This is a genomic window from Brevundimonas fluminis, from assembly GCF_003934285.1.
Taxonomy (GTDB): Bacteria; Pseudomonadota; Alphaproteobacteria; order Caulobacterales; family Caulobacteraceae; genus Brevundimonas; species Brevundimonas fluminis.
Genome location: NZ_RQWJ01000002.1, coordinates 1 through 435,995 on the forward strand (window position 1 = coordinate 1; position 435,995 = coordinate 435,995).

Genomic DNA, 435,995 nt, shown 5'->3' on the forward strand with positions numbered 1-435,995 from the left:
CCTGGGGCTCAGAAGTTGATGTCGATGGTGGCGCGGCGGTTCAGCGGCTCGCGGACGCCGTCGGCGGTCGGACGGGCCAGCTCGCGCTCGCCGCGGCCGTCGACGCGCAGGACGCCGGAGTTGACGCCGCGGGCGACCAGGGCGTCGGCCACGGTGCGCGAGCGGCGCATGGCGAGGCCTTCGTTGTACTGGGCCGAGCCCGAGGTGTCGGCGTGACCGACGACCAGGATCGAGGTCGGACGACCCGAGGCGGCGTACTGGGCGGCCTGGGCGATCACGTTGTTGGCGTCGGCCGACAGGGCGGTCGAATCCCACTCGAAGTAGACCACGAACTGGCGGGGGGCCGGACGCGGCGGCTGCGGCGGGGTCGGCGGCACCGGGGCCGGCGGACGCACGACCGGCGGCGGCGGAACGACCGGCGGCAGCGGCGGCGGCACGACGACCGGCTCGGCGCCGAAGGCCCAGCGCAGGCCCAGGGTCAGCGAGTGGTCCTCATACGGGCCCTCGAAGTTGCCGAAGTTCACCGGACCCGAGGCGATCGAGTCGAACTCGAAGTCGGTCATCAGGTAGCGGTAGGTCAGGTCCAGGTCGAGACGCTCGCCCAGAGCCATCGACACGCCGGCCAGGGCCTGCGCCGCCAGCTTGGCGGAGGAGTCGTCGGCCGCGATGGTGAAGCCGCGCTGGCCTTCCTGGGTGCCGATGAAGTCCGTGTTGATCCGCGCCACGCCGGCGCCCAGACCCACGAACGGACGGATGCCCCAGCTGTCGTCGCCGAAGTCGTAGATCACGTTGACCATCAGCGTGGCCGCGTCGATCGTGCCGTCCGGGCCCTCGCAGGCGCCGGCCGGGCTCGGCTGGCAGATGCCGGTCGGCAGACCGCCGCCCAGCTTGTCGACCGTCTCGATGTCGGCGCCGCGATAGCCGCCTTCCAGCTCCACGCGCCAGTTCTGGTCGAAGCGGTAGCCCAGACGGCCGAACGCCGCCCAGTCCTCGGCCAGCTCGAACTCATATTCCGAGCCCGTGCCGTCGAAGTCCCACGCCGACGCGTCGGCCTTGTGCCAGCCCGCGTCGATCGCGCCGTACCAGCCCAGCGGATCCGCCGAAGCCGCGCCGGCGGCGAGCAGACCAGCCGCCGCGACGGTGGTGAAGAGTTTCAGTTTCATACGGTCCTCACAGTCCATGATGCCAATGGCCATCCGTGTCCCCCGTGAGGGGCCACTACGGCGCGTTCAACGGCGGGGACCGTACACGGTTCCCCATTTCGACCACACCGGCGCCGACTGTGGCGCCCTTTCAACACAATTGGGAGGAGCGGAGGGCGTCGGGGCGGCTTGCGCCCGTGGGCGTGGGCGGATCAATGTGGCCGGTCACTCCCCGACAGGATCCCTCCCATGCGCGAAGCCGTCATCGTCTCCACCGCCCGTACGCCGATCGGCCGCGCCTACCGCGGCGCCTTCAACGACGTCCAGGCACAGCAGTTGGGCGCCCATGCCGTGCGGCACGCCGTGAGGCGCGCCGGGATCGATCCGGCCGAGGTCGAGGACGTCGTCATGGGCGCGGCCCTGCAGCAGGGCTCGACCGCCACCAACGTGGCGCGCCAGATCGCGCTGGCGGCCGGCCTGCCGGCCACGACGGCGGGCATGACGCTGGACCGACAGTGCGCCTCCGGCCTGATGGCCATCGCCACGGCGGCGAAGCAGGTGACGCACGACGGCCAGGTCGTGGCCGTCGGCGGGGGCCTGGAGTCCATCTCGCTGGTTCAGAACCAGCACATGAACGTCTTCCGCATGAAGGACGAGGCGCTGCTCAAGCTGTCGCCCCACATCTACATGTCCATGCTCGAGACGGCCGAGGTGGTGGCCGACCGTTACGGGATCTCGCGCGAGGCCCAGGACGAATACGCCCTGCAGTCCCAGCAGCGGACCGCGCAGGCCCAGGCCGAAGGCCGGCTGGACGCCGAGATCGTGCCCATGACGGCCACGATGCAGGTCGTCGACAAGGCCACCGGTCAGGCTTCGGCGAAGGAGGTGACCCTGTCGAAGGACGAGGGCAACCGGCCCGACACGACTCTGGAGGGTCTGCAGTCTCTGAAACCCGTCTTCGGCGGCGGCGAGAAGATCCAGCAGGGCCGGTTCATCACGGCCGGCAACGCCTCCCAGCTGTCCGACGGCGCCTCGGCCAGCGTCATCATGGAGGCCAGGGAGGCGGAGCGGCGCGGCCTGGCGCCGCTGGGCCGCTACGTCGGGATGGCGGTGGCCGGGTGCGAGCCCGACGAAATGGGCATCGGCCCGGTCTTCGCCGTGCCGCGCCTGCTGGAGCGCCACGGTCTGAAGGTGGACGACGTCGGCATCTGGGAGCTGAACGAGGCCTTCGCCGTGCAGGTGCTGTACTGCCGTGACCGGCTGGGGATTCCCAACGACCGGCTGAACGTCTCGGGCGGCGCCATCTCCATCGGCCATCCCTACGGCATGTCCGGCGCCCGGATGACCGGCCATGTGCTGATCGAGGGCAAGCGGCGCGGCGCCAAATGGGGCGTCGTCACCATGTGCGTCGGCGGGGGCATGGGCGCGGCCGGGCTGTTCGAGATCTACTGAGCCCCGCCCGCGGCCTGCGCCTTCTCCCATTCGCAGCGCTCGGCCTCCATCTTCGCGTACCAGCGCCCGCGCAGCACGGCCGGGCGATGCGGATAGCGGTCGTCCAGAAAGTCGGCCTCGACGACCCGGTCCGTCCGGAAGGTCCGGAAATCGTCGCGGGTCTCGCACCAGCCGACGAGCAGCCGCGTCGTCTCGCGATAGCCGACCAGACAGGGCCAGATGACGCGAACGGTCTCCCGGCCCTGCTCGTCGGCGTACTGCAGGCGCAGCTTGCGCCCGGCGTGGATCCAGGCGCGCACCTTGCCCATGTCCAGCGTCTCGACCTCCCGTCTCCACGCCGGCGGCGAGGCGACCGCCGGCTCCAGCAGCACGGGCCGCAGCTTCTCGGGCACGGTGGCCGCGATCTTGGCGATCAGGTCACGCGCGGCCCGGGCCAGCGCCGGGTCGCCGCGACCCGCCACCCATTGCGCCCCGAGAACGGCCGCCTCGACCTCGTCCGACGTCAGCATCAGGGGCGGCATGTCGAAGCCGCCGTCCAGGACGTAGCCGATCCCCGCCTCGCCGCGGATCGGCACCCGCTGGGCCATCAGGGTGGCGACGTCGCGGTAGATGGATCGTTTCGACGTCTCCAGTTCGACCGCGAGGGCGTCGGCGGTGACCGGCTTCGACGCGCGCCGCAGCACCTGGATGATCTGGAACAGCCTGTCCGCGCGTCTCATTTCGTCGGCCCTATCGCTCGGCCCGCGGAGCCTCGCTGCTTGAGGGCCAAGGAGGCCCGAACGCTCGCGCCGCGCGCGCTTGCTGCTTGACGGCAGGATGCGCGGAGGCTGCTGACAGCATGCTGGCAGCAGGGTGGCAGTAGATCAATCCCACCGACGGCGAGGGGCCGTCTTTCGAGGAGGACCGATCATGCTCACCCTGTTCCACGCCACCCAATCGCGTTCGGGCCGCATCGTCTGGCTGCTGGAGGAACTGCGCGCGCCCTGTGCGATCGAGCACGTCGACATCTACCGCTCCCTGACGGGCACGGGCCGCTCCGACCCCGCCAACCTTCACCCGGACGGCAAGGTGCCGACCCTGATGCACGACGGGGCCCTGATCACGGAATCGGCGGCGATCGCCCTGTATCTGACGGACCTCTTCCCCGAGGCCGATCTGGGCGCCCCCGTCGGCTCGCCGGAGCGCGGGGCCTATCTGACCTGGCTGGCGTGGACCGCCGGCGAGATGGAGCCGGCCTACTGGTCGAAGATCGAGGGCCGGACCGAAACCGACGCGGCGGCACGCAAGCGCTACGATCAGGTCAACGCCCGCATCCTGACCGCGCTCAGGCACGGGCCCTTCCTCATGGGGCATCGGTTCACGGCGGTGGACGTGATGGTGGGCGGGGCGCTGGCCTGGGGCCTGGAGCATGCGCCAAGGGACGACCTGCTGGACGCCTACGTGGCCCGCGTCGCGGCGAGACCCGCCAACGCCCGGGCAATGGCGAAGGACGCGCCGGAGGCCTCCGTGGCGGCCTAGGCCGCCGCGCGCGCGGCGCCGTCGTCGTCGGACGGCCGCGCCACCGACCTGAGCGTGGCGACGAAGTCGTCGCGCCAGACGGACACGTCGGTGTCGCGCACCACCTGCATCAGCGACTCCCATTTCCGGCGGCGCTCGGCCAGCGGCAGGGTCAGGGCCCGCTGGATGGCGTCGGACAGTTCCTCGCGGCTGAAGGGGTTGACCAGCAGGGCCTCGCCCATCTGCTCGGCCGCCCCGGCGAAGCGGGAGAGAATCAGCACCCCGGGATCCTCGGGGTTCTGCGCCGCCACGAATTCCTTGGCGACCAGGTTCATGCCGTCGCGCAGCGGCGTCACCAGCCCGACCCGGGCCGCCCGGTAGATGCCGGCCAGCTGGTCGCGGCGATAGGTGCGGTTCAGATAGCGGATCGGCTGCCAGTCCATCTCGGCGTATTCGCCGTTGATCCGCCCGGCCAGGGCGTCCAGCCGGCCGCGGATGTCCTGATAGGCGTCGACCTCGTCCCGGCTGATCGGCGTGACCTGCAGAAGCAGCACCTGGGAGCGCAGATCCGGGTGCGACTCCAGGAACTGCTCATAGCCCAGCAGCCTCTGCTCCAGACCCTTGGAGTAGTCGAGGCGGTCGACCCCGACGATCAGCTTGCGGAAGGCGGTCGACGCCATCATCCGGTCGTAGGTCCGCGCGCCGAGGGGCGAGTTCCGCGCCTGCTCGAAACCCGCCACGTCGATGCCGATGGGGAAGACGCCGGCCTGCACCGTCTTGCCGAAGGCCTCCAGTCCGTCGTTGGGCAGCAATCGGCCGTCGACGCCCGGCTCGGACGCCACGTAGTCGCGGAACAGATCCAGCCATTCCCGCGTGTGGAAGCCCAACAGGTCATAGTCGAACATCGATTCGACCAGGCGCCGATGGTACGGCAGGGTCACCAGCAGCTGCCGCGCGGGCCACGGCGTGTGCAGGAAGAAGCCGATCCGGTTCCTCACCCCCAGCCGCCGGAGATCCCGGGCCAGCGGGATCATGTGATAGTCGTGGATCCACACGACGTCGTCCGGCCGGATGAGGGGGGCCAGGACCTCCGCAAACCTGGCGTTGGTCCGTTCGTAGCCCTCGCCGAAACTGCGCTCATAGGCGGTCAGATCCACCCGATGATGGAACAGCGGCCACAGCGTCTTGTTGGCGTAGCCGTTGTAGTATTCGTCGACGTCCTGGGCTTCGAGATCGACCAGCGCGACGGTCACGCCGCCCCGGTCCTCGATCTTGGCCTCGGGCGTCCAGTGCTCCGTGGTCTCTCCGGACCAGCCGAACCAGAGGCCCTCGTACTTCCTCAGCGCCGCCGACAGCGCCATGGCCAGCCCGCCCGCCGAGCCGGCGGCCGGGTCCTTCGGCGCCGAAACGCGGTTGGAGACGACGATCAGCCGGCCGGTCATCGCACGTCCGTCCACGACCGGCTGAGCAGGATGGCGCAGTTGATGATGCCGACCAGCGAATAGGTCTGCGGGTAGTTGCCCCACAGTTCGTGGTCGTTCAGCGAGATGTCCTCGCTGAGCAGGCCCGCATGGGTCCGCCGGCTGAGCATCTGCTCGAAGATCTCGCGCGCCTCCGCGTCCCGGCCGTTGAGATGCAGGGCCTCGATGAACCAGAAGGTGCAGAAGTTGAACGCCGTCTCCGGCTCGCCGAAGTCGTCAGGCTCGACGTATCGGAACAGGTAGGGCCCCTTCTTCAGATCCCGTTCGATGGCGTCGAAGGTGGCGACCTGACGCGGATCCATCGGATCGAGGAACCCCAGATCGGTCATCTGCAGAAGGCTGGCGTCCAGCTCGCGGTTGCCGAAGCTGGCCGCGAACCGGCCTTCGTCCTCCAGGAACGCCTCCTTCTCGATGCGCTCCCGGATCGTCGCGGCACGGGCGCGCCAGTGCCCGGCCCGGTCCGCGAGGCCCAGATGCTCCGCCGCCTTCGCCAGGCGGTCGCACGCGGCCCAGCACATGACCGAGGAATAGGTGTGCACCCGGGCGATGGTGCGGAACTCCCACAGGCCGGCGTCGACCTGGTCGTGCATCTCGTAGGCCCGGTCGCCGACCTTCTCCAGCGCGCGGAAGTCGTCGATCGTGCCGGGGCGCAGGAGACGCTGGTCATAGAAGCTCTGCACCAGCGGCAGGACGATCTGGCCATAGACGTCGTGCTGGAGGTGCTCCCGGGCCTGATTGCCGACCCGCACCGGCCTCATGCCGCGATAGCCCTCGACGCTCTCGACGATCCGCTCGTCGATCTCGGCCTCCAGCCCGACGCCGTAGACCGGCTGCACGTGACCGCCCGCCGAGGCGTCGACCAGGTTTCTCAGATAGCCGAGGTAGTTCTCCAGAATGTCGACCGCGCCGAGCCGGTTCAGCGCCCGCACGACGTAGTAGGCGTCGCGGATCCAGCAGTAGCGATAGTCCCAGTTGCGTCCGCTCTCCGGGAATTCCGGCACAGAGGTGGTCAGGGCCGCGACGATGGCCCCCGTCTCCTCGTAGGCGCACAGCTTCAGCGTGATGGCGGCGCGGATCACCGCCTCCTGCCAGTCCAGCGGCAGGTACAGCTTGCGCACCCACTCGCGCCAGTAGCCGATCGTGCGGTCCAGCGCGGCCTGAACGCCCGGACCGACGTCCTGGTCGTAGCCCTCGTCCGGCCCGAAGAAGAAGGCCAGCGGCTTCTCCAGACGGAAAGTCCGCTCATTCAGCACGTGCGAGACGGGACAGTCGGTCGTCAGGCGGAAGGTGACGTCGGTGCACAGATAGCGGACGTGGTTCGACCCGCTGGTCGTCTCCGCCCGACGCGCGCCCCAGTCGGCCGAGGGGCGCAGCCGCACGGTAACCCGCGGCGCGCCGGACAGGGGCCGCAGCACACGTCCGAACGCCAGGGGCCGATAGGTCCGGCTGTGCTTGGGATGCCGGGGGGCGAAGTCCAGCAGCTCCAGCGAGGCGCCGTCCGCCGCGGTCATCACCGTGCGCAGGACCGGCGTGTTGCGGACATAGGCCTGCTGGACGTCGACGCAGCCCTCCAGGTCCACGTCCCAGAACCCGTGATCCGGATCGTTTCCGTCCATCAGGGCGGAGAAGACCGGGTCGCCGTCGACGCGCGGGGCGCAGGCCCAGACGAACCGGCCGCGGCGGTCCACCAGCGCCGAAACGGCGCAGTTGCCGATGGGGGCGAGGTCCAGGTTCGGGGTCATTCGGCGCGTACCTTCTCCAGCCAGTCCAGCACCCGTCCGACGTCCTCCAGCCCATGCAGCGCCGTCGTCCGGCGCGGCGGTCCCACCAGCACGCCGAAGCCGCCCAGCGCCTTCGCCGCCTCGAACCCGTGCTCGTCGGTCAGGTCGTCGCCGACCATGACCGGAACGCTCCCCCGGAAGGGCGGTTCGGCCATGAAGGCCGTCAGCGCCGTGCCCTTGTCGGCGCCCGGGGTCTTCAGCTCCAGCACCAGCTTGCCCGGCTGCAGCTTCAGGCCGGTTCGCTCGGCCAGATCCTGGGCGAGGGCCTCGGCCGCCTCGGCGTGGCTGGGGTCTCCGCGATAGTGCAGGCCGGCGGCCACGGCCTTGTCCTCCACGATCAGCCCGGGCCGCTCGCGGGCGAAGGCCTGAAAGGCCGCCACCGCCTCGCGCACCCCCTCATGCGGTTCGGTCTCTATCAGCACGCCCCCGGCCGTCCGCCGCTCCAGCCCGTGCACGCCGGAAGCCGGGAGCACGGCGCGCTCGGCGATCCGGTCGATCTCCTCCAGCGGTCGCCCGCTTACGATGGCGACGCGTCCCTCCAGTCGATCGGCGAGGGCGCGGAGAACCGAACTGCGGCGCGGGTCCGGCCCCACGGCGTCGGGCGTCGGGGCCAGCGGGGCCAGGACGCCGTCGAGGTCGAGGAACAGGGAAAGGCGGGGCAGGACTTCGGGCGGCGGCGGCAGGCGCGCGGCGGACCCTTCGGCGACCGGCGCGCCGGCGTCGAGCGTTTCTTGCGATATCCCCATGACCGTCGGCGAACGCCTCCCTACGGCCAAGGTTCCGAAAAAGTCCCGGTCGCCGAGCGGCCGGGCGAGTTGTGCGCGGGCGCGCGATGGGCGAAACCGGCGGCATGAACGACGCCGCCATGATCGACCGCGCCCGCGAGGTGGTCCGACTGAACGTCTCGGCCCTGCAGGCTCTCGAAGCCTCCGTCGGCGACGCCCTCGCCCGGGCCGTCGAGATCGTGCTGTCGCGCCCCGGCTATCTGATCGTCACCGGCATGGGTAAATCGGGCCACATCGGGGGCAAGATCGCGGCCACCCTCGCCTCGACCGGCACCGCCAGCTTCTTCGTCCATCCCGCCGAAATGAGCCACGGCGACCTGGGCATGCTGCGCGACGACGTCACGCTTCTGGCGCTGTCGAACTCGGGGGAGAGCCGCGAGCTGCGCGATCCGCTGATCTTCTGCCGCCGCAAGGGCATCCCGGTCATCGGCATGACCCAGCGCCCCGACAGCTTCCTGGGCCGCAACTCGACCGTCTGCCTGACCCTGCCGCAGGTGGCCGAAGCCTGCCCCAACGGGCTGGCGCCGACGACGTCCACCCTCATGAGCCTCGCTCTGGGCGACGCCCTGGCCATGGTGCTGATGGACCGGCGCGGATTCACCGCACAGGATTTCGGCCTGCATCATCCTGGCGGCAAGCTGGGGATGAGCCTTCAAAGCGTGCGCGACTGGATGGGCGACCGGCCGCCGCAGCCCGCGACCGTCGCCGCCGACGCGGGATTCGTGCAGGTGATCTCGGCCATCACCGAGGGGCGCAAGGGCGCCGTCGCCGTGCTGAACGCCGACGGCACCCTGGGCGGGATCGTCACCGACGGCGACGTGCGCCGCGCCTTCGGTCGCGAGGGCGACGTCAAGGCCCTGACCGCGGCCGAGCTGATGAGCCCCCGGCCCAAGACGGTCCACCCCGACGCCCGCATGAGCGACGCCCTGGATCTGATGACCCAGAACCGCATCGCCACCCTGCTGGTGGTCGAGGACGCCCGGCCGGTGGCGATCATGCACGTCGCGGAACTGATGCAGGCGGGCTACGTCAGCTGATGGCCCGCATCTGCGTCGACGGCTTCAACATCGGCCTGAAGAAGACGACCGGCATCGGCGCCTATGGCCGCAACCTGCTGACGGCGCTGGACGACATGGGCCACGAGACCCACGTCCTGTACGGACCGCAGGCCAGGCCGTCGAAGCGCGCCCTGTTCAACGAGATCGGCCTCGTCGACGCGCGCGAGACGAAGGAGAGCCCGCTGGACCGGCTGATCGGCCTGGCCTCGCTCCATCTGGGCCGGACGGCTCATGCCGTGGAGCCGTCGGACGACGTGATCTGGCCCGCGCGGGGCGGCGGCCGGCCCCGGGCGCGGGCGTACTGGACCGCCTCGCGCCTGTTCACCACGGCCCAGCGCAACTTCGCCGGCCGGCGTCTGATCACGCCCCTGCGCTTCGCCGACCATCCCGTCGTCGGGCGCCCGGACGTGGTGCACTGGACCACGCCCCTGCCGCTGCAGGCGACCGGGCGGACCAACGTGCTGACCATCCACGACCTGATCCCCCTGCGCCTTCCGCATGCGACGCTGGACAACAAGCGCGCCTTCTTCCGCCTGTGCCGCGAGGCGGCCCGGCGGGCCGACGCGATCGCCGTGGTCTCCGACGCGACGCGGCGTGACGTGGTTCGCCTGCTGGGCGTCCCCGAGGAGAAGCTGGTCACCACCTGGCAATCCGTGGAGGTGCCCGGGCGCCTGCGCGACCGGCCGGCCGAAGACGTCGCCGCCGACCTGCTGTCGGCCTTCGACCTGGGCTGGAAGGACTACTGGCTGCACTGGGGCGCGATCGAACCCAAGAAGAACCTCGCCCGCGTGGTCGAGGCCTATCTGACGTCCGGCTCCACCCGTCCGCTGATCGTGGTCGGCGGCAAGGGCTGGCTTGACGAGGACGAGACGGCGCTGATGCACGCCCACCGCGCCCGGGGAAAGGCGCAGCGCAAGCGCATCCGCACCTTCGACCATCTGCCCTTCTCGCTGCTGGTCTCCCTGATCCGCGGCGCGCGCGGGACGATCTTCCCGTCCCTCCACGAGGGCTTCGGCCTGCCGGTTCTGGAATCCATGCTTCTGGACACGCCGGTGATCACCTCAAACGTGGCGTCCCTGCCGGAGGTGGCGGGCGACGCGGCGCTGACGGTCGACCCCTACGATCCCGCCGCAGTCTCCCGCGCCATACGGGCGCTGGACGCCGACGACGCCCTGGCCGCCGACCTCGTCGCGCGCGGTCGGATCCAGGCGGCGAAATTCAGTCCCGAGGCCCATCGCGCGCGCCTTCAGGACCTCTACGCCAAAGTCCTGTGAGCGGCCGCACCGCGATCCGCGTCCTGTTCGAGGTGGGTCGGCTGATCGGCCGGCGCGACCGCGCCGCGCCGACGGGCGTCGACCGCGTCTGTCTCGCCTATGACCGCTGGCTGCGGGATCTGAAGGGTGTGACCCTGGTGCCCGTTCACACCACCCTCCGCCGGATGACGGCGCTGGACCCGCGCTGGGTGGCGGAGAGGATCGCCGGGCTGGCCGACCGCTGGGCCGGCGACGCCTCGGCCGCGGTGACGCCGGCGGAGGCGCGTCTGGTGCGCGCCCTGTCCGGTCCCCGACCTTCCCGCTCCCTGATGGACGCCCCCGTCGAGGTCGAGGAGGGCCGCCGCCGGCGCACGGTGGAGCGGCTGCTGCGCACCCGCCCCTTTCCCGAACCGCGGCGGGGCGACCTCTACGTGGACGTCGGTCACGCGCCGCTGGACGGACCCTATGGCCTCGCGCGGCTGAAGGCGCTGGGCGTCCGCCCGATGGTCATGATTCACGACCTGATCCCCGTTTCCCATCCCGAGTTCTGCCGCCCCGGAGAAGGCCCGCGGCACCGCAGCCGGGTTCGCGCCGCCCTGACGCACGCCGCGGGCGTCGTCGCCAACTCGGCGACGACGGCGTTCGAACTGGCGGCCTTCGCGGAGCGCGAGGGCCTGACCCCGCCCCCGGTGGTGGCGGCGCCGCTGGGGCTGGAGCCCCTGTTCGCCGCGCCGCGCTGGTCCCCGGCGGCGCAGCCCTATTTCGTCTGCGTCGGCACTCTGGAGGCCCGCAAGAACCTCGCCTTCCTGCTGACCGTCTGGCGCCGGCTGGGCGAGACCATGGGCGCCGCGGCGCCCCGACTCGCCCTGATCGGCCGGCACGGCTGGGAGAACGAGGCGGTGCTGGACCATCTCGAGCGCTCGCCCCCGCTGCAGGGCCTCGTGCACCACGCCGCCGACCTCTCCGACGCGGCGCTGGCCCGCCTGATGATCGGCGCGCGCGCCGTTCTGGCGCCTTCGGCGATAGAGGGCTTCGACCTGCCGGCGCTGGAGGCCCTGTCGCTGGGCGTGCCCGTGATCGCCTCCGACATCGCGGTTCACCGCGAGCTGGCCAGCGGCGCCCGGCTGATCGATCCTCTGGACGGGCCCGGATGGGCCGCGGCGATCGAGGCGGCCTGCAAGCCCCCCTCTGCCGGCCCCGCGTTCGTCGCCCCCACCTGGGCCGAACACTTCGCGGCTGTCGCCCCGCTGGCGGGCCTGCCGGAAGGCCGATAGGGTCGTCGGATGAAGCGCCGCCTGCTCGCCCTCTGCGCCGCCCTGTGCACCTCGGGGGCGCTCTCCGCCTGCGCCGTCCTGCCGGCCGACGGACCTTCCTCGCGCGCGCTGGACACCGCCGCGCCGACCTATGCGATCGTCGAGCTCGACTATGCCGTCTCGCAGGCCCTTCGCCTCTCCGAGGCTCCGGCGGAGGCCGGCCTGGCGGGCGCCGACTTCGCCGGACCGCTGGACCTGATCGGCGTCGACGACGTGCTCAGCGTCTCCATCTACGAGCCGTCCGGCGCCCTGTTCGGGGCACGGGGGGCCGACGGCCGCGTGTCGGGCGGCGCCGAGACCCTGTCCGCCGTCGTGGACCGCGAGGGCCGCATCGGCGTGCCCTTCGGCGGCCGCGTCGCCGTCGCAGGGCTGACCTCGTCCCAGGCCGCGGAGGCCGTGCGCCGCGCCCTGCAGGGCCGGGTCGGCTCGCCGCAGGTGACGGTCTCGGTCGCCGAGCGCCCGTCCAACGGCGTCACGGTGTTGGGCGAGGTGCGCACGCCCGGCCGCGCCGTCCTGCGCACCGGCGCAAGCCGCGTGCTGGACGTCGTCGCCGCCGCCGGAGGCGCCTCGCGCCCGATCGAGGAGGTCGAGGTCCGCCTCCGCCGCGACGGACGCGAATGGTCCGCGCCCCTGACCGCGGTGATGTCTCAGTTCGACGCCAACGTGCGGCTGGCGCCCGGCGACCAACTGGCTTTGATTCATCGGCCGCGGCGCTTCTCCGCCTTCGGGGCGCTCGGTCAGGTGACGCAGCAGGACCTGGGCCCCGGCGAGCTGACCCTGGCCGCCGCGCTGGCCCGCACCGGCGGCCTGGCGCCGGACCGCGCCGACGCGCGTCAGGTTCTGGTCTTCCGTTTCGAACGGCCCGAGATCGCGCGCGCCCTGAACCTGTCCCAGCCGGTTTCCCCACGGGGCGTGCCGGTGATCTACCGGCTGGATCTGTCGCGGCCCGACGGCCTGTTCGTGGCCCAGGACTTCGTGGTCCGCCCCGACGACCTGATCTACGTCCCGCGCTCCGGCTCGTCCGAGTTGCGCGGCTTCTTCGAACTGGTGCAGAGCGTGACGCGCGTCGTCTACGACGTTTCGGTCACGAGCGCCCTGAACCTGGACTGAGATGAGCCTTCCGGCAGTGCTGGACCGGCTGGCCGCGATCGAGGCGGGCGCGCTGGCCGTCTATGCGCGGCACGGCCTGCCGACCCGGCCCGGACACTATCGCAAGGGCCCGCGCGCCAAGTCGTGGACGTGGCTGGCGGCCGACCTGTCGCCCGGAGACCGCTGGGCGGAGGTGCTGGCCCGTCCGCCGGAGAGGGGCTGGCGTCACGCCGCCCTGGCGGACCTCGGCGCCCTCGAGGGCCGGCCCGGGCCGCGCCGGGCCTCGGAGCAGCTGAAGGCCGTCGCGCGCCTGCGCGATCGCTTGACGGCGGGCGAGCCGCTGACGCCCGGCGACCTGCTGGACGCCCTGGAGCTGGTCAGGGCGCCGTCCCGGTCGCGCGCATGATCGCCGCGCGCAGTTCGGAAATGCCCGTCCCCTTCTCCGACGAGGTCAACAGGACCTCGGGATAGGCGGCGGGCCTCTTCGACACGGCCTTCAGCGTCGCCTCGGCGACCTTCTGGCCCTCGTGAGGCTTGATCTTGTCGGCCTTGGTCAGGACGATCTGATAGCTGACCGCCGACAGGTCCAGCGCGTCCAGCGCCTCGTCGTCGACCTTCTTGAGGCCATGGCGCGCGTCGATCAGCAGATAGACCCGCTTCAGCGTCACCCGGCCGCGCAGATAGTCGCGGCCCAGGTTCTGGAACCGCTTCACCTCGCCTTTCGACGCCTTGGCCCAGCCGTAGCCCGGCAGGTCGACCAGCCGCATCTTGCCGTCCAGGTCGAAGAAGTTGACCTCGCGCGTCCGGCCCGGTTCGGTCGAGGCGCGCGCCAGCTTGTGCATGCCGACCAGGGCGTTGATCAGGCTGGACTTGCCGACGTTCGACCGGCCGGCGAAGGCGATCTCCGGCAGGTCCGGCTCGGGCAGCTGCTCGATCTTGGCGCAGCCCAGCACGAAGGTGGCCGGGCGGGCGAACAGGACGCGCGCGGCCTCGATCTCGGCCTCGCGCTCGGCCTGCTCCTCGGGCGTCACGTCGCCTTCTTCCGGATGTGCTTGTCGATGAAACCGTCGATCGGGTTCGGGGCCTTGAAGCGGTGCATGATCACGTACTGCTGCAGGATCGACAGGACGTTGTTCCAGATCCAGTAGACCAGCAGGCCCGCGGCGAACGGCGCCATGATGAAGGTGAAGACGAACGGCAGAAAGGCGAAGATCTGCTTCTGCACCGGGTCCGGCGGCGGCGGGTTCATGGCCTGCTGCAGCCACATGGTGAAGCCGTAGACGATGGCCAGCACGCCCAGGCCCAGCGCGCCCACCAGCAGACCGCCGATCACCGGCGCGCTCGCCGGATCCCAGGGGATCAGGCCGAAAAGATTCCAGATGTTCGACGGGTCGCGCGCCGACAGGTCCCGGATCCAGCCGAAGAAGGGCGCGTGGCGGACCTCGATGGTGACGAACAGCACCTTGTACAGGGCGTAGAAGACCGGAATCTGGATCAGGATCGGGACGCATCCGGCCAGCGGATTGATCTTCTCACGCTGGTACAGGGCCATCAGCTCCTGCTGCTGCTTCTGCGCGTCGCCCCCGTGCTTCTTCTTGATCTCCTCCATCTTGGGCTGGAGGTTCCGCATCTTCGACAGGCTCTCGTAGGCCTTGTTGGCCAGCGGGAAGAGCAGGATCTTGATGCAGACCGTCAGCGCCAGGATGGCCAGGCCGACGTTGCCTAGGATGCCGTAGAAGAAGTCCAGCACGATCAGGATCGGCCGGGTCAGGAAGAACAGGAAGCCCCAGTCGATGGCGTAGACGAAGCGGGGCAGGCCCAGCTCCTTCTCATAGGCCGTCAGGACGTCGTTGACCTTGGCCCCGGCGAACAGGCGCTGCTCGTGGGTGATCTGCATGCCCGGCGACACGGTGCGCTCGGCGCCCTGCATGGTCGCGGAATAGGTGTCGTAGGTCGCGCCGTCGCGGATTCGGAAACCGGCGTCGATCCGTTCGTCCTGACCGGGGATCAGGGCCGCCAGCCAGTATTTGTCGGTGATGCCCAGCCAGCCGCCGACCGATTCCGTCTCCTCGATCGGCTTCTTGACCCAGGCGCCGTACTTCAGCTGCGTGGTCGTGTAGCCGCTGCCGTCGTCGCTGAAGGTGCCGATGGCGCCCTCATGCAGGATCTGCTGCTTGCCCAGATCGGCCGGCACGCCCAGTCGCTCGACGCGTCCCCACGGGCGCAGGGTGATCGGCGCCGCGCCGAAGTTGGCGACGGTGTCGCGGACGGTGAAGACGTAGCGGTCGTCGACCGAGATGCGGCGCGTGAAGCGCAGGCCCGCGCCGTTGTCCCAGGTCAGGGTCACCGGCGTCGTCGGCGTCAGGGTCGAGCCTTCCGTCAGGCGCCACGGCGTCGTCGGCCCCGGCACTCCGCCGGCCACGTTGGCGCCGGTCCAGCCGAACAGGGCCTGATAGGCGTGGTTCATGCCCTGGGGGCGGAACAGTTCGACGGGCTGGGAATCCGCCGCGATCGTCTCGCGATAGCGCGTCAGGTACAGGTCGTCGACGCGCGCGCCGATCAGCGACAGCGAGCCGCTCAGCGTCGGCGTGCGGATGATCACGCGCTCGGAGCCCCGGCCGGTCAGGGCGTCGGTGGCCAGGGCCTGGCGCCGGTCGACGACCACGGGGCGCGGCGCGGTCGTGGAGGCGGCGCCCGGCTCGCCGGTCGCCGACGGCGCGCCGTCCGGCGTCACCGCGGCGGCGGCCGAGGCCTCGCGCTGGGCCTGCTGCGCGGCCTTCCGCCGCTCCGCCTGCGGTCCCAGCACCAGCATCTGGTAACCGATCAGGAAGATCGCCGTGACGACCACGAAGATGATCGTGTTGCGGCCGTTGTCGTCTCTCATGAGGTCAGGCGTCCTGCTCGGGCGATGAGGGCGGCGCGGCGGGCGCGCGGTCCGGGGCCGGGGTCGGCCGCGGGGTCGCCAGCCTTGTAAGGGCGGAACTCACGTCGTCAAGCAAACGGGTCCAGTCCCTGTCGGCCGTGCCCATGCGGGCCACCAGCACATAGTCGCTGCCGGGGCTCGCCAACAGGGGCAGCAGGGCGCGCGCCGCCTCCCGCAATCGCCGCTTGGCGCGGTTTCGCACCACGGCGCCGCCGATCTTGCGCGTGGCGGTGAAGCCGACGCCGACGGCCGGGTCGCCGTCCTCCCGGTCCAGCCGCTGCACCACCACGGCGCCGCGGGCCTCGGAACGACCCTTTGCGGCCGCCAGGAACTGGGGCCGCCGGGTCAAGCGTCGGATTTTCAGAGGCTCGTCCATCGGTCCTCCCCCGACGGGAGAGGGTTCAGGCCGCTCAGGCCGTCAGGCGCTTGCGGCCCTTGGCGCGACGGCGCGCGACGATCTTCTGGCCGTTCTTCGTGGCCATGCGCGCGCGGAAGCCGTGACGGCGCTTGCGCACGAGTCGGGACGGCTGATAGGTCCGCTTCACGGTCGGCTCCAGAAACAAGTGGGCGGGCGGAACATTCGGATGAACGTCCCGCCGCGGGAGGCGGGCGTATAGGGCCATCGGGGCGCGCCTGTCAACGCCGCGGACCCGATCGGTTCCAGGAGATCGCACGAGGGAATGGCCAGGCTTCGTCGGTTTCTCCCCCTTCTGATCGTGCTGGCGGCCCTGGCGCTGGTCTTCGCCATGGGGTGGAACCGGTATCTGTCGCTAGACACCGTGCGCGATCACGGAGCCTTCCTGCGCGCCTATGTGTCCGAAAACTACCTGCTGGCCCTCGGGCTCCTGATCCTGATCTTCGCCGCCCTGACGGCCAGCGTGGTGCCCGGCGTGGTCTTCGTCACGGTGACGGCCGGCTATCTGTTCGGGCCATGGGTCGGAGGGGTCGCCACCGCCTTCGCCGCCACCCTGGGCGCCCTTGGCGTCTATGCGGTCGGCCGCACGGCCTGGGGCGAGGGATTCCGTCAGCGCGCCCGATCCGCCGATTCCGGCCTGATGAAGAATATCTGCGAGGGCATCGACCGCGACGCCTTCTGGTACGTGCTGGTCGCCCGCCTGGTGGTCAGCGTGCCCTTTCACCTCATCAACGTCGCCGCCGGCCTGGTGGCCGCGCCCATCCGGCCCTACGCCCTGGCCACCTTCATCGGCCTGCTGCCGGCCCACGTCATCTATTGCTGGATCGGCTCGGGCCTGAACGAGGTCCTGGCGGACGACCCGAACCCCGACGTGACCGCCCTGTTCGCGGAGTTCATGTGGCCGCTGCTGGGAGTCGCCTTCCTGTCGATCCTGCTGCCGCTGATCCTGAAGCTGGTCCAGCGCGGGCGCGGGACGAAGGAGGCGGCATGACGGCGGGCGGCTTCCTCGACCGGTTGAAGGCGCGCTGGCCCGTCCGTCGCGCGGGCCGGCGCGGGCTTGCGTGGCGCCTGCTGCTGCTGACCGCCGCCTTCACCCTCGGCGTCGAAATCCTGATCGTCGCCCCGGGGGCCGCCAACTTCCACGAGCGCTGGCTTCTGGACAGGCTCCAGGCCGCCGAGCTGGCCTCGGTGGGGGTAGAGGCCCTGCCCTATTCCATGGTCGAGGACGAGACGGCCGAGGAGCTTTTGCGCATCGGCGGCGTCCAGGCCGTGGTGGTCGGCGAGCAGGGCGTGCGCCGCCTCCTGCTCCAGGCCCCCAACCTGCCGCGCGCGCCCGAGCTGATCGACCTGCGCCGACGGGGGACCGTCGCCCGCCTGAGCGACCCGTGGCGCACGCTGTTCGGCCACCCGGACCGGTCGCTGCGGGTTCAGGCTCGGCCGCGCTACCGCTCCGGCGACTATGTCGAGATCCTCGCCCCCGCGGAGCCGCTGAAGCGCGAACTGGCGGCCTATCTGGCCAACAGCCTGCTGCTCTCCCTGCTGCTGTCCGTCCTCGCGGGGGGAATGCTGTATCTCGGCCTCGCCTTTCTGGTTCTGCGCCCCCTGCAGCGCGTGACCCAGGCCATCGAGGCCTTCGCCGACGACCCCGAGCGCCGCGCCGCGCCGCCGTCCGACCGCGACGACGAGATCGGTCAGGTCGAGCGCGAACTGGCCCGCATGCAGGAAGAGGTGCGTCAATCGTTGCGCAGCCGCGCCCGACTCGCGGCGCTGGGCGAGGCCGTGGCCAAGATCAATCATGACCTGCGCAACATGCTGACCTCGGCCCAGATCGCCTCGGAACGCCTGTCCGCCTCGTCCGACCCGCAGGTGGCCAAGGCCGTGCCGCGGCTGGAGCGGGCACTGGGCCGCGCCGCCGCCCTGACCCGCAACGTGCTCGACTACGGCAAGTCCGAGGAGCCCGCCGCCCAGCCCCATCGGATGGCGCTGGCGCCGGCGGTCTCGGTCGCGGCCGAGGACGCCGGCCTCGGCGAAGGGGTCAAGCTGACCCGGTCCATCCCGGCCCGCTTCACCGTCAACGCCGACCCGGACCAGCTGAACCGCATCCTCGTCAACCTGTTCCGCAACGCCCGGCAGGCGATCGAGGGCGACGCGGCGCGCAAGGCCTCCGGCCGCGGACCGGGCCGCGTCCGGGTCTCGGCCGAGGCCCGCGACGGCCTGGCCCTGATCCGCATCGCCGACGACGGCCCCGGCATCCCCGAGCGGGTCCGGGCGCGGCTGTTCCAGCCGTTCGTCTCCGGCGCCGGACCCGAGGGCACGGGGCTGGGCCTGTCGATCGCGCGCGAGCTGGCGGTCGGCCACGGCGGGGATCTGCGGCTGGTCGAGACCGGGCCCAACGGCACCGTATTTGAACTGGCTTTGCCGTCGTGAGTTTCCGCTCCATCGGCCGGCACGTCCGCCGGCGCACAGATGGAGGATGTTCCATGCGTTTCGTGATCGTCGCCGCGGCCCTCGCCGCCTTCGCCGCTCCGGCCCTGGCCCAGGATCCGACCGACCCCAACGGCGACCGCCGCACCCATGAGCTGAACGCCGAGGTGGCCGCCCGTCTGAAGGCCCAGGACGAGGCCGAGGCCCGCGCCCGTGCCGACTATCAGGCCGCCCAGGCCAGGTATGAGGCCGACATGGCCGCCCACCGCGCCGCCATGGCCCGCTACGAAGCCTGCGTCGGCGGCGACCAGGCGGCCTGCGACGCGCTTTAAGCCGTTGCTCCGGAGACCTGACGGGTCCTAAGAGGCCCGTCATGTCCTCCCTCGATCTTCCCGATCAGCCCTCCGGCCCGCCCGTCGGCCGGGTCATCGCCATGCCGGCCGACACCAACCCCGAAGGCGACATCTTCGGCGGCTGGCTGCTGGCGCACATGGACCTCGCCGGCGCGACCCCGGCCTTCGAACGGGCGCAGGGCCGCTGCGTCACGGTCGCCGTCGACGCCATGGTCTTTCACCAGCCCGTGGCCGTCGGCGACGAGGTGTCGATCCACGCCCGCGTCGTCTCCACCGGCCGGACCTCCATCCGCGTCCACGTCGAGGCGTGGAAGCGCTCGCGCAACCAGGCCCACGCCCAGTCCATGCGGGTGACCGAGGGCGTCTTCACCTACGTCGCCATCGACGACCAGCGCCGCCCGCGCGTCCTGCCGGAGATCGCCGCGTGAGCGTGGTGATCCTGACGCCAGATCCGGGCGACCCCTCCTACGCCGGCCAGTGGCCCGACGTGCTGGCCCGCCATCAGGCCGCGCTGGCGAAGGAAGGCGTCGCGTCGCGTTCCGAGGCGTGGACCGACCACGTCGAAAGCGGCGCCCGGCTGGCCGCCGCCCCGCTGGTCCTGCCTCTCGTCGCCTGGGGCTACCACCGCGACCACCCCCGCTGGACCGCCGCCTGCGCCGCCTGGGCCCGCGACGGCGTGCGCATGGTGAATCCGCCGGGGGTGCTGAGCTGGAACTCCGACAAGTCCTACCTCGACCGGCTCGCCGGGCGCGGCGTGCCGATCCCGCCGACCATTTGGGCCGACGCCCCGACCCAGGCCGACGTCGGCGCGGCCTTCGACCGCTTCGGCACGGATGAGCTGGTGGTGAAGCCCCGCGTTTCGGGCGGGGCGTGGAAGACCCTGCGCCTGTCGCGCGGCCAGACCCTGACCGGCGCCCCCGAAGGCCCCGCGCTGATCCAGCCCTATCTTCCGTCCATCGAAACCGAGGGCGAGACCAGCCTGCTGTTCTTCGACCGCCGCTTCAGCCACGCCGTGCGCAAGACCCCCGTGCCCGGCGAGTTCCGCATCCAGGTCCAGTTCGGCGGCCGCTACGAGAGCGTCACGCCTGCGCCGGAAGCCCTCGCCCTTGCCGAAACCGTGCTGCGGAACATCGACGAGGATCTCCTCTACGCCCGCATCGACATGACCCGCGACGCCGACGGCGGCTGGCTCTTGATGGAGGCCGAACTGATCGAGCCGGACCTCTATCTCGCCCAGGCCCCCGACGCCGGCGCGGCGTTCGCGCGGGCGATCAAGGGGCGTCTGGACTGACGGCGGCTAGACTGACGGCTGCCCCGAGTCCAAAGTTCCAACATGGTGCGCACAGCCTTGCTAGGTGCTTTGTTGATTGGGGCTACACCCGCTGCTGCGCAGACGGTTAACTCGCACTGCGTTGCACTGGACGCGCTGGCGCGAGATGTCGCGACAAGCGCCAAGCCTCGTACGATCCGGCTGTTTAAACTGGAGCCGATGGAGTTCGCTTGCGCCTGGAACGAGGCCGATCCGATCACTCGCGACTATTGCGGGGCAGCGCTCGAAAACATGGGCATCGAGTTCCACCACAGGTATCCATGGACGGTGCATGACTGTCTCGCCGAGCGGGGCATAGCGACGCAGCTGGTCCGTACGGACGCCTATACCGGCCTGCGGGGTCGGAATCGCATTCATCGACTATCTGCAGTCTATTCCGACTTGGCGACGATCGAGATCACGTTCGTCCCTGAGGATGACGGAAGCGGCGGCACCTTTGCTGACTACTACGGCCGCTTCATCCTCAAAGTCCTTCCCTTGGAGACGGGCGGCGACTGATTGCCGTCGCTAGGCCGGCAGCTCGACGAAATCCCCCCGGCTCGGACACAGGTCCGAGATCAGGCACTCGCCGCACCTCGGCCGCCGCGCCAGACAGGTGTAGCGGCCGTGCAGGATCAGCCAGTGGTGCGCCTTGGGCAGCCACGCCTCCGGCACCACCTCGTGCAATTGCGCCTCGACCTTGTCCGGCGTGGCGGCGTTGGCCAGCCCCAGCCGGTGCGAGACGCGGAACACGTGGGTGTCCACCGCGATGGCTGGTTCGATCCCCAGTTCGTTCAGCACCACGCTTGCGGTCTTGCGACCCACGCCGGGCAAAGCCTGCAATCCCTCGCGCGTCAGCGGCACCTGCCCGCCGTGCTTCTCCAGCACGATCCGGCTGAGCGCGATGACGTTCTTCGCCTTGTTCCGGTACAGGCCGATGGAGGCGATGAAGGGGATCAGCCCCGCCTCTCCCAGCGCCAGCATCTTTTCCGGGGTGTCGGCGACGGCGAACAGCTTCGCGGTGGCCTTGTTGACGCTGACGTCGGTCGCCTGGGCCGACAGGGCGACGGCCACGGTCAGGGTGTAGGGGTCGGCGAAGTCCAGCTCGGTCTTCGGCTCGGGCATCACGGCCGACAGCCGCTCGAAGATCGCCTCGACCCGATCCTCGTCCGGCGGCCAGCCCAGCCGGCGCGGCGCCGACTTCGGCGTCTTCGCGGCGCGCTTCGGCGGGGGCCTGGTGGCGGGCGGGCTCATGACCCCTCGTCGCCGCGCCGGCGCATCCGGTCAAGCCGGCGGTTGGAACCCGCGCCTCAGAGGTCTAGGAACCCCCCGCAGTAACTCCGGAGTCCCCATGCTGATTCACTTCTCCTCCTGGCCCGAGATCGACGCGCGGCTGAAGGCCACGAAGACCGTCGTCGTGCCGATCGGTTCCAACGAGCAGCACGGGCCCACCGGCCTGCTGGGCACCGACTGGATGTGCCCGGAGATCATCGCCCATGCGGCGGAGAAGCAGGACGAGAGCCTGATCGTCGCCCCCACCTTCAACATCGGCATGGCCCAGCATCATCTGGCCTTCGCCGGCACCATCACCCTGCGCCCCTCGACCTTCATGGCGGCGATCACCGACTGGGTGCACTCGCTGAACCGGCACGGCTTCGAGCGGATCTATTTCCTGAACGGCCACGGCGGCAACGTGTCCACCATCGAGGCGACCTTCGCCGAGATCTACGCCGAATGGTCCTTCGCCGCCGAACGGACCGACTTCGCGCTGAAGCTGCGCAACTGGTGGGATCTGCCGGGCGTCACGCCTCTCTGCAACCGTCTGTTCCCGACCGGACACGGCATGCACGCCACGCCGTCCGAGATCGCCGTGACGCAGGCGGCGTACCCCGACCGGATCAAGACCGCGCCGGAGATGACGCCCCGCATCGCCCCCGTCGGCCCGATCCGCGACGCGCTGGACTACCGCGCCCGCTTCCCCGACGGCCGCATCGGCTCCGACCCGACCCTGGCGTCGCCCGAACTGGGCCGGACCATCATCGACGCCGCCGTGCCTGCCCTGCTGAAGGACGTCGAGGACTTCTCCGCCGAGGTCTTGCCCGGCGCCTGAAACGGGCGCACTCCAAAGGCATGAGCCCTTCCCGCCGCGTCGAACGCTCCGGCCTCCGCCTCATCCACGGGGCGCAGGAAACCATGCAGGCGGCGCACGAGGTCGTGTCCGCCCGCCTCGCGCTCGCGCGCTCGGGGCGTCTGAAGCCGGAAGAGGCGGCTCTGATGGGCATGGAGAAGCTGCAGGCCATGGGTCAGGGCGCCGCCGACGCCGGCCGCATCCTGTCCGCCGCCGGCGACCGCGTCGCCCGGGACGCGACGCAGGAGGCGAAGCTGGCCGTCGACGCCTTCAGCCGCGCCTCGGCCGACCCGGCAGGCGCCATGGCCGTCCAGACGGCCTGGCTGATGGGCGGCTGGATGCGCGCGGCCGACGCCGCGACGGCCTGGAGCGCCGCCCTGCTGGAGGCCCAGGCCGCCGCGCTGGAACCCGTCCGCCGCGCCGCCGTGGCCAATGCGAAGCGGCTGAAGCGCTAGGCCGTCCGCACGATCCCGCCGACCACCCGAACCGGCCACGGAGTCAGCCGTCCGCCCGCGCACGGGCCGCCGACGCACAGCCCCGTCAGCGGCTCGAACACCGCGCCGTGCCAGCCGCACAGGATCAGCTCGCCGTCCGGCGTCAGATAGCGGTCCAGCTCCAGCGCCAGCATGTGCCCGGCGTGCGGACAGCGGTCGACGTACCCGGCGACCTGTCCGTCCTTCCGGACCACGAAGCCGTGGAAGAAGGCCTCGCCGATCTGCAGCACCAGCCCGCGCGCGCCGGGATCCGGCAGGTCCGCCTCGGCGCACAGCGGCACGTTCGGCGGCGTCTCCCACACGCGCGGCCGGGCCGTCGCCTCGGGCGTCTCGTCGCTCACGCGTTCTCGGCTTTCAGCGGCCGCGACAGCAGCTGGTCGATGGCCTGCAGCGCCGTGATCTCGGCCCTCAGCAGCCGGTCCACCGCGCAGCAGATCGGCATGTCCACGCCCAGGGCGTCGGCCAGGGCCCGCACCGCCGGCGCGCTCTCCATGCCCTCGGCCACGCTGCGTTTGCCCGCCAGCGCCTGCTGCAGGGTCTGGCCTTCGCCCAACGCCAGCCCCAGGCTCATGTTGCGCGACTGCGGGCTGGAGCAGGTCAGCACCAGATCGCCCAGCCCGCACAGGCCGGCCACCGTCTCCGCCTGCCCGCCCAGCGCCACGCCCAGCCGCGTCATCTCCACGAAGCCCCGCGTGATCAGGGCCGCGTGGGCGCTGCGGCCCAGCTTCATGCCCTCGGACACGCCGCAGGCGATGGCCAGCACGTTCTTCACCGCCCCGCCGACCTCGGCCCCGATCAGGTCGTCGGCCAGATAGGGCCGGAAGTGCGGCGCGCTGAGCGCCTGCATCAGATCCTCGCCCAGCGCCGTGTCGGCGCAGGCCAGCGTCACCGCCGTCGGCAGGCCGCGCGCCACCTCGGCGGCGAAACTGGGCCCCGACAGCACCGCGATCGGCGCTGCGGGCAGCACCTGCTGCGCCACGTCGGTCATCAGCGCCAGAGAGCCTCGCTCGACGCCCTTGGAACACAGGACCACGGGCACGCCGGACCGCCAGTGCGGCCGGAACGCCTCGAGCGTCGCCCGCATGTGCTGGGCCGGCGGCACCGCCAGGATCAGCTCGCAGCCGGCCAGATCGGCCAGGTCGCCCGTCGCGCTCACGCCGGGCTCCAGCCTGACGCCCGGCAGGAAGGCTTCGTTCTCGCGCCGCGCGGCGATGCTTTCGACCACTTCCGGCTCGCGCGCCTGCAGGATCGTCCGCAGACCCGCCCGCGCGCACACCTGCGCCAGGGCCGTGCCCCACGCCCCCGCGCCGATCACGCCCGCCGTCTGGAACTTCATGCCTTGGCGCCCTTTCGTCCCGCGACGTGCATCGGATCGGCCAGGGCCGCCGCCTCGTCCAGCGGCCAGCGCGGCCGCGCCGGCGCATCCAGGCCGGAAGTCAGTCCGAGCGCCAGTCGTTCCGCCCCGGCCAAGGCGATCATCGCCGCATTGTCGGTGCAATAGGCCAGCGGCGGGGCAAGGAAGCGGAAACCGCGCTTCGCCGCCGCCTGTTCCAGGCCCGCGCGCACGGCCCTGTTCGCCGCCACGCCGCCCGCCACCACGAACACCCGTTCGGCCTCGCCCGCCTGCGCGGCCCAGCCGTCCATGGCCCGGCCCGAGCGCTCGACCAGCTGGCGCACGATCGCCGCCTGAACCGCCGCGGCCAGGTCGGCGCGCTCCTGATCCGTCGTCAGCGTCTGCGCGATCCGCGCCGCCGCCGTCTTCAGCCCCGAGAAGGAAAAGTCGCAGTCCTTCCGCCCCAGCAGGGCACGCGGCAACTCGTACCGGCCCGCGTCGCCCGCCGCCGCCGCGCGCTCCAGCGCCGGCCCGCCGGGGTAGCCCAGCCCCATGGACTTGGCGATCTTGTCGAAGGCCTCGCCCGCCGCGTCGTCGATGGTCGCGCCGATCCGCCGCACCTCGCCCACGCCACGCACGTCCAGCAGCTGGCAATGCCCGCCGGACACCAGCAGCAGCAGGAAGGGATAGGCGATCGGCTCGGTCAGCCGCGCCGAGACGGCGTGGCCCTCCAGATGGTTCACCGCCACCAGCGGCAGGTTCCGCGCCAGCGCGGCGCCCTTCGCCCAGCTCAGCCCCACCATCACCCCGCCGATCAGCCCGGGCCCCGCCGTCGCCGCGACGCCGTCGATCGCGGTCCAGTCGACCGCCGCTTCCGCCAGCGCCCGCCGCGCCACGCCGTCGATGGCCTCGACATGGCTGCGGGCCGCGATCTCGGGCACCACGCCGCCATAGGCCGCGTGGTCGTCGATCTGGCTGTGCACCACGCTGGACAGGACCTCGGCCCGGCCGTCCGGCGACAGCCGCACCACGGCCGCGGCGGTCTCGTCGCAGCTCGTCTCCAGCCCCAGCACGGTCAGCGCCTCGGTTGCCGGGTCCGAACCCCTGCTGTAGGGCGGGCGTCCACTCATGGGTCCGAGGTAAAGGGACCGAAGCACAGGCGCAACGGCGATGGACCGCCCGATCCGCATCGGCACCCGAAAGAGTCGGCTGGCGCTGGCCCAGTCCGGCATGGTCCGCGACGCCATCGCCCGCACCCTGGGCGCCGCGCCGGGCGAGGAGGAGCGCTTCGCCGTGCTCGTCCCCATCGTCACCGAGGGCGACCGCATCCAGGACCGCCGCCTGATGGAGATCGGCGGCAAGGCCCTCTTCACCCGCGAGCTGGAGGAGTGCCTTCAGGACGGCCGTCTGGATCTCGCCGTCCACTCCATGAAGGACGTGCCGGCCGACATGCCGGGCGGGCTGGCCATCGTGGCCATGCCGGAACGCGAAGACCCCCGCGACGCCTTTCTCGGACGCGCCGCCCGCCGCCTGACCGACCTGCCGCAGGGCGCCCGTCTGGGCACCGCCTCGCTGCGGCGTCAGGCCCAGGCGCTGGCGCTGCGCCCCGACCTGGCCATCGAGATGCTGCGCGGCAACGTCGACACGCGCCTGCGCCGCCTCGCCGAGGGCGAGTTCGACGCCATCCTTCTGGCCACGGCCGGTTTGTCGCGGCTCGGTCTGTCCGAGGCCATCCACGAGCGGCTTTCTCTGGACGACTTTCCGCCCGCGCCGGGTCAGGGCGCGCTGGCGCTGCAGGCCCGGCTGGACCTCGCCGACGCCGACTGGCTGGTGGCCCAGGACCACGCCCCGACCCGCCTCGCCGTCGAGGCCGAACGCGGCGCCATGGCGGTGCTGGAGGGCTCCTGCCGCACCGCCGTCGCGGCCTTCGGCGTCATGAGCGGGGACGACCTGACCCTGACGGTCGAGTGGCTGTCGCCCGACGGCCGCCGCCGCGTCCGCCGCGTCGGCACGACCGCGGTCGCCGACGGCGAGCAGGCCCGCGCCTTCGGCCTCGATCTCGGCGCCCGGGTCCGGGCCGAGGTCGGCGCCGACCTGGTCCCCTGAGTCCGTTGCGCGTCTGGATCACCCGCACCGAGCCCGGCGCGACCCGCACCGCCCGCGCCGTCGCCGCGCTGGGCCATGAGCCGGTCGTCGCCCCGGTTCTGGAAAGCCGCGATCTGCCCGCGACCCTGCCCCCCCACACGGCCGTCGCCTTCACCAGCGCCGCCGCCGTCGAGGTTTACGCCCGCCTGACGCCCGACCGATCCGCCGCGGTCTTCGCCGTCGGCGACGCCACGGCCCGGGCCGCCTCGGACGTCGGTTTCGCCGACGTCCGTTCCGCCGCCGGCGACGGACGGGGGCTCGCGCGGCTGATCATGGCGGACCCCCCGCCCGGGATGCTGTGGCCCCGCGCCGCCGCGCCCGCCTTCGACCTCGCCGCCGCCCTGGCCGGCGCCGTTCCGGTCGACCCGGTCGCCGTCTACGAGACCCGGCCGGTCGAACCCGCGCCCGCGCCGGCCTTCGACGCGGTTCTGATCCACTCGCCGCGGGCCGCCCGTCGTCTGGCCGATACCCTGCCGCCCGCCGCGGCCGGGGGCCGGCTTGCCCTGGCGATCTCGGAAGCCGCCGCCGGGCCGCTCCGGCGCCTCCCGTGGCGCGAAATCCACGTCGCGGCCCACCCCGACGAGGCCTCGCTCCTGGCCCCGCTTGGCAAGGCGCCGCCCGCCGTGTAAAGCGCCGCCTCCGGGCCGCTTTAGCTCAGCCGGTAGAGCACCTCATTCGTAATGAGGGGGTCGCGTGTTCGAGTCACGCAAGCGGCACCACTCCCCCTGGCCCGCCGTTCCTCACGTGGGCGATAATCTTTTTGCAGTGCGGGGCGTTTCATGCTGCCCTGCCGCATCGGGCGGGGGCCGCATCAGGACCAGCATGCTGTATACGTTTCACGAGCTCGCCTATTACGGGGCGACGCCGTTTCGTCTGGGGGCCCAGGCCGCCCGCACCTTCTGGACCCACCCCTTCAACCCCGCCGCCGACACGCTGATGGCGCGCTCCGCCGCGGCCGCCGCCGAGGTGTTCGAGGGTCTGACGCGTCGCTACGGCAAGCCGGCCTGGGGGCTGGACGTGGTGTCGGTGAACGGCGTCGACGTGCGGGTGACCGAGGAGACGGTCTGGTCCTCGCCGTGGTGCCGCCTGATCCGCTTCGCCCGCGACCCCCGCGATCTCAAGAGGGCGGGCAAGCCGGTCGACGCGCCGCGCGTGCTGATCGTGGCTCCGCTGTCCGGCCACTACGCCACCCTGCTGCGCGGCACGGTCGAGGCCTTCATCCAGGACCACGACGTCCACGTGACCGACTGGGTCAACGCCCGACAGGTGCCGATGCTGGAAGGGCGTTTCGACTTCTTCGACTACATCGACCACGTGCGGACCATGCTGGGCCAGGTCGGTCCGGGCGCCCACGTCGTCGGCGTCTGCCAGCCCGGGCCGCCGGTGCTGGCGGCGGTGGCCGTCATGGCCATGGACGACGACCCGAACCGTCCGGCCTCGATGACCTTCATGGGCTCGCCGATCGACGCGCGCCTGTCGCCCACGGTGACCAACCAGCTGGCCGAGCAGAAGCCCTTCACCTGGTTCCGCTCCAACATGATCCACACCGTGCCCCTGCCCTATCCGGGCGCGGGGCGGCGGGTCTATCCGGGCTTCGTCCAGCTCTACAGCTTCATGTCGATGAACGAGGACCGGCACCGCGACGCCCATCAGGACTATTTCGCCAACCTGGTCCGGGGCGACGGCGACGCGGCCGAGAAGCATGCCGAGTTCTACGACGAGTACCTCTCCGTGCTGGACCTGACCGAGGAGTTCTATCTCCAGACCATCGACATCGTCTTCCAGCAGCATCTGCTGGCGCGCGGCCTGCTGGAGCACCGCGGGCGGCGCGTCGATCTGACGGCCATCGCCGACGTCGGCCTGATGACGGTCGAGGGCGAGAAGGACGACATCTCCGGCGTCGGCCAGACCCAGGCCGCCCACGGCCTCTGCGCGTCCATCCCCGACGACCGGCGCGAGCTCTACGTGAACCCCGACGTCGGCCACTACGGCGTCTTCAACGGCCGCCGCTTCCGCGACGACATCTATCCCCGCGTGCGCGACTTCATCGCCCGCAATCAGGCGATCCATGACGCAGTTCCACAACGGCGCGCGGCTGCGGCTTGAGCGGCCGGGCGGCGGCGAGCCACTGACCCTCCGTCTGTCCGTCAACGCCCGGGCCCGCCGGTTGTCGGTGCGCATCGACGCCCGCGCCGGAGAGGCCGTCGTCGTCGCCCCCAGCCCGCGGACCCTGCCCCAGGCCGTCGACTTCGCCCGCACCCGCGCCCTGTGGATCGCGGAACGGCTGTCCGCCCGCCCGAAGACGACGCCGCTGGCGCCGGGTCAGGAGATCCTGCTGGCCGGTCGGTCCGTGCGGCTGGAGGCGACCGGCACGGCGGCCGCGGCCCGTCTGGTCCAGTCGGAGGCGGGACCCGTCATCCGGGCGGGCGGAGAGGGCGAGGCCTTCTCCCGCCGAGTGCTGAACTTCCTCAAGGCCGAGGCGCGCCGCCGCCTGACCGACCGCACCGAGTTTCATCGCGCCGCCTTGGGTCAGGCCCCGGTCCGGCTGTCGATCACCGATTCACGCACCCGCTGGGGCTCGTGCAGCCCGCATGCCCGCACCATCCGCTACAGCTGGCGCGTCGTCATGGCTCCGGAGGCCGTGCTGGACTATCTGGCCGCCCACGAGGTCGCGCATCTGGTCCACGCCGACCACAGCCCGGCCTACTGGTCCGTCGTCGAACGCCTGATCGGCGACCACCGTCCGCACCGACGCTGGCTGAAGACCCACGGCGCGGCGCTGCACGCGGTGGGTTGAGCGTCAGAAGAACAACGGCTCCGACTTCCTCTCCGGCGCGGGCGTCGTTTCCGGCCGGCGCGGCTCGGTCGGCTGCGGCACGGTGGGGCGGACCACGGGGCGGTCGACGGGCGGGTCGTTCGGTTCGGGCGCCTCGCGCTCGACCTCGCCGCCCGTGACCAGCTCCTCGCCCTCGGCATAGGGGTCCTCGATCGATCCCATCAGCTCGCTCATGGGATCCGGCGGGATCCAGCCCTCGGGCATGGGTGGGCCGTCGGGGATGCGGGGCGCGTTCAGACGCGGCAGGGCCGCCTCCATGAAGCCCTTCCAGATCGCCGCCGGAGCCGCGCCGCCGGTGACGCCGCGCATGGCCGTGTTGTCGTCCTTGCCGACCCAGACGGCGGTGACGAAGCCGCCGGTGTAGCCGACGAACCAGGCGTCCTTGTAGTCCGAGGTGGTGCCCGTCTTGCCGGCCAGATCGCGCCCGCCGATTCCGACCGACCGCGCCGTGCCGCCCGAGACCACGCCGCGCAGCATCTGGTTCATGTAGTACAGGGGCGGGTTGGCGATGGCCTGAACCGACCGGACGTCCCGGGCGCCGCGCTGATAGATCACGCGGCCCTTCGGCGTGCGGATGCGGCTGATGCCATAGGCCTCGACGCGCTTGCCGCCGTTGGCGAAGGGGGCATACGCCTGGGCCATCTCCAGGGGGCTGACCTCGACGGCGCCCAGGGCCATGGCCGGCTCCAGCCCGATCCGGCTCTCGATGCCCAGACGCCGCGCCGTGCGGGCCACCTGGTCGCGGCCGAGCGTGTCGGCCAGCCGCACCGCGACCGTGTTGGTCGACTGCGCCACGGCGCTGGCCAGCGTCATGCGCCCGGCATAGCCGCCGGAATAGTTGCGCGGCGACCAGCTGCCGATGCGGATCGGCTCGTCCACCACCGGCGTCTCGGGCGTGTAGCCGGCCTCCACCGCCGTCAGATAGACGAAGGGCTTGAAGGCCGAGCCGGCCTGACGCCGGGCGTCGACGGCCCGGTTGAACTGGCTGTCGGCATAGCTGGCGCCGCCGATCATGGCCCGCACCCGCCCGTCGCCGTCCACCGCGACCAGCGCGGCCTGCTGCACGCCCTTGGACCTGTCGCGGTCGAGGATGCGCCGCACGGCCCGCTCGGCGGAGGTCTGCAGCGTCAGGTCCAGCGTCGTCTCCACGATCAGGTCCTCGCCCGGATCGTCGCCGACCAGGCCGCGCACCTCGGCGTCCAGCCAGTCGATGAAATACTGGGCGTGCTGGGTCGCCAGCGTCCGCGACACGCGCACGGGCTCCAGCACCGCGGCGGCCCGCTGGTCGGCGGAGATGACGCCGCTCTCCTCCATCTCGTCCAGCACCACGGTGGCGCGCGTCGCCGCCCGCTCGCTCTCGGACACCGGCGAATAGCGCGAGGGCGCCTTCAGCAGACCCGCCAGCAGGGCGGCCTCGCCGACCGTCAGATCCTTGGCCGACTTGTCGAAATAGCGCTGGGACGCCGCCTCGATGCCGTAGGCGCCGGCGCCGAAGTAGACTCGGTTCAGATACAGGGCGAGGATTTCGTCCTTGGAGAATTTCATCTCCAGCCACACCGCCAGCATCAGCTCCTGCACCTTGCGGCGCAACGTCTGGTCCGGGGTCAGAAACAGATTCTTCGCCAGTTGCTGGGTGATGGTCGAGCCGCCCTGCACCACCCGTCCGGCGCGCATGTTGGCGACCATGGCCCGCACCATGCCGATGGGGTCGAAGCCGGGATGCCAGCGGAAGCGCTGGTCCTCGATGGCGATGAAGGCCGCCGGCACGTAGTCCGGGAGGGCGGCCAGATCGGCCGGCGGCGCCTGCTGGGTGCCGCGCACCGCGATCAGGGCGCCGTTGCGGTCCAGGTAGGTGATCGAGGGCTGGCGGTCGACTTCATACAGGGTCGAGGTGTCCGGCAGGCCGCGCGCGAACACGGCGAAGAAGGCGACCAGGAAGATCACGCCCCAGACGGCCAGGACCCCGCCCCAGTACAGCGCCTTCTGCATCGGAGTGCGCGCCGCGCCCGCCCCGTCGCCCCGTCCACCCGGAATTCCGAACCGCGCCATCGCCGCCCTCTGAAGTGCCCGGACGACAGCTTAGCCGTCCGGCGCGACGGCGAACACCGCCGCTCGCCTGAAGAGTGAACGCACCAATCCGTCCAAACGATGACGGAAACGTGAGCGGTCGTTCATCCCCCCGCGCGACGGCGGGCCGCGACCACCGCCCGGTCCAGCGCCTGCAGGAAGCTCGACCGGTCCTTCGGCCCGAACGGCGGCGGACCGCTGGTGGCCACGCCCATCGACCGCAGATGCTCGCCCACCATCCGCCCGGCCAGCGCCGAGCCGATGGAGTTCTCGGTGAACGCCTCGCCGTTGGGCCGGATCGCCTGCGCCCCGGCCGCCAGGCACCGCTCGGCCAGCGGGATGTCGGAGGTCACCACCACGTCGGCGGGCCCGACCCGCTCGGCGATCCAGTCGTCCGCCACGTCCGGCCCGGCGTCCACCACCACCTGCTCGATGAAGGACGCCCGCGGCAGCTGGATCCAGCCGTTGGACACCACGAAGACGCGCAGGCCGCACCGCTCCGCCACACGAAAGGCCTCCGCCTTCACCGGACAGGCGTCGGCGTCGATGAAAAGGCGAGGGGCGATCATGAGGCGCTCTCTAGCCTCCGTCGCCCGATCCGCCAAAGCGTTGCCATAACCGCGTTCCGGGCGCAGTCTGGCTCGAGGTCAACCTGGGGAGGGAAGAATGACCGACATGACCGTCAAGACGCCGTGGCACCTGTGGGCCGTCGGCGTGATCAGCCTGCTGTGGAACGGCTACGGCGGCTACGACTTCATCATGACCACCACGCAGGGCGAGACCTACATGCGCGCTGCGGGCATGACGCAGCCCATGATCGACTATTTCAACGCCATGCCGACCTGGATGTACGTGCCGTGGACGCTGGGCGTCTGGGGCGCGGTTCTGGGTTCGATCCTGCTGCTGCTGCGCAACCGGCTGGCCGTCTGGGCCTTCCTCGCCTCTCTGGTCGGGGCGGTCGGCAACCTGATCTATGGCCTGATGCATCCGATGCCGAACCTGCCCGAGGCCATGGCCATGATGAAATGGATGCCGTGGGCCATCGTCCTGATCGCCGCCTTCCTGGCCTGGTACGCCTGGTCGATGTCGAAGAAGGGCGTCCTGCGATGAGCGACGCCGGCGACAAGCGCCCCTGGCACCTGTGGGCCGTCGGCCTGCTGGCCATTCCGTGGAACGGGTTCGGCTGCTTCGACTATCTCATGACCCAGACGAACCGCGACCAGTGGTTCGCCCAGATGGGCATGACCGAGGCCCAGCTGACCTATTTCAACGCCATGCCGGCGTGGACGCACGGGGCGTGGGCCCTCGGCGTCTGGGGCGGCCTGCTGGGCGCGATCCTGCTCCTGTTGCGCTCCAGATGGGCCCTGCACGTCTTCGCCCTGTCCTTCCTCGGCTGGCTGGCGGGGGCGGTCTACGCCTTCGGCATGTCGGACGGGATCGCGGCCATGGGGCCGATGTGGCCGATGCAGTTCCTGATCGGCGGCGTCGCGGCCTTCTTCGTCTGGTACGCTTGGACCATGGGCAAGCGCGGCGTGCTGCGCTAACCGCGGGGGGTGAAAGCCCCCCGCCCGCCCGTGTCGCTCACGCCTGACGAGATCGCCGCCGTCCGCTCGTGGGTGATCCATGAGGACGCCCACGTCCTCGTCCTGAACAAGCCCGCCGGCCTGTCCAGTCAGGGCGGCCGCGTGCGGGCGCACACGCTCGACGACCTGCTGTGGGCCTTCGCCCGGTCGAACGGCAAACGGCCCGAGCTCGTGCACCGGCTGGACCGCGACACGTCCGGCGTCATTCTGGCGGCCAGGACGAAGCCGGCGGCGGGCTTCCTCGGCAAGGCCATCCAGTCGCGCAAGCTGAAGAAGACCTACCTCGCCCTCCTCGCCGCCGCGCCCGAGCCGCGCTCCGGCCGTATAGAGACGCCCCTGCTGCGCAGGGAGATCGGCCGCGAGAGCCACATGCGCGTCGCCGCGCCCGACGAGGCCGGCGCCCAGGCCTCGACCAGCCTCTACCGCACCCTGTCGGCGACGGAGGAGGCGGCGCTGGTCGAACTCAGCCCCCTGACCGGCCGCATGCATCAGCTGCGCGTCCACATGGCCTCGATCGGCCGCGCCCTGGTCGGCGACGCCCGCTACGGCGGCGCCCTGACGCTGGCGGGCGCCCCCGCCCCGCGTCTGATGCTGCACGCCTCGAAGCTGACCTTTCCCCATCCCGAAGGCGGCGAGCGCACCGTGGCCGCCCCGCCGCCCGCCGACTTCCTCGCACTGGCCCGGTCTGCGGGATTGGGAACGCAGGGCCTCGCCTGAGCGCTGTTCACCCGAGGAGACCCGCCATGTTCCGCATCCTGACCGTGTCCGCCGCCGCGCTCGCCCTGACGGCTTGCGCCTCGCTCGCCCCCTACGGCCCCCAGACCGGCTCAGGCGGTCAGGGTTATGCCGAGCAAAGGATCGAATCGAACCGCTGGCGGGTGACCTATTCCGGCGTCGGCGCACCCGCCCCGGTGGCGGAGCTGGCCCTGCGCCGCGCCGCCGAACTGACGGTGGCCAACGGCGACGACTGGTTCGAGGTGGTCCAGCGCTACACCGACGGCCGGCCCGATTCCGCCGGCGGCATCCGTCCCTCCCTGTCCGTCGGAGCGGGATCCGGTCGCTATTCGGGGCGCTACGGCAGCTATTCCACGTCCGGCGTCGGCGTCGGCGTCGGCCTGAACTTCAGCGGCCCGTCGCCCACGACCACGACACTGGAGATCGTCACCGGCGACGGCCCGCCCCCGGACCGCACCGCCGTCTACGACGCCCGCGGCGTGCTGGAGACGATCGGCCGCTACTAGCGCCCGCGCGTCAGCGCCCGGTATTCGACCAGCCGCTCCTTGTCGCGGCGAACCTGGTCGGCCACGGCGTTGTCGACGTCCAGCGAGGCGTAACGCACCCAGCCGTCGACCCCCAGCTTGTCCTGGACCGCCGCCACCGGCGTGCGCCAGCGGAAGTAGGACAGCCAGCTCACCGCCACGCCCAGCACGGCGGCGAGGATCTGCAGGCCGCGGAAGCCCGCCTCACCCGTGGCCGGCGGCTGCTCGAGCGCCAGAACGGCAAGCCCTGCGATCAGCACCAGCGGCGTCATGATCCGCTGCGCCCAGCGCATCCAGTAGCGCTCGCGACGCACCCTCCACAGCTCCATCTGGACGTGCTTCTCGAGGTACTCCATGCGCGCCCCGATCCACATGGTCAGGCGCGTCAGATACATGGCGCGCCGACCCCAGCCCTTGCCGTCCATCTGGAACTGGGTCTCGGCCTGGTCGGCCATGGCGCGGGCCGAGGTGAAGAGGTTCTGCAGTTCTCGCGTGCGCTGCACCACCTCGCGAGACAGCTCGTAGGAATCGTTCTCCAGCTGGAACCGGTACTGGATGAACAGAATGGCCTGCAGGGCCCAGAACACGCCGAAGGTGGCCAGCATGGCCCCCGCGGCCAGCATCAGCCCCATCTGCTCCGTCCCCGCCCACTGCGCGAACCAGCCGGGCCCAAGGATCGCCAGCGCCGCGAAGGCGGCCAGCGCGCCCGCCTGCGTCAGACGCTTGACCGAGACGTGCACGACCAAGGCCCGGAAAACGCGCCGGCCATAAGCATGGATGCGGCTGCGGATGTCCTGATCGACGGGAAAACGCTCCTCGATCTGGCGGCCGAAGAGGACGTGAAAGCGGTCCGGCTTCGACTCCGTCTCCCAGAACGGAAAGATGTCCAGCGGCTGGTTGAAGTACTCGTCGATGTGCGACGAGACGATGGCCTCGGCTTCCGGCGTCTGGGCGAAATACTCGCTCTCCGAGATCGGCCGCAGGATGCCGTCGCCGCCCCTCAGGGCCTCGGGCCGCGGGCGACCGTGGTTCGGCGTCGGCGGCGGCACGGCGCGGTCGGCGTGATCCGCCGCGCCCGGCGGCGGCGGATTGGCCGGCTCCAGCCGCCGGTCGTGGCCCTGTCCGCCGTGGCCCTCGTCGAAGCCGTGCGGCGGCGCGTGGTTGTGATCGTCGTGCGACATGGCGATCGCGGAATCCCCGAACTTGATCGGTCAGTATGGCGAAGTTCGCCGTCCACCGGACGACGTTCTCCCGTCACGGGAAGCCTTCGCCGTTAACCCCGTCCCCGGCAAGTGAAGTTTCGGTCAGTCCCTGCCCTTAGCTTCGGGAGCCGGACGGTGTATGCGGCGCGCATGACCCGTCTTCTTCTCGTCGCGGCCGGAGGGGCGCTGGGCGCCTCGGCCCGCTGGGGCGCCGGCGTCCTGGCGCAGCGGCTGGCGCCCGGCGCGGCCTGGCCGTGGGCCACCTTCGGCGTCAACGTGCTGGGCGGCCTGCTCATGGGCCTGCTCGTCGGATGGCTGGCCGCGCGATCGACCGGCGGGGACGCCGTGCGCCTGTTCGCCGCCGTCGGCGTGCTGGGCGGCTTCACCACCTTCTCGGCCTTCTCGATGGAGACGGCGCTGATGATCGAACGGAAGCATCTGGGCCTTGCCGCCGGCTACGTCGCCGCCTCGGTCGTCTTCTCGGTCGCGTCGCTGTTCCTGGGCCTCATGATCGCGCGCAGGGCCTTCGCATGACGCGCGAGGTCAAGATCCTCTACGTCGCCGAGGCGGAGGACGGCATCCGTCTGGACCGCTGGTTCAGGCGCCGCTGGCCGCACCTGTCCCACATCCAGATCGAGAAGCTGGCCCGCAGCGGCCAGATCCGCGTCGACGGCGGCCGCATCAAGCCGCAGGACCGGCTCACCGCCGGCGCCGCCGTGCGTGTGCCGCCCATTCCGGACCCTGTCGAGAGGACGCCGGGCGACCGGCCGAAACTGACGGACCGCGACGCGGCCTACGCCCGCTCGCTGGTGCTGTACGAGGACGAGCTGGTCATCGCCCTGAACAAGCCCCACGGGCTCGCGGTGCAGGGCGGCACCAAGACCACGAAACACGTCGACCGCCTGCTCTCGGCCTGGGGCGAGGGGCTTGAGCGGCCGCGGCTGGTCCACCGCCTCGACCGCGACACCTCCGGCGTGCTGCTGCTGGGCAAGGGCCCGGAGGCGGCCAAACGGCTGGCGGGCGCGTTCGCGCGCCGGCAGGCGAAGAAGACCTATTGGGCGATCGTGATCGGCAATCCCAAGCCGACCGCCGGCCAGATCGACATGGCGCTGAAGAAGTCGGGCATCAACGACTTCGAGATGATGCGCCCCGCCGACCCCAGGGAGCACGGCGCCGAACCCGCGGAAACCGCCTACGCCACGGTCAGCCGCGCCGCGCACCGGGCCGCCTGGATGGCCCTGCGCCCCTTCACGGGCCGCACCCACCAGCTGCGCGCCCACATGAGCGCGATCGGCCATCCCATCCTGGGCGACCCCAAGTACGGCACCCCGGAATCGACCGAACTCTCCGGCCCGCTGAAGCTGCAGTTGCACGCCCGCCGCATCGAGCTGGACCACCCGGGCGGCGGCAAGCTGATCGTCGAGGCGCCGCTGAGCCCCGAGATGAAGGCCGGATTCGACCGGTTCGGCTTCTCCGAGGACGAGGCGGGCGAGGATCCCTTCCACGGCGTGAAGAGGATGCGGTGACGCGTCCGCTGGCCGTGTTCGACGTCGACGGCACCCTCGTCGACAGCCGCGCCTCGATCCACGCCGCCTGCGGCGCCGCCGCGCGGCGGCTGGGCCTGCCCGAGCCGTCCTACGACCGCGTCCGGCAGATCGTCGGGCTGGAGCTGACGAAGGCTCTGCACGTGCTCGAGCCGCAGCTGACGCAGGCCGAACTGGCGGACTACGTCGCCGGCTTCCGCCAGTGGTTCCTGGACCAGTACGAGGCGGGTCATGAGGAGCCCCTGTTCGACGGCGCCGTCGATCATCTGCGCCGGCTCAAGCGGGACGGTTGGCGGCTCGCCATCGCCACGGGCCAGAACCGGCGCGGCGTCGCCCGCAATCTGGCGCGCGACGGCTGGGCCGACCTGTTCCTGTCGTCGCACTGCGCCGAGGATGGGCCCGGCAAGCCTGATCCCGCCATGCTCATCGCCGCCATGCGCGCCTGCGACGCCTGCCCGGCCACCACCGTCATGATCGGCGACACGGCGCACGACCATGCGATGGCCGCGAACGCCGGCGTGCCCGCCTATGGCGTCGGCTGGGGCTTCCACACGGCGGAGGAGCAGCTGGCCGCCGGCGCCCGGCTCGTGGCCACGACCTTCTCCGATCTCGACGCCGCGCTGGACGCCTTCGCCTCAGGCGCCGCAGGTCCAGCTCGCGTCGAATCGCTCGCGGCGTCCGCCTGAGGTCGCCTCCACGCGCACCGGTCGGGTGAACGTCTCGTCCAACGCCTCGCCTTCGCCCCGTTCCGGATCCGGCGTCAGAACGACGACGGCGCCTCCGCCGGAATAGCGGCCCGGCCGGGTCATGGCGTCGAAGTCGGTCGGCACGCCCGTCAGGTCGACGACCGCGCCGTCGATCCTGGCGACCCCGTCTCCGAGGACGATCACCACCAGATTCTGGCCGTCTCTCGACAGATTGCATCCGGCGCCCGGCTCCAGACGGTCCTCCCAGTCGGCCCTGAACAGCGGCTGCAAGATGGGCGACGCGGGCGCGGGCGGCGAAGGAGCGTCCGGTCCGTCGTGCGCGCGGGGCGCCGTGGCCGGCATGGCCCCCGCGGCGTCGGGCGGCGAAGAAGGAGGCTCTCCGCAGCCGAAGATGGCCAGGGCGGCGAGGCAGATCGGAACGTAAGGGCGCATGGATCACCTCCACGACAGCCAACGCTCGCCCGCCGCCTCCGCTCCGCCTATATCGCCGACATGCACATCCCGCCGCTCGATCCCAACGTCGCCGCCCGAAAGGGATTCCGCGAGTCGGAGGAGCGGCTGAAGCGGTTCTGGAAAGCCGTCGACGTCGCAGCGGTCGAGGGCGGCTGGGCCGTGCGACTCGACGGCCGCACGCCCAGGACGCCGGCCCACGCCCCCATGGTGCTGCCGAGCCAGGCCGCCGCCCGCCTCGTCTCCGACGAATGGGCCGCGCAGGGCGAGTTCCTGGATCCCGCCACCATGCCCGCCACCCGTCTCGCCTCCACGGCGATCGACCGGGTGTCGCAGGCGCGCGAGGCGGTGGCGGACGAGGTCGCCGCCTTCGCCGGCTCGGACCTGCTCTGCTATCCGGCCGAAGCTCCGTCGTCGCTGGTCGAGCGTCAGGCCCGGGAATGGTCGCCCTGGCGAGCGTGGGCGGCGACTGAGCTTGCAGTCCATCTGGAGCCGGCCGAGGGCATGTTGCACCGCCCCCAGGACCCGGCGGCCGTCGCCCGTGTGCGCGACCTCGCCCTGCGGCTGGACGATTTCGCCCTGACCGGACTGGCCATGGCGACCCCGCTGCTGGGCAGCGCCGTGCTCGCCTTCGCCCTGCAGCGCGCCGCGGGCAGGGCCGACGCCCTGTTCGACGTCTCCCGCCTCGACGAGGCCTTTCAGGAAGAGCGCTGGGGCATCGACGCCGAGAACGCCGCCCGCACCGCCGCGCGCCGCGAGGAGGCCCGGCTCCTGGAACGCTGGTTCGCCGCGCTCGCCTAGTCGATGAAGGCGTTGACCTCGGCGGCGAAGACGTCGGGCTGATCCAGCATGATGAAGTGGGCCGCCTCGTCGATCCGCCGGAACGTGGCCCCTTCCAGCCCCGCATAGGCGCCGCGATAGATCTGGTCGGTCAGTTCCGGCGTCATCCCGGGCCAGGCGAAGGCCACGTAGACCACCTCGACCGGGGCCGTGATGTTCTTCAGCTCGGGCCGCAGGTCGGTGACGATCAGCTCGTGCATGGCGTTGCCGGCGACGGCCTGGTCGGACGTCGCGCCGTGACGGATCGGCCCCTCGCGCAGCGATTCCGTGCGGATCATCTGGGTGATGCTGGCCGCCGACTGCTCGCGCCAGGCCTCGGGCGTGGACGAGATCATGCCGTCGCGGATCATGTCGGCCATGGGCATGAGGGTCTCGGGCGTCGCGTTCGGATTGCCGAAGGCCTGACCCATGAAGGGGATCTGGTCGACCACCATCAGCTTGCCGACCAGATCGGGATGCCGCGCCGCCAGCATCAGGGCGACGGTGCCGCCCATGGAGTGGCCGATCACCACAGGATTCTCGATGCCCTGTTCGCGGATGTAGCGGGCCAGCTCCTCCGCCACCGGCGCGGAGACCAGCCCGGCGGCGTTGTCCATCGGCGCGGCGCCCGCGAAGCCCTGCACGTGAACCAGATGCAGACGGTGCGGCCCCTCCAGCCGGTCGACGAGGGGCTGCCAGACGTCGGGGTGCGAGGTCAGGCCCGGGATCAGGATGACGTGCGGCCCCTCCGCGCCCTCCACGCGCACATGGAAGCGGCCGGACGCGAAGCCGGCGTGGCGGTGGCCCTCGTGGGCGCCGTGTTCCGCGCCGACGGGGTGATGGCCCTGCTCCTGAGCGAGCGCCGCGGGGGCGCTCAGGGACAGGGCGGCTACGGCGGACAGGATCAGGGCGCGCATGGGGATCTCCGGAAATGCAGGCTGTCCATACGACGTATGCTTTGTGTTGTAAAGTTCTTTTCTCAATCCGCTGGCGAGGCGCCGTGCGGGGGCGCTAGAACCGGCGCATGACCGCCGCCATCCAGACCGAGACGACGAAATTCGGCAAGGGCTTCCTGCGCGACGCCTGGTACTTCGTCGACCTGTCCCGGGAGATCCGCCCGGGCGCGCAGGCGCGGCGGACGATCCTGGGCGAGCCGGTGCTGGTCGGACGCACGCGCGCGGGCCAGGTCTTCGCCATGCGCGACGTCTGCCCCCACCGCGCCGCGCCGCTGTCGGCGGGCCGCGTCGTGGATCGCGCCGAGGACGGCGGCGAGACGATCGAGTGCCCCTATCACGGGTGGCGCTTCCGCCCCGACGGCGTCTGCGCGGCCATCCCGTCTCTGGTCGAGGGCGACGCGACCGACCCGGCGCGCATCCGCGTGCGGTCCTATCCGGTGCGCGAGAGCCAGGGGATCGTCTTCGTCTGGATGTCGTCCGATCCCCGCGGCGGCGGCGAGCCCGACCATGAGCCGCCCGTCTTTCCCGGCGCGGACGGCGAGGCGAAGCTGGTCGAGGCCATGACCTTCGACAGCCACGTCGACCACGCCGTCGTCGGCCTGATGGACCCGGCCCATGGCCCGTACGTGCATCAGCAGTGGTGGTGGCGGTCCGAGCATTCGATGCACGAGAAGCAGAAGGCCTTCGCCCCCGTCGAGCACGGCTGGGCCATGGTCCGTCACGCGCCGTCGTCGAACAGCCGGGCGTACAAGATTCTGGGCGGGGCTCCAGCGACGGAGATCACCTTCCGCCTGCCCGGCTATCGCTGGGAGCACATCCAGGTCGGCGAGAAGCAGGTGCTGGCGCTGACCTGCCTGACTCCTCTGGACGACGACCACACCCGCATCACCCAGATCTTCTGGTCCGACCATTGGGTGTTCGCGCTCGCCAGGCCGTTCCTGCGGATGGGCGTGCGCGCCTTCCTGAAGCAGGACGGCGGCATGGTGAACCTGCAGAACATGGGGCTGGCCTTCGACCCGACCCTGATCTGGATCGACGACGCCGACCGTCAGGCCAAGTGGTACCAGCAGCTGAAGCGCGAATGGCAGAGAAGCCGCGCCGAGGGGCGCGGCTTCTCCAATCCGATCGAACCGACGACGCTGCGCTGGCGCAGCTGACCGGCGTCAGGCGGCGCTGAGCTGGGCCTGCTGCTGGCGGGCGCCGGCGAAGATCAGGTCGATCTGGCGTTCCAGCGTCGACGTCAACGCCTTGAGGTCCTGGCCGTCATAGGCGGCGCGGCGGAAGCCCGAGACGAAGGCGGTCCAGATCATGCCGCCGATCAGGTCGAGGTCGGCGTCCCGCGCGATCTCGCCGCGCGCGGCCGCGCCGGACAGGATGTCGCCCATCAGCGCCGTCAGCGGCTTGACCGCCTCACGCGCCCGGCGCTCGGCGTCGGCCGGGTGGAACCAGCCGCGCGACACGACCGCCTGCACCAGCGGCAGATGGTCCAGCGTGGCGCGGTAGCCGGCGGCCAGGGCCGCGCTCAGACGCTTGCGTGCCGGCCCGTCGGTCTGGGCCGCGGCCTTCATCTCGCCGGCCACGCGGTGCAGGTCCTCGGCGAGAACGGCCTCGAACAGCTCGGCCTTGTCCTGGAAGTTGGCGAACACGGCGCCGGTCGACATCCCCGCGCCCTTGGCGATGTCGCGGATGGTGGCGGGATCGTAGCCCCGCTCGGCGAACAGCTCGCGGGCGGAAGCGAGGACCTTGCCGCGGGTGCGGACCTTGGCGGCCTGACGACGGTTCATGACGGCGCCGGACTCGGCGGAGGGGGTGACTTCGCGCATGGAGGGGAGGGCTACTCGGAACTGGATGAAGCGAAACCTGACGAACGTGGTTTCCGCCTGGAAATAAACCGGGACGGTCTGGGACCGCCGGCAGTTGCGAAGCTCGGTCTGACCACGGAACGATGACCAAAATGCGCCCGTCGCGCGACTCCGCTGTAATGTTGTTACAGGAGTTGAATCGCCCGCCCCGCAAGGAAAACCGGGGGCTGAAAGGCTCAGCTTGCGGGCCGGACCCGCGTTCTCAGCGCGCGCGCCGGCCGGGCCCGCCCGGCCTCCGGCCGCGCCTCCTGGAACGCCCGACGGAAGACGTCGCGCCGCTCGTGGATCGAGGCCAGCACCAGGCCCATCGGCACGCCGACGTCCACGAGCGTGTTCTCCGCCAGCTGCAGGCTGGCCTCGGTCGTCTCGGGCACGGCGTCGGTCGCGCCCAATTCGTACAGGCGCACGGCGTGCTTCTCGTCGCGGGCGCGGGCGATCAGGCACAGGTCCGGATGAGCCGCGCGGACGCTCCGCACCACCTCGTCGACCTTCCCCGGCGCGTCCATGGTGACCACCACCGCCCGGGCGTGGTCGAGGTCGCACTTCTGGAGGAACTCGACGCGCGACGCATCGCCCCAACTGACGTCCGCACCCTCCGAGCGCGCCTTCGAAACCACTGACGGATCGCTGTCGACCGCCAGAAACCCCTGACCGTGCTCATTCAGCAGGTCGCCGACCAGCCGTCCGACCCGGCCATAGCCGACGATCAGCACCTTGCCCTCGGCGGGCCCCGGCGTGATCGCCTCCGGCGTCAGTTCCGGCGCGTCCCTGACCGCCTTCTCCATCAGCCGGTCGGCCAGCATGGCCATGAGCGGGATGGTGAAGATGCTGATCGTCGCCGCCAGCATGACCGTGCCTGTGAAGGCGGGCGAGGCGATGCCCTCCACCATGCCGGCGCCCAGGATGACGAAGGCGAACTCCCCCGCAGGTCCGAGCACCAGGGCGGTTTCCAGCGCCGTCCTGTTGCGCACCTTCCAAGCGCGCGCCGAGAGGTAGATCAGGCCGGCCTTCAGGACCGTGATGCCCAGCGCCAGACCCAGCACCAAGCCGGGGTTCGCCGCCACGGCGTCCAGATCCAGTCCGATCCCCACGCCCACGAAGAAGACGCCCAGCAGCAGGCCCTTGAACGGCTCGATCGACACCTCGACCTCGCGCCTGAACTCCGTCTCCGCCAGCAGCAAACCGGCGACCAGGGCCCCGAGGCTCATCGACACACCCGCCGCCTGCGCCGCCACGCCGGAGGCGACCACGACCAGCAGGCTGGCGGCCACGAACATCTCCTGCCCCTGTCCCCGCGCGCGCGCCCTGGCCACCGACCGGAACATCGGACGCAGCACCAGCCGGCCGACGACCACGATCAGCGCCAGACCGACCGCGGCCGGGATCAGGGTCAGCAGGGCCGGTCGCAGCACCGAGGGATCGAACTCGCCCGCCGGGGTCGCTCCCGCGAGCGCCGTCGCCGCCAGGACCGTGACGGTGATCAGGATCGGCGCCACCGCCAGGTCCTGCGCCAACAGGACCGCGAAGGTCGTGCGCCCGGCCGGCCCCGTCAGTCGGCCCCGCTCGGCCATCACCGGCATGACCACCGCGGTCGACGACAGCGCCAGACCCATCCCCAGAACCGCGGCCGAGACCAGGGGTTGGCCCATCGCCATGAACAGGACCATCAGGCCCGCGGTGCAGACCGCCATCTGCGTCATGCCCAGGCCGAACACCAGGCGTCGCATGGCGCGCAGCCGCTCCCACGACAGCTCCAGCCCGATCATGAACAGCAGGAAGGCCACGCCCAGTTCGGACAGGGCCCGGATCTGGGCGGCGTCGTCGATGGTCAGCCAGGCCAGCCACGGCGCGGTCGACGCCAGCCGCGCCAGGCCGTCGGGACCCAGCAGCACCCCGGCGGCCAGGAACCCGAGGATCGGGCTGATCTTCAGTCGGTTGAAGAGGGGCACGACCACGCCGGCCGCGGCCAGGAAGACCACCAGGTCCTTGTACTCGCCGCCGCCGTGCCCCGCCGCCATCGCCCCTCCCGTTCGTCCGCGACATCATGACCGGAGCCGCTCCGCTTGGACAGGCGTGCTCACGGCTTCATGACAATAATTTAAGGTGGCGGGCGGCGCGTCGGGCGTAGGGTCCGCGCCGAACCGTCCCCCAGCGACGGAACGGAGAGAGATGCCCCATGCGTAAGTCCCTGCTTCTGACGGTCGCGGCCTCGGCCGCCCTGCTGGCCGCCGCGCCGGCGATGGCCCAGCAGCGCCACACCCTCGACGACGGCCACGGCCACCAATGCGTCGACGAGGCCTGCACCATCTTCACCCTGTTCGATCCGGCCCTGTTCGAGGGCGGTTCGTGGGAGGGCATCGAGGCGCCCAAGTACGGAACCTGGGGCTTCGCCGTCGACGGGCGCGACATGTCCGTCGCCCCCGGCGAGAACTTCTTCCTGCACGCCAACGGCACGGCGCTGAAGTCGCTGGAAATCCCGTCGGACCGCACCTCCTACGGCTCGTTCGCCCTCTTGCGCGAACTGTCGGACAACCGCCTGCGCTTCCTGCTGGACGAGCTGCTCGCCAATCCGAACCTTGCCGCCGGCTCCGACGAGCGGAAGATGACCGACCTGTATCGCTCGTACATGGACGTCGAGCGCATCGAGGCGTTGGACGCCCAGCCGCTGCAGCCCTACCTGACCGCCATCCGCGCCGCCGACGATCACGGCAAGATGTCCGCGTACATGGGCACGCTCCAGGGCCGCTTCGGTTCGGGCTTCTTCGGCGTCGGCATCGGCGACGACCAGAAGGACCCCAGCCGCTACACGACCTACGTCAGCCAGTCGGGCATCGGCCTGCCCAGCCGCGACTACTATCTGGACGAGGCGCGCTTCGGCGAGAAGAAGCGCCTGTATGAAGCCTACGTGGCCGACATGCTGGGCATGATCGGGTGGGAGAACCCGGTCGAGACCGCCGCCGCCATCGTCGCGCTGGAGACCCGCATCGCCGAGGCGCACTGGACGGTCGAAGAGAACCGCAACCGCGACAGGACCTACAATCCGTTCACGGTGGCGGAACTGGCCGCGCAGGCGCCCGGCTTCGATTGGGCCGCCTGGATGGAGCAGGCCGATCTGGGGGGGGTGACCAACGTCGTGGTCCGCCAGAACACGGCGCTGCCGAAGATCGCCGCCATCTACGCCGACACCCCGATCGAGTTGATCCAGGCGTGGCAGGCGTTCCACACCGTCGACGACATGGCGCCCTTCCTGTCGGCCCGCTTCTCGGATCGTCAGTGGCAGTTCCGTTCGCGCGACCTGGCCGGCCAGCCGGAGCAGCGCGCCCGCGACAAGCGCGCGGTCAGCTTCGCCGAGGGCACGATGGGCGAGGCCTTCGGCCGTCTGTACGTAGAGCGCTGGTTCCCGGCCCAGTCCAAGGCGATGATGGAAGAACTGGTCGCCAACCTGCGCGTGGCGCTGGCCGACCGCATCCGTCAGCTGGACTGGATGGGCGACGCCACCAAGGAGCAGGCGCTCTACAAGCTCGACAACTTCACGGTGAAGGTCGGCTATCCGACCAGGTGGCGCGACTATTCCTCGCTCGAGGTGCGGGCCGAAGATCTGGTCGGCAACGCCGAGCGGGCCGGCGAATTCCGCTGGGACTACCAGGTCGGCCGCATGAACGGCCCGGTCGATCGCGACGAGTGGGGCATGACGCCCCAGACGGTGAACGCCTACTACAACTCGACCAAGAACGAGATCGTCTTCCCGGCCGGCATCCTTCAGCCCCCCTTCTTCGATCCGACGGCCGACCCGGCCGTCAACTACGGCGGCATCGGCGGCGTGATCGGCCACGAGATCGGGCACGGGTTCGACGACCAGGGCCGCAAGTCCGACGGCGACGGCGTGCTGCGCGACTGGTGGACGGCGGAGGACGCGGCCAACTTCACCGCCCGCGCCGATCGCCTGGGGGCCCAGTACGCCACCTACGCGCCGCTGCCGGGTCACAACCTCAAGCCCAACCTGACGATGGGCGAAAACATCGGCGACCTCGCCGGCGTGACTCTGGGGATCGAGGGCTACCGCCGCTCTCTGGGGGGTCAGCCGTCTCCGGTCCTGGACGGCGTGACCGGCGATCAGCGCGTGTTCTACGGCTGGGCCCAGGTGTGGCAGTCGAAGTATCGCGACGACGCCATCATCAACCAGGTGGCCACCGGTCCGCACTCGCTGCCGGAGTTCCGGGTCATCGGGCCGCTGCGCAACCTCGACGCCTGGTATGAGGCCTTCGGCGTCAAGGAAGGCGACCGCTACTACGTCGCCCCGGAAGACCGCGTCCGCCTCTGGTAGGACCGGATCCAGAAGACCGGATCAGGGCCGCCTTTCGGGGCGGCCCTTGTTCGTTGCGGCCGGCGAAACCGGGCTCCGGGCACGAAAAAGCCCGCTGCGGGGGATACACGCAGCGGGCCTTCTCGCTCTTGAGAGCGGACGTTTCCTCCCCGAAACGCCTCCGATGGCTGCAGGTCGCCCCGCGCCGTCGAGGAGTTCATGAAACCGCCACGATCCGGGCAAGTCAATCAATCGACGGGGGAAATCGGGCGTTTCCCTGACTGATCGTCGATAAGTCAGCCGCCCGGGGCGCCATTTCTCGAAACTTCTTCGATAATCTGCCGCAGGGTCGGAACGAGATCGGCGCGCGGCACGGTGACCTGTCCCGGCCGCTCCGCCTTCCACGCCGCATTGTCGGCCAGCCCCGCCGCGGCCGCGCGGCCCGCGTCCAGATCCTTCACCGTGGCCATCCCTTGGGCGATCTCGTCGCCGCCGAGGATGACCGCGGCGGGCGAGGCCCGGCGGTCGGCATATTTCATCTGCGTCTTCATTCCGGCGCGGCCCAGATAGACCTCGGCGGCGATGCCGGCGCGCCGGATCTCCGCGGCGCAGCCCAGCCCATGCGTCATGCCGTCGTCGTCGAACACGATCACCACCACCGGCCCGCGCGGCTCGGCCGGGGCGCGCCCGGCCGCCCGCAGCGCCGCCGCCAGCCGCGAGACGCCGAAGGAGAAGCCCGTCGCCGGCACCCGCTCACCGGTGAACCGCGCCACCAGATCGTCATAGCGCCCACCCCCGCCGATGGAGCCGAACCGCACCGGCCGCCCCTTCTCGTCGGTCGTCTCCAGCAGCAGCTCGGCCTCGAACACGGCCGCGGTGTAGTATTCCAGCCCGCGCACCACGGCGGGATCGAAAGCCACGGCCCCCTCCGGCGCGCCCAGCGCCCTCACCGCCGCCCCGATCCGCTCCAGCGACTCCAGCGCCGCCGCCCCCGCCGCGCCCAGACCTCCGGCGTCGGCCAGCCGGTCGATGCGGTCGGTCCAGCCCCCGGCCTGCTCGGCCTTCAGGAAGCCCTCGATCCGGCAGATCAGCGTGGCGTCCAGCCCCGCGCCCCGGGTGTAGTCGCCTGACTCGTCGAGGCGTCCGGCGCCCAGGAGGTCGCGCACCCCCTCCCATCCCAGCCGGTCGTACTTGTCGACGGCGCGCAGCGCCGTCAGTCGCTGGCCCGCGTCGGTCACCCCGCCCTCGTCGAACAGTCCGTCGAACAGGCGGCGGTCAGCGACGCGCAGCACCGCCTGCCCTTCGCCCAGCCCGGCGGCCGTCAGTCCCTCGCAGGCCATGGCCACGATCTCGGCGTCGCTTTCGGGCCGGTCGGATCCGACCGTGTCGGCGTCGCACTGCATGAACTCCCGGAAGCGGCCCGGTCCCGGCTTCTCGTTGCGCCACACCGGCCCGAAGGCGTAGCGGCGGAAGGGCTTGGGCAAGTTCTGCCAATTCTCGGCCGCGAACCGCGCCAGCGGCGCGGTGTGGTCGTAGCGCAGGGCCATCCATTGATCGTCGTCGTCCTGAAGGGCGAACACGCCCGCGTTCGGACGGTCCGCGTCGGGCAGGAACTTGCCCAAGGCGTCGGCGTATTCGAACGCCGGCGTCTCCAGCGGCTCGAAGCCCCAGCGCTCATAGACCTCCGACACCCGCGCGATCAGCGTGCGCTCGGCGCTCAGGTCGCGGGCGCGGCGGTCGGCGAAGCCGCGCGGCGCGCGCGCTTCGGGGCGGGAGGAGGCGTCGGTCATGCGCGGCGCTTAAACCGGGCGCCGCCCAAGAGCAATCAGCCGGCGCGCCGGATCGGCAGCATGCGGCCATAGGTCAGGCACCGCCACAGCCACTCCAGCGGCCCCATGGAGAAGACCTTCAGCCACAGCGGCGACCAGATGATCTGGGCCGCCCAGATCGCGCCGACGACGATCCACATCTGGCTGGTCGAATGCTCGCCGAACCACTGCGGCCCCCACGGCGCGTAGTAGAGGCTCATCATGATCAGCGTCTGCGACAGGTAGTTGGTGAAGGCCATGCGGCCGACCGGCACGAAGACGGCCGTCACCGCCCTCAGCGCCGACTTCGCCAGCAGGATCAGCAGCGAGGCGTAGAACAGGGTGATCAGGGGCGCCGCGCCGCGCGCCGCGTCGGCCAGGCCGCCGGTCGGATCGACGTCTCCGCCCGCCGTCGCCTTCTGCCACCCCAGCGCCGCGAGCACGGCCAGATTGGCGCCGCCCAGAAGGACGAAGGTCAGATAGGCGCCCATGGGCGCGCGCCCGCTGAGGAAGCCGGACTTGAACAGACCCAGACCCACCATCATCAACGGCACGGTCACAGGGATCATGAAGGGGATGAAGAAGGGCGCCATGCCCACCCAGGTCATGGCGTTCTGAACGAAGGACGCCGCGCCGCCCGCCAGCCAGGCGTCGACGACGGCCTGAACCGCCTCGGGCGAGGCGTCGGGCATGCCCTGAGCCATCTTGGCCGCGAACTCGGGCGGGAGGTTCGCCATGCCCCAGTAGCCCAGCGTCGCCACCACGGCCCACAGCACGGTGATCGCGCCGCCGACCCACAGCAGGCGCCGCGCGCTCCACGACCGGAACATCAGGAAGACGAAGCCGCTGATCGCGTAGAGCAGCAGGATGTCGCCGTACCAGAGGGCCGCGCCGTGGATCAGGCCGATCAGCGCCAGCCAGCCGAGACGCCGGCGCAGCAGGGAGCCGCGGTCCAGATCGCTGCGCTCGCCCCCGACCAGGAAGATCGAGACGCCGAACAGCATCGTGAACAGGGTGCGCATCTTGTCGGCGAAGAAGGTGGTGATCACCCAATGGCCGATGGTGTCGGCCTGACCGGCGTCCGCCAACGGCGGCTGCTGCGCCATCAGCAGGATCGACGGCCAGGCGAAGGCCGCGGCGTTGACCGCCAGAATGCCCAGCACGGCCCAGCCGCGCAGCATGTCCAGGTTGCGGATGCGGTCCTTTTCGGAGATCGGCGCGAGGCGCGCGGGCTCCAGCGTGGAATCGGTCATCAGGGCCCCCCAAGGCGTGTTGACAAGGATGCTTTACACCATGCGCGGGCCGGCCCCGCATGAAATTCCCGTAACCCTCAGACCTCCGGCGGCAGGACCCCGCGCAGCGACAGACTGCCGCTGCCGAAATCCAGCACCACGGTGCGGAACCGCTGCAGCAGGTCGGCGCCGATCAGCAGGGCGGGCCCGTCCGTCAGCCCCAGGGCGGCGAAGGCGTGAAGGTCGGCGAACAGCAGCGGCGTCTCGCCCAGATCGCGCCCTCCCAGTTCCAGCCTGCGCACCCGCCCGGCCGCGGCCAGCCGGCTCTGGCCCGTCACGCCGTGCACCCGGACGGGCGGCAGAACGGCGGGATCGCCGCCCGTCGCGCGCAGCAGGGCCAGGTTGCCGATCGAGTACTGGGCTCCGGTGTCGACGAAGGCGCGCACGCCGCCGACGCCGTCGGCGCGCACGGCGGTGCTGATCAACTGCCCGAACGGCCCCAGCCGCGCCCGCGGCGGACGCAAGCGCGTCGGCGTCGTGAAGGCCGGCCCGCTGGGCGCGACGTCCGAGCCTGACGCCCTCAGGCTGACCCGGCGGCTGCGCACCTGCAGCGTCAGGCGAAAACCCGACAGCACGTCCAGCCCCAGAAGGCCCTCGGTCGCCAGCGCCTCGCGCGGGAACACCGGACAGACCAGATCGCGGAACCGTCGCCCCCCGAACGCCAGGCGCGACAGCCGCACGGTGGGCGTCATCTCGGCCGAGGTGATGCCGTGCACGAGAACCGGCGGCCCCTGGGGCAGCCCCAGGTCGCGCGCCAGCTCCTCGGCCAAGGCGGTCCGGCCCGCCCCGGTGTCGAGCACGAAGGCGTGCCCGCGCCGCCCGTTCAGCGCGACGGCCGCCGACATGCGCGTCAGGAGATTGGTCAGCAGCCGCGCCTCGACGGGATCCTGCGCCCACGCCGGGCCGGCCGCGAACGCCGCCGCGCCGGCCAGCAAAGCCCGTCGATCCCACTGATCCGCCACCGACGCCCTCCCCCGACGCCTCCGACGGAGAAGACTAGGCCCGCGGATGGGCCGCCGCATAGACCTCAAGCAGCCGCGCGGCGTCGACGGCGGTGTACTTCTGCGTCGTCGACAGGCCCGCGTGGCCCAGCAGCGTCTGGATCGACCGCAGGTCCGCCCCCGCGCCGAGCAGATGGGTCGCGAAGCTGTGCCGCAGCGCATGCGGCGTGGTCGAGGCCGGCAGGCCCAGCCGCCCGCGCAGCCGCTGCACCGTGGCCTGCACGTGCCGCGGCGTCAGCGGCCCGCCCCGCTTCGCCCGGAACAACGGTTGATCCGCCGTCGCCGGGAAGGGGTTCAGCGCCCGCCAGTCCTCGACCGCCTGACGCACCGCCGGCAGCACCGGCACCAGCCGCGTCTTGCCGCCCTTGCCCGTGACCCGCAGCGACTCCGCCAACGGCGCGTCCGCCCCCGTCAACGCCAGCGCCTCCGAGATCCGCAACCCGCAGCCGTAGAGCAGCGTCAGCACGGCCCGGTCCCGCGCCGCCTCCCAGCGCTCCAGGTCGACGTCCGCCCCGGGCTCGTCCAGCAAGGCCATCGCCTGTCCCTCCGCAACCGGCCGCGGCAGGGTCGGCTTCGGTCGCGGCCCGCGCACCAGCGTCAACTGTGGACTCGCCACGTCGTGACGCCGCTCAAGAAACCGGTGAAAGCCCCGGATCGCCGCCAGCGCCTGGGCCAGACTGCGCGCCGACAACGGCCGCTCCCCGCCGCGCCGCTCCGCCAGGTGCGCCCTCAACTCGGCCGCCCCGACCCCGCCCAGATCGTTCAGCCTCTGCGGACCGCCGCGATGCCCCTCGAGAAACCCGATCCAGTTCCTCCCGGCGTGGCCATAGGCCTCCAGCGTGCGCGGCGAAGCCCGGCGCTCATGGGCCAGCCAGTCCAGCCAGGCCCTGAGCGCGTCGTCCGCCGTCATGATCTCAGTCCAGCGCCGGCCAGCGTTCGGCCATGCGCTCGACCACCCGCGCCACGAAGGCCGCCAGTTCGCAGCCCATGGCGGGGTGAAACCCCTCGGGATCCGGCGAGCCGAAGGCCACCACGCCGGCGCGCGGCGCCCGTCCCGGAGTGATCGCCGGCGCCATGCGGATCAGCGCGACCGACGCCGTCGCCTCCTCCGTCGTTCCGAACAGGTTCAATCCGTCGAAGTTCGGTCCCAGCCAGTGCAGCCCGTCCTCGCCGACGAGGGCGTCGACCCGCCCCGGCTCCAGCGCCTTCCAGCCGAACGGCACGGCGCCGGGCTTCTCCAGCCCCACCGTCGCGCCCGCCAGACCGAACCGAGCCTTCGCCGTCGCGTCCAGCCTTCTGGCGAGGTCCGAGTTCGAGCGCGCCTCCATCAGGTCCAGCGCCGCCACGTGCGTCTGGGTCTGCGCGGCGAAGTTCGCCCGCGCCACCGTCTCGATGCGCTTGCGGGCGTCCGTCTCGCGCTCGACCTCGGCCTCCAGCCGCGTCAGCGCCGCCGGCGTGAAGTCCACCACGTTCGGCCCGTGAGGCCGCAGACCCAGCTCCTCCAGCAGCGCCCGGTCGCCGCTCAGCAGGTCGCCGTGCCCCTGCAGCCAGCCGCGAACCTGCGGCCAGTGCAGGCCGGGCTCGTCGGCGAAGATGTCCAGGGTTTCAGCCGTCACGCGCCGCGCTCCCGCCGGAAGCGCCGGCGTCGAAATCAGAGGATGGACTGACCGGTCTTGCCCCAGTCCGCCAGGAAGGCATCCAACCCCTTGTCGGTTAACGGGTGTTTGACCAGGGCCTTGAACGTCTCCGGCGGCAGGGTCGCGGCGTCCGCGCCGGCCAGCGCCGCCGCCGACACGTGGCCCGCGTTCCGCAGGCTCGCCGCCAGGATCTCCGTCTCGAAGCCGTGGATGTCGTACAGCGTGCGGATCTCCTCCAGCAGGCCGATCCCGTCCGCGCCGTGATCCTCCAGCCGTCCCACGAAGGGTGAGACGAAGGTCGCGCCGGCCTTGGCCGCGAGCAGGGCCTGCGCCGCCGAGAAGCACAGCGTCACGTTGGTGCGGATCCCCTTGTCGGCGAAGGCGCGGGCGGCGCGCAGGCCGTCGGTCGTCAGCGGCAGCTTCACCACCACGTTCGGGGCGATGGCCGCCAGCTTGTCGCCCTCGCGCACCATGGTCTCGAAATCGGTCGCCACGGCCTCGGCCGAGATCGGCCCCTCGACCAGGGCGCAGATTTCGGCGATGACCTCGGCGATGTTCCGACCGGACTTGGCGATCAGCGACGGATTGGTGGTCACGCCGTCCACCATGCCGGTGGGGACCATGTCCTTGATGACGGCGACGTCGGCGGTGTCGAGGAAGAGTTTCATGGGCGGCTCCATAGCCGACCGGCCCCGCCCATGAAAGTCGCCTCCGTCCTCGTGCCCCTGCCGGTGCCCGAAGCCTTCGACTACGCCGTGCCCGATGATCTGGAGCTGGCGCGCGGCGATCAGGTGGCCGTCCCGCTGGGTCCGCGCCTGCTTCGCGGGCTGATTTCGGAGACGCGCGAAACCACCGGCTCGAACCGGAGGCTGAAGGCGGTCGAGGCGAAGCTGGACGACCCGGCCCTGCCCCCCGGCGCCATGGACTTCGTCGAATGGGCCGCGCGCTGGACCCTGTCGCCGCCGGGCGAGATGGCGGCCATGGCGCTGAAGGGCCTGCGCGCGCCGGAGCCGAAACCGACGGTGAAGCTGGTGCGGGACCCGGCCGTCGAGCCGGCCCGCGCGACGGCGGCCCGCACGGCCGTTCTGGAAGCGGCGACCCGGCCTCTCACCGCCGCCGACCTGGCGCGCGCCGCCGGGGTGTCCGGCGGCGTGATCAAGGGCCTCGTCGACGAGGGCGTCCTGACCCGGGTGGAGGTGTCCGCCGCGACCGACTTCCCCTCGCCCGATCCCGCCCATGCCCCGTCCGACCTGAACGCGGACCAGGCCGCCGCCGCCCAGGCCCTGGGCGCCGCGGTCGCGGCGGGCGGCTTCCAACCCTTCCTGCTCGACGGCGTCACAGGCTCGGGCAAGACCGAGGCCTATCTGGAAGCCGCGGCCCGGGCCCTGTCCCACGATCCGGCGGCCCAGGTGCTGATCCTCCTGCCCGAGATCGCGCTGACCCAGGCGTTGATCCAGCGGGTCGCCGCCCGTTTCGGCGCCGCCCCGGCCGAGTGGCACTCCGGCGTCTCCGGTCCGCGTCGGCGGCAGGTGTGGCAGGGCGTCGTCTCCGGCCGCGTCCGCATCGTGGTCGGCGCGCGTTCGGCCCTGTTCCTGCCGTTCCCGAACCTGCGCCTGATCGTCGTCGACGAGGAGCACGACGGCAGCTTCAAGCAGGAGGACGGCCTCGTCTACCACGGCCGCGACCTGGCCGTGGCGCGGGGCATGATCGAGGGCGCGACCGTCGTCCTGGCCTCGGCCACCCCGTCGCTCGAGACGCTGGCGAACGCCCGGGCCGGCCGCTACGGCTGGCTGCGGCTCAAGGCGCGGCACGGCGCGGCGGTGCTGCCCACGCTGGAGTTGCTCGACCTGCGCGCCGCCCCCCCGGAGCGCGACCGCTGGCTCTCGCCGCGTCTCGTGGCCGAGATGGCCGAGACCTGGGCGCGCGGCGAGCAGACCCTGCTGTTCCTCAACCGGCGCGGCTACGCCCCCGTCGTCCTGTGTCGGGCCTGCGGTCACCGCCTGACCGCGCCCGACACCGACAGCTGGCTGGTCGAGCACCGCTACACCGGCCGACTGGTCTGCCACCTGACGGGCTTCTCCATGCCGAAGCCCGCGCGCTGTCCGGAGTGCGGCGCGGCCGACAGCCTGACCCCCGTCGGCCCGGGGGTGGAAAGGGTCGAGGAGGAGGTGCGGTCCCTCTTTCCCGACGCGCGAACCGCCGTGTTCAGCTCGGACACCGTGCCCGACGCCGCGTCGGCGCGCGCCCTGATCGAGCGGATGCGCGACGGAGAGATCGACGTGCTCGTGGCCACCCAGGCCGCGGCCAAGGGCCACAACTTCCCCCGCCTGACGCTGGTCGGCGTGGTCGACGCCGACCTGGGCCTGCGCGGCGGCGATCTGCGCGCGGCCGAGCGCACCTTCCAGCTGTTGATGCAGGCGACCGGCCGCGCCGGCCGCGCCGACAGGCCCGGCCGCGCCCTGCTGCAGACCTGGACTCCCGAGCATCCGGTGCTGCAGACCCTCGCCGCCGGCGACCGCGACGCCTTCGTCGACGCTGAACTGGTCGAGCGCGAGGCCGCCGGCCTGCCCCCCTACGGACGCCTCGCCGCCCTGATCCTGTCGGGCGAGAAGGCCGACGCCGTGGACAGGGCCGCGGGTCTTCTGGCCGGGTCGATCCCCAACGCCGAACGGCTGGAGGTCTACGGCCCCGCCGACGCCCCCCTGGCGCTCGTCCGCGGCCGCCGCCGCAAGCGCCTGCTGGTCCGCGCCGACCGCGACGTCGATCTGCAGGGCTTCCTGCGCGCCTGGCTGGCGCGGGTGAAACTGCCTTCCAGCGTCCGCCTGACGGTCGACGTGGACCCGTACAGCTTCCTGTAGCGGCCCCGCCCCATTCCCGCCCTTGCATCGGGGCGCCGTCGGCTCTTTAAGCGCGGCCACGCCTCCCCGCGCTCGACCAAGGATCCGTCCATGACCGCCAAGACCGCCCCGAAGAAAGTGGTTCTCGCCTATTCCGGCGGGCTGGACACCTCGATCATCCTGAAATGGCTGCAGACCGAATACGGCGCCGAGGTCGTGACCTTCACCGCCGATCTCGGCCAGGGCGAGGAACTGGGACCGGCGCGCGAAAAGGCGCTGAAGCTGGGCATCAAGGCCGAGAACATCTTCATCGACGACCTGCGCGAGGAGTTCGTGCGGGACTTCGTCTTCCCCATGTTCCGCGCCAATGCGGTCTACGAGGGTCAGTATCTGCTGGGCACCTCCATCGCCCGGCCGCTGATTTCCAAACGCCAGATCGAGATCGCCCGCATGGTCGGCGCCGACGCCGTCTGTCACGGCGCCACTGGCAAGGGCAACGACCAGGTCCGCTTCGAGCTGGGCTACTATGCGCTGGAGCCGGACATCCGGGTGATCGCGCCGTGGCGCGAGTGGGAGTTCAAGTCGCGCGAGGCCCTGCTGGACTTCGCCGAGAAGCACCAGATACCCATCGCCAAGGACAAGCGGGGCGAGGCGCCGTTCAGCGTCGACGCCAACCTTCTGCACTCCTCGTCCGAGGGGAAGGTGCTCGAGGACCCGGCCGTCGAGGCGCCGGAATTCGTGCACCAGCGCACGATCAGCCCGGAAGACGCGCCGGATCGGGCCACCGTCATCACGATCGGCTTCGACAAGGGCGACGCGGTCTCGATCGACGGCGAGGCCATGTCGCCGGCGACCCTGCTGACGGCCCTGAACCAGTACGGCCACGACAACGGGATCGGTCGCCTCGACCTCGTCGAGAACCGCTTCGTCGGCATGAAGTCGCGTGGCGTCTACGAGACGCCGGGCGGCACGATCCTGCTGGCGGCCCACCGGGGCATCGAGTCGATCACGCTCGACCGCGGCGCCATGCACCTGAAGGACGAGCTGGCCGTCAAATACGCCCACCTGGTCTACAACGGCTTCTGGTTCTCGCCCGAGCGCGAGATGCTGCAGGCCGCGATCGACCATTCGCAGGCCAGGGTGAACGGCACGGTCCGGGTCAAGCTCTACAAGGGCAACGTCACCGTGATCGGCCGCGAGAGCAAGGACAGCCTCTACGACCAGGACCTCGTCACCTTCGAGGAAGGCGTGCAGGCCTACGACCACCACGACGCCGAGGGCTTCATCAAGCTGAACGCGCTGCGTTTGCGCGTACTGGGCAAGCGCGAGCGGCGCTGAATTCTGACGCCGCCGTAACTTCCTGTCCGCGATTTCACTTGAGGCGGGGCCAGGTCGGGCGCATCCCTTGCGTCATCGCACCCTCCCCCTTTTGAGAGATTTCGCCGTGACCAGGAAGTTCGCCCTCGCCGCCGCCGTCGCCACCGGCCTGACCCTGGGCGTCGCCCTCCCCGCCGCGGCGGCTCCGACCGTGGTCGCCGTGGCGCAGGACCCGATCACCGAGGCCGACGTCGAGGCGAAGGCCGCCGAGTTCGAAGTGGTCATCGAAGCCCTCGCCGCCGAGGCCGAGGGCATCCGCGCCGACGCCTCGCTGTCGGACGAACAGAAGAACGCTCGCATCGACGCCGCCATCGCCGCGAAGCAGCCCGAGATCGACGCCTTCCTCGCCTATCTGGAAGCCTTCATCCGTCAGGAAGCCGGTTCTGAAGGCATGGACGCCGCCCAGACCGACATGGTCGTGGACATGATCCGCAGCCAATTCGCCCAGCTGCCGGCCGCCCTCAAGTCCGGAGAATTCTCCGGCATGGGCGGCTGAATCCACCCCCTCTCAGGAGCCTGACGCCATGATCCGCGCCCTGTCCCTCGCCGCCGCCCTGGCGATCCTGCCGCTCTCGGCTGCCTCGGCCCAGACCGCCCCCGCCGATCCGGAAGCCGCCATCGAAGCGGCCGCCGAGGTCTTCGAGGCCCGCATGGAGGAGTTCGGCGAGCGCGCCGAGCTGATCGCCGAGGACGAAAGCCTGACGGAAGAGCAGCGCGAGACCCGCATCGCCGCGCTCTGGGCCGAATACCAGCCGCACGTCGACGTCTTCACCGGCGTGGTGTCGGAGAACGCCGGCCTGATCGCCGAACAGGCCTTGGCCGAGATCGACGTCGACGCGCTGGTGGCCGAGGCGCTGGCGGGCGTGGACGTCGACGCCCTCGTCGAGGACGCCCTGTCGAACATCGACTTCGACGTCATGGCCATGGCCGGCGGCTTCGCCTCCAACGGCGCCTGGGCGTCGAACGACCCCGAGCACATGGCCACCTACGGCCTGATGGCCGACTATGCGATGAACCAGGTCGACGACGTCGAGGTCGACCTGTCCGATCTCGAGACCGATCTGGCCGAGTCGGCGCAGGACGACGCCGACTGATCCGCTTGCGCCGGTCGGGCCGTCGTGCTCGACCGGCGCAATGGCCTCTCCCCACGTCCTGATCGTCGGCGCCGGCCCGGCGGGCCTGTTCGCCGCCGAGCGAATCGCCGCCGCCGGCGTCAGGGTCACCGTGGCGGAGCGCATGCCCTCGCCGGCCCGCAAATTCCTGATGGCCGGCCGCGGCGGTCTGAACCTGACCCACTCCGAGCCCCTCGACGCGTTCCGCTCCCGCTACGCCGAGGCGGGACCCCGCGTCTCGGCCTGGCTCGACCGCCTCTCCCCCGCGGACCTGACCGCCTGGGCCGAAGACCTGGACCAGCCCACCTTCACCGGCTCGAGCGGCCGCGTCTTCCCCCGCGCCATGAAGGCCTCGCCGCTCCTGCGCGCCTGGCTGGCCCGGCTGGCAGGTCTCGGCGTGTCGCTCGACACGCGGTGGACATGGACCGGCTGGTCCGACGGCGCCGCGACCTTCGACACGCCCGACGGCCCGAGGCGCGTCGTGGCCGACGCGACCGTGCTGGCCATGGGCGGCGCCTCCTGGCCGCGCCTTGGTTCCGACGGCGGCTGGCGCGGCCCGCTCGAGGGCAAGGGCGCCGAGGTCGCCCCCTTCCGTCCCGCCAACGCCGGGGTGACCGTGGCCTGGTCGCCCGTCTTCGCCGGCCGCTTCGCCGGCCAGCCGCTCAAGAACGTGACCCTGACGCACGGCGACCGCAGCGTGCGCGGCGAGGCCATGATCGCCGGCTACGGCCTCGAGGGCGGCGCGGTCTATGCCCTGTCCGCCGACCTGCGCCGCGCGCTGGATCGCGACGGCACGACCACCCTGACCGTCGACCTGCGGCCCGACCTGTCGGTCGAGGCGCTGGCCGCCCGGCTCGGGCGAGGGCGCGGCAAGGACAGCCTGTCGAACTGGCTGCGCAAGGCCGCCGGTCTGTCGCCCGTCGGCGTCGGTCTGCTGCGCGAGATTCCCGGCGAGGTTCCGACCGGCGCCGACAAGCTGGCGCGCCGCATCAAGGCCGTGCGCCTGACCCTGACGGGCGTGCAGGGGCTGGAGCGCGCCATCTCCTCGGCCGGGGGCGTGCGGCTGGATCAGGTCGACGAGCGGCTGATGCTCAAGGCCCTGCCCGGCGTCTTCGTCGCCGGCGAGATGCTGGACTGGGAAGCGCCGACCGGCGGCTATCTGCTCCAGGCCTGCTTCGCCTCCGGCGCCGTCGCGGCCGACGGGGTTCTGGCGTGGCTGTCACGTGATAGAGGGGCGGCATGATCGAGATCCACGGAACCTGTCCCGATCGCCTCGGCGCCGTGAAGGACGCCTTCGCCGCCAATTTCACCGGGGCCCCGGAAGGGCTGAACGAACTGGCCGCCCGCTTCAGCGTCTGCCGTGAGGGCGAGATCGTCGTCGACCTGTGGGCCGGTTGGGCCGATGCGGCGAAGACCTCACCCTTCACCGACCGGACCCTCGCGCCGGTCTTCTCGACCGGCAAGGCGGTGATGGCGACCCTGATCGCGACCTGCGTGGAGCGGGGTCTGCTCGACTACGACCGGCCTGTGGCGACCTACTGGCCGGAGTTCGGACAGGCGGGCAAGCAGGACGTCACCGTCGCCCAGCTGATGAGCCATCAGTCCGGACTGCCGGGCTTCGACGAACCGGTCGATCCCGCCATCTGGTTCGACCGGCAGGCGGTGCTCGACCGGCTCTGCGCCCAGGCGCCGATGTGGCCGCCCGGCACGGCCAGCGGCTACCACCCCATCACCATCGGCTATCTGGCGGGCGAGCTGTTCCGGCGCGTCGACGGGCGGACCATGGGCACGGCCCTGAGGCAGGACTTTCCCGGTCTGGACCTGTGGATCGGCCTGCCGGAGTCCGAGCACGGCCGGGTGGCGCAGATGCGCAAGCCCGCGTCGGCCCCGGATCTGGGCCCCGTCGACGCGGTCAGGCGGGCCGCCTTTCTGGACAAGGGGTCTGCTCCCGGCGGACGCGGCTCGGCGGAGTGGCGCATGGCGGAGATCCCCTCCGCCAATCTGCACGCCCGCGCGGACGACCTCGCCCGTTTCGCGGGCCTGGTCGCGACCGGCGGACTCGACGGCGCGACGCGGCTGTCGTCTGCGACGCTCGACGCGCTGCATGCGGTGCGGATTTCCGGACCCGACCGCGTCCTGCCGTTCACTCTGGCGTGGGCCGCAGGTCTCATGAAGAACGGCGAGCTCGGCATCTTCGGTCCCCGCGCCGAGGTTCTGGGTCATTGCGGCTGGGGCGGCAGCTGCGTCTTCGCCGACCCGACGATCGGCCTCTCAGGCGCCTACGTCATGACGCGGCAGTCGCCGCATCTGATCGGAGACCCCCGCGCGGTACGTCTGATCGAGGCGCTCTACGCCGCGCTTTAGCTCCTGGCGGGGTCTTCGGCCGGGTCGTCGGTCAGACCCGGCTCCGGGGCGACGGCCGCCTCCGGCGCCTCACCCCGCTTCCGGGTCAGCGCCCCGACCGCGAAGACGACCGCTCCGGCCCAGATGAAGCCGAAGCTGACCAGTCGCAGGGCGCCCAGCGGCTCGCCCTGAAGGGCGCCGATGACGAAGACGATCGACGGCGCCAGAAACTGCAGGAACCCCATGCTGGAATAGGGCATGCGCCGCGCGGCCCAGGCGAACAGGGCCATGGGGATGACCGTCGCCGGGCCGGCGGCCAGCAGCCACAGCGTCGCCGGGGCGCTCTCGCCGAAATGGCCTGCGCCCCGCGCCGTCAGCCAGAGCACCCACGCCAGACCCGGCAAGGCCAGGATCAGGCATTCGACGAACAGGCCGGGCCCGGCGTCGACGCTGATCTTCTTGCGGATGATGCCGTAGGCGCAGAACGAGAAGCCCAGCAGGAGCGACACCCAGGGCAGGTGGCCGAGCGCCGCCGCCTGCAGCGCCACGCCGACCGCCGCGAGACCGATGGCGACCAGCCCCGTCCGGCTCAGACGCTCGCGGAACAGCCAAGCCCCCGCCGCCATGTTGAGCAGGGGGTTGAGATAGTAGCCCAGGCTGGCGTCCAGCGTCCGGCCGCCGTTCACCGCCATGACGTAGGTGGTCCAGTTGACGGCGATCAGCAGGGTCGAAACCCCCAGCCAGGCCAGCGTGCGCCGGTTCGTCAGAGCCGCGACGACCTGATCCCACTGACGCAGTGCGGCGACCAGCGCCGCCGCCAGCAACAGCGACCACACCATGCGGTGGGCCATGATTTCCCAGGCGTCGGCGCCGATCGCGCCCATGGACTGGAACACCAGCGGGATGAAGCCCCAGATGGCGTAGCAGCCGATCCCCGCGATCAGGGCGAGGCGGGCCTCGGACGGGCGGGTCACCTCAGACCGTGATCGAGCGATAGCCGCTCTTCGGCGTGATGACGCCCTGCTCGTCCAGCAGCTGGGCGATCTGCACGGCGTTCAGCGCCGCGCCCTTGCGCAGGTTGTCCGACACGACCCAAAGCTGCAGGCCGTGCTTGACCGAGTGGTCCTTGCGGATGCGGCTGACGTAGACGGCGAACTCGCCCGCGGCGTCCACCGGAGTTACGAAGCCGTCGGCCTCCTGCTTGTCCACCACAAGCACGCCCGGCGCGTCGCGCAGCAGGGCTCGGGCCTCGTCGGGCTCGATCGGACGGTCGAACTCCAGCGTCACGGCTTCGGAGTGGCCGACGAACACCGGCACCCGCACGCAGGTGACGGTCAGACGGATCGACGGGTCCATGATCTTGTGGACCTCGTTCCACATCTTGGCTTCTTCGTCGGTGTAGCCGTCGTCGCGGAACGACCCGATCATGGGCAGGACGTTGAAGGCGATCTGCTTGGCGAAGACCTTGGGGGTGGCGTCGCCCAGGCCGTAGATCGCCTTGGTCTGGTTCCAGAGCTCGTCCATGCCCTCCTTCCCGGCGCCGGACACCGACTGGTAGGTCGACACCACCGCGCGGGTGATCTTCGCCGCGTCGTGCAGGGGCTTCAGCGCCACCACCAGCTGGGCGGTCGAGCAGTTGGGGTTGGCGACGATGTTCTTGGTCCTGGCCAGCCTCGCCGCGTCGGGATTCACCTCCGGCACGATCAGCGGCACGTCGGGATCGGCGCGGAAGGCCGACGAGTTGTCGATGACGATCGGGCCCATCTTGCCGATCTTCTCCGACCAGGCGCGCGACACGTCGCCGCCCGCGCTCATCAGCACCAGATCGACCGTGGAGAAGTCGAACTGCTCGATGTCCTCGCACTTGACGGTACGGTCCCCGAAGGCGACCTCGACGCCCTTGGACTTGCGCGACGCCACGGCATGCAGCTCGGCCACCGGGAAGTTCAGCTCCTCCAGGATGGTCAGCATCTCGCGGCCCACGGCCCCGGTGGCGCCCACGACGGCGACGGAATAACCCATGGCTTTTACCTTTGGCCCTGCCGCTCGCGCCGCGGGCGCTCGCCGCTTGAGGGCGGAACGATGAGGAGGAAGGCCGGAGCCCGTGGCAGGGCAGATAGTCCTTCGTGCGGGGGAAGCAATCGCTTTTCCTGATCCGCCCGCGCCGCTAAGCCCGAGTTCATGGGTTCACGCATTCGCGCCGCTTATGAGAAACGCCTGAAGGAGGGCCGGCTGACGCCCGACCCGGGGCAGGCGGCGGCCATCGACGCCCTGTCCCGGCTGGAGCGGGATCTGAAGCGCCGCGGCCTGTTCGGCGGCCGACCCCAGGTGCGCGGCGTCTATCTGCACGGTCCGCCGGGGCGCGGGAAGTCCATGCTGATGGACCTGTTCCACGCCTGCGCGCCGACGCCGAAGCTGCGTCGCCATTTCCACGTCTTCATGGCCGAGGTGCACGGCCTGATCCGGGAATGGCGCGAGGGCGACCGACCGGCGCGCCAGGCCCGCTTCGGTCAGTGGAAGGGCGACGACCCCCTGGTCCCGATCGCCGGGCTGATCTCCCGCCGGGCCCGCCTGTTGTGCTTCGACGAGCTGGAGGTCAACGACATCGCGGACGCCCTGATCCTGGGCCGGCTGTTCCAGGCCCTGTTCGACCGGGGCACGGTCCTGGCGGTGACGTCCAACCGGTCGCCGGAGCGGCTGTACCTGAACGGCATCAACCGCGAACTCTTCCTGCCCTTCGTCGACCTGATCCGCGCGGGATGCGAGACGGTGACGGTTTCCGGGGGTCGGGACTGGCGCGTCGACCGGCTGGCGCGCTCGCGGACCTGGTTCCTCCAGGACCAGCGGGCCGAGTTCGAGGCGCTGTGGGCGGAGCTGAAGGGCGAGGCCGAGGAGGCGCCGACCAGCCTGACCGTCCTGGGCCGCGAAGTGCGGATCGACCGCACCGTCGGGGGGGTGGCGCGCGCCGGGTTCGAGGCCCTGTGCGGCAGCGCGCTGGGGCCGCAGGACTGGCTGGCGCTGGCGGGCCGGTTCCACACCCTGTTCCTCGAGGACGTCCCGGTCCTGGACGAGGGGCGCCACATGCACGCCCGCCGTCTGGTGACCCTCGTCGACGCCCTCTACGAGGCCGGCGCCCGGCTGGTGGTGCTGGCCCATGCGCCGCCCGAGGCGCTCTATGTCCGGGGCACGGGGGCGTTCGAGTTCGAACGCACCGTCTCGCGCCTCAACGAAATGACCGCCCCGGCCTGGCTTTCCAGAACCCCGGCGGCGCGTCAGGATGACGATCCCGTTTACGGAGTTCCCGCATGATCCGCCCGCTTCTGCTCGCCGCCTCGGCCGCCCTGGCCCTCGGCCTCGCCGCTCCGGACGCCGCCCGCGCCCAGGACGCCGCGAACGCCACGCCCGCCTTCGTCGGCCTGACGCCGGAATCGGTGCGCGACTGGCTGGTTGCTGCCGGCGCCCAGGCCGGCGAGGTGACGCGGCAGGACGGCGACGTCTTCTTCCGCGTCGACGACGGCGGTCTGGTCTGGTTCATCTTCTTCTACGGCTGCGAGGCGGACGGCCGATGCGGCGACCTGCAATTCAACACCGTCTTCGACGGCGCGGGCGTGTCGGGCGACGTGATCAACGCATGGAACCGGGAGCAGCGCTGGCTCAAGGCCTTCACCACCGAGGCCAATGGCCAGCCCCTGATCTTCGTCCAGTTCGACGTCCTGTTCGTCAGCGGCCAGAGCGTGGATCAGCTGGCCGACGCCGCCGTCATCTGGCTGGAAGGCGTCGACCGCTTCGCCGGCCACCTGCGGGCGTCCGCGCCGCCGGCAGCCTCGGCTCCTGCAGACTGACCGCCCTCTTGCGTTCCTGATTTGTTCGTGTCTTCGTGGAGGGACGGAGGGAAGCGACATGATCGGCTATGTGACGCTGGGCACCAACGACCTGGAGCGGGGCGCGCGGTTCTACGACGCCCTGGCGAATGAGCTGGGCACGGGGCGGATGATGGAATGGCCGGGCGCGATCGCCTGGGGCACGCCGGGCGGGTCGCCGGGCATCGGCCTGACGAAGCCGTTCGACGGAAACGCCGCCAGCGTGGGCAACGGCGTCATGGTGGCGCTGGAGGCGAAGGACCGGGATCAGGTGCGTCGCCTGCACGCGATCGCGCTGGAGAACGGCGGAATCTGCGAGGGCCCGCCCGGGCCGCGGGGAGAGGGCTTCTACGCCGCCTATTTCCGGGACCCCGACGGCAACAAGCTGAACGCCTTCCTGATGGAGGGTGGGGCGACGGCGTGACGGTTTACCCGTGCGGGCGCACCGGGCACTGTGCGCGTCCCGACTCGCTGGGGGACGGCATTTGAGAATTCTCTTTGTTTTGGCCGTGACGGCCGCGTCGGTCTGCGGTCCGGTCGCCATGGCGCAGACGCCCCCGGCCACGGTCGGGCAGCAGTACGTGCCCGCCCCCTGGTGGATGCGGGATCCGGTGATCGCCTCGATGGGCCATGTCCGGGCGGAGGTTCCGGCCAACAGGGCGACCTTCTCCGCCACCTTCCAGACGATCGAGCGGACCGCTCCGGAAGCGTCCGCGCGCGCCGCCGAGCAGGTGAGCGCGATCAGCCGGTCGCTCGCCGCCTACGGTCCCGACGTGGTGCGGGTCGAGACGACGCTGACCACCCGGCCGCTCTACGAACAGTATCGCGACGGCGACGGCGTTCTTCAGGACAACGTTCGCGCCGATCGGGTGCAGCGCTATCAGGTCGAGGCGGTCATCTCCGTCACGGTGCGGGACGTCTCGGTCCTGGAACGAGTCTACGGCGCCGTCGTGGCCGCGCGGCCGACGTCCATCGGCCGCGTCGCCTTCCGGCTGGAGCCGGACAACGAAACCACCGCCTGGCTGGCCGATCAGGCGGTCGGCGACGCGGCCCGGCGCGCCGACCGGGCCGCCACGTCCGCCGGCGCCCGCCGCGGGAGCGTTCGCGTCATCGACCCTTCGGGCCGGACCTGCCAGACGGACGTCCTCGCCGGGTGGCCGTCCTACGGCTCGGGCGCGCCGGCCCCGACCACGGTCGAGGTGACCGGCAGCCGGGTCAGGCGCGACCCCGCCGGCGCGCCCACGCCTCTGATCGAGGTCCAGCGCGAGGAACTCCTCGACGCAGGCTCGGGAACGGTCGTCGACTACCTTGCGACGGTTCCGGCGATGTCGAACAGTCTGGTCCCCGAAGACTCCACCTCCCTGACCCTCCAGCCGCCGATGCAGTGGCTGTCGGCGCAGGCCTGCGTGGTCTATGCGCTCGACTGACGGCCCGTCCGAATTCATGCCCGATCCAGCCTTCCTCGCCGGCTCGACGGCCGCCGCCGACTGGCCGCTGTGCCACGTGCGGCTGCAGCTGGACGGGCGCTTCCCCTGGCTGATCCTGATCCCGCGGCGGGCCGGACTGGTGGAGCTGGAGGACCTGTCGGCGATCGAGCGGACCATGCTGGCCGAGGAGACGGTGCGCGCCGGCCGGATCGTGCGGGCGATGGGCGCCGACCGGGGCCTGCCGGTGGAGAAGCTGAACGTCGCGGCGCTGGGCAATGTGACGCGCCAGCTGCATCAGCACGTCGTCGGCCGGCGCGGCGACGACGGCTTGTGGCCGGATCCGGTCTGGGGCCGGGGCACGGCGGCCCCCCTTGATCCGGGCGCGAGAGATCGCGCGCTGGAGATCGTCCGCGCCGGCTAGCGGACCATGCGCACGGGACGACGGCGGGCGTCCGGACCGACGAGGACGCCCTGCCACCCTTCCCCCGCCGGGCTGAGGCTCAGCGCGCCGCCGCCGTGCAGGATCAGGTCCACCAGCCGGGGAGACCGCTGCCCGGAGACGGCGACGCCCCGATCGGAGCCGCGCGCGTCGCGCCACGCCCCTTCGACCGCCAGCCCGGGTCCGGGATCGTCGAGCACGAGGCGCAGCAGAGGCCGGCCGTCCGCGTCGATCACCGACCAGCGACCGTCCAGCGGGCCGGCCAGGGCGTCCATGCTGAGCTCGGCGCCCGCCACCCCCTGGGCATAGCCCGCCTCGGCCGCGGTCGGCTCCGCCTCGTACTCGCCGGCGTAGGCGTCGACCGGCACGGCCCCGGCGATCGGCGCGCGGAAGGGGCGGGCGGCGGCGTCGCCCTCCGGCGTCTCCCGACCGAAGTCCGAGGGCGGCTCGAACGGCCGCACCGGCGGCGGGGAATAGAGTCGCTCCGCGGGCACGGCCGGGACGGGGTCGCTCGCGGGCGCCCCGGGCGGGTCCTGGGCGGCGAGGCCAAGCGACAGACACAGAACGGCGGACGCGACGTCGATCATGGCCTCAACCTGACGTGCGCCGCGCCGGGGCGGCAAGGCCTCACGCGCATCGCGCGCATTCTTGCCGCAGCGCAGCAGGCTTCGTTGACGCCCGCCGCGCGCATGACCTAAAGCCAAGTCCGCCCCGGCGTGGAATCGCCCACGCTACATGAGAATTGTTCGCATGTCGAAGCCCCATCCGGACGGCGCGGCGGCGGAGGACCAGACGGGTCGCTTCGTCACCCAGCCGAACGGCCGCCCCCGCCCCCTGTCGCCACACATGCAGATCTGGCGCTGGCACGTGACCATGGCCGCCTCGATCCTGTTCCGGGTCACCATCGGCGCCGCCAGCGTGGGCGCGGTCCTGGTCACCGCCTGGCTGGGCGCCGTCGCCTTCGGCCCCGGGGCCCATGCCGCCGTCACCGGGTTCATGGGCTCGCCGCCGGGGCTGCTGATCGGCTTCGGCCTGACCGTCGTGCTGTTTTCCTTCTTCCTGAACGGCGCGCGCCACACGATCAACGACACCGGCAACGGACTGACGCCGAAGACCTCGAACCTGCTGTCGTGGATCTCGGTCATCGGCCCCGTCGTCCTCGCCGCCGGCTTCTGGGCCGCGTTGATGGGAGCCCCGGCATGAGCGCGCATCGGTACCGCGAGGGCGTGAAGGTGTCGGAGCGCCACGGCGCGGTCGAATGGCTGACCGAGCGGGCGGCGCTCGTGGCCCTGCTGCCGCTCAGCCTGTGGGTGGCGTCCAGCGCCTTCACCCTGGCGGGCGCGGACCACGCGGCGGTGATGGGGTGGTTCGCCCGCCCCCTGAACACCGGGCTGTCGGTGGCCACGATCATGATCCTCAGCGTCTACGCCGGCCTGGCGTGGAAGGTGATCATCGAGGACTACATCCACCGCCCGTCCAGCAAGACCTTCCTGATGGCGCTGTCGAACCTGACCTTTCTGCTCCTGACCGCGACCGCCGTCTTCTTCATCGTGCGCCTGCACGTGGGGTCCGCCCCGCTGCCGGCCGGCTTCGGGATCTGACCGCCGATGGCGTCTTATGAGTTCGTCGATCACGCCTACGACGTCGTGGTGGTGGGGGCCGGCGGCTCCGGCCTGCGCGCGGCGCTGGGCGCGGCCCAGCAGGGGCTGAAGGTCGCCTGCGTCACCAAGGTCTTCCCGACCCGTTCGCACACCGTCGCGGCCCAGGGCGGCATCTCCGCCAGCCTGGGCAACATGGGCGAGGATTCCTGGCAGTGGCACATGTACGACACCGTCAAGGGGTCGGACTGGCTGGGCGACCAGGACGCCATCGAATACCTGGTCCGCGAGGCGCCGAAGGCGGTCTACGAGCTTGAGCACTGGGGCGTGCCCTTCTCGCGCACCGAGGAAGGCAAGATCTACCAGCGCGCCTTCGGCGGCATGACCCGCAACTTCGGCGAGGGCCCGGTCCAGCGCACCTGCGCGGCGGCGGACCGCACCGGCCACGCCATGCTGCACACCCTGTACGGCCAGTCGGTGCGTCGGGAAGTCGAATTCTTCATCGAGTATTTCGCGCTCGACCTGATCATGCAGGACGGCGCCTGCACCGGCGTGACGGCGTGGAAGCTGGACGACGGCACCCTTCACCGGTTCCGCGCCAAGCTGGTGATCCTGGCCACCGGCGGCTACGGCCGCGCCTATTTCAGCGCCACCTCGGCCCACACCTGCACCGGCGACGGCAACGCCATGGTCCTGCGCGCCGGCCTGCCGTGCCAGGACATGGAGTTCGTCCAGTTCCACCCGACCGGCATCTACGGGGCCGGCTGCCTGATCACCGAGGGCGCGCGGGGCGAGGGCGGTTACCTGACCAACTCCGAGGGCGAGCGGTTCATGGAACGCTATGCCCCCTCGGCCAAGGATCTGGCGTCGCGGGACGTGGTCTCGCGCTCCATGACCATCGAGATCCGCGAGGGTCGCGGCGTGGGTCCGAACAAGGACCACATCTTCCTCCACCTCGATCACCTCGACCCGAAGATCCTGCACGAGCGCCTGCCGGGCATCTCCGAAAGCGCCAAGATCTTCGCCGGCGTCGACGTGACGAAGCAGCCGATCCCGGTGCTGCCGACGGTCCACTACAACATGGGCGGCATCCCCACGAACTATCACGGCGAGGTGCTGACCAAGCGCGACGGGAACCCCGACGCCGTGGTGCCCGGCCTGATGGCCGTGGGCGAGGCGGCCTGCGTGAGCGTGCACGGCGCCAATCGTCTGGGCTCCAATTCCCTGATCGATCTGGTCGTCTTCGGCCGCGCGGCGGGCCTGCGCGCCGGACAGATCGTCGACAAGGCCTCGGCCGTGCCGGACGCCCCGGCGTCGGCGACCGACGGCCACCTGGCGCGCTTCGACCGCTTCCGCCACGCGTCGGGCTCGACCCCGACCGCCGAGCTGCGCATCCAGATGCAGCGCGCCATGCAATCCGACGCCGCGGTGTTCCGCACCGGCAGGACGCTGCAGGAGGGCGTGGACAAGCTGCGCGCCATCGACGCGGCGGGCGACACGATCCGGACCACCGACCGCGGCATGATCTGGAACACGGATCTGGTTGAGACGCTGGAGTACGACAACCTGATCGCCCAGGCGCTCGTGACCATCGAAGGCGCCCTGAACCGCGAAGAGAGCCGCGGCGCCCACGCGCGGGAGGACTTCCCCGAGCGCGACGACGAGAACTGGATGAAGCACACCCTGGCGTGGAAGCGTCCGGGCGAGGGCGTCGTCCTCGATGACCGCCCGGTGCACGCCTACACCATGACCGACGAAATCGAATACATCGCCCCCAAGGCGCGGGTTTACTGATGGTCCAGCTCACCCTTCCCAAGGGCTCGAAGCCCACGACCGGCAAGGTCCACAAGGCCCCCGCCGGCGCCCAGAACGTCAAGACCTACAAGGTCTATCGGTACGATCCCGAGGTCGACGCCGATCCGCGGTGGGACGTCTATGAAGTCTCGGCCGACGACCACGGGCCGATGCTGCTGGATGCCCTGATCCACATCAAGAACACCATCGATCCGACCCTGTCGTTCCGGCGCTCGTGCCGCGAGGGCATCTGCGGCTCGTGTTCGATGACCATAGACGGGCGCAACGCCCTGGCCTGCACCAAGGGCTGGGACGAATGCACGTCCTCGACCATCTCGGTCGCGCCCCTGCCCCACCAGCCGGTGGTGAAGGATCTCGTGACGGACCTCTCGCTGTTCTACGCGCAGTACGACTCGATCCAGCCCTATCTGCAGTCGGACGAGCCGGACCCGGAGAAGGAGCGGCTGCAGTCCCCCGAGGACCGCGCCAAACTGGACGGTCTGTACGAGTGCATCCTGTGTGCCTGCTGCTCGACCAGTTGCCCCAGCTACTGGTGGAACCAGACCGACTATCTGGGCCCGGCGGCCCTGCTGCAGGCCTATCGCTGGATCGCCGACAGCCGCGACGACGCCACCGACAAGCGCCTCGACGACCTCGAGGACCCGTTCAAGCTCTATCGTTGCCACACCATCATGAACTGCGCCCAGGTGTGCCCGAAAGGTCTGAACCCGGCCAAGGCCATCGCCGAGACCAAGAAGCTGATGGTCTCTCCGTCGCGCAAGAAGACGAAGGCTCCCGCCTGATGTCCGCCCTGTCGCTGCTTGAGGGCTGACGTGGCCAAGATCACCTATGTCGAGCACGACGGCCGCGAGCACGTGGTCGAGGTCAAGAACGGCCTCTCCGTCATGGAGGGCGCGATCCGCAACAACGTGCCCGGGATCGACGCCGACTGCGGCGGCGCCTGCGCCTGCGCCACGTGCCACGTCTACGTCGACGAAGCGTTCCAGGACGTCACGGGTCGGCAGAGCCCGATGGAAGAGTCGATGCTGGACTTCGCCGACAACGTGCAGCCCAACAGCCGCCTGTCGTGCCAGATCCGCGTCTCTGACGATCTGGACGGGTTGATCGTGCGCCTGCCGGAAAGCCAGCACTGAGCGCGAACCCCGACATGGTCGCCCTCGTCGGGCGGCTGATCGCGGCCGGGCCGTCCGACCGGCCGCCGCGGATCGCGATCGTGGGGGCGCAGGGCTCGGGCAAGACCACGCTGGCGCGCGCCGCCGCGGCCCGGTTCGGAGCGGCGCAGATCTCGATCGACGACGTCTATCTGACGCGGGGAGAGCGCGAGGCCATGGCCCGCGACGTCCATCCCCTCTTCGTCACCCGCGGCCCGCCGGGAACCCACGATCTGGCCATGCTGTCGGATCTGATGGACCGCCTGTCGACGGCCGGGCCGGACGACAGGACGCCCCTGCCCGACTTCGACAAGCGCGGCGACGACCGCGTCCCGCCGGGCCGCTGGCGGGCCTTCGCCGGCCGGCCGTCGGCCATTCTGATCGACGCCTGGTGTCTGGGCGCCCTTCCCGAAGACGAGGCCGCCCTGAGATCGCCGATCAACGCGCTGGAGAGGGACCTGGACGCGGACGGCCGCTGGCGGCGCGCGATCGACGGCTTCGTCGGGGGCGCCTATGCCGACTTCGCGTGCGGTCTGGACGCGGTGCTCTTCCTGAGGGCGCCCGCATTCGAGGTGGTGCACGACTGGCGCTGCCAGCAGGAGGCGGACCTGTTGGGCGTGGCGGCCGCCGACCTGCCGAAGGACGAGCGCGCCCGGCTGGCCGGCTTCATCCAGTATTTCGAGCGCCTGACCCGGCGCATGCTGGCCGGCGGAGTGCGGGCCGACGTGACGGTTTCACTGGATCGAAACCGCGTCCCGGGACCTATTGCGGCATGAGCGCAGACCGCCGCCTCGAAGTCCGCCTGCCCGCCGACGGCCGCGGCCTGCTGGTCGGACCGGGCGTGGAACAGGCTTGCAGACTGGTCGATCAGTCGCCGTCGGGGCTCCGCGTGCGGCTGGACCGGTCGGCGGCCCTGCCCCGCGAGGTCATGGTCGTTGATGTGCCCGGAGGCGTGGCCACCCCGGTGACCGTGGTCTGGCAGAAGGGTCAGGAGGCGGGGCTGAAGCGGTCCGGCGACGGCGCCACCCTGCGCGGGCTGGTGCCCGGACGACTCGTCGCCGTGCGCGACGCCTGGCGGCGCGCCGGGGGACGTTAGGCCGCCTTCTTCCTCGTGGCCGCCTTCTTCGCGGCGGTCTTTCCGGCCGAGGCCTTCTTCGTCGAGGTCCTGGACGAGGCCCGGCCGCCCGAGGCCGATCCCTTCAGGCTCGCCCGCAACGCCGCCATCAGATCGACGACGTTGGTGTCCTCGGGCTCCGGCGCCTCGACCAGCTTCCTGCCGCCCTTCTGCTTGGACCTGATCAGCGCCTTCAACGCCTCGTCGTAGCGGTCGACGAACTTCGAGGGATCGAAGTCGCCCTCCTTCTGGCCGATTATCTTCTCGGCGATGGCGACCATGTCCGCGTCCGCCTCGACCGAGGGGATGTCGTCGAAGAAGTCGCCTGCGTCGCGCACCTCGTCGTGCGGGCGCAGCGACCAGGCCACCAGCCCCTTGTCCCGCACCTCCAGCGCGATCTGCCGCTCGCGGTTCCGCAGCACCAGGCAGCCGATGGCGATCTTGTCGGCCTCGCGCATCGCCTCGCGGATGACGGCGAAGGCCTCGGCTCCCGGCCCCTTGTCCGGCACCACGTAGAAGGGACTGTCCCAGTACAGTCGGTCGATCTCGTCGGCGTCGACGAAGCGATCGATGGAGATGGTCCGGGTCGACTCCAGCTTCACCTTCTCGAAGTCGGCGTCGTCCATCAGGACGTATTCGTCCTTGGACACTTCATAGCCTTTCACCAGGTCGGACCGCTCCACCGGCCCGGCGTCCGGATCGGTCGGCACCATGCGGATGCGGTTGTTCGTCTCGGGATTGATCAGGTGGAAGCTGACCCGTTCGGACGAACTGGTGGCGGTGTAGAGGGCGACCGGACAGGTCACCAGCGACAGCTTCAGATGGCCCTGCCAGGTGGGACGCGCGGCCATGGGACGACTCCTCGAACGTGACGACGCGAGTCAACGCGGGCGGGCGAGGATTCGTTCGCGGGCGCCGGATTGACGACGGGCGCGGAGCGCGCCATCGGGCGGACCATGGACCTGCCCGTCGATCCTCACCGCTATGCGGCCTTCCTGGCGGTCATGGCGGTGATGGCGGTGACGCCGGGGCCGGCCAACCTGTTCTCGGTCGCCAACGGCATGGCGCGCGGCAAGGCGGCCGTCCTGCCGGGCGTGGTCGGGATGAGCGGGGCGACCCTGGTGTGGTTCGGGGCCGCGGCGCTGGGGCTGGGGGCGCTCGTCACGGCGTTTCCGCAGGTCTTCCGGCTCGTCGCCTGGGCGGGCGCCCTGTACGTGGCCTGGCTGGGGGTGAAGTCGCTTCGGTCGGCCCTGAGGGCGGGTGCGGACCGACGGCCCGTCGCTCCGCCGCGGCTCGGCCGCGACCCGTTCACGGACGGCTTTCTGGTGCAGATCGCCAATCCCAAGGCGGTGCTGTTCTTCACCGCCGTGCTGCCGCCCTTCATGGACGCCGACCGCCCGGCGGCGCCGCAGCTGGCCCTGTTCGCCGTCGCCACGATCGGCATGGATTTCATCACCATGAGCGCCTACGGCCTGGGTGGAGCGACGCTGGCCGGGGCCATGACCCGCCCTGCGGTGCGGCGCGGTTTCGATCTTCTGATCGGTGTGCTCCTCTTGACCGCGGCCGTTCTGATCGGCCTGCGCTGAGCGCCCGGAACCCCGCCGTTCAGCGTTCGTTCAGCTTGGTTGGAGGCCAATTGCGGAAGATGGAGAACCCCATGAAACTCAAAGCAAAATCTGTCCGCATGGCGACATTGGCCGGCGCCGCGGCGCTGGCCCTTTCGGCCTGCGCCACCGCGACCGCCTACGGCCCGGCGGATCCGGACGGCCGTTACGGCTATTCCGAGAGCCGGTTGGAGGCCGACCGCTATCGGGTCACCTTCTCGGGCAACTCGGTCACCTCGCGCGAGCAGGTGGAGATGTCGCTGCTCCTGCGCGCCGCCGAACTGACGGTTCAGAGCGGTTATGACTGGTTCTCGACCGTGGAGCGCGCCACCGATCGCGACACGCGGTTCTACACCACCCGCGATCCGTTCTACTACGACCGCTACGGCCCGTACTGGACGCCCTACTGGCGCTTCCGCAGCCGCGGCTACTGGAGCCCGTTCGCGCATCGCTGGGGTCCGGACTACGACGTCCGCCAGATCGACCGGTATGAGGCCTCCGCGGAGATCGTCATGGGCCGGGGGCCCAAGCCGGCCGGCGACCCCAACGCCTTCGACGCGCGCGACGTCATCGACAACATCGGGCCGCGCGTCCGGATGTGACCCCGGAAAGCCCCGGCCTCGGCCGGGGCTTTCCGTCGTACCGCCTCAGCCGATGCGCGGCGCGCGCAGTCGGCGCTTGTTGGTGTGCGTCTCCGGCGCGGCGCCCAGATCCTCGGGCATCTCGCCCTTGAAGTAGAAGCGCTGCCACGCCTCCTTGGCCGCGGCCGGATCGCCGCCGGCGAGGCGCCGGTTGAAGTCGGTGCGCTGGCGGTTCCAGGCCTCGAACTGGCCCTGCATCACCGGATTGCTCTCCAGCGCCCGCACCACCGGATCGACCTGCTCCATCTTGCGGTGCTCGATCAGGGTGATGAAGCAGAAAGGCTCGCCCCGCTCGAAGCGGATCCGTCCCGGCCTCGTGAAAAGCCAGTTCATGGTGAAGGGGAAGGGCAGCCAGTCGGTTTCGATCAGACCCGTCAGGGACTGGATGCCGTCCTTGATGTGGTTCGGCGCGCCCATGGCCAGCATGCCCCAGCCCGGCGGGGTCCGGAACAGGTACTGGGGGTGCATGGTCAGCACACCCTGGGTGAAGTGGGAGGTGACGAAATGCTCAAGCTCCGGCGTCGGCCGGTCGCCGGTGATCTTGATGTCCTCCTGGCGCGGCCCCCCGTTCCACTCGGCGGTGAAGCCGTAGGGGCACAGGATCTCCCACCCCGTGGTGTTGGCCATGTTCAGCGGCAGGCAACGATAGGGATGGCGCGAGGTGAAGGCGTCCATCCAGGCGCGCGGCTGACGCCCCGGCACCATGTCCGGCGGGCGGGCGGTCATGGGGAAGCATTCAAGTTCCAAGGCGCGGCTCCGATGGGCTACTGACGCGGACGGGACACTCCTAACCGCCCCCGCCCGCCCGCGCCAAGAGCCTGATGACGCCACTCTACGACCGAGACCGCCTGCTGCACTGGATGACGGCCGAAGGCCTCTCCCCGCTCACCCATGACCACGCGCCGGTCTTCCGCGTCGAGGAAGGGCTGGAGCTCAAGGCCGCCCTGCCCGGCGCCCACACCAAGAACCTGTTTCTGAAGGACAAGAAGGGCGCCTTCTGGCTCGTCTCGGCGCGACAGGACACATCGGTGGACCTGAAGCGTCTGCCGCGCGCGATCGGCGCCGACCGACTGTCCTTCGGCCGGGAGGAGTTGCTTTGGGACCTGATGGGCGTGCGGCCGGGCTCGGTCACGGCGCTGGCGTTGATCAACGACCCGGGCCGGCGCGTGACCTTCGTGCTGGACCGCGCCCTGTGGCAGGCGGGCACGGTCAATTTTCATCCCCTCACCAACGCCGCGACGACGGCCCTGGGGCAGGCCGACTTCCGCCGGTTCCTGAGGCTTCTCGGCCGCGACCCCCTGGTCGTCGACTTCGCCGACGAGGAAGCGGGTCCCACCCTTTGCCAAACCTCGCCGGAATGACCATCTGCGGAGCCGACCGGCCGTCCCGGAGTTAGAGAGACCGATGACCCTCACCGACGCTTCCCCTCCCGAAGACCTGATCAAGGACGGCACCGACGCCGGCTTCATGGCCGACGTGGTCGAGGCCTCGAAGAGCCAGCCGGTCATCGTCGACTTCTGGGCCACGTGGTGCGGCCCGTGCCGGCAGCTGACCCCGTCGCTGGAGAAGGCCGTCCGCGCGGCGAAGGGCGCGGTGAAGCTGGTCAAGATCGACGTCGACAAGAACCCGGCCTACGCGGGCCAGCTTCGGGTGCAGTCGATACCCACCGTCTACGCCTTCAAGGACGGCAAGCCGATCGACGGGTTCCAGGGGGCGGTCCCCGAGAGCCAGATCAAGGCCTTCATCGAGCGTCTGACCGGCGACGGCGCGGTGTCCGACGTGGAGAACCTGCTGGCTCTGGGCAATGAATCGCTCGGCCTCGAGGACATCGGCGGCGCCGCCCAGGCCTTCGCCGAGGTGCTGTCGATCGACCCGGGCAACGTGAAAGCGGTCGCCGGCATGGCTCGCGTCTATCTGGCCACCGGCGACCATGAGCAGGCGATCCAGACCATCGCCATGGCGCCGAAGGACTCCACCGATCCCGACGTCCAGAGCGTGCGCGCCCAGCTGGCCCTCGGATCGGCTCCGGCGCGGGACGACGGGGCGACCGCCGGGCTCCGCGACAGGGTGGCCGCCAATCCCACCGACTGGCAGGCCCGGCACGACCTGGCCCAGGCGCTGGCCGCACAGGGCGACTTCGCGGGCGCCGTCGACGAACTGCTGGAAATCGTCCGCGCCGACCGCGAATGGAACGATCAGGCCGCGCGCAAGACCCTGCTGACGGTGTTCGAGGCGGCCGGAGCCGGCTCCGACGTGGCCCGCGACGGACGACGGCGCCTGTCGTCGATCCTGTTCGCCTGAGACGGGGACCCGGCGCGTGGCCCAGGGATACGTGAAGGCCGCCGACCTGCCTCAGGTCATTCCGGTCTTCCCGCTGGCCGGGGCCATCCTGCTGCCGCGCGGTCAGCTGCCGCTGAACATCTTCGAGCCGCGCTATCTGAACATGATCGACGACGCCATGGGCGCCGACCGCCTGATCGGCATGGTCCAGCCTTCGGGCGGCGCGCCCAGTCTTCCCGCCCTGTCGCCGGTGGGTTGCGTCGGCCGCATAACGAGCTTCGCCGAAACGTCGGACGGCCGCTACCTGATCACCCTGACCGGCGTCAGTCGCTGGCGGCTGACCAGCGAACTCCCGGTTCAGACGCCCTACCGGCAGATCCGCGCCGACTTCACGCCCTACGAGGCCGACCTGACGCCGGACGACGGAGCGGAGGACGTGGACGACCGCGCCGCCCTGCTGGACTCCCTCCACCGCTGGCTGGAGCGGCGCGGCATGGACGTGGACTGGGACGCCGCGCGCGACGCCCCGGCGGAGGCCCTGGTCAACAGCCTGGCAATGGCCCTGCCCTTCGAGGTCGCGGAGAAGCAGGCCCTGCTGGAGGCGCGGACCGTGGCCGACCGGTTGACGGCGCTGACCGCGATCCTCAGCATCGACGCCGCCGACCCCGACGACGACGCCCAGACCACGAGACAGTAGACAGCCAGCCATGAGCGACGCCTTCGTCACCCCGCCTTCCGTCGACCCGCGCTTGCTGGAGGTGCTGGTCTGCCCCGTCACGCGCGGGAGGCTGACCTATGATCGCGAGGCGCAGGAGCTGATCTCGGCCGGGGCGAAGAAGGCCTATCCCATCCGCGACGGCGTGCCGATCCTGCTGCCGGAGGAGGCGCGGGATCTGACGGACTAGCGCGCCGGAGCCGGGCTCAGGCGACCAGCCGTTCGCCGCGCATCAGCTTCGGCAGGTCGCCGGTCGCGCCGCCGGCCTCATGCATGAAGGCGCGGCGCAGGGGGGCGATGCGATTGACCGCCGCCATGCCGAGATCCCTCGCCAGACGGACCGGCGGCAGGTCGTTCGAGAACAGGCGCACGAAGCCGTCGAACCCCGCGGCCAGCACGGCGACGTCGAACCGGCGCCAACGGGCGTAGCGCTCCAGCACCAGCTCCGAGCCGAAGTCCTCGCCCACCGACACGGCCTCGGCCAGCACCTCGGCCAACACGGCGGCGCCGCGCAATCCCATGTTGAAGCCCTGGCCCGCCACCGGGTGCACGGCGTGGGCCGCGTCGCCGATCAGGGCGACCCGGGGGGCGCACAGCCGCTCGGCCAGTTCCATCGACAGCGGATAGACGAAACGCGGTCCCTCGACCGTCGCCCGGCCCAGGAAGGGCCCGAAGCGGCGCATCAGGTGGGCGTGGAAGGCGTCGTCCGAAGCGGCCTTCAGCGCCTCGGCCCGCCGTGTGGTCTCGGTCCAGACCAGACTGGCGCGGCGGTCGGTCAGGGGCAGGATGGCGAAGGGCCCCGCCGGCAGGAAATGCTCGTGCGCCAAATTGCCGTGGTCGCGCTCCATCCTGACCGTGGCCACCACCCCGGACTGACCGTATTTCCAGCCCAGAACGTCGATCCCGGCCGCCTGCCGCACCGGCGACCCGCGTCCCTCCGCGCCGACGACCAGCGTGGCGGACAGGCTCCGGCCGTCCGCCAGCCGGACCTCGGCCGATCCCGGCCCGACCGCCACGTCCTGCACCGCGGCCGGCGCGAGGATCGACGCTCCGCTCCGGCCCAGCGCGCCGACGAGGGCGGAGCGAATCCAGCGGTTCTCGACCATGTAGCCCAGCGGCTCGCCGCCTGTGCGGTCGGCTATCTCTTCCGCCTCGAACCTAAGGAAGGCCGACGACGCCGGCCGCGACGCCGCCCCGGGGCGGCGGCCGTCGGTCACCAGGATGCGGTCCATGCGGCAGGCGCGGGGCCGCAGCTCCTCACCCAGTCCCAGCGCCTCCAGCATGCGGAAGCTGGAGAAGGACAGGGCGGTCGCCCGGCCGTCGAAGGTCGGCGCGGCCTGGGCGCTCAGGGGCGCGGCGTCGACCACCGCGACTTCCAGCCCCGCCTGCACCGCCGCGAGGGCGAAGGCCGCCCCGGCCATGCCTCCGCCGGAGACGACGACGTCGAACCTGTCCCGATCGCTCATGCCCCGCTTGTCGCGCGGCGGCCGGGCCGCGTCCACAGCCGAATGGTCGCGGTAAACAGCCCCTTAACCCTGCGCGGGCGAGGGTGGGGCCCAACGCCCCTGCCCCGGAGGATCGCCGCCCCATGTCCGCCGCCCACGCCGTCGGTCAGCAAGTCTGGATCGGGGCCCGCATCCTGTGGCGGGCGCCGGCGGCCGTGCGGTTCCGGGGCGTGCTGCAGGCCCTTCTGGCCGGCCTGCTGGTGTTTGCCCTGGTGTCGTGGAACCGGGACGATCCGAGCCTGAACGTAGCCAGCCGGGGCGAGCCGACCAACTGGCTGGGCGCCCAGGGGGCCCTGTTCGCCGATCTGTTCATGCAGTCACTGGGACTGGCCGCCCACGCCGCGGCCCTGCTGCTGATCGCCTTCGGCCTGGCGACGGCGCTGGGCGACGCCGTGCGTCAGCGACTGCGGCCGACGCCTTTGAACGCCGTGCTGGCCCTGACCGGCGTGCTTCTGCTGGCCGCCGCCATGTCGGCCCCCGCCGCGCCGAAGGCCTGGCCGCTGGCGACCGGTCTGGGCGGGCTCTGGGGCGACGCCGTCGTCGGCCTGCTTGCGGGCGGGCTGAAGGCGCTTGGCGTGCCGGGGGCGCGCGCGATCATGGGCGTGCTGTGCTTCGGCGGCGCCCTGCTGGCGCTGGGCCGGGCGCTGGGCCTGAAGACGACGGACCTTCGGGACGCCATCGACTGGGCCGCCGGGCGTCGACGGCCCGCGCCGCCGCCACTTCCCGTCCGCCAACCGCGTCCGCGGCCCCGCCCGGAGCCCGAGGTGGCCCAGCGCTTGCCCGACGCCGAGGGGAATGAGGCGTCCCCGCCGTGGGACGAGCCCGCGCCCCGCGCGCCCGAGCCTGCTCTCGTGTCGGAACCCCGCGTCGCGGCGCCGAAGGCCGCGAAGACGTCGAAGCGCCTCGACGACGATCAGGGCAGCTTCGACTTCGTGCGGCCGGAAGGGGCGTTCGACCTGCCCCCGCTGGGCATGCTGGCAAAGCCGGCCAAACGCGCCGCCGCCGTCGACGAGGAGGCGCTGAAGCAGAACGCCCGCATGCTGGAGGAGGTGCTGGCCGAATTCGGGGTCAAGGGCGTGATCGACCAGATCCGCCCCGGCCCGGTGGTCACCCTGTATGAACTGGCCCCTGCGCCGGGCGTCAAGCACGGTCGGGTAGTGGCCCTGTCGGACGACATCGCCCGCAGCATGTCGGCCCGCGCCTGCCGCATCTCGGTGGTCCAGGGCCGCAACGCCATCGGCATCGAGCTGCCCAACGCGCGGCGCGAGACGGTCTATCTGCGGGACCTGCTGGCCTCGACGGAGTTCGACAAGCCGTCGCACCTGCTGCCGCTGGCGCTGGGCGAGACCATCGGCGGAGAGCCGTACGTCGCCGATCTGGCGCGGATGCCGCACCTGCTGATCGCGGGCACCACCGGCTCGGGCAAGTCGGTCGGGGTCAACGCCATGATCCTGTCGATTCTGTACAGGCATTCGCCCGCCGACTGCCGCTTCATCATGATCGACCCGAAGATGCTGGAGTTGTCCGTCTACGACGGCATCCCGCACCTGCTGGCCCCCGTCGTCACCGATCCGAAGAAGGCCGTCGTCGCCCTGAAGTGGACGGTGCGCGAGATGGAGGACCGTTATCGCCGCATGTCCAGACTGGGGGTGCGCAACGTCGCCAGCTACAACGAGCGCGCCCGCGCGGCGCAGGCGTCCGGCGAGCATTTCGAGCGGACGGTCCAGACCGGCTTCGACGACCAGGGCCGCCCGGTCTACGAGAGCGAGAAGATCCGGCCCGAGCCCATGCCCTATCTGGTCGTGGTCATGGACGAGATGGCCGACCTGATGCTGGTCGCCGGCAAGGACGTGGAGGGCGCGGTCCAGCGTCTGGCCCAGATGGCGCGCGCCGCCGGCATCCATCTGATCATGGCCACCCAGCGCCCGTCAGTGGACGTCATCACCGGCACCATCAAGGCCAACTTCCCGACGCGGATCAGCTTCCAGGTCACGTCGAAGATCGACAGCCGCACCATCCTGGGCGAGCAGGGCGGCGAGCAGCTGCTGGGCCAGGGCGACATGCTCTACATGGCCGGCGGCGGCCGCATCACCCGCCTGCACGGGCCGTTCGTCACCGATCAGGAGGTCGAGGCCGTCTGCAAGCATCTGCGCGCCCAGGCCGAGCCGGAGTACCTCGACCTGGTCACCGACGATCCGGACGGCGACGGCGACGACGACGGTCCGTATGGCGGAGGCGCGGGCGGGAATTCCTCATCCGGCGACGACCTCTACGATCAGGCCGTGGCCGTGGTCACGCGCGACCGCAAGGTTTCGACCAGCTACGTCCAGCGGCGTCTGCAGATCGGCTACAACCGTGCGGCCACCCTGATCGAGCGCATGGAGCAGGAAGGCGTCATCACCCCGGCCAATCATGCCGGCAAGCGCGAGGTTCTGGCGGGGCCGCCGCCGGTGATGTGAACCGCCCTCCGGCTTCGGCGTTCCTGAACGACCCTTCATCCCGCCGCCGGAATATGGTCAGGCTGGCGCCCTCCCCGCGCCAAGGCCGGGCGGCATGAAGACCGAACTCACAATCCCATAAGGGAGAAGACCATGACCGTTTCCCGTCGCGCCTTCGCGCTCGGAACCCTCGCGGCGCTCGCCGCCGCCCCCGCGTGGGCGCAGGCCGGCCTGTCGGCCGCCGACCGCGAGGCGCTGGGCCGGGCCCAGACCTATCTGCGCGGGCTGACGTCGGCGCAGGGCGCCTTCACCGAGACGGGGGCCGGCGGCCAGCGCCGCACCGGTCGCTTCTGGCTGCAGCGTCCGGGCAAGATGCGGTTCGAGTACAGCAATCCGCAGGGCCTGCTGGTCGTGTCGGACGGCTCCAACGTCATGCGCTACGACCCGCGCCTGAACACCTTCCAGCAGGTGCCCTTGGGCCAGACCCCGCTGTCGACCTTCCTGTCGCGCAACGTCAGCTTCGACCAGGGCGTGCGCGTCGACGACGTCACGATCCGCCCGTCGGGCGCCTTCGCCGTGACCGTCCGGGACGCGCGGCGTCCGAACGAGGGCTACGCCATCCTGGCCTTCGCCGGCTCGCCGATGCGGCTGCAGGAATGGACGGTGGTCGACGCCCAGGGCACGCGGACGCGCACCCAGCTGACCAGCCTGTCGCCCGCCTCGGGCCTGTCGGCCAGCCTGTTCCAGCTGCGCGACCCGACCCGCCGCCCGGGCCGCCGCTGATTCGCCCGCGGGGCGAAGCGTGGCCATGTGGCCACGCAGGCTGCGATCCGGATTTCGGCTTGACGTTTTTCCTCGCCTGTGGCACTCAGGCAACAGGGCTCCGGCCCGCTTGACCTCCGTGGAACATCCCCCTCCCGGCGGCGAAGAGAGACGAACTGAGACGCGCCCGGCCGGTCCTCTGGCCGGGCGTTTCTTTGGGTCCGGACTCCCGCTCACGGCGCGGTCGTTCGCTGCCTGAGGGCGGGTCGCGCCCCGGCTTTCGGCCTGCTAGGTCCCGGTCATGCTTCGCGTCGTCACCTGGAACATCAACTCAGTCCGCCTGCGCATCGACCAGGTCGCCCGCTTCGTCGCCGAGGCCCGGCCCGACGTGCTGATGCTGCAGGAGATCAAGTGCACGGAGGACCAGTTTCCCCGCGCCGCCTTCGACGAGATGGGTCTGCCGTACCTGCGGCTGGCGGGCCAGAAGGGCTGGCACGGCGTGGCGATCGCCAGCCGCCTGCCGATCGAGGACGCGCCCCGCATCGAGGCCTGCCGCGAGGGTCATGGCCGCTGCGTCGCCGGGCGGATCGCCGGGGTCGAGTTCCAGAATTTCTACATCCCGGCCGGCGGTGACGTGGCCGACCGGGCGTTGAACCCCAAGTTCGACCACAAGCTGGACTTCTACGAGCGGCTGACGGCCGACGTGGCGCGGCGCGACCGCCAGGCGCCGCTGGTCATGGCCGGCGACTTCAACATCGCGCCCGGCGAGAACGACGTCTGGAACCACAGATACATGTCCAGGATCGTCAGCCACACGCCGGTCGAGGTCGAGACCCTGCGCCGGCTGCAGGACGCCGGCGGCTTCGCCGACGTGGTCCGCGACCAGACGCCCGAGCCGACCAGGCTGGCCAGCTGGTGGAGCTATCGCGCCGTCGATTTCCGCAAGACCGCCCGCGGCCTGCGGCTGGACCACGTCTGGACCAGCCCCGGCCTGACGCCGGCCGTCGTGCCGGGCTCGGCCGTGATCCACGAACCCGTCCGCGCGTGGGACCGACCCAGCGACCACGCCCCCGTCGCGGTCGATCTCGACGTCTAGAACGGGAAGAAGGTCGGGATGGCGATCATGGCCGCCGCCCAGGTGATGAGGTTCAACGGCAGGCCCACCCGCACGAAGTCCATGTAGCTGTAGCCGCCCATCTGGAAGACCAGCACATTGGTCTGATAGCCGAACGGCGTGGCGAAGGCCGCCGACGCCGCCATCATCACGCAGACGAGGAACGGCCGGGGGTCGACGCCGAGGCTTTCCGCCAGAGCCACGGCGACGGGCGTGATGAGAACCGCCACCGTGGCGTTGGACAGCAGTTCGGTGGCGAACAGGGTCACGCCATAGAGCACGATCAGCGCCCCCAGCGGCCCCAGCGGCCGGATCACGTCGATCAGCGCCTCGGCGCCGGCCTGGGCGAGGCCGGTCACTTCGATGGCGATGCCGATCACCACCATGCCGGCGATGAGCAGCAGAATCTCGGGCCGCAGACCGGCATAGGCCTCTTCCGCCGTCAGCACGCGCAACAGGATCAGGGCGACGGCGCCGGCGAAGGCCGCGGCCGCGATGGGGATCAGCCCCAGCCCCGCCGCAGCCACCACGGTCACGAACACGGCCGCCGCGATCAGGGCCCGCTTCAGGTCGAACGGCCGGTCGGCGGCCTCGAACAGGCCGACGTCGCCCAGATGGGCGTCGCCTGAACCGTCGCGGTTCGTGCGCGCCTCGCCGAGAAAGGGCAGGCCGAAGGGCAGCCGCAGGCGGCGCTTGCGCTGCCGTTCCGCCTCGGCTTCGCGTTCGGCCTCCTCCAGCGCGGCCAGATAGGCGGCCTCCCGCTCGTCCGCCCCGACGGTCGCGCCTAGCTGGCGGGCGCCGACCACGTACAGCCAGACCGCGCCGGTCAGGGCGATCGCCAGTCCCACGGGCGTGATCTCGAACAGGGTGAAGACGGGCTGACCCGCGTTCCTCGCCATGTCGTTGACCAGCAGGTTGGTCGAGGTGCCGATCAGGGTCAGCAGGCCGCCCAGGACCGAGATGTGGCTCAGCGGCATGAGGAAGCGCTTGGGAGACAGCTTCAACGACTTCGCCACGTCGCGCACCACCGGCGCGGCCAGCACCACCACCGGCGTGTTGTTCAGGAATCCGCCCAGCGAGCCGCACATGCCCAGCACCGCCCAGAGGCCCGCCGCGCCGAACCGCTTCGCCAGTTTCGTCGCCTGCCGGATCATCAGGCCCAGAAGGCCGGACAGCTCGATGGCGTAGGCGATGACGAACAGCCCGGCCAGGGCGATGATCGCCGGGCTGGCGAAGGCCGACTGGACCTCCGTGGGACGGACCACGCCCAGCATGAGCAGGACCGCCGCTCCGGTCAGGGCCACCACGTCGGCGCGCAGACGGCCGTGGATCAGAACGCCGACGACGGCGAGCAGCACCAGAAGGGCCGTGATCTGGTCGAAACTCATGCCCCCTCCAGACTCCGACGCGCCGGGCGCGTCAACCCGCCTGAACGGCCAAGGTCGCCATCACAGCGCGCGGCTGCTAGGCTTCGTTGCATGGCTGACGTGAAGTTGAAGTCGCTGATTTCCCTGGTGCTTGCGAGCGCCGTTGCCGGCTTTGTTGCGGGGTGTGGAGACCGCGAGGCCGTCGACGCCGTGCCCGCGCGGCCGCCCGAAACCGAAAACGCGACGGTCCCGTCGCCCGCCCTGCCGCTGACCCGCGCGGACTTCATCGCCGGGGCCGCGGCCGCCGCCGGCGCCTATGCCGTGGGCACGACGCCCGGCGAGGGCGACCCCTTGGTCGGCCGCAGTTTCTCGGTCAGCCTGCCGTTCGGCTGCGGCGGGCCGAAGGCCGCAGGCGGCTCGGCTCTGGACGGTCTGGCCCAAGCGACCTGGCAGGACGCCGACAGACAGGCGATCGTGCTCGCGCTGTCGCCCGCCGACTGGACGGAGTCCGCCCTGATCACCGGCTCGGGCGCGAAGTGGGAGTCCGTCGAGGGTCACTGGATCGACCGCGCCTGGCTGCTGGAGGATCGCTGCCCCACCGTGCGCTCCGACCCACTGCAGATCGGGGCCGCCTTCGCCGAGGCGCCGAGCGTCGGTCTGGCCGGCGTGCACGAGGCCGGAGCCTCACGCCTGAATCGCCGGGACGGGCGGGCCTACCGCCACGTCCTTCGGGGCCCGGACGGCGCCGCCCCGGCCGTGCCGCCCGCCGGCTGGCGCGTCCGGATCGAGGGTCGCATCGTCAGTTTCCCCGACGGCCGCGCCTTCCGGTGCCGCGCGCCCGGCCCGGACGCCCGGCCGACCTGCGTGGCCGCCACGGCGATCGACCGCGTCGCCTTCGAGACCGCCGACGGCGTCGTGCTCAGTCAGTGGCGGCCGGGGTGACCGGCTAGGGCTGCAGCCTGTAGCCGCCCTGATCGGTGACCAGCAGCCGCGCCTGCCCCGGCTCCGGCTCGATCTTCTGGCGCAGGCGATAGATGTGCGTCTCCAGCGTGTGGGTGGTCACGCCGGCGTTGTAGCCCCAGACCTCCGTCAGCAGTTCCTCGCGCGACACGGCCTTGGCGCCGGCGCGGTAGAGGTACTTGAGGATGTTGGTCTCCTTCTCGGTCAGGCGGACCTTCTTGCCCTTGTCGCCCATCAGAACCTTGGAGGCGGGGCGAAAGTCGTACGGGCCGATTCGGAACACCGCGTCCTCGGACTGTTCGTGGCTTCGCAGATGGGCGCGGATCCGGGCCAGCAGGACGGCGAAGCGAAAGGGCTTGGTGATGTAGTCGTTGGCCCCGGCGTCGAGGCCGAGGATGGTGTCCGAGTCCGAGGTCTGGCCGGTCAGCATGATGATCGGCGTCGACACCCCGTCCTTGCGCAGCAGGCGACAGGCTTCGCGGCCGTCCATGTCGGGCAGGTCGACGTCCAGCAGGATCAAGTCCGCGCGGGACTCCCGGCCCAGCCTGACCCCCTCGCCCGCCGTCGTGGCCTGAAGAGGGGCGAACTCCTCGTGCAGGGCCAGCTGCTCGGCCAGCGCCTCCCGCAGGTCGTCGTCGTCGTCGATGATCAGGATCGTCTTGGGGCTGGGCATGAACTCAGAATGGCGACGCTGTGCGGGAACGCCAACCCCGAACGCCCGAAAACCGGATCGGCTTCACCGTCCGGGCGCCGGACGGGGGCCGAACAGGGCCGATCCCAGCCGCACGTGGGTGGCGCCGAGCCGGATCGCCGCCTCGAAGTCCTCGCTCATTCCCATCGACAGGACCGACAGGCCGTTGCGCGCGGCGATCCCCGCCAGCAGGGCGAAGTGGGGCTCCGGCGCCTGGTCGGCCGGCGGAATGCACATCAACCCCTCGACCGGCAGGTCCGCCGCCAGGGCCCGGGCGATGAGGCCGTCCGCCTGATCCGGCGCCACACCCGCCTTCTGAGGTTCCTCGCCGGTGTTGACCTGGACCAGCAGGCGCGGCGAGCGCCCGCGCTTCTGCGCCTCGGACGCGAGCGCGGTCAGCAGACCGTCGCGGTCCAGGGTCTCGATCACGTCGAACAGCTCGCAGGCGGCCGCGGCCTTGTTGGACTGCAGAGGACCGATCAGGCGCAGCTCGCGCGGCCGGGGGTGCTCCGCCCAGCGCGCCCCGGCCTCCTGCACCCGATTTTCGCCGAAGACGTCGGCGCCCGCCGCGATGGCGGCCGCCACGGCTTCATGCGGCTGGGTCTTGGTCACCGCCGTCATCGTCACCGAACCGGCGGGGCGGCCCGACGCCGCTTCGGCGGTCGCGATGCGGGCGCGCGCCCCCGCAAGGCGGGCGGCGATGGACGGCGGCGGCGGGATCGGCGAAGAGGCGGCCATGGACGGACGGGTTCCCCCTGACGAACTCTGGCGGGTCGCGCTGGACCTAAACCGCGCGGCGGCGGCGGTCGACCCCCGCGTCGCGCGTCTGCCGCCGCTGATCTTCATGACCGATCCGACCCGCACGCCGCAGCCGTGGCGAACGGCCGCGCGTCTCCCGCCCGGGGCGGCGGTGATCCACCGCGGTTTCAGGCGCGCCGAAGCGGCGGACGAGGCGGCACGGCTGCGGGACGTGACCCGGGTCGCGGGCGTACGGCTCCTGATCGCGGAGGACGCGGACCTGGCCGCCTCGGTCGGCGCCGACGGCCTGCATCTGCCGGAACGGGTTCTTGGTCGGGCCGCGGTCGTGCGCGGGACGCGCCCGGACTGGCTGCTGACCGGAGCCCTTCATGCTCCCGAGCGGTCCGCCCCCTGCGCGCTGGACGCCGTCCTGATCTCGCCCGTCTTTCCGCACGGCGGACCCTCGCCGGACCGCCCGCCCCTCGGGCTCGGAGGACTGACGGCCATGCTCGCCGCCGCGGGGGCGCCCGCCTACGCGCTTGGAGGGATCGACGCGACGACCGCCCGCCTGCTGCGGGGGTCGGGCGCGTGCGGGATCGCGGCCGTGGGCGCGGTGACGGCCGCCTTGGGGCGTTAGAAGCGGAAGGTCGATTCCAGCCGGACGCGCGGGGCGACGTCTCGGCTGTTCTGGACCGGTCGACCGGGATTCTCCGGCCCTTCGACCAGACCCGCCGAGGCGCCGACCCGGAGGCGCGGGTTGACGCTGTAATAGGCGCCCGCGCCGACGTCCCCCACGCGGGCCGGGTCGCTCAGCGAGGGATCCAGAGAAAAGTCGACGCTCCAGCGGCCCGAACGGTCCAGCCGCAGGGCGCGGCGCGAAGGGGCCAGTTCGGCGGCGCGCGACGCCTCCCCGGCCGAAACCACCGGACGCCGGGCCGTCTGGGCCTCGGCGGCGCCGGCCAGGGCGACGAGCACGAGGGCGCCCAGGGCCGCCGCGGCGGCCCCTCGTCCCTGCATCGGTCGCGTCTGCGCGGTCATGTGCGGCGTCTGTTCCATAGCCCGGTCGTCGATCTAGGCGCCGGGGCCGCCTCCGGTCAATCGAACGGCGACGGCGGGCGGTCGTTCCCTTCCCGCTTGTGTCGCCCGCGTCACGCGAAGACTGCCGCCGCGCGTCGCCCGCCACGCGAACGGCGCCGTTGCGACGCGAGTTCGCCGTTCCGCCGCGCCTTCGCCTTGTCATCGCCCCTTTTCGCCGTGCTATAGAGCCCGACCGAGCCGGATTTGCCCGCGCATCGGCGGCTTGCGCGCCCCGCGCGGCGACGTCTGACGGAGTGTCTACATGCTGTTTGTTCGCGGCGCCGCGACCATCCTGATCGCCTCCACCCTGGCGCTGGGCGCCTGCTCGACGGACCGTCCCTTCGGCCCGACCGTGGGCGACGTCTTCGGCGGCGGGCCCACGACGCGCGCGGCGGCCGAAAGCGCGCAACTGGGCATCGGCGTCAACGCCTACCTGTGGCGCGCGACCCTGGACACGCTCAGCTTCATGCCGCTGACCAGCGCCGACCCGTGGGGCGGCGTGATCAATTACGACTGGTATTCGGACCCGCGCACGCCGAACGAGCGCTTCAAGGCGACGGTGTTCATCCTCGACACCCGCCTGCGCGCCGACGCGCTGAACGTGTCGCTGACCAAGCAGGTGCAGGACGCCTCGGGCCAGTGGGTCGCCGCCGCGGTCGATCCCCAGACCGAGACCGACCTGGAAAACGCCATCCTGACCAAGGCGCGTCAGTTCAACCTGGCCGACGCCCGCTGATTTCCGCGCGCCCGGCTTGACGGGCGTCCAGCCCTCCCCGACTGATCCCGGGCCCGCCGGCCGAGCCTGACGGGCCCCCTGCCCCCAGGAACCGCCTCCCCGTGGCCCGTTACGATCCCAAGACCGCCGAACCCCGCCAGCAGGCGCGATGGGCCGCCGCTGGCGCCTTCCGGGCGCCCGAGACGTCGACCGGCCGGCCGAAATACTATGTGCTGGAGATGTTCCCCTACCCATCCGGGAACATCCACATGGGCCACGCCCGCAACTACGTCATGGGCGACGTGGTGGCGCGGCTGAAGCGCGCGCAGGGGTTCGACGTCCTGCATCCCATGGGCTGGGACGCCTTCGGCATGCCGGCCGAGAACGCGGCCATGGAACGCGGAGTCCATCCCGGCGACTGGACCCGGTCCAACATCGCCGCCATGCGCGAGCAGCTGAAGCTGCTCGGCCTGTCGCTGGACTGGTCGCGCGAGTTCGCCACCTGCGAGCCCGAGTACTACGGCAAGCAGCAGGCCTGGTTTCTGGAGCTGTTCCGCCGCGGCCTGGTCTACCGCCGCGAAGGCACCGTCAACTGGGACCCGGTCGACGCGACGGTGCTGGCCAATGAGCAGGTCATCGACGGGCGCGGCTGGCGTTCGGGGGCGGTGGTCGAGAAGCGCAAGCTGAACCAGTGGTTCCTGCGCATCACCGACTATGCCGACGACCTGATCGAGGGGCTGAAGGAGCTGGAAGGCCGCTGGCCCGACAAGGTCCGGCTGATGCAGGAGAACTGGATCGGCCGGTCGAAGGGCCTTGAGATGATCTGGCGCTTCGCCGGTCAGCCGCCGGAAGGCTTCGAGGACGGGATCACCGTCTACACCACGCGGCCAGACACCCTGTTCGGGGCCGGCTTCCTCGGCCTGGCCCCCGACCACCCGATCTCCCAACGGCTGGCCGCGGAGAATCCCGAGGTCGCCGCCTTCGTCGCCGAGTGCCGCAAGGGCGGCGCTTCGACCGCCGACATCGAACAGGCCGAGAAGATCGGCCGGGACACGGGCCTGAGGGTCCTCCACCCCTTCGACGGGCGGGAAATCCCGGTCTGGATCGCCAACTTCATCCTGTCGGACTACGGCACCGGCGCCGTCTTCGGCTGTCCGGCGCACGACCAGCGCGACCTGGACTTCGCCCGCAAGTACGGGCTGCCCGTGATCCCGGTGGTGCGCCCCGACGGGGCCGGTGACGACTTCTCGATCGGCGACGAGGCCTACGTGGGCCCCGGCCGTCTGTTCCACTCGGACTTCCTGAACGGCATGGAGGTCGAGGCGGCCAAGGCCGCGGCCATCGCCCGCATCGAAGCCATGGGCCAGGGCGCCGGCGCGACCGTGTATCGTCTCCGGGACTGGGGCGTCAGCCGGCAGCGCTATTGGGGCTGCCCCATTCCGGTGATCCACTGCGACGCGTGCGGCGTCCTGCCGGTGCCGGGGGACCAGCTGCCGGTGGTCCTGCCCGAGGACGTGACCTTCGACGTGCCCGGCAATCCCCTGGACCGCCATCCGACCTGGAAGCACGTCGCCTGTCCCGACTGCGGCGGCGCCGCGACCCGGGAGACGGAAACGCTCGACACCTTCGTGGACTCCAGCTGGTATTTCGCCCGCTTCGCCGATCCGAACGCGGCGGAGCCCATCAATGCCGCCGCAGCGAACCGCTGGCTGCCGGTCGACCAATACATCGGCGGCGTCGAACATGCCGTGCTGCACCTGCTCTATGCGCGCTTCATCAGCCGCGCCCTTTCCGACGCCGGACTGATGAGCGTGAAGGAGCCGTTCGCCGGCCTGTTCACCCAGGGCATGGTCGTGCACGAGACCTACCGCACCGCCGACGGCCAATGGGTGGAACCCGCGGACGTCGACCTGACCACCGAGGCCGGAAAGCGGTCTGCGCGGCGCCTGTCCACCGGCGAGGCCCTGGCCATCGGCGACGTCGAGAAGATGTCGAAGTCGAAGAAGAACGTGGTGGCCCCGCAGGAGATCGTCGACCTGCACGGCGTCGACGCCGGGCGCCTGTTCGTCCTGTCCGACAGCCCGCCGGAGCGCGACGTCCAATGGACCACCGGCGGCGTCGAGGGCGCGAGCCGCTTCGTTCAGCGGGTCTGGGCCGAGTTCGACCGCGAGATCGGTCCGGGCGCGCCTGACGCCGACGTCGCCCTGCGTCGCGAGACGCACAAGACCATCAAGGCGGTCACCGAAGGCGTGGAACAATTCCGTTTCAATTCGGCGATCGCGAAACTGTACGGCTTCCTCGGGGCGCTCAGGGCCCATGAGTCCGCGGGCGGCGAGGCCCGGCGCGAGGCCCTGTCGGCCTTCGCCCGCCTGATCTCCCCCTTCGTGCCCCATCTGGCCGAGGAGTGCTGGACGCGGCTGGGCGAAGACGGGATGATCCTCGACGCGTCGTGGCCGGCCTTCGACCCGGCGCTGGCGGCCGACGATGAAGTGACCCTGCCGATCCAGGTCAACGGCAAGCGTCGCGGCGAGATCCGCGTCGCCCGAGGACTGGAACCGGCCGAAGTCGAGGCGATCGTGCTGGCCGATTCCGAAGTGCTGGCGCGGCTGGAGGGGCAGACGGTGAGGAAGGTGGTCGTGGTCAAGGACCGCATCGTCAACCTGGTGGTGGCGTGATCCGCCGCCCTGCCCTGATCGCGGCGGCGGCGCTGGGCCTGTCCGCCTGCGGCTTCACGCCCCTGTACGGCGAGGGCGCGGGCATGGCGCTCTCGCGCGTCGCCGTGTCGACGCCGGACGATCGCTTCGGCTATCGCCTTCGTGAGGCGCTGGAAGACGCTTTCGGGGCCGATCTGGGGGCCACGCCGGCCTGGCGCCTGGAGACGGCCGTCGAACAGGACCGCCGCCCGGTCGGCCGCCGGATCGACGACACCGCCGCCCGCTATGAGCTGACCGTCCGCATGGCCTGGGTGCTGACGCCCACGGCCGGGGGCCGGCCGGTGACGGGCCTCGAAACGGCCGTCGTCACCTACGCGTCCGCCGACCAGCCCGTGGCGGCCATCGCCGCCCAGGAAGACGCGGAGGTCCGTGCCGCCGCCGAACTGGCGCGGGAAGTCCGTCTGGACGTGCTGGCCGCGATCGCGGGGCGTTGATCCCGTGATCCTGAGCAAGCGCCCCGAGGTCGAGCGCTTTCTGAAATCTCCTGACCCTGCCGTCCGGGCCGTCGTCATCCATGGCCGCGACCGCTCCGGCGTGGCCGAGCGGTCCGAGACCCTTTGCCGGATGGTCACCCCGGACCTGAACGACCCCTTCAACGTCAGCCTGCTGGCGGACGCAGACGTCGACGCGGGAGACGGGCGTCTGGAGGACGCGCTCGCCGCCATGTCCCTGATGGGCGGCCGCCGGCTGGTCCGCGTGCGTCTTTCGGCCGAGAAGGCGGCGACCGACAAGGCCTTGGCCGCGGCCCTGAAGGTCCATGCGGAGGGCGGCTTCAATCCTGACGCCCTGCTGGTCGTGGAGGCGGGGGCCCTGGGCCGCGATTCCGCCCTGCGCAAGGCGGCCGAGGCCAGCCCGAACGCCGTCGGAATCGCCTGTTACGAGGACGAAGTCGGCGACGTGGCCCGCATGACGCGGGAGGCGCTGGCCGCCGACAAGGTCGGTCTGACCGGAGACGCGCTGGATCGCTTCGTGGCCCGCCTGCCGCGCGAACGCGGCCTTATGCGGCAGGAGATCGAGAGACTGGCCCTGTTCATCGGCCCCGGCAGCGGGCGGACGATCGACGTGGCCGAACTCGAACAGCATCTCGGGGTCGAGCCGGACGCCAGCCTTCAGGACGCTGCCCAGCAGGCCTTCGGCGGAAAGGCCGCGCCGGCTCAATCCGGCCTGCGCCGCGCCTTTCTGGAGGGCGAGGGCGCCGTCGCCGCCCTGCGCGCGATCGGCCGGCAGCTGCAGGTCCTGATCCGGGTGCAGACCCTGGTCGGCGCGGGGGCCGGGGCCAAGGAGGCGACGAAGGCGGCCGGCGTCTTCTGGAAGCAGGAGGCCGAGGCGCTGCGGCAGGTGAAGTCGTGGACCCCCGAGGCCCTGGACGCCGTCATGGACTCCCTGAACGCCGCCGAACTGGCCTGCCGCTCCACCGGCTCCCCCGACCAGCTGATCGCCGAGCGTCTGGTGCTGGAGATCTCGGCCCGGGCCCGCAGACTGGGGCTCTAGCCCCGCTTGGACGCCCGCCGGAACGCGGGCTTGTTCAGCGCCGCGTTCTGGCGCTCCACCACCTTCTCCGCGTGCTGGCCGGGCTTGAAGCCGCCGGACTTCGGCGCCAGGGCGCCCGCGCGCTTGGCGGCGAGGGCCCTCTTCATGGCCTCGGTGGTCGGATTGCCCGGTTCGTCGGTCATGGCCTCAGTCTGACGCATTCCGCCGCGCCGTCCAGACCCGTGCGCCCTCGTCGTGCAGGTGGAGCACCTTTTCCTCGATCCCGACGAAGCCCGCCTGCGCCAGTCCTTCGCGGTACTCCGCCGGATCCAGGCTGGCGTGATGCAGCGGCCGGCCCATCCACTCGCCCATGGCGACGCCGCGCCTCGGGCCGCCGACGAACATCAGGATTCCGTCCGGCCTCACGTGGCGGGCATAGACCCCGGCCATGGCCTCCTGGGCGTCAGCCGTCAGATGGAAGCTGGACCACCAGGCCAACACGCCGTCGAAGCGGCGCCCCAGATCGAGGCCGCGCATGTCGGCGGCGATCCAGTCGTGCTCCGGAAAGGCCGCGCGGCATCGGTCGATCAAGGCAGGCGAGACGTCGACGCCGGTCAGGCGGAAGCCGCGTGCGATCAGGGTGGCGGCGATGGGCCGTCCTGAGCCGCAGCCGAGGTCCAGCACCGCGCCGCCTGCGGGCAGCGCCGCCATGAAACGATTCAGATGGACGGCTTCGTCGGGTCGCAGCGTCACGCCGCGCGCTGCGGCCCATGCGTCGGCATGGCGGGAATAGAGCTCGCCGATCTCCGCCGCGGCCGCGTCGTCGCTCAGGCCTTCATCAGGCGTCGGCACAGGTCGTCCAGCTGGTCGAGGCTGCGCCACTGCAGGGTCAGCTCCCCCTTCTCTCCCGGCCCGGCGGACAGGCGCACCTTCAGGCCCAGGGCGTCGGCCAGATCCTGCTCGAGCGCCGCGATGTCGGGGTCGGCGTCGGCGCCGGCCGGCGTGACGCGGGATTTCGGGGGCGTCGGCCGCTCCCCTTCCGTCGCCCGACGCGCCAGCGCCTCGGTCTGGCGGACGTTCAGCCCGTCCATATAGGCGCGGTCGGCCAGGGCGCCGGGATCCGGCGTGTTGATCAGGGCCCGGGCGTGCCCGGCGGAGAGCTTGCCCTCCCGGACGTAGGTCAAGACCCTTTCCGGCAACTGCAGAAGGCGCAGGGTGTTGGCCACGTGGCTGCGGCTCTTGCCGACGACCCCGGCCACGGCGTCCTGCGTCCGGCCGAAGCGGTCCATGAGGACGCGATAGGCCTCCGCCTCCTCAAGCGGGTTGAGGTCGGCGCGCTGGACGTTCTCGATGATGGCGACTTCCAGCACCGCCACGTCGTCCAGAACGCGCTCGACGATCGGCACCTCCGTCAGTCGCGCCTGCTGCGCGGCGCGCCAGCGGCGCTCGCCGGCGACGATCTGCCATGCCCCCGGCTCGTCGGGGTGGGGCCGCACGAGGATGGGCTGCAGCACGCCGCGATCGCGGATGGAGCCCGCCAGCTCGTCCAGATCCTCCTTGGCGAAGATTTTTCGCGGCTGATCCGGATTGGGCTTCAGCGCCTCGATCGGCACGCTGCGCACGCCGGCCGGAACCGGTCCCCCGTCGACCGGCGCGCTCTCGACCACCTGTTCGCCCAGCAGGGCCGACAGGCCCCGCCCCAGGCCGCGCTGACGTTCGCTCATCATCCCCTCCAACTCCTCAGGCCGCCTGCAGCCGGACGCGCTCGCGCGCCACCACTTCCCGCGCCAATCTCAGGTAGGCCTGACTGCCCGCGCATTTCAGGTCGTAGATCAGCGCCGGCTTGCCGAAGGACGGCGCTTCCGAAACGCGGACGTTTCTAGGTATGACGGAGTCATACACCTTGTCGCCGAAATGCGCGCGGACGTCGGCTTCGACCTGTCCCGAAAGGGCGTTGCGGCGATCGTACATGGTGAGCACGAGGCCCTGGATCTCGAGCTTCGGGTTCAGGCTCTGCCTCACCATGTCCACCGTTTTCATCAGCTGGGTGAGGCCTTCGAGGGCGAAGAACTCGCACTGAAGCGGAACCAGAACGGCGTCGGCGGCCGCCATGGCGTTGAGCGTGAGCAGGTTCAGCGACGGGGGGCAGTCGATCAGGACGTAGTCGAAAGGGGCCCCCTGCCCCGCCGCCTGCGCCGCGAGCGCGTCGCGCAGACGGTACGATCGGCGGTCGGCCTGGCTCAGTTCGATCTCCACGCCCGACATGTCGGCGTCGGCCGGAATGATGTGCAGACCGGGAACGGCCGTCGGCACCGCCGCGTCGTCCACCGGGCGGCCGTCCACGATGACGTCGTAGATGGTCACACGGCGTGTTTCACGTGGAACGCCGAGCCCCGTCGAGGCATTGCCCTGCGGATCCATGTCGACGATCAGCACGCGCTGGCCAATGGCGGCCAGGGCGGTGCCGAGGTTGATCGCGGTGGTGGTCTTGCCGACTCCGCCCTTCTGGTTCGACACGGCGAGGACGCGGCTATTGGCGGACACGGCGAAGACTCCGGACGGACACCACGCGTCCCCGCGCGTCGCTGCGCGACGGGAACAACTGGCTTTCGAAATGCCAGACCTTGCGGGCCTCCGCCACCTCGGCCTCGGCCTTCTCCCCCTTGAGATAGAGGCCCGCCGCGCCCTTCTGGTGATAAGCCTGTGCATAGCCGAGCAACTTCGTCAGCGGGGCGACCGCGCGCGCCGTGACGACGTCGACCCTGGCGGCATGCTGCTCCGCGCGGCCCCAGACCACGGTCGCCGGCAAATCGAGGGCGTCGACGACCGACTGGAGGAAGCGGCAGCGCTTCTGCAGGCTGTCGATCAGATGCACATGCCCGCCGCGCGGCTTCATGAAGACCGCGAGCACGACGCCGGGCAGGCCCGCGCCGGCGCCCAGATCGGCCCAGGTCCGGGCGTCCGGGACGTGCGGGATCAGTTGGGCCGAATCCAGCGCGTGGCGGTTCCAGAAATCGGCCAAGGTGTCCGGCCCGACGAGGTTCATCACCGCGTTGCTCTCGATCAGCATGCGGCGATACGCGTCGAGGTCGGCGACCACCGCGTCGGTCGCGTCCGTCGCGGATTGGAAACCGGCGGCGTCGAGGGTCACGCCGCGACGCGCCGGACGTGGGCCAGCAGCGCCGTCAGGGCTCCGGGCGTCATCCCTTCGATGCGGCCGGCCTGACCCAGACTGAGCGGTCGGACGCGCTCCAGCTTCTCGCGCACCTCGTTCGACAGACCGCCGACCGCGGCGTAGTCCAGGTCGACCGGCAGACGCAGGTCCTCATCCCGCTTCAGCGCCGCCGCGTCCGCGGCCTGTCGGTCCAGATAGCCGGCATAGGCGGCGTCGACCTCGACCTGCTCGCGCACCTCCGCCGACCAGTCGGCGATCTGCGGCAGGACGGAACGGAACTGATCCAGCGTCACGCCGGGGTGGCCCAGAAGGTCCCGGATCGAGCGGCGGCGACCGTCGGCGTTCACGACCACGCCGAGCTCCGAGGCCTGCCTGGGCGTGAAGGACGTCTCTCGCGCCGCCGCCAGAGCCGACAGGACCTGCGAACGCTTGTCGGCGAAACGCCGGCGGCGGTCGGCGCCGACGATCCCTGCCGCCTCGGCCACAGGCGTCAAGCGTTGATCGGCATTGTCGCTGCGCAGGTTCAGCCGCCATTCGGCCCGGCTGGTGAACATGCGGTAGGGCTCGGTCACGCCCCGGGTGACGAGGTCGTCGATCATGACGCCGACGTAGCCCTGGTCGCGGCCGACGACGACCGCGTCCTGCCCGCCCGCCTTGCGCGCCGCGTTGAGCCCGGCCATCAACCCTTGGGCGCCCGCCTCCTCGTAACCGGTCGTTCCGTTGATCTGGCCGGCGAGGAACAGGCCGGGGCGCGCCTTGACCTCCAGCCCGGGCGTCAGCTCGCGCGGATCCACGTAGTCGTATTCGATGGCGTAACCGAAGCGGAACACCTTTACGGCCTCCAGCCCGGGAATGGTGCGCAGGAACGCCGTCTGGGTGGCGTCGGACACGGAGGTGGATATGCCGTTCGGATAGACGGTCGGATCGTCCAGACCCTCGGGCTCGAGAAAAATCTGGTGGGAGGTCTTGTCGGCGAAGCGGACGACCTTGTCCTCGATCGAGGGACAGTAGCGGGGGCCCCGTCCCGACAGGCGCCCGCCATAGACGGCGCTTTCGCCGAGGTTCTCGGCGATGATCCGGTGCGTCTCTTCCGTCGTCGCCGTGATGCCGCAGGCGATCTGCGGCACGGCGATGCGATCGGTCAGGAAGCTGAAAGGCACGGGCTCGTCGTCGGCCGCCTGCATCTCAAGCCGGTCCCAGGCGATGGTCCGGCCGTCGAGCCGCGCGGGCGTGCCGGTCTTCAGCCGCCCCAGAGCCAGTCCGGCGGCGCGAAGGTCGGCGGCCAGGCCGATCGACGGCGCTTCGCCGTGGCGGCCGGCCGGGATGCGGGCGTCGCCCTTGTGAATCACGCCGTTCAGGAAGGTGCCCGTCGTCAACACGACGGCGCCGGCGGCGATCTCCTCGCCGGCGCCGGTCACGACGCCGACGACGCGGGCGCCGGCCAGCATTAGCCGCTCGGCGGCGCCCGCCAGACGCGTGAGGTTCGGCGTGGCCGCCAGTTCGGCCTGCATGGCCTCGCGGTACAGGCGCCGGTCGATCTGGCTGCGCGGGCCCCGCACCGCCGCCCCCTTGGAGCGGTTCAGCATGCGGAACTGGATGCCCGACAGGTCGGCCATGCGGCCCATCAGGCCGTCCATGGCGTCGATCTCGCGCACCAGGTGGCCCTTGCCCAGGCCGCCGATCGCGGGGTTGCAGCTCATCTCGCCGATCGTCTCCAGCTTCTGCGTCAACAGAAGCGTCCGGGCGCCCGCGCGCGCGGAGGCCGCCGCGGCCTCGCAGCCGGCGTGGCCGCCGCCGATGACGATGACGTCGAAGCTGGTCATGGGACGCGGGACATAGTCGAAACCGCCGCGAAATTCCACCCGGCGCGGCGTTTCACGTGAAACGTCACTTGCCGATGCAGAAGCTGGCGAAGACCTCGCCCAGGACGTCCTCGACGCCGATCTCCCCCGTCACCTGGGACAGGGCGGTGGCGGCCCGTCGCAGGTCGTCGCCGGCCATCTCCGGCGCGAGACGGAGCGCCCGCCGCCCGTCCTGCACGGCCGCCAGGGCCTCGCCCAGCCGCCGGCGGTGGCGGGAGCGGGTCACAGCCGGAAAGTCGGCGCCGGTCAGGTCGCGACGGAGCCGATCCGCGAGGGCCGCGTGCACGGAGTCGAGTCCCAGACCCGTCGCCGTCGACACGGACAAACCCGCGCCGTCCGGCGGCGCCAGATCCGCCTTGGTCCAGATCACCAGATCGTCGTCCTGGACGAAGGCCGCAGCGGCCCCTTCGGGATCGCCGGGCGCCCGTACCCACAGGCGCAGATCCGCGCCCGCGGCGCGGGCCCGCGCGCGGCGCACCCCCTCCGCCTCGACCGGGTCGTCGGACTCCCGCAGCCCGGCCGTGTCCGAAAGCGTCACGGCGTATCCTTCGATCACCAGTTGGGCGTCCAGCACGTCCCGCGTCGTGCCGGGGATGGGGGTGACGATGGCCGCCTCGCGGGCGACGAGGGCGTTGAACAGCGAGCTCTTCCCGGCGTTCGTCTCGCCGATCAGGACGACGCGATACCCCTCGCGCACCCGCTCTCCCCGATCCGCATCCGACAGGGCACGGCGCAGGTCGTCCGCGAGGCGATCCAGAATCGGCCCGGCCGTCCGGGCCAGGTTCTCCGGGATCTCCTCGTCGGGAAAGTCGATTTCGGCCTCGACCAGGGCCAGCGCCCGCAGCAGGTCGGCCCGGAACCCCGAGTAGACCGCGCTCAGGGCGCCGTCGAGCTGGCCCAGCGCCTGCTTCGCCTGTGCCGCGCTCTCCGCGTCGATGAGGTCGGCGACGGCCTCGGCCTGTGCCAGGTCCATTCTGCCGTTCTCGAACGCCCGGCGCGTGAACTCGCCCGGTTCGGCGGGGCGAAGTCCGAGATCGGACAGGGCCGACAGAACCCCTTCCACGACGGCCCGACCGCCATGGAGATGGAGCTCGGCCACGTCCTCGCCCGTGTACGAGGCCGGGGCCGGAAACCACAGGACGAGGGCCTGATCCAGACGGGCCTCGCCATGGCGAAGGGTCCTCAGGGTCGCCAGACGGGGCCGGGGCGAAGACCCCACGAGCGCCGTCAGGGCCGCCTTCGTCTTCGGCCCGCTGATCCGGACGACGGCGATCGCACCCCGTCCGGCCGGCGTCGCCAGGGCAAAGACGGTGTCGGCCACCTCAGCCCTTCGTGGCCGCTTCCATCAGACGGCGGAACTGATCCTGAGCCTGAAGGCCGAAGCTGGTCCAGGTCTTCATCAGTTCGTCCGGCTGCATGGCGGCGACGTTGGCCTGCATGCGCGACTGCATCTCGGCGATCATGGCCTCGTTAAGAGGCGTGACGTCCGGGAGACCCAGGAAGGCGCGCGCCTCGGCCGGAGTGCAGTCGATCTCGACGTTGACCTTCATGCGGCCGTCCCCTGTTTCACGTGAAACGCCTTGGGCGCGTCAGGTGTTCATAGACTGGAAGAAGTCCGCGTTGTTCTTCGACTGGCGCAGCTTGTCGAGCAGGAATTCGATCGCGTCCTGCGGACCCATCGGGTTCAGAATGCGGCGAAGGACATAGGTTTTGGCCAGCTGGTCCTTCGGGGTGATCAGGTCTTCCTTGCGGGTGCCCGACTTCAGAACGTCGATGGCCGGGAAGATCCGCTTGTCGGCGACCTTGCGGTCCAGCACGATCTCGGAGTTGCCGGTGCCCTTGAACTCTTCGAAGATCACCTCGTCCATCCGGCTTCCGGTGTCGATCAACGCCGTGGCGATGATGGTCAGCGAACCGCCCTGTTCGATGTTGCGGGCGGCGCCGAAGAACCGCTTGGGCCTCTGCAGGGCGTTGGCGTCGACGCCGCCGGTCAGCACCTTCCCGGAGGACGGCACGGTGGCGTTGTAGGCGCGGCCCAGACGGGTGATGGAGTCCAGCAGGATCACCACGTCCTTCTTGTGCTCGACCAGGCGCTTGGCCTTTTCGATCACCATCTCGGCCACCGCGACGTGGCGGGTGGCCGGCTCGTCGAAGGTCGAGGCCACGACCTCGCCCTTCACCGTGCGCTGCATGTCGGTGACTTCCTCAGGGCGTTCGTCGATCAGCAGGACGATCAGGAAGACCTCGGGGTGATTGGCCTCGATCGACTTGGCGACGTTCTGCAGCATGACCGTCTTGCCGACGCGCGGCGGGGCCACGATCAGGCAGCGCTGGCCCTTGCCGAGCGGGGCGACGATGTCGACGACGCGACCCGTGCGGTCCTTCAGGGTCGGATCCTGGATTTCCATGTGCAGCCGCTCTTCGGGATAGAGCGGCGTCAGGTTGTCGAACAGGACCTTGGTCTTGACCAGTTCGGGGTCTTCCAGGTTGATCGTGTCGCACTTCAGCAGGGCGAAGTAGCGCTCTCCCTCGCGCGGGCCGCGCACGGCGCCGTGGACGGTGTCGCCCGAGCGCAGGCCGAAGCGGCGGATCTGGGACGGCGAGACGTAGATGTCGTCAGGGCCCGGCAGATAGTTGGCGTCGGGGCTGCGCAGGAAACCGAAGCCGTCCGGCAGGATCTCGAGGACGCCGTCGGCGATGATCTCGACCTCCTCCTCGGCCAAGGCCTTAAGGATGGCGAACAGCAGGTCCTGCTTGCGCAGGTTTGAGGCGTTCTCGATTTCCAGCCCTTCGGCGAACGCCACCAGATCGGCCGGCGTCTTCTCGTTGAGCTCGGCAAGGGTGATGCGGCCGTTGGGCACGATCGGCTCGCCGTCGTCCTCGTCCTCCTCGTCGGCCTCCTGATCGACCATCGGCAGATCGGCGGCGGAGACTTCGTCGCCCCGGACGGCGTCCAGGGTTTCGGCTTCGGGAGCGGTCGGATCGGTGTCGCGGACGTCGGTCATGGGTCTTCTTCAGGCAGACGCGGTCAAGCGCTCGCTAGGGCGAGGCTCGAAGTCGCGGGAATGTCCGGCCTCACGGCCGCAGGAGGGACGATGGACTCCGCCTCTCTCGAAGGAAGCGGCATCGTCGGAAGGAGAGGGACCGTCCGGCCGGGCCAGGATCGGTTCGCCGCCAGCGAAACCACGCCGCCGCCGTCAGGTCAACCGAAAGTCCATTCCGTGGTCACCGAGAGCACCATGACGACCGCGATCACGAAGGGGATCTCGTTGGTCATGCGCCAGAAGCGGCCGGACCTCCTCGACGTCCCGGCATGGATGCGCTTTCGTTCGCCGGCAAGAAAGCCGTGCCACGCGCTGAGGGCGATCACGCCGGCCAGCTTGGCCAGCATCCACGGCTGCACCAGGAACTCCCAGCCGCGCGTCGTGCCGTCGATCCAGATCAGCCAGCCCCCGAAGATCCACGCCGCCGTCATGGCCGGATTGACGATGATCTTCAGCAACCGGGTCTGCCACGTGCGGAGCAGGTCCCGCATCCCGGACCTCAGAGGTTCCGGCTTCTCGGCCTGTTCGGCGTCGTAGGCGTAGAGCCGCGGCAGGAACAGCATCCCCGCCATCCACGCGATGACCGCAAGAATGTGCAGGCCCCGCGCAAGGTCGTAGGTCGTCATGCCGCACGCCTTTCCGTCTGACACGGACACGCCTTCCAGTCTTTGCGGCAACCGGGCCCGTGGGGCGCCGTCCCCTCGCGTCCGAGGGCCTCCGTCACCGCGGCGGCCAGTGCGCCGATGAAATCGGGCGCGACGCCCGCCGCCGGCGCGCGCAGATAGGGCGCCACGCCCAGGCCGTGGGCCAGCTCGGCGTACTCGACGTCCAGCTCCACGAGGGTTTCTATGTGTTCGGACACGAAGGCGACCGGCGTCAGCAGCACCCCCACCCCATCCGCCGCGGCCTTCCCGATCGCCTCCGGCGTGGACGGACCCAGCCATTTCAAAGGACCCACCCGGCTCTGGTAACAGACGTCCCAGCGGTCGCCTCGCGGGCCGAGGTCGAGCCGGGCGGCCAACGCCGCGCAGGTGGACTCGACCTGCTCCTGGTAGGGGTCGCCCTTGCCCGAGACCAGCTTCTCCGGGATGCCGTGGGCCGACATCAGGACCCGCACGGCCGCGTCTCCCGCTTCCGCGAGCCTGGCCGAAATCGCGCGCGCCTGCGCCTCGATCCAGCCGTCGGCGACGGGCCAGCAGCAGACCGTGCGCGACCTCCCCGGTCCCCGATAGGTCTCGCGCCACAGCTTGAGCGACGACTCCGTCGTCGTGGTCGAAAACTGGGGATACAGCGGCAGCAGAACGATCTCGTCCGGCGCGAAGGCCGCCACCTCCGCCGCGACCTGCTCCGTGAGCGGGCGCCAGTAGCGCATGCAGACGAAGGCGTGGATCTCCTCACCGGGGAGCTCCGCACGCAGCCGGGCCTCCAGCGCGGTGGCCTGGGCCCGGGTGCCGGGCAGCAGCGGCGAGCCGCCGCCCATCAGGGCATAGTTGGCCTGGGCGCTGTTTTCCCGCCGGGAGGAGATCAGGCGGGCCAGAGGCGTGCGCACGAATCCGGGCAGACCGATGATGGCAGGATCATTGAACAGATTGAAAAGAAAAGGCTTCACGTCGGCGGGGCCGTCCGGCCCCCCGAGGTTGAACAGGACGACGGCGATCCGCCGTCCGGCCCCTTCCGTCCGTCCGCTCATTGCGCTCCAAGTCTCCGCAGCACCTGCTCGACGTGCGCGATCGGCACGTCCGGCAGGATGCCGTGGCCGAGGTTGAAGATCCACGGACCCCGTCCCCAGGCTTCGGTCAACTGGTCGACCCTGCGGTCCAGCGCCGCGCCCCCCGCTCTCAGCAGCAGCGGGTCCAGCGCGCCCTGGATCGGCTTGATCGCCTGCACCCGTCGGCCGACCTCAAGCGGACAGGCGGTGTCCAGCGCCACGGCCTGAACGTCGCAGGCGCTCGCATAGCGCTCGGCCAGCGCCGCCGAGCCGCGGGGGAAGCCGATCAAGGGGAGGGTCACGCCCAGTTCGCGGACCCGGGCGACCAGTTTCTGGTGCGGGCGCAGGACCAGCCGCTCGAACAGGTCGTCCGGCAGGCCCTCGGCCCAGCTTTCGAAGATCTTCAACACCTGGGCGCCGGATTCGGCCTGCATCTTGAGATAGTGCGCCGTCGCCTCGACGAGGACGTCCAGAACCCCGTCGACGAGCTCCGGCTGCTCATAGGCCCAGGTCCGCGCCTGCGCCCGCTCGCCCTTGCCGATGGTGCGGGCCTCGCCGTCCAGCATGTAGGTCGCCACTGTCCACGGCGCGCCGGCGAAGCCGATCAGGGCGCGCTCCGGCTCCAGCTCCCTGCGGACGATGGTCAGCGTCTCGCCGACCTGCGACAAGGCGCGGCCCGCGTCGGCGGTCAGGGCGCGCATGGCCTCGACGGGCGGCAGGGCGCCGAGACGCGGCCCCTCCCCCGCCTCGAACCACACGTCCTGTCCAAGAGCCCGGGGGATCAGCAGGATGTCTGCGAAGACGATGGCGGCGTCGAAGCCGAACCGCCGCATGGGCTGCAACGTCGCTTCCGCGGCCTTCTCCGGATCAAGGCAGAACTCGATGAAGCCCGGCGTCGTCGCGCGCAGAGCCCGGTACTCGGGCAGATAACGCCCGGCCTGGCGCATGAACCACACGGGCGGGCGGTCCGGGGTTTCTCCGGCCAGAACGCGCAGAAGGCGGGGGGTCGTCATGCGACGGACTTACGGGCTGACGCGTCTGCGCTCAAGCCGACCTCTTTCCTTCCCAACCCTTCCCTTGAATCGAAAGAAGGGAAGTAGGGAGTTGGAGGCGGGAAGGCGGGGATGAAGAGGCGGTCCATGGCCGCCGTCCCCGGGTTCTCCACGGAGAGCGCGCCGGCTCCGTGGGCTGGGGATGAACCGGGGCGCCGTCGGCCGTCGAGGGTTAATGAAGCCTTAACGTCGCCGCGCGGCGGGGCGTCGGGCGTGCCGCGCGCCTGTGGGCGATTGACCCCTCGTTGGAGGTTTCCCCAGGCAGGCGAACCTGCGGCGGTCCCCCGTGGACAATTCGCGGTCAGGCGCGCCGATCGTCCCCGGTCATCCCCGCTCGCCCCCCGCCGGGCGCTCGGCTATAGGATTCCTTGACCGAAACCCCGCGGACGGCGCCCCGATTGCCCCAGGATTTCTCCCCAGGATTCCCTCGAACCTTCCCCGGAGGAGCGAAGCGGTGACGCCGGCCCGTCCGGGCCGGCTGGCCACCTACTTCCACGTCCACCTGGTCTCGGATTCCACCGGGGAGACGCTGAACGCCATGGCCAAGGCCGTGACGGCCCGATTCGACGGCATCATTCCGATCGAGCACATCTATGCCCTCGTCCGGTCCTCGAAGCAGATGGACCGGGTGCTGGAGGAGGTCGCGGCGGCGCCCGGCGTGGTCCTGCACACCCTGGTCGACGCCGAGCTCAGGTCCCAGCTGGAGCAGGGGTGCCGCCGGCTGGACATGCCTCAGATCGCCGCGCTGGATCCCCTGGTGGGCGCCCTTTCGCGCTATCTGGGCGCGGCCCTGTCGACGCGCGTCGGCGCGCAGCACGCGCTGGACCATGAATATTTCAACCGCATTTCGGCGCTCGACTTCGCCATGGCCCACGACGACGGCCAAGGCACCACCGAGCAGCTGGAACAGGCCGACGTGGTGCTGACCGGCGTCAGCCGGACGTCAAAGACCCCGACCTGCATCTATCTGGCCCACCGGGGCATCCGCGCCGCCAACGTGCCGCTGGTGCCGGGCCAGGAGAACGGCGAGCGCCTGACCACGCTGAAGCGTCCGCTCGTGGTGGGCCTGACCGTCTCGCCCGACCGGCTGGTGCAGATCCGGCGCAACCGTCTGGAGGGCCTGAACGCCGACCGGGCCTCGTCCTACGTCGACCACGACGCCGTCCGGGAGGAGACCGTGAAGGCCCGGCGCGCCTTCGAACGGCGCGGCTGGCCCGTCATCGACGTGACGCGGCGATCGGTGGAGGAGACGGCGGCGGCGGTGGTCAATCTGCTGCAGGAACGCCGGGCGCGCGGCGAGGCGCCCCGATGATCGTTCTCGCTTCCGCCAGCGCGACGCGACGACGCATCCTCGAGGACGCCGGCGTGGACTTCGAGATCGACCCGGCCGACGTCGACGAGACGGCGTACAAGACCCCTGAGGCCCGGCGCGATCCGGCCGCGCTTGGCGTGACCCTGGCGCAAGCCAAGGCGCTGGACGTGTCCCGGCGGCGTCCGGAGGACTGGGTGATCGGTTCGGACCAGATCCTGGCTTTCGACGGCGGCCTCGTCTCCAAGGCGCGGTCCATGGAAGAGGCGCGGGGCAGGCTGGAGGCCATGCGCGGGCGGGAGCACGTGCTTTGGTCCGCGGTCGCCCTCGCCCGTGCCGGTCGGATCGTCTGGTCGGACCGTGAGCCGGCCACGATGACGATGCGGCACTTCTCGGACGCCTTCCTCGACGCCTATCTGGCCGCCGAGGGCGAGGGTCTGCTCGCCTCGGTCGGCTGCTACCGGATCGAGGGACGCGGCGCCCAGCTGTTCGCACGGGTCGAGGGCGCCCAGGCGACGATCATGGGCATGCCCCTTTGGCCGCTGCTGGAAGCCCTGCGGACGAACGGGGCGCTGCCGTCATGATGCTCGGCGGAGTCGTCGGTTGGCCGATCGGCCATTCGCTCAGCCCCCTGATCCACGGGTCCTGGCTGTCGGCTGCGGGCATCAAGGGCGTCTACCAAGCCTTGCCGGCGATGGACGAACCGGCCTTCGACGCCCTGATCGCACGCGGCAAGGCGGGGATGTTCCGGGGACTGAACGTCACCGCGCCGTGGAAAATGAGGGCGTTGCGGGCCGCCGGGGCGGGGGCCTCGGACATTGCCCGGCGGGCCGGGTCGGCGAACCTCCTGACCTTCCAGGACGGACAGGTCCACGCCGACTCCACCGATGGAGAGGGCCTTCTGGCCGCCCTTGGGGAGCAGGCGCCTGGCCTGAAGCTGGCGGGAGCTCCGGTGAGCGTGCTGGGCGCGGGCGGCGCGGCGCGGGCCGCGGTCGTCGCCCTTCAGGGGGCCGGGGCCCAGGTGGGCGTGGTGAACAGATCCGCCGAGCGCGCGGCCCAGCTGGTCGCAGCGATGGGCGTGACTCATCAGACGACGGAGCAGCTGCGTCTGGCCGACCTGGTGGTCAGCGCCCTGCCGGTCGATCCGGGACTGGACGTGTCGATCCTGAAGCCCGGCGCCGTGGTCATGGACATGGGCTATCGTCCCCTTCACACGCCGCTGCTGGCCGCGGCGAGGGACCGCGGCCTGACGATCGTCGACGGCCTGGCCATGCTGATCGGGCAGGCGAAACCGTCCTTCGAGGCGATCTACGGCGTTCCGCCGCCGGCCGTCGACGTGCGCGCCCTCTGCCTGAGGGCGCTGGGCGTCGCCACATGATCGTGCTCGGCCTGACCGGATCGATCGGCATGGGGAAGTCGACGACCACGCGACTGTTCGCCGGGGAAGGCGCGGTGACCTGGAACGCCGACGAGGCCGTCCACGCCCTCTATGCCCGCGGCGGCGCGGCGGTGGGGCCGGTCGGCGAGGCCTTTCCCGGCGTGGTGGTGGACGGGGCGGTCGACCGCGACCGGCTGGCCGGAGCCCTGGGCGACGACCCCGACGCCTTCCGCAGGCTGGAGACGATCGTCCATCCGCTGGTGGCGCAGGGTCGTCTGGCGGAGCTGGAGGCGGCGCGTGACCGGGGCGAGACGCTGGCGGTGCTCGACATCCCCCTGCTGTTCGAGACCGGCGGCGACCGCGCCGTCGACGCCGTGGTGGTGGTCACGGCCCCGCCGGAGGTTCAGGCCGAACGGGTGCTGTCCCGCCCCGGCATGACGCGCGAGCGCCTCGACGCCATCCTGTCACGACAGACGCCGGACGCGGAGAAGCGGGCCCGGGCTGACTTCGTCGTCGACACCTCACGTGGGATCGACGCCGCGCGCGCGCAGGTCCGGGAGATCGTGGGGACGGTTCTTGATCCGGCGTGGACGCCGCGGCGGGCCGGCCTTCCTTCGGACTCCGAACCGGGTCAGTAAGAGGCATGGCCCGCGAGATCGTTCTCGACACCGAAACCACCGGCTTCGATCCGAAGACCGGCGACCGCCTGATCGAGATCGGCTGCATAGAGATCGAGGATCTGCTGCCGACCGGGAGGACCTTCCACCGCTACGTCAATCCGGAGCGGCTGATCCCCGCGGGCGCGATCGCCGTGCACGGCATCACCGACGACAAGGTGAGGGACGCCCCGAAGTTCCGGGAGATCATGGCGGACTTCCTGGAGTTCGTCGGCGACGCCCCGATCATCGCCCACAACGCCAATTTCGACCGCGCCTTCGTGGAGTGGGAATGCACGAACTGCGGCGGGGAGATCATCCCTGCGGAGCGCTGGATCGACACGCTGCAGCTGGCCCAGCAACGGTTTCCGGGCATGCCCAACTCGCTGGACGCCCTCTGCCGGCGCTTCAGGATCTCGTTGACCGAGCGGACGCTTCACGGCGCCCTGATCGACGCGCGCTTGCTGGCCGAGGTCTATCTGGAACTCAAGGGCGGCAAGGCGCGGAAGCTGGACCTGTCCATGGCCGCCGCGGTGACCGCGACCGCCGAGGTCGGCGGCGCGACGCACGGCGCGCGGCCGCGCCCTCTGGCTCCGCGCCTGAGCGGGCTCCAGGTCGCCGCCCACCGGCTCTTTCTCGAGACCGAGATCAAATCCACGACCCTGTGGGACGCGGTCACGGGCGCGGAAGAGCGCGCGGCCTGATCCGGCGGCGAGACGGCGCGCGAGCGAAAGGGCTGAAGAAGGTCAGGCCTGCGCCGCCGTGCGCTCCATCTCGGCGCGGCGCTGCATGTAGATGGCGGCGAAGTCGATCGGCTCCAGCAGGAACGGCGGCGTCAGGCCGCCGTCCGAGGTGGACTTGGCGATGATTTCGCGCGCGAACGGGAACAGATAGCGCGGGCATTCGATCAGCAGCATGGGCTCGATGTCCTGCTCGGCCACGCCCATCAGCTGGAACAGGCCGCCGTAGACCAGTTCGACCGCGAAGATCGGGCCGGAGTCGACCGACGCCTTGACCGACAGCTTCAGGTCCACCTCGAACAGGCCGTCCTTGCGGCCGACGGCGTTCATCTCGACGCCCATGTCGATCGCCGGCTTGCCTTCCGCGCGCAGGCTTTCCGGCGCCTTGGGATTCTCGAACGACAGGTCGCGCACGTATTGCGCCAGAATGCGGAAGCCCGGCGCGGCCGGCTGGCCCTGGGTCGGTTGCTCGCCGTTGGTCGGGGTCGAGGGCGTGGCGTCGGTCATGGGTCGCGGGCATCCGGAATGTGGCGGCGGCGTGGCGGCCGCCGGAAGGCGCGGCGACTATCATGCGCGGCGTCCGGTCGCAACGCCGTCGGGCGGGCCGGCGTGGGTGTGCCGCTTGCCCCACCCCATATGACCGCCTAATCCTGCCCCCTCCCCCGCCTTCAGGGATGCCCCGTGCCCGTCCAGTTCCAGATCGTGCTCTTCGCGGTGATCGCCGCCTTCGTCCTGTTCCAGCTCTATAACGTGCTCGGAAAGAAGGTGGGCCGTCAGCCCGAGGACGACGTGCGGGCCCAGCCCGTGCCCGCGTCCCCGGCCGCCGGCGCCCCGCCGCAGGCCCCGCCGGTCGACAGCCACACGCTCGCGGCCATCCAGGGCCTGAAGGCCCGCGATCCGGGTTTCGATCCGCACCGTTTCCTAGAGGGCGCCCGCACCGCCCACGACACCATCGTCCAGGCCTATGCCACGGGCGACCGCGAGGCGCTGAGGCCCCTGCTGGCACCGGCCGTCATGGCTTCGTTCGAAGAGGGAATGAAGGCGCGCGAAGCCCGCGGCGAGACCGACAGGGTCGAGTTCGTGCATCCGCCGCGCGCCGATCTTGAGCTGGCCACGGTCGACGGCGATCGGGCGGTGGCCCGGGTTCGCTTCCTGGCCGAGCTGCGCTCGATCTCCGCCGGCGAGGGTCGCGAGGACCGCATCGAGGAGCGCCGCACCGCCGAGATCTGGACCTTCCAGCGTCCGCTGGGCGCCAACGACCCCAACTGGGTTCTGGCCCGGGTGGAGCCCGCCACGGCGTGATCCGCCGGCTCCTTCCGCTGCTGGGCCTGCTCGCCGCCGCGTGCGCCACGGCCCCGCCCGCCCCGTCACCGCCGCCGGTCGAGCGACCCGTTCCGCTCCCGCCGACGGGCCCGGCGGTCGAACCCGGTCCGGCGTCGCGACCCCTGCCGGCCGGGTCCGTGCCCCTGTCGGTCCTGCCCGGCTGGGCGCGCGAGGATCACGCCGCGGCTCTGCAGGCCTACGGCGCCGGATGCCGGCCAGCCGCCGATCCGATGTGCGAGAGCGCCCGTGCCGCCGCCGCGCAGAACCCCTCGCGTGAACGGGCCAGGGACTGGTTCGAAGCCAACTTCGCCGCCGTCGAGGCGCGCACGCCGGACGGATCGCCGGGCCGCCTCACCTCCTATTTCGCGCCGGAGTATCCGGCCCGCCGTTTCCCGGACGCCGAGTTCTCGGCCCCCGTCCTGCCGCCTCCGCCCGGCTGGCGTCGCGGCGACGTCGGCCCGACGCGGGCCGAGATCGAGGCCCTGCCGGCGCCGCATGCGCTCGCCTTCATGCGCGCCGAGGACCTGTTCTTCATGCAGATCCAGGGCTCCGGCTACCTGACGTTCGAGGACGGGACGCGCGCCCGCGCCGCCTATGCCGCAGATAACGGGCAGCGCTTCGTCGGCATCGCGACGCCCATGGCCGAGCGCGGCCTCTTGCCCCGCGACGGCACGTCGGGCGAGGCGATCCGCGGCTGGCTGGCGGCCAACCGGGGCGACCGGGCGGCCGAGGTCATGGCCCTGAACCCCCGCTACATCTTCTTCCGCATGGACCCGGACGACGGCGGCCACCCGGCAGGGGCCGCCGGCGTGCCCCTGACCGCGCGGCGCTCGATCGCCGTGGACCCCGCCTACTGGACCTACGGCACGCCGGTGTGGATCGAGGCCGACGCCGGCAATCTGGTCGGCGCCCGCTCCGGCTATTCCGGCCTGGTCATGGCGCTGGACACCGGCTCGGCCATCCGCGGCCCGGTACGCGCCGACTTCTACATGGGCCGCGGCGACGCGGCGGGGGACGAGGCCGGGACGGTGCGGCATCCGCTCAGGATGTGGCGGGTCGTTCCTCGTCCCTGACCTTGGGCACGAACAGCGGCGCCGCAAGCAGCCCGAGCAGGAAGCCGCCGAGATGGGCTTCCCACGCCAGTCCGCCCGCGCCGCCCTGCGACCGCGCGAGCGCAAACAACAGACCGAAAAGCACCCCGTTTGAAATCGTGAAGTCACGCAGGCCGAGAAGGACCTCGCGTGACGCCAATGGCCTGAGACGCCGACTCTCAAGATCGGACCGGACGAGCAGACCCCAAAGGCCGCAGATCGCGCCGGAAGCTCCGACCATCGGCAGGCCGTCGTCGGCGTGGATCGCCAGATACGCCGCAGCGGCGGCCGCAGCAGAAGCGACCAACAACGCGACGTACCGCAACCAGCCCGCGGACCTGCGACCGAGCATCATTCGGACCGGCAGCGACATGGACAGCAGCGCCCCACAGTTCATCCAGAGGTGCCAGTGACCAGCATGGGTCGCCGGGTGAGTCAGAAGAACCCACCATCTGCCGTTCGACAGCGCCTCTCGCGACACGCCCAGCGCCGCAGGGCCGCCGATGAACCATTCCCCGACGTACGCGGCCACCAATGCTGCGGCCGTCAGAAGGCCGGGCAGCCCCCCTGCCCGGACGTCTTCGGCCAGAAGAGCACGCCAGCTCAACGGACCTAGTCGGCCGCTTGCGGCACGCTGGAGCGTGGTCGGCCGGCCGGCGTGATGACTCACCGCCGCTTCAGCCCACCCAGCACGCCCCGCAACAGTTCCCGCGTGATCGTGCTGCCCGCCGTGCGCAGCACGGACTTCGTAAGCGCCTCCACCGGGGTCTGACGGTTCGATCGGCGGGCGGGCGCGCGAGCCCGTTCGGCCTCGCGGTCCAGTCGGGCCTGTTCCTTCTCGCGGGCGGCGGCGGCCTTCTCGGCTTCCTTCGCGGCGGCCGCGTCGGCCCTGGCGCGGGCCTCGGCCAGTTTGGCGTCGGCGGCGGCCTGGTCGGCTTCGCCACGGCGGGCGGCCAGGACTTCCTCGGCGGACTCGCGGTCGACCGGGGTGTCGTACAGCCCGCGCACGGGGCTCGAGGCCATGATCCGGGCACGCTCAGCGTCCGTCGCCGGGCCCAGGCGACTGTCCGGCGGGCGGATCTTCGTGCGGCCGACGACGCGCGGCGCGCCCTTCTCGTCCAGCGTCGAGACCAGCGCCTCGCCGACGCCCAGACCCTGGATCGCCTCGGCGGTGTCGAAGGCGGGGTTGGGGCGGAAGCTCTGCGAGGCGGCCTTCAACCCCTTCTGCTCCGACGGGGTGTAGGCCCTCAGCGCGTGCTGGATGCGGTTGCCCAGCTGGGCGAGCACGCTGTCGGGGATGTCGGCCGGGTTCTGGGTGACGAAGTAGACCCCGACCCCCTTGGACCGGATCAGCCGCACCACCTGCTCGACCTTCTCGCGCAGGGCGGCGGGCGCGTCGGTGAACAGCAGGTGCGCCTCGTCGAAGAAGAAGACGAGACGCGGCCTGTCCGGATCGCCCACCTCCGGCAGCTGTTCGAACAGCTCGGACAACAGCCACAGCAGGAAGGCGGCGTAGAGACGCGGCGAGTTCATCAGCCGCGTCGCGTCCAGCACGTTGACCTGGCCCCGCCCGTCCAGAGACGTCCTCAGCATGTCCTCCAGCCGCAGGGCCGGCTCGCCGAAGAAGGCGGCCCCGCCCTGCTGCTCCAGCTGCAGGATCGACCGCTGGATGGCGGCGATTGAGGTCGGCGCCACGTTGCCGACCTCCCGCCCGATCCGCCCGGCGTTCTCGCCGACGTGGGCCAGCAGGGCGCGCAGGTCGTCGAGGTCGAGCAGCAGCAGACCCTCCTTGTCGGCGACGTGGAAGACCACCGACAGCACGCCCTCCTGCACCTCGTTCAGGTTCAGCATGCGCGCCAGCAGCAGCGGGCCGATCTCCGAGATCGTCGTGCGGATCGGGTGGCCCTTCTGCCCGTACAGGTCCCAGAACACCGTGGGCGCCGCCCTCGGCGTCAAGGTCAGACCCATCTCCTGCGCCCGGGCAAGCAGCTTGTCGTTGGGGCTGCCCGGCATGCAGATGCCCGACAGGTCGCCCTTCACGTCGGCGCAGAAGACGGGCACCCCGGCGTCGGAGAACCCTTGCGCCATGATCTGGAGGGTCACGGTCTTGCCGGTGCCCGTCGCGCCCGCCACCACCCCGTGCCGGTTGGCCCGGTTCAGCAGCAGCGTCTCGGGCCGGTCGGACTGGCCCAGGAACAGGGCGGGGGCTTCGGTCATGCGGCGTCCTTTCAGGAACCGCGACGGTTCCGCGGCGCTCATGCTTCACCGGGGCGGACCGGGGATCAAGGCCCGTTGACGCCGCCCCGCCGGACCTTGACCATATGCCGATGAAACCGCCCACCGTGATCCCCGCCTCGGCCGTGTCGAGAAACGCCCTTGTGGTGATCGCCGCCGTGGCCGGGTGCTGGGCGGTCTATTGGCTTCGGGACATCCTGACGCCGCTGGCCATGGCCATCTTCCTGCTGATCATGATCGGCGGGATGCAGCGCTGGCTGGAACGGCACGCGCGCCTGTCGCCCCGCTGGGCGGGCGCGGCGGCGCTGATCCTCGTGATCCTCGGCTTCTTCGCCTCCATCGCCATCATTCTGGACGGGGCGCTGGGCTTTTTCGGCGAGGCCTCCGGCGTGTCCCAAAGGATCGGGCCGCGGCTGGACCAGATCCTGACCGACGCCTACGCCCTCGTCGGACAGACCGAACCGCCGACGGTGACGGAGCTGCTGTCGCAGCTGGACCTGCGCGCATGGATCGGTCAGGCGGCCATGCAGGTTCAGAACGTCCTGACCGGCTCGGTCTTCGTCCTGATCTACCTCGCCTTCCTGCTGGCGTCGCAGTGGGGGTTCCGGCGGAAGCTGGTCGGCATGTTCCCCGAACGGAAGGCGCGCACCGAGGCGATGGAGGTGTTCGAGCGCGTCCGCGGCGGCGTCGAGGGCTATCTGTGGGTCCAGACCGTGACGGGCCTGATGATCTGCGCGGCCGCCTGGATCCTGATGCGGGCGGTGGGGCTTCAGAATTCCGAGTTCTGGACCTTCGTCATCTTCGTGGTGGGCTTCATTCCGGTGCTGGGCGGCGCCATCGCCGGCCTCGCTCCGCCCCTGTTCGCCCTGGTGCAGTTCGAGAGCTACTGGCCCGCCATGATCCTGCTGATCGGGCTGCAGACCATCCTCTTCATCTCCGGCAACATGATCCAGCCGCGCATGCAGGGCGACAACCAGAACATCGACCCGGTGGTGGTGCTTCTGTCGCTGGCCTTCTGGGGCAAGATCTGGGGCGTGGTCGGCATGTTCCTGTCCACGCCTCTGGCGGTCATGGCCATGGCCATCCTGGCCGAGTTCCGGGGCAGCCGCTGGATGGCCATCCTGCTGTCAGGGGACGGCGAGCCCTATGCCGACGAGGCGCCGCCGGCCCGCGACGACTCGCCGCGCCCGCGTCGGGGAGCGAAGGGCGCCGGCGGGGCTTGAACCGGGGCGGTCGCTTCCCACATCCGCATCATCGCCGCGGTTCCCTCCCCTCCACCCGCGGCGCATACAAGGCCGGCGCCTCCCTCCCCCCTCCCGGCGCCGTCCCGGCAAAGGCCGTCGAAGTTCGCTTCGGCGGCCTTTCGCATGACGGTCCCCGATCACCCTTGTGGCGATTTGGTCACACGGCCGCGCCGTGTGCGGCAGACCGGCGATCGCCCCGGAACGGCCACGGTGATGGCCACGTTGAGGCGCCGTGGGAGGGCTCCACACCATGAGGCGCGACCCTTCGTGCCGGACTCTCAGAGGATTTCATGAAGATCAAACATGCCGCCGCCGCCCTGGCCCTGATGGCCGCCGCCGGCGCCACCCCGGCCCTGGCCCAGTCCGCTCCCGACTGGAGCGGCTTCTACGTCGGCGTTCACGGCGGGTTCCTGGACAGCCACGAGGACAAGAACGAGACGCTGGTCTTCGACCGCGACTTCGACGGCGCCTTCGACGACACCGTGGTCCTGAGCGGCTCGGGCGCCGACGCCTTCAGCCCGGGTTTCTGCGCGGGCCAGTCTTCGAACACCACGCCGGCCGGCGTTTGCGACCGTGACGGTTCCGGCGTCGCCGGCGGCGCCCGTGTCGGTTACGACATGCAGTTCGGCAACTGGGTCGTCGGCGCGGTGGCCGAGATCCAGGGAGTCGACGCCGAGGATTCGGTGACCGGCTTCAGCACCACCCCGGCCCGCTACTCGTTCACCCGGAACCTGGAGCACACCGCCGGCCTGCGCCTGCGCGCCGGCTACGCCATGGGTCCGGCGCTGTTCTACGGCACCGGCGGCGTCGCTTACGGCAAGATCGAGAACAAGTTCATGACCTCGAACGGCGCCAACAGCTTCACCGTCCGGACCGACGAAGACGACGCCGACGGCTTCCAGTACGGCGGCGGCGTGGAGTGGCGTCTGGCCCCGAACCTGACGCTGGTCGGCGAGTACCTGTACACCGACCTCGAGGCCGGCGACTACGTCGTGCGCGCCGGACCGGGCACCGCCCCGGCGACCAACCCGTTCATTCTGCCCCCGAACACGGCCGGCACGGACATTTCGCGGTCGAACCCGGACTTCAAGACCCACGAGTTCCGTCTGGGCATGAACGTCCGCTTCTGATTCACGACCGAACGCGGAAGGGCGCCGGATCCGGGAAACCGGGTCCGGCGTCTTCTTTTTGCGCCCGGCCTTCCCCTTTCCCGACGCCCGCTCTAACCATCGGCCAAAGAGCGGTCGGGAGGACCGCGTCCGACAAGAGAGCCCCCATGGCCGCCCAAGCCGAAGCCGCCCCGACGTCCGCCGAACGGATGGAGGCGCTGGCGCGGGACTTTGCGCGCGCGGGGGGCGGCGCGGTCGGCGCGCTGGAGCGGGAGTTCCTCTCCCAGGCCCTGGAAGACTGGTCGGCCGACGAGACGCCGGAGATCGGTCTGGCGGACCTCGGCGCGGTTCTTGCCGGCGTCTGGACCGCGACCGCCGTGCGGAAGTCCGGAGAGCCGCCGCGGGTCGCGATAGGGCCCCTGGCCGGGGCTGACGGCCGGGCGACGGGCTTCGACCTGATCCACATCGTTCAGGACGACGGACCTTTCCTCGTCGACAGCATCATGGGCGAACTGGCCGACGCCGGGGTGTCCGTCCGGGCGATGTTCCATCCGGTGACCGCCACCGCGCGTGACGCGCGCGGCGCCCGGATCGGAGCGACGACGCGCGAGTCGGTGGTGGTGGTGGTGGTGGATCCGCTGCCGCAGGAGCGTCGCGACGCGCTGAAGGCGGGCCTGATCGCCACGCTCGAGGACGTGGGCGCCGCCGTGGGCGACCACGCCGCCATGAACGCCGCCATGTCGGGGGCGATCGACCACCTGCGCACCGGCCCCAAGGGCGTGGATCCCTCCCTGGTGGCGGAATCGATCGCCTTCCTCGAGTGGCTGAACGCCGACCACTTCGTCTTCCTCGGCGCCCGCGACTACGACTATCCGCGCGACGAGACGGGCGCCTACCAGGCCGAGGCGCCGCTCTCCCAGGCGCGCGAGGGTCTGGGGGTCCTGCGCGACCCCGAGCGCACCGTCCTGCGCCGTACGAACGAGCCCGCCGTCCTGACCGGCGCGATGAAGCGCCAGATCGACCTGTCGGACCCCGTCACGGTGGCCAAGGCCAACGCCCGGTCGCGGGTGCACCGCCGGGCGTACATGGACTACGTCGGCGTGAAGCGGTTCGGTCCGGACGGCCGGCCCTCGGGCGAGACCCGGTTCGTCGGCCTGTTCACGGCCGAGGCCTACGACCGGCAAACCTCGGAGGTGCCGTTGATCCGGCGCAAGGTCGCCAACGCCCTGACCCGGGCGGCCAAGGCCGAGGGCAGCCACAGCCACAAGCGCCTGAAGAACATCCTGGAAACCTATCCCCGGGACGAGCTGTTCCAGATCCGCGAGGACGAGCTGCTCGACATCGCCCTGGGCATCCTCCACCTGCAGGACCGGCCGCGCATCCGCAGCTTCACGCGCAAGGATCCGTTCGACCGGTTCGTCTCGGTGCTGGTCTTCATCCCCCGCGACCGTTTCCACGCCTCGGTGCGCGAGCGCATAGGCCGCATCCTGGCCGAGGCCTGGGGCGGACGCCTGTCGGCCTGGTACCCGGAACTGTCGGACAACCCGCTGGTCCGCATCCACTACATCATCGGCGTGACGCCCGGCGCGCACGCCAGCCCGGACATGGCCGAGCTCGAGCATCGGATCGCCGAAGCCGGCCGCGGCTGGAAGGATCGCTTCGAGGGAGCCCTGCGCGCAGCGGCGGTCGACGACGTCGGCGTGGGCCCGCTCAGCGAGCGGTGGGCCGAGGCCTTCGGCGCCGGCTATCGGGACCGCTACGACGCCGCCGAGGCGGTGCGCGACCTGCAGGCCTTCGACCGCCTGAACGACGACGGCGCCGTGGGCCGGGGAGAGCCGGTCGGCGTCCGCGCCTTCCGCAACCCCGGCGACACCCCGCTGCAGTTCCGGTTCAAGCTGTACCGGCGGGGCGGGGCCGTGCCCCTGTCCGACATCCTGCCGATCCTCGCGGACATGGGGTTGAAGACGCTGGAGGAATGGGGGCACGCGGTGAAGCCGCTGGGCGAGGAGCCGGTTCACGTTCACGAGTTCCTGCTGGAGGATCCGCGCGGAGAGTCGCTGACCTTCGACGCCGTCGCCGGACCCTTCGAAGCGGCGGTGCAGGCCGTTTGGAGCGGTCTGACCGAGAGCGACGGCTTCAATCGTCTGGTGCTGGAACTGGGCGTCGGCTGGCGTGAGGCGGCGCTCATCCGCGTCCTGGCGCGCTATCGTCAGCAGAGCGGTCTCGATCCCAGCCAGGCGGTGCAGGAGGAAGCGCTCGTCCTCTATCCCGAGGCGGCGAGGACGCTGCTCGAACTGTTCGCGGCCAAGTTCGACCCGACACGCGGTGAAGTGGCCGCTCGCGAGGCCGAGGTCGGTCGCCTGAACGACCGGACGTCGGCGCTCCTGCAGGGCGTGAAGAGCCTGGATCACGACCGCGCCCTGCGCCGCATGGCCGCCCTGATCGGCGCTATCAAGCGGACGAACTTCTTCCAGAGCGCCGCCGACGGCGGGCCGAAGCCGCACATCTCGATCAAGGTGGCCTCGCGCGAGCTCGACGACCTGCCTCTGCCCAAGCCCTATCGCGAGATCTTCGTCTGGGCCCCGCACGTCGAGGGCGTGCACCTGCGCTTCGGCCCGGTGGCCCGCGGCGGCCTGCGCTGGTCGGACCGGCGCGACGACTTCCGCACCGAGGTTCTGGGGCTGGTGAAGGCGCAGCAGGTCAAGAACGCGGTGATCGTGCCCGTGGGATCCAAGGGCGGCTTCTACCCCAAGAACCTGACGGCCATGGTCCGCGCCGGCGCCGACCGCGACGCCCAGCAGGCCGAGGCCATCCGCGCCTACAAGACCTTCCTGTCCGGATTGCTGGACGTGACCGACAACATCGCCGCCGACGGCGCGGTGGTGCGTCCCGCGCAGGTGGTGGCCTGGGAAGACGACGACCCCTATCTGGTCGTCGCCGCCGACAAGGGCACGGCCACCTTCTCCGACATCGCCAACGGCGTCTCGGCCCAGTACGGCTTCTGGTTGGGCGACGCCTTCGCGTCGGGCGGCTCGGTCGGCTACGACCACAAGGCCATGGGCATCACCGCCCGCGGCGCCTGGGAGGCGGTCAAGCGCCACTTCCGCGAGATGGGCAAGGACATCCAGACCGAGCCCTTCACCGCGGTGGGCGTCGGCGACATGTCCGGCGACGTCTTCGGCAACGGCATGCTGCTGTCGAAGGCGACGAAGCTGGTCGCCGCCTTCGATCACCGGGACGTCTTCCTCGATCCGGATCCCGATCCGGCGACGTCCTGGGCCGAACGCGACCGGCTGTTCCAGTTGCCGCGCTCCTCCTGGCAGGACTACGACCGCTCGAAGATCTCGAAGGGCGGCGGCGTCTTCTCGCGCGGCGACAAGTCGATTCCGTTGTCGCCCGAGGTCCGCGCCCTGCTGGGGGTCGAGGACGAGGCGCTGGACCCCCCGTCTCTGATGAAGGCCATCCTGAAGGCGCCGGTCGAGCTGCTCTACCTGGGCGGCATCGGCACCTATGTGAAGGCGCCTCACGAAACCGACGCCCAGGCCGGCGACAAGGCCAACGACGCCCTGCGCATCGACGGGAACGACCTGCGGGTGAAGGTGGTGGGAGAGGGCGCCAACCTGGGCCTCACCCAGGCGGGCCGCATCCACTTCGCCCTGTCGGGACGCGGCGCGGGCGGCGGGCGGATCAACACCGACGCGATCGACAACTCGGCCGGCGTGGACACTTCGGACCACGAGGTGAACATCAAGATTCTGACGGGGTCGGCGATCATGTCCGGCGCGCTCAGGCCCGAGGACCGGGACGCCCTTCTCGCCTCGATGACCGAAGAGGTCGGGCTGAAGGTGCTTCGGCACAACTACGATCAGACGCTGGCCCTCACCCTGCAGCAGGCCGAGGGGGCCGACGCCCTGGATTCTCAGCAAGGCTTCATGCAGGCGCTGGTCGCCAAGGGGCGGCTCGATCGCCGCGTCGAGGGCCTTCCCGACGACCTGAAGCTGGCCGAGATGAAGGCCACCGGATCGGCTCTGACCCGGCCCGAACTGGCGGTGCTGACCGCCTATTCCAAGATCGAGCTGTTCGACGAGATCGTCGCGTCGGCGGCGCCGGACGACCCCTTCTTCCACGCCACGCTGGTGAACTATTTCCCGGCGGCCCTGCATGGCTTCGAGACGGAGATGCGCGGCCACCGCCTGCGACGCGAGATCGTTTCGACGGTGCTGGCCAACGACATCGTCAACGCCTGCGGCGCCACCTTCCCGCTGCGCCTGCGCCAGAGCGCCGAAACCGGCGCGGGGCCCATGGTCCTGGCATTCGCCGCGGCGCGCCGCATCTTCCGCCTCGACGAGGCATGGGACGCGGTCTCGGCCCTGGACCTGAAGATCCCCGCCGACGCCCAGACGGCGCTGTACCGAGAGATCGCCCTGGTCATGCGCCGCCAGACCTTCTGGCTGACGCGTCGCGCGGCGCGCGCAGGCAGCACCGTGCAGGGGCTGATCGACGCCTATCAGCCCGTCGCGGACGCCCTGAGGCCACACGGCGGCGAAGTGCTGTCGCGCTTCGAGCAGGCGCGGCTGCAGGCCCGCATCGACGCCTTCCGCGCCGTGGGCGCGCCGGACGGTCTGGCGCGGTCCGTCGCCCTGCTGCGCCCGACCGTCGCCACCGCGGACATCGGCGACCTGGCCGGGGAGGCCGGATGGGACGCGCCGTCGATGGCGCGGCTGTATCACCAGGTCGGCGCCGCCTTCGACTTCGATCGGCTGCGCGCCGCCGCGGGGGGGGTGCCCTCGCACGACCGCTTCGACCGCATGGCGGTGCGCCGCCTGATTCAGGAGCTCAAGGCCGAGCAGCTGGACCTTACGCGCGCCGTGGCCCGCTCGTGCGACGCCTCGTGCGGCAAGGACGAGTCGACGGCGGAGCAGGCCGTCGACGCCTGGATCGGGCCGCGTCTCTCGATCGTCGAGGGCGTTCGCGCCTCGGTCGACGAGATCGAGGCCTCGGGCGCCGGCTGGACCTTCGCCAAGCTGACCATCGCCAACGCCACCATCCGGGAGATCGCCGCAACCGCGCGGTGACGCCGACAGGGGAGGGGCCGATGCCGCGCAAATTTCTGGTCGTCGCCGACGAGAGCCCGGAGTTCGACGCCGCCCTGCGCTATGCCGCGCGCCGGGCACGGTCGACGGGCGGACGCGTGGCCCTGCTGCGCGTCGTTCCGCGCGGTTCCGACGCCCACTGGGCCGGCGTGCGCGACGAGATCCAGCGTGAGTTGCGCGAGGAGGCCGAGCGGCTCTTGAACCGGCTCGGGCAGGAGGCGCAGGAGCGGTCGGGCGCCGCCCCCCAGTTCCTGATCGAGGAAGGCGAACCGGTCGAGGCCATCCGCCGCGCCGTCGAGCAGGACCCGGAGATCAAGATCCTCGTCCTCGCCGCGGCCACCGGCGGGAGGGGCCCCGGTCCTCTGGTCACGGCCGCCATCCGGGGCTTCGGCGGACGCAAGCTGCCCGTGACGATCGTGCCGGGCGAGCTCAGCGACAAGGACGTCGAGGACCTGGCCTGACGCCGGCCCTGAGGCTCGCGTCGCCGGGGCCCGCTGATTGACGGCGGGGTTGAACGCGCGGCCGTCCGGGCGCATCTGCGGGCCATGTTCATCCAGACCGAGCCCACCCCCAATCCCGACGCCCTGAAATTCCTGCCCGGCCGCGTCGTGGCGGAGGGAGCGGGCATGGCGTTCGACGACGCCGCCTCGGCGGCGGCCTCGCCTCTGGCGCACGCCCTGTTCGGCCTGCACGGCGTCGCGGGCGTCTTCTTCGGCCCGGACCACGTCGCCGTCACCCGGTCGCCCTCCGGTCCCGACTGGACCCAGCTCAAGCCGCACGTGCTGACCACCATCATGGATCACTTCATGTCGGGCGCGCCGCTGCTGCGAGAGGGCGCGACGGGCGCGGACCACGCCAGTTCGGACGCCGACGACGAGATCGTCGCCGAAATCAAGGCTCTGCTCGATTCCCGGGTGCGCCCCGCGGTCGCCCAGGACGGGGGCGACATCCTGTTCGAGGCGTTCGATGCGGAGACCGGCGTGCTCACCCTGCGCATGCGCGGCGCCTGCGCCGGCTGCCCCTCGTCGACGGCGACGCTGAAGGCCGGGGTCGAGCAGATGATGCGCCACTACGTGCCGGAGGTGACGGCCGTCGAGGCCGCCGCCTGACGGATTGAAACGCTTCCGTCGCGCGGCGACGCGCGGCATGATGCGGGCATGGGCGGATTCCGCGGCGACGAACGGGCGACGGAGGAGGCGCGGCGGCTGGGCGAAGCTCTCGCGCGCCTGCGCCGGGAGGCCGGCCTGAACCAGGCCGAGGCGGGCGCCCGCGCCGGCATGACCGGGCAGGGCTGGGGTCTTTACGAATCGGGCAAGCGGCCCGGCCTTTTCCGGCCGGACGTCCAGCGCCGCCTGACGCTGGCGCTCGGCTCGGATCCGGAAGGTCTGGCTCGCGCCACCGCGGGGAACGAGCCGCGGCCCCGGCCGGCGGCGTCGGGCGTCGAGAGCGCCGGACGCGGCTTTCGTCCGGAAGCCCGGGGGCCTGCGGCCCCGCACCTCTCCCAGGTCGTCCTGACCGACGACTGCCTCGACCCGTGGGCCGGGGCCGGCACCGTGATCGACTATGATCCCGACCGGTTTCCCCGGCGCGGCCAGGGATGCGTGGTCGAGACCGCCGACGGCGGGACGTCGGTGTGGATCTTCGACGGCGCGGACGCGGAAAGACTGCACCTGCGCGGCGGAAGCGGGGGGCTGACCGACGCGGTCAGGCTGGACCGGAAGACGGTCAGCCGCGTCTGCGCGGTCGTGGCCCGGCGCGACGGATGAAACTCTTTCGTTGCAATCTTCGCGTGTCTGTGAAACGTCTTCGTCTCAATCCTGACGATGGAGCGGCTCATGGGCGCGCGCGACAGCACGGAGATCGACCGCGCCCTGGGGGGGCGACTGGCGGCGCGACGGGCCGCCCTGGGCATGACCCGTCTGCAGGTCGCCGCGGCGGCGGGCGTCAGCGTCCAGCAGCTGGCCAAGTACGAGGCCGGCGCGAACCGCATACCGGCCTCGCGGCTGGTGCTGCTGGCCGAGGCGCTGGGCCTGCCGGTCGGCGCGCTTCTGCCGTCGCGCGAGTCGGCGTCGGCGGCCGAACGCGACGGGGCGCTGTTCGACCGTCTGGTCGCGCGCATCCCCGACCCGGCCGTGAGAACCGCGCTGATCGGTCTGGCGGCCTCGTTGGCGGAGTGACCTCGGCGGGATGCTACCGATGAGGCTGCTGGTCATCGACACGGCGCTGGGTCTGTGCACGGCCGCGGCGTCCGACGGCGGCCGCATCGTGGCCCGGTCCGAACCGATGGCGCGCGGACATCAGGAAGCGCTGGCGCCCCTGGCCCGGGCCGTCATGGCCGAGGCGGGGCTCGCGTTCGGGGACCTGGACGGGATCGGGGTCACCGTGGGGCCGGGATCCTTCACGGGCCTGCGCGTCGGCCTGGCCTTCGCCCAGGGACTGGGCGCGGCGGTGGACCGGCCGGTGGTCGGCCTGTCGACGCTGGACGCGCTCGCCGCCTCGGCGGAGTCCGACGACGGCCCGGTCGCCGCGATCGTCGACGCGCGACGGGGCCAGGTCTATGCGCGGCTGTTCGCAAGCGACGGTTCCCCCCTGGACGCGGCCGAGGCCACGCCCCTGACGGCGCTCGGGGGCCGGCTGGACCAAGCGGGGGCAGCGGGTCGGCTGGTCGGGACCGGCGCGCGCCTCGCGGCCGAGGCGGCCCCCCTCTGGACAGCCCTCGATCTTGCCGGGCCGACGCCGCGGGCGCTGATCCGCCTGACCGAACGCGCCCTGTCGCGCGGCGAGTTCGGCGCGCCCAGGCCCCAGTACCTCCGTGCGCCGGACGCGACCCCGCCCACGCGCCTGCCGGGCCAACCGCGCCCGGTCCGCCGATGACCCCCGACGCCGCTCGTCTGGCGGAAATCCACGCGGCCGCGTTCGACGTGGCGTGGGACGCCGAGGCGTTGCGATCCCTGATCGATCGGCCCGGCGCCCTGCTGGAGGCGGAGGCGGAGGGCTTCGTCCTCATGCAGATCGCCGGCGACGAGGCCGAGGTGATCACGCTCGCGGTCCGCCCGTCGGCGCGTCGTCGCGGCCACGCGCGAGGTCTCATGGCCCGCGCCTCGGCGCGCGCCGCCGGAGAGGGCGCGACGCGACTGTTCCTCGAGGTGGCGGAGGACAACGTGGCCGCCCGCGCGCTCTACGCCGATCTCGGCTTCACGGAGGCCGGGCGTCGGCCGCGCTACTATGCCCGACCGGACGGCTCCCGGGCGGACGCCCTGCTACTGGCTCTCAACTTGACTGGAGCGCTTCCCTAGGAGGCGGGGCGCCCCTATTCTCGCCGGTCATGGACCGGATCGAGAAACTCTGCGCCGAGCGCGGCATGCGCATGACCGAGCAGCGGCGCGTCATCGCGCGCGTGCTGTCCAGCGCCGAGGACCATCCGGACGTCGAGGAGCTTTACCGCCGCGCCTCGGCCATCGACCCGCACATCTCGATCGCCACCGTCTATCGCACCGTGCGCCTGTTCGAGGAGGCCGGCGTGGTCGAGAAGCACGACTTCGGCGACGGCCGCAGCCGCTATGAAGAGGCCGGCGACGACCATCACGATCACCTGATCGACACGCGGACCGGCGAGGTCATCGAATTCTTCGACGCCGAGATCGAGCGGCTGAAGACCGAGATCGCCAAGCGGCTGGGCTTCGAGCTGGTCGGCCACAAACTGGAACTGTACGGGAAGGCCATCCCGGGCGCCTCGCCCGAGGACCGCGAAGGTCTGGTCTACAAGCGCCACGCCGCGAGGGTCGATCCCGGATCGGTCGACGCCTGACCGCGCCTTGCCGTCGCCCGGTTGGACGACCATAAGCCCAGCATGACCGAGACCCTCGCCCCGCCCCCGGTCGAGCCGGCGCCCAGGCGCCTGTTCATCAAGACCTATGGCTGCCAGATGAACGTCTATGACTCCGAGCGCATGGCCGACGTCCTGCGCCCGCTCGGCTATGCGCCGACCGAGACGGTGGAGGACGCCGACTTCGTCATCCTGAACACCTGCCACATCCGCGAAAAGGCGGCGGAGAAGGTCTACTCCGAACTCGGCAAACTTCGGATTCTGAAGGAGGAGAAGGCCGGCGCCATGACGATCGCCGTGGCCGGATGCGTCGCCCAGGCCGAGGGCGAGGAGATCATGAAGCGCCAGCCGGCGGTCGATCTGGTGGTCGGGCCGCAGGCCTATCACCAATTGCCGGAATTGCTCACCCGCACGGCGCGGGCACGAGGCGAGCGGATCGGCGCCGACTTCGCCCCCGACGACAAGTTCGACGCCCTGCCGCAAGCGCGCGGCGTGCAGGGGGTGACGGCCTTCCTGACGGTGCAGGAGGGCTGCGACAAATTCTGCACCTTCTGCGTGGTGCCTTACACGCGGGGGGCCGAGTGGTCGCGGCCGGTCGCGGCGGTGGTGGCCGAAGCGCGGGAGCTGGCCGCGCGCGGCGTGCGGGAAGTCACCCTGCTGGGCCAGAACGTCAACGCCTATGACGGCGCGGGCGCGGACGGCTCGCCGTCCAGCCTCGCGCGGCTGGCGTTCGAGCTGGCGGAAATCCCTGGGCTGGACCGCATCCGCTACACCACCAGCCATCCGAACGACTTCAGCGACGATCTGATCGCCGCGCATCGCGACCTGCCGCAGCTGATGCCTTATCTGCACCTGCCGGTTCAGTCGGGATCGGACCGCATCCTGCGCCTCATGAACCGCAAGCACGGGCGCCAGAAGTACTTCGACCTGATCGACCGCATCCGCGAGGCGCGGCCGGACCTGGCGCTGTCGGGCGACTTCATCGTCGGTTTCCCCGGCGAGACCGACCGGGACTTCGAGGACACGATGGATCTGGTCCGGCGCGTCGGTTACGCGAGCGCCTTCTCCTTCATGTATTCGCCGCGCCCCGGCACTCCGGCGGCGACCATGGCGGCCCAGGTGTCCGACGACGTCTCGCGCGCGCGGCTTCATGCGCTGCAGGCCCTGCTGACCGGACAGCAGGTCGCGTTCAACGCCGCGCAGGCGGGCAGGACGCTCCCCGTCCTGTTCGAACGGAAGGGGCGGCATGGCCGCCAGGCGATCGGCCGCTCGCCGTATCTTCAGTCGGTGCACGTCGAGAACGCCGCCCATCTCATCGGCCAGGTCGTCCCCGTGCGCATCCTCCGGGGCCAGCAGAACAGCCTGACCGGCGAACTGATCGCGGAAGGCCACGTTTCGTCGCCCGGGGCCGCGCGGGCCCGACCGACGGGAGACGCGTGACCTTGGCCAGAGACACCGAATTCCTGGCGCTGGGCGACGACGCCCTGCGCGCCGTGGTGGGGCCGGGGAGCCGGCACCTGGCGCTGATCGAAACCGCCTTCAAGGTGTTGATCGAGGCTCCGGGCGGCGGCGTGACCGTGAACGGGAGCCCGCGCGACCGGGCGCAGGCGAAGCGGGTCGTCAGGACCCTGGCCGAGCGCGCAGAGACGGGCGCCGAGATCACGGAGGCCGACGTGCGCACCGCCCTCGGCGCCGCCGTCGCGGCTCCGCGCCCGGACGGCGGGCGCAAGGCGGACAAGGCCGTGGCGGCGGCGGTCGCCCTGCCGGTCGGCCGGCGCGGCGCCATCGCGCCCAAGACGGCCGCCCAAGCCGAGTACATGTCGATGCTGGGCCGTTGCGAAGTCACCTTCGGCGTCGGGCCGGCGGGCACCGGCAAGACCTTTCTCGCCGCCGCCTATGGCGCGTCGCTGTTGCGGCGCGGCGAGGTCGACCGGCTCGTCGTCACGCGACCGGCGGTCGAAGCGGGCGAAAAGCTGGGCTTCCTGCCCGGCGACCTGAACGAGAAGGTCGATCCCTATCTCGCCCCGATCTGGGAGGCGCTGAACGACATCCTGGGCGCCGACGACGTCCGCCGTCGCCGCGACAAGGGCGAGATCGAGGCCGCGCCCATCGCCTTCATGCGCGGCCGGACGCTGAGCCACGCCTTCGTCATCGCCGACGAGGCGCAGAACCTCACCCGCCTGCAGATGAAGATGGTGCTGACCCGTCTGGGCGAGGGCGCGAGGATGGTCGTCACCGGCGACCCCAGCCAGATCGACCTGGTCAACACGCGGGATTCCGGTCTGGCCCACGCCCTGCGCATCCTCGAAGGCGTCGAGGGCATCGGCGTCCAGCGCTTCCTGGCGCAGGACGTGGTGCGCCATGCCATGGTCGAGCGCATCGTGCGCGCCTACGACGCCGACGCGGCGCGGGGCCGCGGAGAGGACGCCCAGTGAGCCTCCATGCGATCGACGTCGAGATCGAGGCGGGGAACTGGAGCGAGATCGCCGACGTCGAGGCGGTGGTGACGCGAGCGGCGGTCGCGGCGCTGGGAGACGCCGGGGGCGCGGTCACGATCCTGCTGACCGACGACGCGGCGCAGGGGGAGCTCAACGCCCGCTTCCGCGGTCGTGACCGCGCGACCAACGTGCTCAGCTTTCCCGCCCCGGAGAGCGCCCGGCCGCATCTGGGCGACGTGTCGCTGGCGTGGGAGACCTGCCGGGCCGAAGCCGAGGCGCAGGGGAAGGCAGCCGCCGACCACCTGAGCCATCTGGTCGTCCACGCCCTGCTGCACCTTCTCGGGCGAGACCACGTCGACGACGCCGAGGCCGAGGCCATGGAGGCGGAAGAGCGCACGATCCTTGCAGGGCTCGGGATTCCGGACCCCTATCGTGCCGAGGCGAACCAGACGTGACCGAACCCGAAGCCCGGACGGCCTCGCGCCGAACCCGCTCCCCTGCAGGGACGTGGGGCTGGGCCGTGCGCGTCGTGCTGGCGCTTCTGGCCGGCGCCGCCGCCGCCTTCGCGCATCCGCCGTTCGGCGTCCTGCCCGGGCTTCTGGGTTATCCCCTTCTGCTGATCCTGGCCGAACGGTCGCGGACCGTGCGCGGGGGGTTCTGGATGGGGTGGCTGGCGGGTTTCGCCTATTTCGCCGTGGGCTGCTGGTGGGTGGCCGAGGCCTTTCTGGTCAATCCGGCCCAGGCCTGGATGGCGCCCTTCGCCGCCAGTCTGCTGCCGGCCGGGCTGGGCCTGTTCTGGGGCGGGGCGACGGCCCTGCATCGCCGGTTCGGCGCGGGGGGCGTGCGCGGCGTCCTGTCCTTCGCCGCCTTCTTCTGCGCCATGGAGTGGCTGCGCGGCCACGTGCTGACGGGCTTCCCCTGGAACCCGGCCGGGGCGACGTGGGAGGCGGGGTCGGCCCCGTCCCAGTTCGCCGCCGTGGTCGGCGTCTACGGACTGGGCCTTGTGACGGTGCTGGCGGTCTGCGCCTTCGCACCCCTTCTGGGACCGGGGCCGCGGAAGCTCCGCGTCGGAGCCGCGGTCGCGGGCTTCGCGACGCTGGCGGCGCTGTTCGTCGGCGGGGCGATCCGGTTGACCGGCGCCGAGGTCCGGGCTTCGGGAACCATCGTCCGGGTCGTTCAGGCCGACGTGGATCAGGAGTCGAAGTGGTCGCCGGAGGCCTATCGCGACATCGTCCAGCGCTACGTCGCCCTGACGTCGCGGCCGGGCGCGCGTCTGCCTGACGTGGTCGTGTGGCCCGAGGGCGCGCTGCCCAACATCGCCAACGCGGTGTTCGCCCCGGGGGCGTGGGAGGCGCAGGCCATCGCCCAGTCGCTCCAGCCGGGCCAGACGCTGCTGGCCGGCCTCAGCCGCGGCGAGCCGGATCCGTCGTCGTCCAGGGGCGGGCGATACTTCAACAGCCTGATGGCCCTGAAGCGCCTGCCGGGCGATCAGGGCATGCGGATCGAGGACGTCTACGACAAGCACCGTCTGGTGCCGTTCGGCGAGTTCCTGCCCGCAGGCGCCCTGATGAGCCGGCTGGGGGTGCGCAGCCTGGTGCACGTGCCTGCGGACTTCAGTCATGGCCCGCGGCCGCGGACGCTGGAGCTGGAGGGCCTTCCGAACGTCCAGCCGTTGATCTGTTACGAGAGCCTGTTCCCGGGCTTCGTCGGTCGCCGGAGCGGCGCGGCGTGGATCGCCAACGTCTCCAACGACGCCTGGTTCGGCCGAACGTCCGGACCGCTCCAGCACCTGAACCTGGCGTCCTACCGCGCCATCGAGACCGGCCTTCCGGTCGTGCGCGCCACGCCCACCGGCACGTCGGCCGTCATCGACCCCTGGGGCCGCGTGGTCGGCGACAAGCGGCTGGACCCCGGCGAGAGCGGCGTCATCGACGCGGCCCTGCCGCAGGCTCTGACCGCGACGCCCTATGCCCGGGTGGGCGACCTGCCCTGGCTGGCGGGAATTCTCGCCGCCCTCCTGATGGGCCTTCGGCCCCGCCGCCCGGCCGTCGCCGCCTCCTGAATCTCAACGTCGGCCAGCGTACAGAACGGCCATTTTTCTCCGTGACAGGGGCTGTCGAGGGGCGCATTCAACTTTGAACCGCAACTCAGCGGTGGAGGCCGTCATGGCGCGAGGCAAATCCGTGGAAGACGGTCCCCATCCAGTGGACCGGCACGTCGGGCGCAGGGTGTGCGAGAAACGCATCGCCCTGGGCTATAACCAGAGCGACCTCGGTCGCGCGGTGGGCGTGACCTTCCAGCAGATCCAGAAGTACGAGAAGGGCGCGAACCGCATCTCCGCGTCGAAGCTGTTCGAGATCGCGCGCTTCTTCCATACCGACATCGGTTACTTCTTCCAGGGCTTTCAGGGCGCCGGTCAGTCCGGCGTGGCGGAAGAGGGGGCCGGGTTCGACCACGACTTCCCCGCCACCCGTCAGTCCGTCGAGATCGCCCGTCTGGTCCCCCAGCTTCCGCCGCAGAAGCAGAAGCTGGCCCTGGACCTGATCCGCGCCCTCCACGCCGCGAAGGACGACTGACGCCCGTCAGTCCGCCCGGCGACGCCCGAACGTCGGCGCGGCGGTCTTCTGCTCCGCCCAGTAGGCGGCGCCCTCGCGCGGCTTGAACATGGTGCGCGCCGACCCGTTGCGGTCGACCACGGCGAAGGTGTTGGTCGAGGCCTGATATAGAAGAACGTCGCCGTTCGGCCGCTCGGCCCGCTCCACGTCCGCGGGCGGATTGCGTGTGAAAGCCGTCACCTTGGCGAGATAGTCTTCGGCCGACGTCGCCCCGAAGTCGGCGCCGTTGCGCTCGTAGAGGCGCTGAATCTTGGCGTCGACCGTCTCGCGCCGGTTGGCGGTGATCGGCGCGACCTCGACCTTGGCCACCGTCTCGGCCGACGCCGTTTCGCCGGTCGCCCCCGTCTGGGCCACGCCCGACGCGTCCGCGGCGCGATCGCGCGTTTCGACCGCCGAAGCTCCATCGTCGCAGGCCGAAAGCGCCAGAGCGGCGCAGGCCGTCAAAAGAAGTCCCCTCATCCAACCCTCCGTTGAAATACCCGCGTTCGGACTCGTGACACAGGATTCATGTTCTTGCAATGTTCCATTTCGCCGGGCCGTCCGGACCGCTATCTAGGGCCATGACCTCCGCCTCCGCCCGGCCCCGTCGCGTGCTGTTGATCGTCGGCGGCGGCATCGCCGCCTACAAGTCGCTGGAACTGGTTCGGCTGTTCTCCAGATCCGGCGTCGAGACGCAGGCGATCCTGACGAAGGCGGGCGAAGAGTTCGTCACCCCGCTTTCGCTGGCGGCCCTTACGGGGCGGCCGGTGCGCCAGTCGCTGTTCAGCCCCGATGACGAGACGGCCATGGGCCACATCGAGCTGTCGCGCTGGGCCGATCTGGTGGTCGTGGCGCCCGCGACGGCCGGGCTGATCGCCAAGGCGGCGAACGGGCTGGCGGACGACCTGGCCTCGACCACGCTGATGGCGACCGACAAGCGGGTGCTGATGGCTCCGGCCATGAACGTGCGCATGTGGACGCACCCGGCCGTGCAGGCGAACGTCGCGCGGCTGAAGGACTTCGAAGGTCTGCACGGGGTCGTCTTCGTGGGCCCCGACGAGGGCGAGATGGCCTGCGGCGAGTTCGGGCCCGGTCGAATGGCCGAACCGCCGTCGATTCTGGAGGCGGCTCTGGCCCTGCTCGACGGTCCCGACGGCCGTCCCCTGTCCGGCCGCCGCGCCGTGGTCACGGCGGGGCCCACGTTCGAGCCGATCGACCCCGTCCGCGGCCTGACCAACCGGTCCAGCGGCAAGCAGGGCTATGCGGTGGCGCGGGCGCTGTCCGACCTCGGCGCCGAGGTGACCCTGGTGTCCGGCCCGGTCGCCCTGGAGGCCCCGGCGGGGGTCAGACGGGTGTGGGTCGAGACGGCCGAGCAGATGCGCGCGGCCGTCGCCGCCGCGCTTCCGGCGGACGTTGCGGTCATGTCCGCCGCCGTGGCCGACTGGCGGGTGGACGGCGTCGCCACCGGCAAGATCAAGAAAGCGCCGGGCGGCGCGCCCAAGCTCAGTCTGATCGAAAATCCGGACATCCTCGCGGAGACGTCGCGCAACGGACCTCGACGGCCGAAGCTCGTGGTCGGCTTCGCGGCGGAGACCGGCGACCTGATCGCCCTGGCGAAGGCCAAGCTGTCGCGAAAGGGCTGCGACTGGATCGTCGCCAACGACGTTTCGGCCGACGTCTTCGGGGCCGAGGCCAACGCCGTCACCCTGATCCGGGCGGACGGCTCGATGGAGGCGCTGGACCGCCGCTCCAAGGCCGAGATCGCCCGGGCGCTGGCCGCCCGCATCGCCGAACACTTCACGGAGTCCGAATGACGACCCTGCGCGTCCGCCGCCTGCCGCATGGCGAAGGCCTGGCCCCGCCCGCCTACGAGACCGCCCTGTCCGCCGGCATGGACCTGAGGGCGGCGGTGCCCGCCGACGCCCCCGTGACCCTGGCCCCCGGCGATCGCGCCCTGATCCCGACGGGTCTGCAGATCGCGCTCGAACCGGGATATGAGGCCCAGGTCAGGCCCCGCTCCGGACTGGCGCTGAAACACGGGATCACCTGCCTGAACAGCCCGGGCACGATCGACGCCGACTATCGCGGCGAGGTCGGGGTGATCCTGATCAATCACGGCCGCGAGCCCTTCGTGATCGCGCGGGGCGAACGCATCGCCCAGATGGTGGTGGCCGCCTTCGTTCAGGCGGCGCCCGTCGAGGTGGACGTTCTGGACGAGACCGCGCGCGGCGCGGGCGGCTTCGGCTCCACCGGCCGCTGAACCTTCTTTGGGCGACCCGCGTTAACCCAACCGGCGGCCAAGCTTGGCCGGACGGAACGGAGACATGGACATGGAGTCCCTGATCGACGCGATCGGCGGTTTTCTGGTGGGCCTGTGGGCCCTGGCCCAGTCGGGCTTCGACGGCGTGAACCAGGTGGTCGGGCTGATCATCGCGCTGGTGGCGGCCCTGATGATGCCGGCCTGGCGCGCGCTTTGGGCCACGGCGGCGGGCGCCACGGTGGTTCATCTGATCGTGCAGGTCATGCGGCCCGTGATGGACGGCGGGGCCTTCTCCCTCCCGCCGGTCATGACCCTGTCGTTCTGGATGACGGCGCTGGCCCTGTTCCTGGGCTTCTCGGTGGTGATCGCCGTCTTCTTCCTGATCAAGAGCCTGATCCCCGGACTCGGCCCGAAGCGCGCCCACGCGCACTGAGGCCGTTCCCCGACCGTCGCGGGCTGGCGCGGGCAGGCGCCGGCCTGCTAAACCGCGCGCGTCAGTTTCTTGAGGAAATGCCTGCCCATGCGCGACATCACGCACTTCATCGACGGCGCCGCCTTCACGGGGGCCTCGGGCCGCTTCGGCGACGTGATGAACCCCAACACCGGCGAGGTCCAGGCCCGCGTCCAGCTGGCCACCGCTTCGGAGGTCGATCGCGCCGTGCAGGCCGCGCAGAACGCCTTCGAGGGCTGGTCCTCGACCAATCCCCAGCGCCGCGCCCGCGTGCTCTTCGAGTTCAAGCGACTGGTCGAGGCGAACATGAACGAGCTGGCCGAGCTGCTGAGTTCGGAGCACGGAAAGGTCATCGCGGACTCGAAGGGCGACATCCAGCGTGGGCTGGAGGTCATAGAGTTCGCCTGCGGCATCCCTCACGCCCTGAAAGGCGAATACACCTGGGGCGCGGGGCCCGGCATCGACGTCTATTCGATGCGTCAGCCGCTGGGCGTGGTCGCGGGGATCACCCCGTTCAACTTCCCGGCCATGATCCCGATGTGGATGTTCGGCGTGGCCGTCGCGGTGGGCAACACCTTCGTGCTGAAGCCGTCGGAGCGCGATCCGTCCGTGCCGGAGCGTCTGGCCGAGCTGATGATGGAGGCGGGCGCCCCCGCGGGCGTGCTGAACGTGATCCACGGCGACAAGGCGGCGGTCGACGGCATCCTGACCCACCCGCTGGTGCACGCCGTCAGCTTCGTCGGCTCGTCCGACATCGCCCACTACGTCTACCAGACCGGGGCGGCCAACCATAAGCGCGTCCAGGCCATGGGCGGCGCCAAGAACCACGGCGTCGTCCTGCCCGACGCCGACATGGACCAGGTGGTCAAGGACCTGGCCGGCGCGGCGTTCGGGTCCGCCGGAGAGCGCTGCATGGCCCTGCCGGTCGTGGTGCCCGTGGGTCAGAAGACCGCCGACGAGCTGCGCGAACGCATGATCGCCGAGATGCGCACGCTGAAGGTCGGCGTCTCGACCGACGCTGACGCCCACTACGGCCCCGTCGTCACCGCCCAGCACCGCGAGCGCGTGGCCGGCTGGATCGAGAAGGGCGTCCAGGAAGGCGCCGAGCTGGTCGTCGACGGCCGCGACTTCGCCCTGCAGGGGCACGAGAAGGGCTATTTCATCGGCCCGTCGCTGTTCGACCGCGTGACGCCGGACATGGAAAGCTACAGGGAAGAGATCTTCGGCCCCGTGCTGCAGATCGTCCGCGCCGACAGCTTCGAGGAGGCGCTGAGCCTGCCGTCGAAGCACCAGTACGGCAACGGCGTCGCCATCTTCACCCAGAACGGCCGCGCGGCGCGCGACTTCGCCGCCCGCGTCAACGTGGGGATGGTCGGCATCAACGTGCCCATCCCGGTGCCCGTCGCCTATCACACCTTCGGCGGCTGGAAGCGCTCGGCTTTCGGCGACATCAACCAGCACGGCATGGAGGGCGTCCGCTTCTGGACCAAGACCAAGACGGTCACCGCCCGCTGGCCCGACAGCGAGCTGGAACACGCCGACAGCGCCTTCGTCATCCCGACGATGCGCTGAGGCGGGCCTCGGAAGCGGCGCGGGCGGCGTGTCCTCCGCGTCATGTTTCCGATCGGCGTTCGATGGTAAGCGTCGCTTTCGACTGAAACGGACCCGGGCCCTCGCATGCGTCGCTTCTTCGTCTGGTCGGCCCTCGCGGCCCTCGTCGGCCTGCTGATCGCGGGCGGCGGCTACTGGGCCTACTGGCAGTTCCACGCCCGGTTCCAGCCTGTGACGATCACGCGGCACCAGGGGGCCATCCAGACCCTGCTGGACGGCTCGGGCTGGGTCTCCGGCGGCGGCGGAGGCCAGCAACTGTGGATCGTGGGCTATCGCGACAGCGCCGCCATGCAGCGCTACGAGCGGGAGGAGGGGCCGAAGCTGCGCGCCGCGGGCGTGGAGGTCCGCGTCGTGGTCTTCGCGCGTCCGGATCGTGAAGGGCTGGAGCAGTCGACGGCGGCCGAGCGGTCCACCGTGGCCGAGCTTTGGCTGACCCGGGACTGGTCCCTGTACCAACGCTGGACGGCCACGCCGACGGCGTCGTGGACGGCGGCCGGTCTGCCGCAGGCGGACGGCAATCTGGCCCGCATGGCGGTGGTCGAGGCGGGGCGCAGTTTCTCGGGCGATCTTTCGGACCTGCTGTCCGCGTCGGGCCTGCAGACCCGCTGGCCGCTGGTGATCTGGCGCGACCGGGACGGCTTCCTGAAGGCCTGCGCCTGCACCGATACGCGCTCCTGGGCCTTCATCCGTGACGATCTCGGCGCGCCGGACCGGGTGGACCCCGACGCCCCGCCCGGGCCGGGCCTGCCGCCCGCTCCGGTCGACGGCGTCCCGCCGGGCGGTCAGGGCCAGCCTTTGCCCTATCCGACCCTGCCCACGATCCCGCCCGCCGACGCCCCGACCTCTCAGCCGGGCGCCACGCCAGCGCCCTCGGGTCAGACCCCCGCGACACGTCCGGCGCCCGCAGCGCCGCCTCAGCCGCGCAAGGCGCCGGCGCCGACGAAGCAGGAAGACACCACCTTCTATTGAGGCGTCACAGGGCCGCGCAGGCGGCGATCAGGCGGTCGAGGTCGGCCTCGTCCTGATACAGGCCGAAGCCGAAGCGGATGACGTCGTCGCGCACGTCGGTGACCACGCCGCGGGCCAGCAGGGCGTCGGACCAGGCCCTGGCCCTGGGATGGCGCAGGGCCAGGAAGCGGGCGCGGGCAGGTTCGTCGGGCATGACCGGATTCAGGATTTCCGCCTCGCCCGGAAGCCCGGCGCGACCTTCGACGACCGCCCCCTGGAAGCGCCCGGCCAGCGCGGTCGCGTGCCCGGAGATGGCGGCGGTGGTGAGTCCCTCGGCGTCCAGCATGCGGCGCGCGGCGTTGAAGCGGTAAAGGGCCGAGACGTCGAAGGTGGCGCCCCAGAAGCGGCCGCCGTCGGTGCGATAGCCGACGCCGCCCGGCGGCCCCGCCAGGTCGCCGAACTCGGCGAACCAGCCGGTGGCGACGGGTCGGGGACAGAAGCCGTCGGGCGCATGCAGGAAACAGGCCCCCTCGCCCGACATGGCGTATTTGTAGGCCCCCGCCGTATAGAAGATCCGGTCCGCGATCTTCGACAGGTCGGTCGGGCGCGCCATGAAGCCGTGGTAGCCGTCGATCAGGACCCACGGCCCTTCGGGCCGGGCCAGGGCCGCCAGATCTCCGAGGGCCTCGAAGGCCTGCCCGGTGCGGAAGAAGACGTGGCTCACCACGATCCAGTCGTGACCGCCGGCGCGCGCGGCCCTCAGGAACCGTTCGGAGAACGTCGCGAACGGCTGCAGGGGGACCCGTTCGACCACCGCCTGTCCCGCCTCCTCCCAGCGCTGCGCCTGCCGCCGGAAGGAGTGGAACTCGCCGTCGGTGGACAGGATGCGGACGGGCGTCCTCTCGAAACCGGAGAAGATCCGCAGCAGGAAGTCGTGGGTGTTGGACGAAAAGGTGATCGTGGTCGGGTCGGGCAGGCCCAGCTCCCCCGCCACATGACCCTGAGCCTCGGGGATCACCGCGCCGAAGACGTGGTCCCACTTGCGGTCGGCGTGCCGCGCCGCGTCATCCCACGCCCGCACCTGCCCCTCGAACCCGGCGTCGGGCCAGAGGTGGTGGCTGTGCGCCGCGAAGTGCAGCCGGCCCGGCGCGGCGGACAGGGAGCGGGAGAACAGGTCCTTGCGGCTCATGTCCTGACTTTCCAGCCCGGCCTGCACACTGTCCATGGTTTCCGGGCCGGATTGTCCAAGGAAGTGCAGTCCGTCCGACGTCAGACCAGCGCGCCGTGGCAGTGCTTGAACTTGCGGCCGGATCCGCACGGGCAGTCGGCGTTGCGGCCGGTGCGCTCCCACCCGGGCGGGAGGGCTTCGACGGGCAGACGGGCCCGGTCGTCTCCCTGCAGCGCCCCTTCGGGCAGCTGGGCGGCGGGATTGGCCATCTCGTTCTCGCCGGTCTCCGGGTTCAGGTGAATCTCCTGGAACTCGGGCATCTCCATCTGCGGGGGCGGCTGGAAGCGGAACTCGACGGTCATCAGCCAGCGCGTCACGTTGTGGCGCAGCTGGGTCAGCAGACCCTCGAACAGGTTGAAGGCCTCGGTCTTGTACTCGTTCAGCGGATCGCGCTGGCCGTAGCCGCGCAGGCCGATGACGCCGCGAAGGTGGTCGAGGTGGACCAGATGCTCGCGCCACTGCAGATCGATCATCTGCATCAGGAACTGCTTCTCCAGCCCGCGCATGCGCTCGGGCGTGACCGCCTGCTCGCGCTCGGCGGCGCGGGCGTCGGCGGCCTGGACCAGCCGCTCCTCGATCTCCTCGTTGGACACGCCTTCCTCGGCGGCCCAGTCGTGAAGCGGCAGGTCGAGGCCCAGCGTCGACTGGACCTTCTCCTTCAGCCCGTCGATGTCCCACTGCTCGGCATAGGCCTTGGGCGGCATGTGCTGTTCGACCAGATCGGCGATGACGTCGTGCCGGAACTCGGTCACCAGTTCGGAGTGATCCTCGGCGTCGAGGAACTCCTGCCGCTGCTCGAACACCGCCTTGCGCTGGTCGTTCACGACGTCGTCGTACTTCAGCAGGTTCTTGCGGATGTCGTAGTTGCGCTGCTCGACGCGCTTCTGCGAGGTCTCGACCGCCTTGTTCAGCATCGAGTGGCTGATGGCCTCGCCCTCTGCGACGCCGAAGGTCTTCATGATGGCGTCCAGCCGTTCGCCGGCGAAGATGCGCATCAGGTCGTCTTCGGTGGACAGGAAGAATTTGGACGTCCCCGGGTCGCCCTGACGGCCGGTGCGGCCGCGCAGCTGGTTGTCGATGCGGCGGCTCTCATGACGCTCGGTGCCGAGCACGAACAGGCCGCCGGCGGCCAGAGCCCGCTCCTTCTGCACCGCGATCTCGGCCTTGATCTCCAGTTCCCGCGCGGCCTCGCTCTCCGGCGTGACCTCGACGCCCAGATTGCGCTGGTCCTGGCGCCAGCGCTGCATGCGCATTTCCAGGTTGCCGCCCAGCTGGATGTCGGTGCCGCGGCCGGCCATGTTGGTGGCGATGGTCACCGCGCCCGGCAGACCGGCGTCGGCGACGATGTAGGCTTCCTGCTCGTGCTGGCGCGCGTTCAGCACGTTGTGGGGAATGCCCCTGCCCTTGCGCACCTCGACGTCGAAGTCCTCGTCCTTCAGCGCCTGGTAGGCCTTGCGGGCCGCCGCGCGCTTCTTGGGATCGTCGGAGCGGACGTCGATCTCCAGCTGACGATGCTTCTCCTTCAGCGTCTTCAGCTCGACGGCGTATTCATAGGTCTGCAGAAGTTCCGACAGGCTCTCGGACTTCTCGATCGAGACGGTGCCGACCAGCACGGGCTGGCCGCGCACGAAGCACTCGGCGATCTGTTTGGCGATGGCCTGGTTCTTCTCGCGGGCCGAGCGATAGACCTCGTCATCGTGGTCGATCCGCTTGATCGGCCGGTGGGTCGGGACCTCAAGCACGTCCATCTTGTAGATGTCGAGGAATTCCTGCGCCTCGGTCGCGGCCGTGCCGGTCATGCCCGAAAGCTTTGAATACAGACGGAAATAGTTCTGGATCGTGACCGAGGCCAAGGTCTGGTTCTCAGGCTGGATCTTGACGCCTTCCTTGGCCTCGATGGCCTGGTGCAGGCCTTCCGACAGGCGCCGGCCCACCATCATGCGACCGGTGAACTCGTCGATCAGCATGATCTCGCCGGAGCGGATGATGTAATCCTTGTCGCGCTGGTACAGGGTGTTGGCGCGCAGGGCCTGGTTGATGTGGTGAACCAGGGTGATGTTGGCGGCGTCGTAAAGCCCGGTGGTGTCGGGCGCGAACAGGCCGCGCTCCTCCATGATCTGCTCGATCTTCTCCGAGCCTTCCTCGGTCAGCAGCGACTGGCGCTGTTTCTCGTCGAGGTCGAAGGTCGTCGTGTCCTTGATCAGATCCTTGATGATGGCGTCGACCGTCACATACAGGTCCGACCGGTCCTCGGTCGGGCCCGAGATGATCAGGGGCGTGCGCGCCTCGTCGATCAGGATGGAGTCGACCTCGTCCACGATGGCGAAGTTGTGCCCGCGCTGGACCATCTCGCGCCGGTCGTAGACCAGGTTGTCGCGCAGGTAGTCGAAGCCGAACTCGTTGTTGGTGCCGTAGGTGATGTCCGCGGCGTAGGCGGCCTGGCGCTGGCCCTGCGACAGGCCGTTGACGATGACGCCCACTTCCATGCCCAGGAACCGGTAGACGCGGCCCATCCATTCGGCGTCGCGGCGGGCCAGGTAGTCGTTGACGGTGATGACGTGGACGCCCTTGCCCTCGAGCGCGTTCAGGTACACCGGCGCGACGGCGACCAGGGTCTTGCCCTCGCCGGTCCGCATCTCGGCGATGCCGCCCTCGTGCAGGATCATGCCGCCGGTCAGCTGCACGTCGTACTGGCGCTGGCCCAGAACCCGCTTGGACGCCTCGCGGACCACGGCGAAGGCCTCGTTCAGCAGGGATTCCAGCTTTTCGCCCTTGGCCAGACGATCCCGGAAGACGTCCGTCATCATCCGCAGTTCGTCGTCGGAAACCTTGGCGAACTTCTCTTCGAGCGCGTTGATGCGGGTCACCTGACCCATGAACTCGCGGACCCTGCGGTCGTTGGAGCTGCCGAACAGTTTCTTGGCGAAGCCGAGCATGTGGGATCCGGTATGCGGTCGAGCGGGCGAAGGCTCTGGGACGGGGCTCTCTGGCCTGATGGCGGGCCCCGGTCGGGGCGGTCGCGCCGGTCTCGGGTCCTTCGGCGTCGCGCGACCCGGACCCGGCTGAAACAGCGGCGCGGCGAGGGCGCGCGGACCGTCGAAAATCCCTCGACTTGAACGCAGGCGGGACTTAAGCACCGGCCTTGACCCTGTCAACGCGAGGGGCTTTTGCCGCGGCCCGGAAAACCCCGTCGCGGCGGCCCTTCCGCCCGGAGCCGAGCCGCCCATGCCACAGCGCCCGACCTCCCTTCCCGCGCTTCTGGCGGCCTTCGCCCTGCTGACCCTCGCCGCATGCGGCGGCGGCGGCGGAAACGACCGCCCGCCGGAGCCGGGCGACCGCGCGGTGGCCCGCGTCGCCGGCGAGACCATCTGGGCCTCCGACGTGAAGCGCGAGGCCGTGGCCCAGGGCCTGATCGGCGAGGGCGAGCCGCTGGACGTCACTTCCGGCCTGTTCCGTCGGGTGCTGGACGAGGTCATCGACCAGAAGCTTCTGGCCCGTGAGGCCGAGCGCCGGGGCCTGGACAACAGTCCGTCGGTCCAGCGTCGCCTGGCCACGACGCGCGACCGCATTCTCGGCGACGTGCTGGTCGAGACGGTGGTGAACGGCACCATCACCGACCAGGCGGTGCAGACCCTGTACGACGAGCAGCTGCGGCTGGCCCGCACGTCGGAGGAGGTCCGCGTGCGTCAGATCGTGTCGCGCACCCAGGCCGAAGCCGCGCAGGTCGTCGGCATCCTGTCCGCGGGCGCGGCCTTCGAGGCGGTGGCGGCGGAGCGCTCGATCGACGAGGCGACGCGCTATTCGGGCGGCGATCTGGGCTATTCGACGCTCGACGTCATGCCCAAGGCCTATGCCGACGCCCTGCGCGACCGGCCGGCGGGCTCGACCATCGGCCCCTTCCAGGTCGAGGGCGGCTGGGCCGTGGTGCGCATCGAGGATCGCCGCCGCGAGACGCCGCCGACGCTGGAGCAGGCCCGGCCGCAGATCGTCCGCTACCTGACCTACGAGGGAGTGCGTCGCCTGCTCGAGGATCTTCGGGGCCGCGCCGACGTCGAGGTTCTTCTGGGGTCGTCGACCGAAGGGGGCGGCCAGGAGCCGGCCTCGGCGCCGCGCACGGCCACGCCCGCCCCGACGCCGCCGCCCGCCTCCGCGCCGACGTCGGGCCAGACGCCGGCCGCCACCGCCGCCCCGAAGGCCCGGCCTTGAACGGGTCCGGAGGGGGCCGCTCCACCGGCCGCAAGATCGAGCAGGCCATCGGCAAGGCCCTGGATCCGCTGGCTTCGGCGCTGAAGCCGAAGAGCGGAGGGACGCCAACCGCGGCGCCGGGCAAGCCGGGGCTGCAAGTCTCGCCGCTGGCCGTGCCGTTCCCGAAGATCGGTCCCGTCGGCGGCGTCCAGATCGCCACCGCCCGCGCGGGCTTCTACAAGCACGAGCGCGACGACCTGACCGTGTTCCGCTTCGCCCGCGGCACCACCTGCGCCGGGGTGTTCACGCGCCACAAGATCGGCTCGGCGCCGGTCGACTGGTGCAGGCGACACCTGGAAGCCGCAGACGGCGGCTCCGACGTTCGGGCGCTGGTGATCAACGCCGGGTGCGCCAACGCCTTCACCGGCAAGGCCGGGGCCGACGCGGCGCGGCGCACCGCCTCGGAAGTCGCCAAACGCTTCGGTTGCCGCCAGCGCGACGTGATGCTGGCCTCGACGGGCGTGATCGGCGTGGTGCTGGACGACCGCAAGATCGCCGCCCGCCTGCCGGACGTCGAGGCCGCCCTGGACGCCGACGTGCCCGCCGGCGAGCAGTGGGCCCGCGCCGGGCTAGGCATCATGACCACCGACACCTTCCCCAAGGGATCCTACGCCGAGGCGCGCATAGACGGGGTCAAGGTGCGCATCGCCGGGGTCGCCAAGGGTTCGGGCATGATCGCGCCCGACATGGCGACCATGCTGGCCTTCATCGTGACCGACGCCGCCATCGCTCCGCCGGTGCTGAAGGCGCTGCTGGGTCTGCACGTGCGGACCACGTTCAATTCCGTCACCGTCGACGGCGACACCTCGACCAACGACACCTGCCTGCTGTTCGCCACCGGCGCCTCGGGCGCGGCGCGCATCGGCCGCGTGGGCGACCGCCGGTTGAAGGAATTCTCGGCCGCGCTGGACAAGGTCATGCTGGACCTCGCGCACCAGCTGGTGCGCGACGGCGAGGGGGCGACCAAGTTCGTGCGCGTGACGGTCGAGGGCGCGGCGAGCCCCGCCAGCGCCCGCAAACTCGCCAAGTCGATCGCCGACAGCCCGCTGGTGAAGACGGCGCTGGCCGGAGAGGACGCCAACTGGGGCCGCGTGGTCATGGCCGTGGGCAAGACCGACGAACCGGTCTCGAAGGAGCGTCTGGCGATCCGCTTCGGCCCCCACGTGGCGGCGGTCGAGGGCGCGCCGTCGCCGACCTACGACGAGGCGAAGATGAGCGCCTACATGAAGCGGGCCGAGATCGACGTCACCGTCGACGTCGGCATGGGCCGGGCCTCCGCCACCGTCTGGACCTGCGACCTGACCAAGCGCTACGTCGAGATCAACGGCGACTATCGCTCGTGAGTCCGCCGACCGTCCTCGTCGTCGCCGTGGCCCTGATCGACGCGGACGGGCGGGTGCTCATCGCGCAGCGGCCAGAGGGCAAGCAGATGGCCGGCCTGTGGGAGTTTCCGGGCGGCAAGGTGGACCCGGGCGAGCGGCCCGAGGCGGCCCTGATCCGCGAGCTGAAGGAGGAGCTGGGCATCGACGTGACCGAGGCCTGTCTGGCCCCGTTCGTGTTCGCCAGCCACCCTTACGAAAGCTTTCACCTGTTGATGCCACTGTATCTGTGCCGACGCTGGTCGGGCACGGTGACGGCGCACGAACATGCGGCGTTGAAATGGGTCAGGCCGAGCGCTCTGGCCGACTGGCCGATGCCCCCCGCCGACGCGCCCCTGGTCGCCTGGCTGCGCGACCTCCTCTAGCCTTCGAAGGGAGGCGTGATGCGACTGCTGCGCCGTCTCCTGAAGGACCGCTCCGGGGCGACGTCCCTGGAATACGGGCTGATCATCTCCCTGATGTTCCTCGTGATCCTGACGGCGCTGGTCGCCTTCGGCGACACCTCGACGGGCATCTTCAACGGGGCGATGAACGCCCTCCGCAGCGCCATGGGCGGCGGCTGATCTAGTCGCCCTTGTGCTCCACCACGCCCAGGGCGTCGGCAAGCCGGACCTTGGCAGAGCCGCGGGGCAGGGGCTTCTGCTGGCCCTCGTGGGGGGCCCAGCCGGACAGGAAGACGATCTCGAACGTGGCCGGCAGTCTGCCGTCGGCGCCGGCGAACCGTTGGGCGTAGGTTTCGGCGGCCCGCATCAGCACGTCGCGCCGCAGGGGGCGGAGGGGACCGGCAGGCACGGCCGTCTCGCCCATCGCGCGCAGATCGCTCATCAGCGCGACCGGGTCGTCATAGCGCACCGTCACCCTGTCCACGTCGCACACGGGCAGGGCGAGGCCGGCCCGCTGCAGCAGGGCGGCTCCGTCGAATCCGTCGGCGAACGGCGAGACTCGCGCCGACGCCCCGCCGGTGATCTCGAGCTCGGCCGCCGTCAACGCCTGGCGCAGCTCGGTCAGCGTCGCCCCGCCGAACATGGCCGCCAGGAACAGGCCGTCAGGCTTCAGCGCCCGCCGCGCCTGCGTCATCAGTCCCGGCAGGTCCTCGACCCAGTGCAGACCGAGGACGGAGACGATCAGGTCGACGGAGGCGGGGGCCAGATCCAGATCCTCCGGCCCCATGGGGGGAGGGACGACGATGGGGACGCCGATCCGCTCCGCCGCGTCGGACGCGGCGAGGGCCCCGGCGAAGGCGGCCGGGTGGGGCGACAGGTCGACGACGGCCGGAAAGTCGCGCAAGATCGCTTCCAGGCTTTCGACCAGTCCCAGCGCGGCGCGGCGATGCAGGAAGTCGGCCCCGGCGAACAGGGGCCGGCTCCGCTCAAGACGGGCGGCGCGTCGGGCGGGGTCGAACAGGCGGGGAGGGGTCATTGTCGTCACAGGATGGGGCCTGGACCCGCGCCTGGGAAGCCGCCCGACCCCGTCTGGCCCACTTCTGTCGCGGCCTCGCCGACCTGGTCCTGCCGCCCCTCGCGCACGATGCGGCGGAGGCCATGGGGGCGGCGGGCCTGACGGCCGGGGCGTTCAGCCGCGTGACCTTTCTGGAAGACCCGGTCTGCGACGGCTGCGGCGCGGCGTTCGAACATGACGGCGGAGCCTTCGCCGAGGTGCGGTGTGCGGCCTGCGTGGCCAAACCCCATGCCTTCGCGCGCGCCCGCGCCGCCTGCGTCTACGACGACGCCTCGCGAATGATGATCCTGCGGCTGAAGCACGGCGATCAGCAGCAGTTCGCGCCCCTGTTCGCGCGTTGGCTCGAGCGGGCCGCCGCGCCCCTGCTGACCGACTGCGACGCGGTCGCGCCCGTGCCGCTCCACCGGCTGCGTCTCCTGTCCCGGCGCTTCAACCAGGCGGCGGAGATCGCCCGCCCCCTCGCGAAGGCGGCCAACCGCCAGTTCCTGCCCGACGCAGTGATCCGGACGGTCCGCACCGCCAGTCAGGGCGGCAAGTCCGCGCGCGGGCGGCGGCTGAACGTCAAGTCGGCCTTCACCGTGACGCCGGCCGGAGCGCGGGCGGTGCACGGCCGCCGCGTCTTGCTGGTCGACGACGTGCTGACCACCGGCGCCACGGCCGAGGCCTGCGCCGGGGTCCTGCTGAACGCCGGCGCGCGCGCCGTCGACCTGGCGGTCGTGGCCCGGGTGCGCGCGGCGCGCACCTTGCCTACATGACCCCCGTCGCGTCCCCGTGCGTTGAAGCGGGACGGGAAAAGGAGATCCGAATGGCCGACGTCGTCATCTACACCAAACCGGGTTGCCCCTACTGCTCGATGGCCGAGGCCCTGCTGGCGCGGAAGGGGGTCGATTACACCGAGATCGTCGCCTCGAACGACCCGAAGAAGAAGCAGGAGATGATCCAGCGCTCGAACGGGCGGATGACCTTCCCCCAGATCTTCATCAACGACCGGCACGTCGGCGGGTCGGACGACCTGCATGCGCTGGACCGCAAGGGCGAACTGGACGCGCTGCTGGCCGCATGAGCGAAACCCTGCGCGTCGCTCTGGTGCAGACCACGACCCCGGCCGATCCGGCCGAGGGGCTGGCCCACGTCGCGCCGCTGATCCGCCGCGCGGTCCAGGGCGGGGCGCGGCTGGTCCTGACGCCCGAGGGGACCAATCTTCTGGTGCAGGACCGGGATCGGCGCGAGGCCCTGCTGGCCGACGAGGGCGACGACGGGGCGGTGGCGGGGCTGAAGGCCCTCGCGGCGGAGCTTGGCGTCTGGCTGCTGATCGGCTCGGCGATCGTGAAATCCGGCCGGGCCGACGACGCCCGCGCGGCCAACCGCTCCCTGCTGATCGACGACCGGGGCGAAACCGTCGCCCGCTACGACAAGCTGCACGTCTACGACGTCGACCTGCCGACCGGCGAGCGCTGGCGCGAAAGCGCCGCGGTGCGGCCCGGCGAACGGGCGGTGGTGGCCCCGACCCCTTGGGGCGGACTTGGCCTGACCGTCTGTTATGACGTGCGGTTTCCGCACCTGTTCCGGACGCTCGCCCGCGCCGGCGCCGACATGATCGCCGTGCCCGCGGCCTTCACCGTGCCGACGGGCGAGGCGCATTGGGAGACCCTGCTGCGCGCCCGCGCCATCGAGACGGGCTGCTTCATTCTCGCCCCCGCGCAGGGCGGGAGCCACGCCGACGGGCGCCGGACCTGGGGCCGGTCGACCGTGGTCGGGCCGTGGGGCGAGGTGATCGGAAGGCTGGACCACGACCGGCCGGACGTGCTTTTCGCCGATCTGGACCTGTCCGCCGTCGGCCGCGCGCGACGGGCCGTTCCACAACTGACCCACGATCGCGACTTCGCCCCGCCCGAGCCCCGCGTCTGAGATGATTCGCTACGCCCTGAACTGCGACGATGGCCATGAGTTCGAGGCCTGGTTCGGCTCGTCGTCCGAATGGGACGACCAGTCGGCCCGCGGTCTGGTCGAATGCCCCTTCTGCGCCTCGACGCGCGTCTCGAAACAGATCATGGCCCCCGCGGTCGCGGGCACGAAGAAGTCCGCAGCGCCCGACCCGACGGCCCTGCGAACCATGATGATGCAGGCCGCCCGCGAGGTGCGCAGCCACGTGGAGGCCAATTTCGACTACGTCGGCGACGCCTTCGCGCGGGAAGCCCGCGACATCCACGAGGGACGGTCAGAGAAACGCGAGATCTACGGCGAGGCCACCCCCGCCGAGGTCAGGAAGCTGAAGGACGACGGCGTCCCGGTGGCGCCCCTGCCGCCTGATCCGGCCAAGGCCCACTGAATTGGAGGCGGAGGAGCGCTATCGGGAGTTCGATCCGCCCGAGGCCCTTCGCCCCTGGGTGCGGACGATCTGGACCTATGCCGCGCCCGATCCCAGCCCAACGATCCAGCGCATCGCGCCCGACGGCTGTCCCGAGCTGATTCTCGACCTCGGTTCTCCCTACGCGGAGCAGGGCGACGACGGCGCCTTCCGGCTGCAACCCCCGGCCATCTTCGCCGGCCAGATGACCCGGCCCTTGGCCATGCGTCCTGCCGGTCCGATCGAACTGTGCGCGGTCCGCTTCCACCCCGACGGCGCGCGGGACTGGCTGGGCGCGCCGCTGGCGCTGGCGACCGACCGGCGGCTGGACATGGTCGAAAGGCTGACGGGCCTGTCTCTGCCGGAGGGCGACCCCGGGACGCAGGCGCGGATGATGGGCGACTGGCTGGACGCGGAGCGTGGACGCCACGGCGGCTGGACGCTGGATGCCGCGGTTCGGGCCGAAGTGACGCGACTGGAATCCGGGGAGGAGAGCGAACCGCGCGACGCCGCCGCCCGGCGCGCCCTTCAGCGGCGATTTCTCGACCGGGTGGGAGTCTCTCCCCGCCTGCTGCGCTCCATCTTTCGCTTCCGGCGCGTGTTCGATCACGCGCGGCGCCCGGACGCGGCAGTGGACTGGCTGGAGGCGGGATTGCGGGCGGGCTATTTCGACCAGCCGCACATGGCGCGCGATTTTCGCCGGTTTCTGGGGTGCACGGCCAAGGTCTGGGCGCGGGAGCAGGTGGAACTGGCCCGGGCCATCGCGTCGCAATCCTACAAGACCGGTCTCGGGTCAGTGACCTAAAGGTCAAGCCTCAACCGAGGGGTCCGATCATGCTCACAGCCGTCGTCTTCGCCGCCGCCGTGGCCGCCGCGCCCGATCCCGATCTGTCGTGGATCTCGGGATACTGGCTCGACTGTTCCGACGGACGCGAGGTTTCCGAAACCTGGAGCGACCCGCGCGGCGGACTGATGGTCGGTCATGCGGTGACCCTGGGCGGGAATGGCCGCGTCTCGTTCGAGATGGCCCGGATCGGGCCGACGGCCCAGGGCTTCGCCTACGTCGCCCAGCCCGGCGGAGGCGCGCCGACGGCCTTCACGCTTTCCGAAAGCGGCCCGGCGCGGGCGGTGTTCGTCAACGCGGAGAACGATTTCCCGACGCGGATCATCTACGCGAGGGACCGCGACGTCCTGACCGCCCGCATCGAGGGCACGATCGACGGTCAGCCGCGATCGATGGACTGGACGTTCAGGGCCGCGCCGCTGAACGCCCGCTGCCCGTCCTAGTCGTTCGTGCGGGTCCAGCCCTTCTCGGACATGCACTGGATGAAGGCGGTGGTGCCTTCGCGGTCGCCGGCGCGCTCGCGGCACTGGTCGCGGGCCGAGTCGAAGGGCTGGGCGCCCTGTCCGGTCCAGGCGTAGTCGCCGCCGTCGCCGGCGTCGATCACGGTGACGCAGGCGCTGGTCGCGAGGGCCGCGGCGGCGAGAGCGAGGACGGTCAGTTTCTTGTGCACGGGAAGGCTCCGTTCGGGGAAAAGAGATGGGCCTCCCTCCCACGGCGCCGCTTCGAAATCCCGTTACAAGCCCGCAAGCTAGGTGAAATCGGCGTAATCAGCCGCGTGTGCCGACCATGAAGAAGTTCACGCCGGCGTCGGCGCTCTGATCCCAGCGGTCGTTCAGCGGGTCATAGGCGACGCCGAAGGGTCCCGACACGGTCAGCCCCGTGCCCTCCAGCATGGCGGCGACCTCCTCAGGCCTCGGGAACTGGCGCCAGTCGTGGGTGCCGGCGGGCACCCAGCGAAGCACGTACTCCGCCATCACCTTGCCCAGTGCGAGCGACTTCAGCGTCCGGTTCAGGGTGGCGACGACCAGCAGCCCGCCTGGGGCGACCATGGAGGCGCAGGTCTTCAGGAAGGCGTCCGGGTCGACCACGTGCTCGACGATCTCGAGCGCCAGCACCACGTCGAAGGTCCGGCCCTCGGCCGCGACCTGCTCGGCCGTGGCGGCGCGATAGGCGATGTTCAACCCCATCTGTTCGGCGTGCGCGCGGGCGGTGCCGACGTTCTCGGTGGAGGCGTCGACGCCGGTGACCGCGAACCCCAGCCGCCGCATCGGTTCGGCGATCAGGCCGCCGCCGCAGCCGACGTCGATCAGGCTCAGGCCCTCGAACGCGCCCCGCCCGCGGCGGTCGAACCGCGCCTCGAACCGGTCGCGCAGGAAGGCGAGGCGGGCCGGGTTGAAGCGGTGCAGCGGGGCGAACGGCCCCTTCGGATCCCACCACTCCGCCGCCTGGGCCGAGAAGCGCGCCACGTCGGCGGGGTCGATCGACGGCCCCTCCGCCGCCGATGCGGCTTCGGTTTGGGGATTGCGCGCCCCGGACCCATCGCTAGAACCGACCATGACCGGAGGCATGGACCGCCGGCCCCTTTCCCGCAAGCCGGAGCCCCCCGTTTCACGATGACGCGCCTGGTGATGAAGTTCGGCGGCACGTCGATGGGCGACCTGGAACGCATCAGGCGCGCCGCCCGCATCGTCGCCGCCGAGGTGGCGCAGGGAAACAAGGTGGCCGTGGTGGTCTCGGCCATGGCGGGCAAGACCAATGAACTGGTGGCGTGGACCGACGGCGCGGGGCGGCCCGCGCAGGGCATCGAACCTTCCGACGACGAGTACGACGTGGTCGTCGCGTCCGGCGAGCAGGTGACCAGCGGCCTGCTGGCCCTGACCCTGCGCAACATGGGCGTGAACGCGCGCAGCTGGATGGGCTGGCAGATTCCCATCCTGACCGACGACGCCCACGGTCGGGCGCGCATCGAGGACGTGCCGGGCGAGGTGCTGGGCAGGGCGCTGGACGGCGGCGAGGTGGCTGTGGTGCCGGGCTTCCAGGGCGTGACGCGGGACGGGCGGATCACCACGCTGGGCCGCGGCGGATCCGACACATCGGCGGTGGCGGTGGCGGCGGCGCTGGAGTGCCCGTGCGACATCTACACCGACGTGGACGGCGTCTACACGACGGACCCCCGCATCGAGAGCCGCGCGCGGCGCATCGAGAAGATTTCCTATGAGGAGATGCTGGAAATGGCGTCGCTGGGCGCCAAGGTCCTGCAGACCCGCTCGGTCGAGCTGGCCATGGCGAAGCGCGTGCCCGTGCGCGTCCTTTCCAGCTTCATCGAACCCGACGAAACCGGCCGCCTGCCCGACAAGGGCGGCACCCTGATCTGCGACGAGGAGGAGATCGTGGAGAAACGCATCGTGTCCGGCGTGACGATGAGCCGGGATGAGGCCCGCATCACCCTGCTCGGCCTCAACGACCGCACGGAGACCCCCGCGGAGGTCTTCACCCTCCTGGCCGAGGCCGGGGTGAACGTGGACATGATCGTCCAGAGCCAGTCGCGCACCGAAGGGGCGGTCAACCTGACCTTCACCACGGGGCGCCGCGACGCCCCGCGCGCCGCCGAGCTGATGCGACAGGCCCAGGACGCCCTTGGCTTCTCCGACATCCGCGTCGACGAGGACGTGGCGAAGGTGTCGGTGGTCGGCGTCGGCATGCGCAGTCATGCGGGCGTGGCCCAGACCATGTTCCGGGCCCTGGCCGACAAGGGCATCAAGTTCCAGGCGATCTCGACCTCCGAAATCAAGATCAGCGTCCTGATCGACGCCGCCTACGCCGAACTGGCCGTCAGGGCCCTGCATTCGGCCTACGGGCTGGAGGCGGTATAGACGTCAACGGCGCCCGCACGGGGGCGCGAACCGGAGCGGTCATGCCGACAGGACCGGCCATGACGACGAGGGGGCCGCGAAACCTCCTGCGTCAAATCCGCGAGGCCATGGCCGGCGCGGCCCCGGCCCAGGAGCGGCTGGACGGCGTCGTGCGCATCATCGCCCGGTCGATGGTCGCCGAGGTGTGCTCGATCTACCTGCGCCGCGCGTCGGGCGAGCTGGAGCTGTTCGCCACCGAGGGCCTGAACCGCGAGGCGGTCCACAACACGCGCCTGCGGCCGGGCGAGGGTCTGGTCGGCGAGGTGGCGCGGCTGGCCCAGCCGATCAGCCTGTCGGACGCGCCGACCCACCCCAGCTTTTCCTACCGGCCGGAGACGGGCGAGGATCCGTATCACGCCTTCCTCGGCGCGCCGCTGCTGCGCGGCGGCCGCGCCATCGGCGTTCTGGTCGTCCAGAACCGCGCAGAGCGCCGCTATGACGAGGACGAGGTCGAGGACATCCAGACCATCGCCATGGTGCTGGCCGAGACCGTCGCCTCGGGCGAATTGCTGGCCCAGGAGGAGCTGCGCGACATCGAGGTGGCGCCGCACCGGCCGGAGCGGATCAAGGGCCAGAAGTTCGGCGACGGTCTGGCCTTCGGGCACGTCGTTCTGCACGAGGCGCCCCTGCCGCCCGAACGGCTGCTGGCCGAGAACCAGCAGGTCGAGGAAATCCGGCTCCGCGAGGCGCTCAACCGTCTGAAGTCCGACGTCGATCACATGCTGGAAGGCGGTCTGGGCAACCTTGCCGGGCCCTCGTTCGAGGTTCTCGAGACCTATCGCATGTTCGCCGACGACCGGGGCTGGAACCGGTCTCTGGAGGAGGCGGTGCGCAACGGCCTGACCGCCGAGGCGGCGGTGGACCGGGTGCGTAACGAGCACCGCGCCCGCTTCGCCCAGGCGCGCGATCCCTACATCAAGGAGCGGCTGCACGACTTCGAGGATCTCGCGAACCGGCTGCTGCGGATTCTGGCCGGCGACAAGCCCGGCGAGCGCGATCTGCCGGACGACGCCATTCTGGTGGCCCGCAATCTGGGGCCCGCGGATCTGCTTGAGTATCCGAGGCACAAGCTGAAGGGTCTGCTGCTGGAGGAGGGGTCGGCCGCCAGCCACGCCGCCATCGTCGCGCGTGCCCTCCAGATCCCGTGCGTCGGCCGTCTGCAAGGCCTGCGCGACCGGCTGTCGGAGGGCGACCTCGTCATCGCAGACGGCGAGACCGGCGAGGCGCACCTGCGGCCCCGTCCCGACATGCTGCAGGCGGTGCGCTCGCGCATGGAGGTCCGCGACCAGCGGCGCGCGGAGTTCATTCGCCTGCGCGACGTTCCGGCGGTGACGCTGGACGGCACGCGGGTGACGTTGCTGACCAATGCGGGCCTGGCCGTCGATCTTGAGAATCTGAACGAGACGGGCGCCGAAGGCATCGGCCTGTTCCGCACGGAGTTCCAGTTCATGGTGTCGGACGAACTGCCCCGTCTGGACGTGCAGACGGCGCTGTACCGGCTGGTCCTGGACGCCGCGGGCGATCGGCCGGTGACCTTCCGGACGCTGGACGTCGGCGGCGACAAGGTGCTGCCGTACCTCGACCAGGGCGAGCGCGAGGAGAACCCGGCCCTGGGTCGCCGCGCCATCCGCCTGGGACTCGACCGGCCGGCGTTGCTGCGCATGCAGCTTCGGGCCTTGCTCGCCGCGGGCTCAGGGCGCGAGCTGCGGGTCATGTTCCCCATGATCGCGACGGTCGACGAATTCCGCGCGGCCCGCGAGATGGTGGACGAGGAATGCGCCTGGGCGCGGCGGCGCGGGCGGACGCTTCCGGCGGTGCTGCGCGTCGGGGCGATGGTCGAATGCCCCTCGCTGCTGTGGCACCTCGACGCCCTGCTGCCGCTGACCGACTTCATCTCGGTCGGGACCAACGACTTGCTGCAGTACATGTTCGCCGCCGACCGGACGAACCCGATGGTTTCGGACCGTTACGATCCCCTGTCGCCCCCCGCGCTGCGGGCCCTGGCCGAGATCCAGCGGAAGTGCGTCGACACCGGCACGCCCGTGTCCGTGTGCGGTGAACTGGCCGGGCGGCCTCTGGAGGCCTTCGCCCTGCTGACGCTGGGCTTCCACCGTCTGTCCGCGCCGGCCGGCGGCGTCGGCCCGGTCAAGCGGATGGTGCTGTCCGCCGACCTGACGGCCGCGCGGCGGGCCATGCCGGGCCTGCTCGGCTCTTCCGCCGGTTCCGTCCGTAACGAGATCGAATCCCTGGCCCGGAAATTGAACGTCGCCCTCTGAATCGTCCCGGCACGGGACGGCACGACGTCGTTAACGAAGTCGTTGAACGGGCGGGCTTCATGGGTTATCCACAGGACGAGACGGGCGCCGGTCGTGGGGGACGCGATTTCCGTCATGGTTACCTTGTATTCGGCGACCCGTGTGTGCGTGACGCCTCGGCCGGACCGGTCGGGGCGAGTGTGGGGTCGGGCGTAATGGCGCTGGATACGGGGAACGTCCCCGACGAGTTCAGGGCGCATCCGGATTGGAAGGACCCCGTGCCTCCGATCACCGAGGCGCCGACTCTGGGCGCCGGTCTGCGCGCCGCCCGACTGGCCTCAGGCCGGTCGATGGCCGAACTTTCCACCGCCACTCGGGTGCACGTCCGCTATCTGACGGCGCTGGAGGAGAACGACTGGTCGGTCCTGCCGACCCGGGTCTTCGCCATCGGCTACGTGCGCGCCTACGCCCACGCCCTGGGCCTGGACGAGCAGCTTGCGGTGGAAAGATTCAAGCGCGACGTGCCGGACGGCTCCGTGCCGCTGCAGCCGCCGGTCGGGGTCGCCTTCGAGGAGGTGCGTCGCCATTCCCCGCGGGTCATCGCCGCCGTGGCGGTCGTCGTGGTGGCGGTGCTGGGCTGGAACGTCTTCCAGCGCCTGAACCTGCTGGACGCGCCGTCGCGGTCCGACCTGGTCGCCGTGCCGGAGACCTGGAGTCTGGGCGGCGTGCTGGGGCAGGACAATCCCGCCACGCTGGAGGCCCCGCGTCCCGCGCCGGCGGAGCAGACCGTCCCGGTTCTCTACGTCACGCCGGGTCTGGAAGAGCAGTTGACGGGCGCCGCCCCGGTCGAGGGGGCCCCCGAGGCGTCGACCGGCCCCGTGGCCCGCGCCTTCAACCCGCGCGGCGCCGTGCATGGCGCGGCCGCCGGATCGTCGGACGTCATCATCCAGGCGCGCCGCCCGGCCTACGTCGTCGTGCGCATGCCCGACCAGCGCGTCCTGTTCGCACGCCAGATGGCCGCGGGAGAGGCATGGCGCGCGCCTCGCGGCGTCACGGCCGTGATCGACGTGGCCGACCCGGCCGCCTTCGACGTCTACATGTTCGGCGAGCATGCCGGGACCCTGCCGACCGCCCAGACCCAGGTCGGGACGCTGAACGGGCAGGCCCAGGCCAGGGCCCGTCAGACCGCCGCCGCCGCGGAAGCCGCCGCCCGGGACCGCGCCGCGCGCGAGGCCGCCGCCGCGCCGCCGTCGGCGACCGCTCCGGCCCCGACCACGACCGCCGCGCGTCCGGCCGCCCCCGCCGCAGAAGGGCCGGGCGTCGCCTACGACTCCCTGACGCGCTGATCCGCGCCTCGCGGACATGGTTTTGACGAGGCGTTGCGCCTATCTTCGCCGTCCATGACCGCCGACCACACGCACGTCCGCCCCTGGCGCCACATCGAGCGCCGCAAGAGCCGCCAGATCCGCGTCGGCGACGTTCTCGTGGGCGGCGACACGCCGATCACCGTCCAGTCGATGACCAACACGCCGACGTCCGACGCGAGGGCGACGATCGACCAGATCCGCAAGCTGGAGGAGGCCGGCGCCGACATCGTGCGCGTCTCCTGCCCGGACGTGGAGTCCACCGTCGCCTTCAGGACCATCGCCCGAGAAGCGCGCGTCCCGCTCGTGGCCGACATCCACTTCCACTACAGGCGCGGCATCGAGGCGGCCCAGGCGGGCGCGGCCTGCCTGCGCATCAATCCGGGCAACATCGGCAGTCCGGACCGGGTGCGCGAGGTCGTCCAGGCGGCCAAGGACCACGGCTGCTCCATGCGCATCGGCGTCAACGCCGGCAGCCTGGAAAAGGAACTTCTGGAGAAGTACGGCGAGCCCTGTCCCGAGGCGATGGTCGAAAGCGCGCTGAACCATGCGCGCATCCTGCAGGACCACGACTTTCACGAGTTCAAGATCTCGGTGAAGGCGTCCGACCCCTTCCTGACGGTGGCCGCCTATCATCAGCTGGCCGAGGCCATCGACTGTCCGCTGCACGTCGGCGTCACCGAGGCGGGGCCGCTGCGCACCGGGACGATCAAGTCCTCGATCGCCATGGGCAATCTGCTGTGGGCCGGAATCGGCGACACCATACGCGTGTCGCTGGCCGCCGATCCGGTCGAGGAGATCAAGGTCGGCTTCGACATCCTGAAGTCGCTGGGCCTGCGCCATCGCGGCGTGAACATCATCGCCTGCCCCAGCTGCGCGCGGCAGGGCTTCGACGTCATCAGGACGGTCGGCATCCTGGAGGAGCGGCTCGCCCACGTGACCACGCCCATGTCTCTGTCGATCATCGGGTGCGTCGTGAATGGCCCCGGTGAGGCCCTGTACACCGACGTCGGCTTCACCGGCGGTGGCGCGGGCTCGGGCATGATGTACCTGAACGGCGCGATCGCCCGAAAGCTGGCCAATGCCGACATGGTCGAGGAGATCGTCGACATGGTCGAGCGCAAGGCCGCCGAACTGGAAGCCGCCCGCGCGGCGGAGAAGGTCGCCGCCGAATGACGCCCCGCCTTCACGTCACCGTCCCCTCGCCCTATGCCCGCAAGTGCCGGATCGTGGCGCGGGAGAAGGGGCTGGCGGTCGAGGAGATCGCGGTCGATCCCTATGCCTCCGATCCGCGCCTGGTCGCGGCCAATCCGATCGTGCAGGTGCCGGCGCTGGAGACCGACGACGGCGTCCTGACCGACAGCCCGGTGATCTGCGAATGGCTGGACGTCACGGGCGCCGGCCCTCGCCTGCTGCCCCCCGACGGCCCGGAGCGGTGGCGGATAAAGCGGCTTGAGACCCTGGCCGCCTCGGGCCTCGAGATGGGCGTGAAGCGGGTGCTGGAGCTGCGCCGGCCGGAGCACGAGCGGTCCGCCTCGTGGATCGCGCGCTGGACCGATAATCTGAATCGCGTGCTGGACCGGCTGGAGGCCGATCCGGGGATCGCGCCGGGCCTGCCGCTGGACATGGGACGGATCACGGCGGGCGTGCTGGTCACCTGGGTCGGCTTCCGCCACCCGGACCTCGACTGGGCCGACGGCCGGCCGAGGCTGGTCGCGCTGCAGACCGAACTGGAGCCGCGTCCCAGCTTCGCGCAGACGCGGCCCGACGCCGCCTAGGCGACGACGCCCGCCACCTGCAGGCCCTGAAAGATCGACAGGCAGATCAGCAGGCCGCCGACCGCATAGCTCAGCGCCCGCTGCGGCACCCGCTTGACGATGTGCCCGGCGAAGGGCGCCGCGATCAGGCCGCCGACCACCAGTCCGCCCACCGCCGCAGCATGATCGTGCAGCGCGCCGACGTCGCTCCAGCGACCGGTCAGAAGGGCCCATACGAAGGTCGCCGAGATGGTGCAGGTCACGAGGAACTCCGCCGAGTTGACCGTGCCGATGACCCGCCGCGCCTCAGCCCCGGCGCCCATCAGGGTCGACGACACCGTCGGACCCCAGCCCCCGCCTCCGATCGCGTCGAACAGGCCCCCGACCAGACCCAGCGGCGCGGTGATCCACGCCGGCCGCATGCGCCGCGTCTCGCGCCCCTTGCGGGTCCGCCACAGAATCCAGGCGCCGATGACGGCGAGGTAGGCGATGATGAACGGCTTCACCGCGTCGCCGTCGATGCCGGTCAGAACATAGGCCCCCAGCGCCCCGCCGATCATGCCGGCGGCCGCCAACGGCACGAACACGCGCCAGTCTACGTTGCGGTGCGCGACATGGCTGCCGGCCGAGGCCGCCGTGGTGAACACCTCGGCGCCGTGCACGCTGGCGCTGGCGGTCGCGGGCGGCACGCCGAAGGCAAGCAGCACCGAGGTCGAGATCACGCCGTAGGCCATGCCCAGGGCGCCGTCGACGGCCTGCGCCAGCAGGCCGACCAGGAGAAACAGCAGGAAGGTGTCCATTCAGCCCCCGGAACGCCTCTTCAGCCGGTCAACGGCCAAGGTGGCGCTTCGGGTTCCGGTCCGCAGCCCCACTGACGCGAACGTGACCGCATGGACGCCCGCCCGCGCGTCCGCTATCGCTCCGGCCCGATTTCCGCAAAGGACGCCGCCGCTTGCGCCTGCCCCAGGCCCGTCTCGATCAGGTGCTGGACCGTTTCCACGAGGTGGAGGCGCGCATGGGCGCGGCCGCCGACGGGGCCGAGATCGTGCGCCTGTCGAAGGAGCACGCCGAGTTGAAGCCGGTGGCCGACGCGGTCCAGGGCCTGGCCCGCGCCCGGGCCGAGATGGCCGATCTGGAGGCCATGCAGGCCGATCCCGAGATGGCCGAGATGGCGGCCGAGGAATTGGAACGCCTGAAGGTGCGTCTGCCCGACCTCGAGCGTGAGGTCGCCCTGCTTCTGGCCCCGCGCGACGCGGACGAAAACGCCTCGGCCGTGCTGGAGGTCCGCGCCGGCACCGGCGGCGACGAGGCGGCGCTGTTCGCCGGCGACCTGTTCCGCATGTACTCCCGCTACGCCCAGGCGCGGGGTTGGAGGGTGGAGATCGACTGCGTCTCCGAAGGCGAGGTCGGCGGCTACAAGGAGATCGTCGCCACCGTCACCGGGGACGGCGTGTTCGGCCGGCTGAAGTTCGAAAGCGGGGTGCATCGCGTGCAACGCGTGCCGGCGACCGAAGCCGGCGGGCGCATCCACACCTCGGCCGCCACCGTCGCCGTCCTGCCGGAGGTCGAGGACGTCGAGATCGAGATCCGCGATCAGGACCTGCGCATCGACACCTATCGCAGCTCCGGAGCGGGCGGGCAGCACGTGAACAAGACGGATTCCGCCGTGCGCATCACCCACCTGCCGACCGGGATCGTTGTGACGTCCTCGGAGAAGTCGCAGCACGTGAACCGCGACAAGGCGATGAAGAACCTGCGCGTGCGCCTGTACGACATGCAGCGGCAGTCCAAGGACGCGGCCCGGTCGGACGCGCGCAGGTCGCAGGTCGGCTCCGGCGACCGGTCCGAGCGCGTCCGCACCTACAACTTCCCGCAGGGCCGCGTGACGGACCACCGGATCGGCCTGACCCTGCACAGCCTGCCGCAGATCCTCGAGGGCGACCTCGATCCGATGCTGGACGCCCTGATCGCCGAGGATCAGGCTGCGCGCCTGGCCGATCTGGAGGCGGAGTTCGCCTAGGCGGCCGCGGACTGTCGGCGCAGCGCCGCGCCCGCATTGATCGCCATGACGGCGGCCGGGATGGTGAGCATGGCCCCCACGAGGAACGGCCAGTCGTGGCCGAGGCCGGAGAACAGGGCCCCCGCCACGATCGGACCGATGATCCGCGCGATCGAACCCGCCGCCATGTTCAGCCCCAGCATGGCGCCCTGCCGGTCGGGCGCGGTCGAGCGGCTGATGACGGCCGAGATGTTGGGCATGGCCAGCGACATCCCGCAGGCTCCGATGACCATGCAGAGGGGAACGATCCATCCCTGCACCACCGGCAGGACGAAGAGGCCGAGATCGATCCTGAGCGAAGGAAACCACGCAGGCGGGGCGATCACCTGAAGGATCAGCGAAATGCCGAACATCAGCATGCCCGCGGCCAGCACCCGCGTCTCGCCGAAGCGGCGTGCCAGCCGGCCGGTGAAGATGCCCTGGTTGAGGGCCGAGACGATCCCCACCACCATGAAGCTGAGGCCCACCTCGCGCGCGCCCCAGGCGTAGCGGTCCTCGGCCCAGATGCCGAAGACGCTCTCCATCGCCGAAAAGCCGGCCATGTAGATCAGGGTCACGGTCAGAACGCGGGAGATCACCGGATTGTCGCGCGCGTCGCGCAGCCCCGACAGGAAGGCCGGGCGCGGCGCGGCGGGATCGACCTTCGCGCGGCTTTCCTTCAGGAACAGCACCACGCCGACCGCCGCCAGCGCCGCCATGCCCGAGGCCACGAAGATCGGCAGCTGGAATCCGACGTGACCCAGCTGCGGCTGGGTCAGGACGCCGCCGAGGCCCGGCCCCACGATGAAGCCCATGCCGAAGGCCGCGCCGATCAGGCCCATGCGGCCGGCCCGCTGCGCCGGCGGCGTCACGTCGGCGACGTATCCCTGCACCGTCGAGATGTTGCCGGCCCCGAAGCCCGTGAACAGGCGGATGAAGACGGCGATCCAGATGTTCGGCGCGAAGGCCAGCGCCAGATAGCCCACGGCGTTGGCGATCAGGGTGATCAGCAGAACCGGCTTGCGCCCGATCCGGTCCGAAAGCCGGCCCCAGAAGGGCTCGGCGAAGAACTGGCCCAGCGAATAGGCCGAGAACATCAGGGTGATCTGCCACGCCGACGCGTCCAGGCTGCGCGCGAAGAAGGGCAGCAGCGGCACGACCAGGCCGAAACCGACCAGATTGATGAAGACGGTGGCGAACAGCACGGCCAGAGCCGGGGTCTTCACTGGAGGCGACGGCGCGTCGGCGGTGATCATCCGGCAACGCTTAGAGAAAGCGACGGCGGCGTCTAGCGTCTTCCGATCCGCCGCTTCAGCAACCGGTCCGACAGGGCTTCGGCGTGCTTCAGGGTGAAGGCCAGGGCGGCGGGGTTGCCGCGTCGAGGTCCGATCGTGTCCGCCACCACCGCACCTCGATCGCCGATGGCCCGGGCCGGGCCGGTGGTCGTGTCCACGGCGGTCTGGTGTTCGATCTCGGCGTTCAGTTCGGCCCCCATCAGGATGATCTGCACCGTCAGCCAGGTCCACAGCAGGAAACCCATCATCGCCGCCAGCGGGCCGTAGGAGGCGGTGCGCACGAAGTTGGTCAGGAACCAGCTGAAGCCGAACGACAGGACGAGGCTGAGCAGGGCGGCGGCGATCGCGCCGGGCGTCAGCCACCGCCAGCGGGCCCGGGCCCGGCACGGTCCCATGCGATAGATCAGGGTCAGGACGCCGACGTAGACGGCCAGCAGGAGCGGCCACCGCAGGGGCGCCAGGTGGGCCCATTCGTCGAGCAGTTCCAGCGGTCCCAGAACCACCGGCGTGGCCACGACGAGAGCTGCGGAGAGCAGAACCGCGGCCAGTCCGACGACGGTGAAGGCCATGCATTGCAGGTTGTACCTGACGATGTTGCGCTTCTCGACCTCGTGATACGCCACGTTCAGACCGTAGAAGAGCACCTTGACCGCCCCGTTCGCGGTCCACAGCGACAGGGCCAGGGTCCAGACCAGGGTGAAGGTCAGCTGCGTGTTCGAATTGGCGGCCAGCCTGTCCATCTCGCCGGACAGGAACTCCGCCACTCCAGGCGGGAGCACGGAATAGAGATAGTAGAGGCGTGAGGCGGCGTCGGCGGGATCGGCGAACAGGCCGTAGATCGTGACGATCACGGCCAGCGTCGGAAACAGCGACAGCATGACGAAGAAGGTCACGCCGCCGGCCACGAAGCCCACGCGGTCGCCGAAGTAGGACGCGCCCCAGCGCCAGAAGATGTCGGTCCACCCCTTGCGCGGGATGCGCTCCGGCCGGTCCGCCAGGCGACCCCGGCCGGGCTCCCTGTCCTCGAAATCCTGCGGTTGCGGCGGGCCCAGCTCCGGCGGATCGGGTCGGAAGACCCGCAGGTCCATGCCGAACTTGTGGCCCCGCGTGTAGAGCAGATGGGCCGCCCCCGCGCCGGCGGCGAGGCCGCCGAAGGCGGCCCCGAGCCACAAAAGCGGCGAGGCGCGACGGGATTTGGGTCGTTTCGACGGGCGTGGGCCGGACATGAAGACGCCAACGGTGAAGCTGGCGACCCCGTTCCTTCACTTTTCTTGCGCGGGCGGAGCGCCTATCTCGGCGCCCATGTCCGAAGCGCCCACACTGCTGACCGCCTGGAAGTCCGCCCAGGCCCGCCTGAAGGAGGGCCGGATCGACAGCCCCTCGATCGACGCCCGCCTGTTGCTCGAAGCGGCGACCGGCGCCACGCGCACCGACATCCTCACCGACCCCTATCGAGCCGTGACGGCCGAACAGCTCTCGACCCTCGACGGCTTCGTCGACCGGCGGCTGCGGCGCGAGCCGACCTCCCGCATCCTCGGCCGCAAGGGGTTCTGGAAGATCCTGCTGAACGTCACCCCCGACGTGCTCAGCCCGCGTCCGGACACCGAGGCCCTTCTCGACGTCGTCCTGCCGGCCTTCCCGGAGGGCAAGGCGTTTCGGATGATCGATCTGGGCACGGGCTCCGGCGCCATCCTGCTGGCCGTGCTGGCCGAGCGCCCGGCCGCGACCGGACTGGGCACCGACGTGTCGGCCGAGGCGCTGGCCGTGGCGCGGGAAAACGCGGCCAACCTCGGGCTGGAGGGCCGCGCCGCCTTCCTGCGCACCGACTGGACCGCCGGTCTGGACGACGCCTCGTTCGATCTCGTGGTGTCCAACCCGCCCTACATCGCCTCGGCCGAGATCGAGACGCTGGATCCCGAGGTCCGAGACCACGACCCGCGTCTGGCCCTCGACGGCGGCGAGGACGGGCTGGACGCCTATCGCGTTCTGGCTCCGGAAATCCGGCGGGTGTTGAAGCCGGGCGGCGTCTTCGCAGTCGAGATCGGCTGGACCCAGGGCGAGGCGGTCAAGGCCCTGTTCGAGGCGGCCGGCTTCGAGGACGTGAAGATCACCCTCGATCTGGCGAACCGCGCGCGGGTGGTGACCAACGGCCCGGACCCGCGTGCGGCGCCCGTCAGTCTCTAGAACGGTCCCCCTTCCCAAGCGGGGCCCGGCGCGCTAAGTCTGCCCCGTCTCCCACCCAATCGCACCTTCCCGGGCCGGTTCGCCCGGCGACGCGCGAGCGGTCGAAGCGCCGATGCGCCGGGGCGACGCGCCTTTTTCCGCAACATCGACGACGGGTTCCGCCCGAAGCGAACGGAAAGACCACCCGGCGACCGGACGAGCCCAGGGCTCGCGGCGCCCCCAGGACGGTAAGCCTGCATGAGAGATTTCAAGGGCATGAAGCGTCAGCGCGGACGCAACCGCAAGGCCGGCGGCGGCGGCGGCGCGAACAGCGCCAACCCGAACCGCTCGTGGGATTCGCAGGGCCCTGAGAACATCAAGGTCCGCGGCAACGCCCAGACGGTCTATGAGCGCTACATGCAGCTGGCGCGCGACGCCTCGTCGGCCGGCGACCGGGTTCTGGCTGAGAACTATCTGCAGCACGCCGAGCACTATTTCCGCGTCCTTCGGGCGCTTCAGCCCCAGCGTCCGGCCAGCGAGATCGCCCAGCGCGAGATGGCGGGTCAGGGTTTCGACATCGACTTCGAGGACGAATCCGGCGCTCAGGCGGCCGCTTTCCTCGCCGCCCAGCAGGCCGCCGACCGCGCGGCCGAAGAGGAGCGCCGTCGCGAGCAGCAGCGCAGCGAGCAGCGGCAGGACCGCGACCGTCCCGAGCGTCAGGATCGCGAGCGTCAGGATCGCGGCGAGCGCGACGGCGAGGACGGCGAGGCCCGGGCCGAGGGCGAGGGCGGCGGTCGCCGCGAAACCCGCCGGGAACGCTGGGAGCGCCGCCAGCAGGAGCGCCAGCGCCGTTTCGCCGAGGAACGCGGAGAGTCCGTCGCCGCCGAGGCTCCGTCGGACGCGGGCGAAGACCGTCCCACCGAGCCGGCCCCGGTCGCCGGGACCGTGCCCGACGACGAGGCGGAGACGGGAGCCCTGCCCGGCTTTCTGACGCGCCGCACCCCGTCCCGGGCGGCCGTCGAGACGGCGTCCGGGTCCGACGAGGTCGCCGCCCAGGCTCCGGCCCCGAAGAAGCGCGCCCCGCGCCGCAAGGCCGAAGTCGCCTCCGACCAGTAGTCGAACCGCCGTCAGGCTGCGGCGTTCGACCCTTGACGGGGCCGGGCGCACGCTTTCTCGTCGCATCGTCGTCGAGGAGTTTCCGCATGCGCGTCGCCGTCCCCCTTCTGTGCCTGGCCCTGCTGACCTCGGCTTGCGCGTCGGCCGGCGGGACGGCCGGTCCGGGCACGCCGCCCCCGCCCCCGCCCCCGCCGGGAAGCGGCGGCGTCCTTACCGACTGGCGCGGACCGATCACGGCGGGCGACCGCGACCGTCTGAACCGGCTGGACCGGGCCTGGTCGCAGGCCCTGACCGAGGCGCGCCGCGACGAGGGTTCGGGCGACCTGGCCTCGGTCGGAAACCTGATCGATCCCGACGCGGCTCGACCGGGCGCCGAGCCGCCCGTGGGCGACTATCGCTGCCGCACGATCAAGCTGGGCAATCAGGGCGGTCGCGGAGGCCTGGGCTACGTGGTCTACGGCTGGTTCGATTGCCGGATCGAGCGGACGGCGAACGGCCTGCGCTTCTCCAAGCTGACGGGATCCCAGCGCCAGACGGGCCTCCTGTTCCCGGAGTCCGCCGAGCGGATGATCTTCCTCGGCGGCCTGGCTCTGAGCACCGAACCGAACGCCAGCTCCTACGGGCAAAATCCGGAGCGCGACATCGTCGGGGTCTGGGAACGGTTCGCGGACCGCCGCTGGCGGCTGGTGATGCCCTATCCGGTCTATGAATCGACGCTGGACCTGCTGGAGGTCGTCCCGCGCTGAGTTGACTTCCTTCGCCCCGGCTGATCGCCTTGCGGTTCGCAGCCACGGAGGATGAGATGCGCGGAATCGGGTCGATGCTGGTGCTGGCCGGGCTGGCGCTGGCGGTGGTCGTCGGCGTCCTGCTGGGCCTGCCGACCTATAACGTCTACCGCAAGCAGATGGCCGGCAAGGCGGCCTATGAGCAGGCGGTGCAGGACCGTCGCATCCGCGTGCTGGAGGCGCAGGCGGCGCTGGATTCGGCGCGGCTGACGGCGCAGGCGGAAGTCGAGCGGGCGCGCGGAACGAACGAGGCGAACCGCATCATGGCCCAGAGCCTGGGCGGGCCGGAGAACTATCTCCGCTGGGCCTACATCGACATGCTGAGGGAGACGGCGGACCAGCAGGACCGCCAGATCATCTACATCCCCACCGAGGCGGGCATGCCGATCCTCGAGGCGGGCCAGCGAGGGTCGCGACCCGCGACCGGCGGGAATTGATCCGCGCCGGCCGCCGGGCCGGACCAATCAATAGCGGTAGTGGTCCGGCTTGAAGGGGCCTTCGGCCGGGACCGAGATGTAGTCGGCCTGTTCCTTCGTCAGCTTCGTCAGCTTCGCGCCCAGCTTCTCGAGGTGGAGCATGGCCACCTTCTCGTCGAGGTGCTTGGGCAGGACATACACCTGGTTCCGATACTTCGACTTGTTGGTCCACAGCTCGATCTGGGCCAGCGTCTGGTTGGTGAAGGACGCCGACATGACGAAGGACGGGTGGCCCGTGGCGTTGCCCAGATTCACCAGACGGCCTTGGGAGAGCAGGATGATCTTGTTGCCGCCCGGGAACTCGATGTGGTCGACCTGGGGCTTGATCTCATCCCACTTGAAGTTGCGCAGCCCCGCGACCTGGATCTCGGAGTCGAAGTGGCCGATGTTGCAGACGATCGCGTTGTTCTTCATCCGCCGCATGTGATCGACGGTGATGACGTCCTTGTTGCCCGTGGCGGTGACGAAGATGTCGGCCTTGTCCGCCACGTCGTCCAGCGTCTGGACGTCATAGCCTTCCATCGCGGCCTGCAGGGCGCAGATGGGATCGATCTCGGTGACGATCACGCGGGCGCCGCCCTGACGCAGCGAGGCGGCCGAGCCCTTGCCCACGTCGCCGTAGCCGCAGACCACCGCGACCTTGCCCGACAGCATGACGTCGGTGCCGCGACGGATGGCGTCGACCAGGCTCTCGCGGCAGCCGTACAGGTTGTCGAACTTGGACTTGGTGACGCTGTCGTTGACGTTGATCGCGGGGAAGGGCAGCTCGCCGCGCTCGGCCATCTGGTACAGGCGGTGCACGCCCGTGGTCGTCTCTTCCGACACGCCGCCGATGGCGTCGCGGATGGCTGAATAGAAGCCGGGCTTTTCGGCCAGGTAGCGCTTCATGACCTTGTAGAGGGCCTCTTCCTCTTCATTGGTCGGACTGTTCAGGACCGACGGGTCCTTTTCGGCCTTGGGGCCCAGAACGCACAGCAGGGTCGCGTCGCCGCCGTCGTCCAGGATCAGGTTCGGATAGCCGCCGTCGGCCCATTCGAAGATCTTGTGGGCGTACTCCCAGTACTCCTCCAGCGTCTCGCCCTTGGTCGCGAAGACCGGCGTGCCGTTCGCGGCGATGGCGGCGGCGGCGTGGTCCTGGGTCGAGAAGATGTTGCACGACGCCCAGCGAACCTCGGCGCCCAGCGCTTCCAGGGTCTGGATCAGCACGGCGGTCTGGATGGTCATGTGCAGGCTGCCGGCGATGCGGGCGCCCTTCAGCGGCTGGGCCGCGCCGTACTCCGCGCGCAGCGCCATCAGGCCCGGCATCTCGGTCTCGGCGATGGCGATCTCCTTGTTGCCGTAGGGGGCCAGGGAGATGTCGCGGACGATGTAGTCGGTCATGGCTCTGCTTTCGCGAGGAGTGAGGTCGCGCGCCTATAGCCGCTCCCCGCCCTCGCGGCAACATCGCATAAGGATATCCTTATATGATGCACTCGCCGTCGCCCTCCCGTCGTGCCATCGTCCAAAACGGGGAGGAACGGACATGATCGCAGCAGACCGTCGGGGCGTCCTCGCGGGGCTGATCGGCATAGCCGCGACGGGGCCAGCCGTCGCGCAGGACGGCACGGATCGCGTGGGACGTTCCACCGTGCCGGTCAGGCTCGACGGTCGCGATCTGATGTTCGCGCTCGACACCGCGGCGACGGCGTCGGTCGTGGCGTCGGATCTCGTCGGCCAGCTCGGGCTGACGCCGGCCGGACGCACCATCATGCACACCGTCGTCGGGGCGGAACCCGTCGAGCTGGTGAGGGCGCCGTCCCTCGTGAGCGGCGCCCTGAGCCGTGAGGGCGTTCGGCTGGCGGTCGGCGCGCGCAGCGGGCTCATCGGACTGGACGGGCTGCTGGGCCTGGATCTTCTGGCCGGACAGAGAGTCGACCTGAGACTGCGCGGTCGGCGGGGCACGTCCATCGGCCGGCCCCGGATGGACGACGACACCTTCCTGCAAGCCGAGAGGCCGCGCGTCACCTTCACCCCGCCGCCAGCTCCGCCCGGCGCTCCGGCGAGAGGCCTGATCACCCTCGACATGATGGTCCGCGGGCGGCGGGCGAAAGGCGTCGTCGACACCGGCGCGGCGGTCAGTCTGATCAACCCGGCGCTCGCCGAGGCGGCGCAGGCGCGGCCGTTGACCCTCGTCGACGCCTCCGCCGGACGCAGGGTGCAGTCGCCGACGGGCGCGTCGGCGGCCGCACAGCCGATGTCGGTCAACTCGGTCCGCATGGGCGGCATGGTCATGGATCGCCTCGGCGTGCTGATGGGCGACTTCCACATCTTCCGTCACCTGGGCCTGGCCGAGGAGCCGGCCATGCTGATCGGCGTCGACGTCCTGGGGGTGTTCGGCCGCGTCATCATCGACCTCGACCGGGGCGAGCTCATCCTCGAGATCTGACGGCTTAACCCGACGTCAAGCGGGGTCGTGCAGTCTGGGCCGATGGACAGACGCGCTCTTCTGGGACTCCCGCGTGACCTAGCCGGCGGCCGGGGAGGCGGCGGCCCGGCCACCTACGTCCGACTGTCGACCGTCACGGCCAACGCCCGGCGCGCGGGCGGAGGCAGCGGCGTCATGACGGTGGAGACCGGCGTCGACGTGCCCGACGCGGCCCTTCGCACACGAGCGACGCAGTCGGCTCCACGCCTGCGCGCCGCCTACAATGGCGTGGTGCAGAGGGCGGCTTCGGCCCTGTTGCCCGGCGCCCCGCCCGACGTGGACCGGCTGGCGCGGGAACTCCAGTCCGAGACCGACCGCATTCTCGGCCGCGCCGGCGCCCGCGTGCTGCTTGGAACGGTGATGATCGTCTGACGGCCCTCAGTCCCGCGTCGGATCGGGCCGCGAGACGTCGCCATAAGTCAGGGCGACGAAGACGTCTTCGAGGTCCGGATCCTCGGTCGAGACGTCCTGGATGGTCACCCCCGCGGCACGTACGGCCGCCAGCACCCTTTCCACCGAGCCCTGGCCCTTGCGATAGGTGACGGCGAAGGCGCCGCCCGGCCGCGGCGCGACTTCGAACCCGTCCAGCGCCGGCGTCGCCGCCAGCTCGCCCTCGGGCACGACCACCACGTTGCGGGTGTCGAGCCGGCGGAGCAGCACAGGAGTCGGTTCGCAAGCCACGACCTCGCCCCGATTGACGATGGCGATGGTGTCGCAGAGTTCCTGCGCCTCTTCCAGATAGTGGGTGGTCAGGATGACGGTGACGCCCGCGGCGTTCAGTTCGCGCACATAGGCCCACAGCTGACGCCGCAGCTCGACGTCCACGCCGGCGGTCGGCTCGTCCAGGATCAGGATCGGCGGGTTGTGCACGAGCGCCTTGGCCACCATCAGCCGACGCTTCATGCCGCCCGACAGGGCCCGCACATAGGCCCCGGCTTTGTCCGCCAGGCCCAGAGCCGCCAGCAGCTCGTCCGAGCGCCTCCGGCTCGCCGGCACGCCGTAGAAGCCGGCCTGAACCTCGAGCGCCTCGCGCGGGGTGAAGAAGACGTCCGCCGAAATTTCCTGCGGCACCACGCCCAGAGCCGCGCGGACGCCGCGGGGATCCCGATCCAGGTCGCGGCCCCAGACGACGACCTCGCCGCCCGACTTGTTCACCACGCCCGCGAGAATGTTGATCAGCGTAGATTTGCCGGCGCCGTTGGGTCCCAGCAGGCCGAACATCGAGCCGCGCCGAATGGTCAGGTCGACGCCCTTCAAGGCCTCCTTGGGCGGCGACGACTTCGAACCGGCGTAGGTCTTGGTCAGGCCGCGGATGCGGACGGCGTCGGCGGGAAGGGCGGAAGGATCGGACATGGGAGCCTTGGGCTGCCGCCGGGCCGTTTGACGCCGCGCGGGGGGCCGCATAGGTATGCCGCCGACCCCGTCCCGCCAAGTCGTGAGCCCCGAATGACCGCGCGCGTGCCCGCCATCGTCTCGCCGGAGGCCCTGCCCCCGCCGGAACAGTTCGCCGTCACCGGCCACCGCGTCGCCTGTGACGGCGGCGGCGGCGCCCTGGGGCATCCGCTGGTCTGGCTGGAACTGGGCGAAAAACCCTTCGTTGACTGCGGCTACTGCGACCGGCGCTTCGTGCGTCAGCAGGGCAAGAAGGCGCCCAGGGGCCTGAAGGCCAACTATGAAGACCCGTCGCCCCGTCACGCCGGCGACCATTGAGTCACACGAATTGACCGGGGATTCGCCCCGGGCGGGCTAGAAGGCCCGGGCCTCCCCTCCCCGGAAGAGCTCATGCGCTATCTGCACACCATGGTCCGCGTGAAGGACCTCGACGCCGCCCTGCGCTTCTGGTGCGACCTGCTGGGCCTGCAGGAAGTCCGGCGCATGGAAAACGAGGCGGGGCGTTACACCCTCGTCTTTCTCGCCGCGCCGAAGGACCTCGACCGCTCCGCCGCGGAGCGTTCGCCGGAATTGGAACTGACGTACAACTGGGACTCCGAGGACTACACGGGCGGCCGCAACTTCGGCCATCTGGCCTACCGGGTGGACGACATCTACGCGGCCTGCCGGCGCCTCTTGGCCGGGGGCGTGACGATCAACCGCCCACCGCGCGACGGCCACATGGCCTTCGTCCGGTCTCCCGACGGGATCTCGATCGAGCTGCTTCAGGAAGGCGAGCGTCTGCCGCCCGAAGAGCCTTGGTCGTCCATGCCGAACGTGGGGTCGTGGTGAGGCGCGCCCTCGCCCTTGCCCTGCCGCTGCTGCTGACGGCCTGCGCCTCCACCAGCGAGACCTATCCGGGTCGCACGGCGACCGAACAGTTGCTGGTCGCGCGCGCCGCCGACGACGCTGTGGACGGCCTGACCTTGCCGGTGCCCAAGGCCTCGCGGGTCTTCGTGGACGACAGCTACTTCCGGGCCGAGAACGCTCCGTATGCCGTCAGCGCCATCCGCGAGTCCCTGTCGAAGGGGGGCCACGCCCTCGCCCGGACGCGGGAAGAGGCGGACGTCATCTTCGAGATTCGCGCAGGGGCCCTGTCGCTTGAGCAGATGCGGCGGGTGTTCGGCGTGCCGGAGATGCGCATCCCGATCAACGACAGCTTCAACGTGGTTTCGCTGCCGGAACTGTCAGTGTACAGCCGCCGCGACCGGGTCGGCGTGGCCGAGTTTTCGGGATTTCTCTACGACGCCAAGACCGGCGCCCCTCTCGGCGTGATCGATCCGATGACGGGCCAGTTTCGGATCCGGAGCCACAAGCTGTTCATGATCTTCTCGTGGGGCCAGCAGCGCCTGGACCCGGGCGAGCGCGACCCGGGCGACAGCTGGCGCGAGTTCTGACCGGCAAGTTGTCCGGAGGCGGCTGACGCGGCGGCGCGCCCCGCCTATGTTCCGCCCATGACCGACGCCGCCCCCGAGATCGACCGCCCCCTGACCCAGGACGGCCCCGCGCTGCGGCTGTGGATGATCGACGCCTCGGCCTACATCTTCCGCGCCTACCACGCCCTGCCGCCGCTGACGCGCAAGTCCGATGGACTGCCTGTGGGGGCCGTCCAGGGCTATTCGAACATGCTGTGGAAGCTGTTGCGGGACATGAAGGGGGAGGACGGGCCGACGCATCTGGTGGCGATCTTCGATCATTCGGAGAAGACGTTCCGGAACGAGATGTACGATCAGTACAAGGCGAACCGGAGCGCGCCGCCCGAGGATCTGGTGCCGCAGTTTCCGCTGGTGCGCAGGGCGACGGCGGCGTTCGGGGTGCACTGCGTGGAGCTGCCGGGCTACGAGGCCGACGACCTGATCGCCACCTATGCCTGCAAGGCGCGCGACAGGGGCGGCGAGGCCGTCATCGTCAGCTCCGACAAGGACCTGATGCAGCTGATCGGGCCGCAGGTCGTCATGTGGGATCCGATGAAGGACCGCCGCCTGGCCGAAGACGCGGTGATGGAGAAGTTCGGCGTCACGCCGGACAAGATGATCGACCTGCAGGCCCTGATCGGGGACAGCGTCGACAACGTGCCGGGCGCGCCGGGCATCGGTCCGAAAACGGCGGCCCAGCTGCTGGACGAGTATGGCGACCTGGACACGCTGCTGGACCGGGCCGGCGAGATCAAACAGCCCAAGCGGCGCGAGACGCTGATCACCTTCAGGGACCAGATCCTGCTCAGCCGCGAGCTGGTCAAGTTGACCTGCGACGCGCCTGCGCCGGAGCCGATCGAGGAATTCGCCGTGCGCGATCCGGACCCGGAGGTGCTGGGGGCATTCCTGGACGAGATGGAATTCCGCTCCCTGCGCGCCCGCGTCGGCGACGGCAAGGCCCCGGTCAAGGACGGCTCGGCCTTCGCCGCCCGGCCCAAACCCCTGACCGCCCCGGTCGCCAGCCCGCGCTTCGCCCCCGTCGACGCCGCGCCCGTCGCCGCGCAACCGTTCGACCACGACGCCTATCGCTGCATCCAGACGCTGGAAGACCTCGACGCGGTCATCTCGCGGGCACAAGAGGCTGGAATCGTTGGGTTTGACTGCGAGACCGACGCCCTGTCGGCGACGCATGCGGGGCTGTGCGGGGTGTCGCTGGCGATCGGGCCGAACGACGCCTGCTACATCCCCCTGACGCACGAGCATCCGCCGGCGGAGGGCGCGGGCGGGCTGGATTTCGGGGGCGAGGCGGACGCCCGGGAGCCCCTGTCCCAGCTGGACAAGCCCACCGTGCTGGCCCGGCTGAAGGTCCTGCTGGAGGACCCCGGCGTGCTGAAGGTGGTGCAGAACGGCAAGTACGACCTGGCCGTCATGGCCCGCCGCGGCATCCGCGTGGCGCCGATCGACGACACCATGCTGATCTCCTACGTGCTGGACGGCGGCAAGCACCCGCACGGCATGGACGATCTGGCGCGCCGCTGGCTGGGCCACGACCCCATCCCGTTCAAACAGGTGGCGGGCACGGGCAAGTCCCAGAAATCGTTCAGACACGTCGAGCTGAAGCCGGCCACCTGCTACGCGGCCGAGGACGCCGACGTCACCCTGCGCCTGTGGCGCATCCTCAAGCCCCGTCTGGCCGACGAGGGTCTGGTCACCGTCTATGAGACGCTGGAGCGCGGCATGCCCGCGGTGCTGGCCGACATGGAGCGGGCGGGCGTCCGCGTCGATCCCGCGCGGCTGAAGCGGCTGTCTTCCGAATTCGGAATGAAGATGGCCGAGCTGGAGCAGCAGGCCCACACCCTGGCCGGCCGCCCCTTCAACGTCGGCAGCCCGCGCCAGATCGGCGACATCCTGTTCGGCGAGCTGGACCTGCCCGGCGGCAAGAAGACCGCCAGCGGCCAGTGGGAGACGGGCGCCGCCACCCTGGAATCCCTGGCCGAGACCCACGAACTGCCGCGCGTGCTGCTGGACTGGCGCCAGCTGTCCAAGCTGAAGGGCACCTACACCGACGCCCTGATCGAGGCCGCAGACCCCGAAACCGACCGCGTCCACACCAGCTATCAGCTGGCCGCCGCCTCGACCGGGCGTCTGGCCTCCAGCGACCCCAACCTGCAGAACATCCCCATCCGCACCGAGACGGGCCGCCAGATCCGCAAGGCCTTCATCGCCGCGCCCGGCCACGTTCTGATCAGCGCCGACTATTCCCAGATCGAGCTGCGCCTGCTGGCCCACATCGGCGACATTCCGGAGCTGAAGCGCGCCTTCGCCGCCGGCATCGACATCCACACCGCCACGGCGTCGGAGATGTTCGGCGTGCCGGTGGACCAGATGGATCCGGAGACGCGCCGCCGCGCCAAGGCGATCAATTTCGGCATCGTCTACGGCATCTCGGCCTTCGGCCTGGCCGCCCAGCTGGGCATCGACCAGGGCGAGGCCGGGGCCTACATCAAGACCTATTTCGAGCGCTTCCCCGGCATCCGCGCCTACATGGACGCGACCCGGGCCGAGGTGCGCGCCGCCGGCCACGTCTCGACCGTGTTCGGCCGCCGCATCCACATCCCCGCCATCCAGTCCAAATCGGCCGCCGAGCGCCAGTTCGGCGAGCGCGCCGCCATCAACGCCCCCATCCAGGGCGCCGCCGCCGACATCATCCGCCGCGCCATGATCCGCATGCCCGCCGCCCTGGCCGAAGCGGGCCTGAGCACCCGCATGCTGCTGCAGGTCCACGACGAACTGGTGTTCGAGGCCCCGGAGGCCGAGGCCGAGCGGGCCATTCCGGTGATCAAGCGGGTCATGGAACGCGCGGCCGAGCCGGCCGTGGCGCTAAGCGTGCCGCTGGTGGTGGAGGCGCGGGCGGCGGGGAACTGGGACGAGGCGCATTGATCGCGCCGTTGGCGCGCTAAAGCTTCAGGGGTGCTACTGCTCTTCCACCTGCTCCTGTCTAGCTCGATACAAGGCACGCGCACCGGGAGCGTCATGTCTTCGAGGGCGACATAGGAGCTTCATACTGCAACGGTCGCCTCGAAGAGACACGGTTGGGCCAGCGATCGTTTGATCGCATGGACGTTTTGACATGGGCAGAAACAAGAAACGCCAGATCGATCCTACTGAGCAGCTTGGCGTGAAGGCGCTCGAGTTCGCGCTGACGCGATTTGGATGGGTCGCGCGAGCTCAGTATGTGGGCGATTTCGGAGTCGATGTTCATGCCGAAACCGCACGTGCCGATGGAACGGCGAGCGGTCGTCTCATCGCCATCCAAGTAAAGTCGGGATCATCCTACTTCGCAAAGGGCAATGCGGCCGAACTTCACTTCTATGCCAACGCGGATCATCATTCCTACTGGGAGGGTCACTCCCTTCCCACGTTGATCGTCTTCTACAACCCTGACACCGAGCAGATGCTTTGGCAGTGGACGTCAGAAGCCAAACGCAAGGACAAGACGTGGCGGATTACGGTCCCTAGAACGCAAGAGTTCAACGAGTCCGTCAAAGCCACACTGGCGAAGGTTGCCGACGAAGGGAAGCGGCTCACTGCAGAGGAGGCCTCGAAGCTAGAGTCCAAACTCTCTGCCGAAGTTAAATCTGCCGCTTCGGTTAAGGCCCCTCAATCCGACGGTGTTGCCTACTCGGCCGCCGGTACCGACATCCGGCCACTCCTCGCCGCCGATGTAGGCCAAGGATTATCGCAAGAATCGCTCGCCCAGATCGCCAAGCTCCTAGACGACAAGCTCAAGCCCTTACAGCCCACCGGCGTGGAAGCATCAGCCGGCTCCTCCAGCGACCCGCGCCGGGCGGTGGAGAGCGAAGCGTTGCATGCCCAGATCGACCAACTTCGGGACATCAAGAACGAAGGCGACCCCGCCATCGCGCATCGGAAACTTGAAGCGCTTCTCCCCAAGATCGATCAGGCGGCGACGCCATTCGCCTACTTCCGTGTAGTCACAACCTTGGCGGCCTGCTCCCTAGATCTCGGCCGCAGCGACGAGGCCAAGGCCGGGTTCGAGGAAGCCTACCGACTGCAGCCTGACGATGTCCTTGCGGTTACAAACCTAGCGCTGGTGCGGCTACTCGAAGGCGAGCACCAGGAGGCGTTCGATCTTGCAACTGCCGCGATCAAGAAAGGGGGCTATCCGACCCATACCCTTACAATCCTGATCGGCGCGTCCGCCCGACTGAACCCCGATGTGACGCCGGAAGAGCTTGTTCCGGAACGCGACTTGGGAACAGCGGCGGCCGACTTTTCGATTGCCGAGTTCTATCGTGTCACGAACAATCGGATCTGGATTGACAAGGCCATCGAGGGGGCCACCAGTCATCCCGACGATACCTCATTCCGCAGACTGCATGCGCATGCCGTTCTAGAGGCTGCTACGACAGACAAGCAGTTCGTCCAAGGTGGGCAATCTCGTGTGAGCGTCGCCGATGTGGCGAAGGTCGCCGAGACGTTGCGGAGGGATGTCGAAGCAAAGCTGGCCGGGGGGCTTGCGGACAAGGAAGACTTAGCTAACGAGGCCGCTAACGTGGCCATCGCTTACCGGGTGATTGGGGACTTCCGACCGGCCATTGCGCTGCTTGAGAACGTCTTGGCCTACACGGGGCACCAACCCAACGTGATCCGCTTGCTTGGTCTTCTTCAAGGCCTTGCGGATGATGAGCCTGCCGCCATCAAGACCTTGGCTGCGATACCGGAAGACGGTGAAGCGCAATTACTGCGGGCAGAAATGGTGGGCCGGGATGATCCGGCGGCGGCCCTCGATCAAGTCAGGTGCCTTCCCGAGAGCATCATCCCAAGTCATCACAGGACCACTCGTTGGTTAGTGGCAGCGAACCTAGCTCTGGCGGCTCGGGATGAAGTCGCCCTCAACGAAGCGCTCGAACATATTCGTGCCGATGCCGAAGTGGCGCCCTATGCCGATGTCCTAGACGCCCGGCGTCAATCGAATGCCGGAGTGCCCGCAGACGAGATCGCGCGAAAGTTGAGTGACGTCGCCGACAAGCTTACGCCCGACACGCCATTCGCGGTTCGCATCTCGATAGCAAAAGCACTCCAGAGCTACGATGCTGACCTAAAGGCGTCTCGCGTCCTAGACGGCACCGTTGAACTCGGACGAGACACGGAAGCGACCCGACTTTACCTTGAGGTCCTTACGGCGGGCGGCCGAGACAAGGACTTCCTGAGTGCTGTAGAACAAGTGCCAAATGAGATGCTGGACGACGCACAAGTGGTCTGGCTCCGCGCTGTACATGCGTTCAATCGCGGAGATCTGAATGCGGCAGAAAAATTTGCCCGGCAGCTGAGGGCGCTCCACCCTAATGATCTCCGGTCGCTTATGCTGCTGCTCGAGACGCTCGTTCGTCGTCGTCGCGATCCGGCGATCAAGGAAATCCTCAACAGCCGCGTCGAGGATTCTGCCGTTGGTACGTTGAAAGACCGCATCCGACTTGGGCGACTTCTCGTCGGATTTGGATTCGTTGAACGCGGCCAAGCCTTCCTCTATCGGCTGCTGCTGGAGCACCGAGATGATCCCACTCTGTGGGTCAATTTCGGTGCCGCCGTTCTGAATGCGGGCCGGAAGCGCGATCAGCACTTAGACGTGACCAAGGTTGGCGATGATGTCTTTGTCAGGCTTGAGCTCGGCGGCGGCGGAAAAATCGAGTTTGTCGTTGAACCGGATTCATCGTTGCGGCGGCTGGACGCAGACGCCCGGGAGCCGACACACCCTGATGTTCTCGCGGTCGTTGGCCTATCGACGGGCGCGGCCTTCACGCTTCCAGACGGCAGAGCCGGCACCGTAGGCGACCTGCGGCATAAGTTCGTTGCCCGCATGCAGGCTGTTCTTCAGGAATTCGAACAGCGCTTTCCTGCGGCGGATGGATTTCGGAGCTTCAAGATCGATCTGGAAGCCGAGGGCGGCCTGGACGCGATCAAGTCACTGGTCAAAGACCGGGCAGACTTTGTCGACGACCAAGCTAACGCGTACGAAGCTGGGGCACTGCCGCTTGCGGTCTTCGCGCACAATATCGGCGTTACGTCGATCGACGCTGCGATGGGGCTCGCCTCAACCGGGCGCAAGTTCCACGTGGCTTTTGGAAACGAGCAAGAGAGGGCCACAACGACCAGCGCTCTCCAAGCAAATGCGCTGCGCGGCATCGTCGTGGACGCACAGACTTTTTCGACAATCTGGGATCTTGGCGTCGCAGATCTTCTAGAGGCGCTGCTTGGGAAGTTCCACTACTCGGCGAACACGCTTTATGAACTTCAGCGAAGGTTGGAGCAGTTTGGCGAGCCTGATGACCACGACACGCGGGACTCGATTTCCTACCGGGAGGGAAGGCTGGCGCTCCAAAGCGTCCCGGCATCAACAGTCCATGAAGCGGCAAGGAATCTACAGAACGCGATCGCTTGGCTAGATTCTAACGGTGTCCTCGCGCCTGCGATGATTCCCAGCGAGCTCCCTGACGACACGCGCGAACTCTACCTCCAAATGCCGGCACCACTTCTTGATGAGATATTCATTGCCAAGGACCGTGACCTGCTTCTCCTAGTGGACGACCTCCGTCTTCGGCATTGGGCCAAGGGATTCGGCGTCGAGCGTTCCTCGTGGCTTCAGTGGGCCCTTGCCTACGCGGTCGATGAGGGGCTCGCGGCGATGCGGGCTTATGCCGATTGGAACGCCAAGCTTCTGGAGGCCGGTCAGTTCTACATCGGGCTCGCACCTGTCGTCTTTTTCGCTGCGATTGAGAGAGATGTTGAATCCGGCACACGGAAACCCGGACCAACGTTTGACGCGCTGGCAACATCTCTTGGCGGAAGACACGCCGACATGGATTCCCACATTAGGGTCGCGGCCCAGATCATTCATGGACTTTGGACGAGACGGGGTCTGCAGCCACTTCGCGAGCCCGCGACTGGCATCATCCTCACGGCCCTGTTGGCGGAGCGCCACACCGATTATCGCGTGATTTTGGGCCTGCTCGTGCGCGTCTTTCGAAGGCTGCCGCTGGTCAAAGAGTACATTGCCGGATGGACTCGGGGGCACTTTCTCGAAGCTTGGTAAGGGCCAAGGCAGCATCGCTGGTGGCCCCCCCAATACGCCAGCCAAAATATTCTTTCACACCCCCTGACTCCTGCTGCCGTGGGGGTTTGCGGGGCGCGGGGGGCGATTTTCCGACGTCAGTCCCGGACCGTCCTATGCAGGGGGCATGGGGACGCACTTCAACTGCAGGCTGGATGACGGGACGTGGCGGGCGCTGTTCGGGCGCTGGCACGCGGGGGAGGACGCGCGGGCGCTGAGGCGGGAGGCGGGGGTGTCGGCGGACACCTGGTCGGCCAACGCCAGGCGGCTGGGGATGCGGCTGCGCGACCTGCCGCCCGATCATCCGCGCCGGCGGGCGCCGCCGCACGCCGCGCGGGCCGACGACTGGAAACATCCGCGCAGCCGGCTGACCGAGGGGGAGTGGCGGGCGCTGTTCGTGCTGAGGGCGCAGGGGGTTCCGGATGTGGCGCTGTGCGCGCGGTACGGGGTCGCGCCGTCGACGATCTGCTCCCAGGCCAAGGTGCGGGGGCTGAAGCGGCCGCGCGGGCTGGCGGGGACGGGGCGGACTGCGGCCGCGGTCGACCCCTCCACCGCTTCGCGGTCCCCCTCCCCATCGCGTGGCGATGGGGAGGAGACGGGCACACCCTTGGCCGGGGTGGAGATCGTGATGGGGGATCCGGCGCGGACCCTGGCCTCGTTCGACGGGGCGATCGCGGAGGCGGGGCGGCGGGCGGACTTCGCGCGCGTGACGGAGGCCTGCCGGGCCAAGCTGTCGGTGAAGCGGGCGCTTTTTGGGGAGGGGGCGAGGGGGATGGAGGATGGGGCGCCGGGGCCCTCCCACCCGGTCTCGGCTTCGCCTCGACCACCCTCCCCTGTCGGGGAGGGAGAGGCCGTGGCGCCGCTGGTGCTGCGGGCGGCGCAGCGGGCGCCGGAGGGGGACTGGTCGACCTGGCTGTTTCTGGGCGGGCGCGGGGCGGGGAAGACCCTGGCGGGGGCCAGCTGGCTGGCCGACCGGGCCGAGGCCCTGGGGGCCGGCGGGCGGCTGGCTCTGGTGGGGCCGACGCTGCACGACGTGCGCGAGGTGATGGTGGAGGGGCCGTCGGGCGTGCTGGGCCTGCCGCGCTGGGATGAGGCGCGGTTCGCGGGGCGGCGGCCGGTCTATGAGGCCGGGCGGCGGCGGCTGGTGTTTCCCAACGGGGCGGTGGCGCAGGCGTTCTCGGCCGAGGATCCCGACAGTCTGAGGGGGCCGCAGTTCGCCGCGGCCTGGGCCGACGAGTTCTGCGCCTGGCGCGAGGGGGAGGCGACCCTGGCCCTGTTGCGGATGGGGCTGAGGCTGGCGGGCGGGGCGGGGGAGGCGCCGCGCCTGTGCGTGACCACCACGCCGCGGCCGACGGCGGCGCTGAGGCGGCTGAGGGCCGAGCCGGGGCTGGTGCAGACCCATGCGGCGACGCACGACAACGCGGAGCATCTCGCGCCGGGCTTCGTCGCCGGGCTGGAGCGGCTGTACGGCGGCACGCGGCGCGCGGCGCAGGAGATCGAGGGCCGGGTGGTGGAGGCCGAGGGCGGGCTGTTCACGGCCGGGATGATGATGGAGGCGCGGAAGAGGGCGGAGGAGGTGGAGGGCGCCCCCGGGCGGGTGGTCATTGGAGTCGATCCGACGGCGACGGCGGGGGGCGACGCCTGCGGCATCGTGGTGGTGGGGCGCGTGGGCGAGGCGGCCGTGGTGCTGGCCGACCGCACCGTGGCGGGGGTCAGTCCGCGGCGCTGGGCCCGGCGGGTGGCGGCGGCGGCGGAGGAGTTCGGGGCCGTGCGCGTGGTGGCCGAGGTCAACCAGGGCGGCGACATGGTGCGCGCCGTGCTGCGCGCCTCGGGCTGCGCCGTGCCGGTGCGCGAGGTGCGGGCCACGCGCGGCAAGCGGCTGAGGGCCGAGCCGGTGGCGGCCCTGTACGAGCAGGGGCGGGTGGCGCACGCCGCCGGGCTGGGGCCGCTGGAGGAGGAGCTGATGGCGCTGGGGCAGGAGGGGGCGGGCAGTCTGGACCGCGCCGACGCCCTGGTCTGGGCCGTGACCGACCTGCTGATCGACGGGGCGCGCGGGGCGGGGCGGCCGGGGGTGCGGGCGCTCGACCTGGGCGTGCGGCCCGGCTGGGGGCTCGCGGGGCGGGGCGCGGGCTGGTAGGGGCCGGGGATGGCAGGCAGCGAGCTGGACGTCCTGATCGTCGGCGCCGGGGCGGCGGGGATGATGTGCGCGGTCGAGGCCGGGCGCCGGGGCCGCGCCGTGCGCGTGATCGACCATGCCCGCGCGCCGGGCGAGAAGATCCGCATCTCGGGCGGGGGCCGGTGCAACTTCACCAATCTGGAGGGCGACCGGGTCGAGCGGTATCTGGGGCGGAACCCGCGCTTCGCCACCTCGGCGCTGAAGCGGTTCGGGCCGCGCGACTTCATCACCCGCGTCGACCGGGCGGGGATCGCCTGGCACGAGAAGACCCTGGGCCAGCTGTTCTGCGACGACTCGGCGAAGCGGATCGTCCGCATGCTGACGGACGACATGGCCGAGGCGGGGGCGCGGCTCTCCCTCGGGGTCTCGGTCGAGCGGCTGGAGCGGGTCGGGGACCGGTTCGAGGCGGCGCTGTCGGACGGGACCACGGCGCGGGCCGCCTCGCTGGTGCTGGCCACCGGGGGCAAGTCGATCCCGAAGATGGGGGCCACGGGCTGGGCCTGGGACATGGCGCGGCGCTTCGGCCTGACGGTGACGGAGACGCGGCCGGCGCTGGTCCCCCTGACCTTCGACCCGGACTGGCTGGCGCGCTGGGCCCCGCTGAGCGGCCTGTCGGTCGACGCGGTGGTCGAGGGCGGCGGCGCGCGCTTCCGCGAGGGGCTGCTGTTCACCCACCGCGGGCTGAGCGGGCCGTCGATCCTGCAGATCAGCTCCTACTGGCGCGAGGGGGAGGCGATCACGCTGAGCCTCGCCCCGGACCGGGACGTGGGCGCCGAGATCCGGGCGGCCAAGGTCGGGAACGGAAAGCAGATGCTGCACACGGCGCTGGGCCAGATCGTGCCGCGCCGCCTGGCCGAGGCGGTGGCGGCGCACGAGGGGCTGGGCGGCAAGCTGGCGGAGATCGGGGACAGGAGGCTGGCCGCGCTTGACGCCGCGATCAACGGCTGGCGCGTGAAGCCGACGGGCTCGGAGGGATACCGCACCGCCGAGGTGACGCTGGGCGGGGTGGCGACGGACCAGCTGGACCAGCAGACGATGATGGCGAAGTCCGTGCCCGGACTGTTCGTGATCGGCGAGGCGGTCGATGTGACGGGCTGGCTGGGCGGCTACAATTTCCAGTGGGCGTGGTCGTCGGGCTGGGCCGCCGGGCAGGTGTGCTGATCCGTCGCCTTGACCCGGCGTCAGGACGCCCCAGATTGGTCAAGCGGGACGGGCCCCTCTGGCGCGTCCGGGCCGGTTCCCCTCCACCGGCGCCGGGCGCGTGATGTCGGACCGCTTCGGACGCCCCGGCGTTCGTCCGGCCCCAACCGCGGCGCCGGGCGTCCGAGCCCCCCCTTCCTGTCTCCGGAGCCCGAATGCCCCTTCTGATGTGCCCCAACGACGACGCCCCCATGCAGACCGTGGAGCGGTCGGGCGTGCAGTTCGACATGTGCCCCAAATGCCGGGGCGTCTGGCTGGACCGCGGCGAGCTGGAAAACCTCATGCAGGCCGCCGTCGACGACGCGCCCCGCGCCGCCGCGCCGCAGCCGGCGGCCGCCCCGCCGCCCCGGCAGGCCCCGCCGCCGCAGCCCCAGCACTGGGGCCATGGCGAGCGCGGCGAGTACGGGGAGCGCGGGGAGTACGGCGAACGGGGCGAATACGGCCACGGTTACCGCAAGAAGCGGCCGTCGATCTTCGACATCTTCGACTGAGGTCGTCCGTCAGGCGGCCAGGCCCGCCTGACGCATCAGCGCCTTGATGGGGGCGACCTCGTCGGGCGCGGCCCCCAGGGCGCCCCGCACCTCGGGCGCGCGCAGCATCTTCAGGACCTCGGCCCTGGCCCGGTCGGCGCAGGGGCCCGCCGGTCCGGTCTCGCCCGCCGCCAGTTTCAGCAGCACGCGCAGGCGGGCGGGGACCGGCGCGGACGAGCGGACCAGCTGGGCGACGATCCGGGCCTCGGCCTCCACCGTGCCGCCCACCGCGCCGATGGCGGTCAGGATGGCCTCCTCGTCGCCGGCGGACAGGGCGCAGGCGCGGACGGATTTCTGCAGGGCGGCCAGGGCGGCGAGCGCGTGCGAATGGCCGTCCGCGTGCCGTCGCATCTCGCTTTCGAATCTGAGGGAGCCGACGCAGGCGGACAGCCACCGCGCCGCCGACCGCTTGTTGGCCGTGCCGGTGACGTTCTCGCACAGCCGCGTCAGCTGTTCGGCCTCGCACAGGACGGTGTCGCAGTCCTTGACGTAGGCGGCGACGAAGTCCGCCGTCACCAGGCTCTTCGAGCGCTCGGTGAAGGCGTTCTGGATCTCGTCCAGCGTCAGCAGTCGTCCGGCGGTGGCGGTCAGCGTCAGCGCCAGCCCGCGGAGGATGTCGATCTCGCCCGCCGCGTCGCGGGGCCGCAGGCGCCGGGGGCTCATCAACTCGCGCAGGACCATCCGCGCCAGGGCGGCGCTCAGCAGGGGGAACTCACCCGCCTGCAGCCGGGCGCCGAGGCGGGCGGCCGGACCGTCGACGGTGGGGATCAGCAGATCCAGGCGCGGGTCCTGGGAGATCAGGGCGTCGATCTCGCGCGGGGCCACCATGCGCACCACGGCCGCCAGACTGGCCCCCTGATCCAGCGACGGTCCCAGCACCTCGGCCAGTCCGGTGCGCGAGGACAACAGTTCGCACAGAATCTGTTCGATCACGACCATGACCAGAGCCCGGGGCGGGCCCTCCATCGGCGCCGCGTCGGCGAGGGTCATCAGGCCGTCCAGCCGCGCCCGCGCGCCCTTCAGATCCTTGAGGGCCCCCGAGACGACCCCGCCCATGATGAAGGCGCGATCGGACGTGCCGGCCAGCCGATGGGCCAGGTCGGCGAGGCTGCGGTCCTCCAGTCCGGGAAACAGCTTGCGTCGTCCCGCCGAGACGAGACGCTCGATCACCTGATCCGCCAGCTTCTGATAGTGACGCATCAGCTCGTGGACGGGCTGGCCCACCGCCTGGCTTTCGGGCACCGCCACCTTCTGCACCGCGTGCTGAAGCTCCACGCCGGCCGCTTCCAGACGTTCGGCCAGATCCGGGCGATGCAGCAGCTCGAAGGCGGTGACGCCCTGACGCTGAAGCCAGTCCTCCAGAACCCGGCCCACGAGTTCGCGCGCCTGCGGCGAGTACAGGTCCTGCGGCCCGCCGCAGCGCGGCCCGGCCTCGTCCTCGGGCACCACGCGCTTGCGCACCACCTCCGGCGCGCCCCGGTTCAGCACCGTCAGGCTGGTGAATTCCAGGGTTTCGGGGTCCAGCGTCTCCTTGGTGACCCGGACGGCGGCCGCGCGGTCGTCGCGCAGCAGGTCCTCGGCCGTCTCCAGGGCGACCTTCCGGTCCTCCGTGGCCATCAGCAGGCTCCACGGCGCCGGCGCCGTCTTGCGGATGAAGACCTCGTAGTGGACGGCCCCGGACATGAACGCTCTTCCTACTGAGCGACCGATTCTACCGCCCCGGCCTTAAGGCGGGGTTTCGATCCGCCCGGGCCGCGCCTACCTTCCGCCTTGCTCTCGCCGCGGAGGGACAGAACGGTTACGCTTCCCGCGCGTTGACACGCCACGGAGGGGGCGAGAGGCCCCAAGGAGACGGACTTGGCCAACATCACCCTGGTGGACGACGACGAGAACATCGTGGCTTCGGTGTCGCTGGCGCTGGAAAGCCACGGCCACAAGGTGACCGCGTATCACGACGGCGCCACGGGTCTGGAGGCGCTGGAGGCCAGCCCGCCGGATCTGGCCATCCTCGACGTGAAGATGCCCCGCATGGACGGGATGGAGGTGCTGCGCCGGCTGCGCCAGACCTCGACCCTGCCGGTCATCATCCTGACGTCGAAGGACGAGGAGATCGACGAGATCCTGGGCTTCAACCTGGGCGCCGACGACTACATCCACAAGCCGTTCAGCCAGCGGCTGCTGATCGAGCGGGTCAAGGCCCTGCTGCGGCGCACCGGCGCGGAGGGCGCAGAGCCCGAAGGCGCCGGCGACTCCGCCTCGCGCGCCATCAAGCGCGGCAAGCTGACCATGGACCCGGCCCGGCACGAAAGCACCTGGGACGGCAAGGCGGTGAAGCTGACCGTGACGGAGTTCCTGCTGCTGCAGGCCCTCGCCCAGCGCCCCGGCTTCGTGAAGAGCCGCGACAATCTGATGGACGCCGCCTACGACGACCAGGTCTACGTCGACGACCGCACGATCGACAGCCACGTCAAGCGCATGCGCAAGAAGTTCCGGATGGTCGACCCGGAGTTCGACGCCATCGAGACCCTGTATGGCGTCGGTTATCGATACCGCGAGAGCTGATCGTCAGGAGACGGACGAGGGTCTGAGGCCGAAGCTGCGGCTGGTCGGCTCGCGGCTCGGCGCCCTGATCCTGATCCTCAACCTGCTGAGCCTGCTGATCCTGTTCGGCGGGGCGCTGGCGCTGAACGAATGGCGGCGCGGCCTGGTGGAGGCCCGGCAGGAATCCCTGCTGTCCCAGGCCGAGCTTCTGGCCAATGTGCTGGGCGAGCTGGAGATCACCCGAGGCGAGCCCCGACCGGTGCTGGACGAGCTGGAGGTGCCGAAGTGGCTTCGCGACACCTTCATTCCCGCCGGCCAGAGGGCCAGCGTTCACAACGCCGACGGCCTGTTCGTGGCCGACAGCTTCCAGGTGTCGGACCAGATCCCGGGCCGGCCCCTGCCGCCCGTGGGCTCGCGCGAGATGGAGCGGATGGAGGCCGCGGCGACCTCGGAGGAGGATCCGCAGGTCCAGCGGGCCCGCGCCGCGCTGGCCGCCGAGGTCGAGGCCGCCCTGCGCGGAGAGCCGCAGATGGGACTGCGCCGCTCCGAAACCGGCGACCGCGTGGTCTCGGTCTCGGTGCCGATCCGCCACGTGCGGCAGGTTCTGGGCGTCCTGACGCTGGAGGCGGCGGACGTGGACGCCATCCTGGCCGCCCAGCGCGCGGCCCTGATGCCCTTCGCCCTCGTCGCGCTGGCGGTGTCGCTGCTGTCCTCCCTGCTGCTGCACATCTTCGTGGTGCGGCCGATCATGCGGCTGTCGGCGGCGGCGGATCAGGTGCGGATGCAGCGCGCGCGGGCCATCTCCTTCCCCGACCTGGAGGGGCGTCGCGACGAGATCGGCGACCTGGCCCGGTCGCTGGAGACCATGACGACCACGCTGTCGGAGCGGATGGACGCCATCGAACGCTTCGCCGCCGACGTGTCGCACGAGATCAAGAACCCGCTGACGTCGATCCGATCGGCGCTGGAGACGCTGGAACTGGTCAAGACCGCCGAACAACGCGAGCGCCTGACCGCACTCCTGCAACAGGACGTGCGCCGGCTGGACCGTCTGATCACGGACATCTCCAACGCCTCACGCCTGGACGCCGAATTGGCGCGCGACCGGCTGCGGGTGGTCGACCTCAACGCCCTGCTCGGCGAGGTCGTCGGCGTCTATCGCGACTCGCCGCGCGCGGGGGCCGTGCCGGTGGAGTTCCGGTCGGACGTCGCCGGAGCCGCCCGGCTGACCGGGCGGGACGGGCCGCTGGGCCAGGTGTTCCGCAACCTCATCGACAACGCCCTGTCGTTCAGCCCGCCCGACGGGACGGTGCGCGTGGCGCTGGCGCGTGATCCCGACGGCTGGCGCGTTACGGTCGAGGACGACGGCCCCGGCATCCCGGCCGAGAATCTGGAGACGGTGTTCGAGCGGTTCTACACGTCGCGGCCAAAGGGCACGGCGTTCGGGGGCAACTCGGGACTCGGCCTGTCGATCGTGCGCCAGATCGTCGCCGTGCACGGTGGACGCGTCTGGGCCGAAAACCGGACCGGCGCGGACGGCGACGTCGAAGGCGCCCGCTTCACCGTGGTGCTGCCGGCGGACGGCGCCGCGACGTGACGCGCCGGCCCCTGCACGCCACCTGCGTGGCCCTGTTCGGACCGTCCGGCTGGACCGGCGTGCTGCTGACGGGCCCCTCGGGCGCCGGCAAGAGCGATCTGGCCCTGCGGCTGAGGGAGGGCGGGGCGCGACTGGTGGCCGACGACGCGACGCTGGTGTGGCGCGACGGCGACGCCCTTCACGCCGCCTGTCCGGAGACCATCGCCGGCCGCATGGAGATTCGGGGCCTCGGCATCCTGGCCGTTCCGGACCGTGTCGTGGTCCGTCTGGGACTGGCGGTCGGGTGCGGCGCGGGCGCGCCGGAGCGTCTGCCGGACCCGCAGCGCTGGACCCATGCGGGCCTCGACCTGCCGTTGCTGGAAATCGACGCCCGGGCGCCTTCGGCCGCCGCCGTGGTGCGACACGCCGTCCAACGGCTTTGATCCTGGCGCGCTTTGGCCTATCAAGCGCCGCTTGCGGGCCGGATTGGGCCCGGTCGCGGGGATCGCTCCCTTCATGATCGGTCTGGTGATCGTCACCCACGGGGGACTGGCGTCGGAATTTCTCGCCGCCATGGAGCATGTGGTCGGGCCCCAGCGCGGCGTGGCCGCGATCTGCATCGGGCCGGACGACGACATGGAGCGTCGCCGCCGGGACATCGTCGACGCCGCCCAGGCCGTGGACGACGGGCAGGGGGTGATCCTGCTGACCGACATGTTCGGCGGCACGCCGTCCAACCTCGCCATTTCGGTCATGGAGGAGACCCGGGCCGAGGTCATCGCCGGGCTGAACCTGCCGATGCTGATCAAGCTGGCCGGCGTCCGTGGCCGCGAGCCGATGGAGGCCTGCGTGGCCCACGCCCAGGACGCCGGGCGCAAGTACATCTCGGTCGCGTCCTGGGTGCTGGCGGGGGACAAATGAGCGAAGCGGCGTGGGTCCGGCGGACAGTCGGAATCTGCAACCAGCGTGGGCTGCATGCCCGCGCCAGCGCCAAATTCGTGAAGCTGGCCGCAGCCTATGAGAGCGAGATCCGCGTCACCCGCGACGGCACGACGGTGAACGCCCTGTCGATCATGGGCCTGCTGATGCTGGGCGCCGGCAACGGCTGCGGGCTGGAGATCGCCGCACAGGGTGCCGACGCGGAGGCGGCCGTGGCGGCGCTGGCCGATCTGGTCGACCGGAAGTTCGACGAGGGCGAGTGACGCCGTTCAGGTGTGGATGGCGTCCACCTCGGCCAGCCGCCGGAGCAGTTCGATCGCCGTCGCCGGGTCGCGCGTCGCGGTTTCGACCGCGTCGCGCATCAGCGGTTCGGCCTCGGGCGTGACGCGGGGCACGGCCATGGACCAGTCGGAAAAGCCGCGTTCCGCGACCTGACGGCGCAGCACGACCTCGAGGTCGGCGTGACGGGGGTCGGCGCCCACCCGCCCCAGCAGACGCTCGATCGATTCCGGCCGCCCCTCGACCGTCTGGAAGAAGCGGCCGTCGGCATAGACCAGGGCGCCGGTGATCCCGTCACGCCAGTTGTTGCGTTGGGACACCGCGAGGATCTCGGCGATGGTCAGGAGATGGTCCATCGGCGCGGTCGCGCGGCTGACGTAGGCGACCTGGCACAGTTCCGGCATCTGGACGCTCCCTCTCCGCGACTCCAACGCACGGCCGGGCCTGGCGGCTCCCTCGCGACACGGGATCACTTCTCCGGAAGGCGCCTGGTGGAGCCGAGGGGAGTCGAACCCCTGACCTCGTCATTGCGAACGACGCGCTCTACCAACTGAGCTACGGCCCCGGTTTCCCGGTCCAGGCGAGGGCGCGACATAGGCGGGCGTCCGGGGGCGTGTCAACGGGACGCGCGGCGGAATCCTTTGGACGCGGCGGCCCGGGCGGGTAGAAGCGGCGGAAGGCATCACTCGGACGGGTTTCTCTCATGGGCGGCGGCATCGCGGGTTTCATCTGCTTCCTGGTGGGCACGGCCTTCAGCTTCCTGTGGTGGGCGATCATCGGCACGGTCATCCTGAGCTGGCTGTTCGCCTTCGACGTGATCAATTACCGCAACCGGTTCGTGTCGCAGATCGCCGGCTTCCTCGACGCGGTGACGGCGCCCGTGCTGGCGCCGCTGCGGTCGATCATTCCGCCGATCGGCGGGTTCGACCTGTCCCCTCTGGTGGCGCTGGTCCTCATCTCCGGCATCCAACGGTACATCCTGCCGATGTCCTGCGCCGCCCTCCACGACCTGTTCGGCGGCTTCTGAGGCTTTCCCGCCCTTGCGCCCATGGCCCCGCCTTCTAAGGTGCGGCCGACGGGCGGGGCCGTCCGAGATCATCCGGAAGTCATGAGTTCCATCCGCACAGTCTCCATCCTCGGCGCCGGCCAGATGGGCGCCGGCATCGCCCAGGCCGTGGCCGTGGGCGGCTATGAGGTGCGCCTCTACGACGTCGATCCCGCGCGGGTCGCCGCCGCGCGCGCCGAGATCGGCGCCAGCCTGGCGCGACAGGTCGAGCGCGGCGCGATCACCGCCGAGCAGGGCGGAGACGCCGGCGCGCGCATCACGGCGGCGGGCTCGCTGGCCGAGGTCGGCGCCGCCGATCTGGTGATCGAGGCGGCGGTCGAGGACGAGGCGGTCAAGAAGGCCGCCTTCGCGGAACTGACGCCGCATCTGGCCGCCGGAACCCTGCTGGCGTCGAACACCTCGTCGATCTCGATCACGCGGCTGGCCTCGTCGACCGACCGGCCCGAGCGCTTCATCGGCCTGCATTTCATGAAGCCGGCCCCGACCATGAAGCTGGTCGAGATCGTGCGCGGCATCGCCACCTCGGCGGCCACCTACGACGCGGCGGTGGCCTTCGCCGAGAGCCTGGGCAAGACGACGACGAACGCCGAGGACTTCCCCGCCTTCATCGTCAACCGCATCCTGGCGCCGATGATCAACGAGGCGGTGTTCACCCTGTACGAGGGGGTGGGCGACGTGGCCTCGATCGACGCGGCGCTGAAGCTGGGGGCCAACCATCCGATGGGGCCGCTGGAGCTGGCGGACTTCATGGGGCTGGACGTCGTGCTGGCCATCATGAACGTGCTCTACGACGGTCTGGCCGACAGCAAGTACCGGCCCTGCCCCCTGCTGGTGAAGTACGTCGAGGCCGGATGGCTGGGCCGCAAGGCCGGGCGCGGCTTCTACGACTATTCCGGCGCGACCCCGGTCCCCACGCGATGAAGGTCGATTTCGAGGACCCGAAGAGCCTGCCGGGCCGCGATCCCGTGGCGTGGAAGCGGTCGACGGCCGCCCTCGTGCTCGCCGCGGTCGCCGGGATCCTGTGGCCGCCGCTGTGGCTGACCCTGCTGATCTGGCGGCCGACGACCTGGTTCCGGGGCGTCGACACCGACTGGCGGCTGATCGTGCTGGCGGTGGGGGTGGTCGCCGTGCCGGCCCTGCTGTGGTGGCTGCGCAAGGAGCATGCGCGCACGGGGCGGCCGGGCACGCGGCTGGGGGTGGTGTGGCGCTTCATGTTCTACGGCGGCCTGCTGGCCGTGGCGCTGCAGGCCCTGCTGGCCCTGATCGTGTCGGTTTTAGGCTGGGTCACCTCGGCCGACGTCGGGCAGGCGGTCGGCTTCACCGAGACGGCGCTGCTGCTGTTCGGCGTGGGCGGGCTGCCGCTGGCGGCGGTGGTGGGCGTGTCCTACGCCCTGTGGGCCGGCCTGTGCGCCGCCTTCATCGCCGTGGAGCCCCGGCCGGAGGTCAAGGACCGGCTGGGCGTGCTGCAGCGCTATTGATCCCGTGAGGCAGGCCGGTCAGGCCTGCATGGTCCAGCCTTCGACGCCCATGGCGGCCTGACGAACGGCTTCCGAGCGCGTCGGGTGGGGGTGGCAGATGCGGGCCAGATCCTCGGACGCGCCGCCGAAGGCCATCAGCACGCAGGCCTCGCCGATCAGTTCGCCGGCCTGCGGCCCGTAGATGTGCACGCCCAGAACGCGGTCGGTGGCCTTGTCGGCCAGCACCTTCACGAAGCCCTCGCCCTCGTGGTTGATCTTCGAGCGGCTGTTGGCGGTGAAGGGGAACTTGCCTTTGGAATAGGCGACGCCCGCGGCCTTCAGCTGTTCCTCGGTCTTGCCGACCCAGGCCACTTCCGGCGTGGTGTAGATGACGCTCGGCACCAGATCGTAGTCGACGTGCCCGGCCTTGCCGGCGATCAGCTCGACGGCCGCGACGCCGTCCTCCTCGGCCTTGTGGGCCAGCATCGGGCCGTGGGTCACGTCGCCGATCACCCAGACGCCCTCGGCCACCTTGAAATGATCATGGGCGACGAAGCCGCGCGCGTCCGGCGCGGCGCCGACGGTCTCCAGCCCCACGCCCAAGGTGTAGGGACGGCGGCCGATGGCGACCAGCACGACGTCGGCCGTCAGCGTCTCGGCGTCGCCGCCCTTCGCCGGCTCGACGGTCAGGGCGACGCCGTTCGCGTCGGCGCGGGCGGACGTGACCTTCTGGCCCATGCGGAACTTCATGCCCTGTTTGGTCAGGCCCCGCTGGAAGGCGGTGGCCACCTCGGCGTCCATGCCGGCGCCGATGGCGTCCAGATATTCGATCACGGTGACCTCGGCCCCGAGGCGGCGCCAAACGGAGCCGAGCTCCAGCCCGATGACGCCGGCGCCGATGACGACCATCGACTTCGGCACCGCCGGAAGCGAAAGGGCGCCGGTGGAATCGATCACCTTGCCCTCGACGAACTCCACGCCCGGCAGCGGGGTGGGCTCCGACCCGGTGGCGATGATCACGTTCTTCGTCGTGTAGGACGTGGCGGCGCCGTCCGGCCCTTCGACCACGACCCTGCCCGGGCCGTCGAGGCGGCCGCGCCCCTTCAGCCAGTCGACCTTGTTCTTCTTGAACAGGAACTCGATGCCCTTGGTCAGGGCCGTCACGCTGTCCTGCTTCTGGGCCATCATCTGGCCGAGGTTCAGCTTCGGCGCGACCTCGATGCCCAGACCGGCGAAGTCCTTCGACGCCGCCTCGAACAGCTCGGACGCGTGCAGCAGGGCCTTGGACGGCATGCACCCGACGTTCAGACAGGTCCCGCCCAGGGTCTCGCGCATCTCGACGCAGGCGACCTTCAGCCCCAGCTGGCCCGCGCGGATGGCGGCGTTGTAGCCGCCGGGGCCGCCGCCGATGATGATGACGTCGTAGGCGGGGGTCTGGTCGGCCATGGGGTCCTCGGGCGTCGGGAGAGCGCGCGCCGGGAACCTAGCGATCACGGGCGCGGAATCAACCGCGCGGGCCGCTCAGATCGCCAGTTGGCCGGGCGTGCGGGCGCGACGGCGGCGGCGGGTGGCCGCGAAGATCAGAAGGCCCAGAACGATCAGCCCCCCCAGAACCAGCCAGACCGGATCCACGCCCAGCGAGGCGCCCAGATCGCCCGGAGCGGCGGCCGGCCCGCCCTCGCTCATCGACGGACCGGCCGAGCGGGTGGTCATCTCACCGCCGCCCCGACCCCGGTCGATGGCCAGACGCAGGGCCGCGTCGGCGAGGAAGCCGAGGAAATAGGCGACGGCGGCCCGGGGATTGCCGGCCCCCAGCATGCCGGCGGCGATCAGATAGAGCAGGACGGCGCCGATCCACAGCCCGGCCGTCAGGGTTCCGCCCGCGCCCACCTCGGCCCCCATTCGGGTGATCGCGGCGCCCGGGTCGGCGCCCTCCAGCAACGGAGAGACGAAGGGCCAGGCCAGCCAGCCCGCATAGGCCAGCACCGCCAGCAGCAGCACGACGCGCAGGATCTTCATGACCGGGCCTTTCCCATTTCGGGACGATCAAACCCCAAAACGCGGCGGACGGCGAGTCCGTCAGGCGGCGGCGGGCAGGTCGACGGTCACGGTCGCGCCGGCGCCGGGCGTCGAGTCGACCGACAGGGCGCCGCCGGACTGACGGGCGAAGGCGTGGGCCTGGGAGAGGCCCAACCCGGCCGCTCCTTCCTTCGTCGTGAAGAAGGGTTCGACGGCGCGACGGGCGACGTCGGCGTCCATGCCCGGACCGTCGTCGCGAACGGTCAGGCGCAGGGTGGCGTCGTCGGGATGCGACAGACGCACGGCGACCGAGCCCCGCCCCCCCGTCGCCTGCGCGGCGTTGGTGACAAGGGCGGCCAGCGCGCCTTCCAGCGCCACGGGATCGACGCGGGCGACCATGGGGTCGGCCGGGACCTCGATCATCAGGTCGACCGTCGGCCCCGCGACCAACCTCAGCTTGCCCTCCATGCCCCGAACGACGGCGCCCAGATCGATCATCTGCACCGGCGCCGCGGCGTCGCCCTCGGCGAAGGCCGCCAGACGGCGCGTCAGCGTCTCGCCCCTCTGGCCGGCGGCAAGGGCGGCGCGACCGAGCCGGCGCACGCGGTCGGCGTCGTCGGCCTGGCTGACCATTATGTCCAGCGCGCTGGTCATGACGCCCAGCAGGGCGTGGAAGTCCTGGCTGACGCCGCCGGTCAGGCGACCGACGCCCTCCAGCCGGCGCGCGGCTTCCAGCTCCGCGCGCGCCTCGGCGCGGGCGCGTTCGGCCTCGGCTTCGGCGGCTTCGGCGCGGGCGCGCAGGGCGTCCAGCTCGGGCCGCAGGTCCTCGACGGGGCCGATCCCGGCGGCGGCTTCGGACGCCGGTTCAGGGTCCGGCCCCGCCCGTTCCCCGGCCGCCAGCAGCGCCTCGACCGCGCCCTCGTCGGACAGGAGCGGCAGCAGGCGCCAGCGCGTCCCCGCGGCGCGGCCGCCGCGCACCTCGAGCGGCTCCGCCTCTCCGACGGGCGCGGTCAGGGCGGCGCGCAGCGACTGGCGCGCCTCCACCCGCTCGTCCTCGGCCGCGAACAGGTCGGCGAAGTCTCCGCCCAGGATCAGGTCGTCGCGGCCGCTGAGGACGCGGGCCACGGGGTTGGCTTCCCGGACACGACCCTCGGGATCGAGGATCACGAGGGCGCTGGAGGCGGATTCGAACACGCGGCGGACCAGTCCGTCCGAGGCCGGGGGCTCCGGCACGACGGGCCTCTCGGGTTCGGGCGCCGGCTGGGTGAGGCCGTCGGTCTCGACGATGGCGGCGGTGGAGCCGATGATCTCGCCGGTCGCCGTCTCGATCGGCATGGCGGTGACCGAGACGAGCATCTTGCGGCGGGTCGCGGGGTTGGCCAGCAGGTGCTGGAATCCTTTCACCGTCTGGCCGCGCAGGGCGCGGGCGCTGGGCAGAAGGTCCGGCGGAACCGGCCGGCCGTCCGGATAGGTGATGCCCCAGGTCGCCGAATGGAAGCGCAGGCCCAGCAGCTCGGCGTCGCGACGGCCCAGCAGCTGGTGCGCGGCGCGGTTGGCGAAGACGAACTTGCCCTGTTTGTCGGTCTCGACGAGGGCGACGGGGATGGCGTTGAGGATTTCGAGCGTGCGGCTCTCGGCGGCCTCAGCGCGCCGGACGGCGGCGTCCAGCGCGGCGCCGGTCGCGTCGGTGCGGCCGCGCCGGGTCAGGCCCCACAGCCAGGCCGCGATCGCCAGCAGGAAGCCGAGGACGGCCAGGCCGGCGAACACCAGGGTCCAGTCGATCTGCCCTTCCATGACCATGACGACGCGCGCTCCATCCCGAAATGAGGCGCCGGATGCGCCCGTCCGGGGTTCTTGCAAGAGGCGAACCGCTCGCCCCGAAGGCGACTAGAACGGGCCGCATCCGCGGTCCAGCTTCGTCGTCCCGTTTCGGCACGAACAAGGGGCCGGGCGTCGCCGCCCGGCCCCTCGAGGGTCCGTCGTCCGTCGCGGATCAGAAGGCGACGCGCATCACCAGCTGATAGACCGGGCCGGCCTCCTCGGTCTCGACCTCGTACTCGTCGTAGTCGCGGGCGATCTGGTCGCCGACGTTCTCGAACTTGTCGAAGGTCTCGTCCTTGGACGAATCCAGCAGATTGGATCCGGTCAGGCGCACGATGACGTTCTCGCCGAAGCGCTTCTCGACGAAGATCTCCAGGTCGGCGCCGTAGGAGGTGTGGACCTCTTCGGCCAGAACGCGGTCGAAGGCGTCGCCCTGCTTGCGGTAGGTCGCCCCGAAGGCCGCGCCCCAGGTCGGCAGGTCCTGGGTGAAGCCGCCGCTGAAGACGTAGTCCGACTGGCCGTTGAAGCGGCGCTCGCCCATGAAGTCGGTGATCTCCGAGTCCAGCCAGCTGTAGTTCACGAACACGCCCGTCGACTCCATGCCGATGAAGTCCAGCGGGGTCGAGAGGTCGAACTCCACGCCGTAGACCTTGCCGTCGCCGACGTTGTCGACGGTGTAGATGAAGGTGCCGGGTCCGCCCGAGCCTTCCAGACCGGTGTTGGTCTCTTCCACCAGGTCCTGGACGTCGCGCCAGAAGACGTTGACGCCGGCGACGCCGCGACGGCCCAGACGGCGCTCGAAGCCGAGGTCGAAGCCCGTGGCGACCTCCGGCTTCAGGTCGGGATTGCCGACGAAGTCGCTGTCGCCCAACTCTTCCTCGAGAAGGGCCGGGGACAGGCGGTTGAAACCTGGACGGCGCACGGTGCGCGCGGCCGAGAAGATGATGCGGTCGTCTTCGCTCAGGGCCCAACGCAGGCTGAACGAGGGCAGCAGTTCCGCGTCGTCGGTTTCGCTGACCTGATCGGCGGGGGCGACGGTGCGGTCGGTGATCGTGGTCTCGGTCGTCTCGTAGCGCAGGCCGGCTTCCCAGCTCAGGGCGCCGGCCTCGCCCGACAGCTTGACGTAGGGGTCCAGCCGCGCTTCCTCGATGGTCACGTCGCCGCCGGCGACGGGGCTGGACGGGCCGAAGGCCGGAACCGCCGGACGCGGCGCCGGGGCGTTCGGCACGTTGAAGCGGATGCGCGGCGTCTCGGTGACCAGGGCGTCGCGAGTCTTCCAGTTGCCCTGCAGACCGAACTCCAGCTCCAGACCGTTCGACAGGTCGATCTCGTGCTCGATCGCGGCCTTCCACTCCTCGTCCTGGACGTCGGTCGAGATGGTGTCGAGGGTGAAGCGGTCCTCGTCCGGGAAGGGGGTGGCGTCGCGCAGGTATTCGGACTCGGCCTCGAACTCGTACTGCTGGTCGTCGATGTTGGCCCACGCGAGCTTGAAGGTCGTCTCGCCGCCGAACATTGCGCGCTCGTAGCGGGTGCGCAGCGACAGGTTGTCGGTGCGGATGTCGAGGTCATTGTCGTTCAGCACGGCGAGGTTGGCGTCGTTCTCCACGCCGTCGCGATATTCGATCGATTCCTCGTCCTGATAGCGGTCGGTGCGGACGAAGACGCCGGCGATCTCGAAGGTCCCGCCGGCCATGTCGGCCTCATAGGCGGCGTTGAAGGCGTAGTCGGTGCCGTCCCGCACGTCGGTCTGGACCTCGGTGTTGTCGATCGTGCCGTTGGGCTCGTCGTAGCGGATCGAGTACTTGTTCTTCGGATTGCGGCGATCCTGGACGTTGGCGCCCAGCAGGACGCGGCCGCCCAGCGCCTCGCCGCCCCAGACCGCGCCGTAGGTGCCGCCGAACCGCCCGTAGTCGCTGTCCGGAAACAGGATGCCGCCCAGACGCACGTAGCCGCCGTCCAGCGACAGGGCGTCGCGCAGGACGATGTTGATCGTGCCGGCCACGGCGTCGCCCGAGCGGTCGGCCGAGGACGAGCGCACCACCTCGACCCGTTCGATCAGTTCGGCGGGGATGCGGTCGACGAAGAAGCTGCGGTCCAGGTTGGCGCCGGGGACCTCCTCGCCGTCGATCAGAATCTTGGTGTAGCCGGGCTCCAGGCCCCGCAGGCGGGCGCCGTCGGATTCCAGAACGTCGGACAGGAAGGTGACCGAGGGCACGCGCTTCAGGGCGTTGCCCACGGTCAGCGGCTCGAACCGCTGGAAATATTCGCGGTCGTAGGACAGCGTCGGGGCCACGTCGTCGGTGCGGTTCCGCAGGACGGGCCGGCCGGTGACGATGACGTCCTCGACGGCCGTGACCGGACCCTGGACGTCCTGGGCCTGGACGGCCGTGGCGATGGCGAGCGGCGCGAGCGCGACGCCCATGAACAGCTTGATGCGCATGTGAATGGAATCCCCCGAGCGCCGGGCGACCTTTCGCCTGGGCCTCGGAAATCGCCTCTAGGCCCGCTCCACGACGCTCCGGCGAAGCTTGCATGACGGCGGAGTCTCAGAACGATCATCGTTTGGTGACGAGCGCTCCGGACGCTTGACGACGGGGGGCGGGCGGTGCGACCCGGCGCCGAAACGGGGGATCACCACCATGCGCCTGCTCGTCCTGACCGCCGCCGCGGCCCTGCTGGCCGCCTGTTCGACCGTCGAGGACCGGGGGCCGCAGGGCATCATGGCGCCGGGCGACCCGGCCAGGGCCGTCATGGCGGCGGTGGAGACGGTGGTGACCACCGATCCCGAGGTCGACGCCGACGATCCGGCCTTCTGGGCAGATCCCCGCGATCCGTCGCGCGCGGTCATGTTCGGGACGGACAAGTCGGACGGTCTCTACGTCCACAACATGGACGGAACGGTGCGGGAATTTCTGCCGTCCGGCCCGGTGAACAACGTCGATCTGCGCCCGGGTTACCGGGTCTGGGCGGGCGAGCGTGTTCTGGTGGGGGCCAGCAACGACGCGCCCGGAGCCAACGGCGTGAACCTCTACCTGTTCGACCCGGCGACCCTGTCGACCACCAACTACTGGTTCATGCCGACCGCCTACGAGCCGTACGGCTTCTGCATGGGGCGACGCGGCGAGGTGTTCTTCCTCGTCGTCACCACCAAGGCCGGCACGGTGCACCAGATGACGATCGAGGCGGGACCGACCGGGCCGGTGATCGGCGCGCCGCGCGTCTTGACCCTGGGCGGCCAGTTGGAAGGCTGCGTCGTCAACGACGCGACCGACGTCCTGTATGTGGGCGAGGAGGACGTCGGCGTCTGGCGCTTCGACTTCGATCCCGCCGGGCCGACGACGCCGACGGAGGTCGCCCGCGTCGACCGGGTCCGCGTCAAGGACGACGTCGAGGGCCTGACCATCATGCGAGACCGGGGGGTCGAGTATCTGATCGTCTCCAGCCAGGGCGACAGCACCTATCCGGTGTTCCGGATCGAGGGGGACCGGCACGTCTACGTCGGACGGTTCGCCATCGTCGACGGCCCGACGATCGACGGCGTGACCCAGACCGACGGGCTTGACGCCTTCTCCGGCCCGATCGGCCCCTTCCCGGAAGGGGCGCTGGCCTTCCACGATCATGAGGACGCGCCCAATCCGGGACAGCAGAACTTCAAGATGGTCGACTGGCGCGACGTGAAGGCGGCGCTGGGGCTCTAGGCGGCGGGGTCCGGCCCCGCGGCGGGTTTGCGCTTCAGGCCGTAGTACAGGCCGATGCCGGCCGGGATCAGCCAGTAGGCGAAGCCGGGCGCCCAGGGCGCGGCGGCCAGCAGGGGCGAGGCGGCCAGTCCGGCCGAGACCAGCCCTGCGCCCACGCACATCAGCCAGACGTCCCGCGCCGCGCCCAGCGCCGCGCGCGCCGCAGGGTCGCGCGCCTGCGGGCGGCCCACGTGGTTCAACAGGGCGTAGAGGCCGCTAAGGAAGGCGAAGCCGATCCCGTAGGAGACGAAGATGCCGCGCAGGTCGCCGATCGAGCGGATCAGCTCGCCGCCCGGCAGGCGCCCTCCGGAAATCCAGCCCATGCCCGACTCGGTCAGCAGGCGCAGCGGGAAGACGTAGACCAGCACGGTGAAGACGATGGCCAGGCTGATGAGGCCGATCGCGCCGCCGCGCGCGGTCGTCAGCCGGCCGAAGCCCCGATGCGCCGACCAGAACATGGTGACGAGGGCGAAGCCGGCGGCGAAGGCCGGCACGTGCGCCAGCGCCCGCCCCAGGTCCGCGAACCCGGTCAACGGCTCGGCGCCCGCGATGATCAGCAGGGTGACGGCGAAGGCGAAGGCGGCATCGACGAAGGCGTCCAGCCGCTTGCCCGCCTCGCGCTCGACCGCGTCGGAATGATCCATGCCCGCCTCCCGTCCCCGGGAAAAGCTGACGCATGCGCGAGCCGAAAACAAGAAAGGCCCCGCCGGGGCGGAGCCTTCTTTGGTCTCTGACTGGAGCGGGCGAGGCGATTCGAACGCCCGACCCTCACCTTGGCAAGGTGATGCTCTACCCCTGAGCTACGCCCGCGCTCTCAGTCGAGAGCGGGGCGTATAGCGGACCCGCCACACGCCCCGCAAGGGCCTTTTTGGACCTATTCGCGGTTGCCCATGAACGACAGCAGAAACTGGAACAGGTTCACGAAGTTGATGAACAGGCTCAGCGCGCCGAAGCCCGTGGCCACGCCCAGCGCCGCCTGGTTTCCGCCCAGGGCGTAGTAGGTCATCTTCAGCCGCTGGGTGTCGTAGGCGATCAGGGCCGAGAAGATCAGCACGCCGGCGGCCGAGATGATCAGGCCCAGAGTGCCGGAGCCCACAAACATGTTCACCACCGAGGCGATGATCAGGCCGATCACGCCCATGATGAGGAAGGTGCCCAGCGGGCCGAGGTCGCGCCTGGTCGTGTACCCGTAGAGGCTCAGCGCGCCGAAGGCGGCGGCGGTGACGAAGAAGGTCGAGGCCACCGAGGACGAGGTGTAGATCAGGAACACCAGACCCAGGCTGGCGCCGATCGAGGCCACGACGGCCCAGTACAGCAGGTTCACCCCGCCGGCCGTCGGGTTCTTCATGAAGAACATGGAGCCGAACAGCAGCACGAGCGGCGCGAACTGCACCACCATGCCCAGCATGGTCAGGCCGACGCGACCGTCCGGCGTGGCGGCGAAGAACAGCTGCTGCACCGCCGGGACGTTGCCGGTGACGTAGGCCAGCACCCCGGCGACCACCAGCCCCAGCGCCAGCTTGTTGTAGACGCCCAGCATGAAGGCGCGCAGGCCGGCGTCGACGGACATGTCGGCCGTCTGCGGCAGCGGGCGGGCGTATCCGTTGTTGAAGTCGCTCATCGCGAGTTCGATCTCCCAAATCTTCCCGGAATGTCCGGGTTCAGCCGGGGAATATCGGTGCGGCGCGGGGGTGACGCAAGGAAAACCGGACTTGGGATCGGCGGCGGTCGCCGCTACCAATGGCCGCATGATCCGGCTCTTCACGGCCCTTTCCCTGCCTCCGGAATTGGCCGAACCCCTGGCGCGGCGGCAGACGGGCCTGCCCGGCGCGCGCTGGCGTCCGACCGAGGCGCTGCACGTCACGCTCGCCTTCTACGGCGAGGTCGGCGAGCGCACGGCCGACGACCTGGCCGCCGAGCTTGAGCGCGCCGCGACGGGCGGGCCGTTCGCCCTGTCGCTGTCCGGCGTCGGCGCCTTCGGGGAGGGGCATCGCACCCACGCCGTCTGGGCCGGAGTGGCGCCGAACGAGCGGTTGAACGTGCTGGCGGGCCGCTGCCGCGCGGCGGGCGAGCGCGCGGGGCTGAGGCTGGAGACGCGGGCCTACAGGCCGCACGTGACGCTGGCCTACCTGAAGCCGCAGACCGACCCCGCGCGCATCGGGGCCTGGATCACGGGACACAATCTTCTGGAGTCCCCGCCCGCGCGGATCGACCGGTTCGGACTGTACTCCAGCGTGCTCACGCGGGATGGCAGCCACTATGAACTGGAGCGGGAGTATCTTTTGTGACCGATTGGATCGCCCCGGGGCCGACGCTGGAGACGGAGCGGCTGATCCTGCGCCCGACCGCCATGGCCGACTTTCCGCGCTGGGCGGAGATGATGGCCGACCCGGAGGCGGCGCGGTTCATCGGCGGCGCGCAGCCGGCGCCCGCGGCGTGGCGCGGCCTGATGACAATGGCCGGGGCCTGGGCCCTGACGGGCGTCGCCATGTTCAGCCTGGTCGAGAAGTCGACGGGCCTGTGGGTCGGCCGGCTGGGGCCGTGGACGCCCGAGGGCTGGCCCGGAACGGAGGTGGGCTGGGGCCTGCATCCCGACGCCCAGGGCAGGGGCTACGGCGTGGAAGGCGCCGCCGCCACGCTGGACTACGCCTTCGACGTGCTGGGCTGGACCGACGTCATCCACTGCATCGACCCCGACAACGTCCCGTCGCAGCGGCTGGCCGAACGTCTCGGGTCGAGCAACCTCGGGCCGACGAAGCTGCCGCCGCCGTTTCAGGACGCGCCGGTCGACCGCTGGGGCCAGACCCGGGAACAGTGGCGGGCGCGGCGCAACCGCTGAGGGCCTTCGCCCGTATCTGGCGGGTCGGATGAGAGATGGAGACCCTGATGCGTCATGCCCTGATCGCCGCCCTCGCCCTCACCCTGCTCGCTCCGGGAGCCGCCCACGCCCAGGTGTCGGGCCTGGACCTCGACCGCTTCGACGGTCGCTGGTTCGAGATCGCGCGCAGCCCCAACGACGTGCAGAAGGACTGCAGCCGCGCCCAGATCGACTTCACCGGGACGAACCGGGCCGACCGCTACGGCATCACCGTGACCTGCACCCGCCGCGCGGACGGGCGCGTCGAAACCCTGCGCGCCAATGCCAACGTCGACCCGGCCAACAACGCCAAGTTCCGCTTCACCCTGCGCGGCCTGCTGAGCTTCGGCGGACTGGCCGGACAGAACTACTGGGTTCTGGCTCACGCGCCGGACTACAGCTGGGCCATCCTGTCCCTGCCGAACAAGTCCGACTGGTGGATCTGGCACCGCAGTCAGAGCCCCTCGGCCGCCGTCCGCAGCCAGACCCTGGCCCGCGCGCGCCAGCTGGGCCTCGACACCTCGCGAGTGGTGACGACCGGCGGGTGACGCCGCCGTCTCCCGCAGGCTGTGTACGGTGGCGGTCTATGTTCCGCCGGGCCGACGCGGTATAAGGGACGCATCGAGGGCCGGTATTCTGGGCGCCCCCGACTGGAAGAGATCGGTGACGCACGCCGCACACTCCCCCCTTCTTCACAGGCTCGGGAGCGTGGTCTTGACCTTCATCTGTTTCGTGGAATCCAACGTCTCGGCCGTGCCCCACATGGAGCCGCTGACGGCGATGACGCCGGAAGAGGCGCGGGACGAGGCCCTGAGGCTGCTCCGGAACCATTCCAGCGGCGTGGCCGCGCATGTGTATGCCGGCGACGATCACGTCTACAGCGTCAAGGCCGGCGAGCTGGCCTGATGCCCGCGCGGCGCGCGGCGGTCCCGGCGGGTTGACCTCCGGAACACAACCGGAACATATGCCGCCATGGCGGTTTCCGCGCTCCAGATCGATCTCGTCTTCTCCCGGCCCGAGACCACGCTGGCCGTGACGCGCGGAGCGGCGCGGCTGCTCGTGGACATGGGCTACGCCCCCCTGCTGGAGGTCGGCCTGCCGAACGGGCGGCGCGCCGACGTCATGGCCCTGAGCCCGCGCGGCGAGATCGTGATCGTCGAGGTCAAGTCCGGGCTGGAGGACTTCCGCTGCGACCAGAAATGGCGCGAGTACGGCCCGTTCTGCGACGCCTTCTTCTTCGCCGTCGACCCCGGCTTTCCCCACGACCTGATCGAGAGCGACTGCGGCCTGATCGTCGCCGACGGCTTCGGCGGGGCGGTGCTCCGCGAGGCGACGGCGACCCCGCTGGCGCCGGCCCGACGCAAGGCCTTGACCTTGGCGTTCGGGAGGCTGGGGGCGATGCGGGCGCTGAAAGGGTAGGGCTTGGGGGTAGGGGCTTGGGGCTAGGGCTTAGGGCTTAGGGCTTAGAGAGGGGCATGAAGGGCTACCGCGATCTGGTGATTTGGCAGCGTGCAATGGGATTGGCGGAGGCCACCTACCGGGTCACGCGTGGCTTCCCCAGCGATGAGCGGTTCGGACTCACCTCTCAAGCCAGACGGGCCGCCGTGTCAGTGGCCGCCAACATCGCCGAGGGCTACGGGCGAGGAACCCGCCCGGCCTACGTCAGCTTCGTCCGCATCGCCCAAGGTTCGCTCAAGGAACTGGAGACCCACCTCATGCTCGCGGAACGCATCGGGCTCTGTCCTGAGGGGGCGACGGCCGAATTGCTCACGGAAGCCGACGAACTTGGCCGCATGGTGCGAACGCTCCTCACGCGCCTAAGCCCTAAGCCCTAAGCCCTAAGCCCTAAGCCCTAAGCCCTAAGCCCTAAGCCCTAAGCCCTAAGCCCTACCGCGGCGCGCGCTTGGCCAGGATGCGCTGCAGCGTCCGGCGGTGCATGCCCAGGCGGCGCGCGGTCTCCGAGACGTTGTGGTCGCAAAGTTCGTAGACGCGCTGGATGTGCTCCCAGCGCACGCGGTCGGCGCTCATGGGATTGTCCGGCGGCTCGGGCGCCTCGCCGGTCATCAGCAGGGCCTTGACCACGTCGTCGGCGTCGGCGGGCTTCTGCAGATAGTCGACGGCGCCGGCCTTCACCGCCGCCACGGCGGTGGCGATGGCGCCGTAGCCGGTCAGCATGACGATGCGGCTGTCCTCGCGCCGCTCGCGGATCATCTCCACGACCTTGAGGCCGTTTCCGTCCTCCAGCCGCATGTCCAGAACGGCGAAGGCGGGCGGACGTCCCGCCACGGCCACTCCGGCCTCGGCCACCGAAGCCACGGTGACGACCTCGAAGCCGCGGCTCTCCAGCGCCCGGCCCATCCGGGTCCGCAGGGCCTGGTCGTCGTCGAGCAGGAGCAGGGATCGGTCCGGCAGCGCCGCGACGCGGGCTTCCTGGGCGGAGGGATCGGCGGTCTGGTCGGTCATGGCGTCTCCTGTAACGCCGATGTCGGACCGTCCGGTTCCGTTCGCAAGCCTTTCAGGCCCCCTGCGACGATTCGAGCGCGGGGCGGGGCCAGCGCACGGTGACCCGGGCGCCCTTCATCGGCGGCTCGGCCTGCTCCGCCGAGCCGACCGAGACCACGCCGCCGCTCCGTTCGAGCAGGGTGCGCGAGATGAAGAAGCCCAGGCCCATGCCCCCCTGGCTGGGGGCGACCGGCTCGGCCTGCGGCGGCGGAGCCCTGCGCCCGCGGCGGCCGCCGGCCGCGGCCTGGGCGGCGGCGGCGATCTGGGCGGTCAGGGCGCGGCGCGCCTTGCCGTGCGGGCGGCTGGTCACATACGGCTCGCCAAGACGCGGCAGGACGTCGGCGGCGAAGCCGGGACCGTCGTCCAGCACGGAGATCTCGATCCAACCCGCGTCGACCACCGCCTCCAGCCGAACCGCGGCCGAGGCGAAGTCGGCCGCGTTCTCGACCAGGGTGGACAGGCCGTGCACGACCTCGGGCAGGCGACGCACCTGCGGCGGGCGCTCGCCGGAGCGGGTCCGCACCACGGCGGCGAAGTCGAGGTCGAAGCCGCGGTGGGGCTGGATGACCTCTTCGAGGAGGGCGCGCAGGCTGACCGAGGCGGTCAGGGCCCCGTCGTCCTGGGGCGCCTGGCTGAGCCGCTTGAGGATCTCGCGGCAGCGCTCGGCCTGCTGCAGGATCAGCTCGGCGTCCTCCGTCAGGGCGGCGTTGCCCCGCGCCGCGCGGCTCAGCTCCTTGGCCACGACCTGGATGGTCGCCAACGGCGTGCCCAGTTCGTGCGCCGCCGCGGCGGCCAGCCCGCCCATGGCCGCCAGCCTCTGCTCGCGCTGCAGGACGTCCTGGGTCGTCGCCAGCGCCAGCTCCAGCTTCTCGGCGTCGGCGGCCACCCGCCAGGCGTAGGTGGCGGTGAAGACCACCCCCGTCACCAGGGCCAGGCCGATGCCGACGCGGTAGAGGGGCGGCAGGTCGAGCTCGGTGCCCTTGGCCCACGGCAGGGGCAGAGACCAGTAGAACAGGGCCACCGAGGCGAGCAGGGCCATGAAGCCCAGCCCCAGAGCCTGCCGCGCGGGCAGGGAGGCGGCCGCCACCGTCACGGGCGCGACGAGCAGCAGGCAGAACGGGTTCCTCAGGCCTCCGGTCAGCGCCAGCAGGACCGTCAGCTGCAGCATGTCGAAGCCGAGGTGCAGGGCGGTGCGACGCCCGTCGGTCGGGTTCGGGTCCAGCGTCTTCAGCTCGGACGCGGCATAGAGATTGAACAGGACGCCGGCGGCCAGGGCCGCCGAACAGGCCAGGAGCGGCAGGTCGAAATGCAGGATCACCGTGGCGGTGAAGATGGTCGCGCTCTGACCCAGCAGGGCCATCCATCGCAGGATGATCAGGGTGCGCAGCGACAGGCCCCGGCCGCGGCGTTGCAGATCGCGCCACCCCTCCGGGGGGGTGCGTTCCTGCGGCGCGGCGTCGGCTTCCACGGGGCTCATGACCCTCCTATAGACCGGCGCGTCAGCCCTCACGAGACATTGGAGCCGCGATGCCGCGCCGCACCGTCATCCTGTTCGCCGCCGCCGTGTCCGGCATCGCCCTGGCCCTCGCGCTGGTCACCATGCTGGTGGTCGGGGCGCGCGACCGGGCGGCGCCCGCACAGGGCATGGCCGGCAGCTCGGTGCAGGCCGGCGGGACCGGTCAGCCGCAGGTCGGCGGCCCCTTCACCCTCGTGGATCAGGACGGGCGCACCGTGACCGAGGCGCTGCTGAAGGACCGCTGGAGCCTGGTGTTCTTCGGCTTCACGTACTGCCCCGACTACTGCCCGACGACGCTGGCCATGATCGACGCGACGAAGCGTGAACTGGGGCGCGAGGGCGAGGACCTGCAGGTGATCTTCGTCTCCGTCGATCCCGAGCGGGACACGCCGCAGGTCCTGAAGGACTATCTGTCCAGCCCCGGCTTTCCGCAGGGCGTGACGGGTCTGACCGGCACGCCGGACCGGATCGCCGCCACGGCCCGGGCCTACGGCGCCTATTTCGAGAAGGTGGGCGAGGGCGAGGGCTATACGATGAACCATTCGCTGGCGATCTGGCTGATGGGGCCGGACGGCCGGTCGCGGCTCAGCCTGAACCACCAGCTGGGCCCCGAGCGGACGGCCCAACTGATCCGCAGCGCCCGCGCGAGGGGGTGACGGCGACGGGTCGCTTGCACATATAAGGATATCTTTATATGAGTGCCCGCCTCGCCGTCCCCAGGAGCCGTCCGTGAGCCGTTCGTCCTTCCATTTCACCTCCGAGAGCGTCTCGGAGGGGCACCCCGACAAGGTCGCGGACCGGATCTCCGACACGATCGTGGACCTGTTCCTGGCCAGGGATCCGGAAGCGCGGGTCGCCTGCGAGACCCTGACGACGACCAACCGCGTGGTTCTGGCCGGGGAGATCCGCGGCAAGGGCATCTGGGAGAACGACGGCTGGGTCGGGAACATCGAGCAGGAGATCGAGGACGCCGTGCGCGCCGCGGTCAGGGACATCGGCTATGAGCAGGACGGCTTCCACTGGAAGACGTTCGAGTTCGCCAACCACCTGCACGGCCAGTCGGTCGACATCGCCGTGGGCGTCGACGCCGCCGGCGACAAGGACGAGGGCGCGGGCGACCAGGGCATCATGTTCGGCTACGCCTCGAACGAGACGCCCGAGCTGATGCCGGCCACCCTGGCCTACAGCCACGAGATCCTGCGGCGTCTGGCCGCCCTGCGCCACGGCGGCGAAAAGGCCCTGGAGCCCGACGCCAAGAGCCAGGTCACCCTGTTCTACGAGAACGGCAAGCCGGTGCGCGCCACCTCGATCGTCGTCTCGACCCAGCACGCCAGGGGCCTGTCGCAGGCCGACGTGCGCAGGGTCGTGGAGCCGGTGGTGCGCGAGGTGCTGCCCGCCGACTTCATCACCGAAGAGACCGTCTGGCACATCAACCCCACCGGCATCTTCGAGATCGGCGGACCCGACGGCGACACCGGCCTGACGGGCCGCAAGATCATCGTCGACACCTACGGCGGCGCGGCCCCGCACGGCGGCGGCGCCTTCTCGGGCAAGGACCCGACCAAGGTGGACCGCTCGGCCGCCTATGCGGCGCGGTATCTGGCCAAGAACGTGGTCGCCGCCGGTCTGGCCGACCGCTGCACCATCCAGCTGTCCTACGCCATCGGCGTGGCCCAGCCCCAGTCGGTCCACGTCGACCTGCACGGCACCGGCAAGATCGACGAAGAGGTGCTGGAGCGTGAGCTGCCGGGCCTGATCGGCGGCGCCACGCCGCGGTCGATCCGCACGCACCTCGGCCTGAACAAGCCGATCTACGCCCGCACCGCCGCCTACGGCCACTTCGGCCAGGCGCCCGACGCCGACGGCGGCTTCAGCTGGGAAAAGACCGATCTGGTCGACAGGCTGAAGGCGCTGGTCTGATATTCGACGGACCGGGGGCCGGGGATCGGCGAGCGCCGCCGCACCTGCCTCCCCGGTCCTCAATCCCTAGTCCCCAATGCCCCGGGCGCGTATACGCCGCCCCCATGTCCGAGCCCGCCTCCCCGAACCATCCCCCGCTCCGCTCCTTCGGCCGCATCAAGTCGCGGGCGGTGAAGCCGCGGCAGGCGGCGCTGTTCGACGCCCTGCTGCCCTCGATCCGCCTGCCCGATCCCAAGGCGGGGCCGATCGATCCGGCGGCCCTCATGCCCGGCGCGGCCGAGGTCTGGCTGGAGATCGGCTTCGGCGGCGGCGAGCACATGGCGGCCCAGGCCGGGCGGCGGCCGGACGTGCTGGTCATCGGCGCCGAGCCCTTCGTCAACGGCGTGGCCTCTGCCCTGCGCCACGTCGACGAGGGCGGGCTGAAGAACGTCCGCCTCCATCCCGACGACGGCCGCGACGTGGTCGCCGCCCTGCCCGGCGCCTGCATCGACCGGGTCTTCATCCTGTTCCCCGACCCCTGGCAGAAGGCGCGGCACAACAAGCGCCGCCTGCTGCAGCCGGCGTTTCTGGCCGAGCTGATGCGCGTGCTGAAGCCGGGCGGACGGCTGCGCTTCGTCACGGACTGGCAGGACTATGCCGACCAGTCGCGCGATCTGCTGGACGCGACCGATGGGCTGACGCGCGTCCCCGACGTCGGCGGCGACCCGGAGGACCGCACCGCGCCCGCCGACCACGTCGTCACGCGTTATGAGGAGAAGAAGCTGGGCGACTGCGCGCCGGTGTTCCTGGACTACGTGCGGGGCTGAGGCGCGACCCGCCGCCACGCCTTGAGCGCGGCGAGCACCAGCAGCGACTTCACCGCCGCCCCGATCAGGAAGGGCCGGACGCCGCCCGCCCAGGCGTCGGCGGAACCGATCTTCGTCGCCAGCCAGGCGCCGCCCATGCCGAGCAGCAGCAGGTGCAGGACGAACAGCGTCGCGGCCCCGACCGCCCACCCGTCCAGCAGGCCCCGACGCGCCGCCAGGCCGGCCAGCCCCGCCGCGATCGGAAAGGCGACGAGGTAGCCCGCCGTCGCGCCGGTGAAGGGCGCCGGGCCATGCGCGCCCTCGGACAGCACCGGCAGACCGATCGCCGCCGCCGCCAGATAGATCGCCACGGCCGCCACGCCCCGGATCGGCCCGAGGGCGGCCCCCGCCAGCAGGACGGCGAAGCTCTGCATCGTCATCGGCACCGGGTGCATCGGCACGTCGACCTGCGCCCCCAGCGCCATCAGGGCGGCGAAGGCGAGGGCGAGAAGGGGGTGGGCGACGGCCGTCATCGCGCCTGCTGACCATTCCCCGACGGACGGGGCAAGCCGGGCCGTCGACGATTGGGGCTGACAAGGCGCGTCGGCGCGTCTATATGACCGCTCACATCGTTGGACCGGCGGCCTGACGGCGCCGATCAAGCGGCGTCCGGATCGGGCGCCGCTTTTGTTTTGGATCGCGCCCGCCTTGAAGGCCAAGACCGCCGAAGATCGCCAGCTGCTGGAGCTGATCGAGCCCGTCGCCGAGACGCTGGGTCTGGCGATCGTGCGCGTGCGGCTGATGGGAGGGACCCAGCGTCGCCGCCTGCAGATCATGGCCGAACGCCCGTCCGACCACGACATCTCCGTCGAGGAATGCGCCCGGCTGAGCCGCGCGGTGTCGGAGGTGTTCGACGCCGCCGATCCGATCGCCGGCGAGTATCTGCTGGAGGTCTCGTCGCCCGGCGTCGACCGTCCGCTGACGCGGCTGGAGGACTTCGACACGTTCGAAGGCTACGAGGCCCGTCTGGAGACCGACCGCATGGTCGAGGGCCGCAAGCGCTTCAAGGGCGTGCTGGCCGGGATCGAGGACGACAACGTCCTGATCGACCTGGAGGGCGAGGAAGACACCGCCCTTCTGCCCTTCGCCTGGCTGGCCGACGCCAAGCTGGTGCTGAACGATCAACTGATGAAGGCGGGGGCCGAAAAGCGCGCCGCCCGCACTGAAACCGAAGAAGACTGAGGACTTTACGCATATGGCAGTCGGCGTTTCCGCGAACCGTCTCGAACTTCTCCAGATCGCCGACGCGGTCGCGCGCGAGAAGAACATCGACCGCGAGATCGTCATCGAGGCGATCGAGGAGGCCGTGCAGAAGGGCGCCAAGTCCCGCTACGGCGCGCATCACGACATCCGCGCCAGGATGGACCCCAAGACCGGCGAGATGGCCCTGACCCGTCACGTGACCATCGTCGAGGACGACTGGCAGCCGGAAGACGAGCTGGAAGAGTTCAACGACAGCGCCATGGTGCGCCTGAAGGACGCGTCGAAGCGCGACCCCGAGGCCTTCGTCGGCAAGGAGTACGTCGAGGACCTGCCCCCGTTCGAGTTCGGCCGCGTCCAGACCCAGATGGCCCGCCAGGTCGTGATGGGGAAGGTCCGCGACGCCGAGCGCGCCAACCAGTACGAAGAGTTCAAGGACCGCGTGGGCGAGATCGTCAACGGCACGGTCAAGCGCGTCGAATACGGCAACACCATCGTCGACCTGGGCCGCGGCGAGGGCATCATGCGCCGCAACGACTCGATCCCGCGCGAGGTGTTCAACATCGGCGACCGGATCCGCACCTACATCTACGACGTCCGGCCCGAGGCGAAGGGGCCGCAGGTCATGCTGAGCCGCGCCCACCCCGGCTTCATGGCCAAGCTGTTCGCCCAGGAAGTGCCCGAGGTCTATGACGGCGTGATCGAGATCCGCGCCGCCGCCCGCGACGCCGGCTCGCGCGCCAAGATGGCGGTGCTGTCGAACGACAGTTCGATCGATCCGGTCGGCGCCTGCGTCGGCATGCGCGGCTCGCGGGTTCAGGCGGTGGTCGCCGAGCTGCAGGGCGAGAAGATCGACATCATCCAGTGGAACAACGACGAGCCGACCTTCATCGTGAACGCCCTGGCCCCGGCCGAGGTGTCGAAGGTGGTGCTGGACGAGGAGGCCGACCGCGTCGAGGTGGTGGTGCCCGACGAGCAGCTGTCGCTGGCCATCGGCCGCCGCGGCCAGAACGTCCGCCTCGCCTCGCAGCTGACGGGCTGGCAGATCGACATCATCACCGAGTCGCAGGACAGCGAGCGTCGCCAGCGCGAGTTCGCCGAACGCACCCAGCTGTTCCAGGAAGCCCTGGACGTCGACGAGGTGATCGCCCAGCTGCTGGTCACCGAAGGCTTCGCCACGGTCGAGGACCTGGCTTACGTCGAGCCGTACGAGATCTCGGACATCGAGGGCTTCGACGAGGAGACCGCCGAGGAGCTGCAGGCCCGCGCCCGCGACTGGCTGGACAAGCTGGCCGCCGAGCAGGACGCGAAGCGCAAGGAGCTGGGCGTCGAGGACGGCGTGCTCGAAGTGCCGGGCGTGACCCTGCCGATCGCGGTGGCGCTGGGCGAGGGCGGCGTGAAGACCGTCGAGGATCTGGCCGACCTGGCCACCGACGAGATTCGCGGCGGCCACGAGATGAAGAACGGCGAGCGGGTGAAGGTCCCGGGCGTGCTGGAGGCCTTCAACCTGGCGCAGGAAGACGCCGAGATGCTGATCCTGCAAGCCCGCGTCGCCGCCGGCTGGATCGACGCCTCGGAGCTGCCGCAGCCCGAGCCGGAATACGAGGAAGAGTACGCCGAGGGCGAATACGACCCCGACGTGGTCTTCGGCGGCGGCGACGCCGAAGCGGGCGAAGCGGAGGCCCCGGAAGGGGCCGACGACCAGCCCCAAGACGCGTGATGGAGGCCCGGACCGTCCATGGGGCTGCGCGACGCCACGGCAGATAGGGAACGCCGCGACCTGGTCACCCGCCAGGTCATGGACGAATCTCGTCTGATCCGCTTCGTCGCCGCCCCGGACGGTTCGGTCGCCCCTGATCTGGCGCGGAAGCTGCCCGGCCGCGGCCTGTGGGTGGAGGCCACCCGCGACGCCGTCGCCCAGGCCGCGTCGAAGAACCTGTTCGCCAAGGCGGCCAGGGCGCCGCTGAAGCCCGCCGCCGACCTGGCGGAGACGGTCGAGACCCTGTTGTTCCGCCGCTGTCTGGATCAGCTGGGGCTTGCCCGTCGCGAGGGCGTGCTTATCTCCGGCTTCGAGAAGGCGGCCGCCGCGATCCGATCGGGCAGGGCCGCCTGGCTGGTCGAGGCGGCGGACGGGTCCGCCGACGGCCGAGGCAAGCTTCTGGCGCTGGCGCGTCACCAGACGCCGCCGCCCAAGGTCTGCGGGCTTTTCACCGCCGACGATTTGGGTTTGGCCCTGGGGCTGGAAAATGCGATACACGCCGTCCTGCTTGAGGGCGGGCGGGCCGATCGCTGGACCACCGAGGTCGAACGACTGGCGGGATTTCGACCGTTGACGCCCCCCTCGTGGCGGGGCGACGCGGCTGAGGACCCGGATGGATTTTCAGACGGGCGGGGTTTCGCTCCCTAACGGGGCGGGGCGCCGCACGGCTTTTTGTGTTTGAGGACGACGGTGGATGTCCCGCCGTCAGAATAAAGCGACCGGATGACCGACGAGAACGACAAGACCAACGACGGCAAGACGACCCCGACCCCTTCGGCGACGGGGCCGCGCGCGCCGCTGAGCCTGAGGCCGCGCCAGGCGGGGGCGGTTTCGGCCGGCACCGTGAAGCAGAGCTTCAGCCACGGCCGCTCCAAGACCGTGGTGGTCGAGACCAAGCGGCGCGTCGGCGCACCTCCGGGCGGCGGTCACCAGCGCCCGCAGGGCTTCGACGTCGCGCGTCCGCGCACCGAGGCCCCGGCCGCGCCGGCCTCGCGTCCGGCCGCGCCCGCCGACGCCGGCGGCCTGTCGCAGTCCGAGCAGGAGGCGCGCCGCCGCGCCATCGAACTGGCCACCCGCCAGCAGGCCGAGCGCGAGCGTCAGGCCGCCGAGGAGCGCGCCCGCAAGGACGCCGCCCAGAAGGAACAGGCCGCGCGCGCCGCCGAAGCCGCCCAGGCGGCCCAGGCCGAAGCCGCCGCGGCCCGCGCCGCCGCCGAGGCCGCGCGTCAGGAAGCGGCCAAGCTGGGCGCCGCCGTGCCGGCTCCGGAAGCCGTCAAGGCGAAGCCCGCGCCCGCGCCCGCTCCGGTCGCCGAAACGCCCGTCGAGGCCCCGGCGCCCGCACCGCGGCCGGCCGCTCCGGCCCGTCCCGCCGTCAATTTCGGCCAGCGCGCGCCCAAGCCGGGCAACCCCGGCCGCGCCCCAGTCGAGCGTCCCGCCTTCGGCGGCCGTTCGGCCCGCGAGCAGGCCATGGGCGGCGGCGAGCGCAGCTATTCGCCGCGCCCCGGCGGAACGACCGGCGCCGGTCCGGCCGGTCGCGCCCGCACGCCGGGCGAGCCCGTCCGCTATTCCGCCGTCGCGCCCAAGCCCGCCCCCGGCGCGCGCGGCCCCGGCGGCCCGCGCACGGGTCCGGCCGGCCCCCGCGGCGCCGCGCCCCCGGCCCAGCCCGAGGTCGCCCGTCCCGTCCGCGCCGGCTTCGGGGCTCCCCGACCCGCCGGCGGAGGCCGCGACGACGACCGGGATCGCCGTTTCTCGGAGTCCGGGCCCGGCAAGGCCGTCAGCCGCACCCGCGGCGAGCCCAAGCGCCGCGAAGGCCGCCTGACCATCCAGGCCGTGGCCGGAGGAGACGAGGACGCCGCCGAGCGCATGCGCTCGCTGGCCTCGGTCCGCCGCGCCCGCGAACGCGAGAAGGAAAAGCGCAAGGGCGGCTCGACCGACGCGCCCAACCGTCCGCGCGAAGTGATCATCCCCGACACCATCACGGTCGGCGAGCTGGCCAACCGCATGGCCATCCGCGGCGCCGACGTCGTCAAGTTCCTGATGCGTCAGGGCCTGATGATGAAGATCAACGACGTCATCGATTCCGACACCGCCGAACTGGTGGCCGAGGAATACGGCATGGCCGTCAAGCGGGTGTCGGAGTCGGACATCGAGACGGGCTTCCTGTCCGAGGCCGACGACGCCGACGCGACGGAGACCCGCGCCCCGGTCGTGGCCATCATGGGCCACGTCGACCACGGCAAGACGTCGCTGCTGGACGCGCTGCGCACCACGGACGTGGCGGGCGGCGAGGCCGGCGGCATCACCCAGCACATCGGCGCCTACCAGGTGCGTCTGGGCGACGGCCAGCGGATCACCTTCCTGGACACGCCGGGCCACGCGGCGTTCAGCGCCATGCGCGCCCGCGGCGCCAACGTGACCGACATCGTGGTTCTGGTGGTGGCCGCCGACGACGGCGTCATGCCGCAGACCATCGAGGCCATCCAGCACGCCAAAGCGGCCAACGCGCCGCTGATCGTGGCGGTCAACAAGATCGACAAGCCGGACGCCAACTCGCAGAAGGTCGTCAACGAGCTGCTGCAGTACGAGGTCATCGCCGAGAGCCTGGGCGGCGACACCCAGATCATCGAGGTCTCCGCCAAGGAGAAGACCAATCTCAACGGTCTTACCGACGCCATTCTGGTGCAGGCCGAGATCATGGATCTGCGCGCCAACCCCGACCGCTCGGCCGAGGGCGTGGTCATCGAGGCCAAGCTGGACAAGGGCCGCGGCCCGGTCGCGACCGTTCTGGTCAAGCGCGGCACGCTGAAGCGCGGCGACATCGTCGTGGCCGGCTCGGCCTGGGGCAAGGTCCGCGCCCTGCTGGACGAACGCAACGCCCAGCTGACCAGCGCCGGCCCCTCGGTCCCGGTCGAAATCCTGGGTCTGGACGAGGCTCCGTCGCCCGGCGACGTCTTCGCCACCGTCGAGAGCGAGGCCCGCGCCCGCGAACTGACCGAGTTCCGCGCGCGCCAGAAGCGTCAGAAGGCCGCCGGCACGGGCGCCTCCGGCGCCTCCCTGGCCGACATGATGGCCAAGCTGGGCTCGAAGAAGATTTCGGAGCTGCCGGTCGTCATCAAGTCGGACGTCCAGGGCTCGGGCGAGGCCATCGCCGCCTCGCTGGAGAAGATGGGCAACGAGGAGGTCCGCGCCCGCATCGTCATGCAGGGCGCCGGCGGCATCACCGAGAGCGACGTCAACCTGGCCAAGTCCGCCGGGGCGCCGATCCTCGGCTTCAACGTCCGCGCCTCGAAACAGGCCCGTGACCTGGCCGAGCGCGAGGGCGTGGAGATCCGCTACTATTCGATCATCTACGACCTGCTGGACGACATGAAGGGCGTCCTCTCGGGCATGCTGGCGCCGATCCAGCGCGAGACCTTCCTGGGCAACGCCCAGGTTCTTCAGGTCTTCGACATCTCCAAGATCGGCAAGATCGCCGGCTGCCGGGTCACCGAGGGCGTGGTCCGCAAGGGCGCCAAGGTCCGCATCGTCCGCGACGACGTCGTGGTGCTGGAACTGGGCACGCTGCAGACGCTCAAGCGCTTCAAGGACGAGGTCAACGAGGTGCCGTCGGGCCAGGAGTGCGGCATGCACTTCCAGGGCTTCACCGACATCAAGGAAGGCGACTACATCGAGTGCTTCACGGTCGAAGAGATCAAGCGGTCTCTTTGACGTAAGCGCTACCGCTCGACGCGCGGCGTCTCGCTGCTTGAGCGCGGTGCGGATGTCGGGAAAACCTGCGGCGGGATCGGGTCAGCCCCGGTTCCGCCGCAGTCGTTTCGGAGGAAGGGCGCATGAAGAAGGCGATCGTCGCATTCCTGGCTGTGATCCTCGCGGCGACGCCGGCCCTGGCCGACGTGCGTCTGTGGTCCTATGACGCCGCCGACCGCGTCACCCGCGCCCTGACGCAGGGCCTGACCTTCGAGGTCCGCCGGGGTCTGTTCGGGGCCGTGTCGGTGCTCAAGATCCACGCCACCACCAGCCGGGGCTCGGCGGAGGTCAAGTGGGGCGGTCCGGCCGAGACCCTCTCGGTCCTGCCCGCCGGCGCGCGCGAGCGGGACGTCTACCAGATCGTTCCGGAAGGCGAGGGTCGCGGCCTGGTGCGCGCCCTGTGTCCCTCGGCCGACGCGGCCTGGCTGGTCATGGGCCGGGTCCGGGCGGGGCGGCCGCTGACCATGCACGCGGTGGGCCTCTGGGCCGACGGCCGCTATCGTCACTGCGTCCAGCTGAACTACGCCTTCCGCGGCGACTGGACCGCGCCCGAGCCCGGCCGCCCGGTGATCGACTAGGTTTCGCGCGGAACGCGACGGACCTATCGCGGTTCGCCCCGGACCCCTAACCTGGACCCATGCGCGAGCCGGGCCCGTCGACATGTTGAAGAAGCTGGCGGCCCTCCTCGGCGTGCTGTGCCTCGTCCTGCTCGTCATGGCATTCGACGAGGGTCAGGTGAAGCGCGGCGTCGACGTGATGCGCACGAAGATCGAGCCGGCCGTCGAGCGCCTGCGCGACCGGGCGCCGATCCTGCGTCCCGCGTCCAGCCCGCCCGCCGTCGCGCCCGGAAGCCGCGCGATCGTCGGCGCGTTCGCCGCCCCGGCCGGCGCCCCCGGCGGCGACCTGGACGTAGACGGCGCCGTGCTGAGGTTCGAGGGCGCGCCCGCCCTGCGCACCCGCCCCCACCGCATCGCCTTCGGCCGGGAGCCGGTCGTGCGCGGCATGGGCCGGGCCGCCGACCGGCAGATCGAGCTGCGCGAGATCGTGCCGCCGGACGCGCGCACGCCGGTCGCGGCCTCGCCCCTGTGCGACGGCGGCAAGCCGGGGTGGCTGGCCGTCGTCCGCGAAGGCGGGACGCTTCATCTCCAGATCTGGGCCGCCGGTCCGGTGCCGGACGCCCCCGGGGCGGTGGTCTGCGGCCGGTTCGCCTATAGGGGCGTCGGGCGGTGAGAGGCGTCCTCGTCGCGGCCCTGTCGGGACTGATGGCGGCGCTGTGGACCTGGACCCTGCCGGGCGATCCGGCCCTGCGGACCGACGCGGACGGCGTGCCGGTGCTGGTCCTCGACAACGGCTTCCACACCGACCTGGCCCTCCCTCGCGCGGCGCTCGAGGCACGCCCGGGGCCTCTGGCCGGGGCGGTGAGCTCGCTGGGGCCGGGGGAGTGGATTCTGGTCGGCTGGGGCGACGCCGTCTTCTACGTCGACCAGCGCCCGATCGAGAGCCGCCTGCCGGACGGGGCGCGGGCCTTCTTCCGGCCGGGCAATCCGTCCGTGCTGATGCTCGACCCCCACGCCGGCGACCCTTCCGCCCGCATCCCTGCTGCCCGCAAACGAACCCTGCGTCTGCCGGCGGCGGCCTTCGACCGGCTCGCCGCGCACGTCGAGGCGACGCTGGCGCCGGACCGGGGACGCGCCAGGCCGGTGACCCCTCGTCCGGGCGACGACGCGCGCTTCTTCGCGGCTCGCGGGCATTTCTGGATCCTGAACCTGTGCAACAGCTGGGCGGCCCGGACGCTGAACGCCGCCGGGCTGCCCGTCCGGCCCTTGCGGTCGGTCACGTCGGCGGAGGTGCTCGCCGCGGTCGATCGGTTCGAGCGGGCGGGGACGGAACTGGACACCCGGCCCGGCGGAGACTAGACCGCGCCCCTTCGCTTTTCAGCCGGGTCCGATCCCCGGCGGGCGACACGGAAGGAGCGCGACATGGGCCGCAAACAGCACACCCGCAACGCGTCCGGTCCCCAGGGCCCCAGCCAGCGCCAGCTGCGCGCCGGGGAACTGATCCGCCACGCCCTGGTCGAGGTGCTGCGGGAGGAGGAGATCCACGACGAGGCGCTCGCGGGCGTGTCGATCACGGTCACCGAGGTGCGACTGAGCCCCGACCTGAAGCACGCCACCTGCTTCGTCGAACCGCTGGGCGCCGGCGTCGAGGCCGCGCCCACGGCCGGCCATGTCGGGGAGATCGTCAAGGCGCTCAACGCCCACGCCAAATTCCTGCGGGGCGTGCTTGGCAAGCACATCGACATGAAGTTCACGCCCGATCTGCGCTTCCGCCACGACGAGAGCTTCGACGCCGCCGGCCGCATCGACCGCCTGTTCGACGACCCCCGCGTCCGCGCCGATCTGGAACGCCACGACGACGGGGACGATCAGGCGTGAGCCGCCGCAAGCGCGGCCAGCCCGTTCACGGCTGGGTCTGTCTGGACAAGCCGCTGGGCATGGGCTCGACCCAGGCTGTGTCGGCCGTGCGCCGCCTGTTCGACGCGAACAAGGCCGGCCATGCGGGCACGCTGGATCCGTTGGCCAGCGGCATCCTGCCCATCGCCCTGGGCGAGGCGACCAAGACCGTGCCCTTCATGATGGAGGCCCGGAAGGTCTATCGCTTCGCCGTCGAATGGGGCGTCTCGACCGACAGCGTGGACCGCGAGGGCGCCGTGACCGCGCGCTCGGACCAGCGCCCGACCGTGGATCAGGTGAAGGCCGCGCTGCCGGCCTTCGTCGGCGAGATCGAGCAGACGCCCCCGGCCTTCTCCGCCATCAAGGTGGACGGACGGCGCGCCTATGACCTGGCGCGCGAGGGCGTGGAGGTGGAGCTGAAGCCGCGCCCCGTCGTCATCCATTCGGCCGAGGTCGTCGCCGCGCCCGACGCCGACCACGTCGAGATCCGGATCGAGACCGGCAAGGGCGTCTACGTCCGTTCGCTGGCGCGCGACCTGGCCGCGGCGCTGGGAGCGGAAGGTCATGTCTCGCTGCTCCGGCGCGAGCGCGTGGGGCCCTTCGACCTGGAAAACGCGGTGACGCTGGATTCTCTGGAGCAAATGGTGCATAGGGGCGCCGCCTCGGAAGGTTTGCTTCCCGTCGCGACCGCCCTGGACGACATCCCGGAGCTGGCCGTGACGGACCAGGACGCCTTCCAGCTTCGGCAGGGACGGCCGATCGTTCTGCTCCCCCGTCAGGTCGAAACGCTGAGGACCCGCCTTGCGGAGGGTTCGCGGACCGTTTCAGCCTTTCAGGACGGAACGCTCGTCGCGCTCTGCTCGATGCGGGCCGGTCGGCTCGAGCCCGACCGCGTGTTCAACCTCCAATAAGGAGACACCCGATGTCGATCACTCCCGAGCGCAAGGCTCAGGTCATCAACGACAACGCCCGCGGCGCGGGCGACACGGGCTCGGCCGAGGTCCAGGTCGCGATCCTGTCGGAACGCATCGCCAACCTGACCGAGCACTTCAAAACCCACAAGAAGGACAACCACTCGCGTCGCGGCCTGCTCAAGATGGTCTCGCAGCGTCGTCGCCTTCTGGACCACCTCAGCAAGGTCGACCGCGAGCGCTACACGGCGCTGATCGGCAAGCTGAACCTGCGTCGCTGAGGCGCGGGATCGCGAAGAGCTTCAACGGGGCGCGGGCCATGTCCGCGCCTCTTTGTGCATGAAAAGACCGGCGCGCCGCCGGACGTACGGCGCATTTTCGACGGAGGGCCCGAGGGTCCTCGATCACCCGCCCGGCCTCATTCGGATGCCGGGTCCACTGGGACCGACGGACTGAACCCCTGACCGCCCGCCCCCGACGGCAATACGGCCGCGGGACGAGAGAAAAGAAAAATGTTCGACATCAAACGCAAGACGATCGACTGGGCCGGCCGCCCGCTGACCCTGGAGACGGGCCGCATCGCCCGCCAGGCCGACGGCGCCGTGCTGGCGACCTATGGCGAGACCATCGTTCTGGCCACCGTCGTCTACGGCCGCGCGCCGAAGCCGGGTCTGGATTTCTTCCCCCTGACCGTGAACTACCAGGAGAAGACCTTCGCGGCCGGCAAGATTCCGGGCGGCTACTTCAAGCGTGAAGGCCGTCCGACCGAGAAGGAGACGCTGGTCTCCCGCCTGATCGATCGTCCGATCCGCCCCCTTTTCGTCAAGGGCTTCAAGAACGAAACCCAGGTCGTCGTCACCGTGCTGCAGCACGACATGGAGAACGATCCGGACATCGTCGGTCTGGTCGCCGCCTCGGCCGCCCTGACGTTGTCGGGCGTGCCCTTCATGGGCCCGATCGGCGCCGCGCGGGTCGGCTACATCGACGGCGAGCTGGTGCTCAACCCGACGCTGGACCAGATGCCGACCTCCGACCTGGACCTGGTCGTCGCCGGCACCAACGACGCCCTGATGATGGTGGAATCCGAGGCGAAGGAACTGTCGGAAGAGACCTTCCTGGACGCCCTGATGTTCGCCCACCGCGGCATGCAGCCGGTCATCGAGGCCATCATCGAGCTGGCCGAGCACGCCGCCAAGGAGCCGTTCGACTTCCAGGCCGAGGATCACTCGGACGTCGTCGCCTCGATCAAGAAGCTGGTCGGCGAGGACATCAAGGCCGCCTACACCCACGCCGGCAAGTACGACCGTCGCTCGGGCGTCGACGCGGCGAAGAAGGCCGCCGCCGCCGCCCTGGTGAAGACCGACGAGAACCCGGACGGGGTCGACCCGGCCAAGTTCGGCGCGGCCTTCAAGGAGTGCGAGGCCGAGGTCCTGCGTCGCGACATCATCGAGAACGGCCATCGCGTCGACGGCCGCGCCCTGGACAAGGTCCGTCCGATCGTCTCGGAGGTCGGCGTCTTCCCGCGCACCCACGGCTCGGCCCTGTTCACCCGCGGTGAAACCCAGGCCATCGTGGTCGCCACGCTGGGCACCGGCGAGGACGAACAGTACGTCGACGCCCTGTCGGGGACGTACAAGGAGAAGTTCCTCCTGCACTACAACTTCCCCCCCTACTCGGTCGGCGAGACCGGCCGGATGGGCGGCGCGGGCCGTCGCGAGATCGGTCACGGCAAGCTGGCGTGGCGGGCGATCCGTCCGATGCTGCCGTCGTCGGAGGAGTTCCCCTACACGATCCGTCTGGTGTCCGAGATCACCGAGTCCAACGGCTCGTCCTCGATGGCCACGGTCTGCGGCTCCTCGCTGGCGCTGATGGACGCGGGCGTGCCCCTGAAGAAGCCCGTCTCGGGCATCGCCATGGGCCTGATCCTGGAGCCGTCGGGCGAGTTCGCCATCCTGTCGGACATCCTGGGCGACGAGGATCACCTGGGCGACATGGACTTCAAGGTGGCCGGCACGCGTGACGGCATCACCTCGCTGCAGATGGACATCAAGGTCGCCGGCATCACCGAGGAGATCATGAAGAAGGCGATCGCCCAGGCTTCGGCCGGCCGCCTGCACATCCTCGACGAGATGGACAAGGCCATCGACGGCGCCCGCACCGAGCTGGGCGAGTTCGCGCCCAAGATCGAGCAGATCAAGATCCCGGTCGACAAGATCCGCGACGTGATCGGCACCGGCGGCAAGGTGATCCGCGAGATCGTCGAAAAGACCGGCGCCAAGGTCAACGTCGAGGACGACGGCACCATCAAGATCGCCGCCTCCGAGCAGGAGAAGATCGACGCCGCCCGCGACTGGATCAAGTCGATCACCTCGGAGCCCGAGGTCGGCACGATCTACACGGGCAAGGTCGTGAAGGTCGTCGACTTCGGCGCCTTCGTGAACTTCTTCGGCGCCAAGGACGGTCTGGTCCACGTGTCGCAGATGGCCCTGGAGCGCGTCGCCAACCCGGCCGACGTCGTCTCGGAAGGCCAGGAGGTCAAGGTCAAGTTCCTGGGCATGGACGACCGCGGCAAGACCAAGCTGTCGATGAAGGTCGTCGATCAGGAGACCGGCGAGGACCTCACGGACAAGATCAACGCCGAGCGCGCCGAGCGCGGCGAGCCCCCGATGTCGGAAGACACCGGCGGCCGTCCCAAGCGTGAGGGCGGCGACCGTGACCGCGGCGGCGACCGCGGCCGTCGTCGTCGGGACTGATCTCCCGGGTCATCGGTGAAATGAAGAGCCCCCGCCGGATCGCTCCGGCGGGGGTTTTGCTTTCCTGCGCCCCGTCGCCCGGCGTGCGACGCCCCGCCGCTGGGAGCTAGAGCAGATCCACCGGCAGGATCTGGCTGCCCAGCAGCATCTCCATCGTGCCCCAGTGGTCCGGGCCCTGCGCCTCGACCCAGTCCTGCACCATGTCGCGGCCCAGGCTGTAGTTGATGATGTAGCTGCGATAGGCGTCGATGAAGCGGATGCGCCGCTCGGCCGAGGCGCGGCTGTGCAGGCCGTACTTCATCAGGTTCTGGATCGTCGTCTCGCGGTCGGCGCGGCCCGACAGCCAGTCGTCGGCGATGGTGTATTCCGCCCGGGCCAGCTCGCGCATGACCGACAGGATGCCCTCCTGCACGTCCACCCCGGCGGGGTTCAGCCCGGCCAGCGGATACAGGACCCGACGCTCCCACTCGCCGCGCGTGGCGCCGGGGAAGGCCAGGTCGATGCCATAGTTGGCGCTGCCCTCGGCGATCAGGCTCATCGGGCTGTAGAGCGGATAGACGCTCATCTCGACCCAGCCCTTCTCGCGGACGAAGGTCTTCTCCAGCAGCATGTTGTAGACGTGGTGGCCGGGATAGCCCTCGTGGCAGCCCAGATCGACCGCCCGCTCGATCGAGATCGGCTGGTCGACGTTGATCTGGATCAGGCTCTGCGAATTGCCCTGATACCAGTTGTAGCCGCTCCACGGCTTGTCGGTGACGAACTCCAGGGTGAAGGTCTCGTTTTCCGGCAGATCGATGTGCTGCTCGGTGCGCGCCTTGCACTCGTCGATGGCGGCGCGCATCACCGCCTCCTGTCTGTCGCGCGGCACGGCGGCGCCGACGCGGAAGGCGGCCAGCCGCTCGTTGATCGAGCCCTCGCCCGGCAGCAGGGCGTCCAGCCGCGCCAGCACCGGATCGAAGCTCGACAGCGGCCGCGTCTCCGGCCGCACGCCGAACAGGGCCTCGGCCTCGTCGGCGAAGCTGAACTTCTCGCCCTCGATCATGCGCAGGCGGGCGTGGGCGGCAGAAACGTGGGCCAGCAGATAGGCCTTGCGGCGTCCCACCTCCGCCGGCGCCGAGGCGGGCACGTCGACCGCCTCCAGGCGCCGCGTCAGGTCCTCGGCACGCACCTTCAGTTCGGCCGGCGTCTCCTTTACGGCCTTCGCCTCGGCCTGCCACTCGGCCGGGCCGTAGTAGGCGTCCACGTAGCCTTCCTCGATCTCGCCCACGTCGAGGATCAGCCGGACGTAGTCCTCGGCGATCGCGTTCAGGTCGTCGCCGACCGGGCTGACGGCGCCGGGCGCGGGCGCGCAGGAGGCCGCGATGAGGGCGAGGGTCGACAGGATCAGCACGCGCATGGGGCACTCCGCGAAGACGTTTTCGGCCCGCACGCTAGAGCCGTATCGGGCCGGGGGGAAGCGCGCTTCCCTTCCGCTCCGGTTTCCCCTAGGAAGGCCGCCGGCCCAAGCACCCGTAGCTCAGCTGGATAGAGCGTTGCCCTCCGAAGGCAAAGGTCACACGTTCGAATCGTGTCGGGTGCGCCATTTTCCTCCGGAGGTCGGGGTCAGCGCGTGCGGCTGGAGGGCTCGCCGTTGATCTTGCAGACGAAGTCGCGTTCCGGGGCGCCCGAGACGCTGGCGCCGCTGGCGGTCAGGTCATTGGGCGTCAGGATGCCGCCTCGCGCGCGACAATCCTCGGTCAGGCGGTTCAGTTCGCTGGAATAGCTTTCGTTCATCCCGGAGCCGCCCGCGCAGGCCGCGACGGCGAAGAGGGCGGCGGCGGCGAGGCCGCGGAGGGCGAGGGCGGTCATGTGCGTCTCTCCATGTCTGTTTCGAGGAAACGGGATCGAAGCCTGGCCGTTCCTTTGACGCCGAGCGTGCGCCCCCTTCGCCCGCCCGGCAAGTCCGCTTGACCGACCGGCCGCATGCTCTAGGCAGGTCCGACTGAATCGAGGAGCGACCATGAAGGTTCTGGTTCTGGGCGGCGACGGCTTCTGCGGCTGGCCCACGGCGCTGCACCTGTCGGCGCGCGGATGGGACGTCGCCATCGTCGACAACCTGAGCCGGCGCGCCATCGACCAGGAACTGGAGGTCCAGTCCCTGACCCCGATCCGCCCGATCCTCGACCGGATCGCCGCCTGGAAGGAAATCTCCGGCCGCGAGATCGGCTTCGTCGACCTCACGGTCGGCAAGGACTTCGACGGTCTGGTGGCCCTGATCCGCGACTGGGCGCCCGACAGCGTCGTGCATTTCGCCGAGCAGCGGGCCGCGCCCTATTCGATGAAGTCGGCGCGGCACAAGCTCTACACCGTCGACAACAACCTGAACGCCACCAATCACCTGCTGGCCGCCATCGTCGAGAGCGGCCGCGACGTGCATCTCGCGCACCTGGGCACCATGGGCGTCTACGGCTACACCACCGCCGGCCTGCGCATCCCGGAGGGCTATCTGACCGTCACGGTCGACACCGACTTCGGCCCGACCCAGCAGGAGATCCTGTTCCCGCCGAACCCGGGCAGCATCTATCACATGACCAAGACGCAGGACGCCCTGCTGTTCCAGTTCTACGCCAAGAACGACGGACTGCGGATCACCGACCTGCACCAGGGCATCGTCTGGGGCACCCAGACGGAAGAGACGCGCCGGGACGAACGGCTGATCAACCGCTTCGACTACGACGGCGACTACGGCACCGTGTTGAACCGGTTCCTGATGCAGGCGGCGGTGGGGCATCCGCTGACCGTGCACGGGTCGGGCGGTCAGACCCGGGCCTTCATCCACATCCAGGACACGGTGCGGTGCGTCGAACTGGCGCTGAACAATCCGCCGAAGGCGGGCGACCGCGTGAAGATCCTGAACCAGATGACCGAGAGCCGTCGCGTCCGGGATCTGGCCGCCATGATCGCGCAGATGACCGGCGCCGAGGTGCACAACGTCGCCAATCCGCGGCAGGAGGCCGACGAGAACGAGCTGGTCGTGGCCAACGACCAGTTCCGCGACCTGGGTCTGAAGCCGATCACCCTGGCCCAGGGCCTGATGGACGAGGTCACGGACGTGGCGCGCCGCTGGGCCGACCGGGTCGACATGACCAAGATCCCCTGCGTCTCGGCGTGGAACGCCAAACGCGAGCTGGCCCTCGCCGAGGGCAAGGCGCCGGTTCCGCCCGCGCGCGCCGTCCGCCGCGCCTGATGGCGACAGGAGAGCCGACGCGCCTGCTGGTGTTCGGCGGCGGACGGCTGGGCCGGGCGACGGCCCGGCTGGTCCGCGCGGCCGGCGGGACGGCCGCGGCCACCTCGCGCGAGCCCGACCGCCGCGCGGCGCTGGAGGCGGAAGGGATCGACGCCGTGGACCCGGCCGCCCCCGAGGCGCTGGCGCGGGCCGTCGCGAATTGCTCTGCCCTGCTGGTCACCGCCCCGCCGGACGTCGACGGCTGTCCGGGCCTGCGGGCGCTGGAGCCGTGTCTGGGCGGCGACGTCTGGCCCGACTGGATCGGCTATGTCTCGTCCACGGCCGTCTATGGCGACCGCGACGGCGGCTGGGCCTTCGAGGACGACCCCCTGCACGCGGCCACGCTGGAAGGGGCCCGCCGGGTGCGGGCCGAACGGGCCTGGCTGGAGATCGCCCAGGGGCTGGGCCTGACCGTGCAGATCTTCCGCCTGCCGGCCCTTTACGGTCCCGGCCGCTCGCCGTTCGACCGGCTGCGCGCCGGCACGGCCCGGCGCGTGCGCAAGCCCGGTCAGGTCTTCAACCGCATTCACGAGGAGGACGCCGCGCGGGGCTTCCTGGCCTCCATGGCGCGGCCGCGGCCCGGCGGCGTCTACACCCTGTGCGACGACGAACCGTCGCCGGCCGACGAGGTCGTCGACTGGGCCGCCGCCCGTCTCGGCCTGCCGCCGCCGCCCGAGGTCGACTGGACCGATCCCGAGGTGTCCGACGAGATGCGCCGCTTCTACCGCGACTCCAAACGTCTCTCGAACGCCCGCGCCAAGGCCGAGCTGGGCTGGCGCCCGCTGTATCCCGGCTACCGGGAAGGGCTGGAGGCGGTGCTGAGCGCCGAATCCCGCGCATAGCGCGGCGCCCTTCAAGCAGCGAGCGCCCGCGGCGCGAGCGGTAGGGCCAACCTAAAAAGGCAGCAGGTTCCGCTGACGGCTGTAGGCCATGGTGCCGACGTTGGCGCCCAGACGCAGGCCGACGCCAGTGCGGATGGGGGCCAGGATGATGCCGTCGGCCTGCTGGTAGTTCACGCCCAGACCGCCGACCAGATAGGCCGAGCCCTCGACGCCGGGATAGCGACGGTAGATCATGTCCGGATAGTACAGGCCGTAGACCAAGGTGAAGACGCGGCTGGCGTTTCCGCCCACGTCCCAGCCGATCGAGATGCCCTGCCAGAACACCTCCTGGCTGGCCGAGAGGTCCTTCATGTGCAGGGCGCCGCGGCCGTAGCGCGCGCCGACCCCGAAGGCGCCCGCGCCCTCCTCGCCGGCGATGTAGGCCGTCGGGCTGTCGCCCTGGTCGGCGAAGATGCGCTCGATGGCGCCGCCGATGGCTTCGGCCGCGATTCCGAGTTCGCGCGATCCCGCCGCGATCAGCTCTTCGGAGGTGTAGGCCGGGGCCTGACGGTCGCGGTCGATCGGATAGTTGGTCGTCGGCGCCGCGTTCGGCGTGGCGCAGGCGGCCAGCCCGGAGGTGGCGCCCAGGGCGAGGCCCGACTGGATCAGGTGACGACGATGCATGGCGAAGCGGGCCCCGTTCGGCGAATTCAGCGACGGCGCAGCCTCGCCGTCCAATGCGTCAGCCTTGCGGCGGCAAAGTTAACGGAAACTTGCCGCCGACGGGCTTCAGCCCCTGAGCGTCGCGCCCAGCCTGGCCGCCGCCGCCGTCACCTTGCCGGTCAGCGCCTCGATGTCCGCGTCCGACAGGGTCGCCTCGCGCGGCTGAAGCACCACCTCCAGGGCGATCGAGGCCTTTCCGTCCGGCACGCCGGCGCCGCGATAGACGTCGAACACGCGCACCTCGGCGATCAGCGCCTTGTCCGCGCCGGCCACGGCCCGCACCAGATCGCCGGCCGCCACGCCGTCGTCGACCACGAAGGCGAAATCGCGGGTCAGGGGCATGAGCACGGGCAGATCGGCCGACCCGCGCGACTTCGACTTCTGCCCGCGCGGCTCCGGCAGGGCGTCCAGCACGATCTCGAAGCCGTACAGCGGGCCGTCGGCGTCCAGCGCCTTCAGCACGCGCGGATGCAGCTGACCGAACTCGGCGACGATCGTCTTCGGCCCCAGCTGCAGCCGCGCCGAGCGGCCGGGGTGCCACCAGTCGCGGTTCTGGCCCTGCGCCAGCTGCAACGAGGCGACGGGCGCGCCCATCCGGTCCAGCACGGCCGTCAGGTCCCCCTTGACCGCGAACAGGGCGTCCTCGCCCTTGCCGGACCAGTGCCGCGCGGCGCGGTCGGACATGACCCCGGCCAGAACGGTGCGCTGGTCGGTCGGTCCGTCGCCCAGGTAGATCGGGCCGATCTCGAACAGGGCGACGTCGGCATGGCCGCGCGCGGCGTTGCGCGCCGCCGCCTGGATCAGGTTCGGCAGGACCGAGGGCCGCATGCAGTCCAGATCGGCGGCGATCGGGTTCTCCAGCAGCAGCCGGTCGTCGCCGCCGCCGAACAGTCGCGCCGTGTCCTGCTTCAGGAAGGACCAGGTCACCGCCTCGAACCAGCCCAGGGCCGCCATGGCCCGACGGGCCGTGCGGATCCGCGCCTGACGCGGGCTCAGCACGCCGCGCGGCGGCGCCCCGAGGTCGGGCAGGGGCGTGGACGGCAGGGAGTCGTAGCCGACGATGCGGGCGACTTCCTCGACGAGATCGGCCGGGCCTTCCACGTCGCGTCGCCACGTAGGCGGCGTGACCGACCACGGCGAGCCGCGGGCGACGCCGAAGCCCAGGTCGGTCAGGATCTCGGCGATCCTGTCCTCCCCGACCTCCAGCCCCGTCAGGGCCGCGACACGCGCAGGGTCGAAGGCGAAGGGGAGGGGCGCGGCGGGGGCTTGACCGGACAGGGTCGTCGCCGACGCCTCGCCGCCGCACAGGTCGAGGATCAGCCGCGTCGCCAGCTCGACGCCCGGCACGAGCGAGGCCGTGTCCACGCCGCGGGCGAAGCGGTACTGGGCGTCCGACGCGATCGACAGGTCGCGACCGGTCTGCGCCGTCGCCAGAGGGTCGAACCAGGCGCTCTCCAGAAAGACGTCCGTGGTGGCGTCGTCGCACCCGGTGCTCTCGCCGCCCATGACGCCGCCCAGACCGATGGGGCGCTCGCCCGCCGCGTCCGAGATGACGCAATGATGGGGGCCGACCGCATAGGTCTTGCCGTCCAGGGCGATCAGATGTTCCGGCTCGCCCGTGTCGCGGGCGACCTGACCGCCGCGAACCACGATCTCCGACCCGACCAGCTTGGCCATGTCATAGACGTGCAGCGGTCGCGCGCGGTCGTAGGAGATCAGGTTGGTGACGTCGACCAGACGGTTGATCGAGCGCAGGCCGATCGCCGTCAGTCGCCGCTTCAACCACTCCGGAGAGGGCCCGTTGGTCACGCCGCGGATGACGCGTCCGGCGAAGGCGGGGCACAGCTGCGGCGCGTCCAGCCGCACCGTCACCGGATTGTCGAAGGTCCCGGGGACCGGAACGATCTCCGGCGTCTTCAACGTGCCCAGTCCGGCGGCGGCCAGATCGCGGGCGATCCCGGCCACGCCCAGCCAGTCCGGGCGGTTGGGCGTCACCTCGAAATCGATGACCGGTTCCGCGCCGAAGACGCCGGCGGCCGGTTCGCCGACGCGGACGTCGTCGGCCAGTTCCAGGATGCCGTCGCTCTCGTCGGCCAGTTCCAGCTCGGCGGCGGAGCACAGCATGCCGTGCGAGACCACGCCCCGGACGGGCTTCTCGACCAGGGTCACGCCCAGGCCGGGCACGAAGGCGCCGATCGGCGCATAGATGGTCGTCAGGCCCGCGCGCGCGTTGGGCGCGCCGCAGACGATCTCCTTCATGCCGTCGACGGTCTCGACCTGACAGACCTGCAGCCGGTCGGCCTGGGGGTGGCGTTCGGCCGAGACGATGCGCGCGGCCGTGAACGGCGCCAGCGCCGCGATCGGGTCATGGACCTCCTCGACCTCAAGACCCGCGCGCGTCATGGCCTCCGCCACGGTGGCGACGTCGGCGTCCGTGTCGAGATGGTCCTTCAACCAGGACAGGGTGAATTTCACGCCTGCGGCTCCGTCTGCGACAGCGACTGCACGCCGCGCAGGTCTTCCAGCAGTTCGTCGGAACCGGTGAAGCCGACCTGAACGAATCGGCAGCGCACGAACTTGCAGTCAGCCACGCCGACCACGCCGGCCAGCTTCTGGCCCTGCGGCTTGTAGAGCAGGTTGTTCATGTCGCTGGTCGTGCCCATGGCGCAGCCGTCGAACGTCGTGCCCGTCATCACCGCCATGACCGCCGGCCCCTCGATGACGCAGTCCGTGAAGGTCTTGCCCCTGATCGCCATCTCGCCGGCGTTCCAGTGGTGCACCGCCAGCAGGGGCAGCCAGACGGCCTCCTTCTCGAAGGCGGTGCGGGCCACCAGTTCGCGGCCGTAGGCCTCGTCCGGGGAGAAGGCGGCCTGGGTCTTGTCGGTCATGATCTCGGTCTTTCTCGCGTGCGTCAGTCCGGCCGGACCTGGTCGGCCAGCGTCTGGAGCAGGGTCTCGTTTCCGGTGAAGCCCAGGTTGTGGAAGCGGCAGTTTCGGAAGGTGCAGTCCCGCACGGGGATCGATCCGACCGCCATGGTCCCGTTCAGCGACCGGAACAACATGCCGCGCACGTCGCCGTCGCACGGGCCGAAGTCGACGCCGTCGAACGTCGTGCCGTCCAGCACGAGGACCAGGGCGGGGCCGTCGATCACGCAGTCCACGAAGGTCCGCCCCTCGATCACGCCGCCGCCGCCCGCCTGCGTCAGGGCCCGGTAGAGGTCGGACAGGGCGAACCGTCCGCCCCGGAATTCCCGGGCCCGGGGGTCCATCTCGCGCGCCGCGGGGGTCTGCAGCAGGGTCGGTTCGGTCATGACAGGCCTCCGGCCGAGGACGGCGCCGCGAACGGCGAGAAGCCATAGTGCGCCAGCCAGCGCACGTCGGCGTCGAACATGGGGCGCAGGTCCGGGATGCCGTACTTCAGCATGGCCAGGCGGTCCACGCCCATGCCGAAGGCGAAGCCCTGCCATTCCTCGGGGTCCAGACCGCAGGCGCGCAGGACGTTGGGATGCACCATCCCGCAGCCCAGGATCTCCATCCAGTCGTCGCCCTCGTTCAGCTTCAGCGTGCCGCCGGAGCGGTCGCATCGGATGTCCATCTCGGCCGAGGGCTCTGTGAAGGGGAAGTGGTGCGGGCGAAAGCGGGCCTGGATGCCGTCCAGCTCGAAGAAGCGGGCGACGAAGGTCTCCAGCGTCCACTTCAGGTGGCCCATGTGGACGCCCTTGTCGATCACCAGGCCCTCGACCTGATGGAACATGGGCGTGTGGGTGGCGTCCGAGTCCTTCCGGAAGGTGCGGCCCGGCGCGACGATGCGGATCGGCGGCGTCTGGCTCATCATCGTCCGCACCTGCACCGGGCTGGTGTGGGTGCGCAGCACCTTGCGCTCGCCCGTCTGCGGGTCGGGTTTCAGGAAGAAGGTGTCGTGCATCTCCCGCGCCGGATGCTTGGGCGGGAAGTTCAGGGCCGTGAAGTTGTGGAAGTCGTCCTCGACGTCCGGCCCCTCGGCCACGGCGAAGCCCATGTCGGCGAACAGGGAGATCATCTCCTCCATCACCTGCATGGTGGGGTGGACCCCGCCCTTGCGGCGCGGCCGCGCCGGCAACGACAGGTCGACGCGCTCGGCCTGCAGCCGGGACTCCAGCTCGGCGGCCTCCAGCTCGGCCTTGCGGGCGCCCAGGGCCGACTGCACGCGGTCGCGCAGACCGTTGATGACCGGCCCCTTCTCGCGCCGCTCCTCCGGGCTCATCGCCCCCATGCCCTTCAGCAGGCCCGAGATCGTGCCCGACTTGCCGAGGGCGGCGACGCGCAGCTCCTCGACCTCGGCCGCGGTCTCCGCCGCGCCGATCGCGTTGATCAGATCAAGTTCGAGCTGGTTCAGGTCGGTCATGTCGCGCAGCCTGTAGCGGCCGCGAGGCGGTTCGTCATCCCCGGCGCCGCGTCGCGGGCGTCGTCGCCCGCTCAGTCGACGGGATTGTGCTCACCCAGAAACCGGACCGTCTCGGCCAGCACGCGCCGGCGCGTCCCGGTGTTCGACAGCCAGTGGTCCTCGCCGGCGAGCTCGATCAGCTCATGAGGCTTGCCCGCGCGTCGCAGAGCCTCCGCCATCGCCCGGCTCTGGAAGATCGGCACGACGGTGTCGTCCCGGCCGTGGATCAACAGGATGGGCGCGTCGGCCTGCTCAGCGAGCCTCGCCGGAGACCTCTCGTCCAGCGAACGATCGCCCAGGCGTTCCGCGCCCATGAAGCGGCTCCAGTAACGGACCGTGTCGTTGTCGCGGCGCGATCCCATCGCGGCCTCGTGATCCACCATCCGCCGCAGGTCGGAGACGCCGGCCACGGCGACGGCGCATCTGTAGACCCCGCGGTCCAGCGTCGGGCCCGCCATCGCCGCATATCCTCCATAGCTGGCCCCGACGATGCAGACGCGCGACGGATCGATCACGCCCGCGCCGGCCAGATGGCGGACCCCGTCGGAGAGGTCGGTCTGCATCTTGCGGCCCCACTCGCCGTACCCGGCCTCCATGAAGGCTTGGCCGTAACCGGTCGATCCGCGGAAGTTGGCCTGCAGGACGGCGTAGCCTTCCGCCGCCAGCGCCTGTCCCCACCAGTCGAACCCGGCGGTGTCCCGCGCGGCGGGTCCCCCGTGGGCCAGAACCACCAGCGGCAGGCCCTGCGGCTCCTTGCCCGACGGCAGCGTCAGATAGCCGTTGATCTCCAGTCCGTCCGCCGCACGATAGGACAGCGGCATGATCTGGGCCACATGGGCGGGTTCGATGTCGGGATAGGCGGCGCCCACGTCGGTGAAGGCTCCGAGTTCCAGATCGACGAAGTGGTACGATCCGGAATCTCCCGTCCCGCTGGTGAACGCCACCGCGCTCGTCAGGTCGTCGCTCCAGCCGACCAGTTCCGGCGCCCGGCCGGGCAGCGCCTTCTCCACGGCGTCCCACAGCACCAGCGCCGCGTCGTCGAAGAAGGCATAGCGCATTCCGTCCTCCTCGACCCGCCTCACGCCGATCAGCCGCCGCGTCGCGGGGTGAAACAGCATCCCGGTCGGGTCGAACTCGAACCGCAGCGGTCGCCACTCGCCCGATTTCATGTCGACGTCGAAGAACCGGGTCGGCGTGCGCCCGCCACGATCCAGATCCGGGCGATCGGCGACCACGATCACGCTCTCGCCCTCGAGGCCCAGCCCGACCAGTCCCGGCAGGTCGACCGGCGCCTCGGTCCGCCAGACTTCGCGGTACCCGTTCCCCTCGCGCAAATGCAGGCTCCAGACCTTCGTGCGCTGGTCGTACTCCGAGCGGGCGACGGCGCGCCCGTCGACGCCGAGCAGATAATCGTCGACCTCGCGGCCCATGCGCTCGGCGAGCCGGGCGCGGCCGCTTTGCGGATCGACGCGGTACAGGTCGATTCCCGAGGTGAACGAGTGGGCGCGGACGAGCAGCGTAGCCCCGTCCGTCCCGACCACCTCGGCGGGGCCCATCAGCGCAGGGAACATGTCGGGGTCCCGCGCCAGCATCGGCGTGACCCGCTCGGCGGCGGGTTCGAAGACCCGAGCGAAGAACAGCTCCTCCTTCACCAGTCCGAGGTCCGGCAGGAACTCGGTCGAGGACACGGTGACCAGCACCTGCTCCTCGTCGATCCACTGGACGTCGCGCACCTTCACCTCGCCGATTCCGGCCCGACCGACCACCGTCCGGTCGTCCATGTCGACCACGGACAGCACGCGCGTCTCGCCCGAGACGCCCACGAACGCCAGACGACGCCCGGTCGGCGACAGGGCGACCAGTTCGACCGCCGGCAAGGCGCCGTAGGCCGACAGGGGCGGCTTGCTCCCGGTGGGCGGCGGGGCTTGGGCGACGCAGACCGCGGGGGCCAGGGCGGCGATCATGGCCGCAAGGCCGAGCCGAAAGACTGAACGCATGACGCACCCCCCGAACTTCGCCCGTTATTCCACAGTCCCGGGCAATCTCAACCGGGGCGCGCAATGCGAAAAGCCCCCCGGCGCGGGCCGGGGGGCTTTTGCGGTTTCCGTGTCCGGAATGCCTTAGGCCGCGGCCTTCTTGTCCAGCGCTTCGCGGACCTTGCCGGCGATGGCGGCGAAGCCGGCGTCGTCCGCGGCGATCGCGGCCATGACCTTGCGGTCCATCTCGATGCCGGCCAGCGACAGGCCGTGCATGAACTGGGAATAGGTCATGTCGTGCAGGCGGGCGGCGGCGTTGATGCGCTGGATCCACAGGGCGCGGAACGAGCGCTTCTTGTTGCGGCGGTCGCGATAGGCGTATTGCCCGGCGCGGTCCACGGCCGCCTTGGCGGCGCGGATGGTGTTCTTGCGGCGGCCGTAGAAGCCCTTGGCCTGCTTCAGGACCTTCTTGTGCTTGGCGTGGGACGTGACGCCCCGGGTGACGCGAGCCATGATGTTTCTCTTCGAGAAGGGCCCCTACCGTTCGCCGCGCGGCGGCTCACTGCTTGAGGGGCGTGTGTTCAAATTCAGGGTTGAGGATCAGTCCTTGCGCGCGCCGGTCAGGCGTACGGCATGTAGGTCTTGATCTTCCTGGCGTCGGCGTCCGACATCACCGCGGTGCCGCGGTTCTGACGGATGTACTTCGAGTTGTGGCTGATCAGGCGGTGGCGCTTGCCGGCGACCCCTGCCTTCACCTTGCCCGACGCGGTGAATTTGAAGCGCTTCTTGGCGCCCGACTTCGTCTTCAGCTTCGGCATTTTCACTCTCTCATTTTGAGAGGCCATCGCCTGTCGGCCACTTGAGCCCGACGGGACGACGACCTTGATTTAGGACCGCCCAGGCATGCCTGTTCGCCCGGCGGTCCGGTACGCGAAGGCGCGGCTTTTAGAAGAAGCGGCCGCCGAACGCAATGGGACTCGCGAAAACGCCCCGCCGGGCGGGCGGGGCGTCGTGGGTCCGGTGATCGCGAGGGCCTACTTCGGCGCCAGGATCATGATCATCTGGCGGCCCTCCATGCGGGGGGCGTACTCGACCTTGGCGACTTCCTCGAAGTCGGCCTGCACCTTGTTGAGCAGCTTCATGCCCAGTTCGGGGTGGGCCATCTCGCGGCCGCGGAAGCGCAGGGTCACCTTGACCTTGTCGCCCTCCTCGAAGAAGCGCGTCATGGCCTTGGCCTTCACGTCGTAGTCGTGGGTGTCGATGTTGGGCCGGAGCTTGATCTCCTTCAGTTCGACGACCTTCTGCTTCTTGCGGGCGGCGGCCTTCTTCTTCTGCTCCTCGAAGCGGAATTTGCCGTAGTCGAGGATCTTGCAGACCGGCGGCTCGGACGTCGACACGATCTGAACCAGGTCCAGGCCCGCCTCCTCGGCGGCCTCCAGCGCGGCCGACAGGGGCATGACGCCCTGCTTCTCGCCGTTCTGGTCGATCAGAAGCACCCGCGGCGCGCGGATGTCCTGGTTCATCGGGGGGCCGTCCTTCACGGGCGGCGCTTGCATCGGTCTACGAATGGGCGTCGGTTCCTTGTCTGTTCAATCGCGGTGAGCGGCGGGCGCGCGTGCGCCTGCGGTCCCTCTCCGCCCGTCCAATATGCCGTCGCGCGGCCTTTTCTTCAAGGCGGGCCCGGATTCAGGCGCGCGGGAAAGCGTCGTGGAGCTCGATCACGGCCGAAAGGACACGGTCCACGGTGAGGTCCTCGATCGGCGCGAACTGGCCGCGGACCTCGTTCGAGGCCACGGTGCGCGTGCGGGGACCCCACGGGCCGTACAGCCACCATTCGGTCGGTCCGAACAGGCCCAGCGTCGGGCGGCCCGCCGCGGCCGAGACGTGCATCAGGCCGGAATCGTTGCCGACGAACAGGGCGGCGCGGTCGATGGCGGCGGCCGAGGCCAGGATGTCGCCCTTGCCGACGAAGTCGATGCCGCGCGGTCCCGCCGCCTCCAGCGCAGGGGTCGCCGGCGGCCGGTCTCCGGGCCCGCCGACGGGCATGAAGCGCCAGCCGTCGAAGCGCGGCTCGACCTTCAGCTTCTCGACCAGGGCGCCCCAGCGCTCCGCCGGCCAGCTCTTGCCCGGCTGATGGGCTATGGGCGCCAGCGCCAGGATCGGCCCCGGCCCCGCGCCGCCCGCCAGTTGCGGGTCGATCACCGCCGCCGCCTCGGCGCGGGCGCGGTCGTCCAGAAAGATCTCGGGGTGCAGCGGCGCGGCCGCGCCCATCATGGCCGTCGCCGTCTCGACCTTGCGGCGGCCGGTCTCCAGCTTTCGGGAATAGACCACGCGGCGCTTCGCGTTCAGCGCCCAGGCCAGGCCCGAGCCGCGCACGTCGATCACCAGATCCCAGCGGGTGCCCCGCGCCCGCTTCCAGAGCTCGACCCAGTGTCCCGACAGGGGCTTCTTGTCCAGGGGGATCACCTCGACCACCCCCGGCGCCGCGCGGAACAGGGGCGAGGGCGGGCGGCCGCAGGCGACGGTGATCTCCGCGCCGGGCAGCTGCCGCCCGATCTCACGGATGACGCCCGAGGAGATGACGCAGTCGCCGATGCGGTTGGAGGTGACGAACAGGACCTTGGGCGCGGACATGACCGGCCCGGTCTAGCCGAGGGTGACGGCGCCGGGAAGTCGGGGCACAAGGCGGCCATGAGCGAGATCGAACGCCTGACCCGCCCCGACGGCGAAACCCTGGCATTCCGGCGCGTCGTCGGCGACGGCCCCACCGTGCTGTGGATCGGCGGCTTCCGCTCCGACATGGAGGGGACCAAGGCGCTGGCTCTCGACGCAGCGGCGCGGACCCGCGGCTGGAACTTCGTCCGCTACGACCACTTCGCCCACGGCGTCTCGTCCGGCGACTGGGAACGGGCCACCGTCGGCCGCTGGCGTGAGGACGCGATCGCCCTCGTCGATCATCTTCAGGGGCCGGTGCTGCCGGTCGGCTCGTCGATGGGCGGGTGGGTGGCCCTGCTGCTGGCGCAGGCGCGGCCGGAGCGCATGTCGGGACTGGTGCTGATCAATCCGGCGCCCGACTTCACCGACCGGCTGATGTGGCCCTCGCTGGAGGATCACGTGCGGCAGGCCATCCTGCGCGACGGCCGGGCCGAGATCGAGGAGCCGGGGCTGGGCCGCTATGCCCTGACGCGCCGCATGTTCGACGAGGCGCGCGACTGGACGCTGCTGGACGCGGATATTCCGATCGCCTGTCCGGTGCACGTGCTGCAGGGTCGCAGGGACGACGTGGTTCCGTGGACCCATCAGGTCGCGCTGCTGGAGCGGCTGCCTTCCGCGCCGGTGCGGCTGGAACTGGTCCCGGAAGGCGACCACCGGCTGTCGACCCCGGGCGATCTGGCCCGGCTGGTCGACGTGGTGTCGGAGATGCGCGGAGTTCAGGCCTTGGGCGCGACCAGCTGGGAGGCCTGACCCGCGCGGCGCTCGCCGCCGGCCAGGATGATGCGGTCGATGCGGGCCTTCTCGGCCCGGAAGGCGGTCAGCTCGGCGCCCGACAGGATCGTGCCTTCCTGGGTCTTCACCCCGGCCGGATTGATCCGCTGTCCGTTGCGCCAGATCTCATAGTGCAGGTGCGGGCCGGTGGAGGCGCCGGTCGAGCCGACGTAGGCGACGACCTGTCCCTGACGCACGCGTTGGCCGGCGCGGATGCCGGGCGCATAGCGCGACAGGTGGCCGTAGCCGGACTCAAGACCGTTCGAGTGGCGGATGCGCAGCCAGTTGCCGTAGCCGCCCCAGCGCCGCGCCTCGACCACCACGCCGTCGGCGGGGGCCACGATCGGCGTGCCGGTGCCGGCGGCGAAGTCGATGCCCTGGTGCATCCGGCGATAGCCCGAGATCGGGTGACGGCGATACCCGAACGAGGAGCTCATGCGATAGCCGCCGGCCAGCGGCGTGCGCATGAAGGCCGAGCGGGTGTTCTTGCCCGAGGCGTCGAAATACTGGGTCTCTCCGCCGCCCACGGGCTTGTAGCGATAGAAGACCTGGCCCTTCAGCTCGGCGTAGAGCAGCTCGCCGGTCTCGACCACGCGGCCCGTCTCGGTGACGGTGCGGGCGAAGACCAGGGTGAACTCGTCGGAGCCCTTGATGTCCCGGTCCATGTCGAACTTGTGCGAGAACAGCTGCACGGCCTTGCGGGTCACGGCGCCCGAGGCGCCCATGCGCTGGGCCGTCGCATAGAGCGAGCCCTTGACCTCGCTCTTCAGCACCACGGTCTCGTGCGTGACCTTCTCCTCCAGCGCGCGCAGGCGCAGGGCGCCGTCGAAGGTGCGCGACACGGTCAGCTGGCTGGCCGGACCGGTGCGCATGGTCAGGCCGATCAGGCGGGTGTCGCCCCGGCCGCCGCGCGGGCGGGCGATGGCGGTCTCGAACTTCAGGCCGGCGCGCAGCTGGCTGACGTCGAAGGCGCCGGCGATGGTGGCGACAACGGCCTGGACGTCCGCCACGCCGATGCCGGTGCGGCGCAGGGCCTGTTCGAAGGTCTCGCCGCTGCGGATCTGGACGGGGACGGCCTCGGGCGCGGTCAGGCCGGCCTGGGCGCCGGCGTTGGCCATGGCGCGGGCCTCCAGCGCTTCCAGCTGCTCGGCGGTCATCGGGGGGAGGGTTTCGGCGCGGACGGGCTGGTAGACCTTGCCGGCCAGCAGCGTGACGGCCACGGCGGCCAGAACGGTGAACACGTGAGGAGCCAACCGCATGGGCTGGCGACGTGGATCGAACTGAGCCATCGGTACCCGGCAAACGACGACGCCCGGCGGCGCCAAACCACTAAGAAGCAAGGTTCGCGCCGGCCCGGTCCCCCCGGAAGCGCGTCTCGCCTATACCCTCTCGGGGACCCTGTGTGAAGCATCTCCATTACCATTCGTTAAACCGGAAGCCGGGCTTGTGTATTTCCAAGGTTCGGGAACAGAACATCGAGGCGATCCGGCAGTGAAAACGGCAGAACGGCACGTGAACGTCAGCGCCCGGCGCCCCTTCTTCAGGCCCGGCTTGGCCGCGGGATTGAAAGTGACCTTTGCGCCACTTGGCCGTGCCCGAAGCGCCACGGCGTCTGCGCACGCCTCCTCTGGCCCGCGCCCGTGACCGTGACCGAAACGGAACAGCGTCCCCCTGCGCCGCGCCGCCGACGTCGGGTCGCCGCGGCGCGGGTCGCGGTCGCCGTGCTCGCGATCCTGCTGGTGCTCGCCTTGGCCGCCTGGCTGGGCCGCCGCACCCTCGCGCGCGAGGCGGTCGTCTTCTGGCTGGAGCGGCGCGGGGTGGAGGCGGACGTCCGCGTCGACCGGCTGGAGCTGAACGGCATGGTGGGAGCCGTGACGCTCGGCGACCCGGACGCCCCCCAGGTCACGGCCCCCCGGGTCGAGATCGACTGGACCGTCGGCGCGCCGTGGCGGGCCGGCGGCATGGGACCGACGCCGACGCGCGTGCGGCTGGTCGCGCCGGTGGTCCGGGCCCGCTGGACGGGCCGGCGTCTCAGCTTCGGACGGCTGGACCCGCTGATCGACGAATTCGCCCGCCGCCCGGCGCGCACCGATCAGGTCGGGCCCGTGATCCTGATGGAGAAGGCCACGGTCCGGCTGGATTCCGACTGGGGCCGCACGACCCTGCTCGGCGACGCGAGGGTGACGGACGGCGAGCTGGCGTCTCTCGACGCCGTGCTGCCTGCCGCGGACTACCGGCGCGGCGACCGGTTCGCGCGCGGCGTCGAGGGACGCGTCGATCTCGCCACGGTCCAGGGCCGGACGCGGTTCGACCTGACCCTGGCTTCGACCGAAGTCGACCTTCCGGGCGTCTCCGGGTCGGGACTCAAGCTGAACCTGCGGGGCGTCGCGGCCTACCCCGACGTCGGTCGCCGTTCGGCCGACGGTCCGGTGCGGATGGACGGCGCCGTCTCGCTGGATCGCGTCGCCGCGGGGGGGTGGTCGGGACGCGGGATCGACGCGTCCCTGTCCTTCGTCGGCGAGGCCTCCGGCGCGGGCGAGGAGTTCGCCCTGAGCGGCCTGACCACGCTGGAAGTCGACGGAGCCGCGGTCGCCGGCCCCGTCGAGGCGACCGGGGCCCGCGTCGGAGCGTCCGGCGCCCGCGCCCGTCTGGCCTTCGACGACGGCGCGCCGCTGTGGCGTCTGGACGGCCCGATGACCCTCGCGTCGACCACGCTGCGGGCCGACGGCTTCCGCGGACGCGGTCTTTCGCTGGTCTCGGCCGATCTGACGCTGGGCGGACGCGGAGGCGCGGTGGAGGCGTCGGGTCCCGTCCTGCTGCGGGCCGCCGGGTTCGAGGCGGGTGGGCTGACCCTGACCGGCGTCGCCTCGCGCGGCGCGCTGGACGTCGTCATGGACGGCCCGGTGCGGCTGGGCTTCGGCGGCGCCTTGACCGCGTCCGGAGGGCGCTGGCCCATCCTGGGCGCCCCTGCCCGTGACGACGTGCCGGAGCTGGCGACGCTCAAGCGGGCCCTGTCGGATTTTTCCCTCGGCGCGCCCACCCTGTCGCTGGCGGTCGGACCGGGTGGAACGACGCTGGACCTGCCTCGCGGCGTGACCGTCCGGCCGCGCTCGGGCGGGACGGCGGTGGTGACCCGGGCCGGGGGCCCGGTCATGGTCGCCGCGCCCGGCGCCGCGCCGCGCGGAGCCTTCGATCTGGCGCTTCAGGGCGGCGGCCTGCCCGAGGCCCGCGTCCGCGTGTCCGGCTGGCGGATGTCGGGCGCGGGCTTTCAGGCCGACCTGTCCGGCCGCGCCGCGCTGGACTTCGGCCTCGGCCGCGGCGTGACGCTGGACGCCGCCGGGCGGCTGGCGACGACTCCGGCGGGCCTGACCTTCACCGCCTCGCGCTGCACGCCGCTGTCGATCGAGCGGCTGGAGCTGGGCGAGAACGACGTCACCGACCTGACCGGCGGACTTTGTCCGGCCGGGCGACCGCTCGTGACCGTCGCGGACGGCGGCTGGCGCGTCGACGGCCGGCTGACCGACGTCTCCGCCCACGCCCCCTTCCTCGCCCTGCGCTTCGCCGACGCCCAGGGGCCCCTGGCCGTGCGCGGCTCGTCCGCGGGCCTGGGCCTGACCGTCGGCGTCGACCGCGCCCGCGTGATCGACGCCACGGACCCCCTGCGCTTCCACCCGATGGAGGCCACGGGCCGCGCCGCTCTGGGTGGTCAGCGCTGGACCGGCGACTTCGACCTCTCCCGCGAAGGCGCGCCGGTCGGCCGCCTGGCCCTCGCCCATGACGGCCCCTCCGGCGTCGGCGGCGTGGAGATCGTTTCGGAAGACCTGATCTTCGCCGAAGACGGCCTGCAGCCCTCGGACCTGACGCCGCTGGCCGCCGAACTGATCCGCTCGCCGGTGACCGGCCGCGTCCGCTTCGACGGCCGCGTCGACTGGACGGCCGAGCCCGACGGCGGGACCAGCGGCGGGCTCCTGACCCTCGACGACCTCGACTTCGACAGTCCGGCCGGCCCGGTCGAGGGCCTGTCCGGGAACGTCCGCCTGACCGGCCTGGCCCCGCTGGAGACCGCGGCGGACCAGTCGGTGACGATCGAGAAGGTCGCGGCCCTGACGGACGCGACGGACCTGACCCTGACCTTCGACCTGGACAAGGCGACGCTGAACCTCGACGCCGCCTCGGTCGCCGCGGCGGGCGGCACGGTGACGCTGGAGCCCACGGCCCTGCCGCTGGCCCCGGACCAGCCCTGGACCGGCGTGCTGGTGCTGGACCGCATCCAGACCGGCGACCTGATCTCGACCACGGGACTGGCCGACCGGGTGGCGATCGACGCCGTCGTCTCGGGCCGCGTGCCCTTCACCTGGACCCCGGGGCAGGGCGCGACGGTGCAGGGCGGCAGCCTCTATTCCGTCCAGCCCGGCCGCCTGTCGATCCAGCGCGAGGCCCTGTCCGGCCTCGACGCCGGCGGCGGCGGCGACGCCGTCCCGCCGGGCGCGGTCGAGCAGCTGGCCTATCAGGCCATGGAGAACCTCGCCTTCGACGAGTTGACCGCCGCCATGGACAGCACCGACGGCGGCCGGCTGGCCCTGCGCTTCCACATCCTCGGCCGCCACGACCCGCCCGTGCGGCAGGAGCTGCGGCTGGGCTGGCTGGAGCTGATCCGCCGCGATTTCCTGAACCGCACCGACCTGCCGCTGCCGTCCGACACCGGCATCGACCTGACGCTGGACGTGGACCTGAACATCAACCAGCTGATCAGCGACCTGCTGGCCGTGCAGCGGGCGCGGGAGGGGAACGGGAACTCCGATTGAGGCCGTCGCGTTCGCCCATTCAGACCGCGTTCATCCCTGGCTTGGCCTTATGGCGGCGAACGCACTTTCAGGATGACCGCCCATGAAGTTCGACATGAAGCGCGCCGCCGCCCACCTGGCCGTCGGACTGACCGCGGTGACGATCGCCGCCTGCACGCCGACCGTTCGGCTGCAGGTCGATCCGATCCAGATCTACGCCAAGCTGGACGCCGACGTGCGCGTCCGCCTGGACCGCGAACTGGAGCAGTTGCTCCAGGAAAACCCCAACCTGTTCTGAACGTGACCGGGGGAGAGAGACCATGACCTTCCGCAAGACCTTCGTCGCCGTCGCCGCCGTGGCCGCCCTGGCCGTCGCCGCGGCGGGCGCCGCCTTCGCCCAGTCGGCCGAGCAGAAGGCGCTGGTCGACCGCGCCAAGGCCGAGGGCACCGTCGGCGAGCAGTCCGACGGCTATCTGGGCTTCCGCGTCGCCTCGACCGACGCGGGCCTGCAGACCGCCGTGCGCGTCACCAACGACGGCCGCCGCGCCGCCTACGCCCGCGCCGCCGCCGAGACCGGCGTCAGCGTCGACGTGGCCGCCGCCCGCGCCTTCGAAACCATCGTCCAGCCCCGCATCTCGTCGGGCCAGTGGTGGCGAAACGCCTCGGGCCAGTGGGTCCGGCGCTGACCTCGGCGGCATTCTGAACTAGGGAACGGGCCATGACCTCGCGTCTGGCCCGTTTTTTTCTGACCTTGCTTCTGGCGCTGCTGACCGCGGCGGCGGCCACCTTCGGCGCGGCCGCGGCGTGGCGGGCCATCGGCGGGGCGGCCATGTCGGTGCACGGCTGGGTGGCGCTGGGCCTCGGCATGGTCGGCAGCGTGGCCCTCGCCTGGGGTCTGATGGCGCTGGCGTTCAAATCGTCCCGCGAGGGCTGGGACGACCGCGTCGACAACACTCTCGATCCGGGCAGGGAGCGGGAGGAGGACTAGGCCGCGGCGCGGCGCCCCGCCCCGGGCCTCAGCAGGCCTTCCGCCAGCGCGCGCACCACCGGCACGGCCACGGCGTCGCCCATCAGCTTCAGTCCGGCCGAGGCGGACGCGGGCAGGCGATAGCCGTCCGGCACGCCCATCAGCCGCGCGGCCTCCACCGGGGTCAGCCAGCGCAACCGCGTCCGGTCGCCCTCGACCACCGCCACGATCTGGCGGGAGGAGCCCCCGGCCGGCGTGCGCAGGCAACCCGCCAACCCGTCGAAGCGCAGTTCCAGCCGCTGGGTCCGGACGCCCTCCTCGATCCGCACCCGGCGATAGCCCGCGGCCACGCGCCGTGCGCCCGAGGCCCGCTCCGCCTCCAGCCGCCGCCGGTGAAGGGGCGACAGCAGGGCCAGCGCCGCCGCCGTCCGGTCGGACGGGAACCAGTCGACGCGGTCGTCCGGCTCGAGCACGCCCGACAGATCCAGGTTGCGGCGCGGCGGCGCGGCCAGAGCCCACCACGCCCAGTTGGCCTTCACGGCGTCCGGCAAGCGGTCGTGTGCCGCGATCAGCCGGCTCGAGTGGAACGGCGCGACCGGCTCCGCGACCTCCGGCGGGGCCACTCCCCTCACCCCGACGACGAACAGTCGCGGCCGCGACTGCGGGAGCCAGTGCGCCGCGTCGATTTCCAGCGCCCCCACGCGCCGTCCTCCCTCGGCCAGCGCGGCGCAGACGGCAGCGAAATCCGCGCCTCCGCCGGAGGTCAGCAGGCCGCAGACGTTCTCGACGACGATCCGGTCGGGCCCGCGCCCCTCGGCCTCCAGCGCGCGCATCAGATCCGTGAAGCCCCAGAAGGCCCCCGAGCGTCGGCCCGCCAGCCCGCCGCGCGCGCCGGCCAGGCTCAGGTCCTGACAAGGCGACGACGCCCAGGCGAGGTCGGCCCGACCCGGCACGTCGCGGGGCATGAGGGCGCTCACGTCGCCCTCATGGAACGGAACGTCCGGGTGGTTGCTGCGAAACGCGCGGGACTTGGCCGGGTCCAGATCGTTGGCGAAGCCCACGCGCCAGCCGTGCAGACCCAGCCCGGCCAGACCGCCGCCCGCGAAGAACTCCCACGCGACGGGCGCGTTGTCGGCGACGTGATTCGTCATTCCCGCACCCTAACCCGAACCACCGCCCTTGACCTGCGTCCCCCGTCCGCGTCGGATGGCGCCGGTTTCCGGAGTTCCCCATGCGTCTGATCCTGCTCTCGTCCGCCGTCCTGACCCTCGCCGCCTGCGGCGAGCCCGCGCCGCCTCCGGAGCCCGCGCCGGCGCCGCAGCCCGCGCCCGTGCTGGGCGGCGTCGATCTGGGTCAGCCGGTCCGCGCGCTGGGAACCGAGCCGTTCTGGGGCGTCGACATCGGCCCGGACGGCATCGCCTATGAGGGGGTCGACGTCCCCCGTGAGGTCGCGCCGCGCGGGGAGGTGCAGCTGATGGGGACCATGGCCGTCTTCACCGGCCAGACGGACAAGGGCCGGGCGATCACGGTCACCCTGATCGACACCGATTGCTCGGACGGCATGAGCGACCGGCTTTACCCGCTGACGGCGCGGGTCGAGATCGGCGACAAGACGCTGCAGGGCTGCGCCGCCTCGCGCACCGCCGTCATGACGTCCGGCGAAAGCGGCCCCGTGGTCGACGCGCCGACGCCGGCGAACCAGCCTTAAGCTTTCCCAAAGCGGTTTGAGGGCACGATGGCGGCATGACCGCCGTGCCCTCTCCCGACGAAGCCGGTCCGATCGCCCCGGCGGACCTGCGCCCCCTGACCGCGCTGCGCTTCGTCGCGGCGGCCTGGGTGGTGCTCTATACCTGCTGGCCCTTCCTGGACGTCGGCTTCACGCCGCATCTGGCGTCGAAGGGCTATCTGGGCGTCGAGCTGTTCTTCGTCCTGTCCGGCTTCATCCTCAGTCACGTCTATCTGGAGGCGTTCGGGACCCGCCGGTTCGGCTATCGCAGCTTCCTCTGGGCGCGGATCGCGCGGGTCTATCCCCTTCATCTCGTCACCCTGCTGGGCGTCATGGCGTTGGCGCTTGGCGCCGCGGCGGCGGGCATCGCCATGCAGGCCCGGGTCATCGACTGGCCGTCGCTGCCGGCCAACCTGCTGATGCTGCACGCCTGGGGTCTGGCGCCCGAGGCGGCCTTCAACCATCCGTCCTGGTCGATCTCGGCGGAATGGTTCGCCTATCTGACCTTTCCCGTCTTCGCCGCCGGGGCGTGGGCCCTGCGCGCCCGCCCGTGGCTGGCGGTCGCCGCGGCCTCCGCCGCGCTTCTGGCGCTCTACGTGGTCTTCCAGAGCCTCGCCGGCTTCCCGCTCACCCAGGCCACCATTCGCTGGGGCGCCTTGCGCATCGTGCCGTGCTTCGCCCTGGGTTGCGCGCTCTATCTCGTCCACCGGAAGGGCGGCGTGCCGCGCCCCGGTCTGCTGTCGGCGCTCTCCGTCGTCCTGATCTTCGCCACGGCCTCGCTCCAGATCTGGGACGGCGTGATCGTCCTGTTGGGCGGTCTGCTGATCCTGTCGCTCGGGTCGCTGGACAACGTCCGCGCCGGGCCCCTGTCCAGCCGTTTCGCCGTCTGGCTGGGCGAGATTTCCTACGCCCTGTACATGGTGCTGATCCCGTGGACGCTGGTGGCGGTGAACGGCCTCGCCCGGGTGACCGGCTCCGAATCCAAGACCTTCGGTCTTCCGCTCTGGCTGGGGATCGTTCTGGGGGCCGTGATGACCGCCGCGCTCGCCCACCATCTCGTCGAAAAGCCCGCCCGCACGTGGCTTCGGAAGCTGCCGAAGCGTGAGCGGGACGCCGATCACGCGAAAGTCAGGCAGGAAAAATCGCCCGCCCGGGTTTCCCCCGCGGGGTGAATTCGGCTACCCAAGGCCTCGGTTCAACAGAACGAAGCACGCCTCATGCTGAAACGGCTCGCGGTCGCCCTGGTTGCAATGGTCGTCGGTTTTTCACCGCTGACCCCACAAATCGCCCGGGCCGACGCGCCGTACTGGCAATGCGTGACCTTCGCCCGACTGACCTCGGGCATCGAGATCCGGGGCGACGCCTGGACCTGGTGGCAGAGCGCCCAAGGCAATTACCGCACCGGCAGCGAGCCCGAGGTGGGCTCCGTCCTGGTGTTCCGCCCGACCGGCCGCATGACCCGCGGCCACGTCGCCGTGGTGTCCGAGATCCTGACCGACCGCGTCATCCGCATCACCCACGCCAACTGGGGCGGCAGCCGCGGCAAGATCGAGGAGAACGTCACCGTCGCCGACGTCTCCGACGCCGGCGACTGGAGCGCGGTCAAGGTCTGGTACGCCCCGATCAATGACCTCGGCTCGTCGGTCTATCCGGTCTACGGCTTCGTCCACAACGAGCGTCTGGGCGGCTCCACGCTGATCGCCTCCCTGCCGTCCGCCCTGGGCTGATCCCCCGCACATGATCCGGCTCCACCGGCGCGGCGAAAAGGGATGCCGCGCCATTGAGGCGTCGTCGCCCGGCACGATCGACCCGGACGTGCTCTGGATCGATCTGGTCGCCCCGACCCGCGAGGAGGAGCTGTCGATCGAGCGGGCGCTGGGGGGATTGCCCCTGCCCACCCGCGAGGAGATGGCCGCGCTGGAGGCGTCCAGCCGCTTCTACCGTGAGCGCGGCGCCACCTACGTCACGGTCGACCTGCTTCATCGCGGCGACGAGGAGGTCCCGTTTCTCGACCCGGTGACCTTCGTGGTCACCCCGGGACCGCTGGTGACCATCCGCTATTTCGATCCCCGTCCGTTCGCGATGCTGGAGGCCGCGCTGGGGCGCGACGAGACCGCCTGCGCCACGGCGCCCGGCCTCGCCCTCCATCTCTTCGAGATGGTCATCGACCGCACCTCCGACGTGCTCTCGCGCAGCGTCGCCCGGGTGCAGGAGGTCGGAGAGGAAATCTTCGCCGAGCGCGGCCGCGCCACCAGTTTCGAGCCCTTCATCAACCGTCTGGGGCGGGCCCGTCTGGCCAACGCCCGGCTTGAGCAAAGCCTTGCGGGTCTGATGCGGGCCTTCGTCTTCCTCGGCCTGGACGACCGGGTCGAGAAGGATCCGGAGGCGCGCGAACATCTCGCCTCGCTGACCCGCGACGCGCGGAGCCTGACCGACCACAATCACGCCGTCGCGGCCTCCATCGACTTCCAGCTGAATGCGGCGCTGGGCCTGATCAACATCCAGCAGTCGTCGATCATCAAGATCTTCTCGGTCGCCGCCGTCGCCTTCCTGCCGCCGACGCTGATCGCCTCGATCTACGGCATGAATTTCGACCACATGCCCGAACTGGCCCGGCCGTGGGCCTATCCGGCGGCGCTGGTCGCAATGGTCGTCTCCGCCGTCCTGCCGCTGGCCTGGTTCAAGCGACGCGGCTGGCTGTGAGTCTTGCGCCCGTGCGGCGCGGACGCGACAAGGCGCCATGACCGACGCGCGCGACATGACCTACGCCGGCTATCTGGATCTCGACGTCCTGCTGTCGGCCCAGAAGCCTCTCTCCGAGCAGCACGACGAAATGCTGTTCGTGGTCATCCACCAGACCAAGGAGCTGTGGCTCAAGCAGATGCTGCACGAGGTGGCGCTGGCGCAGGCCCTGGTTCGCGCGGGGGATCTGGTGCCGGCCTACAAGAGTCTGGCCCGCATCAGCCGCATCCAGGCCGTGATGACCCAGAGCTGGGACGTTCTGGCCACCATGACTCCGGCCGACTACCTGAACTTCCGCGAGGTTCTGGGCTCGTCCTCCGGCTTTCAGAGCGACCAGTTCCGCCGCTTCGAGGCCATGCTGGGTCTGAAGGACGAGAAATTCCTGAAGTTTCACGTCGGCCGGCCCCACGCCCATGCGGCGTTGAAGGCGGCGATGGACGCGCCCAGCCTTTATGACGACGCCCTGAGCCGCCTCGCCGCCTCGGGCCTGCGGGTCCCGGCCGCGGTGCTGAACCGCGACGTCTCGCGTCCCTATGAACCTAGCCCTGAGGTCGAGGACGCCTGGCTGGAGGTCTACCGCCGCCCGCGCGAGTTCTGGGACCTGTATCAGCTGGCCGAGAAGCTGGTCGATCTGGACGACGCCCTGCTGACCTGGCGGCACAAGCACGTGGTGACGGTCGAGCGGATCATCGGCCGGCGCATGGGCACCGGCGGCACCGCCGGCGTCGCCTATCTGGCCGAAACCCTGTCGCGCCGCTGCTTCCCGGAACTCTGGTCGCTCAGGACGCGGCTGTAGGTCGCGGCGAAGTCCATAAGGTCAAGCTGAAACTCCAAAGGGTTTCCAGCGCTTTGTCCATAACTGTGCAGCAGTGAAAGGACACGCCATGACCGACGCCAACCGACACGACATCGACGCCCTGAACAGCCTGATCGAGACGACGCTGGACAGCGCCGACGGCTATGAAGAGGCCGCCAAGGAGACCGACGTGGCCGCCTATCGCGACCGCTTCGTCAAGCGCGCCGGCGAACGCCGCCGCGTCGCCGCCGACCTCCAGACCGCCGTGCGCGGCCTGGGCGCGGAGCCCGAGGACGACGGTTCGATCCTGGCCAAGGCCCACCGCGCCTTTCTTGACGTCAAGCACGCCCTGCTGCGCGACGAGCAGGCCGTGGTGAACTCCGTCGAGAACGGCGAGGACTTCATCAAGGGCAAGTTCGAGCGCGCGCTGGAGGACGACAGGCTCTCGGCCACGACGCGCGAGGTGGTGCGTCGCGCCTACCTGACGATCAAGGACGGCCACGACGAGATGCGCGACCTGAAGCACGCGCTGGAGGGCGCCGACGGACGTCCGGTCGCCACCACGACCCCGGACGGCCGCCCGCTCTCGATGTGAGGCTCACGCGCCGAAACGAAGAAGGCCCCCGGTTCGCGCCGGGGGCCTTTCATGTTCGTGCGGTCGACCCCGCGATCACTCGCCGGCCGAGATCTCGCGATAGCGTTCGGCGATGACGTTGATGTCGCCGTCGATGGGCTCGATGCCCTCCGCCAGGGTTCCGTCGCAGGCGTAGGCCATGATGACCGCGCTGGTGGCGGTCATGTTCACCGCTTCCCAGTCCTGGTCGTCGTCGATCCCGCCCATGAAGCCGCCGTCCAGACCATAGGCCGAGGCGCCCGGCGTCTTGAAGGTGCGCTGCGAGCACTGGAAGCGATAGGCCATGTCCAGACGGGCGATGCCGTCCTGCACCGAATCCGCGGCGCTGACGACCGAGATGGTCACGCCGGCCTCGCCGCCCTGACGCACGCGCGTGCCGCCGGCGGCCAGGATCACGTTCTCCTCGGTCACGTCCATGATGTAGTACGGGCCCGAGTTGGGCAGCGGATCCTGCGCCATCACGGGCAGGGCGACGGCGGCCAGGGCGGCGCCGGCGAGAAGGGCGGGGAACAGGCGCATTTCAGTCTCCAGGGATCGAGGGCCTTCTGGCTTGGCGCCACCCTAGCGCGCCCGGTTTTTGCCGCAATCCCGTTCGCCTCACGCGTCATGTCCCGTCAGGAACGACGAAGGCCCGGACCGTCCGGTCCGGGCCTCCTGAAATCGTGAACCGGCGGAGCCGAACTCAGGCCTCGGTTGCCTCCGGGGCCGCGTCGGCGGCGCCTTCGGACGGCACCTCGACGCCCTTCTTCTGGGTCTGGCGCTCGGCGATCCGGGCCGACTTGCCGCGACGGTCGCGCAGGTAATACAGCTTGGCGCGACGCACGACGCCGCGGCGCTTCACCTCGATGGCGTCGACGTTCGGCGAAAGGATCGGAAATTTCCGCTCCACGCCCTCGCCGAACGAAATCTTGCGGACCGTGAAGGTCTCGTTCACGCCGCCGCCGTCACGGGCGATGCAGACGCCTTCGAACGCCTGGATGCGCTCGCGCTCGCCTTCCTTGATCTTGACCATGACGCGCAGGGTGTCGCCCGGCTGGAAGTCCGGAATCTTGCGGTCGCCCAGGACGCGGGCTTTCTCTTCGGCGGCGATCGTCTGCAGAATGTTCATCTCAGTCTCCTCGAGCTTTTGCGCTCTTTGCCTGTAAGTTGGCGAGATGCCGCTCCCAGAGGTCCGGTCGCCGCTCCCGCGTGGTGATTTCCCTCTGCTCCTGACGCCAGGCGGCGACCTTCTTGTGGTCGCCCGACAGCAGGACCTCGGGGATGTCGAGCCCCTCGAACGTCCGCGGTCGCGTATACTGCGGATGCTCCAGAAGCCCGTCCTCGAAGCTCTCCGAGCTCAGGCTTTCGGCCTGGCCCAGCACTCCGGGGATCAGTCGTACGCACGCCTCGATCGCCACCATCGCCGCCGCCTCGCCACCGGCCAGGACCGCGTCTCCGACGGAGACCTCCTCGAACCCCCGGGCGTCGAGCACCCGCTGATCCACCCCCTCGAACCGGCCGCACAGCACGACGACGCCGTCGCCCGTGGCCCAGTCCTTGACGCGCGCCTGGGTCAGGGGCCGACCCCGGGCGCTCATGTACAAAAGCGGCCGCCGCGGCCCGGAAAGCCCGTCAAGAGCCCTGGCCACCACGTCCGCCTTCAACACCGCTCCCGGTCCGCCGCCCGCAGGGGTGTCGTCCAGGAAGCCGCGCCTATCGTCGCTGAAGCCCCGAATGTCAACCGTTTCGAGCGCCCACAGGCCGCGCTCGCGCCAAGCCGTGCCGATCAACGACACGCCGAGCGGCCCCGGGAAGGCTTCGGGAAACATGGTCAGGACGGTGGCGGTGAAGGGCATGGCGTTCCCTGGTTCAGGAAATGGACCGGAACCGGGCGCCGTCCAGCCACCAGCCGTCGTCGTCCCTGCGGACCCGCAATACCGCACTGTGCCCCAGGCCCGGCCCGAGAGACAGGGAGGCCGTGATCAGCGCGCCGCCGGAATCATAGTCGGGACGGCCGAGCGCGATCGAGGTGCGGCGGCGCGCCTCGGCCGCGCCGCTCCGTGGGGGCGACGGGCCGTCCTGCAGGTCGAATCCCCATCCCGAACAGTCACAACGCGGCCAGTCTTCACCGACGAGCGTCACGAAGGCCCGCTCCTTGCGGCGCTGCGGCTCTCCGAACCAGTCGCGCAGGACGGCGGCGGCCACGGCGCAGTCGTCCGGCTCCGGAGCGGGCCGCGCGTCGTGCTCGGGCTCGGCCGGGCGTGCGCCCGGCGTCTGGTCCAGGCGCCCGAACATCTCCAGCGCGTCGGGGTGCGGGCGCCGGGCCATCGTCACCCTCCGCGCATCCCGCTGATCGTCCGCCCCGGCGCGATGTCCTCGGCAGAGGTGATCAGGTGGACCAGCGCCGGAACCCGACGGGCGATCGCGGCGTCTCGCGCGTCCTCCAGGGCGGCGGGGAAATCCTCGGTCGTCTCACAGCGGACGCCGTATGCGCCGAAGGCCTTGGCCCACAGGACGAAGTCGGGGTTCTTCAGATCGGTGGCGATGACCCGCTCCGCCCCCGGGTAGTGCCCTTCCTGATGCATGCGGATGGTGCCGTAGGTCCCGTTGTCGACCACGATCACCACCGGGTTCAGCCCGTGCTGGACCGCGGTGGCCATCTCCTGACCGGTCATCAGGAAGTCGCCGTCGCCGGCTACGCAGACGACTTCACGCTCGCGGTCCACCGCCTTGGCCGCGATCGCGGCCGGCCAGCCGTAGCCCATGGCGCCCGAGGTCGGGGCCAGCTGGGTGCGGCAGGCGCGGTGGCGGTAGAAGCGGTGCAGCCAGGCGGCGAAGTTTCCGGCGCCGTTGGTGACCACGGCGTCCTCGGGCACGGCGTCCATCAGGTGCGCCATGCATTCGCTCATGTTCACCGCGCCGGTCACCGCCACCGGGGTCGAGAAGGCCCGGAAGTCGGCGTGCGCCTGCTCGCCCTCGGCGCGCCAGTCGCGGCCCGGCTCCAGCGTCGTCAGGGCCAGCGCCGCCAGCGAGTTGTCCGCCACGCCCGAGATCAGCGTCGGCCACACCCGGCCCAGCTCCTCCGGCCCCGGGTGCAGGTGGACCAGCACCCCCGCCGTGTGGTCGCGGTCGAACAGGGTGTAGCCCTGCGTCGGGTTCTCCCCCAGCCGCGCGCCGATGGCGATGATCAGATCCGCCGCCTTCGCCCGCGCCGTCAGCTTCGGATTGCACCCCAGTCCAAGGTCGCCGGCATAGTTGGTCCGGTCGTTGGAGATGATGTCCTTGCGCCGGAACGAGCCGGAGATCGGGATCATGTGCCGCTCGGCCCAGTCGGCCAGGGCGTGGCTGGCTTCGGTCGACCAGCCGGAGCCGCCGACGACGATCAACGGCCGCTCCGCCGCTTTCAGACGCTCCCCGATCTGGGCCAACACGGCCGGATCCAGCGCGGCCTTGGCAGGGACCACCGCCCGCTGCGGGGCCGGCCCGCCGTCTGCATGCAGCAGGTCCTCGGGCAGGGCCACGACGACCGGCCCCGTGCGGCCCTGCAGCGCCGTGGCGAAGGCGCGCTCGACGACCTCCACCGTGCGCTCCGGGCTCTCCAGCTCGGTCGCCCACTTGGCCAGGCCGCCGAACACCTCACGATAGTCGACCTCCTGAAAGGCGCCGCGCCCACGGTCGGTCAGGGCGATCTGGCCGACGAACAGGATCATCGGCGTGGAATCCTGATGCGCCGTGTGCACGCCGATCGAGGCATGCGTCGCGCCCGGACCGCGCGTGACCATGCAGACGCCCGGCTTGCCGGTCAGCTTGCCGTAGGCCTCGGCCATGTTGGCGGCGCCCGCCTCGTGGCGGCAGGTGATCACCTCGATCCGGTCGCGCACGTCGGCCAGGGCGTCCAGCACGGCCAGATAGCTTTCGCCCGGCACGCAGAAGACCTTGTCGATCCCGTTCACGACCAGGGTTTCGACGAGGCGGCGGGCGGCGGTGTTCTGCGGCTGGCTCATGCGGAGCCGTTAGCAGAGGGTGCGGCGGTTTGGCGATGGGGGCGGCGCAACCCAACGGCCACGCTTGGCGTTCACGGCGCAGGTTCAACCCATCGGAGACTCGTCCCATGAAGAAGATCGTCACCCTGACCCTGATCGCCGCCGCCATGGCCGTGTCGGCCTGCAACACCATCGCCGGCGTCGGCCGCGACGTCTCGGCCGCCGGCGACGCCGTCACCGGCGCCTCCAACGAAGCCCGGAACTAAGCCTCTTCGCCCTCAACCAGCGAGCGCCCGCGGCGCGAGCGACAGGGTGAACGTCAACCGTACTCGACGCCCGTCAGATACAGTCCGTCGCTCGGGGCCACCGGCCCGCAGGCGGATCGGTCGCGGGCGTCGAGCGCGGCCTTCAGGTCGTCGGCGGACCATCGCCCCAGACCGACCTCGACCAGACTGCCGGTCATCGACCGCACCTGCCGGTGCAGGAAGCTGCGCGCCGCGAACGTCAGTCGCACCTCCTCGCCGACCCGCTCGACCGCGGCCACGTCCAGCGTCTTCTCCGGCGAGGCCGACTGGCAGTTCACGTCCCGGAACGTGGTGAAGTCGTGCCGGCCGACCAGCGCCTGCGCGGCCGCGTGCATGGCCCCGGCGTCCAGCGGCTTCTTCATGTGCCACACGCGCGACGCTTCCAGCGCCGGCGGTCCCGGCCGGTTCAGGATGCGGTACAGATAGCGCCGCCCCGTCGCCGAGAACCGCGCGTGCCACTCCGGATCCGCCTCGATGCAGTCCAGCACCGAGACCGCCTCCTCGACGAGATGGGCGTTCAGGGCGTTCATCACGGTGCGCGCCGGCCAGGCCTTGTCCAGATCGAAGCCGATCACCTGACCGGTGGCGTGCACCCCCGTGTCGGTCCGCCCCGCCGCGAACAGCCGCACCGTCTCGCCGCAGAAGGCCGTCAGCGCCGTCTCGATGGCCCCCTGCACCGTCGGCTGGCCGAGCTGGACCTGAAACCCGTTGTAGGCCGAGCCGTCGTATTCGACCGTGAGCCGGTACCTCGGCATCGCATTTCTCCCCTACCGCTCGCCGCGCGGCGGCTCGCTGCTTGAGGGGAGGACCGTCCCGGGCGCGATGGGGAAACCGCGCAGCATCTCGTCGGCCGCCTGCGCCGCCTTGCCCGCGCGCTGGACGGTCAGCAGCCGCACCACGCCCTGGCCGCAGGCGACCCGCAGCTCGCCGTCCAGCACCTCGCCCGGCGCGCCGGCCCCGCGCGCCGAAACCCGGCTCATCAACGCCTTGATCCGCACCGGACCCTCGGGGCCGGGCGCCTCGAACCAGGCGCCGGGCGCGGGCGACAGGCCGCGGACATGGGCGTCGACCTCGGCCGCCGGGCGGGTCCAGTCGATGTGCGCCTCGGCCGGGGTGATCTTCCGCGCATAGGTGGCCTCGCCCACCTGCTCCACCGCTTCCAGCCCGCCGCGCTCCAGCGCCGCCAGCGCCCGGGGCCACAGGCCCGCGCCGGCATGCGCCATGCGCTCGCCCAGAGACCCGGCCGTGTCGTCCGGGGCGATGTCGATCACCTCGCTCAGCAGGATCGGCCCCTCGTCCAGTCCCGCGCTCATGCGCATGATCTGCACGCCGGTCCGGCGATCGCCGGCCATGATCGCCCGCTGGATCGGCGCCGCCCCCCGCCAGCGCGGCAGCAGCGACCCGTGCAGGTTCAGGCATCCCAGACGCGGCGCCTCCAGCACCTCGGGCTTCAGGATCTGGCCGTAGGCGACGACGCAGGCGGCGTCGAGGTTGAGGCTGCGGAAGGTCTCGATCGCCTCCGGCGCCTTCATCGTCTCCGGCGTGAAGACCGGCAGGCCCATGGTCTCGGCGAACGCCTGCACCGGCGACGGCGTCAGCTTCTGCCCCCGCCCCCGCGGCCGCGGGGGCTGGGAATAGACGGCGACCACCTCATGCCCGGCGGCGACCAGCTCGGCCAGCGACGGCACGGCGAATTCGGGGGTTCCCATGAAGGCGAGGCGCATGGCCGTGGCTTTGCCCCAGAGGGAGGCGAGGGACAAGGCGCGGCGGAGTCAGCCCGGCTCGACGACCTCGATCTCGAACAGTCGGGGCCAGTATTTGCCGGTGACGAAGACGCGGTCGGCGGCGGCGTCCCAGGCGATGCCGTTGAGCACGTCGGCGTCGGGCGCGGGCGCGCCGCCCTGCTGCAGAAGCCCGGTCAGGTCGATCCAGCCGACCACGACCCCCGACCCGGGGTCGATCCGCGCGATCAGGTTGGACTGGTAGATGTTGGCCCAGACCTCGCCGCGGACCCATTCCAACTCGTTCAGCTTCTCGACCGGCTGCCCGTCATGGGTCACGGTCAGACGGCGGCGTTCCGCGAACGTCTCCCCGTCCAGAAACCGCAGCTGCGCGGTGCCGTCGCTCATGATCAGTTCGTCCGGCGAATGCGTCAGCCCCCAGCCCTCGCCCGCGTACCGAAAGGTTCTCAGGGTCGAGAGCCCGTCACGCTCGAGGACGTAGCCGATCCCCGACTGCCAGGTCAGAACGACGAGGTCGTCTTTCCAGATCGTCATGCCTTCGCCGAACACGTCGTCCGGCAGGTCCACCGATTGCAGAACCGCGCCGGTGCCCGGCTCGACCCGCCGGACGGTCGAGGCGCCGTACTTCCCGGTGCTCTCGTACAGCTGGCCGTCGACCCAGATCAGGCCCTGCGTGTAGGCCGCGGCGTCGTGCGGGTACGCATTCACCACTCGGAAGCCGTAGTACGGCGTGGCCTCCGCACCGCACGCGGCCAAGCCCGCCGTCGCCACCGCTGCGGCCAGTCCCCGGGCCCAGGTCCGCAAGAAATGCGATGTCTGCATCAAGGCCCCCGGCTCGCTCTCGGCGCCCAGCCTACACGCGGGGGAAGTCGCCGACCACGTCGCGGGTGCGGGCAGGTCGGAAGGCGGACTCCGCGTCTCGCGCGCGTTCGCTCAGTCCCAGCGCGTGAAGACCCCGCCGCCCTCGTCCCACTCGCCGCCGGCGTCCAGCGCGTCGTCGAAGCTGAGCAGGCGGTCGATGATCATGCCCGCGACCACGCCCGCGAGCGCCACGCCGACGAGGGTCACGAGCCCGGCCACGCCGACCTTCTCGTTGCGGGTCAGGCGGCGACGGCCGCGGGGGTCGATGATGCGGTCGGGGCTGCGCTTGAGACGGGGCATCAGGCGGCCATCCTCGCGGCTTTCCTGACCTTGGCCATGGCCCGGTCGCGTCGCAGCCGGGACAGGTGGTCGATGAACAGCACGCCGTTCAGGTGGTCCAGCTCGTGCTGGAAGCAGACGGCGTACAGACCGTCGATCTCTTCCTCGACCGTGCGGCCCTCTCGGTCCAGATAGCGGACGCGGGCGCGGGCGGGGCGCTCCACGCTGTCGAAATACTCGGGGATCGACAGGCAGCCCTCTTCGTACGGCAGGGTCTCCTGCGACGCCCACAGCACCTCGGGATTGACGAAGAAACGGGGGTTGGGGACGCGGGCGGGCTCCTCGCCCTCCGGGGTCTCGGCGTCGGGATCCGGCGCGCCGTCGCCCAGATCCATGACGACCACACGCTTCAGCTCGCCGATCTGCACGGCGGCCAGACCGATGCCGGGGGCCGCGTACATGGTCTCCAGCATGTCGTCCATCAGGGCGCGCACGCCGTCGTCCACGGTCTCGACGGGGGTCGAGACCTGCTTCAGCACCGCCAGGTCGGCGGCGTTGTCGACGGTCAGGATGCGGCGCACGGTCATGCCGTCGAGGTAGGCTTCGCGGCCCTCCGGGTCAAGAATTCGCGGCGTCGCAGGCCGTTCTGGCGCTGGCGGAACCGCGCCCGGACGGCTAAGGGCGCGCCATGACCCAAGCTTCCGCCCCCGCCCGCTTCGACGTCTGCGCCGTCGGCAACGCCATCGTCGACGTCCTCGCCCCCTGTGAGCCCGCCTTTCTGAAGGCGCAGGGGCTGACCCCCGGCTCCATGCAGCTGGTCGACGCGGACCAGAGCGCGGCGCTGTACGACGCCATGGCCGCGGGGGTCGAGGCGTCGGGCGGATCCGCCGGCAACACGGTCGCGGGCGTGGGCAGCTTCGGCGGACGCGCCGCCTATCTGGGCAAGGTCGCCGACGACCAGCTGGGCGAGGTCTTCGCCCACGACATCCGGGCCGCCGGCGTGCATTTCGACGTGTCGCCTCTGGTCGACGGCGCGGCCGCCGGCCTGGGCACCGGCCGCTGCCTGATCAACGTCACGCCGGACGGGCAGCGCACCATGTGCACCTTCCTGGGCGCCGCCAACCAGCTGACCGTGGCCGACGTCGACGCCGGGCTGATCGGCGACAGCGCCGTCGTGTATCTGGAGGGCTATCTGTTCGACCCGGCCCCGGGCCGCGCGGCGTTCGAGGCGGCGGCGAAGGCCGCGCACGACGCGGGGCGCAAGGTGGCGATCACCCTGTCGGACGCCTTCGTCGTCCACCGTTGGCGCGCCGACCTGCTGGACTTCATCTCCGCGTCCGCCGACGTCGTCCTGGCCAATGAGGCCGAACTGGCCGCCCTGTTCGAGACCGAGGACTTCGACGCCGCCGCCGACCGGCTGGCCGCCATGGTCGAGATCGCCGCGGTCACGCGCGGCCCGGACGGCTCAGTGATCGTGTCGGGGGATCAGCGCGTCCGGGTCGCCGCCGTGCCCGTCGACAAGGTCGTCGACACCACCGGCGCCGGCGACCAGTACGCGGCCGGCTTCCTGCTGGGCCTCGCCCGCGGCCTGTCTCTGGAAGACGCCGGCAAGCTCGGCTCGCTCGCCGCCGCCGAGGTCATCGCCCACTGGGGGCCGAGGCCGATGGTCTCGCTGGAGGCGCTGGCGAAGGACGCGGGTCTCAGGCTCGCCTGATCGTCACGTACAGCGCCCCGTCGCCGCCGTGCTTGCGGGCGGCGGGGGCGAAGCCGGAGACGACGCCCCGCAGGGCCGGCCCCGTCAGCCATTCGTGCACGCTGGACTTGATCACCCCGGTCCCGCCGCGCCGTCCCTGGCCGGTGATGACCAGCACCGCCCCATGCCCGCGCGCCTGCGCGCCGATCAGGAAGGCGGTCAGGGCGTCCTGGGCCTGGAAGCGGCCATAGCCGTGCAGATCGATGCGGGCGTCGATCGGATCGCGCTCGCGCGACAGGCGGCGCTGGCGGCGCGGCTCCAGCTCTTCCGGCGTGCCGCGGGCGCGAGGCGCGGCGAGCTTCGGCGCGGCGAGGGGCGGGAGCTCGACGGGCCGGGGCCTGGCCTTTCCGGGAGGCGGCGCTTTCGGGGCGGGCGCCGGGTCGTCGACCGTCGAGGTCAGCGGGGCCTTCTTGCGCCGGTGTGGCGTCGCCGATCCCGCCACCCGCGCCCAGATGCGGCGATCGTCGGGCGACAGGTCGTCGCGCCGGCTCATGATCGGGGGCTCATGCCTCGCCGTCGTCGCCGCCCGGCTGCGGCCCCGGCTCGTGGCCCAGCAGGTCGCCGGGCGTGCAGTTCAGCTCGCGGCACAGGGCGTCCAGCGTCGAGAAGCGCATGGCCCGCGCCTTGCCGGTCTTCAGGATCGACAGATTGGCCACGGTGACGCCGACGCGGTCGCTGAGCTCGGTCAGCGACATGCGGCGTTCCGCCAGCAGTTTGTCGAGTTGGACGCGGATGGCCATGGCGCGCTCTTACACCGGGTCGATCAGATCGTCAGTTCGGATTCGCGGCGCAGGCGCGCGCCCTCGCGGAACACCTCCGCCAGCACGAAGACGACCAGAACGGAAAAGGCGGGAGTCACCAGGTTGAACAGGCTGGGCGGATCCATGATCCCGCGGGCCAGTCGGGAGACCAGCATCTGGCCCACCCAGACGCCGCCGGTGACGGTGGCCAGGATCCAGCCGATCTGACGCAGCCGCGACACGTTCTCGGGCTGGAAGGGATCGCCCAGCGTCAGGGTCCGGAACACCCGGCGCAGGTTGCGCAGGATCAGGGCGAAGCCGGCGAAATAGCCGATGAAGGCGCCGACCCCGAAGAGGGCATGGGGTCGGGGCAGGGGGATCTGGGCGCCGCCGGCGTCGTCGGTGACGTTCAGGGCCAGCTGATCCATGGGAATGAAGGCGACCGTGACGAACAGCAGCGCGCCGAGCGCGGTCAGCAGGATCAGCACGGCGTAGGCGACGTCCAGCGCGGTCTTCAGCAGGCTGGACACCGACCCCGGCCCCAGCGCGCGCAGGCCCTTGATGGGCGGCATGGCGAGGCGTCGGGGCGACAGGGGCATTCTAAGTCCTTATGACGGTCGGGGCCGGATCACCGCGCGGGGTTCGCACGAACCGCGCGCGGCTCCAGCATCGCTTCGACTGTCATTCCGGTCAAAGTCCCGCCGCTCAGAAGGCTTGCAGCAGGATGGCGACCATGGCGGTCGGCAGGGCGGCCAGCAGGGCGCCGTTGATGACGGCGTGGCCGAACTTCTCGATGAACATGGTGGCGTTCAGGGCTTGCATCGTTTTTCTCCGTTTATCCTGAGTGAGGTGCGTCATTGCTTGTTTTCGTTCGCCGCTGCATTCCGATGCCCTTTGGGAGCCTTCGGGAGAACGATGCGGCCTGTCGTTCTTGAGATCATAGATAGGACGTGCCGTATGAGAATGCACGTTACATATCGTTTAACGATATTAAACTTAGGCAAGGTTGGCGGATCAGGGATCGGCGCTCGATGAAACCCAGGCTTATCAAGGGCATGCGGCTGGTCGCCGGGACCCACAATCCCGGCAAGGCGCGCGAGATCGCGGCCCTGCTGGACGGAAATTACACGATCGTCACCGCCGGTGAGCTGAATTTGCCCGAACCGGACGAGACCGAGAGCACGTTCGTCGGCAATGCGGTGCTCAAGGCGCGCCATGCGGCCGAGCGGTCGGGCCTCCCGGCGCTGGCGGACGACAGCGGCCTGTCCGTCGCGGCGCTGGGCGGCGCCCCGGGCATCTTCTCCGCGCGCTGGGCCGGGCCCGACAAGGACTTCGCCCACGCCATGGCCCAGGTCGAACGCCGGCTGGAAGAAGCCGGCGGCGACGACCGCGCGGCCTGGTTCACCTCCGCCCTCGCCGTGGCCTGGCCGGCCGGCCCCACCGTGGTGGTCGAGGGCCGGGTCGACGGCACGGTGACCTTCCCGCCCCGCGGCTCCCGCGGCTTCGGCTACGATCCGATCTTTCTGCCCGCCGGCTTCACCGAGACCTTCGGCGAGATGGATCCCGACGCCAAGGATGCCATGAGTCACCGCGCGGTGGCCTTCGCCAAGCTCAAGGCCGCGCTGGTTGACGACTGAGCCGCCCGATCCCGGCACGGACGTCGCCCTCTACGTCCATTGGCCCTTCTGCGTCCGCATCTGCCCCTATTGCGACTTCAACGTCGTGCGGGCCCGGGGGAAGGAGGACCGGGCGGCGACGCTGACGGCGGCGATCGTCGCGGACGTGCGGGCGCAGGCCGCGCTCGTCGGCCCCCGACGTCTGGCCTCGGTCTTTCTGGGCGGCGGCACGCCCTCCCTGATGGATCCGGCCGACGTGGCCACCGTGGTCGAGGCCGCGCGGGCCCTGTTCCCCTCCGGCCCGGTCGAGATCACGCTGGAGGCCAATCCCACGGACGCCGAGGCCGACCGCTTCGCCGCCTTCGCCGCCGCCGGGGTGAACCGCCTGTCCATGGGCGTTCAGGCGCTGGACGACGCCCAACTGGCGTTTCTGGGCCGCAACCACTCGGCGGAGGAGGCGCGTCGCGCCGTCGCGGTCGCCGCCCGCGTCTTTCCGCGCCTCTCCATAGACCTGATCCACGCCCTGCCCGGCCAGTCGGTCGCCGACTGGCGCGCGGCGCTGATCCAGGCGCTGGACCTCGGCTTCGAACACGTCTCGCCCTATCAGCTGACGGTCGCTGCCGGCACGTCCTTCGCCCGCGCCGTCGGCCGCGGCGACTGGTCGCCGCCGGACGAGGAACTTGCCGCGGCCCTTTACGAGGCGACGCAGGAGACGCTGGGGGCCGCCGGTTTCGACGCCTATGAGGTTTCCAACCACGCGCGCGGCGTCGCGGCCCGCTCGGCGCACAACCTCCACGTCTGGCGCGGCGGCGACTACCTGGGCGTCGGCCCCGGCGCCCACGGCCGCCTGACGCTCGACGGCGTCCGCACCGCCACCGTCGCCCACCGCGGAATCGACGCCTACGTCGGCGGCTTGGAGGCGGGCGACCCGTGGGAGGAGCGCGCCGCGCTCTCCCCGCGGGAGGCCGCCGAGGAGCGCGTCCTGCTGGGCCTGCGGACGGTCGAAGGCGTCCCGGTGTCGGTGCTCGACGTCCTGCCCGCGGCCGCCCGACCGCTGGCCGAGATGGTGGAGGAGGGGTTTCTGGTCGTGACCGACCGCCGCGTGATCGCCAGCGCCACCGGCCGCCCCCTGCTGGACGCGGTCCTCGGCCGTCTGCTGACCGCTTGAGCCCGCCGCCCCCGGCTGGCACGGTCCCGGCCATGCCCGAGCCCAGCCCCTTTCCCCCCGCCGCGCCGCCGCCCCGGCCGGTGACGCCGGGGCTGTATCTGGTGGCGACGCCCATCGGGAATCTGCGCGACATGACGCTGCGCGCGCTCGACGTGCTGGCCGCCGCCGATCTTGTGCTGGCCGAGGACACCCGCGTCTCGGCCAAACTGCTTTCCGCCTACGGACTGAAGGCCAGGCTCGAGCGCTGCGACGACCACGCCTCCGAGCGCGCCGCCCGGATCGCGGTCGAGAGGATCGCCGGGGGTGAGGTCGTGGCGCTGGTTTCCGACGCCGGCACGCCGATGGTGTCGGATCCCGGCTACGTCGTGGCCCGCGAGGTGATCGGCGCCGGCCTGCCCGTCCACCCCATCCCGGGCGCGTCCAGCCTTCTGGCCGCCCTGTGCCTGGCCGGTCTGCCCGCCGACAGGGTGCTGTTCGCCGGCTTCCTGCCCCCGAAATCCGCCGCGCGGAAGACGGCGCTGGCGGAACTTGCCGAGCCCGGCCGCACGCTCGTCTTCTTCGAAAGCGGCCCGCGTCTGGCGGCCAGTCTCGCCGACATGGCGGAAGTGCTGGGCGATCGCCCCGCCGCCGTCACGCGCGAGCTGACCAAGCTGCACGAGGAATGCCTGCGCGGCCCGCTGTCGGAACTCGCCGCGCATCCGGGCGCCCAGGCGCCGAAGGGCGAGATCGTCGTCGTGGTCGGTCCGGGCGACGCCGTCGTCGCATCGGCCGACGACGTGGACGCCGCCCTGTCCGAGGCCCTGACCCGCCTCGCCCCCGGCCCGGCGGCCGCCGAGGTGGCGAGGCAGACCGGCGCGAACCGCAAGGCGCTCTACGCCCGCGCGCTGGAGATGAAGGCGGGCCGATGAGGCGCGTCGACCCCGCCCGCAGCCTCAAGGGCGGCGCGGCCTGGCGTCAGGGTCACGCCGCCGAATGGCTGGCCGCCGTCTGGCTGATGCTGACCGGCCACCGCATCCTCGCCTTTCGCCTGAAGACGCCGCAGGGCGAGATCGATCTCCTGGCCCACAAGGGTCGTGAGCTGATCGTGGTCGAGGTCAAGCGCCGGCGGCTGCGCGACGCCGCCGAACTGGCCCTGACGCCGCAGCAGGCGAAGCGCCTGCTCGCCGCGGGCGAGGCGGTGCGCCGCTCGCGCCCGGCGCTGCGCGCCCATGCTTTGCGCATCGACCTGATCGCCCTGGCTCCCGGGCGCCTCCCGCGCCATCGGAAACGCCTCGCATTCGACGGCTGAGCCTTGCGGTTCCGCGGCCGCGCGCCCATTCCCTTCGCACCCAACCTCAGGAGCCGCGCATGATCCGGGTCGCCGTCCAGATGGACCCCATCGAACAGGTGAACCCGCACGCGGACACCACCTGGCTGATGATCCAGTCGGCCCAGGACCGCGGATTCTCCGTCTGGACCTACGATTTCCGCACCCTGGCTCTCGAGAACGGCCGACTGTCCTGCCGCGCGCGCCGCACGACGCTGAAGGGCGACCTCGTCGACCTGGGCGATTTCGAGAAGCTCGACCTGCACTCAGACGTCGACGTGATCCTGATGCGGCAGGATCCGCCCTTCGACATGGCCTACGTCACCGCCACCTACCTGCTGGAGGCGGTCCGCGAGGACACGCTGGTGTTGAACGACCCGGCCGAGGTGCGCTCCGCCCCCGAGAAGCTCATGGTCACCCGGTGGCCGCAGCTGCAACCGCCGACCCTGATCTCCTCGGACGTGGAGGCGCTGGAGGACTTCCACGCCCGTCACGGCGACGTGGTGCTGAAGCCCCTGCACGGCGCCGCCGGCTCGGGCGTGGTGCGGCTCAAGACGGGCGACCCCAATCTGGCGGCCCTCGTCGAAATCCACGCCACCGGCAGCCGGGACCCGCTGGTGATCCAGAAATTCGTCCCCCAGGTCTCGGCCGGCGACAAGCGGATCATCCTGATCGAGGGCGAACCCGTCGGCGCCATCAACCGCGTGCCGCTCAAGGGTCAGGTCCGCTCCAACCTGCGCGTCGGCGGCACCGCCGTGGCGGTCGAACTGACCGCCCGCGACCGCGAGATCTGCGCCCTGATCGGGCCGGAACTGAAGGCCCGCGGCCTGCTGTTCGTCGGCATCGACGTGATCGGCGACTACCTGACCGAGATCAACGTCACCTCGCCCACCGGGGCCCAGCAGCTGAAAACCTTCACCGGCGTGGATGCGGCGGCCTTGATGTGGGACGCGATCGGGAAGCGGCTCGCGTAACGGCGCTTGCCAACCGGCGTCAGTTCATGTTCTGTTCCGACGGGTGAGCGGAGGCGGACATGGTCGCGCGGGCTGTGACGGTGGCGTTCGACGGGGTGGACGCGCGGCGCGTGGACGTCGAGGTCCAGCTGGTCGGCTCCGACGGTCCGCTGGTGTTCAACATCGTCGGCCTGCCCGACAAGGCCGTGGCCGAAAGCCGCGAGAGGGTGCGCGGCGCCTTCGCCGGCATCGGCCTGGCCCTGCCGCCCAGGCGCATCATCGCCAACCTGGCCCCCGCCGATCTGCCCAAGGAGGGCAGCCATTTCGACCTGCCGGTGGCCCTCGCCCTTCTGGCCGCCATGGGGGTGATCCCGCTGGACGCGCTAGACGGCTGGTGCGCGGTCGGCGAACTGGGCCTGTCGGGCCAGATCGCGCCGGTGGGCGGAACCCTTCCGGCGGCCGTGGCGGCGTCGGCCATGGGCTTGGGCCTGATCTGTCCGGAGGCCAACGGGCCCGAGGCGGCATGGGCCGGCGACGCGCGGGTTCTGGCGCCGCGCTCGCTGATCGGCCTGATCAACCACTTCAAGGGCACGCAGCGCCTGTCGCAGCCGGAGCCGGGGCCGCTGAAAGCCGGGGAGGCCGTCCGCGACCTGCGCGAGGTGAAGGGTCAGGAGGGGGCCAAGCGGGCGCTGGAGATCGCCGCCGCCGGCGGCCACAACCTGCTGTTCGTCGGGCCGCCCGGATCGGGCAAGTCCATGCTGGCCCAGCGCCTGCCGGGCCTGCTGCCGCCCCTGACCCCGCAGGAACTGCTGGAGACCTCGATGGTCTGGTCCGTGGCTGGCATGATCGAACGCGGCGCCATCGCCCGCGACCGCCCGTTCCGCAGCCCCCATCACTCCGCTTCGATGGCGGCCCTCACCGGCGGCGGCCTGCGCGCCCGGCCGGGCGAGGCCTCGCTGGCCCACAACGGCGTGCTGTTCCTCGACGAACTGCCGGAGTTCACCGCCATTATGGAGCAAACACACCTAGCGGTGGGGTGACTAAGTATCTGTTCTTGCTACGTTCTTCGTCATGAAACACGAAGGTTATGATCGGCCGAGAACAATCGCGGGGCTTGTGGCCAAGCGGGCGGAACTTGCTCGGCTATTGAAGCAATTGCGGGCAGACGAGCGCAAGGTGATCTGCGACCTCGACCACGTCGATGCCGCCATCCGGCTGTTCGACCAGAACGCCGACACCACGAAGATCGTGCGGTATCCCACCAAGCACCGGGCCAAGAAGGGCGAGGTGGTCAGGCTTGTCGTTCGGATGCTCAGGGGCGCAGATCGCCCACTGACGTCGCTCGACATCGTCCACCAGCAGATCAAGGAGCGGGGGCTCAAGGCCGACGAAGCCACGGTCGTCCTGATGCGGAAGCGCGTCGGCGCTTGTCTCACCAAGCTCAAGAGCCACGGCCATGTGCGGGTGGTGCCGCAGGCGGGCCTCTATCAGGGCTGGGAGTGGGCTCGATGAGCGCCCGCCGATCCCCGGAACCCATGCGGTTCTGGCGGGGTGCCCGGTTGTATCAAATCGCTCATGTCCACGATGGCGATGGCTTTATGGGCCTGCGCGACGGGCGGGTGGTGGCTACGGCGCCGGATCGGCCTTCGGTGATGCGTGCGATCCTCATGACAGCACAGTGGGGCCGCCTGATTCGCCCTAGCGGCCCTAGGGATGCTGCCGTCCGCGATTGATAGCCTTCTGCTTGAGGCGCTTGGCTATCGTTTTCTGCTTGCTAGGCTTGTGGGCTGAGTAATCGGCAAGGGCGTGGGCAGGATTAGCCGCGAGATCGCCCGCCGCCGGCAGAGGGTCAGATACGCAGGGCAGAGCCTCCGCACCGAACTCCGCGACATTGACCGCGTAAACCGCGACCGATTCAAAGCCATTCGAGGTGTAGAGCGAGTGTGAGTCTGCCGCTGTTGTCAGGCTTGAGCGATCAACTGATAGCTTGTTGTCGTCCTTGACGCTCGGTTGGAAAGGCTGGCTCGAAAGCTGCCCGTCCACCACGAAGTTCGGATGCACTTGACGAAAAAGGAGTTCGTTGTCGTCGTCGAGTTTGTCAGCCATTGGCGCCCTGCTCAGCCAGCTTGGCGTCGAAGACCTCAACGAACGCGTCATTGATGCCGTCGAAGTTTTGCGGCTCCATCTCGTCGGGGCCGTCAATCTGAACGCCGAACATTTCCACGCTGCCGTCGGCAGCGATTTCAACGGAATAGTCCCACCCGTTTTGTTCGATCTCGAAGAGAATGCCGCCAGCCACGGTAGGGAAGATGAGGTAGTGCGCAGCGAACAGCGGGCGCTTGTCCAAAAGGCGTTGAGCCGCTTGGTCGGCCGCTTCGGAGACACCTAGGCCCTCGCCGTCATACCAACCATCTTCGAGCTTGCGGAGTTCGGCTAGGCGTTCTCTCCGTTTCAGAAGATCGGCGACAATTTCCTCGTCAATAAGATCCACGTCGAATGAATCCACGACACCTTTGAAGACGTCGTTGTTGTCCAACTCGATCATGAGATCGAACTGAACCTGAGCGTTCATGCTACCGTCGAACTCGAATTCGACACGCTCGGCATCCAGCGCAATTGCGATCTCGCCGTGCTGCTCCGTTTCAACCCTAATGTGGCCGCCAATGCCGTCGGCGTTGATGACAGAGCCAAGGAGCCGACCTATGCCCTCATATCGGCTTCGGTAGCTTCCTCGAGTGTGGGTGATGATCCGCTTGCGGCGCTCGGTGTCCAGGAAGATGACTTCGCCTTCGTTGTCCGCGCTGCCCTGAAACTCGATCTTCTCACCGTCGCGCAATCCTGCGCCGAACTTGTTGAGCGCCCGAACCTGTTCCGAAGACAGCGCCACAGGGAAGTTGTCGTTTCCGGCGGCCTCGACAAGGTCCAGAACTCTCTTGTAGGCGCGATCGACTACCTCGGAGAGCTGGTCGGTAAGGCCCGGCAGGTTCGCTTGAGCGGTCTCGCGATTCCATTCGAGCTTCGGAACTGCGCTACCTTCTTCGATCGCGATGAGATCGAAAGAGAAACTCTTGTCGAATCCCCTCGGCAGCCTCTGCTTCTCGCGGTTTGCGGCTCTCCATTCGGCCTTTGCGAAAGACACGAGTAGATCGCGAAAAGCCGGCAGGTCAAACAGGACGTCAACAGGCAGGCGCGCGTCGTGGAAACGAGCACCGACATATCTCAAACCGAACGTCTGGTTCTCGCCAGCCATGTCCTTCTTTGCGTTGAGGTCCCTAGGTCGTCAACTGAGGCGAGAGTGCCGTTGACTGGTTAACGGCATCCAAAGCTACCGGCAGGGCGCTGAGAGCAGGCCCGGCCGGCGGTCGCCCGCGACCGATTCATCGTCGCCCAAGCCGGCGATGAATGCAAGAAACACGACATTAGTCGCAGTCCGGGCGCTCCGGGTCCTGCTTGCACAGGTTCTGGGTAATCCTGCCCATGATTGTCTCGAACGATTCAGGGGCCGTCGGATTCAAGATCGTGTTCATACGATCCCGAAGTTCCTCGCCCGACACGGAGCGCCCTTGATGCTCAATGTAGCCGGCGCACCCCGACGAGACCCAAACGGCGTCGGTCGGCCTGAGGTCTTGCTCAACCCACCCTTGGCCTCGCTGGTAGATGGTTCTCGTCGGACGATCGGCGACATGGCCCTGACCGCAGGTGACCACGGCGTCGCGGCCTTGGAACGTGTAGTAGCGCATCGCGTCCTGCGCCGAGGCGCCACCGGTCAGCACGACGGCCGCCATGACCCCACCCGCCAAAGATCGCATCTGAGCCTCCCGATCCGCAATAATCTGTAGGCTATAACCCGTGGTTTAACGGCTCCTGAATCTGTCGGCTACGCCCATGAACGGGCGGACGCTGGTCGCATGGAATCTGAGGCGGCTGAGGACCGAGCGCGGGGTCTCGCAGGAACGGCTCGCCGCAGACGCCGGCGTGGACCGCGCCTACATCAGCGAGCTTGAACGCGAGCGGGGGAATGCCAGTGTCGATCTGCTGGACCGGCTCGCCGGAGTGCTAAGCGTTCAGGTGAGCGAGTTCTTGAGGGTGCCGCCGACGGGGTCCGAGAAGGTCAAGCCACTGCGAGCTGGTCGGAAGCCGACCACCCGCTGAGGACACCCTAATCCTCGTCGGCGTCGGACGGCGTTCCCATCACCTTGTAAATCTCGGCGACTATCTCGTCCTTCGTGTGAGGCACGCTGTCGTGCCGAGCCTCCGGGCCGGTGAAGCCCATCATGCCTGCCTCTAGCGTCAGGTTCCGAACCCCTAACGCCACCAAGCACTGCACCCAGAAGGCGGCGCTGAACGTCCCGCGCATCACCTTGTTGCGCAGGTTTCGCTCATTTTCCTCGACGCCAAGAACGCGTAGGCGGCTCTCAAGATCGGCGTAGCTGAGGCCGTGTTGAGCCATATGCGCACGTATGGTGCCGATGAGCCATCGGGTGAGTTGGTCGTCGTCCACGCATAACCTCTGGCGCTAAAGCATCGAAAATGATGCGAACGCATTGACATTGATGCGCGCATCTGTTTCGGTGCGGACGCATCAAAAACGATGCGTCCGCACTAGATACGTTTGTCGCAGCATTTTCTCCTTTCTGCAAAGGCGCGATCTCTCAGCAGCACCCAAGTCGCTCGCATGAGCGAGGAGGAGGCGAGAGCCGCGTTTCGTGCAGTTCGGTTCGCCGACAGCGGCGGGAGGCCAGTATGCCCCCGCTGTCAGTGCGACGCTGTGCATGAGTTTCAGTGCCGGCCGATCTTTAAATGCAAGGCCTGCGAGCGGCAGTTCTCTCTCACGTCCGGCACCGTCTTCGACCGCCGCAAGATGCTCTTTCGAGACATCCTCACGGCCATCGCGCTTTTTGTGAACGGCGCCAGCGGCGTGAGCGCGCTCCGCCTGACCCGTGAGATCGACTGCTCCTACAAGACCGCCTTCGTCCTTTTGCACAAGCTGCGGGAGGCGATGGGTTCCATGCGGGTGGATCGGATGCTGACCGGCGTCGTCGAAGTGGATGGCGTTTGGGTGGGTGGTCACTTCAAGCAGAAGAACGTCAAGGCGGAGCGGCCGGACCGGCGGGTGAAGAACCCCAAGCGCCTGTCGGTGGTGACGATGCGAGAGCGCCGGCCGGGCGGTCGGACGATTTCGGTGATCGTGAAGCAGGAGACCGAGGCATTCAACGCGCTGCTACAGCACATCGACCCCTCCGCGAGCATCCGCACAGACGAAGGCTCCGCTTGGACGGCCCTGCATATGTTCTTCGACGAGCACAAGCAGATCAATCACAGCGTCCGTTACGCCGAGCCCGGCGGCATCCACACGAACTGGGCGGAGAGCTTCAACGCCCGCCTTCGGCGGGCCGAACGCGGTGTCCACCACCGCATTTGGGGCCGATACCTTCTCGCGTATGCGCAGGAGCTAGGTTGGCGCGAAGACTTTCGGCGCGTGGACAACGGCCGGCAGTTCACGTTGGTCGTCGGCGCGGCTGCGAACAGCCCAACCTCTAGGCTGAGCGGTTACTGGCAGCGGCACCTGCGCGCCGCCTGATAGACCACCGGGCTGGCGGCCCCTCGTGGCGCTCTACCAACCCTCGCACCAATGATCTCTGGCAGGCGCCGTTGGCGATGTGAGCCAACCGGCTCTTCTCCCGGTGATCTGGTTCGGCGATGCCAAGCTCGGCTGCGATCGCCCTGCCAATTTCCCACGTCGTCAGAGGCCGGTCGGCGGCCTTGAGCACGCGATAGGCGGCCTTGGCTCCCTCGCCGTGCTTTCGGGTGCGTGGCTTGGTGATGATCGGCCTGACCGCCTCGGGGTCCCAGTGGGGCTCGAATGCGCGGATCGCCGCGACGTATGCGCGGGCCTGTTCAAGCATCTTCCTCTTTCGGCGCTCGATCTCCAGTTGCTTCTCGATGATCGCGGCGACGCCCATGACGGGCTCTACCTCGTGGTCGATCACCTGCAAGGCGCCCATCAGCCGGGCGTATTTGTCTTCGAGTTGGGTGGGGGCGTGTTGTCTGGCCATAACCACGAGCTTCGCCGTCAAGGCTAAACGACGGGTGATGCGTGATGGTAAACTAAACGCTGATAAGTTGTGGATAGGCGGAACAAGCCCGGAACATCTCGCTTGTCGCGCGCACCCAAATCAGACCAATCAGAGCGAACCTTGCCGCGTTCGCTCCCACTGTCCACTAGATCGTGTGATTTTTTCGGACATACCCACAAGATAGGGGTTGCGGAATCGAAAGTGGCAGTCGAGTGTAATGAGTGCCAGCGCGAGGCACGGTCGCGTAATCATGTGTTGGAGATTGGGATGGCCAAATCGCCCCCCAAGGGACCGCACCGTTCAGCCTCGACGGGCAAATACGTGACGACTGGAACAGCCGTCCGTAACCCGAAGGGCACGGTGTCGGAACCCCGCAAGAAGTAAGTGGGCAGTGCTCGTCTAGGCTGGCGTGATGCGGCCGAAAACGAGGCGTTTGAGAGGAGGAGTCGGTTCCGAAGTTTGGTAGCCGAGGAAACCCGACCCTCCCCTCATTTCACCATCAGGCGTTCAATCCCGATGATTCGGGCAGGTTAGAATCAGAGTCCTTGCCGAATCAACCTGCACAGCAGGTGGGAACTTACGAACGCCGTTCGTTCGAAAGAAAATCAATATGACTCCCCAACGCCCATCCGTTCCGAACGGGCCTCTCCCGAGCCGCCCGTCGTTTCCGCAATCGCCACAGCGGCCGTCTTACCCGCCGCGTCCGTCCGCTCCTCCGAGCCCCCGACCGGGCCGCTGGTAGCTGAACTCCGGCGCGCCGAGGGCGGGCCGGCCTTCTTCAACATTATCGAGAACACAAATGGCAGACGTCCAAGTTAGCTGCATCAACAAGCAGCCCCGCAACGACCCCTACGAAGGCATCACCCATCTAGGGGGGACAGCCGGCGGTGGCTGGAAGTGGACCCGGCAGCAGGTCATCGACTCCATCGAAGCCAAGACGAACACCTTCTACACGCTGGTGAACGGCAATCACGGCAACATAGGTGTCGTTAACGGCCCGAATGGGAAATACGTCCGCACCTATGCGGACGGGAAGTGGAACGACAATCTGCTTTCCCTGCCCGAGTGCCGGTGAGACCATTCAGTGGTGTAGGGACGCGAACGCCGTTCGTGTCCCTACATCCGCAACTTGGGGCGATCCGGGGAACTCATGGATATAAGTTCGGGACTTGCAGCAGCGGGCCAAGCGCTAACGCTGGTGAAGGGCCTCATCGAGGTGAACGCACAGCTTGACAAGGCTGAGCTAAAAGCCCGGCTGGCTGAAATTTACACAAGCCTTGCCGATACCAAGATTGCCTTGGCCGATGCGCAAGCCGCACTTGCGGCAAAGGATGCGGAGATCGCCCGTCTGACAACCCGCGAGCGCGAAAAGCCCGCGACGGTCAGCTATCGTGGCTACACGTTCGGACTGAACGCAGACGGAACGCCCATAGGGCGCCCTTACTGCCCCGTGTGTGAGCAGAATGGCCGGCTGATTCAGCTTGTGAGGGCCACCAGCACACGAGACCTCTGCCCGAGTTGCAAAGCACCCTACAACGGCCATCCTTGGCAACTGCCGAAAGAAAGGTGGCCGAGTTCAGCCGAATAAACCGCTAGGTGTGTTTGCTCCATAATGGCGGAGTTCACGCCGCAGGCGCTGGATTCGCTGCGCCAGCCGCTGGAGACCGGCGAGGTCACGGTGGCCCGCGCCAACGCCCACGTGCGGTATCCGGCGCGCTTCCAGTTGGTCGCCGCCATGAACCCGTGCCGCTGCGGCCTCGGCGGGGCGGGCAAGGGGGCGTGCGGCAAGGCCCCGCGGTGCCAGCGCGACTATGCGGGACGCATCTCCGGGCCGCTGTTCGACCGCATCGACCTGACGGTCGAGGTGCCGGCCGTCACGGCCGCCGACATGGCCCTGCCGCCGCCCGCCGAGGGCACGGCCGAGGCCGCCTCCCGCGTCGCCGCCGCCCGCGAGGCCCAGACCGCGCGCACCGGCGGGATCAACGCCCGGCTGGAAGGCGAGGCGCTGGACCGCTTCGCCGCGCCGGACGAGGCGGGCAAGGCCCTGTTGACCCGGGCGGGCGAGGCGGCGGGCCTGACCGCGCGAGGCTGGACGCGGACCCTACGGCTGGCCCGCACCATCGCCGATCTGGACGGCGCCGACGGCATCCGCCGCACCCACGTGGCCGAGGCCCTGCTCTACCGCCGGTCCACCGTCGCGGCCCAGGACGATTTCGACAGACGGACCACGGTCCCCGCCTTCTGACGGCTCAGTGCCCGCCGGTCGGATAGGGGGTGGTGACGCCCGAGCTGATCATCCCCGGGATGGCCTCCGACAGGCCCAGCAGAATGAACTGGATGGCCAGGGCGCACAGGATCAGACCCAGCACCCGCACGATGATGGCCATTCCGACCTCGCCCAGCAGGCGGCTGATCGGCCCGGTCAGGGCGAAGCAGATGAAGGTCACGAACGCGGCGGCGGCGATGGCGACGTAGCCGGCCACCGTCGCCGCCGGCCCGATCTTGGCCGCTTCGCCGGCCTGGATGATCATGGTCGAGATCGCGCCCGGCCCGATCATCAGGGGCATGGCGAATGGCACGACCAGCCGCTGGAACCGCCGGCGCGCATAGCCGCGCACGTCGGTGAGATCGGCGCCCGCGTCGGCGTCGGTGAAGCTCTTCAGGAAGTCGTCGCCGGTCATGTGCAGCCCGAGCAGCAGCAGCAGGATGCCGCCCGCGATCCGGAACGCCGCCAGCGAGATGCCGAAGAACTGCAGCAGCGACAGGCCGGTCAGGAAGAAGAAGGCCAGCAGGAAGGCCGCGAAGATGCAGATCAGCGCCGCCAGCGACGCTCTCTGGCGAAGGCTGGCCCCCGCCGTCGCCGCCGCGAAGATCGGTATGTTGCCGATGGGATCGACGAGCGCGAACAGCGCCACGAACAGGTTGACCCCCAGATCGACCGCGTCCATGACGTTCCCTTGCCCCACAACTCAGCCCGAGCGCCCATAAGGGCGGACGCGACCGCGCGCGTCCACCCCCCGGCGCCGAAAGGATTTCCATGACCTCGCCCCTGCTCGCCGACCCGCGGCTGATCGTCGGTCTGGACCTGCCGTCGATCGACGCGGCGCGCGCCATGGTCGACCGGCTGGCGGACGGGGTGGAGAGCTACAAGGTCGGCCTTACCCTGCTGGCGCGCCCCGGGGGCGTGGCCTTCGCCCACGAACTGCGGGCGCGCGGCAAGATGGTGTTCCAGGACTGGAAGCTGCACGACATCGGCGCCCAGGTCGAAGGGGCCGCCCGCGCGGTGGCCGAAGGCGGCTGCGACCTGCTGACCGTCCACGCCCATCCACAGGTGATGCGCGCCGCGGTGAACGGACGCGACGCCGCGGGCGCCGACACGAAGATCCTCGGCGTCACCGTCCTGACCAGTCTGTCGGACGCCGATCTCGCCGACCTCGGGCACGCGGAGGACGCCGCCGGCCTCGTCGAGCGCCGCGTGCGTCAGGCGCTGGACTGCGGCATCGACGGCGTGGTCTCAAGCCCTCTCGAGGCGGCGCGGGTGCGCGAGATCGCGGTTCAGGCGGGGCGCCCCGACTTCCTGATCGTCACCCCCGGCGTGCGACCGGCGGGGGCCGACGCGGGCGACCAGCGGCGGGTGGCCACGCCCTCCCGCGCGCTCGCGGCGGGCGCGACCCACGTGGTGGTGGCGCGCCCCATCGTCGGCGACCCCTCGCCGCTCATGGCCGCGGCGCGGATCGCGGCGGAGATGCTTCAGCCCGCGGCCTGAGCCTCAGCGGTCGTCCAGGATCGTGTAGCAGTCGCAGCCGCGCTCGTATCGGTCGCGCCGACGATGGTCCCTGCCGTAAGGCGGACGGTCGTCGTGATAGCCGTCGCGCTCATAGTAGCCGCGCCGGTCGTGCCCGACGCTGTAGCCGTAGCGGCCGCCCCGGTCGTGCCCGCCCCAGGGCTGATAGCGGCCCCAGTGACCGCGGCGATCCGACCAATGGGTGGTGTGCGAGTAGGCGTATCCGCCGCCGTAAGCATGCCCCCCGCCACAACGGTCGTGACACCCGTGGGTCGGAGGGGGCGGCGGCGGGGGCGGGGGATAGTGCCCGCCGCACCGGTCGCGGCAGCCCCGGCCGTAGCGGTCGTCGTAGCCATAGGCGTAGCTCTCGTAGCCGTAGCCGGAGCGGCCGTCGGCATAGGCGCCCGTCGCCGCATAGGCCGCGCCGCGCGTTTCCACCGCGACCTGCCCGCCATAGGCGTAACGGTAATCCTGCACCGTCGGCTGCCCGTAGGTGACGTAGCCCTGGCCGCCATAGGACGGCTGCCCGTAGGTGACGTAGCCCGACTGGGCCGTGGCCGCGCCGGCCAGCCCCAGAACGGCGGCGCCCGTCAGGGCTCCGAAGACGATGCGGCGCATGGGTCCCTCCTCCGCGCGGTTGCGGAAACGTTAACGCCGTTCGGGCCGACGGGTTCGGAAAACCTGATCCAGGCGAGCGGCCGTCCGCGATTTCGCGCTGCGGGCGATCAGAAGTCGATCGCCAGACCCTTCTTCTCCCAGTCGCCGTAACGCGTGGGCTCCGGGCCGCGCGGGCCGCCGTCCTCGGGCGCGAGCTCGACCGGGGCCGCGGCCAGTCGCCGGGCCTCGGCCTCCATCAGCGCCGCCCGCTCCACCGCCGTCAGGACGCGGTCGGGACGGGCCCCGGGAACGTCGGGATTGAGGCCGGGCTCCGGCATGGTGGGCGCTTCGGTCACAGGGTCGGTCTCTTGAGGCGGAGGGGCGCGATCTCATTTAATGGGCCTCCTCGCCCGGCGCGACCCCTGGACCCGTGATGAACCACCTCAAGACCTTCGTCCTGCTGGCTGCCCTGACCGCCCTGTTCGGCGCCGTCGGCCTGTGGATCGGCGGCTTCAACGGCATGCTGATCGCCCTTGCGATCGCGGCGGCGATGAACCTGTTCAGCTACTGGAACGCCGACAAGATCGTGCTGCGCCTCTACCGCGCCCAGCCCGTGGACGAGACCCATCCCAACGCCATGGTCCGCGCCTACGTCGACGACGTGCTGGAGATGGCGGCGGGCGCCGGCCTGCCGCGTCCGAAGGTGGCGATCATCCCCTCGGACCAGCCGAACGCCTTCGCCACCGGACGCGACCCGAAGAATGCGGCCGTCTGCGCCACCACCGGTCTGCTGGACTTGCTGACCCGGGAGGAGGTCCGGGCCGTCATGGCGCACGAACTGGCGCACGTGAAGAATCGCGACACCCTGACCATGACGGTGACGGCGACCATCGCCGGCGCGATCTCGGCCTTGGCCAACTTCGCCCTCATCTTCGGCGGCGACCGCGACCGGCCGGGCGGGATCGTGGGCACGATCGCCCTGATGCTGCTGGCGCCCATGGCGGCGGCGCTCGTTCAGATGGCGATCAGCCGCTCGCGCGAATACGAGGCGGACCGCGTCGGCGCGGAGATCGCGGGTGATCCCCACGCTCTCGCCCGCGCCCTGCAGAAGATCGAGGCTCACGCCCGGCGCATCATGAACCCCACGGCGGAGCGCAATCCCGCCTCGGCCCAGCTGTTCATCATCAATCCGCTGGCGGGCAAGGGGGCCGACAACCTGTTCTCGACCCACCCGGCCACGGGCAACCGCGTCCGCGCGCTCATGGAGATCGGCGAGCGGTCGGGCCTGCGGCCCGGCCCGGCGGCGTCCGCGGCCGCGGCGTTCACCGGCCCCACGGGAACCAGCGTGCCGACGACGTCGGACAGACCCCGCGGCCCTTGGGGCTGAGCCCCCGCCGCGTCATGATGGGGCGATGATCCGCCCGCCCGAGTCAGAACTGGAATTCCGCTTCTTCCGCGCCGGCGGCCCCGGCGGCCAGAACGTCAACAAGGTGTCGACGGCGGTGCAGCTGCGCTTCGATGCGCGCGGATCGCCCAGCCTGCCGGAGGACGTGCGCGCGCGCCTGATGCGGCTGGCCGGGTCGCGGCTCACCACCGACGGCGTGATCGTGATCCAGGCCGTCCGGTACCGGACCCAGGAGCGCAACCGCCAGGACGCCCTGGACCGTCTGCACGACCTGATCGACCGCGCAGCGGTGCGGCCGGTGAAGCGGGTCGCCACGCGGCCGACCCGCGCCTCGAAGGAGCGGCGTCTCCAGGCCAAGTCGGTGCGCTCGGGCATCAAGTCGGGTCGCGGGCGCCCCGACCTCGACTGAGGCCTCACTCGCCCGGCGCGGCCTCGGGCGTCTGTTCGATCGGCGGGGCCGGGCGGAACAGCAGGGCGGCGATCTTCCCGGCCTCGTCGAAGCCGACGACCCACTGCGTGTCCGCCTGTTCGAAACGGACCAGAAACAGGTCGGCGCCGTCGCGATGCTGGAAGAATTCGACGCTCTCCAGGGCGCCGAGACCCCGGATGATTTCGACGGCCTGGGCCTCGCCCGGCTGGAGTTGGGCGGCCAGGTTCGGCGTGAAGGCGTTCCAGTCGACCGTGCCGGTCTGAAGGCCGCCGATGAAGGCCCGGATCGCCGGCTCGGCGCGCGGATCGGCCTCGGTGCGCTGCTGCGTGGCGACAGCGGTCTGCCGCCCGCTGGCGTCGAAGGTGTTCTGGATGCGCCCGGCGGCGACGGTCTCTTCCTGCGCCGCGGCGGCGCCGGCGAGCAGCAGGGTGGCGGCAAAGGCGCCGACGGCGAGGGTCTTCATGGGGACGGAACTCCTGAACGCGGCCCTGATCGTCAGAGGATGCGCGGCCAAAACGACAGAACGAGGGCGGACGCTCCCGCCAGCAGGGCGAGGACCGCGACGATTCCGGGCCATCGCGGGTCAGGGCGGGTCTCGACGACCACCGCCGGAGCCGGCGGCTCCTGGGCCTGACGCGCCAGAGCCTTCAGCACGGCCCGGACCTCCTCCAGCAAGTCGCGGACCTGGGCCTGCGGACCGAGCTCCCGCCGGATCCAGGCGGCCACCACGGGCTGAGCCGCCGCCCACAGGTCGTGGTCCGGATTCAGCCGGCGCGCCACGCCCTCGACCGAAACCATCGTCTTCTGCAGCAGGATCAGCTCCGGCCGCAGGCGCATGTCGAACAGATCGGTGATCTCGAACAGCTGGCCCAGAAGGCGGCCCATCGACACCTGCGACGCCTGCTTGCCGATGACCGGCTCGCCCACCGCGCGCAGGGCCTGGGCGAAAGCCTCGACGGAATGTTCCGGCGGCACGTATCCGGCCTCGAAATGCACCCGGGCGATGCGGTCGTAGTCGCGGTTCAGGAAGCCCCACAGGATCTCGGCCAGATACTTCCGCTCCGCCGGGCCGAGGCGTCCGACGATGCCGAAGTCGACCGCGGTAAGTTCGGCCGGGGCGTGACAGAACAGGTTTCCCTCGTGCAGGTCGGCGTGGAAGGTGCCGTGATCCAGGGCCTGGATCAGGAAGGCCCGCACCACGTTGTCGGCCAGGGCGTTGCGGTCGACGCCCGGCTGTTCGGCCGCCGCGGGGTCGGTCATGGGCAGGCCCGGGGCCCATTCCAGCGTCAGCACGCGCTTGCCGACGCCGTCCCAGATGACGGCCGGCGCCGACATGTGGGCCCGCCCCTCCGCGCGGGCCTTGCCCATCACCTCGCCCAATTCCGACGCCGCGGCGGCTTCCAGCCGCATGTCCAGCTCGATCTGCATCGAACGGGCGACGATCTCGACGAAGGCGCGCGGCTCCAGCCGGCGAGAGGGCTCGACGAACCGCTCGGCCAGACGGGCGGCCAGCCGCATGGCGTCCAGTCCGCGCGCCACGCGCCGCTCGACGCCGGGGCGCAGGACCTTGACCGCCACCTTCCGCCCGTCGGCGAGGAACGCGGGGTGGGCCTGCGCCAGCGAGGCGGCGGCCACGGCGGGCTGCAGGTCCGTGAACAGGCTTTCGACCGGACGGCCCAGCGCGCGCTCGATCTCGCGCCGCGCCTCCTCGACCGCAAAGGGCGGCAGGCGGTCCTTCAGCCGGCCCAGATCGCGAGCGAACTGCACGCCGAAGATGTCGGCCCGGGTGGCCAGCACCTGCCCCAGTTTGATGGCGACCGGACCGAGGCTCTCGAAGGCGCGACCGACGCGTTCGCCGGGGCGACCCGTCCGGGACTGCGCCCCGGCGAACAGGTGGAAGAGCCGCGCCGCCAGCCGGGCCGCGGGCGGGAGCAGAGGCGTCACCTCCCGCGGGATCAGGGCGTCGTGGCGCAGCAGGACCCAGCCCCAGCGCAGCAGGCGGGCGAAGGCGTCGAGCGGCCGCCGCACCGGCTGGGCGGCCGGGACGGGCGGCGGCGTCGCGACGTCGGTCAGACGGGTCAGATCGCCCACCCCTGATGCAGGGCGGCGACCCCGCCCGACAGGTTGGTCACCGACACGCGGCCGAAGCCCGCGGCCTCGATCATGGCCTTGAACCTCTGCTGGTCGGGGAAGCGGCGGATGCTTTCGACCAGGTAGACGTAGCTGTCCTCGTCCCTGGCCACCCACTTGCCGATCCGGGGAATGGCGTGGAAGGACCAGGCGTCGTAGGCGGCGCGGATCGCCGCGGCGGTCGGACGGCTGAACTCCAGACACAGGAATCGCCCGCCCGGCTTCAGCACGCGGCGCGCCTCTCGCAGGGCCTGGTCCACGTCGGCCACGTTGCGTATGCCGAAGCCGATCGAATAGGCGTCGACCGAGGCGTCGGGGAGGGGAAGCCTCATGGCGTCGCCGACGACCCAGGTCAGCTCGGGCTCGGACCCGCGGGCGATGCCGGCGCGGATCATCTCCGCGTTGTAGTCCAGCACGATGACCGAGGCGTCGGGCCCGCCGTTGCGCTCCTGTGCCTTGCGGGCCAGCGCCGCATAGCGCCGCGCGAGGTCGCCGGTGCCCCCGGCGACGTCCAGGATGGTCTCGCCCGGCCGCGGATTCATGCGCGCCGCCACGGCGTCCTTCCACAGCCGATGCACGCCCCCGGACATGAGGTCGTTCATGCGGTCGTAGCTGGGAGCGACGGATTCGAACACGCCGCGCACGGCGCGCACCTTCTCGTCCGCCTCCAGATCGCGGAAGCCGAAGGGGGAGGTCTTGCGGGAGCCTGCGGCGGCGTCGGTCATGGGCGCGGTTTAGCCGCCCCGACGGGCCGCGTCACGCGTCCTCGGGGTCGCGGCTTCAGCCGAACTTGGGCAATGGCACGCCCAGATCGGTCGAGACCGCGCGCATCATGCGGTAGCAGCCGCAGGACGCCTTCTCGAGTCCCGGCCGGTTCAGGATTTCGACCCAGCCCCGACCGCGGGCGATCAGCTTGCGGTCTTCCAGAAGGGCGCCGATTTCGCTGACGGTCGCGCGGCGCACGCCCAGCATGCCGGCGATGTCCTGCTGGGTCAGGTCGAAGCGGTCGGAGTCGGCGCGGTCGTGCAGGGTCAGCAGCCAGCGGGCCAGCCGCTCGTCAAGGCGGTGCTGGGCGTTGCAGGCGGCGGTCTGCTGGACCTGGGCGAGCAGGTTTTCGGTGAAGCGCGACAGGGCCGCACGCATGGGTTCGCTCCTGGACAGGGCGTCGGAGAAGACGTCCGCGGGGCAGCAGGCCGCGGAGCCCTCGATCTGCGCGATCGCGCGGCTGGAGGCGCGGGCGTTCAGGGGGCCGCAGGTCACGCCGACGAGGCCCTCGCGGCCGATGGCCGCGGTCTCGACCATGCGGTCGTCGGCGAGGACCGTCATCAGCGACACGACCCCATCCAGCGGAAACCAGACCTCGTCCACCGCCTCGCCGGCGTCGAACAGAGTCTGACCCTGCACGAAGGGCCTTTCGTTCAGATGCGGCTCGATGCGCCGCCGGTCGGCGGGCTCAAGCGCCTCGATCCATAGATTGCTCATGACATGACCCCGTTACGGCGACGTACGGCAACGCTCCAGCTTGGCCGCGCGTTCCGCCGCGCTTGTCGGCGCGTCCTCACGAGGCTAGGCCGGAGCAAACGGAGGACGCCATGGCGGACAGGCTGAACGTGGACGCGGTTCTGAAGGACCTGCCGCTCTGGCGCGCGGAGCCGGGCGACCGGCCCGCGATCCGACGGACTCTGAAGTTCGCCGACTTCAACGCGGCCTTCGGCTTCATGACCCGGGTGGCGCTTCATGCCGACAAGGCCGACCACCATCCGGAATGGTCCAACGTCTACAACGGTGTGGAGATCGTTCTGACCACCCACGACGCCGGCGGCGTGACGGACAAGGACGTGACCCTGGCCCGCTTCGTCGACGAGACCGCCGCCGCCATGGGCGGCAAGTGATGGCCGGTCGCGTCGCGGGCAAACGCGCCCTGGTCACGGGCGGCGCCGGCGGGCTGGGCCGCGCCATGGCCAGGATGCTGGCGCGCGAGGGAGCGAAGGTGGCGATCACCGACGTCGACGGCGCGGCGGCCGACGCCCTGGCTGAAGAGATCAACGCCGAGGTTCCCGGCGCGGCCTTCGGCTTCGCGCACGACGTCGCGGACGAAGCCCGATGGGCCGAGGTCGTCGCCGACGCCGTCGAGGCCATGGGCGGCCTGTCGGTGCTCGTGAACAACGCCGGGATCGGCGGCGACCTCGTGTTCGTCGAGGGCGACACGGCGGCCAACTGGGACCGGCAGTACCAGGTCAACCTTCGCTCCGTGATGTTCGGCTGCAAGCACGCCATGCCGCATCTCCGCGCTGCGGCGCCGGCCTCGATCATCAACATCTCGTCGATCGCCGGCCTCGCCGCCGGGCCGGGGATGGGGGCCTACAACGCCACCAAGGCCGGGGTCTGGATGTACACCAAGACCGTCGCGCTGGAGGCCGCCAAGGCCGAGTGGAACGTGCGCTGCAACTCGGTCCACCCCGTGTTCATCAAGACCCCGATCCTGGACCCCTTCGTCGCCATGGCCGGCGGCGACGAGGGCGCGGCGCACCAGAAGCTGGCGCGCGGCATCCCGCTGAAGCGCATCGGCGAGCCGGACGACGTGGCGTTCTGCGTGCTCTACCTCGCCTCGGACGAGTCGAAATTCGTCACCGGCGCCGAGTTCAAGATCGACGGCGGCATGACCGCCCAGTGAGCGTCACCCCAGCGCCGCCCGCTGCAGGGCGAACAGCTCGGCGCAGCCGCCTTCGGCCAGGCTGAACAGGCGCTCGAACTCGTCGCGGGTGAAGCCGCGCTTTTCGCCGGTCGCCTGAATCTCCACGATCGAACCCGAGCCCGTGAGGACGAAGTTCGAATCCGCCTCGGCCGAGGAATCCTCCTCGTAGTCGAGGTCCAGCACCGGCACGTCCTGAAACACGCCGCAGCTGACGGCGGCGACCTGATCGAGGATCGGATCGGACTTCAGCACGCCCTCGGCGCGCAGGTACCGGAACGCCGAGGCCATGGCCGTCCAGGCGCCGGTGATGGCGGCGGTTCGGGTGCCGCCGTCGGCCTGGATGACGTCGCAGTCCAGCGTCACCTGCCGCTCGCCCAGCGCCTTCAGATCGACCACGGCGCGCAGGGACCGGCCGATCAGGCGCTGGATCTCCTGGGTGCGGCCCGACTGCTTGCCGGCCGCGGCCTCTCGCCGGCCGCGCGTGTGGGTGGCGCGGGGCAGCATGCCGTACTCCGCCGTGACCCAGCCCTGGCCCTTGCCGCGGAGCCAGCCGGGAACGCCGTCTTCGACCGAGCAGGTGACCAGCACGCGCGTGTGGCCGAAGGAGACGAGGCAGGAGCCTTCGGCGTGGCGGTTGACGCCGGTCTCCAGCGTGACGGCGCGAAGCTGGTCGGGGCGGCGGTCGGAAGGGCGCATGGACAACCTTGGAGAATCGGATGGAAAGCGGATGGAGATCGCTTGGACGGAGTCCGCGCGCTGCTTATCCTGAAAGCGTGAGCCCGGATACCGTCACCCTGAGACCCGCAACGGCCGCCGACGCCCCCCTGCTGGCGGCGTGGGACCGGCAGCCGCACGTCATCGCCTGCTCCAGCGACGACCCGGACGCCGAGGTCGCGTTCGACGGCATCGACTGGGCCGACGAGCTGTCGAACTCCGCCTATGAGCTCACCTATGTGATCGCCGAGGTCGCGGGCGAGCCGGTCGGCGTCATGGCGGTGTGCGATCCGCACACGGAGCCCAGCCATTACTGGGGTGAGATCGAGCCGGATCTGCGCGCGGTCGACATATGGATCGGCCCGCCGGAATGGCTGAACCGCGGCGTCGGCACGCGGATGATGACGCAGATGCTGGATCGATGCTTCGCCGAGCCGCGGGTGAAGGCCGTGGTGATCGACCCGCTGAACTCGAACGTGGCGGCGCACCGGTTCTATCGCCGACTGGGCTTCCGCGAGGAGGGGCGGCGGACGTTCGCCGCGGACGATTGCCTCATCATGCGGCTGACGCGGCAGGATTGGGAGGGGCAGGCATGAGCTACCTCGGCGCTTCCGCCCCCCTGACCGTGCTGGACCAGCGCGCGCGCGACATCTTTCGGCGCATCGTCGAGACCTATCTTCAGACCGGCGAGCCGGTGGGGTCGAGAACGCTCTCGCTGAGCGGGGTGGCGCTGTCCCCGGCGTCGATCCGCAACACCATGCAGGACCTGACGCTGGCGGGACTTCTGGCGTCGCCGCACACGTCCGCGGGACGCATTCCGACGCATGCCGGATTGCGGCTGTTCGTAGACGGCCTGCTGGAGGTCGGGGACGTCGGCGCCGAGGAGCGGCGCGAGATCGACGCGCGGCTGGCCGGGCGGGGGCGCGGCTTCGACGAGGTGCTGAACGAGGCGTCCGCCCTGCTGTCCGGTCTGGCCGGCGGGGCGGGGATCGTCGCCAGTCCGGTGCGCGACGCCGGGGTCAAGCACGTCGAGTTCGTGGCCCTGGGTCACGATCAGGCGCTGGCGGTGCTGGTCGGCGACGACGGCACCGTCGAGAACCGCCTGATGCCCCTGAAGGCGGGGGTGACGCCCTCGACGCTGCAGGAAGCGTCGAACTTCCTGAACGCCCGGCTGAAAGGGCGTCCGCTGCACGAGACGCGCACCGAGATGCGCGCCGAGCTGGACGCGGCGCGGCAGGAACTGGACGCGGCGGCCGCCCGCCTGGTCGAGGACGGACTGGCGGCCTGGTCCGGCGGCGGCGAGCGCGAGCGGGCCCTGATTGTGCGCGGCAGGGCGAACCTGCTGCAGGACCGCGAGGCCGTGGAGGACCTGGAACGGGTGCGCGTCCTGTTCGACGATCTGGAGCAGAAGGAGCAGCTCATCGGCCTGCTGGACGGGGTGTCGTCGGCGCAGGGCGTCCGAATCTTCATCGGCTCGGAGACGCGACTGTTTTCGCTTTCGGGTTCCGCCGTGATCGCGGCGCCCTATATGACCGGCCGGCAGCGGGTGATCGGGGCTCTGGGAGTCATCGGCCCCGCGCGGCTGAACTATGCCCGAGTGATCCCGTTGGTGGACTACACCGCCCGGGTGCTGGGCCGGATTCTGGACGGACAAGAGACGTGAACGAACCGACTGACGACCCGCAAGACTTCGATCCCGAGCTGGAGGCCGACGCCGAGGCCGGGCTGAACGCCCATCCGGGCGAGGACCTGGGTCCGATCGACCAGCTGATCGCCGAGCGCGACCAGTGGAAGGACCGCGCCCTGCGCGCCGTGGCCGAGGCGGAGAACACCAAGAAGCGCGCCGAGGCCCAGAACAACGACGCCCGCGCCTATGCCATCCAGCGCTTCGCGCGCGACCTGCTGGGCGTCGCCGACAATCTTGAGCGCGCGCTGCAGGCCGCGCCCAAGGACGCGGAAGGCGCCGCCGCCGGCCTGATCACCGGGCTGGAGATGACGCAGAGGTCGCTGCTGTCGGCCTTCGAGGCCAACAATCTGGTGCGGGTCGCCCCGGCGGCCGGCGAGGCCTTCGACCCGCATCTGCACCAGGCGATGATGGAGCAGCCGTCGACCGAGGTGGACGGCGGCAAGGTGATCCAGACCCTGCAGGCCGGCTACGCCCTGTTCGGCCGCACGGTGCGCCCGGCCATGGTCGTGGTGGCCGCCAAGGGTTCGAACGCGCAGGCGTCGGCGTCAGATCAGGTCGCGGGCGCCGCGGCCTATGCGAAGGCCAGCGACCAGGGCTGACGGCTCAGGGCGCGTCCGTCCAATCGATCTGAAGCCAGGTTTCCCCGACGCTGCCCGGCGCGTAGGTCCAAGCCAGCGTTTCCCCTCCCGCTCCGGTCATGCGCCGAGTGCCCGGGACGCCGGTCTCGAGCGGTTCGAGCCCCCGGGCGGACGCCGCTTCCACAAGCGCCGCGTCGATCGCATCGAGTGCGTTGGCGTGAGCCCGGGTGGCGACCCTGCAGGGCGGACCGACATCGCTTCGCAGCCAGCCTGATTCCAGACCAGCCTCGACGTACCCGGCATCGGCGGGCGCCGGTCCTTTCCAGCAGACGTGGGCGAGCCACGACGTCATGAAGGCGGCATGCGTCGGCGGCGGCGGAGGCGGATCGCTGCGTGGGGGGCGCGGCATCGCCGTCGCCGGCGTCGAGGCCTGAACGGCGGGACCGGGGGCGTGCGGGGCGGCGCAGGCCCCGGCCAGCAGGACGGCGGCAGCCCCGATCGGCGCGATCGCCTTCATGTGCGGCCCGCCCGGAAGAAGGGCGCGATGGCCCGGCAGCTGAAATGCGACTCCCTCGGCGCGAGGTCGCAGTTCTCAATCAGTCCCTTGCATTCCCAGTAGCCTTCCCGCTCGGCCAGATTGCAGTTCCGCTCCACCAGCGCCTTGCAGGTCCAGTAGTCGGTGCGTTCCGCGAGGCTGCAGTTCCGATCGACCAGGGCCTTGCACAGCCAGTAGTGGGCGCTTTCGGCCAGATTGCAGTTCCGCGCCTCCAGAGCCCGGCAGAACCAGTACTGACCATCGGTCACGAGGTCGCAGTTCATCGCGGGCTCCTGGGCCGAGGCGGTCGCCGGAGTCGGGCCCCCGGACAGCCAGAGAGCGGCGACCAAGGCCGCGAGGGTCCGGCCGGGGGAAGAGACGACGTTCATGGCCGGATCACACATCCGGCGGTGGCCAAGGTCAACGCGCGTCTCCGCTCACGTCAGATGCCGTCAGCGGCGTCAGGCCTTCAGCCGCGCGTCGAAAAGCTCCAGCAGCCGCCGCCAGCCGTCGCGGGCGTCGGCCTCGCGGTAGCTGTCGCGATAGTCCGCGTGGAAGCCGTGCGGCGCGGCAGGATAGACGTGGATGCCGCTGTCCGTGCGGCCCGCGCGCTGAAGCGCGGTGTTCATCTGCTCGACGGACGGCAGGGGGATGCCGCGGTCCGCCTCTCCGTAAAGGCCCAGCACCGGGCATTTCAGGTCGTCGGCCAGATCGACGGGCCACGGCTCGCCGGCGACCCTCTGTTCGGGCGTGGCCTCGGCCGACGGGGCCAGACGACCGTACCAGGCGACGCCGGCGTCCAGCGACGCGAATCGCGCGCAGGCCTGCCAGACCACCTTGCCGCCCCAGCAGAAGCCGGTGATGCCCATGCGGTCGTCGCGGACCCACGGCTGGGTCGACGCCCATTCCATGGTCGCCGAGACGTCGCCCATGACCTGCGGGTACTTCGCCGCCGCGACGATCTCCTGGACCCGCGCCATGTCGGACAGCGGCGCCGGATCCTCGACGCGGACGAAGAAGGCGGGAGCGATCGCGGCGTAGCCCGCCTTGGCCAGCCGGCGGCAGACGTCGCGGATGTACTCGTGCACGCCGAAGATTTCGGAGACGACGATCACGACCGGGAACGGCCCGTCGCCCTGCGGTCGGGCGACGTAGGCCGGCAGCTGGAATCCGTCCGGCGCCGGATAGGTCACGTCGCCGACCTGCAGTCCCTCCGCGTCGGTGCGGATCGGCGCGGCCTGCGCCGCCAGCGCCGCGGGCGCATAGCCGGCGAAGAACAGGCTTCCCGCCGAGACGCCCGCCAGGGCCCGGCGGCTGAGGGCGAAGTCCTGCGGCTCGGAGCCTTCCGGGCGGGTCAGTCGGACGGTCATGGGCGCGCTCCTGTGTCGACCGGCGGACCTTGGCGGCAGGACGGGAGGGCGTCGAGTCCCGATGCCGTGACCGATCAGCGCGTCAGATACCAGTCGGCGATGCGGCAGACGTCGACGCCGGGCCGGTCGAGCGTCTGGCCGTTCGTCAGGACGGCGCGGACGGTGAACCGGCAGGCGCCGTTGCCGGCATCGATCAGGAGCGGGCGGCTGCGGCCCGGCTCGAGCGCCTCTCCCGCCAGCAGGTCGGGACCGAAGGCGCCGCCCGTCTCGGCGACGCTGAGGCTGCGCACGGCCACGCCGGTCTGGTTGTGCACGCGCACGCGGCGATTCTCGGCGTCTGCGGACCGGGCCTGGGCGCACGCCTGACCGGCCAGGGCCGCGGCCGCCACGGCCACGGTCACGATCAGGGCGGCGCGGGCGAAGGGGGACATGGCGGGCTCCGGGCGAAGGCCGTCATCCTGCCCCGGAGCGGCGGCCGGTTCCAGTGACGGCCCCTGACGAAAAGGCCTTGCGGGAGGGGGCGGGCTTCCCATATGCCGCCTGACCCGAGAAACCCCGCGATCGCTGGGGCTTCTCATAAACAGACACCAAACCCACGGGGGCGGTCACGCGCGGCGCTTGATCCAAGGCCGCCGCATCGCCCGCCGAAACGGAGACGAAGACCAGACCATGGCCAAGATCATCGGTATCGACCTCGGCACCACCAACTCCTGCGTCGCGGTGATGGAGGGCGGCTCGCCCAAGGTCATCGAGAACGCCGAGGGCAACCGCACCACCCCGTCGGTGGTCGCCATCCAGGACGGCGGCGAAATCCTCGTCGGCCAGCCGGCCAAGCGTCAGGCGGTGACCAACCCCGCCAACACCTTCTTCGCCATCAAGCGCCTGATCGGCCGCAACTTCGACGACCCCGTCGTGGCCAAGGACAAGGGCATGGTGCCCTATGAGATCGTCAAGGGTCCGACCGGCGACGCCTGGGTCAAGGCCCACGGCAAGGACTATTCGCCCCAGCAGGTCTCGGCCTACATCCTAGGCAAGATGAAGGAGGCCGCCGAGGCCTATCTGGGCGAGAAAGTGACCCAGGCCGTCATCACCGTTCCGGCCTATTTCAACGACAGCCAGCGCCAGGCCACCAAGGACGCCGGCAAGATCGCCGGCCTCGAGGTCCTGCGCATCATCAACGAGCCGACCGCGGCCGCCCTGGCCTACGGGCTTGAGAAGAACGACGGCCAGAAGATCGCGGTCTACGACCTGGGCGGCGGCACCTTCGACGTCTCGATCCTGGAGATCGGCGACGGCGTGTTCGAGGTGAAGTCCACGAACGGCGACACCTTCCTGGGCGGCGAGGACTTCGACCTGCGCCTGGTCGACTACCTGGCCGACGAGTTCAAGAAGGAGCAGGGCGTCGACCTGCGCCAGGACAAGCTGGCCCTGCAGCGCCTGAAGGAAGAGGCCGAGAAGGCCAAGAAGGAGCTGAGCTCCACGACCCAGTACGAGGTCAACCTGCCCTTCATCACCATGAACGCGTCGGGCCCGCTGCACCTGAACATCAAGCTCTCGCGCGCCAAGCTGGAGGCCCTGGTCGAGGATCTGGTCCAGCGCACCATCGAGCCGTGCAAGAAGGCGCTGGCCGACGCCGGCATGAAGGCGTCGGACATCGACGAGGTGGTGCTGGTCGGCGGCATGACCCGGATGCCCAAGGTGCAGGAGGCCGTGAAGGCCTTCTTCGGCAAGGAGCCGCACAAGGGCGTGAACCCCGACGAGGTCGTGGCGCTGGGCGCCGCGGTGCAGGCCGGGGTGCTGCAGGGCGACGTGAAGGACGTGCTGCTGCTGGACGTGACGCCCCTGACGCTGGGCATCGAGACCCTGGGCGGCGTGTTCACGCCCCTGATCGAGCGCAACACGACCATCCCGACCAAGAAGAGCCAGACCTTCTCGACCGCCGACGACAACCAGTCGGCCGTGACGATCCGGGTCTTCCAGGGCGAGCGGCCGATGGCGCAGGACAACAAGCTGCTGGGCCAGTTCGACCTGATGGGCATCCCGCCGGCGCCGCGCGGCATGCCGCAGATCGAGGTCGCCTTCGACATCGACGCCAACGGCATCGTGCACGTGACGGCCAAGGACAAGGCCACCAACAAGGAGCAGTCGATCCGCATCCAGGCCAACGGCGGCCTGTCGGACGCCGACATCGAGAAGATGGTCAAGGAAGCGGAGGCCAACGCCACCGCCGACAAGGCCCGCAAGGACCTGGTGGAGGCCCAGAACTCGGCCGACGCCCTGATCCACTCGACCGAGAAGGCCCTGTCGGAGCACGGCGACAAGATCGGCGCCGAGGAGAAGACGGCCATCGAAACCGCCTTGACCGACCTGAAGGCGGCCAGGGACGGCGCCGATCCGGAAGCCATCCGTGAGAAGACCAACGCCCTGGCCCAGGCCTCGATGAAGCTGGGCGAGGCCATGTATGCGGCCCAGCAGGGTTCGGGCGAGGCCGCCGCCGAGGGCCAGCCGGCCGACGACGGCGTGGTCGACGCCGAGTTCGAGGAAGTCTCGGACTCCGACGACAAGAAGAGCGCCTGAGGCGCCTGAAATCCGGGAACGGCCCCGCTTGTCATCCGACGGGCGGGGCCTTTTCTTAAGCCTTGCATCACCGGATCGGGTTCCCATGTCAGCCCGGTCATCGCCGGTCCTTCAGACGTCGGAACGACGCGGGGACGGGCGGAGAGTCAGAGGATCCCCGCCGCATGGCGCAGCGCGACTATTATGAGGTTCTGGGCGTCGAGCGGACGGCCGACGCCGCCGTTCTGAAGGCCGCCTATCGCAAGCTGGCGATGCAGCATCACCCCGACCGCAACGGGGGCTGCGAAGAGTCCTCGGCCAGGTTCAAGGAAGTCTCCGAGGCCTACGCCGTCCTGTCGGATCCGCAGAAGCGCGCCCATTACGACCGCTTCGGCCACGCGGGCGGCCCCGGCGGCAATCCGTTCGGTCAGGGACAGGGCTTCGCCGACGTCAACGACATCTTCGCCCAGGTCTTCGGCGACGCCTTCGGGGACGTGTTCGGCGGCCGCGCCGGCGGCGGCGCGCGGGGCGGCCCGCGCCGGGGCTCCGACCTGCGCTACGACCTCGAGATCACGCTGGAGCAGGCCTATCAGGGCGCGGAGGTGGAGATCTCGGTTCCCGCGACGCTGACCTGCACGACCTGCGAGGGCTCGGGCGCCAAGGCCGGCACCCAGCCCGTCACCTGCACCACCTGCGGGGGGCAGGGCCGGGTGCGCACCGCCAACGGCTTCTTCCAGATGGAGCGCACCTGCCCGCGCTGCGGCGGCCAGGGCAAGATGATCGCCGAGCCCTGCACCAGCTGCATGGGTCACGGCCTGGTGCGCAAGACCCGCACGCTGAACCTGCAGATCCCCGCCGGGGTCGACGACGGCTCGCGCATCCGCCTGACGGGCGAGGGCGACGCCGGCCAGCGTGGCGGCCCGCGCGGCGACCTCTACGTCTTCCTGTCGGTGACGCCGCACGACCTGTTCGAGCGCGACAACCTCGACCTGCTGGTCACCGTGCCGGTGCCGATGACGGTCGCGGCGCTGGGCGGAGAGATCGAGGCGCCCTGCCTGGTCAGCCAGGCCTGCGACGGCAATTGCAAGGCGCCCGTCACCGTCCCCGCCGGCGCCCAGACCGGCAAGACCGTGCGCATCAAGGGCAAGGGCATGCCGCACCTGAACGGAAAGACCCGCGGCGATCTGGTGGTCGAGCTGTTCGTCGAGACGCCGACCGACCTGACCGCGCGTCAGAAGGAGCTGCTGCAGGAGCTGGCGGATTCGCTGGGCGAGACCCAGACGCCGCGCAACTCCAGCTTCACGGGCAAGGCCAAGCGGTTCTGGGCCGACATCCTGGGCAGCGGCGAGACGGCCCAGTGAACGGGGTGCTGCACGTCGGCATCTCCGGCGCCCGCGGACGGATGGGCCGGGCCGTGTCGGCGGCGCTGGACGCGCGGGACGACGTGGTGGTCGCCGCCCGCTTCGACCGGGGCGAGACGCCGGACCTGTCGCGCTGCGACGTCGTCATCGACTTCTCCACGCCCGAGGCCTCGCTGGAATTGGCCGAGGCGTGCGCGGCGCGCGGCGGGCCGGCGCTGGTGATCGGCTCGACCGGCTTCACGCCGGAGCAGCTCGCCGGGATCGAGGCGGCGGCGGAGAAGGTCGCCGTGGTCCGCAGCGGAAACTTCTCGCTGGGCGTCAACATCCTGATCGGTCTGGTCGAGCACGCGGCGCAGAGGCTGGACGCGCGCGACTGGGACGTCGAGGTGCTGGAGGCGCACCATCGCCGCAAGGTGGACGCGCCGTCGGGCACGGCCCTGATGCTGGGCGAGGCCGTGGCGAACGGTCGGGACGTGGATCTGGCGGAGGTGCGCGCCGCGCCGCGCGACGGCGTGGGACAGGCCCGCAAGGAGGGCGAGATCGGCTTCGCCGCCCTGCGCGCCGGCGGCATCATCGGCGAGCATTCGGTGATCTTCGCCTCGGACGACGAGACGCTGACGCTCAGCCACTCGGCGGTCGACCGCAGCCTGTTCGCCAAGGGCGCGGTGGTCGCCGCGGCCTGGGTCCGCAGCCGAAAGCCGGGCCTCTACGACATGCAGGACGTGCTGGGCTTCCGGCAGGCCTGACCTAGAAGCCCTGGCTGCGCGCCAGCGCCTCCTGATGGAAGGCGGCGTCGCCCAGCAGTTCGTTCAGGACGCGCACCCGCTTCATGTAGAGGCCGACGTCGAACTCGTCGGTCATGCCGACGCCGCCGTGCATCTGCACCGCCTCCTGCACCGCCAGCTCGGCGACGCGCCCGGCCTTGGCCTTGGCGACGGAGGCGACCAGACCCGCGTCCTCGCGGCCCGCGTCCAGCGCCTGCAGCGCGGCCAGAACCGCGGCCTGGGCGATCTCGATCTCGGTGAACAGGTGGGCGGCGCGGTGCTGCAGCGCCTGAAACTCGCCGATCGCCTTTCCGAATTGCTTGCGGGCGCGCAGGTACTCCAGTGTGATCTGGAAGGCCTGATCCCCGGCCCCGACCAGGGAGGCGGCGGCGCAGGCGCGGCCCAGGTTCAGGGCGGCGGTCAGGGGGGCCTCGCCCCCGTCCACCGCCCCGATGACGGCGTCGGCGTCGACGCGGACGTCGGTCATGGTGACCCGCGCGGCGTTGTGGGCGTCGACCATCACGGTGCGCTCGACCTCGACGCCGTCCGTCTTCGGATCGATCAGGAACAGGGTCAGGCCGCCGTCGGTCTTCGCCGCCACGATCAGGGCGTCGGCGACGTGGCCGTCCAGCACGAAGCCCTTGGCGCCGTTCAGGACGAAGCCGTTGCCCTGACGCCGCGCCGTCGCGGCGATTCGCGCGGGCGCGTGCTTGGGCCCCTCGTCCACGGCCAGCGACAGGATCGCCTCTCCGGACGCGATGCGGGGCAGCCAGGCCTTCTGCGCGTCGGATCCCGCCTGCGTCAGCACGGTCGCGGCCAGCACGGACGATCCGAGGAAGGGCGAGGGCGTCAGGGTGCGGCCCAGGCTCTCGGCGATGACGCCGGCCTCGACGGCGCCGAGGCCGGAGCCGCCGTCGGCCTCGGGGATCACGACGCCGGCGAAGCCCATCTCCCCGAAGGCGGCCCACAGCTCGCGCGAGACGCCGTCGGGGTCGCGGGAGTCGCGCAGGTTCCGCAGATGGGCGATCGGCGCGCGCTCGCTCAGGAAGCCGTCGGCGGCCCCCTTCAGCATGGTCTGTTCGTCGGTCAGGATCAGGGGCATCCGCTCACGCCCCCGGCAGCTGGAGGACGTGCTTGGCGAGGATGTTCAGCTGGATCTCGCTGGTCCCGCCCTCGATGGAGTTGGCCTTGGTGCGCAGCCAGTCGCGGGCCATGGCGCCGTCGCGCGACCGCTCCCCCTCCCACTCCAGCGCGTCCGAGCCGCCGGCGGCCATCAAGAGCTCGTGCCGCCGCTTGTTCAGTTCGGAGCCGTAGTATTTCAGCATCGACGCCAGCGCCGGGTGCGCCTGCTTCGCCTTCATGCGGTCGCCGGTGCGTTCCAGCGCAAGGCGGAAGGCCGCGGCGTCCACCTCCAGCTCGGCGATCCGTGCACGGAGCATCGGGTCCAGCAGGCGGCCGTCGTCGCCCACACCGATCGCGCCGGTCGCGACCTGGCCCAACGGCCGGCCCCCGCCGATCTCGCCCATGGCGCCGATCATGGTCCGCTCGTGCGCCAGCAGGTGCTTGGCCACGTCCCAGCCGCGGTTCAGCTCCCCGACCAGATTTTCCTTCTCCACCCGCACGTCGTCGAAGAAGGTCTCGCAGAAGGGCGACTTGCCCGAAATCAGCGTGATCGGCCTGGTCGTCACCCCCGGCGTCGCCATGTCGAACAGGACGAAGCTGATGCCCAGATGCTTGGGCGCCTCCGGATCGGTGCGCACCAGACAGAAGATCCAGTCCGCCTTGTCGGCATAGCTGGTCCACACCTTCTGACCGTTGACGACCCAGTGATCGCCGCGGTCCTCGGCGCGGGTCTGCAGGCCGGCCAGATCCGATCCCGCGCCCGGCTCGGAATAGCCCTGGCACCAGCGGATCTCGCCGCGCACGATCGGCGGCAGGAAGCGCTTCTTCTGCTCCTCGGTGCCGAACTTCAGCAGGGCCGGGCCCAGCATCCAGACGCCGAAGCTGTTCAGCGCCGGCTGCGCCCCGAGCCGCGCCAGCTCCTGCGCCAGCACCTTGGCCTGTTCCCGCGACAGGCCGCCGCCGCCGTACTCCACCGGCCACTCCGGCGCGGTCCACCCCCGCTCGCCCATGACCTTCAGCCAGCGTTCGTGGCCGGGCGTGGCGAAGACGGCCTTGCGCCCGCCCCAGATCACCTCGTCCTCGGACCGCACGGGCCCCCGCACCTCGGGCGGACAGTTCGCCTCCAGCCACTGGCGGGTGGAGGCGCGGAAATCGTCGAGTTCGCTCATGCCGGAGAGGGAGCCACGGTTACGTCGGGGGAGGCAAGGGTGGAGGACGCCATCATCATGGGACGATCGCGCGTCAGGTTTCGGGGGTTGGTGTCACGGCCGGGCGGTGCGCAAGTTTCGCCAGCTGATCCGGAGAGATGACCATGTTGAACGTGATGAGCCTCGTCGGGGCTCTCGTCATGCAGGATCCGACTTGGGAGCTCTTCTGCGTCTCGGACGCCACGGGAACCATCGAGCCTGTCGTGGCGGCTGAAGCGCAGGACGGATCGTGGCGCACGCTTTCCGAAGATTCGAATTTTCCGGCCGAGCCTTCGGATCTGCCCGGCGCGAGAACGAAACAATGGTTCGCCTACGGGACGGAGATCGAGTGGGCCGGCGTACGCTACGTACCCTCCGGAAGTCCGACCGGCGTAACCGCGTTGAACCGCTACCTGCGTCACCAAGGCGTGCTCGACGGTGTGCCGGTCTACTCGTGGTGGCCCGGGGGGGATCGGGACCTGGCCTTGCTGGTCGATGCCCGCGGCTGCGTCTTTCAGACCTACTCGCCCGTGTCAGAACGACGTGACCACTCAGCCTAGTCCACCACGCCTCCCACGGCCTGGCAGTGCTGCGTGAGCTTCGTCATCAGGTGTGAGACGCGGCGAGCCCGATGCTCAGTGTCGACCCAGAGAAACCCTTCTCCCCCGTCGGTTCGCATCCGGATGCCCGGCGCCGGGCCGACCAGATAGGGTTCGGCGGTCGCTCGCCGCCACTCCACCGGCGAGACCGTGCGCCCATCCGGCTGACCCGCCGCCGAGTGACTTTCGACAAGTCGCGCCTGGCACGGGCGTCCCTGTAAGGTGTAGCGGAAATCAAGGCCCGCGGCGGTCCGACGTATCGCCTCCAGTTCGAGCTTGAGCGATTGAAACGCGTCGACCGCCCTCTCCTCCGCGCTGAAGGACGCCCCACGAGATCTCGTGGCCGCATCCGCGCAGGCGTCGATGAGGAAGGCCAAATGAGCCTCGACATTGGTCCGCGCTCTGACCGAGCCGGCTGAGAAGGTGAAAGCGCCATCGGCAGGGCTGACGAACTCCACAGTGTGGTAGCCGCCGTCTTCCTCGTAACTTCTGACCGTCGCGTGCTCCAGAGAAAGGGGCTGGGACGCACCGGTCGAACCGTCACTCCAGATTTGAACCAGGGTCGGCCGACAGGCGGCGCCGATCAAAGTGTAACTCTGCACCCGATCATCGTCCCGGACCCGGACCTGCTCGAACGCCGCCTTGCTTTGGCGGAACGCCTCAGCTGTGCCCAGCTGCGACTGGGCAAGACACGGCGGCGCGTGCATGGCCGCCAAGGCCAAGGTCATCTCAAGCAAGCGGCGCATCAGGCTCTCTCCGTCGTCCAAAGGGCGCATGACATCAGCCCGGCTCCACCTGCCAGACCGTGCACCTGGCGATCCAGTGCTCAAGCTCGCGGACAAGGGTGGGATACGAGCGAGTTTCAAACGCGTGCATGCACCGTCCATCAGAATCGAAATGCAGCGGTACGTGTTTGATCCGACGCCCCTTGGGCGAGCGTGGCCAAGGCTGGTATCCGACCGTCAGGTGAAAGACGCCGTGGACATCGAATTCGGGTCGCAAATCAACGTCGATGTTGAATCGGCGCGCGGCGTTCACCGCGTGAAACAGCGTCGCCCCGCCGACCTGGCTCAGGTCGTCGTCCATCGCGAGCCGCAGCTTGTTGACGGCGATCAGCCAGCCGCCCGGGATGCGCAGGGGCTGCATCAAGCCGTAGGCGTCCGACGCAGGATATAGCTCGTGATCCGGGGGGATGCGCAATCGACGGCTCGTCAGCCGTCGGATCGGGGCGGCAAGGCGGCGCGCAGTGCCGTGCACCAAGCCTGCCCGCGCTCATCCAGTTCGTCGCAGCGCCTCTGAACCACCGCATGGCACAGCGCTCCCCGATCCAGCGGGACGTAGGAGCAGTACCGCTGGGTCAGCCCGCGGCACAGGCTCTGTCCCGCATCGTCCGCGATCAGGGAACAGGTCGCCGTCGTGACGGCCCGGCAAAAGGAGACGCCGTCGCCGGTGGCCAGGCTGCAGTTTCGCGCCAGCAAGGCCTCGCACAGCGCCGCGTCGGAGTCACGGAGCGGGCTGCAGACCGACACGCCCTTCGGGTCCTGCAATTCTCCCCGGCTCGGCGAGGCGAGCGAGGGCGACGGCCACAGGCCGACGCACAGAGCAAGGACGGCGGCGCAGCGGGCCAGGACTTGAAACATGGGCGCTCTCCTTGCGACCCACTATAGATGCTGACGGCGGCGCGTCTTCTGACGAAAGCCGACTTGGGGCCATCAGGGACCGTCAGATCGAGAGGCTTGATCGCCCATCGGAAATCGCCGTTACTCTCACCATCGAATGGGAGGAAGGCATGATCAAGCGCAGGATGATCGCGGCGGCGGGCGGGCTTCTCATGTTGAACGGGTGCGCCGTCGCGGACTGGATCTCCGCGCCGTGCTCCGACCCGTGCACGCCCTACCAAGCCCCCCAGCAAGTCTACAATCCGTACACGGGCACTTCGAGCTATGTGTACGGCGCGCCGCCGCAGCAGCAGGTCTATGTTCCGATGAGCCAGCCCGCTTCGTCGGCGACGGCGCCGGCGCAGCCGTTCGTGCCTCAGGAGGCCTATTCCGACGGCACGCCATATTCGACCGCCCCCCAAGGGACCGGCAACGGGCCGGCGATCATCGTCGATCAGAATTGGCCATATAGCCAGCCGCAGCAGCCTGCAGCCCCGACTTGGACACCACCGTCTTCGACGCCGTCGGCCCCGCCGGCGGAAGGACCGATAAGGCAGCCGTGTTACCCGACTTCCTGCGTGAATCCCCAGTAGCCGACGAACGTCGTCGTTGGCCGGACAAAAAAGGGCGGGCCCGTCGCCGGACCCGCCCTCTTCGTTTCAACCTGAGCTGGGCGTGGGACTTAGAAGTCCATGTCGCCCATGCCGCCCATGCCGCCGCCCGGCATGCCGCCGGCGCCGGCCGAGGCCTTCTTGGGGGCGTCGGCGACGGCCGCTTCGGTGGTGATCAGGATGCCGGCCACCGAGGCCGCGTCCTGAAGCGCCGTGCGGACGACCTTGGCCGGGTCGATCACGCCCATGGCGACCAGGTCGCCGTACTCTTCGGTCTGGGCGTTGAAGCCGAACGACTTGTCGGCGTTCTCCAGCACCTTGCCGACCACGATCGAGCCTTCGACCCCGGCGTTTTCCGAGATCTGACGGATCGGGGCCTGGATGGCGCGGCGGATGATGGCGATGCCGGCGGTCTGGTCGGCGTTGTCGCCGGTCAGGCCGTCCAGAGCCCTGGTCGCCTTCAGCAGGGCGATGCCGCCGCCGGGGACGATGCCTTCTTCAACGGCCGCACGCGTGGCGTTCAGGGCGTCGTCGACGCGGTCCTTCTTCTCCTTGACCTCGACCTCGGTCGAGCCGCCGACGCGGATGACCGCGACGCCGCCGGCCAGCTTGGCCAGACGCTCCTGCAGCTTCTCCTTGTCGTAGTCCGAGGTGGTGTCCTCGATCTGCTTCTTGATCTGGCCGATGCGGGCCTCGATGGCGTCCTTCTCACCGACGCCGTCCACGATGGTGGTGTCGTCCTTGGTGATGGTGACCTTCTTGGCCTTGCCGAGCATGTCGAGGGTGACGTTCTCGAGCTTGATGCCCAGGTCCTCGGAGATGACCTGGCCGCCGGTCAGGACGGCGATGTCCTCCAGCATGGCCTTGCGGCGGTCGCCGAAGCCCGGCGCCTTGACGGCGGCGACGCGCAGGCCGCCGCGCAGGCGGTTGACCACCAGGGTGGCCAGGGCCTCGCCCTCGATGTCCTCGGCGATGATCAGCAGCGGACGGCCCGACTGCACCACGGCCTCCAGGATCGGCAGCATGGGCTGCAGGCTGGACAGCTTCTTCTCGTGCAGCAGGATCAGGGGCTCTTCGAGCTCGGCCTGCATCTTGTCGGCGTTGGTGATGAAGTAGGGCGACAGGTAGCCGCGGTCGAACTGCATGCCCTCGACGACGTCCAGCTCGGTCTCGGCGGTCTTGGCTTCCTCGACGGTGATGACGCCCTCGTTGCCGACCTTTTCCATGGCGCGGGCGATCATCTCGCCGACCTCGGCGTCACCGTTGGCGGAAATCGTGCCGACCTGGGCGATCTCGGTGTTGGCCGAGACCTTCTTGGACGACGCCTTGATGTCGGCGATGACGGCGGCCACGGCCTTGTCGATGCCGCGCTTCAGATCCATCGGGTTCATGCCGGCGGCGACCGACTTCAGGCCTTCCTGGACGATCGACTGGGCCAGGACGGTGGCGGTGGTGGTGCCGTCGCCCGCCTTGTCGTTGGTCTTGGAGGCGACCTCACGGATCATCTGGGCGCCCATGTTCTCGAAGGCGTCCTCCAGCTCGATCTCCTTGGCCACCGAAACGCCGTCCTTGGTCGAGCGCGGGGCGCCGAAGGACTTCTGGATGACGACGTTGCGGCCCTTGGGACCCAGGGTGACCTTCACCGCATTGGCGAGGACGTTGACGCCGCGCAGCATCTTGTCGCGCGCGTCGGTGTTGAACTGAACGATCTTGGCGGCCATGTGCGGCTGCTCCTTATCTGTCTGTTTACGGGAGTGAAATCAGGCGCCGGGTGCTTAGGACAGCACGCCCAGGACGTCCGATTCCTTCATGATGATCAGGTCTTCGCCGTCGATCTTGACCTCGGTGCCCGACCACTTGCCGAACAGGATGCGGTCGCCGGCCTTCAGCTCCAGGGCGTTGACCTTGCCGCTGTCGTCCCGGGCGCCGGGGCCGACGGAGACGACTTCGCCTTCCTGCGGCTTCTCCTTGGCGGTGTCGGGGATGATGATCCCGCCCTTGGTCTTCGATTCCTCTTCCACGCGCTTGACCAGCACGCGATCGCCGAGCGGACGAAACGCCATCTGTAGTTCTCCCTTCAGGGCCTCTGATGATTGAGCGCCCCCGGACGCCGGCGCTTTTGGCAGCCGCCGTGCCCGAGTGCTAACGCGCGGCGGAAGTAGGTCCGGCGCGGTCGGGCGTCAAGGGCGGGAAGGCCGATTCAGTCGGGAGATTTCGCCAACCAGGCGGCCTGGACGAGGCGGCGGAACAGCGGGGCCGCGCGGCGGGTGGGGTCGCCGCCCTCCAGCCGCCGTCCGTCGCGCCGGAACAGGGCGTCGCGCGCGGGCCTGAGCACGGCCAGCGCCTCGTCCGCGCGACCGGCGCGGGCCAGGAAGCCGCCGTGGTCCGCGGCCTGGAAGACCGCGTCCGGGTGCCCCGCCGGCTGACGTGCGGCCAGGATGGCGCCGGCGCGGATCATCAGGGCCTCGGCCTCGGCCGGGCGGTTCAGGCCGATCAGGGCCTGACCGTAGCCGTCCAGCGTGGTGACCAGATCCGGGCTGTCGGCGCCGAGGCCCGCCTCCAGCACCGGCAGGGCGGTCTGGAACAGCGGCAGGGCCTCGGCGTGACGGCCCTGATCGACGAGGCTGAAGGCCAGATTGGCGGTGGCGACGCCGGTGAAGGGGTGGTCCGGGCCGACCAGTTCCAGCGCGATGGCCAGCGACTGCCGGAACGCCGGCTCGGCCAGATCGCCGCGGCCGGTCAGGTGCAGCAGCCAGCCGTGGTTGGTCAGGGTCTGGGCCAGAAGCACGGGATTCTCCACCCGCTCGGCGATGGCCACCGCGCGGCGGTGCGACCGCTCGGCCTCGGCCATCCGCCCGGTGCGGCGCAGGATGTTGCCCAGGTTGCTGAGCGCCAGCGCCACCTGCTCGTCCTCGGCGCCGTAGGCCGCCTCGTAGATCACCAGCGCCCGCCGCTGGTGCGGCTCGGCCTCGGCGTAGCGGCCCTGCGCCATCAGCGCGTTGGCCAGCTGGTTCAGAGCGTCGCCGACGTAGGGGTCGTCGGGGCCCAGGCGATCGGTGCGCAGCGCGATCACGGTTCGCGCGGAGGTCTCGGCCTCGGCGAAGCGCCCCAAAGCGTCGAGGTTCTTGCCGCGCTCATAGGTCAGGTCGGCGACGTGGTCGGGCGCCGTCGTCAGGGCGAGAGCGCGGTCGGCCACGGCGAGAGCATCCGCGTGGCGGCCCTGAACGTAGCGCATGCGGGCCTGCGTCAGCAGCGCGGGGACCAGCTGCGTGGACTGTGGGCCGAGGCCGGATTCGACGATCGCGACGGCGCGGCTCACCGCGGCGTCGGCGTCGTCCTCGCGGCCCAGACCGGCGCGGGCCTTGGCCACCTCGATCCAGGCGGTCGAGGCGGCGACCGGGTCGCCGCGCGCCTCCGCCTGCTCGGCCGCCGCGACGTACAGCGGCTCGGCCCCGGCGAGGTCGCCCGCCTCGGCCAGCGCCCGCGCGTCGGCGATCCGGACGTCGGTGGGGGGCGGCGGAGGCGGCGGAGGCGGGGGCGGGGGCGCGACAGGAGGCGGCGGCGGGGGCGGCGGCGGGACGTCCTGCGCGGTCGCGCAGCCGGCCAGCGCCAGCGCCGCCAGCAGGGCGGCCCCGGTGAACCCTCGTCTGAAGCCGCGCCACATCCGCATGGGCGGACCGTGCCGTTCCTTGCCTCGGGCCGCAAGCCGCACGGCATGAACGCCCGCTGAACGGCCGATCCCCGGCAGGTTCAGGCCGCCGGGTGCAAGCTGCGGACATGCCTCATGAAAGGAGCGCCGACATGAAGACGAAGATGGTGATGACGGCGGCCGCCCCGCTGGCCGCCCTGATGCTGACGGCCGCCCCCGCGGCGGCGCAGGACTATCGCTACGACCGCGATCGGGACCGGAACGACTCGACCCGCGACGCCCTTCTGGGCGCGGCCGTCGGCGCCGTGGCCGGGGCCGTGATCGGACAGGGCGACGGCGCCTACATCCTGGGCGGAGCCCTCGCCGGCGCGGCGGTGGCCGCCACGAGCGGCGGCGACGACTGCGGCTACCAGCGCGACGGCCGCTGCTGGCGCAACCAGGGCCACTGGGAGCGCGAGCACGGCATCAACAGCCGCGACCGCTACGGCTACCAGTCCGGCTACGGCTACGACCGGAGCTACGTCGACGGGCGGACCTATCAGGGCCGGGGCTACTACCGCGACGGCCGCTTCTGGCGGAACCACGGCGAGTGGCGCAGCGCCCAGAACCGCCGAGACCGCGACTATCGCTACGACCGTCGCTGGTAGGCCGGACTAGTCCTGCGGCTTCTTGCGGGACAGGAACGAGGGGCGCGCTTCCCGGGCGGGAGCGCGCTCCTTTTCCTTTTTGACCTTGTCCGGCTTCGACTTGACCCCGGGCACAGGCGCGGCCTTCGACGCCGGGCGGGTCGCCAGCCGGATCAGCAGGGCGGCGGTCGAGGGATCCAGATCCACGGACGGCGCCCCCGCCTCCGCGTCGGCCAGCAGGCTGCGCGCCATGGCCTTGCCCAGTTCCACGCCCCACTGGTCGAAGCTGTTGATGCCCCAGATCACGCCCTCGACGAAGGTCTTGTGCTCGTAAAGAGCCAGCAGCGCGCCCAGAGCGCGCGGCGTCAGGGCGTCCATGACGAGGGTGGTCGAGGGCCGGTTCCCCGGAAAGGTCTTGTGCGGCGCCAGCCGGTCGGCCTCCTCCGGCTCCATGCCCAGCTCCAGCATCTCGGCGCGCGCGTGATCCTCCGTCTTGCCCACCATGAGGGCGCGCGCCTGGGCCAGGGCGTTGGACCACAGCGGAGCCTCGGAGCCGCCGCCGTCCAGGGTGTCGCGCACCACGACGAACTCCGCCGGCACGACCTGCGGGCCCTGATGCAGCTGCTGGAAGAAGGCGTGCTGTCCGTTGGTCCCGGGTTCACCGAAGACGATGGGGCCCGACGCCGCGACCGGCGCGCCCTCCAGCGTCACGCCCTTGCCGTTCGACTCCATCTCCAGCTGCTGCAGGAAGGCGGGCAGGCGCCGCAGCCCGTGGGCGTAGGGGGCCACCGTACGGGCGCCGCGGTCCAGGCCGGCGACGTTGAAGACCTGGGCCAGGGCCATCAAGACCGGCGCGTTGGCGTCGAGCGGCGCGGTGCGGAAGTGGGCGTCCATCTCCGCGGCGCCGTCCAGCATCTCCGAGAAGACCTCCCAGCCCAGACCGACGGCGCACGACAGGCCCACCGCCGACCACAGGGAGTAGCGCCCCCCGACCCAGTCGCGGAAGGCGAAGGTGCGGCCGCAGCCGAAGGCCTCGGCGCGCTCCGGCGCGGCGGTGACGCCGACGATGTGCCGGCCGAGGTGTTTCGTCGGGACGGCGGTCTTGAGCCAGTCGCGGGCCAGCTCGGCGTTGGCCAGGGTCTCCTGCGTGGTGAAGGTCTTGGACACCACCACGACCAGGGTCGCCTCCGGGTCCAGCCCGGCCAGGGCTTCGGCCATCTCACGCGGATCGATGTTGGCGACGAAGCGCAGGTCGACGGTGGGCTCCACGGGGCGCAGGGCGTCCCACACCAGCCGCGGCCCCAGATCAGAACCGCCGATGCCGATGTGCACGACGGCCTCGAACGGCCGGCCGCCCGTGCCGGTCTCGCGCGCCGTGCGGACGTCCTCGGCGAACTCGGCCATGGCTTCGCGCACCGCCTCGACCTCATGCGAGACCGGTTCGCCCAGCGCCGTGAAGGTCGCGCCGTCGGGCGCGCGCAGAGCGGGGTGCAGGACGGCGCGGCCCTCGGTCGGGTTGACGACCTCGCCCCCGAACAGAGCGGCGCGGCGACCCTCGACGTCGGCGGCGCGCGCCAGATCCAGTGCGGCGCCCAGACCCGCCTGCGACCACGGCTGCTTCGACAGGTCCAGCGTCAGACCTGCGGCTTGCAGCGTCATCCGCTCCAGCCGGTCGGGCTCCTTGCCGAACCAGTCGACGATGGGCGTCCCGGCATCCGCCTCGGCGGCGCGGCGAAACGCCTTCCAGGCCTTGTCCAGGGCGGCGGGGCGGGCGGTCGGCATCATCGGCTCCGAAGGCGGCGTAAGCGTCCGTTTACGGGTGGGGCGTACCCCCTTTCAATGACCGATTCGCCAGTCGCGCGAGATCGGAGAAGAAGGAACGCCGCCATGTCCTGCGGTCTGGCCCTCGCCGTCGCCCTGTCCCTGACCGATCCCGCCGTCGCCACGGCCGCCGCCCGGCCGGCGTGGACGCCGGGCGACCCCGTGACCGTCGCCGAAGAGCCGCTGTTCCTCGACATCGTCGCCCGGGCCGGCAAGCTGAAGACCACGGCCGAGGGCTGGGCCGCGATGGATCTCGTCGCCGTGCTGGGCGGCCCGGACTGGACCGCGTTCAAGGCCGACGCCCTGGCGCTGGCCGAGCGCGACATGCAGGGGCATCTGGTGCTGAAGGAACGCGGCGTCGACGGCGACCTGAAATGCATCCTGCGCGGCATTTCCGAGGACATCCCCGTCCGCCTGACCGCGCTGGAAAGCGCCGCGACCCCGGAAGAGCGCGCCTCCGCCCTGTCGGAACTGGTTCACCTGTTCGACGACAACGTGGCGGTGATCACCGCCCCGCCGCAGCCGGAAGTCTAGGCCTCGGCCTCCACCGTCTCCGGATACTTGATCGAGCAGCCGTAGGGCTGGGCGAAGGGCGTCGCGACGGGGCGGCCGGCCTCGAGGTCCGTCAGGGCCGCGCGGACGAAGTTGTTGGCGCCTTGCAGATCCTCGACCTTGTTGGTCGGGCGGTCGTCGATGCCGCCGACGTAGACCAGACGCCCCTCCGGATCGATGATCCGCATGTTCGGCGTGGTCTTCGCGTCGTAAAGCTTGCCGACCTGACCGGTCGGATCGAGCAGCAGATGGGTCCACGCGCCGTCGTGCTTCGCCTTGAAGGCCCGGGCGGCCTCGCCTTCGACGAAGCCCTGCGTCCCCGGCGCCGAGGAGATGATCGTCAGCCAGATGACGCCGTCGGCCGTCGCTTCGCGCTGCAGCGCCTGCATGGCGCCCGCCGAATAGTGCTTCTGGACATAGGGGCAGCCTTCGTTCGTCCACTCGATCACGACGGTCTTGCCGCGGAAGTCGGCCAGGCTGCGCTGGACGCCGTCGGAATCGACCAGGGTGAAGACCGGGGCCGCGGGCAGGGCCGCGGTCGAGGCGGCCGCCGTCTCCGTCTTCGGCTCGGGCGTCTCCGACGCGGGCGAACAGGCGACGAGGGCCAGGACGGCGGCGCAGGCGAGGGTCACGCGGATCATCGGGCGTCTCCTTGGGGTCAGCGGGCGGAAGTCTCCTGAAGGGCGCGGACGACCGTGCCCTCGGTCAGCAGTTGCGGCAGGATGCGGGGCTCGCCGCCCCCGGCCGGATAGAGCAGATACAGGGGAACGCCCGAGCGGCCGTGGCGGGCCAGCTCGGCGGCGATGACGTCGTCGCGCCGCGTCCAGTCGCCGACCAGATAGACCGCGTCCGCCGCCTCCAGCGCCTGCGCCACGCGCCCGGACGTCAGGGCGGCGCGCTCGTTGATCTTGCAGGTCACGCACCAGTCGGCCGTGAAGTTGACCAGCACGGTCCGGCCCTCGGCGCGCGCCGCGGCGACGGCGTCGGCGGACCAGGGCCGCGACGACAACACGGAGGCGGACGTGGCTCCTTCCGCCCCGGTGGCCGGCGCGGGCAGCATCGCCGACGTTCCGGCCAGACCGCCGCCGCCAAGCAGGGCGAGGGTCGCGGCGACGGCGCTCAGGATGGCGGGCCGCCCCTCCGTCCGCGCCGCCTGGTTCACACCCGCCAGCCACAGGCCGAAGGCGACCATGAGGGCGGCGGCGAACAGCAGCGCCAGGGCTTCGGCCCCCGCCTGACGGCTGAACACCCAGGCCAGCCACAGGGCCGTGCCGTACATGGGGAAGGCCAGCACGCCCTTCAGCCGTTGCATCCAGGGCCCCGGCCGCGGCAGCCGGCGCAAGACGGCCGGGCTGAAGCTGACGGCGACGTAGGGCAGGGCCAGTCCGAGGCCCAGCATGGCGAAGACCAGCAGGGCGACGGGCCACGGCATGACGAGCGCGGCGCCCAGCGCCAGGGCCATGAAGGGCGCGGTGCAGGGCGCGGCCACGACCACGGCCAGCACCCCGGTGAAGAAGGCGCCGACCCCGCCCGGCAGGCGCGACAGCGGGCCCGATCCGGCGGCCGCCTGCAGCCCCGCGCCGACGTGATAGACGCCCGACAGGTTCAGCCCCACCGCCAGCATCAGCAGGCTCAGGCCGGCCATGACGCCCGGCGACTGCAGCTGGAAGCCCCAGCCGACCGCCTGTCCCGCCGCCCGCAGCGCCAAGAGCGCCCCGCCCAGCGCGACGAAGGCGACCAGCACCCCGGCGAGGAAGGCCAATCCGTCGCGCCGGGCGCGCGGGGCGTCGTGCGCGGCCGAGGCCAGCGAGGCGGCCTTCATCGCCAGAATCGGAAAGACGCAGGGCATCAGGTTCAGAATCAGCCCGCCGATCAGGGCCAACCCCAGCGCGGTCACCACGCCCACGGCCGCGCCGCCGCCCGGCCCCACCTCCTCCGCCAACGCCCCGCCGCCCGAAGTTCCGGGCAGGAGCTCGCCGGGCTGGGCCGTGATCTCGAAGGCGCCGCGGTCGGTGTCGAGCACGCCCGCCAACGGTCGCGCCTCGGTTCCGAAGCCCCGCCCCGGGGTCAGCGTCAACGTCAGGCCGTTCGGACCGCGGGTTCCGGTCTGCGCCGCCGCATGGTCCAGCAGCCCGCCCTCGAACGGGAAGAAATAGCCCCGGGTGACGCCCTCCAGCTCCGTGCCGGCGGCGGTCAGCACGGGCCGGCCGTCGTCGCCGAGGGTGATCCGCGCCGCGATCGGCGCGGGGCGAGGACTGGTCTCCAGCACCCGGCGGATGGCCCCGGCGTGTTCCGTGTCGGTCGCGGCGCCCGGCGCCACGGGCAGCGCCAGCGACAGCTCCAGTTCGTCCGGGACGCACATCTCTGCGCTGCAGACGAGGAAAAGGGCGGTGACGGTGAAGGTCTGTCGGGATCCCGGCGCGGCGTCGGCGGGGACCTGGACGGGCACGGGCAGGTAGACGACGCCGGAATAGCCGTAGTTCATCAGCTCGCCGAGGCGTTGCCGCTCCGGCAGGGGCCAGACGATCCCGCCGGCGGAAAAGCCGCGGGGGAGGCGCCAGTCCAGCGTCGTCGCCCCGCCCGAGTCGCCGGGATTGCGCCAGTAGGTGTGCCAGCCCGGCTCGATGTCCTGCCGCACCGCCAGCATCAGGGTCGACCCCGGCGTCGCCCACGCCGACATCGAGACCAGCTCGGCCTCGATCCGCTCGGTGGACTTCGGCTGGGCCGCCGCCAGCGTCGGCCACAGCAGGATGGCCAGGATCAGGGCGAGCAGGCGGCGCAAGCGGACCTCCGGAGGGTTCGCCTCCGTCCTACCGGTCCCGGGGCCCGGGTCCAAGCGGCGGCGACGCCGCAGCCGCCGTCAGCGGGGCCGAGCCTCGATGAAGACCTGGGTGCGGCGGCGCAAAGGCTCCATCGTGCCGTCGGGCGTGACGGCGCCCGCGTCGCCGGCGGCGTCCAGCTGAAACGCCGGGGCGGGCCAGCCCTTGCGCCCGAACTCCGCCGCGACGGTCTGCGCCCGGCGCTGGGAAAGGCTCAGGTTCGCCTCCGGCGTGCCGGTCGCGGACGCCAGGCCGATGACGGTCACCCTGGTGATGTCGCAGGCGGCCATCTGGTCGGCGACGAGGTCGATGGCCTGACGCGCGGGTTGCGTCAGCTGGGCGGCGCTCTCGGCGAAATAGACCTCGAAGCTGCGGTTCCCGCAGGTCGAGGGCTCGACCACCAGCTGGTCGCGGGTCATGGGTCCCGAGGCGCACGCGGCCAGCGTCGCGGCGGTCAGCGCGAGGATCGAAAGCGGTCTGGATGCGGTCATGACGTCCCCCTTGTCTTTCGAGGTAACGTCGATTCGCCGGCGCGGTTGCCGCCAAAGCTTCGCCATATGCGAAAACGCCCGCCCCTCTTGCGAGGGACGGGCGAGATCTTCAGCCGTGTCCGCGGCTTAGCGGTAGCGGCGGCCGTCCGGATAGTAGCAGTCGCCTTCCGGATAGCAGTAGATGCCGCGCGCCTGGTCGTAGCGCTGGTTGGCGCGGTCCTGCTGCGAGCCGCGGATGGCGCCGGCGGCGCCGCCCACGACGGCGCCGATGGCCGCGCCGCGACCGGCGTTGCCGTCGCCGATGTTGTTGCCGATGACCGCGCCGGCCACGGCGCCGATGCCGGCGCCGATGGCGCCCTGACGCACGGTTTCATTCGAGCCGTAGGGGTCGCTGGCGCAAGCGGCGGTCAGCAGGCCGGCTCCGGCGATGGCGATGAGAGCCTTTTTCATGTTGGTTTCGTCCTCTGGAAGAATCTCTGGTTCGCCCCGGGGGTGAGAACGCTGGACCGACTTGGCGGTTCCGCGATTAGGCTTGACCTTAAGGCCCGGGTTATAAGGTTAACGTCCGGAAGCGGACAGGACCGGGGTGGGCCGGGAACAAGGTTGGGGGTTTGTTGAATGATGCGTTTTCCTGAGATCGCGCGGATGGCGGACGACGGCGCGGGCCCGGTGTGGGCGTCCAAGCGTCGCCGAGGCGGCAATCCGGTCGTCGGATTCATCGTCGGGCTGCTGGCGCTGTTCGGCGTGGTGATGCTGGTCCTGTCGATCATGGACCGCTCGGTGGCCGAGGCCGGGGCACGGATGGACGGCTGGATCGCCACGGCGTGGAACACCGTCAGCGGCAAGACCGAGGAGGCCGTGGACGCCGTTCCGGTCGTGGCCGGACAGGCCGTCGACGAGACCGGCAAGGCCGCGGAGAAGACCGGCGACGCCTTGGAAGCCGGCGCGGCCAAGACCGCAGAAGAGCTGAAGAAGGCCGCCTGATCCGCCGGAACGCCCCGCCGCGCGGGACGTTCGGCAGGCATGAGCGAAACCTTTGCCGTGGATCCCGCATCCGGTGAGCCGGAGGCGCGGGAGCTGACCCCGCACGTCCCCCTCGGTCGTGTGCGGATGATCGTCAACCCGGCGTCGGGGAGCGTCGACGCCGGGGCGGCCGAGGCCGCGCGCGGGATTCTGGCGGAGTACCCGCTCGACGACGCCGAGGTGATCGAGCTGCAGGCCGGCGCCTTCGCCGAGGGGATCGCCGAGGCGCTGGACGCCGGGCCGGACCTGCTGATCATCCTCGCCGGAGACGGCACGGCGGGCACCATCGCGTCGTCGACGGGCGACGACGGACCCATGATCGCGCCCCTTCCCGGCGGGACCATGAACATGCTGCCGAAGGCGCTTTACGACACCACCGACTGGCGCAAGGCGCTGCGCGAGACGCTGGAGCGGGGCGAAATCCGCCTCGTCTCGGGCGGCGAGGTGGAGGGGCGGGCCTTCTTCTGCGCCGCCATCTTCGGGGCGCCCGCGCTGTGGGCGCCCGCGCGCGAGGCGGTGCGCGAAGGGGACTGGCGGCTGGCCTGGCTTCATGGGCGGCGTGCGCTGCGCCGCGCCTTCGGCGGCCGGCTGCGCTACCAGCTGGACGGTGGCCCGGTGCGTCGCGCGGAGGCGGTGGCCCTGATCACGCCGCTGATCTCGAAGGTGATGGACGTGGACAAGGGGCTGGAGGCCGCGGCGATGAGCCCGGCGGGTGCGGCGGACGCCTTCCGGCTGGCCGCGCACGCCCTGTTCGACGACTGGCGGCACGACCCGGCGGTCCTGACCCAGACCGTTCGCAAGGTGACGATGCGGGCCCGGTCGCGCATCCCGGCGGTGGTCGACGGAGAGCCGATGCGGCTGGACGCCGAGGCGATCGCGACCTTTCGCCCTCGCGCGTTCAAGGCCTTGGCGCCCCGCCTCGACCACGCGGGGATAGAGGCGTGAGCGGACGCCTCGTCCAGGTCTCCGACGTTCACTTCGGGCGCGAGAACGCCGCCGCCGCCGAGGCGGCGATGGAGCTCACCCACACGCTGAAGCCCGACCTGACGCTGGTCACCGGCGACGTCACCCAGTCCGGGCAGCCGGAGGAGTTCGAGGCCGCCTCACGCTGGATCGACAGGCTCGCCAATCCGACCTTCGTCGTGGTGGGCAACCACGACGTGCCCTATTTCAACGTCTGGCACCGGCTGTTCTCGCCGTGGAAGGCGTTCGAAACCGTCATCGGTCATCCGGCGCACGACCACCAGTTCGTCGGCGATCGCGTCATGGTGCGCGGCGTCACCACCGCGCGCGGCTGGCAGGCCCGCCTGAACTGGTCCAAGGGCGTGATCGACCTGGACCAGACGCGCCGCGCGGCTCAGGCGCTGGAGGCGGCGCCCGCGGGCACGCTGCGGGTGCTCGCCTGCCACCATCCGCTCATCGAGATGATCGGCACCCCGGTCAGCGGCGACGTGAAGCGGGGCGAGGCCGCGGCGATGATCTTCGCCGAGGCCGGGGTCGACCTGATCCTTACGGGCCACGTGCATGTGCCGTTCGCCACGCCCATCCCGCTGGCGGACCACTGCTCCTACGCCGTCGGGTGCGGCACCCTGTCGGACCGCATCCGCGGCACGCCGGCGAGCTTCAACCTGATCGACTGGGACGACCGCGAGATCACGGTGACCGTCATGGCCTGGATGGGCGACAGGTTCGAGAAGAACCAGGTCTGGCGCCTGCCGCGTCGTGGCGGCCCGGCGGTCGTCCCGGCGGCGGCGGCGGGATCGCCTGTTCCAACCGGCGAGCCGACGCTCTAGGGTTCGCGCGCTTTCCACCCCGCGCGAGTCCCATGCCCGACCAGACCGACAAACAGACCTTCTCCGACGACGAGGCGCTGGAGTTCCACCGCGTCCCGACCCCGGGCAAGATCTCCATGGCCCCCACCAAGCCGATGGCGACCCAGCGCGACCTGTCGCTGGCCTATTCGCCGGGTGTGGCCGTGCCCGTGCTGGCGATCGCCGGGGACGTGGACAAGGCCTACGACTACACGGCCAAGGGCAACATGGTGGCCGTCATCTCGAACGGGACGGCCATCCTGGGCCTCGGCAACCTGGGCCACATGGCGTCCAAGCCGGTGATGGAGGGCAAGTCCGTCCTGTTCAAACGCTTCGCCGACGTCGACAGCTTCGACGTCGAGGTGAAGACCACCGACCCGGACGAGTTCGTCACGGTGGTCAAGAACATCGGCGACACCTGGGGCGGCATCAATCTGGAGGACATCAAGTCTCCGGAATGCTTCGAGATCGAGACCCAGCTTCAGGACCTGCTGGACATCCCCGTCTTCCACGACGACCAGCACGGCACCGCCATCATCTCCACCGCCGGCCTGATCAACGCCTGCCACATCGCCGGCAAGAAGCTGGAAGACGTAAAGGTCGTGCTGGTGGGCGCCGGGGCCGCGGGTCTGTCGTCGATCGGCCTGATGAAGGCCGCCGGCGTGAAGGCCGAGAACACCGTGATCCTCGACCGCGACGGCGTGGTCTGGAAGGGCCGCCCGAACGTCGACCAGTGGAAGGCCGCGCACGCCACCGACACGCCGCACCGCACGCTGGAAGAGGCCATGGTCGGCGCCGACGTGGTCCTGGGCCTCGCCGCCAAGGGCGCGATCACCAAGGAGATGGTGGCGTCCATGGCGCCCAATCCGATCATCTTCGCCATGGCCAATCCCGACCCGGAGATCACGCCGGAAGACGTGATGTCGGTCCGGTCGGACGCCATCATCGCCACGGGCCGGTCGGACTATCCGAACCAGGTCAACAACGTGCTGGGCTTCCCCTACATCTTCCGCGGCGCGCTGGACGTGCGGGCGCGTCAGGTGAACCACGAGATGAAGGTGGCCTGCGCCCACGCCCTGGCGGCGCTGGCGCGCGAGGACGTGCCGGACGAGGTCGCCGCCGCCTATCGCGGGCGCAAGCTCAAGTTCGGGCCGGACTACATCATCCCCTCGCCGTTCGATCCGCGCCTGATCTGGTACATCCCGCCGTTCGTGGCGCAGGCCGCGATGGACACGGGCGTGGCGCGCAAGCCCATCCCCGACATGGACGCCTATCGCGCCCGGCTGCGCGAGCGGGTCGATCCGTCCGCCGCCCTGATGCAGAAGATCAGCTCGGCCGTCCGCGGCGCGCCGAACAAGCGGGTGGTCTTCGCCGAGGGCGAGGAGGCGTCGGTCATCCGCGCCGCCTGGCAGTTCAAACAGGCCGAACTCGGCACGCCGATCCTGATCGGGCGCGAGGATCTGGTGCGCCAGAACGCGGCCGAGGCGGGTCTGAACTTCGACGACCTGGGCATCGAGATCGTCAACGCCCGGGTCTCGCACCGCAACGCGGAGTACGTCGACTTTCTGTACGGCAAACTGCAACGCCGCGGCTGGCTGCGTCGGGACGTGCAGCGCATGGTCAATCAGGACCGCAACTATTTCGGCGCCGCCATGCTGGCCAAGGGCGAGGCCGACTGCATGGTCACCGGCGTCACCCGCAATTTCAACATGGCGATGCGCGAGGTCGGCCGCGTGCTGGACGTGCGCGGCACGCTGATCGGTCTGTCGATCGTGCTGGCTAGGGGGCGGACCCTGTTCATCGCCGACACCACGGTGCACGAACTGCCCGACGCCGAGGATCTGGCCGACATCGCCGTGCAGGCGGCCTCGACGGTGCGCCGCCTGGGCCGCACCCCGCGCGTGGCCTTCATGAGCTATTCGACCTTCGGCAATCCGCCGGGCGACCGGGGCGAGAAGGTGCGAGAGGCGATCCGCATCCTCGACCGCCGCGGCGTCGACTTCGAATACGAGGGCGAAATGCCGCCCGAGCTGGCGCTGGATCCGGAGGCGCGGGCCAACTACCCCTTCATGCGGCTGTCCAAGGACGCCAACGTCCTGATCATGCCGGCCGTCCACTCCGCCTCGATCTCGACCAAGCTGGTCCAGGCGCTGGGGGGCGCGACCGTGATCGGCCCGCTGCTGGTGGGGCTGGAGAAGTCGGTGCAGATCGTCAGCCTGGGCGCCTCGGTCAGCGAGATCATCACCGCGGCCACCTTCGCGGCCTACGAAGAGGGCGTGATCGAGGAAGGGTGAGGCCCTTCCTCGTTTCACCTCACGACGGCTGGGCCCCGGCCTTCTCTTCCTCCGCGCGGCCGGCGGCTTCGGCCATGACGGCGGGCTGGCGCTTCGCGACGTAGAAGGCCAGCAGGATGGCGAAGACGCCGATCACCGTCGAATAGAGGAAGAAGGTGAAGTAGCCGGCCCCGAGGCCCTGCACGGTGGTTCCGCTCTTGGCCGCGCCTTCGACCAGAGAGCCCTCTGGCAGGGCGGTGAAGAGGCCCTTGAACGCCGCCTGGGGCCCACCCGCGTCCGCCGACCGGGCCGAGGCCTCGATGATCTTTCCGGACTGGGTGGCGATGATCTTGCCGGGCAGAGCGTACAGCGAGCTGAACAGCGCGTACTGCGTCGCGGTGAAGCCGATCGAGGTCAGGCTGGACATGTAGGCAATCAGCGCGGTGCCGGCGATGCCGGTCGCCACGTTGTCGATGCCGATGGCGACGAACAGCGCCGACAGGTCGTGCCCCTGCGTCGCCAGCCAGGCGAAGATCAGGTTCGAGACCGGGCTCATGAAGGCGCCGATCACCATGGTCCGGATCAGGCCGAGCTGCGCGACCATCCATCCGCCGATGACGACGCCGATGGAGGTCATGACCACGCCGAACACCTTCCGCACCTCGGCGATCTCGATGAGGCTGAAGCCGAGGTCGATGTAGAAGGGGTTCATGATGTTCAGCACGAAATCCGCCAGCCGGTAGAGGCAGATCAGGGCCAGGATCGGCAGGGCCAGCCGGCCGAAGCGCAGGAAGAAGTCCTTGAGCGGCTCGCCGAAAGATCCGGCCAGATAGGCGCCGGGGCGGGTCCGGAGGCCCGGAAGGGGCCAGCAGGCGGCGGTCAGGACGAGGAAGCCGCCGATCACGTAGCTGAACTGGATCAGCACGCCGGTGGCGTCGCCCAGCTTCAGGCCGGCCGCGACGGACGCCCGCGCCGACTCGTCCATCGCCCCGCCGAAGGCCCACACCAGGGCGTCAGGCTTGTCTGTCAGTCCGGTGCCGATGATCAGGGCGGCGACCGCGATGAGCGCGAGGCGCACGACCCATTCGACGACCTCGAAGCCGGGCCGGGAGGGCACGTCGCCCACGGGGATCGGGCGGATCACGTGCTGCTTCTCGCGGGGGGCCATCAGGACGCCCAGCACGCCGAAGCCCATCAGGGCGGCCATGACGGCGTAGGAGAGGTTCCAATTGTAGAGCTCCGCCAGCACAAGCGGCACGGCGCCGGCGATGATCTGGGCCACGCGCCAGCCCAGCTGATAGGCGGCCGCCATGGCCCCCTGACGGCTGTCGTCGGCCGCCTCGATGCGCCAGGCGTCTATCGCGATGTCCTGCGTCGCGCCGAAGAAGCCGACGATGACGGCGAACAGGGCGACCATGCCGAGGGCGCTCCGCGGGTCCGAGCCGGAGATCAGCCACAGCCCCAGGATCAGCACGGCCTGCGTCGCCAGCATCCACGAGCGGCGATGACCCAGCCACTTCGTCAGAACCGGAATGTTCGTCCGGTCCAGCAACGGCGCCCAGACGAATTTCAGCGCATAGGTCAGGGTGGCCAGGCCGAAAAAGCCGATGACCTCCAGCGAAACCCCGTCGTCGCGCAGCCAGGCCGACAAGGTGTCGAAGATCAGCAGGTTCGGCAGGCCCGAGGCGAAGCCGAGCAGCAGCATGACGAAGGTCCGCCGCTCGCCATAGACGGCAAGGCCCCCCAGGCCCCGGGCGGGTTTCGCGGCGTCGGTCATTCGGGCGTCCCTCTCCGTACGCCCCCCACGGCGTCGATCAGGCGACCTTGGCGCGGACTTCGCGGTTCGTCCAGCGGGCCAGGGCCGCGCGCAGCGTCCCGGGCTCCAGCGGCTTGGGCATCCAGTCGTCCATTCCCGCCTCCAGACAGGCGCGTCGGTCCTCCTCGAAGGCGTTGGCGGTCAGGGCGACGATGGGCGTGCGGTCGCCGCCGGCGCGGATGGCCCGCGTCGCGGTCGGCCCGTCCATGCCCGGCATCCGCATGTCCATGAAGACCAGATCGTAGCGGGCGCGCTTCAGCGCCTGAAGCGCCTCGTCGCCGCTGGCGGCCGTCTCGACCGTGCAGCCCTCGCGCTTCAGCAGGGTCTTCGCCAGCAGGGCGCCGACGGGATTGTCCTCGACCAGCAACACGCGCGCGGCGAAGGCGCGCGGCGGGGCCACCCGGTCGTCGTCGGGGACCACGGCCGCGGCCTGCGGTCCGCGCTTCAGGGCGGCCGTCACGCGCTCGGCCAGCGAGCCGCCGCGCAGCGGCTTGATCAGATAGCCGGCCCAGCCAGCGCCGCGATAGCGGGCGATCAGATCGCGGTCGGTCGGGCGCAGCAGGATCAGGGCGGGTCGATCCGGCCGCTCCGCCAGCGCGCGGCCGGTCGCCGCCGCCTCGGCGTGGTCGACGAGCAGCACGTCCGCCTGCTCGCCGATCAGGGCGCCGCAGGCCCGCGCCTGGGCCTCGGCCGCGCGACGCACGAACGGATCGGGGCTGCGCACGGCGACCGTCAGCCCGGCCAGGGGCGGGGCGGCGGCGATCTTGACCGGCGCGGCGTCGAACTCGGCGACGAAGATGAACCGGGCGCCCGGACCGTCGGGCCGGTCCTGCACGGCGACCGTGCCGCTCATGGCTTCGGCCAGCTTGCGCACCACCGCCAGCCCCAGCCCGGCGCCGTCGACGCGCACGGCGTCGCCGGCCTCGGCATGGCCGAATTCCTCGAAGATGCGGGCGCGGGCCGCCTTGGGCACGCCCGGGCCGGTGTCGTCGACCGTCAGGGTCAGCCGCGCCCGGCCGCCTGGCAGGGTCTTCGTCGTCGCCTTCACGGCCACGGCCCCCGCCCCGGTGAACTTCACGGCGTTGCCGGCCAGATTGAACAGCACCTGCCGCAGCCGGCCCTCGTCGGCGGACAGGCGCACGGCCGGCCCCTCTGACCAGCCGACGATCTCCAGCCCCTTGTCGTGGGCGCGCGGCGCCAGCAGCTCGACCACCTGACGCACGAGCGCCTCCGGATCGACGGGCGCGAGGTCGAACTCCAGCTTGCCGGCCTCCAGCCGGGCATAGTCCAGCAGGTCGTTGACCAGCCCCAGCAGGTGCTCCGCCGAGGCCCGCGCCGCCTCGGCATAGGCGCGCTGGGCGCCGTCGAGGCGGGTCCGCTGCAGCAGGCCCAGCATGCCGATCGCCCCGTTGAGGGGCGTCCGCATCTCGTGGCTCATCAGCCTCAGGAACTGACGCTCCGGAGAAAGCTCGACGGACGGGGCGTTACGCTTGCTTGGACGCGACATGGGGTCAGCCTGCCCCGGCATCCCTTGAGATCGGGCTTGCGAAGATGGCTAACGCTTCCCCAAGAAGAGCCGGTCGACGACGTCGGGCATGCCGCCGCCCGCCGCCTTCAGCCGGCCGACATACAGGTCCACGACGCCGTCGCCGTCGAAGTCCGCGACCTCCAGCGCCACGTTCGGGCCCGCGACCGGTTCGGCGAAATGACGGGCCGTGGCGTCGCTGAAGCGGCCCTCGCCGTCGTTCTCCCACACCGTGACGGGGCCCAGGTCCGCGCGGATCAGGTCGAGGTCGCCGTCGCCGTCCAGATCGACGAAGGCGGCGTCCACGGTGGTGCCCTGCTCGGTCGGGAGGGCGTCCGAGATGACGAACCGGCCCGTGCCGTCGTTCAGCGCCAGCCGATCCTGACCGGCACGGCCCTGCCAGGCCACGTGGGCGAAGAACAGGTCGAGGTCGCCGTCGCCGTCCACGTCGGCGGCCCGCACCTTGCGCGCCTCGACGTCGCCAGGATCGGGCAGGCGGTCGGACGCGTCGTCGAAATGCCCTCGTCCGTCGTTCAGCCACAGGCCCCAGCCGCCCTCCTGACCCAGCACGACGTCCAGATCGCCGTCGGCGTCCACGTCGACGACCTCGGCGTCCTGGGTGGTGCGGTCCTCCGCCGGCGCGCGGGTCGCGGTCTCGTCGGTGAAGTCGCCGTTGGCGTTGATCAGCACCCGGTCCTGACCGGCGCCCGCGAGGATGAGGTCGAGGTCTCCGTCCCCGTCGAGGTCGCCATGGGCGACGGCGTCGGCCTCCGTGTCGGGCAAGGCGAAGGCGCGGGCGTACCGCCCGTCCGCCGCGCGGTACCCTTCGTGCACCCCGCTCCGCCCGAACTTCACGTCGTCCTCCTGGACGATGATCAGGTCCAGCCGGCCGTCGCCGTCGAAATCGGCGATGGAGACGTCCTCGCTGTCGTGGCCGGCGCCGGGAAACTGCAGTTGCGGCGGGCCGCCGGCCATCTCCTCGGTCGTCAGGGGCTCGAACAGGTTCGAGGCGTCGACGAACCGGCCGCCCTCGTTCTTCAGAATCCGGTTCAGCCGGAACTCCTGCGGGAGGACCAGGTCGAGGTCGCCGTCGCCGTCCAGATCGGCGGAGCCCACGTCCATCGTCCAGTGACCGCCGAAAGCCGGCAACCGGTCGGTGGCGTCCTCGAAGCGGACGACCTGTGCGGCGGCGGGCGCGGCGAGCGCCAGCAAGGCGGCGGCGCATACGAGCGTCTTCATCAGTGCAATCCTCCCTTCCGGCACGCTATCCCAGCGCCGGCGCGGCGCACGTGAAGGATCGGTAAGGCGTCAGATCCGCTTCAGTCGCCTCGCATGGCCGCCGACCATGTTCAGCGCCCAGCGGTCGGGAAGGTGTTTCGCGAGCCCGGCCAGCACGTTGTTCATCAGGCCCGGCGTCGCCTGCGCCTTGTTGGACTCGCAGGCCTCGTATCCGACGCGCGCGACGTGCTCCGCCGTCTGCCACATCCAGGCGGGATAGGCCGAAGACACCTCCTGGCGGGTGCCGTTGACGTCGTGAAACTCGGTCAGCGTATAGCCGGGACACAGGGCGGTGACGTGGACGCCGGTTCCGCGCAACTCCAGATGCAGGCCCTGCGACGCCTTGATCAGGAAGCTCTTGATCGGCCCGTACAGGGTGTCGCCGCCGGTCGCCGGCATGCGCCCGGCCAGAGACGCCACGTTCAGGATGCGGCCGAAGCCGCGCCGAACCATGCCGGGCGCCAGCCGCCGGGCCAGTTCGACCGGCGCGCCCAGCATGACCTGCACCATGGCGCGGTGGTCGGCGGGATCGGTGTTCAGGAAACCGGAGGTACGGCTGAAGCCGGCGTTGTTGCACAGGCCGTCGACGTGCAGCCCGCGCCGCTCGATCTCCGCGACCAGCCGCGCGGGAGCCGCCGGGTCCGAGAGATCGTCGAGGAGCACGGCCACCGCCGCGCCGGTTCGTGCCAGCTCCTCCGCCAACGTCGTCAGCGGCCCCTCGCGCCGGGCCGTCAGGATCAGGTCCCAGCCGTGCCGGGCGTACTCGCGCGCCAGCGCCGCGCCGATTCCGGCCGAGGCGCCGGTGACCAGCGTCGTGGGCCGCACCTCCGACGGCAGGCTCACGCCGCGACGGGACAGGAGGAATGCGGGGCGAAGGGCCGCAGGCTCTCGGGGTCCTCGGCCAGGAGGTCGGCGATGGTGATCTTCGACAGCGCCTCTCCGGCCGCGACGTCGGCCGCGGTCAGGGCCTTGGCCACCTGCCGGGGGATGTGCTCGCCGACCGGGCAGCCCTTGGCCCCTGCGGGCGTCGAGCCCAGATGGGCGCAGCCGTTCACCGCGCGCAGCACCTCGTCCAGCGAGATGTCCTCGGGCCTGCGCAGCAGCCAGGCTCCGCCGGACGCACCGGGCCGCGTGGCGATCAGGCCGGCCTTGGCCAGAAGCGCGGTCACGCGACGGACGACCACCGGGTTGGTCGGCACGGACGCGGCCAGGACGGCGCTCGGCGCGGCCGCCTCCGGCCCATAGGCGCCCTTGTGGGCCAGATAGGCCAGGGCGTGCGCGGCGACGGGAAATCTCTGGCTGTCGGACATGGCGGCTCCAGCCCCTGATTTAGGAGGTCGGGCGACGAATCACAAACGGCGCAACCCTGGCCCGCGGCGGATCGTTCCGCGCCCGCGATTGATGCGCCGCGAGAAAGGGCGTAAGGCCCCGCGGCTTTCACGGACGGACCGCCTCCCCGCGGATCCCGGAGACACTGAATGGCTGGGGTCGAGCCCCGCGACGAGGCCCTTCCGCCCGCCGCTTCCACCACCACCGCCGCGCCGTCGGACCCCGGTCACGGGGACGGGCACGCGCGTTCCGGCAAGGCCGCCCTGGTCGTCGGCGCCATCGGCGTCGTCTTCGGCGACATCGGCACCAGCCCCTTCTACGCCATGCGCGAGGCCCTGGCCCACAGCCGCTCGGGCGGCCAGGCCGAACTGGCCGTGCTGGGCGTGGTGTCGCTGGTGTTCTGGGCCCTGATCCTGGTGGTGACGCTGAAGTACGTCGTCTTCCTGATGAAGGCCGACAACAAGGGCGAGGGCGGCACCCTGTCCCTGATGGCCCTCGCCCAGCACGCCGTCGGTCGGCGCAGCGCCCTCATCTTCATCCTCGGCGTCTGCGGCGCGGCCCTGTTCTACGGCGACGGCATCATCACGCCCGCCGTGTCGGTGATGGGTGCGGTCGAGGGCTTGAAGGACGCGCCCGGTCTGGGCGGGCGGGTGGACGCCTTCATCCTGCCGATCGCGGCGGGCATCCTGATCGGCCTGTTCCTGATCCAGTCGCGGGGCACGGCCAGCGTCGCCAAGTGGTTCGGGCCGCTGACGACGGTCTGGTTCCTCGTGCTGGGCGCGCTGGGCCTCTACCACATCTTCGACGACGTCTCGATCCTGCGGGCCCTGTCGCCGCATTACGGCGTGCTGTTCCTGATCGACAACGGCTTCCTGGGCTTCGTCATCCTGGGCAGCGTCTTCCTGGCCGTCACCGGCGCGGAGGCGCTGTATGCCGACATGGGCCATTTCGGAAAGGCGCCGATCCGTCAGGGCTGGCTGTTCTTCGTCCTGCCGTGTCTGACGCTGAACTACCTGGGTCAGGGCGGTCTGGTGCTGTCGGACCGGTCGGCCGCCGAGAATCCGTTCTGGATGATGGTGCCCGAGATGGCCTATTGGCCCGTCTTCGTCATCGCCACCATCGCCGCCATCATCGCCAGTCAGGCGGTGATCACGGGCGCCTTCTCCGTCACCCAGCAGGCGGTGCAGCTGGGCCTGCTGCCGCGCATCAGCATCCTCAACACCTCGGAAAGCCAGGCCGGCCAGATCTTCGTGCCGGCGGTCAACATCATGCTGATGGTCGGCGTCCTGTTCCTGCTGGCCATGTTCCAGACCTCGTCGAACCTCGCCGCCGCCTACGGCATCGCGGTGACCGGCTCGATGTTCGTCGACAGCCTGCTGGCCTGGTTCGTGGTCAGGAAGCTGTGGAAGTGGTCCCTGCCGCTGTCTCTGGTGGTGCTGACGCCGTTCGTGGCGCTGGATCTCGTGTTCCTGACCTCGAACCTTCTGAAGATTCCGCAGGGCGCGTGGTTCCCGCTGGTTCTGGGCGCCGGCCTGCTGATCCTGATGTGGACCTGGGTGCGCGGCACGCAGATACTGACCGCCAAGACGCGCAAGGACTCCCTGCCGCTGACCGATCTGATCGAGATGCTGCGGGCCCGACCGCCGCACCGCGCGCCGGGCACGGCCATCTTCCTGACCAGCGACCCCGACGTCGCGCCCGTGGCCCTGATGCACAACCTCAAGCACAACAAGGTGCTGCACGAGAAGAACGTGATCCTGACGGTGCGGACCACCGATCGGCCGCGCGTTCCCGAGGAACAGCGGATCAGGATCGAGCCCATCTCGGACGACTTCAAGAAGCTGACCATCAGTTACGGCTTCATGGAGCAGCCGCACGTGCCGCGCGCCCTTTCCGTGTGCCGCAAGCACGGGCTGAAGTTCGACATCATGTCGACGAGCTTCTTCCTCGGCCGCCGCTCTCTGGTGCCGTCGGCGCAGCAGGGCATGCCGCTGTGGCAGGACAAGCTGTACATTTTCCTGATGCGCAACGCCGCCAACCCGACCGACTTCTTCCACATCCCGCCCGGGCGCGTGGTCGAACTGGGCGCGCAGGTCTCGGTGTGAGCGAGGCCGAGCCCGGGATCGAGGCGCGCCGCGTCGCCGGCGCCCTCCTGGAAGGCGCCCTTTCGGGACGCGACGGACTCGCGGCGGTGCAGGCGGGCAAGCCGTTCAACGCCCTGCCGCCCCAGGACCGGGCCTTCGCCAGGGCCGTCGCCATGGGCGCCCTGCGGCGTCTGGGAGAGATCGACCGGGCCCTGGACGCCCGGCTCAAGACCGCGCCTCCCCAGCAGGTCCGAACCCTCCTGCGCGTCGCCCTGGCCCAGCGGCTGGCGCTGGACGTGCCCGCCTTCGCCACCGTCTCCACCGCCGTGAAGCTGGCCGAGCGCGAAGCCAAGACCCGACCCTACAAGGCTCTGGTCAACGCCGTGCTGCGCGGGCTGGAGCGTGACGGCCTGCCGGACGCCGACCCCGTGGCCAACCTGCCCGGCTGGTTGCAGGCCCGCTGGACGCAGGTCTGGGGCGTGGATGCGGTGATCGGAATCGCCCGAACCGCGCGCGAGGAGCCGGCGACCGACCTCAGCCTGAAGCCGGGCGTCGACGCCGCCGCACTGGCCGCCGCGCTGGACGGCGAGGTCTTGCCCGGCGGCTCGGTGCGCACGCGCCGCCGCGGCGACCTGACGACATGGCCCGGCTACGACGCCGGGGACTGGTGGGTGCAGGACGCGGCCGCCGCCGTGCCCGTCCGGGCGCTGGCCCCGCAAGCCGGCGAGAGCGTGCTGGACCTGTGCGCCGCGCCGGGCGGCAAGACGCTGCAACTGGCCGCCTCAGGGGCGTCGGTGGTCGCGCTGGACCGCAATGCCTCGCGCCTGAAGCGGGTGCACGAGAACCTGACCCGCACCGGTCTGACGGCCGAGGTCGTCGCCGCCGACGCCGCGGCGTGGGACGATCCGCGCACCTTCGACGCCGTGCTGCTGGACGCGCCCTGCACCGCCACGGGCACGCTTCGCCGCCATCCGGAGGCCCTGCACGCCGTGCGCCCCGCCGACGTGGCCAATCTGTCGGACGTGCAGCATCGCCTGCTGGACGCCGGCGCCGACCGGGTGAAGCCGGGCGGGCGGCTGGTCTACTGCGTCTGCTCGCTGGAGCGGGAAGAGGGCGAGGGCCAGGTCCCGGCCTTCCTGCGCCGCCGCCCCGACTTCCGCCTGACGCCCGTCGACCCCGCGGCCGTCGGCGCGCCGGACGACGCGCTCGGCGACCACGGCCTTCGCCTGCATCCCGGCCAGTGGCCTGAGCGCGGCGGCCTGGACGGCTTCTTCGTCGCCCGCTTCGACCGGATCGCCTGACGCGCTTGCCCCCGCCCCCGGCCCGGCTTAAGCCCGGGGCATGGCCGCGCCCCTTATCTGTCCGTCCATCCTGTCCGCCGATTTCGCCAAGCTGGGCGAGGAGGTCGCCGCCATCGACGCGGCGGGCGCCGACTGGATCCACGTCGACGTCATGGACGGTCACTTCGTTCCCAACCTGACCATCGGTCCGATGGTGGTGAAGGCCCTTCGGCCGCACTCGAGGAAGCCGTTCGACGTGCACCTGATGGTCGCGCCGGTCGATCCGTGGCTGGAGGCCTATCGTGAGGCGGGGGCGGACATCCTGAGCGTCCATCCCGAGAGCGGTCCGCATGTGCATCGCACCCTGGGGCAGATCCGCAAGCTGGGGGCGAAGGCCGGCCTGGTGCTGAACCCGGCCACCCCGGTCGAGGTGGTGGCCGAGACGGTCGATCTGCTCGACCTCGTCCTGATCATGTCGGTCAATCCGGGGTTCGGCGGGCAGGGTTTCATCGAGTCCTCCCTGCGCAAGATCGAGCGGGTCCGCGCCATCTTGGACGCGGCGGGGTCGAAGGCGACGCTTCAGGTCGACGGGGGCGTGACCGCGTCGAACGCCGGGGCCTGCGTCGCGGCCGGAGCAGACGCGCTCGTCGCCGGAACGGCGGCCTTCAAGGGCGGCGCGAGCGCCTACGCCGCCAACATTTCGGCGCTCAAAGCCGCGGCGTGAGCGCCGGACCCGACATCCCCGGACTGCGCGGCGCGCCGATGCGCACGCCCGTGAAGCCGACCGGCGCCGCCTCCGGTCCCGAACTCTGGCCCGCGCTGGCCGGGCGAATGCTGACCCGTCAGCTGTGGATCGAGCTCTACGGCCTCCCCGGCTACGGCGGCACGCTGGGCGGGACGAAGGTCGCCGCCTTCGCCTGCGCGCCGAAGGATCCGCGCCCGGTCGACGCGACGCTGGGCAGGTCGGTTCTGGACGGTCGCTTCGTTCTGGCCGGAACGGCCATGGACGCCGCCGCGCCCGAGGATCCGTGGAACCGCCCCAGCCCGTCGCAGCCCTTCGCGGCCCAGCTGCACGCCTTCGCCTGGCTGCCGCACCTGATGGCCGAGGGCGAGCGAGGCGCGCGCGAGGCGCTGCGGCTGGTGCGGGGGTGGGAGGCGGTCTTCCGCCGCTGGTCTCCGTTCGTCTGGGATCCCGACCGGCTGGCCCGAAGGGTGTTCAACCTGTCCTGCGCCGCCCGGCGCCTGGGCTCCGTGGCGGACGAGGCCGACCGTCTGGCGCTCGCCGTCAGCCTGTCGCGGCAGGCGCGGCAGCTGCTGCGCGCGCCCGATCCGACGGCCCGCCGCGCAGAACGCCTGACGGCCGCGGCCCTCGCCGGCTGCGTCCTGACCGGACCCGTCGGCGCCGGTCTGCGTCGTCGCGCCCTGAGCCGGCTGCCGCGCGCGTTGGTCCAGGCCGTCGGAGACGACGGCGGTCACGCCCTGCGCAGTCCGGAGGCGGGTCTGGAGCTTCTGCTGGACCTCGTCGCCCTGTCCGACGCCCTGGGCCAGATCGGCGAGCCGGTTCCGGAGCCGGTGACCCAGGCCGTGACGCGGCTGGGCAAGGGCGTGCGCACCCTGGCCCTGCCCGACGGACGCATGGGGTCGTACCACGGCGGGGGTCCTTCGAATCCGGCTTCGGTCGTGGCGGCGCTGGGTCCGGTCGAAGCCTCGGAGCCGGGCGTCGCGTGCGCCGGGTTCGCGCGGCTGCAGAGCCCGCTTCTGACGGTGCTGGCCGACGTCGCCGCGCCGCCCCGCGGAGCCTGGGGCGCGGAGGCGTGCGCCCAGCCGATGGCGCTGGAGATCGTCTGCGGCAAGGACCGGCTGGTCACCGGCTGCGGCTGGACCCCGCTGGCGTCGGACCGTCAGGGCCTGCGCCTGACGCCGGGTCATTCCACTCTGACGCTGGGCGAAAGCTCGCTGGGCGAGCCCCTGTCCGGATGGCGGGCGGAGGTGCTGGGCGCACGACTGGCGGGCAAACCCTATGCCGTGCGGACCGAACGGCGCGACGGCGACGGCGCCGTCTGGCTGGAGATCGAGCACGACGGCTGGACGCCGCCCTTCGGACTGACGCACCAGCGCCGCCTGTATCTGGACCAGCGCATGGACGAACTGCGGGCCGAGGAACGGCTGTTCCCGACGCCCGGCCGGCCCGACGTCACCCGTCAGATCGCCGCCCCCTACGCCATCCGCTTCCATCTGGAGCCGGGCGTGCAGGCCTCGCTGGCTCGCGATCGCCGCTCCATCCTGCTGCGGGGCCATTCCAGCCGCGGCTGGTGGTTCCGCACCGACGGGCCGGACGTGGCCATCGAGCCCTCGGTCCACGTCGATGGCGGCCTGACGCGACGGTCGCTGCAGATCGTGGTGCGCGGCTCGGCGCGAACCGACGCCGAGACCAAGGTCCGCTGGAAGCTGAGCCCGGCGGGCGGGGCGGGGGATCCGGTGTAGCCCCTCACGTCTCCTCGCCATTCCTTCGGGACGGGAGGAGACGTCAACCGAGACGTCTGCTAAGCCGCCCGGCGTCCCGCCCCTCCCCAGCCGCCGAGACCGCCCATGCCCGCCGCTCCCGACTTTCCGCCCGCGCCCGACCGGGTCGCGCCCGCGCGCGCGCTGCTCTCCCTGTCCGACAAGACCGGGCTGGAGGGCGTCGCGCGCACCCTGCACGGCCTGGGCGTCGAGCTGGTCTCCACCGGCGGCACGCGCGCGGCGATCGCGGCGCTCGACCTGCCCGTGAAGGACGTGGCCGATCTGACCGGCTTCCCCGAAATGATGGACGGAAGGGTCAAGACCCTGCACCCCGTGGTGCACGGAGGCCTGCTGGGCGTGCGCAACGCGCCGTCGCACGCGGCGGCGATGGGCGAGCACGGCATCGGGCCGATCGATCTGGTCTGGATCGACCTCTACCCGTTCGAGGCGACCGTGGCGTCGGGCGGCGGGTTCGAGGCGGCGATCGAGAACGTCGACATCGGCGGCCCGGCCATGATCCGCTCGGCGTCCAAGAACCACGGCCACGTCGCCGTCGCCGTGGACGCGGAGTCCATCGGCTGGATCGTCGAGGCCCTGAAGGCCGACGGCGCCACGTCGCTGGACCTGCGCAAGCGCCTGGCCGCCCGCGCCTTCGCCCGCACCGCCGCCTATGACGCCGCCGTGTCCGGCTGGTTCGCCGGCCAGATCGCCGACGCCGCTCCGGCCCGCAAGACGATCGCCGGCACGCTGGCCCAGACCCTACGCTACGGCGAGAATCCGCATCAGGCGGGCGCCTTCTACCGCACGTCCGAGACGCGCCCCGGCGTCGCCAATGCGCGCCAGCTGCAGGGCAAGGAGCTGGGCTACAACAACATCGCCGACGCCGACGCCGCCTATGAGCTGGTCGCCGAGTTCGAGACCCCGGCCTGCGTCATCGTCAAGCACGCCAATCCTTGCGGCGTGGCGACCGGCGGAGACCTGACCGAGGCCTATGTCCGCGCGCTGGAGTGCGACCCCGTCTCGGCCTTCGGCGGCGTGATCGCCGTCAACCGGCCGCTGACCGGGGCGGACGCGCAAAAGATCGTCGAGATCTTCACCGAAGTGGTCATCGCGCCCGGCGCCGACGACGCGGCGAAGGCGGTGTTCGCGGCGAAGAAGAACCTGCGTCTGCTGCTGACCGAGGGTCTGCCCGACCCGCTGGCGCCCGGCGAGGTGTTCCGGAGCGTCGCCGGCGGCTTCCTTGTCCAGTCGCGCGACGTCGCGCGGATCACGGCCGCCGACCTGAAGATCGTGACGAAGCGGCAGCCGACGCCGCAGGAGATCGAGGACATGCTGTTTGCCTTCACTGTGGCCAAGCACGTCAAGTCGAACGCGATCGTCTATGCCAGGGACGGCCGCACCGCCGGCATCGGCGCCGGCCAGATGAACCGGCGGGACTCCGCCCGCATCGCCTCGCTGCGCGCCGCCGAGGCGGGCCACGCATTGGGCCTGCCCGCCTCGCTGGCCCAGGGGTCGGCCTGCGCGTCCGAGGCCTTCTTCCCCTTCGCCGACGGTCTTCTGGAAGCGGTGGCGGCGGGGGCCACGGCGGTGATTCAGCCGGGCGGCTCCATCCGCGACGACGAGGTCGTCGCCGCTGCGGACGAGAAGGGCGTCGCCATGGCCTTCACCGGCACGCGGGTGTTCCGGCACTGAGGCGCCGGGCAGCGCTCAGCGGCCGGTGAGTTCGGCGCAGGCGGCGGCGGCGAAAGCCTCACCCACCGCGCGGCGGCGCGCGTCGACGTCGTCCGGAATCGGCGACAGCTCGACGGTGACGGGAAAGCGCGCCAGTACCCGACCCGCCGCGTCCTTCACGTCGACGCTGCCCGACAGGCGGCCGTCGGACAGGTCGGAGCCGCGATCCAGCGCGTGGACGAAGACGGTGGCCGTGGCCGGGGTCTCGCCCGCCAGGCAGGCGTCGGTGCGCGCCGTGAAGGCGGGCCCGAACGCGCGGGAAAACCCGTCCGGCGGGTCGTAGTAGCTGCTGCGCACCTCCACGCGGTCGATGCGGAGACGTGCGGCCGCCGCCGGCTCGATGGTGATCCGCGTCGGCGGGTTCATCTCCCAGAACGACGCCGAGCAGCCCGTGACGAAGAGGGCGGCGGCCCAGATCAGGGCGCGCATCAGTCGGGCGTGGCGTTGTGCGGGCCGGGACGGCGAGGGTTTCGGGCGAAGGCCGCGTCGCACAGGGCGCGGCCGAAGGCTTCCGACGCGATCATCTGGCGGTCGCCGAAGATGCCGGCGACGCGGCCGCCCGCCGGCACGTCGACCACCAGCGGATACCGGCCGACGATCAGATTGTCGCGGCGCGGATCGACGAGTTCTGCGGTCGCGCGGATGGTGTGCACTCCGTCCCCGTTCAGCGCCACGCCCAGCCGACCCGCGCGGCGCACGTCCTCGACATGCAGGCGCAGATCCAGCGGATAGGTGCCGTAGGCGCACATCTGCATTTCCTCGTCGACCTCTTCCACGAAGGTGTCGGAGAAGTCGTCCTCGACCTGCAGCCAGTCGCTGGACATGTAGACCGTGCCGATCTGTGCGGTCTCGGCCAGACCCGGCGGCAGGTCCATAGGCGGGCCGCCCTGCACCACGGGGGCGCAGGCGGCGGTGGCCGTCAGCGCGGCGGCGATCAGGGCGGGAGCGAGCGTCTTCATGGCGGCGGTTCCGGACGAACGAGGTCTCCCATCGATGCCGTGCCGTTCGGCCACAGACCAGTGACATTTCAGCAATCCAGATGACTTCGCCGTAAGGTCAGTTCAACCGAAGCACTTCCGCCAGCAGGCGCGCCTCCGCGGCGCGGCTGGAGCCCTTGCGCCAGGCCACGACGATCTCGCGGCTGGGCGCGCCGCCGGCGCCGCCGGCCAGCGGACGCACCACCACGCCCGGCGCATCGGCCAGGCCGGCGCGGATGGCCATCTCGGGCAGGAAGCTGACCCCGAGGCCGGACGAGATCATCTGCACCAGGGTGTGCAGGCTGGTCGCGGCGAAGACGTCCTCGCCCTTGGGCGCGTCCAGCGACAGGGCCGCCAGCGCCTGATCGCGCAGGCAGTGGCCGTCCTCCAGCAGGATCAGGTCCTCGGACCTGAGCTGACCGGACTTGACCGGTCCTGATCCCGCCAGCCGATGGTCGGCGGGCGCCACGGCCAGGATGGCGTCGTCGCCGATCCGCGCGTGATCCAGACCGGCGGCGGCATAGGGGAGGGCGATGACCGCCGCGTCCAGCCGGCCGGCCTTCAGTTCGGCCACCAGGCGCGGGGTCAGGTCTTCGCGGATGAACAGCTTCAGGTCCGGGTGCGCGGCCTTCAGGCCGGGCAGTCGCGCGGGCAGCAGGAAAGGCGCGATGGTCGGGATGACGCCCAGACGGAACCGGCCGGACAGCGGCTTGCCGGCGTTCCGCGCCGCCTCGACCAGATCCTCGGTGCGGGCCAGCACGTCTTCGGCGCGCCGGACGGCTTCGGCCCCCACGGCGGTCAGGGTGATCTGGCCGCGCGTGCGCTCCACGACGGGCGCGCCCAGAATGCGCTCAAGCTCCTGCACCCCGCTGGATAGGGCCGGCTGGCTGACGTGCGCGGCCTCGGCGGCCCGGCTGAACGAGCCGTGCTCGGCCAGAAGTTTCAGATACTGCAGCTGTCGAAGGGTCGGGAGCATGGCGCCGGACATAAGACCTTCCTATGCCCGACGCCACGCCGATCGGTTCAGACTCAGGCCTGACCCGCTTCCTTGGCCTTCTTCCGCGCGCGAGGCAGGTCGTACCGGTCGTTCTCCATCACCTTGACCCAGGCGGAGACGAAGTCGCGCACGAACTTCTCGCCGGCGTCGGAGGAGGCGTAGACCTCGGCCAGAGCCCTGAGCTCCGAGTTGGAACCGAACACCAGATCGGTGCGCGTGGCCGTCCAGCGCTTCTCGCCGGTGAGGCGATCCGAGCCGACGAAGGTCTCGTCGCCGGAATCGTCGACCTGTTTCCAGGCCGTCCGCATGTCCAGCAGGTTGACGAAGAAGTCGTTGGTCAGCTGGCCCTTGCGGTCCGTGAAGACGCCGTGGGCGCTGTCGCCGTGGTTGACGCCCAGCACGCGCAGCCCGCCGACCAACACCGTCATCTGCGGCGCCGTCAGGCCCAGCAGCTGCGCCCGGTCGATCAGCAACTCCTCCGTCGGGACGTTGAAGCGCACCTGCAGATAGTTGCGGAAGCCGTCGGCGCGCGGCTCCAGCACCTTGAAGCCGTCGACGTCGGTCTGCTCCTGCGTCGCGTCGGTGCGGCCGGGCGCGAACGGAACGGTGACTGCGTGACCCGCCGCCTTCGCCGCCTGCTCCACCCCGACGCCGCCGCCCAGCACGATCAGGTCGGCGATCGAGACGTTCAGGCCGGACGCCGCCTTGATGTCCTCATAGACCTTGAGGACCTTGGCCAGCTTGTTTGGTTCGTTGACGTCCCAGTCCTTCTGCGGGGCCAGGCGGATGCGCGCGCCGTTGGCGCCGCCGCGGTGGTCAGAACCGCGCCATGTCGCCGCCGAGGCCCAGGCCGTGCGGACCAGGTCGGCGACCGACAGGCCGGACGCGGCGATGCGGTCCTTCAGCGAGGCCACGTCCGCGTCGGTCAGCTTCGGCCCCGTATGCGCCGGGATCGGATCCTGCCAGATCAGGTCCTCCGCCGGGACCTCCGGGCCAAGGTAGCGGGCCTTCGGACCCATGTCGCGGTGGCACAGCTTGAACCAGGCGCGGGCGAAGGCGTCGCCGAAGTAGGCCGGATCCGCCCGGAACTTCTCCATCACGGCGCGATAGGAGGGGTCGACCTTCATCGCCAGGTCGGCGGTGGTCATCATGGTGGGCACGCGCTTGCCCGGCGTGTGGGCGGCGGGGGCCAGCGTCTCCGGCGGATTGCCGACCGGCTGCCACTGCTTCGCGCCGGCGGGGCTGCGGACCAGCTCGTACTCGTGGTCCAGCAGCATGTCGAAATAGGACATGTCCCAGGTGATCGGCGTCGGCGTCCACGCGCCCTCGATGCCCGAGGTGATGGTGTGGTCGCCCATGCCGCTCTCGTGGCCCGAGACCCAGCCCAGCCCTTGCTGCGCGATGTCCGCGCCCTCGGGCGACACGCCCACCTTCTTGGCGTCGCCGGCGCCGTGCGCCTTGCCGAAGGTGTGGCCGCCGACGGTCAGGGCGACGGTCTCCTCGTCGTTCATTCCCATCCGGGCGAAGGTCTCGCGGATGTCGCGCGCCGACTGCAGGGCGTCGGGATGCCCGCCCGGACCTTCCGGATTGACGTAGATGAGGCCCATCTGGATGGCGGCGAGGGGTTCTTCCAGCGCCATCTCCTTGTCGGGCTGGATCCGGGTCTGGCTGGTCTCCGAGCCGACCCACTCCTCCTCGGTGCCCCAGTAGACGTCCTTCTCGGGCTCCCACACGTCCGCCCGGCCGCCGCCGAAGCCGAACACGGGCCCGCCCATCGACTCGATGGCCACGTTTCCGGCCAGGATCATCAGATCGGCCCACGACAGGCTGGCGCCGTACTTCTGTTTGATCGGCCACAGCAGGCGGCGCGCCTTGTCCAGGTTGCCGTTGTCCGGCCACGAGTTCAGCGGGGCGAAGCGCTGCTGGCCCGCGCCGGCGCCGCCACGGCCGTCCCCTGTGCGATAGGTGCCCGCCGAGTGCCACGCCATGCGGATGAAGAAGGGGCCGTAGTGGCCATAGTCCGCAGGCCACCACGGCTGGCTGTCGGTCATCAGGGCGTGCAGGTCGCGCTTGACCGCCGCGTAATCCAGCTTCCTGAACGCCTCGGCATAGTCGAAGTCGTCGCCCATCGGGTCGCCCGACTTGCCCTGCTGGTGCAGGATTTCGGTCGACAGGTGATTGGGCCACCAGTCACGGTTGGTGCGGCCCAGGAGGCTGCGGAGCGCCGCCGGCTTCTTGTTCGGGTCGCTGAGGGGGCTGCGGTCGTTTCCGTCCATGACTGGCCTCTTGTGGCTGAGGGTTGGGCGTTCACCCTGGGCGGCCCGGACCTCAAAGCCAAATCGATAGTTCTCATGATGAGGCACGGTTCAGTTTATGGCCCCTCCATAAGCCCAGTTTTTGTGCGAGTGCGAAACGATCCATTTGACTTCGCAGGCGCAGCAATCCATCTAGGCGTCGACGGCGGCTCCCCCCGCCGAACCTCTTCATCGAAAACGGAGTTTCCCATGCTGGGCGTCGGCCAGACCCTGCCTGATTTCAAGATCATCGGCGTGAAGCCGGGCTTCAACAGCCACGAGGAGAACGGCGTGTCGGCGTTCGAGCCGATCACGAAAGAGTCGTTCGAGGGCAAGTGGAAGGTCATCTTCTTCTACCCGAAGGACTTCACCTTCGTGTGCCCGACCGAGATCGCCGAGTTCGCCTCGCTGGCGCGCGAGTTCGACGACCGCGACACCGTCGTCCTCGGCGGCTCGACCGACAATGAGTTCGTCAAGCTGGCCTGGCGCCGCGACCACGCCGACCTGAACAAGCTGCCGATCTGGCAGTTCGCCGACAATGGCGGCGTCTTCGCCCGCGCGCTGGGCGTGCTGGACGAGGCCGAGGGCGTCGCGCTCCGCGCCACCTTCGTCGTCGACCCGCACAACGTGGTGCAGCACGTCTACGTCACCAACCTGAACGTGGGCCGGGCCCCCGCCGACACCCTGCGCGTGGTCGACGCCCTGCAGACCGACGAGCTGTGCGCCTGCAACCGCCCCGTGGGCGGCGAGACCCTGGCGGCCTGAGCCGGTCGTCGGGCCTGAAATCGAGGGCGGCGGCGGTCACCGTCGCCGCCCTTTCTCATCGCATCTGAAGGACTGCCCCATGTCGCTGGACGCCCTGCGCGATCTGATCCCGGCCTACGCCAGGGACATCTCCCTGAACCTGTCGTCGCTCGCCAATGAGACGACGCTGAACGACCAGCAGAAGTGGGGCTGCTTCCTGGCCTCGGCCCACTCGCTGGGCGTCGCGCCGCTGGTGAAGCTGATCGAGGCCCAGGCCGCGACCGTGCTGACGCCCGAGGCGATGAACGCGGCGAAGTCCGCCGCCGCCGTCATGGGCATGAACAACATCTACTACCGGTCTCTGCACCTCATGCAGAACGGGGAATACCGGACGATCCCGGCGCGCCTGCGTATGAACGTGATCGCCAATCCCGGCGTGGTGAAGATCGACTTCGAACTGTGGTGCACCGCCGTCTCGGCCATCAACGGCTGCGGCGCCTGCCTTGACGCGCACGAGGCTGAGCTGCGCAAACACGGCGTCACCGCGCCCCAGGTCCAGGCCGCCCTGCGCATCGGCGCCGTCGTCCACGCCGCCGGCAGGATCGTGGCTTCGGAAGCCGCGCTGGCCGAAGCCTGAGGTCAGCGCCCGGCGGCGGCCAGCCCGTCCATATGGGCGATCCAGCGGGCGAAGCCGCCGCCCATGACCGCGTCGACCGGCTCGGCCATGGCGCCCACGCCCGGCCCCTCGACGACGAAGGTCCATGTCGGCGTGACCACGCCGTCCACCAAAGGATAGGTCACGACCAGATCGGCCCGGGTCGCCATGGACCGCAGCGGACCGAACGGCGCGTGAAAACGCATCTCGTCCGGCTCGACCGACAGGGTCCGGCCGTGATCGAAGTCGGTCCCGTCCTCCAGCTTCTCGCACCAGCAGCCGCCGACGCCGAGGTCGAGGCTCAGGTTGTCCGCGTCGCCCGAATAGCTGTGCGCCGGATCCCACCAGAGCGGCAGCTGCGACAGGGCCTCAGGAACGCCAGCGGGGCCGAGCGTCGTCCGCCCTCTGAACTTGAGCATGAAGGCGTTCTCGCTCCGCGACACGATCTCGGCGGCGGCCGGCGTGCCGACGGCGGCGATCAGGGCGGAGAGGGCAAGGATCAAGGTGCGCATCAGGTTCCTCCGACGCCATCCAGCGCGCGCCGAATGCGGCCGTCAAGCCGGGTCGAACGTCAACGGGGCGCCCCAGAACCTCGACACGCGCTCGCTCTGTGGTCCGGCCTTGCCCGTGGTCAGGAAGACCCGTCCGGCACCCGCGCCCAGATCGTATTCCGGGTGCCGCGTCACATACCGTTCCAGCGCGTCGGCCACGGCCGAGGGCTGGTGGATCAGCGGCGTGCCCTCGGGCAGTTCGCGGGCGAAGACGTCCGCCACGATCTCATAATGGGTGCAGCCCAGGATGGCCTTGTCCGGATGCCGCCCGACCCGGCGGCGCAGGGCGTCGACGTGGTCGCGGACCACGACTTCCAGCTCCTCGTCCGGCGCGCCCAGCTCGATCAGGCCGGCCAGTCCCGGGCAGGGTTCCGAGAACACCGCCAGGTCGTCGCGGCGCTTGTCGATCTCGATCTCATAAACCCGGCTCATCGCCGTGGCGGCGGTGCAGAAGACGCCGGTGATTTCCAGCGATTCCCGCTTCTCGCCCTCCTCCCGCAGACGCTCTGCCTCGTAGGTCCACGGCAGTCCGGTCGCCGCCTCGATGGTCGGCACGATGATGCCCAGCACGTTGACGGGCCGGCCGGTGCGGGCCCTCACCTCGGGAACCCAGGTCTGCTGCAGCCGGCGCAGGGCGATGGCCGAGGCGGTGTTGCAGGCCAGGACGATCAGGCTGGCGCCGGCCTCGACCAGCCGCTCGCAGCCGGCGCGCGTCAGATCGACGATCTCCTCGCCGCCGCGTCCGCCGTACGGAGCCATGGCCTGGTCGGCCAGATAGACGAAGTCGGCGGTCGGGAACCGCCGCGTCAGCTCGCGGTGAACGGTCAGTCCGCCCACGCCGGAATCGAAAACGCCCATGGCCATGGGGCGCCGTTTAGCGGCGAAGCGCCGCACGCGCCATGGCCGAAGATTACGGCCCGTTCAGGTGACAGTCAGGCTCGCCCGGTCCAAGGTCCGCCACCGAGACAGATGCGGAGAGCCTTCGTCATGCAAAGACGCCATTTCCTGATCGCCGGGGGCAGCCTGCTGGCCCTCACCGGCTGCGCCACCGCCGGAGCGGGCGCGGGCGGCACGCCCGTCGCCACGCTGGAGGCCGAGGCCGCCGAGGCGCGGGCCGTCCTGCCGGTGCAGACGCCGCGGGCCGAACTGCTTCAGGAATGGACCGGTCCGTTCGAGGGCGTGCCGCCGTGGGACAAGGTCACCGCCGACAAGCTGAAGGCCGCCATCCTCGAGGGCATCGAGCTGCAGCGCGCAGAGTACGCCGCGATCGCCGACAATCCCGCGCCGCCGACCTTCGCCAACACCCTTGTGACCAACCAGATGGCGGGAGAGCCGCTGGGCCGCGCCCTGTCGCTTTTCGGCGTAATGACCGGCAACATCGGCACGCCGGACTACCAGGCGGTGCAGCGCGAGGTCGCGCCCCTGCTGACCCAGGCCGGCAACGAGATCACCTTCAACGAAAAGCTCTTCGCCCGCATCCGCACGGTGGCGGACAACGCCGACGCCATGGGGCTAACGGCTGAACAGAAGCGCATCGCCGAACGCAGCCGCGACGCCTTCATCCGCAACGGCGCCGCGCTGGACGCCGCAGGCAAGGCGGAACTGGGCCGCATCAACACCGCCCTGTCCCAGGCCTTCACCAGCTTCAGCCAGAAGGTGGTCGCCGACGAGAACGCCTGGACGCACATCCCGAACGAGTCCGGCGTCGCCGGCCTGCCGGCGTCCGACAAGGCGGGGGCCGCCGCGGCCGCGCGCGCCCGGAACCTCGAGGGCTGGGCCATCGTCAACACCCGCTCCAGCGTCGATCCCTTCCTGACAATGGCCGACGACCGCGCCATGCGTGAGACGGTGTGGCGCAAGTTCGTCAACCGCGGGGACAACGGCGACGCCAACGACACCAATGCGACGATCGCCGAGATCGTGCGTCTGCGGGCGCAGCGGGCGAAGCTGCTGGGTTACGCCAACCACGCCGAATGGCGGATGCAGGACACCATGGCCAAGACGCCCGAGGCGGCCATGGATCTGATGATTCGCGTCTGGCGTCCGGCCGTCGCCCGCGTGGCGGAAGAGGTGGCCGACATGCGGGCCATCGCCGGCCACGACATCGAGCCGTGGGACTATCTCTACTACGCCGAGAAGGTCCGGAAGGCGAAGTACGACCTCGATCAGAACGAGATCAAACCCTACTTCGAGCTGAACGCCGTCAAGCAGGGCGCCTTCTACATGGCGGGCCGGCTGTACGGCTTCGACTTCGTCAAGCTGGCGCCCGGCACGGTCCCGGTCTTCCATCCGGACGTCGAGGTGTTCGAGGTGAAGAACAGGTCCGACGGCAGCCACGTCGGCCTGTTCTACTCGGACGACTTCAACCGCACCGGCAAGCGCTCGGGCGCCTGGGCCACGACCTACCGCAGCTATTCGACCTATGACGGCGTCAAGAACGTGCTGTCGTCCAACAACAACAACTTCAACAAGGCCGAGGGCGGCGCGCCGCTGCTCATCTCGCTGGACGACGCCGAGACCCTGTTCCACGAGTTCGGCCACGCCCTGCACAGCCTGTCGTCGAAGGTGACCTATCCTTCGCTGGCCGGCACGCCGCGCGACTACGTCGAATACCCCTCGCAGGTGCACGAGCACTGGGTCCTGAGCCGGCCCATCCTCGACGGCTACATGAAGCACGTGGAGACCGGCCAGCCGATGCCGCAGTCGCTGGTCGACAAGATCGAGGCCGCGGCCACGTTCAACCAGGGCTATGCGACGGTCAGCTATCTGTCGTCGGCCCTCGTCGACATGGACCTGCACACGCGGGCCGAACCTCCGACGGACATCGACGCCTTCGAGCGCGAGAGCCTGGCCCGCTACGGCATGCCGAAGGAGATCGTGATGCGGCACCGCCTGCCGCAGTTCAATCACCTGTTCACGTCCGACGCCTACTCGGCCGGCTACTACAGCTATCTGTGGTCCGAGGTCATGGACGCCGACACCTGGGCCTATTTCGAGGAGTCGGGCGACGTCTTCAATCCGGACATCGGCCGCCGCTACAAGGAGATCATCCTGGCGGAGGGCAACACCACCGACCGCGCCGAGGCCTACCGCCGCTTCCGCGGCCGCGACCCGGACGTGAGCGCCCTGCTCAAGGTCCGCGGCTTCCCGACGTCCTAGATGGCGCTGACGCTCGGCTCGCGGAGCCTCGCTGCTTGAGCGCCGGGCAGGCGCGGTCGCCCTCAAGTAGCGAGCGACCGCATCGCGAGCGGTAGGGCACGACAAGAAAGGCCCCGGCGGTTTCCCGTCGGGGCCTTTTCGCGTCCGTCGACCGGATCACCGCGCGTCGGTGGGCACACGCACCGTCAGCAGGTCGGTCGCCCGCACATAATCGGCGCGGGCGCGCAGGGGCAGGGCGGCCATCACCTCGGCGCGAACGCCGGCCTCGCAGTAAGCCCGATCCGACAGGCGGCTGCCGGGGCGGCGGGCGTCGCGGCACAGGGCGTCGGCGGCCGCGTCGATGCGGGCGTCCAGTGCGGCCGCTCCGGAGGGCGTGCCCAGGTCGAGGTCGGCCAGCGAGATGCGCAGCGGGTCGGCGGCCATGGCCGGAGCGGCCAGCGAAAGGGCCGCGGCGGCGGCCAGGATCAGCGTCTTCATCGGGGTCTCCTGAGGAGGATGCGTCGCTCTTGCCGGCGACCCCGTTTCAATGGCGACGCTTCGTTGCGGCATGTTGCGAATCCGAAGGCGGAATGGTGACGCCGGGTGAATTCGGCGAAAGCTGAACGGCGATCAGTCGGCGCGCCCGGCTCGCCTTGTCTTCGTCCGGCTTTTCCGCCATAAGCCCCCGCTTCCGGCGCAATTTCCCTCGCGCCTCCTCCCGGACGACCCCTGCAGCATGTCAGGACGAGCCGGGAGAGGACCCCAGTCGACGTCATACGTCCACTGGGGCTGAGGTCGTTTTGCGCCCTGAAAGGGATTGAATGTTCGAGGCTCTGAACGAGCGGCTGACAGGCGTCTTCGACCGGATCACCGGCCGCGGCGCCCTGTCCGAAAAGGACGTGGCCGAGGCGATGCGTGAGGTTCGCGTGGCCCTGCTCGAGGCCGACGTCGCCCTGCCGGTCGTCAAGGACTTCATCGCCTTCGCCACCGAGCGCGCCACCGGCGAGGAGGTCATCCGCTCGGTCAAGCCGGCCGATCAGGTGGTCAAGATCGTCTATGACGGCCTGATCGAGATGCTGGGCGGCGACGAGCCGGTCCCGCTCAACGTCAACGCCACGCCGCCGGCCGTGGTGCTGATGGCCGGCCTGCAAGGCTCGGGCAAGACGACGACCTCGGCCAAGCTGGCGCTGCGCCTCAGCAAGTTCGACCGCAAGAAGGTCATGATGGCCTCGCTGGACACGCGTCGTCCGGCGGCGATGGAGCAGCTGGCCACGCTGGGCAAGCAGATCGAGGTCGCGACCCTGCCGATCGTGGCGGGCGAGAGCGCGGTCCAGATCACGAAGCGCGCGCTGCAGTCGGCGAAGCTGCAGGGCTTCGACGTCCTGATCCTCGACACCGCCGGCCGCATCACGCTGGACGAAGGCCTCATGGCCGAGGTGGCCGAGGTCGCCGCGGTGTCGAAGCCGGTCGAGACCCTGCTCGTCGCCGACAGCCTGACCGGTCAGGATGCCGTGCGCACGGCCAAGGCCTTCCACGAGCGTCTGCCGCTGACGGGTCTGGTCCTGACCCGCGCCGACGGCGACGGGCGCGGCGGGGCCATGCTGTCGATGCGGGCCGTCACTGGCCTGCCGATCAAGTATCTGGGCGCGGGCGAAAAGGTCGACGCGCTCGACGTGTTCGACGCCCGCCGCGTCGCCGGCCGCATCCTGGGTCAGGGCGACATCGTGGCCCTGGTCGAGAAGGCCAGCCAGGAGCTCGATCAGGCGAAGGCCGAGAAGATGGCCCGCAAACTGGCCAAGGGCCAGTTCGACCTCGACGACCTGATGGGCCAGCTTCAGCAGATGAAGCGCATGGGCGGTCTGCAGGGCATCATGGGCATGCTGCCCGGCGTGGCGAAGATGAAGGCCCAGATGGCCGACAGCGGCGTCGACGACCACATGATCGCGCGCCAGGAGGCCATCATTTCCTCGATGACCAAGGCCGAGCGCAAGAAGCCGGACCTGCTGAACGCCAGCCGCAAGAAGCGCATCGCCGCCGGCGCCGGCGTCGAGGTGCAGGACGTCAACCGGGTGCTCAAACAGCACCGCCAGATGGCCGACATGGTGAAGTCCCTGTCGCGCGGCGGCCCGAAGAAGATGCAGCAGATGGCCGCCATGCTGGGCGGCCTCGGCGGCGGCCCCGGCGGAATGGGCGGCCCCGACATGGCGCGCCTCAAGGCGATGGGCGGCGGCAAGATGCCCGAACCCTCGGCCGACGAACTTAAAGCCATCCAGGACCGGCTCGCCGGACTGGGCGGCGGACAACTTCCGGGGGGACTTCCGGGTCTGCCCGGCTTCCCTCGCAAGAAATAAGACCGACTAGAGAAAGAGACCGAAAATGCTGAAGATTCGTCTGGCCCGCGGCGGCGCCAAGAAGCGCCCCTACTACTACATCGTCGTCGCCGACTCCCACTCGCCGCGCGACGGCAAGTTCATCGAGCGCGTCGGCACCTACAACCCGATGCTGCCGCGCGACGGCGAGCAGAAGCGCGTCAACCTGAAGGTCGACCGCATCGCCGAATGGCTGGGCAAGGGCGCCCAGCCGACCGACCGCGTCGCCCGCTTCCTGTCGCAGGACGAGACCCTGGGCGCCAAGGTCAAGTGGACGCAGGGCCAGAACATGAAGAAGGCCGAGCCGGGCAAGAAGGCCCAGGAACGGGCCGCCGAGCGCGCCCAGCGCGAAGCCGACCGTCTGGAAGCTGAAGCCGCCGCCAAGGCCGAGGCCGCCGAAGCCGCCGCCCGCGCCAAGGAAGAGGCCGCCGCCGCCGCCGAAGCCGCCAAGAACGCTCCGGCTCCCGAGCCCGAGCCGGAAGTGACCGAGGAGGCTCCGGCCGCCGAAGCCGCTGCGGAAGAGGCCCCGGCCGAAGCCGCCGCCGAGGAAGCGCCGGCTGCGGAAGCGACCGAGGAAGCCCCGGCCCCCGAGCCGACCGAGGAAGAGAAGACCGAGGCCTGATCGCCTCATCTTCTCCAGAGATCGAAGGGCGGCGTCGTTCGGCGTCGCCCTTTCTGCTATCCGGCGCGTCGCATGACCGATCAGAACCTCATCCTCGTCGCCCAGGTCGCCGGCGGCTTCGGCGTGAAGGGCGAGGTGCGCGTCACCGCCTGGACGGCGGACCCCATGGCGCTGCTGGCCTATGGCCCCCTGCTGCGCGCCGACGGCTCCGTCGGCCTGACCTTGACCTCCGGCCGGCCCGAGAAGACGGCGATCGTCGGCCGGGCCAAGGAAATCACCACGAAGGAACAGGCGGACGCCCTGCGCGGGTTGAAATTGTTCGTCCCACGCGACCGCCTGCCGCCGCCCGAGGACGAGGACGAATTCTACCTCACCGACCTGATCGGCCTTTCCGCCCGCGACGCCGACGACCGCGTGATCGGCACGGTGAAGTCGGTCCCCAACTTCGGCGCCGGCGACATGCTGGAGATCGCCCCCGCCGAGGGCGGTCCGACGTGGTACCTGCCCTTCACCCGAGACGCCGTGCCCGAGGTGCGCCTGACCGACGGCTGGCTGCGCGCCGTCCGCCCGCCCGAGGTGGACGAGCGGGACGAAGCCTAGGGCGCCTCGCCCTCCGCCAGCCAGCGCATCCGGCAGGCCATGATCGCCGTCTCGCCCAGCCGCTCGGTCAGGCGCCAGTTGACCACGGCGCCCACGGGCACGCCTATCACCGGCAGCATCTGCGCCAGCTTGGCCAGGTCGATGTGATCGCGGTACTCGATCTGGAAGGTGCGCCAGTCGTAGTCGGCCACCAGATCCGGCTGGTTCACGCCGGCGATCCAGTCGTCCAGGGCCTCCAGCGCCCGGGGCCGCCGCCGCGCGCTGGCGAAGGCCAGGTGGAAGACGTGCAGCAGGAACAGCCGCTCCCGCGCCGAGCCGCCGCTCCAGCCGTGAGCCGCGACGATCTCGGCCAGCATGCGCACCTTGATGGCCATCAGGGCGGGAAAGTCCGCCGCCGCCAGCAGGAAGCCGCCGGCCCCGGCTACGCCGCCCTCGACGCTGGCGGCGTTGCGGTGCGCCTTCAGGACCGCCCGCGACCGCGCCTCGGCGGCCGCCAGCGAGCCGCGCGGCGCCGGCCGGGCCAGCACGTCGGCGCCGGTCAGAATGCCCTTCGTCATGGCCTCGACGCCCGCCGTGACCGTCGCGTGCACGCGCTCCGGGATCGCCCGGTTGATGCGGTCCTGCGTCCCCCGCGTCGCCCGGTCCCACAGTCCCGGCGGTCGCAGCAGGCGCGCCCGCCAGGCCTCGACCTCGGCCCGCACGGCGCGCGCGTCGGCGACCTTGACCAGATCGGTCGGCACCTCCCCGGCGGGGACGATTTCGGACGGAGCGGCCATTGCGCCGGCATGGTTGCAGGCACGACGTGCGGGGTCTAGACCCGCGCCCAACCTCCCCATGGAACCTTCGGAGACGTACCCTATGGCACGCGCCAAGATCGCCCTCATCGGCGCCGGCATGATCGGCGGCACCCTGGCCCACATCTGCGCGCGCGAGGCGCTGGGCGACGTGATCCTGTTCGACATCGCCGAGGGCACGCCGCAGGGCAAGGCGCTGGACATCTTCCAGGGCTCGGCCGTCTTCGGTCAGGACGTGTCGTTGAAGGGCGCCAACGACTACGCCGACATCGCCGGCGCCGACGTCTGCATCGTCACCGCCGGCGTGCCGCGCAAGCCGGGCATGAGCCGCGACGACCTGATCGGCATCAATCTGAAGGTCATGAAGGCCGTGGGCGAGGGCATCAAGGCGCACGCCCCGAACGCCTTCGTCATCTGCATCACCAACCCGCTCGACGCCATGGTCTGGGCCCTGCAGAAATTCTCGGGCCTGCCCAAGGAGAAGGTCGTCGGCATGGCCGGCGTGCTGGACTCCGCCCGCTTCGCCGCCTTCCTGGCCGAGAAGACCGGCGTGTCGATCCAGGACGTGCACGCCTGGACCCTGGGCGGTCACGGCGACGACATGGTGCCGATGGTTCGCCACTCCACCGTCGGCGGCCTGAGCCTGCCCGACGCGGTCAAGGCCGGCTTCCTGTCCCAGGCCGATCTGGACTCGATCGTCGAACGCACCCGCAAGGGCGGCGGCGAGATCGTGGCCCTGCTGAAGACCGGCTCGGCCTTCTACGCCCCGGCGGAATCGGCCGTCGCCATGGCCCGCTCCTACCTGCTGGACCAGAAGCGCGTCCTGCCCTGCGCCGTCTGGGCGTCGGGCGAATACGGCCTGAACGACCTCTACGTCGGCCTGCCCGCCCTGATCGGCGCCGGCGGCGTCGAGAGGATCGTCGAGTTCACCACCGACGACGCCGAGAAGGAGATGCTGGCGAAGTCGGTGGCCTCGGTTCAGGGCCTGATCGAGGCGTGCAAGCAGGCCGACCCCTCGCTGGCCTGACGGAACCCGGAGTCGCGGAGAGACGCTGGAGAGGCATGCCCTCCAGCGTCATCCGCAGCTTCCGCTATGACCCTGAAGCCCGCCGCCTGAGGATCGTCTTCACCTCCGGCGACGTCTACGACTACGACCGGGTGCCGCCGGAGCTGGTCGAGGACTTCCGTGCCTCCCGCTCGAAGGGGCGCTTCTTCGGGCCGCACATCCGCGACGCGTTTCCCTATCGGCGGGTGGGGCGGGGCGAGGGCCGACCCTGAGCCTCAGCCCTCCTCGTCCGCCGCCATGCCCATCATGTGGAAGCCGGCGTCGACGTGGATGACTTCGCCCGTGGTCGAGAAGCCGAGGTCCGAGCACAGCCACAGGGCGCAGCCGGCGACGCCTTCCATGCTCGTGTCTTCCTTCATGGCGCTCATCTCGCGGCCCTTGCTGAGCATGCCGCGCCCGCCCGAAATGCCGGCGAGCGACAGGGTGCGCATGGCCCCCGCCGAGATGGCGTTCACCCGGATGCCCTTCGGCCCCAGGTCGCGCGCGACGTAGCGGGTGGCGGCCTCCAGCCCGGCCTTGGCCACGCCCATGGTGTTGTAGTTCGGGATGGCCCGCTCCGAGCCCAGATAGGTCATCGTCACGATCGAACCGCCGTTCGGCATCAGCTTTGCCGCCCGCTTCGACACGTCCACGAAGCTGAACACCGAGATGTTCATGGCCAGCAGGAAGCTGTCGCGCGTGGTGTTGTCGACGAACGAGCCCTGCAGCTCGTTCTTGTTGGCGAAGGCGACGGAGTGGACCACGAAGTCCAGCGTGCCGAAGGTCTTTTCCAGCTCGGCGAACAGGGCGTCCATCGAGGCGTCGTCGGTGACGTCGGCCGGCAGGATCAGCCTGGCTCCTACGCTTTCGGCCAGCGGGCGCACGCGACGCTCCAGCCCCTCGCCCAGATAGGTGAAGGCCAGCTCCGCGCCCTGCGCGGCCAGCTGCTGGGCGATGCCCCAGGCGATGGAGTTGGCGTTGGCCACCCCCATGATCAGGCCCTTCTTGCCCTTCATCAGCTCGCCCGCGGGCATGTTCCAGCCGGACTCCGACGCCATAGGTCTTCTCCTCGAAAATCAGGCGGCGAGGGGTAGCAGGACGCGCCGCGCCGGGAAAGTCAGCCCGCCCTGGCCGTCCGCCACCGGGCAAGCCGCTCCAGCAGCGGCGTCGCCGTCACGCCGTGGATGACGATGGACGCCAGAATCACGAAGCCGACCACCGCCCACAGCCGCTCGCTGTCCCCGAACCGACCGTGGTTGAGGCCGTAGGCGACGTAGTAGACCGAACCCACGCCCCGGATGCCCAGAAAGGCGAGCAGGAGCTTCTCCCGGAACGGCTGGCGCGCGCCGACCAGCGACAGGAGGCCGGCCACGGGCCGCACCACCAGCAGGATCGCCATCGCCACCGCCGCGTCGACCCACGTCAGGCTGACCAGCAGTCCATTGGCCAGCGCCCCGCCGAACAGCACCAGCAGCAGCATGATCAGCAGCCGCTCGATCTGGTCCGACAGATCGTGCATCTCCTCGTGGAAGTCGTGGTCCCGCTCCCAGTTGCGGATCGTCACCGCCGCGACGAACACCGCCAGGAAGCCGTAGCCGTGCGCCAACTCCGTCGCCGCATAGGCGATGAAGGTGGCCGCCAGCGCGATCAGGCCGTCCCCCAGTTTCGACAGCTCCCGCTCCGACCCCCGGAACAGCAGCCAGCCGAACGCCGCGCCGACCAGCCAGCCGACGCCCAGTCCGGCCAGGATCTTCCAGCCGACCTTGACCAGTCCCCAGTCGAGCATCGCCTGCTGCGACGCCAGCCCGCCCAGCGAGGCGAGGATGGCCAGGTGCACGAAGGGAAAGGCCAGCGCGTCGTTCAGACCCGCCTCGGACGTCAGGCCGAAACGCACCTCGTCCTCCTCGCCCGAGCGCGGGGGACCGACCTGGACGTCGGCCGCCAGAACCGGATCGGTCGGGGCCATGGCCGCGCCCAGCAACATCGCCATCGGCAGGGCGAACCCCAGCCCCCAGACTCCCAGCACGGCCACGGCCACGATGGTCAGGGGCATGGCGACGGCCAGCAGTCGCCAGGTCGTCGACCAGCTCTTCCAGCCGATCTTGCGGTCAAGTTTGAGGCCGCAGCCCATCAGGCTGATGATGACCGCCAGCTCGGTCAGCTTCTCCGTGGCCGTGTCCCAGGTTCGCGGGTCCGGGTCGAACGCCAGCAGGCCCGACGAAAACACCCCCAGCCCGATCGCGACGCACAGGATCGCCAGCGTCAGCGGCAGCCGCCGCAGCCCGACCGGCGCCCAGCTGACCAGCAGGACCACCAGCCCGAGGCCCAGCAGGAACAGGATGTAGGGATCGGCGGTCAGGCGGCGGCTCCTGCGGCTCGGGACCGACTATAGCGCGCGTCGATCGTCGGCGTTCACACCTTCGACAGGATCAGGCAGCCGTTGGTGCCGCCGAAGCCGAACGAGTTGGACATGACGTGCGTCAGCTCGCCGTCGTGGCGTTTCCGCAGGATCGGCATGCCCTCGAACTCGGCGTCCAGGCTCTCGATGTGGGCGCTCTCGGCGGCGAAGCCGTGCTTCATCATCAGCAGGCAGTAGATCGCCTCCTGCGCCCCGGCGGCGCCCAGCGAGTGGCCGGTCAGGGACTTGGTCGAGGAGATCATCGGCAGGGCGTCGCCGAAGACGTTGCGGACCGCGCCCATCTCCTTGCTGTCGCCGACCGGCGTGGAGGTGCCGTGCGGGTTCAGGTAGTCGATCTTCGGATTGCCGGCCATCTCCAGCGCGATCTTCATGCAGCGCTCGGCTCCCTCGCCCGAAGGGGCGACCATGTCGTAGCCGTCGGAGTTCGCGCCGTAGCCGGTGACCTCGGCGTAGATCGTCGCGCCGCGCGCCACCGCCCGCTCGTATTCCTCCAGCACGACGATGCCCGCGCCGCCGGCGATGACGAAGCCGTCGCGGTCCTTGTCGTAGGCCCGCGAGGCGACCGACGGCGTTTCGTTGAAGTTGGACGACATGGCGCCCATGGCGTCGAACATGTTCGACATCGACCAGTCGATGTCCTCGACGCCGCCGGCGAAGACGACGTCCTGCTTGCCCCAGGCGATCTGCTCGGCGGCCGCGCCGATGCAGTGGGCGCTGGTCGCGCAGGCCGAGCTGATCGAATAGTTGATCCCCTTCAGCTCGAACCAGGTGGCCAGAACCGCCGACGGGCCCGAAGCCATCGCCTTGGGCACCGCGAACGGGCCGATGCGCTTGGGCGAGCCTTTCTCGATCGTGGTCTGGGCGGCCTGCAGGATGACCTGGGTCGAGGGGCCGCCCTCGCCCACGATGAGACCGATGCGCTCGTCCTTGATCTCCTCCGGCGTCAGGCCGGAATCCCTCAGCGCCTCCTCGAAGGCGATGTGCCCCCAGGCCGTCCCGTTGGCCAGGAAGCGCGCCGCGCGGCGATCCACGTGCGGGGCCCAGTCCTCGGCGGTGTGCCCCAGCGACGGCGGCGCCCAGACCTGCGACCGGAAGCCGTGCTCCGCGTGGTCCGGCGCGAACCGCACGCCTGACTTCGCCTCGCGCAGCGACGCGGCGACCTCGTCCTGGCCGGTGCCGATGGAGGAGACGATGCCCAGTCCGGTGACGACGACGCGCCGCATGTTTCAGTCCCTTGTCTTCAGCTTCGGTCGCCGCTCTTGGGGCGGCTGACCTTGAACGCGCTCAGCCCTGTTCGGACGCGCCGAACAGGCCCACGCGCATGTCGGTGGCCGTATAGATGGGGACGCCGTCGGCTTCGAGAACCCCGTCGGCGATGCCCATGACCAGCTTGCGGTTGATGACCCGCTTCAGCTCGATCTTGTAGGTGACCTTCTTCACGTCGGGCAGGACCTGGCCGGTGAACTTCACCTCGCCGACGCCCAGCGCCCGGCCCTTGCCCGGACCTCCGATCCAGCCGAGGTAGAAGCCGACCAGCTGCCACATGGCGTCCAGGCCCAGACATCCCGGCATCACCGGATCGCCGATGAAGTGGCACTGGAAGAACCAGAGGTCCGGACTGACGTCCAGCTCGGCCTCGATCCGGCCCTTGCCGTGGGAGCCGCCGGTGTCGTCGATGTGGACGATGCGGTCGAACATCAGCATCGGCGGGGCCGGCAACTGGGCGTTGCCCGGTCCGAACAGTTCGCCGCGACCCGAAGCCAGAAGCTGGTCGTAGTCGTAGCTGGAGCGGCGGTTGGCCGGGTCCGACATTGGGGTCGAAATGCTCATGCGCGGGGATTGCACCCCGACGCGGGCGCGGTCAACCGGCGGCCCCCGCCGGACGGCGCCAGTCGCACTGGGCCCTGGACGCGGCGCCGAATACGGCGGCCTCCTGCACCCAGCCCTTGAGCCGGCCGTCGCGGACCTTGCACCAGCCGTCCTCGCAGTCTTCAGCGGCGATCAGGCTGCGCGGACCCAGGCGCGCCTTGATGGAGGAACTCGCGTCCCGGCCCGAATGGATCGGCACGGGCTCCTGGCCCATGTTGAACACGCGGCGTCGCCCGCTGGTCACCGTGCGGTGAATCCAGACGACGGACCCCTCGGGATCGCACACCTTCCGCCACTCGCGCGTTTCGGCGATCACCTGAACCGGCAGGCCGCGCGCCGTGTACTTCCACAGGATCGGATGGTCGGTGCCCGGCCCGCGTCGCGCGTGGACCTCTTTCGAGCTCAGCGCGATCCAGCGCGGCACCTCGAAGCCGGTCGGCGTCGGCCGGCCGTCGGGCATGGCGGTTCCGGCCCCAAGCGCGACCGCGACGCCTGCGAGCAGCAGCTGGCGTTTGATCGCACGGACGGCTTTGCTAAGCGTGGGCGGCGACACCGGCGCGCTCCGGACGAAAGGATTCCGCCGCAGATGTCGGCCCGCAGCCTTAAGGTCACCTTAACCCGGCGGCTGCCGGACGCGGTCGAGACCCGCATGCGCGAACTGTTCGACGCGCGCCTGAATCTGACCGACCGCCCGATGACGCGCGAGGAGCTGGCCGAGGCCATGGCGACCTCCGACGTGCTGGTCCCCACCATCACCGACCGCATCGACGCCGGGCTGATCGCCGGCGCGTCCGAGAGCCTGAAGATGATCGCCAATTTCGGCGCGGGGACGGAGCACATCGACGTGTCCGCGGCCCAGGCGCGCGGGATTCTGGTGAGCAACACGCCCGGCGTCCTGACCGAGGACACGGCCGACCTGGCCATGACGCTGATCCTCGCCGTGTCCCGTCGTGTGGTGGAGGGCGCCGAGGCCCTGCGCGCGGGCCGGTTCGAGGGCTGGACCCCCACCTGGATGATGGGCCGCAAACTGTGGGGCAAGCGGCTGGGCATCGTCGGCATGGGCCGCATCGGTCAGGCCCTGGCCCGGCGCGCCCGCGCCTTCGGCCTGCAGGTGCACTATCACAACCGCAAGCCTCTCGGCCCGATGATCGAGGAAGACTTGGGCGCGACGCACTGGGACGATCTCGACGCCATGCTGCCCCGCATGGACCTGATCTCGCTGAACACCCCGGCCACCCCGGAGACGCATCACATCCTGTCGGCGGATCGCCTGTCGCGCCTCCAGCCGCACGCCATCGTGATCAACACCGCGCGCGGCGAGCTGATCGACGAGGCCGCGCTGGCCTCCGCCCTGAACGGGAACCGTCTAGGCGGCGTCGGCCTCGACGTCTTCGAACACGAACCCGCCGTCCACCCCGGCCTGCTCCACCATCCCCGCGCGGTGCTCCTGCCCCACCTCGGCTCGGCCACGGTGGAGTCCCGTCAGGACATGGGCGACCGCGTGATCCTGAACGTCATGACCTTCGCCAACGGCCACCGTCCGCCGGATCGGGTGCTGCCGGCCGTCTGAGGACTTGACCGCTCTGCCGCCTCAGGTTGTGATCGTCGCAGTTCGGGGGAGTTCCAGATGAGTGAGACGCCGCGGCGTCGCGTCGGTCCGGTGGCCACGCGCCGGCAGATGATCGTGGGCACGGCCGCGCTGGGGCTCGTCGCCGGAGCCGGGCCGGCCTGGGCGCGCCGCGCGGCCTATCCGATCGAGGCCTTCTTCCGGCCGGAGCGCACCGTGGGCGTCGCCCTGTCGCCCAACGGAAAACGGCTGGCGGCGCTGGAGCAGATCGGCACGCCCGCCGCGCCGCACGGCGTGATCGACGTGGTCGACGCCGACGATCCGGAGGGTCCGCGAGGCCGCATCGACATCGGTCCGCTGGACGTCCAGAGCGTCGCCTGGGCCAACGACGCCCGGCTTCTGGTCCGGGTCCTGATCAAGACGACCGTCACCGGCCGCGCCCCGACGGGCAGCAACATCCGCTCCGACGATCTGGAACTGACGCAGCGCCGGGTGCTCTCGCTGGACGTGGAAGGCGCGTCCCCGCCCGTGGTCCTGTTCCAGGATCAGCGCCGCCGCATGCGCCAGAACTTCGATCTGGGCCGCATCGTCGACATGCTGCCGGCCGAACCGAACCACGTGCTCATGACCTCGCGCGAAAACGACGGGGTGCTGGGCCTGCACAAGGTCGACGTGCGCGACGGCAGCGCGGTCCGCATCGAGCGCGGCCAAAGCGGCACCTACGCCTGGCGCACCCAGGCCGGCGTCCCCGTGCTGCGCCACGACATCAACTCGCGCGGCAACATGGAGACGGTCTACGGCCGGGCGCCGGGCGAGCGGGAGTGGAAATTCCTGCGCCGGAACTGGGTCGCCGACGCCCCGGACTTCTCGTGGGTCACGGAGACGGACCGTCCCGGCGTCGTCCTGGTCACCGCGCGGCAGGACGGCGAGGACGTGGAGTCCCTGCGCGAACTGGATCTGCACACCCTAACCTTCGGTCCGCCCCTGCAGTCGCGCGAGGGGCGCGATGTGCTCGCCGGCGTGACGGATTCCGCCGGCCGGCACATCGGCGCGGCCTTCTACGGCGACCGCCTGGAGTACGACTTCGTGGAGGACGGGCTGGCGGCCCACCACCGGGCGCTGGACCGGTTCTTCGACGGCGCCTGCGACGTGCAGATCCAGGCGGTCGACGCCGCGCGCAACCGGTTCCTCGCCCTCGCCACCGGCCCGCGCGAGCCCGGCAGCTGGTGGCTGTACGACCGCGCGGCCCGATCCATCACCAACATCGGCTGGCGTCGGGATCTGGAGCCCGAGCGTCTGGGGGACGCCGAGGTGCTTGAGGTCGCGACCCGCGATGGAGCGCGGATCGAGGCCTATTTGACCGCACCGCCCGGGGCCGCTCCCGGTCCGCTGATCGTGCGGGCCCACGGCGGACCCGAGGTTCGCGACCACCGCGGATGGGACCGGCAGGCGCAGGTGCTGGCGGCGCAGGGCTGGTGGGTGCTGCAGCCCAACTTCCGCGGATCCGGAGGATATGGCCGTAGCTTCGCCCAGCAAGGCTGGAAACGCTGGGGCGAACGGATGCAGCACGACGTCGAGGACGCCGTGGCCCATGCCGTCGCGGCGAGGGGGCTGGACGGCGCCCGCGTCGGGATCATGGGCACAAGCTACGGCGGCTATGCCGCCCTGATGGGCGCCGTCCTGCGACCGGACCTCTACAAGGCGGCCGTGGGCATCTGCGGCGTCTACGACCTGCCCGACATCATGGAGTGGGAGAAGCGGCTCGACGACACGCCCGGCGCGCAGATCGTCGAGTTCTGGACGCAGAGGATCGGCGATCCCCGGGCGGACGGCGCCATGCTGGAAGCGGCCTCGCCCCGCCGGCGCGCGGCCGAGGTCTCCTGCCCCGTCATCCTCGTGCATGGGGCGGAGGACGGCGTGGTCCCGGTGGCCCAGTCCCACCGCATGCGCGACGCCCTCCGCGCGGCCCGCAAGACCGTCGACTACGTCGAAATCCCCGATTTCGGCCATGCCGACTGGGAGGCCGAGCAGGAACTGGCCCTGATGCGGCGCTACGTCGACCTGTTCAGGACCGCCTTCGCCTGACCGCAGGCGGGACAGTGCGGGTCCGCGGCGACCCGCACCGTCCGCGCCGAGCCCGACAGTCCGTCGAACACCAGCAGCCGCCCGGTCAGGGGCCGGCCCGCATCGGCGATCAGCTTGACGGCCTCAAGGGCGCAGAGGCTGCCGACGACGCCGGCCAAGGCGCCGATCACCCCCACCCGGGCGCAGGTCTCGGCCTCCGGCGGCGACTCGGGAACCAGACAGGCCCAGCACGGCCGACCGACGAACACCCCCACCTGGCCGCTCCAGCGCCCGATGGCCCCGGAAACCAGCGGCGTCCCCAGCTCGAGGCAGGTCGAATTGACGGCGCGACGCACGGCGAAGTCGTCCGTCCCGTCGATCACCGCGTCGGAGCCGGCCAGCAGGGCCCGTGCCGTCGCCGGCGTCAGCGCCTCGGTCCGCGTTTCGATCGCCACGTAAGGATTGAGCGCCGCCAGCCGCTCCGCCGCCGCGTCCACCTTGGGGCGGCCGACGTCCGCGGTGGAGAACTGCACCTGTCGCTGCAGATTGGACAGCGAGACGACGTCGGGGTCGATCAGCCGCAGCGTGCCCACGCCCGCCGCGGCGAGGTCCAGCGACGCGGGCCCGCCCACGCCGCCCACGCCGACGATCGCAACGCGCGCGGCCTTCAGCCGGCGCTGGCCGACGCCGCCGACCTCGGCCAGCATCAGGTGCCGCGCATAGCGCTCGATCTCGAAGTCGGAGAGGCTCACCGCCTCGACATAGGGCGCGTGGCCGTCGCCGTCACGCGGCCAGGCGACGCTCCAGCACGGCCTCGGCCATTTCGGGCGTCACGAGGGACAGACACGGCAGCTTCACCGCGCGCAGGAAGGCCTCGGGATCGTCGCACAGAACCATGGGCTCGGTCAGGGTCCGCGACGTGACGACGGCGTCGACGATGATCTCGACGTCGGTGTGGCGCGGGTCGGCCTTGATGCGCTCCAGCGTGCGGCCGACCTCATGCGCAGGGCCCTCAAGCGCCTGAAGGATGCGGTCGCCATGGATCACCATGCCGCTTCCGACCTGATCGCGCCGGTTGTTGCGCTCGCCCGCGCCCAGGATGTGCGCCAGCGACACCGTGCTGAGCCCGGCGGCGCCGATCGATCTACTCGTGAACACGACACGTCGCAGCATTCAGATTCCCTGCATTGCCGTAATCTTGGGTGGAATGTGTTCTTGTAACGGTTTACATTGGTGAAAATGTGACTCTCTTGTGGCGCTGAAATCGCTCAGCTTTCGCTTGAAGCGCCGCATTTCCGTCGCCATCTCCAACGGATGATGAATTCCAGCTTCCCGGACTGGCACGGCACGACCATCCTCGCGGTGCGCAAGGACCGCCGCACGGTCATCGCCGGCGACGGCCAGGTCTCGATGGGTCCGACCATCGTCAAGGGCGCGGCGCGCAAGGTCCGCGTGCTGGCAGGCGGCAGAGTGCTGGCGGGCTTCGCCGGGGCCACGGCCGACGCCTTCACCCTGATCGAACGGCTGGAGGCGAAGCTGGAGCAGTTCCCCGACCAGCTGGCCCGCGCCTGCGTCGATCTGGCCAAGGACTGGCGCACCGACCGCTACTTGCGGCGCCTCGAGGCCATGCTGCTGGTCGCGGACAGGACGTCGATCTACACGGTCACCGGCGTCGGCGACGTGCTGGAGCCCGAGCACGGCGTGGCCGCGGTCGGCTCCGGCGGGAACTTCGCCCTCGCCGCCGCGCGCGCCCTGATCGAGAACTCCGACCTGGACGCCGAGACCATCGCCCGCAAGTCCATGGCCATCGCGGCCGAGGTCTGCGTCTACACCAACGGCAATCTGACGGTGGAGACGCTGGAGGGCTGACCCCTACCGCGAATTCACCTGACAGCCGGCGCCCTTCGCGTCTTCATGGGGGCATGCGCGCGCTCGCCCTGGCCCTCGCCCTGTCCCTTCCGGCCGTCGCGGCGGCCCAGACCCCCGACGCGGCGGAGGTGGTCGCGGCCGAGCGGGCCTTCGCGGCCGACTATCCCGGCCTCGGTATGGGCGCCAGCTTCCGGAAATGGGCTGAGCCCGGCGCGATCATGATCGCGGGCGGCCGCGCCCAGACGGTGGAGCAGGTGTTCCCTCCCGAGGCGCCGCCTGACCCGCAGGAACCGCTTCTGGAATGGTGGCCCAATTTCGCCGGCATCTCCCGCTCGGGCGACCTCGGCTTCACCACCGGCGGCGTGTCCGTGAACGGCGAGCGCGCCGGGCACTATTTCACGGTCTGGCGCAGACAGCCGGACGGAAGCTGGAAGTGGGTCTACGACGGCGGTGCGGGCGCCTCGGCCGCCGATGTTCCGGGGCGAGACAGCGAGCCGGAGTTGCTGCCGCTCGGGCCTGAATTCGTCATGGTCTGGAGCCCGCGGGACGGCTCCAATCTTTCCACCATCGCCATGCGCGACGTGCGGGAGATGGAGGCTCAACTGGCGCGCGCCGTCGCTCGTGACCAGGTCGAGGCCCATCTTGCGGTGCTGGCGGATCGGGGCCGCGTCTATGTCGCGCCGTTGGCCCCGGCCGTCGGTCCGGCTGCGGCGGCCTCCAGCCTCAAGGCGTGGCCCGAGACGTTCGAAGTCGGCCCCATGGAGGGCGGTGGCGCGTCGGAGGCGGGAGATCTGGTCTGGACCTATTCGCCTGCGCTGTGGTCGCACGAGGAGCAGCCGCGAACGGGACATTTCGTCCGGCTATGGCAGCGACAGGACGCGGGCTGGAAGCTGGTGCTGGTCCAGCTCATCTTCGGTCCGCCGCCTCCGCCTCTTCTCGTGGCGCCCCCTCCCCCCGGAAGCTGAGCGCGCCTATCTGCGGGACATGACAGACCTTTCCCCCCGCGAGATCGTCTCCGAACTGGACCGCCACATCGTCGGTCAGGCCGACGCCAAGCGCGCCGTCGCCGTGGCCCTGCGCAATCGCTGGCGCAGGAAGCGGGTCGACCCGGCCCTGCGCGACGAGGTGACGCCCAAGAACATCCTGATGATCGGCCCCACGGGCGTGGGCAAGACCGAGATCGCGCGGCGTCTCGCGAAGCTGTCGGGGGCGCCCTTCATCAAGGTCGAGGCGACGAAGTTCACCGAGGTCGGCTACGTCGGCCGCGACGTGGACCAGATCATCCGCGACCTGGTCGAGGCCGCGCTGGTCATGGTGCGCGACCGCCGTCGCGCCGACGTACGGGCCAGGGCGGAGGCCGCGGCGGAGGAGCGCATCCTCGACGCGCTCGTCGGACCGGGCGCCCAGCCGGCGACCCGCGACAGCTTTCGCACCAAACTCCGGGCCGGCCAGATGGACGACAAGGAGATCGAGATCGCGCTGGCCGACACCGCCTCGCCGATCCAGGGCATGGACCTGCCCGGCGGCAACGTCGGTCTGCTGAACCTGTCCGAAATGCTGGGCAAGCTGGGCGGCGGCCGCACGAAGACGGTCCGCACCACCGTCCGCGAGGCCGTCGCGCCGCTGACGTCGGAAGAGGCCGACAAGCTGCTGGATCAGGACAGCCTGACGCGCGAGGCGGTGACGCTGGCCGAGCAGGAAGGCATCGTCTTCCTCGACGAGATCGACAAGGTCGCCGCCCGGTCCGAGGCGCGCGGCGCCGACGTGTCGCGCGAGGGCGTCCAGCGCGACCTGCTGCCCCTGATCGAGGGCACGACCGTCTCGACTAAGTACGGCCCGGTGAAGTCGGACCATGTGCTGTTCATCGCCTCGGGCGCCTTCCATGTCGCCAAGCCCAGCGACCTGCTGCCCGAACTCCAGGGTCGCCTGCCCATCCGCGTCGAACTGCGCGCTCTGACGCGCGAGGACTTCGCCCGCATCCTGACCGAGCCCGAGGCCAATCTGATCCGCCAGAACCAGGCCCTGATGGCCACCGAAGGCGTCGACCTGACCTTCACGGACGAGGCGATCGAGGCCCTCGCCGACGCCGCCGTGGCCGCCAACACCGCGGTGGAGAACATCGGCGCCCGCCGGCTCCAGACGGTGGTCGAGCGCGTGCTGGAAGAGCTCAGCTTCAACGCCCCGGACCGCTCCGGCCCCTTCGTGGTCGACGCCGACCTGGTCCGCGCGCGCGTCGCCGATCTGGCGAAGGACGCCGACCTCGGCCGCTACATTCTCTAGGCCGCGGGCGGCGGCGTCGTCCGCCACCAGCCGGTGACCGAGAACCGTGGGACCGGCGCGAAGTCGGCGACCTGGGTCACCAGATGCGGCTGGGGCACGCGGAACACATTCAGCGTGCCGAAAGCGGGCACGAATGCCTCCGACACCTCCGTCCAGTCGTCGAGAAAGGCCAGCAGTCCCCCCCACTCGACGCGCCAGCGCGGCGTCAGGTTCAGGACGTAGGCGTACAGTCGCCCCGCGTCCTCGTGCCGGTCGTCGTGACCGTTCAGGAAGTGGCCGGGCAGATAGCGCGTCGCCTGGGCGTCGACGTAGGCGATGCGGTCGTCTCCGGTCAGCGCGTGCGCCCAGTCCCGCCACTCCGCTCCGTTGAAGAGGTCGTGCAGCCCGTCCAGCGGCGCGGGAAGGGTCAGGCCCATCGCCCGGGCCTGACCCAGCCGCAGGCGGTCGTAGATGAACTGGAATCCCTCGGCGGCCTCCTGATGCACCATGGCGACCAGCCGCGCCTTCTCCACCGGATCCTGGGCGTCGAAGACGGCGGCGGGCACGTCGGTGCCGAAGGGCGTGCGGATGGCCCGGTTCCAGACCATGTCGGGACCGGCCAGCGCCGCGTGCAGGCCGCGGGTCATCTCCTCGCCCAGCGGCATCTCGACCCGCACGCGGCCGGTCGCGGCCAGCCGCTCCACCGCCTCGGCCGGCGGCGGCGTCATTCCACCGTGACCACGATCTTGCCCAGCGCCGAGCGGTCGCCCAGCGCCCTGATGGCGTCGGCGGCCCTCTCCAGCGGGAAGGTGCGGCTGACGCGCGGCTTGATCCTGCCCTCGCTCCAGAACCGCATCAGATCCGCCACATTGGCGGCGTGACCCGCCGGATCGCGCATCACCGCGGCGCCCCAGAAGACGCCGACCACCGACACCGACTTCAGCAGGGTCAGGTTCAGCGGCAGACTGGGGATGCCCGCCGGGAATCCCACGACCAGATATCGCCCGCCCCAGTCCATGGCCCGCAGCGCCGGCTCGGCGTAGTCGCCGCCCACCGCGTCATAGACGACGTCGGCGCCGTCGCGTCCGCTGGCCAGCTTCAGCTCTCCCGACAGCTCCTTTTGCGCCGCCTTGTCCATGGGGCCGGTCGGGTAGATGAGGCCGTTGTCGGCGCCCGCCTCGAGCGCGAACTGCACCTTGTCGTTGGTCGACGCCGCGGCGATCACGTGCGCCCCCATCGCCTTGCCCAGCTCGACCGCCGCCACCCCCACGCCGCCGGCCGCGCCCAGCACCAGAAGGCTTTCGCCCGCCTTCAGCTGCGCCCGGTCCTTCAGCGCGTAGTAGCTGGTGCCGTAGGTCATCAGCAGGGCCGCGCCCTCCTCGAACGACATGCCGTCGGGCATCTTCACCACGGAGTCGGCGCGCACCGCGATGCGCTCGACCAGGCCGCCCCAGCCCGGCACGGCGATGACGCGATCGCCGCGCTGGATCCCCTTCACGCCCTCGCCGACGGCGTCGACCACGCCCGCCACCTCGGCGCCCGGCGAGAACGGCCGCTGCGGCCTGAACTGATACCTGTCCTCGATGATCAGGGTGTCGGGGAAGTTGATCCCCACGGCCTTCACCTCGATCACCACCTCGCCCTTCAGCGGCGTGGGATCCAGCGCCTCCTCCACGACCAGGGTCTCGGGTCCGCCGGGGGCTTTGGACAGGACGGCGCGCATGGGAATCCTTCGGCTTGCGTCGGGGAGGAGGCCGACGCTAACGGTCCCGCACGCTTCCGCAAAGGCCCGCTCCCGATGAGGCACGCATGACCCGACCCGCCCTGATCCTCCACGGCGGCGCCGGCGCGCGCCGAAGCAAGGACTATTCGGCCGAGCGGGAACACATGGGCGAGGTCGTGGCCTGCATGGCCGAGCGGCTGAACGCCGGAGCGGCCGCGCTGGACGTGGCGGTCGAGGCGACGGTCCTGCTGGAGGACTCGGGCCTGTACGTCGCCGGGCGCGGCGGCTCGCCCAACCTCGCCGGCGCCTTCGAGCTGGACGCCAGCCTGATGGACGGGGAGACGGGCAGGGTGGGGGCCGTCGCGGCCCTGCAGGGCTTCCGCAACCCGGTCGTCGCCGCCCGCGCCGTCATGGAGCGCACGCCGCACGTCCTGCTGGCGGGCGACGGCGCGGCCCGCTTCGCCGGCGCCCAGGGCCTGGCGCGCGTCGACGACGTCGACGCCTGGTTCACCCGCGCCGGACAGGGCGAGGACAACCACCCGCCGGGGACGCTGGCCCACGGCACGGTGGGCTGCTGCGTGCTGGACGACCGGGGCCGGCTGGCCGCCGCCACCTCGACGGCCGGCGTGTTCGGCAAGGCTCCCGGGCGCGTCGGCGACAGCCCGATCGTCGGCTGCGGCGTCTGGGCCGACGCAAGGGTCGCCGTGTCCTGCACGGGGCAGGGCGAATACTTCATGCGCACGGTCGCGGCCGCCCGCGTCGGCTGGTCGGTCGAGGCCGGGGCTTCCGTGGGCGACGCCGCCCGCGCGGCCGTCGGCGTCGTGGGCGCCCTCGGCGGGGACGGCGGCCTCATCGCGCTGGACCGCTCCGGCCGCGTCGCCCACCCCTTCAACAGCCAGGGCATGAAGCGCGCCTGGCTGACCCCGGAAGGCGAGGTGCACGTGGCGGTGTTCGAGCAGGAAGCCGGCTAGGCCGACAGACAGACGACCTGGGCCACCCGCAGGTCCCGCCTCAGGGCGTCGGCCACGCGGCCGTAGTTGTCGGGCGTCACAGGCTCGCCCAGCGCAGGTTCGTCGGCACGCTGGATGCCCCGCACGGCCGGCAGGAAGGTGTCGGGCGAAGTGGTGTAAACCCGTCCGCGCCGCGGGGCCTCCGCGATGGTCACGCCCACGACGTTGCCGAAGCGGTCCAGCGCCGGCGCGCCCGACAGGCCCGACAAGGTCCCCCGCAGACCGTCGGTCCGGGCGATCTCGGCCCAGGCCAGAACCGGCTCGTCCCGGGCCCCGCGGCCGCGCACCTTGAAGGTCTCGCGCCCCAGCAGCCGCGTCGTCACCTCGCCCGGACGGCCCTGCGGAAAGCCGGGGTGGAAGGCGCGCTGACCCAGTCGCAGGGGCAGGTCCGTCGGCACGTTCAGCGCCGGCGGTCCGCCGTCGGTCAGCAGCAGCGCCACGTCGGCGCCCGGCGCCAGCCGTACGTCCGCGGCGACGGCCCGTCCGCCCCCGACCACGATGGCCGGCCTGCGACAGCCCTCGACGACGTGCCGCGCGGTCACCCAGCGGCCCTCGCCGGCGATGGAGAAGGCGGTCCCGGCCGCCGGCTGAAACGGAATGTCGGGCGCGTTCACGGTCACCGCCGCGTCGAACGGGGTCACGGGACCCAGCAGGGCGCCCTCGGCCTCCCCGGGCGGCGGCGGAGCGGGCGGGGTGTAGACGTCCTCGCGGACCGAGGCCGCGGCGACGGCCAGGGCCCCGATGACCGAGGCGTAGACCAGCCAGTCCGGAAGTTTCATCGTCTCAGGCCGACAGGGCGGCGGCCAGAACCAGCGCGGTCGCCAGCTTGGCCCCCACCAGCAGCACGGCGGCCGAGACCTCGCCGTCGCGGATGCGTTGCGGCAGACCGGTCAGGATCATGTCGACGATGCGGAAGGCCAGCAGCTGGATGACGACCGTCGCCAGCCCCCACAGGCCGATCTCGCGCAGGGAGGTCGAGGCCGTCAGGGAAACCGCCAGCGGGATCGCCAGACCGACGAGCACCCCGGCGAAGGCCACCGCGGCGGCGGCGTTTCCCTCGCGGATCAGCTCGATCTCCCTCCACGGCGTCAGCGCGGCATAGATGACCGCGCCCAGCACCAGCAGACCCAGCGTCGCCGCCAGATGCAGCAGCATGGTGGGGAAGCCGCTGGCGAAGGCCTGGACCTCGGCGCTGGCGAGCAGATCGGAGAGGAAGGATTCCATCGGAACGGGAGCCGGCGGCGCCCCAATGCGCCGGTTCCGGACATGCCTCAATCGCGCCTGAATCCGCAAGCGCCGCCGGGACACACCCGGTGACGGATGATTACAGCGGGCGGATCAGCCGGCTTACGCGGCGTCCCGCTCGGCCTTTCTGAGCGCGCTGGCCCGCACCTTCTCGCTTTCGCTCTTCAGCTGACCGCACGCCGCCAGAATGTCCCGCCCACGCGGCGTGCGGATGGGGCTGGCGTAGCCGGCCTTGTTCAGGATGGCGGCGAACCGTTCGATGGTGGCCCAGTCGGAGCACTGGTAGTCGGTTCCCGGCCACGGGTTGAACGGGATCAGGTTCACCTTGGCCGGGATGCCCTGGATCAGCTTCACCAGCGCGCGGGCCTCTTCCGGGCTGTCGTTGACGCCCTTCAGCATGACGTATTCGAACGTGACCCGCCGGGCGTTGGACAGGCCGGGATAGGCGCGGATGCCGGCCATCAGCTGGTCCAGCGGGTACTTCCTGTTCAACGGCACCAGCACGTCGCGCAGGGCGTCGTTGGTGGCGTGCAGACTGATCGCCAGCATGGCCGCGGTGCGGTCGCCCAGCGCCGGCAGCTGCGGCACCACGCCCGACGTCGAGACCGTGATCCGGCGCCGCGACAGGGCGATGCCCTCGTTGTCCGAGATGATGTCGATGGCGTCGGCGACGTGGTCCAGATTGTACAGCGGCTCGCCCATGCCCATGAAGACGATGTTGGACAGGCGGCGGTCCTCCTTGGGCGACGGCCATTCCTCCAGGTCGTCGCGCGCGACCTGGACCTGGGCCACGATCTCGGCGGCGGTCAGGTTGCGGACCAGCTTCTGCGTGCCGGTGTGGCAGAAGGTGCAGTTGAGCGTGCAACCGACCTGGGAGGACACGCACAGGGCGCCCGCGCGGCCGACGTCGGGGATGTAGACGGTCTCGATCTCGATGCCGGGCGCGGTGCGGATCAGCCATTTGCGCGTGCCGTCCTTCGACACCTGCCGCTCGACGATCTCGGGCCGGGCCAGGGTGAAGGCCTCGGCCAGTTTCGCCCGCGTTTCCTTGGCGACGTCGCTCATCATCGCGAAGTCGGTGACGCCGTAGTGGTGGATCCAGCGCCACACCTGACTGGCCCGCATCTTCGCCTTCTCGGGCGGGCAGACGCCCGCGTCGATCAGCGCCTGACGCAGGCCCTCGCGCGTCAGACCGGTCAGGTTGACGGGGGCGCTCGGCGCCGGCGTGGCGCGCGTCAGGTCGAGGGTCAGGCTCAAGGAAGGTCGATCCGCGTTCGAGGAAGGCGGGGCTTATAGCACGAAAGGCGGCGAAGGCGTGTCAGCGCCCGCCCAGCCGCTTCAACGCCTCCCGCGCCAGTTCATGGTGCCGTTTTCGGACGTTGCCGCCCAGGGTCGCCAGCAGCGCCGCGAACACCGCCGCGTCGTCGGTGAAGCCGATGCCGGCGAAGATGTCCGGAATGGCGTCCACCGGCAGGACGAAATAGGCCAGGGCCGCCAGCATGATCCCCTTGGCCGCCGTCGGCGTCTCCGGATCGCGCGCGGCGTACCAGACCGACAGGGCGCGGTCGGCGAAGGGCACGCGGCTGGCGACGCGGCGCATCTTGGGCCAGAAGCCGCGCGCCACACGGCGCTCGTTGACCTTCTGGACCGAGGGGACCAGCGCCCGCCTGGGGTCCAGCACCTCTTCCGGGTGGATCGGTTTGGCATCGGCGGGCATGGCCGCTAAACCCTCGCGCAACTCAACGGTTCAGGCCGAACATAGGGACTCCTTCCATGAAACTCGACGGGTCGATCGCGGCGGTGGTGACGGGCGGGGCCTCGGGGCTCGGCGAGGGCACGGCCCGGGCGCTGGCGGCGAAGGGCGTTAAGGTCGCCATCTTCGACCTTAACGCTGAGCGCGGCGAGGCGATCGCGGCCGAGATCGGCGGGGTGTTCTGCGAGGTGAACGTCACCAGCGACGAGAGCGTCGCCGCCGGCTTCGCCAAGGCCCGCGCCGCGCACGGCCAGGAGCGCCTGACCGTCAACTGCGCCGGAATCGCCACGGGGCAAAAGACCGTCTCCCGCAATCGCGAGACGCAGGAGCCGCGGGCCCACGACATGGCCCAGTTCGAGCGCACGGTGTCCATCAACCTGTTCGGCACCTTCCGCGTGCTGTCGCAGTCTGCGGCGGGAATGGTGACGCTGGACCCGCTCGAAGACGGAGAGCGCGGCGCGATCGTCAACACCGCCTCGGTGGCGGCGCAGGACGGCCAGATCGGACAGGCCGCCTATTCGGCCTCCAAGGGCGGGGTCTACGCCATGACTCTGCCGATCGCGAGGGACCTGATGAACGAGGGCGTGCGGGTCAACACCATCCTGCCCGGCATCATGTGGACCCCGATGATGGCCGGCATGGACCAGAAGGTTCAGGACGCCCTGGCCGCGATGATCCCCTTCCCGAAGCGTCTCGGCACCCCGGCCGACTATGCGGCGCTGGCGATCCATCTGGCCGAGAACGTCTACATCAACGGCGAGTGCATCCGGCTGGACGGCGCGATCCGCCTGGCGCCGCGCTAGTCGACGACGGTGAAGCGGCGGGCCTCGAAGACCTTGAGCACGACCTCAAGGTCGCGCCCCCGCTTCAGCACCTGACCGCCTGAGCCGTAGACCGCCCACTGTCCCTGCCGTCGCTGCAAGGCCGGCCGCTTCTCGATGCGGTACAGCGGCGCGTCGCCCGAGCGGTGGAAGATGGCGAACTCCGCCGCGTCGTCGTGGCTGAGGACCGAATAGTCGCGCCATTGGCCCGCCGCGATGCCGCGTCCGTAGACCCGCAGGATGCGCTCCAGCTCGCGCCGGTCGAAAAAGACGGGGCCGCGCTGCGGTTCGGTCAGGGCCTCGAGGCTCATGAGGGGAGAGTGGGGTCGATTCCGCCCCGGCGCCAGCCCTTCCCGCAAGTCACGAAATGGCCCCGTTTCGGACTTTGACGCGCCGCCTTGGCCGATGAATGTCGCCTCATCGGCTCGCCGGGGTTCGGAGTGAACCTGGATCCTGAACAGCCCCCCCAGCCCCCCGGTTCATTCCGTCCAGGGCTCCGGCGGGCCGATGCTTCCTCAAGCGAGACGTCCGCCCCGCCACCCCTCCCCCCCCTCCAGGCGGCGGCGGGCGTCTTCGTTTCGGGGCCTTTCCTCAGATCGTGACCTGAAGCTCGTCGCCGCCTCGGCGGACCGTGAGTGCGCGCGCGCCGCCGACCTCGAACAGGGACGCCGCCGACAGATCGGCCGCGGGGGCGCCGTCCACCGCAGTGATTACGTCGCCGGCCCTAAGCCCGCCGGCCGCCGCGGTCGAGCCGCTCTCGACCGACTCCACCAGCAGGCCGGGAACGTCGCCCGACGAGAGGGCTAGGGTCGCTCCGCGCGCCACCACCCGGTCGGCGCCCAGGACGACGGCGCTCGGCGCCGCCATGCGGACCTGCACCTGACCGGTCATCTCGACCCCGTCGCGCAGCCAGACGATCGCCAGGCGCGTGTCCGGCGCGGCGACGCCGACGGTGGCGAGGACCGAGCCGGCGTTGGCCACCGGCCTTGAATGGATGCGGGTCACCACGTCGCCGGCGCGCAGTCCCGCCTGCTCGGCCGGCGAGCCGGGGGCGACGTCCAGCACGACCGCGCCGCGGACGATGCCGAGGCCCAGCTCACGCGCCCGCTCCGCGGTGAGCGATCCCAGGACGGCGCCGATCTCGCCGCGGCGGACCTCGCCGAACTCGCGCAACTGACCCACCACGACCATCATGATCCGCGTCGGCACGGCGAAGGCGATGCCGTCATTGCCCCCGCCGCCGCCCGACAGGATGGAGGTGTTGATGCCGATCAGCCGGCCCCGGCTGTCCAGCAGCGGGCCGCCGGAATTTCCGCTGTTCACCGCCGCGTCGGTCTGGATGTAGTCCTCGACCGCATCGCCCAGGCCCGAGCGGTTCAGTCCGGAGATGACGCCCATGGTCACCGTCTGGTCCAGACCCAGCGGATAGCCGACGGCGAAGGCCACGTCGCCGGTGCGCAGGGTGTCGCTGTCGACGATTTCGACCTGCATCAGCCCGGGGGCGTCGATCTTGAGCACGGCGATGTCGGTGGCCTTGTCGGCGCCGATCAGGGTCGCGTCCAGCAGGCGGCCGTCCAGCATGTCGACGGTGAACTTCGTACCGCTCTCGACCACGTGCTGATTGGTGACGAGGATGCCCTGACCGGCGTCGATGATGACGCCGGACCCGGTGCCGATGACCCGGGGTTCGCGCGCGCCGGACGACGGGCCTTCGGACTGGCCCAGGGTGGTGACCTGGACCACGGCCGGCAGGGACTTCTCAAGGCCGGCGGCGAAGGTGAAGACGCCGCGCTCGGCGTCGTAGGGCGCGGCGGTCGTCTGGGCGAGGACCGCCGAAGCGGGCAGGGCGGCGCCCAGGGCCAGGGCCAGGCCGAGCGAGAGACGGACGGTGCGACGCATGCGGGATCCTCGATTTGGCGACACGCTAGCGCGAGAACGTGGCCGTGACGACCGTGCCCGGATCGGCCGGACCGACTTCCAGCGTGCCGCCGTGTCGCCGCATCACCGCGCGGACGAAGGGCAGGCCCATGCCGTGGCTTTCGCCCGCCGCCGGGCTCTCCCCGCCGAAGCCGGGCCCCTGATCGGCCACGGTCAGCACGGCGCCGGCTGCCCCCGCTCTCGCCGTCAGCGTCACCATCCCGCCGTCGGGCGAGAATTTCACCGCATTGTCCGCCAGGTTGACCAGCGCCCGCTGGACCAGCGAGCGCACGCCGAGGATGGCGCAGGGCTCCACCTCGACCCGGACGGTCACGCCGCGGGTCTCCGCCAGCGGCTCGTAGAGCTCGGCCGTGGCGCGGACCAGCTGGGCGAGGTCGATCCGCTCGAAGGCCCAGGCCTGGCCGTCGCGCAGCATCAGGGTCTCCGCCATGGCTTGGCTGAGCCGGCCCAGGTCGGCGCGCGCCTCGCCCAGCAGACGACGTCGCTCCCCCGCGTCCGCCTCCTCCTCCAGCGCCTCGAGCCGTGCGGTCGCCCGGGCCAGAGGCGTCCGGAAGTCGTGGGCCAGCTGGTCCGAGGAGTCGCGCAGCCACGACATCAGCTCGTCGAGACGATCAAGCGTCCGGTTCACGTGGCGCGTCAGCTCGTCCAGCTCGGGCGCGACGCCTTCTTCCGGCGCGCGCCGGGACAGATCGCCGACCGCAGCCCCCTCCAGGGCGCCGCTCACGGCGTCCAGACCGACGGTCAGACGGCCCCGGGCGATCACGGCGCCGGCGAGGGCGGTGATCAGGATCAGGCCCGCGGCGCCGGCCACGGTGATCACGGCCCAGATCCACGCGTCGCCCATCGGGGCGACCACCCGGCCGACGCGGATGTCCAGCGCCCCGACCGACTTGGCCACGACCACCACGTCCACGGCGCGCCGGGGGCACAGTTCCCCCGGCGCCAGATGCACGGCCCAGACGTCGTCGCCCAAGCCCGGCAGGCGCGTCGCCGGCGCCGCCTCAAGCGCGGCCAGACCGGCCGGCTTGCCGACGGGCGCGCGGATCAGGCGGACGCCAGCGCCGCCCCGGCCGGTGCGGCAGGTCTCCTCGAGCGTCACCTCGTTCTGCGCGGCGGCCGGCCCGTCCTGGAAGGCGGCGAGCCAGGTCGAGAAATAGGCGGCGTCGGCCTCGGTCACCGAGCCCTCGGCCAGACCCGCGTCGCCGCCCAGCTTGGACGCCATGGCGGCGTAGTCGGCCAGGGCGGCCAGCGCCGCCTGCTTGCGCTGCTCGGCCCGGACGGCCAGCCCCGTGACGACCAGCGAGCCGGTCAGGGCCAGCGCCGCCAGCACCCCGACGGCCACCGACAGCTGCGCCAGGGTGCGCCGCCCCAGCCAGGCCCGGAAGCGCGCGCCGATCACCTCAGGAGTCCGGTCCGAGGTCGCGGAAGACGAGGCTCTGGCTGCGGGCCGAGACGATCAGGGGGTGCATTTCCTCGGGCAGCTCCGGGCACTGCTCCTTCAGCCGCTTGCGCAGGGCCGAGATGCGGGCGTCGATGATGTTGACGAAGTTGTCGGGCAGGAAGTTCCACTCCACCCAGCAGCGGTCCCACAGCATGGTCTTGGTCACCGGCTGGCCGCGTGCGCCCATCAGTTCCGAGACGATGGCGAACTCCAGCGGCGAAAGGTCGACGACGCGGTCGTGGCATTTGAGCGTGCGCGCGCCGGGGGAGAGCCGGAAGGGGCCGTTGACCAGTTCGGACGGCGCGGCCGGCACGGCGGCGCGGGCGGAGCGACGGAGCTGGGCGGCGATGCGGGCCAGCAGTTCCTCGTCGCCGACGGGCTTGGCCAGATAGTCGTCGGCGCCGGACAGCAGGCCGTCGACCTTCTGCCGCTCGCCGCCCAGCGCCGTCAGCATCAGGGCCGGGGCCTGGGCCGAGGGGCCGGAAGAGGCGCGCAGGCGCTTCAGCGTCTCCAGCCCGTCCAGCCCGGTGGTCAGCCGGTCGAGGATCAGGACGTCGTAGGCGTGCCCGGCCGCCGCGCCCAGAGCGTCCTCGCCGGCGTCGAACCGGTCGACCCGCGCGAAACCCGCGCGCCGCAGCCGCGCCTCCACGTGCTCGGCCAGCGCGGGATCGTCCTCCAGCAGCAGGGCCGAGCGCCCCGCGAACACCGGCCCCAGCAGGGCGAAGGCGTCGTCCTCGATCGCGGCGTCGGTCATCACGGCACTCCCCTGAACTCCGCCGTGACGATGGCGCGGGACGGTCAGGCGGGCAAGCAGACGGTTTCTGACGTCAGAACGCGCTTTCGCCCGTGATGGCGCGGCCGAGGATCAGGGCGTGGACGTCGTGGGCGCCCTCGTAGGTGTTGACGGTTTCCAGGTTCATGGCGTGGCGCATGACGTGCATCTCGCCGGTGATTCCGGCGCCGCCGTGCATGTCGCGGGCCTCGCGCGCGATCGCCAGCGCCTTGCCGCAGTTGTTGCGCTTCATCATCGAGATGGCCTCGGGGCACCAGTCGCCATTGTCGAGGCGACGGCCCAGAGCGAGGGCGCCTTCGAAGCCCAGGAAGATCTCGGTCTGCATGTCGGCCAGCTTCTTCTGCACCAGCTGGCGCGCGCTGAGCGGACGGCCGAACAGGGTGCGCTGGGCCACGTAGTCGCGCGTGGCGTGGAAGCAGAACTCGGCCGCGCCCATGGCCCCCCAGGAGATGCCGTAGCGCGCCTTGTTCAGGCAGGAGAAGGGTCCCCGCAGGCCTTTGATCCCCGGCAGAAGGTTGTCCTCGGGCACCAGCACGTCGTTCAGGCCGATGTCGCCCGTCACCGAGGCGCGGAGCGACAGCTTGTCGCCGATCTTGTCGGTGGTGAAGCCGTCCATGCCGCGTTCGACGACGAAGCCGCGGATCTCGCCGTCCAGCCTGGCCCAGACCACGGCCAGGTCGGCGATGGGGGAGTTGGTGATCCAGTATTTGGCGCCGTTCAGGCGATAGCCGCCCGCGACCTTCTCCGCCTTCGTCTTCATCGAGGCGGGGTCGGAGCCGCCGTCGGCCTCGGTCAGGCCGAAGCAGCCGACCAGCTCGCCGGCCGCCATGCGCGGCAGCCAGCGCATGCGCTGCTCCTCGGAGCCGAAGGCGTAGATCGGGTACATGGCCAGGGAGCTCTGAACCGACATGGCCGAGCGATAGCCGCTGTCGACCGCCTCGATCTCGCGCGCGATCAGGCCGTAGGCGACGTGGCTGGCGCCCGCCCCGCCGTACTGCTCGGGCAGGGTGGCGCCGAGGAAGCCCATCTCGCCCAGCTCGGTCATGATGGCGCGGTCGAAGGTTTCGTCGCGGAAGGCGGCGACGATGCGGGGCAACAGCCTTTCGCGAGCGTAGGAGCGCGCCGCCTCCTGGATCATGCGCTCGTCGTCGGTCAGCCGGCCGTCGAGGTCCAGCGGGTCGTCCCAGCGGAAGGATTTGCCCGAGTTCGCGGCGCCGTCGGCCATGGTCGTCTTTCCCTGCTGCCCGGGGCTTCCGGCGACCGTGCGCGAGCGTGACGATCAGAGCCCCTTAATCTGGCGCGCGGTTTAGGCCAGAATGGGCGCTCGGGACAGGGGGCGCGCCCCCGCAAGACACTCAGGGTCATGAGCCGCACGCTGAAACGCCTGTTCGTCGACCATCCGCGCGAGGTCGAGGAGACCTATTTCGAGCACATGGCCGCGTCGTCGCGATTCGGCCTCAAACTGCTTCGGCTGGCCGGTTGTGCCTTTTGCCACGCCCTGGTGCCGGGCGTGTTCAGGACGACCGTGTCGGATGAGATCAAGGCCACGGCGCGGACGATGACTCACCGGGCCGACGAGGCGCGCGAGTGCCGCATGCGCGACGCGGGAGTCTGGGACCCGGGTTTGTAAGGGCCGAAGCCGGGAGCTAAGCAGGGCCATGACCCATGGCCCTCTTCACGGCGTCCGCGTGCTCGACCTGTCCCGCGTGCTGGCCGGGCCGTGGGCGACGCAGACGCTGGCGGACCTGGGCGCCGAGGTGATCAAGATCGAGCGGCCGGGCGCGGGCGACGACACGCGCCTGTGGGGGCCGCCGTTCACGACGAGGACGGACGGGACGCGCGGGGACGCCGCCTATTTCCTGTGCGCCAATCGCGGGAAGAAATCGGTCGAGCTGGACATCGCCAGCCCCGAGGGCGCCGAGGCCGTGCGGAAACTGGCCGCGACCTGCGACGTGGTGGTGGAGAATTTCAAGACCGGCGGGTTGGCGAAGTACGGGCTGGACTGGCCGTCGCTGGAAAACGTCAATCCGCGGCTGGTCTATTGCTCCATCACCGGCTTCGGCCAGGACGGGCCGGATGCGCACCGGGCGGGCTACGACTACATGATCCAGGCCATGGGCGGGCTGATGTCGATCACCGGCCAGCCCGACGGGGCGCCGGGGGCCGAGCCGCTGAAGGTCGGCGTCGCCGTGGTCGATCTGTTCACCGGCCTGTACGCGTCCAACGCCATCCTCGCGGCCCTGATGCACGCGCGGGCGACGGGCGAGGGGCAGCACGTCGACGTGGCCCTGTTCGACGTGCAGGCGGCCATGCTGGCCAACCAGGCGACCAATTTCTTCGTCTCGGGCAAGGCCCCGACGCGCATGGGCAACGCCCATCCGAACCTGGCCCCCTATCAGCCCTTTCCGTGCACGGACGGAATGGTCGTGATCGCGGTCGGCAACGACGGGCAATTTCGGGCGCTGTGCACGGCGCTGGGCGCGCCGGGCATGGGATCGGATCCGCGTTTCACGACCAATGCGGTGCGCATCGAGAACCGGGCGACCCTGACCGCCGAGCTGTCGGCCCTGACCGCCGGTCACGACATGAAGGCCCTGATGGCCCTGCTGGAGGCCGCCGGCGTGCCGTGCGGGCCGGTGAACACGGTGGATCAGGTCTTCGCCGAACCGCAGGCCCTGCACCGCGGGCTGGAGGTCGAGCAGACGCGCGCGGACCTGTCGGCGCCGGTGCGCACCGTGGCCAGCCCCATCCGCCTGTCGAAGACCCCCGTCCGCTACGACCGCCCGCCGCCCGCGCTGGGCGCGGACACGGAAGAGGTGCTGGGGGAGGTCAGCTCCGCCACGGCAACTGCAGGAGCCACGTAAGCGCCAGCGCCGCGACCAGCACGAAGCCGATCCAGTGCACCGGCTTCATCCGGCGCGGCAGGCTGGTTCCGGAGAAGCCGCCGACGGCCCACGTCGCGAGGGCCAGCACGCCGCCGGCGGCATGGGAGGGAACGTCGCGCGGCGAGAGATCGTCGCCTTCGTCCATGGCGAACTCCCCGGACCGGGCGCGCGCCAGCAGCGCCAGCGCTTCGGCGCGCTGAGCTTCCGGGGCCATCACGCGCACGCCCAGCGCCCGCTGCAGGATGGGATCGATCGAGGCGTGACCCCGACCTTCCAATTCGGCCTCGATGCCATGGGCGCGCAGGAACGCCAGCGCGAGGTCGCCCTCGACGAGGTCCTGAAAGCGGGCGATCTCGATCAGCGCCATCGCCCGGTCTCAGATCACAGATCCAGCAGGAACCGCTGCGGGTCTTCGAGGTGCTCCTTGATCCGCACGAGGAAGGTCACGGCTTCCTTGCCGTCGACGAGGCGGTGGTCGTAGCTGAGGGCGAGGTACATCATCGGGCGGATGACCACCTGACCGTTCACAGCCACAGGCCGCTGGACGATGTTGTGCATGCCCAGGATGCCGGACTGCGGCATGTTCAGGATCGGCGTCGACATCAGCGAGCCGTAGATGCCGCCGTTGGTGATGGTGAAGGTGCCGCCCTGCAGCTGGTCCAGCGTCAGGTCGCCGTCGCGGGCGGCCTTGCCCAGGTCGGCGATGCCCTTTTCGATGCCCGCCAGCGACAGCTGGTCGGCGTCGCGCAGCACCGGCACGACCAGCCCCTTGTCGGTGCCGACCGCCACGCCGATGGCGTAGTGGTTCTTGTAGATGACGTCGGTGCCGTCGATCTCGGCGTTGACGGCCGGAATCTCCTTCAGCGCCTCGACCACGGCCTTCACGAAGAAGGACATGAAGCCCAGCTTGATGCCGTGGCGCTTCTCGAACGCGTCCTTGTACTTCGTGCGGATGTCCATGACCGCCGTCATGTCCACCTCGTTGAAGGTGGTCAGCTGGGCGGCCGTGTTCTGGGATTCCTTAAGGCGGCGCGCGATGGTCTGGCGCAGGCGGGTCATCTTGACCCGCTCCTCGCGCGGGCCGAGGTCGCGCGGCGCGGCCGCGGCGGCCGGAGCAGGGGCGGGCGCGGCGGCCTTGGGCGCGGAGGCGGCGGCCACGGCGTCGGCCTTGGTCACGTTGCCCTTGGGCCCGGTCGGCGTGATGGACTTCGGATCGACGCCGGTCTCCGAAACGACGCGCTGGACCGCCGGAGACAGATGGGGATCATCGTCCGACCGGATCTGGGCCGAGCCGACGTTGGCCGGGGCGGCGGCGGGCGCGGGTTCGGCCTTCGCCCCGGTCTTCGGCGCCTCGACGGGCTTCGCGGCGGCGGCCCCCTCGGTCACGACGCCCAGCACCGTGCCCGGCACGACGGTCGCGCCCGCCTCGGCCCTGATCTCGGACAGGACGCCGTCGGCGGGGGCCACGACCTCCAGAGAGACCTTGTCGGTCTCCAGCTCGACCAGGATTTCGTCCTTGGTCACCGCCTCGCCCGCGGACTTCGTCCACTTGGCGATGGTGGCCTCGGTGACGCTTTCACCGAGGGCGGGGGTCAGGATGTCGGCCATGATCGGGTCTTTCGGGGAGGTGTCTGTTCAGCTTAAGGGGCGAAGGCGTCGGTCAGGAAGGCGTCCAGTTCCTTCAGGTGGCGGCTCATCAGGCCCGCGGCGGTGGAGGCCGAGGCCGGGCGGCCGACATAGCGGGCGCGTTTGGACTTCACGTCCAGCTTCTCGAGCGTCAGCTCCAGCCACGGATCGACGAAGGTCCAGCCGCCCATGTTGCGTGGCTCCTCCTGGCACCAGATCAGCTCGGCGTTGGGGAAGCGGGCCAGTTCGGTCATCAGCGACTTCATCGGCCACGGATAGAACTGTTCCAGGCGCATCAGATAGACGTCGTCGATCTGGTCGCGCTCGCGGCGTTCCAGAAGGTCGTAGTAGACCTTGCCCGAGCACAGGACGACGCGTCGGATCTCGGCGTCCGGCCTGATCGTCACGCCCGCGACGTCCGGACGGGTCTGGGCGTCGTCGTGCAGGACGCGGTGGAAGCTCGAGCCCTCGGCCAGCTCGGCCAGGGTCGAGGTCGCCTTCTTGTGCCGCAGCAACGACTTGGGCGTCATCAGGATCAGCGGCTTGCGGAACGGCCGCTGCATCTGGCGACGCAGGATGTGGAAGTAGTTGGCCGGAGTCGTGCAGTTGGCGACCTGCATGTTGTCCTCGGCGCAGGCCTGCAGGAACCGCTCCAGCCGGGCCGAGGAATGCTCCGGGCCCTGACCTTCATAGCCGTGCGGCAGCAGCATCGTCAGGCCGCACATGCGCAGCCACTTGCGTTCTCCCGACGAGATGAACTGGTCGATGACGACCTGGGCGCCGTTCACGAAGTCGCCGAACTGCGCCTCCCACAGCACGAGGGTGTTCGGATCGGCCAGCGAGTAGCCGTATTCGAAGCCCAGCACCGCCTCTTCCGACAGGGCGGAATCGATCACCTCGAACGGGGCCTGGCCCTCGCGCAGGTTGTTCAGCGGCGAATAGCGTTCCTCCGTGGTCTGATCGACGATGCCGGAGTGGCGCTGGGAGAAGGTGCCGCGCACCGAATCCTGGCCCGACAGGCGGACGGGGAAGCCCTCGTCCAGCAGGCTGGCGAAGGCCAGGCTCTCGGCCGTGGCCCAGTCCAGCCCTTCGCCGCTTTCGATCGCGGCGCGGCGGCCGTCGATGACGCGCTTCAGGGTCTTGTGCACGTCGACCGAGGCAGGGATCGATGTCAGCCGGTCGCCGAGCGCCTTCAGCTTCTCCAGCGGCACGGCCGTCTTGCCGCGGCGCTCGTCGTCCTCGGGCAGGCCGACGCCCTTCCACTGACCGTCCAGCCAGTCGGCCTTGCTGGCGGCGAAGGACTTGCCGGCGTCGAACTCGGCGTCGAGGAACTGCTCGAAGCGGGCGATCTCGGCCTCGACCTCGGCGGCGGTGGTCACGCCCTCCTCGACCAGACGGCGCGCATACAGTTCGCGCGTCGACGGCTGGGCCTTGATCTTCGAATACATCAACGGCTGGGTGAAGGTCGGGTCGTCGCCTTCGTTGTGGCCGAAGCGGCGGTAGCAGAACATGTCCACGACCACGTCCTTGTGGAACCTCTGCCGGAACTCGGCCGCCACCTTGGCGGCGAAGACGACGGCTTCCGGGTCGTCACCGTTGACGTGGAAGATCGGCGCCTGGACCATCAGGGCCACGTCCGACGGATAGGGCGAGCTGCGGCTGTTCCGCGGGCTGGTCGTGAAGCCGATCTGGTTGTTGACCACGAAGTGGACGGTGCCGCCGGTGCGGTAGCCCTTCAGCCCCATCAGGGCGAAGCATTCGGCCACCACGCCCTGGCCGGCGAAGGCCGCGTCGCCGTGGATCAGCAGGGGCATGACCTTGGTGCGGTCCAGCACGCCCTGCGGCTCGGTGACGCCGGCGTGGGCCTCGCGGATGTCGAACGCCTGCTTGGCGCGCGCCTTGCCCAGCACGACGGGATTCACGATCTCGAGGTGCGACGGGTTGGCGGTCAGCGACAGGTGGACCCTGTTGCCGTCGAACTCGCGGTCCGAGCTGGCGCCCATGTGGTATTTGACGTCGCCCGAGCCCTCGATGTCCGACGGCACGGACGAGCCGCCCTGGAACTCGTGGAAGATGGCGCGATAGGGCTTGCCCATCACCGCCGCCAGCACGTTCAGACGCCCCCGGTGGGCCATGCCCAGCACGATCTCGTCGACGCCCAGGGCGCCGCCGCGCTTGATGATCTGCTCCAGTGCGGGGACCATGGCCTCGCCGCCGTCCAGGCCGAAGCGCTTGGTTCCGGGGAAGCGCTTGTGCAGGAAGCGCTCGAAGCCCTCGGCCTCGATCAGCTTGTTCAGGATGGCCAGCTTGCCTTCCTTCGAGAAGCCGGTGCGGGCCTGCGAGTCCGCGCCCTCGAAGCGCTGCTGCAGCCAGGATTTCTCCTCCGGCTCGGCGATGTGCATGAACTGCACGCCGACGTTGCCGCAATAGGTGGCCTTCAGAATCGCCAGCACCTCGCGGATGGTGCCCGTCTGCAGGCCCAGTACGCCGTCGAGATAGATGGGACGGTCCAGGTCGCCGGGGCCGAAGCCGTGGAATTCGGGCGTCAGCTCGGGGTTCTGGACGGGCGGCTCGATGCCCAGCGGGTCGAGGTTGGCCTGCAGATGGCCGCGCACGCGATAGCTGCGGATCAGCATCAGGGCGCGGATCGAATCCCGGGCCGCGGCGCGGACGGCGTCGGCGGACGGCGCGGCGGCCCCGGCGGGCGCCGACTTCGCCGCCTTAGGGTCGGGCTTGGCGGCCGGCCAACGGCCGTCGAAGGGGGCCGTCTCCTCAGTGGGCTCGCGCGTGACCGGTCGGCCCCATGCGCCGGCGCCGGCCGACGCCTTCACCGCGTCGGCGTGGTCGCGCAGCTGGTCGAAGAAGGCGCGCCATTCCTCGGACACCGACGACGGATCGTCGGCCCAGCGGGCGTGCAGATCCTCGATGAAGGCGGCGTTGGAGCCGTACAGGAAGCTGGTCTCGGCAAAGACCTGGTTCAGCCGTCCGGCGTCGTCAGCCATCGTCTCTTCATCGTCCCATGAGCCCGCGCGCGCACGTCTGCTGCCGGGCCGGCGCTCATATAAGCGTCATTCGCGCACAGGTCATGACCGAAGCTTGGCGAAAAGCGCGGAATTTCGCGCTCTCGGGGACGTCAGCCCTTCAGCGCCGCCAGCAGGGTCTCGCCCAGCGCGGCGGGCGACGGCGACACGCGGATGCCCGCCGCCTCCATGGCCGCGATCTTGTCGTCGGCGCCGCCCTTGCCGCCCGAGACGATGGCGCCGGCGTGGCCCATGGTGCGGCCGGGAGGGGCGGTGCGGCCCGCGATGAAGCCGGCCATCGGCTTCTTGCGGCCCTTCCTGGCCTCGTCGATGAGGAACTGGGCGGCGTCTTCCTCGGCGCTGCCGCCGATCTCGCCGATCATGATGATGGATTCCGTGGCGTCGTCCGCCAGGAACATCTCCAGCACGTCGATGAACTCGGTGCCCTTGACCGGGTCGCCGCCGATGCCGACCGCCGTGGTCTGGCCCAGACCGGCATTGGAGGTCTGGAACACGGCCTCATAGGTCAGGGTGCCGGAGCGCGAGACGACGCCGACCGAGCCCTTCCTGAAGATGTTGCCCGGCATGATGCCGATCTTGCACTCGCCCGGCGTCAGAACGCCCGGGCAGTTCGGCCCGATCAGGCGCGAATTCGACGCGTCGAGGCGGGCCTTGACCTTGACCATGTCCAGCACCGGGATGCCCTCGGTGATGCAGACGATCAGCGGCACCTCGGCCTCGATGGCCTCGAGGATGGCCGCGGCGGCGAAGGGCGGCGGCACGTAGATGGCCGAGGCGGTGGCGCCGGTCTTTTCGACCGCTTCCTTGACGGTGTCGAACACCGGCACGTCCTCCAGAACCGTCATGCCCCCCTTTCCGGGGGTCACGCCGCCGACGACCTGGGTGCCGTAGGCGATCGCCTGCTCGGTGTGGAAGGTGCCCTGGGCGCCGGTGATGCCCTGGGTGATGACCTTGGTGTTCTTGTCGACGAGGATGGACATTCCGGGCCTTCGGATCGCGGCGGAGGGAGGTCGGCGACCGGCGTCGCCGGGCGGGTGATTAGGCGATCCCGCGGCGGGACGCCACCCCCGCGCCGGAACGAAGAAGGGCGGACGCTTCGCCGCGCCCGCCCCGGGTCGTCATCCCTCAGGCGCGCGGACGCGCCAAGGGATCAACGCAGCTTCGGCTGCATGTACATGACCATCGTCACGTCGCCTTCCTCGCCGACCATCAGCATCCGCATGTCGCCGCTCATGGCCGCGACGCCGAGGGCGTCGACCGACATGGCGGGGTCGACGGGGGTCGGACGGCGGTTCTGCATCATCACGCCGTATCCGCGGAACTCGGGGGTGTCCATGTCCGGCAGCGGGGCGGTCGCGCCGGTCCAGGCCTTGACCTCGGCTTCAAGCGTGCCGAGCTCGGCGGGCTGGGCGCCCACGGCGCAGACGGACATGTCCATCTGTCCCATGCCGTCAATTTCCTCGGCCATGTCGCCGGTCATGACCAGGCGGAAGCCCGCGCCTTCCATCTTCATCCAGGCCTGCATGTTCTGGAAAGGAGCGTCGTTTCCGAACATGGCCGGGTCCAGCACCATCCAGCCGCCGTCGGCTTCTACCGCGGCGGCGGCGGCGGCGGCGGAGCCGTCGCCGGCGATGCAGACGGTGCGGAATTTCTCGAATACGGGATCCTGTGCGACGGCCGGCGCGGCGAAGGCCAGGCCGGCGACGGCGCAGGCGGCCAGGACGCCCGTCTTCAGGGGCGAGCGGAAAGCGAACATTGAACAGCCTCGATGATGGTTGCGAACCGGTCCCCCCGGTCTCGCCGCCATCCTAACCGTCCACAGGCCGGCCGCAAAGCGGAGCCGTTTGCGCCTATTCCGTCGACACCCGCAGCAGGCTGAGGGCCGCCGCGTCGGGGCCGCCGATGACGTTGACGAGCATGATCGGACGCTCGGCGCCCAGGGCGAGGCCCGCATCCGCCGATCCTGTGCCGACGAAGGCGGCGGTCTCGTTCACGAATCCGTCCCGCCGCGTGCCGGAGACGATCCAGACCAGACCCTGGCGGGTCGGCTGACCCGGGAGGCCGATGACCCGGCCCGCGGCCTGTCCCAGCGCCTGACGACCGGGGGCCGACGTCGCGGCCGGCTGGACGATGCAGGTGCGCACGACGAGGCCGTCGGGCATCTGGTCCGGCGGAGAGGCCGAAGTCATCAGCTGCGCGCCGCCGTCCGGCGCGTCCCAGACGGCCATGTCGACGGCGTTGGGGGACGCCTCCGGGGGCGCGCCGGGCGTCCAGCCGGCGTCGGCCGCGGCGGCCCGGACCGCCTCGCGCTCGCCGCCCGTGTCGAGGCACAGGCGGGTGAAGTCGGCGACGTAGGCGTCGACGACGGCGGTCTCCTGGGCGACGGCGGGTCCGGCGATCGCGGCGGTGAGGACGGCGGCGGCGAGAAGGGGCTTCATTTCAGGGTTCCGTACATCAGGCCCGCTCCCGTGCCGAGCGGCAGGACGGCGAAGATGGAGACGGGGCGTTGGCGCGCCACCTCCGCGATGCGGGCGTCGGACGACCCGACCAGCTGCGGCTCGGACCGCCACACGTCTGGCCCGCCGGTCAGATACCACATGGGCGCGCCGGCGGCGCCGTCGGTGAAGGCGGGGAAGCCCAGCTTCGCCTCCAGCCGCGTCTCGGCCGATCCGGCGTCGAGGGCGGGGGCCACGACGATGCAGGTCGTGCCGGTCATGGCGCCGAAGTCCTCGCGCGGGGCCGTGCCGGCGATGAAGATCTCCATGGCGTCGGCCTCGCCCCGCGTCAGGGGGACGGCGTCGGGGAAGTCGGGCAGCCGGAAGGTCCGCGCCACCTGTTCCGGCGCGTCGGCGAAGCCCGCCGCGCGCGCCTTCGCCTGGGCCGCCGCCACGTCGCCCGCGGGCGCGACGCACAGTTCCAGGAAGTCGTCGTAGGGATCGGCCGCCGCCGGCGTGGCCAGCAGCAGGGCGGTCAGGGCGAGGGCGGTCTTCATCGAAAGCGGCTCCGTTCGTCGTGCGATCAAATCCGCCCCTGACGGCGAAAAGGCGGCGTCAGGCCGCCTTCACCGCCTTGACGATCTTCTCGGCCGCGTCGGCCAGGTCGTCGGCCGGGATGACGTTCAGGCCGGAGTCGCGCAGGATTTGCTTGCCGAGCTCGACGTTGGTGCCCTCCAGACGGACGACCAGCGGCACCTTCAGCCCGACTTCCCTGACCGCCGCCACCACGCCCTCGGCGATGATGTCGCAGCGCATGATGCCGCCGAAGATGTTGACCAGAATGCCTTCGACGTTCGGATCGGAGGTGATGATGCGGAAGGCCGCGGTCACCTTCTCCTTCGAGGCCCCGCCGCCGACGTCGAGGAAGTTGGCCGGCTCGGCCCCGTACAGTTTGATGATGTCCAGCGTGGCCATGGCGAGGCCGGCGCCGTTGACCATGCAGCCGATGGTGCCGTCCAGCGCGATGTAGGCGAGGTCGTGCTTCGAGGCCTCGATCTCCTTCGGATCCTCTTCGGTGACGTCTCGCAGGGCCTGGATGTCCTTGTGGCGGAACAGGGCGTTGCCGTCGAAGCTGACCTTGGCGTCCAGCACGCGCATGCGGCCGTTCTCCATGACGATCAGCGGATTGACCTCCAGCATCGACATGTCCTTCTCGACGAAGGCCTTGTGCAGCGCCGGGAACAGGGTCTTCGCGTCCTCGCGCGCGGCGCCCTCCAGCTTCAGGGCGTCGGACAGGGTCGCCACGTCGGCGTCGGTCACGCCGGCGACCGGGTCGATGACCACGGTCCGGATGCGCTCCGGCGTGTCGTGGGCCACCTGCTCGATGTCCATGCCGCCCTCGGTCGAGACGACGAAGGCGACCTTTCCGTGGGTGCGGTCGACGAGGATCGACAGGTAAAGCTCGCGGGCGATGTCGGCGCCGTCCTCGATGTAGAGGCGGTTCACCTGCTTGCCGGCCTCGCCGGTCTGGGCGGTGACCAGGGTGGCGCCCAGCATCTCCCTGGCATGCTTGACCACGTCCTCGATCGAGAAGGCCAGGCGGACGCCGCCCTTGGCGTCGGGGCCCAGCTCCTTGAAGCGGCCCTTGCCGCGACCGCCGGCATGGATCTGGCTCTTCACCACCCAAAGCGGCCCGGGCAGCTGCCTGGCCGCGGCCTCGGCCTCGTCGGCGGAGGTGATGGCGACGCCCTCGGCGACGGGCACGCCGAAGCCCTTGAGGACCTGCTTGGCCTGGTATTCGTGAATGTTCATGGAGCGCGCCGCCGATCGGGGAGGAGGAAGTCGGGGCGCTTATAGGCGGCGGGTCGAGAGCGGCGCAACCGCTCCCGACCCGGGATCGCTCAGTCCACCCAGTCGCGCTTCAGCGTGCGCGAGGCGCCGATCAGCAGCATGGCGGCCAACAGGTAGAAGCCCATGCCGGTGTAGATGGCCCAGCGCAGGCTTTCGTCCCCGAACCGCGGCTGCAGCAGGTCCGACACGGCGCCGAAATAGTAGAACCCGACGGCGATGCCGAGCAGGTTGTTGATCAGCAGGAACAGGGCCGAGGCCGTGGAGCGCATCGGCGCGGCGACCAGATGCTGGACCGAGGCCGTGATCGGTCCCAGCCAGGCCAGGTTCAGCCCCGTCGGGATCAGGAAGATCAGGAAGGCCACGGTCAGGGCCTGCACCTGGGTGCCGCCGCCGGGGATCAGCTGGGCGATCAGCCAGTCGGAGTTCATGGCCAGGATGAAGCAGGGCGCCGAGATCAGGAAGGCGACGGCCGGCACCAGCGGATAGGCGCCCTTGCCGCGCTTGCCCAGCTTGTCGGCGATCATGCCGCCCAGCCATATGCCGGCGATGCCGCCGATCAGGGCGATGCCGGAGTAGTACCAGCTGACCTGACGCAGGCTGAGATCGAAACTCCGCATGAAGAACAGCGGCAACCAGCCGGCGACGCCGTACCCGCAGACCGAGGACGAGGCGGCGCCCAGCGCAAGCAGCCAGAAGCTCTTCTTTCGGACCACGACCGAGGCGGTGACCTGGGCGATCAAGACCGAGACGCCGATCACGAGAGCCAGCAGGCCGGCGAAGCCGAGCACCGCCGCGCTACCGATCGCCACTCCGCCGAAGCGGTTCAGGGCCGCGAGCAGCAGGAGGCCGACGCCCAGACCCAGCATGCCGAGCGCGACCTTGCGGCCGAGGGCGCCGGAGCCGGCGGCGGGGGCGGCGGACGGAACCGGGGCGGCGTCCGCGGGCGCTCCTGCGTCGGCGGTCGCGACCGCCTTCGCGACGTCCGTGCCGCCGCGCTTCGGATCCCGAACCGTCAGACGCATCAGCGGGGCGAGCACGACGCCGAGCACGCCGACCACGATGAAGGCGGTGCGCCAGCCGTACTCCGCCGCGAGCAGGCCGCCCACGAGGGTGCCGGCCGCCGTGCCCAACGGGATGCCGAAGGCGAAGCCGGCCAGGGCACGCGCCCGCTGGTGCGGGGGGAAGTAGTCGGCGACGAGGGAATAGGCCGGGGCCACGCCGCCCGCCTCGCCGACGCCGACGCCCATGCGGTAGAGGAACAGCTGGCCGAAGCTGGTCGCCGTGCCGCACAGGGCGGTGAAACCGGACCAGACGGTCAGCGCTCCGGTCATGATCCAGACCCGGCTGAAGCGGTCGGCCAGCCAGGCCAACGGGATGGCGAGGGTGGAATAGACGCTGGCGAAGGCGATGCCGCCCAGCAGGCCGAACTGGCTGTCCGTCAGCTGGAACTCTTCCTTCAGCGGGGCGGCCAGGATGCCGATGATCTGCCGGTCCAGAAAGTTCAGCATGTAGACGATGATCAGCACCGCCAGCACGTAGAAGCGGTAGCCGGGGCGTTCGGTCCTCACCGTGGCGTCGGTCATGTGCGCCCCTCCCCGGGCAGGTGTCGGACGACCCTAACGCGTCGTCCCGCAAAGAAAAATGGGCGGCGATCCGCGAGGAACCGCCGCCCAGTCGTTCAGGAACTCAAATGGGTCAGAACTTGACGGTCACAGAGGCCGTCACGGTGCGCGGCGGGCCGTAGTAGCCGATCACCGAGTTGTCGAAGAGGGCGCCCGGGAAGTTGTAGCCGCCGACGCGGTACTGTTCGTCCGTCAGGTTCTTGCCGTAGACGCCGACCACGTAGCGATCGTAGGTCCAGGTCGCCGACAGGTCGACCAGGGCGAAGCCTTCCTGATCCAGGATCGGGTTCGGGAACTCAAACTGGCTGTAGTCGTCGCGCCACGAGACCTGCGGGATGATCGTCAGGTCGCCGCCGGCCAGTTCGCTGTTCCAGGTCAGACCCAGATAGCCGGTCCATTCCGGGGCGTTCTGCAGCACCACCTGGTCCGAGATGTCCTCATAGACGCCGAGGGCCAGGTTGTAGCGCAGGAATTCCTCGAAGTCGGAGTTCAGATAGCCGACCGCGAAGTTGGCGGTCAGGTTCTCGGTCAGGGACAGCGAACCTTCGAACTCGGCGCCGTAGAAGGTCGACGAGCCGACGTTGTCGACGAAGCTGGCGATGCCGCCCACGGCCGGAACCTGGGTGGTGACCTGCTGGTCCTGGTACTCGTTGTAGAAGATCGCCGAGGCGAACGAGAGCGGGCCGACGCGGCCCTTCAGACCGGCCTCGTAGCTGTCGACCGTCTCGGGGTCGTAGCCGTTGACGGTGTTCGGCGTGAAGATCGCGTCGCCGCGCATGTCGAAGCCGCCGGACTTGAAGCCCTGCGAGAACGAGACGTAGCCGGTGACGTCGTCCGAGATGTCGTAGGACAGGGCGACCTTGGGCGTGAACTGGTCGAACGACTTGGAGTTGGTGTAGTCGGTCCGCAGCAGCAGCGGGGCGCGCGGCGTGCCGCCCAGCAGCGGCGAGCGCGTGGCGCCGAGGTAGTTGGCGCGGAACACGTCGCCGGTCTTGTCGTCCAGGGTGTAGCGGCCGCCCAGCGACAGGTGCAGGCGGTCGGTGAGGTCGAAGTTGACGTCGACGAAGGCCGAGATCGACGTGGTGTCGACGTAGCCGCCCGTGCCGATGACGATGCCGGCGTTGCCCAGGATGGTGTCGAAGGCGCCCTCGGCGTGACCGTCCAGATAGAACAGGCCCATCACGCCCTGGATGCGGTCATAGTCCCACAGGGCCTGGAATTCGAGCGTGGTCTGCTCGTCCTCATAATAGGCCGGGATGTCCAGCGTCGGGCGCGGCGTGTTGTCGAAGTCGATGACCGTGTCGGTCCGTCCGTCGCGGCGGGCGGCGATCGCCTTCAGCGTCCAGTTGTCGTTGACGCGGCCCTGAACGGTCATGGACCAGCCCTGGGTCTCGACCGAGTTCGTGTCGCCGACGCCGGCGTTGGTGTCGAAGACGCTGCCCAGAACGGCGCCGTCAGGCAGGGCGCCGGCCAGTTCGCGGTGGCCGTGGCGCGGGTTGGAGTCGTCGTTCATGACGTCATAGGCGAAGCGAACCAGCACGTCGTCGTTCGGCGACCACTCGGCCGACACGCGGAAGGCCTCGACGTCCTTGTTGTAGTGTTCCGCACCGGTGTTCACGTTCGTGCCGAACCCGTCGCGGGTGTACTTGGCGAAAGCGCCGCCGATGCGAAGGGTGTCGGTCAGCGCGCCGCCGCCCATGGCCAGGAAGTCGACCTGGTTGAAGCTGCCGAACGAGCCCTTGAGCATCAGCTCCTTTTCCGGCGACAGGCGCTGGGTGACGTATTTGATCGCGCCGCCGACGGTGTTGCGGCCGTACAGCGTGCCCTGCGGGCCGCGCAGGACCTCGATGCGCTGGACGTCGAACACGTCCAGCACCGCGCCCTGCGGGCGGGCGACGTAGACGTCGTCGATGTAGAGGCCCACGCCGGGCTCGAAGCCCCACAGCGGATCCTGCTGGCCGACGCCGCGGATGAAGGCGATCAGGGTCGAGTTGGAGCCGCGGGCGACCTGGACCGTGGCGTTCGGCGTCTGCTGCTGCAGGGCGGTGATGTCGGTCGCGCCGGTCTGTTCCAGACGCTCTTCCGACAGCGCCGAGACGGCGACCGGCACGTCCTTCAGCGCCTCGTCGCGACGACGGGCGGTGACGATGATCTCGTCGACGGTGGCTTCCGGCTCCTGGGACGGCGCGTCCTGCGCGGCGGCCATTCCGGCCATCGCGCTCCAGGCGGCGCCCGCGAGCAGGGCGGCTTTGACGAATTTCTTCATGATGAACCCCAATTCCTGATGTTTCGACCCGGACGCTTTTATTCAGCGTTCAATGATTTTCGCGGAAGGTAACCGCTTTCAGGGGCCTGTCAAACGGTCCCGCTTGGCGGGGCTCGCGTGACGGCGGCACTGTGGCGCCGTTGCACACCGGAGTTCGCCGGGCCAAGGATGCGGCATGACCAAGCTGGACGCTCCGCCCGCAGACGCCGCCCCCGCCCGCCGCGGACGCCCCCGCAAGGCCCAGGCCGCTGCGTCGGGCGACACCTCGGCGTCCATTCTGGATTCGGCCGAGGACCTCTTCTCCAAGCACGGCTTCTATGGAGTCACCATCCGCGAGGTGGCGCGCGAGGCCGGCGTCGACACGGCGCTGGTGCACTATTACTTCGGGTCGAAGCGCGAGCTGTTCGACGCCGTCTTTCAGCGCCGGGCAGAGCTGTGGAACAGCGAGCGGGTGGCGGCGGTGGACCGCTACGCGCGAGAGGCGGGGCCCGACGGGATGACGTTGGAGGGTCTGCTGGAAGCCTTCCTGCGGCCCCCGTTCCAATGGTCGCTCAAGGGCGGGCCGGGCTGGAAGCACTATTCCGCCCTTGTGGCCCAGACCAACGCCAACCCAACCTTCGGCGGCGAGACCATGGCCCGCTATTTCGACCCGGCGATCCGTCGGCTGATCGAGCTGATCAAGCAGGTCCTGCCCGACGCGCGGGAGGTCGACCTGTACTGGGCCTATCACAACCTGTCCGGCGCCCTGACCCTGACCCTCGGGGAGACGGGAAGGCTGGATCGCCTTTCGGGCGGCCTGTGCCGGTCCGGCGATCTGGAGAGCGCCTGCGACTACATGGTGCGGTTCGCGGCGGCGGGGTTCCGGGCGGTCTGCGCGCCGGCGGGGAAGGCCTGACCTAAGCCGCCTCGTCGGCGGGCGCGTCGACCTTCTTCGACTTCTTGCCGCCCTTCGCCGGCTTTTCGGCCCTCGCGGGCTTCTCGGCCTTCTTCGCGGCCTTCTCGGCCTTGCGGAGCTCCTTGAGGCGTTTCTTCTCGGCCTTGGCCGCCAGTTTCGCCTGCTCCGGCGCGGCGTCGGCCGCCGCGGCCAGTTCGGACAGGGTTTCGAGGAAGGCGTCGCGCCGGGCCTTGGGGAGCATGCCCATGATCCGCTTGTCGGCCGCCTGGACCCGCGGCCGCGCGGCTTCGAGCAGGGCGGCGCCCTCGGGCGACAACCGCACGGCCATGGCGCGGGCGTCCAGAGTCGAGCGCTCGCGCTGCAGCAGCCCCTTCGACGTCATGCGCGACACCAGGTCCGCGAGGGTCGAGCGGTCGATGCCGGTCGCCTTGACGAGATCCGTCTGGGTGAGGCCCGCCTGGACCGACACCGCCTCAAGCACCGCGAACTGGCGCTGGGTCGGCCCGTCCGCGCCGACCTCTTCCGCATAGACGTCGAGCGCGAGCTGCAGGGCGCGATGCATCTGGTGGCTGGGCGAGTCGGCCAGGGCCCCCTGCCGTCGCGCCTGTTTGCCGGACTTCACCATGCGCCTGATCCCCGTACTGAACGCCGGCATGGCTAGCAGGGCCGTTTTACGGTTTGACGACGGACGATCCGGAAAGCGTCAGAGACCGGGGTCGGGCGAGGCGGGTTCGACGTCCCGGTCCTCGTCCTTGATCAGGTGCTTCATGATGAAGAAGACCTGCCAGATGCCGAAGGCCGCGGAGGCGATCCACAGCCCGCCGCGGAAGGCGACCCAGACGTCGTCCGTCTGGGTGCGCCAGACGACCTCGTTCACGATCGCCACGGCGGCGAAATACAGGCCGTAGCGGAGGGTCAGCCCGCGCCAGCCGGCCTCGGTCAGGCGGAAGGCGCTCTCGAGCAGGTATTTGAACGGGTATCTCCCGAACGGGAGGGAGCCGAGAAGCACGGCGGCCAGCAGGCCGTTCTGGATGGTCAGCTTGAGCTTGAGCAGGACCGGGTCGTTGAAGATCAGCGTCAGCGCGCCGAACAGCAGGGCGAAGCCACCGGCCAGCAGCGGCAGGGGCGCCAGCCGCTTCTCCACGATCCAGCCGACCAGAAGCGCGATCGCCGAGGCGCCGACCAGAACCCATGTGGCCTGGACCAGCGCCTGATCGCCTTCCAGTCCGCGCACGAACCGATTCACCGCATAGGCGGCCATGAAGGCCAGAAGGGCGCCGAAATCCACAAGCTGGCGGACGGTCGAGGCCGTCCTGTTCGCCGGTCCGCTCACGCCGCCTCCTCCAGACCCACCAGCGAGCGCGAAAACGCGCGCGCGTCGAACGGTTGCAGATCGTCGATCCCCTCGCCCACCCCGATCAGCTTGATCGGCGCGTCCGACGCCTGGGCCACGGGCACCAGAACGCCGCCGCGCGCCGTGCCGTCCAGCTTGGTCATGACCAGGCCGGACACGTAGGCGGTCCGGCCGAAGATCTTCTCCTGCTCCAGCGCGTTTCGGCCCACCGTGGCGTCGAGCACCAGCAGGGTCTCGTGCGGGGCGTCCGGATCGATCTTCTTCAGCACGCGCACGATCTTCAGCAGCTCGTCCATGAGGGCGGCTTTGTTCTGCAGTCGACCAGCCGTGTCGATCAGCACGACGTCGAACCCTTCCGCCTTCGCCCGGGTGTAGGCGTCGTAGGCCAGGCCGGCGGCGTCGGCGCCGTCGCGGCGGCTCTCGAAGGTCGCGCCCGAGCGTTCGGCCCAGACCTTCAGCTGTTCGCGCGCGGCGGCGCGGAAGGTGTCGCAGGCCACGATCATGACCCTGGCCCCCTGCGCGGTCAGGTCGGCGGCGATCTTGCCCAGGGTGGTGGTCTTGCCCGAGCCGTTGACGCCGACGAACAGGGTCACGAACGGCTTCGGACCGGACAGCGGCTCATAGCGCGCCTGATGGTTCGCCAGCTCGGCGTGCACGGCGTCGGCCAGCGCCTCCTTCACCTCGCGCTCGTTTGCCCCCGCGTTGAAGCGCAGGTCGCGGAAGCGGGCGACGATGCGGTCGGTGGCGGCGGGCCCCAGGTCGCTTTCCAGCAGATGCTCCTCCAGCCCCTCCAGCGCGGCTTCGGACAGCGGCTCCTTCACGAAGGCCGAGACGACCTGATCGGTCATCTGCTTCGAGGAGCGGCTGAGCCCTTCCGTCAGCCGGGAGAACCAGCCCTTCTTGGGTGCGTCGGTCATGATCCGCATGTAGCGAGGCGAACGGACGCCGTCACGCGTCGTCATGGCGCACGACCGCGTTCGGCTCTAAATGAGCACAAGCTTCAGGAGCCCGACGTGTCCAAGGCCCACACCTTCTTCAGCCCCCGCACCCACGGCTTCGTGCGCGTGGCCGCCGCCACGCCGGTGGTGCACACCGCCGACCCGGTCGCCAACGCCGACGAGCACATCCGCCTGATCGAACAGGCCTCGGCCGAGGGCGTGGACCTGATCGTCTTTCCGGAACTGAGCCTGACCGGCTACGCCCTGGACGACCTGCACATGCAGGCGGCCCTGCTGGACGAGGTGGAGCGGCAGGCGGTGCGGGTCAGCGGCGCCACGAAGGCGGCGGCACTCACAGCGGTGTTCGGGGCGCCGATCCGAAATGGCGATCGGCTCTACAACTGCGCGGTTGTGGCGACGAACGGGAATGTGTGGGGCGTCGTCCCGAAGACCTATCTGCCGAATTATCGCGAGTATTATGAGAAGCGCTGGTTCACGCCGGCGTCGGCCGAAGATGCCCATGGTTCGATCCTCCTCGAGGACACGCGACACGCGTTCGGGGCCGGATTGATCTTCGAGGCCGAGAACCGGCCCGGCTTCTCATTCGGCGTGGAGATTTGTGAGGACTTCTGGGCGCCCGTCCCACCGTCGACGCGTCAGGCACTCGCCGGCGCCCGCATCCTCCTGAACCTCTCGGCTTCCAACATCGTCATCGGCAAGTCGGATGAGCGGGCCCTGCTGTGCGCCAGTCAGTCGGCGCGAGCCATGGCCGCCTATGTGTTCACCGCGTCGGGCTGGGGGGAGAGCACCACGGACCTGGCCTGGGACGGCCAGGCCACGGCGTTCGAGCTGGGCGCCAAGCTGGCGCAAGGCGAGCGGTTCGGGATGACCGGCGGGTTGACCGTCGCGGACGTGGACGTCGATCGGATCGGTCTGGATCGGCTGCGCAACGGCACATTCGCCGATTGCGCCCGGCGCGAGGGTGAAGGCGACGACTTCGAGCCCCTGTCGTTCTTCGCCGATGGCGAGGACATCCCCTCCGACCTGCGCCGCCCCCTCGATCGCTTCCCCTTCGTGCCGGACGACCCCGCGCGGCTGGATCAGGACTGTTTCGAGGCCTTCAACATCCAGGTTCAGGGCCTGATGCGTCGGCTGAAGTCGACGAACGGCAAGACGGTCGTCATCGGCGTCTCGGGCGGACTGGATTCGACGCAGGCCCTGCTGGTCTGCTGCCGCGCCTTCGATCGGCTGGGGCTGCCGAGGACGGGCATCCGGGCCTACACCATGCCCGGCTTCGCCACCTCGGACGGCACGAAGTCGAACGCCTGGGCGCTGATGCGGGCGCTGGGCGTCACGGCCGAGGAGCTGGACATCCGGCCGACCGCCGAGCTGATGCTGAAGGAGATCGGCCATCCCGCCGCCGAAGGGCAGGCGGTGCACGACGTGACCTATGAGAACGTGCAGGCGGGCCTGCGCACCGACTATCTGTTCCGGCTGGCGAACCTGCACGGCGGCTTCGTGGTCGGAACCGGCGACCTGTCGGAGCTGGCGCTGGGCTGGGCCACCTACGGCGTCGGCGACCACATGAGCCATTACGGCGTGAACTCCGGCGTGCCCAAGACCCTGATCCGCCACCTGATCCGCTGGGTCGCCGACAAGGGTCTGGTGGGCGCGGCGGCGACGCCGACCCTGCGCGCCATCCTGGCCACGGAGATCTCGCCCGAACTGGTGCCCGCCAAGGCTGGAAAAATCCAGTCGACGGAAGACGCCGTCGGCCCCTATGCCCTGAACGACTTCTTCCTGTTCCACATCAGCCGCTACGGCTTCACGCCCTCCAAGGTCGCCTTCCTGGCCTGGCAGGCGTGGAAGGATCGGACGACCGGCCACTGGCCCGCCGGCACGCCGGACGACGAAAAGGTCGAATACGACCTCGCCACCATCAAGCACTGGCTGCGGAAGTTCCTGGTCCGCTTCTTCCAGACCAGTCAGTTCAAGCGCTCGGCCCTGCCCAACGGACCCAAGGTCGTCACCGGCGGCTCGCTGTCCCCGCGCGGCGACTGGCGCGCCCCGTCCGACGCCTCGGCAAGGGTGTGGCTGGACGAGCTTGAGGCGAACGTGCCGGACTAGGGCACGTCCGCCAGAAACTCGAAGATCGCCCGTTTCGCCTCGGGCTCGTCCAACATGGGCGCGTGGCCGACGCCCGGGACCTCGGCATAGGCCATGGTCGGCGCGCGCTTGCGCATCTTCGCCGCGATCTCCGGGCTCAGCAGGTCCGACGTCGCGCCCCGGATCAGCAGGGTCGGCCGACCCTTCGCCAGCCGCCCGAACATGGGCCACAGGTTGGGGACGAGCCCCTTGGTCCCCATCGCCTTGATCGGCACGGAGATGTCCGGGTCGTAGTCCAGGATCGGGGCGCCGTCCGGCCCCTCGCGGAAGACGCGGCGGGCGAAGGCGTCCCAGTCGGCGTCGGAATAGTGCGGCAGGGCGACGGCGTTGTGGCGCTTCGCGTACCCGGCGGCGGCGGCCCACGTCGGCGTCTCTACCGGCTGACCGGCATAGGCGGCGATGCGGGCCAGACCCTCCTTCGCCACCTCCGGGCCCACGTCGTTGATGATGGCCGCGGCGATGACCCTCGACCGGACGGCCGCGAGCGCCATGGTGATCAGGCCGCCCATGGAGGTGCCGAGGAACACCGCCCGCTCGATGCCCGCCTGCTCCATCAGGGCCAGCACGTCTTTCGCGTAGACCGGCGGCTGATAGGTCATGGGGTCCGGCGCCCGGTCCGACAGGCCGCGGCCGCGCACGTCCACCGCCAGCACGCGCCGACCGGCCCGGGCCAACTCCGGCGCGATGAAGCCGAAGTCGGCGGAGTTCCGGGTCAGGCCGTGGATGGCGATCACCGGAAGCTTCGTCTGGCCCGCACCCGGCGCGTAATCGCGGGCGTAGAGGCGCAGCCCGTCGGGGCTGGTGAAACGGCGGTCGACGTAGGGCTGGGTCATGGCGGCCACCCTATTTCATCGCCCGCTGAAATCGAGCGGACTTTTCTGACGCGGCCTGACCCGCGGTTCAGCCGCCGAACAGTTCGTGGACGTAGTCGTCCAGGTTTCCGCCGTCGAACCTGAAGCCCGGGATGCCCGCACGCCGCGCCGCCTCCTGGTCCGAGGGCTGGTCGCCGATCATGAAGCTGCGCGACTGGTCGATGCGGTGTTCGGCCATGGCCCGCAGGATCATGCCGGGATTGGGCTTGCGCTCGGGGTGGTCGGGGTGCCGCCACTGATCGACCGTGGCGTCGGCGTGGTACGGGCAGGCGTAGACCGCGCCTATGATCGCGCCCCTGGCCGCCAGTCTGCGCACCAGAAGGGCGTTGAAGGCCTGCATCTGCTCCAGCGAGAACATGCCGCGCGCCACGCCCGACTGATTCGTGACGATGACGCAGAGATAGCCGAGCCGATTCAGGCGACGCACCGCCTCGGGCGCGCCGGGCATGAAGCGCAGCTGGTCCTCCCGATGCGGATAGCCCACGTCCTCGATCAGGACGCCGTCCCGATCCAGAAAGGCGGCGGGAACGACCGGTCCCGCGTTCGCCGATTGAGTCACTCTGAGACCTTTGAAACCTGAACGCGCCCCCGACCGCTCCTAGCGCATGATCGTTGCAACCCGCAACGCGAAGTGACCTCCTGCGGTTTGGCGGGTCCGGACGGTTCGCGGTAAGGCCGCGCGCGATTTTTGCAGGAGACGACCATGAGCATGGCGTTCATCGACCTTCAGGCCCAGCGCAAGCGCCTGAACGGCAGGATCGAGGCGGCCGTGATGGCCGCGGTCGAGGGCGGCGCCTGGGTGATGGGGCCGCAGGTGCGGCAGTTCGAGGAGGAGCTGGCGGCCTTCGGCAAGGCGAAGCACGCGCTGGGCTGCGCCAACGGCACCGACGCCCTGATCCTGCCGCTGATCGCCTGGGGCGTGCGCACGGGCGACGCCGTGTTCGTGCCCAGCTTCACCTTCACCGCCACGGCCGAGATCGTGCCGTGGCTGGGCGCGACCCCGATCTTCGTCGACGTCGATCCGAAGACCTACGACATGGATCCGGCCAAGCTGGAGGCCGCCGTCGCGGCGGTGAAGGCCGAGGGTCGTCTGACGCCGAAGGTGGTCATCGCCGTCGACCTGTTCGGCCAGCCGGCGGACTATCCGGCGATCAGGGCGGTGTGCGACCGGCACGGGATGAAGCTGATCTCGGATTCGGCGCAGGGCTTCGGCTGCACGATCGGCGGCGAGCACCCGATCAGGTGGGCGGACGTGACCACCACCAGCTTCTTCCCGGCCAAGCCGCTGGGCTGCTACGGCGACGGCGGCGCGGTGCTGACCGACGACGCCGATCTGGCGCAGGAGATGGACAGCCTGCGCGTCCACGGGAAGGTCGTGGCCAAGGACCTCGGCGCCAGCGCCGCGGAGTTCGCCCACGATCCCAAATACCTCGCCATGCGCATCGGCATGAACAGCCGGTTGGACACGATCCAGGCCGCCGTCCTGATCGAGAAGCTGAAGGTCTTCCCGCAGGAGATCGAATGGCGGAACCGGATCGCCGCCCGGTACAACGACGGCCTGCGCGCCCACGTCGCCGCCGTGCCGGACGTGCCGGCCGGGAGCGTCTCCAACTGGGCCCAGTACACGATCGAGCATGAGGATCGCGACGCCCTGGCCGCGCACCTGAAGGACCGCGGCGTGCCGACCGCCGTCTATTATCCGGTGCCCATGCATCTTCAGCCGGCCTATGCCCGCTTCCCGCAGGGCGCGGGCGGCCTGCCGGTGACCGAGCGGCTGAAGGACGTGGTGATCAGCCTGCCCATGCACGCCGACCTGGACGAGGCGACTCAGGACCGCGTGATCGAGGCGGTCGCCAGCTTCGCGGGCTGAGGCTAGAAGAGGCGCATGATCGCACACTTCCCCCCGCTCAAGGTCGGCGTCGCCGGCGCCGGCGTCATGGGCCGCAACCATGCCCGCGTCCTGTCCGACATCCGCGACTTCACCCTGACGCACGTCTTCGACGCCGACGCCGTGACCGCCAAAGGCGTGGCCGAGGTCTATGACGCCGCCGGCGTGGACTCCGTCGAGGCCTTCGCGGGGGCGGGACTCGACGCGGCCGTCATCGCCACGCCGAACCGCACCCACGGCGACGTGGGCGTGGCCCTGCTGGAAAAGGGCGTCCACGTTCTGGTCGAGAAGCCGATCGCCGCCACCGTCGCGGACGCCCAGCGCCTGATCGACGCGGCGAAGGCCAACGGCCGCGTGCTGATGGTCGGCCAGGTCGAGCGGTTCAATCCCGCCGTCGAGGCGGTCAAGCGCGCCGTGGCGGACGAACAGATCATCTCCATCCAGATCACCCGCGTCGGCCCCTTTCCGCCGCGCATGGGCGAGGTCGGCGTGGTCATCGACCTGGCGGTCCACGACATCGACATCATCCGCCATCTGACGGACAGCGAGATCGTCGAGGTCCAGCCCCAGCTGGCCCGCACGAAGGCGGAGCGTGAGGACACGGCCCTGCTGCAGTTCCGGCTGGCGAACGGGACCATCGCCCACATCACGACCAACTGGGTCACGCCCTACAAGACGCGGACGTTGCAGGTCGCCACGCCGAACAAGTTCGTGGTCGCCGATCTGATGACGCGTCAGGTCACCGAATATTTCGGCCAGCAGCCGGACGGCAGCTATTCCACCCGCGGCGTCATGAGCTGGCCGAACGAGCCGCTCAAGAAGGAACTCGAAGCCTTCGCCCACGCCATCCGCACCGGCGAGGCCCCGGCGGTGACCGGCGAGGACGGGCTGCGGAACCTGGAAGTGGCGTTGAGGTGTCTGGGGGAATGAACCTGGTCCCCGCGGTTCTGGAGAACCGCTTCGTCCGGCTGGAGCCGCTGGACGACGGCCACAGGGAGCCGCTGCGCGCGGCCTGCGACGCCGATCCGGAGCTGTGGCCGGCGCTCTACTACAACTCCTTCGGCGGCGAGCATTTCGACGGCGGCTGGGCGATGCTGCGGGATCAGCAGGCCAGCGGTCGACGCCTCCCCTTCGCCGTCATCCGGGGCGGCGAGGTGGTGGGCATGAGCAGCTTCATCGACATACAGCCGGCCAACCGCGCAGTGGAAATCGGCACGACCTACTATCGCCCCGACATGCGCGGCGGGCCGGTCAATCCGGCGACCAAGCGGCTGATGCTGGAGCACGCCCACGCCTGCGGGGTCGACCGCGTCGCCTTCAAGGTCGACGACCGCAACCTGCGCAGTCAGGCGGCCATGACCAAACTGGGCGCCGTCCGCGAAGGCGTGCTGCGGCACGACCTGATCACCTGGACCGGCCATGTGCGCAGCTCCGTGGTCTTCTCGGTCCTGGCCGATGAGTGGCCGGTCGTGCGGGCGCGGCTGGACGAGCGGCTGGAGGGGTTCGGCGAGACCCGCGCGACCTAGCTTCGTCCCCTCGCCCGGAAGGTGAGCTGCGCGCGCAGGCCGCCGGGGGTCCAGTCCATGTCGGCGACGCCGTCGAGGTCTCCCCTGACGCTCGTCGATATCAGACGGGAGCCGAAGCCGCTGCGGGTCGGGGCAGTCACTGCGGGTCCGTCGCGTTCAAGCCAGTCCAGAACGTTGAGACCGTTCGCATCCGCTTCGGTCCAGGCGACCAGAACAGAACCGCCGCTGACGCTGAGCGCCCCGTGTTTGGCGGCGTTCGTGACGAGTTCATGCAGGATCATGCCCATGGCCAGCGCCTGCGCCGGCCCGAGGATCACATCGGGCCCCTGCAGGCGGAACTGTTCAGGAGAGTAGGGCCGCAGCTCCTTCTCGAGCAGGTCGCGCAGAGTCGCCTGCTCCCACCCCTGGGCGGTCAGCAGGTTGTGGGTTTCCGACAGGGCCATCAGCCGGGCCTGGAACTGGGCGCCGAACTCCTCGACCGAGGTGGCGCGCCGGGCCGTCAGGGCGGCGATCGACTGGACCGTGGCCAGGGTGTTCTTCACCCGGTGGTTCAGCTCGTTGATCAGCAGCTTCTGACGCCGTTCGCTGGTTTCCAGTTCGTCGAAGGCACGTTTCCGGTCCGTGACGTCCCGGACCACCCCCGCCAGCTTGAACGGGCGGCCCGCCCGCGTGCGGACGAGCGAGCCGTAGGCCTGCACCCAGCGGCCGCTGGCGGGGAAGAAGTATTCCACGTCGTAAGGCGCCTCTCCGGCCAGCGCGCGCCGGAGCGCTTCGTCGCGTCTGGCCCGGTCGTCGCCCTGAAGCCCCTCCGGCTCGTCCACGGGATAGCCGCTGACGCCGGGCGGCAGACCCAGGAGTTCCCGACCTCGCTCGGAGAAGCGGACCGTCCGGTCCTTCAGCGACAGTTCCCAATAACCGACGCCGCCGGCCTCGATGACGTCCAGCAGCCGCGACTTCTGATCGGCGATGGACGCGCCCAGGGCCATGAACAGGATCGACGCCGTGACCGCCGCCACGCCGACGGCCAGGGCCAGCGGCGACGCCCCGCCCTCCGTCGCCGCGCCGGTGGGGACGAGAACCATCGCGGCCATGCCGGCATAGTGCATGCCGACCACGGCCAGGCCCAGCGCCGCGGCCGCGCCCAGCCGCCACACCGCCGACGTCTCGCGCTTCGACGCCCACAGCGCGGCGAAGGAGGCGGCGACGGCGATCACGGCCGACAGCACGACCAGAGGCGGCTTCCAGCCGACGGTCGCCGTGGTCCGCATGGCGGCCATGCCGACGTAGTGCATGGCGGCGATGGCCCCGCCCATGGCCGCGGCCGACAGCGGCAGGCGGAGCCGGCCCAGCCCCGGACGCGCGGCGGCGAAGAAGGCGGCGCCCGTTCCGATCACCGCCAGAATGAAGCTGAGGGCCGTAAGGCCGGGCTCATAGCTGACCGGCGCGCCGGGATCGAAGCCCAGCATGGCGATGAAGTGCATGGCCCAGACGCCGCCGCCCATGGCCAGGGCGGCCACGGCCAGCCAGCGGATGCGCGCCCCACCGTCGCGTTCGCGGACCCGCCCGAAAAGGTCCAGTGCCGTCCAGGCGGCGAAGGCCGCGACGGCGTAGGAGAGCAGAACGAAGACGACGCCGTGGTGTGCGTGCACGGGACTGCCGAGAGTGAGCGGGAAAGGCTTTATCGACCATGCCGCCGGAAGACGCCACCCGTCAGGAAACGATCTGCATCCCCAGCCACTCGGCGATCAGGGCCGGCTTGTCGGCTCCCTCGATCTCGACCGTCAGCTCGTGCTTCAGCAGCCAGCGGCCGCCGCCCTTGTCCTCGGCGGACAGGAGCTTGAACCGTCCCCGGATCTTCGACCCCGCCGGCACGGGGGCCAAGAACCGCAGCTTGTCGAAGCCGTAGTTGACGCCCATCACCACGCCCTCCAGCGGCTTCACCGCGTCGTAGCTCATGGCCGAGGCGAGGCTGAGGGTCAGGAAGCCATGGGCGATCGTGCCGCCGAAGGGCGTCGCCTTCGCCGCCTGCGGATCGACGTGGATGAACTGCTCGTCCTCGGTGATCTTCGCGAAGGCGTCGATACGGGCCTGGTCGACCTCGAACCATTTCGAGACCCCGACCTCCTGGCCGATCAGGGATTGCAGCTCGCTGGGCTTGGTCATGGGACGAAGCGCTCCTGGATGATGTCGGAGAACAGGCCGGGGTCGACGTTGCCGCCTGACAGGACGATCGCGGTGGTGCGGTCGCGGGCGTCGACCCTGCCGGCCAGCAGCGCGGCAAGAGACACCGCGCCGCCGGGCTCGACCACCAGCTTCAACGTACGGAAGGCGACGCGCACGGCCTCGGCCACCTCGGCGTCGGTGACGGTCACGACCTCGCGCAGGCGCCGGTTGACGGGAAAGGTCAGCTCGCCCGGCCGGTCGGTCATCAGGGCGTCGCAGATGGACGGCTTGTCCACCGGCGGATGGGTCATGCGCTCGCCGGCCGCCAACGAGCGGCGCGTGTCGTCATAGGCCGCGGGCTCGACCCCGATCACCGGCACGTCGGGCTTCAGCGCCGCCATGGTCAGGTTGATCCCGGCGATCAGACCGCCGCCTGAGGCGCCGCACAGCAACTGGTCGATCTCCGCGCCGATCCCGGTCGCCTGCTCCACGATCTCCAGCCCCGTGGTGCCCTGCCCCTCGATGACGAAGGGGTCGTCGAAGGGGCGGACCAGCACGCTGCCGCGCGTGGCCGCGATCTCCTCGCCGATGGCCTCGCGGCTTTCGCGATAGCGGTCGTAGCTGCGCACCTCGCCGCCGAAGGACAGGACGCCCTCGACCTTCACGCGCGGGCTGTCGGCCGGCATGACGATGACGGCGGACGTCCCCATCATCCTGGCCGCCGCCGCCACCGCCTGGGCGTGGTTGCCGGAGGAGTAGGCGACGACGCCGCGCTTCAGCTCGTCGGGGCTGAGGCGGCTGATGCGGTTGTATGCGCCGCGGAACTTGAAGGCGCCGGCCCGCTGCAGGTTCTCGCACTTCAGGAGCACCCGCCCGCCGAGGCGGTCGTTCAGCGCGGGGCTTTCGATCAGCGGCGTGCGCACGGCGACGCCGGACAGCTGGCGGGCGGCGTCGCGGACGCCGTCGAAGGAGGCGGTGTGCATGCGCGCACTTAACCCGACGGCGAAGCCGCGCGTAAGGTGCCGGAATGAGCAAACTGATCCTCGCCATCGACCAGGGCACCACCTCGACGCGCGCCATCGCCTTCGAGACCGCGCCGGAAGGGGGCCTTCGCCCGGTCGCGGTCAGCCAGATCGAGCTGGCGCAGCACTTTCCGCACCCGGGCTGGGTCGAGCACGACGCGGGCGAAATCTGGAACGCGACGCTGCAGACGTGCCGCGAGGTGATCCGCAAGGCCGGCGGCGTCGGCCGCTTCGCCGCCGTGGGCATCACGAACCAGCGCGAGACCTCCGTGATGTGGGACGCCGCCACCGGCGAGCCGCTGCACAGGGCGATCGTCTGGCAGGACCGGCGCACGGCGGACGCGACCGGCAAGCTGGCGGCGGCGGGCGAGGAGCCCGGGGTGCAGGCGGCGACGGGCCTGATCCTTGACCCGTACTTCAGCGCCTCGAAATATGCTTGGCTGCTGGACGCAGTGCCGGGCGCGCGCGCGCGTTCGGAGGCCGGCGAGGTCAAGCTGGGCACCATCGAGTGCTGGCTGATCTGGAAGCTGACGGGCGGGGCCAGCCACGTCACCGACGCGACGAACGCGAGCCGGACCTCGCTGATGGAGCTGACGACGCGGGAATGGCGCGCCGACCTTTGCGACCTTTTCGGCGTGCCCATGGCGGCCCTGCCCGAGATCCGCGGCTGCGCCGCCCTGCTGGGCATGTGCGAGGCGTCGGCGCTGGGCGCGGCCCTGCCGATCCATGGCGCGGCGGGCGATCAGCAGGCGGCGCTGGTCGGCCACGGCGCGCTCAAGCCGGGCGAGGCCAAGATCACCTACGGCACCGGGGCGTTTCTGGTCGCCAACGTCGGCGCGACGCCCGTGGCCTCGAGCAGCCGGTTGCTGGGCACGCTGGGCTACGCCGCCGCCGGTCAGGTCGCCTATGCGCTGGAAGGGTCGATCTTCTCGGCGGGGTCGGCGATCCAGTGGCTGCGCGACGGCCTGGGCGTGCTGGAGGAGAGCCGGCGCTCCGAGGCGATGGCGCAGGGGCTGAAGGACAACGGCGGGGTCTATCTGGTGCCGGGGTTCACGGGACTGGGCGCGCCGTGGTGGGCGCCGGACGTGCGCGGGGCCGTGGTCGGGCTGACGCGCGATTCGGGTCCGGCGCATTTCGTGCGGGCGGCGCTGGAGAGCCTGGCCTATCAGACCCGCGACCTGCTGGACGCGCTGGAGAAGGACGGGGCCCCGCCGCTGGAGGTGCTGAAGGTCGACGGCGGCGTCACGGCCAACGCCTGGGCCATGCAGTTCGTCGCCGACGTCTGCGGCGTGACGGTCGAGCGCCCGGCGTTTCAGGAGATGACGGCGCTGGGCGCGGCCAAGCTCGCGGCTCTGGGCGTCGGCCTGATCGGCGACCTGGAGGACCACCCGGTGGAGGCGCCGGCGCGGTGGCAGCCCCGGATGGGGGCGGACGAGCGTGATCGCCTGCTGAAGGGCTGGCGCGCGGCGGTGAAGGCGGCCATCGTCGCCGTGCCATGACAGACGCTTCGCAGACGGATGCCCAGTCCACCTTCTCCGGCACACGCGAGGTCGATCCGCGCCACGCGCTGGATTCCGGCGCGCTGGACGCCTGGTTGGCGGCGAACGTCGAGGGCTACGGCGGGCCCCTGACGATCCGGCAGTTCAAGGGAGGCCAGTCCAATCCGACCTACGAGCTGACCACGCCCGACCGGACCTACGTGCTGCGTCGCAAGCCGCCCGGCACGCTGCTGGCCAGCGCGCACGCCGTGGACCGGGAGTTCACCGTGATCTCCGCCTTGCACGCGCAGGGTTTCCCGGTGGCGCGCCCTTATGCTCTGTGCACGGACGACGCGGTCGTGGGCTCGATGTTCTACGTCATGGAAAAGGTCGAGGGGCGGGTTCTGTGGGACCTGAAGCTGCCCGGCATGAGCCCGGCGGAACGCCGCGCGATCTACGACGCCCAGGTCGACACGCTGGCGGCGCTCCACGCCTTCGATCCCGCGGAGATCGGCCTGTCGGATTACGGCAAGCCGGGCAACTATTTCGAGCGGCAGGTCGGGCGCTGGACCAAGCAGTACCGGGCTTCGGAGATCGATCCGATCCCGGCGATGGACCGGCTGATCGACTTCCTGCCCGCCACCCTGCCGCCGCAGGGGCCGACGCGGATCGTCCACGGCGACTTCCGGCTGGACAACCTGATTCTCGCGCCCGACACGCCGGACGTGCGCGCGGTGCTGGACTGGGAGCTGTCGACGCTGGGGGATCCGATGGCGGACTTTTCCTATCTGCTGATCGCCTGGGTCATTCCGGCGACGCAGCGGAACGGGCTGGCGGGCGTCGACGTCGCGGCGCTGGGCATCCCCTCCGTCGAGGAGACCGCCGCCCGCTATGCCGGGAAGGCCGGCATCGCCCCGCCGACCAATCTCGACTGGCTGTTCGCCTACAACCTGTTCCGGCTGGCGGCGATCTGTCAGGGCATCGCGGGCCGCGTCCGGGACGGCACCGCCGCCAGCGCCCACGCGAAGTCCATGGCCGCCCAGGTCCCGCTGCTGGCCGACGCGGCGTGGAGTTTCGCGAGGAAGGCGGGGGCCTAGGGAGCCCCGACCAGCGTGAAGGCCGCCCAGTAGGCCGGGTGCCGCCAGCGCGGTTCGGCGCGCACGGCCAGAGAGGCGTCGCGCAGCGCGCGGGCGCGGGCGGCGGGGTCGGCGCCGAGGGCGTCGAGACCGGAAAAGGTGCGGCCGATCAGGGCCTGCGTGGCCTGGTCCGACACGGCCCAATGCGACACCAGAACCGCGCGACCGCCGGCGTAGAAGAAGGCGCGGGCCAGACCCGACAGTCCTTCCGCCCCCGGACGACCATCGGGCGCCGCGGTGTTGCAGGCCGAGAGGACGACGAGGTCGGCGTTCAGCCGCAGGCCCGCCGCCTCGGACGCCGTCAGATAGCCGTCGTCGATCGCGCTGGCCGTCTCGGGCGGGGTCAACACCAGTCCGGGTTCGGCGAAAGCCGACCCCGCCATGAGGCCGTGGGTGGAGAAGACGACGAAGCGGGCGCGCGACAGGGCCACGGCGTCGGTCGACTTGACGGCCGTCTCGGTGGCGGCGGCGCCGATGCGGACGACGCCCGAAGGATAGCTGGCCGACAGTGCCTCCAGCTCGGCCTTCGAGCCGGGCAGGGACGGCAGGGCGCGCAGCTTTGCGGGGTCGGCCAGCGGACCGTCGCCCCGGACGGCGTCGGCGTCGGTCGGGGCCCCGCGCGGGCCGGACACTGCCGCGCCGCCCAGCGTCGGCGCGCCGTAAGCGACCAGCGGCAGGCGCGCGCCGACGTCCCGCGTTCCGGGGCCCGCCGACAGGGCGGGAGGGCACCCGGGGTGGCGGGCCGGGCCGACGACCAGATGGCAGCGCAGGGACTTCAGGCTGGACGCGGCCGGCAGGGTGGCCAGGGCGTAGCGGTCGATCAGCCAGCCGGCGTCGTCGGCGGTCCCGGGCGCCGCGGTGGACAGGACGGCGAGGGGCAGGCCCGTCAACGGGCCGGACACCACCGACAGCAGGGTGGTCTTGCCCTCGAAGGCGCTCTCCACCGGCTCGATCAGCGCCTTGTAGAGCCGGTGCGCCTCGGCCCGGTCGAAGGTCAGTCCGCCGCGCCCGGCCCAGATCATGGGGTCGACCGTCGGATCTCCCTCGTCGCGGCGCGCGCCGGCGGTGGTGAGGGTGGAGCGCAGCCGGCCGACGGAGCGCGTCATCTCCGCTTCGCCCAGATCCGCCGCGCGGGCCCAGACGATCCGGTCGCGCGAGACGCCCCAGACGTAGGTCGCCTCCGGATTGACGAGGATCAGCAGAAGGGCCTCGTCGGGGTTCAGCAGGGCCTGGGTCTCCTCGACCGACAGGGCCCGCGGGGCGACCAGTTCGGCGTAGGCGGGGAAGCGGGCGTCGATCTGGGCCTCGACGGTCTTCAGGGCGTCCAGCCCGGCCTCGTAGGCGTCGGTCAGCTCGGCGCGGCGGGCGCGCGCGGTCTCGCCGTCCGTGCCGTACAGCGTGGCCAGTTCGCGCTCCTGCGCGTCGCGCTCGGCCAGCAGCCGCTCGCGGCGCTCGGCCAACTCGCCCAGCTCGCCCTGCCCCTCGGCATAGCGGGCGGACACGCGGGCGAGGGCGTCGGCGGCGTCGGACGCCATGGCCCACTGGGCCGCCTCCCAGGCCTCGGCGCGCAACGCCTCCGGCGAGTTGTCGGGGTCCTGAGATCCGGCCGGGCCGGCCAACAGGACGACCGCCGCCAATCCGGCGGCGAGGTGGGCCAGCCCGCGCATCAATTGCTCAGGATCTGGACGCGCGTCCAGATCGCCCCGCCGTTGGTCACCTCGATGCGCACGCGACCCGTCCGGGGGCGGACGGTGCAGACGGGATAGTGGTCCACCAGTCCGCTACGGCAGAGAACCCGGTTCCCCTCGCGCACCACCAGATCGAGCGGGGCGTCGCCGTCGCCGATGCCCGCCACGCGAAGAATCTCGTTCGGCCGCGCCACCGCGTCGAAGCCATAGGCCTCGCGCGCCCGCATGGTCTTCACCGTGGCGATCGGGCCGTCCCCATAGGGGCTGGAGACGACGCCGCGAGTCGGATCCTGACGCACCACGGCGATGGCGGCGGCATAGGCCGGGTCGCCGTCGGCCATGGCCAGCGCCTCGTCCAGCAGGGCGTCGGCGGTGAAGAAGGGGGCGGCCTCGCCCTGGGCGCGCACGGGCACCTCGCCGACCATGCGCGCGGCGAGGATCAGGGCGCCGGGGTCGTCGCGCTCGCGGCCCCAGTCGGCCAGCTGGGCCGCGGTGGCCAGCCGCGCCACGCCCCGGGCGGCGCCCGGCTCATCCTGAGCGACGGCGCCGACCGCCGTGGCGGCCCAAAGCAGGAGCGCCGTCAGACCGGCTTTCAGTCCCGCGCGCACGCCCATGCCACAACTCCCCGTTCACCGACCATCATGCCGTGACAGCGGACGGGCGCAAGCCGCGCCAGTGATGGAAGCTGATTCAGCGCCGCGCGGCGCCGAGGATCCTGCGGTCCTGCCGCGACTGGACCAGCACGGCCACGCCGTCGTCCGCGTCGAGGCCGTCCGGCAGGGCATAGGACCGCGACCCGCCGGACCACGGGCCGAGGCGCACCACCGAGCGCACGACGTTGACCTGCCGCACCGTCTTGCCGCGGTTGTCGCCGCTGCCCACCCGCACGCTCTGGACGCCGGGGGTGAAGACGACCGCCACGACGTCGGCGCCCCCGGTCGGCGGGCGCCCGGCGCCGATGCGCACGGCGTCCGCTCCGAAGGCCACCCGGGGCGGCGCGTCGCCGTCGGCGGCGGCTTCGGCCACGGCGACCTCCAGCAGGCCGGGCGTGGCCGCAACCGTGCGGCGCCCGTCGACGATGAGCTGCGGCGTGGCGGGCGCGCGCAGGCGCAGGGCCTCGACGTACTCGCGCTGGCGGGCGCTGAAGGCCGGCTTGGCCAGGGTGTCGCGCCAACCCATCCAGTCCCAGTAGTCGACGGGCCAAGTCAGCAGGATCACCCCCGCCTCGTCGGCCAGTGGCTCCACCACGCCATTGGCCTCGGGACAGCCGGCGCAGCCCTGGGCGGTGAACAGCTCGACCACCACAGGCGCGTCGGCGGCGACGGACGCGCGCGCGCCCGTCTGGGCCGACGTCTGCGCGCCCCCCAGAACCAGCGCGGCGCAGGCCGCGGCGATGACGCCCCCGATCCTCATGGGCGGGGACCCTAGCGTCCCCGCCGCCCGGCGCCGCTCATAATCCCGTGAGGGGTCCGTGACCCCTGTGGATCAAGACGGGGATCAATCCATCAGCTGCTGGGCCAGATAGACGTAGTGCCGGGCCCATCGACGGGCGTTGGCGACCGGGTCGGCGTCGTTGGAGTGGCCGCCGGACGTGTCCTCGAAATAGAGGTGGTCGTGCCCCTGCGCCGCCAGCCGCGCCGCGAACTTGCGTGAATGGCCCGGATGCACGCGGTCGTCCCGCGTGTTGGTCGTGATGTAGACGCGCGGATAGTCCACGTCGGGGCGCAGCTGCTGATAGGCGGAATAGCGCGCGATGAAGGCGGCTTCTTCCGGAATGCGCGGGTCGCCGTATTCGCCGATCCACGAGGCGCCTGCGGGCAGCAGATGGTAGCGCAGCATGTCGATCAGCGGGCTCTCGATCACCGCGGCGTTGAACAGCTCCGGATGCTGGGTGATCGACACCGAGGTGAGGACGCCGCCGTTGGACCGGCCGTAGATGCCCAGCCGGCGCGGGCTGGTGATGCCGCGGTCGATCAGGTCCTGGGCCACGGCCGCGAAGTCGTCGAAGGCCAGCTGGCGGTTTTCCTTCAGCACGGCCTGGTGCCAGCCGGGGCCGAACTCGCCCCCGCCGCGGATGTTGGCCTGGACGAAGACGCCGCCGTTCTCCAGCCACAGCTTGCCCATTTCGGGCTTGTAGGCGGGCGGGAAGCTGACCTGGAACCCGCCGTAGCCGAACAGGATGGTCGGGGCCGAACCGTCCATGCGCAGATCGCGCGGCATGACGACGAAATAGGGGATCTTCGTGCCGTCCGTGGACGTGGCCTCGAACTGCCCCACCACGTGGGTAGAGGCGTCGAACTTGGGCGACGCGGCGCGGAGAGGGCGAGGGGCGGTGTCCGTCGGCGTGAGCAGACCGAGGGACGGGGGCGTCAGAAAGCCTTGGGCCGAGACGAAGACGCGGCCGGATTTTCTCGAAGAGTCTCCAAGCCCGATCGCGCTGTTGGCGGCGACAGTGACTTCCTGGCGTTCCCAAGCGAACTCGCCGCGGTCCTGAAACCGCGCGACACGGCCCACCACGTTGTCGGAGTAGGCGACCAGCACGTGGTCGTTCATCACGCGGACGTCCTCGACGGACTGCCTCGGTCCCGGCTCGAAGATCACCTCCGAGTCCAGGGTGATCGTCTCGACGACCTCCCCGGTTCCGGGCGATTCCAGCGGCACCAGATTCTCAAGATCGACGGAGAGCAGGGCGCCAGCTGGAACGGCTTCACCTTCGGTGGGCCTCTCGGACGACTGGAACATCCGGTATGTCCAGGCCTCTTCGGCGGTGAAGACGAGCTCTGCGCCCTCCCCTTTCCCCATGACTCCGTGCAGCGAAGCGCGCTCCGGCAGGCCCAGCTTCACCGGTTGGCCGTCGCGCCACCACCACCGCTCGCTGCGGAAGGTGTCCAGCGGGCGGTTGAAGATCACCGCCTGCACCGCGCCCTCGGCGTCGCGGAACACGGAGGCGGAGACGCCGTAGCCGCCGTCGGATTGGGCCCCGCGATAGACCTCGGTCGCCTGGGCCAGGGTCTGGCCGCGCCTGAGCGACTTGACGATGTAGGGATAGCCGCTTTCGGTCAGGGTGCCCGGTCCGAAGTCGGTGGCGACCAGAAGCGTGTCGGCGTCCAGCCAGCTGAGGCGGTGCTTGCCCTCGGGCAGGACGAAGCCGTCGGCCACGAAGGCCTTCGTGGTCAGGTCGAACTCGCGCACGACCACGGCGTCCTTGCCGCCGTCCGAGAGCGAGATCAGGCAGCGAGTCTCGTCCGGCGCGAGGCACGAGGCGCCCTTGAAGACCCAGTCCTTGCCTTCCGACCGCGCGAGGGCGTCGATGTCCAGCAGGGTCTCCCAACGCGTGTCGGCCGAGGCGTAGGAGTCCAGCGTCGTGCGGCGCCAGACGCCCTTGGGATTGGCCGCGTCCTGCCAGAAATTGCCGATGCCCTCGCCGAGGAAGGACGGCGCCGGGATGCGGTCCGTCGCCGTCAGGATCGCCTCGGCCTCGGCGCGGAAAGTCTCGTAGCGCGGGTCGCCGGTCAGGACGGCCAGCGCCTTCTCGTTGGACTGACGCACGAAGGCCATGGCCTCGGCCCCGTCCACCTGCTCCAGCGCCAGATGGTCGTCGGCGGCGGCGACGCCCTCGGGGGAAAGGTCGGCGGGGAAGTGCGGCGGGGGAGTCCGGGGCATCGCCAGAGGGCGGGCAACCGTGTCCGGATCGACCATCGGCGCCTGAATCTGCGGCGAGGCGCAGGCGGTCAGGGCCAAGGCCGAGGCTGTGAGAAGGAGGGCGCGCATGAGAACTCCAAGACTTGTCTGTTCGAACCCCGATCGACTCCCTGCCCCCCCTCGAGGGGGGGAGGGCTTCCCGGATCAATCCATCAGCCGCCGCGTCAGATAGGTGTATTCCAGCGCCAGACGTCGCGCCGTCTCGCGCAGGTTGGCGCCCGCCGCGTGGCCGCCGTCGGTGTTCTCGTAGAACAGGACGTCGTAGCCCAGCTCCTGCATCCGGGCCGCGGCCTTGCGGGCGTGGCCGGGGTGGACGCGGTCGTCCTTGGTCGAGGTGTGGATGAAAACCTGCGGATAGGGCTGCCCCGCGCGCAGGTTCTGGTACGGCGAATAGGCCGCGATCCAGGCGCGCTCTTCGGGAATGTCCGGGTTGCCGTATTCCGCGATCCAGCTGGCGCCCGCCAGCAGCTTGTGGAAGCGCAGCATGTCGAACAGCGGCACCTGGATGACGGCCGCGTTGATCAGGTCCGGACGCTGGGTCAGCATGGCGCCCATGAACAGGCCGCCCTGCGAGCCGCCCATGATGCCGAGGCGGCGCGGCGACGTGATGCCCCGGTCAATCAGGTCCATGGCCACGGCCTGGAAGTCCTCGTGCGCGCGCTGGCGGTTTTCCTGCAGCGCCGACTGGTGCCAGTTGGGCCCGAATTCGCCGCCGCCGCGGGTGTTGGCGATGACGTAGACGCCGCCCCGCTCCAACCACAGCTTGCCCACGTTGGCGGAATAGCCGGGCAGCAGCGACGACTGGAAGCCGCCGTACCCGTAGAGCAGCGTGGGGTTGGACCCGTCGGTCGCCATCGCCTCGCGGCCCACCACGAAGTACGGAATCTTCGTGCCATCGGCGCTGGTCGCCTCGAACTGGCGGACCTCCAGACCCGTGGCGTCGAACTTGGCCGGCAGGGACTTCACGCTGTTCGCCGCGCCCGTGCCGGCGTCGACCAGCCACAGCGACTGCGGCGTCAGATAGCCGGACACCGAGGCGAAGACGCGGTCGTCCTGGTCCGAGGCGGAGCCGAGGTTGACCGAGACGTTCTCGGGCAGGTCGACCTTCGTCGCGGTCCAGCCGCCCGCGCCGTCGGGCGCATAGGAGATCAGGCCGCCGCGCACGTTGTCGTACAGGGCCACGACGACGCGGTTGCGGGTGACGGTCACGCCCTCGATGGCCTGGCGATCAGTGGGGCGCAGGATCAGCTCGACGGGCGCCTGGGTGCGGCCCAGCAGGCCGTCCAGGTCCCAGGCCACGAGATCACCGGTCCTGAAGCCGCGGCCGCCGTGGGTCCAGTCCTGTTCGAGGGTCAGGATCACCTTGCCGCCGACGAAGCCGGAGATGCCGGACTTTGCCGGCAGCGGCAGCTGCGTGGTCGTGCCGTCGTCGTTCAGGACCCAGGTCTCGCCCTCGTAGAAGGTGACGCCGCGCCGAAGCATGACGGCGCGGAGCGTCCCGTCCGGATCGCGGAGGGTGAAGCCCGAGGCCGAAACGTCGGTCTCCTGCCCGCGGAACACCTCAACCGCCTGATCCATCGGCGTGCCGCGCGTCCAGCGCTTGACCACCATCGGATAGCCCGACGTGGTCATGGTGCCCGGACCGAAGTCGCGCGATATCAGCAGGGTGTTCTCGTCGATCCAGGTCACGCCGCCCTTGGACTCGGGAAGCACGAAGCCGCCCTCGACGAAGGTGCGGGTCTCGCGGTCGAACTCGCGCACCGTCACGGCGTCCTTGCCGCCGTCGGACAGGGTGACGAGGCACATCCGGTCGTCGGGCGACAGGCAGTTGGCGCCGCGCCAGACCCAGTTCGCGTTCTCGGCCGTCGACAAGGCGTCGACGTCGATGATCGTCGTCCATTCCGGCTGGTCGGTCAGGTAGGAGTCGACCGTCGTCATGCGCCAAAGGCCGCGCACGTTGGTGGCGTCCTGCCAGAAGTTGGAGATGCCCTGCGCCTCGCCCTCCAGCCCCGTGGCGAAGCCGGGGTTGGGGATGCGGTCGCGCGCCTCGAGGATGGCCAGGGCCTGATCGTGCAACGGCTGATAGCGGGGATCGCCCTGAAGCGTGCCCAGGCTGGTCTCGTTCTGCGCCTTGACCCAGGCCATGGCCCGCTCGCCCTCGACCTCCTCGAGCCACAGGTAGGGGTCGGCGGCGTCGGACCGGGCGAAGCCGGCGGCGGCCGCCTCCTGCGCGAGGACGGGCGCGGCGGCGGGCAGGATGAAGGCGGTCGTCATGGCGAGCAGCGCGAGCCTGGTCTTGAGCATGGAAGTCTCCCCGAAACTGCGGGGCACCTTAAGGGCGCACGCCCCGGCGGCAAGCGGGATCAGCGGTGCCCCTCGTCCGGAATGCACAGCAGATTGCCGCAGGCCTTGCAGTGCACGGCGTCGGGATCGTGCACCTGCAGCCCGCAGCGGTCGCAGGGGTGGCGGACCTTGTGCGGACGCAGCAGCGTCTGGCCGAGCCGCACGAACAGGGTCACGCCCATCAGCATGATGGCGATCGAGACGATCCGCCCCCAGGCGCCGGGCAGCAGGATGTCGCCGTATCCCGTCGTCGTCAGGCTGGTGACGGTGAAATACAGGGCGTCGATCCAGCCGATCATCCCCTCGGCCTTCTCCAGGAAGAAGGTGTAGACGAAGCCCGTGGCCACGAAGACGAAGGTGATCAGGGCCGTCAGGGACTTGGTGACCTCCTCCACCCGGGTGTCGTCGTAGCGCCGGCCGATGGTGCGCCAGAAGAAGTCGGAGTTGATCAGGGTCCACAGGCGCAGGACGCGCAGGAAGCCGAGGTTGAACAGCCAGGCCGGAAACAGCAGCGTCGCCAGGATGAACAGGTCCATCCAGACGATCGGCTTCTTCAGCCAGTCACGAACGTCCGAATAGCACAGGGCCCGCGCCGTGAGGTCGGCCGCCAGGATGAAGGCGATCACGTAGTCGATGACGTAGAAGGCCAGCGGCTGGTGCCGCAGCAGCGGGGCGGCGATGAAGAAGGCGACGATGATCAGGTCGATCACCAGCACCGCCACCCGGAAGCGGACCGCCGTGGGCGAGGCGCCGTGGTACAGCGCCCGCAGACGGGCCCTGAGCCGCAGGCCGTCCTTCTCGGAGATCGCGTCGTCGGTCGCCATGAGACCGGCATAACGCGCGTCGCTCGCATCCGGAACCGCCGGCTTCTATATCGGGCGCATGAGCGGACGGCCCTTCGTCAAGATGAACGGTTGCGGCAACGACTTCGTGGTCGTGGACGCCCTGTCGCGGCCCTTTGCGCCGACCTCGCACGAGGCGCGGGCGATCGCCGACCGATCAGCGGGTCAGGGATGCGATCAGCTGATCGCCATCGAACCTTCGCCGACCGCCGACGCCTTCATGCGGGTGTGGAACGCCGACGGAGGAACGGTCGAGACCTGCGGCAACGCCCTGCGCTGCGTCGGCTGGATGCTGATGGAGGCGGGCGGCCGCGACCGGGTCACCATCGACACCCTGGGTGGACCGACGGTCGCGAAGCGCGCCGGCGCCCACCGGGTCACCGTCGACATGGGCGCCCCGCGACTGGACTGGACCGAGATCCCCCTTGCCGAGGAGATGGACACGCGCGGCATCGAGCTGCAGGTCGGACCCATCGACGCGCCGGTGCTGCACACTCCGGGCGCGGTGAGCATGGGCAATCCGCACGTCGTCTTCTTCACCGAGAGCGTGCCCGCCGACGACTTCGTGCAGGGCGCCGGCTCCCTGATCGAGAACCATCCGCTGTTTCCCGAAGGGGTCAACGTCGGCTTCGCCCACGTCGAGGCGCGCGACCGCATCCGGCTGCGCGTCTGGGAGCGGGGCGCCGGGCTGACCCAAGCGTGCGGCACGGGCGCCTGCGCCGCGCTGGTGGCCTGCGCGCGGCGGGGCCTCACGGACCGCGCCGCGACCGTGGCCGTCGACGGCGGGGAACTGGAGATCGTCTGGGACGAGGCGACCGGTCACGTGCTGATGACGGGGCCGGTCGAGGTGGAGCGGACCGGCGTGCTCTAGAGGACCTTCTTCAGGATCGGCCTGAGACTCACGGCTCCCGCGCGGAAATCGGCCCAGGGGTCGGGCTTCTTCAGCAGGGCCGGGGCGTCGTGCAGGGTGAAGGCGCGGGGGTCGAGGCCGGATTTCACCTGCCCCCAGGACAGGGGGAAGGCGATGCCGGCGCCGGGCCGGGCGCGCGGAGACCAGGGCGCGACGGCGGTGGCCATGCGGCCGTTGCGCAGGTAGTCGAGGAAGATCTTTCCGCCGCGCGCCTTCTTGGCGAGGGTGGTGGTGAAGCGATCTGGCCGGGCGACGCGGACGCGCTCCGAAACCGCCTTGGCGAAGGCCTTGCACTGGTCCCATTCGATGCGGCTGCGGGCGTCGGTCCGGATCGGCACGACGACGTGCAGGCCCTTGCCGCCGGTGGTCTTGACGAAGGGGTTCAGGCCCAGCGCCTCCAACTCCTTCTTCATCACCTTCGCGGCCGCGATGACGTCGGCGAAATCGAGGCCCTCGTCGGGGTCGAGGTCGAAGGTGATCTGCTCCGGCGTCTCGGGATCGTCGGGGGCGCAGCCCCACGGGTGCAGCTCCAGCCCGCCGGACTGGCCGATGGCGACCAGGCCTCCGACGTCGGCGACGGCGACGTAGGGCGCGCGCTCCTTCACGTCCATCAGCTTCAGGCGGGGGTTGGATCCCGGCATGGCGTGACGCTGGAAGAATTTCTGGCCGGTGATGCCGTCGGGCGCGCGGATGATGGAGACGGGGCGGTCGGCGACGTGCGGCAGGATGCGGTCGGCGGCCATTTCGTAGTAGCGCGCCAGCTCGCCCTTGGTGATCGCCGGGCGGCCGTCGACGGCGGGCCACAGGATCTTGTCCGGATTGGATATGGCCACGCCGGCGACGATCAGCCGGCCCTTCTTGCCGGCTTTCGGCGGGGGCTCGCCGGGGACGTGGAGGCCGGGCGCGCCCGAGGTCTTGCCGGTCTTCGCCGGGGCCTGCGGGCGCTCGGTGACCTCGGCGGCGGGCTTGTCCTCGCGCAGGCCCTTGAACGCGGCGTGGCGCAGGGTCCCGCCCTCGGTGTAGCCGCCGTGCTCGATCTCGGCGACCAGCACGGGCCTGACCCAGTGAACGTCCTTGCCGCCGCGCGGGGCGCCCTTGCCGGTGAAGGGGTTCCTGTCGGACGCCGCCCCCTTCAGCGCCGGGAGCAGGGTCTTCATCAGGGCCTGGGAATAGCCGGTGCCGACGCGGCCGAGGGAGCGCAGGCCGCCCTCTTCGCGCACGCCGACCAGCAGGGAGCGGAACCGCGTGCCGCCCTCGGACGACCAGCCGCCGATCACGACCTCGTCCCCGCCCCGGCATTTGGACTTCAGCCAGGTGTTGGAGCGACCCGCGACGTAGGGGGCGTCCAGCTTCTTGGAGATGACGCCTTCCAGATCCATGCGGCAGGCGCTGTCCAGCACGGCCTGACCGGTGGTGGCGAAGTGGTCGACGTAGCGGACGCGCTTGCCGGCGGCCTTGGGCACGCGGTCCAGATGGGCCTGCAGCCGCGCCTTCCGGTGCGCCAGCGGCAGCTGGCGCAGGTCCTCGGTTCCCTCGGCCAGCAGGTCGAAGGCGAAGTAGACGAGGTCGGCGGTCCTGCCGTCGGCGATGGCGGCCTGGAGCGCCGAGAAGTTCGGCATGTGGTCCCCGTCCAGGGCGCAGACCTCGCCGTCGATCACGCCGTCGGGCCAGTCCGCGGCGTCGGCGGCCAGCTCCGGGAACTTGGCCGACCAGTCGTGGCCGCGGCGGGTGTAGACCTTCGCCTTGCCGCCGCCGGTCGCGATCTGGACGCGGTAGCCGTCGAACTTGATCTCGTGCGCCCAGCCGGCGCCGCCCGGGGGATGGTCGGCGACCTTGCACAGCTGGATCGGGACGAAGGCGGGCGGTCTGGTCAGCTTCGCCTCCCGGTCCTCGGGTTCCGGTTTCTTCGGCCCCTTTTTCGCGACGAGTTTCGACGAGGTCCACCGCTTCCTGCCGCCGGCGATCTCGGCCAGCGAGCGGCCGGTGGTCACGCTGGCGTCGATCTCCAGATTGGCGTCGCCCTCGCCCGGCACGGCGTGCTCGTCCTTCTCCTTGATCAGCAGCCAGTTGGCGCGCTTCGACGGCTTGCCCCGGTCGCTCTTCAGCCGGACCAGGGCCCAGCCGCCCTGCAGGCGTTCGCCCGACAGGGTCATCTTGATGGAGCCGCGCGCCCAGTCTTCCGACAGGGTCTCCGGATGCTGCGGTTCCCACGTGCCGCGGTCCCACATCTGCACCGTGCCGGCGCCGTAGTTGCCCGACGGGATGGTCCCCTCGAAGCCGCCGTAGTCGAGCGGATGATCCTCGACCTCCACCGCCAGCCGCTTGACCGAGGGATCGCGGGAGGGGGCCTTGGTCACGGCCCAGGACTTCAGCACCCCGTCGACCTCGATGCGGAAGTCCCAGTGCAGGCGGGTGGCCGCGTGGCGCTGGATCAGATAGGCGCCCCCGGCCTTGCGCGCCTTGCCCTTTCTGCCCTTCGGCTCCGGCGTCTCGCCGAAGCGCCGCTTGGCCTGATAGGTCTTCAGTTCGCCCTTCGCCATGCGGGCGGAACGCCCAAGGCCGGGATTCGCTCAAGACCGTCGTGAAGCCGCTCAACGCCCAGACCAGCCGCACCATGAGCCGCGTGCGGTCCACCGGCACCACGCCCGAGACGCGGACGGGCGAGGCCCTGCGCGCGATCGGGGTGAAGTACCGCAAGCACGTGCGCGCCCTGCCCGGCACGCCGGACTTCGCCAACCGGACGCAGGGGTGGGCCGTGCTGGTCCACGGCTGCTTCTGGCACCGTCACGGCTGCAGGCGGACCACCACCCCGGTGCACAATGCGGAGCACTGGGCCGCCAAGTTCGCGCGCAATCAGGCGCGGGACGCGCGGGTCGAGGCGGCGCTGGCGGCCCGGGGGCTGAAGGTGGTCACGGTGTGGGAATGCGAGACGAAGGACCGCGCGGCGCTGGAGGCGCGGCTGCGGGAGGAGCTGGGTTCTCAGGGCGGGCGGCCGGCCTGACCGGATGGAAAAACGGGGTCCGGACAGTCCGGAGAGTCCGGATCGGGGGCGCCGTGGATCCGGCGCCCGGCCTGGTCCTCGGCGGCGAGGAAGCGCGCCAGCTCGGCCTCCTCCGCGTCCATGGCCAGACGGACGCGACGCCAGCGCAGGGCCTCGACGGCGTCGCCGCGCATCGCCGCCCGCATCATCCGGCGCGCGGCGACCCACGACAGCTGGCGCGGATCGACGCGGTCGAGGTCGCCGTCGACGCTGAGCTCCAGCGCGCGGCCCTCGTCGTCGGGATCCAGCCGGTCGGGCGGCGTCCACGGCTGGTCGACGCGACGCCAGCCCTCGCGCGCGGCGCGGTCGCGCAGGGTGCTCAGGCCGACGCCGTGCCGCCGGCACACCTGCGGCGCCGACAGGCCCGCCAGATAGTCCGCGCGCGCCTGCGCCCAGACCGCGTCCGGGGCGATGCGCGGGTTGGCCCGCGCCGGGGGGGATCCGTCCGCCATGCCGCCTCCTGCCGATGGGGTGAGCGGAGACTGGCATGCGGCTGCGTCAGGATCGGTCGGAGGGGTAACCCAAGGGTGGCGTCGAGTAGGTGGATTTTGAGAACCCGTGTTATCTCACACGGACGAACTTGGAGGGAACAATGGTCGCCAAGGTGCCGAAGCAGTCGGATTCATATGCCGATGTGAACCAGCGCTACGCGGGCTATGTCGATGTGAAATGCAGCCTGGACTCGTTGCTTTGGCAGAACCACGCTGCGCTCGTGGCGATCACTGCCCTCGGTGCGGGCGCACTGGGCGCCGTCCTTGAAACCGAACTCAGACTCGGCTCCGTCTCGCACCAACGCACCGTCGCCGCCGTGTTCTTCCTGCTCTCTCTGCTCTATTTTCTGACCGCCCATTCTTCGAGCCGCCTCAAGCACTGGCACTCGGTTGCTGAGGAGGAACTCCAGAAACTCGAGCCTGACGGCTATTTCCACCGCCGCGCGCCGCGGACCGCCCACCTGAAGTCGGCCTCATCGTGGCTAATCTACATCTACTTCGGCCTGTCGGCGGCCTGCCTGTTCGCCGCCGTGGATTTCACATGGTGACCCCTCCCCTTGCAGGCGCGATCAGCCCGTCCGAGGCGCTCCGGGAACATGGGGTCCGCACCCATCACAATCGGTTCGAGTCAGGTGAAGTGCGGTTCCGGCTGATGAGCTCGGACGGAAACGGCTACATCCTGACCCGGGCCAGCCACGATGGATGGCAGAACAGCCACGTCCACTATCGCACACAGGAAACCTACATCGTCGAGGCCGGGTGGATGGTACTGGCCGTCGAAGGCCCGCGAGGTGTGGAGACATCGTGGTTGGGGCCGGGAGACATCGTCACGACTCCGATCGGCCAAGTCCATAACGTCTATCTCCCGGCCGCGGCGATCATTCACACCGTCAAGCATGGCGCGCGCGGCGGCGATCAGGACCGCACGCCAGTCCCACGCTTCGACGAGGTGTTGGCTTCTCTGGGGCCAAGTCTGATCGAGGCATCCCGAAGGCCATAGATCCAAGCTGAAAGGTTCCGCCGCGGCCCGGACGCCCCCATCTGTCCGCCATGACCGACGCCGCGCCCCCCGCCCCGACCCGCACCCTGAAGATCGACTTCGTCTCGGACGTGGTCTGCCCGTGGTGCGTGGTGGGGCTGGGCGGGCTGGAGGCGGCGCTGGCGCGGCTGAAGGCCGAGGGCATCGGGGCGGAGATCACCTTCCGGCCGTTCGAGCTGAACCCGCAGATGGCCCCCGAGGGCGAGAACATCGTCGAGCACATAGGCCGCAAATACGGATCGACGCCGCAGCAGTCGGCGGCGAACCGGGCCATGATCACCGAACGCGCGGCCGAGGCCTGGCCCGGATTTGAAATGCGGATGGGCGAGGAGAGCCGCATCTGGAACACCTTCGACGCCCACCGCCTGCTGTGTTGGGCGGGGACGGTGGGGCCGGAGGCGCAGCGGGCGCTGAAGGCGGCCCTGTTCCGCGCCCACTTCACCGAGGGGCGCCGGCTGACCGACCCCGAGGTCCTGGCCGACGCGGCGGCGGCGGCGGGGCTGGATCGCGCCCGGGCCGTCGAGGTCCTGGCCGACGACCTGTACGCCGCCGAGGTCCACGCCGAAGAGGCCCTGTGGCGCGCCCGCGGCATTACCGGCGTGCCCGCCGTGGTGGTGGAGGGGAAGTGGCTGATCAGCGGCGGCCAGCCGGCGGCGGTGTTCGAGGAGGCGTTGCGGGGGATTGCGGGGGAGCCACTTTAACGCGGCGATTGCTCTAGCTGGCCGGAGCCAGATACGGTCACTCCATGCTTACGCGCATCGAAATCGACGGGTTCAAGACTTTCGAGGATTTCGCCCTCGACCTTCAGCCGTTCTCGGCGGTCGTGGGGCCTAATGCGAGCGGTAAGTCCAACCTGTTTGACGCAATCAAGTTCATATCTCTGCTGGCCCAAGGAGACGTACGAAGCGCTATGCTGGAGCTTCGCGGCGAGCCTGAGGAGCTTTTCCGCTGGACGCCCAGTCGTCGCTACCAGCAAATGAAATTTGCTGTTGAAGCCTTCCTGTCTCCGACGGGGTCCGACGCTTTCGGGAAGAAGTATCGGATTAAGGCCCAGCGGCTCCGGTACGAGCTTCGCTTAACAATGAAGCTCGATGCGGGAGGCTATCCAGCCGGGGTCTACGTATCCCACGAAGCTTGCCATCCGATCGCCAAGACCTACGATCGGGCTGAGTATCTGAAGCAGGAGAAGGCCGCTACTTCATACCGAAGGAACCCGTTCATCGACATGGACCTTGACGACAAGGGCCAGCCGACGGCTTTCAATATTCGCCAAGACGGGCCAGCTAACGACGCGGGCACATCTAAGAGAGGACGGCCAGTTAAGTTGCCTGCGTTTGAGGCTGGTCGCACGGCGCTCTCAACGATTGCGACTGCTGAGTTCCCTCATCTCTACGCTTTGCGTGATCTCCTGACTTCGATCCGATTTTTGGAGATCAATCCGCGTGCCGCCCGCAGAGCAGTTGATCGCTTCGACACAAAAATACTCAAATCTGACGCGTCCAACTTGGCGGCCGTGTTGGCTCGACTTCAGCAAGAGACCGGCAGCGCAATGCGACCGGCGGGTGTAATGTCCGACATCGCTGCTGACTTGAGTTCTTTAATTCCGTCAGTTCGGGCCATTGAGATTCACGACTATGATGGAGCGAAGGAGCACTCGTTCAGCGTCCGAATGGCGGACGATCTGACTTTCAGCTCACGTGTTATATCTGACGGCACGCTAAGACTTCTCGCACTTCTCGCTTTACTTGACGACCCTGACAGAAAGGGGATTCTTTGTTTTGAAGAGCCCGAAAACGGCGTGCATGAAGGCAGGATTCCAGCCCTAGTACAGCTGCTCCGAGATTCTGTCTGGCACGCAGGGGACGCGGTCTTTGGCTCGCTGTTTCAGGTTCTGGTCAACACGCACTCGCCTGCGGTTATGGCTGCGCTTCAGGACAGCGAGATCATCGCTGCCGACACGGTGAGCAGCATCGAGCCTGCCACTCAATCGAAGTCCACACGAACTCGGATGCGAACCGGTATTGAATCCGGGAAGCTTGACCTTGACCCGGAAACTGATCTGAGCCGTCGCGAGATCGGGGCACTGCTAAAGAAGCTGAGCGAAGAGGCGTGACTTACCTTTCTTGGGCAGCCTTCTGTGAAGGCCCGTCGGACCATGCATATTTTGATGTGCTTCTGCCGCGCCTGATGGACGAGATTTCGCGGGTCGATGGCCAACGAAACGTGGTGATTCCGGATTCGCCTGTGGCGGTGAGAGCCTCAGACCGTAGTGGGCAGGCCATTGCCGAAGAAATTTGCCGAAACGCCGACGCGATCCGAATTGTATTTGTACACGCCGATACAGGGGGGCGTGCTGCAGTGGGGACGCTCCATGCTCGCAGCCACCGCGTTTGTGAAATAGCAAACGAGCGTTGTAGCTGGTCACGGGACCATTGTGTTGTGGTGGCCCCCTGCCATGAGACCGAAGCATGGGTGTTGGCCGACTCCGACGCAGTGCTAGACGCTCTAGGTTATACCGGCCCAGCGGCTGATCTAGGGCTACCTGCTAACGCCACACTGGCCGAGGCATTGCCGGACCCGAAATCTGTTCTTTCCGCCGCTATTGATTCAGTAGTTGGTCGGCGCAGGCGACCCGGACCAAGCCTGTACTTTGCCCGTATCGCGCAGGTTCAGTCTTTCGATGCACTGAGACGGTCTAATTCCTTCCGTCAGTTCGAAGCAGATCTCCGAACCGCAATGAGCTCGTTTGGCGTCTTCCGAACTTGAGGCCTCACACCTTCACCTCGATCTCCCCGCCCCCTGCGCGGAACTTCTCGCTCATCGCCGCCATGCCCGCCTCGGCGTCGGCCAGCGAGCCGCCGGCGTCGTTCTGGACGCGCGCGGCGTCGCGGATGTCCTGGCTGATCTTCATGCTGCAGAACTTGGGGCCGCACATGCTGCAGAAGTGGGCGGTCTTGTGCGCCTCCTTCGGCAAGGTCTCGTCGTGGTACTGGCGCGCCGTCTCGGGGTCGAGGCCGAGGTTGAACTGGTCTTCCCAGCGGAACTCGAACCGGGCGCGGGACAGGGCGTCGTCGTGGGCGCGGGCGGCCGGGTGGCCCTTGGCCAGGTCGGCGGCGTGGGCGGCGATCTTGTAGGTGATGACGCCGTCCTTGACGTCCTGACGGTCCGGCAGGCCCAGGTGCTCCTTGGGCGTGACGTAGCAGAGCATGGCCGTGCCGAACCAGCCGATCATGGCCGCGCCGATCGCGCTGGTGATGTGGTCGTAGCCGGGCGCGATGTCGGTGGTCAGCGGCCCCAGGGTGTAGAAGGGCGCCTCGTGGCACCACTTCAGCTGCTCGTCCATGTTCTGCTTGATCTTGTGCATCGGCACATGGCCGGGGCCCTCGATCATGACCTGGCAGCCGTGGTCCCAGGCGACCTTCGTCAGTTCGCCCAGGGTGCGCAGCTCGGCGAACTGGGCCTGGTCGTTGGCGTCGGCGATGGAGCCGGGGCGCAGGCCGTCGCCCAGCGAGAACGACACGTCGTAGGCGCGCATGATCTCGCAGATCTCGTCGAAGCGCTCATAGAGGAAGCTCTCCCTGTGATGCGCCAGGCACCACTTGGCCATGATGGAGCCGCCGCGCGAGACGATGCCGGTGACGCGGTTCGCCGTCATCGGCACGAAGGGCAGGCGCACGCCGGCGTGGATGGTGAAATAGTCCACGCCCTGTTCCGCCTGTTCGATCAGGGTGTCGGCGAAGACGTCGAAGGTCAGGTCCTCGGCCACGCCGCCGACCTTCTCCAGCGCCTGATAGATGGGCACGGTGCCGATCGGGACGCTGGAGTTGCGGATGATCCAGTCGCGGATGTTGTGGATGTTGCGGCCGGTCGACAGGTCCATGACGTTGTCGGCGCCCCAGCGGGTGGCCCAGACCAGCTTGTCGACCTCGTCGTCCACCGAGGACAGGACCGCCGAGTTGCCGATGTTGGCGTTGATCTTCACCAGGAAGTTGCGGCCGATGATCATCGGCTCGACCTCGGGGTGGTTGATGTTCTGGGGGATGATGGCGCGGCCGCGGGCGATCTCCTGACGCACGAACTCGGGCGTGACGAAGTCGGGGATGGAGGCGCCGAAGTCCTCGCCGTCGCGGACGCAGGGGGCGGTCTGCTCACGCCGCAGGTTCTCGCGGATGGCGACGAACTCCATCTCGGGCGTGATGATCCCGGCGCGGGCGTATTCCAGCTGGGTCACCGGACGGCCGGGCACGCCCCTGAACACCTTGTGGCGGCTGACGTCGAAGCGGGGGGCCAGGTGCTTGCCCGACGCATGGCCGTTGTCCTCGGGCTTGACCTCGCGCGGGTTGGCGACGGGCGCGACGTCGCCGCGGTCCAGCCGCCAGGAAGACATGACCTTCGGCAGACCCTTGGTGATGTCGATGGTCGCGTCCGGGTCGGTGTAGGGGCCGGAGGAATCGTACATCGTCACCGGCGGCTCACCGGCCGAGGGGTGCACGGCGACCTCGCGGAAGGGCACGCGGATGTCGGGGTAGAGTTCGCCGGAGACGTAGACCTTGCGCCCGCCCTCGCGCGGACCGACGGGGACGCGGCCGGCCTTTTCGGCGACCTTGCGGCGGGCCTCGGCCAAGGGAAGGGTCGAGGACTCGGGCTCGGCCGGGGCGGCGGTGGGGACGTGGACGTTCATGGCGGCCTCTTTCGACAAGAGGGACCGCCGGCGCGGTGTGAGACTCCGGCTGGCCGGAGCGTGTCTCGTCCCTTCGCCGGCATGACCCGGATCAGGTTCGGCCGGTCAGAGGGACACCTCTATCTCAGCGGCTCGGGCCGCCCCCGGGAGAACGCGCGGACGATAGGCGCATGCCGGGCGCGGTTCAACCGAGCGTCGGCCGGGTCTTCGCGGTGGTCGGCATCAGCAGGGCGATCACCGCCAACAGGGCGAACCACGCCGCGCCGAGGCCGGCGGCCAGGGCCAGGAACCAGAAGAACCTGCCCGTCATCCCCGCCAGCACTATCAGGCCGAGGCTGGCCGCGGCGCACAGGACCGCGAGGCCCAGCATCATGCCGGTCGACAGCAGCCGGTTGCGGATCGCGCCGGGCGCATACTTGCCGCAGCGCGGGCAGCGGACGATGGCCATGTCGTCAGCCGCCTGCTGGCGGGCCAGCTCGACGTCGGCCTCGGCGACCTCATGCCGGGGACGCTCGGTCGACAGCACGCGGTCGTATTCGTACCGGGCGCCGCAGCGGGCGCAGGCGCACTTCTGCGTCACCGTGCGCGAAAAGGTCGCCTTGTCGGACATGCGCGGCCCCTCCCTGACCCGGACGACCCTGCGTAGCGGCGGCGGGCGGGGCCGGGCAAGCCCACGGAAGCTGACGGGATCAGGGCTCCGACCAGCCCCTGACGACGGGGGCGGCGCCTGCGGGGTCGGCGGGGACGATCAGGGTCAGGCGCGCCTTGCCGTGGCCGGCGACGTAGTCGGTCTCCGCCTCGGACCCCATGAGGGCGACGCGGGCGCGGGCGGCGGTCTCGTCGCCGCGGTTGACGATCTCGATCTCGGCGGCCCAGCCGTCGGCCAGCGGGCGGGCCTCGACGACGTGGGCGGTCAGTTGCGGCGGGGCGGTCTCGCCTCCGGCGTCCTTGAGCAGCAGGGTCAGGGTGACGAGGACCACGGCGGCGCCGAGCGCGGCCATGACCCACTCCAGCACGGGCGGGCGCGGCGGGGCTTTCGGCTTCGCCGCCATCAGACCAGCAGCCGCGCGGCGGCGGCGCCGAGGCTGGCCGGGAAGCCGAGGACGACGGCGAGGCCGGCGATCTCGTGGGCGCCCTGACCGTCGGCGCGGCCCAGCAGCCAGAGGACGTAGAGGCAGGTCAGCAGCACCAGGCCGTAGCCCGCCAGGGTGAAGTGGAAGAAGGCGAGCCCGGGCCGGCCGTGATCCTCCTGCCCCGCGAAGCCGACGGCGTAGACGAGGGCGTGCATGACGATCAGGGAGGCGAGCAGCAGGGCGGCCGTCTGCAGCGGGCCGATCCGCCAGGCGATCAGCGCCATCTCCTCGGTCGGCGCCATGTTGAGCGCCAGGAACAGCGCGCCGACGATCATCAGGAACAGCTCGGCCGGGTAGGCGCGGGGCTCCTCGCGATCGGCCGCGCCGCCGCCCAGCTGGCGCCGGGCCAGAAGGGCTCCGACGGCGGCCGGCACGGTCTGCAGGGCGACCTGCCCGAGCCAGACGTCGGCGGGCAGGTCCACCCCCAGCGCGCCGACGGCGACGAGGACGGCGGCCGAGACCCCGAAGCCCAGCGCCACCGCGGTCAGGGTCTCCAGCGCATGATCCAGCCAGCCGCCGCCCTGCCGCAGGCCGACGGCCCACGACAGGCCGAACAGCAGGGGCAGTCCCGAGGCGAGGAACAGGGCCAGCCGCGGCCGGTCCATGGCGTGGCCCAGGGCCCACATCTCCATGGTCATCAGCAGCGGCACGGCGAAGATCAGGGCGCCCGCCGCGCCGCGCGCCAGGTCGCGGGCGAAGGCCAGGTCGGACGGGCTGCGCGGGACGGCGGCGGCGCTCATGAAGCGGCAACGCCCGGGCGGACGACGGGCTCCCGCGCCTCCCCGGACGTGAGTGTACGGAAGCGGACTTATCCATGAAAGTCAGCCAGTTGTTTGCATGTGGCCCGGAAAACCGTCATTTCTCAAGCTCCGAAACCGAAGGACCGCCCCGGGATGCGTCTGGAACGGCTGATCTACGAGAGCACGGCGACCGGCTCGACCGGCTCGCTGGGGAACCTGGCGGTGATCCTGGCGGAGTCGCAGCACAACAACTCGCGCACCGGCCTGACCGGCGCGCTGGCGGCCCATCGGGATCGGTACATCCAGGTGGTCGAGGGCCAGCCGGAGGTGCTGGACGGGCTGCTGCGGCGGCTGGAGGACGACCCCCGGCACAAGGACATCCGCCTGATGCACCGGGAGCCGGTGGAGGAGCGGCTGTTCGCCGGCTGGGCCATGGCCAGCGCGCGCGTCACGCCCGAACTGGAGACCTCGCTGGACGCCCTGATGTCGGAACGCGCGCCGTCGCCGTCGTGGATCGTCATGGCGCTGCACGAGGCGGTCGTCGGCCGCGCCGCCTGACGGGCGCAGCGACGGCCCGGCCGACAGGGTGAGGGACCGGGCCGCCGCGGCCGGGATCCGGACCGAAGTCCGCGCGCGCCGACCCCGATCACACGTGCGGGGAGGGACGATCCGTCGCTTGCGTCGGCGGCGCGGCGGGCGTTCCCTGTGGCGGACAGAGGGAGATCCGACATGACCGCCGCCCGCCTGACCGCCGCAGCGACGCTCGCCGTCCTCGCCGCAAGCCCGGCCCTGACGCAGGACGCCTGGCCGCAGAGGATCCCGGCGTCGGGGGGCGAGGTGATCATTCCCGACGCCGGTTGGCGCGGCGCCTATGACGGCATCGGCTATGCGCCGGCGCGGCGGGTGGGCGACACGCTGTACGTCTCGGGCGTCATCATCGGGCCGCGGCCGGGCGAGGCGATCGACGCGGCGGGCTTCGAGGCCCAGACCCGGCGCGCCTTCGGGCAACTGGACCAGATGCTGAAGGCGGCGGGCGCGAGCTTCGACGACGTGGTCATGATCAACAGCTTCCACGTCTGGGAGCGCGAGGACGTGGCGGTCACGCGGATGCAGCAGATCGAGATCATGAACGCGGTGCGCGCGGAGTTCACCACGGCGCCGCATCCGGCGTGGACGGCGGTCGGCACGACCGGCCTGCTGAGCCCGACCGGCGTGGTCGAGGTCCAACTGATCGCGCACGTGCCACAAGGCTGATAAGCGGGGGGCGTCACCCAGCCCGGAGCCCGTCCATGCACCTTGCCCGCTTTCCCCGCGTCCGCCTGGCCCACCTGCCGACGCCGCTGGAGCCCCTGCCGCGGCTGGGGGAGAAGCTGGGGCTCGATCTGTGGATCAAGCGCGACGACGCCACCGGGCTGGCGGGCGGGGGCAACAAGACGCGCAAGCTGGAATTCCTGCTGGGCGACGCCTTCGAGCAGCGCGCCGACGTGCTGGTGACCCAAGGCGCGACGCAGTCGAACCACGTGCGCCAGACGGCGGCGGCGGCGGCGGCGCACGGGCTGGGCTGCGCCATCATTCTGGAGGCGCGGACGGGCTCGACGGCGCCCGACTACGTCGGCAACGGCAACGTCCTGCTGGACCGGCTATTCGGCGCGTCGATCCGCACCGTGCCGGCGGGCACGGACATGAACGCCGAACTGGAGGCCGAGGCGGAACGGCTGCGCGGCGAGGGGCGGCGGCCCTACGTCATCCCCGGCGGCGGCTCGAACCCGATCGGGGCCCTGGGCTACGTCGACTGCGCGCGCGAGATCGTGACGCAGGCCGACGATCTGGATCTGGCGATCGACCGCATCGTGACGGCGACGGGCAGCGCGGGCACGCACGGCGGCCTGGTGGCCGGGCTGGCGGTGATGGGCGCCGACGTGCCGGTGCTGGGCTTCGGCGTGCGCGCGCCGAAAGCGCGTCAGGAGGCCATGGTCCTGAAGCTCGCGCGCGAGACCGCCGCCCTGCTGGGCCGCCCGGACGCGGTGACGGAGGAGATGGTGGTCGCCGACTGCGACTACGTGGGCGAGGGATACGGCCTGGTCGATCAGGGCGTGATCGACGCGCTGGTGACGGCCGCGCGGACTGACGGGATCCTGCTGGACCCGGTCTATTCCGCCAAGGCGATGAAGGGGCTGATCGCGCGGGCGGCGGAGTTCAAGGGAGAGACGGTCGTCTTCCTGCACACCGGCGGCGCCCAGGGGCTGTTCGGCTATCAGAGCGTGCTGGAGGGGGCCCTGGGGTGAAGCTCGCGCCGGTGGTCCGTGCCCGGAACCGCCGCGCACACCGGAGCGTTGACCCCGTCGGGAGGGGTCAGTGACACAATTGACGGATGATGCGGCCGCGCTGCTCGAAGATACGCCGGCGCTGCTCTGGCGTGGGGACGCGCAAGGTCGGTGCGTCTATCTGAACCGGGCCCAGCGGGAGTTCTGGGGCCTGGACGCGGCGCCCGACGGCGATTTCGACTGGTCGACGACGCTGCTAGAGGAAGATCACCCCAAGGTCTTCGGCCCCTTTCAGATCGGCATGCGGGATCAGGTCCCCTTCATCTGTGAGGCGCGCTATCGCCGCGCCGACGGCGAGGTGCGGGTTCTGCGGACGCGGGCCCGGCCCTATCACGACGCCCACGGCCGGTTCGCCGGCATGATCGGGGTCAACGAGGATCTGACGGAGCTGCGCGAGGCGGAGGCGGACCTGACGCGCTTCAACGACCGCCTGAGGGACAGCCTGGAACAGGCGCGAGTGGTGACGCGGCGACTGGAACTGGCGACGCAGATTTCCGGCATCGCCATGTCTGAGCACGACGAGTCCCTGCGCTACACGTGGGCTCAAAACCTTCCCGAAGACGCCATGGGCCGACGTCCGAGCGACCTTGTGGGCGAGGACATAGGCGGGCCGATCGAGGACGTGCTGAGGTCCGTGCTCGAGACCGGGGTTCCTGCGACCAAGGAGGTCGTCTTCTCCGTCGACGACCAGAGGCAGTGGTGGGAGATTCAGGCCTGTCGCACGACGACGGTGGAGGGAAGGCCGGCGGTCCTCGCCAGCGCACTGGACGTCACGACGCGAAAGCTGAATGCCGAGAAGCTTGAGATCCTGGCCCGGGAACTGAACCACCGCGTCAAAAACGTCTACGCCGTCGTTCAGGCGGTCGTGCAACAGTCCGCGCGATCGGCGGGGGCCTCACCGGAGTTCGCCGAAACGGTGTCGCGGCGCCTTGCCACCCTGGCGCGGGCGCAGGATGCGCTGCTGACTTCCGGCAGCGACGGGGCCGGCCTGTGCGCCCTGCTGTCCCAGCATCTGGCGCATCTCGAGAGGGTCGAGATCTCCGGCGCCGATGTGACGCTTCCCGCGCGCGTCGTCCCCTATGTCGCGCTGGCGATGCATGAACTGGGCACGAACGCCCTGAAGTACGGGGCGTTGGCGACGCCCGCAGGCAGGGTCCGGGTGTCCTGGCGAGAAATGGAGCCGGGCCTCCTCGAACTGACCTGGGCCGAGAGCGGCGGGGCCGCACGGACGGGCGACGGCAATCCGGGCTTCGGAACAGCCCTGCTCACGCGCGTCTTCGCGGCGGCCACCGACGGCACGGCCGAGCGCGGCTGGAGCGACGGCGGGTTGCGGTGGGTCGCGCGCTTTCCCTTGACGTCGCGCCTCAGCGCCGGTTGACCGGCAGGCGGATCCAGCCGCTGAAGCGAGAAAAGCAGGTCATGAAATCCCTCGGCATCCTCGGCGGCATGGGGCCGGCGGCCACATTGGCCTTCCTCCAGCGCATCCTGGAGCTGACGCCCGCGCGGGAGGACGAGGATCATGTCCGTGTGCTGATGGACATGAATCCGCAGGTGCCGAACCGGCATCGGAATCCTCCGGGCGCGAAGGCAGAACTGGGGGCCATGGCGGCGCGGCTGCGGGACATGGGGGCGGAGGTTCTGGCCATGCCGTGCAACACGGCGCACGCGCACGCCGACGCCATCCGGGCGGCGGGGGTCCCCTTCCTCGACATGATCGAGCTGACGGCGGCGGAGGCGGCGGGCCAAATCTCGGGAGGGGGCGCGACGAAGGTCGGCGTGCTGGCCACGCCGGGCGGGCAGGACCTGTACGTGGCCGAGCTGGAGCGGCGCGGACTTTCGCCGCTGACGCCTGCGGTCGGGGGGCGGCGCGCGTTTCTGGACCTGGTGTTCGCCATCAAGGCGGGCGACGTCGGCGACGACCGGCGGGCGGAGATGCGGTCGTTGGCGCAGGCGCTGATCGACGCCGGGGCCGAGGCGATCATCGCGGGGTGCACCGAGATTCCGCTGGTCATGGGGCCGGGCGACGTGAGCGTGCCGCTGATCGACTCCGCCGAGGTGCTGGCGCGGGCCTGCGTGAGGGAGTGCGCCTAGAACCCCAGCTCCGCCCGCAGCTGCGCCGGGTCCATGCCCCGTTCCCGCAGTGACTGGAGCGTCTCGGCCTTGTCGCGCTTGGCGAGGCGGCGGCCGGAGGCGTCGAGCAGCAGGGGGTGGTGGCGATAGACGGGCGTGGGCCAGCCCATCAGGGCCTGGATCAGGACCTGGACATGCGTCGCCTCGAACAGGTCATGGCCGCGGATCACGTGGGTGACGCCATGCAGGGCGTCGTCGTGCGTCACCGCCACGTGATAGGCCGTGCCCGCGTCCTTGCGCGCCAGCACCACGTCGCCGGCGGTCTCGGGCCGGGCGGGGATCAGTCCGCGCTCGCCGTCGGGACCCGCGCCCTCCTCCACGAACGACAGCTGCGCCCAGGCGCGATCGCCGAGGGCCGCGCGGGCGCGGTCCAGCGACAGGCGCCAGGCGAACGGGCGGCCCCCGGCCAGAAGGGCGGCTTCCTCTTCCGCCGGATGCGGGCCCGGGCGGGCGGCGTCGGCGGGTCCGTGCGGCGCGTCCCCGATCGCGTCGAGGATTTCCCTCCGTGTACGGAAGCACCGGTAAAGCAGGCCGCGCCGGTCCAGCACGTCGACCACGCCGGCGTACTCGTGCAGGTGATCCGACTGGCGACGGACGGGGCCGTCCCGGTCCAGGCCCAGCCAGTCCAGGTCGTCGAGAATTCCCGTCTCGAACTCCGGCTTGCAGCGCGTCGGGTCGATGTCTTCGATGCGCAGCAGGAATCGTCCGCCCGCGGCCCGGGCGGCGGTCCACGCCGTCAGCGCGGACAGGGCGTGGCCGCGATGCAGCCGTCCGGTCGGCGACGGGGCGAAGCGGGTGACGAAGTCCGCCACCGTCACACGCGACGCAGGGCGCCGGCGGCCAGCAGGCGGTCGACGGCGGCGCGCAGGTCCTCTTCGGGGACGAAGTCGAACTGGGCGATCACGTCCTCCAGCGCCACGCGGGACTGGGTCAGGATCCAGTCCATGGCCACGGTGGCCGGGCCCGCCACACGGGGCGCGGCCCGACCGGTCGGGGCGAGGAAGGTCAGCTGCGTGCGGACGGGCAGGCCATAGGCCGGGGCGCGCGGCGTCAGGCGGGTCTGCGCCATGGCGATTTCGTCGGCGAAGGCCGGACTGGCGGTCAGGGCGGCGAGGCGGGCTCCGAGGTCCGCCAGCTGGGCCTTCAGCGGCGCGCCGCCCCCTTCCGCCGCGGGCCGCAGCCATCTGCGGAACGCCGGGTCCTGAAGGGCCGCGGATTCCAGCAGGCGGAACAGGATGCGGCCGTAGAGCGGCGTGACGGAGAAGGTGGCGTGCAGCGAGGCCCCCTCGGTGGCGAGGGCGTCGTGGAACTGACCCCGCGGCAGATACAGGACGTCGCCGGGCTTCATCCGCACTTCCTGCACCAGCTGGCCGCGGGCGGCGTGAAGGCGCTCGCGGGCGCGGCCGTCGGAATCGTCGGGCAGGTCGACGGGATCGGCCTCACGGTTCGAATACAGCCGCCAGGTCTTCTCCCCCTCCAGCTGGACGGCGAAGACGTGGTGGAGGTCGTAGTGGCTGCCGAAGGCCTGGACCCCGCCGAAGGAGCAGTAGAGGTTGACCCCGACCTGGGCGGCGAAGCGGCGCGAGAGGTCGGAGGACAGGGCGCGCAGCCCGGGCGTCAGGCTTTCGACGTCGCCGAGGATGACGCTGGCGCCCATGGCCATCAGGGCCTGAACCTTGCCGGGCGAGGGTCGCGTGACCGTGCCCGACTGGGTCTGAACGAGAACGCAGTACTGCTCCGGCGGGATGGGCCGGTTGTCGTGCACCATCTTCAGCGTCGCGGCGTTCCAGATCGCCGACTGATCCAGCAGGGCGTTGAAGTCGTCCCAGTTCAGCAGACAGCGTCGGGGCGCATCGTCGGCGGCGGGGACGTGCAGCGGTTTCCGGTCGTCGAAGTCCCGATGGAAGACCTCGGGGGTGATCGGGGCCAGAAGATCGTCCAGTGTGCGCATGCGGCGACGCTAGTGCGCCGGTCAGGGACCGTCCAGAAGTGCCTCAGCCTCCGAGCCCAGCAGACCTGACCGCCGCGCGCGCGAGGCTGGTCGCCGCCGACCCGGCGCTGGCGCGGGCGGACGCCGCCGTGCCGCCGTTCGAATGGCGGGTGCGGACGGGCGGGTTCGAGGGCCTGCTGCGCATGATCGTGGAACAGCAGGTGTCGCTGGCGTCCGCGGCCGCGATCTGGAAGCGGGTGGTCGGGGGACTGGACGGAGATCTGACCCCGGCCCGCGTCATGGACCACGAGATCGCGGCGTTGCGCGGCATGGGCCTGTCGATCCAGAAGGCGACCTATGCCCATGAGATCGCCCGGGCGCACGTGGAGGGCAGGATCGACTTCGACCATCTGGAGCGGCTGTCGGACGCGGAGGCGGTGGCGCGGCTGACGGCGATCAAGGGCGTCGGGCTGTGGACCGCCGAGACCTTCCTGATGTTCTGCGAGGGCCGGCTGGACGTGTTTCCGGGCGGAGACGTCGCCCTGCAGGAGGCCATGAAGTGGGCCGACGGGCTGGAGGCCCGGCCGAGGGAAAGGGTCGCCTATGCCCGCGCCGAGGCGTGGCGCCCGCACCGCGCGGTGGCCGCGCACCTGCTCTGGGCGTGGTACGGGCTGGTGAAACGGGGAGACGCGACGATATGACGACCGCCGTCCTGACTCCCGAGATCGTCGCGCCGGAGCGCCTGCTGGCCGTGCTTGACTTCGCCGGGGTGGCGGTGTTCGCCGCGACCGGGGCGCTGGCGGCGGCCCGGCTGAAGCAGGATCTGGTCACCGCCGCCTTCTTCGCCGCCATCACCGGCGTGGGCGGGGGCACGCTGCGGGATCTGCTGATCGGGGCGCCGGTGTTCTGGGTGCAGGACTGGCGCTACGTCGCCGTCTGCATCGCGGCGGCGGTCGCGGTGTGGCTGATCGGCGCGCGCGAGTGGCGGTTCCGGGCGCTGCTGTGGCTGGACGCGGTCGGACTGGCCGCCTACGGCGTGCTGGGCGCGGCCAAGGCGGAAGCGTGGGGCGTGCCGCCGCTGATCTGCGTGGTCATGGGCGCGCTGACCGCCTGCTTCGGCGGCGTGGTGCGCGACCTGCTGGCGGGCCAGCCGTCGATCCTGCTTCGGCGGGAAATCACGGTGTCGGCGGCGATCCTGGCGGCGGCGGTGTACGTCGTCGCCACGCGACTGGGCCTGGGCGACTGGCCGGCGGCGGTGCTGGGGTCGGTGCTGGGCTTCGCGCTCCGGGCCGGCGCGCTGAGGAAGGGATGGAGCCTGCCGGCCTTTCCCACGCGGGGCTGAGCGTCATGGCGGCGTCGTCGAATCAGGCGTAGGCTGGAGGCGTCGGAGGAGACGCGTCTTCAGTCAGCTTACCCTGCACGCCCGATATCTGAACGGAGCCCCCAGGTGAGGGTGTCCGAGCGACCGCCTTCCGGTTGGCCGGCCCTGGTGCTGAACGCCGATTTCCGGCCGCTCTCCTATTATCCCCTGTCGATCTGGCCCTGGCAGGAGGTGGTCAAGGCCGTGTGGCAGGACCGCGTCGACGTGGTCTCGGTCTACGACAAGACAGTACGCAGCCCGTCCATGGAAATGCAGCTGCCCAGCGTCATCTCGCTGAAGAGCTACGTCGATCAGGACCGGGCCCCGGCGTTCACGCGGTTCAACGTGTTTCTGCGCGACGACTTCCGCTGCCAGTACTGCGGCGAGACGAAGGAGCTGACCTTCGACCACGTCATCCCGCGCAGCCGCGGCGGGCGCACGACGTGGGAGAACATCGTCGCCGCCTGCGGGCCCTGCAACCTGAGGAAGGGCGGGCGCACGCCGGCGCAGGCGGGCATGCCCATCCGGCGCGCGCCGCACCGGCCGAACGCCTGGCAGCTGCAGGATGCGGGGCGGCGCTTTCCGCCCAACTACCTGCACCAGAGCTGGCTCGACTATCTGTACTGGGACATCGAGCTGGAGCCCTGAGGGTTCAACCCACCCACCAGCCGCGCGGATTGGGCACGGGGCGGCCGCGGGTCAGCAGGAAGACGCCCCAGGCGCCGCGGATCACCAACCAGCCGACGAGCACGAACAGCACGAAGACGCCCAGGTTGATGACGATCAGGATGACGCCCGCCACGGCGGCGATGGCGGCGGTCCAGAGGGTGCGCAGCTGATAGACGTGGTGGCTGCGGAACGGCTCGTCCGCCGGCGCGTCGCCGAACATGACGGCCAGCAGGCCGACCACGGCCGAGACGCCCAGGGTCGGCACGGCGAACAGGATCAGGGCGTAGACCGCATACAGGCCCATGGGCGCCTCGACGACCGGTTCGCGGTCGCGGCGGCCGAAGGCGGGAGACGGCTCCGGCGCGGCGGGCGCCGGCTCGAAGGCGGCACGGGCGTCGACCGGTTCGCGGGCCGGCTCCGGCGTCACCCCGACCACGGGTTCAGGTTCGGGTTCGGGCGCACGGGGACGGCCGGCCAGAGAGGCGGGCGAGGCGAAGCCGACCAGATCGTCGGGATCGTGGTCCGGCGTCGGGTCCTTCGGAGGCTGGCGGTCGCCGGTGTCGGTCATCATCTACCCTTGCAGAGCGCGGATCATGCCGGGCGGGCCGTCGCGGCGCAACGCCGCCTTAGCCTCGCGACAGCCGGACCTCGCAGCCCGCGGCCTGGGCGCCGCGCAGGGCGCCCGGCTTCTCCACCCGCACGGCGACGGCGCGCACGCGCGCGTCGGCCAGGCAGGCGCGGGCCAGACGCTCGGCGAAGGTCTCGATCAGCTCCATGTGTCCCTGGGCGACGAGGTCCAGCGCGGCGGCGCGCACGGTCTCGTAGTTCAGCGTGTCGGACAGGTGCGCGACCGGGCCGGGCGTCAGCTCCAGCGACACGTCGACGTCCAGCGGCTGGGTGATCCCGCGTTCGTGGGCGTGGACGCCGATCTCGGCCGCCAGAGACAGGCCGCGGACGAAGACGGTCAGGCCGTCGCGGCGGAAGTCCTCGGTCATGGCGTCAGTCCTGCACGTCGGGTGTGCGCCAGGCGAGGTGCTGGCCGGAATCGACGGCGATCGTCTGGCCGGTGACCCGGTCGGCGGACGCGAGCCAGATCACCGCGGCGGCCACCGCCTCCGGCGTGACGACGCGTTCCAGCGGCACGTTCGACCATTCGGCCTCGAAGTCGGCGTCGGACTGGTGCGTGGACTTCAGCGTCGGGCCGGGGGCGACCGCGTTGACGCGGATCCGGGGCGCCAGCGCCTGCGCCATCGTCGTGGTCGCCCAGTGCAGGCCGGCGCGCGACAGGGCGTAGGAGAAGAAGCGCGGGTCCGGCTTCAGCACCCGCTGGTCCAGCAGGTTGACGATGCAGGATTCGTCGGGCGCCTGGGCGGCGAAGACCTGGGCCAGCAGCACGGGGGCGCGCAGGTTGACGTCCATGTGCAGGGACCAGCTGTCGCCCGTGATCGTCTCCAGCCGGTCTTCCTGAAAGACCGAGGCGTTGTTGACCAGCAGGGTCAGCGGACCCAGCGCCTCTGCGGCGCGGCCGGTCAGGGCGTGGGCGGCGGCGACGTCGGTCAGGTCGGCCTGAAGGACCGTGGCGCGGCGCCCCACGGCCCGGACCTCGTCGGCGACGGCTTCGGCGTCCCCCGGCGAAGACCCGTGGTGGATCGCCACGTCCCAGCCCGCGCGGGCGGCGTGCAGGGCGATCTCGCGCCCGATGCGGCGGGCCGCGCCGGTGACCAGGGCGGCCCCGCGGGCCGGATCAGTCAACCCGGCCGAACTCGATGAAGTTGACGGCGGCCAGGACGGCGACGAAGCCGAGGATGATGTAGAGGGCCAGCATGGGAGTCTCCGAATGGTCGGGGCGGGAATACCGGGGCGGCTTCGCGCGTTCAAGTCGGCGCCGTAAGGATCGAACCCATGAACGCCAACCTCTTCGCCATGTTCGCCGTCTTCGCCGCCGGGGCCGCCGCGGCGGTGCAGGGGCCCACCAACGCCCGGCTGGCGCAGGGGCTGGGCACGCCGCTGAACGCCGCGCTGGTGTCCTTCGCCGTCGGCACGGCGACCCTGCTGGTGCTGGCGCTGGCCATGCAGCACCGGCCCGAGGGGCAGGCGGTGCGCGAGGTCCCGGGCTGGGCCTGGATCGGCGGCCTGTACGGCGCGCTGTTCGTGGTCGTGCTGGCCTGGGCGACGCCGAAGCTGGGGGTGGCGACGTCGCTGGCGGCGGTGGTGGCGGGTCAGCTGGTGCTGGGCCTGCTGATCGATCACTTCGGCCTGATGGGCGTCCCGCGCCAGCCGATCAGCCTGGCCCGGCTGGGCGGCACGGCCATGGTGATCGGCGGCATGCTGCTGGTGCGGCGGGGGTGAGGTCCGCCTATATTCGCCGGCGATGACCGAGGCAGAACCGGCCCCTGAAACCGATCTGAAGGCCGCCGAGCTGATCCGCGACGAGGCGCGGCGGGCGCCCGACAAGCCGGGCGTCTACCGCATGTACGGCGAGGACGGGGCGTGCCTGTACGTCGGCAAGGCGCGGTCGCTGAAGAAGCGCATCATGCAGTACGCGCAGGGGCGGTTCCACACCCAGCGCATCGCCCACATGGTGTCTCTGACCCGCGCGATGGAGCTGGTGGTCACGGCGACCGAGACCGAGGCGCTGCTGCTGGAATCCAACTTCATCAAGAAGCTGAAGCCGCGGTTCAACGTGGTGCTCAGGGACGACAAGTCCTTCGCCGAGCTGATGATCCGGCGCGACCACCGGGCGCCTCAGGTGCGCAAGCACCGGGGCGCGCACACCATCAAGGGCGACTATTTCGGGCCGTTCGCCTCGACCTGGGCGGTGAACCGCACGCTGACCACGCTGCAGAAGGCCTTCCTGCTGCGCTCGTGCTCGGACAGCGTCTACGAGAGCCGCACGCGGCCCTGCATGCTGCACCAGATCAAGCGCTGCTCGGCGCCGTGCACGGGGCTGATCTCGCTGGAGGACTACGCCGAGCTGGTGGACGAGGCCGAGGCCTTCCTGCGCGGCAAGTCGCGGGCGGTGATCGGGCGGCTGTCGAAGGAGATGCAGGCCGCCAGCGACGACATGGACTTCGAGACCGCCGCCCGGGTGCGCGACCGCATCCGGGCGCTGTCGGCGATCTCGATGGAGAACTCGGTGTCGGCCGAGGGCGTGGCGGAGGCGGACGTGTTCGCCCTGCACTCCGACGCGGGGCAGGCCTGCGTGCAGGTGTTCTTCTATCGCGGCGGCCAGAATTGGGGCGGGCGGGCCTATTTCCCGCGGGTCGACAAGAGCGACACCGACGCCGACATCTTGGGGGCGTTCCTGGGCCAGTTCTATGAGGACAAGCCGGTCCCGCGCGAGATCCTGTCCAACGTGATCCCGTTCGAGAAGGAACTGCTGGAAGAGGCCTTCTCGATGATGGCCAAGCAGACCGACGGACGGCGCGTCGTCTCGATCGAACGGCCGATGCGGGGCGACCGCAAGGCGCTGGTGGACCACGCCCTGACCAACGCCCGCGAGGCGCTGGGGCGGCGGCTGGCCGAGAACTCGGCGCAGGGGAAGATTTTGGACGAAGTCGTCGAGGCCTTCGGACTGGACGGGAGGCCGGAGCGGATCGAGATCTACGACAACGCCCACATCCAGGGCTCGAACCCCGTGGGGGCCATGGTGGTGGCGGGGCCCGAGGGCTTCCGCAAGAACCAGTATCGCAAGTTCAACATCCGCGGCGAGGAGCTGAGCCCCGGCGACGACTTCGGCATGATGCGCGAGGTCATGCGCCGACGGTTCAGCCGTCTGGTCAAGGAGGAGGACGAGGGCGAGGCCCCGGAACGCCCCGACCTGCTGCTGATCGACGGGGGTCCGGGCCAGCTGTCGGCTGTGCGGTCGGTGCTGGACGAATTGGGCCTGGAGGACATCCTGGCCGTCGGCGTGGCCAAGGGACCCGACCGGGACGCGGGGCTGGAGAAGTTCATCATCCCCGGCAAGCCGCCGTTCATGCTGCCGCTGAAGTCGCCGGCCCTATATTACATCCAGCGGCTGCGCGACGAGGCGCACCGCTTCGCCAACGGGGCCCACGCCAAGCGGCGCTCGATGGACATCAAGAAGAACCCGTTGGACGAGATCGAGGGCGTCGGACCGGGGCGGAAGAAGGCGCTGCTGCACGCCTTCGGCTCCGCCAAGGGCGTGGGCCGGGCGTCGGTGGTGGATCTGGAAAAGGTCGAGGGCATCAACCGGGCGCTGGCCGAGCGCATCCACGCCTTTTTCCATCCCGTCGGCCGGACGTAAGGTGCGCGAATGAGCGATTTCGCGGAGGGCACGGTGCATCGGGCGGCGGACGACCTGAAGACGGCGATCCGCGCGGACGCCGACGTGCTGGCCCTGTGGCAGGGGCTGACGCCGCTGGGGCGCAACGAGTTCATCTGCTGGGTCGAGGACGCCAGGCAGGCGGCGACGCGCGAGCGCCGCATCCGCCGCACGATCGAGGAGATGCAGGAGGGCAAGCGCCGCCCCTGCTGCTGGCCCGGCTGCCCGCATCGCGACGACAAGCCGCCCAGCCGCTGGCAACAGGCCATGGCCGCGAAGAAGGACGCCCGATGACCGACGCCGACCCGCTGTTCTCCGGCTATCGCCGCTTCCGTCAGGACCGCTGGCCCGGGGCGAAGGCCGAGTATGAGGCGCTGGCCGCCGACGGCCAGACGCCGCACACCCTGGTGATCGCCTGTTCGGACAGCCGGGCCGATCCCGCCCTCATCTTCGACGCCGCGCCGGGGCAGCTGTTCGTGGTGCGCAACGTCGCCAATCTGGTCCCGCCCTACGCCCCGGACGGCCATCTGCACGGGGTCTCGGCGGCGCTGGAGTTCGGGGTCAAGGTGCTGAAGGTGCGGCGCATCCTCGTGATGGGCCACGCCCACTGCGGCGGCGTGGCGGCGATGCGGGGGGGCGCGCCCGAGAGCTGCCGCGACTTCCTTGCGCCGTGGATCGCGCAGGGGGCGCCGACGGTGCGCCGCGTGGCCGAGGCGGTGGAGCCGGATCAGGTCGAGCAGGCCAGCGAGGAGGCGGTGGTGCGGTTGTCGCTGGACAACCTGCGCACCTTCCCGTGGATCGCCGAAAGGGAGGCGGCCGGTGAACTGGAACTGGTCGGCCTGCATTTCGGCATCGCCGAAGGGCTGCTGCGCAGACTGGCGAGCGCGGGGCCGTTCCAGCCGCTCGCCTGAACGGAGAAAGCGTGGCATCTCAGGCCATCAGCCCGAGGACGCCATGACCACCGCCCCGCATCCCAACGCCAACCCCATCCCCAACATCCTGACCGGCCTGCGGCTGGCGGCGGGGGTGGTGATGTTCCTGATCCTGGCCGGCGCCACGGGGGGCATCCCCTATCTGTCCAGCTATCTGAGCCCCGAGGACCAGTTCGCCCTCTACCGCGCGGCCTTCTTCATCTTCGTGGTGGCGGCGTCGACGGACTGGATCGACGGCTATCTGGCGCGGCGCTGGCACGCGACGACCCGATGGGGCGCCATTCTGGACCCGATCGCCGACAAGGTGCTGGTGACGGGGGCCATCCTGGGCGTGTTGACGAGCGGCTCGGTGCCGCAGATCGCCATTCCCTGCGGCCTGATCCTGTTCCGCGAGTTCGCCGTCTCGGCCCTGCGCGAGACCGTGGCGGGCAAGGTCAAGCTGCCGGTGACGCTGCTGGCCAAATGGAAGACGACGCTGCAGCTGGTGGCGCTGGGCGCCCAGCTGTTCGCGCGCAACTGGGACGGCTTCGGGCTGGAGTTCGACTGGCTGCCGCACTTCCAGCTGTTCGCCGACCTGCTGATCTGGGCCGCCGCGGTGATCACCGTCTGGACCGGCTGGCAGTACTTCGAGAAGGCGCGGCAGAAGATGAGCGCGATCTAGGGGTAGGAACCAGGGGTAGGCGGCGGGGCGACGCGGACCTCCATACCGCTGACGCCCAGCCCTGCCCCGCGCTTCAGACCCCCAGCTCCGCCAGCAGGTGATCCATGCCGTAGACGTCGCGGAGCGCCACCGTGACGGCGCCCGTGGTGACGATGACCGAGCGGTTGACGTTCGGATCGTAGCCGTAGGCGTTGCGCTGGGTCAGGATGGTGGAGTCGAAATTGGCCCCGACGATCTCGCCCGCCGCGTTGACCGCCGGGGAGCCCGACGAGCCGCCGATGGTGTCGGTCGACACGGCCATGTTCAGCACGGTGTCGGCCGGGATGCGGTCGCGCGCCGCGAGCAGCTTCGGCGCGACGTCGAACGGCGCGGCGCCGGTCATGCGGTCCCACAGGCCGGCGAAGTCAGTGAAGGCCGGCACGGTCTGGCCCTGCCAGGTCCAGCCCTCGACGCGGCCCCAGGTCAGCCGCAGGGTGCCGGTCGCGTCGGGATAGACGCTGTCGCCATAGGCGCCGAAGCGGGCGCGGGCCAGGGTTTCCGAGGCGCGGTCGGTCGGGCCGACGACGCGCTCCTCCCACTCGGCGCGGGCGGCCCGGCTCTCGTCCTGGATCGACAGGACCCACTGGATCAGGGGATCGTCGGAGGCCTCGATCGCCTCCAGCCCGCCTTCCCACAGGGCGCGGCGCACCGCCGGATCGGCCAGCTTCGTGCCGCCGATCACGCGGGCGGCCAGACCTTCGGGCGACTCGCGACCCAGCAGGCCGCGCACGCGCGGATCGTCGACGGTCAGCCATTCGCGGGTCTTGGACAGCCACCAGCTGACCTGCATCTCTTCCAGCTCGGGATAGATCGGGCGCTCGGCCATGATGCGCGACTGGGCGGCGCCGAGGCGGCCGTCGACGTATTCGGGCAGGCGCTCGCCCGAGGGTTTGGCCCGCTCCTGCGCCGCACGGACCAGGGTCCAGGCGTAGCCGAACAGCACCGAGCCGCCGCCGGCCCGCGCCTCCAGCATCGAATAGGACGGATACAGCGCGCGCTGGATCGGCTGGATCGCCGCCAGCTCGCCCCACGGATCGCCCACCTCGGCGGCCAGCGCCGGGTTCGCCGCCACGCGGGCCTTGAAGTCGGCCTCGTCGGCGGCGCGCCGGGCCATGAAGTCGACGTCGATCAGGGCGCGCATGCGGCCGATGCCGCGCTTGTAGGTGTTCTCCAGAGAGACCAGCGGGTCCATGACCTGGAAGGCGTGCTCCGGGCTCTTCTCGCCATAGCGGATCATGCGGCCGCGCAGTTCGGACGTGATCAGCTGGTCCATCGGCAGGACGACGTCGCGGACGGTGTAGAGCTGGTCCTGGGTCAGCAGGCGCTGGGTCGCGCCGGGGCTGCCGGTGACGAAGATCGGCTGGCCCTCGACCGGCTTCGACGCGTTCCACTTGAAGTGGACCGGCGTCGCCGCCGGAGCGCCGTTCTCGTACAGCCGGATGAAGGCGGCATCGATGGCGAAGCGCGGGAAGTTGAAGTTGTCCAGGTCCCCGCCGAAGGTCGCGGCGCGGTCTTCCGGCGCCCAGGCCAGACGCACGTCGGAGTAGCGCTTGTAGGTGTAGAGCTTGAACTGGCCGCCGCGGTACAGGGTCACGACCTGGCAGCGGCTGTCGGTCTTGCCGGCGCAGGCCTCGGCCTCGATGGCGGCGGCCTCGGCGTCGCGGGCGCGGACGAAGGCGGCGCCCGACTGTCCGGCGCCGGCGGCCTGCATGCGCCCGGTGACGTCCGAGATGTCGGTCAGGATCTCGGCCGAGGCGCCGGGGCAGCGCTTCTCCTCGGCGCGCGAGGCGGGCAGGAAGCCGGTGGCGGCGTAGTTGACCTCGGGCGTCGACAGCTGCGCCACGCACGAGGCGACGCAGTGGTTGTTGGTCATCACCAGCCCTTCGCCCGAGACCACGCCCGCCGAACAGCCGCCGAATTTGACCGACGACAGCCGCACCCGGTCCAGCCACGCCTGGTCGATGTTCGTGCCCAGCGTCGCGTTGACCCGCGCGATGGGGAAGTTGTCGAAGGTCCACATCCCCTCGCCCGCCTGCACGGCGGGGGCGGCGATCAGGGTGAAGGCGGTCGCGGCGGCGACGATCCGGCGGCCGAGGGTCATGCTGGGGCTCCGACACGAAAACTGACGCGGCGGACATTGGCGGGGGGAGGCGAGCCGCGCAACCGTCATGGCGTCGGACGGAGCGCGCAAGAAAAAGGGCGGCCCCCGCGCGGGAGCCGCCCTCTCCTGACCAGGGCGACCGTCAGTCGACGGGGCGCTGGCGTTCGACGCGGCGGCGGTCCCAGCGGCTGACCATCACCGTGCCCGAGGCGTCGGCCTGCAGATCGGCCGAGGCGGCGGGCACCGAACGGACGACGCCGTCGGCCGTGCGGATCATCACGGTGCGCACGTAGCCGCGGGCGTCGCGGGTGGTGCCGACCACCGAGCCGATCAGATCGCCGTCGCGGGCCCGGACTTCGGTGCCGACGGCGACGTCGGTCTGGGTCGAGACGCGGCGCGGGCGGGCCGAGGCCTCGACGCCGGCGCGGCCGTCGACGCGGACGTCCGCGCCGGGCAGGGCGTCGCGGGTCGACCTGACCGTGTCGCGTCCGAAGTCGCGGGTGTCGCGGATGGTGTCGCGGACGCCGAGGTCGGGGCGCGAGACGCCCACGCCGACGTTGCCCGAGACGTTGCCTCCCACATTGCCGCCCAGAACCTGGGCTGCGGCGGGGGCCGCCGACGCCAACAGGGCGGCGCCGGCCAGAAGCATGAGTTTACGCATGGGACTTTCCCATCTGACGCCGGTCAGGGAGGCGACCGGCCCATGCTTAACGTCGCGGAAGCCCCGGCGTTCGACTTGGCCGTATGCGATCAGTCCTCGCGGACGCGCTTCTTGCGGAACGAGGGGTTCAGCACCTGCTTGCGCAGGCGGATCGACTTCGGCGTCACCTCGACCAGTTCGTCGCTCTCGATGTAGGCGATGGCCTGTTCCAGCGAGGGGCGGCGCGGCGGGGTCAGGCGCACGGCCTCGTCCTTGCCCGAGGCGCGGACGTTGGTCAGCTGCTTGCCCTTGATCGGGTTGACGTCGAGGTCGTCCGAGCGGCTGTTCTCGCCGATGATCATGCCCTGATAGGTCTTCTCGCCGGCGCCGACGAACATGACGCCGCGCTCCTCGAGGTTCCACAGCGCATAGGCCGCCGTCTCGCCGTCGGAGTTGGAGACCAGCACGCCCTTCTGACGGCCCTCGATGGCGCCCTTGTGCGGCTCGTAGTGGCTGAACACGCGGTTCAGCACGCCGGAGCCCCGCGTGTCGGTCAGGAACTCTCCCTGATAGCCGATGAGCGCGCGCGACGGGCACATCAGCTGGATGCGCGTCTTGCCGGCGCCCGACGGGCCCATGTCCTTCAGCTCGGCCTTGCGCTGGCTCAGCTTCTCGATGACCACTCCGGTGAACTCGTCGTCGACGTCGATCATGACGTCCTCGATCGGCTCCAGACGCTCGCCGTTCTCGCCGGTCTGGTAGACCACGCGCGGGCGGCTGATCGACAGTTCGAAGCCCTCGCGGCGCATGTTCTCGACCAGCACGCCCAGCTGCAGTTCGCCGCGGCCGGCGACCTCATAGGCGTCGGCGCCGGCGGTTTCGGTCACGCGGATGGCGACGTTGGCCTCGGCCTCCTTCAGCAGGCGGTCCCGGATCACGCGGCTCTGCACCTTGTCGCCCTCGCGGCCGGCCAGGGGACTGTCGTTGACCGACACGGTCATGGAGATGGTGGGCGGGTCGATCGGCTGGGCGTCCAGCGCCTCGGTGACCTCCAGCGCGCACAGGGTGTCGGCCACGGTGGCCTTCGACATGCCGGCGATGGCGACGATGTCGCCCGCTTCCGAACCGGCGTCCAGCGGCTGGCGCTTCAGGCCGCGGAAGGCCAGCACCTTGGTGATGCGGCCCTGTTCGATGGTCTTGCCGTCGCGGTCCAGGGCCTTGATCGGCATGCCGGGAACGGCCTTCCCGCTCTCGATGCGGCCGGTCAGGATGCGGCCCAGGAAGGGGTCGCTCTCGATCAGCACGTTCAGCATGCGGAACGGCTTGTCGACGTTCGCGGACACCGCCGGCGGCGGCACGTGGTCGACGATCAGGTCGAACAGCGGCGCCAGGGTCTCGGACTTCTCGTTCAGGTCCAGCGTGGCCCAGCCGTTCCGGCCCGAGGCGTAGATGTGCGGGAAGTCCAGCTGTTCCGGCGAGGCGCCGATGGCCTCGAACAGCTCGATCGTCTCCAGATGCACCCGGTCCGGGTCGGCGTGGGCGCGGTCGACCTTGTTGATGCACAGGATGGGACGCAGCCCCATCTTCAGCGCCTTGGTCAGGACGAACTTGGTCTGGGGCATGACGCCCTCTTCGGCGTCCACCAGAATGACGCAGCCGTCGACCATGCCCAGGATGCGCTCGACCTCGCCGCCGAAGTCGGCGTGGCCGGGGGTGTCGATGATGTTGATGCGCGTCTCGCCGGCCTTGCCGTTCCACAGCACCGACGTGGCCTTGGCCAGGATGGTGATGCCGCGTTCCTTCTCCTGATCGTTGGAGTCCATGGCGCGCTCGACCGTCGCCTCGTTGGCGCGGAACACGCCCGACTGGGCCAGGAGCTGGTCCACCAGGGTGGTCTTGCCGTGGTCGACGTGGGCGATGATGGCGACGTTGCGCAGGTTCATTCAGATAACGGGGAGGGGCGGCCGGAAACGGTCGGGCCGCGAGGTTTCGTGCGACGATGCGGGGAGGCGCGCGCCTCATACAGAACAAGCGGGCGAAACGCCAGCGTGACGCCGTCCGCGGAATCGGCTTGAACGGCGGCCATGGACGCGGACCGGAACCTGGAAGAGCGGCTGATCGCGGCGGTGCGGGGCGATCCCGACCTGATGCGGGTGCTGGAGACGACCGCGGGGCTGGGCCTGAACGACTGGCTGATCTTTTCCGGCAGCGTCTACCAGTGCGTCTGGAACGCCGTGACCGGGCGGCCCGCCGGGCATGGGATCAAGGACTTCGACCTGGGCTACTTCGACGAGGACGTCAGCTGGGACGCCGAGGACGTGGTGATCCGCCGGGTGGCGGAGGCCTTCGACGAGCCGCTGAGGAGCCGGGTGGAAGTCCGAAACCAGCGGCGGGTGTCGGAGTGGTTTCCGGCCAAGTTCGGCGAGCCCTATCCGCCCGTCGCCCGCACGGCCGAGGCGCTGAACCGGTTCGTCGCGCCCGCCTTCGCGGTCGGGGTGCGCCTGGAGGCCGACGGACGGATGTCGGTCGTCGCGCCTTTCGGGCTGGAAGACACGTTCGCCATGATCGTGCGGCCGAATCCGAATCGGCCCCTGGCCAAGGACTGGGATCGGGTGGTCGCCGGTCTGCGCGCCCGCTGGCCCGAACTGAGAGTGGAGACCGCCTGATGCGCCAGTGGACCGTGGACGCCTTTGCGGCCGGGCCCTTTCTGGGCAATCCGGCCTGCGTCGTGGAGCCGTTCGACCGGTGGCCGGACGGCGGCTGGATGCAGGCGCTGGCGCGAGAGAACAATCAGGCGGAGACCGCCTTCCTGCGCCGCACCGCCGACCCGGCCCGGTTCGACCTGCGCTGGTTCACGCCGGGGCAGGAGGTCGATCTGTGCGGCCACGCCACCCTGGGCGCGGCCCACGCCCTGTGGGCCGAGATGGGTTCGGACGCGCCGGGCCTGGCCTTCGACACGCGCTCGGGACCGCTCTTCGTGCGGCGGATGGGCGACCTGTACGAGATGGACTTCCCCGCCGACGTTCCGCGCCCGTGCGGCGTTCCGCCCGGACTCACCGAGGCGCTGGGCACGACGCCCATGGAGATTCTGGCCGGCCGCTACCTGGTGGTCGTCCTGCCCGACGCGGCCGCGGTCGACGCCGTGTCCCCGGATCTGAAGGCCCTGGCGACGGTGCGGGGCGAGGCGGGGGAGGCGGGGCACGTCATCGTCTGCGCGCCGGCCGAGCCCGCCGACGACGTGGACGTCGTCGACCGCTTCTTCGCTCCGGGCTGCGGCGTGGACGAGGACCCGGCGACGGGATCCGCCCACTGCATCCTGGCGCCCTTCTGGGCCGGGCGGCTGGGGCGGGCGACGGTGCGGTTCCGGCAGGTCTTCCCGACCCGCGGCGGCGAGATCGAGACCGAGGTTCGCGGCGACCGCGTGCTGCTGCGCGGCCGGGCGATCACCACGGTCGAGAGCCGCCTGCGGGTCTGAGGCATGAAGAAAGGGCGCGGACCCTTTCGGATCCGCGCCCTCGTACCTCCGGATTGGGGGTCGGAGGTCTTCGCGACCGCTTACCAGCGGCCGCGGTTGCGGTGATCGCGGTCGCGGCGCTCGATCCGGACGCGCTGCGACAGGCGGTCGAAGCGGTAGTCGAGATCGCGGGCTTCCTGACGCGACAGACCGTTGCGCGAATACTGGCGCTCCAGACGGACCAGGGCGTTCAGCTCGGCCCGCAGGCCCGAGGCCTCGCGGCGGGTCAGGGCGCCGTTGCGCACGCCCTGGTCGATGCGGCGATCGAGGTTGGCCACGCGACGGTGGATCGGCCGCCAGTTGCGGTCGTAGCCGTAGCCGGCGTTGCCGTAGCCATAGGCCTGGCCATAGGCGGGGGCCGTCCCGATGGTCACGCGAACCTGGGCGGCGGCCGGGACCGCGACCGAAGCCGCGGCCAGAGCGAGGGCGGGGATCAGGAACTTCTTCATGGTGCGGTCTCCTTCGAAACGCTCGCCGGCCGGGGGGCCGACGTTGACCACAGAAAAGCGCAGCGCGCCTGAGCCGGGTCTGAACGATGCGGTTAAGGGACGGTTCATCTGCATGAATTGTTCGAGAGGTCTCCCTCCGCCCTTTCTCGCGCGCGAGGCGGACGGGGTTGGGAAAACCCTGAAATGACTCTAGACCCGGCGTTCAGACGCCGTTCAGAGCCGCGGGGTCAGAAAGTCCGACATGATCCGCCTGACCGCCCTTTTCGCCGCCGCCCTGCTGACCGCCGCCCCCGGCGCGGCGCAGGCGCGCGCCGCCGCGCCCGAGGCGGCCCACGTCCAGGCCCAGGACCCGCAGGCCGCGATCCGCACCGTCGAGCGCGGCCGCCCCGGCCGTCGCGTGGGCGTGCGCGTCGACGGCCAGAACGTGGTCGTCGTCTGGGAATACCCCGGCGGCCGCGTGGTCGAGATCGTGGTCGACGGCCGCACCGGCCGCATTCTGGGAGAGCGCGGATGAGGGTCCTTCTGGTCGAGGACGACGTCGACCTGTCGCGCCAGCTGAAGGGCGCGCTTTCCGACGCCGGCTATGCCGTGGACCACGCCGCCGACGGCGAGGAGGCGCATTTCCTCGGCGACACCGAGCCCTATGACGTGATCGTTCTGGATCTCGGCCTGCCGAAGATCGACGGCGTGTCGGTGCTGGAGCGCTGGCGCCGCGAGGGCCGGACGACGCCGGTCCTGATCCTGACCGCGCGCGGGGCATGGTCGGACAAGGTGTCGGGCTTCGACGCCGGCGCCGACGACTATCTGACGAAGCCCTTCCACACCGAGGAGCTGCTGGCGCGCCTGCGCGCCCTGCTGCGGCGCTCGGCCGGCATCGCCTCGGCGACCCTGACGTGCGGCGCGCTGCGTCTGGATCCGCGCGCGGCGCGGGCCAGCGTCGACGGCGAGCCGCTGCGCCTGACAAGTCTGGAATACCGCCTGCTGCACTATCTGATGATGCATCAGGGCCGGGTGATCAGCCGCACGGAGCTGGTCGAGCACCTGTACGATCAGGACTTCGATCGCGATTCCAACACCATCGAGGTGTTCGTCGGCCGGCTGCGCAAGAAGATCGGCGCCGACCGCATCGAGACCGTGCGCGGTCTGGGCTATCGGCTGACCCCCCTGCCCGGCGAGGCGGACGCGGCGTGACAGCGGCCCGGGGGGGCGCGCTGAACGACTGGGGGCGCTGGTTCGGACGCCCCGGCCGGTCGCTGACCCGACGCCTGATCTGGCTGGCCTCGGCGTGGATTCTGGCCGCCCTGCTGGCCACGGGGCTGGTCCTGACCCACACCTTCAAGGAATCGGCCCTGCGCCGGCTGAGCGCCGACCTGGCGGACATGCTGGATCAGGTGCTGCTGGCGACCGAGGTCTCGGCCGGCGGCGTGACGTCGCGCCAGCTCAGCGACCAGTCGACGCTGAATCTGTTCGGCGGCGCCTACTGGCAGGTGACGGAGCCGGTCGGGGAGGGCCGGCTGCGGCTGCTGACGAAGTCTGCGTCGCTGTGGGACCAGAGCCTGATCGTGCCGCCGGAGCTTCCGGGTATGCTGGCGGCCGCGGCGGGCGAGACCATCAGCTTCAACGCCGCCGGGCCGGACGGCGCCCCGCTGCGCGTCGCCGCCACCCAGAAGCGGCTGTCCGGGCGCGACCTGGTCTTCATGTCCGCCGTGGACCGGACCGCGGTGGACGCCGACGTGCGCCAGTTCTCGACCGTGGCGTGGACCGCGCTGGCGCTGCTGGGTCTGGGCCTGGTGATCGCCGTCTTCCTGCAGGTGCAGATCGGCCTGCGGCCGCTGTTCGCCCTGCGCAACGAGATCGCGGACGTCCGCAAGGGCAAGGCCTCGCGCATCGCCGGGGACTATCCGCTGGAAATCGCGCCGCTGGCGCAGCAGGTGAACCGGCTGCTGGACCACAATCAGGACGTGGTGGAGCGGCAGCGCACCCACGTCGGCAATCTGGCCCACGCCCTGAAGACGCCGCTGTCCGTCATGCTGACCGAGGCGGAGGGCCGCGGCGACCAGCTGGCCGAGGTGGTGCGCCGCCAGAGCGAGGCGATGCGCGGGCAGGTCGAGCACCACCTGCGCCGCGCCCGCGCCGCCGCCCGGGCGCAGGGGCTGGGCGAGCGGACCCCCGTCGCCGAGGTGCTCGACGAGATGGCCGTGATGCTGGAGCGCGTCTTCCAGTCCAAGGGGGTGGAGATCGACTGGCGCGCGCCGGACGATCTGCATTTCCTCGGCGAGCGGCAGGATCTGCAGGAGATCCTGGGCAATCTGATCGAGAACGCCTGCAAGTGGTGCGACCGTCGGGTCCGGGTCTCGGCCGGCGGCACCGGTCTGGGCTGGATGGTGGCGGTGATCGAGGACGACGGCCCGGGCGTGCCCGCCGACCGGCTGGAGACGATGCTGAAGCGCGGCGAACGGATGGACGAGAGCGCCCCGGGGTCGGGGCTGGGCCTCGCCATAGTCGACGACCTGGCGCGGGCCTATGGCGGGCGGCTGGTGCTGGGGGCCAGCGATCTGGGCGGGCTGAAGGCCACGCTGGACCTGCCGGCCGCCGAAGCTTGACCGTTTCACTTCCTTAACCCTGTCGGTTCACCCTGCGGGCCTCCGGGTTCCGCGCCCGGCCGGTGGAGTGAGGAATGGCGGCGCTTTCGACCGCGCACAGGGCGGCTCTGACGGCCCTCGTCGACCAGTGTCCGGACGCGGTCCTGACGCGGCTGGTCCGCGTCGTGCCCCAGATGGGCGGCGGCGAGCGCGCCGGGGAGCTGATGGCCATCCTCGAGGAGGCGATGCGCAACCGGCGCCGCCGGGCCGTGGCCTTTTCTCCCCTGTTGCCGCTGTTCCAGCCGCGCGAGGACGGGGTCGAGGGCCTGACGTTTCCGCGCGTCCTGCTGGGCCGGCTCTGGTCCGCGGGAGTTCAGGGCCAGGAAGCCCACCTGCCGCTGCTCGACGAGCGCGACGGGTCGGCCGATCGCGTCGCCGACCGGCTGTGCCGCGCCGCCGCCGGCGCCCTGCGCGACCGTCCCGAGCAGATCTGGCCGACCGGCCTGACGCCCGAAACCCGCGAGCGGGACCTGGCCGAGCTGGCCGGCTGTCTGGACCTGGCCCCGCTGGCGCGTCAGGCGGCCCGGCAGTTGCCCGACTGGCTGAAGGCCGGCGGCGACGACCGGACGGACCTGCGCCTGCTGCTGAAGGACGCCGCGGCGGTGGCTCCGGACGGCGCGACCCGGCTGATCGAGATCCTGTTCGCCCATCTGGCCGAGGCGCCGGCCATCCTGCGCATCGTCACCCGCAGCTCGGCCGCCGCGGCGCGCGAGGAGTTTCTCGAGGGCTCGGAACTGGCGGACTTCGTGGCCCGCATCGTCCGCGCCGTGCGGGTCCGCACCGAGGGCGCCGTCTTCGACCCGGACGGCGGGGAGGAGGCCGTGGCCGCGACGGTGGACGGCCTGCGCTGGGCCGCCGACGCCCTGACCCAGATCGACATCAGCCTGGAGACCGATCCGGCGGGCGACTGGAGCCGCGAGATCGGCGTCGTGCGGCGGGGACTGACCGCGCGGCTGGGCGTCTGGATGCGCGACGCGGACCGCGCCGTCCGCGCCGCCGCGCCGCGCGCGCGCGTACGGCTGGGCGGCGGGAGGAACAGCCGCCAGGCCCCGGATTTCGAGACCCCGCTGGACCCTGCCGCGGCGCGACGGGCGGTGGCCCATGCCGCCTTCCTGTCGGCGCTGCGCGGGCCGGCGGCCACCTTCGGCTGCGAAGGCGACCGCAAGTCCAGTCTGGAGGCGGCGACCAGCGAACTCTCGGACTGGGCCGACGAGGCGATTCACGCCGTCAACGCCGGCGACGTCCCGGACGAGGACGCGGCGCTGGCGCGGATCGCGCACGTGGCCGACGTGCTGGCCGCGCTGGAGGCGGCGGACGCCGCCCGGACCGTGCGGCGGCGACTGGCGGTGGCCGGCGCGCATCAGGCCGAGGCGCGCTCCGCCTGAGGCCGCCGGGGTGCGACGCCGGGCCGTTTCCGTCCGTCGCCCGATTGGTCTAGAGCGTCGCCCATGTTCGCCTTCTGGGGCCTGACCGGCCTGGCGGCCGCAGGGGCCGTCCTCCTGATCCTGAGCTTCGCCCGACGCGCCGAACTGGCGCGCGACGCCGCCGTGGCCGACGACGGCCCGGCGCGCGAGCTGGCCGAGCTGGAGCGGCTGAAGGCGCGCGGCCTGCTGGACGAGGCGGGCTTCGCCCTGGCGCGGACCGAGGTGGCGCGGCGCGCCCTGGCCGCCGAACCCGAGACGGCGCCGGCCGCGGCGGGCGCGCGGACCCGACGCTGGATTCCGGTCGGGGCCGCCGCCGCGGTGCTGGCGGCCGGGGCGCTGTACGTCTTCCTGGGGCGCCCCGGCATGCCGGATCAGCCCATGACCGCCCGGGTGGCGCAGTGGGCCGCCGCGCCGCAGACGCTGGACGCCCCCCGGGTCGCGGCGGTGATGGCGGAGGCGGTGCGGCGCGATCCCGACGACCCGCAGGCCCTGGCCCTGCTGGGCGCGGCGCGGTTCGAGGCGGGCGATCCGGTCGGGGCGGCGTCGGCCTTCCGACGTCTGCTGGCCCTGCGGCCCGAGGACGCCCAGGCTTGGGCGCGGCTGGGCGAGAGTCTGGTGCGCGCCGCGGAAGGTCGCATCGACGGCGACGCCGAGGCCGCCTTCCGCGAGGCGCTGCGGCTGGACCCGAACCAGCTGGGCGCCCGCTATTTCCTCGGCGAGGCGGCGCTGGAACGCGGCGATGCGGCGGCGGTGCGCGACGTCTGGGGGCCGCTGATCGCCGCCCTCGACCCCGCCGACCCCCGGCGCGCCGATCTGGTCGCGCGGATGCCGGGGGGCGGGTCGTGAGCTGGTTGCCGAAGTCGCCGAAGGCCCGTCGCCGCCTTTGGGTCGTTCTGGCGGTCGGTCCCCTGCTCGCGGCGGCCGTCGGCCTGTCGCTGTGGGCCATGCGCGACGGGGTGACCTTCTTCGTCACGCCGTCGGAGGCGACGGTCGAGGCCGCGCCGGCCGGGCGGCACGTGCGGCTGGGCGGGCTGGTCGAGGCCGGCAGCGTCTCGCGCGACGCCGACGGCACGGTGCGGTTCCGGGTCGGCGACGGGGCCGCGACGACGCAGGTCGTCTTCCGGGGCGATCTGCCGGACCTGTTCCGCGAGGGACAGGGCATCGTCGCGGAGGGCGCCTTCCGCGACGACCGCAGCTTCGAGGCGACGCAGGTGCTGGCCAAGCACGACGAGACCTACATGCCCCGTGAGGTGGCCGAGAAGCTGAAGGCGCGCGGCGAGTGGCGGCCCGAGACCGGGAGCCCCGAACTGTGACCGCCGAGTTCGGGTCCTTCTGCCTGATCCTGAGCCTGACGCTGGCCGTGGCCTGGACCGGGTTCGCCGTCGCGGGACGGATGCGGAACGGGGCCCTGATGACCGGCGCGGCGCAGGGAGCGGCGATCGCCTGCTTCGGCGCGCTGACGCTGGCGTTTCTGGCGCTGATCCTCGCCTTCTGGACCTCGGACTTCTCGCTGGCGGTCGTGGCGAACAACAGCCACGTCGACAAGCCGGCGCTCTACAAGGTGGCCGGCGCCTGGGGGAACCACGAGGGGTCGCTGCTGCTGTGGTGCCTCGTCATGGCCGGCTTCGGCGCCCTGCTGGCCGGCGCGCGCGGCCTCAGCTTCCGGCTGAAGACGTCCGCGGTCGCGGCGCAGGGGGCGCTGACGACCCTGTTCGTCGGCTTCGCCGTCTTCACCTCCAGCCCCTTCGCCCGGCTGGACGATCCGCCGGTGGTGGGGCTGGGGCTGAACCCCCTGTTGCAGGACCCGGCCCTCGCCCTGCACCCGCCGCTCCTTTACGGCGGCTACGTGGGTCTGTCGGTGTGCTTCTCGCTGGCGGTCGCGGCGCTGATCGAGGGCAGGGCCGGCTCGGCCATGTGGCCGGCCTGGGGGCGTTGGGTGCGGCCGTGGGCGCTGGCGTCGTGGGCGCTGCTGACCGTCGGCATCGCCCTAGGCAGCTTCTGGGCCTACTACGAGCTGGGCTGGGGGGGCTGGTGGTTCTGGGACCCGGTCGAGAACGCCAGCTTCATGCCGTGGCTGGCGGCGGCGGCCCTGCTGCATTCGGCGGTGGTGACCGAGCGGCGCGGCGCGCTGGCGGGCTGGACCACATTCCTGGCCATCCTCGCCTTCACTTTCTCCATGCTGGGGGCGTTTCTGGTGCGGTCGGGCGTGCTGACCAGCGTGCACGCCTTCGCGGTCGATCCCGAGCGGGGGATGGCGCTGCTGGGCATCCTCGGCGTCGCGGCGGGCGCGGCCTTCGCCCTGTTCGCCTGGCGGGCGCCGAAGCTGACGCCGGGCGGCGCCTTCGCCCCCGTGAGCCGCGAGGCGGCGCTGGTGCTGAACAACCTGTTCCTGACCGTGGCCGCCGCGACGGTGCTGCTGGGCACCCTCTATCCCCTGATCCTCGAGGCGGCGACCGGCGAGACCATCTCGGTCGGCCCGCCCTATTTCGCCCTGACCTTCGTGCCGCTGATGACGGCCATGGCCCTGATCCTGCCGGCCGGTCCGCTGCTGGCGTGGAAGCGCGGCGACCTGAAGGGCGTGGGACAGCGCCTGATGCTGGCGGCCGGCCTGTCGGTGGCGGTGGGTCTTCTGGCGCTGTCCGTCTGGAGCCCGGCCCGCGCCCTGACGGCGCTGGGCGCCGCGGTGGCGGCGTGGCTGGTCCTGGGGTCGATCAGCGAGGTGGCCGACCGCGTCCGCCTGTTCCGCGCGCCGGCGGCGGAGACGGCGCGCCGGGCGAAGGCCCTGCCCCTGTCGGCGTGGGGCACGACGCTGGCCCACCTGGGACTGGGGCTGTTCGTGCTGGGCGCGGCGCTCGAGACCGGCCTGAAGACCGAGCGGCAGGCCATTCTGCCCGTCGGGGGCGAGATCGCGGCCGGTCCCTACGTCGCACGGGTCGAGCAGGTCGGCGTGGTCGAGGGGCCGAACTTCCTCGCCGAACGGGCGACCTTCACCGTGCGGACGGTGGATGGACGTGCGGCACGCACCGTGACGGCGGAGCGCCGCTTCTTCCCCGCCGGGGGGCAGACGACGACCGAGGTCGGACTGGATTTCCGCGGGCTGGACGACGTCTATCTGACGGTGGGCGAGCGGGCCGCGACGGCGGACGGCGATCGCGCGTGGAGCGTGCGGATGGCGCACAATCCGATGGCCCGGCTGATCTTCCTGGGACCGGCCATCATGGCGCTGGGCGGCCTGCTGTCGTTGCTGGACCGGCGGCTGCGCCGGGCGCCGACGCGGAGGCGCGGATGAGGATCGTCGCCGCCGCCGTCGCCCTGTTCCTGATCGCGGCCGAGCCGCTGCCTGCGCCCGACGCGCCGCTGCCCGATCCGGCGCAGGAGGCGCGGGCCCAGGCCCTGTTCGAGGAAATCCGCTGCGTCGTCTGCCAGCACGAATCGATCGCCGATTCGCCCGCCGGACTGGCCGCCGACGTGCGGGCCGAGGTGCGGGGCCGCATCGCCGCCGGCGCGACGGACGATCAGATCCGCGCCGGGCTGGTGGAGCGCTGGGGCGACTTCGTCCTGTTCCGGCCGCCGTTCGATCCCGGGACCCTGCTGCTGTGGCTAGGCCCGCTGGCTCTGCTTCTGGCGGGCGCCGCCCTGGCCCTGCTGCGGGCCCGCAAGGCGACCGTGGAGCCCGCGCCGCTGACGCCGGCGGAGGAGACGGCGCTGGCGAAAATTCTCAAGGCCGACAGGCTTCGCCATGAAGCCGCCGCGGACACGCCCGACGACGGTCGATGAACGCGGCCATCAAGACGCGCCGGCGCCGGTTGGGCGGAGGCCGCCGAACGGCTATATCGAAGGATCGCCGGGGCCGTCGCTCCGGACAGGGCCAGATTTCGGGGACGTCCGCGACCAGATGCTGAAGCGCAAGGAATTCATTCTCGGGGCCGCCGCCGGTCTGCTGGTGGCCGCCGCGGCCACCGCGGGCGGCTTCATGCGCTGGCCCGGCGGCGACGGCCTGCGGATCACGCCCAGTTCCGGCGTCGCGGGCGCGCCCTTCGCCCAGCCGCCCGGGGCCCCCGCCAGCTTCGCCGCCATCTTCGACCAGGTCGCCCCGGCCGTGGTCCAGATCGACGTGCGCACGCGCATCCCCGGCACGGCGCGCCGCATTCCCGGCCTGCCGTTCGAGTTCCGTACGCCGGAAGGCGAGCCGCCCGAAGAGGGCCAGCTGGCGGCCGGCGCGGGCTCGGGCTTCTTCATCTCGTCGGACGGCTACATCGTCACCAACAACCACGTGGTCGAGAACGCGGAGGAGATCGTCGTCCGTCTGGCCGACAACCGCGAACTGCGCGCGCGCCTGGTGGGCCGCGACGAGAGCACCGACCTGGCCGTGATCAAGGTCGAAGGCGGCGGCTTCTCCTACGTCAGCTTCGAGGATTCGGCCGAGCCGCGCGTCGGCGACTGGGTCATCGCGGTGGGCAACCCCTTCGGTCTCGGCGGCACGGCGACGGCGGGCATCGTCTCGGCCAAGTCGCGGGATCTGAGAGACCAGTCGTCCAGCGCCTACGTCGACTACATCCAGATCGACGCGGCCATCAACACGGGCAACTCGGGCGGGCCGACGTTCGACACGCGGGGCCGGGTGATCGGGGTCAACACGGCCATCTATTCGCCGACCGGCAGCTCCGTCGGCATCGGCTTCGCCATTCCGGCGGACACCGCGAAGACCATCACCGATCGCCTCATGCGCGGCGAGCAGATCGAGCGCGGCTACCTGGGCGTGGAGATCGCCGATCTGGGCCCGTTCCGGGAAGCGCTGGGACTGCCGACGGACGCGCAGGGGGCCCTGATCAACGGGGTGACCCCCGGCGGGCCGGCCCAGCGGGGCGGGCTGCAGCCCGGCGACATCGTGCTGTCTCTGGACGGACGTCCGGTCGCCGACTCGACCGATCTGACCCGGCGGGTGGGCGCGGCGCGCGTCGGTCAGGCGCTGCGCCTCGAGGTCCTGCGGGCGGCGGGGCGGACGACCGTGACCGTGCGGGCGGCGCGACGGCCGCCGGAAGCCGAACTGAACGCCGAACGGCCGGATCAGGGCGCCGGCCCCGACGCGCCGGCCTCGCCGGGAACGGAGGTGGCCGGCCTGGTCCTGGCGCCACTGACTTCCCAGCAGCGCGCCCGATACTCGATTCCCGCCGGCGTGACCGGCGTGGTCGTGACGGGGGTCGCCCGGGGCGGCGACCGCCGCTTCACGCCGGGAATGGTGATCAAGCGCGTCGGCATGGCCGAGGCGCGGACGGTGGAGCAGATCGCGGCGGAGGTCGGACGGGCGCGTTCCGCCGGTCGCGACTCCATCTTCCTGCTGGTGTGGACGGGCCCCGGCGACGTCTCGGTGGCGCTGGACCTGCCGCGCGAACGGTAGAACGATCACGGATGAACTGCGGCGCCGCGAATCGGCGCCGGACGAAGGGGTGA

At 70.7% G+C, this 435,995-nt stretch carries 449 protein-coding genes, 4 tRNA genes, 3 pseudogenes and 1 riboswitch; of the genes and pseudogenes, 254 read left to right on the forward strand and 202 right to left on the reverse strand.

The window, feature by feature from the left end; genetic code table 11:
• Positions 1–8 precede the first annotated feature (8 nt).
• Positions 9–1,163, reverse strand: coding sequence for an OmpA family protein (locus tag EFJ44_RS00390; RefSeq protein ID WP_125255216.1), 1,155 nt, complete (start codon positions 1,161–1,163; stop codon positions 9–11).
• 228 nt (positions 1,164–1,391) lie between these two features.
• On the opposite strand from EFJ44_RS00390, the gene EFJ44_RS00395 reads away from it, so the two are divergent.
• On the forward strand, positions 1,392–2,594 hold the full coding sequence (locus tag EFJ44_RS00395) for an acetyl-CoA C-acyltransferase (protein ID WP_125255217.1): 1,203 nt from the start codon (positions 1,392–1,394) through the stop codon (positions 2,592–2,594).
• On the opposite strand, the gene EFJ44_RS00400 is transcribed toward EFJ44_RS00395, so the two are convergent.
• Positions 2,588–3,313 carry a helix-turn-helix transcriptional regulator gene (locus tag EFJ44_RS00400; RefSeq protein ID WP_125255218.1) on the reverse strand — a complete coding sequence of 242 codons (726 nt, stop codon included), beginning with the start codon at positions 3,311–3,313 and terminating at the stop codon, positions 2,588–2,590. The genes EFJ44_RS00395 and EFJ44_RS00400 overlap by 7 nt on opposite strands.
• A 190-nt stretch (positions 3,314–3,503) precedes the next feature.
• On the opposite strand from EFJ44_RS00400, the gene EFJ44_RS00405 reads away from it, so the two are divergent.
• Positions 3,504–4,112 carry a glutathione S-transferase family protein gene (locus EFJ44_RS00405; RefSeq protein ID WP_125255219.1) on the forward strand — a complete coding sequence of 203 codons (609 nt, stop codon included), beginning with the start codon at positions 3,504–3,506 and terminating at the stop codon, positions 4,110–4,112.
• Here EFJ44_RS00405 and EFJ44_RS00410 read toward each other — a convergent pair.
• From EFJ44_RS00410 to otsB, 3 genes are read right to left on the reverse strand one after another with little or no spacing between them, the layout of a single operon-like run.
• On the reverse strand, positions 4,109–5,533 hold the full coding sequence (locus EFJ44_RS00410; protein ID WP_125255220.1) for an alpha,alpha-trehalose-phosphate synthase (UDP-forming): 1,425 nt from the start codon (positions 5,531–5,533) through the stop codon (positions 4,109–4,111). The two genes, EFJ44_RS00405 and EFJ44_RS00410, sit on opposite strands and share 4 nt — an antisense overlap.
• On the reverse strand, positions 5,530–7,314 hold the full coding sequence (locus EFJ44_RS00415) for a glycoside hydrolase family 15 protein (protein ID WP_125255221.1): 1,785 nt from the start codon (positions 7,312–7,314) through the stop codon (positions 5,530–5,532). Before EFJ44_RS00415 ends, EFJ44_RS00410 begins: the two co-directional genes overlap by 4 nt.
• Entirely contained in the window at positions 7,311–8,099 is a 789-nt protein-coding gene (gene otsB, locus EFJ44_RS00420) for a trehalose-phosphatase (protein WP_125255222.1), read from the reverse strand. Before otsB ends, EFJ44_RS00415 begins: the two co-directional genes overlap by 4 nt.
• A gap of 104 nt (positions 8,100–8,203) precedes the next feature.
• Between otsB and EFJ44_RS00425 the strand changes: the two genes are divergently transcribed.
• Genes EFJ44_RS00425 through EFJ44_RS00445 form a run of 5 tightly spaced genes read left to right on the forward strand, consistent with a single transcriptional unit; the run spans position 8,204 to position 13,257 of the window.
• Positions 8,204–9,175 (forward strand): KpsF/GutQ family sugar-phosphate isomerase, encoded by a 972-nt coding sequence (locus EFJ44_RS00425; RefSeq protein WP_241209624.1) that lies wholly within the window; start codon positions 8,204–8,206, stop codon positions 9,173–9,175.
• A complete protein-coding gene (locus EFJ44_RS00430) occupies positions 9,175–10,470 on the forward strand; it encodes a glycosyltransferase family 4 protein (RefSeq protein ID WP_125255224.1) in 1,296 nt (431 codons plus the stop codon). Before EFJ44_RS00425 ends, EFJ44_RS00430 begins: the two co-directional genes overlap by 1 nt.
• The gene (locus EFJ44_RS00435) at positions 10,467–11,723 is read left to right on the forward strand and encodes a glycosyltransferase family 4 protein (protein ID WP_241209625.1); all 1,257 of its coding nucleotides are present in this window, start codon (positions 10,467–10,469) and stop codon (positions 11,721–11,723) included. Before EFJ44_RS00430 ends, EFJ44_RS00435 begins: the two co-directional genes overlap by 4 nt.
• 9 nt (positions 11,724–11,732) lie before the next feature.
• Positions 11,733–12,872: a polysaccharide biosynthesis/export family protein gene (locus tag EFJ44_RS00440; RefSeq protein ID WP_125255225.1), complete on the forward strand. Its 1,140-nt coding sequence runs from the start codon at positions 11,733–11,735 to the stop codon at positions 12,870–12,872.
• A 1-nt stretch (position 12,873) separates the two neighbouring features.
• Positions 12,874–13,257: a hypothetical protein gene (locus tag EFJ44_RS00445; protein ID WP_125255226.1), complete on the forward strand. Its 384-nt coding sequence runs from the start codon at positions 12,874–12,876 to the stop codon at positions 13,255–13,257.
• Here the strand turns inward: EFJ44_RS00445 and yihA are convergent.
• The 4 genes from yihA to rpmH are packed head-to-tail and all read right to left on the reverse strand — an operon-like array spanning position 13,229 to position 16,319.
• A complete protein-coding gene (yihA, locus tag EFJ44_RS00450; protein ID WP_125255227.1) occupies positions 13,229–13,882 on the reverse strand; it encodes a ribosome biogenesis GTP-binding protein YihA/YsxC in 654 nt (217 codons plus the stop codon). The genes EFJ44_RS00445 and yihA overlap by 29 nt on opposite strands.
• On the reverse strand, positions 13,879–15,735 hold the full coding sequence (gene yidC, locus EFJ44_RS00455) for a membrane protein insertase YidC (RefSeq protein ID WP_125255228.1): 1,857 nt from the start codon (positions 15,733–15,735) through the stop codon (positions 13,879–13,881). The genes yihA and yidC overlap by 4 nt, the downstream gene beginning before the upstream one ends.
• 4 nt (positions 15,736–15,739) lie before the next feature.
• Positions 15,740–16,150: a ribonuclease P protein component gene (rnpA, locus tag EFJ44_RS00460; protein WP_125255229.1), complete on the reverse strand. Its 411-nt coding sequence runs from the start codon at positions 16,148–16,150 to the stop codon at positions 15,740–15,742.
• A gap of 34 nt (positions 16,151–16,184) precedes the next feature.
• Positions 16,185–16,319, reverse strand: a complete 135-nt coding sequence (rpmH, locus tag EFJ44_RS00465; protein WP_125255230.1) for a 50S ribosomal protein L34 — start codon at positions 16,317–16,319, stop codon at positions 16,185–16,187.
• Positions 16,320–16,454: 135 nt separating this feature from the next.
• Here rpmH and EFJ44_RS00470 point away from each other — a divergent pair, with 135 nt between their 5' ends.
• The 6 genes from EFJ44_RS00470 to EFJ44_RS00495 are packed head-to-tail and all read left to right on the forward strand — an operon-like array spanning position 16,455 to position 20,794.
• Complete coding sequence (locus EFJ44_RS00470; RefSeq protein WP_125255231.1) at positions 16,455–17,180, forward strand: TVP38/TMEM64 family protein; 726 nt, start codon at positions 16,455–16,457, stop codon at positions 17,178–17,180.
• Complete coding sequence (locus EFJ44_RS00475) at positions 17,177–18,616, forward strand: sensor histidine kinase (protein WP_125255232.1); 1,440 nt, start codon at positions 17,177–17,179, stop codon at positions 18,614–18,616. Before EFJ44_RS00470 ends, EFJ44_RS00475 begins: the two co-directional genes overlap by 4 nt.
• Positions 18,617–18,669: 53 nt before the next feature.
• On the forward strand, positions 18,670–18,945 hold the full coding sequence (locus tag EFJ44_RS00480; RefSeq protein ID WP_125255233.1) for a hypothetical protein: 276 nt from the start codon (positions 18,670–18,672) through the stop codon (positions 18,943–18,945).
• Positions 18,946–18,986: 41 nt separating this feature from the next.
• Complete coding sequence (locus EFJ44_RS00485) at positions 18,987–19,394, forward strand: acyl-CoA thioesterase (RefSeq protein WP_125255234.1); 408 nt, start codon at positions 18,987–18,989, stop codon at positions 19,392–19,394.
• Positions 19,391–20,257 (forward strand): ATP-grasp domain-containing protein, encoded by an 867-nt coding sequence (locus EFJ44_RS00490; RefSeq protein WP_125255235.1) that lies wholly within the window; start codon positions 19,391–19,393, stop codon positions 20,255–20,257. Before EFJ44_RS00485 ends, EFJ44_RS00490 begins: the two co-directional genes overlap by 4 nt.
• 42 nt (positions 20,258–20,299) lie before the next feature.
• Positions 20,300–20,794 carry a hypothetical protein gene (locus EFJ44_RS00495; protein ID WP_125255236.1) on the forward strand — a complete coding sequence of 165 codons (495 nt, stop codon included), beginning with the start codon at positions 20,300–20,302 and terminating at the stop codon, positions 20,792–20,794.
• Positions 20,795–20,803: 9 nt separating this feature from the next.
• Here the strand turns inward: EFJ44_RS00495 and nth are convergent, their stop codons facing one another.
• Positions 20,804–21,529: an endonuclease III gene (gene nth, locus EFJ44_RS00500; protein ID WP_125255237.1), complete on the reverse strand. Its 726-nt coding sequence runs from the start codon at positions 21,527–21,529 to the stop codon at positions 20,804–20,806.
• Between the two features lie 97 nt (positions 21,530–21,626).
• On the opposite strand from nth, the gene EFJ44_RS00505 reads away from it, so the two are divergent.
• Together EFJ44_RS00505 and EFJ44_RS00510 are read left to right on the forward strand one after the other, a co-directional pair.
• Entirely contained in the window at positions 21,627–22,385 is a 759-nt protein-coding gene (locus EFJ44_RS00505; RefSeq protein ID WP_125255238.1) for a creatininase family protein, read from the forward strand.
• 20 nt (positions 22,386–22,405) lie between these two features.
• Positions 22,406–22,858 carry a hypothetical protein gene (locus EFJ44_RS00510; protein WP_125255239.1) on the forward strand — a complete coding sequence of 151 codons (453 nt, stop codon included), beginning with the start codon at positions 22,406–22,408 and terminating at the stop codon, positions 22,856–22,858.
• On the opposite strand, the gene EFJ44_RS00515 is transcribed toward EFJ44_RS00510, so the two are convergent.
• Genes EFJ44_RS00515 through tsaD form a run of 3 tightly spaced genes read right to left on the reverse strand, consistent with a single transcriptional unit; the run spans position 22,855 to position 25,360 of the window.
• Positions 22,855–23,238 (reverse strand): Rieske (2Fe-2S) protein, encoded by a 384-nt coding sequence (locus tag EFJ44_RS00515; RefSeq protein WP_125255240.1) that lies wholly within the window; start codon positions 23,236–23,238, stop codon positions 22,855–22,857. The genes EFJ44_RS00510 and EFJ44_RS00515 overlap by 4 nt on opposite strands.
• A complete protein-coding gene (locus EFJ44_RS00520; RefSeq protein WP_125255241.1) occupies positions 23,235–24,233 on the reverse strand; it encodes an NAD(P)H-dependent glycerol-3-phosphate dehydrogenase in 999 nt (332 codons plus the stop codon). The genes EFJ44_RS00515 and EFJ44_RS00520 overlap by 4 nt, the downstream gene beginning before the upstream one ends.
• On the reverse strand, positions 24,230–25,360 hold the full coding sequence (tsaD, locus tag EFJ44_RS00525; protein ID WP_125255242.1) for a tRNA (adenosine(37)-N6)-threonylcarbamoyltransferase complex transferase subunit TsaD: 1,131 nt from the start codon (positions 25,358–25,360) through the stop codon (positions 24,230–24,232). The genes EFJ44_RS00520 and tsaD overlap by 4 nt, the downstream gene beginning before the upstream one ends.
• A 40-nt stretch (positions 25,361–25,400) precedes the next feature.
• Here tsaD and hemC point away from each other — a divergent pair, with 40 nt between their 5' ends.
• The 5 genes from hemC to EFJ44_RS00550 all read left to right on the forward strand — a co-directional run bounded on the left by hemC (position 25,401) and on the right by EFJ44_RS00550 (position 29,172).
• The gene (gene hemC, locus EFJ44_RS00530) at positions 25,401–26,336 is read left to right on the forward strand and encodes a hydroxymethylbilane synthase (RefSeq protein WP_125255243.1); all 936 of its coding nucleotides are present in this window, start codon (positions 25,401–25,403) and stop codon (positions 26,334–26,336) included.
• Between the two features lie 5 nt (positions 26,337–26,341).
• Entirely contained in the window at positions 26,342–27,004 is a 663-nt protein-coding gene (locus EFJ44_RS00535; protein WP_206426843.1) for a uroporphyrinogen-III synthase, read from the forward strand.
• Positions 27,005–27,018: 14 nt separating this feature from the next.
• Positions 27,019–27,094, forward strand: a tRNA-Thr gene (locus EFJ44_RS00540).
• A 103-nt stretch (positions 27,095–27,197) separates the two neighbouring features.
• Positions 27,198–28,481, forward strand: coding sequence for a polyhydroxyalkanoate depolymerase (locus EFJ44_RS00545; RefSeq protein WP_125255244.1), 1,284 nt, complete (start codon positions 27,198–27,200; stop codon positions 28,479–28,481).
• The gene (locus EFJ44_RS00550; RefSeq protein WP_125255245.1) at positions 28,444–29,172 is read left to right on the forward strand and encodes a M48 family metallopeptidase; all 729 of its coding nucleotides are present in this window, start codon (positions 28,444–28,446) and stop codon (positions 29,170–29,172) included. Before EFJ44_RS00545 ends, EFJ44_RS00550 begins: the two co-directional genes overlap by 38 nt.
• A gap of 3 nt (positions 29,173–29,175) precedes the next feature.
• Here the strand turns inward: EFJ44_RS00550 and EFJ44_RS00555 are convergent, their stop codons facing one another.
• Together EFJ44_RS00555 and EFJ44_RS00560 are read right to left on the reverse strand one after the other, a co-directional pair.
• Positions 29,176–31,260, reverse strand: coding sequence for a transglycosylase domain-containing protein (locus EFJ44_RS00555; protein WP_125255246.1), 2,085 nt, complete (start codon positions 31,258–31,260; stop codon positions 29,176–29,178).
• A gap of 122 nt (positions 31,261–31,382) precedes the next feature.
• Positions 31,383–31,847 (reverse strand): YaiI/YqxD family protein, encoded by a 465-nt coding sequence (locus EFJ44_RS00560; RefSeq protein WP_125255247.1) that lies wholly within the window; start codon positions 31,845–31,847, stop codon positions 31,383–31,385.
• 97 nt (positions 31,848–31,944) lie between these two features.
• Here EFJ44_RS00560 and EFJ44_RS00565 point away from each other — a divergent pair, with 97 nt between their 5' ends.
• The 4 genes from EFJ44_RS00565 to EFJ44_RS00580 are packed head-to-tail and all read left to right on the forward strand — an operon-like array spanning position 31,945 to position 34,102.
• Entirely contained in the window at positions 31,945–32,388 is a 444-nt protein-coding gene (locus tag EFJ44_RS00565; protein WP_125255248.1) for a hypothetical protein, read from the forward strand.
• A complete protein-coding gene (locus EFJ44_RS00570) occupies positions 32,385–32,822 on the forward strand; it encodes a hypothetical protein (RefSeq protein WP_125255249.1) in 438 nt (145 codons plus the stop codon). Before EFJ44_RS00565 ends, EFJ44_RS00570 begins: the two co-directional genes overlap by 4 nt.
• Before the next feature lie 30 nt (positions 32,823–32,852).
• Positions 32,853–33,578 carry an RluA family pseudouridine synthase gene (locus EFJ44_RS00575; RefSeq protein WP_241209626.1) on the forward strand — a complete coding sequence of 242 codons (726 nt, stop codon included), beginning with the start codon at positions 32,853–32,855 and terminating at the stop codon, positions 33,576–33,578.
• 26 nt (positions 33,579–33,604) lie between these two features.
• A complete protein-coding gene (locus EFJ44_RS00580) occupies positions 33,605–34,102 on the forward strand; it encodes a CC0125/CC1285 family lipoprotein (RefSeq protein WP_125255251.1) in 498 nt (165 codons plus the stop codon).
• Here EFJ44_RS00580 and EFJ44_RS00585 read toward each other — a convergent pair.
• On the reverse strand, positions 34,099–35,301 hold the full coding sequence (locus EFJ44_RS00585) for a hypothetical protein (protein WP_241209627.1): 1,203 nt from the start codon (positions 35,299–35,301) through the stop codon (positions 34,099–34,101). The genes EFJ44_RS00580 and EFJ44_RS00585 overlap by 4 nt on opposite strands.
• A 171-nt stretch (positions 35,302–35,472) precedes the next feature.
• On the opposite strand from EFJ44_RS00585, the gene crcB reads away from it, so the two are divergent.
• From crcB to EFJ44_RS00600, 3 genes are read left to right on the forward strand one after another with little or no spacing between them, the layout of a single operon-like run.
• Positions 35,473–35,856, forward strand: a complete 384-nt coding sequence (crcB, locus tag EFJ44_RS00590) for a fluoride efflux transporter CrcB (RefSeq protein WP_125255252.1) — start codon at positions 35,473–35,475, stop codon at positions 35,854–35,856.
• On the forward strand, positions 35,853–36,848 hold the full coding sequence (locus EFJ44_RS00595; protein WP_125255253.1) for an RluA family pseudouridine synthase: 996 nt from the start codon (positions 35,853–35,855) through the stop codon (positions 36,846–36,848). Before crcB ends, EFJ44_RS00595 begins: the two co-directional genes overlap by 4 nt.
• The gene (locus EFJ44_RS00600) at positions 36,845–37,552 is read left to right on the forward strand and encodes an HAD-IA family hydrolase (protein WP_125255254.1); all 708 of its coding nucleotides are present in this window, start codon (positions 36,845–36,847) and stop codon (positions 37,550–37,552) included. The genes EFJ44_RS00595 and EFJ44_RS00600 overlap by 4 nt, the downstream gene beginning before the upstream one ends.
• On the opposite strand, the gene EFJ44_RS00605 is transcribed toward EFJ44_RS00600, so the two are convergent.
• Positions 37,502–38,005 (reverse strand): hypothetical protein, encoded by a 504-nt coding sequence (locus tag EFJ44_RS00605; RefSeq protein WP_125255255.1) that lies wholly within the window; start codon positions 38,003–38,005, stop codon positions 37,502–37,504. The two genes, EFJ44_RS00600 and EFJ44_RS00605, sit on opposite strands and share 51 nt — an antisense overlap.
• Before the next feature lie 60 nt (positions 38,006–38,065).
• On the opposite strand from EFJ44_RS00605, the gene EFJ44_RS00610 reads away from it, so the two are divergent.
• Complete coding sequence (locus tag EFJ44_RS00610; protein WP_125255256.1) at positions 38,066–38,824, forward strand: ATP12 family chaperone protein; 759 nt, start codon at positions 38,066–38,068, stop codon at positions 38,822–38,824.
• Here the strand turns inward: EFJ44_RS00610 and EFJ44_RS00615 are convergent.
• Complete coding sequence (locus EFJ44_RS00615; RefSeq protein WP_125255257.1) at positions 38,821–39,759, reverse strand: alpha/beta fold hydrolase; 939 nt, start codon at positions 39,757–39,759, stop codon at positions 38,821–38,823. The two genes, EFJ44_RS00610 and EFJ44_RS00615, sit on opposite strands and share 4 nt — an antisense overlap.
• A gap of 107 nt (positions 39,760–39,866) precedes the next feature.
• Between EFJ44_RS00615 and EFJ44_RS00620 the strand changes: the two genes are divergently transcribed.
• Positions 39,867–40,955: an aromatic ring-hydroxylating oxygenase subunit alpha gene (locus EFJ44_RS00620; RefSeq protein WP_125255258.1), complete on the forward strand. Its 1,089-nt coding sequence runs from the start codon at positions 39,867–39,869 to the stop codon at positions 40,953–40,955.
• A 6-nt stretch (positions 40,956–40,961) separates the two neighbouring features.
• Here the strand turns inward: EFJ44_RS00620 and EFJ44_RS00625 are convergent, their stop codons facing one another.
• The gene (locus EFJ44_RS00625; protein ID WP_125255259.1) at positions 40,962–41,621 is read right to left on the reverse strand and encodes a TetR/AcrR family transcriptional regulator; all 660 of its coding nucleotides are present in this window, start codon (positions 41,619–41,621) and stop codon (positions 40,962–40,964) included.
• A 215-nt stretch (positions 41,622–41,836) separates the two neighbouring features.
• Entirely contained in the window at positions 41,837–43,678 is a 1,842-nt protein-coding gene (locus EFJ44_RS00630; protein ID WP_125255260.1) for a cation:proton antiporter domain-containing protein, read from the reverse strand.
• Positions 43,679–43,836: 158 nt separating this feature from the next.
• Between EFJ44_RS00630 and EFJ44_RS00635 the strand changes: the two genes are divergently transcribed.
• Positions 43,837–45,984 carry a M13 family metallopeptidase gene (locus EFJ44_RS00635; RefSeq protein ID WP_125255261.1) on the forward strand — a complete coding sequence of 716 codons (2,148 nt, stop codon included), beginning with the start codon at positions 43,837–43,839 and terminating at the stop codon, positions 45,982–45,984.
• A 275-nt stretch (positions 45,985–46,259) separates the two neighbouring features.
• Here the strand turns inward: EFJ44_RS00635 and hisS are convergent, their stop codons facing one another.
• From hisS to fsa, 6 genes are all read right to left on the reverse strand, one after another.
• Complete coding sequence (gene hisS / locus EFJ44_RS00640) at positions 46,260–47,753, reverse strand: histidine--tRNA ligase (RefSeq protein WP_125255262.1); 1,494 nt, start codon at positions 47,751–47,753, stop codon at positions 46,260–46,262.
• A 35-nt stretch (positions 47,754–47,788) separates the two neighbouring features.
• Positions 47,789–49,024: a DUF418 domain-containing protein gene (locus EFJ44_RS00645; protein WP_125255263.1), complete on the reverse strand. Its 1,236-nt coding sequence runs from the start codon at positions 49,022–49,024 to the stop codon at positions 47,789–47,791.
• A gap of 77 nt (positions 49,025–49,101) precedes the next feature.
• On the reverse strand, positions 49,102–50,025 hold the full coding sequence (locus tag EFJ44_RS00650) for an aspartyl protease family protein (protein WP_164511817.1): 924 nt from the start codon (positions 50,023–50,025) through the stop codon (positions 49,102–49,104).
• A 34-nt stretch (positions 50,026–50,059) separates the two neighbouring features.
• Positions 50,060–50,974, reverse strand: a complete 915-nt coding sequence (locus EFJ44_RS00655) for a tyrosine recombinase XerC (RefSeq protein WP_125255265.1) — start codon at positions 50,972–50,974, stop codon at positions 50,060–50,062.
• A 4-nt stretch (positions 50,975–50,978) separates the two neighbouring features.
• Positions 50,979–51,680, reverse strand: coding sequence for a DUF484 family protein (locus EFJ44_RS00660; RefSeq protein WP_125255266.1), 702 nt, complete (start codon positions 51,678–51,680; stop codon positions 50,979–50,981).
• A gap of 35 nt (positions 51,681–51,715) precedes the next feature.
• Positions 51,716–52,369 carry a fructose-6-phosphate aldolase gene (fsa, locus tag EFJ44_RS00665; protein ID WP_206426844.1) on the reverse strand — a complete coding sequence of 218 codons (654 nt, stop codon included), beginning with the start codon at positions 52,367–52,369 and terminating at the stop codon, positions 51,716–51,718.
• A 30-nt stretch (positions 52,370–52,399) separates the two neighbouring features.
• On the opposite strand from fsa, the gene EFJ44_RS00670 reads away from it, so the two are divergent.
• The 6 genes from EFJ44_RS00670 to EFJ44_RS00695 all read left to right on the forward strand — a co-directional run bounded on the left by EFJ44_RS00670 (position 52,400) and on the right by EFJ44_RS00695 (position 59,391).
• Entirely contained in the window at positions 52,400–54,559 is a 2,160-nt protein-coding gene (locus EFJ44_RS00670) for a primosomal protein N' (RefSeq protein ID WP_125255268.1), read from the forward strand.
• A gap of 90 nt (positions 54,560–54,649) precedes the next feature.
• The gene (locus EFJ44_RS00675; protein ID WP_125255269.1) at positions 54,650–55,876 is read left to right on the forward strand and encodes an argininosuccinate synthase; all 1,227 of its coding nucleotides are present in this window, start codon (positions 54,650–54,652) and stop codon (positions 55,874–55,876) included.
• 106 nt (positions 55,877–55,982) lie between these two features.
• Complete coding sequence (locus tag EFJ44_RS00680; protein ID WP_125255270.1) at positions 55,983–56,411, forward strand: hypothetical protein; 429 nt, start codon at positions 55,983–55,985, stop codon at positions 56,409–56,411.
• Between the two features lie 28 nt (positions 56,412–56,439).
• Entirely contained in the window at positions 56,440–57,009 is a 570-nt protein-coding gene (locus EFJ44_RS00685; protein WP_125255271.1) for a hypothetical protein, read from the forward strand.
• Positions 57,010–57,049: 40 nt separating this feature from the next.
• Positions 57,050–58,270 carry a TIGR03862 family flavoprotein gene (locus tag EFJ44_RS00690; protein WP_125255272.1) on the forward strand — a complete coding sequence of 407 codons (1,221 nt, stop codon included), beginning with the start codon at positions 57,050–57,052 and terminating at the stop codon, positions 58,268–58,270.
• Positions 58,267–59,391: a serine hydrolase domain-containing protein gene (locus tag EFJ44_RS00695; protein WP_125255273.1), complete on the forward strand. Its 1,125-nt coding sequence runs from the start codon at positions 58,267–58,269 to the stop codon at positions 59,389–59,391. Before EFJ44_RS00690 ends, EFJ44_RS00695 begins: the two co-directional genes overlap by 4 nt.
• Here the strand turns inward: EFJ44_RS00695 and rarD are convergent.
• Both rarD and EFJ44_RS00705 read right to left on the reverse strand, forming a co-directional pair.
• The gene (gene rarD / locus EFJ44_RS00700; protein WP_241209628.1) at positions 59,388–60,344 is read right to left on the reverse strand and encodes an EamA family transporter RarD; all 957 of its coding nucleotides are present in this window, start codon (positions 60,342–60,344) and stop codon (positions 59,388–59,390) included. The genes EFJ44_RS00695 and rarD overlap by 4 nt on opposite strands.
• A gap of 1 nt (position 60,345) precedes the next feature.
• Positions 60,346–61,392, reverse strand: coding sequence for an aspartate-semialdehyde dehydrogenase (locus tag EFJ44_RS00705; protein ID WP_125255275.1), 1,047 nt, complete (start codon positions 61,390–61,392; stop codon positions 60,346–60,348).
• 159 nt (positions 61,393–61,551) lie between these two features.
• Between EFJ44_RS00705 and zapE the strand changes: the two genes are divergently transcribed.
• The 5 genes from zapE (at position 61,552) to EFJ44_RS00730 (ending at position 65,078) form a co-directional block, all read left to right on the forward strand.
• A complete protein-coding gene (gene zapE / locus EFJ44_RS00710) occupies positions 61,552–62,679 on the forward strand; it encodes a cell division protein ZapE (RefSeq protein WP_125255276.1) in 1,128 nt (375 codons plus the stop codon).
• Positions 62,676–63,212, forward strand: a complete 537-nt coding sequence (locus tag EFJ44_RS00715) for a YbjN domain-containing protein (RefSeq protein ID WP_125255277.1) — start codon at positions 62,676–62,678, stop codon at positions 63,210–63,212. Before zapE ends, EFJ44_RS00715 begins: the two co-directional genes overlap by 4 nt.
• 58 nt (positions 63,213–63,270) lie before the next feature.
• Entirely contained in the window at positions 63,271–63,654 is a 384-nt protein-coding gene (locus EFJ44_RS00720; protein WP_125255278.1) for a VOC family protein, read from the forward strand.
• Between the two features lie 85 nt (positions 63,655–63,739).
• Positions 63,740–64,657 carry an SIMPL domain-containing protein gene (locus EFJ44_RS00725; RefSeq protein ID WP_241209629.1) on the forward strand — a complete coding sequence of 306 codons (918 nt, stop codon included), beginning with the start codon at positions 63,740–63,742 and terminating at the stop codon, positions 64,655–64,657.
• A gap of 16 nt (positions 64,658–64,673) precedes the next feature.
• A complete protein-coding gene (locus EFJ44_RS00730; RefSeq protein WP_241209630.1) occupies positions 64,674–65,078 on the forward strand; it encodes an HIT domain-containing protein in 405 nt (134 codons plus the stop codon).
• Here EFJ44_RS00730 and EFJ44_RS00735 read toward each other — a convergent pair.
• Positions 65,075–65,683 (reverse strand): hypothetical protein, encoded by a 609-nt coding sequence (locus EFJ44_RS00735; RefSeq protein WP_125255280.1) that lies wholly within the window; start codon positions 65,681–65,683, stop codon positions 65,075–65,077. The two genes, EFJ44_RS00730 and EFJ44_RS00735, sit on opposite strands and share 4 nt — an antisense overlap.
• Positions 65,684–65,846: 163 nt before the next feature.
• Here EFJ44_RS00735 and sdhC point away from each other — a divergent pair, with 163 nt between their 5' ends.
• The 7 genes from sdhC to EFJ44_RS00770 are packed head-to-tail and all read left to right on the forward strand — an operon-like array spanning position 65,847 to position 70,756.
• Positions 65,847–66,299 carry a succinate dehydrogenase, cytochrome b556 subunit gene (gene sdhC / locus EFJ44_RS00740; protein WP_206426845.1) on the forward strand — a complete coding sequence of 151 codons (453 nt, stop codon included), beginning with the start codon at positions 65,847–65,849 and terminating at the stop codon, positions 66,297–66,299.
• On the forward strand, positions 66,296–66,697 hold the full coding sequence (sdhD, locus tag EFJ44_RS00745; protein WP_125255281.1) for a succinate dehydrogenase, hydrophobic membrane anchor protein: 402 nt from the start codon (positions 66,296–66,298) through the stop codon (positions 66,695–66,697). Before sdhC ends, sdhD begins: the two co-directional genes overlap by 4 nt.
• Positions 66,698–66,703: 6 nt before the next feature.
• Positions 66,704–68,488 (forward strand): succinate dehydrogenase flavoprotein subunit, encoded by a 1,785-nt coding sequence (gene sdhA / locus EFJ44_RS00750; protein ID WP_125255282.1) that lies wholly within the window; start codon positions 66,704–66,706, stop codon positions 68,486–68,488.
• Positions 68,488–69,291: a succinate dehydrogenase iron-sulfur subunit gene (locus EFJ44_RS00755; RefSeq protein ID WP_125255283.1), complete on the forward strand. Its 804-nt coding sequence runs from the start codon at positions 68,488–68,490 to the stop codon at positions 69,289–69,291. Before sdhA ends, EFJ44_RS00755 begins: the two co-directional genes overlap by 1 nt.
• A gap of 30 nt (positions 69,292–69,321) precedes the next feature.
• On the forward strand, positions 69,322–69,642 hold the full coding sequence (locus EFJ44_RS00760; protein WP_125255284.1) for a 2Fe-2S iron-sulfur cluster-binding protein: 321 nt from the start codon (positions 69,322–69,324) through the stop codon (positions 69,640–69,642).
• Between the two features lie 14 nt (positions 69,643–69,656).
• Positions 69,657–70,436, forward strand: a complete 780-nt coding sequence (locus EFJ44_RS00765) for a kinase (protein ID WP_125255285.1) — start codon at positions 69,657–69,659, stop codon at positions 70,434–70,436.
• Entirely contained in the window at positions 70,433–70,756 is a 324-nt protein-coding gene (locus tag EFJ44_RS00770; protein WP_125255286.1) for a PilZ domain-containing protein, read from the forward strand. Before EFJ44_RS00765 ends, EFJ44_RS00770 begins: the two co-directional genes overlap by 4 nt.
• On the opposite strand, the gene ku is transcribed toward EFJ44_RS00770, so the two are convergent.
• A complete protein-coding gene (gene ku, locus EFJ44_RS00775) occupies positions 70,753–71,625 on the reverse strand; it encodes a non-homologous end joining protein Ku (protein WP_125255287.1) in 873 nt (290 codons plus the stop codon). The two genes, EFJ44_RS00770 and ku, sit on opposite strands and share 4 nt — an antisense overlap.
• 105 nt (positions 71,626–71,730) lie before the next feature.
• On the opposite strand from ku, the gene EFJ44_RS00780 reads away from it, so the two are divergent.
• Entirely contained in the window at positions 71,731–72,360 is a 630-nt protein-coding gene (locus EFJ44_RS00780) for a LysE family translocator (RefSeq protein WP_125255288.1), read from the forward strand.
• A gap of 98 nt (positions 72,361–72,458) precedes the next feature.
• Positions 72,459–72,980 carry a CC0125/CC1285 family lipoprotein gene (locus EFJ44_RS00785; protein WP_241209631.1) on the forward strand — a complete coding sequence of 174 codons (522 nt, stop codon included), beginning with the start codon at positions 72,459–72,461 and terminating at the stop codon, positions 72,978–72,980.
• Between the two features lie 45 nt (positions 72,981–73,025).
• On the opposite strand, the gene EFJ44_RS00790 is transcribed toward EFJ44_RS00785, so the two are convergent.
• Complete coding sequence (locus EFJ44_RS00790; protein ID WP_125255290.1) at positions 73,026–73,766, reverse strand: DUF6065 family protein; 741 nt, start codon at positions 73,764–73,766, stop codon at positions 73,026–73,028.
• 74 nt (positions 73,767–73,840) lie between these two features.
• Between EFJ44_RS00790 and EFJ44_RS00795 the strand changes: the two genes are divergently transcribed.
• From EFJ44_RS00795 to EFJ44_RS00810, 4 genes are read left to right on the forward strand one after another with little or no spacing between them, the layout of a single operon-like run.
• Positions 73,841–74,380, forward strand: coding sequence for a prolyl-tRNA synthetase associated domain-containing protein (locus EFJ44_RS00795; RefSeq protein WP_125255291.1), 540 nt, complete (start codon positions 73,841–73,843; stop codon positions 74,378–74,380).
• Positions 74,381–74,423: 43 nt separating this feature from the next.
• Positions 74,424–75,320, forward strand: coding sequence for a thioredoxin (trxA, locus tag EFJ44_RS00800; protein WP_125255292.1), 897 nt, complete (start codon positions 74,424–74,426; stop codon positions 75,318–75,320).
• Positions 75,321–75,336: 16 nt separating this feature from the next.
• Positions 75,337–75,996: an LON peptidase substrate-binding domain-containing protein gene (locus EFJ44_RS00805; protein ID WP_125255293.1), complete on the forward strand. Its 660-nt coding sequence runs from the start codon at positions 75,337–75,339 to the stop codon at positions 75,994–75,996.
• Positions 75,997–76,006: 10 nt separating this feature from the next.
• Positions 76,007–76,204 carry a Trm112 family protein gene (locus tag EFJ44_RS00810; RefSeq protein WP_125255294.1) on the forward strand — a complete coding sequence of 66 codons (198 nt, stop codon included), beginning with the start codon at positions 76,007–76,009 and terminating at the stop codon, positions 76,202–76,204.
• Between the two features lie 16 nt (positions 76,205–76,220).
• On the opposite strand, the gene EFJ44_RS00815 is transcribed toward EFJ44_RS00810, so the two are convergent.
• Complete coding sequence (locus tag EFJ44_RS00815) at positions 76,221–77,480, reverse strand: UbiH/UbiF/VisC/COQ6 family ubiquinone biosynthesis hydroxylase (RefSeq protein ID WP_125255295.1); 1,260 nt, start codon at positions 77,478–77,480, stop codon at positions 76,221–76,223.
• Between the two features lie 122 nt (positions 77,481–77,602).
• Here EFJ44_RS00815 and EFJ44_RS00820 point away from each other — a divergent pair, with 122 nt between their 5' ends.
• The 3 genes from EFJ44_RS00820 (at position 77,603) to EFJ44_RS00830 (ending at position 81,815) form a co-directional block, all read left to right on the forward strand.
• Entirely contained in the window at positions 77,603–79,978 is a 2,376-nt protein-coding gene (locus tag EFJ44_RS00820; protein WP_125255296.1) for an FtsK/SpoIIIE family DNA translocase, read from the forward strand.
• Between the two features lie 132 nt (positions 79,979–80,110).
• Positions 80,111–80,740, forward strand: a complete 630-nt coding sequence (locus EFJ44_RS00825) for a LolA family protein (RefSeq protein ID WP_125255297.1) — start codon at positions 80,111–80,113, stop codon at positions 80,738–80,740.
• A 280-nt stretch (positions 80,741–81,020) separates the two neighbouring features.
• Complete coding sequence (locus EFJ44_RS00830; RefSeq protein ID WP_125255298.1) at positions 81,021–81,815, forward strand: exodeoxyribonuclease III; 795 nt, start codon at positions 81,021–81,023, stop codon at positions 81,813–81,815.
• On the opposite strand, the gene EFJ44_RS00835 is transcribed toward EFJ44_RS00830, so the two are convergent.
• Positions 81,812–83,221 carry an SLC13 family permease gene (locus EFJ44_RS00835; protein ID WP_125255299.1) on the reverse strand — a complete coding sequence of 470 codons (1,410 nt, stop codon included), beginning with the start codon at positions 83,219–83,221 and terminating at the stop codon, positions 81,812–81,814. The two genes, EFJ44_RS00830 and EFJ44_RS00835, sit on opposite strands and share 4 nt — an antisense overlap.
• Before the next feature lie 90 nt (positions 83,222–83,311).
• On the opposite strand from EFJ44_RS00835, the gene EFJ44_RS00840 reads away from it, so the two are divergent.
• A complete protein-coding gene (locus EFJ44_RS00840; protein ID WP_125255300.1) occupies positions 83,312–84,142 on the forward strand; it encodes a hypothetical protein in 831 nt (276 codons plus the stop codon).
• Positions 84,143–84,146: 4 nt separating this feature from the next.
• Here EFJ44_RS00840 and EFJ44_RS00845 read toward each other — a convergent pair whose 3' ends face one another.
• Both EFJ44_RS00845 and EFJ44_RS00850 read right to left on the reverse strand, forming a co-directional pair.
• Complete coding sequence (locus tag EFJ44_RS00845) at positions 84,147–84,833, reverse strand: response regulator transcription factor (RefSeq protein ID WP_125255301.1); 687 nt, start codon at positions 84,831–84,833, stop codon at positions 84,147–84,149.
• Between the two features lie 63 nt (positions 84,834–84,896).
• Complete coding sequence (locus tag EFJ44_RS00850) at positions 84,897–85,589, reverse strand: YggS family pyridoxal phosphate-dependent enzyme (protein WP_125255302.1); 693 nt, start codon at positions 85,587–85,589, stop codon at positions 84,897–84,899.
• On the opposite strand from EFJ44_RS00850, the gene EFJ44_RS00855 reads away from it, so the two are divergent.
• Complete coding sequence (locus EFJ44_RS00855) at positions 85,588–86,226, forward strand: thiamine phosphate synthase (protein ID WP_206426846.1); 639 nt, start codon at positions 85,588–85,590, stop codon at positions 86,224–86,226. The genes EFJ44_RS00850 and EFJ44_RS00855 overlap by 2 nt on opposite strands.
• Here EFJ44_RS00855 and EFJ44_RS00860 read toward each other — a convergent pair.
• Positions 86,223–86,627 (reverse strand): NtrZ family periplasmic regulatory protein, encoded by a 405-nt coding sequence (locus EFJ44_RS00860; RefSeq protein WP_125255304.1) that lies wholly within the window; start codon positions 86,625–86,627, stop codon positions 86,223–86,225. The two genes, EFJ44_RS00855 and EFJ44_RS00860, sit on opposite strands and share 4 nt — an antisense overlap.
• A gap of 301 nt (positions 86,628–86,928) precedes the next feature.
• Between EFJ44_RS00860 and EFJ44_RS00865 the strand changes: the two genes are divergently transcribed.
• The 4 genes from EFJ44_RS00865 to holA all read left to right on the forward strand — a co-directional run bounded on the left by EFJ44_RS00865 (position 86,929) and on the right by holA (position 91,586).
• Complete coding sequence (locus tag EFJ44_RS00865; protein WP_125255305.1) at positions 86,929–87,402, forward strand: DUF3576 domain-containing protein; 474 nt, start codon at positions 86,929–86,931, stop codon at positions 87,400–87,402.
• Between the two features lie 101 nt (positions 87,403–87,503).
• A complete protein-coding gene (gene leuS, locus EFJ44_RS00870) occupies positions 87,504–90,056 on the forward strand; it encodes a leucine--tRNA ligase (RefSeq protein WP_125255306.1) in 2,553 nt (850 codons plus the stop codon).
• Complete coding sequence (lptE, locus tag EFJ44_RS00875; RefSeq protein ID WP_241209632.1) at positions 90,053–90,529, forward strand: LPS assembly lipoprotein LptE; 477 nt, start codon at positions 90,053–90,055, stop codon at positions 90,527–90,529. Before leuS ends, lptE begins: the two co-directional genes overlap by 4 nt.
• 4 nt (positions 90,530–90,533) lie before the next feature.
• Entirely contained in the window at positions 90,534–91,586 is a 1,053-nt protein-coding gene (gene holA / locus EFJ44_RS00880; protein WP_125255307.1) for a DNA polymerase III subunit delta, read from the forward strand.
• On the opposite strand, the gene EFJ44_RS00885 is transcribed toward holA, so the two are convergent.
• From EFJ44_RS00885 to hemE, 12 genes are all read right to left on the reverse strand, one after another.
• A complete protein-coding gene (locus EFJ44_RS00885) occupies positions 91,583–91,768 on the reverse strand; it encodes a hypothetical protein (RefSeq protein WP_125255308.1) in 186 nt (61 codons plus the stop codon). The two genes, holA and EFJ44_RS00885, sit on opposite strands and share 4 nt — an antisense overlap.
• Before the next feature lie 4 nt (positions 91,769–91,772).
• The gene (locus EFJ44_RS00890) at positions 91,773–92,417 is read right to left on the reverse strand and encodes a class I SAM-dependent DNA methyltransferase (protein ID WP_206426847.1); all 645 of its coding nucleotides are present in this window, start codon (positions 92,415–92,417) and stop codon (positions 91,773–91,775) included.
• On the reverse strand, positions 92,393–93,289 hold the full coding sequence (locus EFJ44_RS00895) for a ParB/RepB/Spo0J family partition protein (protein ID WP_125256036.1): 897 nt from the start codon (positions 93,287–93,289) through the stop codon (positions 92,393–92,395). The genes EFJ44_RS00890 and EFJ44_RS00895 overlap by 25 nt, the downstream gene beginning before the upstream one ends.
• A 16-nt stretch (positions 93,290–93,305) precedes the next feature.
• Positions 93,306–94,109: a ParA family protein gene (locus EFJ44_RS00900; RefSeq protein ID WP_125255309.1), complete on the reverse strand. Its 804-nt coding sequence runs from the start codon at positions 94,107–94,109 to the stop codon at positions 93,306–93,308.
• Complete coding sequence (gene rsmG, locus EFJ44_RS00905) at positions 94,096–94,716, reverse strand: 16S rRNA (guanine(527)-N(7))-methyltransferase RsmG (RefSeq protein WP_241209633.1); 621 nt, start codon at positions 94,714–94,716, stop codon at positions 94,096–94,098. The genes EFJ44_RS00900 and rsmG overlap by 14 nt, the downstream gene beginning before the upstream one ends.
• A complete protein-coding gene (gene mnmG / locus EFJ44_RS00910; RefSeq protein ID WP_125255310.1) occupies positions 94,713–96,563 on the reverse strand; it encodes a tRNA uridine-5-carboxymethylaminomethyl(34) synthesis enzyme MnmG in 1,851 nt (616 codons plus the stop codon). Before mnmG ends, rsmG begins: the two co-directional genes overlap by 4 nt.
• A 64-nt stretch (positions 96,564–96,627) precedes the next feature.
• Positions 96,628–97,923 carry a tRNA uridine-5-carboxymethylaminomethyl(34) synthesis GTPase MnmE gene (gene mnmE / locus EFJ44_RS00915; protein ID WP_125255311.1) on the reverse strand — a complete coding sequence of 432 codons (1,296 nt, stop codon included), beginning with the start codon at positions 97,921–97,923 and terminating at the stop codon, positions 96,628–96,630.
• A gap of 1 nt (position 97,924) precedes the next feature.
• The gene (locus EFJ44_RS00920) at positions 97,925–98,152 is read right to left on the reverse strand and encodes a DUF6489 family protein (protein WP_125255312.1); all 228 of its coding nucleotides are present in this window, start codon (positions 98,150–98,152) and stop codon (positions 97,925–97,927) included.
• 39 nt (positions 98,153–98,191) lie between these two features.
• Positions 98,192–99,607: a transcription termination factor Rho gene (rho, locus tag EFJ44_RS00925; protein WP_125255313.1), complete on the reverse strand. Its 1,416-nt coding sequence runs from the start codon at positions 99,605–99,607 to the stop codon at positions 98,192–98,194.
• Between the two features lie 197 nt (positions 99,608–99,804).
• Positions 99,805–100,272 carry a CopD family protein gene (locus EFJ44_RS00930; RefSeq protein WP_125255314.1) on the reverse strand — a complete coding sequence of 156 codons (468 nt, stop codon included), beginning with the start codon at positions 100,270–100,272 and terminating at the stop codon, positions 99,805–99,807.
• A complete protein-coding gene (gene hemH / locus EFJ44_RS00935; protein ID WP_125255315.1) occupies positions 100,269–101,336 on the reverse strand; it encodes a ferrochelatase in 1,068 nt (355 codons plus the stop codon). The genes EFJ44_RS00930 and hemH overlap by 4 nt, the downstream gene beginning before the upstream one ends.
• Positions 101,333–102,367, reverse strand: a complete 1,035-nt coding sequence (hemE, locus tag EFJ44_RS00940; RefSeq protein WP_125255316.1) for a uroporphyrinogen decarboxylase — start codon at positions 102,365–102,367, stop codon at positions 101,333–101,335. The genes hemH and hemE overlap by 4 nt, the downstream gene beginning before the upstream one ends.
• Before the next feature lie 493 nt (positions 102,368–102,860).
• Here hemE and EFJ44_RS00945 point away from each other — a divergent pair, with 493 nt between their 5' ends.
• The 5 genes from EFJ44_RS00945 to dnaQ are packed head-to-tail and all read left to right on the forward strand — an operon-like array spanning position 102,861 to position 106,453.
• Positions 102,861–103,718 (forward strand): pyruvate, water dikinase regulatory protein, encoded by an 858-nt coding sequence (locus tag EFJ44_RS00945; RefSeq protein ID WP_125255317.1) that lies wholly within the window; start codon positions 102,861–102,863, stop codon positions 103,716–103,718.
• The gene (locus EFJ44_RS00950) at positions 103,715–104,299 is read left to right on the forward strand and encodes a Maf family protein (protein ID WP_125255318.1); all 585 of its coding nucleotides are present in this window, start codon (positions 103,715–103,717) and stop codon (positions 104,297–104,299) included. The genes EFJ44_RS00945 and EFJ44_RS00950 overlap by 4 nt, the downstream gene beginning before the upstream one ends.
• Entirely contained in the window at positions 104,296–105,093 is a 798-nt protein-coding gene (locus tag EFJ44_RS00955) for a shikimate dehydrogenase family protein (RefSeq protein WP_206426848.1), read from the forward strand. The genes EFJ44_RS00950 and EFJ44_RS00955 overlap by 4 nt, the downstream gene beginning before the upstream one ends.
• Complete coding sequence (gene coaE / locus EFJ44_RS00960) at positions 105,090–105,731, forward strand: dephospho-CoA kinase (protein ID WP_125255319.1); 642 nt, start codon at positions 105,090–105,092, stop codon at positions 105,729–105,731. The genes EFJ44_RS00955 and coaE overlap by 4 nt, the downstream gene beginning before the upstream one ends.
• A 5-nt stretch (positions 105,732–105,736) precedes the next feature.
• Positions 105,737–106,453 (forward strand): DNA polymerase III subunit epsilon, encoded by a 717-nt coding sequence (dnaQ, locus tag EFJ44_RS00965; RefSeq protein ID WP_125255320.1) that lies wholly within the window; start codon positions 105,737–105,739, stop codon positions 106,451–106,453.
• A 42-nt stretch (positions 106,454–106,495) separates the two neighbouring features.
• On the opposite strand, the gene secB is transcribed toward dnaQ, so the two are convergent.
• Entirely contained in the window at positions 106,496–106,996 is a 501-nt protein-coding gene (secB, locus tag EFJ44_RS00970; RefSeq protein WP_125255321.1) for a protein-export chaperone SecB, read from the reverse strand.
• Between the two features lie 174 nt (positions 106,997–107,170).
• On the opposite strand from secB, the gene timA reads away from it, so the two are divergent.
• Positions 107,171–107,791 (forward strand): TIM44-related membrane protein TimA, encoded by a 621-nt coding sequence (gene timA / locus EFJ44_RS00975; protein WP_125255322.1) that lies wholly within the window; start codon positions 107,171–107,173, stop codon positions 107,789–107,791.
• Positions 107,788–108,885 carry an MltA domain-containing protein gene (locus tag EFJ44_RS00980; RefSeq protein ID WP_125255323.1) on the forward strand — a complete coding sequence of 366 codons (1,098 nt, stop codon included), beginning with the start codon at positions 107,788–107,790 and terminating at the stop codon, positions 108,883–108,885. The genes timA and EFJ44_RS00980 overlap by 4 nt, the downstream gene beginning before the upstream one ends.
• Here EFJ44_RS00980 and EFJ44_RS00985 read toward each other — a convergent pair.
• On the reverse strand, positions 108,854–109,435 hold the full coding sequence (locus tag EFJ44_RS00985; protein WP_164511818.1) for a rhomboid family intramembrane serine protease: 582 nt from the start codon (positions 109,433–109,435) through the stop codon (positions 108,854–108,856). The two genes, EFJ44_RS00980 and EFJ44_RS00985, sit on opposite strands and share 32 nt — an antisense overlap.
• Before the next feature lie 134 nt (positions 109,436–109,569).
• A complete protein-coding gene (locus EFJ44_RS00990) occupies positions 109,570–111,120 on the reverse strand; it encodes a helicase HerA-like domain-containing protein (protein ID WP_125255325.1) in 1,551 nt (516 codons plus the stop codon).
• 110 nt (positions 111,121–111,230) lie between these two features.
• Here EFJ44_RS00990 and EFJ44_RS00995 point away from each other — a divergent pair, with 110 nt between their 5' ends.
• The 15 genes from EFJ44_RS00995 (at position 111,231) to EFJ44_RS01065 (ending at position 127,424) form a co-directional block, all read left to right on the forward strand.
• On the forward strand, positions 111,231–112,361 hold the full coding sequence (locus tag EFJ44_RS00995) for an AI-2E family transporter (RefSeq protein ID WP_125255326.1): 1,131 nt from the start codon (positions 111,231–111,233) through the stop codon (positions 112,359–112,361).
• A 311-nt stretch (positions 112,362–112,672) separates the two neighbouring features.
• On the forward strand, positions 112,673–113,512 hold the full coding sequence (locus EFJ44_RS01000) for an outer membrane protein (protein ID WP_125255327.1): 840 nt from the start codon (positions 112,673–112,675) through the stop codon (positions 113,510–113,512).
• 146 nt (positions 113,513–113,658) lie between these two features.
• Positions 113,659–118,566: an NAD-glutamate dehydrogenase gene (locus tag EFJ44_RS01005; RefSeq protein WP_125255328.1), complete on the forward strand. Its 4,908-nt coding sequence runs from the start codon at positions 113,659–113,661 to the stop codon at positions 118,564–118,566.
• A 20-nt stretch (positions 118,567–118,586) separates the two neighbouring features.
• A complete protein-coding gene (locus EFJ44_RS01010; protein WP_125255329.1) occupies positions 118,587–119,045 on the forward strand; it encodes a universal stress protein in 459 nt (152 codons plus the stop codon).
• A gap of 84 nt (positions 119,046–119,129) precedes the next feature.
• On the forward strand, positions 119,130–119,693 hold the full coding sequence (locus EFJ44_RS01015; RefSeq protein WP_125255330.1) for a NifU family protein: 564 nt from the start codon (positions 119,130–119,132) through the stop codon (positions 119,691–119,693).
• Between the two features lie 48 nt (positions 119,694–119,741).
• Positions 119,742–120,350: a helix-turn-helix domain-containing protein gene (locus EFJ44_RS01020; RefSeq protein ID WP_125255331.1), complete on the forward strand. Its 609-nt coding sequence runs from the start codon at positions 119,742–119,744 to the stop codon at positions 120,348–120,350.
• Positions 120,351–120,419: 69 nt separating this feature from the next.
• On the forward strand, positions 120,420–120,761 hold the full coding sequence (locus tag EFJ44_RS01025) for a helix-turn-helix domain-containing protein (protein WP_164511819.1): 342 nt from the start codon (positions 120,420–120,422) through the stop codon (positions 120,759–120,761).
• A 19-nt stretch (positions 120,762–120,780) separates the two neighbouring features.
• Complete coding sequence (gene tsaB, locus EFJ44_RS01030; RefSeq protein ID WP_125255333.1) at positions 120,781–121,458, forward strand: tRNA (adenosine(37)-N6)-threonylcarbamoyltransferase complex dimerization subunit type 1 TsaB; 678 nt, start codon at positions 120,781–120,783, stop codon at positions 121,456–121,458.
• Complete coding sequence (locus EFJ44_RS01035; RefSeq protein ID WP_125255334.1) at positions 121,455–121,880, forward strand: GNAT family N-acetyltransferase; 426 nt, start codon at positions 121,455–121,457, stop codon at positions 121,878–121,880. Before tsaB ends, EFJ44_RS01035 begins: the two co-directional genes overlap by 4 nt.
• A gap of 29 nt (positions 121,881–121,909) precedes the next feature.
• Positions 121,910–122,392, forward strand: a complete 483-nt coding sequence (locus EFJ44_RS01040) for a Fur family transcriptional regulator (protein WP_125255335.1) — start codon at positions 121,910–121,912, stop codon at positions 122,390–122,392.
• A gap of 42 nt (positions 122,393–122,434) precedes the next feature.
• On the forward strand, positions 122,435–123,850 hold the full coding sequence (miaB, locus tag EFJ44_RS01045; protein WP_125255336.1) for a tRNA (N6-isopentenyl adenosine(37)-C2)-methylthiotransferase MiaB: 1,416 nt from the start codon (positions 122,435–122,437) through the stop codon (positions 123,848–123,850).
• Between the two features lie 2 nt (positions 123,851–123,852).
• Positions 123,853–124,845, forward strand: coding sequence for a PhoH family protein (locus EFJ44_RS01050; RefSeq protein WP_125255337.1), 993 nt, complete (start codon positions 123,853–123,855; stop codon positions 124,843–124,845).
• Positions 124,842–125,303, forward strand: coding sequence for an rRNA maturation RNase YbeY (gene ybeY / locus EFJ44_RS01055; protein WP_125255338.1), 462 nt, complete (start codon positions 124,842–124,844; stop codon positions 125,301–125,303). The genes EFJ44_RS01050 and ybeY overlap by 4 nt, the downstream gene beginning before the upstream one ends.
• A gap of 65 nt (positions 125,304–125,368) precedes the next feature.
• Positions 125,369–126,910: an apolipoprotein N-acyltransferase gene (gene lnt, locus EFJ44_RS01060; RefSeq protein ID WP_206426863.1), complete on the forward strand. Its 1,542-nt coding sequence runs from the start codon at positions 125,369–125,371 to the stop codon at positions 126,908–126,910.
• Between the two features lie 103 nt (positions 126,911–127,013).
• Positions 127,014–127,424: a helix-turn-helix domain-containing protein gene (locus EFJ44_RS01065; protein ID WP_125255340.1), complete on the forward strand. Its 411-nt coding sequence runs from the start codon at positions 127,014–127,016 to the stop codon at positions 127,422–127,424.
• Positions 127,425–127,430: 6 nt separating this feature from the next.
• On the opposite strand, the gene EFJ44_RS01070 is transcribed toward EFJ44_RS01065, so the two are convergent.
• Complete coding sequence (locus EFJ44_RS01070; protein ID WP_125255341.1) at positions 127,431–127,922, reverse strand: S-type pyocin family protein; 492 nt, start codon at positions 127,920–127,922, stop codon at positions 127,431–127,433.
• 101 nt (positions 127,923–128,023) lie between these two features.
• Here EFJ44_RS01070 and coaBC point away from each other — a divergent pair, with 101 nt between their 5' ends.
• From coaBC to EFJ44_RS01095, 5 genes are all read left to right on the forward strand, one after another.
• The gene (gene coaBC / locus EFJ44_RS01075) at positions 128,024–129,256 is read left to right on the forward strand and encodes a bifunctional phosphopantothenoylcysteine decarboxylase/phosphopantothenate--cysteine ligase CoaBC (protein WP_125255342.1); all 1,233 of its coding nucleotides are present in this window, start codon (positions 128,024–128,026) and stop codon (positions 129,254–129,256) included.
• Positions 129,253–129,702: a dUTP diphosphatase gene (gene dut, locus EFJ44_RS01080; protein ID WP_125255343.1), complete on the forward strand. Its 450-nt coding sequence runs from the start codon at positions 129,253–129,255 to the stop codon at positions 129,700–129,702. Before coaBC ends, dut begins: the two co-directional genes overlap by 4 nt.
• Before the next feature lie 64 nt (positions 129,703–129,766).
• Complete coding sequence (locus tag EFJ44_RS01085) at positions 129,767–130,135, forward strand: hypothetical protein (RefSeq protein WP_241209634.1); 369 nt, start codon at positions 129,767–129,769, stop codon at positions 130,133–130,135.
• 87 nt (positions 130,136–130,222) lie between these two features.
• Positions 130,223–131,725, forward strand: coding sequence for a CoA-acylating methylmalonate-semialdehyde dehydrogenase (locus EFJ44_RS01090; protein ID WP_125255344.1), 1,503 nt, complete (start codon positions 130,223–130,225; stop codon positions 131,723–131,725).
• A gap of 105 nt (positions 131,726–131,830) precedes the next feature.
• A complete protein-coding gene (locus EFJ44_RS01095; RefSeq protein WP_125255345.1) occupies positions 131,831–132,733 on the forward strand; it encodes a hypothetical protein in 903 nt (300 codons plus the stop codon).
• A 4-nt stretch (positions 132,734–132,737) separates the two neighbouring features.
• Here EFJ44_RS01095 and EFJ44_RS01100 read toward each other — a convergent pair whose 3' ends face one another.
• Complete coding sequence (locus EFJ44_RS01100; RefSeq protein ID WP_125255346.1) at positions 132,738–133,901, reverse strand: aminotransferase class V-fold PLP-dependent enzyme; 1,164 nt, start codon at positions 133,899–133,901, stop codon at positions 132,738–132,740.
• Positions 133,902–133,981: 80 nt separating this feature from the next.
• Complete coding sequence (gene secA, locus EFJ44_RS01105) at positions 133,982–136,876, reverse strand: preprotein translocase subunit SecA (RefSeq protein WP_125255347.1); 2,895 nt, start codon at positions 136,874–136,876, stop codon at positions 133,982–133,984.
• A gap of 289 nt (positions 136,877–137,165) precedes the next feature.
• Here secA and EFJ44_RS01110 point away from each other — a divergent pair, with 289 nt between their 5' ends.
• Genes EFJ44_RS01110 through EFJ44_RS01125 form a run of 4 tightly spaced genes read left to right on the forward strand, consistent with a single transcriptional unit; the run spans position 137,166 to position 140,127 of the window.
• A complete protein-coding gene (locus EFJ44_RS01110) occupies positions 137,166–138,146 on the forward strand; it encodes a peptidylprolyl isomerase (RefSeq protein WP_125255348.1) in 981 nt (326 codons plus the stop codon).
• Positions 138,143–139,528 (forward strand): bifunctional glutamate N-acetyltransferase/amino-acid acetyltransferase ArgJ, encoded by a 1,386-nt coding sequence (argJ, locus tag EFJ44_RS01115; RefSeq protein WP_125255349.1) that lies wholly within the window; start codon positions 138,143–138,145, stop codon positions 139,526–139,528. The genes EFJ44_RS01110 and argJ overlap by 4 nt, the downstream gene beginning before the upstream one ends.
• A complete protein-coding gene (locus EFJ44_RS01120) occupies positions 139,525–139,929 on the forward strand; it encodes a (deoxy)nucleoside triphosphate pyrophosphohydrolase (RefSeq protein WP_125255350.1) in 405 nt (134 codons plus the stop codon). Before argJ ends, EFJ44_RS01120 begins: the two co-directional genes overlap by 4 nt.
• Positions 139,930–139,947: 18 nt before the next feature.
• Positions 139,948–140,127: a Flp family type IVb pilin gene (locus EFJ44_RS01125; RefSeq protein WP_125255351.1), complete on the forward strand. Its 180-nt coding sequence runs from the start codon at positions 139,948–139,950 to the stop codon at positions 140,125–140,127.
• Position 140,128: 1 nt separating this feature from the next.
• Here EFJ44_RS01125 and EFJ44_RS01130 read toward each other — a convergent pair whose 3' ends face one another.
• Entirely contained in the window at positions 140,129–140,983 is an 855-nt protein-coding gene (locus tag EFJ44_RS01130; RefSeq protein WP_125255352.1) for a methyltransferase domain-containing protein, read from the reverse strand.
• Between EFJ44_RS01130 and EFJ44_RS01135 the strand changes: the two genes are divergently transcribed.
• Genes EFJ44_RS01135 through EFJ44_RS01160 form a run of 6 tightly spaced genes read left to right on the forward strand, consistent with a single transcriptional unit; the run spans position 140,983 to position 144,656 of the window.
• Positions 140,983–141,777 carry a ComF family protein gene (locus EFJ44_RS01135; RefSeq protein WP_420897361.1) on the forward strand — a complete coding sequence of 265 codons (795 nt, stop codon included), beginning with the start codon at positions 140,983–140,985 and terminating at the stop codon, positions 141,775–141,777. The two genes, EFJ44_RS01130 and EFJ44_RS01135, sit on opposite strands and share 1 nt — an antisense overlap.
• A gap of 50 nt (positions 141,778–141,827) precedes the next feature.
• On the forward strand, positions 141,828–142,085 hold the full coding sequence (gene grxC, locus EFJ44_RS01140; protein ID WP_125255353.1) for a glutaredoxin 3: 258 nt from the start codon (positions 141,828–141,830) through the stop codon (positions 142,083–142,085).
• Entirely contained in the window at positions 142,082–142,930 is an 849-nt protein-coding gene (locus tag EFJ44_RS01145) for a carbon-nitrogen hydrolase family protein (RefSeq protein ID WP_125255354.1), read from the forward strand. Before grxC ends, EFJ44_RS01145 begins: the two co-directional genes overlap by 4 nt.
• 1 nt (position 142,931) lies before the next feature.
• Positions 142,932–143,351 (forward strand): DUF1178 family protein, encoded by a 420-nt coding sequence (locus tag EFJ44_RS01150; protein WP_125255355.1) that lies wholly within the window; start codon positions 142,932–142,934, stop codon positions 143,349–143,351.
• Between the two features lies 1 nt (position 143,352).
• On the forward strand, positions 143,353–144,174 hold the full coding sequence (locus EFJ44_RS01155) for an AraC family transcriptional regulator (RefSeq protein WP_125255356.1): 822 nt from the start codon (positions 143,353–143,355) through the stop codon (positions 144,172–144,174).
• A 29-nt stretch (positions 144,175–144,203) separates the two neighbouring features.
• Positions 144,204–144,656 carry a DUF6265 family protein gene (locus EFJ44_RS01160; RefSeq protein ID WP_125255357.1) on the forward strand — a complete coding sequence of 151 codons (453 nt, stop codon included), beginning with the start codon at positions 144,204–144,206 and terminating at the stop codon, positions 144,654–144,656.
• On the opposite strand, the gene EFJ44_RS01165 is transcribed toward EFJ44_RS01160, so the two are convergent.
• The gene (locus EFJ44_RS01165; RefSeq protein WP_125255358.1) at positions 144,653–144,883 is read right to left on the reverse strand and encodes a hypothetical protein; all 231 of its coding nucleotides are present in this window, start codon (positions 144,881–144,883) and stop codon (positions 144,653–144,655) included. The genes EFJ44_RS01160 and EFJ44_RS01165 overlap by 4 nt on opposite strands.
• Positions 144,884–144,980: 97 nt before the next feature.
• The gene (gene ubiG / locus EFJ44_RS01170; protein WP_125255359.1) at positions 144,981–145,769 is read right to left on the reverse strand and encodes a bifunctional 2-polyprenyl-6-hydroxyphenol methylase/3-demethylubiquinol 3-O-methyltransferase UbiG; all 789 of its coding nucleotides are present in this window, start codon (positions 145,767–145,769) and stop codon (positions 144,981–144,983) included.
• 57 nt (positions 145,770–145,826) lie between these two features.
• On the opposite strand from ubiG, the gene EFJ44_RS01175 reads away from it, so the two are divergent.
• The 5 genes from EFJ44_RS01175 (at position 145,827) to EFJ44_RS01195 (ending at position 152,522) form a co-directional block, all read left to right on the forward strand.
• Complete coding sequence (locus tag EFJ44_RS01175; RefSeq protein ID WP_125255360.1) at positions 145,827–147,086, forward strand: aspartate kinase; 1,260 nt, start codon at positions 145,827–145,829, stop codon at positions 147,084–147,086.
• Positions 147,087–147,127: 41 nt separating this feature from the next.
• The gene (ptsP, locus tag EFJ44_RS01180) at positions 147,128–149,401 is read left to right on the forward strand and encodes a phosphoenolpyruvate--protein phosphotransferase (RefSeq protein ID WP_125255361.1); all 2,274 of its coding nucleotides are present in this window, start codon (positions 147,128–147,130) and stop codon (positions 149,399–149,401) included.
• 194 nt (positions 149,402–149,595) lie between these two features.
• A complete protein-coding gene (locus EFJ44_RS01185; RefSeq protein WP_125255362.1) occupies positions 149,596–150,726 on the forward strand; it encodes a helix-turn-helix domain-containing protein in 1,131 nt (376 codons plus the stop codon).
• A 54-nt stretch (positions 150,727–150,780) separates the two neighbouring features.
• Positions 150,781–151,920, forward strand: coding sequence for a flavodoxin-dependent (E)-4-hydroxy-3-methylbut-2-enyl-diphosphate synthase (ispG, locus tag EFJ44_RS01190; RefSeq protein ID WP_125255363.1), 1,140 nt, complete (start codon positions 150,781–150,783; stop codon positions 151,918–151,920).
• Positions 151,917–152,522, forward strand: a complete 606-nt coding sequence (locus EFJ44_RS01195) for a glutathione S-transferase N-terminal domain-containing protein (protein WP_125255364.1) — start codon at positions 151,917–151,919, stop codon at positions 152,520–152,522. Before ispG ends, EFJ44_RS01195 begins: the two co-directional genes overlap by 4 nt.
• Here EFJ44_RS01195 and EFJ44_RS01200 read toward each other — a convergent pair.
• A complete protein-coding gene (locus tag EFJ44_RS01200; RefSeq protein ID WP_125255365.1) occupies positions 152,519–153,301 on the reverse strand; it encodes a sulfite exporter TauE/SafE family protein in 783 nt (260 codons plus the stop codon). The genes EFJ44_RS01195 and EFJ44_RS01200 overlap by 4 nt on opposite strands.
• A 152-nt stretch (positions 153,302–153,453) precedes the next feature.
• Between EFJ44_RS01200 and prfA the strand changes: the two genes are divergently transcribed.
• Positions 153,454–154,521, forward strand: coding sequence for a peptide chain release factor 1 (prfA, locus tag EFJ44_RS01205; protein WP_125255366.1), 1,068 nt, complete (start codon positions 153,454–153,456; stop codon positions 154,519–154,521).
• On the opposite strand, the gene EFJ44_RS01210 is transcribed toward prfA, so the two are convergent.
• Positions 154,518–155,795 (reverse strand): MFS transporter, encoded by a 1,278-nt coding sequence (locus EFJ44_RS01210; RefSeq protein WP_125255367.1) that lies wholly within the window; start codon positions 155,793–155,795, stop codon positions 154,518–154,520. The genes prfA and EFJ44_RS01210 overlap by 4 nt on opposite strands.
• 32 nt (positions 155,796–155,827) lie before the next feature.
• Positions 155,828–157,060, reverse strand: coding sequence for a YihY/virulence factor BrkB family protein (locus tag EFJ44_RS01215; protein ID WP_125255368.1), 1,233 nt, complete (start codon positions 157,058–157,060; stop codon positions 155,828–155,830).
• Between the two features lie 76 nt (positions 157,061–157,136).
• Between EFJ44_RS01215 and prmC the strand changes: the two genes are divergently transcribed.
• From prmC to EFJ44_RS01235, 4 genes are all read left to right on the forward strand, one after another.
• The gene (prmC, locus tag EFJ44_RS01220; RefSeq protein WP_125255369.1) at positions 157,137–158,018 is read left to right on the forward strand and encodes a peptide chain release factor N(5)-glutamine methyltransferase; all 882 of its coding nucleotides are present in this window, start codon (positions 157,137–157,139) and stop codon (positions 158,016–158,018) included.
• Between the two features lie 237 nt (positions 158,019–158,255).
• A complete protein-coding gene (locus tag EFJ44_RS01225; RefSeq protein ID WP_125255370.1) occupies positions 158,256–159,113 on the forward strand; it encodes a DUF4167 domain-containing protein in 858 nt (285 codons plus the stop codon).
• Between the two features lie 86 nt (positions 159,114–159,199).
• Positions 159,200–159,859, forward strand: coding sequence for a DUF4893 domain-containing protein (locus tag EFJ44_RS01230; protein WP_125255371.1), 660 nt, complete (start codon positions 159,200–159,202; stop codon positions 159,857–159,859).
• A 56-nt stretch (positions 159,860–159,915) separates the two neighbouring features.
• Complete coding sequence (locus EFJ44_RS01235) at positions 159,916–160,335, forward strand: SPFH domain-containing protein (RefSeq protein WP_125255372.1); 420 nt, start codon at positions 159,916–159,918, stop codon at positions 160,333–160,335.
• A gap of 27 nt (positions 160,336–160,362) precedes the next feature.
• On the opposite strand, the gene ahcY is transcribed toward EFJ44_RS01235, so the two are convergent.
• Positions 160,363–161,754, reverse strand: a complete 1,392-nt coding sequence (gene ahcY, locus EFJ44_RS01240; RefSeq protein ID WP_125255373.1) for an adenosylhomocysteinase — start codon at positions 161,752–161,754, stop codon at positions 160,363–160,365.
• Between the two features lie 142 nt (positions 161,755–161,896).
• Between ahcY and EFJ44_RS01245 the strand changes: the two genes are divergently transcribed.
• Both EFJ44_RS01245 and EFJ44_RS01250 read left to right on the forward strand, forming a co-directional pair.
• The gene (locus tag EFJ44_RS01245) at positions 161,897–162,799 is read left to right on the forward strand and encodes a pepsin/retropepsin-like aspartic protease family protein (protein ID WP_164511820.1); all 903 of its coding nucleotides are present in this window, start codon (positions 161,897–161,899) and stop codon (positions 162,797–162,799) included.
• Positions 162,800–162,841: 42 nt separating this feature from the next.
• Positions 162,842–163,210 (forward strand): Tat pathway signal protein, encoded by a 369-nt coding sequence (locus EFJ44_RS01250; protein WP_125255375.1) that lies wholly within the window; start codon positions 162,842–162,844, stop codon positions 163,208–163,210.
• Positions 163,211–163,216: 6 nt separating this feature from the next.
• On the opposite strand, the gene EFJ44_RS01255 is transcribed toward EFJ44_RS01250, so the two are convergent.
• Positions 163,217–164,191 (reverse strand): ABC transporter ATP-binding protein, encoded by a 975-nt coding sequence (locus EFJ44_RS01255; protein WP_125255376.1) that lies wholly within the window; start codon positions 164,189–164,191, stop codon positions 163,217–163,219.
• Positions 164,192–164,284: 93 nt separating this feature from the next.
• Between EFJ44_RS01255 and EFJ44_RS01260 the strand changes: the two genes are divergently transcribed.
• The 8 genes from EFJ44_RS01260 (at position 164,285) to EFJ44_RS01295 (ending at position 176,683) form a co-directional block, all read left to right on the forward strand.
• Positions 164,285–164,548, forward strand: coding sequence for a zinc-finger domain-containing protein (locus tag EFJ44_RS01260; protein ID WP_125255377.1), 264 nt, complete (start codon positions 164,285–164,287; stop codon positions 164,546–164,548).
• A gap of 72 nt (positions 164,549–164,620) precedes the next feature.
• Positions 164,621–165,061: a VOC family protein gene (locus tag EFJ44_RS01265; protein ID WP_125255378.1), complete on the forward strand. Its 441-nt coding sequence runs from the start codon at positions 164,621–164,623 to the stop codon at positions 165,059–165,061.
• Positions 165,055–165,666: a DUF6655 family protein gene (locus EFJ44_RS01270; protein WP_125255379.1), complete on the forward strand. Its 612-nt coding sequence runs from the start codon at positions 165,055–165,057 to the stop codon at positions 165,664–165,666. The genes EFJ44_RS01265 and EFJ44_RS01270 overlap by 7 nt, the downstream gene beginning before the upstream one ends.
• A 57-nt stretch (positions 165,667–165,723) precedes the next feature.
• Positions 165,724–168,624, forward strand: coding sequence for a DNA polymerase I (polA, locus tag EFJ44_RS01275; RefSeq protein WP_125255380.1), 2,901 nt, complete (start codon positions 165,724–165,726; stop codon positions 168,622–168,624).
• Between the two features lie 190 nt (positions 168,625–168,814).
• Positions 168,815–172,798 carry a DUF4365 domain-containing protein gene (locus EFJ44_RS01280; protein ID WP_125255381.1) on the forward strand — a complete coding sequence of 1,328 codons (3,984 nt, stop codon included), beginning with the start codon at positions 168,815–168,817 and terminating at the stop codon, positions 172,796–172,798.
• A gap of 145 nt (positions 172,799–172,943) precedes the next feature.
• Complete coding sequence (locus EFJ44_RS01285; RefSeq protein ID WP_241209635.1) at positions 172,944–174,953, forward strand: DNA-packaging protein; 2,010 nt, start codon at positions 172,944–172,946, stop codon at positions 174,951–174,953.
• A 9-nt stretch (positions 174,954–174,962) separates the two neighbouring features.
• Complete coding sequence (locus EFJ44_RS01290) at positions 174,963–176,153, forward strand: BaiN/RdsA family NAD(P)/FAD-dependent oxidoreductase (protein ID WP_125255382.1); 1,191 nt, start codon at positions 174,963–174,965, stop codon at positions 176,151–176,153.
• A gap of 194 nt (positions 176,154–176,347) precedes the next feature.
• Positions 176,348–176,683 (forward strand): TFIIB-type zinc ribbon-containing protein, encoded by a 336-nt coding sequence (locus EFJ44_RS01295; protein ID WP_125255383.1) that lies wholly within the window; start codon positions 176,348–176,350, stop codon positions 176,681–176,683.
• A gap of 9 nt (positions 176,684–176,692) precedes the next feature.
• Here the strand turns inward: EFJ44_RS01295 and EFJ44_RS01300 are convergent, their stop codons facing one another.
• Entirely contained in the window at positions 176,693–178,405 is a 1,713-nt protein-coding gene (locus EFJ44_RS01300) for a hypothetical protein (RefSeq protein WP_125255384.1), read from the reverse strand.
• A 174-nt stretch (positions 178,406–178,579) separates the two neighbouring features.
• Here EFJ44_RS01300 and EFJ44_RS01305 point away from each other — a divergent pair, with 174 nt between their 5' ends.
• The 5 genes from EFJ44_RS01305 (at position 178,580) to EFJ44_RS01325 (ending at position 182,041) form a co-directional block, all read left to right on the forward strand.
• Positions 178,580–179,284, forward strand: a complete 705-nt coding sequence (locus EFJ44_RS01305; protein WP_125255385.1) for a response regulator transcription factor — start codon at positions 178,580–178,582, stop codon at positions 179,282–179,284.
• On the forward strand, positions 179,253–180,860 hold the full coding sequence (locus EFJ44_RS01310) for an ATP-binding protein (protein WP_125255386.1): 1,608 nt from the start codon (positions 179,253–179,255) through the stop codon (positions 180,858–180,860). The genes EFJ44_RS01305 and EFJ44_RS01310 overlap by 32 nt, the downstream gene beginning before the upstream one ends.
• Complete coding sequence (locus EFJ44_RS01315) at positions 180,857–181,282, forward strand: HPr kinase/phosphorylase (protein ID WP_125255387.1); 426 nt, start codon at positions 180,857–180,859, stop codon at positions 181,280–181,282. The genes EFJ44_RS01310 and EFJ44_RS01315 overlap by 4 nt, the downstream gene beginning before the upstream one ends.
• A 73-nt stretch (positions 181,283–181,355) precedes the next feature.
• Positions 181,356–181,760, forward strand: coding sequence for a PTS sugar transporter subunit IIA (locus tag EFJ44_RS01320; protein ID WP_125255388.1), 405 nt, complete (start codon positions 181,356–181,358; stop codon positions 181,758–181,760).
• Entirely contained in the window at positions 181,757–182,041 is a 285-nt protein-coding gene (locus tag EFJ44_RS01325) for an HPr family phosphocarrier protein (RefSeq protein ID WP_125255389.1), read from the forward strand. The genes EFJ44_RS01320 and EFJ44_RS01325 overlap by 4 nt, the downstream gene beginning before the upstream one ends.
• 6 nt (positions 182,042–182,047) lie before the next feature.
• On the opposite strand, the gene EFJ44_RS01330 is transcribed toward EFJ44_RS01325, so the two are convergent.
• Together EFJ44_RS01330 and EFJ44_RS01335 are read right to left on the reverse strand one after the other, a co-directional pair.
• Complete coding sequence (locus EFJ44_RS01330) at positions 182,048–182,461, reverse strand: BLUF domain-containing protein (protein ID WP_125255390.1); 414 nt, start codon at positions 182,459–182,461, stop codon at positions 182,048–182,050.
• Positions 182,462–182,546: 85 nt separating this feature from the next.
• A tRNA-Ala gene (locus tag EFJ44_RS01335) sits at positions 182,547–182,622 on the reverse strand.
• 138 nt (positions 182,623–182,760) lie between these two features.
• Here EFJ44_RS01335 and EFJ44_RS01340 point away from each other — a divergent pair.
• The 3 genes from EFJ44_RS01340 to EFJ44_RS01350 all read left to right on the forward strand — a co-directional run bounded on the left by EFJ44_RS01340 (position 182,761) and on the right by EFJ44_RS01350 (position 184,601).
• On the forward strand, positions 182,761–183,084 hold the full coding sequence (locus EFJ44_RS01340) for a YggT family protein (RefSeq protein ID WP_125255391.1): 324 nt from the start codon (positions 182,761–182,763) through the stop codon (positions 183,082–183,084).
• 81 nt (positions 183,085–183,165) lie between these two features.
• Entirely contained in the window at positions 183,166–184,044 is an 879-nt protein-coding gene (locus EFJ44_RS01345) for a 3-hydroxybutyryl-CoA dehydrogenase (protein WP_125255392.1), read from the forward strand.
• Positions 184,041–184,601: a phthalate transporter gene (locus EFJ44_RS01350; RefSeq protein ID WP_125255393.1), complete on the forward strand. Its 561-nt coding sequence runs from the start codon at positions 184,041–184,043 to the stop codon at positions 184,599–184,601. Before EFJ44_RS01345 ends, EFJ44_RS01350 begins: the two co-directional genes overlap by 4 nt.
• Positions 184,602–184,619: 18 nt before the next feature.
• Here the strand turns inward: EFJ44_RS01350 and lpdA are convergent, their stop codons facing one another.
• From lpdA to EFJ44_RS01370, 4 genes are all read right to left on the reverse strand, one after another.
• Positions 184,620–186,026 (reverse strand): dihydrolipoyl dehydrogenase, encoded by a 1,407-nt coding sequence (gene lpdA / locus EFJ44_RS01355; protein ID WP_125255394.1) that lies wholly within the window; start codon positions 186,024–186,026, stop codon positions 184,620–184,622.
• Between the two features lie 75 nt (positions 186,027–186,101).
• A complete protein-coding gene (locus EFJ44_RS01360; RefSeq protein WP_125255395.1) occupies positions 186,102–186,599 on the reverse strand; it encodes a hypothetical protein in 498 nt (165 codons plus the stop codon).
• A 60-nt stretch (positions 186,600–186,659) separates the two neighbouring features.
• Positions 186,660–188,399 carry an ATP-binding protein gene (locus tag EFJ44_RS01365; protein WP_125255396.1) on the reverse strand — a complete coding sequence of 580 codons (1,740 nt, stop codon included), beginning with the start codon at positions 188,397–188,399 and terminating at the stop codon, positions 186,660–186,662.
• 193 nt (positions 188,400–188,592) lie between these two features.
• The gene (locus EFJ44_RS01370) at positions 188,593–190,860 is read right to left on the reverse strand and encodes a TonB-dependent receptor plug domain-containing protein (RefSeq protein WP_125255397.1); all 2,268 of its coding nucleotides are present in this window, start codon (positions 190,858–190,860) and stop codon (positions 188,593–188,595) included.
• Between the two features lie 199 nt (positions 190,861–191,059).
• Between EFJ44_RS01370 and EFJ44_RS01375 the strand changes: the two genes are divergently transcribed.
• Positions 191,060–192,118, forward strand: coding sequence for a phytase (locus EFJ44_RS01375; protein WP_125255398.1), 1,059 nt, complete (start codon positions 191,060–191,062; stop codon positions 192,116–192,118).
• Here the strand turns inward: EFJ44_RS01375 and EFJ44_RS01380 are convergent.
• From EFJ44_RS01380 to EFJ44_RS01390, 3 genes are all read right to left on the reverse strand, one after another.
• Entirely contained in the window at positions 192,115–192,801 is a 687-nt protein-coding gene (locus EFJ44_RS01380; RefSeq protein WP_125255399.1) for a TMEM175 family protein, read from the reverse strand. The two genes, EFJ44_RS01375 and EFJ44_RS01380, sit on opposite strands and share 4 nt — an antisense overlap.
• Before the next feature lie 91 nt (positions 192,802–192,892).
• Positions 192,893–192,967 (reverse strand) — tRNA-Gly (locus EFJ44_RS01385).
• A 64-nt stretch (positions 192,968–193,031) separates the two neighbouring features.
• Positions 193,032–193,778: a Bax inhibitor-1/YccA family protein gene (locus EFJ44_RS01390; RefSeq protein WP_125255400.1), complete on the reverse strand. Its 747-nt coding sequence runs from the start codon at positions 193,776–193,778 to the stop codon at positions 193,032–193,034.
• 127 nt (positions 193,779–193,905) lie between these two features.
• Here EFJ44_RS01390 and thpR point away from each other — a divergent pair, with 127 nt between their 5' ends.
• From thpR to EFJ44_RS01420, 6 genes are all read left to right on the forward strand, one after another.
• Positions 193,906–194,445 (forward strand): RNA 2',3'-cyclic phosphodiesterase, encoded by a 540-nt coding sequence (thpR, locus tag EFJ44_RS01395; RefSeq protein ID WP_125255401.1) that lies wholly within the window; start codon positions 193,906–193,908, stop codon positions 194,443–194,445.
• Positions 194,442–194,996, forward strand: coding sequence for a GNAT family N-acetyltransferase (locus EFJ44_RS01400; RefSeq protein WP_277596034.1), 555 nt, complete (start codon positions 194,442–194,444; stop codon positions 194,994–194,996). The genes thpR and EFJ44_RS01400 overlap by 4 nt, the downstream gene beginning before the upstream one ends.
• 47 nt (positions 194,997–195,043) lie before the next feature.
• Positions 195,044–195,562: a lipocalin family protein gene (locus EFJ44_RS01405; protein ID WP_125255402.1), complete on the forward strand. Its 519-nt coding sequence runs from the start codon at positions 195,044–195,046 to the stop codon at positions 195,560–195,562.
• A 166-nt stretch (positions 195,563–195,728) separates the two neighbouring features.
• Entirely contained in the window at positions 195,729–195,920 is a 192-nt protein-coding gene (locus tag EFJ44_RS01410; RefSeq protein WP_125255403.1) for a hypothetical protein, read from the forward strand.
• Between the two features lie 66 nt (positions 195,921–195,986).
• On the forward strand, positions 195,987–196,433 hold the full coding sequence (mmcB, locus tag EFJ44_RS01415; RefSeq protein WP_125255404.1) for a DNA repair putative endonuclease MmcB: 447 nt from the start codon (positions 195,987–195,989) through the stop codon (positions 196,431–196,433).
• Positions 196,434–196,489: 56 nt separating this feature from the next.
• Positions 196,490–196,849, forward strand: coding sequence for a four helix bundle protein (locus tag EFJ44_RS01420; protein WP_125255405.1), 360 nt, complete (start codon positions 196,490–196,492; stop codon positions 196,847–196,849).
• A 52-nt stretch (positions 196,850–196,901) separates the two neighbouring features.
• Here EFJ44_RS01420 and EFJ44_RS01425 read toward each other — a convergent pair whose 3' ends face one another.
• Positions 196,902–197,477, reverse strand: a complete 576-nt coding sequence (locus EFJ44_RS01425) for an ActR/PrrA/RegA family redox response regulator transcription factor (protein WP_125255406.1) — start codon at positions 197,475–197,477, stop codon at positions 196,902–196,904.
• 52 nt (positions 197,478–197,529) lie between these two features.
• Positions 197,530–198,993, reverse strand: coding sequence for an ActS/PrrB/RegB family redox-sensitive histidine kinase (locus EFJ44_RS01430; RefSeq protein ID WP_125255407.1), 1,464 nt, complete (start codon positions 198,991–198,993; stop codon positions 197,530–197,532).
• Positions 198,994–199,043: 50 nt separating this feature from the next.
• Here EFJ44_RS01430 and EFJ44_RS01435 point away from each other — a divergent pair, with 50 nt between their 5' ends.
• From EFJ44_RS01435 to trmB, 3 genes are all read left to right on the forward strand, one after another.
• Positions 199,044–199,688, forward strand: coding sequence for an SCO family protein (locus tag EFJ44_RS01435; RefSeq protein ID WP_125255408.1), 645 nt, complete (start codon positions 199,044–199,046; stop codon positions 199,686–199,688).
• A gap of 73 nt (positions 199,689–199,761) precedes the next feature.
• A complete protein-coding gene (gene metK, locus EFJ44_RS01440) occupies positions 199,762–200,952 on the forward strand; it encodes a methionine adenosyltransferase (protein WP_125255409.1) in 1,191 nt (396 codons plus the stop codon).
• A 104-nt stretch (positions 200,953–201,056) separates the two neighbouring features.
• A complete protein-coding gene (gene trmB / locus EFJ44_RS01445; RefSeq protein ID WP_125255410.1) occupies positions 201,057–201,758 on the forward strand; it encodes a tRNA (guanosine(46)-N7)-methyltransferase TrmB in 702 nt (233 codons plus the stop codon).
• Here trmB and EFJ44_RS01450 read toward each other — a convergent pair.
• Positions 201,743–202,270 carry a biotin transporter BioY gene (locus EFJ44_RS01450; protein ID WP_125255411.1) on the reverse strand — a complete coding sequence of 176 codons (528 nt, stop codon included), beginning with the start codon at positions 202,268–202,270 and terminating at the stop codon, positions 201,743–201,745. The genes trmB and EFJ44_RS01450 overlap by 16 nt on opposite strands.
• A 175-nt stretch (positions 202,271–202,445) precedes the next feature.
• On the opposite strand from EFJ44_RS01450, the gene rimP reads away from it, so the two are divergent.
• The 11 genes from rimP (at position 202,446) to pnp (ending at position 214,617) form a co-directional block, all read left to right on the forward strand.
• Entirely contained in the window at positions 202,446–202,979 is a 534-nt protein-coding gene (gene rimP, locus EFJ44_RS01455) for a ribosome maturation factor RimP (protein WP_125255412.1), read from the forward strand.
• A 13-nt stretch (positions 202,980–202,992) separates the two neighbouring features.
• Entirely contained in the window at positions 202,993–204,717 is a 1,725-nt protein-coding gene (gene nusA / locus EFJ44_RS01460) for a transcription termination factor NusA (protein ID WP_125255413.1), read from the forward strand.
• An 18-nt stretch (positions 204,718–204,735) separates the two neighbouring features.
• The gene (locus EFJ44_RS01465; RefSeq protein ID WP_125255414.1) at positions 204,736–205,404 is read left to right on the forward strand and encodes an RNA-binding protein; all 669 of its coding nucleotides are present in this window, start codon (positions 204,736–204,738) and stop codon (positions 205,402–205,404) included.
• A gap of 75 nt (positions 205,405–205,479) precedes the next feature.
• Entirely contained in the window at positions 205,480–208,461 is a 2,982-nt protein-coding gene (gene infB / locus EFJ44_RS01470; RefSeq protein WP_125255415.1) for a translation initiation factor IF-2, read from the forward strand.
• A gap of 122 nt (positions 208,462–208,583) precedes the next feature.
• A complete protein-coding gene (locus EFJ44_RS01475; protein ID WP_125255416.1) occupies positions 208,584–209,078 on the forward strand; it encodes a hypothetical protein in 495 nt (164 codons plus the stop codon).
• Between the two features lie 82 nt (positions 209,079–209,160).
• Complete coding sequence (locus tag EFJ44_RS01480; RefSeq protein ID WP_125255417.1) at positions 209,161–209,730, forward strand: hypothetical protein; 570 nt, start codon at positions 209,161–209,163, stop codon at positions 209,728–209,730.
• Positions 209,727–210,416, forward strand: a complete 690-nt coding sequence (locus tag EFJ44_RS01485) for a DUF2459 domain-containing protein (protein ID WP_241209636.1) — start codon at positions 209,727–209,729, stop codon at positions 210,414–210,416. The genes EFJ44_RS01480 and EFJ44_RS01485 overlap by 4 nt, the downstream gene beginning before the upstream one ends.
• A gap of 63 nt (positions 210,417–210,479) precedes the next feature.
• Positions 210,480–210,935, forward strand: coding sequence for a 30S ribosome-binding factor RbfA (gene rbfA, locus EFJ44_RS01490; protein ID WP_125255418.1), 456 nt, complete (start codon positions 210,480–210,482; stop codon positions 210,933–210,935).
• The gene (truB, locus tag EFJ44_RS01495) at positions 210,932–211,864 is read left to right on the forward strand and encodes a tRNA pseudouridine(55) synthase TruB (protein WP_125255419.1); all 933 of its coding nucleotides are present in this window, start codon (positions 210,932–210,934) and stop codon (positions 211,862–211,864) included. Before rbfA ends, truB begins: the two co-directional genes overlap by 4 nt.
• Positions 211,865–211,875: 11 nt before the next feature.
• Positions 211,876–212,145 carry a 30S ribosomal protein S15 gene (gene rpsO, locus EFJ44_RS01500; RefSeq protein WP_125255420.1) on the forward strand — a complete coding sequence of 90 codons (270 nt, stop codon included), beginning with the start codon at positions 211,876–211,878 and terminating at the stop codon, positions 212,143–212,145.
• 231 nt (positions 212,146–212,376) lie between these two features.
• On the forward strand, positions 212,377–214,617 hold the full coding sequence (gene pnp, locus EFJ44_RS01505; RefSeq protein ID WP_125255421.1) for a polyribonucleotide nucleotidyltransferase: 2,241 nt from the start codon (positions 212,377–212,379) through the stop codon (positions 214,615–214,617).
• A gap of 106 nt (positions 214,618–214,723) precedes the next feature.
• Here pnp and EFJ44_RS01510 read toward each other — a convergent pair whose 3' ends face one another.
• Complete coding sequence (locus tag EFJ44_RS01510; protein WP_125255422.1) at positions 214,724–216,013, reverse strand: hypothetical protein; 1,290 nt, start codon at positions 216,011–216,013, stop codon at positions 214,724–214,726.
• A gap of 109 nt (positions 216,014–216,122) precedes the next feature.
• Here EFJ44_RS01510 and EFJ44_RS01515 point away from each other — a divergent pair.
• Positions 216,123–216,199 (forward strand) — tRNA-Arg (locus EFJ44_RS01515).
• A gap of 20 nt (positions 216,200–216,219) precedes the next feature.
• Here EFJ44_RS01515 and EFJ44_RS01520 read toward each other — a convergent pair.
• Positions 216,220–216,465, reverse strand: coding sequence for a hypothetical protein (locus EFJ44_RS01520; RefSeq protein WP_125255423.1), 246 nt, complete (start codon positions 216,463–216,465; stop codon positions 216,220–216,222).
• 151 nt (positions 216,466–216,616) lie between these two features.
• On the opposite strand from EFJ44_RS01520, the gene EFJ44_RS01525 reads away from it, so the two are divergent.
• A complete protein-coding gene (locus tag EFJ44_RS01525; protein WP_125255424.1) occupies positions 216,617–217,843 on the forward strand; it encodes an NAD-dependent epimerase/dehydratase family protein in 1,227 nt (408 codons plus the stop codon).
• Positions 217,843–218,724 (forward strand): Rossmann-fold NAD(P)-binding domain-containing protein, encoded by an 882-nt coding sequence (locus tag EFJ44_RS01530; protein WP_125255425.1) that lies wholly within the window; start codon positions 217,843–217,845, stop codon positions 218,722–218,724. Before EFJ44_RS01525 ends, EFJ44_RS01530 begins: the two co-directional genes overlap by 1 nt.
• 51 nt (positions 218,725–218,775) lie before the next feature.
• Here EFJ44_RS01530 and EFJ44_RS01535 read toward each other — a convergent pair whose 3' ends face one another.
• The 10 genes from EFJ44_RS01535 to EFJ44_RS01580 form a co-directional block, all read right to left on the reverse strand.
• Positions 218,776–219,387: a DUF1134 domain-containing protein gene (locus tag EFJ44_RS01535; RefSeq protein WP_125255426.1), complete on the reverse strand. Its 612-nt coding sequence runs from the start codon at positions 219,385–219,387 to the stop codon at positions 218,776–218,778.
• Between the two features lie 105 nt (positions 219,388–219,492).
• The gene (pheT, locus tag EFJ44_RS01540) at positions 219,493–221,901 is read right to left on the reverse strand and encodes a phenylalanine--tRNA ligase subunit beta (protein WP_125255427.1); all 2,409 of its coding nucleotides are present in this window, start codon (positions 221,899–221,901) and stop codon (positions 219,493–219,495) included.
• On the reverse strand, positions 221,898–222,314 hold the full coding sequence (locus tag EFJ44_RS01545; protein ID WP_125255428.1) for a hypothetical protein: 417 nt from the start codon (positions 222,312–222,314) through the stop codon (positions 221,898–221,900). Before EFJ44_RS01545 ends, pheT begins: the two co-directional genes overlap by 4 nt.
• Positions 222,315–222,337: 23 nt before the next feature.
• Positions 222,338–222,736: a hypothetical protein gene (locus EFJ44_RS01550; protein ID WP_125255429.1), complete on the reverse strand. Its 399-nt coding sequence runs from the start codon at positions 222,734–222,736 to the stop codon at positions 222,338–222,340.
• A complete protein-coding gene (pheS, locus tag EFJ44_RS01555; RefSeq protein ID WP_125255430.1) occupies positions 222,733–223,809 on the reverse strand; it encodes a phenylalanine--tRNA ligase subunit alpha in 1,077 nt (358 codons plus the stop codon). Before pheS ends, EFJ44_RS01550 begins: the two co-directional genes overlap by 4 nt.
• A 71-nt stretch (positions 223,810–223,880) precedes the next feature.
• A complete protein-coding gene (locus EFJ44_RS01560; protein ID WP_241209637.1) occupies positions 223,881–225,845 on the reverse strand; it encodes an alpha/beta hydrolase family protein in 1,965 nt (654 codons plus the stop codon).
• A gap of 123 nt (positions 225,846–225,968) precedes the next feature.
• On the reverse strand, positions 225,969–226,337 hold the full coding sequence (rplT, locus tag EFJ44_RS01565) for a 50S ribosomal protein L20 (protein ID WP_125255431.1): 369 nt from the start codon (positions 226,335–226,337) through the stop codon (positions 225,969–225,971).
• Positions 226,338–226,444: 107 nt separating this feature from the next.
• Positions 226,445–226,642 (reverse strand): 50S ribosomal protein L35, encoded by a 198-nt coding sequence (gene rpmI, locus EFJ44_RS01570; protein ID WP_125255432.1) that lies wholly within the window; start codon positions 226,640–226,642, stop codon positions 226,445–226,447.
• A gap of 216 nt (positions 226,643–226,858) precedes the next feature.
• The gene (gene infC / locus EFJ44_RS01575; protein WP_125255433.1) at positions 226,859–227,380 is read right to left on the reverse strand and encodes a translation initiation factor IF-3; all 522 of its coding nucleotides are present in this window, start codon (positions 227,378–227,380) and stop codon (positions 226,859–226,861) included.
• A gap of 130 nt (positions 227,381–227,510) precedes the next feature.
• Positions 227,511–228,458, reverse strand: coding sequence for a glycosyltransferase family 9 protein (locus EFJ44_RS01580; RefSeq protein ID WP_125255434.1), 948 nt, complete (start codon positions 228,456–228,458; stop codon positions 227,511–227,513).
• A 57-nt stretch (positions 228,459–228,515) separates the two neighbouring features.
• Between EFJ44_RS01580 and EFJ44_RS01585 the strand changes: the two genes are divergently transcribed.
• Entirely contained in the window at positions 228,516–229,289 is a 774-nt protein-coding gene (locus EFJ44_RS01585; protein ID WP_125255435.1) for an alpha/beta fold hydrolase, read from the forward strand.
• On the opposite strand, the gene EFJ44_RS01590 is transcribed toward EFJ44_RS01585, so the two are convergent.
• Entirely contained in the window at positions 229,256–230,599 is a 1,344-nt protein-coding gene (locus tag EFJ44_RS01590; protein WP_125255436.1) for a M23 family metallopeptidase, read from the reverse strand. The genes EFJ44_RS01585 and EFJ44_RS01590 overlap by 34 nt on opposite strands.
• 351 nt (positions 230,600–230,950) lie before the next feature.
• Here EFJ44_RS01590 and EFJ44_RS01595 point away from each other — a divergent pair, with 351 nt between their 5' ends.
• From EFJ44_RS01595 to EFJ44_RS01610, 4 genes are all read left to right on the forward strand, one after another.
• Positions 230,951–234,115, forward strand: coding sequence for an intermembrane phospholipid transport protein YdbH family protein (locus tag EFJ44_RS01595; protein ID WP_125255437.1), 3,165 nt, complete (start codon positions 230,951–230,953; stop codon positions 234,113–234,115).
• Between the two features lie 82 nt (positions 234,116–234,197).
• Positions 234,198–234,392: a YnbE family lipoprotein gene (locus tag EFJ44_RS01600; RefSeq protein WP_241209638.1), complete on the forward strand. Its 195-nt coding sequence runs from the start codon at positions 234,198–234,200 to the stop codon at positions 234,390–234,392.
• Between the two features lie 22 nt (positions 234,393–234,414).
• Positions 234,415–234,780 carry a DUF1318 domain-containing protein gene (locus EFJ44_RS01605; protein WP_125255438.1) on the forward strand — a complete coding sequence of 122 codons (366 nt, stop codon included), beginning with the start codon at positions 234,415–234,417 and terminating at the stop codon, positions 234,778–234,780.
• 32 nt (positions 234,781–234,812) lie between these two features.
• A complete protein-coding gene (locus tag EFJ44_RS01610; RefSeq protein ID WP_125255439.1) occupies positions 234,813–235,082 on the forward strand; it encodes a hypothetical protein in 270 nt (89 codons plus the stop codon).
• Here EFJ44_RS01610 and EFJ44_RS01615 read toward each other — a convergent pair.
• Complete coding sequence (locus EFJ44_RS01615) at positions 235,079–236,212, reverse strand: DNA cytosine methyltransferase (RefSeq protein ID WP_125255440.1); 1,134 nt, start codon at positions 236,210–236,212, stop codon at positions 235,079–235,081. The two genes, EFJ44_RS01610 and EFJ44_RS01615, sit on opposite strands and share 4 nt — an antisense overlap.
• Positions 236,213–236,292: 80 nt before the next feature.
• Between EFJ44_RS01615 and EFJ44_RS01620 the strand changes: the two genes are divergently transcribed.
• From EFJ44_RS01620 to EFJ44_RS01645, 6 genes are all read left to right on the forward strand, one after another.
• Complete coding sequence (locus EFJ44_RS01620) at positions 236,293–236,769, forward strand: COG3650 family protein (RefSeq protein ID WP_125255441.1); 477 nt, start codon at positions 236,293–236,295, stop codon at positions 236,767–236,769.
• A gap of 35 nt (positions 236,770–236,804) precedes the next feature.
• A complete protein-coding gene (locus EFJ44_RS01625) occupies positions 236,805–237,959 on the forward strand; it encodes an acyltransferase family protein (RefSeq protein WP_125255442.1) in 1,155 nt (384 codons plus the stop codon).
• A 45-nt stretch (positions 237,960–238,004) separates the two neighbouring features.
• On the forward strand, positions 238,005–238,514 hold the full coding sequence (locus EFJ44_RS01630; RefSeq protein ID WP_125255443.1) for a CHAP domain-containing protein: 510 nt from the start codon (positions 238,005–238,007) through the stop codon (positions 238,512–238,514).
• A 10-nt stretch (positions 238,515–238,524) separates the two neighbouring features.
• Positions 238,525–239,490 carry a magnesium transporter CorA family protein gene (locus tag EFJ44_RS01635; protein ID WP_125255444.1) on the forward strand — a complete coding sequence of 322 codons (966 nt, stop codon included), beginning with the start codon at positions 238,525–238,527 and terminating at the stop codon, positions 239,488–239,490.
• Between the two features lie 37 nt (positions 239,491–239,527).
• On the forward strand, positions 239,528–240,325 hold the full coding sequence (locus tag EFJ44_RS01640; protein WP_125255445.1) for a tryptophan 2,3-dioxygenase: 798 nt from the start codon (positions 239,528–239,530) through the stop codon (positions 240,323–240,325).
• 88 nt (positions 240,326–240,413) lie between these two features.
• Entirely contained in the window at positions 240,414–240,920 is a 507-nt protein-coding gene (locus tag EFJ44_RS01645) for a PA2169 family four-helix-bundle protein (RefSeq protein ID WP_125255446.1), read from the forward strand.
• A gap of 75 nt (positions 240,921–240,995) precedes the next feature.
• On the opposite strand, the gene EFJ44_RS01650 is transcribed toward EFJ44_RS01645, so the two are convergent.
• The 5 genes from EFJ44_RS01650 to EFJ44_RS01670 all read right to left on the reverse strand — a co-directional run bounded on the left by EFJ44_RS01650 (position 240,996) and on the right by EFJ44_RS01670 (position 244,942).
• Complete coding sequence (locus EFJ44_RS01650; RefSeq protein WP_125255447.1) at positions 240,996–241,478, reverse strand: hypothetical protein; 483 nt, start codon at positions 241,476–241,478, stop codon at positions 240,996–240,998.
• A 163-nt stretch (positions 241,479–241,641) separates the two neighbouring features.
• Entirely contained in the window at positions 241,642–242,067 is a 426-nt protein-coding gene (rplS, locus tag EFJ44_RS01655) for a 50S ribosomal protein L19 (protein ID WP_125255448.1), read from the reverse strand.
• Between the two features lies 1 nt (position 242,068).
• Complete coding sequence (gene trmD / locus EFJ44_RS01660; RefSeq protein ID WP_125255449.1) at positions 242,069–242,794, reverse strand: tRNA (guanosine(37)-N1)-methyltransferase TrmD; 726 nt, start codon at positions 242,792–242,794, stop codon at positions 242,069–242,071.
• Between the two features lie 13 nt (positions 242,795–242,807).
• Positions 242,808–243,266, reverse strand: coding sequence for a hypothetical protein (locus EFJ44_RS01665; RefSeq protein WP_125255450.1), 459 nt, complete (start codon positions 243,264–243,266; stop codon positions 242,808–242,810).
• A gap of 2 nt (positions 243,267–243,268) precedes the next feature.
• Positions 243,269–244,942, reverse strand: a complete 1,674-nt coding sequence (locus tag EFJ44_RS01670) for a thiamine pyrophosphate-binding protein (RefSeq protein ID WP_125255451.1) — start codon at positions 244,940–244,942, stop codon at positions 243,269–243,271.
• Between the two features lie 107 nt (positions 244,943–245,049).
• Here EFJ44_RS01670 and EFJ44_RS01675 point away from each other — a divergent pair, with 107 nt between their 5' ends.
• A complete protein-coding gene (locus tag EFJ44_RS01675) occupies positions 245,050–245,187 on the forward strand; it encodes an entericidin A/B family lipoprotein (protein ID WP_125255452.1) in 138 nt (45 codons plus the stop codon).
• Positions 245,188–245,240: 53 nt separating this feature from the next.
• Here the strand turns inward: EFJ44_RS01675 and truA are convergent, their stop codons facing one another.
• The 5 genes from truA to def form a co-directional block, all read right to left on the reverse strand.
• Positions 245,241–245,981, reverse strand: coding sequence for a tRNA pseudouridine(38-40) synthase TruA (gene truA / locus EFJ44_RS01680; protein ID WP_125255453.1), 741 nt, complete (start codon positions 245,979–245,981; stop codon positions 245,241–245,243).
• Between the two features lie 12 nt (positions 245,982–245,993).
• Complete coding sequence (gene fmt, locus EFJ44_RS01685; protein ID WP_125255454.1) at positions 245,994–246,950, reverse strand: methionyl-tRNA formyltransferase; 957 nt, start codon at positions 246,948–246,950, stop codon at positions 245,994–245,996.
• Positions 246,951–246,998: 48 nt separating this feature from the next.
• On the reverse strand, positions 246,999–247,790 hold the full coding sequence (locus tag EFJ44_RS01690) for a glutaminyl-peptide cyclotransferase (RefSeq protein ID WP_125255455.1): 792 nt from the start codon (positions 247,788–247,790) through the stop codon (positions 246,999–247,001).
• Positions 247,791–247,901: 111 nt separating this feature from the next.
• Complete coding sequence (locus EFJ44_RS01695) at positions 247,902–248,129, reverse strand: hypothetical protein (protein WP_125255456.1); 228 nt, start codon at positions 248,127–248,129, stop codon at positions 247,902–247,904.
• Positions 248,129–248,695, reverse strand: a complete 567-nt coding sequence (def, locus tag EFJ44_RS01700) for a peptide deformylase (protein ID WP_125255457.1) — start codon at positions 248,693–248,695, stop codon at positions 248,129–248,131. Before def ends, EFJ44_RS01695 begins: the two co-directional genes overlap by 1 nt.
• A gap of 101 nt (positions 248,696–248,796) precedes the next feature.
• Between def and EFJ44_RS01705 the strand changes: the two genes are divergently transcribed.
• Positions 248,797–249,822 carry an adenosine kinase gene (locus tag EFJ44_RS01705; protein ID WP_125255458.1) on the forward strand — a complete coding sequence of 342 codons (1,026 nt, stop codon included), beginning with the start codon at positions 248,797–248,799 and terminating at the stop codon, positions 249,820–249,822.
• Here the strand turns inward: EFJ44_RS01705 and EFJ44_RS01710 are convergent.
• The 3 genes from EFJ44_RS01710 to EFJ44_RS01720 are packed head-to-tail and all read right to left on the reverse strand — an operon-like array spanning position 249,809 to position 251,200.
• The gene (locus EFJ44_RS01710) at positions 249,809–250,354 is read right to left on the reverse strand and encodes a Smr/MutS family protein (RefSeq protein ID WP_125255459.1); all 546 of its coding nucleotides are present in this window, start codon (positions 250,352–250,354) and stop codon (positions 249,809–249,811) included. The two genes, EFJ44_RS01705 and EFJ44_RS01710, sit on opposite strands and share 14 nt — an antisense overlap.
• Before the next feature lie 10 nt (positions 250,355–250,364).
• A complete protein-coding gene (locus tag EFJ44_RS01715) occupies positions 250,365–250,601 on the reverse strand; it encodes a helix-turn-helix domain-containing protein (RefSeq protein WP_125255460.1) in 237 nt (78 codons plus the stop codon).
• 23 nt (positions 250,602–250,624) lie between these two features.
• Positions 250,625–251,200, reverse strand: a complete 576-nt coding sequence (locus EFJ44_RS01720; RefSeq protein WP_125255461.1) for a DUF2975 domain-containing protein — start codon at positions 251,198–251,200, stop codon at positions 250,625–250,627.
• A gap of 432 nt (positions 251,201–251,632) precedes the next feature.
• On the opposite strand from EFJ44_RS01720, the gene rdgB reads away from it, so the two are divergent.
• From rdgB to EFJ44_RS01755, 7 genes and pseudogenes are all read left to right on the forward strand, one after another.
• Positions 251,633–252,238 (forward strand): RdgB/HAM1 family non-canonical purine NTP pyrophosphatase, encoded by a 606-nt coding sequence (gene rdgB / locus EFJ44_RS01725; RefSeq protein WP_125255462.1) that lies wholly within the window; start codon positions 251,633–251,635, stop codon positions 252,236–252,238.
• Positions 252,228–253,385 (forward strand): radical SAM family heme chaperone HemW, encoded by a 1,158-nt coding sequence (gene hemW, locus EFJ44_RS01730; RefSeq protein WP_125255463.1) that lies wholly within the window; start codon positions 252,228–252,230, stop codon positions 253,383–253,385. Before rdgB ends, hemW begins: the two co-directional genes overlap by 11 nt.
• A 32-nt stretch (positions 253,386–253,417) precedes the next feature.
• Positions 253,418–254,293: a 16S rRNA (cytidine(1402)-2'-O)-methyltransferase gene (gene rsmI / locus EFJ44_RS01735; RefSeq protein WP_125255464.1), complete on the forward strand. Its 876-nt coding sequence runs from the start codon at positions 253,418–253,420 to the stop codon at positions 254,291–254,293.
• Positions 254,290–254,673, forward strand: a complete 384-nt coding sequence (locus EFJ44_RS01740) for a YraN family protein (protein WP_125255465.1) — start codon at positions 254,290–254,292, stop codon at positions 254,671–254,673. The genes rsmI and EFJ44_RS01740 overlap by 4 nt, the downstream gene beginning before the upstream one ends.
• A gap of 59 nt (positions 254,674–254,732) precedes the next feature.
• Positions 254,733–255,665 (forward strand): glutathione synthase, encoded by a 933-nt coding sequence (gshB, locus tag EFJ44_RS01745; protein WP_125255466.1) that lies wholly within the window; start codon positions 254,733–254,735, stop codon positions 255,663–255,665.
• 59 nt (positions 255,666–255,724) lie between these two features.
• Positions 255,725–256,645, forward strand: a pseudogene (locus EFJ44_RS01750) (YifB family Mg chelatase-like AAA ATPase); the annotation flags it as partial.
• Positions 256,646–256,799: 154 nt separating this feature from the next.
• Positions 256,800–257,156, forward strand: coding sequence for a hypothetical protein (locus EFJ44_RS01755; protein ID WP_241209639.1), 357 nt, complete (start codon positions 256,800–256,802; stop codon positions 257,154–257,156).
• A 195-nt stretch (positions 257,157–257,351) separates the two neighbouring features.
• Here EFJ44_RS01755 and EFJ44_RS01760 read toward each other — a convergent pair whose 3' ends face one another.
• The 3 genes from EFJ44_RS01760 to EFJ44_RS01770 form a co-directional block, all read right to left on the reverse strand.
• Positions 257,352–257,750 (reverse strand): hypothetical protein, encoded by a 399-nt coding sequence (locus EFJ44_RS01760; protein WP_125255468.1) that lies wholly within the window; start codon positions 257,748–257,750, stop codon positions 257,352–257,354.
• Positions 257,743–258,894 carry a hypothetical protein gene (locus EFJ44_RS01765; protein ID WP_125255469.1) on the reverse strand — a complete coding sequence of 384 codons (1,152 nt, stop codon included), beginning with the start codon at positions 258,892–258,894 and terminating at the stop codon, positions 257,743–257,745. The genes EFJ44_RS01760 and EFJ44_RS01765 overlap by 8 nt, the downstream gene beginning before the upstream one ends.
• A 169-nt stretch (positions 258,895–259,063) precedes the next feature.
• Positions 259,064–259,429 carry a hypothetical protein gene (locus EFJ44_RS01770; protein ID WP_125255470.1) on the reverse strand — a complete coding sequence of 122 codons (366 nt, stop codon included), beginning with the start codon at positions 259,427–259,429 and terminating at the stop codon, positions 259,064–259,066.
• A 100-nt stretch (positions 259,430–259,529) separates the two neighbouring features.
• Here EFJ44_RS01770 and EFJ44_RS01775 point away from each other — a divergent pair, with 100 nt between their 5' ends.
• Entirely contained in the window at positions 259,530–259,796 is a 267-nt protein-coding gene (locus EFJ44_RS01775; protein WP_125255471.1) for a helix-turn-helix domain-containing protein, read from the forward strand.
• A gap of 7 nt (positions 259,797–259,803) precedes the next feature.
• On the opposite strand, the gene EFJ44_RS01780 is transcribed toward EFJ44_RS01775, so the two are convergent.
• Entirely contained in the window at positions 259,804–260,145 is a 342-nt protein-coding gene (locus tag EFJ44_RS01780) for a DUF6471 domain-containing protein (RefSeq protein WP_125255472.1), read from the reverse strand.
• A 111-nt stretch (positions 260,146–260,256) separates the two neighbouring features.
• On the opposite strand from EFJ44_RS01780, the gene EFJ44_RS01785 reads away from it, so the two are divergent.
• Positions 260,257–261,225, forward strand: a complete 969-nt coding sequence (locus EFJ44_RS01785; RefSeq protein ID WP_125255473.1) for an IS1595 family transposase — start codon at positions 260,257–260,259, stop codon at positions 261,223–261,225.
• Here EFJ44_RS01785 and EFJ44_RS01790 read toward each other — a convergent pair.
• Positions 261,182–261,700, reverse strand: coding sequence for a hypothetical protein (locus tag EFJ44_RS01790; protein WP_125255474.1), 519 nt, complete (start codon positions 261,698–261,700; stop codon positions 261,182–261,184). The two genes, EFJ44_RS01785 and EFJ44_RS01790, sit on opposite strands and share 44 nt — an antisense overlap.
• 820 nt (positions 261,701–262,520) lie before the next feature.
• Here EFJ44_RS01790 and EFJ44_RS01795 point away from each other — a divergent pair.
• From EFJ44_RS01795 to EFJ44_RS01805, 3 genes and pseudogenes are all read left to right on the forward strand, one after another.
• On the forward strand, positions 262,521–262,796 hold the full coding sequence (locus EFJ44_RS01795; protein ID WP_125255475.1) for a DUF3892 domain-containing protein: 276 nt from the start codon (positions 262,521–262,523) through the stop codon (positions 262,794–262,796).
• Between the two features lie 123 nt (positions 262,797–262,919).
• On the forward strand, positions 262,920–263,309 hold the full coding sequence (locus EFJ44_RS01800) for a hypothetical protein (protein ID WP_125255476.1): 390 nt from the start codon (positions 262,920–262,922) through the stop codon (positions 263,307–263,309).
• A 24-nt stretch (positions 263,310–263,333) separates the two neighbouring features.
• Positions 263,334–263,966 (forward strand): annotated as a pseudogene (locus tag EFJ44_RS01805) (ATP-binding protein); the annotation flags it as partial.
• Between the two features lie 4 nt (positions 263,967–263,970).
• Here EFJ44_RS01805 and EFJ44_RS01810 read toward each other — a convergent pair.
• Complete coding sequence (locus EFJ44_RS01810) at positions 263,971–264,669, reverse strand: MarC family protein (protein WP_125255477.1); 699 nt, start codon at positions 264,667–264,669, stop codon at positions 263,971–263,973.
• A 101-nt stretch (positions 264,670–264,770) separates the two neighbouring features.
• Here EFJ44_RS01810 and pyrF point away from each other — a divergent pair, with 101 nt between their 5' ends.
• Positions 264,771–265,487, forward strand: a complete 717-nt coding sequence (gene pyrF / locus EFJ44_RS01815) for an orotidine-5'-phosphate decarboxylase (protein WP_241209675.1) — start codon at positions 264,771–264,773, stop codon at positions 265,485–265,487.
• A gap of 3 nt (positions 265,488–265,490) precedes the next feature.
• Here pyrF and EFJ44_RS13730 read toward each other — a convergent pair whose 3' ends face one another.
• The gene (locus EFJ44_RS13730) at positions 265,491–266,123 is read right to left on the reverse strand and encodes a hypothetical protein (RefSeq protein ID WP_164511821.1); all 633 of its coding nucleotides are present in this window, start codon (positions 266,121–266,123) and stop codon (positions 265,491–265,493) included.
• A 107-nt stretch (positions 266,124–266,230) separates the two neighbouring features.
• Positions 266,231–266,458, reverse strand: coding sequence for a DUF1674 domain-containing protein (locus EFJ44_RS01825; protein WP_420897362.1), 228 nt, complete (start codon positions 266,456–266,458; stop codon positions 266,231–266,233).
• Between the two features lie 77 nt (positions 266,459–266,535).
• Here EFJ44_RS01825 and htpX point away from each other — a divergent pair, with 77 nt between their 5' ends.
• A complete protein-coding gene (gene htpX, locus EFJ44_RS01830) occupies positions 266,536–267,489 on the forward strand; it encodes a zinc metalloprotease HtpX (RefSeq protein ID WP_125255480.1) in 954 nt (317 codons plus the stop codon).
• A gap of 25 nt (positions 267,490–267,514) precedes the next feature.
• Positions 267,515–267,916, forward strand: coding sequence for an alternative ribosome rescue aminoacyl-tRNA hydrolase ArfB (arfB, locus tag EFJ44_RS01835; RefSeq protein ID WP_125255481.1), 402 nt, complete (start codon positions 267,515–267,517; stop codon positions 267,914–267,916).
• 4 nt (positions 267,917–267,920) lie between these two features.
• Here the strand turns inward: arfB and EFJ44_RS01840 are convergent, their stop codons facing one another.
• Genes EFJ44_RS01840 through EFJ44_RS01855 form a run of 4 tightly spaced genes read right to left on the reverse strand, consistent with a single transcriptional unit; the run spans position 267,921 to position 271,549 of the window.
• Positions 267,921–268,400 carry a hypothetical protein gene (locus EFJ44_RS01840; RefSeq protein ID WP_125255482.1) on the reverse strand — a complete coding sequence of 160 codons (480 nt, stop codon included), beginning with the start codon at positions 268,398–268,400 and terminating at the stop codon, positions 267,921–267,923.
• Positions 268,401–268,432: 32 nt separating this feature from the next.
• The gene (ubiB, locus tag EFJ44_RS01845; protein WP_125255483.1) at positions 268,433–270,028 is read right to left on the reverse strand and encodes a 2-polyprenylphenol 6-hydroxylase; all 1,596 of its coding nucleotides are present in this window, start codon (positions 270,026–270,028) and stop codon (positions 268,433–268,435) included.
• Entirely contained in the window at positions 270,016–270,792 is a 777-nt protein-coding gene (locus EFJ44_RS01850; protein WP_125255484.1) for a class I SAM-dependent methyltransferase, read from the reverse strand. Before EFJ44_RS01850 ends, ubiB begins: the two co-directional genes overlap by 13 nt.
• A gap of 55 nt (positions 270,793–270,847) precedes the next feature.
• The gene (locus tag EFJ44_RS01855) at positions 270,848–271,549 is read right to left on the reverse strand and encodes a Crp/Fnr family transcriptional regulator (RefSeq protein ID WP_125255485.1); all 702 of its coding nucleotides are present in this window, start codon (positions 271,547–271,549) and stop codon (positions 270,848–270,850) included.
• 110 nt (positions 271,550–271,659) lie between these two features.
• On the opposite strand from EFJ44_RS01855, the gene EFJ44_RS01860 reads away from it, so the two are divergent.
• Both EFJ44_RS01860 and EFJ44_RS01865 read left to right on the forward strand, forming a co-directional pair.
• The gene (locus tag EFJ44_RS01860; protein WP_125255486.1) at positions 271,660–271,959 is read left to right on the forward strand and encodes a 4a-hydroxytetrahydrobiopterin dehydratase; all 300 of its coding nucleotides are present in this window, start codon (positions 271,660–271,662) and stop codon (positions 271,957–271,959) included.
• Positions 271,959–272,741, forward strand: coding sequence for an SDR family oxidoreductase (locus tag EFJ44_RS01865; RefSeq protein ID WP_125255487.1), 783 nt, complete (start codon positions 271,959–271,961; stop codon positions 272,739–272,741). The genes EFJ44_RS01860 and EFJ44_RS01865 overlap by 1 nt, the downstream gene beginning before the upstream one ends.
• Positions 272,742–272,744: 3 nt before the next feature.
• Here EFJ44_RS01865 and rph read toward each other — a convergent pair whose 3' ends face one another.
• Positions 272,745–273,458, reverse strand: coding sequence for a ribonuclease PH (rph, locus tag EFJ44_RS01870; RefSeq protein WP_125255488.1), 714 nt, complete (start codon positions 273,456–273,458; stop codon positions 272,745–272,747).
• Between the two features lie 77 nt (positions 273,459–273,535).
• On the opposite strand from rph, the gene EFJ44_RS01875 reads away from it, so the two are divergent.
• The 3 genes from EFJ44_RS01875 to grpE are packed head-to-tail and all read left to right on the forward strand — an operon-like array spanning position 273,536 to position 275,762.
• The gene (locus EFJ44_RS01875) at positions 273,536–274,072 is read left to right on the forward strand and encodes a GNAT family N-acetyltransferase (RefSeq protein ID WP_241209640.1); all 537 of its coding nucleotides are present in this window, start codon (positions 273,536–273,538) and stop codon (positions 274,070–274,072) included.
• Positions 274,069–275,139 (forward strand): heat-inducible transcriptional repressor HrcA, encoded by a 1,071-nt coding sequence (hrcA, locus tag EFJ44_RS01880; RefSeq protein WP_125255490.1) that lies wholly within the window; start codon positions 274,069–274,071, stop codon positions 275,137–275,139. Before EFJ44_RS01875 ends, hrcA begins: the two co-directional genes overlap by 4 nt.
• A complete protein-coding gene (grpE, locus tag EFJ44_RS01885) occupies positions 275,136–275,762 on the forward strand; it encodes a nucleotide exchange factor GrpE (RefSeq protein WP_277596036.1) in 627 nt (208 codons plus the stop codon). Before hrcA ends, grpE begins: the two co-directional genes overlap by 4 nt.
• A gap of 4 nt (positions 275,763–275,766) precedes the next feature.
• Here the strand turns inward: grpE and EFJ44_RS01890 are convergent, their stop codons facing one another.
• The 4 genes from EFJ44_RS01890 to EFJ44_RS01905 form a co-directional block, all read right to left on the reverse strand.
• On the reverse strand, positions 275,767–276,258 hold the full coding sequence (locus tag EFJ44_RS01890; RefSeq protein WP_125255491.1) for a hypothetical protein: 492 nt from the start codon (positions 276,256–276,258) through the stop codon (positions 275,767–275,769).
• Positions 276,255–276,665: a hypothetical protein gene (locus EFJ44_RS01895; protein WP_125255492.1), complete on the reverse strand. Its 411-nt coding sequence runs from the start codon at positions 276,663–276,665 to the stop codon at positions 276,255–276,257. Before EFJ44_RS01895 ends, EFJ44_RS01890 begins: the two co-directional genes overlap by 4 nt.
• 72 nt (positions 276,666–276,737) lie before the next feature.
• Positions 276,738–277,646: a dienelactone hydrolase family protein gene (locus tag EFJ44_RS01900; RefSeq protein WP_125255493.1), complete on the reverse strand. Its 909-nt coding sequence runs from the start codon at positions 277,644–277,646 to the stop codon at positions 276,738–276,740.
• Between the two features lie 74 nt (positions 277,647–277,720).
• Positions 277,721–278,077, reverse strand: a complete 357-nt coding sequence (locus EFJ44_RS01905) for a hypothetical protein (protein ID WP_125255494.1) — start codon at positions 278,075–278,077, stop codon at positions 277,721–277,723.
• Between the two features lie 238 nt (positions 278,078–278,315).
• Here EFJ44_RS01905 and dnaK point away from each other — a divergent pair, with 238 nt between their 5' ends.
• The 3 genes from dnaK (at position 278,316) to dapB (ending at position 282,309) form a co-directional block, all read left to right on the forward strand.
• Positions 278,316–280,223 (forward strand): molecular chaperone DnaK, encoded by a 1,908-nt coding sequence (gene dnaK, locus EFJ44_RS01910; protein ID WP_125255495.1) that lies wholly within the window; start codon positions 278,316–278,318, stop codon positions 280,221–280,223.
• Positions 280,224–280,387: 164 nt separating this feature from the next.
• Complete coding sequence (gene dnaJ, locus EFJ44_RS01915; RefSeq protein ID WP_125255496.1) at positions 280,388–281,563, forward strand: molecular chaperone DnaJ; 1,176 nt, start codon at positions 280,388–280,390, stop codon at positions 281,561–281,563.
• Entirely contained in the window at positions 281,560–282,309 is a 750-nt protein-coding gene (gene dapB, locus EFJ44_RS01920; protein WP_125255497.1) for a 4-hydroxy-tetrahydrodipicolinate reductase, read from the forward strand. The genes dnaJ and dapB overlap by 4 nt, the downstream gene beginning before the upstream one ends.
• 1 nt (position 282,310) lies before the next feature.
• Here the strand turns inward: dapB and EFJ44_RS01925 are convergent, their stop codons facing one another.
• Both EFJ44_RS01925 and EFJ44_RS01930 read right to left on the reverse strand, forming a co-directional pair.
• A complete protein-coding gene (locus tag EFJ44_RS01925) occupies positions 282,311–283,429 on the reverse strand; it encodes an acyl-CoA dehydrogenase family protein (protein ID WP_125255498.1) in 1,119 nt (372 codons plus the stop codon).
• A 4-nt stretch (positions 283,430–283,433) separates the two neighbouring features.
• On the reverse strand, positions 283,434–284,618 hold the full coding sequence (locus tag EFJ44_RS01930; protein ID WP_125255499.1) for an acyl-CoA dehydrogenase family protein: 1,185 nt from the start codon (positions 284,616–284,618) through the stop codon (positions 283,434–283,436).
• Between the two features lie 137 nt (positions 284,619–284,755).
• Here EFJ44_RS01930 and EFJ44_RS01935 point away from each other — a divergent pair, with 137 nt between their 5' ends.
• Positions 284,756–285,196 carry a hypothetical protein gene (locus tag EFJ44_RS01935; protein WP_125255500.1) on the forward strand — a complete coding sequence of 147 codons (441 nt, stop codon included), beginning with the start codon at positions 284,756–284,758 and terminating at the stop codon, positions 285,194–285,196.
• On the opposite strand, the gene EFJ44_RS01940 is transcribed toward EFJ44_RS01935, so the two are convergent.
• The 6 genes from EFJ44_RS01940 to EFJ44_RS01965 form a co-directional block, all read right to left on the reverse strand.
• Positions 285,193–285,981 carry a hypothetical protein gene (locus tag EFJ44_RS01940; RefSeq protein WP_125255501.1) on the reverse strand — a complete coding sequence of 263 codons (789 nt, stop codon included), beginning with the start codon at positions 285,979–285,981 and terminating at the stop codon, positions 285,193–285,195. The two genes, EFJ44_RS01935 and EFJ44_RS01940, sit on opposite strands and share 4 nt — an antisense overlap.
• Before the next feature lie 34 nt (positions 285,982–286,015).
• On the reverse strand, positions 286,016–286,384 hold the full coding sequence (locus EFJ44_RS01945) for a hypothetical protein (RefSeq protein ID WP_125255502.1): 369 nt from the start codon (positions 286,382–286,384) through the stop codon (positions 286,016–286,018).
• Between the two features lie 62 nt (positions 286,385–286,446).
• Positions 286,447–286,875, reverse strand: coding sequence for a hypothetical protein (locus tag EFJ44_RS01950; protein WP_125255503.1), 429 nt, complete (start codon positions 286,873–286,875; stop codon positions 286,447–286,449).
• A 700-nt stretch (positions 286,876–287,575) separates the two neighbouring features.
• On the reverse strand, positions 287,576–289,225 hold the full coding sequence (gene groL / locus EFJ44_RS01955) for a chaperonin GroEL (RefSeq protein WP_125255504.1): 1,650 nt from the start codon (positions 289,223–289,225) through the stop codon (positions 287,576–287,578).
• A 54-nt stretch (positions 289,226–289,279) separates the two neighbouring features.
• Positions 289,280–289,567: a co-chaperone GroES gene (groES, locus tag EFJ44_RS01960; protein WP_123288102.1), complete on the reverse strand. Its 288-nt coding sequence runs from the start codon at positions 289,565–289,567 to the stop codon at positions 289,280–289,282.
• Positions 289,568–289,704: 137 nt separating this feature from the next.
• The gene (locus EFJ44_RS01965; RefSeq protein ID WP_125255505.1) at positions 289,705–291,174 is read right to left on the reverse strand and encodes a tetratricopeptide repeat protein; all 1,470 of its coding nucleotides are present in this window, start codon (positions 291,172–291,174) and stop codon (positions 289,705–289,707) included.
• Positions 291,175–291,305: 131 nt separating this feature from the next.
• On the opposite strand from EFJ44_RS01965, the gene EFJ44_RS01970 reads away from it, so the two are divergent.
• Positions 291,306–291,800 carry a hypothetical protein gene (locus EFJ44_RS01970; RefSeq protein ID WP_125255506.1) on the forward strand — a complete coding sequence of 165 codons (495 nt, stop codon included), beginning with the start codon at positions 291,306–291,308 and terminating at the stop codon, positions 291,798–291,800.
• Positions 291,801–291,944: 144 nt separating this feature from the next.
• Here the strand turns inward: EFJ44_RS01970 and pgi are convergent.
• A pseudogene (gene pgi / locus EFJ44_RS01975) lies at positions 291,945–293,561 on the reverse strand (glucose-6-phosphate isomerase); the annotation flags it as partial.
• Between the two features lie 105 nt (positions 293,562–293,666).
• On the opposite strand from pgi, the gene EFJ44_RS01980 reads away from it, so the two are divergent.
• Complete coding sequence (locus EFJ44_RS01980; RefSeq protein WP_125255508.1) at positions 293,667–294,134, forward strand: hypothetical protein; 468 nt, start codon at positions 293,667–293,669, stop codon at positions 294,132–294,134.
• Here the strand turns inward: EFJ44_RS01980 and EFJ44_RS01985 are convergent.
• The 4 genes from EFJ44_RS01985 to EFJ44_RS02000 form a co-directional block, all read right to left on the reverse strand.
• Positions 294,131–294,793 (reverse strand): thioredoxin family protein, encoded by a 663-nt coding sequence (locus EFJ44_RS01985; RefSeq protein ID WP_125255509.1) that lies wholly within the window; start codon positions 294,791–294,793, stop codon positions 294,131–294,133. The two genes, EFJ44_RS01980 and EFJ44_RS01985, sit on opposite strands and share 4 nt — an antisense overlap.
• 17 nt (positions 294,794–294,810) lie before the next feature.
• Positions 294,811–296,934, reverse strand: a complete 2,124-nt coding sequence (locus EFJ44_RS01990) for a protein-disulfide reductase DsbD family protein (protein WP_338142270.1) — start codon at positions 296,932–296,934, stop codon at positions 294,811–294,813.
• A 78-nt stretch (positions 296,935–297,012) separates the two neighbouring features.
• Positions 297,013–297,462, reverse strand: a complete 450-nt coding sequence (locus EFJ44_RS01995; RefSeq protein ID WP_125255510.1) for an OmpA family protein — start codon at positions 297,460–297,462, stop codon at positions 297,013–297,015.
• A 126-nt stretch (positions 297,463–297,588) separates the two neighbouring features.
• The gene (locus EFJ44_RS02000; RefSeq protein ID WP_125255511.1) at positions 297,589–297,912 is read right to left on the reverse strand and encodes a YMGG-like glycine zipper-containing protein; all 324 of its coding nucleotides are present in this window, start codon (positions 297,910–297,912) and stop codon (positions 297,589–297,591) included.
• A gap of 168 nt (positions 297,913–298,080) precedes the next feature.
• Between EFJ44_RS02000 and EFJ44_RS02005 the strand changes: the two genes are divergently transcribed.
• Genes EFJ44_RS02005 through EFJ44_RS02020 form a run of 4 tightly spaced genes read left to right on the forward strand, consistent with a single transcriptional unit; the run spans position 298,081 to position 302,590 of the window.
• Complete coding sequence (locus EFJ44_RS02005; RefSeq protein ID WP_241209641.1) at positions 298,081–298,446, forward strand: hypothetical protein; 366 nt, start codon at positions 298,081–298,083, stop codon at positions 298,444–298,446.
• Positions 298,447–298,485: 39 nt separating this feature from the next.
• Positions 298,486–299,430, forward strand: a complete 945-nt coding sequence (locus EFJ44_RS02010) for a diacylglycerol/lipid kinase family protein (protein WP_125255512.1) — start codon at positions 298,486–298,488, stop codon at positions 299,428–299,430.
• A complete protein-coding gene (locus tag EFJ44_RS02015; RefSeq protein WP_125255513.1) occupies positions 299,427–300,278 on the forward strand; it encodes a metallophosphoesterase family protein in 852 nt (283 codons plus the stop codon). The genes EFJ44_RS02010 and EFJ44_RS02015 overlap by 4 nt, the downstream gene beginning before the upstream one ends.
• A gap of 32 nt (positions 300,279–300,310) precedes the next feature.
• Entirely contained in the window at positions 300,311–302,590 is a 2,280-nt protein-coding gene (locus EFJ44_RS02020) for an NADP-dependent malic enzyme (RefSeq protein WP_125255514.1), read from the forward strand.
• A gap of 19 nt (positions 302,591–302,609) precedes the next feature.
• On the opposite strand, the gene EFJ44_RS02025 is transcribed toward EFJ44_RS02020, so the two are convergent.
• From EFJ44_RS02025 to EFJ44_RS02045, 5 genes are all read right to left on the reverse strand, one after another.
• On the reverse strand, positions 302,610–304,346 hold the full coding sequence (locus EFJ44_RS02025) for an AmpG family muropeptide MFS transporter (protein WP_125255515.1): 1,737 nt from the start codon (positions 304,344–304,346) through the stop codon (positions 302,610–302,612).
• 37 nt (positions 304,347–304,383) lie between these two features.
• Entirely contained in the window at positions 304,384–305,913 is a 1,530-nt protein-coding gene (locus tag EFJ44_RS02030) for a response regulator (protein ID WP_338142271.1), read from the reverse strand.
• A gap of 27 nt (positions 305,914–305,940) precedes the next feature.
• Positions 305,941–307,149, reverse strand: coding sequence for an FG-GAP repeat domain-containing protein (locus EFJ44_RS02035; protein ID WP_125255517.1), 1,209 nt, complete (start codon positions 307,147–307,149; stop codon positions 305,941–305,943).
• A gap of 69 nt (positions 307,150–307,218) precedes the next feature.
• Entirely contained in the window at positions 307,219–308,031 is an 813-nt protein-coding gene (locus EFJ44_RS02040; protein WP_241209643.1) for an SDR family NAD(P)-dependent oxidoreductase, read from the reverse strand.
• Positions 308,028–308,498: an Rrf2 family transcriptional regulator gene (locus EFJ44_RS02045; RefSeq protein WP_125255518.1), complete on the reverse strand. Its 471-nt coding sequence runs from the start codon at positions 308,496–308,498 to the stop codon at positions 308,028–308,030. The genes EFJ44_RS02040 and EFJ44_RS02045 overlap by 4 nt, the downstream gene beginning before the upstream one ends.
• Before the next feature lie 168 nt (positions 308,499–308,666).
• Here EFJ44_RS02045 and EFJ44_RS02050 point away from each other — a divergent pair, with 168 nt between their 5' ends.
• The 5 genes from EFJ44_RS02050 to purH all read left to right on the forward strand — a co-directional run bounded on the left by EFJ44_RS02050 (position 308,667) and on the right by purH (position 316,075).
• Positions 308,667–310,622, forward strand: a complete 1,956-nt coding sequence (locus EFJ44_RS02050) for a potassium transporter Kup (RefSeq protein WP_125255519.1) — start codon at positions 308,667–308,669, stop codon at positions 310,620–310,622.
• A complete protein-coding gene (locus EFJ44_RS02055; RefSeq protein ID WP_125255520.1) occupies positions 310,619–311,902 on the forward strand; it encodes an RsmB/NOP family class I SAM-dependent RNA methyltransferase in 1,284 nt (427 codons plus the stop codon). Before EFJ44_RS02050 ends, EFJ44_RS02055 begins: the two co-directional genes overlap by 4 nt.
• Positions 311,903–311,942: 40 nt before the next feature.
• Positions 311,943–312,605 carry a ribulose-phosphate 3-epimerase gene (gene rpe / locus EFJ44_RS02060; protein ID WP_125255521.1) on the forward strand — a complete coding sequence of 221 codons (663 nt, stop codon included), beginning with the start codon at positions 311,943–311,945 and terminating at the stop codon, positions 312,603–312,605.
• Entirely contained in the window at positions 312,602–314,365 is a 1,764-nt protein-coding gene (locus tag EFJ44_RS02065; protein ID WP_241209644.1) for a heparinase II/III family protein, read from the forward strand. Before rpe ends, EFJ44_RS02065 begins: the two co-directional genes overlap by 4 nt.
• Positions 314,366–314,470: 105 nt before the next feature.
• Complete coding sequence (purH, locus tag EFJ44_RS02070; protein WP_125255522.1) at positions 314,471–316,075, forward strand: bifunctional phosphoribosylaminoimidazolecarboxamide formyltransferase/IMP cyclohydrolase; 1,605 nt, start codon at positions 314,471–314,473, stop codon at positions 316,073–316,075.
• A 15-nt stretch (positions 316,076–316,090) separates the two neighbouring features.
• Here the strand turns inward: purH and EFJ44_RS02075 are convergent, their stop codons facing one another.
• From EFJ44_RS02075 to katG, 4 genes are all read right to left on the reverse strand, one after another.
• The gene (locus EFJ44_RS02075; RefSeq protein WP_125255523.1) at positions 316,091–316,543 is read right to left on the reverse strand and encodes a hypothetical protein; all 453 of its coding nucleotides are present in this window, start codon (positions 316,541–316,543) and stop codon (positions 316,091–316,093) included.
• On the reverse strand, positions 316,543–317,073 hold the full coding sequence (locus tag EFJ44_RS02080) for a hypothetical protein (protein WP_125255524.1): 531 nt from the start codon (positions 317,071–317,073) through the stop codon (positions 316,543–316,545). The genes EFJ44_RS02075 and EFJ44_RS02080 overlap by 1 nt, the downstream gene beginning before the upstream one ends.
• A gap of 97 nt (positions 317,074–317,170) precedes the next feature.
• Complete coding sequence (locus tag EFJ44_RS02085; protein WP_125255525.1) at positions 317,171–318,067, reverse strand: hydrogen peroxide-inducible genes activator; 897 nt, start codon at positions 318,065–318,067, stop codon at positions 317,171–317,173.
• Positions 318,068–318,120: 53 nt separating this feature from the next.
• Positions 318,121–320,364 carry a catalase/peroxidase HPI gene (gene katG / locus EFJ44_RS02090; protein ID WP_125255526.1) on the reverse strand — a complete coding sequence of 748 codons (2,244 nt, stop codon included), beginning with the start codon at positions 320,362–320,364 and terminating at the stop codon, positions 318,121–318,123.
• A 228-nt stretch (positions 320,365–320,592) separates the two neighbouring features.
• Here katG and EFJ44_RS02095 point away from each other — a divergent pair, with 228 nt between their 5' ends.
• Positions 320,593–321,147, forward strand: a complete 555-nt coding sequence (locus tag EFJ44_RS02095) for a peroxiredoxin (RefSeq protein ID WP_125255527.1) — start codon at positions 320,593–320,595, stop codon at positions 321,145–321,147.
• Between the two features lie 79 nt (positions 321,148–321,226).
• Positions 321,227–321,763, forward strand: a complete 537-nt coding sequence (gene ahpD / locus EFJ44_RS02100) for an alkylhydroperoxidase, AhpD family (RefSeq protein WP_125255528.1) — start codon at positions 321,227–321,229, stop codon at positions 321,761–321,763.
• Positions 321,764–321,765: 2 nt separating this feature from the next.
• Here the strand turns inward: ahpD and EFJ44_RS02105 are convergent, their stop codons facing one another.
• Complete coding sequence (locus EFJ44_RS02105) at positions 321,766–322,293, reverse strand: SRPBCC family protein (RefSeq protein ID WP_125255529.1); 528 nt, start codon at positions 322,291–322,293, stop codon at positions 321,766–321,768.
• A 42-nt stretch (positions 322,294–322,335) separates the two neighbouring features.
• Positions 322,336–323,196, reverse strand: a complete 861-nt coding sequence (locus tag EFJ44_RS02110; RefSeq protein WP_125255530.1) for a glutamate racemase — start codon at positions 323,194–323,196, stop codon at positions 322,336–322,338.
• A 123-nt stretch (positions 323,197–323,319) separates the two neighbouring features.
• On the opposite strand from EFJ44_RS02110, the gene EFJ44_RS02115 reads away from it, so the two are divergent.
• The gene (locus EFJ44_RS02115; protein ID WP_125255531.1) at positions 323,320–325,491 is read left to right on the forward strand and encodes a M3 family metallopeptidase; all 2,172 of its coding nucleotides are present in this window, start codon (positions 323,320–323,322) and stop codon (positions 325,489–325,491) included.
• A gap of 156 nt (positions 325,492–325,647) precedes the next feature.
• Here EFJ44_RS02115 and EFJ44_RS02120 read toward each other — a convergent pair whose 3' ends face one another.
• Positions 325,648–325,968, reverse strand: coding sequence for a UrcA family protein (locus EFJ44_RS02120; RefSeq protein WP_164511823.1), 321 nt, complete (start codon positions 325,966–325,968; stop codon positions 325,648–325,650).
• 323 nt (positions 325,969–326,291) lie between these two features.
• Between EFJ44_RS02120 and ffh the strand changes: the two genes are divergently transcribed.
• The 3 genes from ffh (at position 326,292) to rimM (ending at position 329,061) form a co-directional block, all read left to right on the forward strand.
• On the forward strand, positions 326,292–327,821 hold the full coding sequence (ffh, locus tag EFJ44_RS02125; protein WP_125255533.1) for a signal recognition particle protein: 1,530 nt from the start codon (positions 326,292–326,294) through the stop codon (positions 327,819–327,821).
• 25 nt (positions 327,822–327,846) lie between these two features.
• Positions 327,847–328,461, forward strand: a complete 615-nt coding sequence (rpsP, locus tag EFJ44_RS02130) for a 30S ribosomal protein S16 (protein WP_125255534.1) — start codon at positions 327,847–327,849, stop codon at positions 328,459–328,461.
• A 72-nt stretch (positions 328,462–328,533) separates the two neighbouring features.
• Positions 328,534–329,061, forward strand: coding sequence for a ribosome maturation factor RimM (gene rimM, locus EFJ44_RS02135; RefSeq protein ID WP_125255535.1), 528 nt, complete (start codon positions 328,534–328,536; stop codon positions 329,059–329,061).
• Here the strand turns inward: rimM and EFJ44_RS02140 are convergent.
• Positions 329,058–329,837 (reverse strand): EcsC family protein, encoded by a 780-nt coding sequence (locus EFJ44_RS02140; protein WP_125255536.1) that lies wholly within the window; start codon positions 329,835–329,837, stop codon positions 329,058–329,060. The two genes, rimM and EFJ44_RS02140, sit on opposite strands and share 4 nt — an antisense overlap.
• Positions 329,838–329,919: 82 nt before the next feature.
• On the opposite strand from EFJ44_RS02140, the gene mdh reads away from it, so the two are divergent.
• A complete protein-coding gene (gene mdh, locus EFJ44_RS02145) occupies positions 329,920–330,882 on the forward strand; it encodes a malate dehydrogenase (protein WP_125255537.1) in 963 nt (320 codons plus the stop codon).
• A 35-nt stretch (positions 330,883–330,917) separates the two neighbouring features.
• Complete coding sequence (locus tag EFJ44_RS02150) at positions 330,918–331,133, forward strand: KTSC domain-containing protein (protein ID WP_125255538.1); 216 nt, start codon at positions 330,918–330,920, stop codon at positions 331,131–331,133.
• Between the two features lie 3 nt (positions 331,134–331,136).
• On the opposite strand, the gene EFJ44_RS02155 is transcribed toward EFJ44_RS02150, so the two are convergent.
• From EFJ44_RS02155 to EFJ44_RS02175, 5 genes are all read right to left on the reverse strand, one after another.
• Entirely contained in the window at positions 331,137–331,934 is a 798-nt protein-coding gene (locus tag EFJ44_RS02155) for an enoyl-ACP reductase FabI (RefSeq protein ID WP_206426865.1), read from the reverse strand.
• Between the two features lie 83 nt (positions 331,935–332,017).
• A complete protein-coding gene (locus tag EFJ44_RS02160; RefSeq protein ID WP_241209645.1) occupies positions 332,018–333,214 on the reverse strand; it encodes a cation:proton antiporter in 1,197 nt (398 codons plus the stop codon).
• A 98-nt stretch (positions 333,215–333,312) separates the two neighbouring features.
• Positions 333,313–334,542 (reverse strand): beta-ketoacyl-ACP synthase I, encoded by a 1,230-nt coding sequence (fabB, locus tag EFJ44_RS02165; protein WP_125255541.1) that lies wholly within the window; start codon positions 334,540–334,542, stop codon positions 333,313–333,315.
• 61 nt (positions 334,543–334,603) lie between these two features.
• Positions 334,604–335,131, reverse strand: coding sequence for a 3-hydroxyacyl-[acyl-carrier-protein] dehydratase FabA (gene fabA / locus EFJ44_RS02170; RefSeq protein WP_125256052.1), 528 nt, complete (start codon positions 335,129–335,131; stop codon positions 334,604–334,606).
• Between the two features lie 49 nt (positions 335,132–335,180).
• On the reverse strand, positions 335,181–335,648 hold the full coding sequence (locus EFJ44_RS02175; protein WP_125255542.1) for an SH3 domain-containing protein: 468 nt from the start codon (positions 335,646–335,648) through the stop codon (positions 335,181–335,183).
• A gap of 126 nt (positions 335,649–335,774) precedes the next feature.
• On the opposite strand from EFJ44_RS02175, the gene EFJ44_RS02180 reads away from it, so the two are divergent.
• Positions 335,775–336,758: a 2-hydroxyacid dehydrogenase gene (locus EFJ44_RS02180; protein WP_125255543.1), complete on the forward strand. Its 984-nt coding sequence runs from the start codon at positions 335,775–335,777 to the stop codon at positions 336,756–336,758.
• 57 nt (positions 336,759–336,815) lie between these two features.
• Positions 336,816–338,840: a S9 family peptidase gene (locus EFJ44_RS02185; RefSeq protein WP_125255544.1), complete on the forward strand. Its 2,025-nt coding sequence runs from the start codon at positions 336,816–336,818 to the stop codon at positions 338,838–338,840.
• Here the strand turns inward: EFJ44_RS02185 and EFJ44_RS02190 are convergent.
• Both EFJ44_RS02190 and EFJ44_RS02195 read right to left on the reverse strand, forming a co-directional pair.
• Positions 338,807–339,571, reverse strand: coding sequence for a HesA/MoeB/ThiF family protein (locus EFJ44_RS02190; protein ID WP_125255545.1), 765 nt, complete (start codon positions 339,569–339,571; stop codon positions 338,807–338,809). The genes EFJ44_RS02185 and EFJ44_RS02190 overlap by 34 nt on opposite strands.
• 31 nt (positions 339,572–339,602) lie before the next feature.
• A complete protein-coding gene (locus EFJ44_RS02195; protein WP_125255546.1) occupies positions 339,603–339,992 on the reverse strand; it encodes a BLUF domain-containing protein in 390 nt (129 codons plus the stop codon).
• 141 nt (positions 339,993–340,133) lie between these two features.
• On the opposite strand from EFJ44_RS02195, the gene hslV reads away from it, so the two are divergent.
• From hslV to hslU, 3 genes are read left to right on the forward strand one after another with little or no spacing between them, the layout of a single operon-like run.
• Positions 340,134–340,688 carry an ATP-dependent protease subunit HslV gene (hslV, locus tag EFJ44_RS02200; RefSeq protein ID WP_125255547.1) on the forward strand — a complete coding sequence of 185 codons (555 nt, stop codon included), beginning with the start codon at positions 340,134–340,136 and terminating at the stop codon, positions 340,686–340,688.
• Between the two features lie 53 nt (positions 340,689–340,741).
• Positions 340,742–341,653: a nuclear transport factor 2 family protein gene (locus EFJ44_RS02205; RefSeq protein ID WP_125255548.1), complete on the forward strand. Its 912-nt coding sequence runs from the start codon at positions 340,742–340,744 to the stop codon at positions 341,651–341,653.
• A gap of 19 nt (positions 341,654–341,672) precedes the next feature.
• Positions 341,673–342,968 (forward strand): ATP-dependent protease ATPase subunit HslU, encoded by a 1,296-nt coding sequence (gene hslU, locus EFJ44_RS02210; protein ID WP_125255549.1) that lies wholly within the window; start codon positions 341,673–341,675, stop codon positions 342,966–342,968.
• On the opposite strand, the gene EFJ44_RS02215 is transcribed toward hslU, so the two are convergent.
• Together EFJ44_RS02215 and EFJ44_RS02220 are read right to left on the reverse strand one after the other, a co-directional pair.
• On the reverse strand, positions 342,965–343,675 hold the full coding sequence (locus EFJ44_RS02215; protein WP_125255550.1) for a 2OG-Fe(II) oxygenase: 711 nt from the start codon (positions 343,673–343,675) through the stop codon (positions 342,965–342,967). The two genes, hslU and EFJ44_RS02215, sit on opposite strands and share 4 nt — an antisense overlap.
• A complete protein-coding gene (locus EFJ44_RS02220) occupies positions 343,672–344,670 on the reverse strand; it encodes an NADPH:quinone oxidoreductase family protein (RefSeq protein ID WP_125255551.1) in 999 nt (332 codons plus the stop codon). The genes EFJ44_RS02215 and EFJ44_RS02220 overlap by 4 nt, the downstream gene beginning before the upstream one ends.
• An 86-nt stretch (positions 344,671–344,756) precedes the next feature.
• Between EFJ44_RS02220 and EFJ44_RS02225 the strand changes: the two genes are divergently transcribed.
• Complete coding sequence (locus tag EFJ44_RS02225; RefSeq protein ID WP_125255552.1) at positions 344,757–345,641, forward strand: isoaspartyl peptidase/L-asparaginase family protein; 885 nt, start codon at positions 344,757–344,759, stop codon at positions 345,639–345,641.
• Here EFJ44_RS02225 and EFJ44_RS02230 read toward each other — a convergent pair.
• From EFJ44_RS02230 to EFJ44_RS02245, 4 genes are all read right to left on the reverse strand, one after another.
• On the reverse strand, positions 345,638–346,459 hold the full coding sequence (locus tag EFJ44_RS02230; protein WP_125255553.1) for a S1 family peptidase: 822 nt from the start codon (positions 346,457–346,459) through the stop codon (positions 345,638–345,640). The two genes, EFJ44_RS02225 and EFJ44_RS02230, sit on opposite strands and share 4 nt — an antisense overlap.
• Before the next feature lie 4 nt (positions 346,460–346,463).
• Entirely contained in the window at positions 346,464–346,904 is a 441-nt protein-coding gene (locus EFJ44_RS02235; protein WP_125255554.1) for a DUF350 domain-containing protein, read from the reverse strand.
• Between the two features lie 123 nt (positions 346,905–347,027).
• Positions 347,028–348,182, reverse strand: coding sequence for a dual-specificity RNA methyltransferase RlmN (gene rlmN, locus EFJ44_RS02240; protein WP_125255555.1), 1,155 nt, complete (start codon positions 348,180–348,182; stop codon positions 347,028–347,030).
• A 61-nt stretch (positions 348,183–348,243) separates the two neighbouring features.
• Complete coding sequence (locus EFJ44_RS02245; protein WP_125255556.1) at positions 348,244–348,642, reverse strand: YkvA family protein; 399 nt, start codon at positions 348,640–348,642, stop codon at positions 348,244–348,246.
• Between the two features lie 56 nt (positions 348,643–348,698).
• On the opposite strand from EFJ44_RS02245, the gene EFJ44_RS02250 reads away from it, so the two are divergent.
• Positions 348,699–349,481 (forward strand): SDR family oxidoreductase, encoded by a 783-nt coding sequence (locus EFJ44_RS02250; RefSeq protein WP_125255557.1) that lies wholly within the window; start codon positions 348,699–348,701, stop codon positions 349,479–349,481.
• Here the strand turns inward: EFJ44_RS02250 and EFJ44_RS02255 are convergent.
• The 5 genes from EFJ44_RS02255 to EFJ44_RS02275 all read right to left on the reverse strand — a co-directional run bounded on the left by EFJ44_RS02255 (position 349,478) and on the right by EFJ44_RS02275 (position 354,896).
• Positions 349,478–349,810, reverse strand: coding sequence for a DUF2794 domain-containing protein (locus EFJ44_RS02255; RefSeq protein ID WP_125255558.1), 333 nt, complete (start codon positions 349,808–349,810; stop codon positions 349,478–349,480). The genes EFJ44_RS02250 and EFJ44_RS02255 overlap by 4 nt on opposite strands.
• Before the next feature lie 280 nt (positions 349,811–350,090).
• Complete coding sequence (locus tag EFJ44_RS02260) at positions 350,091–351,398, reverse strand: trypsin-like peptidase domain-containing protein (protein WP_125255559.1); 1,308 nt, start codon at positions 351,396–351,398, stop codon at positions 350,091–350,093.
• Between the two features lie 25 nt (positions 351,399–351,423).
• Positions 351,424–352,836 carry a sensor histidine kinase gene (locus EFJ44_RS02265; RefSeq protein WP_125255560.1) on the reverse strand — a complete coding sequence of 471 codons (1,413 nt, stop codon included), beginning with the start codon at positions 352,834–352,836 and terminating at the stop codon, positions 351,424–351,426.
• Between the two features lies 1 nt (position 352,837).
• Positions 352,838–353,632, reverse strand: coding sequence for a response regulator transcription factor (locus EFJ44_RS02270; RefSeq protein ID WP_125255561.1), 795 nt, complete (start codon positions 353,630–353,632; stop codon positions 352,838–352,840).
• Between the two features lie 73 nt (positions 353,633–353,705).
• Positions 353,706–354,896: an acyl-CoA dehydrogenase gene (locus EFJ44_RS02275; RefSeq protein WP_125255562.1), complete on the reverse strand. Its 1,191-nt coding sequence runs from the start codon at positions 354,894–354,896 to the stop codon at positions 353,706–353,708.
• Positions 354,897–355,034: 138 nt separating this feature from the next.
• On the opposite strand from EFJ44_RS02275, the gene EFJ44_RS02280 reads away from it, so the two are divergent.
• Together EFJ44_RS02280 and EFJ44_RS02285 are read left to right on the forward strand one after the other, a co-directional pair.
• On the forward strand, positions 355,035–355,301 hold the full coding sequence (locus EFJ44_RS02280; RefSeq protein ID WP_125255563.1) for a DUF6356 family protein: 267 nt from the start codon (positions 355,035–355,037) through the stop codon (positions 355,299–355,301).
• A gap of 28 nt (positions 355,302–355,329) precedes the next feature.
• Complete coding sequence (locus tag EFJ44_RS02285; protein ID WP_125255564.1) at positions 355,330–356,535, forward strand: CaiB/BaiF CoA transferase family protein; 1,206 nt, start codon at positions 355,330–355,332, stop codon at positions 356,533–356,535.
• On the opposite strand, the gene EFJ44_RS02290 is transcribed toward EFJ44_RS02285, so the two are convergent.
• The 10 genes from EFJ44_RS02290 to EFJ44_RS02330 form a co-directional block, all read right to left on the reverse strand.
• Positions 356,501–356,923, reverse strand: coding sequence for a putative signal transducing protein (locus tag EFJ44_RS02290; RefSeq protein WP_125255565.1), 423 nt, complete (start codon positions 356,921–356,923; stop codon positions 356,501–356,503). The genes EFJ44_RS02285 and EFJ44_RS02290 overlap by 35 nt on opposite strands.
• Before the next feature lie 14 nt (positions 356,924–356,937).
• The gene (gene odhB / locus EFJ44_RS02295; RefSeq protein ID WP_125255566.1) at positions 356,938–358,164 is read right to left on the reverse strand and encodes a 2-oxoglutarate dehydrogenase complex dihydrolipoyllysine-residue succinyltransferase; all 1,227 of its coding nucleotides are present in this window, start codon (positions 358,162–358,164) and stop codon (positions 356,938–356,940) included.
• A gap of 32 nt (positions 358,165–358,196) precedes the next feature.
• Positions 358,197–361,184, reverse strand: coding sequence for a 2-oxoglutarate dehydrogenase E1 component (locus EFJ44_RS02300; RefSeq protein ID WP_125255567.1), 2,988 nt, complete (start codon positions 361,182–361,184; stop codon positions 358,197–358,199).
• A 131-nt stretch (positions 361,185–361,315) separates the two neighbouring features.
• Positions 361,316–362,203: a succinate--CoA ligase subunit alpha gene (sucD, locus tag EFJ44_RS02305; RefSeq protein ID WP_125255568.1), complete on the reverse strand. Its 888-nt coding sequence runs from the start codon at positions 362,201–362,203 to the stop codon at positions 361,316–361,318.
• A gap of 170 nt (positions 362,204–362,373) precedes the next feature.
• On the reverse strand, positions 362,374–362,979 hold the full coding sequence (locus EFJ44_RS02310; RefSeq protein ID WP_125255569.1) for a hypothetical protein: 606 nt from the start codon (positions 362,977–362,979) through the stop codon (positions 362,374–362,376).
• 94 nt (positions 362,980–363,073) lie between these two features.
• Complete coding sequence (locus EFJ44_RS13740) at positions 363,074–363,661, reverse strand: hypothetical protein (protein ID WP_164511824.1); 588 nt, start codon at positions 363,659–363,661, stop codon at positions 363,074–363,076.
• Complete coding sequence (locus tag EFJ44_RS02315) at positions 363,658–364,215, reverse strand: hypothetical protein (RefSeq protein WP_125255570.1); 558 nt, start codon at positions 364,213–364,215, stop codon at positions 363,658–363,660. Before EFJ44_RS02315 ends, EFJ44_RS13740 begins: the two co-directional genes overlap by 4 nt.
• A 58-nt stretch (positions 364,216–364,273) precedes the next feature.
• Positions 364,274–365,470, reverse strand: coding sequence for an ADP-forming succinate--CoA ligase subunit beta (gene sucC, locus EFJ44_RS02320; protein WP_125255571.1), 1,197 nt, complete (start codon positions 365,468–365,470; stop codon positions 364,274–364,276).
• Positions 365,471–365,559: 89 nt separating this feature from the next.
• Complete coding sequence (locus EFJ44_RS02325) at positions 365,560–367,092, reverse strand: spinster family MFS transporter (protein WP_125255572.1); 1,533 nt, start codon at positions 367,090–367,092, stop codon at positions 365,560–365,562.
• A 112-nt stretch (positions 367,093–367,204) separates the two neighbouring features.
• Positions 367,205–369,397: a TonB-dependent receptor gene (locus tag EFJ44_RS02330; RefSeq protein WP_125255573.1), complete on the reverse strand. Its 2,193-nt coding sequence runs from the start codon at positions 369,395–369,397 to the stop codon at positions 367,205–367,207.
• 175 nt (positions 369,398–369,572) lie between these two features.
• On the opposite strand from EFJ44_RS02330, the gene EFJ44_RS02335 reads away from it, so the two are divergent.
• Positions 369,573–370,292 carry a TetR/AcrR family transcriptional regulator gene (locus EFJ44_RS02335; RefSeq protein WP_125255574.1) on the forward strand — a complete coding sequence of 240 codons (720 nt, stop codon included), beginning with the start codon at positions 369,573–369,575 and terminating at the stop codon, positions 370,290–370,292.
• Between the two features lies 1 nt (position 370,293).
• Here the strand turns inward: EFJ44_RS02335 and EFJ44_RS02340 are convergent, their stop codons facing one another.
• The 3 genes from EFJ44_RS02340 to ftsY form a co-directional block, all read right to left on the reverse strand.
• The gene (locus tag EFJ44_RS02340; protein WP_125255575.1) at positions 370,294–370,917 is read right to left on the reverse strand and encodes a MarR family winged helix-turn-helix transcriptional regulator; all 624 of its coding nucleotides are present in this window, start codon (positions 370,915–370,917) and stop codon (positions 370,294–370,296) included.
• A 78-nt stretch (positions 370,918–370,995) separates the two neighbouring features.
• On the reverse strand, positions 370,996–371,625 hold the full coding sequence (locus EFJ44_RS02345) for an inner membrane-spanning protein YciB (RefSeq protein WP_241209646.1): 630 nt from the start codon (positions 371,623–371,625) through the stop codon (positions 370,996–370,998).
• Positions 371,622–372,563 carry a signal recognition particle-docking protein FtsY gene (ftsY, locus tag EFJ44_RS02350; protein WP_125255576.1) on the reverse strand — a complete coding sequence of 314 codons (942 nt, stop codon included), beginning with the start codon at positions 372,561–372,563 and terminating at the stop codon, positions 371,622–371,624. The genes EFJ44_RS02345 and ftsY overlap by 4 nt, the downstream gene beginning before the upstream one ends.
• Positions 372,564–372,659: 96 nt before the next feature.
• On the opposite strand from ftsY, the gene EFJ44_RS02355 reads away from it, so the two are divergent.
• Positions 372,660–374,711, forward strand: a complete 2,052-nt coding sequence (locus EFJ44_RS02355; RefSeq protein WP_125255577.1) for an NAD(+) synthase — start codon at positions 372,660–372,662, stop codon at positions 374,709–374,711.
• Here EFJ44_RS02355 and EFJ44_RS02360 read toward each other — a convergent pair.
• Together EFJ44_RS02360 and EFJ44_RS02365 are read right to left on the reverse strand one after the other, a co-directional pair.
• A complete protein-coding gene (locus EFJ44_RS02360; protein WP_125255578.1) occupies positions 374,708–375,583 on the reverse strand; it encodes an alpha/beta fold hydrolase in 876 nt (291 codons plus the stop codon). The two genes, EFJ44_RS02355 and EFJ44_RS02360, sit on opposite strands and share 4 nt — an antisense overlap.
• A gap of 67 nt (positions 375,584–375,650) precedes the next feature.
• Positions 375,651–376,181, reverse strand: a complete 531-nt coding sequence (locus tag EFJ44_RS02365) for a D-glycero-alpha-D-manno-heptose-1,7-bisphosphate 7-phosphatase (RefSeq protein WP_125255579.1) — start codon at positions 376,179–376,181, stop codon at positions 375,651–375,653.
• Positions 376,182–376,325: 144 nt separating this feature from the next.
• Here EFJ44_RS02365 and EFJ44_RS02370 point away from each other — a divergent pair, with 144 nt between their 5' ends.
• From EFJ44_RS02370 to EFJ44_RS02380, 3 genes are read left to right on the forward strand one after another with little or no spacing between them, the layout of a single operon-like run.
• Positions 376,326–377,492, forward strand: a complete 1,167-nt coding sequence (locus tag EFJ44_RS02370; RefSeq protein ID WP_125255580.1) for a DegT/DnrJ/EryC1/StrS family aminotransferase — start codon at positions 376,326–376,328, stop codon at positions 377,490–377,492.
• 15 nt (positions 377,493–377,507) lie between these two features.
• The gene (locus EFJ44_RS02375; protein WP_164511825.1) at positions 377,508–378,440 is read left to right on the forward strand and encodes a Gfo/Idh/MocA family protein; all 933 of its coding nucleotides are present in this window, start codon (positions 377,508–377,510) and stop codon (positions 378,438–378,440) included.
• Positions 378,437–379,036 (forward strand): GNAT family N-acetyltransferase, encoded by a 600-nt coding sequence (locus tag EFJ44_RS02380; RefSeq protein ID WP_125255581.1) that lies wholly within the window; start codon positions 378,437–378,439, stop codon positions 379,034–379,036. Before EFJ44_RS02375 ends, EFJ44_RS02380 begins: the two co-directional genes overlap by 4 nt.
• Here EFJ44_RS02380 and EFJ44_RS02385 read toward each other — a convergent pair.
• The 3 genes from EFJ44_RS02385 to EFJ44_RS02395 form a co-directional block, all read right to left on the reverse strand.
• Positions 379,033–380,685 (reverse strand): MHYT domain-containing protein, encoded by a 1,653-nt coding sequence (locus tag EFJ44_RS02385; protein ID WP_125255582.1) that lies wholly within the window; start codon positions 380,683–380,685, stop codon positions 379,033–379,035. The genes EFJ44_RS02380 and EFJ44_RS02385 overlap by 4 nt on opposite strands.
• 61 nt (positions 380,686–380,746) lie before the next feature.
• Entirely contained in the window at positions 380,747–381,199 is a 453-nt protein-coding gene (locus EFJ44_RS02390; RefSeq protein ID WP_125255583.1) for a MaoC family dehydratase, read from the reverse strand.
• Positions 381,196–382,182, reverse strand: coding sequence for a threonine ammonia-lyase (locus EFJ44_RS02395; RefSeq protein WP_125255584.1), 987 nt, complete (start codon positions 382,180–382,182; stop codon positions 381,196–381,198). The genes EFJ44_RS02390 and EFJ44_RS02395 overlap by 4 nt, the downstream gene beginning before the upstream one ends.
• Positions 382,183–382,226: 44 nt before the next feature.
• Here EFJ44_RS02395 and glpK point away from each other — a divergent pair, with 44 nt between their 5' ends.
• Both glpK and EFJ44_RS02405 read left to right on the forward strand, forming a co-directional pair.
• Entirely contained in the window at positions 382,227–383,720 is a 1,494-nt protein-coding gene (gene glpK / locus EFJ44_RS02400; RefSeq protein ID WP_125255585.1) for a glycerol kinase GlpK, read from the forward strand.
• Positions 383,717–384,796 carry a phosphotransferase family protein gene (locus tag EFJ44_RS02405; protein WP_125255586.1) on the forward strand — a complete coding sequence of 360 codons (1,080 nt, stop codon included), beginning with the start codon at positions 383,717–383,719 and terminating at the stop codon, positions 384,794–384,796. The genes glpK and EFJ44_RS02405 overlap by 4 nt, the downstream gene beginning before the upstream one ends.
• Here the strand turns inward: EFJ44_RS02405 and EFJ44_RS02410 are convergent.
• The 6 genes from EFJ44_RS02410 to EFJ44_RS02435 form a co-directional block, all read right to left on the reverse strand.
• A complete protein-coding gene (locus EFJ44_RS02410; protein WP_125255587.1) occupies positions 384,793–386,502 on the reverse strand; it encodes a CHAT domain-containing protein in 1,710 nt (569 codons plus the stop codon). The two genes, EFJ44_RS02405 and EFJ44_RS02410, sit on opposite strands and share 4 nt — an antisense overlap.
• Positions 386,502–387,137, reverse strand: a complete 636-nt coding sequence (locus EFJ44_RS02415) for a hypothetical protein (protein ID WP_125255588.1) — start codon at positions 387,135–387,137, stop codon at positions 386,502–386,504. Before EFJ44_RS02415 ends, EFJ44_RS02410 begins: the two co-directional genes overlap by 1 nt.
• A gap of 76 nt (positions 387,138–387,213) precedes the next feature.
• On the reverse strand, positions 387,214–387,936 hold the full coding sequence (locus EFJ44_RS02420) for a DUF1223 domain-containing protein (protein WP_125255589.1): 723 nt from the start codon (positions 387,934–387,936) through the stop codon (positions 387,214–387,216).
• 84 nt (positions 387,937–388,020) lie between these two features.
• Positions 388,021–390,294, reverse strand: a complete 2,274-nt coding sequence (locus EFJ44_RS02425; protein ID WP_125255590.1) for a prolyl oligopeptidase family serine peptidase — start codon at positions 390,292–390,294, stop codon at positions 388,021–388,023.
• A 75-nt stretch (positions 390,295–390,369) separates the two neighbouring features.
• The gene (locus EFJ44_RS02430) at positions 390,370–392,529 is read right to left on the reverse strand and encodes a prolyl oligopeptidase family serine peptidase (RefSeq protein WP_125255591.1); all 2,160 of its coding nucleotides are present in this window, start codon (positions 392,527–392,529) and stop codon (positions 390,370–390,372) included.
• 59 nt (positions 392,530–392,588) lie between these two features.
• Entirely contained in the window at positions 392,589–393,392 is an 804-nt protein-coding gene (locus EFJ44_RS02435) for a potassium channel family protein (protein ID WP_125255592.1), read from the reverse strand.
• Positions 393,393–393,450: 58 nt separating this feature from the next.
• Here EFJ44_RS02435 and dapF point away from each other — a divergent pair, with 58 nt between their 5' ends.
• Complete coding sequence (dapF, locus tag EFJ44_RS02440) at positions 393,451–394,281, forward strand: diaminopimelate epimerase (protein WP_125255593.1); 831 nt, start codon at positions 393,451–393,453, stop codon at positions 394,279–394,281.
• Here the strand turns inward: dapF and ligD are convergent.
• The gene (gene ligD / locus EFJ44_RS02445) at positions 394,278–396,860 is read right to left on the reverse strand and encodes a DNA ligase D (protein ID WP_125255594.1); all 2,583 of its coding nucleotides are present in this window, start codon (positions 396,858–396,860) and stop codon (positions 394,278–394,280) included. The two genes, dapF and ligD, sit on opposite strands and share 4 nt — an antisense overlap.
• A 41-nt stretch (positions 396,861–396,901) precedes the next feature.
• Between ligD and EFJ44_RS02450 the strand changes: the two genes are divergently transcribed.
• Entirely contained in the window at positions 396,902–397,321 is a 420-nt protein-coding gene (locus tag EFJ44_RS02450; RefSeq protein ID WP_125255595.1) for a very short patch repair endonuclease, read from the forward strand.
• Here EFJ44_RS02450 and EFJ44_RS02455 read toward each other — a convergent pair.
• Positions 397,300–397,812, reverse strand: coding sequence for a hypothetical protein (locus EFJ44_RS02455; protein WP_125255596.1), 513 nt, complete (start codon positions 397,810–397,812; stop codon positions 397,300–397,302). The two genes, EFJ44_RS02450 and EFJ44_RS02455, sit on opposite strands and share 22 nt — an antisense overlap.
• 140 nt (positions 397,813–397,952) lie before the next feature.
• Between EFJ44_RS02455 and EFJ44_RS02460 the strand changes: the two genes are divergently transcribed.
• Genes EFJ44_RS02460 through EFJ44_RS02475 form a run of 4 tightly spaced genes read left to right on the forward strand, consistent with a single transcriptional unit; the run spans position 397,953 to position 401,003 of the window.
• Positions 397,953–398,399: a hypothetical protein gene (locus EFJ44_RS02460; protein ID WP_125255597.1), complete on the forward strand. Its 447-nt coding sequence runs from the start codon at positions 397,953–397,955 to the stop codon at positions 398,397–398,399.
• Positions 398,393–398,851: a hypothetical protein gene (locus tag EFJ44_RS02465; protein ID WP_125255598.1), complete on the forward strand. Its 459-nt coding sequence runs from the start codon at positions 398,393–398,395 to the stop codon at positions 398,849–398,851. The genes EFJ44_RS02460 and EFJ44_RS02465 overlap by 7 nt, the downstream gene beginning before the upstream one ends.
• 50 nt (positions 398,852–398,901) lie before the next feature.
• Entirely contained in the window at positions 398,902–399,591 is a 690-nt protein-coding gene (locus EFJ44_RS02470; protein WP_125255599.1) for a DsbA family oxidoreductase, read from the forward strand.
• A 44-nt stretch (positions 399,592–399,635) separates the two neighbouring features.
• Positions 399,636–401,003 (forward strand): AAA family ATPase, encoded by a 1,368-nt coding sequence (locus EFJ44_RS02475; RefSeq protein WP_125255600.1) that lies wholly within the window; start codon positions 399,636–399,638, stop codon positions 401,001–401,003.
• Between the two features lie 657 nt (positions 401,004–401,660).
• Here the strand turns inward: EFJ44_RS02475 and thiC are convergent.
• The 4 genes from thiC to EFJ44_RS02500 form a co-directional block, all read right to left on the reverse strand.
• Complete coding sequence (thiC, locus tag EFJ44_RS02485; RefSeq protein ID WP_241209647.1) at positions 401,661–403,571, reverse strand: phosphomethylpyrimidine synthase ThiC; 1,911 nt, start codon at positions 403,569–403,571, stop codon at positions 401,661–401,663.
• 50 nt (positions 403,572–403,621) lie between these two features.
• Positions 403,622–403,728, reverse strand: a riboswitch (TPP riboswitch).
• Between the two features lie 27 nt (positions 403,729–403,755).
• On the reverse strand, positions 403,756–404,181 hold the full coding sequence (locus EFJ44_RS02490; protein ID WP_125255602.1) for a hypothetical protein: 426 nt from the start codon (positions 404,179–404,181) through the stop codon (positions 403,756–403,758).
• A 79-nt stretch (positions 404,182–404,260) separates the two neighbouring features.
• Positions 404,261–404,623, reverse strand: coding sequence for a hypothetical protein (locus EFJ44_RS02495; RefSeq protein ID WP_164511826.1), 363 nt, complete (start codon positions 404,621–404,623; stop codon positions 404,261–404,263).
• Complete coding sequence (locus EFJ44_RS02500; protein ID WP_125255604.1) at positions 404,623–405,444, reverse strand: TIGR02587 family membrane protein; 822 nt, start codon at positions 405,442–405,444, stop codon at positions 404,623–404,625. Before EFJ44_RS02500 ends, EFJ44_RS02495 begins: the two co-directional genes overlap by 1 nt.
• 153 nt (positions 405,445–405,597) lie before the next feature.
• Here EFJ44_RS02500 and EFJ44_RS02505 point away from each other — a divergent pair, with 153 nt between their 5' ends.
• From EFJ44_RS02505 to cuyB, 5 genes are all read left to right on the forward strand, one after another.
• Positions 405,598–406,002: a BLUF domain-containing protein gene (locus EFJ44_RS02505; protein ID WP_125255605.1), complete on the forward strand. Its 405-nt coding sequence runs from the start codon at positions 405,598–405,600 to the stop codon at positions 406,000–406,002.
• A gap of 171 nt (positions 406,003–406,173) precedes the next feature.
• A complete protein-coding gene (locus EFJ44_RS02510; protein WP_125255606.1) occupies positions 406,174–406,698 on the forward strand; it encodes a RidA family protein in 525 nt (174 codons plus the stop codon).
• 35 nt (positions 406,699–406,733) lie between these two features.
• Complete coding sequence (cuyA, locus tag EFJ44_RS02515) at positions 406,734–407,729, forward strand: D-cysteate sulfo-lyase (RefSeq protein WP_125255607.1); 996 nt, start codon at positions 406,734–406,736, stop codon at positions 407,727–407,729.
• Positions 407,730–407,799: 70 nt separating this feature from the next.
• Complete coding sequence (locus tag EFJ44_RS02520) at positions 407,800–409,146, forward strand: sensor histidine kinase (RefSeq protein WP_125255608.1); 1,347 nt, start codon at positions 407,800–407,802, stop codon at positions 409,144–409,146.
• Between the two features lie 41 nt (positions 409,147–409,187).
• Complete coding sequence (gene cuyB / locus EFJ44_RS02525; RefSeq protein WP_125255609.1) at positions 409,188–409,859, forward strand: cysteate racemase; 672 nt, start codon at positions 409,188–409,190, stop codon at positions 409,857–409,859.
• Here the strand turns inward: cuyB and gluQRS are convergent.
• Together gluQRS and EFJ44_RS13935 are read right to left on the reverse strand one after the other, a co-directional pair.
• Complete coding sequence (gene gluQRS, locus EFJ44_RS02530) at positions 409,856–410,710, reverse strand: tRNA glutamyl-Q(34) synthetase GluQRS (RefSeq protein ID WP_241209648.1); 855 nt, start codon at positions 410,708–410,710, stop codon at positions 409,856–409,858. The genes cuyB and gluQRS overlap by 4 nt on opposite strands.
• Positions 410,711–410,712: 2 nt before the next feature.
• The gene (locus EFJ44_RS13935; protein WP_125255611.1) at positions 410,713–411,849 is read right to left on the reverse strand and encodes a JmjC domain-containing protein; all 1,137 of its coding nucleotides are present in this window, start codon (positions 411,847–411,849) and stop codon (positions 410,713–410,715) included.
• 38 nt (positions 411,850–411,887) lie between these two features.
• On the opposite strand from EFJ44_RS13935, the gene EFJ44_RS02540 reads away from it, so the two are divergent.
• The 3 genes from EFJ44_RS02540 to EFJ44_RS02550 all read left to right on the forward strand — a co-directional run bounded on the left by EFJ44_RS02540 (position 411,888) and on the right by EFJ44_RS02550 (position 413,836).
• Positions 411,888–412,529, forward strand: coding sequence for a DNA-3-methyladenine glycosylase family protein (locus EFJ44_RS02540; RefSeq protein ID WP_125255612.1), 642 nt, complete (start codon positions 411,888–411,890; stop codon positions 412,527–412,529).
• Positions 412,526–413,170: a trimeric intracellular cation channel family protein gene (locus EFJ44_RS02545; RefSeq protein WP_125255613.1), complete on the forward strand. Its 645-nt coding sequence runs from the start codon at positions 412,526–412,528 to the stop codon at positions 413,168–413,170. The genes EFJ44_RS02540 and EFJ44_RS02545 overlap by 4 nt, the downstream gene beginning before the upstream one ends.
• Positions 413,171–413,275: 105 nt before the next feature.
• Complete coding sequence (locus EFJ44_RS02550; RefSeq protein WP_125255614.1) at positions 413,276–413,836, forward strand: HNH endonuclease; 561 nt, start codon at positions 413,276–413,278, stop codon at positions 413,834–413,836.
• A gap of 4 nt (positions 413,837–413,840) precedes the next feature.
• Here EFJ44_RS02550 and EFJ44_RS13940 read toward each other — a convergent pair whose 3' ends face one another.
• Genes EFJ44_RS13940 through EFJ44_RS02565 form a run of 3 tightly spaced genes read right to left on the reverse strand, consistent with a single transcriptional unit; the run spans position 413,841 to position 415,609 of the window.
• Positions 413,841–414,428, reverse strand: a complete 588-nt coding sequence (locus tag EFJ44_RS13940; RefSeq protein WP_241209649.1) for a hypothetical protein — start codon at positions 414,426–414,428, stop codon at positions 413,841–413,843.
• 55 nt (positions 414,429–414,483) lie between these two features.
• A complete protein-coding gene (gene folB / locus EFJ44_RS02560) occupies positions 414,484–414,852 on the reverse strand; it encodes a dihydroneopterin aldolase (protein WP_125255615.1) in 369 nt (122 codons plus the stop codon).
• A gap of 4 nt (positions 414,853–414,856) precedes the next feature.
• Entirely contained in the window at positions 414,857–415,609 is a 753-nt protein-coding gene (locus EFJ44_RS02565) for an SDR family oxidoreductase (RefSeq protein ID WP_125255616.1), read from the reverse strand.
• Between the two features lie 150 nt (positions 415,610–415,759).
• On the opposite strand from EFJ44_RS02565, the gene EFJ44_RS02570 reads away from it, so the two are divergent.
• Genes EFJ44_RS02570 through pgsA form a run of 5 tightly spaced genes read left to right on the forward strand, consistent with a single transcriptional unit; the run spans position 415,760 to position 419,735 of the window.
• Positions 415,760–416,206, forward strand: a complete 447-nt coding sequence (locus EFJ44_RS02570; protein WP_125255617.1) for a DMT family transporter — start codon at positions 415,760–415,762, stop codon at positions 416,204–416,206.
• 22 nt (positions 416,207–416,228) lie between these two features.
• A complete protein-coding gene (gene uvrC, locus EFJ44_RS02575; RefSeq protein ID WP_125255618.1) occupies positions 416,229–418,124 on the forward strand; it encodes an excinuclease ABC subunit UvrC in 1,896 nt (631 codons plus the stop codon).
• Between the two features lie 9 nt (positions 418,125–418,133).
• Positions 418,134–418,436 (forward strand): YdeI/OmpD-associated family protein, encoded by a 303-nt coding sequence (locus EFJ44_RS02580; protein ID WP_125255619.1) that lies wholly within the window; start codon positions 418,134–418,136, stop codon positions 418,434–418,436.
• A complete protein-coding gene (locus tag EFJ44_RS02585; RefSeq protein WP_125255620.1) occupies positions 418,433–419,053 on the forward strand; it encodes a carbonic anhydrase in 621 nt (206 codons plus the stop codon). The genes EFJ44_RS02580 and EFJ44_RS02585 overlap by 4 nt, the downstream gene beginning before the upstream one ends.
• Before the next feature lie 43 nt (positions 419,054–419,096).
• Entirely contained in the window at positions 419,097–419,735 is a 639-nt protein-coding gene (gene pgsA, locus EFJ44_RS02590; RefSeq protein WP_125255621.1) for a CDP-diacylglycerol--glycerol-3-phosphate 3-phosphatidyltransferase, read from the forward strand.
• Positions 419,736–419,808: 73 nt separating this feature from the next.
• Here pgsA and EFJ44_RS02595 read toward each other — a convergent pair whose 3' ends face one another.
• From EFJ44_RS02595 to typA, 3 genes are all read right to left on the reverse strand, one after another.
• A complete protein-coding gene (locus tag EFJ44_RS02595; RefSeq protein ID WP_125255622.1) occupies positions 419,809–421,875 on the reverse strand; it encodes a S46 family peptidase in 2,067 nt (688 codons plus the stop codon).
• 142 nt (positions 421,876–422,017) lie between these two features.
• The gene (locus EFJ44_RS02600) at positions 422,018–422,536 is read right to left on the reverse strand and encodes a hypothetical protein (RefSeq protein ID WP_125255623.1); all 519 of its coding nucleotides are present in this window, start codon (positions 422,534–422,536) and stop codon (positions 422,018–422,020) included.
• 89 nt (positions 422,537–422,625) lie between these two features.
• Positions 422,626–424,458 (reverse strand): translational GTPase TypA, encoded by a 1,833-nt coding sequence (gene typA / locus EFJ44_RS02605; RefSeq protein WP_125255624.1) that lies wholly within the window; start codon positions 424,456–424,458, stop codon positions 422,626–422,628.
• A gap of 141 nt (positions 424,459–424,599) precedes the next feature.
• Between typA and EFJ44_RS02610 the strand changes: the two genes are divergently transcribed.
• Both EFJ44_RS02610 and EFJ44_RS02615 read left to right on the forward strand, forming a co-directional pair.
• The gene (locus EFJ44_RS02610) at positions 424,600–425,181 is read left to right on the forward strand and encodes a nucleotidyltransferase family protein (RefSeq protein WP_125255625.1); all 582 of its coding nucleotides are present in this window, start codon (positions 424,600–424,602) and stop codon (positions 425,179–425,181) included.
• On the forward strand, positions 425,181–425,990 hold the full coding sequence (locus EFJ44_RS02615; RefSeq protein ID WP_125255626.1) for a PhzF family phenazine biosynthesis protein: 810 nt from the start codon (positions 425,181–425,183) through the stop codon (positions 425,988–425,990). The genes EFJ44_RS02610 and EFJ44_RS02615 overlap by 1 nt, the downstream gene beginning before the upstream one ends.
• An 80-nt stretch (positions 425,991–426,070) precedes the next feature.
• Here the strand turns inward: EFJ44_RS02615 and EFJ44_RS02620 are convergent, their stop codons facing one another.
• A complete protein-coding gene (locus EFJ44_RS02620; protein WP_125255627.1) occupies positions 426,071–426,478 on the reverse strand; it encodes a hypothetical protein in 408 nt (135 codons plus the stop codon).
• A 241-nt stretch (positions 426,479–426,719) separates the two neighbouring features.
• Here EFJ44_RS02620 and EFJ44_RS02625 point away from each other — a divergent pair, with 241 nt between their 5' ends.
• The 9 genes from EFJ44_RS02625 to EFJ44_RS02665 all read left to right on the forward strand — a co-directional run bounded on the left by EFJ44_RS02625 (position 426,720) and on the right by EFJ44_RS02665 (position 435,942).
• On the forward strand, positions 426,720–426,992 hold the full coding sequence (locus EFJ44_RS02625) for a PepSY domain-containing protein (RefSeq protein ID WP_125255628.1): 273 nt from the start codon (positions 426,720–426,722) through the stop codon (positions 426,990–426,992).
• Positions 426,989–427,669, forward strand: a complete 681-nt coding sequence (locus EFJ44_RS02630; RefSeq protein WP_125255629.1) for a response regulator transcription factor — start codon at positions 426,989–426,991, stop codon at positions 427,667–427,669. The genes EFJ44_RS02625 and EFJ44_RS02630 overlap by 4 nt, the downstream gene beginning before the upstream one ends.
• Positions 427,666–429,081, forward strand: coding sequence for a sensor histidine kinase (locus tag EFJ44_RS02635; protein WP_125255630.1), 1,416 nt, complete (start codon positions 427,666–427,668; stop codon positions 429,079–429,081). The genes EFJ44_RS02630 and EFJ44_RS02635 overlap by 4 nt, the downstream gene beginning before the upstream one ends.
• Before the next feature lie 74 nt (positions 429,082–429,155).
• The gene (locus tag EFJ44_RS02640; RefSeq protein WP_125255631.1) at positions 429,156–430,505 is read left to right on the forward strand and encodes a hypothetical protein; all 1,350 of its coding nucleotides are present in this window, start codon (positions 429,156–429,158) and stop codon (positions 430,503–430,505) included.
• Positions 430,506–430,568: 63 nt separating this feature from the next.
• Positions 430,569–431,390 (forward strand): c-type cytochrome biogenesis protein CcmI, encoded by an 822-nt coding sequence (gene ccmI / locus EFJ44_RS02645; protein WP_125255632.1) that lies wholly within the window; start codon positions 430,569–430,571, stop codon positions 431,388–431,390.
• A complete protein-coding gene (gene ccmE, locus EFJ44_RS02650; protein ID WP_125255633.1) occupies positions 431,387–431,857 on the forward strand; it encodes a cytochrome c maturation protein CcmE in 471 nt (156 codons plus the stop codon). Before ccmI ends, ccmE begins: the two co-directional genes overlap by 4 nt.
• Positions 431,854–433,833, forward strand: coding sequence for a heme lyase CcmF/NrfE family subunit (locus tag EFJ44_RS02655; protein WP_125255634.1), 1,980 nt, complete (start codon positions 431,854–431,856; stop codon positions 433,831–433,833). Before ccmE ends, EFJ44_RS02655 begins: the two co-directional genes overlap by 4 nt.
• Positions 433,830–434,321 (forward strand): cytochrome c-type biogenesis protein, encoded by a 492-nt coding sequence (locus EFJ44_RS02660; RefSeq protein ID WP_125255635.1) that lies wholly within the window; start codon positions 433,830–433,832, stop codon positions 434,319–434,321. The genes EFJ44_RS02655 and EFJ44_RS02660 overlap by 4 nt, the downstream gene beginning before the upstream one ends.
• 118 nt (positions 434,322–434,439) lie before the next feature.
• Positions 434,440–435,942 carry a S1C family serine protease gene (locus tag EFJ44_RS02665; protein WP_125255636.1) on the forward strand — a complete coding sequence of 501 codons (1,503 nt, stop codon included), beginning with the start codon at positions 434,440–434,442 and terminating at the stop codon, positions 435,940–435,942.
• Positions 435,943–435,995 lie beyond the last annotated feature (53 nt).

Coding starts and splice junctions, on each gene's coding strand:
- EFJ44_RS00995 (WP_125255326.1), top strand. CDS start 111,231: ATGAAACCGCCCACCGTGATCCCCGCCTCGGCCGTGTCGAGAAACGCC.
- EFJ44_RS02050 (WP_125255519.1), top strand. CDS start 308,667: ATGGCTGGGGTCGAGCCCCGCGACGAGGCCCTTCCGCCCGCCGCTTCC.
- EFJ44_RS02325 (WP_125255572.1), bottom strand. CDS start 367,092: ATGACCGACGCCACGGTGAGGACCGAACGCCCCGGCTACCGCTTCTAC.
- EFJ44_RS01775 (WP_125255471.1), top strand. CDS start 259,530: ATGAACGGGCGGACGCTGGTCGCATGGAATCTGAGGCGGCTGAGGACC.
- EFJ44_RS01900 (WP_125255493.1), bottom strand. CDS start 277,646: ATGACCGTCCGACTGACCCGCCCGGAAGGCTCCGAGCCGCAGGACTTC.
- EFJ44_RS02000 (WP_125255511.1), bottom strand. CDS start 297,912: ATGAAAAAGGCTCTCATCGCCATCGCCGGAGCCGGCCTGCTGACCGCC.
- EFJ44_RS02080 (WP_125255524.1), bottom strand. CDS start 317,073: ATGAAGACGCTCGCTCCCGCCCTGATCGCCGCCGCGCTGACGGCCACC.
- EFJ44_RS00610 (WP_125255256.1), top strand. CDS start 38,066: ATGCACATCCCGCCGCTCGATCCCAACGTCGCCGCCCGAAAGGGATTC.
- EFJ44_RS01210 (WP_125255367.1), bottom strand. CDS start 155,795: ATGATCACCGCCGACGCGCCGTCGCCTCCAGTGAAGACCCCGGCTCTG.
- EFJ44_RS02490 (WP_125255602.1), bottom strand. CDS start 404,181: ATGTCCGACAAGGCGACCTTTTCGCGCACGGTGACGCAGAAGTGCGCC.
- EFJ44_RS01605 (WP_125255438.1), top strand. CDS start 234,415: ATGACCTTCCGCAAGACCTTCGTCGCCGTCGCCGCCGTGGCCGCCCTG.
- EFJ44_RS00445 (WP_125255226.1), top strand. CDS start 12,874: ATGAGCCTTCCGGCAGTGCTGGACCGGCTGGCCGCGATCGAGGCGGGC.
- EFJ44_RS01935 (WP_125255500.1), top strand. CDS start 284,756: ATGACCATGTTGAACGTGATGAGCCTCGTCGGGGCTCTCGTCATGCAG.
- EFJ44_RS00670 (WP_125255268.1), top strand. CDS start 52,400: ATGAAAGTCGCCTCCGTCCTCGTGCCCCTGCCGGTGCCCGAAGCCTTC.
- fsa (WP_206426844.1), bottom strand. CDS start 52,369: ATGAAACTCTTCCTCGACACCGCCGACGTCGCCGTCATCAAGGACATG.
- rpmI (WP_125255432.1), bottom strand. CDS start 226,642: ATGCCGAAGCTGAAGACGAAGTCGGGCGCCAAGAAGCGCTTCAAATTC.
- EFJ44_RS01215 (WP_125255368.1), bottom strand. CDS start 157,060: ATGTCCGGCCCACGCCCGTCGAAACGACCCAAATCCCGTCGCGCCTCG.
- EFJ44_RS02290 (WP_125255565.1), bottom strand. CDS start 356,923: ATGGCGCTGATCGAGATCGCCCGCTTTCAGGACCTCGTCGAGGGCGAC.
- lpdA (WP_125255394.1), bottom strand. CDS start 186,026: ATGGCCGACCAGACCCCCGCCTACGACGTCATCATCATCGGCGGCGGC.
- mmcB (WP_125255404.1), top strand. CDS start 195,987: ATGGCGGTTTCCGCGCTCCAGATCGATCTCGTCTTCTCCCGGCCCGAG.
- EFJ44_RS01650 (WP_125255447.1), bottom strand. CDS start 241,478: ATGCGCCTGTTCCCCGCCCTTCTCGCCGGCGCCGCCCTGGCCGCCGTC.
- EFJ44_RS00765 (WP_125255285.1), top strand. CDS start 69,657: ATGGTCGCCCTCGTCGGGCGGCTGATCGCGGCCGGGCCGTCCGACCGG.
- hslU (WP_125255549.1), top strand. CDS start 341,673: ATGACAGACCTTTCCCCCCGCGAGATCGTCTCCGAACTGGACCGCCAC.
- EFJ44_RS00850 (WP_125255302.1), bottom strand. CDS start 85,589: ATGGCCGCCTCTTCGCCGATCCCGCCGCCGCCGTCCATCGCCGCCCGC.
- ccmI (WP_125255632.1), top strand. CDS start 430,569: ATGTTCGCCTTCTGGGGCCTGACCGGCCTGGCGGCCGCAGGGGCCGTC.
- EFJ44_RS00845 (WP_125255301.1), bottom strand. CDS start 84,833: ATGCCCAGCCCCAAGACGATCCTGATCATCGACGACGACGACGACCTG.
- EFJ44_RS00570 (WP_125255249.1), top strand. CDS start 32,385: ATGAGCGACGCCGGCGACAAGCGCCCCTGGCACCTGTGGGCCGTCGGC.
- yidC (WP_125255228.1), bottom strand. CDS start 15,735: ATGAGAGACGACAACGGCCGCAACACGATCATCTTCGTGGTCGTCACG.
- EFJ44_RS00715 (WP_125255277.1), top strand. CDS start 62,676: ATGATCCGCCCGCTTCTGCTCGCCGCCTCGGCCGCCCTGGCCCTCGGC.
- EFJ44_RS01600 (WP_241209638.1), top strand. CDS start 234,198: ATGAAGTTCGACATGAAGCGCGCCGCCGCCCACCTGGCCGTCGGACTG.
- EFJ44_RS00630 (WP_125255260.1), bottom strand. CDS start 43,678: ATGGCGGCGGGGCACGGCGGCGGCGAGTACAAGGACCTGGTGGTCTTC.
- EFJ44_RS02030 (WP_338142271.1), bottom strand. CDS start 305,913: ATGCCGGGGCAGGCTGACCCCATGTCGCGTCCAAGCAAGCGTAACGCC.
- EFJ44_RS01465 (WP_125255414.1), top strand. CDS start 204,736: ATGGGGCTGCGCGACGCCACGGCAGATAGGGAACGCCGCGACCTGGTC.
- EFJ44_RS00425 (WP_241209624.1), top strand. CDS start 8,204: ATGAACGACGCCGCCATGATCGACCGCGCCCGCGAGGTGGTCCGACTG.
- infB (WP_125255415.1), top strand. CDS start 205,480: ATGACCGACGAGAACGACAAGACCAACGACGGCAAGACGACCCCGACC.
- EFJ44_RS01715 (WP_125255460.1), bottom strand. CDS start 250,601: ATGGCCATCCGCGTCCAACTCGACAAACTGCTGGCGGAACGCCGCATG.
- otsB (WP_125255222.1), bottom strand. CDS start 8,099: ATGGGGATATCGCAAGAAACGCTCGACGCCGGCGCGCCGGTCGCCGAA.
- EFJ44_RS01365 (WP_125255396.1), bottom strand. CDS start 188,399: ATGGTCATGGAAGGGCAGATCGACTGGACCCTGGTGTTCGCCGGCCTG.
- EFJ44_RS01510 (WP_125255422.1), bottom strand. CDS start 216,013: ATGCGCGTGCTGATCCTGTCGACCCTCGCCCTCATCGCGGCCTCCTGC.
- rho (WP_125255313.1), bottom strand. CDS start 99,607: ATGACCGACGTCCGCGACACCGATCCGACCGCTCCCGAAGCCGAAACC.
- EFJ44_RS01325 (WP_125255389.1), top strand. CDS start 181,757: ATGAGCGAAGCGGCGTGGGTCCGGCGGACAGTCGGAATCTGCAACCAG.
- EFJ44_RS13935 (WP_125255611.1), bottom strand. CDS start 411,849: ATGCGCACACTGGACGATCTTCTGGCCCCGATCACCCCCGAGGTCTTC.
- EFJ44_RS01480 (WP_125255417.1), top strand. CDS start 209,161: ATGTTGAAGAAGCTGGCGGCCCTCCTCGGCGTGCTGTGCCTCGTCCTG.
- EFJ44_RS01125 (WP_125255351.1), top strand. CDS start 139,948: ATGCGACTGCTGCGCCGTCTCCTGAAGGACCGCTCCGGGGCGACGTCC.
- EFJ44_RS00885 (WP_125255308.1), bottom strand. CDS start 91,768: ATGACCGACGAACCGGGCAATCCGACCACCGAGGCCATGAAGAGGGCC.
- nth (WP_125255237.1), bottom strand. CDS start 21,529: ATGAGCCCGCCCGCCACCAGGCCCCCGCCGAAGCGCGCCGCGAAGACG.
- EFJ44_RS01150 (WP_125255355.1), top strand. CDS start 142,932: ATGATTCGCTACGCCCTGAACTGCGACGATGGCCATGAGTTCGAGGCC.
- EFJ44_RS00560 (WP_125255247.1), bottom strand. CDS start 31,847: ATGATCGCCCCTCGCCTTTTCATCGACGCCGACGCCTGTCCGGTGAAG.
- pnp (WP_125255421.1), top strand. CDS start 212,377: ATGTTCGACATCAAACGCAAGACGATCGACTGGGCCGGCCGCCCGCTG.
- nusA (WP_125255413.1), top strand. CDS start 202,993: ATGGCAGTCGGCGTTTCCGCGAACCGTCTCGAACTTCTCCAGATCGCC.
- EFJ44_RS01295 (WP_125255383.1), top strand. CDS start 176,348: ATGCCCCTTCTGATGTGCCCCAACGACGACGCCCCCATGCAGACCGTG.
- EFJ44_RS02105 (WP_125255529.1), bottom strand. CDS start 322,293: ATGCGCACCTTGATCCTTGCCCTCTCCGCCCTGATCGCCGCCGTCGGC.
- EFJ44_RS02375 (WP_164511825.1), top strand. CDS start 377,508: ATGATCGCACACTTCCCCCCGCTCAAGGTCGGCGTCGCCGGCGCCGGC.
- EFJ44_RS01175 (WP_125255360.1), top strand. CDS start 145,827: ATGACGCGCCTGGTGATGAAGTTCGGCGGCACGTCGATGGGCGACCTG.
- EFJ44_RS00810 (WP_125255294.1), top strand. CDS start 76,007: ATGAGCGACGCCTTCGTCACCCCGCCTTCCGTCGACCCGCGCTTGCTG.
- EFJ44_RS00690 (WP_125255272.1), top strand. CDS start 57,050: ATGGCCTCTCCCCACGTCCTGATCGTCGGCGCCGGCCCGGCGGGCCTG.
- prmC (WP_125255369.1), top strand. CDS start 157,137: ATGTCCGAAGCGCCCACACTGCTGACCGCCTGGAAGTCCGCCCAGGCC.
- EFJ44_RS01250 (WP_125255375.1), top strand. CDS start 162,842: ATGGACAGACGCGCTCTTCTGGGACTCCCGCGTGACCTAGCCGGCGGC.
- EFJ44_RS01585 (WP_125255435.1), top strand. CDS start 228,516: ATGAGCGAGATCGAACGCCTGACCCGCCCCGACGGCGAAACCCTGGCA.
- EFJ44_RS00770 (WP_125255286.1), top strand. CDS start 70,433: ATGAGCGCAGACCGCCGCCTCGAAGTCCGCCTGCCCGCCGACGGCCGC.
- EFJ44_RS01530 (WP_125255425.1), top strand. CDS start 217,843: ATGGCGACAGGAGAGCCGACGCGCCTGCTGGTGTTCGGCGGCGGACGG.
- EFJ44_RS01370 (WP_125255397.1), bottom strand. CDS start 190,860: ATGCGCATCAAGCTGTTCATGGGCGTCGCGCTCGCGCCGCTCGCCATC.
- EFJ44_RS00520 (WP_125255241.1), bottom strand. CDS start 24,233: ATGAAGTTCCAGACGGCGGGCGTGATCGGCGCGGGGGCGTGGGGCACG.
- infC (WP_125255433.1), bottom strand. CDS start 227,380: ATGCAAGCGCCGCCCGTGAAGGACGGCCCCCCGATGAACCAGGACATC.
- EFJ44_RS01375 (WP_125255398.1), top strand. CDS start 191,060: ATGCGCCTGCTCGTCCTGACCGCCGCCGCGGCCCTGCTGGCCGCCTGT.
- trmD (WP_125255449.1), bottom strand. CDS start 242,794: ATGCCCTTCACCGCCACCGTCCTGACCATGTTTCCCGAAGCCTTCCCG.
- EFJ44_RS00865 (WP_125255305.1), top strand. CDS start 86,929: ATGCTGTTTGTTCGCGGCGCCGCGACCATCCTGATCGCCTCCACCCTG.
- EFJ44_RS02215 (WP_125255550.1), bottom strand. CDS start 343,675: ATGACGCCGCCGCCGGCCGAGGCGGTGGAGCGGCTGGCCGCGACCGGC.
- EFJ44_RS00390 (WP_125255216.1), bottom strand. CDS start 1,163: ATGAAACTGAAACTCTTCACCACCGTCGCGGCGGCTGGTCTGCTCGCC.
- EFJ44_RS00755 (WP_125255283.1), top strand. CDS start 68,488: ATGGTCCAGCTCACCCTTCCCAAGGGCTCGAAGCCCACGACCGGCAAG.
- EFJ44_RS00825 (WP_125255297.1), top strand. CDS start 80,111: ATGACCGTTTCCCGTCGCGCCTTCGCGCTCGGAACCCTCGCGGCGCTC.
- EFJ44_RS01100 (WP_125255346.1), bottom strand. CDS start 133,901: ATGAGCCGCAAGGACCTGTTCTCCCGCTCCCTGTCCGCCGCGCCGGGC.
- EFJ44_RS01560 (WP_241209637.1), bottom strand. CDS start 225,845: ATGCGTTCAGTCTTTCGGCTCGGCCTTGCGGCCATGATCGCCGCCCTG.
- EFJ44_RS01675 (WP_125255452.1), top strand. CDS start 245,050: ATGAAGAAGATCGTCACCCTGACCCTGATCGCCGCCGCCATGGCCGTG.
- rpe (WP_125255521.1), top strand. CDS start 311,943: ATGGCCGCGCCCCTTATCTGTCCGTCCATCCTGTCCGCCGATTTCGCC.
- EFJ44_RS01670 (WP_125255451.1), bottom strand. CDS start 244,942: ATGAGCCAGCCGCAGAACACCGCCGCCCGCCGCCTCGTCGAAACCCTG.
- EFJ44_RS01475 (WP_125255416.1), top strand. CDS start 208,584: ATGAAGAAGGCGATCGTCGCATTCCTGGCTGTGATCCTCGCGGCGACG.
- trxA (WP_125255292.1), top strand. CDS start 74,424: ATGACCCTCACCGACGCTTCCCCTCCCGAAGACCTGATCAAGGACGGC.
- EFJ44_RS00475 (WP_125255232.1), top strand. CDS start 17,177: ATGACGGCGGGCGGCTTCCTCGACCGGTTGAAGGCGCGCTGGCCCGTC.
- EFJ44_RS02580 (WP_125255619.1), top strand. CDS start 418,134: ATGAGCGATTTCGCGGAGGGCACGGTGCATCGGGCGGCGGACGACCTG.
- EFJ44_RS01290 (WP_125255382.1), top strand. CDS start 174,963: ATGGCAGGCAGCGAGCTGGACGTCCTGATCGTCGGCGCCGGGGCGGCG.
- EFJ44_RS01740 (WP_125255465.1), top strand. CDS start 254,290: ATGAGGCGCGTCGACCCCGCCCGCAGCCTCAAGGGCGGCGCGGCCTGG.
- EFJ44_RS02435 (WP_125255592.1), bottom strand. CDS start 393,392: ATGGCGACCGACGACGCGATCTCCGAGAAGGACGGCCTGCGGCTCAGG.
- EFJ44_RS02620 (WP_125255627.1), bottom strand. CDS start 426,478: ATGAAGAAGTTCCTGATCCCCGCCCTCGCTCTGGCCGCGGCTTCGGTC.
- EFJ44_RS00795 (WP_125255291.1), top strand. CDS start 73,841: ATGACGCCACTCTACGACCGAGACCGCCTGCTGCACTGGATGACGGCC.
- EFJ44_RS01285 (WP_241209635.1), top strand. CDS start 172,944: ATGGGGACGCACTTCAACTGCAGGCTGGATGACGGGACGTGGCGGGCG.
- EFJ44_RS01065 (WP_125255340.1), top strand. CDS start 127,014: ATGGCGCGAGGCAAATCCGTGGAAGACGGTCCCCATCCAGTGGACCGG.
- EFJ44_RS00470 (WP_125255231.1), top strand. CDS start 16,455: ATGGCCAGGCTTCGTCGGTTTCTCCCCCTTCTGATCGTGCTGGCGGCC.
- EFJ44_RS01705 (WP_125255458.1), top strand. CDS start 248,797: ATGACCCAAGCTTCCGCCCCCGCCCGCTTCGACGTCTGCGCCGTCGGC.
- EFJ44_RS02020 (WP_125255514.1), top strand. CDS start 300,311: ATGCCCGACCAGACCGACAAACAGACCTTCTCCGACGACGAGGCGCTG.
- EFJ44_RS01790 (WP_125255474.1), bottom strand. CDS start 261,700: ATGGCCAGACAACACGCCCCCACCCAACTCGAAGACAAATACGCCCGG.
- EFJ44_RS01160 (WP_125255357.1), top strand. CDS start 144,204: ATGCTCACAGCCGTCGTCTTCGCCGCCGCCGTGGCCGCCGCGCCCGAT.
- gshB (WP_125255466.1), top strand. CDS start 254,733: ATGATCCGGGTCGCCGTCCAGATGGACCCCATCGAACAGGTGAACCCG.
- EFJ44_RS01230 (WP_125255371.1), top strand. CDS start 159,200: ATGCGCGTCGCCGTCCCCCTTCTGTGCCTGGCCCTGCTGACCTCGGCT.
- EFJ44_RS01995 (WP_125255510.1), bottom strand. CDS start 297,462: ATGACCGCATCCAGACCGCTTTCGATCCTCGCGCTGACCGCCGCGACG.
- htpX (WP_125255480.1), top strand. CDS start 266,536: ATGAACCACCTCAAGACCTTCGTCCTGCTGGCTGCCCTGACCGCCCTG.
- EFJ44_RS00620 (WP_125255258.1), top strand. CDS start 39,867: ATGACCGCCGCCATCCAGACCGAGACGACGAAATTCGGCAAGGGCTTC.
- EFJ44_RS00545 (WP_125255244.1), top strand. CDS start 27,198: ATGCTGTATACGTTTCACGAGCTCGCCTATTACGGGGCGACGCCGTTT.
- EFJ44_RS01040 (WP_125255335.1), top strand. CDS start 121,910: ATGGACCGGATCGAGAAACTCTGCGCCGAGCGCGGCATGCGCATGACC.
- EFJ44_RS02500 (WP_125255604.1), bottom strand. CDS start 405,444: ATGAGCGCCGCCGCCGTCCCGCGCAGCCCGTCCGACCTGGCCTTCGCC.
- ligD (WP_125255594.1), bottom strand. CDS start 396,860: ATGGCGAAGGGCGAACTGAAGACCTATCAGGCCAAGCGGCGCTTCGGC.
- coaBC (WP_125255342.1), top strand. CDS start 128,024: ATGACCTCCGCCTCCGCCCGGCCCCGTCGCGTGCTGTTGATCGTCGGC.
- EFJ44_RS02045 (WP_125255518.1), bottom strand. CDS start 308,498: ATGTCCGACAGCCAGAGATTTCCCGTCGCCGCGCACGCCCTGGCCTAT.
- EFJ44_RS01525 (WP_125255424.1), top strand. CDS start 216,617: ATGAAGGTTCTGGTTCTGGGCGGCGACGGCTTCTGCGGCTGGCCCACG.
- EFJ44_RS01760 (WP_125255468.1), bottom strand. CDS start 257,750: ATGGCTGACAAACTCGACGACGACAACGAACTCCTTTTTCGTCAAGTG.
- EFJ44_RS02495 (WP_164511826.1), bottom strand. CDS start 404,623: ATGGCGGCGAAGCCGAAAGCCCCGCCGCGCCCGCCCGTGCTGGAGTGG.
- EFJ44_RS01535 (WP_125255426.1), bottom strand. CDS start 219,387: ATGCATCGTCGTCACCTGATCCAGTCGGGCCTCGCCCTGGGCGCCACC.
- EFJ44_RS00405 (WP_125255219.1), top strand. CDS start 3,504: ATGCTCACCCTGTTCCACGCCACCCAATCGCGTTCGGGCCGCATCGTC.
- rplT (WP_125255431.1), bottom strand. CDS start 226,337: ATGGCTCGCGTCACCCGGGGCGTCACGTCCCACGCCAAGCACAAGAAG.
- dut (WP_125255343.1), top strand. CDS start 129,253: ATGACGACCCTGCGCGTCCGCCGCCTGCCGCATGGCGAAGGCCTGGCC.
- EFJ44_RS00400 (WP_125255218.1), bottom strand. CDS start 3,313: ATGAGACGCGCGGACAGGCTGTTCCAGATCATCCAGGTGCTGCGGCGC.
- EFJ44_RS02230 (WP_125255553.1), bottom strand. CDS start 346,459: ATGAAACTTCCGGACTGGCTGGTCTACGCCTCGGTCATCGGGGCCCTG.
- mdh (WP_125255537.1), top strand. CDS start 329,920: ATGGCACGCGCCAAGATCGCCCTCATCGGCGCCGGCATGATCGGCGGC.
- EFJ44_RS02140 (WP_125255536.1), bottom strand. CDS start 329,837: ATGGCCGCTCCGTCCGAAATCGTCCCCGCCGGGGAGGTGCCGACCGAT.
- glpK (WP_125255585.1), top strand. CDS start 382,227: ATGAGCAAACTGATCCTCGCCATCGACCAGGGCACCACCTCGACGCGC.
- EFJ44_RS00580 (WP_125255251.1), top strand. CDS start 33,605: ATGTTCCGCATCCTGACCGTGTCCGCCGCCGCGCTCGCCCTGACGGCT.
- EFJ44_RS01985 (WP_125255509.1), bottom strand. CDS start 294,793: ATGATCCGCGTGACCCTCGCCTGCGCCGCCGTCCTGGCCCTCGTCGCC.
- EFJ44_RS01000 (WP_125255327.1), top strand. CDS start 112,673: ATGAAGATCAAACATGCCGCCGCCGCCCTGGCCCTGATGGCCGCCGCC.
- sdhA (WP_125255282.1), top strand. CDS start 66,704: ATGGCGTCTTATGAGTTCGTCGATCACGCCTACGACGTCGTGGTGGTG.
- EFJ44_RS01860 (WP_125255486.1), top strand. CDS start 271,660: ATGGCGGACAGGCTGAACGTGGACGCGGTTCTGAAGGACCTGCCGCTC.
- EFJ44_RS00565 (WP_125255248.1), top strand. CDS start 31,945: ATGACCGACATGACCGTCAAGACGCCGTGGCACCTGTGGGCCGTCGGC.
- EFJ44_RS00830 (WP_125255298.1), top strand. CDS start 81,021: ATGCTTCGCGTCGTCACCTGGAACATCAACTCAGTCCGCCTGCGCATC.
- EFJ44_RS00485 (WP_125255234.1), top strand. CDS start 18,987: ATGTCCTCCCTCGATCTTCCCGATCAGCCCTCCGGCCCGCCCGTCGGC.
- EFJ44_RS01625 (WP_125255442.1), top strand. CDS start 236,805: ATGACCGCCGTGCCCTCTCCCGACGAAGCCGGTCCGATCGCCCCGGCG.
- EFJ44_RS00785 (WP_241209631.1), top strand. CDS start 72,459: ATGGCGACATTGGCCGGCGCCGCGGCGCTGGCCCTTTCGGCCTGCGCC.
- arfB (WP_125255481.1), top strand. CDS start 267,515: ATGATCCGCCCGCCCGAGTCAGAACTGGAATTCCGCTTCTTCCGCGCC.
- hemE (WP_125255316.1), bottom strand. CDS start 102,367: ATGACGACCCCCCGCCTTCTGCGCGTTCTGGCCGGAGAAACCCCGGAC.
- EFJ44_RS00895 (WP_125256036.1), bottom strand. CDS start 93,289: ATGAGCGAACGTCAGCGCGGCCTGGGGCGGGGCCTGTCGGCCCTGCTG.
- EFJ44_RS00695 (WP_125255273.1), top strand. CDS start 58,267: ATGATCGAGATCCACGGAACCTGTCCCGATCGCCTCGGCGCCGTGAAG.
- EFJ44_RS02335 (WP_125255574.1), top strand. CDS start 369,573: ATGACCAAGCTGGACGCTCCGCCCGCAGACGCCGCCCCCGCCCGCCGC.
- EFJ44_RS01255 (WP_125255376.1), bottom strand. CDS start 164,191: ATGTCCGATCCTTCCGCCCTTCCCGCCGACGCCGTCCGCATCCGCGGC.
- EFJ44_RS02195 (WP_125255546.1), bottom strand. CDS start 339,992: ATGCTGCGACGTGTCGTGTTCACGAGTAGATCGATCGGCGCCGCCGGG.
- EFJ44_RS01450 (WP_125255411.1), bottom strand. CDS start 202,270: ATGACGGCCGTCGCCCACCCCCTTCTCGCCCTCGCCTTCGCCGCCCTG.
- EFJ44_RS02630 (WP_125255629.1), top strand. CDS start 426,989: ATGAGGGTCCTTCTGGTCGAGGACGACGTCGACCTGTCGCGCCAGCTG.
- EFJ44_RS00720 (WP_125255278.1), top strand. CDS start 63,271: ATGATCGGCTATGTGACGCTGGGCACCAACGACCTGGAGCGGGGCGCG.
- EFJ44_RS01235 (WP_125255372.1), top strand. CDS start 159,916: ATGCGCGGAATCGGGTCGATGCTGGTGCTGGCCGGGCTGGCGCTGGCG.
- thpR (WP_125255401.1), top strand. CDS start 193,906: ATGATCCGGCTCTTCACGGCCCTTTCCCTGCCTCCGGAATTGGCCGAA.
- rph (WP_125255488.1), bottom strand. CDS start 273,458: ATGCGCCCTTCCGACCGCCGCCCCGACCAGCTTCGCGCCGTCACGCTG.
- EFJ44_RS01770 (WP_125255470.1), bottom strand. CDS start 259,429: ATGGCGGCCGTCGTGCTGACCGGTGGCGCCTCGGCGCAGGACGCGATG.
- EFJ44_RS02085 (WP_125255525.1), bottom strand. CDS start 318,067: ATGCTCCCGACCCTTCGACAGCTGCAGTATCTGAAACTTCTGGCCGAG.
- EFJ44_RS01890 (WP_125255491.1), bottom strand. CDS start 276,258: ATGAAGGCGATCGCGCCGATCGGGGCTGCCGCCGTCCTGCTGGCCGGG.
- rdgB (WP_125255462.1), top strand. CDS start 251,633: ATGAAACCCAGGCTTATCAAGGGCATGCGGCTGGTCGCCGGGACCCAC.
- pgsA (WP_125255621.1), top strand. CDS start 419,097: ATGACCACCGCCCCGCATCCCAACGCCAACCCCATCCCCAACATCCTG.
- EFJ44_RS02415 (WP_125255588.1), bottom strand. CDS start 387,137: ATGGGCGTGCGCGCGGGACTGAAAGCCGGTCTGACGGCGCTCCTGCTT.
- EFJ44_RS01085 (WP_241209634.1), top strand. CDS start 129,767: ATGGACATGGAGTCCCTGATCGACGCGATCGGCGGTTTTCTGGTGGGC.
- folB (WP_125255615.1), bottom strand. CDS start 414,852: ATGACCGAGGACTTCCGCCGCGACGGCCTGACCGTCTTCGTCCGCGGC.
- purH (WP_125255522.1), top strand. CDS start 314,471: ATGCCCGCCGCTCCCGACTTTCCGCCCGCGCCCGACCGGGTCGCGCCC.
- EFJ44_RS01765 (WP_125255469.1), bottom strand. CDS start 258,894: ATGGCTGGCGAGAACCAGACGTTCGGTTTGAGATATGTCGGTGCTCGT.
- EFJ44_RS01545 (WP_125255428.1), bottom strand. CDS start 222,314: ATGACCGACAAGACCCAGGCCGCCTTCTCCCCGGACGAGGCCTACGGC.
- EFJ44_RS02005 (WP_241209641.1), top strand. CDS start 298,081: ATGATGCGTTTTCCTGAGATCGCGCGGATGGCGGACGACGGCGCGGGC.
- EFJ44_RS00635 (WP_125255261.1), top strand. CDS start 43,837: ATGCGTAAGTCCCTGCTTCTGACGGTCGCGGCCTCGGCCGCCCTGCTG.
- tsaD (WP_125255242.1), bottom strand. CDS start 25,360: ATGAGTGGACGCCCGCCCTACAGCAGGGGTTCGGACCCGGCAACCGAG.
- katG (WP_125255526.1), bottom strand. CDS start 320,364: ATGGACGGAAACGACCGCAGCCCCCTCAGCGACCCGAACAAGAAGCCG.
- EFJ44_RS00510 (WP_125255239.1), top strand. CDS start 22,406: ATGAGCCCTTCCCGCCGCGTCGAACGCTCCGGCCTCCGCCTCATCCAC.
- EFJ44_RS01970 (WP_125255506.1), top strand. CDS start 291,306: ATGAAGACGAAGATGGTGATGACGGCGGCCGCCCCGCTGGCCGCCCTG.
- EFJ44_RS02180 (WP_125255543.1), top strand. CDS start 335,775: ATGTCGGCCCGCAGCCTTAAGGTCACCTTAACCCGGCGGCTGCCGGAC.
- EFJ44_RS02595 (WP_125255622.1), bottom strand. CDS start 421,875: ATGACCCTCGGCCGCCGGATCGTCGCCGCCGCGACCGCCTTCACCCTG.
- EFJ44_RS02585 (WP_125255620.1), top strand. CDS start 418,433: ATGACCGACGCCGACCCGCTGTTCTCCGGCTATCGCCGCTTCCGTCAG.
- rimM (WP_125255535.1), top strand. CDS start 328,534: ATGACCGATCAGAACCTCATCCTCGTCGCCCAGGTCGCCGGCGGCTTC.
- EFJ44_RS02455 (WP_125255596.1), bottom strand. CDS start 397,812: ATGGCGGACGGATCCCCCCCGGCGCGGGCCAACCCGCGCATCGCCCCG.
- EFJ44_RS01420 (WP_125255405.1), top strand. CDS start 196,490: ATGAAGGGCTACCGCGATCTGGTGATTTGGCAGCGTGCAATGGGATTG.
- EFJ44_RS00625 (WP_125255259.1), bottom strand. CDS start 41,621: ATGCGCGAAGTCACCCCCTCCGCCGAGTCCGGCGCCGTCATGAACCGT.
- EFJ44_RS01380 (WP_125255399.1), bottom strand. CDS start 192,801: ATGGATCATTCCGACGCGGTCGAGCGCGAGGCGGGCAAGCGGCTGGAC.
- EFJ44_RS01130 (WP_125255352.1), bottom strand. CDS start 140,983: ATGACCCCTCCCCGCCTGTTCGACCCCGCCCGACGCGCCGCCCGTCTT.
- EFJ44_RS02660 (WP_125255635.1), top strand. CDS start 433,830: ATGAGGATCGTCGCCGCCGCCGTCGCCCTGTTCCTGATCGCGGCCGAG.
- EFJ44_RS00550 (WP_125255245.1), top strand. CDS start 28,444: ATGACGCAGTTCCACAACGGCGCGCGGCTGCGGCTTGAGCGGCCGGGC.
- EFJ44_RS02505 (WP_125255605.1), top strand. CDS start 405,598: ATGCGTCTGGAACGGCTGATCTACGAGAGCACGGCGACCGGCTCGACC.
- EFJ44_RS02430 (WP_125255591.1), bottom strand. CDS start 392,529: ATGCTCAAGACCAGGCTCGCGCTGCTCGCCATGACGACCGCCTTCATC.
- ptsP (WP_125255361.1), top strand. CDS start 147,128: ATGCCGACAGGACCGGCCATGACGACGAGGGGGCCGCGAAACCTCCTG.
- EFJ44_RS01425 (WP_125255406.1), bottom strand. CDS start 197,477: ATGACCGACCAGACCGCCGATCCCTCCGCCCAGGAAGCCCGCGTCGCG.
- secA (WP_125255347.1), bottom strand. CDS start 136,876: ATGCTCGGCTTCGCCAAGAAACTGTTCGGCAGCTCCAACGACCGCAGG.
- EFJ44_RS01930 (WP_125255499.1), bottom strand. CDS start 284,618: ATGAGCGAACTCGACGATTTCCGCGCCTCCACCCGCCAGTGGCTGGAG.
- EFJ44_RS02395 (WP_125255584.1), bottom strand. CDS start 382,182: ATGCACACCGCCTCCTTCGACGGCGTCCGCGACGCCGCCCGCCAGCTG.
- EFJ44_RS01145 (WP_125255354.1), top strand. CDS start 142,082: ATGAGCGAAACCCTGCGCGTCGCTCTGGTGCAGACCACGACCCCGGCC.
- EFJ44_RS01925 (WP_125255498.1), bottom strand. CDS start 283,429: ATGCCCCTGATCCTGACCGACGAACAGACCATGCTGAAGGGGGCCGCC.
- EFJ44_RS00410 (WP_125255220.1), bottom strand. CDS start 5,533: ATGACCGGCCGGCTGATCGTCGTCTCCAACCGCGTTTCGGCGCCGAAG.
- EFJ44_RS01865 (WP_125255487.1), top strand. CDS start 271,959: ATGGCCGGTCGCGTCGCGGGCAAACGCGCCCTGGTCACGGGCGGCGCC.
- EFJ44_RS00735 (WP_125255280.1), bottom strand. CDS start 65,683: ATGATCGACGTCGCGTCCGCCGTTCTGTGTCTGTCGCTTGGCCTCGCC.
- EFJ44_RS00920 (WP_125255312.1), bottom strand. CDS start 98,152: ATGAAGGTCAACGTCGAGATCGACTGCACTCCGGCCGAGGCGCGCGCC.
- EFJ44_RS01795 (WP_125255475.1), top strand. CDS start 262,521: ATGGCAGACGTCCAAGTTAGCTGCATCAACAAGCAGCCCCGCAACGAC.
- EFJ44_RS02330 (WP_125255573.1), bottom strand. CDS start 369,397: ATGAAGAAATTCGTCAAAGCCGCCCTGCTCGCGGGCGCCGCCTGGAGC.
- hisS (WP_125255262.1), bottom strand. CDS start 47,753: ATGACCGACGCCTCCTCCCGCCCCGAAGCGCGCGCGCCGCGCGGCTTC.
- EFJ44_RS02260 (WP_125255559.1), bottom strand. CDS start 351,398: ATGCGTCGCACCGTCCGTCTCTCGCTCGGCCTGGCCCTGGCCCTGGGC.
- fabA (WP_125256052.1), bottom strand. CDS start 335,131: ATGTCGGACCCGGCCAACCGCCGCTCCAGCTACGACTACGACCAGCTT.
- odhB (WP_125255566.1), bottom strand. CDS start 358,164: ATGGCCGACATCCTGACCCCCGCCCTCGGTGAAAGCGTCACCGAGGCC.
- cuyA (WP_125255607.1), top strand. CDS start 406,734: ATGCACCTTGCCCGCTTTCCCCGCGTCCGCCTGGCCCACCTGCCGACG.
- EFJ44_RS02600 (WP_125255623.1), bottom strand. CDS start 422,536: ATGCGTAAACTCATGCTTCTGGCCGGCGCCGCCCTGTTGGCGTCGGCG.
- sucC (WP_125255571.1), bottom strand. CDS start 365,470: ATGAACATTCACGAATACCAGGCCAAGCAGGTCCTCAAGGGCTTCGGC.
- EFJ44_RS01810 (WP_125255477.1), bottom strand. CDS start 264,669: ATGGACGCGGTCGATCTGGGGGTCAACCTGTTCGTGGCGCTGTTCGCG.
- EFJ44_RS01020 (WP_125255331.1), top strand. CDS start 119,742: ATGGGCGGATTCCGCGGCGACGAACGGGCGACGGAGGAGGCGCGGCGG.
- EFJ44_RS02460 (WP_125255597.1), top strand. CDS start 397,953: ATGGTCGCCAAGGTGCCGAAGCAGTCGGATTCATATGCCGATGTGAAC.
- EFJ44_RS00595 (WP_125255253.1), top strand. CDS start 35,853: ATGACGCGCGAGGTCAAGATCCTCTACGTCGCCGAGGCGGAGGACGGC.
- EFJ44_RS02115 (WP_125255531.1), top strand. CDS start 323,320: ATGCAAAGACGCCATTTCCTGATCGCCGGGGGCAGCCTGCTGGCCCTC.
- EFJ44_RS02225 (WP_125255552.1), top strand. CDS start 344,757: ATGACCCGACCCGCCCTGATCCTCCACGGCGGCGCCGGCGCGCGCCGA.
- EFJ44_RS00855 (WP_206426846.1), top strand. CDS start 85,588: ATGGACGGACGGGTTCCCCCTGACGAACTCTGGCGGGTCGCGCTGGAC.
- EFJ44_RS02095 (WP_125255527.1), top strand. CDS start 320,593: ATGCTGGGCGTCGGCCAGACCCTGCCTGATTTCAAGATCATCGGCGTG.
- EFJ44_RS02410 (WP_125255587.1), bottom strand. CDS start 386,502: ATGCGCGGGCTGGCCCACCTCGCCGCCGGATTGGCGGCGGTCGTCCTG.
- EFJ44_RS02425 (WP_125255590.1), bottom strand. CDS start 390,294: ATGCGCGCCCTCCTTCTCACAGCCTCGGCCTTGGCCCTGACCGCCTGC.
- EFJ44_RS01090 (WP_125255344.1), top strand. CDS start 130,223: ATGCGCGACATCACGCACTTCATCGACGGCGCCGCCTTCACGGGGGCC.
- EFJ44_RS01635 (WP_125255444.1), top strand. CDS start 238,525: ATGATCCGGCTCCACCGGCGCGGCGAAAAGGGATGCCGCGCCATTGAG.
- EFJ44_RS01070 (WP_125255341.1), bottom strand. CDS start 127,922: ATGAGGGGACTTCTTTTGACGGCCTGCGCCGCTCTGGCGCTTTCGGCC.
- EFJ44_RS02205 (WP_125255548.1), top strand. CDS start 340,742: ATGCGCGCGCTCGCCCTGGCCCTCGCCCTGTCCCTTCCGGCCGTCGCG.
- EFJ44_RS01330 (WP_125255390.1), bottom strand. CDS start 182,461: ATGCCGGAACTGTGCCAGGTCGCCTACGTCAGCCGCGCGACCGCGCCG.
- secB (WP_125255321.1), bottom strand. CDS start 106,996: ATGACCGACGCCACGCCCTCGACCCCGACCAACGGCGAGCAACCGACC.
- uvrC (WP_125255618.1), top strand. CDS start 416,229: ATGACCGAGGCAGAACCGGCCCCTGAAACCGATCTGAAGGCCGCCGAG.
- EFJ44_RS02220 (WP_125255551.1), bottom strand. CDS start 344,670: ATGCGCGCCGTCCTGTCCAAAGCCCCCGGCGGACCCGAGACCCTGGTC.
- EFJ44_RS01640 (WP_125255445.1), top strand. CDS start 239,528: ATGACCGACGCGCGCGACATGACCTACGCCGGCTATCTGGATCTCGAC.
- EFJ44_RS01980 (WP_125255508.1), top strand. CDS start 293,667: ATGTCCTGCGGTCTGGCCCTCGCCGTCGCCCTGTCCCTGACCGATCCC.
- EFJ44_RS01025 (WP_164511819.1), top strand. CDS start 120,420: ATGGGCGCGCGCGACAGCACGGAGATCGACCGCGCCCTGGGGGGGCGA.
- EFJ44_RS02250 (WP_125255557.1), top strand. CDS start 348,699: ATGAAACTCGACGGGTCGATCGCGGCGGTGGTGACGGGCGGGGCCTCG.
- EFJ44_RS02390 (WP_125255583.1), bottom strand. CDS start 381,199: ATGACCAAGCCCAGCGAGCTGCAATCCCTGATCGGCCAGGAGGTCGGG.
- EFJ44_RS02570 (WP_125255617.1), top strand. CDS start 415,760: ATGAACGCCAACCTCTTCGCCATGTTCGCCGTCTTCGCCGCCGGGGCC.
- ubiG (WP_125255359.1), bottom strand. CDS start 145,769: ATGGTCGGTTCTAGCGATGGGTCCGGGGCGCGCAATCCCCAAACCGAA.
- EFJ44_RS02280 (WP_125255563.1), top strand. CDS start 355,035: ATGAGCCGCACGCTGAAACGCCTGTTCGTCGACCATCCGCGCGAGGTC.
- EFJ44_RS13740 (WP_164511824.1), bottom strand. CDS start 363,661: ATGAAGCCCCTTCTCGCCGCCGCCGTCCTCACCGCCGCGATCGCCGGA.
- EFJ44_RS01260 (WP_125255377.1), top strand. CDS start 164,285: ATGACCGCGCGCGTGCCCGCCATCGTCTCGCCGGAGGCCCTGCCCCCG.
- EFJ44_RS00605 (WP_125255255.1), bottom strand. CDS start 38,005: ATGCGCCCTTACGTTCCGATCTGCCTCGCCGCCCTGGCCATCTTCGGC.
- tsaB (WP_125255333.1), top strand. CDS start 120,781: ATGAGGCTGCTGGTCATCGACACGGCGCTGGGTCTGTGCACGGCCGCG.
- EFJ44_RS02545 (WP_125255613.1), top strand. CDS start 412,526: ATGACGACCGCCGTCCTGACTCCCGAGATCGTCGCGCCGGAGCGCCTG.
- thiC (WP_241209647.1), bottom strand. CDS start 403,571: ATGAACGTCCACGTCCCCACCGCCGCCCCGGCCGAGCCCGAGTCCTCG.
- EFJ44_RS01610 (WP_125255439.1), top strand. CDS start 234,813: ATGACCTCGCGTCTGGCCCGTTTTTTTCTGACCTTGCTTCTGGCGCTG.
- EFJ44_RS01005 (WP_125255328.1), top strand. CDS start 113,659: ATGGCCGCCCAAGCCGAAGCCGCCCCGACGTCCGCCGAACGGATGGAG.
- EFJ44_RS01720 (WP_125255461.1), bottom strand. CDS start 251,200: ATGCCCCTGTCGCCCCGACGCCTCGCCATGCCGCCCATCAAGGGCCTG.
- EFJ44_RS01200 (WP_125255365.1), bottom strand. CDS start 153,301: ATGGACACCTTCCTGCTGTTTCTCCTGGTCGGCCTGCTGGCGCAGGCC.
- EFJ44_RS00705 (WP_125255275.1), bottom strand. CDS start 61,392: ATGGGTTATTCCGTCGCCGTCGTGGGCGCCACCGGGGCCGTGGGCCGC.
- EFJ44_RS00730 (WP_241209630.1), top strand. CDS start 64,674: ATGCCCGATCCAGCCTTCCTCGCCGGCTCGACGGCCGCCGCCGACTGG.
- EFJ44_RS02640 (WP_125255631.1), top strand. CDS start 429,156: ATGGCGGCGCTTTCGACCGCGCACAGGGCGGCTCTGACGGCCCTCGTC.
- EFJ44_RS00415 (WP_125255221.1), bottom strand. CDS start 7,314: ATGACCCCGAACCTGGACCTCGCCCCCATCGGCAACTGCGCCGTTTCG.
- ftsY (WP_125255576.1), bottom strand. CDS start 372,563: ATGACCGACGCACCCAAGAAGGGCTGGTTCTCCCGGCTGACGGAAGGG.
- EFJ44_RS00395 (WP_125255217.1), top strand. CDS start 1,392: ATGCGCGAAGCCGTCATCGTCTCCACCGCCCGTACGCCGATCGGCCGC.
- ahpD (WP_125255528.1), top strand. CDS start 321,227: ATGTCGCTGGACGCCCTGCGCGATCTGATCCCGGCCTACGCCAGGGAC.
- EFJ44_RS02615 (WP_125255626.1), top strand. CDS start 425,181: ATGCGCCAGTGGACCGTGGACGCCTTTGCGGCCGGGCCCTTTCTGGGC.
- EFJ44_RS01110 (WP_125255348.1), top strand. CDS start 137,166: ATGCCACAGCGCCCGACCTCCCTTCCCGCGCTTCTGGCGGCCTTCGCC.
- EFJ44_RS00840 (WP_125255300.1), top strand. CDS start 83,312: ATGGCTGACGTGAAGTTGAAGTCGCTGATTTCCCTGGTGCTTGCGAGC.
- EFJ44_RS01265 (WP_125255378.1), top strand. CDS start 164,621: ATGCGCTATCTGCACACCATGGTCCGCGTGAAGGACCTCGACGCCGCC.
- trmB (WP_125255410.1), top strand. CDS start 201,057: ATGTCCGAGCCCGCCTCCCCGAACCATCCCCCGCTCCGCTCCTTCGGC.
- EFJ44_RS01430 (WP_125255407.1), bottom strand. CDS start 198,993: ATGAGCCCCGTGGAAGCCGACGCCGCGCCGCAGGAACGCACCCCCCCG.
- EFJ44_RS01035 (WP_125255334.1), top strand. CDS start 121,455: ATGACCCCCGACGCCGCTCGTCTGGCGGAAATCCACGCGGCCGCGTTC.
- EFJ44_RS00930 (WP_125255314.1), bottom strand. CDS start 100,272: ATGACGACCTACGACCTTGCGCGGGGCCTGCACATTCTTGCGGTCATC.
- EFJ44_RS02025 (WP_125255515.1), bottom strand. CDS start 304,346: ATGACCGACGCCGCGAAACCCGCCCGGGGCCTGGGGGGCCTTGCCGTC.
- EFJ44_RS01665 (WP_125255450.1), bottom strand. CDS start 243,266: ATGGCCCGGCGCCCGCACCCCGACGCGCTGGAGATGTTCGGGCGCCTG.
- EFJ44_RS00780 (WP_125255288.1), top strand. CDS start 71,731: ATGGACCTGCCCGTCGATCCTCACCGCTATGCGGCCTTCCTGGCGGTC.
- EFJ44_RS01520 (WP_125255423.1), bottom strand. CDS start 216,465: ATGACCGCCCTCGCCCTCCGCGGCCTCGCCGCCGCCGCCCTCTTCGCC.
- EFJ44_RS01195 (WP_125255364.1), top strand. CDS start 151,917: ATGACGCCCCGCCTTCACGTCACCGTCCCCTCGCCCTATGCCCGCAAG.
- EFJ44_RS01300 (WP_125255384.1), bottom strand. CDS start 178,405: ATGTCCGGGGCCGTCCACTACGAGGTCTTCATCCGCAAGACGGCGCCG.
- EFJ44_RS02110 (WP_125255530.1), bottom strand. CDS start 323,196: ATGGCCATGGGCGTTTTCGATTCCGGCGTGGGCGGACTGACCGTTCAC.
- polA (WP_125255380.1), top strand. CDS start 165,724: ATGACCGACGCCGCCCCCGAGATCGACCGCCCCCTGACCCAGGACGGC.
- dnaK (WP_125255495.1), top strand. CDS start 278,316: ATGGCCAAGATCATCGGTATCGACCTCGGCACCACCAACTCCTGCGTC.
- EFJ44_RS00675 (WP_125255269.1), top strand. CDS start 54,650: ATGACCGCCAAGACCGCCCCGAAGAAAGTGGTTCTCGCCTATTCCGGC.
- hemH (WP_125255315.1), bottom strand. CDS start 101,336: ATGAGCGGACGGACGGAAGGGGCCGGACGGCGGATCGCCGTCGTCCTG.
- EFJ44_RS01010 (WP_125255329.1), top strand. CDS start 118,587: ATGCCGCGCAAATTTCTGGTCGTCGCCGACGAGAGCCCGGAGTTCGAC.
- dnaJ (WP_125255496.1), top strand. CDS start 280,388: ATGGCGCAGCGCGACTATTATGAGGTTCTGGGCGTCGAGCGGACGGCC.
- hrcA (WP_125255490.1), top strand. CDS start 274,069: ATGAGCTACCTCGGCGCTTCCGCCCCCCTGACCGTGCTGGACCAGCGC.
- EFJ44_RS02275 (WP_125255562.1), bottom strand. CDS start 354,896: ATGGCCGACGGCGCCGCGAACTCGGGCAAATCCTTCCGCTGGGACGAC.
- EFJ44_RS01095 (WP_125255345.1), top strand. CDS start 131,831: ATGCGTCGCTTCTTCGTCTGGTCGGCCCTCGCGGCCCTCGTCGGCCTG.
- EFJ44_RS02360 (WP_125255578.1), bottom strand. CDS start 375,583: ATGACCCAGCCCTACGTCGACCGCCGTTTCACCAGCCCCGACGGGCTG.
- EFJ44_RS02610 (WP_125255625.1), top strand. CDS start 424,600: ATGGACGCGGACCGGAACCTGGAAGAGCGGCTGATCGCGGCGGTGCGG.
- EFJ44_RS01405 (WP_125255402.1), top strand. CDS start 195,044: ATGCGTCATGCCCTGATCGCCGCCCTCGCCCTCACCCTGCTCGCTCCG.
- coaE (WP_125255319.1), top strand. CDS start 105,090: ATGATCGTGCTCGGCCTGACCGGATCGATCGGCATGGGGAAGTCGACG.
- hemC (WP_125255243.1), top strand. CDS start 25,401: ATGGACCGCCCGATCCGCATCGGCACCCGAAAGAGTCGGCTGGCGCTG.
- cuyB (WP_125255609.1), top strand. CDS start 409,188: ATGAAATCCCTCGGCATCCTCGGCGGCATGGGGCCGGCGGCCACATTG.
- EFJ44_RS01645 (WP_125255446.1), top strand. CDS start 240,414: ATGACCGACGCCAACCGACACGACATCGACGCCCTGAACAGCCTGATC.
- EFJ44_RS01345 (WP_125255392.1), top strand. CDS start 183,166: ATGAGTTCCATCCGCACAGTCTCCATCCTCGGCGCCGGCCAGATGGGC.
- mnmG (WP_125255310.1), bottom strand. CDS start 96,563: ATGACCAGCTTCGACGTCATCGTCATCGGCGGCGGCCACGCCGGCTGC.
- EFJ44_RS02315 (WP_125255570.1), bottom strand. CDS start 364,215: ATGAAGACCGCCCTCGCCCTGACCGCCCTGCTGCTGGCCACGCCGGCG.
- EFJ44_RS02510 (WP_125255606.1), top strand. CDS start 406,174: ATGACCGCCGCCCGCCTGACCGCCGCAGCGACGCTCGCCGTCCTCGCC.
- EFJ44_RS01710 (WP_125255459.1), bottom strand. CDS start 250,354: ATGAGCCGGCGCGACGACCTGTCGCCCGACGATCGCCGCATCTGGGCG.
- EFJ44_RS00495 (WP_125255236.1), top strand. CDS start 20,300: ATGGTGCGCACAGCCTTGCTAGGTGCTTTGTTGATTGGGGCTACACCC.
- EFJ44_RS02035 (WP_125255517.1), bottom strand. CDS start 307,149: ATGAAGACGCTCGTATGCGCCGCCGCCTTGCTGGCGCTCGCCGCGCCC.
- EFJ44_RS00480 (WP_125255233.1), top strand. CDS start 18,670: ATGCGTTTCGTGATCGTCGCCGCGGCCCTCGCCGCCTTCGCCGCTCCG.
- EFJ44_RS02075 (WP_125255523.1), bottom strand. CDS start 316,543: ATGCGCGCCCTGATCTGGGCCGCCGCCCTCTTCGTCACGGGCTGCTCG.
- EFJ44_RS02420 (WP_125255589.1), bottom strand. CDS start 387,936: ATGAGGATCGGGGGCGTCATCGCCGCGGCCTGCGCCGCGCTGGTTCTG.
- EFJ44_RS01620 (WP_125255441.1), top strand. CDS start 236,293: ATGCGTCTGATCCTGCTCTCGTCCGCCGTCCTGACCCTCGCCGCCTGC.
- rsmI (WP_125255464.1), top strand. CDS start 253,418: ATGCCCGAGCCCAGCCCCTTTCCCCCCGCCGCGCCGCCGCCCCGGCCG.
- sdhD (WP_125255281.1), top strand. CDS start 66,296: ATGAGCGCGCATCGGTACCGCGAGGGCGTGAAGGTGTCGGAGCGCCAC.
- EFJ44_RS01615 (WP_125255440.1), bottom strand. CDS start 236,212: ATGACGAATCACGTCGCCGACAACGCGCCCGTCGCGTGGGAGTTCTTC.
- EFJ44_RS02625 (WP_125255628.1), top strand. CDS start 426,720: ATGATCCGCCTGACCGCCCTTTTCGCCGCCGCCCTGCTGACCGCCGCC.
- truA (WP_125255453.1), bottom strand. CDS start 245,981: ATGCCGAGGTACCGGCTCACGGTCGAATACGACGGCTCGGCCTACAAC.
- EFJ44_RS01950 (WP_125255503.1), bottom strand. CDS start 286,875: ATGTTTCAAGTCCTGGCCCGCTGCGCCGCCGTCCTTGCTCTGTGCGTC.
- EFJ44_RS02185 (WP_125255544.1), top strand. CDS start 336,816: ATGAGTGAGACGCCGCGGCGTCGCGTCGGTCCGGTGGCCACGCGCCGG.
- EFJ44_RS01965 (WP_125255505.1), bottom strand. CDS start 291,174: ATGCGGATGTGGCGCGGCTTCAGACGAGGGTTCACCGGGGCCGCCCTG.
- EFJ44_RS00835 (WP_125255299.1), bottom strand. CDS start 83,221: ATGAGTTTCGACCAGATCACGGCCCTTCTGGTGCTGCTCGCCGTCGTC.
- EFJ44_RS00685 (WP_125255271.1), top strand. CDS start 56,440: ATGATCCGCGCCCTGTCCCTCGCCGCCGCCCTGGCGATCCTGCCGCTC.
- EFJ44_RS01550 (WP_125255429.1), bottom strand. CDS start 222,736: ATGACCGAACCGACCCTGCTGCAGACCCCCGCGGCGCGCGAGATGGAC.
- zapE (WP_125255276.1), top strand. CDS start 61,552: ATGGGTTCACGCATTCGCGCCGCTTATGAGAAACGCCTGAAGGAGGGC.
- EFJ44_RS01280 (WP_125255381.1), top strand. CDS start 168,815: ATGGGCAGAAACAAGAAACGCCAGATCGATCCTACTGAGCAGCTTGGC.
- sucD (WP_125255568.1), bottom strand. CDS start 362,203: ATGTCCATCCTCGTCGACAAGAACACCAAGGTCATCACCCAGGGCATC.
- ispG (WP_125255363.1), top strand. CDS start 150,781: ATGACCGCCGACCACACGCACGTCCGCCCCTGGCGCCACATCGAGCGC.
- EFJ44_RS01690 (WP_125255455.1), bottom strand. CDS start 247,790: ATGCAGACATCGCATTTCTTGCGGACCTGGGCCCGGGGACTGGCCGCA.
- EFJ44_RS02270 (WP_125255561.1), bottom strand. CDS start 353,632: ATGACCGACGCCGCGATCGAGGACGACGCCTTCGCCCTGCTGGGGCCG.
- EFJ44_RS00655 (WP_125255265.1), bottom strand. CDS start 50,974: ATGACGGCGGACGACGCGCTCAGGGCCTGGCTGGACTGGCTGGCCCAT.
- EFJ44_RS02155 (WP_206426865.1), bottom strand. CDS start 331,934: ATGCCCGCGGGCGAGCTGATGAAGGGCAAGAAGGGCCTGATCATGGGG.
- EFJ44_RS01245 (WP_164511820.1), top strand. CDS start 161,897: ATGATCGCAGCAGACCGTCGGGGCGTCCTCGCGGGGCTGATCGGCATA.
- EFJ44_RS00585 (WP_241209627.1), bottom strand. CDS start 35,301: ATGTCGCACGACGATCACAACCACGCGCCGCCGCACGGCTTCGACGAG.
- ffh (WP_125255533.1), top strand. CDS start 326,292: ATGTTCGAGGCTCTGAACGAGCGGCTGACAGGCGTCTTCGACCGGATC.
- fmt (WP_125255454.1), bottom strand. CDS start 246,950: ATGCGCCTCGCCTTCATGGGAACCCCCGAATTCGCCGTGCCGTCGCTG.
- groL (WP_125255504.1), bottom strand. CDS start 289,225: ATGGCCGCCAAGATCGTTCAGTTCAACACCGACGCGCGCGACAAGATG.
- EFJ44_RS01590 (WP_125255436.1), bottom strand. CDS start 230,599: ATGGCTCAGTTCGATCCACGTCGCCAGCCCATGCGGTTGGCTCCTCAC.
- EFJ44_RS01630 (WP_125255443.1), top strand. CDS start 238,005: ATGCTGAAACGGCTCGCGGTCGCCCTGGTTGCAATGGTCGTCGGTTTT.
- hslV (WP_125255547.1), top strand. CDS start 340,134: ATGATGAATTCCAGCTTCCCGGACTGGCACGGCACGACCATCCTCGCG.
- fabB (WP_125255541.1), bottom strand. CDS start 334,542: ATGCGGCGCGTCGTCGTCACCGGACTGGGCATCGTCTCCTCCATCGGC.
- EFJ44_RS01695 (WP_125255456.1), bottom strand. CDS start 248,129: ATGCCCCGTCTCAAGCGCAGCCCCGACCGCATCATCGACCCCCGCGGC.
- EFJ44_RS02310 (WP_125255569.1), bottom strand. CDS start 362,979: ATGTTCGCTTTCCGCTCGCCCCTGAAGACGGGCGTCCTGGCCGCCTGC.
- EFJ44_RS02300 (WP_125255567.1), bottom strand. CDS start 361,184: ATGGCTGACGACGCCGGACGGCTGAACCAGGTCTTTGCCGAGACCAGC.
- EFJ44_RS13730 (WP_164511821.1), bottom strand. CDS start 266,123: ATGCGCCGCATCGTCTTCGGAGCCCTGACGGGCGCCGCCGTTCTGGGG.
- pheS (WP_125255430.1), bottom strand. CDS start 223,809: ATGACCGACCTGAACCAGCTCGAACTTGATCTGATCAACGCGATCGGC.
- EFJ44_RS00440 (WP_125255225.1), top strand. CDS start 11,733: ATGAAGCGCCGCCTGCTCGCCCTCTGCGCCGCCCTGTGCACCTCGGGG.
- EFJ44_RS02475 (WP_125255600.1), top strand. CDS start 399,636: ATGCTTACGCGCATCGAAATCGACGGGTTCAAGACTTTCGAGGATTTC.
- EFJ44_RS01435 (WP_125255408.1), top strand. CDS start 199,044: ATGCCGCGCCGCACCGTCATCCTGTTCGCCGCCGCCGTGTCCGGCATC.
- EFJ44_RS02470 (WP_125255599.1), top strand. CDS start 398,902: ATGACCGACGCCGCGCCCCCCGCCCCGACCCGCACCCTGAAGATCGAC.
- ahcY (WP_125255373.1), bottom strand. CDS start 161,754: ATGACCGACTACATCGTCCGCGACATCTCCCTGGCCCCCTACGGCAAC.
- EFJ44_RS01850 (WP_125255484.1), bottom strand. CDS start 270,792: ATGACCGACGCCGCCGCAGGCTCCCGCAAGACCTCCCCCTTCGGCTTC.
- EFJ44_RS01225 (WP_125255370.1), top strand. CDS start 158,256: ATGAGAGATTTCAAGGGCATGAAGCGTCAGCGCGGACGCAACCGCAAG.
- EFJ44_RS00505 (WP_125255238.1), top strand. CDS start 21,627: ATGCTGATTCACTTCTCCTCCTGGCCCGAGATCGACGCGCGGCTGAAG.
- sdhC (WP_206426845.1), top strand. CDS start 65,847: ATGTCGAAGCCCCATCCGGACGGCGCGGCGGCGGAGGACCAGACGGGT.
- EFJ44_RS01185 (WP_125255362.1), top strand. CDS start 149,596: ATGGCGCTGGATACGGGGAACGTCCCCGACGAGTTCAGGGCGCATCCG.
- EFJ44_RS00820 (WP_125255296.1), top strand. CDS start 77,603: ATGTCCGCCGCCCACGCCGTCGGTCAGCAAGTCTGGATCGGGGCCCGC.
- rbfA (WP_125255418.1), top strand. CDS start 210,480: ATGGGCCGCAAACAGCACACCCGCAACGCGTCCGGTCCCCAGGGCCCC.
- crcB (WP_125255252.1), top strand. CDS start 35,473: ATGACCCGTCTTCTTCTCGTCGCGGCCGGAGGGGCGCTGGGCGCCTCG.
- EFJ44_RS01390 (WP_125255400.1), bottom strand. CDS start 193,778: ATGAGCGACTTCAACAACGGATACGCCCGCCCGCTGCCGCAGACGGCC.
- EFJ44_RS02285 (WP_125255564.1), top strand. CDS start 355,330: ATGACCCATGGCCCTCTTCACGGCGTCCGCGTGCTCGACCTGTCCCGC.
- EFJ44_RS02235 (WP_125255554.1), bottom strand. CDS start 346,904: ATGGAATCCTTCCTCTCCGATCTGCTCGCCAGCGCCGAGGTCCAGGCC.
- EFJ44_RS02370 (WP_125255580.1), top strand. CDS start 376,326: ATGAGCATGGCGTTCATCGACCTTCAGGCCCAGCGCAAGCGCCTGAAC.
- EFJ44_RS00430 (WP_125255224.1), top strand. CDS start 9,175: ATGGCCCGCATCTGCGTCGACGGCTTCAACATCGGCCTGAAGAAGACG.
- EFJ44_RS00950 (WP_125255318.1), top strand. CDS start 103,715: ATGATCGTTCTCGCTTCCGCCAGCGCGACGCGACGACGCATCCTCGAG.
- EFJ44_RS01340 (WP_125255391.1), top strand. CDS start 182,761: ATGGGCGGCGGCATCGCGGGTTTCATCTGCTTCCTGGTGGGCACGGCC.
- EFJ44_RS01895 (WP_125255492.1), bottom strand. CDS start 276,665: ATGAACGTCGTCTCTTCCCCCGGCCGGACCCTCGCGGCCTTGGTCGCC.
- EFJ44_RS01905 (WP_125255494.1), bottom strand. CDS start 278,077: ATGTCCCCCTTCGCCCGCGCCGCCCTGATCGTGACCGTGGCCGTGGCG.
- def (WP_125255457.1), bottom strand. CDS start 248,695: ATGACCGTGCGCCGCATCCTGACCGTCGACAACGCCGCCGACCTGGCG.
- EFJ44_RS00645 (WP_125255263.1), bottom strand. CDS start 49,024: ATGACCGATTCCACGCTGGAGCCCGCGCGCCTCGCGCCGATCTCCGAA.
- rpsP (WP_125255534.1), top strand. CDS start 327,847: ATGCTGAAGATTCGTCTGGCCCGCGGCGGCGCCAAGAAGCGCCCCTAC.
- EFJ44_RS01580 (WP_125255434.1), bottom strand. CDS start 228,458: ATGTCCGCGCCCAAGGTCCTGTTCGTCACCTCCAACCGCATCGGCGAC.
- rnpA (WP_125255229.1), bottom strand. CDS start 16,150: ATGGACGAGCCTCTGAAAATCCGACGCTTGACCCGGCGGCCCCAGTTC.
- EFJ44_RS02120 (WP_164511823.1), bottom strand. CDS start 325,968: ATGAAGACGCTGATCCTGGCCGCCGCCGCGGCCCTTTCGCTGGCCGCT.
- EFJ44_RS01320 (WP_125255388.1), top strand. CDS start 181,356: ATGATCGGTCTGGTGATCGTCACCCACGGGGGACTGGCGTCGGAATTT.
- EFJ44_RS00815 (WP_125255295.1), bottom strand. CDS start 77,480: ATGAGCGATCGGGACAGGTTCGACGTCGTCGTCTCCGGCGGAGGCATG.
- groES (WP_123288102.1), bottom strand. CDS start 289,567: ATGGCGTTTCGTCCGCTCGGCGATCGCGTGCTGGTCAAGCGCGTGGAA.
- EFJ44_RS02255 (WP_125255558.1), bottom strand. CDS start 349,810: ATGAGCCTCGAGGCCCTGACCGAACCGCAGCGCGGCCCCGTCTTTTTC.
- EFJ44_RS01350 (WP_125255393.1), top strand. CDS start 184,041: ATGAAGGTCGATTTCGAGGACCCGAAGAGCCTGCCGGGCCGCGATCCC.
- EFJ44_RS00955 (WP_206426848.1), top strand. CDS start 104,296: ATGATGCTCGGCGGAGTCGTCGGTTGGCCGATCGGCCATTCGCTCAGC.
- typA (WP_125255624.1), bottom strand. CDS start 424,458: ATGAACCTGCGCAACGTCGCCATCATCGCCCACGTCGACCACGGCAAG.
- EFJ44_RS00555 (WP_125255246.1), bottom strand. CDS start 31,260: ATGGCGCGGTTCGGAATTCCGGGTGGACGGGGCGACGGGGCGGGCGCG.
- grxC (WP_125255353.1), top strand. CDS start 141,828: ATGGCCGACGTCGTCATCTACACCAAACCGGGTTGCCCCTACTGCTCG.
- EFJ44_RS02150 (WP_125255538.1), top strand. CDS start 330,918: ATGCCCTCCAGCGTCATCCGCAGCTTCCGCTATGACCCTGAAGCCCGC.
- EFJ44_RS02010 (WP_125255512.1), top strand. CDS start 298,486: ATGAGCGAAACCTTTGCCGTGGATCCCGCATCCGGTGAGCCGGAGGCG.
- EFJ44_RS00615 (WP_125255257.1), bottom strand. CDS start 39,759: ATGCGCGCCCTGATCCTGTCCGCCGTAGCCGCCCTGTCCCTGAGCGCC.
- EFJ44_RS02665 (WP_125255636.1), top strand. CDS start 434,440: ATGCTGAAGCGCAAGGAATTCATTCTCGGGGCCGCCGCCGGTCTGCTG.
- rplS (WP_125255448.1), bottom strand. CDS start 242,067: ATGAACATTCTGCAGACGATCGCCGCCGAAGAGAAAGCCCGCGTCCTG.
- EFJ44_RS01310 (WP_125255386.1), top strand. CDS start 179,253: ATGGCGTCGGTTATCGATACCGCGAGAGCTGATCGTCAGGAGACGGAC.
- EFJ44_RS01840 (WP_125255482.1), bottom strand. CDS start 268,400: ATGAAGACCCTCGCCGTCGGCGCCTTTGCCGCCACCCTGCTGCTCGCC.
- rpsO (WP_125255420.1), top strand. CDS start 211,876: ATGTCGATCACTCCCGAGCGCAAGGCTCAGGTCATCAACGACAACGCC.
- EFJ44_RS02340 (WP_125255575.1), bottom strand. CDS start 370,917: ATGGTGAAGTCCGGCAAACAGGCGCGACGGCAGGGGGCCCTGGCCGAC.
- dapF (WP_125255593.1), top strand. CDS start 393,451: ATGAGCGGACGGCCCTTCGTCAAGATGAACGGTTGCGGCAACGACTTC.
- EFJ44_RS00860 (WP_125255304.1), bottom strand. CDS start 86,627: ATGACCGCGCAGACGCGACCGATGCAGGGACGAGGGGCCGCCGCGGCG.
- dnaQ (WP_125255320.1), top strand. CDS start 105,737: ATGGCCCGCGAGATCGTTCTCGACACCGAAACCACCGGCTTCGATCCG.
- EFJ44_RS02465 (WP_125255598.1), top strand. CDS start 398,393: ATGGTGACCCCTCCCCTTGCAGGCGCGATCAGCCCGTCCGAGGCGCTC.
- EFJ44_RS00990 (WP_125255325.1), bottom strand. CDS start 111,120: ATGACCGAAGCCCCCGCCCTGTTCCTGGGCCAGTCCGACCGGCCCGAG.
- miaB (WP_125255336.1), top strand. CDS start 122,435: ATGACCGAGACCCTCGCCCCGCCCCCGGTCGAGCCGGCGCCCAGGCGC.
- EFJ44_RS01855 (WP_125255485.1), bottom strand. CDS start 271,549: ATGAGCAATCTATGGATCGAGGCGCTTGAGCCCGCCGACCGGCGGCGC.
- EFJ44_RS02405 (WP_125255586.1), top strand. CDS start 383,717: ATGACAGACGCTTCGCAGACGGATGCCCAGTCCACCTTCTCCGGCACA.
- EFJ44_RS02380 (WP_125255581.1), top strand. CDS start 378,437: ATGAACCTGGTCCCCGCGGTTCTGGAGAACCGCTTCGTCCGGCTGGAG.
- EFJ44_RS13940 (WP_241209649.1), bottom strand. CDS start 414,428: ATGATGACCGACACCGGCGACCGCCAGCCTCCGAAGGACCCGACGCCG.
- EFJ44_RS02175 (WP_125255542.1), bottom strand. CDS start 335,648: ATGCCCGACGGCCGGCCGACGCCGACCGGCTTCGAGGTGCCGCGCTGG.
- EFJ44_RS01015 (WP_125255330.1), top strand. CDS start 119,130: ATGTTCATCCAGACCGAGCCCACCCCCAATCCCGACGCCCTGAAATTC.
- ku (WP_125255287.1), bottom strand. CDS start 71,625: ATGGCCGCGCGTCCCACCTGGCAGGGCCATCTGAAGCTGTCGCTGGTG.
- EFJ44_RS01360 (WP_125255395.1), bottom strand. CDS start 186,599: ATGAAGATCCTGCGCGTCGTGCTGCTGCTGGCGGTGCTGGCCTATGCG.
- EFJ44_RS02245 (WP_125255556.1), bottom strand. CDS start 348,642: ATGCCCGCCGATGCCAAACCGATCCACCCGGAAGAGGTGCTGGACCCC.
- EFJ44_RS01940 (WP_125255501.1), bottom strand. CDS start 285,981: ATGCGCCGCTTGCTTGAGATGACCTTGGCCTTGGCGGCCATGCACGCG.